The organism is Agrobacterium sp. CCNWLW32, from assembly GCF_037083425.1.
In the GTDB taxonomy this organism is placed as follows: Bacteria; Pseudomonadota; Alphaproteobacteria; order Rhizobiales; family Rhizobiaceae; genus Agrobacterium; species Agrobacterium radiobacter.
This window is the reverse complement of the sequence record NZ_JBAOJM010000002.1, coordinates 168283-621254: the sequence shown is the minus strand read 5'-3', so window position 1 is coordinate 621254 and position 452972 is coordinate 168283. Positions and strand designations below refer to the sequence as shown.

Genomic DNA, 452972 nt, shown 5'->3' with positions numbered 1-452972 from the left:
AAGCCAAGCACGACGCTGATGGCGCTGATGATTACGCCCGCACCGGTGTTCTTCGGCATATGGATCGGGATGAAGCCTTCCTTGGGACGGTCGTAACCGCGCTTCTTCATGTCCGCCCAGGCGTCGACATCATGCACAACCGGCGTGAAAGCGAAGTTGTAGGCAGGCGGAGGCGACGAGGTCGACCACTCCAGCGTACGCCCATGATAGGGATCGCCTGTCACGTCACGGAGCTGATCGCGCTTCAAGAAGCTGACGATGAGCTGGATGACGAAGGAAGCGATGCCAAGCGCGATCAGGAAGGCGCCGAAGGCTGCGATCAGGAACCAGATCTGGAGCGAATTGTCTTCGAACTGGCTGATACGGCGGGTCACACCCATCAGGCCGAGAATGTAGAGCGGCATGAAGGCGAAGTAGAAGCCGATGAACCAGAACCAGAAGGACAGTTTGCCCCAGAACGGATCCAGGCGGTAGCCGAACGCCTTCGGGAACCAGTAAACGATACCCGCAAGCACACCGAACACCACGCCACCGATGATGGTGTTGTGGAAGTGGGCGATGAGGAACAGCGAGTTGTGGAGCACGAAGTCCGCCGGCGGAACAGCGAGAAGAACGCCGGTCATGCCGCCGATGACGAAGGTGATCATGAAACCGATCGTCCACAGCATCGGAACGTCGAACTTGATGCGGCCCTTGTACATGGTGAAGAGCCAGTTGAAGATCTTCGCACCGGTCGGGATCGATATGATCATCGTGGTGATGCCGAAGAAAGCGTTGACGCTTGCGCCGGAACCCATGGTGAAGAAGTGGTGCAGCCAAACGATGTAGGCGAGGATGGTGATGACACCCGTCGCATAGACCATCGAGGCATAACCGAAAAGACGCTTGTTGGAGAAGGTCGAGACGATTTCCGAGAAGACGCCGAAGGCCGGCAGCACCAGGATGTAAACTTCGGGATGGCCCCAGATCCAGATGAGGTTGACATACATCATCGGGTTGCCGCCGAGATCGTTGGTGAAGAAATTCGTGCCAACGTAACGGTCAAGGGTCAGAAGGGCGAGCGTGCCGGTCAGGATCGGGAAGGATGCCACGATCAGGATGTTCGAACACAGCGACGTCCAGACGAAGATCGGCAGGCGCATCATGGTCATGCCAGGTGCGCGCATCTTGATGATCGTGACGATCAGGTTGATACCAGAGAGCGTCGTGCCCACACCGGCGATCTGCAGACCCCAGATGTAATAATCCACACCCACGCCCGGACTTCCATCAATGCCGGAAAGCGGCGGATAGGCAAGCCAGCCAGTCTGCGCATATTCACCGATGAACAGCGAGATCATGGTGATGACGGCGCCGGCCGTGGTCATCCAGAACGAGAAGTTGTTGAGGAAGGGGAACGAAACGTCGCGGGCGCCGATTTGCAGCGGCACGACGAAGTTCATGAGACCGGTGATCATCGGCATGGCCATGAAGAAGATCATGATGACGCCATGGGCCGTGAAAATCTGGTCGTAATGGTGCGGCGGAAGATAGCCTTCCGATCCGCCGGAGGCGATCGCCTGCTGGACGCGCATCATGATGGCATCTGCGAAACCGCGCAACAGCATGACCAGCGCCAGAATGATGTACATGATACCGATCTTCTTGTGATCGATGCTCGTGAACCATTCGTTCCAGAGATAACCCCATAGGCGGAAATAGGTAAGCGCGCCGACGACGGCGATGCCGCCCAGAGCCACGGCCGCGAAGGTCGCGACAAGAATGGGCTCGTGAAGCGGGATGGACTCCCATGTCAGCTTCCCGAACAGGAACGACGTTTGATCGGAATTGACGATCATTTTAGCCTCTTGCGATTCGAAAACGTAAATTCGGCGCGGACAGGCCGCGCCGCAGAATGCCGGGACGTATCGTCAGCCAGCGACTTGTTTCTTTTCCGGCAGCGCCGCAGGCTCGAAAGTCTGACCTTCGATCGCAGCCGGAGTGGATTGGGGGCCGCTGGCGACGCCGTAAGGCGCAAGCGGTGTACAGACGACGGAGTTCAGCGCCTTGGCGATGTCGATGCCTTCCTTGCCGCCGCCGCCATTGGCGTCGATATGCATCATGTCGCGCATGCAGAGCTTGTTCGGCTCAACGCAGCGGTTGAGGATGGCGCTGTAGAGCTCCGGATCGACCGAAGCGAAATATTGCACCGGCTCACGCTCGGAAGGCTTGGCGAATTCCAGATATTCCTGCCGGCCAAAGCCCTTGCCGCCTTCCTTCGCCTTCGCAACCCACTGGTCGAAGCCCTGCTGACTCAGACCATGGAACTTGAATCGCATATGGGAGAAGCCCGGGCCGGAGAAGTTGGCCGAGAAGCCGTCGTAGACGCCTTCCTTGTTGATGACCGCATGCAGCTTGGTCTGCATGCCGCCCATGGCATAGATCTGGCCCGCAAGCGCTGGAACGAAGAAGGAGTTCATCGCGGTCGTACCGGTGATCTTGAAATTGATCGGAACATCAACCGGAGCGGCGAATTCATTGACGCTGCCAATGCCGAGTTCGGGATAGAAGAACAGCCACTTCCAGTCCATGGCCACCACTTCGACGGTGATCGGCTTGGTCTCGGCGGTTACCTGGCGGGTCTCGTCGATACGCTCCAGCGGGCGATAGGGGTCGAGACGGTGGGTGGAAATCCAGGTCACGGTGCCGAGCATCAGGATGATGGCGACCGGAGCCGACCAGATAACCATTTCAAGGCGCGTGGAGTGGTGCCACTCGGGATCGTAGTCTTCGGCTTTCCCCGATTCGCGATACTTCCATGCGAAGAACAGTGTCAGGGCAATGACCGGGACGATGATGAGCAGCATCAGAACCGTGGACGTGATGATAAGGTCGCGCTGCTGGATGGCGACGTCGCCCGAAGGGTTCATCACCACGAGGTTACAGCCGCTGAGCAGCAGCAGAGCCGGGATTGCCAGAAGGGCGGATAGGATTTTTTTGATCGTGCGCACGTTCTTTGAACTCGTACAGTTTGGATTATGCCGCGAATAATTGCCGAACATCATTTTTCAAATGAGGTATATTGTCGCGGTGCAGCGAAACCTTCGCGATGCACCATGTCTCGGGCAGAGCTGCGTTTGAAGGCGGAGCGCGTGCATTATCGCATGGTCGACCGACTGGGCAACCCTTTATTGCCAAACTTCAATTGACGTTACGTAGGGTGCGTGTGACAATCCGTCGCATCGTAACGCAACGGAAGAGGAGCCGGCGCGTTACAGGAAATGGTTCGTCCATGACGCAGGAGGGATATTATGAGTTATACGAATGCTGCTCCATCCTTTGGGCAGGCGCCGGAAGCGAACGGACATGGGGCCGGTCCCGTCAAGGTCGATCCGGATCGCATTACGATTGCAGTCATTCTCGCGAGAATGACGGAGTTTTTCGACTTTTTCATCTATGCCATCGCCTCCGCGCTCGTTTTCCCGCATGTCTTCTTTTCTTTCGTCGATCCGCTGACGGCCACGCTCTATTCCTTCGCGGTTTTCTCATTGGCCTTTATCGCAAGGCCGATCGGCTCGCTGATCTTCCTCCAGATCGACCGAAAATTCGGGCGCGCCGTGAAGCTGATGGCCGCCCTCTTCACGCTCTGTGGTTCCACCATGGCGATCAGCTTTCTTCCGTCCTATGCGGAAGCAGGCGTGCTTGCTCCCTGTCTTCTGGCGGTATTCCGCATCGGCCAGGGTCTTGGCCTTGGCGGCGCTTGGGACGGTCTAGTCTCGCTGCTCGCCATGAATGCGCCGCCGAAGCAGCGCGGCTGGTACGCCATGATGCCGCAGATCGGTGCGGCCATGGGCTTTGGCCTCGCCAGCGCCTTCTTCATCGTCTTCGTCACGCAGCTTTCCAATGCGGAATTCCTCGCCTGGGGCTGGCGTTTCCCCTTCTTCGTGGCGCTGGCGCTCAATGTTCTCGCACTGTTTGCCCGTCTTCGCATGATCGTGACGCCGGAATTCCAGGCCATGCTGGAGCAGCATGAGCTGGAACCGCGCCCGATGTTCAAGATGCTGCGTTCGCAGTTTCCGGTGGTCGCCACCGGTGCCTTCGTGCCGCTGGCGAGCTTTGCGCTCTTCCATCTCGTCACGGTCTTTCCGCTGAGCTGGGTTTCGCTCAACACCAGCCAGCGTGTCTCGGACTTCCTGTTCGTGCAATTCGTCAGCGCCATCATCGCCGGCGGCATGATCGTGGTTTCAGGCATACTGGCCGACAGGATCGGCCGGCGGAAGCTTCTGGCTGTCGCGGCGGTGCTGATCGGCCTCTTCAGCCTCGTGGCCCCCGTTCTCCTGAGTTCGGGCGATATCGGTCGCTATCTGTTCGTGCTGATCGGCTTCTCGTTGCTTGGCCTGTCCTTCGGTCAGGCGGGCGGCGCACTCGCCTCCCGCTTCAGTCGCGAGTACCGTTATACCGGCGCATCGCTCACCTCGGATATTTCCTGGCTGATCGGGGCCGGTTTCGCACCGCTGGTCGCACTCGGATTTTCGTCCAAATTCGGCCTTTTCGCGGTTGGCATCTATCTGATGTCGGGCGCTCTTTGTACCCTGATTGCCCTCTGGTTCAGCCGTACGCTGGATATGCCGTCGGAGTGATTTCGGCAATTTAAAAATCCCTGCAGCCATCGCGCCGCGGAATCCTGTCGGATTTCGCGGCGTTTTTGTTTTTTTATTGCGCAAGGCCGATTTTAATCTTGACTCGGTCGATCATGAAATATTATGTAAGTACTACTGACATAATTGAGTGTGTCTCATCGCCGGAAAGCCGGCCATCAGGGAACGCGATGCGAACGACGACGATCATTATTTGCGAAAAAGCGGCCAGTGCCGCCACGCCGTTTGACGGCCGCAAAACGACCGTTCGCGCCATTAAACGCCGATAAGCAGAAAAGAAGAGGAGCAGCCAGGTCGCCTGCGGCTCCGCCCGCAGAGTGCCGGTTGCCGCGCCGGATTTCGGGAAAAGAGGGTGATGCCGCGCGAAATGCGCAATGAGAGGAGAGTGCCTTGAGTGTGACGGAGCAAAAATTCGGCCTTTACGATGCCGCTTTTGAAAAAAGCAGCTGTGGCGTCGGTTTCATCACCCGCAAGGACGGCGTGCAGACGCATGATGTGCTCAAGCGCGGTCACGAGGCGCTCTGTGCCGTGCCGCATCGCGGCGGCATGTCGGCGGAAGGTGTCGGTGACGGTGCCGGCGTTTCGCTTGATCTCTCACTCTCCTTTTTCCAGAAGCTGACGGGGAACGACGCCTTGCAGACTGGCCGGTTCGGCGTCGGCAATTTTTTCCTGCCGCAGAACCCCGCATTCCACGATCAGGCGGTTGGCATTATCGGCAGCGCGCTGCAGGAGCAGGGGTTTTCGATCCTCATCGTCCGTGACGTGCCGGTGAATGACGCGGCCATCCGCCCCGCTGCCATCCCTTACCAGTTGCCGATCCGGCAATGGGTCTTTTCGTCGCCAGTGGAATGCGCAACTCTCGTCGAATTCGACTGGCGCATCCACAAGGCGCTGCTTGCCATCGAAGCACTTGCTTATACCGTGCCGGAACTCGCCGGCTTTTATCCGCTGTCGCTCAGCGCGCGTACGCAGGTGCTCAAAGGGCGTCTGAACTCGCACGAGGTCATGCCCTATTTCTGCGACCTCACCGATCCGCGCCATGAAGTGCATACGATGTATTTCCACACGCGGTTTTCAACCAATACCGATCCACACCCCTCCATGGCGCAGCCTTTCCGCCTGATGGCGCATAATGGTGAGCTCAACACCGACAAGAAGAACCGGTTGTCGGAAGCGGCCGTGGCGCTGGCGAAGAATGCCAGCATCGTCAGGCCCAAGGGCCAGTCGGACAGCTGCCGGCTGGACCAGACCTTGCAGGCGCGGGTGATGGAGGATGGTCTCGACCTCGTCACCGCCGTGGTCTCGATGATGCCGCCGGCATGGGAAAACGACGACACCCTGTCGCCCGGCGTCAAGGCGATGCTGGAATATTTCTCGCTCTATGAGGAGAAGAATGACGGCCCGGCCGCGCTGATTTTCGGCGACGGCACCATCATCGGTGCCCGGCTCGACCGCCTCGGCCTGCGCCCGCTGCGCACCGTCGAGACGGAGGATTATCTCTGTGTCATGTCGGAGGCGGGGCAGATCGCCTTTCCGGCCGAAAGCGTCATCCGTCGCGGCCGCATCGAGGCGGGCGGCATGCTTTATTACGATCACGCCGAACGTCGCGCCTTTTCCACCGTCGAGGCGTTGGAGCTTCTGGCAGCGCGGAGGGACTATCCGGCGCTGCTGTCCGAATCCCGGGTAATGCTTGATGATTTACCAGAAGTGTCCGCCGAAAAGCAGGGCTCGCCGCTTCGTTACAATGGCGATCTGGAACGGCATCAGCGCTACGTCGCCTATTCGCACAATCAGGAAAGCTTCAAGTTCCTGATGGACCCGATGCTGGCGTCGGGCGCGGAAAAAATCTCGGCCATGGGTTATGGCAACGCCATCAACGCGCTCTCCGATCAGGAAGGCGGGGTTGCCAAATATTTCTCGCAACGTTTTGCGCAGGTCACCAACCCGCCGCTCGACAGCATTCGCGAGGCTGACGGCATGACGCTGCGCGTCGCTCTTGGTGCAAAGCCGAACAGCGGCGCGAAGAAGGCTCGCCAGATCGTCGTGCGCTCGCCGATCCTGACCCACCTCGATATGCTGCGCATTCGTGAACAGCCCGAGACGCCGGTTCGCCGTTTCGAGATGCTCTATACGCCAGTCCTCGATGTCGCGGATGCCAACGAAGCGGCCTTGCGGCAGGCGATCGACGGTCTCTGCGACGAGGTCGTGGCTTTCGCGGCGCAGGAAGGCGGGATTGCCGTCATCACCGATCGGCATGTCTCGGCAGGCCGCGCGGCTTTGCCTATGATCATGGTCGTCTCCGCCATCAATCAGCGACTGATCGAGGAAGGTCTGCGGCTGCGTGTTTCGCTGATCGTTGAAAGCGGGCAGTTTTCCTCTTCGCATCACATTGCGGCGAGCCTCGGCTTCGGCGCTTCGGCCGTCTATCCGCTCGGCGTGCAATTCCGCGCCGAGGAGAAATTCGGTGCTGATGCCGACAAGGCCTTCAAGCGCTTCGCCAAGGCGGCCGAAAAGTCGCTGATGAAGACCATGGGCAAGGTCGGGCTGTGTACGGCGGAAAGCTATATTGGCGGCGAGTTCTTCGAGCCGAACTTCCTCGATACCGACGACGTGGTGCTGAAGCGTTATTTCCCGAATGTGAAGACGCCGGTCGGCGGCGTCAATTTCGCCGTCATTGCGCAGGCGGTGGCTGACTGGCACCGGAAGGCGCTGTCCGTGAAGGGTGAAAATGACATTCCCCTGCTCGGTCTTTTCAAGGAGCGCGCCGAAGGGGCCGGCCATTCCTATGGCACGACGGCCGTGCGCGGCTTCGTGGACATGACGGAGGAAAAGATCGGTTTCGACAAGGGAACCGATAATGAAGAGGCGCTACGCCTCCTGCCGCTCAACCGGCTGGAGGATGCCTTCGGTCTCAACGATGCGGCCTATTATCACAATAGCTTCGACCGGCTGACCCCGGAGGCGATCGACGCCTTCGAGGTAACGCCCGGCTATCGCGCCTTCGCCCGCATGATGGCGGAAGAAAGGTCGCGCCGTCCTGCTGCCCTGCGCGATGTTCTGGAGTTGCCGGCCGATGTGACATTCGCCGGTTCGGCAGAAGAGTTCCGTCGGGAAATGGGTCGCTTTTCCCGGCATGGCAATAACAGCTTCATGGTGCGCGGATTGCTTTGCGAGAGCGCGGGAGACGGTGCGTTCCGGCTACAATTGACCGGCTCGCACGGTCATGAACTTGCCCGGCTTGCCGCACTCGGCCAGTCATTGCTCGACCGCTTCGGAACGGATATCCCCGGCCATTGGCTGGAAGGCGGCGCGCTGCTGGTTCAGGCAAAGGGCGAGGCATTCACCTACCTGTCTCTCATCCGTACCGCGCCGGCAGGCATTCCGCTTGATGCCGTGCAGAAGGCCAGCGAGATCACCAAGACCCTAGCATCGGGCGCCATGAGCCATGGCGCGCTGGTCGCTGCCGCCCATGAGGCGGTGGCGCATGGCACCAACATGGTCGGCGGCATGTCCAATTCGGGTGAGGGCGGCGAGCATATTTCCCGTTACGGCACCATCCGCGCCTCGCGCATCAAGCAGTTCGCCTCCGGCCGTTTCGGCGTCTGGGCCGGTTATCTTGCCGATCCGATGCTGGAGGAAATCGAGATCAAGATCGGCCAGGGTGCAAAGCCAGGCGAGGGCGGGCAATTACCGTCTCCCAAGGTGACGGTCGAAATTGCCGCCGCGCGCGGCGGCACGCCGGGCGTCGAGCTTGTCTCGCCGCCACCGCATCACGACACTTATTCGATCGAGGATTTGGCCCAGCTCATCCATGACGCAAAGGCGGCGCGTGTGCGCGTCATCGTCAAGCTCGTCTCTTCGGAAGGCATCGGCACGATTGCGGTCGGCGTCGCCAAGGCCGGAGCAGATGTCATCAACGTCGCCGGCAATACCGGCGGCACGGGTGCAGCCGCCGTGACCAGCCTCAAATATACCGGCCGTGCGGCGGAAATCGGCATTGCCGAGGTGCATCAGGCGCTTTGCGCCACCGGCCTGCGCGCCAAGGTGCTGCTGCGTTGCTCCGGTGCGCACCAGACGGCGAGCGACGTGGTGAAATCAGCACTTCTCGGCGGTGACAGTTTCGAGTTCGGCACCACGGCGCTGATGATGCTGAAATGCGTGATGGCGAAGAACTGCAACATCAAGTGCCCAGCGGGTCTCACTACCAATCAGGAAGCTTTCAACGGTGATCCGCGCGCGCTGGCGCAATATCTCATGAACATCGCCCATGAGACCCGCGAGATCCTGGCAGCACTCGGGCTGCGCTCGCTGCGCGAAGCACGGGGCCGTTCCGATCTTCTTCACCTTCTCGATCATCCGGCCAGCGTCGGCCAGCTTGACCTCCGGGCGATGCTTGCCGTGGTCGAGGAAGTGAAGATCGACAACCCCGTCTATATGGAAAAGGACTTCGCGCTGGACGATGCCTTCATCGAACTCGTCCGCTCGGCACTGATCGACAGCAGACGGGAAAACATCGAGCTTGGCGGCAATCGTTTCCTCAACAATTGCAACAAGAGCGTCGGCGGCCAGCTCGCCGTCGATATCGAGCGCATGCTGAACCACGAGCTTTCCGACGAAGAGGCGGATGCGCTGCCGGCAGTGAAGCAGGACAGCCGTGGCCGCCGGTTCCTCGAGGCTGGGTCGGTGCGCATCGATACTTCAGGGTCGGCCGGGCAGTCCTTCGGCGCTTTCTGCAATGACGGCATGGTCATGGTCCATACCGGCACCTGCAATGACGGCGTTGGCAAAAGCGCCTGCGGGGGCACCATCGTCGTACGCTCTCCGGGCGGCGGTTCGCAAGAGGCTGGCGGCAATGTGCTGGTCGGCAATTTCGCGCTGTTCGGCGCCACTGGCGGCCGCACTTTCGTCGAGGGTCAGGCGGGCGACCGTTTCGCGGTGCGTAACTCCGGCGCGACCGCCGTGGTCGAAGGCGTGGGCGATTTCGCCTGCGAATACATGACCAACGGTGCCGTTCTCAACCTTGGCAGTTTCGGCAAGGGTTTCGGCAACGGCATGAGCGGCGGTTTCGTCTATCAGTATGATCCCTATGGCGATCTGCCGAAGAAGGTCAGCCACGATTCCATCCTGCTCGGTTCGATCACCGGTGAGGACGAACAGGCCGCGATCCACAATCAGGCCGTCCACCAGCTTTTGACCTGGCATGTCGCGGAGACCGGCTCGGCCAAGGCCGCATGGCTTCTGGAAAACTGGGAGAGCGAACAGCACAATTTCGTCTATGGCATGCCGCGCGCCCTGCTGCTTTATCAGGACAGCGATGAAATTCTGAAGGCGAAGCCCCGCAAGGAGCTGCTGGAGGAACTGGCATCTGCGCTTGCCGCCCATCAGGTGCGGAAGTTCAAGCTCGCTTACCGCGATCGTAAGGCCGTTTTGAACGGAACCGTACCGGGTTATGGCGAGACGGACACGGAGGACATGTATGCGCTTCTCAACAACTACACGGTGTTGAGCATGGCGCAGGCAATCGCCCTGCAGCGGCTGCCGATGGCGGCGGGCCCTTCCGATCCCGCAATCGAAAAAGCCGTACGCAATCTCATCCTCACGGAAGACTACGCATTGATGCAGCGTTTGCTGAAATACGCCCGCGAGGCGCTCTCCGATCATAGCGATGAACAGCTTGCGGTGATGATCGCCGCCAAGCGTCTCGACGACTACAAGCAGGCGCTGGCGCGCCGCAACATCTGGTCGGTGGACAGCCCCGGCACCTATGGCTGGATCATTCAGCAGAACCGGAAAAACATCGAGAGGATCGGCCGTCTGCCGGGCTTCGAGGAGCTTTTCGCGGTGCGTGCCATTCCAGATCTCGCCACCGCATCCAGCCACAGGGCAGCATGATGAAGATACCTTATATTCCCGAAGACGCGCCCTTCAATGGTGATCAGCGCGCATGGCTTTCCGGTTTTCTGGCCGGGCTCCATTCCCGCGCCGCCATAGGTATGGAGACTTCTGTTGCCGCCGCCGCCCCAAAGGCGGCGGCCAGTGTGCTGAATATTCTCTTCGGCACACAGACCGGCAATGCCGAGGCCTTAGCCATGGATATCGCCGCCGCCGCCCGTGCGCAGGGCATGCGGCCGGTGGTGGCTGCGCTGGATGATGTCTCGATGGACGGTCTCGGTGCCATGAAGCGGGTCATCGTCGTCACCTCGACTTACGGCGAAGGTGAAATGCCTGACAATGCCCAGCTTTTCTGGGAAGCACTTTCCACCGACGCCGCGCCGCGTCTGGACGAGATGAATTTTGCCGTGCTTGCGCTTGGCGATACCGGTTATGACGGTTTCTGCCAGGCAGGCAAGCTCATCGATACGCGGTTCGAGCAACTTGGCGGCAAGCGGATGAAGACGCGTATCGACTGCGATATCGACTTCGAGGATGCGGCCGCCGCATGGATCGGCGAGACCCTGCCGCTTGCGCTTGCTGTCGACGGCGGCAATGCGGCAGCTGTCATGCCCGATGTCGCCGAACCTACTGTGCCGACAAAGCAGGGCTGGAACCGCAAGAATCCCTATTCGGCTGAGGTGAGCGTCAATCGCCGCCTGTCCGGTCCCGGATCGTCCAAGGAGATTCGTCACTACGAATTCGGTCTCGGCGAAAGCGGGCTCGACTATGAAGCGGGTGATGCTCTTGGCGTCGTGCCCCTGAACGATCCGAGACTGGCGGGCGCGCTGCTGGAACACTTCGGAGCGGCCGCGGACAGCCAAATCAGCGGGCTGGACCGGCCCGTTGGTGATGCGCTTCTCAACATGTTCGAGATATCGACTCCCTCGCGCGAACTCGTCGCCGAAATCGGCAAGCGTGCGGGGCATGAGGAACTCAGCCACATCATCGCAAACGGAGACAAGGAGCAGATGGCCGCCTTTCTCTGGGGCAAGGATATTCTCGACCTCATCAATCTCGGCGGAAAGCCGCTATTTGATGTCGCTGAATTCGTGACATTGCTGAAGCCGCTGCAGCACCGGGCTTATTCCATATCCTCCAGCCCTCTGGTTGCGAAAGACAGCGTACATCTGACGATTGCCAGCGTTCGTTATCGCGCCGAGGGCCGTGAGCGCGGCGGCGTGTGCTCCACCTATCTGGCCGACCGGGTGGAGGCTGGACGGAATGCCGGAATTTTCGTCTCGCCGAACAAGTCATTCCGTGTGCCGCAGGACAATGATGCGCCTGTTATCATGGTGGGACCGGGAACGGGCATCGCGCCCTTCCGGGCATTTTTGCAGGAACGGCAGGCGCGCGGCGCCAAGGGCAAGAACTGGCTGTTTTTCGGTGATCAGCACCGGCAGTCGGACTTCATTTATGAAAACGAACTTGCCGACATGAGCCGCGACGGCGTGCTGACCCGTCTCGACCTCGCCTTTTCACGGGATCAGGCGGAGAAGATCTATGTCCAGACCCGCATGCGGCAGAACGGCAAGGCGCTCTATCAATGGCTTGAAGAGGGCGGTTATTTCTACGTCTGCGGTGATGCGACCCGCATGGCGAAAGATGTCGATGATGCCCTGCATAGTATCGTCAGCGATGAGGTCGGCATTTCTGCCGAAGCGGCAAGCGATTATGTGAACCGGCTGAAGCGCGAAAAACGCTATCTGCGCGATGTCTATTAGAGATTTCCTCTGGATGAAAGATACCGTCTGCGCCCAACTGCGTCAGCAATTGGTGCAGGTGGTCTCCGTATCGCGCTGCTTGAAAAAATAATCACGGCCGATGGTGATCGACTTTACCCCGGATGAGGAAATATCTGTCATGAACATCAGCAATTCATGCGGGATGGAAAGCTCGACATGGATGAGGAAGCTGTTTTCCGCGAGCAGCCGTGTGGGAACCGCGACCGCTGATCCTACCGCGTAGGGTCTCTGGTTTTTCTCATTCCAGGACCAGACAATTTTGGCCTGCTTCTGCGCGTCGATCTTGATGCCGCTGATCTTCAGTTGCAGACCCTTTGTGCTGTAGGGCGCAAAGACGGCGGATGCGACATCTTGCATGCCCGCAAGATAGGTTTTGTCGACGGAACCCGTCTTCGATATCAGGTCGTTGATAGTGGCGGCGGCACTGCTTGCGCGTTTGTAGGTATTATAGCCGATCGTCAACTCGAAAGAGGTCACATAAAGCGCGAGCAATATAGGGAAGAGGATCGCAAACTCCACCGCGCCCACGCCGCGCTTGTCTTTTGCAAAGCTTGAGGCGAGCGCCATCAGGCGTCGTTTGCACTTCGTCGCGACGGACACCATCCCTGCCATCATGAGCCCCCGCTTGTGATGTATTTCTCGTTCATGAAAGCACCGGTCGCGACAATGAGGAAATGCGAGGGCATCGACCCGTCGGCCGGTCGGATCTTGGTCAGATACGGCCGGATGATATCGGCGATCACACGCCAGCGATAATAGACGCGCAACATGTTGATGGTTTCCGGTCCACCCGGCTTGAAGCCGAATTGGGCCGTATCAAGATCGTAATATTCGCCAAAGGCTTTGAGCGGTATCTTGGTCGGAATATCCTTGAAGGCGGTGAAGGAGCGAAGATCGATATAGAGTTTCTGTTCCTTTTTGATCTCATCCGCCGAGCAGGTAATCATCACTGAAACTTCATTACAGAAACTCTTGCGAAAATCCTCTTTCGAAATCGAACTGCTTATCTGCCCGGTCCTCAGACGCCGGGCCATGTTTTCAGTGGCATTGACGACCACCTGTTCTGCCATCATGGCGATGAAGGTTTCGATGATCGCAAAAACAACAAGGAAATAGGGAATGGCGAGGATCGCAAATTCGATGGCTGCGGTCCCGTCGCGCGAGACTCCGAATTTTTCCAGCAATGGCTTCAGTCTGGCCAGTCGCATGAGGTGGTGTCTATCTCTAAGAATATGCGGCAAGCGCAACCGTTGAATTTGTTGCGGACCATAACCACCCGATGTTTAAATTCAGTTACTCCGATGAATTATACTTTAGTGAATTCCGAAATTGATACGACCCGCAATATAAAAGCCCGGCGCACGGCCGGGCTTTTGTCGAAATTGAAATGGGCGATTATTCCGCATCCGCTCTGGAGAGAACCTCCAGCGTCGGCGTGGAGGTGATGTTATAACCGCAGTCCACATAGTGGCACTCGCCGGTAACACCACGCGACAGACTGGACAGCAGGTAAAGTGCCGATCCGCCGATATCATCGATATCCGCCGTCCGCCGAAGCGGCGCGTTTTTCTGGTTCCATGCGTAGATCGCCCGCGCATCCGAGATGCCGGCGCCCGCCAGCGTGCGGACCGGACCGGCCGAGATGGCGTTGACGCGAATATCGCGCGGGCCGTAATCGGCGGCGAGATAGCGAACCGATGCCTCAAGGGCCGCCTTGGCGACGCCCATGACATTGTAGTTCGGAATGACGCGCTGTGAACCATTATAGGTCAGCGTCAGCATGGAGCCGCCGTTTGTCATCAGTTCGGCGGCGCGCTTGGCGATTTCCGTGAAGGAGAAACAGGAAATGACCATGGTGCGGCTGAAATTCTCCCGCGTCGTATCCGCATAGAGACCCTTCAGCTCGTTCTTGTCGGAAAAGCCGATGGCGTGCACGACGAAATCCAGTACACCCCATTTTTCGCGGATCGCCGCAAAAAGCGCGTCGACCGAGGCAACATCCTCGACATCGCACGGCACGATGAAATCGGAACCGAGTTCGGCGGCGAGCGGCTTCACACGCTTGCCGAGCGCCTCTCCCTGATAGGTGAAGGCGAGTTCCGCGCCCTGTGCCGCAAGCGCCTTGGAGATACCCCAGGCGATGGAGTGATTGTTTGCGACGCCCATGATGAGGCCGCGTTTACCCTGCATGATGCCGTTCATTGGCAATTATCCGTTATGACGCTGGAAGACGAGCGTGGCGTTGGTGCCGCCGAAGCCGAAGGAATTGGAAAGGATGGTGTCGATCTTGGCGTTGTCGATGCGGCTGCGAACGATCGGGACGCCTGCAAATTCCGGATCGAGCTCGGAAATATGCGCGCTTTCGCCGATGAAGCGTTCCTGCATCATCAACAGGCCGTAGATCGATTCCTGAACGCCGGCGGCACCCAGAGAATGGCCGGTGAGCGACTTGGTCGACTGGATATGCGGGATCCTGTCGCCGAAGACTTCCCGGATCGCGCCGATTTCCTTGCTGTCGCCAACCGGCGTCGAGGTGCCGTGGGTATTGATGTAGTCGATATCGCCCTTGACGGTGGAAAGCGCCTGCCGCATGCAGCGGATCGCGCCTTCGCCTGAGGGAGCCACCATGTCGTAACCGTCGGAGGTCGCGCCGTAACCGACGATTTCGGCATAAATCTTGGCGCCGCGCGCCTTTGCATGTTCCAGCTCTTCGAGAACCAGAACGCCCGCACCGCCGGCAATCACGAAACCGTCGCGATTGACGTCATAGGCGCGCGAGGCAACGTCCGGCGTCTCGTTATATTTGGACGACATGGCGCCCATGGCGTCGAAAAGGTTGGACATGGACCAGTCGAGATCCTCATGGCCGCCTGCGAACATCACGTCCTGCTTGCCCCACTGGATCATTTCAGCCGCGTTGCCGATACAATGCGCCGAGGTGGAGCAGGCCGACGAGATGGAATAGTTGACGCCGTGGATCTTGAACCAGGTGGCGAGCGTGGCCGAAGCGGTGGAGGACATGGCCTTCGGCACGGCGAAGGGGCCGATGCGCTTCGGGCTGTTGTTCTTCAGCGTGATATCGGCGGCTTCGACGATGGTACGGGTGGAAGGACCGCCCGAACCCATGATGATGCCGGTACGCTCATTACCGCTGATATCGCTCTCTTCGAGACCGGAATCGGCGATCGCCTGCTTCATGGCCACATGGTTCCACGCGCCGCCCTGCGACAGGAAGCGCATGGCGCGGCGGTCGACCAGATCGGTCGGGTCGAGAGACGGCTTGCCCCAGACCTGGCATTTGAAACCGTGTTCGGCAAAATCCGGCGAAAATGAAATGCCGGATTTGGCATTGCGCAGGGATGCGGTGACTTCAGCGGCATCACCGCCGATGGAAGAAACAATACCGAGGCCGGTGACAACAACTCGTCTCATGAAAGGGACCTTTTCTTAAGATTTCGGCTGGACGACCGAAGCCGCCCGGCGTTTGTCAGGACTATTCCGTCTGCCTCAGGCAGCCTTTTCCTTCGACAGGCCTACGCGCAGGTCCGTCGCCTGATAAATGGTTTCGCCGTCCGCCTTCAGCCAGCCGTCGGCGGTGCCGAGCACCAGACGGCCGCGCATCACGCGCTTGAAATCAATACCATATTGAAGGAGCTTCGTGTGAGGGCGAACCATGCCCTTGAATTTCACTTCGCCGGTGGAAAGCGCCATGCCGCGGCCTTCTTCGCCCAGCCAGCCAAGGAAGAAACCCGTCAGCTGCCACATGCCGTCAAGGCCGAGGCACCCCGGCATGATCGGGTTGCCCTGGAAGTGGCAGGGGAAATACCAGTCGTCGGGGCTGACATCATATTCGGCACGGATGAAACCCTTGTCGAAGGCGCCGCCGGTTTCGGAAATTTCAGTAATGCGATGGACCATGAGCATGGGGGGCAATGGGAGCTGTGCATTTCCCGGGCCGAACAATTCGCCGCGACCGCAGGACAGGATCTCCTCATAATTGTAACTTGATTGCCTCGTTGCCATACCGCTTTCACTTCCCCAGTTACTGGTGTTGATCGACTTCACTAGAGCAAGTTAGGTTCAAAATGAAGCGCTGCAAGGGCAGAGGCCGCTCGGGCGTCATTCTTTGTCTTCGAACCTTCTTTGCAGAAGTCATTACCTCAATATGCCGTCCGCATACAGGAACCATCCGGCTGGAACCAGAGGAAATTTGCAAGAATGGCCGGTTTGCCGCCATTTGCCGCGCCTGACGGCGCTGAAACTATTGAAAGCGCTCGCTGCAAAAGATATATGCTAATGCAATTGATGAGTTTTACTCCTGTGCTCGGAATGGGATTGCATGGCATTTGACGCCACATTGGATATCGGAACAAGGCTGCGGCGCTCGGGGCTGCGCCCCACGCGACAGCGTGTGGCTTTGGGCGATCTTCTCTTCGCAAAGGGTGATCGCCACCTGACGGTCGAGGAACTGCATGATGAGGCGGTCACCGCCGGCGTGCCCGTTTCTCTCGCCACGGTCTACAATACGCTGCACCAGTTCACCGAAGCCGGTCTCATCCGCGTTCTCGCTGTGGAAGGCGCCCGTACCTATTTCGACACCAACGTTTCGGATCACCACCACTTCTTCGTGGAGGGCGAGAACGAGGTTCTCGATATTCCCGTCAATAACCTCCAGATCGACAATCTGCCGGAAGCACCCGAAGGCATGGAAATCGCCCATGTGGACGTGGTCATCCGCCTTCGCCGCAAGCGTGGCTGAAGCCCTTTGTCCGATAACGGATGTGAAAATGGCGCCCATGGGCGCCATTTCTGTTTTCACCGGTCGTTTTATGTCACTTCATGACATCTTCTGGCCGCCTGCCTGGCTTGGCCTTGTAGGGCGGGAAAGTCCAGCCGAAGATCAGCGCTCCGGACCGGATGCCAAATGCCGTCAGAAAACCCGCCGCTGATGCGGCATAAAGCGGTGCGCCGAAAAAATAGACGACAATGAAGGTGGAGGAGCCCAAAAGCGCGCAGGTGATATAGATCTCCGGCCGCAGGAGCACGGAAGGTTCCCCGGCGAGAATATCGCGCAGTACACCACCGAATGTCGCCGTCAGAATGCCGGTGACGATGGCGACGGTTGCGGAGCCGCTGGCGGCAAGACCCTTGGCTGCTCCCATGACGCAATAGGCGGACAGGCCGAGCGCATCGAGCCAGATCAGCACCCGGTAACGGGATTCGAAAAGATGGGCGGTGAAGAACAGCAGCACCGCGACCGAGACGCAGACGAGAATATAGGTGGGGTTTATCACCCAGAACACCGGCGTCCTGCCCAGTACGAGATCACGCACCGTGCCGCCGCCAATGCCGGTCGCGGCTGCGAAAAACAGGAAGCCGATCAGGTCGAGCTGCTTGCGCGAGGCGGCGAGCGCGCCGGTTGCGGCAAAGACGGCGACGCCGGCATAATCGAGAAAACCTAGAAGCGTCATGAAAAGGTTCCCCCCGGAAACACGGGCTGCGAACACGTCAGTGTCGCGCAAGCACTAAACTCTAGGCTGGCCGCCCGGATGATCGCAACATCCATAACCGAAACGGATGCAAAGGAAAATGCCGTGCGAATCGCTCTCGTTGCCGCGCTTCAGGTGCTGGTTCTCTTGATGTTTCCGGTGACACTCTCGGCGCAGCAGCAGCTGGTGAGTGATCCCGAGATTTATGAAAAGGACCATTTCCGCAACGAGTGCAAGGTGGCGGCGTTCGGCGACGATTTCGTCACGCGGCTGGATATCAACAATGACGGGCTGATGGATGCCGTCGTCAATCATGGCGTTCTCGATTGCGATGGCGAAAAAGGCCGTGCCTGCGACGAAGAGGGATGCCCCTATAATTTCTACGTCCAGGTGAAAGAGGGCGGTTATCTGATGATCGCTACCGCCCGGATTTACGGTTATGATTTCATCAAGCGTTTCGGCAACATGGTTTTCGTGCTGAAGATGCACCCGCGTTATTGCGAGCGGACCGACAAGGAGCCCTGCCTGATGACGGTGCGGGTGCGCGGCACGAAATTCGTCACCATCTCGCGAAAGTGACGGCGACGATTGTCATGGCGTAATCCGCCGTATTTTGACCCTTTGATTGTAGCGCTGCCGAAGCGAGCGCGGAATGATGAAGGTGGCGATGGCGACGGCGAAAACCGTGGCCGCAACCACCCACAGGGCATTGGACTGCAGCGTGGCGCCCAGAATGGCGCCGCAGATCGCGCCGCTGATCATCCCGAGCCAGGGCACGATCTGAATGCCCCAGTCTAGGCTCCGTTCGCCCAGAAGAAAACGGCCAATGCCGCGGCCGAAGCGGGAAAGAGCGCCTGTCACATAGGTAAGCCCGATCGGTAGTCCCTCTATATGTTCGACGGCGGCGTTGACCATTCCCATGGCGAAAACGACGAGATAAAATTGCGCGAGAGCGGAAGCCTCGCCGCCGAGCAGCGCGGCAATGACCACCAGCGATCCCACCGCCATCAGGACGGCAAAGATGCGCCGGTCGAACTTATGCGCCACCACGATGCCGCCGGCATTGCCCGCCACGAAGGCGATGATCGCGAAAAGCAGTTTTGCGGCATGGGAATAGAGGCCCGCCTCCATCGAGACTGCGGCGCGGGTGGTGTTGCCGGTCATGAAGGACACGAAGTCGCCTGAAATATGCAGGCCCACCGCATCCGTCATGCCGGCGATGAAGGAAATGGCGGCAACCAGCGCAATTCCGGTTCCGGTTCGCCTTGCCCTGATGATACTGCGACGTCTTTGTCTGGTCATGGTAAGAGCTCGATATGGAAAAACAGCATGCCCGTGCAGAGGGCCGTGTTATCCTATGTCTAGAATGCCGGGCGGTGCGTTTGCAATCGTTCTGGAGGCGCTCGGAAGCTTCTATTTTGTCTAGACAAATATAAAATCCCTGCCTACCATGCCTCAAATAAAGCGAAAAACAACATCGCACAAAAATAAATCAAAAGGGGTTCAGATCATGAAAAAAACGTGGGTTCTCGCCGCCATTGCAGCGCTCGTCTCATCCGCTTCAGCCTATGCCGAGACGTCGGTAACGATCGGCATGTCCGGCTGGACTGGTTTTGCGCCGCTGACGCTTGCCAAGCAGGCCGGCATTTTCGAAAAGAATGGCCTGAAGGTCGATATCAAGAAGATACCGCAGGCCAGCCGGCATCTGGCCCTTGCTTCTGGTGATATCCAGTGTGCCGCCACCACGGTGGAGACATGGATCGCGTGGAATGCCAATGGTGTGAAATCCACGCAGATTTTCCAGATGGACAAGTCTCACGGCGCCGATGGCATTGCGGTGCGCAGCGATGTCTCGAAGATCACGGATCTCAAGGGCAAGACGGTTGCAGCGTCTGCGCCGGGCACGTCCCCTTATTTCTTCCTTGCCTGGATTCTCAAGGAGAATGGTCTGACGCTCAAAGACGTTAAAGTCGTCAACCTTGAGCCGGGACCGGCCGCGCAGGCATTTGTCGCCGGTCAGAACGATGCAGCCATGACCTATGAGCCCTATCTCTCCACAGTGCGCGCCGCGCCCGACAAGGGCAAAATCCTTGCGACGACGCTGGATTACCCCGCCGTCATGGATACGTTCGGCTGCACGCCGGATTTCCTGAAGGCCAATCCGCAGGCGGCGAAAGCCCTGGCGGACAGCTATTTCCAGGCTCTCGACCTCATCAAGTCCGACCCCGAAAAGTCCTATGAGACGATGGGAGCGGATGTGAAGCAGGCGGGCGAGGCCTTTGCCGCATCGGCAAAATTCCTCGAATGGCAGGACAAGGCCGCCAACCAGAAATTTTTCGAGGGTGAATTTAAGACCTTCTCTGAAAAATCGGCCGATCTGCTGCTGGAAATCGGCGTGATAAAGTCGAAACCCGATCTTTCGACACTCGCGGATACCTCCTTCATCAAGTGACAGAAAAAGGCGGCCGCATTCCCTGCGGGGAATATTGCGGCCAAAGATAAGTGAGAGCGTCGATTGTGTGTCACGAAAGGCGCAGGGCGTTCTGATGGCGCGGCGAAAGTGCCGCGCCGGTTTTCCGGACAGGCGACAGATGCAACCTCTTCAACCCATCAGGAACAGCACGAGAATTTTTCTCGGCATCCTGTTTTTCGTGCTGTTTTTCTCCGCCTGGGGCTTTGCCACGCTGGGCGGCTTCGTGTCGCCAACCTTTCTGGCCGACCCCATTACCATGCTGAAGGACGGCATCTATCTTCTGACCGATCAGGGGTTTGCCAGCGATATCGGCATGACGATCTGGCGCGTGGTGGGTGGTTTCGTGCTGGCGTCGCTCATCGCCGTGCCGGTTGGCATCGCCATGGGAGCTTATAAGCCCATCGAGGCGCTGCTTGAACCCTTCGTCTCCTTCGCGCGCTATCTGCCGGCTTCCGCCTTCGTGCCGCTCCTCATTCTCTGGGCCGGTATCGGCGAGATGCAGAAGCTGCTGGTGATTTTCATCGGTGCAGTGTTCCAGATCATCCTGATGGTGGCCGTGGCTGTCGCCGGCACGCGACGGGATCTGGTGGAGGCAGCCTATACGCTGGGCGCGAAGGACCGGGGCGTGGTGCGTCGTGTCCTCATTCCCGCCAATGCGCCCGATATTGCCGAAATCCTCCGCCTCGTCCTTGGCTGGGCCTGGACCTATGTCATCGTGGCGGAACTGATCGGCGCCTCCTCGGGCATCGGTTATATGATCATCAACAGCCAAGCGCTGATGGCGACCGGCCAGATCATCTTCGGCATCATCGTCATCGGCATTATCGGCCTTATTTCGGATTTTGCATTCAAATCGCTGAACCGGAAGCTTTTCGCCTGGAGGCTTGCCTGATGAGCGAACTCGTTATCAAGGGCGTCAGCCGCACCTTTCCCGGCGTTCAGGGCGGGCAGCCGACGCTGGCCTTGCAGCCGACTGATCTGGATATTCCCCGCAATGATTTCGTGACCGTTCTCGGCCCGTCGGGATGCGGGAAATCAACCCTGCTGCGCATCATCGCCGGTCTCGACCGTCCGACGACGGGCGAGGTATTGTTGTCGGGCAAGGCGGTGACGGGCCCGGGGGCGGATCGCGGCATGGTGTTCCAGTCCTACACGCTGTTTCCCTGGCTGACGATCCGCGAAAACGTTGCTTTCGGCCTTCGCGAGCGCGGCGTGGCCGAGAAGGAGAAGTGGGAGGTCGTCGATAGCTATATCGACAAGGTCGGCCTGCGCGGCTTCGAAAACCATTGGCCGAAACAATTGTCCGGCGGCATGCAGCAGAGAACGGCGATTGCCCGCGCTCTGGCGAACGGCCCGAAAATCCTGCTGCTCGATGAGCCTTTCGGCGCTCTCGACAACCAGACGCGCGGGCTGATGCAGGAATTGTTGCTCGGTATCTGGGAGCGGGAGCAGAAGACGGTCATTTTCGTCACCCATGATATCGAGGAGGCGGTCTTCATGGCGTCGCGTGTGGTGACCATGTCCGCAAGGCCGGGCCGTATCAAGTCCATCACTCCGGTCGACCTGCCGCATCCGCGCCACTACACCGTGAAGGCCAGCCCGGAATTTTCTGAGCTGCGCGCCAAGCTTACGGAGGAAATACGCAGCGAGGCGATTGCCGCCGCTGCCCATGGATAGTTGATCCATCAAAAGGGGAGGATGGAAGCATCGGAATGAGGAGCACAGGCGCCGATCTTCAGGAGAAATCGCTACACGAGCGCATCCGCAATGATGTCGAGCGCCACATCATGTCGGGCGAATGGCCGCCGGGATACCGTATTCCCTTCGAACACGAGATGACCCGGCAATATGCCTGTTCGCGCATGACGGTGAACAAGGCTCTCAGCGAATTGGTGCAGCGTGGCCTGATTGAAAGACGCCGTCGTCTCGGCACTTTCGTTCGCCAGCCCCATGCGCAATCGGCTGTGCTGGAAATCCACGATATCGAGCGGGAGGTGCAGGCCCTCGGCCTCGTTTACGGCTACCGTCTCGACAGACGGCGGCTGCGCCCTGCGGGGCAAGAAGATGGCGCGGCCATGGCGCTTGCCACGGATGCCCCGGTTCTGGAACTCACCTGCACGCATTTTGCCGGCGGCGTTCCCTTTTGCCTCGAGGAACGCATCATCAATGTCACCGCCGTTGCGGAGGCGGAGGCAGCGGATTTTTCACAGATCGGGCCGGGTACTTGGCTGCTGAAAATGGTGCCCTGGAGCGCCGCCGAACATCGCATCAGCGCCGTTTCCGCCGACCGTAAAAATGCCGCGGCGCTGGGCATTGTGTCCGGTGCGGCCTGCCTCGTCATCCATCGCCGCACCTGGCATGGTGCGGATTACATCACCAGCGTCCGGGTGACCTATCCCGGAGACCGGCATGCCCTGGTGGCGCAGTTTTCACCTTCGCAAAACGCCTGAGGCCGCCCGGACGGTCAATTTTTTGTAAAGAAGAGTTTACGGGTCGTCTTTTGACAATATAATAGTTGTCAAAAGAACTCAGGTTTATTATCGGAACGTCAAGCTTTCACGACGGCATCCGTTCATGACCCCGGTTTTAAGGAACCGGTCAATCTGCGGATGAGTTCATCGACGGAAATCCGGGATAAAAATTATGTCAGCTGAGACCTCAACTTCCTCCGCATCTTTCAACAGGGCAAATACAACACGGCATCTCTCCCTTGCCATGGCTGTCACCTTGCTGGCCGGCTTAAGCGCCGGCGCGGTTTTCGCTCAGACGGCATCGGAAACCCAGATACAGCCGGCACCGCAAACGCAAGCGGTTCAGCCTGCAACACCGAGTGCTCCGGCCACCGCGCCCGTTCAGCCTTCCGCGACAGCGCCGGAACAGCCGGCCGCTAGCGCACCGTCGCAGCCCTCGTCAACTGAACCCGCACAGGCCCAGCCTGCACCCACACAGCCAGCGACAGATACCGCGCCGCAGCCGACGCAGCCCGTGCAGACGAACCAGACGGCCGCGCCGAATGAAGCCGCGACCCCGATAGAGCCTGTCAGCGCTGTGCCCGCAAGCGCCGAACATCGTGCGGATATCCCGCATAACCTGTCTCCCTGGGGCATGTTCATGGCGGCGGACTGGGTCGTGAAGGGCGTGATGATCGGTCTTGCCTTCGCATCACTGGTCACCTGGACGGTCTGGGTAGCAAAATCAGTTGAGCTTGCGGGTGCGCGGGTGCGCGCCGGCGCGACGCTCAAGGTCATTCGCAGGGCAAAAACCTTGAACGAGGCCACCGAGGCCGTCGAGAAGAAGGGCGGCCCGGCAGCGCTGATGTTGCGTATGGCGACCCATGAAATGCAGCTTTCCGACGCGGTGGTCGAACACACGGATGGCGGCGGCATCAAGGAACGTGTCTCTTCGGCGCTGTCGCGTATCGAAACCCATGCGGGTCGCCGTATGTCGCGCGGAACGGGTGTTCTGGCGACCATCGGTTCCACCGCCCCCTTTGTCGGCCTGTTCGGCACCGTCTGGGGCATCATGAACTCTTTCATCAGCATTTCGGAATCGCAGACCACCAATCTCGCCGTTGTCGCGCCGGGTATTGCCGAGGCGCTGCTCGCTACCGCCATCGGTCTCGTCGCCGCTATTCCGGCCGTTGTAATCTACAACGTCTTCGCCCGCTCCATCACCGGATACCGCCATCTGCTGGCGGATGCCGCAGCCGGCGTGGAACGCCTTGTCAGCCGCGACCTCGATTTCCGCCGCATTCCGCCGGGCAGCGCCAGCAAGCCCGCCGTGTCGCTGGTTGGACGGTGATCGGTCATGGCTGGCGGCATTCGCGAAAATAGCGGAGACGATCTCTCCGAAAACCACGAGATCAACGTCACGCCCTTCATCGACGTGATGCTTGTTCTGCTCATCATCTTCATGGTGGCCGCACCGCTCGCCACCGTTGATGTGAATGTCGATCTGCCGGCATCCACCGCCAAACCGGCGGAGCGCCCGGAAGAGCCGCTCTATCTGACTGTCAAGGACGATCTGTCGCTCAATCTCGGCAATGATGCGGTTGCCCGCGAAGCATTGGCGGCAGCTATCGACCGGCAGACGGGTGGCAAGAAGGATACGCGCATCTTCCTGCGCGCCGATAAAGCGGTTGATTATGGTCACTTCATGGAAATCATGAACCTGCTGAGAGATGCCGGCTATCTGAAGATCGCCCTTGTAGGGCTGGAAAACGCGGCTGCCGCATCGCAGCCCGCTGCCGCTGGCCAACCAGCAGCGCCGGCGGGGCAGGGAACCGCGCCATGAGTGAAAACGGCTATCCGCAGGCCCGGCATTCCCGTCTCGGGGAAGTGACGCTGTGGTCCGCCGCGGCGGTGCTCATGCTGAGCGTTCATGCCGGGTTTGCCTATTATCTGATGCAGGAGCCGGAGGAGCTGGATGCTGGCGGGCCGCCGCCTGCCGCGATCATGATCGAAATGGCGGCGATACCGGAAGCCGTCAACACCGAAGAAACGACGCAGGCGCAGGATGTCGAAGACGCCGAAGAGGTAAAGAGCGACAGCAGCGAACCGGTGGAGGAAGCAGCCCCCGAAGAGCCGCCGCCACCGGAGCCGGTGGCGGAAACGCCGCCGCCAGAGCCCGTGCAGCCACCGGAACCGCCGGTCGAGGAGATCGTCGAACCGCAGGAAATTCCCGAGCCGGTGGAGCCGATCGATCCCGTCCAGGAGCAGATGATGGCGGAACTCGAAAATGTCGAGGTTCCCTTGCCCGTCATACGGCCTCCGCCGCCACCTGTCGAAAAGAAGGTGGAAAAGAAAGAGCCGGAAGAGAAAAAGAAGGTCGAGCGCCAGCGTCCCAAACCGCAACAGGCATCGGAACTGCGTGAAACGGCGAAAGCAGAAGCCCAGCAGTCCGACCGGACGGCGGCATCGCGCAGCAATGCCGGCTTTTTCTCGTCCTCGTCCGCCTCGCCGGCGAAATGGGGATCGAAGGTCCGTTCGCATATTCAACGGCGCAAGCCCCGGTCGCTGCGCAGTGATGCTATGACTGCGACGGTTCGCTTCAGGGTCAATGATGCTGGCGCCATCAGCGGGGTCAGCGTTGTGCAGTCCACAGGCGATTCCTCGATCGACCAGCAGATTACGGCATGGATTCAGAGCGCCTCACCCGTGCCTGCTCCGCCTCCGGACGCAAACAAAACGATCACATTGCCGATCAGCATCCGCTAGGCCGCCCGCTTAAGTCACCCCTTGGGTATGTTCACTATTCCTCGCGCGCGGCCCGGTTTGGGCGTGAATAACATTTCGCGAATGTTTTTGATGGTGTAGGTCTTGTCGACTTCACAAGCAGAGGCATTCCGGAATGAAATTCTCAATCGCAGAGGCGGAGGATCTCGTATCCTCTATCTTTGAGCGCAACGGCGTTCTGCCGCAAAACGCCCGTTCGGTGGCGAAGGCACTTGTCGCCTCCGAGGCGGCTGGCCAGAGCGGACACGGTTTTCGTCGCATCCCCGTCTATGTCCGCCAGGCGCGGGTTGGAAAGGTTGATGGCAAGGCGCGTCCGGTGGCGACGCGCGTGAAGCCGGGTGTGCTCTCCATCGACGCCAATCACGGTTATGCCTATCCGGCGATCGATTGCGCCCTTGGGGAGTTGCCTGAAATGGCCCGGCAGCAGGGCATCGCGCTCGCCGCGATCCACCGCTCCCATCATGCCGGTGTTATGGCGCTGACCGTCGAGCGGCTCGCCGAAATGGGTCTTGTAGCGCTCATGTTCGCCAACGCGCCCGCATCCATGGCGCCCTGGGGCGGCAGTAAACCGCTTTATGGAACCAATCCAATCGCCTTCGCCACCCCCGTCGGCGGCGCCGATCCGCTGGTCATCGATCTCGCGCTCTCAAAGGTCGCGCGCGGGAAGATCATGGCCGCCCGCCAGAAGGGTGAAACGATCCCCGGCGACTGGGCGCTCGACAGAAACGGCCGGCCGACGACCGATCCCGAAGAGGCCATAGAGGGTACTATGGTGCCCGCAGGTGAGGCCAAGGGTGCTGCGCTGGCGTTGATGGTAGAGATCATGGCCGCCGCGATTACCGGCGGGAATTTCGCATTCCAGGCTTCTTCGCTTCTGGACGACAAGGGCGCTCCGCCCTCCCTCGGCCACACGATCATCGCCATTGACCCGGTATCGTCGGGCGGCGCGGCCTTTACCGAGCGGCTGGCGCTTATCGCCGGCGAGATCGAAAAACAGGAAAATGTGCGTCTGCCCGGTCGTCGCAGTCAGGGTATTCGCAAACAGGCGCTGGAAAGCGGCATCGTGATCGAAAGCGATATTCTGGCCGAAATTCAATCGCTCTAAAGTCCCCACAATAATAAAACCCGGCGGGTCGAATAGGACCCGCCGGGCAAACCGTAAATGGCTGCTTTGCATCTGCGTCGATAGGGCGGGACATCATGTCCAGCCCACCTTTGGTCCGCCATCCCGCCATTGATATGGAAGGATTTTGACGCAGAAAGCCGCTCATTCGGTTTTCAGCTTACGGGAGGGGACGTTCGCGTAAGCTTGGACTTGAGCAGGTGGTGACTACGCTTCCTGTTCGATCAGGCCGCGCAGCAGTGCGATGCTGACGGCATTCAGCAGATTGGCCGCGCCCAGCCTTTGGCGCACGCGTTCAAGAGTATCCTTCACGTCTGCTTCGTCCGCACCTGTAATCAAGGCGACGTGGGAGGGATGCTTGCCTCTCGCCACCAGCCCGAGATATTGCCGCTCACGCTCCGAAAGGATGATTTCGCGTGTCTGGCGATGTTCATGCGGCGTATTTGAAGACATTTCTTTCAGCCTCAAAAGAGATTGACCTTCCCGGGGCACGATCAGGCAATGATTCATTCCCCGAAACCAGCTCGCTAACCGCTCTGTCTAGACGCGAACAGAAACGTTAGTTTCGCCAATAGGTTTCATCTGGCATCGGGAATTATGCAGTAAAAGGCCGCGGCGCGGAGCTTCCAAGCTCTGAATGTTTTTGGCCACACCCTAGGGATATGCGGCGCTCTAATAGGCGATGTACTACGCCGATAGAATAACATCTCGCGCCAAGTTTTTCGTTTTATTGTTATGTTTCGGCACATATTGCGATGAGAGGCGACATATTTCTCAAATTAAATGCGTCATTCCGAAATATTGATACCGTAAACATGTATCATCCGATGGAATGATGCGCGTGTTTCTTGCGAATGTCCGTCGGTGTTGCCCCGAACCAGCGGGAAACGGAACGCGAAAACGCACCTGGCGTCGAATAGCCGAGCCTGTAACTGATGTCGGATACCGGAAGATCGCTTTCCACGAGGAGTTTAAAACCGGCGTTTTTGCGAATGGCATCCTTTATCTCGTTGAGATTGGTGCCGAGCTCAGCGAGCCGCCGTTGAAAACTCCGTTCCGACAGGTTGAAATAGGGAGCGATCTCGCTGAGCGAAAGCTCGGCATCCGAGAGCCGCATCTGCATATACCGCTTCACCTGGTCGATGAAATGGGTCGCATCCGCCGATGTCTCCGGTCGCAACATGCGGCATTGCAGATTCATCAGTTCGAACAGCCGCTCATCCGTATTCGGATTGACCACATCGAGAAGCGATACCGGAAGACGCATGGTATGGATCGGCTGGGAAAAACTGACGCGTCTGGTCATTTTTTCTTTAAATAGCTGAATATTATTCGGTTTCGGCCGCTCCAGACCGATCTCGATCTGGTTGATACGATCTCCGAGAATATCACGGAGGCGCTGTACCAGGACGGCGAGCGACAAATCCACATATTGATCGCGTTTGGCAATCACCGGTGCGAAGGACCATGACAGGGTTACTTGCGTGGCATCCGTTACCATGGTGAAATTGCTGTTGTTGGTGGCGTAATAGACATGGTCCTGAAGAAAGCGCAGGAAGGCCCGTACCGTCGGCGCGCTGATCAGGCCATATCCGAACGCGCCGGATGCACCCGCTGGAAAGGCGGAGGCGCATTGCAGGCCAAAGGCGTCGTCACCGGAAATCAGTGCGCAGGTTTCGAGCAGACGGGAAAATCTATCGAGGCTGATGCGTTCCGTCAGGCTGCTGAATGTGGCGGGATCAATATCAAGAGCCTTGCAGATGGGAGTGATATCGATGCCCCGTGACCGGGCATAATTGCTGACGCCGGCAGCCAGACCGGCCACCACACTTATCTCGTCACTGACCCTTTTTTCAGGCATCCCTCGCCTTGGCGTACCATGTTTGGAAATTGTCGCCTGATGGTAAGCCCTGAGACAGCGTTTGTCGAGCAGCCCGGCTGCGGGATTCTAAGTACGGCTGGAGCCGACACTCTGCTGCAATAGCCGCAGGATGGTTTTGCCGGCGTCTTCGATTGCGCCGCTATTATCGACGGTCGTCACGTCGAAGTCGCCGACGACCGTCAGGGAACTGCGTTCCAGCCGTCGGAGAATATCTTCCCGGCTTTCCCGTCCGCGCTGCTCCAGCCGCCTTGCCAGCACGTCCGGCTGTGCGACGATGTTCACGACCTTGAGACGGGAAAAGGCGGTGCCGAAATGGGGCAGGGCGGAACGTGACCCGTTGGCGATGACCACGTCTCCCGCGTCGAGATGATGATAGACGGCAGCTGGAATGCCGTATTTCAGCCCATGTGCCTCCCAGGAAACCGCGAAGGCGCCTGCATCTTTCAGGCGGTTGAATTCGTGCATCGAAACGGCATCGTGATTTTCACCGCCCGCGTCGCCGCTGCGGGTAATGACGCGACGCGTGAAGTGGAAACCCGGCCGGCCGGAAAGCTGGGTCGCCGCATAATCCATCAGCGTGTCCTTGCCGGCCCCGCTCGGGCCGACAACCACGATCATCGTACCGGGCGATTGTTCGCGCCGGCTATCATGCCCATCGTCGGTCATGCCACGCGCTTGCCCTGACGCCAGACGGAACGGGCGACCGGCACGCCATCCTCGCGGTGAACCCGGACCAGATCGGCCCGCAATCCCGTCGCAATACGACCGCGATCAAGTAGGCCAACAGTCCGGGCGGGCGTGGCGGTGACCATGCGCAGCGCTTCCGGCAGGGTGATGGCTTCCACCTGGTCGGCAAGCAGGAACGGTGCGAAGAGCAGGCTGAACGGCACGTAGTCGGAAGAAAGAACATCCAGCACGCCGATCTCGGCGAGATCGCGGGCGGCGATATTGCCGGAATGGGACTTGCCGCGAACGATGTTCGGCGCACCCATCAGTACGCTCATGCCGGCGCTGTGTGAGGCTTTTGCGGCTTCGACGCTGGTCGGGAATTCCGCCAGCTTCACGCCGTGGCCGATCGCTTCGCCTACATGTGCTTCGGTGGCGTCGTCATGGCTCGCAACGGTGATGCCGCGTTCGGCGCAGCGGGCGGCCAGATAATCGCGGTGCTTGGTGGAATATTCCGCTGACGCGGCCTGCCGGCGCCGCACGAATTCGGCGAAAGCCTCGTCGCTCAATCCGCGCTTCTTCTGATAATAGAAGATATACTGATCCATGGACTGGAACTGGCGCTGACCCGGGGAGTGGTCCATCAACGAAATCAGCCGTACGCGCGGATCCGTTTCGAAGTCTTCGAAATGGTCCAGTACGTCGGCGGACGCCACTTCGCAGCGCAGATGCAGCAGGTGGTCTGCGCGCAGGCGGTTCTGATCGGCTGCCGCCTCGATGGCGTCAGCCATCTCCCGCATTTCGCCCTTCTCGAAGCCGCCATCCTCATCCGAACCAAGCCGCAGGCAGTCGAACACGGTGGTGATGCCGGAGGCGGCCACCTGCGCGTCATGCGCCTGAATGGCGGCAATCTTGTCCCAGATCACGCCGGGACGCGGCGAATAATGCTGTTCCAGATGGTCGGTATGCAGTTCCACCAGACCGGGGATCAGAAAGTCACCTTCAAGGTCTTCGCCGGTTTTGGAAGCGCCCTCGCTGATATCGGCAATCTTGCCGTCACGGATCAGGACGGATCCCAGAATAATATCGTCTTCCAGAACGATACGGGCATTGGAAAGGGCGTGCTCGGTCATGGGTTCGCATCTTTCTTTGGTGGCTGGCCAAGGGGGTGCCAGCTATGAACGGTAAAGGGTGCGCCGCGCGTTTCTTCAATGAACAAAGCGAGGCCGGAAATAGTGAGAGGCTTGTCAACGAATTCGGAAAACCGCGCCGAAAGCACCTCTTGCATGGCGGGCTGTTCGGTTTCATCGATGCGGCCGGTCAGCGTCATGTGAAAACGAAAATCATCCATGACATGCGGATAACCCCAGAGCGACAGATTTTGCCGCTGGCTTTCCGTCAGCATCTGTGGCCGCCGACGGGCAATATCGGTCTCCGAGAGGGGTGCACGAAACCGGTCGAAATGGTCGACGATCTCGGCGGCAAAATCCTGCAGCGGCTGATAGATGCGGTCGGGGACCAGTGCGTAAAAAGGCCCTAGCGCACCGACAACGACGCGCGGAATCTCGAAGACGGACTGGCTGGCTGCGAAATCTTCAAACGCCGAGAGCAGCTCCGCTTCGCTGTATTTTTCGGCAAGTTCGAAAGGAGCCTTCAGCGTCGCGTGGAAACCGTAGCGGCGAGGCTCCTCCGTCATCTCGGCATAGTCGTCGTGGTCGTCATGCAATGTGCCGGAAAATGCATTGCGGCCCAGCCATCGTGACGCTGCCTCGGTCAACGGATGATCTTTAGCCGGAGAAAAATAGATGGCGTAGCGCACGGCAAGCACTCTTCAGTGTCATGGGAAACCAGGGATGAGAAGCTATTTGGCGTGACTCGCCCGCTTCCCGCAAGGTCAGGAGTGCGAGGTAATCGGTTTCCGTGACAGAATGATGATGCGGAAGGAAAAAAGCGCATTCGAAATGCGGCAAATCTTCAGAATATGCCGAAGACACAGAAGGACCTGACGAGGCGGTGCGGCTGGCAGAAATAAGGACTGCGCGAGTGTCCTGATGGGATGACGAACGTCGTTGCGACTTTCGTCATCCCACCCCATCAAAGCTCAGTGCTGTGTTTTGCCGATCAGGCGCGAACGCAGTGAGTTAGAGATATGGTCGAACAGGAAAACGACCAGGAGGATAAGCAGAACCATATAGGCGACCTTGTCCCAGTCGGCATTGGTGCCCATCGCTTCCAGTAGTTTAAGACCAATGCCGCCCGCACCCACCGCACCGATGATGGTGGCGGAGCGCGTGTTGCTTTCCCAGAAATAAAGCGATTGCGAAATGAAGACCGGCAGAACCTGCGGCAGCACACCGAAACGATTGACGGCAATCGGGGATGCGCCGACCGATTTGACGCCCTCGCGCTGCTTGTCATCGACATTCTCCAGCGCCTCAGCATAGACCTTGCCCAACGCTCCTGTATCGGTGAAGAAGATCGCGGCAATGCCGGGGATCGGTCCGGGGCCGAAACTGCGAGTGAAGAACAGCGCCCAGATCAGCATGTCGATCGAGCGCAGGAAGTCGAACAGGCGCTTCATGCCCCAGTTTGCGGCCTTGTTGGCGGTAATGTTGCGCGCGGCGATAAAGGCGAGCGGCAGGGCGACGACTGTACCGAACAGCGTGCCGACAAAGGCCATGACCAGCGTCTGCATCAGCTTGGAAAGAATATCGGCATGTTGCCAGACGCTGTTGTCGAGGAAATCATCGACCATGTGGCCGATATTGGAGCGCTCGGGATCGAGCCTCTCTCCCCACAGTGCGAGAGCGGCGAGTTCGCCATAACCCTTGCCCCAGAATTCCGATTTGGTGTCGAACAGGAAGTTCGCCCATCCGAGGAAGCGGCGCTGCACATAGACCTGGCTGGCGCGGATTTCCGCCTGACCAGCAAAACCGTAATGCACGAGGACCTTCTTGCCGTCCTGCTGGATTTCGTCGGGCAGGCCCTGTGGTGCGACCGCTGCATCGTCGTTGATGACAACAGGGTAGCTCTTGCCGTCGACATAAACATCCACCCGTGTCGGCGTCACGTCGAGGCGGTTGTCCGAGCCCGCATAAACGACGCTATAGCCGCCATCCGGCAAAGGCTGCAGCCAGTCGATCTTTGCATTTGTCGGATATTGACCGCGGCTCGACCATTGCGGCTGAACCTTGCCGTCTTCGAAACGAAGGCGTGGCTGGGCGCGCCAGGAGTACCAGTCCTGAATATAGCTCGAGGCGCGATCCCAGCGGCCCTGCATGAAAGCCGGACCGACATTGAAAAAGAAAAAGCAGCCGATGAGATAGGCAGTGACGGCGAGAAGGCCGACGAGCAGACCATATCGCTGCATGAAACTGCGGTTGAACACCTGCGGATGTGCAGCCGTCAATCTTTCGCGGTCGGCGGTGTTGAGAATGAAGCTGGACGACATCAGGCCGCTCCCCGTCCGAATTCGAAGGATTGCTGGCCGATCAGCCTGCGGCGCAGCCAGCTGGAAAACTGGTCTACGGCGATGATGGTGATCAGCAGAAGGATGATGATGGCATAGGTTTTCGACGCATGATCGTTGCCAATCGACAGCCGAAAGACCTCACCGATGCCGCCGCCGCCGACCGCACCGATGATGGTGGAGGCGCGTACGTTGATTTCGGCGCGCAGCAAGGCGTAGGAAACGAAATTGGGCAGAACCTGCGGCACGATGGCGAAACGCACCCGCTCCAGCCAGTTGGCGCCGGCGGCGCGCAGACCTTCATCCGGCTTCATGTCGGCATTTTCCACCACTTCGAAGAAGAGCTTGCCTAGCGCACCGATCGTGTGGACCGAAATCGCGATGATCGCCGCGATCGGACCGATCGACAGGATGGCGGTGAGCAGCCCGGCAACGACGATTTCCGGAAAGGCGCGCAGCACTTCCATCACCCGGCGCACCACCCAGCGCACGAGGCCGGCGCCGACGAGGTTGGTGGAGGCGAAGAAGCAGAGCACGAAGGCGAAGCCTGTACCGATGATGGTCGAGACGAGTGCGATGTTGAGGGTAATGATCAGCTGGTAGATGAAATGCGGTATGTAGAAACTGTCGGTGATGTAAACACGATCCGCAATATAATTATATTTCATCGAGCCGTTGTCATAGGGCGACGGCAGGTCGAACATCGCCCGGACGATTTCCATCGGACTATCGGGCACAAAGGTTTTCATGAAATCGAAAAAATACGGCAGGCGCTCGAAGAACTTGCCTGAATTGGCCGCATTGGCGAAATTCAGCGAGGCGGCGAGGATGACGAGAAAGATCACGAGCGAAATGGCAGTATAAATCCGCCGCGTCGCAAGCTGCTGTTGATAGTGGCGCATGACCGTCTGGGACGATGCGCTCAATCCCTCGGGCGTGAGGATACCATGGTGCAGTGTGGTCGCCATGCCGCTTTCCTTTATTGGCAAAAACGGCGATGCCGCAAGGCACCGCCGCTTTCGGAACGGTGGGTCAGGATCAGCCGCCGATAACGGACTTACGGGCGTCGACGATCGTCTGGTAGAAGGACGGATCAACCTTGATGTAAGCGGTGTTCTTGCCCTGCGTGTAACCCTGGAAGCAGGCGAGGTCCTTCTTGGGCAGTTCCATGAAGAAGTCTTCGACCTTCTTCTTCATGCTGTCGCCGAGCTTGTTGGCGACCATCAGCGGGCCGTTCGGGATCAGCGGCGACTTCCAGACTTCGACGATATCGTCCATGTCGAGGTTGCCCTTCTTCACCATCTGGTGAAGGTTGCCGCCCGAGTAGCCTTCTTCCCACTTGCCAACGCCCGAACCGAAGGTGGTGCCAACGTCGAACTTCTTGTCGAGAACGGCGAGAACGAGGTTCTCATGGCCGCCGCCGAAGCCGGTTTCAGCGAAAAATTCCTTGATCGGCGTGCCGGTTTCCTTCGGGATGGCGACGTTCGGAACGAGGAAGCCAGAAGTGGAATCTGGGTCGGCGAAACCGATCTTCTTGCCCTTGGCGTCTGCAAGCTTCTTGATGCCGCTGTCCTTGCGGGCAACCATGATGGTGTAATAACCGCTGGAACCGTCAGAACCCGTATAGGTCAGGATCGGATCGACGGCCTTGGGGTCTGCGAGCGCGATCTTGGCGTAGGAGGAAGCGCCCATGGAGGCGATGTCGATGGTGCCGCCGAGCAGGCCCTGAATGACGCCGTTATAGTCCGGCGACGGGAAAACCTGAACTTCGGAAACGCCGGTCGCGGCCTTCAGGCCATCGGCAACGCATTTCGTGCTGCGGATCATGTCGGCTTCGTTTTCGGAACCGTCGAGACCGATGCGCAGAACCTTGACGTCCTGAGCCATGGCGGAACCGGCCAGAACGCCAAGGGCGACTGCCGAAAGAAGGACTTTCTTCAACATGGACTTTCTCCTGTTTCCCGGCGAGCCGGAGTTTGTTTTGAAATACCGGCCCTTGACGCGGGCGCAAACGATGCTGAGCGGTTCCTCAGAGCCCGGCGAGAGCCAGCGGTTCGGGACCGGCAGATTGCTGTACCGGACGGGCGGGAAGCTGCGCGCCGGGAATATTGATGCTGGTTGAGGTCATGGTCTCGTCGATGCCGGCTCCGTGTGAATCGGTGCCGTAGATTTCCGCGACCGCCGCAGCCGTCAGGTCAGCCGGCGTGCCATCAAAGACGACGCGGCCCTGCGACATGCCGATGATACGTTCGCAATAATTGCGCGCCGTATCCAGCGTATGCAGGTTGGTGATGACGGTGATGCCTTCGCGCTCATTGATGTCGCGCAGCGCGTCCATGACGATCTTGGCGTTCAGCGGATCGAGCGAAGCAATCGGCTCATCGGCCAGCACCATCTTCGGAGACTGCATCAGCGCACGCGCAATGGCGACACGCTGCTGCTGGCCGCCGGAAAGCGTGCCCGCCGCCTGCATGGCCACATGTTCGATGCCCAGTCGCTCCAGCGCGGCGATCGCCATCAGCCGCTCTTCATGGGTGAAGATGTTGAAAAGGCTGAGCGCCGTCGAACGGTGATTGAGGCGGCCGAGCATGACATTGGTCAGCACGTCAAGGCGCGGCACCAGATTGAACTGCTGGAAGATCATGGCGCAGTCGCGCTGCCAGTTGCGGAGCGCCGCGCCCCTCAACGCCGAAACTTCCGTGTCGTTGAAATGAATGGAACCCGAGGAGGGGTCAACGAGGCGGTTGATCATGCGCAGCAGCGTCGATTTTCCCGCACCCGAGCGTCCGATCACGCCGACCATCTGACCTTGCGGTATCTCGACATCAACGGAATCGACCGCAGTGTGCTTGCCGAAACGGCGCGTGACTTGCTTCAGGTGAAAGCTCATTTCCCCGTCCAATCTTCTTTTGACGGGGTTCGACGTAACAGCGGCGCGTGAAGTGGGGATGTCAGTTTGATGAATAAAATATTACAGATTTCCCCGGGCTTGGCGTCCACCTGTTCGCCGACGAAGCTCTCGAGAGGCATGTCAGGGCGTTGAAATTCGCCGGCATTTTAGAGTGTATCGACAAAAATCCCGGGGTTTCGCCCCGGGATTTGCACTTGCCTTGCCAGAGGTGAGATTTCACCCACCATATTTTGCAACGAAATCCTTGGCATCCAGGTTGCGGAAATCGTCGAGAGCGACGCGCAATGTTCCGTGATCCCAATCCCACCACTTCAGATCATCCATTTGCCGGCCCAGCTCCGTCGGGAAGCGTTCCCGGATCAGCCGTGCGGGTACGCCGCCGACAATGGTATAGGGCGCAACGTCTTTCGAGACGACCGCACCCGCCCCGATCACCGCGCCGTTCCCAACTGTGACGCCGGGCAGGATCGTTGCGCCATGGCCGATCCAGACATCGTGGCCGATCACCACGCGTTTGGCGCGGCGGGCGGCAAAGAAGTCCGTTTCATCCTCGGCGTCGTCCCAATAGCTGTGAGCGCGATAGGTGAAATGATGCAGCGTCGCCCGCTGCATCGGGTGATTGGTAGCGTTGATCCGGACGGAAGCGGCGATATTGACGAATTTGCCGATGGTGGCGCACCATATCGCACCATCCTGCATGACATAGGAGTAATCGCCCATCTCGACTTCCTCGATGCGGCAGCGTTCCGAGATTTCGGTGTAGCGGCCGATCGAGGAATTGGTGACGCGTGCGCTTTCGTGGATGACGGGTTCGAGACCGACTTTCACGCTCATGCTGCGGCCTTCCGGGGGGAGAATTGCGAAACGTCGAGAATTCGGTCGGCCACGGCTTCGCGCACTTCCTCATCATGGAAGATGCCGAGCAGCGCCGTGCCTTTTTCTTTTTTCTCCCGGATCATGTCCACCACAACGCGCCGGTTGGTGGTGTCGAGCGAAGCCGTCGGCTCATCGAGAAGCAGGATTGCATGATCGGTGATGAAACCGCGCGCGATGTTGACGCGCTGCTGCTCACCGCCTGAAAAGGTTGCCGGCGGCAGCGACCATAGTTCCCGTGGCAGATTGAGCTTCGAAAGCAATGCCGCCGCCTGTTCGCGCGCATCCTCAGTGGCAACCTTGCGCGCCAGAAGCGGCTCGGCAACCACGTCGATGGCCGCGACACGCGGCACGGTGCGCAGGAACTGGCTGACATAACCGATGGTGCGGTGGCGGATATCGAGGATCTTGCGCGGGGAGGCATTGCCGATATCGACGACCTCACCCTCATGGCGGATGAGAATCTGCCCGCTGTCGATGGCGTAATTGCCGTAGAGCATTTTCAGGATCGAGCTTTTGCCGATGCCCGAAGGACCGCCGAGTACGACACATTCGCCGCTGCAGACTGAGAAATTGACGTCGCGGACGACAGGCAGCTCGATGCCGTCGCGAAGATGCATGGTGAAGCTTTTGAAGACTTCCGAAACGATGAGAGGCGTCGTCATGGTGGGTTCTTTCTTCCTGCGCGTGATTTTATCCGAAAACCGGGGACCACTTTTCGGAATCACGCGGCTAGACCTGCAAAATGGAGGAAACAAGCAGTTGCGTGTAGGGCTCGCGTGGATCGTCCAGCACGCGGTCGGTCAGGCCGTGCTCGATGACATCACCGCCCTTCATCACCATCATGCGGTGAGACAGCAGCCGCGCGACTGCGAGATCATGGGTGACGACGACAACGGCGAGACCGAGATCATTGACGAGGCCGCGGACCAGATCGAGCAGACGCGCCTGCACGGAGACATCGAGGCCACCGGTCGGCTCATCCATGAAGACGAGGCGCGGCGAGGTGACGAGGTTGCGGGCAATCTGCAGGCGCTGGCGCATCCCACCCGAGAAGGCGCGGGGCTGGTCGTCGATACGGTCGGTGCCGATTTCCACCCGCTCCAGCCATTCGCTGGCCGATTGCCTTATATTGCCATAATGCCTGTTGCCGACAGCCATCAGCCGCTCGCCGACATTGGCGCCGGCGGAAACCGCCATGCGCAGCCCATCTGCGGGGTTCTGGTGCACGAAACCCCAGTCCGTCCGCATTAGGAAGCGCCGTTCGGCCTCACCCATATGATAGAGGTCACGCACCGAACCGTCGCGCATGCGATATTCCACACTGCCCGCCGTTGGCATGAGACGGGTGGAAATGCAGTTGAGAAGCGTGGTTTTGCCGGAGCCGGATTCGCCGACGATTGCCAGAACCTCGCCGGGATAAAGCTCAAAGGAGACGTTGCGGCAACCGGCGCGGTCGCCATAATATTTGGAAACGTCCCTGACTTTCAAAAGCGGTGCGTCGCTCATTCTGCGGCCTCCTTCACATCCGCCAGCAGATGGCCCTTGTGGCCATGGGCGCGGCGGTCCTCGCAATGGTCGGTATCAGAGCAGACGAACATCCGCCCGCCCTTGTCGTCCAGCACCACCTCGTCCAGATAGACATTCTCGCCACCGCACAGCGCGCAGGGCTTGTCAAAGCGCTGGATCTCGAACGGATGGTCCTCGAAATCGAGGCTGACGACGTCCGTATAGGGCGGCACGGCATAGATGCGTTTTTCGCGCCCGGCGCCGAACAGCTGCAATGCGTCCGAGAGATGCATTTTCGGATTATCGAATTTAGGGGTCGGGGATGGATCCATAACATAACGCCCGGCAACCTTCACCGGATAGGCGTAGGTGGTGGAGATGCGACCGTTGCGGGCGATGTCCTCGTAAAGCTTGACATGCATCAGGCCATATTCTTCCAGCGCGTGCATGACGCGGGTTTCGGTCTCGCGTGGCTCCAGGAAGCGCAAGGGCTCGGGGATCGGAACCTGATAGACCAGGACCTGGCCCGAATGCAGCTCCTCTTCCGGAATACGGTGCCGCGTCTGGATGATGGTCGCATCCTTCGTGCGGGTGGTGACGGCAACATTCGCCACCTTCTGGAAGAAGGCGCGAATGGAGACGGCGTTGGTGGTATCGTCGGCGCCCTGGTCGATGACCTTGAGTACATCGTCGGGACCGAGGATGGAGGCGGTCAGCTGCACGCCGCCGGTGCCCCAGCCATAGGGCATGGGCATTTCGCGGGAAGCGAAGGGGACCTGATAACCGGGAATGGCGATGGCTTTCAGGATCGCCCGGCGGATCATCCGCTTGGTCTGTTCGTCCAGATAGGCGAAGTTGTAGGCGGCCAGCCCGTCGTCAAATGAAACTTCTTTAAGCATTGCGCGTTAGCCTTGTGAAAAAAGGAGTACAAGCTCATGGAGATTGGAATTCTTGCAGCCGTGTTCTTTGCTGTCTTTGCAGCATCGACCGTCTTTTGCGCCCTTTGGTTTGGTGAGCAGGGCAGCCGCTGAGCTATTCGGCCGCATCGCCCATCCACTCCGCGCCATCGGCGTTGATCGCCTCGAAATCGGCACGCATTTTCCTGACCAGACCGAGTTCGGCCTGAAAATCCACGTAGTGCGGCAATTTCAGATGTTCGACGAAGCCTGTCGCCTGCACGTTGTCGGCATGTGAGATGACAAATTCCTCGTCCTGCGCGGGGGCGACGACATCCTCGCCGAATTCGCCCGCCCGCAGCGCCCGGTCGACCAGCGACATGGCCATCGCCTTGCGCTCGCTCTGGCCGAACACCAGACCGTAACCGCGGGTGAATTGCGGCGGTGCCTTGGCCGAGCCCTTGAACTGGTTCACCATCTGGCATTCGGTGACCTGGATGTCGCCGAGCGAAACGGAGAAGCCGAGTTCCGGCACGTCGAGTTCGATCTCCACCTCGCCGATGCGGATTTCGCCGACGAAGGGATGCGTGCGGCCGTAACCGCGTTGCGTCGAATAGGCGAGTGCGAGAAGGAAGCCCTCATCACCGCGCGCCAGCGATTGCAGACGCTGGTCACGCGCCATCGGAAATTCCATCGGCTCCCGCGTCAGGTCGCCGGCAATATGATCATCAGGCATATCGCCGTCGCTTTCGATCAGCCCCTCCTCGGCCAGAATGTCGGAAACGCGCATGACATAATCAGGCTCGCCTTCCCGCTGGGTGGCGGTCTCGACGGCTTCGTCTTCCAAAAGAGTGGGGTCAAGCAGGCGATGGGTATAATCGAAGGTCGGCCCCAGCAATTGTCCGCCGGGCAAATCCTTGTAGGTTGCGGAAACGCGGCGCTGGACCGTCATGCCGGCGGTGTCCACCGGAACCGAATAACCGAAACGCGGTAGCGTGGTGCGGTAGGCGCGCAGCAGGAAGATGGCTTCGATCATGTCGCCGCGGGCCTGCTTGACGGCAAGCGCCGCAAGCGACTGATCATAAAGGGACGCTTCCGCCATTACACGGTCGACGGCGAGCGAAAGCTGCGAAACGATCTGCGCAACGGTCATCGCGGGCAGGTCGCGGTCTCCGCGCCGCTTGTCGGCCAGAAGCCGGTGGGCGTTGGCGATGGCGGTCTCTCCGCCTTTGACAGCAACATACATCTTATGCCTCCACGGGTTTGATGCGCGTCGTGCGCGGCAGGCAGACAAATCGGTCGGCGGATGTCAGGATGACGTCGACGCCGCGCGGGAAAGCGGCATTGTTTTCCGCCCACAGCCTCGGGAATATGTCCGGCAGGCCGGTGGGGCTGATGATGTTGACGTGGCGAATGCCGGGGCCAGAGAGCAGCAGTTCCCGTCCACCGTCCAGATCAGGCAACTCGACGATAAGCGTTGTGGAGCGGTCGGGATATTCCTGGCTGCCCTGGGCGAAGAGGCCGAAGGAGGCAATGGCGCTTCCCGCCTCGATGACGGCGAAATGTGCCGCGGTTTTTTCTTCCGTTGCCACTGCCCCGGTGTGAAATCCGATCCAGCCCGGCACCGCGGTTTTGCGCAGCGGGCCGCTCAGCCAGACCGGCGTATCATGGTCGCAAAGCGCCAGCAGAACCGCGCCGGTTGCAACGCCAAGCGGTAGCGGCGGGGCGGCCGCCGTCTCGATGGTCTGCGGTGTGCCCGGACGGGCCATGCCGTCCATCAGCTTTTTGAAAATCCGTTGGGAATCGAAGACGGCGTCAGAAAAACCGCCGGTCAGTGCTTCGGCCTTGACGCTCATCAATCCTCTCCTCGAACCATGGTGAAGAAATCGACCCGGGTGGCGGCAGTTTCCTTGGTCGTGCGCTGTTTTTCCGCGGTCAGCCTTTTTTCGACCGGGGAAAGAAGCTCGGTCTCGATAAAGTCCCGTGTCGGGCTTTCCTGCCAGAGGGCGTCGAAGACGGCGGCATACCAGGCCTTCTTGCGGCCGGTGCCGAGAACATGGGCATGGCCGACGGTGCCGGATGCGAGCTTGATCGTTGCCCGGGTAACGGTGGTTTCGCCGAGATTAAAAGGTGCCCCGCCGCCGCCGATACGGCCCTTGACCATGACGAGGCCGGTTTCCGGTCCGCGCACATTTTCCGTCTGGGGGCTGGCGTCCTGCCGGCTCCACACCGTTTCGAGTTCCTGAACGGTGGCGCGGGCAAGAAGGGCCGCCACTCGCTTTCTCTCCGCATGTATATTCGCAGCTTCGTTATTCATCGCTTGACCTCTAATGTCTATTGATATAGACAACTATACAATATAAGCTACAATTAACGTCGATGAATGACAAGCGTGTGACATGAGCCCTGCGGCAGCGATGAAAAGAAAGAACGGCGTGGCGCTCTGGCGGCAGATCGCCGACCGGATCAGAGGCGAGATCGCGGCAGGCGATCACGACGAAACCGGCATGTTGCCGCCGGAAATGGCGCTGGCTGAAAAATTCGGCGTCAACCGCCATACTGTGAGAAGCGCCATTGCCGCATTGGCCAGTGAAGGCATTCTCGAGCCGATGCAGGGGCGTGGCACGATGATCGCCCGCAAGGAGCGCCTGAGTTTTCCGATTTCACGGCGCACGCGATTTACGGAGGGCATTGGCGATCAGGTGAAGGAAATGGAGGCGCTGCTTCTGTCCCATACCACCGAGCCGGCCAATGCCGATCTGGCGGCGCGACTGCAAGTGCCATCAGGCGCGCCTCTCGTGCGCCTCGAAACGCTGCGCAAGGCGGATAACCGCCCTGTATCCCGCTCGACCACATGGTTCCCGGCCGACCGTTTTGCCGGAATAGGCGAGGCCTATCAGAAAAGCGGCTCGATCACGGCCGCTTTCCAGATGCTCGGCGTGGCGGATTACGTGCGCATTTCCACCGTCATCTCCGCCAGCCATGCGGATACGCAGGATCTGGCCGATCTCGAATTGTCGCCGGGCGCGATCCTGCTCGTCACCCAGGCGCTGAACGCCGATATGGATGGCGTGCCGGTGCAATACGCCATCAGCCGTTTTTCGGCCGATACGGTCGAATTCACGGTGGAAAATTGAGGTGAAAGCCGCGGCGGAAGCTTATTCCGTCTGCGATAGGCCCAGCACATCGAGCATCGAATAGAAGCCCGGCTTCTTGTCGAAGGCCCAGAGCGCTGCCACAATTGCCCCGCGTGCGAAGATGGAGCGGTCGCCGGCATAATGGGAAAGCTCCACGCGCTCTCCCTCTCCGGCGAAGATCACCGAATGTTCGCCAATTACGGAACCGCCGCGCAGCGTGGCGAAACCGATGGTGCCGGTCTCACGCGCGCCTGTATGCCCGTCGCGCACGCGAACGGAAGAGGCCGCGAGATCAACCTTGCGACCGGCCGCTGCTGCTTCGCCGAGCAGCAATGCAGTACCCGAAGGCGCATCCACCTTGTGCTTGTGGTGCATTTCAAGGATTTCGATATCCCAGTTCTGCGCATCCAGCGCCTGCGCCGCCTGCTGCGTCAAAACGCTGAGCAGGTTGACGCCGAGGCTCATATTGCCCGACTTGACGATGCGGGCATGGCGCGACGCCGCCTTGAATTTTTCCTCATCTTCCGATGAACAGCCCGTGGTTCCGATGACGTGCACGATGCGAGCCTGCGCGGCGAGGCCCGCAAAGGTGACGCTGGTTGCCGGAGAGGTGAAATCAATCACCCCTTCCGCATGCAGGAAGGCTTGCAAAGGATCGCTGGTGATCTCGACGCCGATCGGGCCAAGACCGGCGATCTCACCGGCGTCGCGGCCGACAAAAGCGGAGCCTTCGCGTGCGACGGCGGCATGCAGCTGAACGCCAGGGGTCTGGTGAATGAGGCGGATGAGCGCCTGTCCCATGCGGCCCGCCGCGCCGACCACCACAAGTTTCATGCCGCTGCTGCCCATGCTGTCACTCACTTTTCATGTCGGGCGGATCGGAACCCGCCGGTATCGGATGTTGGATGTTTACGCAGCGACGTTAAAGACCGTCCGCCCGCTTCGCAAGCATCACATAAGAACAGCCCGAGCGATCAGGCTCTCCAGCGTCGCCCGTCCAGCGACAGGCCGAAATCGGATGGCGTTCTTGAATAGGTGGCGAGACCGGAAAGGGCGGCCTGCGGATGGGTGACGACGAAGGTCGGGATGGTCCGCATCAGCGCGCTGTGCGGCGCCTTGTCCTCGAAGGCGGCCCGGAACTCCGGGCTTTTCAGCGCCGGAACGATCTTCTGCGAAATGCCGCCGGCCAGATAGACGCCGCCCTTGGCCATGAAGATCAGCGCGAGATCGCCTGCCACCCGGCCGAGATAGGTGCTGAACAGCGAAAGTGTTTCTTTAGCCTGCGGGTTCTTGCCCGAAAGCCCGTGCGAGGTGATGTCGGCCGGATCGGAAAAGACGGGTTCGATGCCATCGGCTTTGCAGACGGCACGGTAAAGATTGACCAGCCCACGCCCGCAGAGGATCTGTTCGCCGGCGACGCGGCCTTCGATGGTTTCGATATGCGGGAAAACCGCATAGTCGCGCGCGCTTCTCGGGCCGATATCGATATGCCCGCCTTCGCCAGGCACCGGAAACCACATATGGCGGGCATAAACCAGTCCGGCAACACCAAGCCCTGTGCCTGGCCCAAGAACGACGCGCGAAGCCAGCACATCTTTTTTGCCGGAGCCGATGGCGTCGCGGTTATCGTCGTCCAGTGCTGCAATCGCGAGAGCCTGCGCTTCAAAGTCATTGATGACGATGACGTCCTTCAGGCCGAGATTGGCCAGCATGTCCTTCGGTTTGACAACCCAATGGCAGTTGGTGAGCGGAATCTCGTCACCTTCGATCGGGCCGGCAATCGCAAGAATGGTCGAGACCGGCTGAAGCGAGGTCTTGTCCAGAACCGCCTGCTGGATGGCGTCGTCGATCGTCGGATATTCCGCCGTCTTCACGGTGGTGAGGTGCACCGGTTCCGCAAAGGAATCGATCAGAATGGAAAAGCGGGCGTTGGTACCGCCGATGTCGCCAAGAAGGATCGGAAAGGACAGATATTCGGTATCGGACGTCTTCGGCATTGCCTGTTCCATTGTCGGAGTGTCAATTGGCGACGTGGAAGTCGATGAGGTTTTCTGCGGTGGCGCGGTTGAGCGCCATGGGAATGTCATAGACCGTGGCAAGCCGGGTCAGCGCCTTCACGTCAACATCGTGCGGCATGGCTGTCAGCGGATCGGTGAAGAAGATCAGCATGTCGACTTCGCCTGTCGCGATCATCGCGCCGATCTGCTGGTCACCGCCGAGGGGGCCGCTTTTGAGGCGAGTGACTTCAAGTCCGGGACAGGCTTCCTGTACCCGCCCGCCGGTTGTGCCGGTGGCGACGATCCTGAAACCGGCAAGCGCCTTCTGGTGATGACGGGCGAAATCCGCCATATCGTCCTTTTTCTCGTCGTGAGCGATGAGCGCGATACAGCGTTGTCCTTCCATGGTCCCAGCCTGTCCTCAAAGAATTAAATCGATTTGAAGCCTTCTATAACAGCTTGCCGCCATTTGAAAAGGGAAGCTGTTGAATGCCTCATTTCTGTTTCAGTTCAATGTCGGACGCTGGGTCGGAAGCGGAATATCCGAAGGCGGCTGCAGGGCGGGGGCGGCCTGAATGACCTGTTCCACGCTTTGCTGGCGCGCGGCCGGGGCCTGAACCGGCGCTGGAGAATAGGCCTGGGCGGCAATGCCCTGGCGGTTGGCGGAAGGGGCCGCAGCCACGGCAGCGCAGGCGGAAGGCAGGTCGGAGACCATGACCGGACGCGGTTTCACCGGCTTGGCATTGGGGTCCTTTTTCGGCGGCGCCCATGGTTCCTTGCTGAACCACCAGGCAAGCGACTTGTCGCAGCCGTCACCTTTGCCCACGGCCGCCTGCGGTTTGCAATTGGGCGCGCCGGGCGGGCATTCGAGGCGGATGTGGAAATGCTCGTCATGACCATAGATCGGCCTGATCTTGCCCATGAAGGTGCGGTCGCCGGTCCAGGTCTGGCAGAGTTTCTGCTTGATGGCCGGGTTGACGAAGACGCGCTCCACCTGCGGATAGCTTGCCGCCATCATCACCAGCCGGGCATTGAGCGGCGACCATTTGCGGTCATCGACCGTCAGGAACTTGCTCTTGTCCAGCATGGAAACGAAAGGCACCGTTTCGCGCTGCTCCACGGTCAGCCGGGGGGTGGGCATGGGTCGCCACCACACATCGACATCGAGGCCGATCTGGTGCGACGCATGGCCTGTCAGCATCGGGCCGCCACGCGGCTGGGAAATGTCGCCGAGCAGCAATCCCGGCCAGCCGATCTTCTGTGCGTCCTGCGAAAATTGCTCGAGGAAAGAAATAAGCTGTGGTTGGCCCCAGCGCCGGTTGCGGGAAAGGCGCATGGCCTGCCAGCCGGGACCATCAGTCGGCATGGCGATGGCGCCGGACTGGCAGCCCTTGGCATAGGAGCCGATCGGCTGCGAGCCCGTGGCGGAAGGCAGCGCCATATGGCCGAACACTTCTTTTGCGGGCCTGTCCTCGGCCGATGCGGTTTCCATCTGCAACTGCAGTGCGGAGACGACCGAAATCGCCAGCATGGCCGCCTTGAAAACTCTCGATGATCCCGCCGTCATATAGTCGTGCCCGTCCGATCAGATGATTCTCTTCCCCTCAGGATAAACTGGAACGGGATTTTGTTGAAACCATGTTTCGCCCCGCATCTCGCAAACCGGGAAGATAAAGGCGCCGATAAAGAGCTTGTGAGCCGGTGCATCTGTTTTTTGCCAATCTTTGTTTTATGCTCTCTCCAACAAACACGAAAACAGGGACATTCCCCCAATGATATTGGCACCACTGAAATCCCGTCTCCTCATTGCCCTTGCGGCATCCGCCTTGCTGATACCGGCGACGGCCTCCGCACAATCGGCCGATGTATGGCGAAAGGGGATTTCGACGGTCGGGGAACTGAAACATCCCGATGGCTTCGATCATTTTGACTATGTGAACACCAAGGCACCCAAAGGCGGCACGCTTCGTCTGTCGACGACGGGCACCTTCGACACGCTCAATCCGCTGCTCGCCAAGGGTGAGGCGGCGACGGGCCTTTCGCTGGTTTTCGATACATTGATGAAGTCGACGGAAGAGGAGCTGTCTGCCTCCTACGGCCTGCTGGCCGAGGGGGTGAGCTATCCCGACGATATTTCGAAGGCCACCTTCCGGCTGCGTGCGGACGCCAAATGGGCTGATGGCAAGCCGGTGACGCCAGAGGATGTCGTCTTCAGCTTCGAAAAAGCGAAGGACCTCAGCCCGCAGCTCGCGACCTATTACATCCATGTCACCAAGGCAGAGGTGAGCGGCGAAAGGGACATCACCTTCACTTTCGATGAAAAGAACAATCGCGAATTGCCGCAGATCGTCGGCCAATTGCTGATCGTTCCCAAACACTGGTGGGAGGCCGCCGGTCCGGACGGCAAGCCGCGCGACATCTCGCGCGGCACGCTCGAGCCGGTCATGGGCTCGGGGCCCTACAAGATTGCGTCAGTCTCTCCCGGCTCCACAATCACCTATGAACGCCGCGACGACTACTGGGGCAAGGACGTCAATGTGAATGTGGGGATGAATAATTTCAAAACCATCGCCTACACCTTCTTTGCCGATCAGGATGTGGACTTTCAGGCCTTCAAGTCCGGCACCGTCGATTTCCGGCAGGAAGCCTCCTCCAGCCGCTGGGTCACCGGTTATGATTTTCCGGCCGTCAAGGAGGGCCGCGTCAAGAAGGAAGAGCTGCCGAACATCTATCGTTCCGTCGGCATCATGCAGGCCTTCGTGCCGAACATGCGCAGGGAGAAGTTCCAGAACCCGAAACTGCGCAAGGCGCTCAATTACGCCTTCGATTTCGAGGAGCTGAACCGGACGCTGGCCTATGGTCAATTCCAGCGCATCAACAGCTTCTTCATGGGCAGTGAACTGGCCTCTTCCGGACTGCCGACCGGTCGCGAGCTGGAAATTCTGCAGGAGCTGAAGGATCAGGTTCCGCCGGAAGTCTTCACGACAGAATATCGCAACCCGGTCGCCGGTGATCCGGCCAAGCAGCGCGACAATCTGCGCGAGGCGGTCAAGCTGATGAAGGAGGCCGGTTACGAACTGCGCGGCAACCGCATGGTCAATGCGGCGAGCGGACAGCCGCTTGATATGGAGTTTCTGATAGATTCCGCCGGCATGGAAAGAACCATCCTGCCCTATGTCCAGAACCTGAAGAAGATCGGCATCAACGCGACGATCCGCACGGTCGACGCCTCGCAATATACCAACCGCACCCGCAGTTTCGATTATGACGTGATCGTCAAGCTCTGGGCGACCTCGGCGAACCCGGGTAACGAACAGGCGGATTTCTGGGGCTCGGCCGCCGCCGATCGGCAGGGATCCAATAATATTGCCGGAATCAAGAACCCGGCCGTTGATGCGTTGGTCAGGAAGGTCATATTCGCGCCCAACCGGGATGAGCAGGTGGCTGCGGCACGGGCGCTCGACCGGGTGCTTCTGGCAAACAGCTACGTCATACCGCAATTCTACCGCGGCGAGATGTTCATCGCTTACTGGAATACGCTCATTCGCCCGGAAAACCTGCCCGAATATGGTGTCGGTTTTCCTGATGCATGGTGGTCCAGCCAGGCCGGAAACTGACGCCGGCCTTGCTTTCGCGGCAAAGGCTTGATTCACATAGGGCGAGACGAATCGCTTAAAGCGCGCAGGCAGCGCTTTCAGGAAAGGACCGGGTTTGACAGAAACGAAAACCGCTGACGTATCGGCCGGGAGCAAGGGCTGATGGGCGCCTATATCCTCAGACGTCTGGCGCTGATGATCCCGACCATTATCGGCATTATGGGCATTTCGTTTCTCGTCATCCAGTTCGCGCCCGGCGGGCCGGTGGAACAGGTCGTCGCGCAGCTGACGGGGCAGGGCGACAGCGCTTCCGACCGTCTCTCCGGCGGCGGCGATCTTCTCGGCCAATCCGGCGGTTTCGATGAAAGCGGCTCGAAATATCGCGGCGCGCAGGGGCTCGATCCGGAGCTGATCGCCAAGCTTGAGAAACAGTTCGGTTTCGACAAGCCGCCGCTCACCCGCTTTCTTGAGATGATGTGGAATTACATCCGCTTCGATTTCGGCGACAGCTTCTTCCGAAATTCCTCTGTCATCGATCTCATCATCGACAAGCTGCCGGTGTCGATGTCGCTCGGTTTCTGGATCCTGATCATTTCCTACATCATCTCCATTCCGCTCGGCATCAAGAAGGCCGTTTCCGATGGCTCGACTTTCGATGTCTGGACATCAGGCATCATCATCATCGGTTATGCGGTGCCGAGCTTCCTGTTCGGCATTCTTCTCATCGTTCTCTTCGCCGGCGGCTCGTTCTTCGACTGGTTCCCGCTGCGTGGTCTGGTGTCGGATAATTTCGCGCAGCTGAACTGGTGGCAGAAGATCATAGACTATTTCTGGCACCTGACCCTGCCGCTGATCGCGCTGTCGCTCTCGGCTTTTGCGACGACGACGCTTCTGACCAAGAATTCCTTCATTGACGAGATCAAGAAGCAATATGTCATCACCGCCCGCGCCAAGGGTCTTAGCGAACGCAGGGTTCTTTATGGCCACGTCTTCCGCAACGCGATGCTGATCGTGATCGCCGGTTTCCCGGGCGCCTTCATCTCGGCCTTCTTCACCGGTTCGCTGCTGATCGAAAACATCTTCTCGCTCGATGGCCTCGGCCGCCTCGGTTATCTCTCGGTGGTCAACCGTGATTACCCGATCGTGTTCGGCACACTCTTCATCTTCTCGCTGATGGGCCTCGTGGTCGGCCTGATTTCCGACCTGATCTATACATGGATCGATCCACGTATCGACTTCGAGCGGAGGGACGTGTGATGACACTTGCCCATACCGCAGAAACGGAAACGCTGGTGAAACCGAAGCGTCCGTGGTTTTCGCCAACCACCAAGCGCCGTTGGCAGAATTTCAAGGCAAACCGGCGCGGTTACTGGTCCTTCTGGCTGTTCCTGATCCTGTTTTTCCTGAGCCTGATCGCGGAATTCATCGCCAATGACAAACCCGTCCTCGCCTCCTACAAGGGTGAGATTCTGGTGCCGGTCATGGTTGATTATCCGGAGGAAAAATTCGGTGGGTTCCTGGCCCAGACCGACTACAAATCCTCCTTCATTCAGGATGAGATCAACGCCAATGGCTGGATGATCTGGCCGCCGATCCGTTATTCCTATCAGACGGTCAATTCCAATATTCCGCATTCCGCTCCCACCGCGCCCTTCTGGCTGATGGATGAAAAGGAACGGTGCTCGGCCTATCCGCAGGGCAATGCCGATCCCGGCTGCACGCTCGGCAATCTCAACTGGCTTGGAACGGACAATCAGGCGCGCGACGTCACGGCGCGGATGATCTATGGCTTCCGTATTTCCGTTCTTTTCGGCCTGACGCTCACCATCGCGTCCGCCCTCGTGGGGGTCACGGCCGGCGCCATTCAGGGTTACTTCGGCGGCTGGACGGATCTGCTTCTGCAGCGTTTCATCGAAATCTGGTCGTCAATGCCGGTGCTTTACATCCTGCTCATCATCGCGGCCATCCTGCCGCCGGGCTTCTTCGTGCTGCTCGGCATCATGCTGCTCTTTTCATGGGTTGGCTTCGTCGGCATCGTCCGGGCCGAATTCCTGCGTGCCAGAAACTTCGAATATGTCCGCGCCGCCCGCGCCCTTGGCGTCGGCAACTGGACGATCATGTTCCGGCATCTTCTGCCCAACGCCATGGTGGCAACGCTGACCTTCCTGCCCTTCATCCTGTCCGGTTCGATCACCACATTGACCTCACTCGATTTCCTCGGCTTCGGCATGCCGCCGGGATCGCCGTCGCTGGGCGAGATGATCGCGCAGGGCAAGAACAATCTTCAGGCGCCCTGGCTTGGTCTCACCGCCTTCTTCACCATGTCCATCATGCTCTCCCTCCTTATCTTCGTCGGCGAGGCGGTTAGAGACGCCTTCGACCCACGCAAGACGTTCCGGTGATCGCCATGACGGAAACAAATATTCAGCCGCTTCTCTCTGTCCGTGATCTCTCCGTCGCCTTCCATCAGGGCGGCGCGACCAGCATCGCCGTCGATCAGGTCTCCTTCGACCTGATGCCGGGCGAAGTCGTCGCCCTCGTTGGCGAATCCGGTTCCGGTAAGTCGGTCACGGCGAATTCCATCCTCAAATTGCTGCCCTATCCGGCAGCGAGCCATCCTTCGGGGAAAATCCTGTTCGACGGCAAGGATGTGCTGACCCTGCCGGAACGTGCGCTTCGCGCCGTGCGCGGCAACGACATCACCATGATCTTTCAGGAACCGATGACCTCGCTCAACCCGCTCCACACCATCGAGCGGCAGATCGGTGAGATTCTGGAGCTGCATCAGGCGATTACGGGCGCGGAGGCGCGGGCGCGTACGCTGGAACTGTTGCTTCAAGTGGGCATTCGCGAACCGGAAAAGCGCCTGAAGGCCTATCCGCATGAATTGTCCGGCGGCCAGCGGCAGCGTGTGATGATCGCCATGGCGCTTGCCAACCGGCCGAAACTGCTCATCGCCGATGAACCCACGACGGCGCTTGACGTGACGGTTCAGGCCCAGATTCTCGAGCTGCTCGGTGATCTGAAAACGCATCACGGCATGTCCATGCTGTTCATCACCCACGATCTCGGTATCGTCCGCAAATTTGCCGACCGCGTCTGCGTCATGACCAAGGGAAAGATCGTCGAGACCGGCACGGTGGAGCAGGTGTTTACCGATCCGCAACACGCCTATACCCGCCATCTTCTGGCTGCCGAACCGAAGGGTGAGCCGCCGCTTTCCGACGCCAGCAAACCCGTGGTCATGCAGGGCGACGATATCAAGGTCTGGTTCCCGATCAAGGCGGGGCTGATGCGTCGGGTGGTCGACCATGTGAAAGCGGTCGACGGTATCGATATCACCCTGCGTGCAGGCCAGACGGTGGGCGTGGTGGGCGAATCCGGCTCGGGCAAGACGACGCTCGGTTTGGCTCTCTCGCGGCTGATCGCGTCTGAGGGACGTATCAGCTTCATCGGCCAGTCGATCGACCACTATTCCTATGAAATGATGAAGCCGCTCAGAAACCGGCTGCAGGTGGTGTTTCAGGACCCTTACGGTTCGCTCAGCCCGCGCATGTCCGTAGGCGAGATCGTCGCCGAGGGCCTGAAAGTGCATGAGCGATCTCTTTCGGCCGACGAGCGCGATACCCGTGTGGCCACTGCGCTGGAAGAGGTCGGCCTCGATCCGGCCACCCGCTGGCGGTATCCGCATGAGTTTTCCGGAGGCCAGCGCCAGCGCATCGCCATTGCCCGCGCCATGGTGCTTAAACCCCGTTTCGTCATGCTGGATGAGCCGACATCCGCGCTCGACATGAGTGTGCAGGCGCAGGTGGTCGATCTCTTGCGCGATCTCCAGGCAAAGCACGAGCTGGCTTATCTCTTCATCAGCCACGATCTGAAGGTGGTGAAGGCGCTTGCCAACGACCTGATTGTCATGCGCCACGGCAAGGTGGTGGAGAGCGGTCCGGCGGCGGATATTTTCGCCAACCCGCAGCAGGACTATACCAAGGCGCTGCTGGCGGCGGCCTTCAATATCGAGGCGGTGAAAACGAAAGCGGTCAGCCAGTAAGGCGCGTCGAATTTTCCATTAAGGCAATGATTTTTCTGTTGCTTCGCGGAAAATGCCGACCCATGTTGCGATGAACGTGACATGGAAACGGATTGATTGCGATGGCAGCGGATGTGGTCGTTTTGGGAGCGGGGATCATCGGGGTCTCTGTCGCTTTGCAACTGGCCCGGAGGGGCAAATCGGTAGTGCTGGTGGACCGGCGCGGACCGGGCGAAGAGACCTCTTTCGGTAATGCGGGGCTGATCCAGAGAGAGGGCGTGGTACCTTATGGCTTCACGCACGACCTTGCGCTGCTGCTGCGCTATTCGCTGAACAACAGGATCGATGTCCGTTATAGGCCCTCTGCCCTGCCAAGAATGGCGCCTTTCCTCGGCCGTTACTGGTATAATTCCGCAGCCATGCGGCATGCCACGATCGCTCGCGCCTATACGCCGCTGATCGAACATTCAGTTTCCGAGCACAGCATCCTGATCGACGAGGCTAAGGCCGGCGATCTGATCGTGAAAAATGGCTGGATGCAGGCCTATAGGACCGCCGCAAGGCGGGACGCTGATTATGCCTTTGCCGAGCGTCTTTCGCGCGAGCACGGCATATCCCACACCAAACTCGATGCCGAAAAGCTGGCCGCGGCCGAACCGCATCTCAGCCGGGATTTCGTCGGCGGGCTGAAATGGGATGACCCGTGGTCGGTGCTTGATCCGCACGCGCTGACGCTTGCCTATGTCAAACTGTTTGAAAGCCTCGGCGGAACTTTTGTCCGGGGCGATGCCTTCACCCTCAGCCAAACGACAAGCGGCTGGACGGTGCGCACCGAGACCGGCGCAATCGAGGCCGAACATGCCGTCGTGGCGCTCGGTCCCTGGGCGGATACCGTCACGGAACGGCTGGGTTACCGTTTCCCGCTTGGCGTGAAGCGCGGCTATCACATGCATTATGCGCCCCAGGAGGGCACGAAGCTCAATAACTGGCTGATCGATGCCGAGCGTGGGTATTTCCTTGCGCCGATGCGCAAGGGTATCCGCCTGACGACGGGTGCGGAATTTGCCGAGCGCGATGCACCGAAATCTCCCGTGCAGATCGAGCGGGCGGAACGGGTGGCGCGCACCGTCTTTCCTCTTGGCGGCAGGCTGGATGCGGAACCGTGGATGGGCGCGCGGCCCTGCACGCCGGATATGATGCCGATCATCGGCAAGGCACCGCGTCATAAAACATTGTGGTTTGCTTTCGGACATGCCCATCACGGCCTCACGCTTGGGCCGATCACCGGCCGTGTGCTGGCGGAAACCATGCTGGGCGAAACGCCTGTTATCGCCATCGACGCCTATCGCCCGGAAAGGTTCAATCCCTGATAGCTAAATCCGCTGGCCTTCCGGGGACAGGCCACGTAACATGGTCAAGTGCAAAGGGGAAAAGGGGCAAACGTCATCATGGTGGCGAGGTTTCTCATCTATCAGCAGCAGGACGATTTTCGTTAGCGACCTTCGCTGCGCATGAAACGAGATGGAAACGGCTTGCTGGTGCATGATGGATGATATTGAAAACGCAAAGAAATTTTTCGCCGATAACCCCGATATCGAAATACTTGAAGCTTTCGTCATAGACGCGAATGGTGTGCCGCGCGGCAAGTGGATTCCGCGCGAACGGGCAATCGACGTTCTTGAAAAGGGAATGGCTATCCCCCGTTCCGTTTATGCGTTGGATATATGGGGGCGGGATGTGCATGCCGCAGGTCTTGCGGAGGGCACGGGCGATCCCGATGGTTTTTGCTTTCCCGTTCCCGGCACGCTGTCGCGGGTCACATGGCTTGGCAGGCCGACAGCACAGGTTCTGCTGGCGATGAAAAATCCGGATGGAACCGGTTTTTATGGCGATCCCCGGCACGTTCTGGCGCAGGTTCTGAGCGCTTATAAAAAGGCCGGCCTCACGCCGGTCGTGGCGACCGAACTCGAATTTTACCTGATCGATCCCGTCCGCTCTGCACTTGACCCGGTCCGTCCGCCGCATAGCCGCGAGGGCCGGTGGCATACGGGCCAGACACAGGTTCTGTCGATTTCCGAATTGCAGGATTTCGAGGATGTCTTCCATGACATTGCCACAGCCTGCCGGGCGCAGGGCGTTCTTGCCGATACGACGCTGCGCGAAAACGGCCCCGGACAATATGAAATCAATCTCAACCATGTGCCGGATGCCTTGCAGGCCGCCGATTTTGCCGTTTTCCTGAAGCGCATCGTCAAGGGCGTGGCGCGCCGGCACGATCTCGACGCGACCTTCATGGCCAAGCCTTACGGTTTGCAGGCCGGCAACGGCATGCATGTGCATTTTTCCGTTCTCGATAGGGACGGCAGGAACATCTACGCCGGGGAAAATGGCCCGTCGGATGCGCTGATGCATTCGGTTGGCGGCCTCTTGGAAAACATGGGGGAAAGCATGGCGATCTTCGCGCCCCATGCCAATTCCTATCGCCGGCTGACCCCCAGCGAACATGCGCCAACCTATGCCTCCTGGGGCATCGACAACCGCTCGGCGGCGGTGCGTGTCATCGTTGCCAGCAAGGCGGCGACGCGTATCGAACATCGCGTCGCCGGTGCCGATACCAATCCCTATCTCGTTGTCGCGATGATCCTGAGCGCCGCGCTTGCCGGCATGAAGGAGAAACGCCAACCCGGCGGCGCGATTGCCGGCGACAGCCACGCGATCAACCACGAGCCGCTGCCCACCAACTGGGACTATGCATTGCAGCGCTTCACGCGATCGAGCTTTGCCTATGCGACGCTCGGCCAGAAGTACCGGACGCTATTTTCCGCCTGCAAACAGCAGGAGCTTTCCGAATTTTCCCTGCGTGTAACCGACGTCGAATATGACGCCTATATCAGGACGGTGTGAGATGGCTGAGGTAACGAACATTCCCAATCCCGGCCACACATCCTCCTGGTACGCGGCCTCCGCCAATGTCAAATCCGTGCGGCCGACACTTGAAGGCGCGCTGGAAGCGGATGTCTGCGTCATCGGCGGCGGTTTCACCGGCATTTCCGCAGCGCTTGAACTCAGTGAGCGCGGCTATTCCGTCATCGTTCTTGAAGGTGTGCGGGTCGGCTTCGGCGCTTCGGGTCGCAATGGCGGCCAGATCGTCAACGGCTATAGCCGTGATCTCGAGACCATCGCCGGCCGTTACGGGCACGAAAAGGCGGTGAAGCTCGGAGAAATGTCGCTTGAAGGCGGCGCGATCATCCGCAGCCGCATCGCGAAATACGCCATCGACTGCGATCTCGTCGATGGCGGTTTCTTTGCCGCCTTTACGCCGAAACAGATCCGCGAAATGGAAGCTCACAAGGCCCATTGGGAAAAACACGGCCATGGCGGGCTCGAAATGGTCTCCAAGGCGGATGTCGGCCAGTATGTGAAGACGGACCGTTATGCCGGCGGTATGATCGACCGCCTCGGTGGCCACATCCACCCGCTCAATCTGGTGCAGGGGGAAGCGGCGGCGGCTGAAAGCCTCGGTGCTCGGATATTCGAAAATTCGCGGGTCATTGCGGTAGAGCAGGGGGAGAACCCCGTCGTGCGGACCGCGACGGGCAGTGTGAGGACGAAATATGTTCTCGTCTGCGGCAATGCCTATCTCGGCACATTGCTACCGGAAATCGGCGAGCGGATGATGCCCGTCTCAAGCCAGGTCATGGCGACGGAGCCGCTCGATGCCGACCTGATTGAGGAGCTTCTGCCCGCCGATTATTGCGTCGAGGATGCCAATTACATTCTCGATTATTACCGCCGCACCTCGGATAATCGCCTGCTCTATGGCGGCGGCATCGGTTATGGCGGCAGCGACCCTGCCGATCTGACGGGCGTGATCCGGCCGAACATGCTGAAGACCTTCCCGCAACTGGAAAAGACGAAGATCGACTTCGCCTGGAGCGGCAATTTCGCGCTGACCCTGACGCGCATCCCGCATATGGGCAGGCTCTCGGACAATATCTATTTTTCGCATGGCGACAGCGGCCATGGCGTCACGACCACGCATCTGCTTGGCAAGATATTGGGCGAGGCCGTTGCCGGTCACGCTGAACGTTTCGATATCTGGAGTTCGCTGCCGAACTATCCGTTCCCGGGCGGCAAGACGTTCCGCGTGCCGCTGACCGTGCTTGGTGCATGGTGGTACGGCATGCGCGACAGGCTCGGATTTTAGAACGTTACCGCCTTCAAACCGGAAAGTGCGTTCTTCGCAATATCCTCGGGTGTGGTGTCGATGCTGACGGTTACGACGCCCGGTTCGCCAGTCGGCACTTCCAGCGTGGCAAGCTGGGTCTGCAGCAGCGAAAGCGGCATGAAATGGCCCTTGCGTTCACCCATGCGCCGGCTGAGAAGTTCCAGGCTGCCATCCAGATAAACGAAGGCAAGCGGGCCGCCGGTAGCCTTGCGAAGCCGGTCGCGATAGATTTTCTTGAGCGCCGAGCAGGAAACGACGACACCGTTATTTTCGCTGCCCTTGCGCAGTTCCGCGCCGATCAGATCGAGCCAGGGCCAGCGATCTTCGTCAGTCAGGGGAATACCCTCGGACATTTTATCGACATTGGATTTAGGGTGAAGCTTGTCGCCCTCGATGAAGGCAATACCCAGTTTTTCCGCCAGTTCCTCTGCGACCGTGGACTTGCCAGAGCCGCTCACTCCCATCACGACAATTGCCTGTGTCACCCGAACCTCTGATATTTCTGTTTCGACGGTCAGCCCCTAACATGTGCGGCAGATATCGGGAATATAAAAATGCGGGGCTTGCCCATGTCAGTGCCCGGTTTTGCGGGCCGCGGCTTTTTCCAGCGCGGAAAAGCCGGTGTGAATCAGGATCGCCAGCGCCGCAACGATAAGCCCGCCCTGCAGAATGAAGGCGAGGTTGTTGGATTGCAGACCGGCAATGATCACTTCACCGAGCGTATGCGCCGCGACTGTCGAGCCGATGGTAGCGGTGGAAAGGCTGATGACCGCCGAAAGCCTGATGCCCGCCAGAATGGCCGGAAGGGCGAGCGGCAATTCCGCTTTGAGAAGCCGTTGCCAGCCGGTCATGCCGCTGCCTCTCGCGGCATCCATCACGGTGGCGGGCAGGGTGGTCAGCCCTGTCAGCGTATTTTCGAAAACCGGCAGCAGCGCGTAGAGAAACAGCGCTATAAGCGTTGGTTTTTCGCCAAAACCGATTATCGGTACGGCAAGCGCCAGCACCGCCACGGGCGGAAAAGTCTGGCCGATATTGACGATGCTGCGCGAGAGCGGCAGGAAATCCGTCCCGAATGGCCGGGTGACGAGAACCGCAAGCGCGCCCGCCGTCAATGTGGCGAGCCCGGTCGCAATCGCGACTGTGGTTAGATGTGACAGCGTCAGGGAAAACAGATTTGCCTGAGTGTAGATCGCCGGCGCATTGGCCTGCACGAGAGGGCGGAACAGTGGTGCGAAGACCTGCGGCACGGCAAGGAAGATTATCAGCGCCAGCGTCAGGAAACCGAGGGTAAACAAGGATAAGGCGTTTTTCATGGGGCTCCGGCGGCACGCTGGAGGAGAACGTCACGCCGCACCCGGCCAGCGGGTTGCCCGTTAGCCTTGATTACCGGCAAGGCATCGCAGCCCGCCCATAACATTGCCGACAGGGCGTCGCGCTGGCTCGTATGTTCGGTGAGCGGTTCGCCCTCGGCGCTGCCCGGCTCCACGATGTCTGCAACGGAGAGAACCGAAAGCAGTTTCAGCGCCCGTTCGTTTTCGCCGATCATGGTGCGGACAAAATCCGTCGCCGGTTTCAGCACGAGCTCGGCTGGCGGGCAGTCCTGCACGATGCGGCCCTTGTCCATCACGGCGATACGATCCGCCAGATAAAAAGCCTCGTCCATATCATGCGTGACGAGAACGACCGTCACACCGAGCTTCTTCTGGATATCGAGAAGATCGTTCTGGGCCTTGGCGCGGATCACCGGGTCCAAGGCGCCGAAGGGCTCGTCCATCAGAAGAATGTTGGGTTCTGCGGCCAGTGCACGCGCCACGCCGACGCGCTGCTGCTGGCCGCCTGAGAGTTCATGTGGGAAACGGTCGGCATAGAGCGCGGGGTCAAGCTGGAAGAGGTGCATCAGCGCATCGATCTTGGCCGCGATACGCTTGCGGTCCCAGCCGATTAGCTGCGGCACGGTCGCGATATTTTCGGCGACCGTCCGGTGCGGAAACAGGCCATGGCCCTGAATGGCATAGCCTATCTGGCGGCGCAGTTTGAAGCCGGGTATCGCGCTGACATCCTCTCCGTCGATCCGGATCATGCCGGAGGTTGGCTCCACCAGCCGGTTTATCATGCGCAGCAGGGTGGTTTTTCCCGACCCCGAGGTGCCGACGATGACGGTGACGGTGCGCGGCGCTACCGTTAGCGATACCTGATCCACGACGGTCGTATCGCCATATCGTTTCGTGATGGTGTCGATCTCGATCATGCCTTTTGCCTTCCGCCTGCGCTGAAGAGATTGCTGTCGATGAGGGCATCGAGGGTGATCGCGGCGGCAAAGCCGAGAAGAACGGTGGGCACGGTGCCAAGCAGCACGAGGTCCATGGCCGTCTGCCCGATGCCCTGAAACACGAAAACGCCAAAACCACCGCCGCCGATCAGGGCCGCGATCGTCGCCAGCCCGATATTCTGCACCAGCACGATGCGAATACCGGTGAGGATGACCGGCATGGCCAGCGGAAATTCCACCCGCAGCAGCCGTTGCACCGGTGTCATGCCAAGGCCGCGCGCCGCTTCCCGCACCGCCTGCGAAACCCCGGCAAGGCCGACCACCGTGTTGGAAACCACCGGCAGCAGCGAATAGAGAAACAGCGCCACGAAGGCGGGCGCCATGCCGATGCCGGCAATGCCGATCTTCGCTGCACCCGGGACCGTGGCCGCGATCCATCCGAGCGGCGCGATCAGCAAACCGAAAAGGGCGATGGAGGGGATGGTCTGGACGATATTGAGGGTGTTCAGCACCCCCGCCCGCAGCCGTTCGACCTTGTAACAGAGGATGCCGAGCGGAATACCCGCGATGGTCGCCGCGATCAGCGAGCCGATGGCAAGCTCCACGTGCCGCAGGGCCTCGGTCCAGAATATATCGGCCCGGCCGGTATATTCCTTGATGATGGAGAGATCGTTCCAGAGGCCGCTTGTCAGTACCGCCGCAAGCGCAGCCACCGCCACCAGCAACAGCAAAATCCGAACGGCGGGCTTCGGCTGGAGACGGGCAATACAATCAGTCGCGAGCAGAGCCAGTCCGGCAAATATCAGCCAGAAACCGCTGGCGGGTGAAACCCGGGCAAAACCATTACCCTGCGGCGTGAGGAAAGACGCCGCTTGGCCGACAAAAACCGCCAGTGCAGCAAGGCCGGCCAGCGCGACTGTGAGCTTCAGTCGCGCGGGAAAGTGGAAAAATGCGATGAAAGCCGCAAGGAGAATGATGGTGGTGAGAACGGCGGCAGCCGCAGCCGGAAGGGCTTCGAAGACCGTTCTTGTTTCGCCCTGAACGATCCGGTTTGCGCGGAATGTCATGAAGGGCGATATAAAAAGCGCATAAAGAAGCAGGCACGAAATCAGTACGCCCACCTTGTCAGGCCATTTCGTCAAATCCAGCTTCCCTCCCTTGGGTTAGGGCGGGACCAGGAGAACGCTTCCGTTCCCGAAGTCCGCTCCAGCGCCGCGAGTGTTACTTGACGAAACCGTTCTTGGTCAGAAAGTCGAGCGCCACGGTCTTGGCTTGTTCGCCACCCACCTGCACGCGGGCGTTCAAATCCTGCAGCGTTGCCAGATCGAGCTTTTCGAACACCGGTTTCAGCAGTTCCTCAATATTCGGGTGCTTTTTGAGAACCTCTTCGCGAATGATCGGTGCTGGTTGATAGACCGGCTGCACATGTTTGTCGTCCTCCAGCACCACAAGGCCGGAGGGGGCGATGCCGCCATCCGTGCCATAGACCATGGCTGCATTGGCGTTGTTCGTCTGGTTGGCGGCGGCGGCGATCGTGGCCGCGGTGTCGCCGCCGGAAAGCGTGATCAGCTGGTCAGGCTTCATGGTGAAGCCATAGGTGGTCTGAAATGCAGGCAGCGCTGCGGCGGAATTGACGAATTCGGAGGAAGCGGCAAGGACCACCTCGCCGCCATCGGCAACATATTTGCCGAAGTCGGAAAGCGTCTTCAGATTGTTCTTGTCCGCGACATCCTTGCGTAGCGCAATTGCCCAGGTGTTGTTGGCCGGCGATGGTGTCAACCAGACGATCTTGTTGGCATCGTAATCGAGTGTTTTGGCCTCTTCATAACCCTTGGCGGCATCTTTCCAGAGTGGATCGTCCGCCTTGGAGAAAAAGAAGGCGGCGTTGCCGGTATATTCAGGATAAATGTCGATTTCGCCCGCGGTGATCGCTTTTCGCACAACCGGTGTGGCGCCAAGCTGGATGCGATCTGTCGTTTCGATCTTGTTCTGGTTCAGGATAGCGAGAATGATGTTGCCAAGAACGCCGCCCTCCGTGTCGATCTTCGACGACACCACCACCTGCGCCTGAGCGATGGAAACAGAAAAGGCAAGCGCAAGTCCGGCGCCCGTCAACGTCATCAAGCGGTTCATGAATGTTCCTCCGGTGGGTCAGCCTGCCGAACAGGCGAAAGATCGCCGCCGCAATTGCGGCGGAGTATCAACGACCGGAAAGAAAAAAGGTTGCACGCCATCCGCATTTTCGCGTCGATGGCTCCCGTCGGTGCCGATGGCCGCTTTCGTCAGGCTTCGTCGTCCCGCTTGCGCGCATCCTTGCCCATGACGAGCGGCATGAGAACGGAGAGGAAGAGAAGCCTGATGACGTGGTGGGAGCCGACATAGGCGGTATCGGCATGCATCATCACTGCCATCGCCGCCATGGTTTCCAGGCCACCCGGTGAATAGGCGATCATGACGGCATTGAGCGGGACGCCGGTCACACCGGAAATCATCCAGGCAATGCTGCCGGCAATCAGCATCACGGCGATTGTGACGACGAAACCCGCCAGAAAGCCTTTCCGCACGTCCATCAGCGAGACATTCGAAAAGCGTGTGCCGATAAGGCAACCGATCAGCACGTAAACCGGCAGGCTGAGCCAGGTGGGAACACCACCCTCGGTAAGGCCGGTAATGTGGGTGCTGATGGAAATGGCGACGCCGCCCAGCAGCAGTGCGGCCGGAAACTTCCAGCGCAGGAAAAGCCAGCCGGTCAGAAGCGAGGCGCCGGTGGTCAGCGCCAGCGTGAACAGGCCCATTGGCGGGTTGGTGACAAGCGGTTCCGTGCTGACGAGATCGAAATATTCCACGATCAGCGGCACGGAAAGTGTTAGCGCCAGCACCCGCACACTTTGCACGATGCTGACGGTTGCAAGGTCGCTTTTCGTCTCGGCGCCAAGGCTGATGATATAGCTGAGATGACCGGGAGAGGCGCCCAGCATCGCCGTTGTCCGGTCGTAACCGAAGCCGTAATGCAGGATCCAGTAAGCGACATAGAGCATGATGACGACAGCGACGAGCACGACGATGAAGCTCACGGGCCAGGTTTTTGCGGCGTCAATCACGGACGGCGTCACGCTCGTTCCCATCGAAATGCCGACGACGACGAAACAGGCATTGCGGATGAAAGCGGGAACGCCAAGCCTTATGCCGGCGAGCCCCGTGATCGTCACCGCAAGCGCCGGGCCGGACAGAAAAGGTGCCGGAATATCGATGAGGCTTGCGAGCAGCGCACCTATGCTGCCGATGAGCGCAGTAAGCGCAAATGTATGGAATTCAGGCTTGATGATCATTGCGACGCTGATTGTTTGCTTGAAAAAGCTCGCGACCAAATGCGCCGCTTCCGTTCGCGACGTCAACACGCGGGATCAAAAATATTATATTTCACGCGTCTTCTTCAAAAGAAAAGCCCGTGACCTGAAGGACACGGGCTGTGACAATTGCCGAGGAGGAAATGCGATGATCAGGCAGCCGGAAGGGCAGCGACCTTCGGCATTTCCGTGTCCAGGCCAAGCAGGAAGTTGATCTGCGGCCGGGCCTTGACGAGATCGTCGATCGAGTATTCCGCCAGAACGTCAAAAAACGCATTGAGCGCCTTGCGAAGCGCCGAGTTGAGGCCGCAGCTGTCCACAAGCGGACATTCCACAGCGCCATCCTCGAAGCATTCGGCCATGGCGAAGCTGTCTTCAGTCACTCTCACCACGTCGAACAGGCTGATTTTTTCAGCGGGTTTGCCAAGGCGCACGCCGCCGTTACGGCCGCGCACGGTTTCCACCAGGCCCGCCTTGTTGAGCGGCTGCAGGATTTTGAACAGGAACAGCTCCGAAACGCCATAGGCTCTGGCGATCTCAGGAATGCGGCTCAGATGGCCTTCATTGGCGGCGCAATACATCAACATGCGAACGGCATAGTTGGTCTGTTTGGTCAAGCGCATGCTGGTCTCCTAACTCTCAATGTGGAGTTATATAGTCTCTTTTTCAGTTTAGAACAATTCCAGAAACTGAAAAAACTGGCACCCATCAGATATTTCTTAAACAGCCTTGTTGACCGTCCTGATGATTCATGAACAAACAAGTCAAGAATCGGAATGTAATGGAGGCATTCATAATGGCAAGCTTGAAATCATACTTTTCCGCTGCCGTTTTTTCAGGGCTGACGATCCTTTCCTTCGCGCCCGCCGCTCTGGCAGAGGGGGAGGTTAACGTCTATTCCTATCGCCAGCCTGAATTGATCCAGCCGCTGCTCGATGCCTTCACCAAAGAGACCGGCATAGAGGCGAATGTACTTTTCCTCGACAAGGGACTGGTCGAACGCATCCAGGCCGAGGGTGTCAATTCACCTGCGGATGTGCTGCTGACGGTGGATATTGCCCGCCTCGTCGAGGCGAAGGAAGGCAAGGTTACCCAGCCGGTTCTGGGCGATCCCGTCATCGAAAAGGATATCCCCGCCAATCTGCGTGATCCCGAGGGCGAATGGTTTGGTCTGACGACGCGCGGTCGGGTTGTCTATGCTTCGAAGGAGCGGGTGACACAGAAGGACATTACCTATGAGGAACTTGCCGATCCCAAGTGGAAGGGCAAGATCTGCATTCGCGACGGCCAGCATTCCTACAATATCGCGTTGATCGCCTCGATGATCGCCCATCACGGCGTCGATTATACCCGCACGTGGCTGACGGGTCTGAAGAACAATCTCGCCCGCAAGCCTGACGGAACAGACCGCAGCCAGGCGAAATCGATCTTTTCCGGCGAGTGCGATATCGCGCTTGGCAATACCTATTATGTCGGCCTGATGTTGACCAATGATCGCGAGCCGGAAGAAAAGGAATGGGCGGGATCGGTGCGGGTGATCTTCCCCAATGCGGGCGATCGCGGCACACATGTGAATATTTCCGGCATGGCGCTTACGAAATACGCACCGAACAAGGACAATGCGCTGAAGCTCATGGAGTTCCTGGCATCGCGCGAGGCGCAGGAAATCTACGCAAAACAAGTCTTCGAATATCCGGTGCTGCCCGGTGCCGAGCCTTCCGACGTGGTGAAGGGTTTCGGTCCCATCCATCCGGACAAGCTGCCGCTGACGGACATCGCCGCCCATCGCAAGCAGGCATCCGAACTGGTGGATGAAGTGGGTTTCAACGACGGCCCGACCAACTGAAGCCGTTTTCCGTATACCGGCGGGTCAGTTACCCGCCGGCTTGTTGTCCAGTGAAGCGTTGTAGTCGAGGATAGCCTTGCGCCTTTCCGGCGTTCCGGGATGGGTGGAGACAATGCTGGTGCCGCCCTTGTCGCCCAGTTTTTCTTCCAGCAGCGCGAAGAAGCGTTCGATGGCAGTGGGGTCAAGCCCGGCCTTGCGCATCAGTTCCACGGAGCGCTGATCCGCCTGCCGCTCGGCATCGCGCGAGTGCGATAGCGCCAGAAGTCCGCCGCCCTGGGTAAGAATATCTTCCATGGCCGAGCCGACATCGCCGGCAATCAGCATGACAAGACCGGCAACCCCGGCGGCGCGGTATAGCTGCCGCAGGCTGTGCTCATATTCGACATGGCCGATTTCATGGGCGAGAACGCCGGCGATCATCTGCCTGTCGTTGCCGGCCAGCTCCACCAGCTCGTCCGTCAATACCAGCGTGCCATCCGGCAGTGCAAAGGCATTGGGGCCGATGTAACCGCCCTTGCGGAAATTCAGCTTGTAGTCGTCAGGCGAACCTTCCGCATGGGCGGCGATCCGGGAAAATTCAGAGCGGATGGCGTCCTGCTCTTCCTGCGGAAGTTCGCTTGGAGAGAAGACTGCCTGGTCGAGGGCCTGCATGGTACTGGCCGACATGACCTGCGGAACGATCGGCGGGGTTACCGCGACCGCCAGTTCCACGAGCGCCGGAAGCGCCAGCTTGTAGGTGCCGTAAGCCAGAAGAACGGCTGCGGCGGTGATGCCGATCAGCCGCGGGCGAAACTGTTCCAGCCAGTGCACGAAACCGGATCGCTTGGCAATGTGCTGGCCAAGCAGCCGGTCCACGCCGTCATTGTCGCGGGTTTCGAACAGCGACCCGTCGGGAAAATGCAACTCCCGGGGGATGGTGCCGACCCGGTGGCTGATCTCGACCGTTTTTATCTCGGCCTGGGTTCTGACGTGGTTGTCCTTCGCATCGAGCACGAGAAGGACCGTGCCGCCAAGCTTCAGCCTGGCGGCACTGGAAAGGTTGGAGCGAGCGGCATGCCACTCGCCCGAAACGGTTTCTCCGGTGTCAGAAACCAAATTCGAAACCTTCCATATCCATATATTCGGCACTGACGGCGGCCCCCGTTGCTTCCATCGAGGAGAGGACCTCGCCCACATCGCCGTTGAAACGGATTGCCGTACGCTCCACGGTATAACGCGCTTCGCGGACCGCCGCCCACGGCCGCATCAGACCAAGGGTGAAAACGGTGACGATCAGGTTGGAGATGACGATCCAGAGATAGCGGCAGCGATGCAGGTCGCTGTGCAGGTCATGCTTTCCATCCAGCAGCATGGAGGAAATGACGACATTGCGAACGCCGGTGCGATAAACGACGCCGGCAAGGCCATAGACCAGAAATGCGCCGAAAACGCCCACATAGAGCGATGCGAGCGCCGTGGCCATGGCGGTAGTCTCGTCCTCGAGCATCGCACTGTTTGCCGCAAAGGCTGCAAGGCCGAAGAAGCCGACCACGATGCCGCCGATCACCACCATGATCGCGGGAATGATCCAGGCGCGATAGAGCTTGCCAATCTTGGGGTCGGCGCTGAAGGGGCGGTCGCCATAACGCAGGTTGCCGAAAATATAGCGGTTTGCCCAGCGGCTGGACAGTGGTGCCAGAATGCCGAAGGAGAAGAACGCAACGAGGCTGCCAAGCAGGATGGAGACAAAAGCGCCCCACGCCGTGCCGACAAAATCAAAACGCACATTGCGATAGCTCGTCACCCGCGCATTGAAACGAATGCTGCGCGTGATCAGCCATGGAAAGAAGATCATCAGCAGGATTGCCGGCACGAAGACCAGAAACGGATGGATAAGACCGATGAGCTGCGAGATGACGATGAAGGCAAAGGCGATCAGGCGGCCCTTGAAGATTTGCCCGCCAGTGGCGTGGTAGCCGAAAGCGCGGCCGGCCAGCACGGTGTTGCCGTTGAAATAACGCTTGCGGCGCACCTTCGCCCAGGCGGAATAAATGCCGATGGTGATGATCGTCAGGAGAATATTGACGATCCAGATTCCAAAATATTCCTTGGCATTTCCGCTGAACGAGCCGCGTTCGATTGCGCGCTGATCCACGCTGACAGAGATGTCACTCATAATGGTCCCTCATGGCATGCCCCTCTCCGGGCAGATTGAGTTGCAGGCTTCCCCGCTATCGTCGGTTTGGCGGCGTCCCCACGCCGCAACGGCTGTCTTACGCCATAACATCTTTAAGTGGAAATATTTTGAAGGAAAAACTTGATGATTTTTGTTTTCTTTTAATCAAAAAAGCCCCGCTGCGCAAACAGCGGGGCTTTTTCTGATTGCCGGCTTTTCGGCTTATTTCATCGTCGGCATGACGAATTCGGCACCCGACTTGATGCCCGACGGCCAGCGTGAGGTGATCGTCTTGGTCTTCGTCCAGAACTTGATCGAATCCGTGCCGTGCTGGTTGAGATCGCCGAAGCTCGAAGCCTTCCAGCCACCGAAGGAGTGATAGGCGAGCGGAACCGGGATCGGAACGTTGATGCCGATCATGCCGATGTTGACGCGGCTTGCGAAGTCGCGGGCAGCGTCGCCGTCACGGGTGTAGATCGCAACGCCGTTGCCGTACTCATGCTTCATCGGCAGTTCGAGCGCGTCTTCGTAATTCTTGGCGCGAACGACGGACAGAACCGGTCCGAAGATTTCGGTCTTGTAGATGTCCATGTCAGGGGTGACGTGGTCAAACAGGCAACCGCCGACGAAATAACCGTCTTCATAACCCTGCAGCTTGAAGTCGCGGCCATCGACCAGCAGCTTCGCGCCCTGTTCAACGCCGCTGTCAATCAGGCCTCTGACGCGCGTCTGCGCTTCCTTGGTAACGAGCGGGCCCATATCGGCCTTGTCGTCGGTATAGGGGCCGATCCTCAGGCTTTCGATCTGCGGGATGAGCTTTTCAACGAGGCGGTTTGCCGTCTCCTCGCCAACCGGAACCGCAACGGAAACAGCCATGCAGCGCTCGCCGGCCGAACCGTAACCGGCGCCCATCAATGCGTTCACGGCCTGATCGAGATCGGCATCCGGCATGATGATCATGTGGTTCTTCGCGCCGCCGAAGCACTGCGCGCGCTTGCCGTTCATGGCGGCGGTGCCGTAGACGTAACGGGCGATCGGCGTCGAGCCAACGAAGGAGACCGCGCCGATGTCAGGATCGGTCAGGATGGCGTCGACGGCACCCTTGTCACCGTTGACGACGTTGAGGATACCGGCCGGAAGACCGGCTTCGATCATCAGTTCGGCAAGGCGGATCGGCAGCGACGGATCGCGTTCAGATGGCTTCAGGATGAAGGCGTTGCCGCAGGCAATCGCCGGGGCGAACATCCACATCGGGATCATGCCGGGGAAGTTGAAGGGCGTGATGCCCGCGCCGATGCCGACCGGCTGGCGGATCGAATACATGTCGATGGCCGGGCCTGCGCCCTCGGTGAACTCACCCTTCTGCAGATGCGGAATGCCGCAAACAAATTCGCAGACTTCGAGGCCGCGGACGATATCGCCCTTGGAATCCTCGACGGTCTTGCCGTGCTCACTGGAGAGGAGCACCGCCAGCTCGTTCATGTCGCGGTTCAGAAGTTCGACGAACTTGAAGAAAACGCGGGCGCGGCGCTGCGGGTTGGTGGCGGCCCACTTGGGTTGCGCAGCCTTGGCGCTTTCCACGGCGGCGCGCAGCTCGGCTTCGCTCGCAAGTGCGACAGTCGCCTGCACTTCCCCCGTGGCCGGGTTGTAGACATTGGATGTGCGGCCGCTGGTGCCGGGCACATGCTTGCCGTTAATGAAATGACCGATTTCCTTCATGGGTTTTCCTCCAGAATGTGATGGCGCAGCATTACCTTTCGATTTGCACAAATCAATCGCCTGAAATAAGCATCCATTGTGCAAAAATGCACATAAGGAGAGTGCCGTGAACTGGGATGATGTGCGTTTGTTTCTAAGCGTGGCGCGAAGCGGGCAGTTTCTTTCCGCCGCCAGAAAGCTCGGCGTCAACCACGCCACCCTCAGCCGGCGGATTTCAGCACTTGAAGCGGCGATCGGCACGCAACTCTTCCTGCGAAGCACCAATGGCTGCGAGCTGACGGAGGAAGGCCAGCGTCTGCTTGCCGGGGCGGAGCGCATGGAAACTGAAATGCTGAACGCCCAGGCCAATCTCGGCCGCGTTGACACGGCAGTGGCGGGAACGGTGCGCATCGGCGCGCCAGATGGCCTCGGTGTTTCCTTCCTCGCGCCGCGACTTGGCCGGCTGACGGCGCGTTATCCCGATCTGAAAATCCAGCTCGTTCCGGTGCCGCGCTCTTTCTCCCTGTCACAGCGTGAGGCCGATATCGCCATCACCATCGAAAGGCCGGAGCAGGGCAGGCTGATGTTTTCAAAGCTCACCGATTATTCGCTGGGTCTCTACGCCTCGGCGGATTATCTGGCTGAATATGGAACGCCGGCGGATATTGAAGCGCTGAAGCGCCACCGGCGGATCGGTTATGTGGAAGACCTGATCTTCTCGCCCTCGCTGAATTTTACCGGCGAGATCATGCGTGACTGGGACGCCGCCTTTGAAATCTCGAGCGCTACCGGTCAGACCGAGGCAGTACGTTCAGGTGCGGGTATCGGCATCCTGCATAATTACATTGCCGGGCAATATCCCGAGCTTCTGCGGATCATGCCCCATCTCACCATCAGCCGATCCTACTGGACGGCCTATCACGAATCCGCCCGTCAATTGGTCCGGGTCCGAACGGTGGTCGATTTTCTCCAGGAACTCGTGGCCGAAGAGCGGCGCATCTTCACCTGATATCTGCATGCCGATATATTAGTACTATTAATTGTACCGACCCGGCCGTTCGGGGCTTGACAAAGGACGGCTGGTTGGACGACCAATGCAACCATTGGGAGATCGGAACTGACATGTCGACTATGATACGAAAGCTTTCGCCGACGGGCCTCGGCGTGGCCGTCATGCTGCTTGGAATGCTGCTTTTCGCGTTGAACGACGCCATGGGAAAATGGCTCGTCTCTACCTATAGTCAGGGTCAGGTGATCCTCATCCGCAGCGCCGCAGCGCTTGTCATCCTTGTTCCGATCGTCTGGAGAGCCGGCCTTTCCGGCCTCGTGAAAATCGAGCGGCCCGGCCTTCAGGTGGCGCGTGTCTTCTTCTCCACCGCAGAGCTTTTCTGTTTCTATTTCGCGGTCGCGTCTCTTCCGCTGGCCGACGTCATGACCTATTGGCTCGCGGCTCCGATTTACGTGGCGGCGCTCTCGCCGTTTCTGCTCGGAGAAAAGGTCGGCTGGCGTCGCTGGACGGCCATCGCCATCGGTTTTGTCGGTGTTCTCATCGCGCTCAAACCCAGCTCGGCAAGCCTCACCTCCGCCGCGCTCTTTTCCATCTTCGGCAGCGCCGCCTTCGCCTTCATGATGTTGTCCGGCCGCCAGCTGCGCAATACGCCCGATACGGTGCTCGCCTTCTGGCAGATCATTGGTGCGGCACTTGCGGGCATTGTCGCGGTGTTCCTCACGCCATCGGGCTGGCTGCCGGTTCAGTCCAGTTTCGATCTGGCCTTCCTCGGCCTGCTCGGTGTCGTCGCCATGGCGGCGCATGTGCTGGTCAACCGGGCGCTTAAACTCGCCGATGCCGCCACCGTCGCGCCGCTGCAATATACGCTGCTGCTCTGGGCGGTGATTTTCGGCTGGCTGTTCTTCGGTGATGTGCCGCAGACGAGTATCGTCGTCGGCGCGGGCCTGATTGTTCTTTCGGGTCTTTACATCTTCTTTCGCGAAAATACGCTCAAGCGTCGTCTTGACACCGCCGAAAGACTGGCTGCGGAGCAGGTTTGATCTTTGGTCACAATCACGGGACTTGACGAGGGCGTGATCTTCAGGGAGTAAGAAGGGGCCCTGCGATGATTTGTCTCGCAAGGGCAGAGGAAACAAAGGTGCCGGGCCCCTCTGGCGAGAGTTTTACGGCGCTCTCGCGATGTCGGTACCGCCTGCAAAAATTGGCCGGCGGATTAAAAACTATGAAAAACCTGAATGTGCTTCGCGCGCGTGCTTTCTGCGTGCGGCCTGACGCCCCGCGTCGGTCCGCAAACGCCCTCGTTTTGGGAGGTGACCGGACATGAGCGCCACCCAGAAAAAAACGCTTTCCTACTTCAAATGGGCTTTTATCGTCACCGTGGTCGGTCTGATCCTCGGCGGTTATCTCGGTTGGGAAATGACCGGAACGGTAGGCGGCACGGCGACGATCTTCTTCATCTGCGTCGTTCTGGCGGTGCTGGAAATTTCGCTCTCCTTCGACAACGCCATCGTCAACGCCAACAAGCTCAAGGATATGACGCCGGTCTGGCAGCACCGCTTCCTGACCTGGGGTATCCTGATTGCCGTTTTCGGCATGCGTATCGTCTTCCCGCTGCTCATCGTCGTCGTTGCCGCGAATGTCGGCCCGTGGACGGCAATCGTGATGGCGGCCACGCAGCCGGAACGTTACGCGGAAATCATGCAGGACGCCCATTTGCCGATTGCGGCATTCGGCGGCACCTTCCTGATGATGGTCGGCCTCAACTTCTTCTTCGACCATGAAAAGGACGTGCACTGGGTGCGCTGGATCGAAGAAAAGGCGGCGATCTATTCCTCTGTCAAGGGCATCGAGATCGCCTTCGTGCTTGTCGTCATGCTGGTCTTTTCCCGCATCATCGGCGCAAGCGATGATCCGGCGCTTGGTCCGGTCGCGGCCAACACCTTCTTCCATTCGGCGATCTGGGGTCTTTTGACCTTCCTGCTGGTGGAAGTCGTTGGCGGCATTCTCGACCGCAGCCAGGAAATGCTGGAAGGTGCAGCAAAGGGCGGCTTCGGCGCGTTTCTTTATCTCGAAGTGCTGGATGCCAGCTTCTCCTTCGATGGCGTGATCGGCGCTTTCGCGCTGACGCAAAACCTCTTCATCATCGCCATCGGTCTCGGCATCGGCGCCATGTACGTCCGTTCGATGACCATCATGCTGGTCGAGAAGGGAACACTGGCCGAATATCGCTACCTGGAACACGGCGCTTTCTACGCGATCCTTATCCTGTCCGTCATCATGTACGTGCAGACCATGGTGCATATACCCGAGGTCATCACGGGCCTTGGCGGTGCGGGCCTGATCGGTATCTCGCTCTGGTCGTCGATCCGCTATAACCGGCAGCAAAATGCCGATGCGGTCGATGCCGCACGCGGCGCGGAAATCTGATCCGCGATTGCCCTTGCCTTCCGCCGTCGTGGCGGAAGGCAGTTTTTAAGCATTAAATTCTTTTTTGCCTGTTTTTCTTGCGATTCATTCTTTGCGGAAAATTTCGCCATAATCAGAAGCTGCTCCTTAAGTCGCTGTTTTTACGAATATTTGTGCGCCGCAGCAAACTGGCACGCTTCCTGCATCTCATTCTGCAAGTCCAGAGGGGACATTATGGCTCGAAAACGGGTCAACAAACGCCGCCGCGCCGCGCGATCTTTCGGATCTGCGCCGTGCGGCGGTTTTGTTTGTGCGGGATGGTTCTTGAGTTTTTCGCTCTGTTGAATGAAAACGGTAGGACAACGACTGGAAGGGTCACGGCTTGCCTGCACAATTGTCGCCCACGGAGGCCTTGGGGCTCTGGCATCGTGTATCCACGGCGCAGGTCGTTGACGATCAGCCGGATTTGACCTTGCGTCAAACCGCCATCCTGCTGCAGATTTATCTCGTGCCGCCGCCGCACACTGTCCGGGGTCTTGCCGCCATGCTGGGGGTCACCAAGCCGGTCATTACCCGCGCGCTCGACAGTCTCGGCGCGCTCGGGCTGGTCGATCGGGTTCGGGATGAGCGGGACAGGCGCAATGTTGTGATAAAACGCACGGTGGCCGGTGCGCTTTATCTGGAAAAAATCGGCGATCTGATTATTGATCAGGCGCGCAAGATCTAACCTCTGGATGTGAAACCCATGATGCTCGACCGCCGCCTGAATGTCTTCCGCTCCGACCTCGCCGATGAAAAACTGCAGGGCGTGGTGCAGGCCGAACGTTTTGTCAGCGGCACGGCCGCCCAGATCGTGTTGCCGGTTACTGGCCTGCGGCCGACGCCCGATCTTGCCGCCGGCATCGATACCGAGTTGCTGTTTGGCGAAACCATCCGTGTTTTCGACAGGGCCAGCGGCTGGGCATGGGTGCAGGCGGATGCGGACGGGTATGCCGGTTACGTGCCGGAAACGGCGATCGGCGATGTCGTTGTCGCCACCCATAGGGTGATTGCACCGCGCACTTTTCTCTACCCAGCCGCTGAATTGCGCAAACCGCCGGTCGCAGCGCTGTCCATGGGTAGCCTGATCCGCATCGTCGGCGAAGCGGAGACGCGCGGCACCCGTTACCTGCTGACCGAAAAGGGCGAAGGCATCATCGCTGCCCATTGCCAGGTCGTCGACGCGGCGCTTGAGGAAGATTATGTGGCGGTGGCGCTGCGCTTTATCGAAACGCCCTATCTCTGGGGCGGCCGCTCCGGTTTTGGTATCGATTGTTCCGGCCTCGTGCAGCTTTCCATGGCCATGACGGGCCGGCGGGTCCTGCGCGATACCGACATGCAGGTGAAGTCGCTCGGCGTGGAAATAGAGCGGGATGAATTGCGGCGCGGCGATCTCGTCTTCTGGAAGGGTCATGTCGGCCTTATGGAAAACGAGGAAACGCTGCTCCATGCCAATGGCCATACGATGAATGTCGCACGCGAAAATCTCGATGCGGCCATCGAGCGCATTGGCTGGCTTTATGAAAAGCCAACTGCTTACCGCCGGTTGGAGGACTGAGACGGCGGCTTTCACGAAATTGTGCCTGCCACGCCCTTTGTGTGGAGGTCGCCGACAGCCTACATCGGTTGAATGATGGTACGGGACCGGCATCGATGAAGACAAGAACGGCGACACGATTGGCAGCGATCCTCACGGCGGCTTTGCTGAGCGCGTCGGCGCAGGCACAGACTGTTTTCCAGAACGGTTTTGCCCCCGCTCCGGATGCCTATGCAAACCTGCCCGGCGTCAAGGATCCGCGCACGCTGCAGCCAAAGGTCCGCTACAACTGCCATAGCGCACTCGGCGTGACCGGATATTCCCGAGGTCCCTACAGGGATGTTTTCGGCAGCCGTGGGCTTCCTGTTCAGGGGTATCGCTGCACCGACGAAAACGGCATTTCCAGTTTCGGCGGCAGAAATCCCGTCTCCAAGGACTGGTATCCCGGCATAAACCCCGTAGACCCGACCTTTTGAAGCAGCATGTTTGAACACCGGACCGAAAACCCCATTGTGGTCTTCGGAAAATCGATGCGCGGGCGGTCGCGGCGGGCATTTGCCGGGCCAGTGCTCTGGACTTGTTGTCGCTTTTTCAGATAAATCTTTCCGCATGACAGGTTGATACCTGCCGGGGTGCGGAGTGACATCGGCTGTTCTGACCTTTGGCCGATATTGGGGAATGCGAGTATGACGAAGACCGATATAGCCACCCGTGTCCATAATCATACCTGGAAACTCGACCCGATCGTCCGCAGCCTGATTGATACGGATTTCTACAAGCTCTTGATGTTGCAGATGATCTGGAAGCTCTATCCGGAAGTCGACGCGACGTTTTCGCTGATCAACCGCACGAAGACAGTGCGGCTGGCGGAAGAGATCGACGAGATGGAGTTGCGCGAACAGCTGGATCATGCGCGCACCCTGCGTCTTTCCAAGAAGGAAAATATCTGGCTTGCGGGTAACACGTTTTACGGCCGCTCGCAGATTTTCGAGCCGGAATTCCTCTCCTGGCTTTCGAGCTATCAATTGCCGGAATACGAACTTTTCAAGCGCGACGGGCAATATGAGCTGAATTTTCATGGCCGCTGGATGGATACGACGCTCTGGGAAATCCCGGCGCTCGCGATCATCAACGAACTGCGCTCGCGCAGCGCCATGCGCTCGCTCGGTTATTTCACGCTTGATGTGCTTTATGCCCGCGCAAAGGCCAAGATGTGGGAGAAGGTCGAGCGGCTGCGGGAGCTGCCTGGCTTGCGCATTTCCGATTTCGGCACCCGCCGCCGCCACAGCTTCCTTTGGCAGCGCTGGTGCGTCGAGGCGCTGAAGGAAGGCATCGGGCCTGCTTTTACCGGTACGAGCAATGTTCTGCTCGCCATGGATTCCGATCTCGAAGCCGTGGGCACGAACGCGCATGAACTGCCGATGGTGGTCGCGGCGCTGGCGCAAACGAATGAGGAGCTGGCCGCAGCACCCTATCAGGTCCTGAAGGACTGGAACCGGCTGTACGGCGGCAACCTGCTGATCGTGCTGCCGGACGCCTTCGGAACCGCCGCATTCTTGCGCAATGCGCCGGAATGGGTGGCAGACTGGACGGGTTTCCGCCCCGACAGCGCGCCGCCGATCGAAGGCGGGGAAAAGATTATCGAGTGGTGGCAGAAGATGGGCCGCGACCCGCGCAAGAAGATGCTGATCTTCTCCGACGGTCTCGATGTCGACGCCATTATCGACACCTACAGGCACTTCGAAGGCCGCGTGCGCATGAGCTTCGGCTGGGGCACCAATCTGACGAATGATTTTGCCGGCTGCGCGCCGAAGACCATCGCCAGCCTCAAGCCGATCTCCATCGTCTGCAAGGTCAGCGACGCCAATGGCCGTCCGGCCGTGAAGCTCTCGGACAATCCGCAAAAGGCAACCGGCGACCCGGCCGAAGTGGAGCGTTACCTGAAGTTCTTTGGTGAAGAGGACCACAAGGAACAGAAGGTTCTGGTTTAAAGCTTTTCCAGGAAAAGTGGAGCCCGGTTTTCCGTCCGGAAAAGCTCTGAATTGAGAACGGGCGCTTCTGTTGAGGAAGCGCCCGTGGAAGCCTGACCTATCAGCAGATTACTTCGCGAACTGGTGTGCGATGTAATGGAAGAGTGCGCGGATACCCTGCGCCTCCCCACCGATCGATGAATGATGCCTCTCGCTCAGAGACCAGCCGTAAATATCGAAATGCGCCCAGCGTCTGGTATTGGTGACAAAACGCTTCAGGAACAGGGCGGCGGTGATTGATCCGCCCATGCCGCCCGAAGGCGCGTTGGTGATATCGGCCGCGCGTGAGCGGATATCCTTGTCGTAGCCCATATAAAGCGGCATGCGCCACAGCGGATCGTCCGTATCGATGCTGGCTTCGGCGATGTCATGCGCCAGATCCTCGTCATCGGTGTAGAAGGGCGGCAGATCCGGGCCGAGCGCGACGCGGGCAGCACCGGTCAGCGTCGCCATATCGATCATCAGGTCCGGCGCATCTTCGTCCGCATAGGCTAGTGTATCCGCCAGAACAAGACGGCCTTCGGCGTCGGTATTGTCGATCTGCACGGTGAGCCCTTTACGGCTGCGGTAGATGTCGCCGGGACGGAAGGCATTGGCGGAGATGGAGTTTTCGACAGCGGGCACGAGAACGCGAAGATCGACCGGCAGCTTCGCATCCATTATCATCAGCGCAAGACCGAGGACATTGGCCGCACCTCCCATATCCTTCTTCATCAGCGCCATGGAAGCGGCGGGTTTGATGTCGAGGCCGCCTGTATCGAAGCAGACGCCCTTGCCGACGAGGGTGAGGCGAGGATTGCCCTTCTTGCCCCAGTTCATCTCCAGAAGCCGCGGCGCGCTTTCGCTGGCCCGGCCGACGGCATGGATCAGTGGGAAGTTTTCCTTGAGCAGATCGTCGCCGGTGGTGACCTTCACCTTCGCCTTGTAATGGGCGGCAAGCGCACGGAAGGCGATTTCAAGCTCGTCCGGCCCCATATCGTTGGCCGGGACATTGATGAGGTCGCGCGCGAGGAAAACGCCGGCCAGAACGCGCTTGATCTCGCCGTCTTCCGCATCCTGCGGAATGAGAAGCTTTGCCCCGCTGGTCTTCGTGGTCTTGTATTTGTCGAAGCGATAGCTGCCGAGACCGAAGCCGAGAGCGAGGCGATTTGCCGTCAGCGGTGCGGTCTCGATGTGCCACTCGCCTTCCGGCAGCTCACGGGCGAGTTTCCCGGTGATGAAGGGAATTTCGGACGGATTGCTGCCGAGACCGAGAAGCACGCCGCCCAGCGAACCATCGGCGGAAGGAACGAGCAGGATGGCGCCTGCCTCTGCCTTGAAACCCGCCTTCTTTGCCCAGTCCAGCGCGACTGGGTCGATAGCACCCTGTTCGATATGGGCCGGCGTGACGGCGAAAACCGGCAATGTGCTGCCGGCCTTGGAGCTGAAGGGGGTCGGGCGTTCGATGAACTGATAGGGCGCCATTGTATGCTTCCGTAAATGTCGAGAATCGATGCGATTAACGCTCTGTTAGGGTTAACAGATTATTGCTTAAGCGAAAGTTGCGTCGTGTGAGTCTGTCGTGTGTCGGGCGCAAGATTGATCATTCTTGGGCGGGGGCGCTGCCATGACTGCATTTTCTTTAGGCAAGACGGGCCGGACAGGGTTGCTGCGGGGAGCATGTCTTGCCGCATTGGTTCTTGCGGTTTCAGGATGCGCGAGCACCAACAAGCCGGATCGCATGTCCACCGGCTCCATTCCCGCCGCCACACGCTCCTATGATCACATGAACATGGAGCAGCTTCGCCAGGCGGAAGAGAGCGCCGGCAAAGCCTATGAACGCAGCCCCAAGGATAAATCGGTGGGCATGAATTATGCCAGCGTGCTAATGATGACCGGCAAGAACACACAGGCTCTCGCCGTCATGCAGCAGATCGCCATCGCCAATCCGGCGGACCGTGATGTCCTTGCCGCCTATGGCAAGTCGCAGGCCGCCGCCGGCCAGCTGGAGCAGGCGCTTTCGACCATCCAGCGGGCACAGACGCCGGACCGGCCGGATTGGCGGCTATATTCCGCCGAGGGTGCCGTGCTTGATCAGCTTGGACGCTCGAACGAGGCACGTTCCCGATACAGGCAGGCGCTTGACCTGAAGCCGAACGATCCGAGCGTATTGTCCAACCTCGGCATGTCCTATGTCCTGTCGAGCGATCCGCGCACTGCCGAAACATATCTGCAATCGGCCATCGCCCAGCCGGGCGCCGATAGCCGTGTCCGCCAGAACCTCGCGCTCGTGGTCGGTCTTCAGGGCCGCTTTGCCGAGGCCGAACGCATCGCGGTTCAGGAACTCTCTGCGCAGCAGGCACAGGCGAACCTCACCTATCTGCGTGCGATGCTTTCGCAGCAGAACTCCTGGCAGCAGCTGGCGAAAAAAGACGGCAAACCGGCTGGTTGATGCGTTCGAGCATCCGCGTGCAGCGGCTGGCTGACAAGCAGTCGCCTCCGGGGCGCAAATATCGCCCCAAATCGCCTTGCGGTATTTTTCTATCAGAATGTGTCCAGAACGCGGATAATAGCCGGTCCAAGAATGACTGCGATCAGTACCGGCAGGAAAAAGACGATCATCGGCACAGTCAGTTTCGGTGGTAGCGCGGCAGCTTTTTTTTCGGCTTCATTCATGCGCTCATCGCGGCCTTCCTGTGCGAGAACGCGGAGCGCCTGGGCGAGCGGCGTGCCGTATCGCTCCGCCTGAATAAGAGCCTGTACCACGCTTTTGACGGTTTCGAGTTGGGTACGCGTGCCGAAATTCTCAAGAGCGACGCGTCTGTCCTGAAGGAAAGATAATTCCGCCGTCGTCAACATCATTTCTTCCGCCAGTTCGGGTGACTGCTCGCCCATCTCTTCCGCCACGCGGCGCATGGCAGCTTCCATGGATACCCCGGATTCGATGCAGATCAGCATAAGGTCGAGCGCGTCCGGCCAGGCCCGCTTGATTGATGCCTGACGCTTGGTCATGCGATTTGATACGTAAATATTGGGAGCGTAAAAACCGATATAACCGAAAAGAAGCACAGCCATTAGCCGGATGATAAACGCTTTGTCGGCGAGGTTTCCGAGAATGAAGATCCAAGTGAAGGCGATGGCCAGAAAAATAAACGGCAAGACAAACCGTGCGGCAAGGAACGTGTTGAACGCGTTTTGTGAACGAAGTCCGGCTGCCCGGAGCCTGTTCATTGTGTTCTTATCGGCCAGCGCTTCTTGCAGGTTGAATTTCTCGACGATGCGGCGGGCGGATTTGTTATTGTTGCCTCGCAGGGAGGTTTTGCCGTCTCTGGTGACGGTCGCCATGCGGTCGCGCTCGCGGCTACGGATGAGGTCGCGTTCCGATGATACCGCTTTCATGCGCTTGGCGAAATCTTTCCGCTCAAAAACCGGCATGAGGAGGGTATAGAAGGTCGCAAAAACAGCGAGCGTCACAAGAATGGCGATGATCGTTTGTGGGTCAGTCAGGCGAGAAAGAAGACTTCCTGTCATACCACGCCCCTAGATATCGAAATTGATCATTTGGCGCATGATGAATATTCCGATCAGCATCCAGATCGCGGATGCTCCGAGAATAATGTGGCCGCGCAAGTCGGTGAAAAGTACCGACAGATAGTCGGGCGATGTGAAATGCACCAGCAGCATGACGACGAAGGGCAGCGAGCCGATGATAACTGCGGAAGCCTTCGCCTCCATCGAAAGGGCATTTACCTTCGCGCGCATCTTCTTGCGGTCACGCAAGACCTTTGAAAGATTGGACAGCGCTTCCGAGAGGTTGCCGCCGGCTTGTGCTTGAATATTGATGACCGTGCCGAAAAAGCTTACCTCAAAAAGCGGCATGGTCAGCATCATACGCTCGATCCCCTGCGGGATCCCGATGCCGACCTGTTGCGCATCGACGACGCGCTGAAACTCCGTTTTCACCGGTTCCTGGCCGTCCGATGCGATCAGTCGTACCGCGTCGTTCAGCGGTAAGCCGGATTTGATCGACCTGCACATGACATCAAGCGCATTTGGAAACTCTTCAAGAAATTTTTTCTGCCTGCGCTTGAGAATAAACGCCAACGCCCACCGTGGTACCCCCAGCGCCACGACAATTCCTATGAGCAGAGCGAGAAGCAACGACAGGCCGTAAAGAAGGGCCATGAGAGCGAAGAAAACAGCCGCGCCGGCGCTCAACAGATGGAATTGCCGAGCGGAAAGCACCAGCCCCGCCTGAACTAGTTTGTCGCGCAGGCCGATATTCTTCGCTTTTTTCGCCTTTTCATTCTGTTTCTTTTCCATTTCCCGCAGGTTGTCCTGCATGGATTTGCGGCGTTTGCTAAGTTCCTGGACCCGGTCTCGTGCAGCTTTGATGTTTGTATGATCCGTCTCGGCGGCCTGCACTCGCTTGAAGCGGTTGCTGGTCTTTTTTTCGACCTCTATCTGCTGGAAAAGAAAGGCATAGGCGAGCGCTCCTGCCGAGATGGCGACGAGTACGGCCAGTAATATTATTGTCGGGTCCATGGCAGTCACTTTCCCTTAGGATGTCTTTTCCATCTCATCGAGCGCGGTCGCCAGGCGTTTCTCTTCGCCGTAATAGCGTGCACGATCCCAGAAATGCGGCTTGCTGATACCCGTTGATACGTGTCTGCCGATCAGCTTACCCTGGGCATCCTCGCCTTCGATCTCGTACCGCATCAGATCCTGGGTAACGATGACGTCGCCTTCCATGCCGATCACTTCCGTGATCTGCGTTATCCGGCGCGAGCCGTCGCGAAGACGCGCGGCCTGAATGACGACATCGATTGAGCCTGAGATGATTTCGCGCACGGTCTTGGCCGGCAGGGTGAAGCCGCCCATGGCGATCATCGATTCGATACGGCTGAGGCATTCGCGCGGCGTATTGGCATGCAGCGTTCCCATCGAACCGTCATGGCCGGTGTTCATGGCCTGGAGCAGGTCAAAAACTTCCGGCCCGCGCACTTCACCGACGATGATGCGCTCAGGTCGCATGCGAAGGCAGTTCTTGACGAGATCGCGCATGGTGATCTCACCTTCCCCTTCGATATTCGGCGGACGCGTTTCGAGCCTCACCACATGCGGTTGCTGCAGCTGCAGTTCAGCGGTGTCTTCGCAGGTGATGACACGTTCATCCTTGTCGATGAAGCTCGTCAGGCAGTTAAGAAGTGTTGTCTTGCCTGAGCCGGTGCCGCCCGAGATGACGACGTTGCAGCGGACGCGACCGATGATCTTGAGCAATGTCGCGCCTTCGGGCGTGATCGCTCCGAAGCGCACGAGCTGGTCGAGCGTCAGCTTGTCCCTCTTGAATTTTCGGATCGTCAGCGCCGGGCCATCGATGGCAAGCGGTGGTGCGATGACGTTGACGCGCGATCCGTCCGGCAGGCGCGCGTCGCATATCGGGCTCGACTCATCCACGCGGCGGCCGACCTGGCTGACGATGCGCTGGCAGATGGAGAGCAACTGTGCATTGTCCCGAAAGCGGATATCGGACTCGATCGTCTTGCCGCCGACTTCAATGAAGGTCTGGCCAGAGCCGTTGACCATGATATCGGCGATGTCGTCGCGTGCGAGAAGCGGCTCCAGCGGCCCGTAGCCCAGAACGTCATTGCAGATGTCTTCGAGCAATTCTTCCTGCTCGGCAATCGACATGGCGAAGTTCTTGATCGTGATGATATCGTTGACGATATCACGAATTTCCTCGCGCGCGCTTTCCGCGTCGAGCTTGGCGAGCTGCGAGAGATCGATCGTATCGATAAGGGCGGAAAATACCTGGCTCTTGGTATTATAGTAGTCTTCCGTGCGGGTGCGTTTTCTCTGCGCTGGCGGTGGGCTCGCCGCAGCCTGACGAGTGATGGGTGATTGGCCGGGCTCAAGAGTGTCAATTGCAAGAGAGCGAGGCTCAGACACCGTCGCCACCTGCATGGGCACAGGTGCAACAGGTTCCGGCTTCGTGCTTCTGGCTGGGCCTTCAGGCCCGCGTTTTCCGAACATCGGCGTTTCCGTCTAAGGGCGCAGGCGGAAGACCTACTTGCGCTTGAGAATATTCTTCAGTTTTTCCAGGCCGCCGCGTCTGCTTTTGCGCAGCACGGAGCGGCCTGTGATGGTGTGGGCGATCTGCGAGAAGGTTTCCGCCGTCTGGGATTTTTCATCCATCTCGCTGATCATGCGTCCGCTATTGGCGGCATTTCCGAACAATTGCGCGTCGAATGGAATGATCGCGATCGGCTCGATTTCCAGCGGCTCGAGGAAATCCGCCGGTGCGATTTCCGGACGTTTGGGCATACCGACCTGATTGAGAACGAGATGCGGTAATTTGTCGTTGGGTCTCAGCTTGATCAGCGCGTCGAAGAGATTCTTCGTATTGCGCAGATTTGCGAGATCGGGAACCGCCGTAATGATCACCTCGTCGGCTTCCGCAAGGACTGCCCGGGTCCAGTCGCACCATTGGTGGGGAAGATCGAGAACCGCAACGGGCGCACTGCGCTGCAAAACCTCGAGGATCGGCAGAAATGCCTGACGATCGAGATCATAGGTCCTGTCGAGAAGCGACGGTGCCGCGAGCAGCGACAGATGATCGGAACATTTGGTCAGCAGACGGTCGAGAAACACCTCGTCCAGTCGCTCCGGCGAGAAGACCGCTTCAGCCATGCCCTGGGCGGGATCCTGATCGAAATCGATATTCGCCGTGCCATAGGCAAGATCCATATCCGCTAGAATGGTTTCCGTGGAGAAGAGGCTCGATATGCCGAAGGCGCAATTATGCGCGATGGTCGATGAACCCACGCCGCCCTTGGCGCCAATGAAAGCGATGTTACGGCCCAGCGGCTCCGCTTCGGGGTCGACGAAGATCGCGGCGATAGAAGCCAAGAGATCGGCCATATTGATCGGCGCGACGAGATATTCGGAAATGCCGTTGCGGATGAGATCGCGATAAAGCGTTATGTCGTTGTGTCGGCCGACGATGATGACACGCGTGGAAGGATCGCAGACCTCCGCCAGGGGCGCGAGATCGTTCAGCAACGAGGCGGTTGAGCTTGCCGTTTCAAGAATGATGAGATTGGGCGTGGGCGACGCGGAAAACATCGTGGCGGCCGCATTGATGTCGCCCTTCGTCACCCGCAGGGTAACCTTGCTCATGCGCCGGTCGCTGGACAGTGCATCCATGACGGCCTGCATATTGTCGCTGACGCAGAAAGCGTGAACGGAAATGCGGGGCAGGGGCCGGAGGTGGTCCATATCGGCAGCGCGCAATGGCGGCTCGGCTTCGCCGCCGCCACTTGGCTTGATATCGTATTCTACAGCGCTCATGGTCTTTCCTGCCGTAACAATTGTTGGATCCGCATCAATTCGGCGTCGCCGTTGTCTTGCCTTGTCGATAGTTGTCGATGACTACCGCGCGACGTTCCGCATCGATTGCGCTCATACCGCGCGGACCGACCAGATCCATTGGATTGGCGATCTGCGCCGCGAGATTACTTTGGGAAGCGCACCCGAAATTGTACCAGTTCTTGTTTGCGAAGGTATTGTCTGACAGGTCCTCTGGCCATTGACCGCACTGGCCGGTCATGGCCGTAACGGCGACATAGCTCAGGCGGATAGGGGCGGCGTCGCCATTCGGGGAAGCGGCATAGCGCGTTTCCATGATCTTGCCCGGTGCCACACCCGCACCGGAAAGCGTCGAGCGAATCTGTTTCGCCATACGTGATGCGGCCGCTGAATTGGCCGATCCCGACGGGGTCTGAATATTAACGATACCAGTCGACATCGACGCATAATTCTGAGCAAAGCCGCGGACGTTATCCGCCATCGCCGTGGTCAGCCGGCTGTCGCTGGCCGAGACCGGAATGTCCAGCGAATGCTCCGCCTCCGACAGGGTGATCGGGTGGCGTGTGCGATAATCGTCGGGAATGGCGTTGGTGGTCATCGGATCGCGTGCGCAGCCCTGTAACAGGCCGGCGGCAAGCGCGGCAATGATGACGAGGCCGGTCCTTCTTCCGGACTGGCAGGGGAAAAAGGAGGAATAGGTTTCCTTCATGACGTTTCCTGCCCTGACCGGGCTTACTGTGAAGAGGGGATTTTGTGTGCGTGTCGTCATTTGTAGATGAACCCCACTGACCCCTGATAGGGCGCCGCCTGAACCTGGTCCTTGCGGCCATAGACCTTGTTGACGCGGTTCATGAAATACATGGCGGCATCGTTTTCCGGGTTGAAGTTGTCATCCGGCCGGGCGATCTGGTTGCGGGCCACGGGCCGAACCAGATAAGGCGTTGCGATGATGACCAGCTCCGTTTCGTTGCGCAGGAAGTCCTTGCTGCGGAAAAGCGTGCCGAAAATCGGGATCTTTGACATGCCCGGAAGCCCGGACATGGCCTGACGGATATTGTCCTGAACGAGCCCTGCGATCACGATCGAGCCACCAGAAGGAAGCTCGACCGTTGTGGATGTTTCCCGCTTGCGGACAGACATGTAGGTTGAACCCGGAATGCCCCGACCGTAATTTCCGGTTACGACATTGCCTTCATAGGTCGGCTCGGACACATTCGTCTCGATCTTGAGACTTATCCTGCCGGGTGAAAGCACCACTGGCCTGAAGTTCAACGTGATACCGTAGTCGACTGTTTCCGTTTCGCGTTTGACGGTCGCGACGCCTGTTTCCTTGTCGAGCGAAACATCCTGTTCGGCAGCAATTCGAAAATCTCCGCCGACATAAAATTTAGCCTGCTCGCCGGAGATCGCCGTCAGGCTCGGTTCCGCCAATGTCCGCATCACCCCTGCCTGTTCCATGGCGTTGAGGTAAGAGGCAAATCTCAGTGAGCCGGAGCCTATAGCTCCGCTGGCTATGCGCGTCGCGCCGTCGATTGCGTTTCCGAGATTGGAAGGATTTGAGAACTCGAAACCGTTGTTGCTTGTCGAACTGCTGATGGAACCGTTGAAGCCCAGCTGCTTCAGCACCTGCCTGCTGACTTCGGCGACGGTCACCTTCAGTGTCACCTGATCCTCGCCCTCGATCGTCAGCATGTTGACGATCTGCGATACTTGGCGGTTTTCGGCAAAAATCGCGGCGTCACCCCCGTTGTCGCCGCCCGTCAGAGAGATATTGCGGGTGGTGGCTTCACCACCTTTCAAAAAGGCTTCGGCAAGCTGCACTGCGCGCGCGGAATCCTGCGGCGTGCGCACAGATCCGGTGAGAACGATGTTGTCGGAGACGATCTCGACTTTGATGTCGGATTCAGGAATGAAGCGACGAATATTGGCTTCAAGACCAACGATATCCCGCTCTACTTCCAGATCGAGGCTGACGATTTCACGCCCACCATCGCCGAAAATAAAGATATTTGTCTGTCCTACCGTTTTTCCGAAGAGATAGATCCGTCTGGACGTGCGCGTTACCGCATCGGCAAGGCTGGGATCGGCGACAAGAATGTCGTGCGCGTCCTCGGGCAGGTCGATGACCAGCGCCTTGTTGAGACCAAGCTTCAGGCGCTTGCGAATGCCTGATCCGCTCTCAGTAATGCGCACAATGCTCGCGCTTTGCGCCTCGGCTTCGCCGATACCCAAAAATTCGGATGAACGCTGGCCGGGAATGCCGGAAAAAGCCACGCAGAACGCAAGCCCGCCGAGCATCGACGAACGCAGGTGTTGTTTGAAACGCCTTGCCATGAACCCCTTGATCATTGTGATGCTCCTTGACCGCCCTTGACGATCGAGCCGGATTTGATCACCTGAATTTCGGGCTGCCCGGCGCCGCCATTGAGAAGATAATCAGCCGAAAGCGTGTCGTTTTCCTGCGCGTCGGCAACCGAGCGCAGAGCCAGCGTGAGACGATCCGCCATCTGTTGCGCCACGGTCATAATCTTGGCTTGGTCCGGCGTCAGTTCCAGTGTCGCGGTTGCGCCAACCACTGCCGACGTACCGTCTTCGCCTTCCTTGATCTGCTGGTCGATGGCCAGAACACGAACGTTATTCAAAACATTCTCGGTCAAAAAGTTACCGTTGTCGCCTTTGCGGACCATGATCACGTCAACACGGTCATTCGGCAGCACGAAACCACCTGCCCCGGTTGAAACCGAAATCTCTGTCGAAACAGCGCGTTTGCCGGCGGGTAAAAGCGAGGACATGATGCGAGCGCTGGAATCGACGACTTTTTCCGGTCGGATCGGCTCGCCCTCGAATAACGGGAGCCGTACGACGGCACCGGAAAGTTCGATGATTGCGTTCGGGCTTTTCGTTTCCGTTATGAAACTATCGACGACGTTGCCCTGTGGCCAGGGAGTCCAGCGCACTGAACTATCATTCAGGCGACTGCCGACCGGCAGGTTGACCGAGGAAACGAGAACGTTGACCGTCGGTTCTTTCTGGATGATCGTTTCTGCTTTTTCGATAACCTGCTTTGTGCCGGAAATTTTCATGGCGACAAGACCGGCAAGACCGGCGGCTACCAAAGCAACGGATAGAATGACGATACGCGACGGTTTCATGCTCGATCCTTGAAGGAATCAGATTCTTCTCCCCTCAGGATGACGCGCTATTGGTATAATTATGGTTAATATTATGCGTGGATTTGTGGTTAACAGGCCTTTAATTTCGGCAATTACAGTATTCGCTCAGGAAAGACTGGCGATGGCAGCTTCTACGATCGGTGCGTTGCCATAGGTCAAAAAACCGGCGATGGCGATGCCGATCCCGTAGGGAATTTTTTTTGCTGCGAGCAAGGAATCGGGGATGGGAATGCCGCTGGCCATGATTTCCTGCGAGCGCGACCGCAAGAGCAGAATGCCGAGAGTCAACAGGCCGCCAACGAAGGTCACCGAAAGTAAAAATTCTATGAGGGACAGGTTGAAGCCATACCATACTGCTGCGGCAGTCAATAGCTTGGCATCTCCTCCACCCATAACATTGGCTGCAAAGAGTGCGAAGCAGGCAAAAAACACGGCGGCGGCAGCTGCAAGGCTCATTGCAAAAGTCTGCCAGTCCATACCGGAAAAAGGCGCGATCAAAATGAATGACAGCAGCAAAATGAGCGATATCCGGTTGGGTATCGTCATGCTCAAAAGGTCTGTGAATGCCGCGAAGGCAAGGCAGAGCGGAAGCGTCAGAAAAATGGCGGCTATAACCACGAGGGAGACTCCCTTTTACTCGGCCAATTCCAGGCGGATTGAAGACGAATCCGGGTATTCAGTATAATACGAAAATGCCGCTCACGGTTGAGCGGCATTCCCAATTCAGCGGTCGAAAACTATTAGAACGTCGTGTTTCGGGCCGTCTGCATCGTCGTACCGATGCCGTCAAAGAGTGCGTCGAGCTGCGTACCGACCATGCTTGCACCGCCTACGATTGCCACTGAAAGCAGAGCAGCGATCAGGCCGTATTCGATTGCAGTAGCACCGGACTCATCCTTGAGGAAACGAGCGAAAATCTTGGTCATAGGGTCTCTCCTAACTTGTGTTGGTTCAGCACGCCGACAACTGTTCTCCGTTGTTCGGTTGCGTTCAAACTACAGCCGAGCGATTTCCAAGCGCTTAAAAAAAACGATTAACTCAAAGTAAACGGCAGGATGAGTTTCTTTTGGTAAATAAAACAAAAAAGTATTGCCTGCATTTTTACATTTGCCGATAAACAAATATATTCAACTGCTGGCAGTTTGTCTTTTCCGACCAAGTTTCCTTGGGAAGAGGTGCAGATGTTCAGTTTTGAGGCGGGGCGGGGAGACGCGGCAATATCAATACATTACGCATGGTTACCATCCGCCTCGCGGATTTCTGCCATTTAACGCTTCATTCACTAAAACCGCGCATTCTGCGGAGCAATAAGTGCGGGTAGTGAGCAAGGACCAAACGCGTGTCATCCGGAAAACTGGCGAAAATTGTGGTCGGCTTGTCCGTCTTTCTATCAGGTTCGCTGCAGCCGGCTTTTGCTGAGGATGACATATTGCGTGTTTCGATGAATCACGCCCGTGTCCTTCGTCTCGACCGCGCCGTCAGCAAGGTTATTGTCGGCAACTCCAAGGTCGCCGATGCCACGGTTGCCGATGCCACCACGATTGTTCTGACGGGTCGCAGTTTCGGCACGACCAATCTCGTGCTTCTGGATGCCGACGGCAATCCAATCGTGGATGAACGCATTCTCGTCTCTATCGACGAGGGTAATACGGTGCGAGTTTTCCGCCAGACGGAGCGGACCGTTCTGTCCTGTACGCCGAACTGCGAGCAGCATTCGCAAAATAGTGGCGACAAAGACGCTCAGCCGTAACGAAGCATGTCACATCAGAGTTCTGTGCTGTAGAGAGAGGTCTTCCGAAGAGGACGAAGGCCGCTTGTCCCTGAGTGCCTGCAGCTTTTCTGGGAGTAGCTAAAAGCGAAAAAAGCAACACGCTTCCCGGCGTTTGCCGGTCGGCTATATGTTGCTGTTTTTTCGGCTAAGTTCTTGATCTGGCTAAGATCAAAAATGGAATGGTGCCCAGAAGAGGACTCGAACCTCCACACCCTTGCGAGTACCAGCACCTGAAGCTGGCGCGTCTACCAATTCCGCCATCTGGGCGACGGAGAGCGATGTACGAGGGCAGCCGCCCGGTGTCAACAGACTTTTTGAACTTTTATGACGATCATTGATTTTAAAGGGAAAAAACTTGGTTATGGCTGTTGAAACATGTCGCCGGGTCAGGTGTCGAGCCCTTCATGCTTCGTTCTGTCCACATGACCGAGGTCACGCTCCGGGTCGATGATGTCACGGATTCTCTGTTTGAGTTCTTTTGGGCCGGGAAAACCACCATCGCGTTTGCGTTCCCATATGATCGTGCCGTCCACGGAGATCTCGAACAGACCGCCGGTCGAGGGGATGAGGCTGACTTCGCCGATATCGGAAGCGAAGGTCTGCAGGATTTCCTGCGCCATCCAGCCGGCCCGAAGCAGCCAGTTGCACTGCGTGCAATAGCGGATGGTTATGCGGGGTTTGGTCTTGGTCATCCTCAGGTCTCTTTCATCGCCCGGCGACAATAATGTTCACGATAATGTCAACTATAATACTCATGTTTTTACCGGGCGCATGCTTGTTCTTATCATGCGGCTTTGCGAACAGAGAAGCTGTCGAAGGCTGAAACGTGGAGATCCTATGGCCCAGTTCGAGAATAATCGTCAGCGTCTTTTCGTTCCGGCGGTCGCACCGCTTTATAATGCGACGCATGATCTGGTAGAGACCATTCTGCGCGTCACGGCCGGGCTTCTTCTCGTCACCCATGGGTTCGGAAAGATCGTCAATCCTTTTGGTGCTGTCGGCATGGTGGAAAGCCTCGGCTTTTACCCCGGCGTCTTCTGGTCACCGCTGCTTGCCGCCACGGAATTTTTCGGCGGAATTCTGGTCGCTATCGGCCTGTTCACGCGGCCGGCATCCTTCGCGGCCATGATCGTCCTTCTGGTAACGGTTTATTTTCACGGCATCGTAAAGGCGGAAGGTCTGGGCGGGGCGGAAAAGTCGATCCTTTGGGCGGCGATTTTCCTGTTCTTCGCCGTTCGCGGCGGCAACCGGCATTCGGCAGACGCCAAGCTTGCGCGTGAATTCTAGGGCGTATCGCGTCAGATTATCCGCTATTGTCACAATGATGATGTAGCGGCTCTTGAGAATCGATTTTTCTCGTGGTGAAGCTGGATTCGATCGGCATTTCTTGCCGATTGAATCCTTTGTCGTCGCCACGAGGTTTTATGCGCGTTGCAATCATAGAAAACATGGCGGGTACGCCGCATGGGCAGCTCGGCGTCGCGCTGAAAGAAGCGGCGGCGGAAGTCCATATCATCCGCGCCTATGCGGGTGAGCCTCTCCCCAAGGATGCGGCCGATCATGATGCGCTTGTCGTTCTGGGCGGCGAACAGACCGCGCTCGATGATGCGCTTTATCCCTATCTTCCCGATCTTGCCCTTCTCATGAAAGCCTTTGGCGATGCGGGCAAGGCAGTCATGGGCGTCTGCCTTGGCAGCCAGTTGCTGGCGCGCGCCTATGGCGGAGAGAACATTCTCTCCGGCCCGCCGGAGTTCGGCTGGGAAGAGGTGTCCCTGACGGAAGAGGGCGTGTCCGATCCGCTATTGGCTGGGCTCGAAAAGACATTCCCCATTTTTCAGTGGCATTGCGATACATTTACGCTTCCGCCGGACGCCACGCGACTTGCGACCAATGGCGCGACGCGAAACCAGGCCTTTCGCATCGGCCGGGCGGTTTATGGCACACAATTCCATTTCGAAGCCTCCGCTGCCGTGGTTGACGGCTGGTGTCAGACGTTCCCCACTTCCGTCGAAAGAATGTCGCCGGGATGGCTGGAGAATTATCACGACCATCGCAGCTTGCGCGCAGAAATGGCCGATGCAGCCGGGCTGGAAATTGCCCGAGCCTGGGTACGCCTCATCCAGAGCGGCGATTTTCCGTTGCGAAAGTGATCGAGGCCAAACAAAGTTGCGACAGACGGGCTATCGTGCGCAAGGAGGCGCAGAGATCATGTACAAATTCGAAATCTATCAGGACAAGGCCGGCGAATATCGTTTCCGCTTTAAGGCTTCCAACGGCGAAACGATGTTCTCCTCGGAAGGATACCAGGCGAAGGCATCGGCTATTCACGCGATCGAATCGATAAAGAGAAATTCTCCCGGTGCGGACACTGTCGATCTGACCGCCATGACGGCCTGAGCCGCGCCGCCGCGCGAGAACTCGAAGCGTTTCGCCTGCCAGAAATGACGGGCGCATCGGCAGGTGCCGACGTAAAGATAAGATTCAGTCTTTTTTGATAATCTTCCGTTAGCATTTGTATTTCGAGGTCTCCGGGCGGCATCAGAGTGCCCCCGATTTGTTTTGCGTACGGGTTCTCATGCGTTCATCGGCTATGCCAGCACTTCTCTTCGGTTGCCTCCTGCTTGGAGGCTGCACGTCCAGTTCCGGGCCGGAAAGCCTGATGGCCGGCTTGCCTTCGAAGGAAACGACGAGTTCCGTCACGCCATCCGCACCGGTGCCGCAGGCAGGCGTCGGCACCCAGGCCATCGCCGCCCAGCCGCGGCAGCAAGTTCTGGCATGGGGCGGGCCGGTGCCTGACGAGCCCAAGGCCTTTTCCGCCGTCACCCCCAAGGCGTCCTTAACGCAGGATGCGCCTGAAATCCGTTTGCCGGTTCCGCCACAGGCGGCCGGAATGGTGCGGCCGGCGGAGCGCCCCACGATGAACCAGATGGAGCGTCCGGTACAATTGGCCATGGCGGCGGCCCCGGCGGCAAGCGCCGGTGCTCAGATCCGTTCGCGCATTTTCCGCTCCAGCTTCAGTGATGCCAAGCCCATCAATTTCGGCAGGGTTCAGCCCCGTCATTTCCAGGTCCACGGGGTGGATGTATCCCGCTGGCAGGCCAATATAAACTGGCCGCAGCTGCGCACGCGCGGCGCGAATTTCGCCTTCATCAAGGCGACGGATGGTGGTGATCATCTTGATCCGATGTTCCGCACCAATTGGCAGCGCGCAAAGGAAGCGGGCATTCGCCGCGGCGCCTACCATTTCTTCTACTGGTGCCGCAACGCCAGCGAACAGGCGGACTGGTTCATTCGTAATGTACCGCGTGATCCGGACGCGCTGCCGCCCGTCATCGACGTGGAATATAACGGCGAATCGAGCTGCAAGATGCGCCATTCCCGCGAACGCGTGCTGGAAAAGATGCGCGTCTTCATGGACAAGCTTGAGCGCCATTACGGCCAGCGGCCGATCATTTATACGGCGCCCGATTTTTACAAGGATAACCTCCAGGGCGAATTCCAGGATTATCCCTTCTGGCTGCGCGCCGTCGCCCAGCATCCGTCGGTGGTTTATCCCGGTCGCAAGTGGCTGTTCTGGCAATATTCCGGTTCCGGCCTGTCGCATGGCGTCGATGGCCGTATCGATCTCAATGTCTTCAATGGCAGCGAAGACGCATGGCATCGCTGGGTGGATCGCCGCTCGAGCTGATGGTCAGCGCGCGAATTTTCGCGCGCCCGCAACACACAGCACCACAACCAGCGTCACGCCGATCATGGCCGGGCTCACCTCTTCGTGCAGCAGGGTGGCGGCAAGCGCGAGCCCGAAGAAGGGCTGAAGCAATTGCAGCTGCCCCACGGCGGCGATGCCGCCAAGCGCCAGTCCGCGATACCAGAAGATGAAGCCAATCAGCATGCTGAACAGGGAAACATAGGCAAGGCCAGCCCAGGCCTGCGGGTCTATGCCGGCAAGCGTTTCCGGTCCGCTGAAAAAGGCAAGCGGCAGCATCACCGGCAGGGAAAGAACCAGCGCCCAGGAAATGACCTGCCAGCCGCCCAGCTTGCGGGAAAGGGCAGCGCCCTCCGCATAGCCGAGCCCGCAGACGATGATTGCGCCGAGCATCAGAAGATCGCCGGCAAGCGATGCTTCGATCCCGGCGGCAAACGAATTCGAGAGCGAAAAACCCGCAACAAGCGCACTGCCGAGACAGGAAAAGAGCCAGAAGACCGGGCGTGGGCGTTCTCCGCCGCGCAGCACCGCAAAGATCGCGGTTGCGAGCGGCAGCAGTCCCACGAAAACGATAGAATGCGCCGAGGTGACGTGCCGCAGAGCAAGCGCGGTCAATAGCGGGAAACCCACCACGACACCTAGCGAGACGATGAAAAGCGATGTCAGGTCATAGCGCGCCGGGCGTCTTTGCCTGAACAGAAACAGCAGCGCCAGCGCCAGCAGGCCGGCAATGCTGGCGCGGGCGACGGTGAGGAACACGGGATCGAAACCCGTTACCGCGATGCGCGTGGCGGGCAGCGAACCGCTGAATATCACCACGCCTGTCAGGCCGCTCAGCCAGCCGCTCGTCGTCTTGTCCATCGTCAACTCCTGCGTTTTGCCTTTCTTGATCCCGAATGGCTGGCGGGAACAGCGACAATCATATACAATTTCAACAAACTGTTATGGTTTCATGAGCGGTACGGTTGGAGAGAATCATGGATGGACAGGTCGCTGTTGGCACGCGCATAGAAAAGGTGATGGCAAGTGTTCGGCAACGCATCGCCTCGCGCAGCCTCGTGCCGGGCGCGCGTCTTCCATCGGTGCGGGCTCTGGCGAAGACCATGCAGGTGTCCACCTCCACCATCGTCGAGGCCTACGACCGGCTTGTGGCGGAGGGTACGATAAGCTCGCGCCCCGGCTCCGGTTTTTTCGTTTCAGGTCCGCTTGCACCCCTCTCGCTCGCCGATATCGAACCACAGCTCGACAGGGCGGTGGATCCCTTATGGGTTTCGCGGCAGGCGCTGGATGAAAGTTCCGTTCTCGCCAAACCCGGTTGCGGCTGGCTTCCCGTATCGTGGATGCCGCAAGAGGCATTGAGGCGAGCCATGCGCGGGCTTGCCCGCGCCGACGCCGCCCTGCTGACGGATTATGGCAGCCCGATGGGGCTGTTGCCGCTGCGCCAGCTTCTGTCGCGCCGGCTGGCCGAACACGGGGTGCAGGCGGGCGCCAGCCAGATCATGCTCACCGACTCCGGCACGCAGGCGATCGATCTTCTGTGCCGTTTCCTGCTGCAGCCGGGGGATACGGTTGTTGTCGATGACCCCTGTTATTTCAATTTCCACGCCCTCCTGCGGGCGCATCGGGTGAAGATCATCGGCGTACCCTATACGCCAACCGGACCGGACCTGGCGCTTTTCGAACAGGCGCTGAAAGACCATCAGCCCCGGCTTTATATCACTAATTCCGCAATCCATAATCCGACAGGTGCAAGGCTTTCCGCCGTTTCCGCCCATCGGCTGCTGATGCTGGCTGAACAGGCGGGGCTAACCATCATAGAGGATGATATTTTTGCCGATTTCGAAACCCAGGCTGCGCCCCGGCTGGCGACCTTCGATGGTCTGAACCGTGTCGTCCAGATAGGCAGTTTTTCAAAAACACTGTCGGCCTCCATACGGTGCGGTTTCATTGCAGCACCTGTCGCGTGGGTGGAAGCCTTGACCGATCTCAAGATCGCCACCGCTTTTGGCGGAACTCATTTTTCGGCGGCGCTGATCCTCTCGCTTTTGACCGATGGCAGTTACCGCAAGCATGTCGAGGCACTCAGGCAGCGTCTTGCGGCAGCGATGCCGGAGGTGGCGGCGCGTTTGAAATCGATCGGATGTGTGCCGTGGATCGAGCCGCAGGCGGGCATGTTTTTGTGGTGTCACCTGCCAGAGGGGAGCGATGCCGCCGATGTTGCGCGCCGGGCGCTTTCGCGGCAGGTGGTGCTAGCCCCCGGCAATGTGTTCAGCTCGTCGCAAAGTGCCTCCGGTTTCATGCGTTTCAATGTGTCGCAAATGGCAGATCCGCAGGTCATGACGGTGCTGGCGGAGGCACTTCAGCAAGGGCCCGAACTTCGTCGGTTGTAAGCGTTCTGGAAGGAATCGGAACAAAATCCCGTGAACGTCGTTTTCTTCGCAGAATGAAGAGGAGGAAATACCATGACATTCGATCCCAACAACCCGCGTCCGGACCGCGATCTTCGTCCGGAAGTGAATATCAGCAATGAACCGCGTGCCCGCACGTCGTCGTCCTGGGTGCCGTGGTTGGCGATCATCGTTGTCGTTCTGGTAGGCGTTTTCGCCTGGTCGCAGATGAGCGGCCCGACCACCGATCCGGCAACAACATCCTCCACCACGCCGCCTGCAGCAACGGATCAGGCACCGGCGCCGATGGCTCCGACCACTCCGGCAACACCGCCTGCGAACAATACCGCACCGGCAAGCCCGACTACCGGCGGCACGCAGACCCAGCCGTAATAGGCTTATTGATAGGATAAAACCGCCTGCCTCCGCGCGGGCGGTTTTTCCTTGCAAGAGTGACCGTCACCCGCCGTTAGAGCCTTTCCATCGCGGAAGGGTCGTTGGAAAGACGGGACCAGCGGCTAAGGGACTCCTGTGCCAGTTGCGAGAGGGCAATGCTTCCGAAACGGGACAGCAGAATGTTTTCCGCCTCTTTCATGGCGTCAAAAAGCGCCGTGTTGACGGCCTGTTCGATGACGCAGTTCGGATTGTCGCCTGCCAGCCCGATTGAAAACAGTTCCGGTGCGCCAAGCGCCCGGTAAATATCGAGCAGCGTGATTTCGCTGAGCGGCCGCGCCAGCACCCACCCGCCGCCATGGCCTTTTTCCGACGATACATAACCATGCTCGCGCAAGCCGGCCATGGTTCTGCGCACCACCACCGGATTGGTCTGAAGCATCGCCGCAATGCTCTCGGAGGTCGCGGCGCCCTCATGTTTTTCCATATGGATCAGAATATGCAGCACCCGTGAAAGGCGCGTGTCGTGTCTCATTGCCCAAACCCGTCTGTTTGCATCGACGCTATCACCTTCAAGATGACGTAACAATATAAGTTGCGTGACCATTGACTCTCAAAATCATGTAACAATATAAGTATCGTGAAATTAACGGGCACTTCCGCCTCCTCCTGAAACGATGGGTGCATCATGAAATTCGACGTCATCATAATCGGCGGCAGCTATGCCGGTCTCTCAGCCGCCCTGCAGCTTGGACGCGCCAGAAAAAACATTCTGATGGTGGATGCCGGTGAACGGAGAAACCGTTTCGCCAACCATTCCCACGGTTTTCTCGGCCAGGACGGCAAGGCGCCAAGCGAGATTATCGCCGAGGCGCGCCGCCAGATCGAACGTTATCCGACCATAAAATGGGCCGAAGGCAGGGTGACCGATGCCGAAGGCTCCTTTGGTGATTTTGCAATCGAGATCGATGGCAACCGCCGTGAGACTGCGGATCGGCTGATCCTCGCCATTGGTGTCACCGATGAATTGCCTGGTATCGCCGGGCTGAAGGAGCGTTGGGGCTCTTCAGTCTTCCATTGCCCCTATTGCCATGGTTACGAGCTCAATCAGGAAAAGATTGGCGTTATCGCCGCTTCACCTTTGGCCATTCACCACGCATTGATGCTTCCGGACTGGGGTGAGACGACCTTTTTCACCAACGGCGTATTCGAGCCGGACGAGGACCAGTATTCGATGCTGACAGCGCGCGGTGTCCGGATGGAAACAACCGGCATCAGGGAAATTGCGGGGCATGCGGATGTCGTCCTGACAGATGGACGCAGCATTCCCTTGGCCGGTCTTTTCACCCAGCCGATATTGCGGATCACCGCCGACTGGATCGAAAAACTCGGCTGCGCGGTGGAGGAGGGGCCGATGGGATCAACCATCGTCACAGACCCGATGAAGCAGACCACCACCCGAGGTATCTTCGCCTGCGGCGATGTGGCAAGACCCGCCGGCTCGGTCGCCCTTGCGGTGGGCGACGGCGCGATGGCGGGCGCTGCGGCTCACCGGTCGATCCTGTTTCCGGAAATGCTCTAGGGTGAGACGAGGTTCAGCCAGCGGCCCGGAGGCATGCCGAAGGCATTTTTGAAATGCCGGGTGAAATGCGCCTGGTCCGCAAAACCGCAGGCGAAGGCCGTTTCGGCAAGACCCGTACCTGCGCGCATCATGTCCTTGCATTTCTGCAGCCGCCGCATGATGAGATAACGGTGCGGGCTCGTGCCGAACAGGCAACGAAAGTGCCGGAAAAGCGTGAAGCGGTCGAGCCCGCTTATCCGTTCCAGTTCTTCAGAACCAACGGTGTCGGCGCTATTCTCCAGCAGATAGTCCCGGCATCGCAAAACGGCGATGCGGTCAATCCGCTTGATGGTTCTGGTGCTTCCGTTTGAATGTTTCCAGAGCAGATCCGCCAGTCTCGATTGCCAGTCGGTGAGAAGTAGATTGTCCGGTTCGTCTTCGAGATTACCGAGTGCCTCGATGAGGCATTGCCGGAATTCTTCGTCCTCGATGATGGCATTTCGGGCAAAGGGCAGCGCGTTATATCCCGCCTCCGTCGTTTTTTCCGGTGGGAGGTAGAGCATTCGATAGTGCAGGCCCTCGTCAGTGCCCGCGCCGCCATCGTGAACCTCGTCGGGATGCAGGACGATGACATTTCCCGGCATGCTGAAATGCGATGTGCCACGATAGGAAAAGGTCTGGACGCCGGAAAGCGTGACGCCAATCGCATAAGTATCATGGCGATGCGGGGCATAGGCATTGCCGTGAAAACGCGCGTCTATGCGTTCGATGCCCTCGCTGGAGGGCGCCTGCACGATCCCTTCGAATTTGCACGAACGTTCAAGATCGCCGCCGCCCCGAGGCGCTAGGGTCGCTTCTCTTTCGTAACCACAGCCAGATTGAGTTCGCATGTTTGATACCAAGATCGCCGTCATCCTTCGCGATGACCTTGCCGTGTGGCAAAAACTGAACGTTACCGCATTCCTCATGTCCGGGATCGTCGCCCAGACCAAGGAGATCATTGGAGAACCATACCGCGACGGGGCAGGCAACGTCTATAATCCCCTGTCCATCCAGCCTGTCGTCGTCATGGCCACGGATCAGGAGGCGCTGCGCAAAATCCACCAGCGATCCCTCGAGCGCGACGTCACGACATCGCTTTATATCGAGGAAATGTTCGCTACCGGGCACGACGTCGCCAATCGCCAGGTATTTTCGGAGTTTTCTCCTGACAACGCCAAGGTGGTCGGCATGGCGCTGAGGGCCGACAAGAAGATCGTCGACAAGATCACCAAGGGCGCGAAGCTGCACGGGTGATCGGACCCTAAAACGCAAAAGGGAGGCTGTGGGCCTCCCTTCAAGAACGATGGCAAGTGATTGCCGCTTATTCGTCGTTCATCTTCAGAGCGGCGATGAAGGCTTCCTGCGGAATTTCCACCTTGCCGAACTGGCGCATGCGCTTCTTGCCTTCCTTCTGCTTGTCCAGAAGCTTGCGTTTGCGCGTTGCGTCGCCGCCGTAGCACTTCGCCGTCACGTCCTTGCGCAGCGCGCGCACGGTTTCGCGGGCGATGACCTTGCCGCCGATGGCCGCCTGGATCGGGATCTGGAACATGTGCGGCGGAATGAGTTCCTTCAGCTTTTCGCACATGCCGCGTCCGCGCCGGTCTGCCGCCGAGCGGTGAACCAGCATGGACAGCGCATCCACGGGATCGCCATTGACGAGGATCGACATCTTCACGAGGTCGCCTTCGCGGTAGTCGATGATGTTGTAATCGAACGAGGCGTAACCCTTGGAGATGGACTTCAGCCGGTCGTAGAAATCGAACACCACTTCGTTGAGCGGGAGTTCATAGGTGATCATCGCGCGGTTGCCGACATAGGTCAGCTCCGTCTGCAGGCCGCGCCGGTCCTGACAGAGTTTCAGGATGCCGCCGAGATATTCGTCGGGCGTCAGGATCGTCGCCTTGATCCACGGCTCGCGGATTTCCTTGATCTTCACAACGTCGGGCATGTCGGCCGGGTTATGCAGCTCTTTTTCCGTGCCATCGGTCAGCGTCATTTCATAGACGACCGACGGGGCAGTGGCGACGAGATCGAGATTGAACTCGCGCTCGAGGCGTTCCTGAATGATTTCGAGATGCAGCAGGCCGAGGAAGCCGCAGCGGAAACCGAAGCCGAGGGCGGCGGACGATTCCATTTCGAAGGAGAAGGAAGCATCGTTGAGGCGAAGTTTACCGACCGCTGCGCGCAGGTCTTCGAAGTCGGCCGCATCGACCGGGAAGAGACCGCAGAACACCACGGGCTGTGCTGGCTTGAAGCCGGGCAGGGCCTGCGCCGTCGGGCGCTTGTCGTCGGTGATGGTATCGCCAACGCGCGTATCGGCGACTTCCTTGATCGAGGCGGTGATGAAGCCGATCTCGCCGGGGCCGAGGCTGTCGACATTGACCATCTTCGGGGTGAGCACACCGACGCGCTCGATGCCGTATTTCGCGCCCGAACCCATCATGCGGATCTGCTGACCCTTGCTCAGCACGCCGTCGATGACGCGCACGAGAACCATGACGCCGAGATAGGTGTCGTACCAGCTATCAACCAGCAGCGCCTTCAGCGGCCCGTTTTCACCGACTTCACTTTTCGGCGGCGGCAGGCGATTGACGATGGCTTCCAGAACATCGGGAATGCCAAGCCCGGTCTTCGCCGAAATCATCACGGCGTCGGACGCATCGATGCCGATCACCTCCTCGATCTGCTCCTTGATGCGGTCGGGTTCGGCCGCCGGCAGGTCGATCTTGTTGAGCACGGTGACCAGCTCGTGATTATTGTCGATCGCCTGATAGACGTTCGCCAGCGTCTGGGCTTCGACGCCCTGCGATGCGTCGACCACCAGCAGCGAACCTTCACAGGCCGAAAGCGAGCGGGACACTTCGTAGGCGAAGTCGACGTGGCCGGGCGTGTCAATGAGGTTCAGCACATAGGTCTCACCGTTATTCGCCTTGTAGTGCAGGCGCACGGTCTGAGCCTTGATGGTGATGCCACGCTCGCGCTCGATATCCATCGAATCGAGAACCTGTTCCGACATGTCGCGTTCGGCAAGGCCGCCCGTCGACTGGATCAACCGGTCGGCCAGCGTCGATTTGCCGTGATCGATGTGGGCAACGATCGAGAAGTTGCGGATATGGTCCAGGGGCGTGCGGGTCGAATTTGTGCTCATGTCCCGCGCTATAGCAGGGGCTTCTCATGCCGCAAAGCGGGAATTTGGTTAAAAGCCTTTTAAAATGGGCTTTTTAGATCGCAAATTGCTCTGGCCAGTCGCGGCGGGTGGCAACCTGCCCTTCGGTGCGGAGCCTTGCAACGGCGGCAAGATCGATATCGGCGATGAGAAGGCTGCTTTGCGTCACCGCATCACTCTCGCTTTCCGCGATGATGCCGGATGCCGGCATGCCGTAATCCGAAGGCACATAAAGTGCGGCGCGGCCGCGATTTTCATCAACCGCAGGAGACCACGGGGCCTCGCCCGCGGTGGGGGAGGAGAGGATGGCATATTGGTTTTCCAGCGCCCGCGCCTGCGCGCCAATCCGCACCCGGTAAGCACCCGCCAGCGTGTCGGTGCAGCTGGGGGCGAGAACGAGTTCGACGCCAAGCTCCGCCAGCCTGCGGCCCAGCATCGGGAACTCGTTGTCGTAACAGATGAGAATGCCGAGCTTGCCGATCGGCGTCTCGAAGGCTTTCAGTCCCTCGACGCCCGCATGAATGTTCCACTGCTCCCGCTCGAAACGGGTCATGATCTGCTTGTCCTGATAACCGATCAGCCCATCCGGGCCGAACAGCCATGCGCGGTTGCGGAACTTGTCGTCCGGGTCCTTTACTGGCGCGCTGCCCGGCTGGAAGAGGATTTGATGTTGCCGCGCCAGTTCCTCGCAAAGCTCCACCCAGGAAGGGATCAACGGCTGTATCTCTTCGATGGAACGATGCAGATCGGAACGCGCGTCGGGTGGCAATTGCCCGGTCAGCGCCATAGCCGAATATTCCGGCAACAGCAGCAGTTCGGCGCCTTTTTCCTTAGCCTCGCGGACGATGGCGGAAAGATGCGCGGCATAAGCCTCCCATGTCTCGATCAGTTCGATGGCATATTGGCTGGCGGCGAGGCGTGTCATTTATCTCCGTCTCCGGCAAGAATGGTCTTCATCCAGAAGGACAGGGGTTTCGGGCTCTCGGTGTTTTCGTCGAGGTCCTGCCATGTGAAGTTGGTGCGCAGTTCAGGGTGATGGTGATAACCGCGCTTTTCCCAGAAGGCATTGAGCGGCACGTAATCCGCCGGCCGGCGGGGATGGTCGGCAGGCCGCTCGACCGCGCAGAAGGTGCAACGGTTAAAGCCGAGCCTCTTTGCATGCGCCTCCCGCTCCTCGAAGAAGCGCACGCCTATCCCGTGACCGCGATAGCCGGGCAGCAGCACGCTTTCACCGAAATAAAATATCCGGTCCGGATCGTAGCCCGCTTCGGCAAACGGTGCTTTCACCTCATCGGTCTCTGCCGCCATCGGCATGCCGGTGGACATGCCGACCACTCTGGCGTCATCGAGCGCCAGCACGAAGACCGCGCCGTCCGTATCGGCATAGGTCGCGAGATATTTGCGTTCATAATCCAGCGAACCGTCGTAGAGATAGGGAAAAGCGCGAAACACCTCGATCCGCAGGCGCGCGAGATCATCGAAATAGGGTGTGGCGTCAATGCCGGAAAGAGACTTGATTTCGACGGTCATGGGCATTTCACTTTCGGTTGCACTGGTTATACCGTCATGGAAAACCCGCGCAAGCATTGAACGGAGAAGACGATGACCGCTGCCGAGACCATCCGCGCCTATTACGAAGCCTTCAACCGTCAGGACATGGATGCCTTTCTGGCGCTCCTTCATGACGAGGTGGTGCATGACATCAATCAGGGCGAGCGCCAGACCGGCAAGGCCGCCTTCGCCTCCTTCATGGACCACATGAACCGCTGCTATAAGGAAAACCTCACCGATATGGTCATCATGGCGAGCGATGACGGCAAGCGTGTTTCCGCCGAATTCATCGTTAATGGTGAATATCTCAAGACCGATGAGGGATTGCCCGAGGCGAGTAGCCAGAAATATGTACTGCCGGCCGGCGCCTTCTTCGACCTGAAGGATGGAAAAGTTAGCCGAGTAACGAACTACTATAATCTGAACGACTGGATTGCCCAGGTCGGCGCTTAAGGCGTGATTTCTCGCCCGCAATCGGCGGGCAAGAGATAATCCTTGTTTCCATTATCATGGATATTGACTCCATCATATGAGAATGCAATTCTCGTATGATGGAAAACGAAGATCATATTCTTGAGCGCTCGATCGGTGAGCGGATCAAAACATTGCGGGCTGAAAACGGCCTGACGCTGGACAGGCTTGCGTCTGAATCCGGCGTCAGCCGCGCCATGATTTCCCGTATCGAGCGCGGGGAGGCGAGCCCAACCGCGTCGCTGCTTGCCCGCATCTGCGCAGCCCTTGGTCTGTCGCTCTCCGGCTTTTTCGCCGAAAACGAAGAGGCTGTTTCCCCGCTGGTGAGAAAGCGTGACCAGCAGGTCTGGAAAGACCCCGAGACAGGCTATGTCCGCCGCGCCATTTCCCCGCCGCGTGTGGGTTCCGATGTCGATATCGTCGAAGTCGAATTTCCGGCCGGTGCGCGCGTCGGTTTCCCGCCGCATGCGGCAAGCCGGGGGATGACGCAATATGTCTGGCTTTTCGAAGGTGTGCTGGAAATGACAAGCGGCGGAGACGTTCACCGGCTGGAGCCCGGCGATTGCCTTTTCATGCCGGTGGGAGAAGGGCACGTCTTCCACAATCCTTCCGAAAAACCTGCCCGTTACGCCGTCGTGCTGGATCAAAGACAGCGCTGATTTCCCTACAGGAGTTCTTATGGCCACTATCCGCGTGTTGAACCGGGAAGAGACGATCGATGCCCTGCCTGAACTCTGCGAAGTCCTCGCCGCCTGCGTGAATGGCGGTGCATCCGTCGGCTTCATGTTGCCCTTTTCCCCACAGGATGCTGAACCCTTCTGGCGATCCGTGGCGGAAACGACAGGCGAGGGTGCGACCATTCATGTGGCGGCGGAGGTGGATGGCAAGGTGGTGGGCACCGTGCAGGTCGGTCTTGCCTCGAAGCCCAATCAGCCGCATCGCGGTGATCTGATGAAGCTTCTCGTGCACCCATCCGCACGCGGCCTCGGACTTGCCCGTATGCTCATGCAAAAGGTGGAGGAGGAGGCGGTAAAACGTGGCCGTACCCTTCTGGTTCTGGATACGGCCACGGGTAGCGATGCCGAGGCGATTTATCCTCGTCTTGGCTGGGAGCGGGTCGGCGTCATTCCCGATTACGCCCTGTTCCCGGATGGACGCTTTTGCGGCACCACCCTGTTCTACAAGCGGATCGGCTAGTCTTTTCAGACTTCCGTTTCACTGGCCCGGCTTCAGCGTACGGTTGAAGGCGGTAACAATCATCGTCTCCAATTGTGCGTGAATATCGGCGCGGTCCCGTGGTCCGGCCGGCTCGCAGATCGGGTCGCGCTCGCCGATGGATTTGAGGAACGCATCGGCATCCGGCTTGCACAGCGGCAGGAAGCTGAAATGATTGGCGTCATCCACCTGCTGGTAGGTCGCGCCGGGTACTTCGTCCGCGAGTTTATCCGCAAGCACAGCCGCGGGAATTTTGCCCTTGCTGCCGAGATTGATGAAGGTCAGCGGAATATCGATCTCTTTCAGACTGTCCGGTTTGAAGGCCAGCGCCAGGCCCGGATCGATCAGTACGGCGGAACGGATGCGGGGATCACGGTTCTGCTGCTCGAAACGGGCCTTGTCGAGGGTTCTGAGATCAAGCTTCGGCACGTTGACCGGCTCATTATCGAGATAACCCCGGCCGCCAGCAAACCATTGGCAATCCATCATCGTGGCATGGTCTTCGCAATAGCGCGCATAGGCATCGAGATCGGCGCGCGCACTCGCAATCTCCATCGCCGCGCTGCCGCCCAGCGAAAAGCCGAGAACGCCGATCCTCTTCGTGTCGATCGCATTCGACCATTTGCCCTCTGCCGCCAGGGCCGTAACGATCGTGGAGAGATCGTCCGTTCGCTCCCAGATTTTCGGCGTATCGGCGGGCGTGGAATCGCCGCTGGTGGTGCCGGGATGGTTGGTTCCGGCGACAATGAAACCTTCGCTCGCAAGCTTTGCGGCGATCCATGCCATACCGGACACTCTTGAACCCGAGCCGTGGGACAGAAGTACAAGCGGCAGGCGACCCGGGTTCACCGCGCCATCCTTGAACACGGGCGTGCCTTGAAAAATCCGGTCCTCGCCGGAAAGCGTCTGTGTGCCCTTTCCGTCGGATGGATACCAGACAGTGACGGCAAGGTCCTTGCCGCGTGCCGGCGAATGGATGGTGGTTTCGCTGGCGCCAACCACCTCGCCTGCAAAAACAGGCTGGGTGACGAGAGCGGAAAACAGTATGGTCGTGATGGTGCTAATAGGGCGCATGAAAACCTCGTGCGGTTGGGAAGAACGGGGTTCAATCTGCGCCGCCACATATTTTTCGCGTCCTTGATCACGTTAAAGGTCGTCCCGAAACGCGATCTGGTCCATGAACTCGCAATATAAGTCGTTGTGTTCCGGGGATATCATTCGTGCTGTTCATTCCGCTGCCTTTCGTCGTGGCGCTTCTGCTGGTCGTCATGTTCATTGTTTTCCTTCGAGGTGGAGACGATGTGCGGACCAACCGGGCCTTTCTGGCGCTGATCGTGCTTTGTGCCGTGCAATCCGTCCTTGTCGGCCTGCGCTGGGGGTATGGCGTCATCGAAACGCGTTATGTTCTGCCGATCCTCGCAGCCTGCCTGCCGCCGCTTGTCTACATTGCCTTTCGCGGACTGATGGGAGTGGGGGCGGAAAGCAGGAGAGCGATGCTCGCCAATCTCGTCCTGTCGCCTTTGCTCATCGTCATCATGGAAGTCACCTTGCCGATGGCGATCGATCTTGCACTGATCGTCATCTTCGTCGGCCACGCCGTCGCCCTGCTTCTTCTTGGCAGAAAAGGGCCGGATGGGCTGGATGAGGCGCAATTCGCCAGCGTCGCCTCCGCGCACCGGGCGCTGATTATCGCCGCATTAGCCCTGTGCGTTTCCGCCCTGTTCGATCTTCTGGTGTTTTTCGATTTCGAATGGGCGCACGGGCAAAATGTTGCAGCGCTCGTCAGCAATGCCAATCTTTTCGGACTGTTGTTGATTGGCCTCATGGCTGCGTTGGCCGGTGAAAGCAAAGCACCACAAACGGCCATGGATCCGGTCGCGGAATTGCCGCCGCCGCCGGAGCCATCCGAGCAGGACCGGGACATCATTGCAAGGGTCGATCGGCTGATGGCGGCGCAGGCGCTTTACCGTGATGAGAACCTCAACCTGTCGCGGCTTGCAAGACGCCTCGGGCTGCCGAGCCGGCAGATATCAGGCGCGATCAATCGCTCGCTCGGCGTCAATGTCTCGCAATATGTCAACCAGTTGCGCATCCGCGAAGCCTGCCGGCTGCTTGAGGAAACGGAGCAATCGGTAACCGCGATCATGTTGTCCTCGGGCTTTCAGACCAAGTCCAACTTCAACCGCGAATTTCGCCGCGTCACCGGCATGAGCCCTGTCGACTGGCGGGAGCGTGAAGTGTGGAAACTGGTCTCACCAAACAAAACGGCCACCCGGCAGATGCCGGATGACCGTTTGAAGATCGTCGGGAAATGATGGGGATCAGAGCGTGCCGTTGCGCTGCTGGATCATCATGTAGGTGTCATAAGTATATTCCGCGATCTGCGCCCAGAGATAAGCGTCCTTCTTGAAGGCCTGCTGGCTTTCGTAGATCTTCTTGAAGCTCTCGTTCTTGGCCGAAATCTCCGCATAGGTGTCCTGCGCGGCCTTGTGGCAGACGTCGAGGATTTCCTGGCTGAAGGGGCGCAGGATAGCGCCCTGCGCCACGAGTTCCTTCAGCGCCTTCGGATTGCGCGCATCGTAGCGTTCCAGCATGCTGGCGCTGCCGGCGGCGCAGGCGTCTTTCAGGATGCGCTTGTAATTCTCGGGCAGCTCATTGAACTTCTGCAGATTCACGAAGGCATGAACGGCCGGGCCGCCTTCCCACCATGCGGGGTAGTAGTAATATTTTGCGACCTTGTAGAAACCAAGCTTCTGGTCGTCATAGGGGCCGACAAATTCGGTGGCGTCGATCGTGCCCTTTTCCAGCGCGGCATAGACATCGCCGCCGGCGATCTGCTGCGGTGTCACGCCAACCTTCTGCATGACCTGGCCGGTGAGGCCGGCGATACGCATCTTCAGGCCTTTGAGGTCGTCGATGGTGTTGATTTCCTTACGGAACCAGCCGCCCATCTGGGCGCCGGTATTGCCGAGCAGGATCGAGTAGATATTGTGCTGGGCAAGGAATTCATTGAGCAGCTCGTTGCCACCGGCCTGGTTGAACCAGGCATTCGTCTGGCGTGCGTTAAGGCCGAAGGGAACCGACGTTCCGAGTGCAAAGGTCGGGTCCTTGCCGACGTAATAATAGGAGCAGGTATGCGCCATTTCGACGGTTCCGGCCGTCACCGCATCCGCTGCCTGCAGCGCCGGCACGATTTCACCGCCGGCGAAATGCTGAATGACGAAGTTGCCGCCGGAGGCTTCCTTGACATGATCTGCGACGATCTGGCCCGCGCCGAAAAGAATGTCGAGGCCCTTGGTGAAGGACGACGTCATGCGCCAGGTGATCTTGGGGTTTTCCTGTGCAATGGCCGGAGCGGCCAGCGCCGTTGCGGTAACACCGGCGCCAACGGCGCCCGCCTTGCGGATAAATGATCTGCGATCCATGTCGATAAGCCCTGATATGTCTGCATATTACAGGCGAACCGCACGGTACGCCTCCCGTCGGCTACTAAACATTTATCCCTGCGGCCATCAAGAGGGAATGTTTGAAACTTGCGTGATCTTACGCACGGCTTGGCAATTGTTGCTTGTACCGGTCTTTCGCTGTTCGGCGCGGCTGCGGCTAAGGCATGCTGCGCTTTAAGGCCGGGTCATCCATTGCGGGATTGTAAAACAGCGAAAGCGTCAGGCTTCTGGCGATGCGTTGCGCCGTTTCCATGAACCAGTCATGTGCCTCTTTGCTCGGCGCAATATCATCAAGCGTGGCGGAAAACAGCGTGAGCCACTGCGGAAAAAGCTCCGCCGACATGCCTTTTACCCCGAGATGGGCCTGCACGGGCTTGCCGCCATAACCGCCATTCTTGAAGGCGACGGCCGTCCAGAACTGTTTCATCCTGGCCATATGCTCCGGCCAGCGCCCGGCGAGTCGCGCATCAAAAACCGGGCCAAGCGTGGAGTGTTCAAGAACGCGGCCGTAGAATGTTTCCACCAGCAGGTCGATGAAACCGGCATCCACGCCGATTTCCGCCATGGCCTTTTCCGCCCTGTCCTGAATTTCCGCGCTGTGGGCGGCTCTCGCCGCAACGTCTTCCTGCATGGTGCTTCCTTTTCCGCGAATTTACCCCGCTGCGAGGCGGCCTGCAATGCGACCCTTTGCCTTATTAGAATTATTCTAAGATGACTTGATCTCGGCGCAGGGCGGATGTATTTAGAATTATTCTAAAAAGGTTTCAGCCATGTTTCGCAGTCTTTTTTCCCTGTCCAAACGCCCCTTTTCCTCTCTCGGCGAACAGGAAATCCTCGCACTCGCCATTTCGTCCGAAGAAGACGATTCCCGCATCTATCGTTCCTATGCCGATCACCTGCGCGCGCAATATCCGCAATCGGCCAAAGTCTTCGACGATATGGCGGAGGTCGAGCAGCAGCATCGAAATGTCCTGATCGACATGCATCGTCGCCGTTTCGGAGAGACGATCCCGCTGATCCGCCGAGAACATGTACGCGGTTTTTACGAGCGCACCCCGGACTGGCTCGTGAAGAACCTGTCGCTCGAGAAAATCCGTGCGCAGGCCGAATTGATGGAAGCGCAGGCGATCCGTTTTTACGATGAGGCCGTCAAGCGCACCAGCGATGCCTCTACGCGCAAGTTGCTCGGCGATCTGGCCGAGGCGGAACGGGGCCACGAAGACATTGCGCAGATGCTGGAAGAAAAACATCTTGATGAAAATGGTCGGACGGAAGAGGAGGAAACCGCAAAGCGGCAGTTTCTTCTGACCTATGTGCAGCCCGGTCTCGCCGGTCTGATGGATGGCTCCGTCTCGACGCTCGCACCGATCTTTGCGGCCGCCTTCGCCACGCAGGATACCTGGCAGACTTTCCTGATCGGCCTTTCAGCCTCCGTCGGCGCTGGTATCTCCATGGGCTTCACCGAGGCGGCCCATGATGACGGCAAGCTTTCGGGTCGCGGTTCTCCGGTGAAGCGGGGTCTGGCATCGGGCATCATGACGGCCATCGGCGGTCTCGGACATGCCTTGCCCTATCTCATCCCGCATTTCTGGACAGCAACGGCGATTGCGGCCGTCGTCGTTTTCGTGGAACTCTGGGCCATCGCCTTCATTCAAAACCGCTTCATGGAAACGCCGTTCCTGCGCGCGGTGTTTCAGGTGGTCCTCGGCGGCTCATTGGTGCTGGCGGCCGGCATTATCATCGGCAACGGATGAAAAAGAAAGAGCCCGCGATGGCGGGCTCTCAATCTGTCAAACGTGGGCCAAGCGTCAGCGCAATGCGCCAACCAGAACGTCGCGACCATCTTCGATGGAGACCCAACGGCCCGTATTGAAGGACGCCTGCCGCTTCAGATAGGTATAGTTAGTATCGGTCCAGAGCTTCACATCGTCGGTGAGGTTGTCGAGAATATAGTCGCCATCAGTGGTGCGAAGCGTCAGCACCGCATGGCCTTCACCATCCGGTTTACGCACGACGGTGATCAGCAGATCGGCAACGGAAAAACCGCGCTCGACCAGTTTCTTGCGCTTCAGCAGCACAAAATCTTCGCAGTCACCGGCGGTCGTCGGATATTCCCAGACTTCGTCCTTGCCGTAGATTTCCTGGTCGGTCATCGCCACGATCGTGGTGTTGACGGACGTATTGACCTCGCGAATGACATCCCAGCCATAATCTGTGACGCGCGGGGGCGGTGTCGCCTTGCTGCGAATATTGCATTCGTCGGCGTATTTCTGACAGAACTCGTAATGTCCGATCGGCTGGGACGTGATCCCGCCCGTCACCATGGAAGGGCTTCCATTGATTTCCGCCATGGCGGAGGCAGCAGTCATTAGCCCGGCAGCAACTGCAAACAGCAGAGCACGCGCCAGCGGTGCGTTCATCATGAAACCCGTCCCTTAATTCTTAACGAAAAGTTAAGAGGGATAGGGGGTTTGAGTCAATCTCTAGCAATCGGCGATGCGCAAGACTCGTTGAATATGGTTAAGAGCGTTGCGCAAATGCCTATATTGCAAGGGCTTTGACCGCCGCGAGCATCCGCTCGATATCCTGTGGCCGGGAAAGCCGGTGGTCTCCGTCACGGATCAGCGTCAGCACCACATCGTCGGCGGGAAGATGTTCGATGAGCTTCAGCGCATGCTGATAGGGAACATCGGGGTCGCGCATGCCCTGCAGAACATGAACCGGACAGCCGGTCGTGATGATGCCGGTGAGCACCCGGTTCTGCTTTCCGTCTTCCATCAGCGCGCGGGTGAAGATGTTGGGCTCGGGGCTATACTCCGAATGTTCCTCGAAGTAACCCCGTTCTGCGAGAGAGGTCCTTTCCGCATCCGACAGGCTGGGCTCTATCAGTTCCTGCGTGAAATCCGGCGCAGGCGCAATGAGAACCAGACCGGCGACGGAGGGCGCTCCACCCGCCTTGCGCAGCTCCTCGACCATACGCAACGCAATCCACCCGCCCATCGACGAGCCGACGAGAACGACACGCGACGGCGCCTTTGCACGCACCACCGCAAGTGCCTCTTCGAGCCATCTCGAGATCGTGCCTTTGTTGAAATCACCGCCGGAAGCCCCGTGCCCGGAATAATCGAGCCGCAGGCAGGCAAGGCCGTTTTCCGCTGCAAAACGATCGAGCTCAACCGCCTTGGTTCCCGTCATGTCGGAGCGATAGCCGCCGAGCCAGACGAGCGTTGGTGCGTTCGGCTGGGATGTTGGGGAGCGATGGAGGAAAGCGATGTTGCGGGCGTCGTCACCCGCTCCTATATGCAGGAATTCAGCAGCTTGTTCGGTCATGTATATGCAATTCTCCTGATTTTCGTGCAATATCGGCGGCGTATTTGCAAAAACCGTGGCAACAGGTGATCTTTTCGGGCAGATATGCTATTGACTTCGCCACGGCAATAACGACATTTCCGCCGCTTGTACCAAACAAGCTGTTTTTTGCTGACGTGATCCAGAAACAGATCAGGAGAATACGACCATTCGCAGACCTTTCAAAGCCGATGCCCCCGTCAAGGAGGGCCCGCGCTCCAACCGGGAAATTCGGGTTCCCAGAGTTCAGCTTATTGATGAAGAGGGCCAGAACCTCGGTAGCATGCCGACGGATCAGGCTTTGAAAATGGCGGAAGAGGCCGGTCTCGATCTCGTCGAGATTTCGCCGAACGCTGAACCGCCGGTATGCAAGATCCTCGATCTCGGCAAGCTGAAGTATTCGACCCAGAAGAAGGCCGCCGAAGCGCGCAAGAAACAGAAGATCGTCGAAGTTAAAGAAATCAAGATGCGCCCCAACATCGACACGCATGATTATGACGTGAAGATGAAGGCGATGGGCCGCTTCTTTGACGATGGCGATAAGGTGAAGGTGACGCTGAAGTTCCGTGGCCGCGAAATGGCCCACCAGGAACTCGGCATGAAGCTTCTCCTTCAGGTGAAGGAAGACACTCAGGCGATTGCCAAGGTGGAAGCCGAGCCGAAGCTGGAAGGCCGTCAGATGATGATGGTTCTCGCCCCGAAATAATCTTTTTACGCGTTCACAGACCTGGCGCGTATCCCAACGCCAAGGGGAAATTATCATTCCCCGTTGCGCTTTTAGCCGACTGCGGTTATAAGCGCGCGTCCGAACGGTCCGGCAGGGCATGCCGAGGCCGTTCCTGAATAGCTTGAAATAGGCCTCGTCTGCCTGTTTCGATACAAAAAACGGAGTAGCAAAATGCCCAAGATGAAGACGAAGTCCGCTGCAAAGAAGCGGTTCAAGATCACTGCTACCGGCAAGGTTGTTGCAGCCGCCGCCGGTAAGCGCCACGGCATGATCAAGCGTACCAACAAGTTCATTCGCGACGCGCGTGGAACCATGGTTCTCGCCGAAGCTGACGGCAAGAAGGTCGTCAAGAACTACCTGCCGAACGGTCTCTGAGACTTTTCCGCACTTTTGGACACTTTAAGGAGATCATGACATGGCACGCGTAAAACGTGGCGTAACTTCCCGCGCCAAGCACACCAAGACACTCAAGGCAGCCAAGGGCTTCTACGGCCGCCGCAAGAACACCATCCGCGCAGCAAAGGCTGCCGTGGATCGTTCCAAGCAGTACGCTTACCGCGACCGTAAGGTCAACAAGCGCAACTTCCGCGCTCTGTGGATCCAGCGTATCAACGCTGCTGTTCGCGAATTCGGCCTGACCTACGGCCGCTTCATCGACGGCCTGAACAAGGCTGGCATCGAAGTCGACCGCAAGGTTCTGTCCGACATGGCTATCCATGAGCCGGCAGCATTCGGCGCGCTCGTCGAAGCAGCGAAGAAGGCGCTTGAGTACCTCAAGGACGCTGGTACGGCCAACGAGTTTGAAACCGCTGTAAAGTAATTACGGCGCGGACAATCTGTTGTTCATTTGAAACCCGCGCCGGTCCTCCGGCGCGGGTTTTCGTTTTTTGGAATTCACGGCAGTTTCGGCAGAAGTGCGTAACGCTTTTACGCCGAGGTTGCCAAAAGGGTGGGGCATCCGGCTTTTGGCCGGCAGGCTCCATTGGGGGCAGAAAATGCTGGTTGCCGCAAGCGACGCGGAAAAGGCGAAGGGTTTCCACGTCCATCTGGAAGATAGCGATATCGCAGCCTTGATGCGGGCTTTGCTTAAAAGCGAGCGCCGTGTGCAGAAACTCGAACTTTCTTCGACGACCGTCTGGATCAAGCGCCAGGGCACGGAAACGCCGTCTTGGTGGATAAAGCTGCAGACCTTTCTCGCAAAGCTGCTCCCCTACACTTTTATGCGCCCGTCGCCTCCGCTCGATGGCGCCGGCCTGATGCGCCGTGAACTCGAAACGCTGCAGGCTTTCAAGGCCCGTGGTTTTCCTGTTCCGCCCATCATCTATTCTTCGCTGACGGCCGTTGTCCTGGGGGATGTCGGTCCCACCATCATGGAACGCATGGACGCGATAAAGACCGCGATGCCGGTGGAGCATGACGCCCTGCTGGTAAAATCCGCCGAGGCGCTCGGCGAACTGCATGCAGCAGGTCTTTGCCATGGACGTCCGCATGTGCGTGACTTTTTTCTCGCAGACGGCCGTGTCGGTTTCATGGATTTCGAGGAACGCCCGCAGGACGTCATGCCGCTTGAGACGGCGCAGGCCCGCGATATCTGGCTGCTGTTTCTGCAGGTCGCGACCCGCGCCTGCGATGCGCCGAAAACCTGTGATGCCGCCTTTGCCCGCTGGCGCGAAAACGCCCCGCCCCGGGCGCTGGAAGAATTGTGCCGTCTGACCGGCATTCTGGGGCGTTTTTTACCGGTTGCCCGGTTGATCGGGCGCGTGCGGATGGGTAGTGATCTGCGACGCTTTATCATGGCGACCGACTATTTGATGAATGCTGTGAACCCCGAAGCCGCTGTTAAAAATACCGGCAAGGCAGGAAAAGATGACTGAACTTGATACCTTGAAATCGCAATTGATGTCGGAGATTGCCACGGCTGCCGATGAGCCGGCCATCGAGGCCGTGCGTGTTTCCGCACTTGGCAAGAAAGGCTCGGTTTCGGAGCTTCTGAAGACGCTTGGCAGCATGACGCCGGAAGAGCGCCAGACCCGGGGCGCGGCCATCAACCAGCTCAAGACCGAAATCACCCACCTCATCGGCGAGCGCAAGAACGCGCTGAAGGACGCCGCCATTACCGCCCGACTGAAAGCGGAAACGGTGGATGTCAGCCTGCCGGTTCGTCAGTCTCCGGCCGAGCGCGGGCGCATTCATCCCATCAGCCAGATCGTCGATGAAATTACTGCCATCTTCGCGGATATGGGGTTCTCGATCGCCGAAGGTCCGGACATCGAGACCGACTATTACAACTTCACGGCACTGAATTTCCCCGAAGGCCATCCGGCCCGCGAAATGCACGACACCTTCTTCTTCCAGCCGGATGAAAAGGGCGAGCGCAAGGTGCTGCGCACCCATACTTCGCCAGTGCAGATCCGCACCATGGAAAGTCAGAAGCCGCCGATCCGCATCGTCATTCCCGGGAAGACCTATCGTCAGGACTCCGACGCGACCCATTCGCCGATGTTCCATCAGGTCGAAGGCCTTGTCATCGACAAGAAGGCGCATGTCGGCAATCTGCGCTGGATTCTCGAAGAATTCTGCAAGACCTTCTTCGAGGTCGACAGTGTCGTCATGCGCTTTCGCCCGTCGTTCTTCCCCTTCACGGAGCCGAGCTTCGAGGTGGATATTCAGTGCGACCGTTCCGGCCCCATCGTCAAGTTCGGCGAAGGCAAGGACTGGATGGAAATCCTCGGCTGCGGCATGGTGCACCCGAACGTGCTGCGCGCCGGTGGGCTGGACCCGGATGAATATCAGGGCTTTGCCTGGGGCATGGGCCTCGACCGCATCGCCATGCTGAAATACGGCATGCCTGATCTGCGCGATTTCTTCAACGCCGATGTCCGCTGGATGAACCATTACGGCTTCCGCCCGCTCGACATGCCGACGCTGTTCGGCGGTTTGAGCGTTTAATCCGGTTAGCCAAGGAGCAAAGACATGAAATTCACTCTTTCCTGGCTGAAAGAGCATCTCGAAACGGATGCGACGCTGGACGAGATTTGCGAGCGGCTGACGGCGATTGGCCTCGAGGTCGAGGACGTCGATGACAAGGCGGCCTACAAGCCTTTCGTCATCGCCAAGGTCGTTTCCGCTGAAAAACATCCCGAGGCCGACCGCCTCAAGGTGCTGATGGTGGATGCTGGTGACGGCAAGCCGGTGCAGATCGTCTGCGGCGCGCCGAATGCACGCGCCGGCCTCGTTGGTGCGCTCGCTCGTCCCGGCATGTATGTTCCGGGCATCGATGTGACGTTGGCCGTCGGCAAGATTCGCGGCGTCGAAAGCCACGGCATGATGTGCTCCGAAAAGGAGCTCAACATTTCCGACGATCACGACGGCATCATCGATCTGCCTGAAGATGCGCCTGTCGGCACTTCCTTCGCATCCTATGCTGGCCTCGATGATCCGATCATCGAGATCAACCTCACGCCCAACCGTCCGGACTGCACTTCGATCTACGGCATCGCCCGCGATCTCGCCGCCTCCGGTCTGGGTAAGCTGAAGACGAAGCCTGCGCCGTCCTTCAAGGTTGAAGGCGCAACCCCCGTCGATGTGAAGCTGGAACTGGATGATGCGGCGCTTTGCCCCGGCTTTTCGCTGCGCATCGTGCGCGGCGTGAAGAATGGCCCCAGCCCGAAATGGATGCAGCAGCGCCTGATGGCGATCGGCCTGCGTCCTATCAATGCTCTCGTTGATATCACCAACTACATGACCTTCGATCAGGGCCGGCCGATGCACGTCTTCGACGCCGCCAAGGTCAAGGGCGATCTCACGGTTCGCCGTGCGAAAGAGGGTGAGACGATCCTCGCGCTCGACCAGCGCGAATACAAGCTCGGCACGAACAATGTCGTCATCGCCGACGAAAAGGGCCTCGAGTCGATCGGCGGCATTATGGGCGGTGAGCATTCCGGCTGCGACGAAAACACCGTCGATGTGCTGATCGAATCCGCTCTCTGGGATCCGATCAATATTGCCAAGACCGGCCGTTCGCTCGGCATCATCACCGATGCGCGTTATCGTTTCGAGCGAGGCGTCGATCCGGAATATATGGTCCCGGGTCTGGAACGCACCACCGAACTGGTTCTGGAACTGTGCGGCGGCGTTGCCGGCGAAGTCAAGGTTGTCGGTTACAAGGGCCATCAGGCCAAGGTCGTGGATTTTCCGCTGGCGGAAGTGAAGCGCCTGACGGGTCTTGAAGTCTCGGTGGAAGAGAGCCTCACCATTCTCAAAGGCCTCGGTTTTGGTGTCGAGGGAACGGGCGAACGCGTATCCGTCACCGTGCCGTCCTGGCGCCCGGATGTTGATGGCAAGGCCGATCTGGTCGAAGAAGTCATGCGCATCCATGGCGTCGACAATATCAAGCCGGAACCGCTGGAAAGCTTCGGCGCGGTCAACGGCCGCATCCTGACGACGCTGCAGACCCGCACCCGCACTGCGCGCCGTGCCTTGGCAAGCCGTGGCATGCTGGAAGCCGTCACCTGGTCCTTCATTCCGGAAGCGCAGGCGAAGCTTTTCGGCGGCGGTTCCCCCGCCCTGAAATTGGCCAACCCCATCGCGGCCGATATGTCGGACATGCGTCCTTCGCTGCTGCCGGGCCTTCTGACCGCAGCACAGCGCAATGCCGACAAGGGCTATGGTGACGTCGCGATCTTCGAGGTCTCCGGCACCTATGAGGGTGATACGCCGGAAACCCAGCGTCGCGTGGCTGGCGGTGTTCGCCGTGGCACGGCCTCGCTCGCAGGCAGCGGCCGCATGTGGTCCAATGCTGTGAAGGGCGGCGGCAAGCCCGTGGATGTCTACGACGCCAAGGCCGATGCGCTGGCGGTGCTCGAAGCCTGCGGCCTGCCCATGGCCAATGTCCAGATCGAGGCCGGCGGCCCCGGCTGGTATCATCCCGGCCGCTCCGGTACCATCAAGATGGGTCCGAAGGTCGTGCTCGGTTATTTCGGCGAATTCCACCCGAAGACACTGTCCGAGCTGGATGTTTCCGGCGCCTATTGCGGTTTTGAAGTCTATCTCGACGCCATGCAGGAGCCGAAGAAGAAGGCGACCCGCACCAAGCCTGCGCTCGAGCTTTCGCCGTTCCAGGCGGTCAAGCGCGACTTCGCCTTCGTGGTCGACAAGTCTGTCGAGGCGGGAGCGATCATCAAGGCCGCAACGAGCGCTGACCGCAAGCTGATCACCGGCGTTAATGTCTTCGATATTTTCGAAGGCGCATCGCTCGGCGAAGACCGCAAGTCGGTGGCCATCGAAGTCCAGATCCAGCCGGTCGACAAGACGCTGACCGATGAGGATTTTGAGGCGCTGACGGCCAAGATCGTCGGCAATGTCGAAAAATCGACGGGCGGCGTTCTGCGCGCCTGAAAGCAGCTGACGAAATGATAAAAGCCGCGGCGGTTGCCGCGGCTTTTTGTTTTTAGCGATTGGCCAATCGCGTCATTCGTTCCGGATAACGTTCCCCCGCAACCTTTGTCGGAGAGAGCAATGCGCCGAGGCTGGCAACTTCGTCGGCTGTCAGCGCGACATCCGCTGCCGCCACGTTTTTCTCCAGATTGGCAATTTTCGTGGTGCCGGGGATCGGCACGATGAAATCGCCCTGCGCCATGACCCAGGCGAGCGCCAGTTGCCCTGCGGTAACGCCTTTCGCGGCCGCCATATCTTCCAGCAGCTGGATGAGGGCCAGATTGGCATCGAAGTTTTCGCTTTGGAAGCGCGGCAGGCTGCGGCGGAAATCGTCGGAGGCAAGCCCGTCGAGCGACTTCAGCGCACCTGTCAAAGCGCCGCGTCCGAGCGGGCTGAAGGGTACGAAGCCGATGCCGAGTTCACGGCAGGTTTCCAGCACGCCATTTTCTTCGGGATCGCGGGTCCACAGCGAATATTCGCTCTGAATGGCTGCAATCGGGTGAACGGCATGCGCCTTGCGAAGGGTCGCCGCACTCGCCTCCGAAAGGCCGAGCGCCTTCACCTTGCCTTCCCGCACCAGATCGGCCATTGCGCCGACCGTCTCTTCAATTGCCACGTCCGGATCGACGCGGTGTTGGTAATAGAGGTCGATGACATCGACACCCAGCCTTTTCAGTGAGGCTTCGGCGACGGCACGAACATTTGCCGGCGAACCGTCAACACCCTGGATCATTTCCGCCGAAGGTTTGCTGCCGTCGATGCGGAAGCCGAATTTGGTGGCGATGACCACCTGATCGCGATAGGGCTTCAAAGCCTTGCCAAGGAGGATTTCGTTTTTGAACGGCCCATAAACTTCCGCCGTATCGAACAATGTGACGCCAAGCTCGACGGCGCGATGCAACGTCGCGATAGAACCGCTTTCATCCGAAGGTCCATAAGCATGGCTCATGCCCATGCAGCCAAGCCCGAGTGCGGAAACGGAGAGGTCTTTTCCGAGGATTCTGTGTTTCATCTGCCTGTCCTTTGTCAGAGCACGCCTTGAAAGCTATCCCGCGGTTTGCGGCGGAGCATGTGTGTCCAAGACGGTTTAATATACCTTTGGGAGTGGGTACGGGCAAAACATACTGCCCATCGGTGGTAAAAATAACCGCTGCAAATCCGCTTGGGTTGTTCTATCATTTAGAACAATGAACCGTGTGCAACTCTCCCAGCTGGCCGTTCTCGCCGCCGTTGCCGAAGGCCGCAGCTTCCGCAAGGCCGCGGCCGAATTGGCCATCGCGCCTTCCGCCGTCAGCCATGCGGTCTCTGCGCTGGAGGAAAGCCTTGGCCTGCGGCTGCTTCACCGCACCACCCGCAGCGTTTCTCCGACGGAGGAGGGTAAACTGCTGCTCGAAACGTTGGGACCGGCTCTTGCCGATATCGATACGGTCATCCAGACACTTGCCGAGCACGGCGGAAGGCCGGCGGGTCCTCTGCGTATCACCCTGCCTCGGCTTGCGGCCGAGGACCTTATCGTGCCCCGGCTGGGTGAGTTCTTGCGGCTCTATCCCGACATATCACTCGAAATCTCAACGGATGATCGCTTCGAAGATATCGTCGCGAAAGGCTTCGATGCCGGTCTGCGGCTCGGAGAGCACCTCGATGCGGATATGATTGCGGTGAAAGCGAGTGGTGCATGGCGCGGCGCGATTGTTGGCGCGCCCTCCTATTTCGCAGAAAACCCGCCGCCATCCGATCCGAGGGATCTCATCCGTCACCGCTGCATCCGCCGGCGTTTCGCGAGCGGCCTTATCTATCGCTGGGAACTGGAGAAGAATGGCAAGCCGCTGGTGGTGGATGTACAGGGACCGCTGATCCTGTCGGACCAGAGCCTCATTCGCCGGGCGGCAATAGATGGGGCAGGCCTTGCATTCGTTTTCGAACAGCGCGTAGAGGACGATATCAAAGAGGGCAGGTTAATCCGCGTGCTGGAGGATTGGTGCGCGCCCTTTGACGGTTTTTATATCTATTATCCCTCGCGCCGGCAGATGCGCCCGGCGCTGAGGGCTTTCGTAGATTTCTTCCGCTTCAGGGGTGATCAGAACTTGATGCGATAGCGGATATGGCCATCGCTTTTCACGTAGCTGTTATAGAGATTCTGGGCCCGGTGATTGTGCTCGTCCGTGTTCCAGTAAAGCCGTGCCCAGCCTTTTTCGGCGCAGATGGCGATGAGATCATCCATCAGCGCCCGACCTGTTCCCTTGCCGCGGATCGCGCCGTCGACGAACAGGTCTTCCAGATAGCAATCGGGTGTTTTGACCCAGGTGGAATCATGGAAGTGATGGATGGCGAAACCGGCCATCTTGTCGCCGAGCAAGGCCACACGCATGGAAACACGCGACGCTGGGTCGAGAATACGCGCCCAAGTATGCTCGGTCACGTCGTCGGCAAGGTGGACATCGTAGAAGGCGAGATAATCGTTCCACAGGCGCAGCCATTCCGCCCGGTCACTCGGCTGTGCGTCACGAATTGTAAGGTCCATGTCACGCACCCGCTTTATCGAGAAGAACCATCATCTCGTCTGTCAGCTTCAGATCGACGGCGCGTTTGAAGCTCTCGAGCTGCGACAGGCTGGTGGCGCTGGCAATTGGAGCCGTCACGGCACTCTTCCGCAGCAGCCAGGCCAGTGCGATATCGGCGAGCTTGGCACCGGTTTCCACGGCAACCGCATCCATGGCCCCCAGAATGGCAAGGCCGCGTGTGTTGACGTAGTCGCCTACCCGGTAGCTGCGGGCAACGCCTTCGGTGTCGGCTTTGGCGCGATATTTGCCGGTGAGGAAACCGGCCGCAAGGCTGTAATAGTTGATCACCCCGATCTCTTGCCTGACGCAGAGATCGGCAAGCGGACCTTCAAAATCCGTGCGGTTGTAGAGATTATATTCCGGCTGCAGCACGTCGTAGCGCGGCAGCTTGTTCTTTGCAGCCGTGTCCAGCGCGTCCTGAAGCTGGCTTGCGGAATAATTTGAGCAGCCGATGGCGCGGATTTTCCCCTGTTCCTTCAGCTTTGCGAAGGCGGCGAGTGTTTCCTCCAGCGGCACATCCGCATCCGGCTTGTGGGCGAGGTAAAGGTCGATATAGTCGGTCTGCAGCCGCTTCAGGGAAGCCTCGACGGCTTCGGCGATCCACCTGGCGCTGAGACCGGTCTTCTGGCCGCGATTGTCAAAACCGACCTTGGTGACGATCACCGCATCCTCACGCCTGACGCTGGACTGCTTCAGCCATTTGCCGATGATGGCCTCGGACTCTCCGCCCACATGGCCATCCACCCAGGCGGAATAGACATCCGCCGTGTCGATGGCATTGAACCCGGCATCGAAAAAGGCGTCGAGCAGGGCAAAGGAAGTCTTCTCATCCGCTGTCCAGCCAAACACGTTGCCGCCGAAGACGATCGGGGCGATGGAGAGGCCGGTGCGGCCGAGACTTCGTTTTTCCACGGAAAATGCTCCTGTTGCTGTCTTTATGGCAAGGTAGCAACTGCCTGCCGGCATAACCATTCAATTCCTTTGATGGCATTCATCAGGCAGCGGCAGGGTCTGCGAAAATCAGGCCTGAAAACCGCGATAATGGCTGGGCGGATGGCGATTGTGCTGTTGCCAGACACGCCGCAAATGCCGGGCGGAGGCAAAACCCGCCCTTTCCGCGATGGCTTCCATATCCAGGCGGCTGTTTGCGAGAATGTCGCGGGCGAGATTGACCCGCATCAGGTTGACATAGTCGATGACGCTGATGCCGGTATGCTCGCGAAACAGGCGCGACAGATGCCTTTCGCTGAGCGCGGCAATATCGGCCAGCCGCTCCAGCGACCAGTCCTGCGCCGGCTCGGCCATCACACGGTCCTGAACCCGGTGAATGGCGGGGTGGATGTGGTTGCGGCCGGTCATCCAGGGGGAGATTTGCGGATCGCTGCCGCTGCGCCTGAGATAGACCACCATGGTTTTGGCAATGCGGGCCGCAACGGCCGGGGATGTCAGCCGGGAAACCACATGCAGCATCAGGTCGATGCCGGTGGAAATACCGGCACTCGAGAAGCGGTTGCCATCCTCGACGAAAAGGCGGTTTTCGGCCACCTGCGACAGCGGCGCGATGCGGCGCAGCCCTTCAACGCAATCGGCATGAGTCGTGCAGTTTCGCCCGTCGAAAAGTCCCGCTTCGCCCGCCAGCAGCGCGCCGGAGCAGATGGAAATGACTGTCGTATCGGCACGCACCGCGCGGCGCAGCCATGCCGCCAGCGCCTGCCGCTCTCGCTGTGTCTGCGGATCATTGTCGAAGCGTGACGTGCTGCCCGAGATCAGCAGGAAAGCACTTTCCGGCAGGGTCGAGGGCAAACTCTCCAGTCCGGAAAGCCCAAGGCCGATGGAGGATTGTTGTTCGCCACTCGCAGCAATGTATCGGCAGTCGAAATGGATGTCCCGCTGTTCCGTGTTGGCATAACGGATCACTTCGAGCGGACCGGCAATGTCCAGCAACAGCGCGTGAGGCGGCACAAGCGTATAAAAGGGAATGATGCGCGTGCCGCCTCTATCCATCATGCGGCCTCTTTGACGGTGGCAAGCACGTCGTTGACGGTTAGGATGCGTGCGAAGCGGCCAGCCAGCACCAGTTCGGTCCGTTTGCGGATATCGTCCGGGCTGAAGACGGTGCCGGAAGCATGTGTCATCGGGAAAGTAAGGGTCGCTTCGGTGACGTAATCGACACTGTAACCAAGATCAGAAGCGTGCCGCGTGGTGGTTTCGCAGCATTGTTCGGTGCGGATGCCGGAGACGATCAGCCGGTTGATGCCCTTCTGTGTCAGCCAGATTTCGAGGCCGGTGCCGGCAAAAGCCGAATGGCGGTTCTTGTGAAAGGTGACATCAGGCGTGATCCGCACACCCTCCAGCGCCCGGATATAGCCACTGTCCTTTGAGAAGGCCTTGTCGCCATCGACATGGAAGATTTGAACGACTGGAATGCCCGCGGCTTTGGCGCCATCGATCAGCGCCTGCTGTTTCTCCAGATAGGCGGCCAAACCGCTTTCCTCGAAATAGGGGGCATGCCGAAAGGATTCCTGAACGTCGATGACCAGCAGTGCTGTATGAGAAGAGGACATTTCATGTATCTCCATTGGGTTCATGCATAGCATAATTCTTCTTATCCAGCTCGAAGAAAAGCGGGCATTCTGACAAAGAGAGGACAAATTCAGCCATATCGTATTCTGTCATGCACCTGCGGCTTGCCATGACGTGTGACGATGGTAAGTTTCCGTTGAATGGCAGAGCAGGAGAACGGTATGCTGCGCTTCGGAATAATCTCAACGGCGAAAATCGCTCAGGATCACGTCATTCCGGCGATACAGGATGCGCAGAACTGCGTGGTCAGCGCCATAGCCAGCCGGGATCTCACCAGGGCGCGCGCGGTGGCGGATCGTTTTTCCGTGCCCCACGCCTTCGGTTCCTATGAGGAAATGCTGGCTTCCGATGTCATCGACGCGGTTTACATTCCGCTTCCGACATCGCAGCACGTGGAGTGGACCATCAAGGCCGCCGATGCCGGCAAACACGTTCTGTGCGAAAAGCCGATTGCACTGAAGGCAGAGGAGATCGACACCCTCATCGCCGCGCGTGACCGCAACCGCGTCATCGTCTCGGAAGCCTTCATGGTTACTTATGCGCCGGTCTGGGCAAAGGTGAAGGAGTTGCTGGCCTCGGGCGCGATCGGAACACTGAAGCAAGTGCAGGGCGCTTTCAGCTATTTCAACCGCGATCCCGGCAATATGCGCAATATTCCCGAACTGGGTGGCGGGGCCTTGCCCGATATCGGCGTCTACCCCACCATCGTGACCCGCTTCGTCACCGGTGTGGAGCCGAGGCGCGTGCAGGCCACCGTCGAGCGCGACAAGGAATTTGGCACCGATATCTATTCCAGCGTCAGGGCCGATTTCGGCGGTTTCGAACTGAGTTTTTATCTGGCCACACAGCTTGCCGCCCGCCAGCTGATGGTTTTCCATGGCACTGACGGTTATATCGAGGTCAAATCTCCCTTCAACGCCAATCGCTGGGGTGCGGAAGAGATCGAGCTGACCAATCAGGCCCATAACCAGTCGCAAATCTTCCGGTTTCAGGATAGCCGCCAATATAAGCTGGAGGCGGAGGCCTTTGCCCGTGCTGCGAAGGGTGAGGGCGAAGTCGTTACGCTGGAAAACTCGAGGAAGAACCAGCTTTTCATCGACGCCATTTACCGGGCGGCGGAAAAGGACGGGTGGGAAACGGTTTAATCCGGCTCTTGCCGTTGCCTTTGAAGCCGCCAATAGCCGTAAAGCGCCAGCAACAGTGCTGCGAGTGCTGAAAAGGCAAGCGGGACGAGCGGCTGCACCAGCGGGTTGCGCCATTGCAGCAGGGCAAACAGCCCGACGCTGACGATACGCGAGGTAAGCGTGACGGCATTTGTCAGAAAGCTGTTCAGTGCGGCTGATGCCTCACCATTCGAACGGTTCATCCGCCAGCTTGTTGCAAGCCCCGCTGCCGCGCCCGGCAAACGGGCGGCAAGCGGATCGACGCCGAGATAGAAAATAAGCACACAGGTAACGGTGAGGTCAGTGGCCAGTCCGCAAATCTCGGTCAGCGCAAAGTGCGGAAGCCTCAAGGCCGTGGACTTTTAGAGGGTTGGCTGGGTGGAACGTGGGCGCTGCAGCACCAGAAGGCTGATAACGACACCCACGACACCGAAATTGTAACCGGCAAGCGCCAGAAGCAGCGACATCAGGGGCACGGCCGTGGAAGAAAGTGCCATCGCCACGCCATAGGCACCGATAATCATCATGCAGATGAAAACGATGCTGAAAACCGAACGCAACGCAACTGCGGTTACGCCGAGCACTGTGGCGGTAAGAAAAATCATGATGCCGCCTCCTCTTTGGTTGCCGGGCCTGGGACAGACGTAACGCCGTCTTCCCTAACGAACCCTTGTTTTCTCCTCCAATCCCCATTTTCCTAACTCGTTAGTTGAGGATATGGTTTCATCGCCGTTAAAATGGGCCGGGCCGGTGCCGGCATTTCCGAATCGACGGGTTTTGGTTACAAACGGGCATGAGCGATATCTTCTCCCACGCAGCATTGAGCAATCTTGCCGAGTTCTCGGTGTCCGAACTGTCGGGTTCCATCAAGCGCACGGTGGAGACGGCTTTCGAGCAGGTGCGGGTGCGCGGCGAGATTTCCGGCTATCGCGGTCCGCATTCTTCGGGTCATGCCTATTTCTCGCTGAAGGACGATCGTGCCCGCATCGATGCGGTGATCTGGAAGGGCACGTTTTCGCGACTGAAGTTCCGCCCGGAAGAGGGCATGGAAGTCATTGCCACCGGCAAGGTCACTACCTTTCCCGGCTCCTCGAAATACCAGATCGTCATAGAAAGCCTCGAACCGGCAGGTGCCGGCGCGCTGATGGCGTTGCTCGAAGATCGCCGTCGACGTCTGGCGGCGGAAGGGTTGTTTGATGCGGAACGCAAGCGTCGCCTGCCGTTCATGCCGCGCGTCATTGGGGTCGTGACCTCGCCGACGGGCGCAGTCATCCGCGATATTCTTCACCGCATCTCGGATCGCTTTCCCGTGCATGTCGTCGTCTGGCCGGTCAAGGTGCAGGGCGAAGGTTCGGGCGAGGAAGTGGCGAACGCCATTCGCGGCTTCAATGCGCTTCAACCCGGTAGTGAAATTGCACGGCCGGATGTACTGATCGTCGCCCGTGGCGGCGGCAGTCTGGAAGACCTCTGGAGTTTCAACGACGAAATCGTCGTGCGTGCCGCTGCCGAGAGCAAAATCCCGCTGATTTCCGCCGTGGGGCATGAGACCGATACGACCTTGATCGATTATGCCGCCGATGTTCGCGCGCCGACGCCGACGGGGGCCGCCGAAATGGCTGTGCCGGTGCGGGCCGAGCTGGAAGCGCAGCTTTCCGGCCTTGCCGCGCGCCTTTCCGGCTCGGTATCGCGGCAGATGGACAATCGCCGTCAGGGCGTGCGGGCGCTGGTGCGGGCGCTGCCCTCGCTCGATCAGCTTCTCGCTTTGCCGCGCCGCCGGTTTGATGAGGCCGCGAGCGGTCTCGGGCGGGGACTGGAATTGACCACGCTGAACAAACGCCGCGCCTTCGAACGTTCAGCCTCGGGTCTCAGGCCGGAAACCCTGCTGAACGGTCTCAAACAGCACAGGCAGCGGATTACCGAGCGCATGCATCGGGCCGAGACCCTGGTTGAGCGCCGCCTGCTGCAGGGAAAAGGCCGTGTCGATGCCTTTGATTCTTCGCTGCGTTCGCTTCCCGCCCGGCTACTCGGCCAGCTGGAGCGGCAGAAGGAACGCATTGTCACTGCTGCACGCCGCGCCGATACAGCCGTGCTGCACCGCATGACGCAGAACCGCGCGGGCCTTGCCTCCCATGACCGCATTCTGCAATCGCTGTCGTATAAGAACGTGCTGAAGCGCGGTTATGCCGTCATCCGCGATGAGGAGAACCGGCCGCTGACCCGTGCTGCCGCCATCGCGTCTGGTGCTGCGGTATCGATGGAATTTGCCGATGGCCGCGTTTCTGCCATCACAACCGGAGAGGGGACGCCGCCCTCGGATACGTCAGCCGCGCCAAAAAAGAAGCCGGCAAAACCGGCTTCTTCTGGCCCGACGGATCAAGGCAATCTGTTCTGATCAGATCGACGCCGCATCCGAAAAGCGGCGGCTGACGGTGAAGGTCTTTTCGATATCGGGATGCAGCTCCATGCCAAGGCCGGGACCTGGCGGCACGGTGATCATGCCGTTTTTCACTTCCGGCAATGCGGTGACGAGATCGCGATACCAGGTCTTGTAGAAGGCGCGCACGCTTTCCTGCACCAGCGCATTCGGCGCATTAAGCGACAGATGCGTTGAGGCGCAGAGCACCACCGGGCCGGTGCAATCATGCGGCGCGACCGGCAGATGCCAGGCTTCCGCCATCGAAGCGATCTTGCGCGCCTCGGAAAGCCCGCCGCACCAGCTGATGTCAAGCATCACCACACCGGCCGCACCGGTTTCCAGGAGATCGCGGAAGGCCCAGCGGGAACCGAGCGTCTCGGATGCGGAAATAGGTGCTGGCGAAACGGCGGCATAACGGGTCAGGCTGGAAAGGCTGTCCATCTTGATCGGGTCTTCATGCCAGAAGGTCTGGTAGGGGGTGAGCGCCTTGGCGATCTGCATCGCGGGCAGAAGCTGCCACATGGAGTGAAACTCCACCATGATATCCATCTTGTCGCCCACCGCCTTGCGGATTTTTTCGAAAGGCTCGAGCGCGCTTTTCAGGTCCGGCATCGAAATATATTGGCCACGCGTCTTTTCCGCCGCCGCATCGAAGGGCCAGATCTTCATGGCCGTGATGCCGTCTTCGAGCAACGAGTGGGCCAGCTCGTCAGCCCGGTGCAGGAAGCCGTTCAGATCGTCATAATCCTTGCCGCCGGACAGGCCATAATTGGCCGTCTGCTGGCCGGTGGCCTTCTTGATATATTCGGTGCCCGCACAAGTGTTGTAGGTGCGGATTTCCTTGCGGCTGAAACCACCGAGAAGCTGGGCGATCGGCTGGTTGGTGGCCTTGCCGAAAATATCCCACAGCGCGATATCGAAAGCGGAATTGCCCCGTACCTCCGCTCCCGAAGAGCGAAAACCGAGATAACCGACGAGGTCCTGCGCCAGAAGATCGATCTGCAGCGGATCGCGGCCGATCACGCGGGGTGCGATATATTCGTGCACATAGGTTTCCACCGTCTCGGCACCATAAAAGGTTTCGCCAAGCCCGGTAATGCCTTCATCCGTATGGACCAGAACCCAGAGCAGGTTTGCCCGTTCCGCCACGCGGACGGTCTCAAGTTTCGTAATTTTCATGAAGTGTCTCCTCCAGAGGCAAGTCGTGTTCCGTCTGGAACTGTGTTGAAAAAATCAGGCGATGCCGGCCGCCAGAAGCGCGTGCACGCTTTCATCGAAATGCCGCGCCATCAGCGTTGAGGCCGTTTGCGGGTCTCCTGCGGCAATGGCCTGTCCGATGGCGATGTGAAGTTCACCTGCGGCATGGCGCTGCGCATCGGATGTGCGGCTTTTCCAGCCGATCGGCCATGTCTGGCGCGTCACATTCTGGAAGGCACCGAGAATAAGTTCGAAAACCGGGTTTTTTGACGCTCTGGCAACGGCGAGGTGGAAGGCAAGATCGTGTTCCATGACCTTGTCGTTGTCGCCGAAATCCCGCTCCATATTGTTGGCATGGTCGAGAATGGTGAGCGCTTCCGCATCCGTTCGCCGCAGCGCTGCCAAAGTTACGGTTCTAACTTCGATCGTACGGCGCACATCGTAGATCTGCTGGATGTTGATCTGTTCGGTGTGAATGCCATGTTCAAACATCAATGACATTGCACCATGATCCAGTGTCGCCACCGTGGCGCGCTTGCCGGCGCTGACATCGATCAGCCGCATGGCGGACAGAGACCTGAAGGCCTCGCGAACGACGGTACGGGAGACGCCGAGCTGCTGTGAGAGCGAAAGCTCGCTGGGGAGTTTCGCGCCGGGGGCAAGTTCGTTTTCCCTGATGTGGCGGGTGATCGCGCCGATCGTGCTGCTGACGAGACCGGTTTCGTGGGAAATGGCGTTATACATTTTTCCTCCAACCTGTAGTACAGGTTTATGGAAAATTGCTTACAGGATTTTCTGGGGCGAAACAAGCGCCATCACGCGGCCATTGCGTGTTTGCCCGGCCCGGAAAGCCTATTCTTCGAAATCTCGCAAAAACCGTTTCAGCAGTTGGTTCAGCGTCGCACGCTCTTCTTCGCTGAGGCCGGCAACCAGACGGTGCTGGTTTTCGACGTGAGCGCCGGCCGCTTCCTCGACAATGGCAAACCCCCGCTCCGTCAACGATATCAGGACGCTGCGCCGGTCATTCGGGTTGTGTATGCGCTCCACCAGCCCCGCTTTTTCAAGCTGGTCGATGCGGTTGGTCATGGTGCCGGAGCTTACCATCGCCATGGCAAGCAGATCGCCGGGGGAGAGCTGGTAGGGCGAACCGGAGCGCCGCAATGTCGCCAGAACATCGAAAGCGGAGGAGGAAAGCCCATGCTTCAGCAGCACCGCCTCCACCTCTCGACCGAGATGGGTGGTGAGACGGTTCAAGCGCCCGAGGAGTCCCATGGGGCCGACGTCGAGATCGGGCCGCTCCCTGTGCCATTGCGCCAGAATGTGATCGACGCGGTCAAACGGTTCTTTGCTCATTCCCAAGGCATAACAACTGGTATCTTGACGTCAAGATAAAATCAGCTAGATTGCACTTATCTTGATATAGAGATTCTTGAAATGAAGAAAAATACGACCTATGCCGCCGATGTGCTGGTGACCGCCCTTGCCCCGGCCATCTGGGGAACCACCTATTTCGTCACGACGGAATTTTTACCGCAGGGATATCCCCTGCATGTCGCCATGCTGCGCGCATTGCCGGCCGGCCTGCTCCTGCTGCTTTTCGTGAGAAAGCTGCCACAGGGCATCTGGTGGGCGCGCAGCTTCATTCTCGGGGCGCTGAATTTCTCGTTCTTCTGGGCGATGCTTTTTGTTTCAGCCTATCGGCTGCCGGGCGGCGTGGCGGCAACGGTGGGCGCAGTCCAGCCCCTGATCGTGATTGGCCTCTCCCGGCTGTTTCTCGCAGCACCCCTTCGGCCGCTGGCCATCGCGGCCGGTTTTCTGGGTATTGTCGGTGTCGCTCTTCTGGTTCTGGCGCCGGGTGCTGCGCTGGATGGTATCGGGGTGGCAGCAGGTCTTGCCGGTGCCGTATCCATGGCTTTCGGAACGGTGCTGACCCGCAAATGGCGGCCACCGGTGTCGAACCTCACATTTACCGCCTGGCAACTGACGGCCGGGGGTATCCTGCTGCTGCCGGTCGCCTATTTCCTGGAACCGGCCCTGCCGACACCGACAGCGGCCAATATTCTCGGCATGACCTATCTGGGTATTATCGGCGCCGCCTTGACCTATTTTCTGTGGTTCCGCGGGCTGACCCGTATCGAACCTTCCGCCGCCGCATCGCTCGGTTTTCTAAGCCCGGTCGTTGCAACCCTGCTCGGCTGGCTGGCGCTTGGCCAAAGCCTCACGCCAGCACAGATCGCAGGTTTCGTCGCGGTGCTTTTCAGCATCTGGCTCAGTCAGCGCAGTCAGTTGCCGAGATAGGTCCCGTCAGGCCCATTCGCCCTTGCGCATCACCGGAACCGTGGAGCCATCCGGCTTCACGCCATCAATGTCCACCTTGTCGGAGCCGATCATCCAGTCGATGTGGATCAGGCTGGAATTGCCGCCCTGCGCCGTGATCTGCTCCTGCGACAGCGAGGCGCCGTCAAGGAAGCATTTTGAATAGCACTGGCCGAGCGCGATGTGGCACGAGGCATTTTCATCGAACAGCGTGTTGTAGAACAGGATGCCGCTTGCCGAAATCGGTGAGGAATGCGGCACCAGCGCCACTTCGCCCAGACGCCGCGCGCCCTCATCGGTGTCGAGCACCTTGTTCAATACAGCTTCGCCCTTGGAAGCCTTGGCTTCGACGATACGGCCCGCCTCGAACTTCACCTGGATATCGTCGATCAGCGTTCCCTGATGCGAGAGCGGCTTGGTGCTGGAGACGTAACCATCCACGCGCAGCGCATGTGGTGTGGTGAATACTTCTTCAGTCGGGATATTCGGGTTGCAGGCCACACCATTCTTGGCGGTGGAGGCGCCGCCATGCCATTCGTGGCCGTCCGCGAGGCCTATCTTCACATCCGTGCCGGGGCCGGTGAAATGCAGCGAAGCGAAACGTTCGCCGTTCAGCCATGCCGAGCGCTTGGCGAGATTGGCATTATGCTGCGCCCACGCCGCGACCGGATCGGCCAGATCCACCCGCGAGGCGGCGAAGATGGCGTCGGCAAGCCTGCGGACCGCTTCGTCTTCCGTCACATCAGGAAAGACCTGCTTTGCCCAAGACGGGTTGGGATAGGAGATGATGTTCCAGTTGATGTCGAAATTGGAAATCTTCTCCAGCGCCGGCTTGTATGCCGTGGAGTTGGCCTTGTTGGCGCGGGCAACCTTGGCCGGGTCCTGTTCGGCCAGCAGCATGGGGTTGTCGCCGGCAATCGCCAGCCGCGCTGCGCCATTGGCATAAGCCTTTGCCATGCCCTCATAAAGCCAGCCGGAAGCCCGGTCGAAATTGGTGTCACTGGCATGGCGATAGCGCGCAAGCGTGGTTTCTTCATCGGAATAAAAGGTGGTGACCAGTCCGCCATCCGCCAGATAGGCGTGTTTGGTCAAAAATCGCACCAGCGGCAGGGCTGCCAGCGGCGCTGTAATCACCAGATCCTGGTCCTTCTGCAATTGCAGGCCGACCTTGATGGCGACTTCGGCCAGTTTTTCGAGTTTGACGGGATCGATGGGAGAAACTGTCATGATCTGCCTTCGTCTATTTCAATCGGAGGCGCCGACCATAGCCCATTCCTCCCGAAAGCCAAATGCTTTCAGGCATGCCCTCCGGCGCTTCAATCGGCGACCAGCGGTGCGGCAATGGCCTCCAGCGCCATTTGGGCATCGCGGGGCGAAAGCCTCACTTGCAAGCCACGCTGCCCGCCATTCATGTAGACATAATCATGCGTCATCGCCCCGGCCTCGATGGCCGTCGGCACCTGTTTTTTCTGCCCGAAAGGGCTGATGCCGCCGACATGGTAACCGGTGGCGCGCTCCGCATCGGCAGGCTTCATCATGCTGGCGGATTTACCTCCGAAGGCGGCGGCCAGCTTTTTCATGCTGACCTCACGATCCGAAGGGACGACGACGCAGACCGGCTTGCCATCCAGTTCCGCCATCAGCGTTTTCAGCACCAGATGCGGTGGCTCACCGATCGCCTCGGCCGCCTGCAGACCGATGCGGTCTGCATTCGGATCGTAATCATAGGTGACAGTGGTGAAGGCAACGCCTGCCTTGGTCAGCATCTGGGTGGCGCGTGTTGTTTTGGACATGACAGGTTGCAGTCACGCAAAAAGGGTCTGGTAGGTTTCAGGCTTGAAACCGACAGTTATCTTGCCCTTCGCCTCCAGCACCGGACGCTTGATCATGGAGGGCTGCTCCAGCATCAGCGCGATAGCCTTCTCACGGTTCAGATCGGTCTTCTGGCCGTCGTCGAGTTTTTTGAAGGTCGTACCGGCGCGGTTGAGAACCGTTTCCCAGCCCGCGGCATCGCACCATGTTTCCAGATGGGCGCGGTCGATGCCCGACGCCTTGTAGTCATGGAAAGAATAGTCGACGCCATGGGTCTCCAGCCAGCTTCTGGCCTTCTTCATCGTGTCGCAGTTCTTGATGCCGTAAATGGTGATCGTCATGCTGCCAGCCTCTTTGTCTTCAAGCTCTCCGGCATAACAAAATATCCGCCTTATTCAACCCGCCCGCTGAATTGCCCCTGCGCATTTGCCCCGTCTTGATGCTAAGTCATGCAAAATCGCAATGGCTGATATCCGAACGAGCGCGAGCAAAGCTGCATGGCTTCCCTGCTACATCATGAGTTGTAGAACGGGGCCGAAATGCCCATTATCTGGGCATCAAAGATGGAGAGAAAAATGCGTCAGGTTGCAAAGACATCGCGTAACTTCTTCGGTGAAACTTTCGCCGTTCTCGGTGCAGCGCTCTCGGTTTCGGCCGCTGTTCGCGCACATCGCAAGCCCGCCCGTGCCGATCTCGAAGCTCTCGGTATCGACGGTAAGGCTTTCGACAAGGTACAGCTCTAAGCTGGCCATTATCCGTTGCGAGGCGATACCGCCTCGCTTGCGCTCAGGATCGACAACCGGATCGGTTTTCGACGGGCGCGGTGGATACGCGGATGGCGCGAAAAGCGCCCCGGCTTCGCAAAACAAGGTTCCGTATAGCTTTCAACAGCGGATGCGGAAACGACTATCGGCGTGGGAAGTGCTATGCCACTTCGGGTGCATCTTACCGCATCGCCACCCTTTGCATCGGCCGTTTCGAAGGTCCGATCACTTTCCCCGGCAAATGTAACTGGCTTTCAGGCCGCTCATAACGGTCTGCTTTCGGCGAAAGTGCGAAGCGCTCGAGCAATTCATGCCGCGTTTCGCCATTGTGACTGAACACAAGTTCGAAGTTCCCCGCCAGCCAGCTATAGGGTGTCTCAACCTGCATCAGCTCGATTTTCCCGCAGCCGTAGATCATGGTGAGATGCGGTGTAAAAGACGATGCGGCGACATAGGGCAGGTTTGCTCGCCTAAGGGAGCGCTGCACCATCTTCGCCAGAGCCTTAAGCTCCTGCATCTCGCTGCCACTGCGTAGCACCAGACTGTTGCGATTGCCGAAGAGCGACGATCCATAGAATGTGATCGGAACGGGCCGCGCCTTGATTTCCCCGAGCGTCGCCTTCAGCCGATGTACCAGCCCGTGAGGCACGGTCTCAAAACATCCGACACAGAGCAGGGTTATATGCAGAAGCTCCGGCGGATAGGCCTCACGCTTCGTCCGCCCCGCAGCATGGCACGACGCATCGGCAAAAATTCGTTCCGCCAAGGCTGCCGGCGGTTTCACCATGATCAGGAGCTTGCTGCTTAATCGCGGATTGAAACGCCGTATTTTCTCCGACTCCCACCCTTCGAAGCAAAGCTGCTTTGAGCTTCCTTCCTCTGCCAACTCGAAACTCATGACGATGCTCCATGGCCTTTGCCAGGGCCGCGATATTACCATCACCGGTTAAAATTGAAAGAACAAAAAGAGAACAAAAGCTTTGTGACGTTTACCAGATACCGGGAAACAGCCGATAGCGCCTTTGACGGGCATATTCAGAATAACCGGGCAATTCGGCCTGCAGCAGGCGGTCTTCCAAGCCGGTACGGATGATTAGCAGCACGATGGCCAAAGCCGCGGGGAGCAGGGCTATCCAGGAACTCAATGCGAGCGGTATGCCAGTGAACATGCCGATTGCGGCCGTGTAACCGGGGTGGCGCACGATACGGTATGGGCCCGACGTGACCACCCGCTGCCCGCGCTCGCTTTGGATGCGGACCCCGGGCTCGAAGAACGGATTGACGGCCTGGGCCCAGGCCGTAACCGCAATACCGCCGACAAGCAGGATGTAGCCGAGCAGCACGACCCACAACGGCACGGCAGACCACTCCATCCGGCCGGCATCGAATGCCGCAACCGGGATTTCAGCAAAAAAAGCCAAAAGGATCACGGAGACCAGAATCAGGTCCCATTTCTTGGTGCCCGGCTGGAACCGGCTGCGCGCGCGGAAAATGACCGGGTTCACACGCGCCAATACCAGCGCGGAAAGGCCAAAAGAAACGACGACGACCACGACGAAAATCCAGCCCGGGCACCAGTTGATCCTGCCCGCAGGCAGAAAAACCAAGGCCATCAGGCCCAGCGGCAAACTGATGGCGTACAGGATCGCGGCGGCGCGTGACATAGGCTTCGGATCGGCATCGGATGTCATCGATGGGCTTCCTTCTATTGTCCTCGATAGGACGAACGGCAGCCTGTCCTGGTGGACTGATTACACGCCTTAAAGCGGTGTGGGGCCGGCGGTACTCTGCGAAAGACGGTCGAATACTGGCAAAAAAGCGCAGAAAGTCAAACGCATAAGCGGTCTCGGGTCTAGCCGACCGCGCGACAGCTGCTTGCGGACCGGAATGGGCGATCACTGTTTGGTGGTTCATCTTTTAGTCGCTTTCGGCAGTCGGTACGTCCAGTAATATCGGCCCCGCGCACATCTGGTTTCCGGCGGGATTCCGTCAGCAGCCATAAGGCAAACGGCTTCGGGTTGACATTCTACCTACTAGTTGGTAGGTAATTACTATGAAAAATCCACAAACCAAAGCGGATGAAATTCTTCGTTGCGCACGCTCCCTGATCATAAAGGGCGGCTACAACAGTTTCAGCTATGCCGATATTTCCGCTGTGGTCGGTATTCGCAATGCGAGCATTCACCACCATTTTCCCAGCAAGACCGATCTGGTCCAAAAACTGGTTGCGCAATACAGGCAGGAGGCGGAAGCCGGGATCGCCGAACTGGAACGAAACGTTTCCGACCCGCTCGAACAGCTTCGCGCCTATATCGGCTATTGGGAGGGCTGTATCGCCGAGGCCACTCATCCCTTCTGCGTCTGCGCTTTGCTCGCCAGTGAAATTCCGGTTCTGCCTGAAGCAGTCGCTCTTGAAGTGCGCGCGCATTTTCGAAGTCTCTCGGACTGGCTCACCACAGTTCTGGAACGCGGCGTTGCCCAAGGGCGCATCGCGCTGAGCGGAACTGCCAGAGCCAATGCTGAAATCTTCATGGCCACCGTGCACGGCGCGATGCTTTCCGCCCGTGCTCACGGTGATGCGACGACTTTTGGTGCAATAACCCGCCCCCTGCTTGAGCGCATGACCGCTTAAAATCGGAGCCTCGCGGGGAACGTGAAGGCGTGGCCCGGGCGGCACGCCACCGAAACAACAGACAGCATTAAGCTGGCAGATTTGTCGATGACAGTCTGCTTCCTGGACCACCCCGTCCTTTTGGACAAGAAAGGCAATCTCTCATGTTCGGAATTTCTCCGCTTGGCTGGATCCATACACTTGGAAGCCTGCCGGCCATTCCCGCCGCCATTTACATGTTTGCCCGCTACGGTCGAATCGTTCCGCGATCAGCGCCGGGCACCCTCTATCTTGTTTCCATGCTGATTGGAGCTGCGACGGTCTTCCTCGTCGCGCATCAGCCGATCAGCTATGGCGTTGGCGTCCTGACCATCTTTTTCCTGCTTGCAGGTTACGGCATCGAACGCGTTCTTGGTTCAACGCGCCTGGCCAGATATATTGAAACCATCTGTCTCAGCATCACTGCGTTTCTTTTGATGGTCCCGACGGCCAGCGAAATCCTGCGTCGTGTTCCGGACGGTCACCCTCTGGTTACGGACCTGAAATCACCGCTGCCTCTCGGTGTTCAGGCAGGGTTGCTGGCGATCCTCGTGGTCGGCCTGGCCGCCCAGATGATCTATCTCACACGACAAAACAGAAACGCCGCGAACTAGTCGCGGCGTCATCGTTTAAACTGCCTTCGACATGGCGGCGTTGCGGTAGCAACGCCACTGTGTCGATTATAGTCCTATTCCCACTCGATCGTGCCGGGCGGTTTGCTCGTCACGTCATAGACAACGCGATTGATGCCCCGCACTTCGTTGATGATGCGGGTTGCCGCGCGGCCGAGGAAATTCATGTCGTAGGGATAGAAATCCGCCGTCATGCCGTCTACCGAGGTCACGGCGCGCAGCGCGCAGACGAAGTCATAGGTGCGGTAATCGCCCATGACGCCGACGGTCTGCACCGGCAGCAGCACGGCAAAAGCCTGCCAGATGGTGTCGTAAAGACCAGCCTTGCGGATTTCATCGAGATAGATCGCATCGGCCTTACGCAGAATATCGAGCTTCTCGCGGGTAATCGCGCCGGGGCAACGGATCGCCAGACCAGGACCTGGGAAGGGGTGGCGGCCGATGAAGCTGTCCGGCAGGCCGAGTTCACGGCCAAGCGCACGTACTTCGTCCTTGAAAAGTTCACGCAGCGGCTCCACGAGCTGCATGTTCATGCGCTCGGGAAGGCCGCCGACATTGTGGTGGCTCTTGATGGTGACAGAGGGGCCGCCGGAAAAGGAGACGCTCTCGATGACGTCAGGGTAAAGCGTGCCCTGTGCGAGGAAATTCGGAGCACCCTTGCCGTCGGCGGCGATCTTGGCCGCTTCGGCCTCGAAGACTTCGATAAACAGGCGGCCGATGGTCTTGCGCTTCGCTTCCGGATCGGAAACGCCCGAGAGTTCGCCGAGGAACAGATCGGCGGCGTCAACATGAACAAGCGGAATATTGTAATGGTCGCGGAACATGCCGACCACCTGCTCGCTTTCACCAAGCCGCATCAGGCCATGGTCGACGTAAACGCAGGTGAGCTGGTCGCCGATCGCCTCATGGATGAGGATAGCCGCAACCGAGGAATCGACGCCGCCAGAGAGTGCGCAGAGCACGCGACCGGTGCCGACCTGCTCGCGGATCTTGCGGATCATCTCGGCGCGATAAGCCGCCATCGTCCAGTCGGATTTAAGCCCGACGATCTTGTGCACGAAGTTGGAGAGCAGCTTGCCGCCGTCAGGGGTATGCACCACTTCCGGGTGGAACATGGTGGAGTAGTAGTGACGGGTCTCGTCCGCGGCGATGGCGAAAGGCGCGTTCTCGGAGGTCGCGATGACCTCGAAACCTTCCGGCAGCTTCGTTACACGGTCGCCATGGCTCATCCAGACGGGATAGCTCTTGCCCTGTTCCCAGAAGCCTTCAAAAAGTGGGCTTGCCTTCTTGATGTCGATATCGGCCCGGCCGAATTCCGCCGCATGGCCGCCCTCGACAACGCCGCCGAGCTGCGTGCAGAGCGTCTGCTGGCCGTAGCAGATGCCGAGGATCGGAACCTTGCTGTCAAACACCGCCTGCGGCGCGCGCGGGCTTCCTTCCGCCGTCACGGATGCGGGGCCGCCGGAGAAGATCACGCCCTTGGGCTGAAGCTTCTCAAACGCCTCTGCGGCATTCTGAAACGGATGGATTTCGCAATAGACCCCGGCTTCGCGGATGCGGCGCGCAATCAGCTGCGTCACCTGGCTGCCGAAATCGATGATGAGAATGCTGTCGGGATGGGCTATCTGGGTCATGGCGAGCCTTTAAAGAAAATGGCAGCTTTAGGCAACCCGGAAGCGGGTGTCAAACAGCGGAAATTTGCGAAAATCGCAAGGTTTCAAAGGGCGATCGTACCGTCTTCAATGGCGCGGCAAAGCCCGTCGACGGCCTCCGCCAGCTTTTCGTCGATGATGTGTAGATATTCCGTCCAGTCATCCACATGGTTCACATCCGCCTTGCCATCGGAAATACCACGCAGACCGGCGAGCGGTACGCCGAAGCGCTGGCAGGCACGGAGCACGGCGTAGGTTTCCATTTCCACCATGTCGGCGTTGATCGCCCCATAGGCCGCACCGGAAACCACGTTGGCGCCGGTGGAAAGACGTGCCTCGGCAATGCCGGGTATGAGGAAAGGCAATGGCACATCGGCCGGCAGGTCAAGAAAGGGCGTGCGACCCTTTTCGAAACCGAAGGCGGAGGCGTCCATATCGCGATACGAAACCGAAATCGCCTGATAGACGCCCGTTTGGTCCAGAGTGCGTGAACCGGCAGAGCCGAGAGAAACGACGAGGTCGGGCAAATGGTCTGCCGCATCGAGACCGGCAAGAACGGCCGTTACCGAAATCGCAGCCTCGACCGGGCCGACGCCGGTCATCAGCGGCGCAATGCGGGCCTGTAGATGGGGGCCGTATTCGGCGGAAGCCGCCATGACGAAGAGGACGGATTTATCCGCAACATGCAAAAGCCGGTAGTTCATCCGGTAATATCCTCGCGACCCTTTACCACCATCATGGTGCCGGTCATGGAGGCGATCAGCTTTGCCGGCCCGTCCGAAAGCGCATAAGCGCGGCCATCGGCGACGATCAGGTTGTTTCCGGGCTTGATGATTTCGCCACGAAACAGGAACCGTTCGCCGCGTCCGGGCGACATGAGGTTGACCTTGAACTCGATGGTCAGCAGCGAGGCGTCAGGCTCGATGATCGTATAGGCCGCATAGGTACAGGCCGTATCCAGACCGGCGGCGATGACGCCCGCATGTAATATGCCGTGCTGCTGCGTCAGCTTTTCATGAAAAGGCAGTTCGATTTCCACCAGCCGGTGTTCGATACGGGTGATCTCGGCGTCGATCGCCTGCACCACGCCCTGGCGCGCAAAGCTGCTTTCTATCCGCTGACGAAAATCGCCGGGATCCGTGATCTCCATGGCTTACCTGCCTGCCTTCTGCCCTGTCGCAGACTGACATGGCGCGTGGCGGCGGGCAAGGCAAGGGCTTGCAGCCGAATTAGTTCAGCATGCTGATGCTTGCGTTGAGCACCGTGGCAAAGGCGACCCACAGCGCATAGGGCGTAAAAAGCCACATCGATATGCGGTCACGGCGGTAGGTCAGCGCCATGAAGGCGATGATGCAGATCAGCATGGGGATGATGATGACGAGTGCGCCTGCCGGGCTCTGCATGCCGAAAAAGATCGGCGACCACAGGAAATTCAGTATCATCTGCGTGAACCAGAGGCGCATACGCGTCCCCATCGGCTTCCTGATCCATGTGCGGGCGCCGGCAATGCCGATCAGCACGTAAAGCGCCGTCCAGACCGGCCCGAAAATCCAGTTGGGTGGATTGAAGAATGGTTTCTGCAGCGATTGATACCATTCGCCCGGCACATTGTTGACGCCGATCAGCGCTCCAACGGCAACAACTGCAACTACGAAAACAATATACACGGTAAGGTTTTTCATGACGCATCCAATGCGCCGACCATGCTTTTGTTCCCGTGCCTTTTCAGTATTTTAGCTGGAGAGACGCACGATATGCTGGTCCCATGCCACGTCGCTGCGCACGGTCTCGAAAAATCCGTCATAGGAAGAAACAGCAATGCCGTTCGCGGCAGGGGCGACGCCCGCGGCTTCCCGCACCGTCGTCTCGGATAAAACGCGCCCGGTTTTTGCATCCAGCGTCACGGCGGCGTTGCCGTTGGGCGATGTCAGGCCCACCAGCCCATCGCGCCGGTTGACGGCGATGGCCCCGACGTAATTGGCAAGGCGCATCGTCGTTTCCTGGGGCAAATCCACGAGGGACACATCCTCACCCTTCGAGAAATGCCCGACAAGCGGCGGAAGGTCGTTGCGCGGTCCCTCATATTGGCAGGCAAACCAGATGCGCCCGTCATCGCCGAGATCCACATGGCGGGTGGAAAGCTGCCGCAGACGATCCGGCATTGCGTGTTTCTGAATCAACTGGCCGGTCGCCGTATCGAGAAGCACAAGAGAGGGCTGCATATTGTCGATATTGAGCTTGGTTCGGCCGAAATCCGGATGGGTCTCGATGCCGCCATTGGCGATCACCATCAGCCGCCCGTCATCGCTCACTGTCATGTCATGCGTGCCGATGCCATGCGCGTCATATTCGCCGATGCGGGCAAAGCCGTTGCGGGCGTCATAGAGCCCGATGACGCCACGATTGCCGTCGAAGTCGTTTTCGCTGGCATAAAGGATTGCGCCATCGGGTGAGAATTGCCCGTGGCCATAGAAGTGGCGGTTCTCCGGCGTGTGCATCACGATCGGCTCGTGACGCCGCGCGGGGTCGAAGGCCATGAAGAAGGTGCCGGGTCGGCGCGCAAAGGCCACTGTCATGCCGGTCGCGTGGCTCGTCGCCATTCCGTGGGCGCGGGCGGGAAGCGCGACGCGGTCGATGATCTCGCCGCGCTCGCTGATGGTCGCGATGCCGTAGGAGCCGTCACGGGCGCGAAAGGCTGAAGCGAAGACGGCATCGGCGCGTTCCAGCGCATGCAGCGAGCCGGGGGCAAGTGTGGCGAGGAAGGGAATGCCCGCCGCCTTGATGAAGCTTCGCCGGTCCATCAGCATCGGCTTTTTGCCTGAGATCATCGGCTCAGTCTCCGTCGGCGAAGGAAAAGCCGGAGCTGAGGCCGATCGCGCCGCCATATTGATCGTTCAGGCGATAGATCAGGTCTTTGCCGTTGAGCAGCAGATAATCCACCTTGGCGCGCTGATCGTCCTGATCCAGCGCCTTTTGCACATCCGTATCGATGGTTCCGGCAACGCGGATCATCGATTTGGCGATGAAATCGATGGAGTTGACGATGGAGCGTTGGTCAGGCGGCACGAGTTCGACCATATCGGCCGTGTGCAGCAGGGTCTGAACCGCCTTGATGTTGGCTGAAATACTCTTCCAGGTCAGGCCGGAGCGCCAGTAAATGGCGGTGCGGGGAAATCTTGCCTTGTCCGGCCCCTTGTAGAAGGTTTCGATCCGCTGGTCGCGGATAGCCTCGGAGCCGTGGACGAGAATGCCGAGCAGGGCAACAAGCGCCTCGCGCTCGTCACGAAAGACGGGGTTGTCCGTACCGGGCTCAGTCCAGTTCTTCTGCGCGCCATCAGGCGTATTCCAGCTGTCGGAAAGTTCCGCCGCCACATTGGCGATATTGCCGGCGATGGCGGCGCCATAACGGCAGCGGAAATCACCCTTCCTGTCGAGCAGCTCTTCCGCTCCGGTTCCGTAAAGTACGAATTCGAGAGCGCCGAGCCCCTGCGCCGCAACGCTCTTGCCGCTCAGGCCTTCGGCACTGGTGACGCTTTCATCTTTTTCGGCGAGATAACGCTGCACCTGTTTCAGGCCCAGACTCTTCTTGTCGGGGTAATAAAGCACACGTTCGAAACGGTTCTTCTCGATGACAGGGCCGACACGCACGATCTCGATGGTCGACCAGCTCGAGACAGTATCGGCAAAAGCCGCCCGCGCTGCCGTCTCCGTCGTTTGGGACGGAGCGGCGCAAAACGCTTTCATACGGCCTTCCAGCGTCTCCGCCGATTGCCGGAAGTGGTCATAGCCGGGACGGATGAAACCGTTCACAGCCTTTTCCATGACACCCCGCACCTGCATGGGGTCAAGCGGCGGTGGCGGCATCAGTTCCACGTCCTGTGCCTTTGCCGGCTGATTGGCCAGAAGCAGCAGCACGGAAAAGAGGCCGGAGATTTTTCGCATGGCATTGTTCATCAAAGGGACTCCAGAAAGGCCAGCAAAGCCTGCCGGTCGGATTTTTGCAAGGCGGCAAAGGCATCGCGCGCTTTCTGCGCTTCGCCGCCGTGCCACAATATCGCTTCCGACAGGCTGCGCGCCCGGCCGTCGTGCAGGTAAAAACCGTTGCCATTGACCTTTTGTGTCAGGCCGATGCCCCAGAGCGGTTGGGTACGCCACTGCCGCCCGCTTGCTTCACCCACCTGCTGGCCGTCGGCAAGCTCTTCGCCCATGTCATGCAGCAGAAAATCGGAATAGGGCCAGATCAGCTGGAAAGAATGCATGGGGTCGGCGGCATCGCGTCGGGTGACGAATTTCGGGGTATGGCAGGCGGTACAGCCTGAGGCATAGAAAAGCTGCTTCCCCTGCAGAACCACCCGATCATCGACATTGCGGCGGCGCGGTACGGCGAGGTTTTCGGTGTAGAAGGTCACGAGATCGAGAACCGGGTTGGGCGTTTCTACCGGCCCGAGCCTGGGCTGCACGCCGGTCGGCATGGCCAGACAGTCATTCTGGGCTTCAGTGCAATCACCATAGGCGTTCGGCGCATCCGGCGTGGAAATGCCGATATCATGGGAGAAGGCGCTGGCGCTCTGGTCGCGCACGCTCGCATTCTGCGCTTTCCAGCCAAACCGTCCGAGTTTTATCTCGCCAGTGCGATGATCCTTGACCCATGCCGGACGCCCGGCAATGCCGTCGCCATTGTTGTCGTCTGGGTCGGCGTTGGCCAGAATATCGGCCTCGGCAATGGCCTCGATCAGGCCAAGCCCGAGGGTGGGCATGGCAATGCGCGCTGAAAGCGTCGTGTCGGCGCCAAGCGGGCCATATTGCAGATTAGCCACGGCATAGTCGGGCTTGCGCAACATCACCACCTCGCCTCCCGGTAGCTGAACCGGCTTTTCCGTATAGGTGATGAGCGGTTTGCCTTCGGCGGCGAGGCCGGGAATGGCCAGGTTCTGAAGCTGCCGGCCATAGGTCTCGTCGGGAAAATTAAAGACCTGGTGGCTGGCAATGGCCTGTCGTTCGGCTTCATTGCGGGCCGGTCGCGCCAGCCGCAGGAAGAGGGAGACGGCGTCTTCTCCGGCAAGGGGCGGTCGACCCCTGCCGTCCTTCACATGGCAGGTCTGGCAGGAACGGGCATTAAAAAGCGGCCCCAGACCGTCTGAGGCCTGTGTGGAGGAGGGAGAAGAGACCCAGAGCTTCTGGAACAGCGCGTTGCCAAGCTTGAAATCCTGTTTCCGCGCCAGAGGCATTGTGGCGGAAGGATGCGAAAACGCGCCGCTGTCGGGTTTGCCGGTGCTGGTCGTTGCTCCGCCGGACATGGCCTCGAAAGGTTCCGGCCTGGTAAAATCCGTCGTTGGGGTGGTCACGGCCAGCACGCGGCCTCGATCTGTCTCCGTCAGATCGCTACGCAGCGGTTCGGCAAGCGCCATCGACGCCACAAGGCAGGCTGCCCCGGTTAAGAAGAACGGCTTAGGGGTCAGCGGCAGCAAAAATTGCATGACAACAGGGGCGATGGGGAGCAGCGGGCCGCAGCAATCTGCGGCCCGCTTTGCCGCTTATTTGAAGACGGCGTTCGGATTGTCGAGGCTCTCGGAGCCTTCAAGCTCGATCTTGCCGAGATCGAGCGCCGCTATGACGCGTTCGACAGTCTTCGTCTGGTCGAGAAGGCCATCGATGGCCGTCTGAACCACGGCGTTGCCTTCCTTGTTGCCTTCGCCGATCATCTGGTCATAGGCCTCAACGGTCTGGGCGCGCTTTTCCATCGCGTGCATGGCGTCGAGTGTCTTGTTCAGCTTCGCCAGCATCTCGTCGTTCAGTGCCTTGTCCTTGGCGCCGACCAGTTCAGACAGCGAGGCGCCCGTCATCTTCGTCCCGTTCACGCGGGTATAGTCGCCGGTATAGGCCGACGCGATGCCGATCGCGTCGTAAAGATGCGAATTATAGGTGTTGTCGGAGAAGCAATCATGCTCCTCTTCCGGATCATGCAGCAAAAGGCCGAGCTTCATGCGTTCGCCGGCCAGCTCACCATAGGAGAGTGAGCCCATGCCGGTGAGAATGGCGGTCAGGCCCGCTTTGGGATCGGCTTCCACTGTCTTCGTGGCTTCGCCTTCCGGCGCCCAGGCATCCACCATCTCCTGAAGATCCTTGATCAGCAGGGTCGAGGCGGATTTCAGGTAATCGGCCCGGCGGTCGCAATTACCGTTCGTGCATTTCGCCTTGTCATAATCGGTATAGGGGCGGTTGCCCGCGCCCGGTCCGGTGCCGTTCAGGTCCTGACCCCAGAGCAGGAACTCGATGGCGTGGTAACCGGTCGTCACATTGGCTTCGACGTCGCCCGCCTCGTGCAGGCTTTCGATCAGCTCGGGGGTGATCTTGGAGGCGTCGACCTCTTCACCGCTGATCTTGATCTTCGGATTGGCGATGATGTTGGCAACGTAGAGTTCGTTCTCGTCGCTTTCGGTGCCATAGGAACCGTCGACGTAATCGATCAGACCTTCATCCAGCGGCCAGGCATTCACCTTGCCTTCCCAATCATCGACGATCGGGTTGCCGAAACGATAGACTTCCGACTGCTGATAGGGAACACGGGCCTTGATCCATGCCTCCCGCGCGGCTTTCAGGGTTTCTTCGCTCGGCGTTGCGATCAGCGCATCGATGGCCTTGTCCAGCGCCTTCGCCGTGGTCAGCGAATCCTCGTATTTCGCATGCGCGACATCAGCATAATGCTTGACGACGGCGGCCGCGTCAGTGGCGGCCTGTGCGGGGAGCGCGGTAAAAGCCGCAGATGCGGCAAGAAGCGCAAAAGAAGCGCTGAGAATGGTTTTGCGGATCATGATCCCTCTCCTTCGGCAGGCGCGAAATGACTTCGCGCCGCGGCAAGCGAGTTCTGACCCAATCACAAACTTGTGTCAAACATTCTAGTTTAGAATGCTTTGAAACAAGATCGAGGGCTGTTTTTCAAGTAAAATCAGTGCTTGCAAAGAGGGTACTATGCTTTGCGTTTCATCAAGCAGAAGAAGAAGCCATCCGTATCTGTGGTTGCAGGCGTCAGCGTCACTGTCCTGCCGTCGGAAGAATGCGGTTTATTCGCATTGCCGCCGAAAGTTGTCTGCCAGCGTTCCAGTGCAGAGCCGATGGAAAATTCCGGGTTGTCCGCGCAGAAGCGCTTGACCTGCTGCTCGTTTTCTTCGGGCAGAACCGAACAGGTGACATAAAGCAGCTCTCCGCCCGGGCGAACGAAACCCTTGGCCTGCGAAAGCGCCTCGCCCTGCTGCTGCACGCGCTCTTCCAGATTGCGCGCCGTCAGCCGCCATTTGGTATCGGGGCGTCGGCGCCAGGTTCCGGTGCCAGTGCAGGGTGCGTCCACCAGAACGCGGTCAAATTTTCCCTGAAACGGCGTAAGGCCTGATGCGCGGTCATGGACCTGCACATTGCGCGTGCCGGCCCGCTTCAGCCGCTCGATGATGGGCGCAAGGCGCTTGCGGTCGGCGTCAAAGGCGTGGACCTGGCCCTTATTGTTCATGCTGGCAGCCATGGCCAGCGTCTTGCCGCCGCCGCCCGCGCAATAATCGAGGATCTGTTCGCCCTCATGGGCGCCGGCAAGATCGGCGACGATCTGCGATCCTTCGTCCTGCACTTCGAACCAGCCCTTCTGGAAGGACAGTTCGGCCGTCACATTCGGCAGGCGGGAAGGGCCTTCGCCAGCGGGGATGCGCACGCCCTGGCGGGCGATATGTGTGGCTTCCGCACCGCTTTCTTCCAGCGCCTTCAGCACCTTGTCGCGTGTCGCTTTCAAGGTGTTGGCGCGCAGATCAAGCGTGGGCCGCTCGTTCAGCGCCTGCGCCTCGGCGAGCCAGCGCTCTCCGAAGGCCGTTTCGAGGGAAGATTGCACCCATTCTGGAATATCGCCCTGAATATGGGCCGGTGCGTCACCGAGAGAACGGGAGAGAAAGGCCTGCTGCCTTTGTTCATCCGGTGCGGCGGGGGCGAATTTGTCGCCGTCGAATTCCGCCGAAAGGTCCGAAAAGCTCTTGCCCCATTGGCGCAGCAGAACCGCATAACCGAGAGAGGTGGCGCTATCGTCATCCATCAGCCAGGCGTGCGACAGTTTCATGCGCAGCGCGTCATAGACGATGTTGCCGATTGCCGCCCTGTCGCCGGAACCGGCGAAACGATGGGCAAGGCCCCAATCTTTCAGAGCATCGGCGACGGGACGCCTGCGTCCCTCAATATCCGCCAATACTTCGATTGCTCCGGCCAAACGCCCGCCTAAACGCATTGTCTACCTCGTTCTTCTGATAAGCCCGGTTGGTAGACGCGAATGGCGGCGAGGGCAAGGCTCAATCGGCCTTGACGATCTCGTAGCAAACCTTGGCGGTGCCGGAGTTGATCATGCCGATGTTCTTGGCGGCCGCCTTGGAAAGATCGAGAACGCGACCCTTGATGAACGGCCCGCGGTCGTTGATGCGCACCACAACGGCCTTGCCATTGCGGGCATTGGTCACCTTGACCTTGGTGCCGAACCGCAGCGAGCGGTGGGCGGCGGTCAGGTTGGCGGCGTTCATGCGCTCGCCAGAAGCAGTCTTGGAGGTCAACGCATACCACGATGCGCCTCCACAACCATTTGCCGCATTCGCCTGAAGAGGCGCAATGATGGAACAGGCGGCGATAGTTGCAGCGGTGAAAGTTATACGACGGATATTCAACAAACTGTGCTTCCCTGAAAATCGGCCCCGCGCCGATTGATTGTGCCCTTGCTAAACGGCCATGAACTGGCCTGAACGCCTTTTGATGCGAGATTGTAGGGCGAGGGAAAAATGGCGAAAAAAAGCTGATCTCAAATCACGAACTGTTACAGTCTGTAATATTCGTGATCGTTAGCCGGAAAGGCGTCGCCTGGCCATCCCTGTCACAATTCGGAAAAAATAATGCAGAATCAACGCTCAATGGAAATGTTGTTGCAAGTCACGGCTTCGTGAATCCACTTCACGAAATGTGAGTGAAATATTTTTCTAATGACTACGATTTTAGTGATTTTTGGATGGTTAATAAAGTCCTAATTAGCTGAAATAAGACGAAAACCATCCGCAAAAGCCGGATTGGAAGGATTTTTCATCGCTTTCGATGGGACCATTCTCAGCCTCGCCAGAGGCCGTTTTCCCACAATTGTTTCAGGGAGAGTCTGTACTCCGGAAAGCGGAAATCGAAGCCAAGATCGCGTATTCTGGCGTTCGAAACGCGCTTGTTCTCGCCATAGAAAGAGCGCGCCATCGGCGTCAGATCGGCGGTTTCAAAAGCCTGCTCGGGCGGCGGTTCCACGCCCATCAGCGTCGCTGCGAAGCTCACCACATCCTGCGGCGGGCAGGGTTCATCATCTGTCACGTTGAAGATACCGCGTTCGTTTTTTTGTGCCAGAAAGGCAAGTGCGGCACCGATATCCTCGACGCGGATGCGATTGAACACCTGGTCCTTCTTCACAAGCCGCCGCGCAGTTCCCTTCTCGAAATTCATGAAGGCATTACGTCCCGGGCCATAAATTCCGGACAGGCGCAGGATGGAAAGCGGCACATTCGCCTTTTGGGCTGCTTCAGTCCAGGCAGCCTCAGCGGCTACCCGTTCCACGGAGCGCGCGGAAACAGGGCGGCAGGGTGTCGTCTCGTCCACCCAGGCGCCGTGATGGTCGCCATAAACACCGACCGTGGAAAGATAAGCGACCCATGTCAGATTGGGCAGGAACTTTTTCAGATCGCCGCCCAGAAGCGCAAGCAACGGATCGCCATCCCTGCCCGGCGCGACGGATTGTACGAGATGCGTCACATTGCCCATGGCGGCGATGAGCTCGTCATTGAGATGGACCCCGTCAAAGAGGAACGGCGTCATGCCCGCTGTGGCGAGGCTTGCGAACTTGTCTTTGCTGCGTGTGGTGCCGGAAAGGCTTGCGGCCTCGGGTTTCAGCGCGTTTGCAATGGCCTTGCCCGAATATCCCGCGCCAAAAATCATCACATGCATGGTTCACGCCTCTGCCAGTTGCCATTCCATTTCCGCCTCCGGATCAGGCTCCGGGGCGCGACCGGCAGAGTATGTACGGAATTCGTCCCTGTCCATAAGCCGTGACAAAGCCCATGCGGCCATGCCGCGCACCTCGGGCGAAGGGTCAGTTTCCGCAAGCGCCTTGCATTGTTCCACGAATTGCCGGTCTGCGGAGTTTCCCGCCGCGATCAGCACATTGCGGATGAAGCGATTGCGGCCGATGCGCTTGACCGGTGAGCCGCTGAAGAAACTGCGAAACGCAGCGTCATCGAGCGTGAGCAGGAAGGCGATGGAAGGTTCCTTCAGATCCTCGCGCGCCTGCAGTTTCATCTCGGAGGCGCTGGCCGCGAATTTGTTCCACGGACAGGCGGCAAGGCAATCGTCGCAGCCATAGATGCGGTTGCCGATCATCGGGCGGAACTCGTGCGGGATCGGCCCCTTGTGCTCGATGGTGAGATAGGAGATGCAGCGGCGAGCGTCCAATTGATAGGGCGCGGGGAAGGCAGCCGTCGGACAGGCATCGAGACAGGCGCGGCAGGAACCGCAATGATCCTTTTCGGCCTCATCGAGACAGAGTTCGGCCGTGGTGAACATGCTGCCGAGAAACAGCCATGAGCCATGGGTGCGGCTTACTAGGTTTGTGTGCTTGCCCTGCCAGCCGAGACCGGCTGCGGCGGCGAGCGGCTTTTCCATCACAGGCGCGGTATCGACAAAGACCTTCACATCTTCGCCGGCGCGCGCGGCAAAACGGGTTGCGATCTCCTTCAACCGCCCCTTGATGATGTCGTGATAATCGCGGTTGCGGGCATAGACCGAAATGGCGGCCTTGTCCGGTTTGGAAAGCAGGTCGCGCGGATCTTCTTCCGGGCCGTAGTTCAGTCCGAACATGACGATGGAGCGCACGTCGCCCCACAGCGTTTTCGGTTCGGCACGCCGTGCTTCCGTTTCCTCCATCCACGCCATCGTGCCGTGATAGCCGTTGTCGAGAAACTGTCTCAGCCGTTCCGGCGCGAGCGGAATGCTGTCTGGGGCGGTGATGCGACAGAGATCGAAGCCGAGCGAAAGCGCTTCCTGACGAACGAAGTCCGTCAGTTTGTGCGCGCGTATCCGCTGCTTTTCGCTCGCGACGTCGATGGTCGTTTCTCCTGCGGGCTATTCTGCGGCATATATAGGCTGAGCCGCAGGCCACAGCAAACAACCAGCAGGACTGGAACTTAGAAATCCAGATCGGCGTAGTGGGAGGAGGGGGCAAGGCGCGGAATGCGCTCGCTCAGGAACGGCCGGAAGGACGGGCGCGATTTCAGCCGCTGATACCATTCTTTGGCAATCGGCGCTTCGAGCCAGTTGATCTCGCCGAGATAGTCCAGCACCGAAACGCCGGCGGCTGCGGCAAGGTCGGCATAGCTCAACCGATCGCCGGCGAGCCATGTGCGCGAACCGGCCAGCCATTCCAGATATTTGATATGCTGGCGGATATTGTTGCGGGCGGTGCGCAGCAGCTTGGAATCCGGCGGTCCGCCGCCCTGGGCCGCCGTCATCTGCAATTTATAGACCCGTTCCCGCACCAGCGGCCGGGTCACGTCATTTTCCATCTTCTGCAGAAACCACTCCGTCAGGCGGCGGATTTCCGCGCGCTGAAACGGGTCTTCCGCCAGAAGCCGGCGGTCGCGCTTCAGAACGCCATGCGTTTCGTCGAGAAATTCGGCAAGCACATAAGGCCCGCTCAGCGAGCGCATATTGTCATCGAGATAGACCGGCAGGGTGCCGGCCGGATTGAGCGCCAGAAACTCCCGCCGTCTTTCCCACGGCTGCTCCTCCACGAGATCGGTCTGGAACCCGTATTCCGCAAGGATCAGACGAACGAACCGGGATGCGGTCGACATCGGAGAGTGATAGAGAGTTGGCATCGGTACTCAATTTTTACGATTGGTTGTCATGATCGGCATTTGCCGGAAAACTTTTTCAGTTTCGCTTCATCAAGACGCTATAAGAGCTTGGCTACTTTAAAACAAGTTTAACGCAATTGCCTTCCATTGCCACTTCCCCCTGAAAAGAAGGATACCTCATGGGTGACCAATCGATCATCAGCGCGCTTCTGCTGGGCATTATCGAGGGTCTGACGGAGTTCATTCCCGTTTCCTCAACGGCACATGTGCTGCTGGCCGGGCATTTCCTCGGCTTCAAATCACCCGGCAACACCTTTGCCGTCCTCATTCAGCTCGGCGCGATCCTTGCGATTCTTCTCGTTTATTTTCAAAAGCTTATGTCTATAGCCTTGGCCCTGCCAGCCAGCGCCAAGGCGCGTCGTTTCGTGCTGGCCGTCGCTCTCGCCTTTTTGCCGGCGGCGATAATCGGCGCGTTGGCGCATGATTTCATCAAGACCGTGCTGTTTGAAACGCCGATGCTCATCTGCGTGGTGCTGATCATCGGCGGCGTCATTTTGCTTGCAGTCGACCGCATGCCGCTGAAACCGAAATATACCGACATCATGGATTATCCGCCGTCGCTTGCCTTCAAGATCGGCCTCTTCCAGTGCCTTGCGATGATTCCCGGCACGTCGCGCTCCGGCGCCACAATCGTCGGCTCGCTGCTGATGGGCACGGATAAGCGCTCCGCCGCCGAATTTTCGTTCTTTCTGGCGATGCCGACCATGCTCGGCGCTTTCACGCTCGACCTTTACAAGAACCGCGATGCGCTGAGTTTTGATGACGGCGCGCTGATTGCCGTCGGTTTCATCGCCGCTTTTGTCTCGGGCCTCTTTGTTGTTCGCTCTCTGCTGGATTTTGTGTCGCGTCGGGGCTTTGCGCCCTTTGCCTGGTGGCGCATCGCCATCGGTTCGCTGGGGCTGATCGCGCTTCTGGTTTTCGGCTGAGCCGAGGACGGGAATAACCCTCGTCCGTAATGAACGAACAAAAACAGAAAAAGCGCCCCGGAGAACCGGCGGCGCTTTTTCTTTGAAACTTTTAAAGGCCGATCAGTTGGTGCTGATCGAAGCCGTTGCGCAGGGGTCGACGCCGTAGGCGGGAGCGCAACCGCTCTTGCCCGCTGCAACCGTTCCCGGCGCCATGAAAGAACCCGCCAGAACCACCAAAGCCGCACACGCAAAAAAGAGTGCGATAGATCTGCCCATTTTATTATTGCCTTTCAGACGTTCGTTCGCGCGGATCGTGCCGCCGTGTGTGAAGTGAGGGTTCGGGATATGTTTGGAATGTGGCGAATATCAATAAAGCAGCTTGTTGAATACCGGGTTAATGCGAAGTCTTTTCCACAGTTGCGCTTGTGCCACGCTTGCCTGTGGCGGCCGGACGGCCGTTAACTTTTACCCGGCTTTAGAAATCTGCCTTAGTTCATTCTACACCTCCCCTGCAGTTGAGGAGAAAATGCACGAATAGCGGTTTGGTTGCAATTGAATTGGGCAAAAACAAAAAGCGGGAATGGCTCCCGCTTTCGTTGAAATCGCTGGCGCTGGCCTGAGCTTCAGGCCGCTTTACCTGCGTTTGAGAACTGGCCGTGGGTGCGATATTGCACCATGTAGGACGGCAGGATGGAGGCGACGCGAACGGGGGTGATGCCGATACCCTCCAGCGTCAGGCCGTTCTTTTCCGCCTCGGCGGAAACGACATTGTCCTTTTTCAGCATGGTCACCTGATCGACCGTCAGCGGCGGCTTAATCAGCGGCACCAGCGAAGTGAGCTTGGCGATCGTTGAGGCGACACCGAAAGGCAGGTCGACAAAAGGACGCTGGCGGTACGTTGCGGCAAGAACCGCCTCAAGACAGTCGCGGAACGTCATCACGTCCTGGCCGCCGAGTTCGTAAATGGCGCCGGGCTTCAGCTTGCCATCGACGCCACGGGCGACGGCTTCGGCGACGTCCTCGACATAGACCGGCTGGAATCTGGTTTTTCCGCCGCCGATCAGCGGCAGGAAGGGCATGCTGCGGGCCATCTTGGCGAATTTGTTGAAGAAATCATCTTCCGGTCCGAAAATGATCGACGGGCGCAGGATCACGGCGCCGGGCAGGATGGAATGGATGGCAGCTTCGGCGCGGCCCTTGGTGCGGCCGTAACCGGTCGGCGAACCCGCTTCCGCACCGATGGCGGAAATATGCGTCAGCGTGGCGCCAGCATCGCGGGCCGCCTCGGCAATGGCTTTCGCACCGAATTCCTGAACGGCGTCAAAGGTGTTGCGACCGCTTTCGGTCAGGATGCCGACGCAATTGACCACATGATCAGCATCCTCCACGGCTTTGACGATGGAGTCGCGATAACGCAGGTTCGCCTGGGCAAAGGAAATCTGACCAACATTGCCGAGCGGCTGCAGGAAGCCGGCAAGATCGGGGCGACGTACGGCGACACGGATACGATAACCGCGCTTCGCAAGTATCCGCACGACATGCCGCCCGACAAAACCCGAACCGCCAAAAACGGTGACGAGGGGTGGAAGGTTGGCCAAGGTCATGGGAGGCTCCTCAGAAGCTGTCGATAAAGCGTTTTTCAGTCTCTTAGCCCAAAGCCGCGCGCGCGTGAAGAGATGTTGTCGCAGGGCAGGGGCCGGTTTTGGAAATGCGATTGACGCCCGTCAAATTCCTTCGACGATCATCATCTCCGCATCCGCGATTTCCTGGCGGATTTTGGCGGCTGCCTGATATTCGGGGGAGTTGTAGCAATCGATGGCGTGCTGAACTGACGGGAACTCGATGACGACATTGCGGGCACGCGCCTTGCCTTCCAGTTCGGTCAAGGCACCGCCACGGGCCAGGAAATTGGCACCGAACCGCTCGAAGGCGGGCTTTGCCGTCGTGACATAGTCCTTGTAGCGCTCACTGTCGCGTACATCGACGCGGGCGATCCAATATCCCTTTGCCATTTCATCTGCTCCTGTCGTTACTGATTGGCCGGAAAGCTGGCGCGCAGCATGTCATCAAGAATGGCGCGGGCCGCCGCCTTCGGATCTTCCGCCCGAACGATCGGGCGGGCGACGACCAGATGGCTCGAGCCGGCCTTGATGGCGTCGTAGGGTGTCATCACCCGCTTCTGATCACCAAGATCTGCGCCGGCAGGGCGAATGCCGGGGGTAACGACGGCAAGATCCGGACCGAGAATTTCGCGCACGGCGGTCGATTCCTCTGCCGAACAGACGATGCCGCCCATGCCCGCTTCGCGCGCCTGTTCCGCCCGGCGCAGCACCAGCGAACGGGCGTCCGACGCGTAACCGGCTTCGGCCAGATCAACGTCATCCATCGAGGTCAGCACGGTGACGCCCAGCAGGCAGAGGCCGGAACCTTCAGCAGCCTTCACTGCAGCGCGCATGGCTTTGGGGTAGGCGTGCAGGGTCAGCATCGACATGCCCATGCGGGCGATGTTTTCGACACCGGAAGCAACCGTGTTGTCGATGTCGAGCAACTTCATGTCGAGAAAGACCTTCTTGCCGCTCTGCACAAGGTCACGCGCGAATTCGAGACCGCCGGCGAATACCAGCTGGTAACCGATCTTGTAGAACAGAACCTCATCGCCGATTTTCGAGACGATGTCTTCGGCCTGCTGCACAGTCGGAACATCCAGCCCGACGATGAGTTTTTCGCGCGCGGTCATTGTCTTATCCCTGCCATGTTTCCATTGCCGTCCAGTCGCATGTGGGGGACGCGGCTGCAAGTGAAAATTCGGCGATGGAAAAGTGGAAAAGATTGCCGCCGCCGGGCGGCTGGTCCTTGCTGCGGCTGATGTCACGGCCTTCGATATGGCATTTCAGGAGCGTACCTACGCCACCATGACCAACAAAGGCGATCGGTTGCCGCGGATCGTGTCGCTCGAAAACGGCTTTGACGGCCCGGACAATCCGCGCCTGCGCATCGATTGCGCGCTCCCAGCCGTGAAAACTTTCTTCGGGGTTGGCGAAGAACCAGTCCGCCGCCTTCTCGAATTCCGGCGGTGGCAGGAAGCCGGTGGCAGACCGGTCATTTTCATGCATCGCCTCGACGATCTCTATCTCCGCTCCGGAGGTTTCGGCGAGGATGCGGGCGGTTTCGATCGCCTTGGTTTCGGCGCTGGAAACAATGCGGCGCAATGACCGCGCCCAGGGCAGGCGGCTCGCTTCCCGTGCCCGCTCGGCCCCTCTCTCCGAAAGCCCCCATTCGGGAACGGGAACATCCGCATCGATCTTGACCTGGGGATGGGTGATGTAGAGCGCATGCATGGCAATCGGTCCTCAAAGGCGATGGAAAGGGCAAATCAACACCCTAACCATTCGTCGCGACCGGGAAATGACGGCCTTGCCTATCCTGTCGAGCAATCAGGCCCGCGTATAGGTCCACAATTGCGCCGGCGGAATATTGCGCACGATAAAATCGAAATGGCGGATATGATAGAGGTGCGGCTGCGCGACGATCGGGGAGATCGGACCGTAGGATATCTGCACGACGGGACGGCCGTGGGGCACGCGCTTCAGCAATTCGTCAAGAAGCTTGATACGGGCGGCCATGGGGAAATTCAGCATCGGCACGGCGGAGACGACGCTGTCGAACATCTGGCCCTTGTGCTCGCCAAGCGTCGCATCGAGATCGAAGGCGTCGCCATTGATGAAATTGACGCCCGGATAGCTCCTGAGCAGCTGATTGTAGAAATCGGTCGAATATTCGATGGCGGTCAGGTTCTCCGGCTTGATGCCGCGCGCCAGAATGGCCTTGGTGATGACACCCGTGCCCGGGCCGAGTTCTAGAACCGGCAGGCCGGAATGGGGATTGATGACACTCGCCATTTTTTTCGCCGTGATGGACGATGTCGGCACAATGGCCCCGACTTTTTTCGGCTGGCTGACCATGCCCTTGAAAAAGCGGATTTCTTCCTCAAATTTCTGCTCAAGCCGTTGCTTCAGGTTAAGTGCCATAGTTCCCTCAGATGCTTTTGGTCATTATCAAAAAACTGTTACGTACTGTTGATCCCATTTGGCGCAAAAACAAGGCAAAATGTCGTAACTGGAAAAATTCGCTTCCGACGTGAAACTTCTTCGGCCGAATCAAAAAAACGCCGGTGAAGCAGTTCCCCGGCGTTCTTGATGAAACTGATGAGAAATGCGCGTTTTCAAACGCGCATCGGCATCAGAACATAAAGCGCATCATCGCCAGCGGTGTCGCGAACCAGCGTCGGCGAGCCGGCGTCGGCCAGCAGGAAAATCGCGTCTTCACCGGAAAGCTGCGAGGTGATGTCGAGGAGATATTTGGCATTGAAGCCGATTTCCATCGAATCGTTGTCATAACCGACGGCCACTTCTTCCGTCGCACTGCCCGAATCCGGGTTGTTGACGGTCAGCGTCAGCTGGCCATTGGTGAGCGCGAGCTTGACGGCGCGGCCGCGCTCGGAAGAAATGGTCGAGACGCGGTCGACAGCCTGCGCGAAAGTCTGGCAATCGACGCGCATTTCCTTGTCATTGCCGGTCGGGATCACGCGCTGGTAATCGGGGAAGGTGCCGTCGATCAGCTTCGAGGTCAGAACGACCGAACCGATGGTCAGGCGGATTTTCGCATCCGAGACTTCGACGGTGACTTCCAGTTCCGGATTGTCCATCAGCTTCTGCAGCTCGCCGACGGTCTTGCGCGGAATGATGATGCCAGGCATGCCTTCGGAACCGGAGGGCGCATCCACATCGGCGCGCGCCAGACGGTGACCGTCGGTGGCGACGGCGCGCAGCTTCAGGTCGCCATTGCTTTCAATGGTGTGGAAGAAAATGCCGTTCAGGTAATAACGCGTCTCTTCGGTCGAAATCGCAAACTGCGTCCGGTCGATCAGCATCTTCAGGTCGGTCGCCTTCAGTTTGAAGGTGTGGCTGAAGGTGCCGGCGGTCAGGTCGGGGAAATCCGTCTCCGGAAGGCATTGCAGCGAGAACTTCGAGCGGCCGGAGGCAACGGTCATCGAGGAGCCGTCCGGGTTGGTCGCCAGAAGCACCTCGGAACCGTCAGGCAGCTTGCGCACGATTTCATAAAGCAGGTGCGCCGGCACGGTGGTGGCGCCCGCCTGCTCCACCATGGCCGGGGTCGCTTCGGTGATTTCGAGATCGAGGTCGGTCGCCTTCATGTCCAGATTGGCGCCGGATGCGCGCAGGAGGACGTTGGACAGGATCGGGATCGTGTTGCGACGCTCGACAACCCGGTGGACGTGGTTCAGCGATTTCAGAAGGTTCGACCGCTCAAGAGTAATACGCATGGACGCTACCGCTTTCAACCGTTGCGAACCGGCCACCGCCGGATCGGCAAGAAGAGTCTTCACCGGCCGCAAAGCCGGACAATGTGGACGGGCAAAATGGCAGAGTTATTGCAGAAAATGCAAGAGCCGAGTGCGTCTGCCGCCGCTCATTTTGCTGCTATACAGCATGATCCACAGGCTTGAACCATCCATGGAGCTTGTTCGCCGGTTTTCTATTGCCCATAAAGAGGGAAAACCGGAGCGACCGGCCGGGAATGATCGGCCAGAATGATTGGAAGCCGTGTGACGGAAGAAATATCGAACAGCGACAACAGAGACAAGAAGAGCTTCAGGATCGGCACGGCCACCATTGCGGCACGACCGCTGGAGCCCGCCCTTTATCTCGTGGCCACGCCCATCGGCAATCTCGGTGATATCACCATTCGTGCGCTGGAAACGCTGGCCTCGGCCGATGTTCTCGCCTGCGAGGATACCCGCGTCACCCGCATCCTGCTCGAACGTTACGGTATCCGCACCCGCCCGCTCTCCTATCACGAGCACAATGCCAACGAAGCGGGACCGAAGCTCATCGCAGCTCTCGAGGCCGGAAAATCCGTGGCGCTGGTATCGGATGCCGGAACGCCGCTGGTTTCCGATCCCGGTTATCGCCTCGGTCAACTGGCGCTTGAAGCCGGGCATCGCGTCGTGCCGGTGCCGGGCGCTTCTGCGCCGCTTGCCGCCCTCGTCGGCTCGGGCATGCCGAGTGACGCCTTCCTGTTTGCAGGCTTTCTGCCTGTGAAAGATCGCGGCAAGCGCGACCGTTTTGCCGCGCTGGCGAAAATCCCCGCAACCCTGATCTTCTTTGAATCGCCGCATCGTATCGGTGCTTCCGTCAAAGTCGCGTCGGAGGTGCTCGGCCGCGACCGCCGCGCCGTGGTCTGCCGTGAACTGACCAAGACTTTCGAGGAATTCCGGCGTGGCACGCTCGGCGAGCTTGCGGATTATTATGATGGCGACCGGGTGGTGAAGGGCGAGATCGTGCTTCTGGTGGAGCCGCCCTCCTATGATGAGATACCCGATATCGAGGATGTCGAGAAGCTTCTGAAGGATCTCGTCGCCACCATGTCGGCCGCCAAGGCCGCGGGTGAAGCGGCGAAGCTGACGGGCCTGCCGCGCAAGGAGCTTTATCAAAGGCTGCTGGATATGAAGGAAACGGATGGCCGCTGACGGGCGAAGCAATGAAAGGCGCAAAGCCGAACGACGCGGCCATGCTGCGGAATATTGGGCGGCACTTTATCTGCTGCTGAAGGGATATCGCATCCTCGCCATTCGTTATCGCACCCGGCTGGGGGAAATAGACCTCATCGCCCGCAAGAAGGACCTCGTTGCCATCATCGAGGTCAAGGCGCGGTCCTCAGGAGCCGGTGCGGTTGATGCTGTCGGCTTCCATTCGCAGCAGCGCATCCGGGCGGCCGCCGATCTCTGGCTCGCCCGCCGCAAGGATGCCGCGCGGTTTTCACTGCGTTTCGATATTGTCGCGGTCCTGCCGCATCGCCTGCCGCAGCATTTCATCGACGCCTTTTGAGGGGAGGGAAACAATGTCCACCGAACGGGAAAAAATGGCCGCGGGCGAATGGTACAGCTGCATGGATACGGAGCTGGATATATTGCGCTGGCGGGCACGAAAGGCCGTCCACCAGCACAATACGATGCCGCCGGATGAGCGCGGGGCGATTGCACCGCTGCTGCGCACCCTCTTTAATTCTGTCGGGGAAGGCGCATTTCTTGAAGCGCCGTTTCATTGCGCTTACGGTTTCAACATTACGCTGGGCAAAAATGTTTATCTCAATGCCGGCTGCACCATTCTCGATTCCGCGAAGGTCGCGATAGCCGATGGCGCGATGCTCGGGCCTGCTGTGCAGATTTATTGTGCGGAACACCATCTGGACCCGGTGCCGCGGGCGCAAGGCATTGAAATCGCGAAGCCTGTGACGATCGGGCGAGATGTCTGGATCGGCGGCGGAGCGATCCTTCTGGCGGGCATCACCATTTGTGACGGCGCGATTGTCGGCGCCGGTTCGGTGGTGACGCGCAATGTGCCGCCGGGCGTGACGGTGGTGGGAAATCCGGCTCGGCCCATAAAGCGTATAGCCGACTGAGAATTTCGCCAGCTGCTGTAATAAATCTGACATGGAACTGTCAAAGAGGCGTCATCGAACGCCTCTATTCGCATCCTCACCCCAATAAATGGTGGAGAGGATTTAGTAATGTTGAAGAAGATTTCCATGGCCGCAGTGGCCGTCAGCATTTCGGCGACGTCTTCCATGGCTGCTACCAACATCACCTGGTGGCATGGCATGGGCGGCCGTAACGGCGAAGTCATCAACGAAGTTTCGCAGAAGTTCAACGAAGCCCAGAAGGAATGCGCTCTGACGCCGGTTTCCAAGGGCTCCTATGAAGAAGCGCTGGCCAGCGGCATCGCTGCTTTCCGTTCGGGCGAACAGCCGAACATCCTCCAGGTTTTTGACGCTGGCGCTGCCACCATCATCAACGCCAAGGGCGCTGTCATTCCTGCCGAAGACCTCATCAATAAGGCCGGCTACAAGTTCGACCGCGACGCCTTCATCAATGGCGTGCGTTATTTCTACGCTGCCGCTGACGGCAAGTTTGTCGGCATGCCGTTCAACTCCTCCGCTCCCATCATGTATGTCAACGACGAAGCCCTGAAGAAGGCCGGCGTCGAAGCCCCGAAGACCTGGGAAGAGTTCGAGAAGGTTGCGCCGAAGCTGAAGGAAGCCGGTTACATTCCGCTCGTTCAGTCGCAGCTGACCTGGCAGTTCACGGAGAACTTCTTCTCCCGTAACAACATCCAGTTCGCCACCAACAACAATGGTTACGACAGCGTCACTGACACCAAGCTCAAGGTCACCGACCCGAACCTCGTCATGATGTTCGACAAGCTGAAGGACTGGAAGGACAAGGGCCTGTTCGCCTATTATGGTGCCGGCTGGAACGACAACCAGAAGCCGTTCGAAGAAGGCAAAGTCGCTTTCTGGATCGGTTCTTCGGGCTCCTTCGGCGGCCTGCAGAAGACGGCGACCATGCCGTTCTCGGCAACCTTCCTTCCCTACTGGGGCTCCATCAAGGGCGCAGGCACCAACTCCTTCATCGGCGGTGCAGCTCTCTTTGCAATGTCGGGCAAGTCTGAAGCCGAAAATAAGTGCGTGGCTGACTTCTTCCAGTTCCTGACCTCGCCGGAAATCCAGGTCTTCTACCACAAGGCAACCGGTTACGTCGCCATCACCAAGGCCGCTTACGAAAAGGCCAAGGCTGAAGGCTACTACAAGGAAAAGCCGGTTGCGGAAGTCGGTATCCAGCAGCTGTCGCTGCCGGGCGGCGAATGGTCGAAGGGCTACCGCTTCGGTTTCTATCCGCAGATCCGCGCCGTCATGGAACGCGAATATAACCGCATCTTCTCCGGCGAAGTCACGCCGAAGGCTGCTTTCGAGATCATCGAGAAGGAAGGCAACGACATTCTCGCCCGTTTCGCCAAGACGGCCGGCTAATCGGCCCGTTTTAAACCAACGATAGTTGTCGAGCCTCCTTTCCGCCGGAAGGGAGGCTCGCTCTTGGATAAGGAAGCGAAAACGTGGCCTATACATCCTCACAACCGAGCCGATTTTCCGGCCGGTCCGCAAAGCCCGGAAAACCGCCGAAGGCTGCTGAAGCCGGCATGAAGCGCGTGCAGTTCTCCTCGTCCTTCGTGCCATATCTGTTTCTGGCGCCGCAGCTTGCGGTGATCTTCATCTTCTTCTATTGGCCGTCCGTTCAGGCCGTGCAATCTTCCTTTTTTATCGAAGACCCTTTCGGATTCGGCGCGTCCTTCGTGGGCTTCGCCAATTATTCGGATGCGATATTCAGCCCGGAATATCTCGGCATCGCCAAATTCACGGTTGTTTTCACCGTGTTGGTAACCTTCTTTTCGTTGGCGCTCGGCCTTCTGCTTGCGGTCAAGGCTGATGCGGTCATTCGCGGCAGTTCGACATACAAGACGGTGCTGATTTCCGTCTACGCCATCGCGCCGCCTGTCGCGGGTCTCATCGGCATGATGTTCTTCGATCAGCATATCGGCCCCTTCGTGAAGATGGCGGCGTTTCTCGGCTGGGACATGAAGGTCGGCCTCAATTATTTCGATACGGCCTTCGCCATGATCGTCGTCGCGGTCTGGAAGCAGATTCCCTACAACTTCATCTTCTTCCTTTCGGGTCTCCAGGGCGTTCCGGTCTCCGTGCGGGAAGCCGCCTCCATCGATTGCCGCTCGGGCTTTCGCCGGTTCTGGACGGTGATCATGCCGCTTCTGGCGCCCACGGCCTTCTTCCTGCTGATCATCAACATCACCTACGCGCTCTTCGACACATTCGGCGTCATCGACGTGATGGTGAAGGACAAGGCCGCCAACAACCCGATTACGCTGGTCTACAAGGTGTTTCTGGACGGTTTCCGCGGCAATGATATCGGCGGCTCTTCGGCCCAGTCCGTCATCCTGATGCTGGTCGTCTTTGTTCTCACCATCATCCAGTTCCGCTTCATCGAAAAGCGCATCCACTACAATTGAGGGAAAACCAATGTACAAGACAAAACCCCTCGATCATCTGGTGCTGATCATTGGCGCGCTGTTTCTGATCCTGCCTGTTATCGTTGCCTTCATGACGTCCACACACACGGCGGCGGAAATCCACCGCAGCGGTCTGGCGATCGTTCCCGGCGACAATTTCATCGAGACCTACGAAAAGGTCCTGACCCAGAAGGGTGGTTTCACCGGACAGGTGACGGGCCTCAACATGGTGCTGAATTCGCTGATCCTCGGCATCGGTTTTGCTGTCGGCAAGATCGTCCTGTCGATGACGGCCGCCTATGCGATTGTCTATTTCCGCTTCCGTTTTGCAACGCTCGCCTTCTGGATCATTTTCACCACGCTGCTCCTTCCGCTGGAAGTGCGCATCATGCCCTCCTATGAGGTCATGAGCAAACTCGGTCTACTGAATTCCTACACCGGCCTCATCGTGCCGCTTCTGGCGTCTGCGACCGGAACCTTCTATTTCCGGCAGTTCTTCAAATCCATTCCGGAGGAATTGCTGGAAGCCGCCCGCATAGACGGTGCGGGTCCGGTCAAGTTCTTTATCGATGTGATCATCCCGCTTTCCCGTACCATGATGGCGGCGATCTTCATCATCATGTTCGTCTACGGTTGGAACCAGTATCTCTGGCCGATGCTGATGACGAATGACGAAAAATTCTTCACCCTGATGCGTGGCATCAAGTCGATCCTGCAGGTCTGGGTCGGTTCGCAAATTCCCGATTACAACGAAGCTTTCGCGCTTGCCGTTCTGGCCATGCTGCCGCCTGTGATGATCGTCGTGATCTTCCAGCGCTGGTTCATCAAGGGCCTCACCGAAAGCGACAAATAAGGAAACCGAAATGGCCGCGATAGAAATCAGTCAGGTCTGCAAAGACTATCATGGCGGCGTGCGCGCCGTGCATCACGTCGATATCGACATCAGGGACGGCGAGTTCATCGTGCTCGTCGGCCCCTCCGGCTGCGGCAAGTCCACGCTGCTGCGCATGGTCGCCGGGCTCGAGGACATCTCCGAAGGCACGGTGAAGATCGGCGACCGGGTGGTCAACCAGACCGATCCCGCCGATCGGGATATTGCCATGGTGTTCCAGAACTACGCGCTTTACCCGCATATGTCGGTGCGCGAGAACCTGGAATACGGGTTGAAGAACCGCAAGACGCCGAAGGCGGAAATCGATGCGCGCGTGGCCGAAGCCGCGCGTATGCTGCAGCTTGAACCCTATCTGGAGCGCAAGCCGCGCGCCCTTTCCGGTGGCCAGCGGCAGCGTGTCGCCATGGGTCGCGCCATCGTGCGCAAACCGGCGGCTTTCCTGTTCGACGAGCCCCTGTCCAACCTCGATGCCAAGCTGCGCGTTTCCATGCGCGGCGAGATCAAGCGCCTGCAAAAGCGTCTCGGCACCACCTCTATTTACGTCACCCACGATCAGCTGGAGGCCATGACGCTGGCCGATCGTCTTGTTGTGCTGAATGGCGGCCGTATCGAACAGATCGGCGCGCCGCTTGATGTCTACCACACGCCCGCCTCCACCTTTGTCGCCAGCTTCATCGGCTCTCCCGCCATGAACCTGCTGAACGCCGAGTTGCATGGCGATAGCCTTGCCGTCGGTCCGGCGCTCTTTGCGCTCGACGGTTTTGCACCCACCTCCGGCCCGATAACGGTGGGCATGCGGGCGGAAGATTTCCGCCTCGCTGCGGCAGGTGAACAGGGCTTCCCGCTTCGGGTCGATTATATCGAGGAACTGGGTTCGCAGCGTCTCATCCACGGCATGATCGGCGACCAGAGCCTGACAGTTGCGTTCCCGCCGGATGTCGAGGTTCCGTCCGCGCTCTCCGTGACGATCGCGCCGGAAAAACTGCATTTCTTCTCCAGCGAAACCGGCAAGCGCATTGCCGGCAAAGCGGAGCAGCTGGCGGCGCAGCCCGCGCAGATGGCGACGGCCTGAGCGCATCACAGAAATCGGCGCGATGAATAAAATTGCGCCTATTGTCAAAACCGCTTCGTTACGATCCCGATGATAGAAGACCTCCAATATTTCACGGGGGTTTTCTAATATGTCCTTCAAAATGATGTTCGCTGCCGCGGCAACCATGGCGGTCCGCACAATGCCGATATTGCCGGCCTATTTGCGTCGGTCAAAAGATGAGGCTGTCGTCAGCGCATCCTGCACCGATCTGCGGCTTCAGCCGGCCCCCATCAATCCGGACTGGATCATTTCCGGTAACCCCCAGGCGCGCGCGGCGGATCACTCCAGAAGCGGCGACCGTGCTTCCAGCACCGCCATGTGGGATTGCACGGCGGGGGAATTCCGCTGGTTCTTCGGCTGGGATGAAACCGTCTATATTCTGGAAGGCGAAGTGCATGTAACCGCGGAAGACGGTTCCATCAGCATCCTGCGGGTCGGCGATGTCGCCTATTTCCCTGCGGGAACATGGGCCACCTGGCGGGTGGATGATTATGTCCGCAAGGTCGCTTTCATGCGCCGCCCGTTCCCCAAGGCGCTGGCTCTCGCCTATCGCGTCAAGAACAAGCTGTTTGCCGGCCGTTCCTATAAGCTGGCGGCCTGAACCCATAAAACCTTCCGATGGGCGGGGCCGGTGCGGCGCCGCCAACGGAATTGTGAAGGTTCAATAAAACTCACACGAACCACCGCTTGCAGCAGTTGCCTTTGAATGATCGCTGCCCTACATCTTCAGGGTTTTCTGAAGCGTTTCCGGGTCCCTCCCGGTACTGCAGGGAAGCTTGAAAAGGCGAGGCAATGGGCACGGCGGGCCGGGAAAGCGTCCGCATGCTGCAAGAGGAACATGCGCATGGCGAAGATCAAGAACGTCGCGATCCAGATGGATCATGTCTCCGGCATCAATATCGCCGGTGACTCCACCTTCGCCATGAGCCTCGAGGCGCAGGCACGCGGCTACCGGCTGTTCCATTATACGCCCGAGCGCCTTTCCATGCGCGATGGCAAGATTTACGCCACGGTGGAGCAGATGGAACTGCGCGACATCAAGGGCGACCATTTCTCCCTGTCGGAGCCGGAGCGTGTCGATCTCTCGACCATGGATGTCATCCATCTGCGTCAGGATCCGCCCTTCGACATGGCTTACATCACCTCGACCCATCTGCTGGAACGCATTCATCCGAAAACGCTGGTGGTCAACGATCCCGCCTGGGTCCGTAACTCGCCGGAAAAGATTTTCGTCACCGAATTCGCCGATCTGATGCCGAAGACGTTGATCACCAAGGACGTGGAGGAAATCGCCCGCTTCCGCAATGAAATGGGCGATATCATTCTGAAGCCGCTTTATGGCAATGGCGGCGCAGGCGTCTTCCATTCCGCGCGCGACGACCGCAATTTCTCCTCGCTGCTGGAGATGTTTGGCCAGATGTTCCGCGAGCCTTACATCGCCCAGCAATATCTGCCTGACGTCCGAAAGGGCGACAAGCGCATCCTCCTGGTGGATGGCGAACCTGTGGGCGCAATCAACCGCGTACCGGCGGAAAACGATGCCCGTTCCAACATGCATGCCGGCGGACGGCCGGAACCGACGGAACTGACGGCGCGCGAGAAGGAAATCTGCCGCCGCATCGGTCCGGCCTTGCGCGAGCGCGGTTTCCTCTTCGTCGGCATCGACGTGATTGGCGACTATATGACAGAAATCAATGTCACCTCGCCGACCGGCATTCGTGAAGTGCGCAAATTCGGCGGTGCCGATGTCGCAAGCCTTTTGTGGGACGCGATCGAGAAAAAGCGCGAAGCTCAGGATTTCTGACGCGACCTGCTGCCGATCCAGCTTTGTTCCATGAGCGCAACTAGATGCAACTAAAATACATCGTCAGCGGGAAATTGTTCGCTGGATGTTCTTGTTTTATTCTTTGCCCTGTGGCACGTTGCTTGCGGGTGGCCGCAACAGGGCATGAAGCTCTGGTGATGCGGCCGGTTTGCGGGGCAGGCCATGGTGGCAAGGGTCAATACGGTTGCATTTCAGGGCATAGAGGGTGTGCCCGTCGAGGTGCAGGTCATGGTCGCACCCGGAAAGGTCGGCATCCAGATTGTCGGCCTGCCAGACAAGGCGGTGGCCGAAAGCCGCGAGAGGGTGCAGGCCGCCCTGCATGCCTCGGGTTTGGCGCTGCCGGCGAAAAAAGTCACCGTCAATCTCGCGCCTGCGGATTTGCCCAAGGAAGGATCGCATTTTGATCTTCCCATTGCGCTTGGCCTCATGGCTGCCTTGGGGGCGATACCGGCAGACATGCTGGGACGTTATGTGGTTCTCGGCGAACTCAATCTTGATGGCACCATCGGTACGGTTTCGGGCGCCCTGCCGGCGGCTATCGGCGCCAATGCACTCGGCAAGGGGCTGATCTGCCCGGCTGAAAGCGGGCCGGAAGCGGCCTGGGCCGGAGCCAGTATCGATATTCTCGCCCCGCGCAGTCTCATTGCACTCGCCAATCATTTTCGCGGCACACAGCTTCTCGCGCGCCCGACGCCCGCCATCCGCGCCAATCCGGTTAATCTGCCTGATTTAGCTGACATCAAGGGACAGGAGAGTGCCCGGCGCGCGCTGGAGGTGGCCGCCGCTGGCGGCCATAATCTGCTGATGTTGTGATCCAAAGACCTCTCGTATAAACGATCTACATGGAACATAACGTGGTTACGCCCAAAGCCTACAGCTATCTAAGATTTTCCACACCCGAGCAAATGCGAGGGGATAGCTTTCGCCGCCAATCCGATATGGCCCAGCAGTGGGCTTTACGCAACGGTGTTGAACTAGACGATAAACTTACATTCCAAGATTTGGGCGTCTCTGCGTACATGGGGGCGAACGCCGAGACCGGCATGCTTCGAGAATTTCTTGAGGCGGTTCGCGCTGGGATGATAGAGAAAGGTTCATTCCTTCTCATCGAGAGCCTAGATCGCCTCTCGCGTAATACCGCAAGAAAAGCCATGCGCCTCCTTGAGGATATTTGCGAGTTAGGTATCGCCGTGGTGACCCTTTCTGACGGCAAGGTTTACACCGATAGCAACCTCAGCACTGACCCCATATCCTTCATGATGGCTTTCATGGTGATGATTAGAGCCAACGAGGAAAGCGCCACCAAGGCCCGTAGGTTAGGACAAGCGTGGAAAGAAAAGCGGAGGAAGGCCACGGAGGAGGCAACCCCGATGACTTCCATTACACCTGCATGGTTGAGGCTGGATAAAGTTAACGGCGGTTTCGTAGTGGTGGAAGAGCGCGCCGAGATTGTCCGCCGCGTGTTTCGAATGGCGCTTGACGGGATGGGGCAGCACCAAATTGCGGACACCTTCAATACGGAAGGCATGCCAACTTTTGGTAGAGGCAATTACTGGCATAGGTCATACATCAAGAAGCTCCTCGAAAACCCCGCCGTTGTCGGAACCTTTACCCCTCATACCCTTGACCGTTCGGGTGTGAAGAAACGTAGAGTACCGCAATCGCCCGTAGAACGATATTTTCCTGCGATCATCACGGAGAGCGTCTATCAGGATGTCCAAGCGCAACGGGTCGGTGTAGATCGCGTGGCGCGGCAGGGCGGGAAATATCCGATAGCAAGCCTTTTCGCGGGTCTTGCACAATGCCCCTTGTGCGGAGGGACCATGACCCGTGTTTCCAAGGGCCCTAAGGGTGGCGTCCCAAAGCTTGTGTGTGCCCGAGCAAAGACCGGGGCAGGGTGCCGTTATCTAGGGGTGGCCATCGAGCAAGCGGAGAAAGCGCTAGTCCAAAATGCGGGATGGCTAATTGAATTAGCCCCAGCAGGTGATGACAGGACAGATGACGCAATCGACCAGACACGCGCTAATCTGGAAGCGCTGCAAGAACAAATAGCAAATGTCCTCGAAGCGATTGCCGAGGGAGCATCAGGCGCGGCTATCAATGAGCGCCTAGCGCAGCTCGAAGCAGCAAAAGACGGCATAGAGAAGCAGCTTGTTGGCTTGGAACGTGAGCAGAGCGCGCAGACTGGTAAACTTGTAGAGCGGCGTCTGGCTGATCTCTATGACGCTTTGACGATGCGTCCCTTGGACGAGTGGGAAGCAGAGGATAGGCAGTTGGCGAACTCCTCACTTCGGCAAGTGGTGAGCGGGGTAGTTATCAATTACCCGACCGGCCACCTTGAATTTTTATGGAAGCACGGCGGGACTTCAAAAATTGTTTTTGGTTTCCCGATGGAAGAAGCGGCAACGGTTTAGAAGCCTCAAGGAAGAACCACGGGGAAACCATAGGCGCGTTGGTATCGTCACGCCCATCTATTCCTTTCCTTTCGTGGTCCTTCTTGGCGGCTTCGCTTCCACGCCTTCCGAACATTGCGGAAGGTGCAGCGCTTATCAGGGAATATTTTTCATGCGCAACATCATCACCGGCATCATTGAAACGGCCCGTGTTCTAGTATGGGATTTTCGTGACTGGGCTAAATCCCATTTTGACGTGTTCTTCGAACCGGAGACCAATGCACTTAACTCGGTCTATTTCAAAATGCCGTGGACAAGAGTTGAACTGTTCGTTGAGCGGTCAAATGTTAATGTCGGCTTGGGTTATGAGCGGACGGGCGGGAGCCTTGAGTTCTTCTTAGGGAAATTCCGTGGGGCGATCTCTATTGAAACGAAGGCCAAAAGGCAGGCGGCGTGACAACCGAGCATGCACTCTGGCCGCATTTGGAGACTGCTCTACAAGATGAAAGGCGTGTTGCGCGCCTTCGAGTTTCTCCGAGCGAACTAAGTGAGGAAGACGTCCTCAGAATTGAAGGCATCTTTCCCCCCTCTCCGGCTCCATGATGCTTATCGTGCGTCTGCCGTGCAATCTGGCTGAGTAGTGGCAGTCGCAATCGCACTCTGGAAGTCCGACCGCAATGTCAGCTTCGCAATGGCTACGGAACTCCGTGAGCAGGGCTACGATGTGGACGCACTGGCCTAGGCGCCCATAGTTAAAACAGCAGTGGGTTCATGCTAGCGTACTACGTATGAGTCGTTTCCAAGGTCCACCAGAAATCCATACCGTACTCATTCACGACCCACATTCCGTGTGGGAGAAGTTGGCTTGGGACGTTTGGATTTTCGAAGAGCTTCAACGTAGCAGGACTGACAAGCAGCGGCTCTCTTATGCCGCAATCAATGTTTGCGTTGCTGCATCTGCGTTACAGGATTGGGCTTCAAATCATTTCAAGCGGACCAAAGGCCGAGACGACAAAGCTTTCGACACAGCTCTGGCTGAGCGTGTTCCTCATCAAGCTGCTTGCCGCGCAATAGCGAATACCTACAAGCACTCGGCATCTAATCCAAAGAAGTGGTCGGGAGGTTCTGTCCACCTCGAACTGTTCGAGCCAGACGAGGACGATCCAGGCGGGTGGATAATGTATCACATGGAAGACGATGGAATTAAATCAGTGCTGGCGCTTACGCGGTTCTCTGAATTGCGAAGACAGTGGTGGCATTTCCTCTCCTTCATTGGTGCGGTCAGCGGTACCGAACCTCTTCCCGAGTGGCAGCAACAAGAACTGCGACGCATTTTTGGTGATCGCTGAACCCAGTTTGATCGATTGCCGCCCACCATAGCAATTCTCATATCCGCCCAAGCTCGCGCCCTTGCACCACCTCGGCCAGAGGTTTTTATGTTTGGGCCACGCTAGCCTTGAACTGCATATACTCGTTCAAAATGGTGAGCCATGGTTCGCCGGGATGGATGTCCTCAGAGCGCTCGGTATCAAAGCGGCGGGTATCGCCTATGGCTCCTGGCCATGGGCTTCACCCGCACCAAGGCGCTCCAATTCAAGATCGCCTACATCAACCGCTTCAATGAAATGGAAGAGCGCCTCAAGCCTCAATTCATCAGTTCGGGTATTGGCCGCCATGCCATGCGGGAGTTCATCTCGCCCGAGGGTGTCTCCCTGCGAGTCCTAGCGACCGAACACGGCATCATGGTTGAGGATGCTGATTTCGTGAAGGTCATTTTATGTCCCCGCCCGTGAGAGGGTTGTAGCGACCAAGCGAGGTCTGATGCCTGCCCGATGGGCCGATTACCCCTCACCATAGACATTCTCGCAAATCGTCGTCCGCTCCGTCTGCAAATTGATTGAGCGCCCTCGGGCCACCCTCGGTTTTCTTCAAGAACGCTGGCGGTGGCCTTTTTAATTTCATCACCGGGCTTCCGGTCTCACCCACATACTTCGGCACAAGCTTGTTGCCGGAAAGAAGGACCCCTATGTCAGACAGTAACAACGCACCCTCGTGGCTGCGGTACGCCAACCGTGGCGCAAAGCGTAACCTTCCGATCAGCGGCGAACTCGTCAACGCCCTAGGGTTCCTAGAGGACATGGGTGTCGAGATGGAGGTGTTCAGCGGCGGGCAGGTAACCAAGGAAGAGGCCAGGGCTGGCAAGGGTCAACGCACGGGTTCCGTTCGGCATGACCACGGCGGCGCGGCGGATGTCTTCTTCTATAAGGACGGCAGGAAGCTCGACTGGTCGAAGCCAGATGACGTTCCGGTTTTCCAAGAGATCGTCAAACGTGCCCGTGGCGCGGGGGTGACCGGCTTCGGTGCGGGGCAGGGATACATGCAGCCAGGTTCCATGCATATCGGCTACGGTAACCCCGGCGTATGGGGAGCAGAGGGGAATGGCGACAACGCCGCCCCGTGGCTCCGTGAAGCGTACAACCATGCCCCAACTTCCACAAACCGGGAACCCACGAGGCTCACCTTCTCAAACCCCGGTGCCGACCAGCCGCAATCCAAGTACACCCTTGGGCAACCTGAGAACACCATGTCCGTCATGGACGTTACCCAGCCGATGCTTCCGACCACCATGCAGGAAGATAGGAAAGCGGCTCAGGCCCGTGAGGACGCGATGCCGGATGTTTCCCTCTGGCAGGGTGTGAAGGATGCCGTGAACACGGACTGGTCGCTTTCTGCCGTCTGGCAGGACCGACCGGAGACCAAGCCCGACCCAAACTTTCGGCTGGACCAGAAGCTTACTGAGGAACTGACCAAGGGTATCCCGGAGCAATACTGGGACCGCTTCGCGGATGCTCAATCTCTTCCTCATGCCGAGGGTATGCGGACCTCTCTCATGAAGCAGCTCGAAGCCGAGCAGCGCCTGTCCTCTATGGGATGGGGTGGTGTCGGCCTCCGGGTAGCAGCGGGCGTAACGGACCCTCTGGCTTGGGCCGCTGCAGCTGGTATCTCTGTTGCCTCCATGGGTGCCGGGGCACCGGCTGCGATGGCCGCAAGGTTCGGAAAGATTGGACAGGTTGCCTTGGCGGCAGCCGAGGGTGGCGCGGGTTCTGCTGTATCCGAAGGCATTCTTTACGCTAACAAACCCACCGCAGAGAGCGCTGACCTCTGGTGGGGCGTAGGGACAGGCATGCTCCTCGGTGGTGCTTTCGGCTCCCTAGCGAGAAACCCAGCCACCCGTGAGGAAGCCCAGCAACTCCAGCAGATCGGCAGGAATATGCAGAACGGGACAGCCTTGTCACCGCCCGGTGGATCAACCACAGGTGCGATGCAGGTCAACCCTCGGGAGCCGCTTAGGATGGACACGGCGGATATTGTGCGTGATGCCGAGAGGCCCGATGTTTTCCATGCGGGTGGTGCGCGATACGACAGCGCTTACTCACTCAAGAGTTCCGAGAACGATCTCACCTCCATGATCGGTAACGTGATCGTAGAGGACGGTGCCCGCAACAAGACCGGCCTAACGCCAATCGGGGCTTCGGAAGTCCAGGCGCTCCTCCATCAACGTGCCGAGGCCCGCTGGGCAGCTTCCAATCAGGCCAACTGGAAGCAGTTCAAGGAACGGAATCCGGAAGTCAGCCGTGATGAGTTTCATCGGCAGGTAACCGCGTTCGTCCGAGATCGCGACCTCATGGTGGAATACGACCCAGCCGTTAAAGCCCAAGGCTCCATCCTACGGGATATCCTCGGAACCTATGCCGAGACCGCAGCGAACCCCGGCTTGATCGATGGGCGCACCTTGCGTCCCGTTCGGGGTTTCGAGGGAATGACCCGGAATGACTTCTATGTTCCGCGCATTTTCGACCTCGGCTCCATCCAAGAACACCTCACCAAGTTCGGTCATAAGACCCTCTCGGGTTTGGTCGCCCGTGCCATGCGTGAGGTGAATGACGAGATCAGCGAAGAGTTGGCCAACAAGTTCGCCTCGAACTACATCAGGAAGCTCCACTCTCTTTCTGCTGGTGAGCTACAGGGAATGTCTCGGGTGTTCTCCGGGGAAGACCTCGACGCGCTCAAGGCTAACCTGACGAGGGACACCGATCTCTCCGAGGCCGACATCGACGCGGTTGTCAGCCACATGAAGCCAGGGAAGAAGGACGGTGCCAGCCGCCATGGCAAAAGCCGGATGTTCTATGATGAGAACTTCGGCCTGATGCTCCCGTATTCCAATGGCCAGCCTGGGGCACAGTTCGTCCGCATCTCAGACCTGTTCGTCAATGATGCAGACACGCTCATGCGGTCCTATTCCCGGCAAATGTCGGGGCGTATCGCCATGGCTCGCATGGAGATCAAGAACCCGAAGTGGCAGGCCGGTGACCTAGGTGATGAACACTTCGTCAAAGGCATCACCTCAGACGGCGAGTGGCAAACCTTGATGGATAAGGTGCGTGACGTGGGCGACCAGAAGGGCATCCAGGCCACCACCAAGGAGGACATTGAGCGTCTCAACTGGGTCTATAACACCATCGTCGGGAAGCCAACGCGGAACGAAGGCGATAGGTGGAGCCAGTTCCTTCGGATGGTGCGGGACTACAACTTCATCCGCGTAATGGGACAGGTGGGCTTTGCCCAGTTGTCGGAGACCATGAACACCGTTTCCCAACTCGGTCTTAAGGCGTCGTTCACGAATGTCCCTTCATTCCGGGCGATGTGGCGCAATGCCAAGACCGGGATGCTAGACGATGCCTTGGCGCGTGAATGGGAAGATATGACCGGCATAGGTGCGGACTGGGTGCGCCATGCGACCCACCGCAGGGAAGACCTCTTCGATAATCCTCTGGACGCCTTCAATAACCCTATGCTCCAGAGGCTGGACGATGGGCTTCAAGCCGGGAAACGTGCGGTTTCTGCAATGTCCGGCATGGCTCCGGTGAACACCGCGCTCCAGCGTTGGACAGGCAGGGCGATCATGAACAAGTTCGCCTTGATGGCCCGAGGGAAAACTACGATGAACCCAAGGCGACTGGCTGCGCTTAACCTCGATCAGCGCCGCGTGGATGCGATCTATGAAAACATCCGCAACCATGCGACGTTCAAGGATGGTCGGCTCAAGTCAATGAACTTCTCCAAGTGGGCCGATCAGGAGGCCGTGGCAAACTTCGAGTTCGCTGCGTTCCGCCTTAGCCGCTCCATTATTCAGGAGAATGACATCGGCCAAATGGCCATGTGGATGTCACATCCCTTGGCCCGGACGTTCCTCCAGTTCCGTTCCTTCGTGCTGGCGGCTTACACCAAGCAGACGCTACAGGGGTTCAACTTCCGAGACGCAACGACAGCCACGGCGTTCATCACGACCTCCTTTGCTGCCTCCATGAGTTACATGATGCGGACCTATGCCAACTCGGTTGGCCGTAGTGACCGGGAGGCGTACCTTGAGAAGCGTTTGTCTCTCGGTAGCATTGCCGCTGCTGGCGTTCAGAACGGTTCCTGGGCAACCCTTATGCCGGTAACTGTGGACACGGTTGCGGCACGGTTCCGCGAGAAGGAAAACCCGCTGTTCGACGCCCGCTCCACAGCGATGGGCGCTGATGCGATCTTCGGTAACCCCTCTGCCGATCTCGCGCAGTCCGGACTTGATGCTTTGGGTGTGGTTGGCAAGCAATTGCACGGCAAGCGGTTCTCACAGCAAGACGCCCGAGCTTTGGCGCGGGTGCTGCCGTTCCAGAACCTCAACGGTGTCGCCCAGCTTCTCTCGACGTTCATCAGTCCATTGCCGGAATGGTCTCGCGGCACAGGTCGATAACGTCACAAATCACATAACCTTTGTTGCCTCTGGCAATCTTCCCCTCGGTCCACACGGGTCGGGGGTTTTCTTTTTCCAGCGCTGATGCGCGATCAACAACCGATGGAAACAGCATGACCACAAACGCCGATATCGATCTCGCCACCATCAAGACCGGCAGGCACTACATTATCGCCACCGATGGCGCTGCCATTCCAAATCCCGGCCCCGGTGGCTGGGGTTACATCAAGCAGCTTTGGGACGGTGCGCAGCTGCTACAGCAAGCACCCAATGCAGCCCGTTCGGAAGAGCTGGAAAGCACCAACAACCGAATGGAAATGACGGCAGTTATCATGGCCGTGGAGAGCGTCCGGGAGGCGGAAACGCCGACCATCATTCAAACGGATAGCGAATATGTACTAAAAGGTTTCACGCTCTACCTGCCCCAGTGGAAGACCAAGGGCTGGAAGTCATCTAGCGGCTGGGTGAAGAACAGGGAGCTATGGGAAAGGCTAGATGCCGCCTGCGCTGGAAAGACCATCTATTGGGAGAAGGTGCTTGGTCATTCCGGTCATCGTCTCAATGAGATGGCTGACACTCTGGCGAATGCGGCGGCAGAGGGAGGCTTCCCCAAAGGGCGGTTGTCGATCAGGAAAAAGCATCTGAATTGGTTCCTATCCGGACCATGATTTCTTAGACCAAAATGGGCAGACCATCGATTACCCCTCCCCATAGGAGGAGATGTTATAGCCCACCATAGGAGAAGAGATGGTCTTCCCTAGGTTAAACCTAAAATATTTATTCATAGGATGATTATAAAAGCATAATCATAGGTAATACCTATGGGAACCTTCTGGCGTCTTTATGCTGACCTATGGCAGCCAATATCGCTCTGCATCCTGTACCCTTCTCCACCATCATCACCACCTCCCAACAGCACCGCCTCATCTTTGAGGAGCGGCTTTCTGTCTGCGACACCCGCAAGGATATTTCCGTGAAACGCAAACCGCCGCCATCACCGGCCCGCCTTGAGGTCCGGCCATCCGTTCCCGATGACGTTATCTATCTCGCCCCAAGGCTCCGCAAGGCCGACCTCGAAAGCCTCGTGGTATGTGCATCGCCTTCCGCCGAAGTTAGCCTTACCCGTGGTCTCCGACATTCCGACATTTGCCTGACCGCCTTGGATGACGAAGGGCGACCGGCAGTCATGTTTGGGACCGTGCCGTATCCCCAAGACAGCACCGTGGGAAACCTATGGTTTCTGGCGGTCGATGATTTGGACATCGACGTGGGGCGCTTGACCGTAACAGCCCGCCATTACGTGGAAACTTTCCATGGAAAATATCCCATCCTATCGAGCCTCATGGATAGCCGAGACCACACTCGGAAACGGATGCTGCGGCTGTGTGGTTTCGACTTCGGTAACATCACCTGTGGACCTCTCGGCCACAATCTCCAAGAAGCTTTCAAAATCAGGATTGATCAATGTGTAACCCACTAGCCCTCGTTGCCACGGCGCTGGGAGCTGCACAAACTGCTATCGGCTATGCGGGCGAGAAACAGGCCGCAGCAGCTCAGAACGCCATGGTCCGAGAAAACCAACGCGCCGCGAATGCAAACCTTGTCCGTGAATACGCTGACGTACAGACGCGGCAAATTCAGGAAGAGGATGCAGCGGCTGTCCAGAAGCAGGACATTTCCCGTGAAGCCCGTGCTGCCCGAGCGACCACCATGGCCGCAGCCGGGGAAGCTGGTGTATCCGGCCTATCGGTCGATGCTCTTCTTGCGGACGTTTACGGAAAAGAGGCGACCGCGAAAGACCGCATCAGCCAGAACTCCGGTTTCACCACCGCTAACCTCACGAGGGAGATGGACGGCCTCAAGGCGAAAGCCCAGGACCGCATCAACTCCATGCCGTGGGCAACCGGCCCAAGCCCCTTTGCTGCGGCTCTCAAGATCGGCGGTGTCGGGCTGGACAGCTATAATCGTTATGGGAAACCCAAGCAGGCATGATGCTGGATGAGGGCCGCGGTCTCGATCACCGCGACTCTCGTGTTTCAGCCACCATTAAAATAGTTGCGTTGAATAACCGCCTCTGCGTTGACTAAGCTTGCACATCTTTTGATCGAGATCATGTGAAATATAGGGTTGAGCCTATCAAACTTTTTCCATCGCGATCTGGCCGCTTTTAGACATTTCTCGCGCTGGGAAAATCACTGGATAAGCCATGATCGTGGTGAGCAAAAATATTGCTACAGTCAGCCACATCATAATTGTCGTTAATCTAGCCATGTTGCGTTGTGTCTGCACCGCTTCAAGCGCATTAATCAAATTTCCTTGTTGAAGGAGAGAGTCCCGAACAATTTTATCCGAACTGACGAGCTGACCTATCGTGCCTATCGCTCTATCTGTCAAAGCAGCCGACAAGGAAATAGCGTCCTCCTCAACACACGACGAAGAGAATTCGAGACTGTCCCATATTGGTTGCGATAGGGCATTAGGCAGTTCAGATGCGAGTAGTGAAACATCGACACTATTTGACGTAATATTCTGCAGGCGTTTAAGTATTTTAACAGTATCAAGTGCGGAATCAGTCGACCAGCTTGTATCTCTGGCAGAATTTATCTGGTCTCGGTAAATATCGATCAGTGCATTTACAGACCATTGACAAATAAATCCAGACATCCCCAAAGAAAGCTTGTTTAAATAGGCATCGTCATTTTGGTCTCCGTACAGAGAAATGTCTATCTCGTTTAATGAGCCCCGCTCGACTGAGATAGCCGCATGTCCTTTGCGATCAACACGGTGAGATACAGGGTGCGTAAATCCAAGTCCTGGGATATCTATGCTTGCCCAGCGACCCACCCCATAGTTTATGCCTAGGTATTCAAGCCATAGAGTTGTTGCTTGCCCACTATCATTTGCCCGCTTCAAAACGTTATCTAGGAAAAGCACCTCACATGTGGGAAATAGTTCAGCGTTTCCATTTGACGAAAAAGCGCCGGGTAAATTTGAGGCAAACCAATTGAGGATGTCTTTGCGAAAGCTTTCACGGAACGCGCCTATTAGATCGGTTTTTCGCGCCCGTGGCCGTATGATTGTAAAACCTCGCTTGGTTTTTCTCAGTTCTGTGGCCAGTTGTTCACGCGCAATGTGCCCATAAGCCACCTCTGTCTCATGCGTCGGATCGAACCGAATGACTATACAATTTACAGAGGAACTTATGGCGAAAAGTTCTGCGTGAGCAAACTTGAATCCTGCTGGCAGTTCTGCTGTCGCTACGTCACGATATATTTTTCTATCTTTTGGCGATACAATCCCTCCTAAGTTAATCCATATGCCGCTACCGTCTCGTCGGCTTCTGGAAACCCATTCTGCGTGATTTCTATGAAAAGCTGATTGCTCTTCAGAATCCCAACCCATCTTTTTAAAACCGAGCATGAGTCGCTGCGCGTGAGCTGGTGTGTAGAATTCTGCTGCATAGACTGCTTTTAGGTCGGCGATCTCGTCAGGATGGGGGATACTTTCGGGAATGAGATTGTGATCTTTTTCTCGGTAGTAGTTGCGCGATTGTTTTATGTTCGATGATTCAATAAGTGCTGGAAATTTCCGCGAAGCCCAATTCCTTATTCGGCGGATTAGCTTTTTGCGCCAACTCCGGATATCGTTTTTGTATGATCTAGGGGCATTATTCCGTTCAGTTTCTGTAGTCATGTACCCTCTAAGAACGATAAAATTTATTTCATCCAGAATGCTGCTTTAATCCAACGGATGACAGTCTGGCGTGATTTTCAATCACCGGGCGATTTTAACCGCATTCCAGTTTATTTGCAGACTTCGCAAGCTAAGTAATATTTTGCCGAAAAAATCCGAGACGGCAATCGATAGAAATGCTCGCGCGCATTCCCCCCTGCCCCCACGGACGCCCGGAATAGCTCGGGCGGAGGCGCATGCGCGGCTAGGCTTTCTCTCAATCAAGATCAAGTCTTGACCTTGGCATTCCTTCCGGCATCTTCATGACGTGCAAAGGGAGACCATATGGAACTAGCGATTGAGAGACGGAAGACGGCCAAGCGAGCGAGCGCGTTGCGGACCCTTAGCGACCGCATTGAGGTGCTGCGGGAGTTTCGTGCTGATATGCCGATACAGATGGTCTCAGTTTTTCTGACCGTCGCAATGCGACCGGGGGTTCTTCAATGTGACCTCCCCGAAATGACCAGCCTTAGCCAATCCTCAGTATCCCGGAACGTGTACGCCCTGGGCAAATATGACCGACACGGGAGACCGGGACTTGGTCTCGTGGAGCAGCGATGCGGGCCTACGGGTGCCAGGTCTCCAGAGCTTCACTTGACGAAAGCCGGGAAAGATTTAGCGAAAAGACTGATCGGCCAGTGATGTTCAGTTCTGGCGAGCGACTGGGCCTCATAGATTTGCACCGCACCAAATACAACTAGGCAATAGGACAATAAGACCATAAGCGCTGCCAGTGTGTGCCAAGCTGTAGCGATGCGATTGAACCACTTTTTGCTAGATAAATCCTTCTCATAAGGATGCTCCCACGTCAGTTTAACGGCGTGGTGTTCGAAGCCATAAAAATACTGTGCGAAATATGCGAAGCCAGAAGCAAGACCCGCCATAACCACTCCGACAGTGAAGACCCCCGTGCTAAACCAGACTGCATCCAGTAATGGCGATGCCGATGCCGACTTTTCTTGAAGTGTCCCAATAAACGCAAGACAGGCAATCACTGCCCCGCCGTTAATCAGAGCAGCGGTTCTAATGGCTTCCAATCCAAAGTCGATTGCTGCCCTAACGTACATGTTGCCGGTTTCATTATGCTGTTGGTGCCAACGAATTGCATGCGACCGGTCAATGTCCTTTAATCTTTGATCTTCTAATTGGCGCTGCTCATTTACCATGCCTAACCCCAAAAGAAATAAGCCGCCCCTCGGCAATTCCTCAAGTCTTATGGAAATTTCTCGACGCTGTCCATTTGGGTGTGCACTAACCCAACCGCAGGCGACCTGATGTTAGGTTAGTTCGACAATGCTATTCAACGAGCGAAAGCGAACCGATGAGTACGAGACCAGGTGTATCGAATGGAAGGTCGCCCAAAGTTCTTCACCTTTCCGCCTATAGCCCTGGCACAATTCCTACACGATAAGCAGTCGGCTGAAGCGTTACGCTGCCCTCCAATGGTCCCGAGAGAACAAATATGTTCGGCTCTTTGCCAAAGTTGAAGACCCGGTAGAGTTTGTATGCCGGGCCAAGTTGTGCGGCCACTCGTCGCTCATTCTCAGTCAGGAAGAATGGCGCATGCTCGTCGCTGCGTGTGGTCTTCACCTCGATGAACAAAATATCGCCACTCAAGTCGCGAGAGCGGATGTCGTATCCGAGGCCGTCTCCTTTGGTTTTGGAAACGAGTTCGACCTCGCTACACAGGTCGCTGCGGCCACCATCGACAAGCCGTTGACGTTCAATCTCAATCACAAACTCTTCGCCTGCTGTCCCAAGCGCTCTGTTCCTGGCGTCTCGCTCTGCTACATCAAACCTACGCGCGATGGGGTCGGAAGGGGCCGGTATCCTGACGCCATCGGCTGGGGGAGGTACGAAAAGGTCAGCACCGCTCGGTAGTTTAGTTATGGGTGTGGGTAGAGACCGGTCCAGATCATCTCCCAATGTTACGAGGTGAGGCAAGACAATCGCGGGCAATACAGCCCGTTGATAATTGGGATATGGCTTGTACCCGTCGATGTAGGGATAGCCATGTTCCTTCAGGATAGCGCTGACATTCATATGCTTTCGTTCAATTGAGCCATACGAACGTCTAACCAATCCCATCAGGCGGTTCCTATGCTCGGTCTTCGAGTACTCTAGATGCTGAATTTCAGCCGTGAGCATCTCGAAATAGTCTGCGACGAGCGCACGGACCTCGTCTTCCGACCAGTCTTCACCGGACTGCTGCGACTCAGTGAGCGCCCATAAGCCCCGAGGCCGTGAAGCGATGACCTTGGCTTTTACTAGTTCGTTACGTGCCCACTGCACACGGTTTTCCCAATGGTTGCGCGCGCTATTTTCCATAGTCCGCTGACGCAATTCCTCTGACAGGCCGAACTCCTCCGCCAATGCTTCGTAGACATCAGCCGGACGAAGGGGCTGATTGCGAGCCTGAAGAAGAGAAAGAAGTGCTTGCTCCACCTCACCCTGACTTGGAAGGTCCATTATTTCCTCTACCACATTATCCTCCACCCAACATCAGCATTACTACACGTGGTTGGTTCCTAGAACCAAGCGGGTTTTCCAAAATTCCGAAAAGGTATACCCACTGCGGACAAACTCAACGAAACTGAATGTGTCCGATATGAATTGACATTCGAATTAAGAGACACTATTCCGATTTTATCTTAGACCTTATCGGACAAAAGGTGTCTCATGAAAATCGGATATGCCCGCGTATCTTCTACCGGCCAGAACGAAAGCCCTCAGGTGGATATTCTCACCCGCCACGGTGTTGAGGAGGTATTTATCGACAAAGCAAGCGGGACTTCTCGTGAAGGCCGCATAAAGCTCGCTGAGGCCATCCGCTTTGCTCGGAAGGGAGATGCCTTAGTGGTGACCCGCCTTGATCGCCTAGCCCGCTCTGTGCCTGACCTACACGCAATCTCTCAGGAGTTACAGGCTAAGGGCGTGGACTTGATCGCAACGGAGCAGAATATTGATACCACGACACCCACCGGACGCCTTATGTTCAACATGCTAGGTGCCATTGCCGAGTTTGAAACGGACCTAAGGAAAGAGCGACAGCTTGAGGGTATCGCCAAAGCGAAAGAAGAAGGGCGATACAAAGGGCGTCCCGTGACGGTTGACGGGGATGCTATCAGGGCGGCTTTGGCTGCTGGGGATAAACCGATGGCTGTCGCGAAGCGATTTAACGTTGCACGTTCCACAGTTTATCGCATGATAACAGACGTAATATAATTAGTAGTTACTCAGTCTGTCCTTGTGTCGGGGCGTCTACTTGTTTTGCAGGGGTATCAATGCTGGACGCAGGCCAAAGTATAGATCGACTCGTAGCGACTTCAGCCAATCTCACATCAATTCAGAATAGCCTGATAGACGCAATACCCTGCGACCCCGCTGCCGCTCGACGTGAGCTACGCAGCATGTCTTTTTCAGATTTGCTCGCGGTATATATCGGGTGGGTTGATCGCCTTATCGAACCCCGTCCCCGAGAAGTGAGGGCGTGGGATGGCTTCTTTACATCGCGTACTGCGTCCCACGCCGATAAGATCGCCGCGATAGCAGAGCTGTTTACGCAGGGTGAAGACCTAAAGCCTTATCTCTCTCCTCGCGTGAATATTAGTGGCTACTCACCGTATTCTGCAACTCGCTCAGGGCTGATAGCTGCTGGAAAAGATAGGGCGTTGAACGCGTACGATACCCATCATTTGCATCTCGTTCCCAGCAACGAGAAGGGAAAGCGAAAGGGTCACAGTAAGGAACTCTTGTTCGTCAAGGTGAAACGCGACCACGTACTTTTCGTGATGTGCGGTGACCACGCCAGTTTCGATGATGGAACGCTTCGGCAAGCCGTCTCTGATCTAGAGGTTGCTTCGGGGATGCACATACGCGGGATATCCGGCGTTTCAAGAGAGACCGACGCTCGGGAGGGCGAGGCCCTCGCAAGACAGGGGATAAATACGTTTACACAATCCAATGGTTTTTATACAGCGCCGAGCTATTTGTCCTCTTCCTTAACGTCAATGAACCATCGCATTCACGCCGACAGGATGCTGGACTGCATTGAACAATGGGAGCCTCGACTGCGGGAAGAAAAAGGCAGAAAGGAAATTTGTGCGGAATTCTCTTTCCCTTTCTCCAAAGCTGCCACATTTGGGTGGGCAGTCCGCTACACGACGCTCTACTTGGTGGAGGAGCAATCAAAGCGCGCGGTGTTTCAATTACCGTACCACCGGCGGTAAGTGTTTTTTGTTCGAACCCATACGACGCCCTCCATTTCATATCTGGACTGAAACTACTGACCTCAGGTGCGCCATTTGGCGTGCTTACTTTTAGCTTGTGGACAAGTGATCATCAGGGAAAAGTGCACCTAGTACCATTTGAGAGTCTTCATTTGTCTCTGGCGCAGTGTTAGGCGCTCCAGCTATGCCAGCAATAGCGATCTTCTCTCGGGAGAGTTCATGAAAATCAATGAAGACTCCTAGCAAAGAGCGGGCTTCCAAGCTTAAATTGTCAAAATGTGCCATGTGCACATTATAAGCGTTCCATTCTAACTCCCGCGCCACAGAAAAGAGAGCATCCGCGCTCGACACGCGAGTCAGATAGTCTGCAATAGTTTCTGCTGGAACTTGGTTAGCGCGATCTTCAAAACCCTTTTCAATTAACTTGGCGATTCCGCTGCCGTTAGCAGTGTGCTGTCTGATCAATGCCACGGCGGCTCTAACGGTTGATAGCGCTTCACGCGTGTCCGTATGTCCGTATCTAATTCCGTTGATCAAAGCTTCTCGGCGTTCTTCTCTAGACCGAAAAGTAAGGTCCGCCACTACCTGATCCAAAGCTACCGCTGCCAACGCACAATTAGAATAAAATCCCCGCAAGGCTATCTGCGCTTGAGGGGACTTCGGTACAGATAGAATTGCCTGCTCACCGAAGTACCCGGCAGCGCGGAGCGCTGTGTTGGCGGAGTGAATACCGAAGCTCGACAAAAGAGCAGCGCGCGGCCCCAGTAGTGCCTCCCTCCATTCGACAGACCCACGGCTCCCATCGACAGCTTTAAACAGATTGTCAAAATCTTCCGACGCAAGCCTACCCTCAAGGGAGAGTTTTTTTGACGAACTCAGCTTTGAGAGAGCGTTCCCATCAAGCAGAGTAACGCCCATTGCCTTGGCCAACCGTTTCGAGCTTGGTCGTTTATCGGTACTCGCGACTATTGCGCCATCTACACCTAACGCAGCTTGCAGCCCTCGAACCCAAACCAAGCGCTCAGCGGCTTTAGGAACCTTCTTATTTTTGGCATCAAGTATCAGGCGTCTCCGCGTAAGCGCTGCGGGCCTCTCGTAGAGCCACAAGTCAACATCTGTAACATCTTCACCGTCAAGTCTGAATGGCACACCACGGACGGCAAAATACCCTGCTGCCCAAAAATATGCTTTTAGCATCTCCTCAGCCGCGCCGCCTTTTTGCCCGGTTTTTTCTCCAGCCATTAGAAAGCGCCCCCTGTTCTGAGTGCCGCGAGTATGTCCCCGGTTAGCTTTTTACTCTCTTGCGTCTGCCGCTTCCGCCTGAAATCGCTTCGCGATGCCTCTGGTCCTTGGTAACCTGACATATGTCCTTCAAATGGACGATCAATTGCATTAGCTGATGCGGCTTCTCCTGTCGTCAAGACCGCAAGTGCCATTTGGCCGATGTCCTTCTTTTTCAATTTCATCAAATAGCCAAAACGTGGACCCGGACGTGTTTGGATGACGCCCTTCATTTCCAAAACTCGATAGTCCTCTCCAATTGCCGTAGCAGGTCCGATTTCGTTACCACTTATCAACCTGTTTAGTAATGCAGAAAGCATGCCTATTCGGCCTGTCTGAGATGATCGCTGCGTCATTCCATATGTCAAAGCAGCAACTAGCGCCTTTGCTAAATCGAATGCATCGTCAGCCATTGGATCATTAAACTTATGGAATGCAGCAGGTCTAGTAACGAAACCATGTTCACCCGAGTGGTTCATCACGTGGTTTACATCGTACATACCTGCCGCTCTTACCTTGTCGAAGAGAGCAGTACCTAGAACTTCATCTGCTTTTTTTGTACTCACGCACCCCCGTTTCGTAAGTAGTTCATCAAGCTCGGTAATTCTTACTGTATCTGATGTAGATAGTGAGGAGAGAACCTTTGTTATCTTATTGAGGTTGTCTCGCCTAAAGAGATTACCGTTGAAATATGTTCTTTGATCTTCCACTAATTCGCCATCAACGAATCCGACGGCTTCCGATCGTTCCAAAAGCTCAATGGTTTTGGATTTAGGGATTCTAAACTCGTCGGAAATGAATTCCGTTGTGTCTCTATGAGAAACAGGACTGTCTGAGGTTACGTCCGCGAGGACAATCGTTGCTCGCTCTTCCTGAGATGGTTCTAGCTCCTCGAAAATATCGCTTGCGTGCTGTACTGTCACGCTAGTGGTTAAGCCCAGAACCGAAACGTCACCGCCTTGAGAAACATCTACAACTCTTCGGCGCTTGAGCATTTCCAATAATGAGTACAGTTCGGTCTTCGGGTTTAAGCCCGCTGCTTTTGCAAATGCATCAACAGTTTTCTTTGGAATTACAGCCTGCTCACTTGCAGATAATTGGGACAACAGGGAAGAGGCTTTGCCAGCTGCGTCTATTGCCGGAAATTCCGCGGAGGCATTTTGAGTCGTTGACGTCTTTTGAGCGTGATGAACGACCCATGCTCCCCGTTCCTTTTTTGTTATCGCGTTATATCGATCACTCAAGCCTATATCCCCCGTGGCAAATGAGACGCTCAGGATATAGAGAGTTGATCCAACCGCAAGATGTACTGATCTGCTCGCAAGCCTTTACCGGCAGAGAATTTACTGATGGCGCTTTCTCCAAACCCGCAGCATAGCCTCAACCCTTGGCTGAACCCGCTTCCGAGCTTCATTCCGGTCCATCCCGTTTCGGAGAAGCGTGTCATATTCCGTCATCTGATGACGCAATAAACCATCCATCGTGATACCAACAGCGCGCCCCAGTTTTACTCCGGCCCATTCCCTGCCTGATATTTCTTTCGCAAGGTATTCCACGGCGAATTCAGGGCACCCCGGGTGCTTCTTTCGGATATGCTGGGCAACCGCATCGAAATCAAATTTCGTCATAAAACTTCTCCCCGATAAAGCATGAGGTCTTTTGTTGACAATCTGCTGATGGTCGGCCCACCCGGCTCGGGTAAATCCATGCTCGCAGCCCGCTTGCCTTCCATCCTGCCCCCGCTGGAAGTGGCGGAGTTGCTGGAAGTGTCCATGGTCCATTCCATCGCCGGCCAATTGTCGGGTGGCAAGCTGTCGGACCGCAGGCCTTTCCGCACGCCGCACCATTCCGCCACTATGGCGGCGCTGATCGGCGGAGGGCTGCGCGCCAAACCGGGCGAAGCTTCGCTTGCCCATCACGGCGTTCTTTTTCTGGATGAGTTCCCGGAATTTTCGCCGCAGGTGCTGGATGCGCTTCGCCAGCCGCTGGAAACGGGCGAATGCATCATTGCGCGAGCCAATCACCGCGTCAGCTATCCGGCAGAAATCCAACTCGTTGCGGCCATGAACCCCTGCAGGTGCGGCATGGCGGGAGAGCCGGGTTTCAACTGCGCCCGAGGCCAGCGCTGTGTAACCGATTATCAGGCTCGCATTTCCGGACCGTTGCTAGACCGTATCGATATCCGCATCGACGTTCCCGCTGTCTCTGCCGCCGATCTCATTCGTCCTGTGGTGGCCGAGCCGAGTGCGGTGGTGGCCGCCCGGGTCGCCCGGGCACGCCTTGCGCAGCAGGAACGCTACGCGGCGGGATTTGCCGCCATTCGCACGAACGCTCGCTGCACGACGACCCTGATAGAAAAATATGCCGAGCCGGATGCGTCCGGGCTGCAATTGCTGCGCGATGCCGCCGAGCGGCTGAAGTTTTCCGCGCGCGGTTATCATCGCATTCTCAAGGTTGCCCGCACCCTGGCCGATCTGGATGGCAAGCAGACGGTTGGCCGCATCCATGTGGCGGAAGCTGTGTCCTATCGTATCGCAGGGGAAAGGCTTACGGCGGCGGCGTAGGAGGTCGCCCTTGGTGCTTTGCCTCAGAAACCATTGTGCCGCCAGCGGGGCCAGCGGCACATCGGGATATTCGCTAATCGGATGCGGGATCGCACTGCGCTTGAAAGCCTGGCTTAAAGCCCAAGGCCTTCGAAAAGCGCCGTCGAAAGGTAGCGTTCCGCAAAGGAAGGAATGATGACGACGATGTTCTTGCCGGCATTTTCCTCACGCGCACCAACCTTGATGGCTGCCGCCAGCGCCGCACCCGAGGAGATGCCGACAGGCACGCCTTCCAGCCTTGCCGCCAGACGTGCGATTTCGAAAGCCTCATCATTGGTGACGGTGACGATCTCGTCATAAATACCGGTGTCGAGGATGGCGGGCGCAAAACCGGCGCCGATGCCCTGAATCTTGTGGGGGCCGGGGTTGCCGCCGGAAAGAACCGGGCTGTCGGCGGGCTCGACGGCAATCACCTTCACTTCGGGCTTGCGCGATTTCAGCACTTGGCCCGTGCCGGTGATGGTGCCGCCGGTGCCAATGCCCGAGACGAGAATATCGACCGTGCCTTCGGTGTCGTTCCAGATTTCTTCCGCCGTCGTCTTGCGGTGAATATCCGGATTGGCAGGGTTTTCGAACTGCTGCGGAATGATCGCGTCAGGCAGCGTCTCGGCCAGTTCCTGCGCCTTGGCGATGGCGCCCTTCATGCCCTTCGGACCTTCGGTCAACACCAGTTCGGCGCCGAGCAGGGCCAGCATTTTCCGGCGTTCAACCGACATGGTTTCAGGCATGGTCAGGATCAGCTTGTAGCCCTTCGCGGCAGCGGCAAAGGCGAGGGCAATACCCGTGTTGCCCGAGGTCGGCTCCACCAGCGTGGTCTTGCCGGGGGTGATCTTGCCCTGCGCTTCCAGAGCTTCGATCATGGCGACGCCGATGCGGTCCTTCACGGAAGCGATGGGATTGAAAAATTCGAGCTTGGCGAGAAGGTTGGCCTTCACGCCCTTCTCCTTCGCCAGCTTGTCGAGCCGCACGATCGGCGTATCGCCGATTGTTTCCGTAATAGAGGAATAGACGCGTCCGCGTCCGGGCTTTCTGGCTTCGGGCATGATATTCTCCTGTGTAAAGACCGCAAGATTTGAGCGGCAGAATAGGAGCAATAGCTTTCTCAAGCTAGCGAACGTTCGTCCTAATATTCCTGAATTACAGGAATAATTTCACGATAAATCGCATAAATGCACGAATTTGTTTTACGTGCTGCGGATCGCGATCATGGTCGCCGTTCCCGCCAGAATGCCCGCCGCCGTGCGGTTGAGGATCGTCAAGGCGCTCGGCCTTTTCAGGAGGTTACGCGCCTTGGCCGCAAGCAGGATATAAGGCAGGAGAACCGCCATCAGCACGACGAAGGTGATGGCGAGAAGTGTCGCATATTCCGAAGGGCCGATCATGCGGATATCGATCAGCGTCGGCACCAGCGCCACATAAAACAGCATGGTTTTCGGATTGCCAAGCGTGATCAGCAGGCCGGAGAGAAAGGACATCGGCATGCTGGTGCTTTTCTTGGCCTTGAGTTCCTGTGGCAGCAGGCCGGCGGTCCAAAGCTTCCAGGCGATATAGAGGAGATAGGCAGCGCCCGCGAATTTCAGCACCATGAAGGCTTCCTGAAAGGTTTGCGCAACGAAGGCGAGGCCCAGTATCACGCCGGTCAGGTAAATCATGTCGCCCAGCACCAGCCCGAGGCCCATGAAGAAGGTTTCCCGAAAGCCTGAACCCAGTGCCCGCGCCACGATCGCCGTCATGCCGGGGCCGGGAATGGCGGCGGCGATGAAGAGGGCTGTTGCATAGGCGAAAAGGGTCGTCAGCGTCATGATCGTGTTTCCCGGAAAATCCGCCAGATCCATAGCGAAATCGCCGGGCAAAGACAATTGGTCACATCCCCCCGTCCTGTCGGAACGGCAGGACGGGGGTCTGATAAAGCGGGCCGCACAGCTTGCCGGCCAAGCGGTGTGGCTAAACGCCGGTGGAGCCGAAACCGCCGGCGCCTCGCGCCGTCTGGGAGGTTTCCGTCACCTCGCTCACGATAACCTGGGTTACCGGCGCAATCACCATCTGCGCGATGCGCATACCGCGTTCGATGACAAAAACGTCCTGCCCCAGATTGGCGAGAATGACCTTCACTTCGCCACGATAATCGCTGTCCACCGTGCCGGGAGAGTTGAGGCAGGTGATGCCGTTCTTGATGGCGAGGCCGGAGCGGGGGCGGATTTGCGCCTCGTAGCCCTGCGGGACCTCGAAGATGAAACCGGTCGGGACCAGCGCGCGTTCACCCGGTTGCAGGGTCAGCGTTTCACCGGCGGGCACGGCAGCGCGCAGGTCCATGCCGGCGGCGCCACGGGTTTCGTAGGACGGCAATTCGAGGTCTGCGCCATTGGCGAGACGGACGAGACGGAGAAGGGGGCTATTGTCATTTTGAACGGTCATGCGGCATTAGTTTGCCGAGATCGCGGCAAGGTCAATTGCAAATGCGGGCCTGAAACGCTAGATAGCCCGCAATTCCACAGGATTTGTCAGATGGCCGAAACACTTGCCGAGGCGGTCTCCCGCCGCCGCACCTTTGCTATTATCGCGCACCCGGACGCGGGTAAGACCACGCTTACCGAAAAACTGCTGCTGTTCGGCGGAGCGATCCAGCTTGCCGGTGAAGTGAAGGCAAAGAAGGACCGCATCCAGACCCGTTCGGACTGGATGAAGATCGAGCGCGAGCGCGGCATTTCGGTCGTCACCTCGGTCATGACCTTCGAATATAACGACCGGGTCTTCAATATTCTCGATACGCCCGGCCACGAGGACTTTGCCGATGATACCTACCGCACGCTGACGGCGGTGGATGCGGCAATCATGGTCATCGACGCCGCCAAGGGTATCGAGCCGCGCACGCTGAAGCTCTTCGAAGTCTGCCGTATGCGCGATATCCCGATCATCACCTTCATCAACAAGATGGACCGCGAAAGCCGCGACCCCTTCGAGATTCTGGATGAGGTCGAGGAGAAGCTCGCGCTCGATACCGCGCCCATCACCTGGCCGGTCGGTCGCGCCAAAACCTTCTGCGGCGCCTATAATCTCGCCGAAAATACCTTCCGCGGCAACGATACCCAGGTTGACGGACTGCCGGTTAACGGTCCGCAGGCGGTTGCCGATCGCCTGCCGGAAAATGAACGGCAGCTTTTTGTCGAGGAAACGGAGCTTGCGCTGGAAGCCTGCCGTCCTTTCGACCGTCAGGCGTTTCTCGAAGGCCACATGACGCCGGTGTTCTTCGGTTCGGCGCTGCGCAATTTCGGTGTGCGTGACCTCATCAATGCGCTTGGCGATTTCGCGCCGCCGCCGCGCGATCAGGTGGCGGATACCCGCACCGTACATGCGGCTGAAGAGAAAATGACGGCCTTTGTCTTCAAGATTCAGGCCAATATGGATCCGAACCACCGCGACCGTATCGCTTTCGCCCGCATCTGCTCCGGCAAGCTGGAGCGTGGCATGAAGGCGCGGCTTGCTCGCACCGGCAAGCAGATGGGGCTGACCGCGCCGCAATTCTTCTTCGCCTCGCAGCGCCAGCTGGCCGATACCGCCTTTGCGGGTGACGTGGTGGGCATCCCGAACCACGGCACGCTGCGCATCGGCGATACGCTGACCGAAGGTGAAAATCTTGTTTTCCAGGGCGTTCCGAACTTCTCGCCGGAAATCCTGCGGCGCGTACGTCTTGAGGACGCCATGAAGGCGAAGAAGCTGAAAGAAGCCCTGCAGCAGATGGCGGAAGAGGGCGTTGTGCAGCTCTTTTCGCCGGAAGACGGCTCTCCCGCCATCGTCGGCGTCGTCGGCGCGCTGCAGCTCGATGTGTTGAAGGAGCGCCTGATGGGCGAATACGGCCTGCCGGTCTCCTTCGAAATGTCGCGTTTTTCGGTCTGCCGCTGGATTTCTTCCGATCAGCCGGCGGAAATGGACAAGTTCCTCAACGTCAAACGCGGCGATATCGCCCGCGATCTGGACGGCGATCCGGTGTTTCTGGCGCAGGACGCCTTCTCGCTACGTTACGAATCCGAGCGTTTTCCGGCGATCAAGATGGTCGCGATCAAGGAATATCACGTCGCCAAGGCGGCGTGATATCAGCCGGATTGCACTTTGAATGCCAAGGGCTTAGTTTCCCCTGAAACGGGAAACTGGTCCGGCATCATGACGCTTTCAGGCAAACATATTCTCCTCATCATCTCCGGCGGCATCGCGGCCTATAAGAGCCTTGATCTCATCCGCCGCCTGAAAGAGCGCGGCGCGAAGGTGACGCCAGTGATGACGAAGGGCGCGCAGGAATTCGTCACCCCGCTTGCCGTCGGCGCACTGTCCGCCACCCATGTCTTCACAGAGCTCTTTTCCCGACAGGATGAACAGGATGTGGGCCATATCAGGCTGGCGCGCGACTGCGACCTCGTGCTGGTGGCTCCCGCCACAGCCGATCTGATGGCGAAGATGGCGCACGGTCTGGCAGATGATCTTGCCTCCACGATTCTTCTTGCGACGGATCGCAAGGTGCTGGTGGCTCCGGCGATGAACCCGAAAATGTGGTCTGCCAAACCGACGGTACGAAATGTCGAAACGCTGAAAAAAGACGGGGTGTTTTTCATCGGACCCATGGTCGGTGAAATGGCAGAGAAGGGCGAGGCTGGTTTTGGCCGTATGGCCGAACCATTGCAGATCGTCGAAGCCGTCGCCGCATTGCTGGATGAGGGGCCAAAGCCCCTGAATGGCAAAACGGCGATCGTCACCTCCGGCCCCACGCACGAGCCGATCGATCCCGTGCGCTATATCGCCAACCGTTCCTCTGGCAAGCAGGGTCACGCCATTGCGGCGGCTCTGGCGGAGCTGGGAGCAAAGGTCACGCTGGTTTCCGGCCCCGTCACGATTGCGGATCCGGCAGGTGTTGAAACGGTGCATGTCGAGCGCGCCGAGGAGATGCGCGATGCGGTCATCTCGAGGCTGCCGGCGGATATCGCCGTCATGGTCGCCGCCGTCGCCGACTGGCGGGTGACGGGCTCATCGGAACAGAAGATCAAGAAGCAGCCGGGCGATGCGCCGCTGGCGCTGCAGCTGACGGAAAATCCCGATATTCTCAAAACCGTCGGCCATCATGAAAAGCGTCCGACGCTGGTGGTGGGTTTTGCCGCCGAAACGCAGGATATCGAGAAGAACGGCCGGGCGAAGCTGGAACGCAAGGGAGCGGATTATATCGTCGCTAACGATGTCTCGGCGCAAACCGGCATCATGGGCGGGGATCGCAACAGCGTGAAGATCATTTCAGCTGACGGTGTCGAGGCCTGGCCGGATCTCGACAAGACCGAAGTCGCAAAACGTCTGGCGGCACTGATCGCGGAGAAACTCGCATGAGCCTGTTCGATCGCAAGACATTCGACAGGGTGCTTGGCGAATGGCCGGGCGTCCGGTTCGTCGATCAATGGGATTCACATGTCGCCAAGGTGGGCGACAAGGTCTTTGCCGTGCTTGGCGAACGGGAGGACTGGCGGCTGGTGGTGAAATGCTCGGAAGAGAGCTTCGAAATATTGACCTCACTCGAGGGCATCGCTCAGGCGCCCTATTTTGCGAAACGCAAATGGGTGTCGATTGCCGATCATTCACCGCTCGAACAGGAGGAATTGGAGCACTATTTGCGCCGTTCCTACGAGCTTGTCGCCGCCGGCCTGACAAAAAAGCTGCGGGGCGAACTCGGCATCGTGATCGATACCGCGCCCCGTTTATAATTTACCGTCAGTTGACCTTCTTGTCCTTACCAATGATCTGGCGGACGCCTTCTTTGGTGAAGGGCTGCAGGAGCTGCGGCACAAACCCCTTTGCGATCTCACCCTTGATGCCGATATCGGTGGAAGAGGGCCGGTCGGGGTTGTGGTAGGATCCGAAAATGAGATCGAAGATGACGAGGTTTTCGCCGTAATTGGTGTTGCCTTCCGGAAGCTGCTTCGAATGGTGCCAGCGGTGCAGGCGCGGCGTGCTGAAGATATAATCGAGCAGCCCCGTTTTCATGTCGACATTGCAATGGGTCAAAATACCGATGAAGGCGGTCACGGCGCCCAGCCACCAGAAAACCTGAAGCGGCGCACCCATGAAATAAAGCGGAATCTGGCTGAGCGCGATCTTGAACAGGGAGTCGGCCACATGAAACCGACCTGTATTGACGACCCAGAGCCGCACGACGCTGTGATGCAGGGCATGGAACCGCCAGAAGAATACCGTTTCATGCGCAATGCGGTGGGCCCAGTAGAGACCGAATTCGGCAATCGTCACCGCAAGCGCGACCTGGACGATCATTGGCAAATGGGAAGGCCACAGGTCGAACCGCATCGCCGCCAGCGGCTGCAGAACATTCGCGGCTACCATCGGGAAGATTGCCGCGGCGGCGGCAGCGAGTTGTACGAGCCCCTTCGTCAGAAGCGTGTGACCGATGCTGTTGATGGTCTCACCATCCCCCTCAAGCCATTCGACTTCATAGGGAATATAGCGCTCGAGGAGAAACAGGCTGAGAACCGCGCCCGCATAAACGGCGAGAAAGGCTGCGATCGGATGACTGCTCGCAAAAGCGAAATAGGACCCGACGAGGCCGCCGACGAACACCAGTGGCCAGGAGGTATAGGAAAGGGCTGCTTTTAGTACTTGCGCTTTTGCCATCAAAATCAAATCCTGTCCGGCGTATCCGTCTCTACCATCGGCGCACTTCCGCGCAGGCTTCCGAGCAACCCTTATCCGCACCAATCACCTGTCTTGGCTAGAGATCAGACCCTTATCGCTCCAATGCATTACACAAACATGGCACATAGCGGTGCCGAAATGCTCAGCTCACCCTGATCGCAATATAGAGAAGCGTCAGCGCAATGACCCAGAGAGCGATCCGTCCCCATTTGGTGTGGCGCGCTTCCGCCTTGCCAATGGCTTCCGCCGTCTGCGCATCAAAACGCAGGCCGTTCTCGCTCATATACATCAATTCGGAATGCAGCTTTTCCGTCTTGGCGGCAATCTCCGGTGCTGCCTCGGCAAGCTTGAGGGCGGCTTTCACGCCATCCTTCAGATCGGTAACGACACGTTTCGGTCCGAGATTGTCCCTGATCCAGCCGCCAACGACCGGGTCTGCCGCCTTCCACATGTTGAAGCGCGGATTGAGCATGCGCGACACGCCTTCCACCACCACCATGGTCTTTTGCAGCATGACGAGTTCCGGCCGCGTCTCCATGTCGAAAAGCTCGGTCACTTCGAACAGCAGGGTCAAAAGCTTGCCCATGGAGATCGTCTCGGCCGGCTGGCCGTGGATCGGTTCTCCAATGGCGCGGATCGCCTGCGCGAAACTGGCTTTGTCGTGGTGGCCCGGCACATAACCGGCCTCGAAATGCACCTCAGCCACCCGCATATAGTCGCGGGTAATGAAGCCGTAGAGGATTTCGGCAAGGAAGCGGCGTTCCTTTTTGCCAAGGCGTCCGGCAATGCCCATATCGACGGCAACGATCTCGCCCTCCGCATCCACGAAGAGATTGCCGGGATGCATGTCGGCGTGGAAGAAGCCATCGCGCAGCGTATGCCGCAGGAAGGACTGGATCAGCGTATCGGCGAGCTTGTTCAGGTCGTGGCCGGCGGCCTTCAGGCCCTCGATATCCGACATCTTGACACCGTCAATCCATTCCATGGTGACGACATCGCGACCGGTGCGCTCCCAATCCACCTCCGGAACACGGAAACCCGGATCGTCCTTGGTATTTTCGGCAAGTTCGGAAAGGGCGGCGGCCTCTAACCGCAGATCCATCTCGATCTTGGTGGTCTGCTCCAGCGTGCGCGTCACCTCGACGGGGCGCAGGCGGCGGGCGGAGCGGACGAAACGCTGCTGCAGGTCGGCAATCAGATACATCGCCTCCAGATCGTTCTGGAAACGCTGGCGCACGCCGGGACGGATGACCTTGACGGCCATCTTGCGCGGCCCTTTTGGTGTATCCACCATTGCCGGGTGCACCTGGGCAATGGAAGCCGCGGCGATCGGATCGCCGAATTCCCTGTAGAGTTCAGACACCGACCGTCCGAGCGAGCCTTCGATATTGGCCTTCGCCGCAGCCGCCGGGAAAAAGGCCATGCGGTCCTGAAGGCTTGCGAGATCGTCGGCGAAGTCGGCGCCCACCACATCCGGCCGGGTGGCGAGAAACTGACCCATCTTCACATAGGAGGGCCCGAGCCGCTCCACAGCCACCGCCAGCCGGTCGCTGCGCTGCGCCCGTTTCGCCTTGCTGCGGGCGAATGGCTTCAGCAGCGCTTTCAATAATTGGGCGGGAGCAGGCAGGTCGTCGGACGGCAGGGCCAGCACGACGCCTTCGCGCACGAGAACCCAACCAACCCTTGCGAGGCGGAAATATGCGCCCAAAGTACTCATGCTTATGCTTGTCTCCTGCTTTTACCGGCCATGGTCTTAAAGCTTCCAGCCGGAATGCAGGGCGGCGATGCCGCCGGTGTAATTGGTGTAGGTCACGCGGGAGAAGCCGGCGGTGCGGATCATCGTCGCGAAATCCTCCTGATTGGGGAATTTGCGGATCGATTCGACCAGATATTGATAGGGCTCGGCATCACCCGTGATCATCTTGCCGAATTGCGGAATGGCGTTGAACGACCAGGCGTCATAAACACGGTCGAGCAGCGGCATATCGACTTCGGAAAATTCCAGCACCAGCAGCCGCCCGCCACGCTTCAAGACACGGTGTGCCTCTTTCAGCGCGACATCGATGCGCGGCACATTGCGAATGCCAAACGCGATCGTATAGGCGTCGAAACTATTCGCCTCGAAGGGCAGCTCCTCGGCATTGGCCTCCACGAAGGTCAGATTGTCGGAAAGCTTCTTTTTTGCCGCGCGCTCCTCGCCGACGGCCAGCATCGAGCCGTTGATATCGAGAACGGTGGCATGCGCCAGACGGTTGGAGGCTTCGATGATACGGAAGGCGATATCGCCGGTGCCGCCCGCAACGTCCAGAATCTTGTAGGACGGGTCCTTGCGCGGCGAAAGCGAAGAGACCATCGCGTCCTTCCACAGCCGGTGCAGGCCAGCCGACATTACGTCATTCATGATGTCGTAGCGCTTGGCCACCTTATGGAAGACCTCGTTGACCAGCCCCTGCTTTTTGCCTTCGTCCACCTTGTGGAAGCCATAGGACGTTTCCATGCCGCCTTGGGCAGTGGTACGGGCGTCGGTCATCGTCTGTCTCCATATTTATTGCGTGGCGGACCATAGCGGAAACGCCATGGCAACGCTATCTGTTGCCGCATCGCCTGGGCGCGACATTTCGCGTGCACTGTATAGACCACATGGTCCTAACGATAAACTGTCGGATAAGCCAGATGCCAGAATTGCCAGAAGTCGAAACCGTCAGACGTGGCCTTGCACCTGCTATGGAAGGGGCAAGGGTCCGCAGGCTGCATCTCGGCCGCCCGGATCTGCGCTTTCCTTTCCCGGAGGATTTCGCGGGGCTGATCGAGGGCAAGACGATCATATCGCTCGGACGAAGGGCGAAATATCTTCTCATCGAGTTGGAAGACGGGCTGACGATCGTTTCCCATCTCGGCATGTCCGGTTCGTTTCGTATCGAGGCGGAAACGGATGAGGCTGACAAGACGCCCGGCGCGTTTCATCACGCCCGCTCGAAGGACGGCAAGCACGACCATGTCGTCTTTCATCTCGATAAAGGAGAAGAGTGCGTCTGCGTCATCTATAATGATCCGCGCCGCTTTGGCTTCATGCATCTGGTGGAGCGCAACAAGCTCGATCTTTACCCGGCCTTTGCCGAGCTTGGCCCGGAGCCGACAGGTAATGCGCTGAGCGCGGATTATCTGGCGAGCCGGTTTGAGGGCAAAAGCCAGCCCCTGAAAAGCACGCTGCTGGACCAGAAGGTCATCGCGGGCCTCGGCAATATCTATGTCTGTGAGGCGCTGTGGCGCGCGCATCTTTCGCCCCTGCGGGCCGCGGGAACGCTGGTAACGAAAGGTGGCAAGCCCAAAGCACAACTCGCCGATCTGACGGAGAAAATCCGCGATGTCATCGCCGACGCCATCGCCGCCGGCGGGTCCTCATTACGAGACCATATACAGACGGACGGAACGCTCGGTTATTTCCAGCATTCCTTTTCGGTCTATGATCAGGAAGGCCAGCCTTGCCGGACACCCGGCTGCGGGGGTACGGTTGAAAGGGTGGTGCAGGCCGGTCGTTCGACCTTTTATTGCGCCGCCTGCCAGAAGTAACGCTGTCGGAGTAACGGAGAAGGGGAGACTGCCGTGGACTATGAAACGATACTGGTCGAGAAACGCGATGAGGTGGGTGTCATCACCCTCAACCGCCCCAAGGCGCTCAACGCTCTCAATTCGGTGCTTCTGAAAGAGCTGCGGCACATTCTGTCTTCGTTTTCCGCCGATGATTCCATCGGTGCGATCATTATTACCGGTTCGGAAAAGGCATTTGCTGCTGGCGCCGACATCAAGGAAATGCAGGGGCTGGATTTCGTCGATGCCTATGTCGGCGATTTTCTCGGCGGCTGGGACGAGGTTGCTGCCACCCGCAAGCCTGTTATCGCCGCCGTTTCCGGTTTTGCGCTCGGCGGCGGCTGCGAACTGGCGATGATGTGCGATTTCATCATCGCTTCTGATACGGCGAAGTTCGGCCAGCCGGAAATCACCCTCGGCGTCATTCCGGGCATGGGCGGCTCGCAGCGGCTGACACGGGCAGTCGGCAAGGCAAAGGCCATGGACCTGGTTCTGACCGGCCGCATGATGGATGCAGCAGAAGCCGAGCGCGCCGGTCTCGTGTCGCGTGTTGTGCCGGCTGCAAATCTGATGGACGAGGCGGTGGAGGCGGCTACCCGCATAGCTTCCCTGTCGCGTGCCTCCGTGCTCATGGCCAAGGAAAGCGTCAATCGTTCCTTCGAGGTGCCGCTTTCAGAAGGTCTGAGATTTGAAAGACGCTCCTTCCAGTCGCTCTTTGCCACGGCGGACCAGAAGGAGGGCATGGCCGCCTTCGTGGAAAAGCGCAAACCCGCTTTCCGGAATCGCTAAGGATTCGGAATATCGGCGCTTTTAAGCGTTTTGCGCGTTGACGGGCGTAAGCTTTAGCGGTATATGCCCGCCCACGGTTAAGGAAAGCCATCCGGCTTGTCCGAAATTACTCCCGCATTCTTGGGTTACGTGAGGTCTTCTAACGACCCGATCCTATGGTTGCGGAATTTGGTTTGAATTCGAAGAGAGGCATACATGGCCAATACAACTTCGGCGAAAAAGGCGACCCGCAAGATCGCTCGCCGTACCGCAGTCAACAAGGCTCGCCGTTCGCGCGTTCGCGGCTTCATCCGCAAGGTCGAGGAAGCCATCGCTTCCGGTGATCTGGCAGTCGCCACCGAAGCTCTGAAGGCAGCTCAGCCCGAGATCCAGCGCGCCGCCACCCGGGGCGTTCTGCACGGCAACACCGCATCCCGCAAGGTGTCGCGTCTCGCACAGCGCGTTAAGGCTCTTTCCGCCTAATCCGGCTAATCACAAATAATTATTCAAAAAGCCTGGTCTTTTGACCGGGCTTTTTGTGATTCTAACTGCCCGTTAACCATTGCTGCCGTAACGTGACAAACGCATGTCAGATGGACGACAGGAAATTTGCAGTAAAAACAATAACTTGCTGGAGGTCTCTGGAAAACTCAGGGGCTTTCTCTACGGAAGTCGCGGCTAGTTTTGAGTCAAGAAGATTTTTATTTTTTTGCCAAAATCCGCTCTTAAAAATTGCCAAAATTGAATCTCATTGATTCATAAGCGATTCTGCTTCGCACCCTGTCGGTGATGCAAAACGGCCTTTGCGAGTCAATGGCCGATCTGAGTTTTTGCAGAAAAAACGCCATTGATCTCTCCCCACGATCCTGCCTAAATGCATTTCAACAAGGGGTGCGGATCTCAGTCCACAGATTATCTCGATGATCGTATCGACGATATTCACCTTCTTGCTGACGGGTCTTTCGAGGTCCGTTTTTTCAGGTCATGGAGCTTTTTGTGCCGTTTCGGTCTCCGGAACGGGCGGGGGTTTTTTGTCCTCAAGAATGCGCCTTAAGGTTGTAGCGAAAGGAGCGTTTTTAGCGTGTCGCAGGCCTCTCCATGAGGGGGAGGGAAATGGGATAACCGGCTCGCAAACAAGTAGTCGCCTTTGGCGTTCTTTCGAGGGGAACGCTTGGGGGCAGAAATAAACGAGGGGGATCCCTGACGGTCGATCTTTGATCGTCAGGCTATGATTGGCAATTTGAAAGGCGGCAATATGCAATTGAATTTGGCGATGGGTGCGGTGGCTGATGGGGACCGCGCACCAAAGACGCGTGATGCAGCTTGCTCAGATGCGGCAGGGGACAAATCGGCTATGACGCACGATGCGCTGTTTGAACGTTTTAGCGCGCGGCTCAAGGCACAGGTTGGTCCGGAGGTCTATGCAAGCTGGTTCGCACGGCTCAAACTCCATACCGTTTCGAAAAGCGTCGTCCGTTTTACCGTTCCGACGACCTTTCTGAAGTCCTGGATCAACAACCGTTACATGGACCTGATCACCAACCTCGTCCAGAGCGAGGATCCGGATGTGCTGAAGGTGGAGATTCTGGTCCGCTCGGCCAGCCGCCCGATCCGTCCGGCTCAGACCGAGGAGAGGGTGCAGCCCGTTGCGGAGGTTGGTGCGGCTCCGCGGAACAAGTCCTTTATACCGTCGCAGCCCGCCACGCCTGCCGCGCAGCCCGCGACTTCGCAGGCGACCCTGCGTCAGGGCGGTTCCGGGCCGTTGTTCGGCTCGCCGCTCGACACACGTTTCACTTTCGATACCTTTGTTGAAGGCTCATCTAACCGCGTCGCGCTTGCGGCGGCAAAGACGATCGCCGAAGCCGGTGCCGGCGCCGTGCGCTTCAACCCGCTGTTCATCCATGCGGGTGTTGGTCTCGGCAAGACGCATCTTCTGCAGGCAATCGCCAATGCCGCCATCGACAGCCCGCGCAATCCGCGCGTGGTCTATCTGACAGCTGAATATTTCATGTGGCGTTTTGCGACCGCAATCCGCGACAACGATGCCCTGACGCTGAAGGACACGCTACGCAATATCGACCTGCTCGTCATCGACGACATGCAGTTCCTGCAGGGCAAGATGATCCAGCATGAATTCTGCCACCTGCTGAACATGCTGCTCGACAGCGCCAAGCAGGTCGTGGTCGCTGCTGACCGTGCGCCATGGGAGCTGGAATCGCTCGATCCGCGTGTCCGTTCCCGTCTTCAGGGCGGCATGGCGATCGAGATCGAAGGTCCCGATTACGACATGCGCTACGAAATGCTCAACCGCCGCCTCGGCTCGGCGCGTCAGGACGATCCGTCTTTCGAGATTTCGGACGAAATCCTGACCCACGTTGCCAAAAGCGTGACGGCGAGCGGACGTGAACTGGAAGGCGCCTTTAACCAGCTGATGTTCCGTCGCTCTTTTGAGCCGAACCTCTCGGTTGACCGTGTCGATGAACTGCTGTCACATCTCGTCGGGACGGGTGAGGCCAAGCGCGTGCGCATCGAGGATATTCAGCGCATCGTCGCCAAGCACTATAATGTGTCGCGGCAGGAACTGGTGTCCAACCGTCGCACCCGCGTCATCGTCAAGCCGCGCCAGATCGCCATGTATCTGGCCAAGATGCTGACGCCGCGTTCTTTCCCCGAGATCGGTCGCCGTTTCGGCGGTCGCGATCACACCACGGTTCTGCATGCCGTGCGCAAGATCGAGGAACTGATTTCCGGTGACACCAAGCTTGGCCATGAGGTTGAGCTGCTGAAGCGCCTGATCAACGAAAACAACGCATAAAAAGAAGCGGCCTTCGGGCCGCTTCAGTCCGTTGGCAAGCCGCTCTCGTATTCGATGTCGTCCTCGGGACTGTCCCGAGGATCCAATCACGTATGGTAAAATCAATAGGTTGCAGATGCTCGGGATTGGCCAGAGCATGATGAAGGCAAGTTTTCAGACTTCGTCATCACCCTCAAGCGGCTTTCGGGCCGCTTTTTTATTGGTGTTTCGAGGCGTGTCGATGCTGTGGATCAGCAGGCGAGGTCGGCCACCACGGCATCCAGAATAAGCATGCCTGAAGGGGTGCAGCGCAGGCGGGAATTGCCGAGCCTTTCCACGAAACCATGCTGCAGAAGGAATTCCTCCTTCTCCGGGTCGAGATCGCGGCCGGAAAGGTCGCTCCAGCGGGCGAGATCGATGCCCTCGCGCAGGCGAAGGCCCATCAGCAGCAATTCGTCGGCCTGTTCGTCGACGCCGAGCAGTTCCTGATCGACCATGCCGTGGCCTTCCCGCTCAACGGTTTCGAGCCAGTTTTCCGGGTGGCGTTCGGTGGCGGTGGCGAGCTTGGAAGCGCCTCTCGTCAGGCGTCCATGCGCGCCGGGGCCAATGCCGGCGTAGTCACCATAACGCCAATAGGTGAGGTTGTGGCGGCTTTCGGCGCCGGGCCGGGCATGGTTGGAAACCTCATAGGCCGGCATGCCGTAACGCTCGGTGATTTCCTGGGTTGCCTCATAAAGCACGGCCGAATGTTCGCCATCGGGCACGATGAGCTTGCCGGCCTTGTGCAGGCCGTAAAAGGGCGTGCCTTCCTCGATTGTCAACTGGTAGAGCGACAGATGGTCGACCGCGTAGGAGACAGCCTCCTTCAGCTCCGCGTCCCATTCGGCCACCGTCTGGTTCGGGCGGGCATAGATGAGATCGAAGGACATACGCGGAAAAATCTCCCGCGCCAGCCGAATGGCTTTCAAGGCATCGGCAACATCATGCAGGCGGCCGAGGAACTTCAGGTCCCGGTCGTTGAGCGCCTGCACGCCGAGTGAGACACGATTGACGCCCGCCGCGCGATAACCGCGAAAACGTTCCGCCTCGACGCTGGAGGGATTGGCCTCCATGGTGATCTCGATACCATCGGGCACATGCCAGAAGCGCGCGACGCCATTGAGAAGTGCGCCGACCGTCTGCGGGTCCATCAGTGATGGCGTGCCACCACCCATGAAGATGCTGGTCACAACGCGCGGGCCGCTCAGCGTCCGCATATGTTCCATTTCACGGAGAAAGGCAGCCGTAAACCGTTCCTGATCCACCGGGCGGTGGCGGACATGGCTGTTGAAATCGCAATAGGGACATTTGGCCGCGCAGAAAGGCCAATGCAGATAGATCCCGAAACCGGGATCGCCCGTATCCGGCAGAAGCGATGCGCCGGGGGCAGAAAGTTGATGCTCCCCGACCATCGGGTTCATGCCTCCAGGCAGGTTTCTACGAATTTCTTGAAGGCGCGGGCACGGTGCGACAGCGCAAAGGCATCGCCGTGTTTCCAGCCGTGTTTTTCATCCGAGCTCATCTCGCCGAATGTAGTGTCATAACCTTCGGGCTTAAAGATGGGATCATAACCGAAGCCGCTCGTTCCGCGCGGTGGCCAAACGACAGCGCCTTCCACCTCGCCACGGAAATATTCGACATGCCCGTCCGGCCAGGCAAGGCACAGCACACTGACAAAGCGGCCGGTGCGATCTTCCAGCTTCGATGCGCCACGCTCGGCAAGGGCATCCTCGACCTTCTGCATCGCCATGGCGAAGTCGCGGGTGCCGTCGGCCGTCTCCGCCCAATTGGCGGTATAGACGCCAGGCGCACCGTCAAGCGCGTCGATGACCAGACCGGAATCGTCGGACAAAGCCGGAAGACCGGATGCCTTTGCGGAGGCAAGCGCCTTGATGGCGGCATTTTCCTCGAAGGTGGTGCCCGTCTCGTCCGGCTCCGAGAAATTCAGCTCCGCCGCCGATTTGGCGGAGAAACCGAAAGGCCCGATCAGATCGGCGATTTCGGCGATCTTGCCCTTATTGTGGCTGGCGACGACGATCGTTCTGGTATCGAGCTTGCGCATCACGTTTTCCTGTCGGCTCAGGCGATGGCCTGTTTCTGAAGGGCGACCAGTTCGCTGCATCCGGCCTTGGCAAGACCGAGCAACGTCAGGAATTCTTCCTCGGAGAAGGGCGCGCCTTCCGCCGTTCCCTGAACCTCGACGATGCCGCCGGAACCGGTGATGACGAAATTTGCATCGGTCTCGGCGGAGGAATCCTCGAGATAGTCGAGATCGATCACCGGCTGGTTGGCGAAGATACCGCAGGAGATCGCCGCGATATGGTCCTTCAGAACCTTCTCGACCTTGATCATGTTGCGGGTTTCCATCCACTTCAGGCAATCGTGGAGCGCAATCCATGCGCCGGTGATGGAGGCCGTGCGGGTGCCGCCATCGGCCTGGATGACATCGCAGTCAATGCTGATCTGTCGTTCGCCGAGTGCCTGCAGATCAACAACGGCGCGCAGCGAGCGGCCGATGAGACGCTGGATTTCCTGGGTGCGGCCGCCCTGCTTGCCGGAAGCGGCTTCGCGCTTCATGCGCTCATGGGTGGAGCGCGGCAGCATGCCGTATTCGGCGGTGACCCAGCCCTTGCCGCTGTTGCGCAGCCATGGCGGCGTCTTTTCTTCCAGGCTTGCGGTGACGAGCACATGCGTGTCGCCGAATTTCACCAGACAGGAACCTTCGGCATGTTTCGAGAAATTGCGCTCGAAGGAAACCTTGCGCATCTGGTCGGTTTTTCTGCCTGAAGGCCGCATATGATCCACTCTCCATGTTGGTCCCTGCCTTCTAAGGCGCGCTCCGGGCTTTTGCAAAGCCAATTTCCATTTTGCCGCGGCGTTGCAACGCATTATATTGATGCGAGCTGGTTTGAACGACAAAGAACGGACGAAATGGGTTTTTCCGCACCGCTATCAAAAGATCAGGCATCATTGCTGGATGAACGGTCTCGGGAAATTTTCCGGCGCATCGTTGAAGGCTATCTCGATACGGGTGAGCCGCTCGGATCCCGCAGCCTGTCGCGGCTGTTGCCGATGTCGCTTTCGCCCGCCTCCGTCCGCAACGTCATGAGCGATCTTGAGGAACTCGGCCTCATCTATTCGCCGCATATCAGCGCCGGGCGCCTGCCCACCCAGACGGGGCTGCGCTTTTTCGTCGACGCCTTCATGCAGGTGGGTGATCTGCCCGCGGAAGAAAGGGCGAATATCGACCGTCAGATCGGGCCGGTCGCCGGCCACGAGCAGTCGTTGGAAGGGTTGTTGACCGAGGCAAGCCGCATGCTGTCAGGCATGTCGCGCGGCGCCGGCCTGGTGCTGACCGCCAAGAATGATGTCATCCTCAAACATGTGGAATTCATAAGGCTGGAGCCCACCAAGGCGCTCGCCGTGCTGGTCGGCGATCACAATCAGGTCGAAAACCGCATCATTGAATTGCCTGCCGGCATTTCGTCATCGCAATTGATCGAGGCGGCGAATTTCATCAATGCCCATCTGTCCGGCCAGACGCTGCAGGAATTGCGGACACAGTTCCAGAAGCAGCAGGCGGAACTGCAATCGGAACTCGGCACGCTGGCGCAGGATCTCATCGAGCGCGGTCTGGCCGTCTGGGCGGGTGACAATGAGGAGGGCAAGCTTGGCCGCCTCATCGTTCGCGGACGCTCCAACCTGCTGGAGGGTCTCGCCGGTGAAGAAGATATCGATCGGGTGCGCCTGCTGTTCGATGATCTGGAGCGCAAGGAAAACCTCATCGAAATCCTCAACCTCGCGGAAAGCGGCTCCGGGGTCAGGATTTTCATCGGCTCTGAAAACAAGCTGTTTTCGCTCTCCGGTTCTTCTCTGATCGTCGCGCCCTATCGCGATGAGGACAATCGCGTCGTGGGCGCGGTCGGCGTTATCGGCCCCACCAGGCTGAATTATGCCCGTATCGTGCCAATGGTGGATTATACTGCGCAGATCATGGCGCGCCTTTCCCGCAAGCAAAGATAGGACAAGCCCGCAAAGGTCAGAGAATGCGGCAAGCTTTTCGCCGCAAGCCTTGATTTTTGCCCGTCAAAGCTCGATATCGGGCGCAACCAACAATATTCAAATCTGGAGAACGTCATGACCGACGATACAAAAAAGCCCGGACCTGACGCGGACGTCGCGGAAGATTTTGTCGATCTTGCCCAGGCAGGTGAAGAACAGGCCGAAACGGCAGAACCCGATCCGGTCGAGCTGCTCAAGGCTGAGAACGCCGATCTGCGCGATAAATTCCTGCGACTTGCGGCCGAGATGGACAATCTTCGCCGTCGCACCGAACGCGATGTCAAGGATGCCAAGGCCTATTCCCTGGCAGGTTTTGCACGCGATATGCTCGCCGTTTCCGATAATCTTCGCCGTGCGCTCGAAGCCATTCCCGATGAGCTCAAGACCAATGGTGAAGCCGGTCTCAACGGCCTCATCGAAGGCGTCGAGATGACGGAACGTTCGATGCTGTCGACGCTGGAACGCCACGGCGTGAAGAAGATCGATGCCGAGGGCCAGAAGTTCGACCCGAATTTCCATCAGGCCATGTTCGAAATTCCGAATACGGCGGTTCCGAACAATACGGTGCTGCAGGTGGTCCAGGCTGGTTTCACCATCGGCGATCGCGTGCTGCGCCCCGCCATGGTCGGTGTCGCCAAGGGTGGCCCGAAGGTGGAGACAGCCGCCTCTGCCGAGCCGGGCACCTCGTCTCTCAATGAAAAAGACGCGTAAGGCATCTGTCTTTACGTCATAAAAAACGCGCCTTCAGGGCGCGTTTTTTATTGCCGTTAAACTGAGGGGGCGGGTTGCGATCAAGCCGCCGTCGCCTGTTCCTGATTGAGGAAGGCGTAGATTGCTGTGTCGGAATCGGTCGCACGCAGCTTGGCCACCAGTTCAGGGTCGCGCAGGGCGCGTGCAATTCTGGACAAAGCCTTCAGATGATCCGCGCCGGCGCCCTCGGGCGCAAGCAGCAGGAAGACCAGATCGACCGGCTGGTCGTCCAGCGCTTCGAAATCGACCGGCGTTTCAAGGCGTGCGAAAACGCCGGTGATCTGGTGAATACTGTTGAGCTTGCCATGCGGAATGGCAATGCCGTGGCCCACACCGGTGGAGCCGAGCTTCTCGCGCTGGAGGATGACGTCGAAAACTTCCCGTTCCGAGACTCCGGTAATTCTGGCTGCCTTTGCAGCCAGCTCCTGAAGCAATTGCTTTTTGGAATTCACCTTGAGGGCGGGAATAATCGCATCTTGTTGCAGCAAATCTGCCAACGCCATTCTCTTTTTCCTTCATGCCATCGAGACGATGCAGGAGGCAGATGCATTTTCGCGCTCTGCCTCCCACGTCTTGTCAGACTGTTCAGCTCTTGATCGTTTCCGCGTCGATCCAGCCAATATTGCCGTCATGACGCCGATAAACGATGTTGAGATATTCTTTGCCGGGGCTGCGGAAGAGCAGAACCGGTTCGTCGGTCATGTCGAGCGCCATCACGGCGCTGGCGACTGACATGGTCTTAATCTGTTTCGAACTCTCCGCCACAATGGTGGGTGCGTAATCTTCAGGAACCTCGTGGTCCTCATCGGGAACAGCATCCATCACCGTATAGGCGATTTCCTGCGACACGCCATTCAAACCACTGTGGTGGTCCTTCAGCTTGCGCTTGTAGCGACGCAGGCGCTTCTCGATCCGCTCGGCGGCGGCGTCGAAGCTGGCTTGCGGATCATTTGCCTGACCCGCCGCATGCAATACAACGCCCGTATCGAGATGCAGCTTGCAGTCGGCGGCAAAACGCGATCCGGACTTCTCCACGGTCACTTGGCCTGAATACCCCCCATCGAAGTATTTGGTAACTGCCAGACCTATATTGTCCTCGATCCGCTGACGGAAAGATTCACCGATCTCCATATGTTTACCAGATACACGCACACTCATGGAAATTTTCCTTTTTGTAGTGATTTGCGAGTACCAGCTTACGTCAAGCCGCGCGCGCATCCAAGCGTTTCGAAGACCTTAAAAAGCCTCCATTTGAATTTTACGCCCATGGACGGTGGAGATGAATCCGTTACAAATGACCTTGCTTACGTGTGCGGCGGGCTTCTAGCCCCTGGCGTGGCAAGAGTCAATGGTGCGGCAAAAAACCGCCCCAAACGTGAATGGGCTCGTTGCTCAGAAGGCGGAAAGCTTGGCCTGCGCCTTCTTTTCCCGGCGCCTCTGCACGGAGGAGGGGATGTTCATCGCCTCGCGATATTTGGCGACCGTGCGGCGGGCGATATCGATGCCGCTCTTTTTCAGATTGTCGACGATGTCGTCGTCGGAAAGGACTGCCTCGGCGGCCTCGTGCGCGATCATGGCCTTGATGCGGTGACGCACCGCTTCCGCCGAATGGCTGTCTCCGCCTTCCACGGCGCTGATCGAGACGCTGAAGAAATATTTGAGCTCAAACAGACCGCGTGGCGTCAGCATGTATTTTTTGGACGTCACCCGGCTGACGGTGGATTCGTGCATCTTGATGGCGTCGGCCACCGTCTTGAGGTTCAGCGGGCGTAGCTGGTCGACACCATTGACGAGGAAGGCATCCTGCTGGCGCACGATTTCCGTCGCCACCTTCATGATTGTCCGGGCGCGCTGGTCTAGGCTGCGGGTCAGCCAATGGGCCGTCTGCATGCATTCGGCCAGAAAATCCTGATCCTCGCCCGCGCGCGCCTTATGTTTCGATACCTCGGCGAAGTAACTCTGGTTGATGAGCACGCGCGGCAGGGTCTCGGGGTTGATTTCCACCAGCCAGCCGCCGGTGGAGGAGGGGCGAACGATAATGTCGGGAACGATGGTCTCCGAAACCATCGAGTCGTAACCTGCGCCGGGGCGGGGGTTGAGCGTGCGGATTTCCGCCAGCATATCGAGCAGGTCTTCCTCATCGACGCCGCAGATTTTTTTCAAGGAGGCGAAGTCGCGTTTCGCCAGAAGTTCCAGATTATCGACGAAAGCCCGCATGGCCGGGTCTAGCCGATCCTTCTGGGCCAGCTGGATCGCCAGACATTCGCTCAGGGAACGGGAAAATACACCCGGTGGGTCGAAGCCCTGAAGCGTCTTCAGGACGTGCTCGACTGCCGACGGCGCCGCTCCCAGCCGTTCGGCGACATCATCGACGGCATCAGCCGCAATATAGCCGGTTTCATCGAGCTGGCCGATCAGCGCATCGGCGATCATCCGGTCCTCGGCGGCTGATATGGCGAGCGGCAATTGCTGATTGAGATGGTCGCCGAGGCTCTGTCTGGCCGCGACGAAATCATCGAGGTCATAACTTTCCCCGGACTCCTGACCGGGCATGGATTTCCATTGGCCGGCCAGTTCAGGCGCATCGGCTTTTCGGGGCTCAGCATCGTCGGGAAAGACGTTTTCGAAGCTGGTATCCAGTTGCTCGCCGAGATTTGCGGCGCGATCGCCATACCAATCGTCACTGTCTGATGTCACCGTGGCGGATCTCTCCGAGCCTTCGCTGTCCGCGTCGCCGAAACTCTCCGCCTCTACCGGGGCATCGCTGCTCAAATCGCCATCGTTTGCCGCAATTTCCAGCAATGGATTGCGCTCCACCTCCTGCGCGATGAACTGCGTCAGCTCGAAATGCGTCATCTGAAGCAGCTGGATGGACTGCATCAGTTGCGGTGTCATTACAAGAGACTGGTTTTGACGCAGCAAAAGGCTGGCAGATAATGCCATGGCGGACGCGAAACTCCCCTTACAGCTTCTCCATGGCCACAGTTTTCATAAATTTTGCGGAGGCGATGGAACTTGGCCCAAAAATTGCTTTTTTATCTTGTTTGGTCAAGCGTCAGGGCGGGGCGCGATGAAGAATCTTTCGCGCCCAGGCGTTCAAAGGCTAAAATTGTTGCCGAGATAGAGACGGCGTACATCCGGATTGTTGACGATATCGTCTGGACGCCCATGCGTCAGAACCTCGCCGGCATGGATGATGTAGGCGCGGTCGATGAGACCGAGCGTTTCACGGACGTTGTGGTCGGTCACGAGAACGCCGATGCCGCGCGCTGTCAGGTGTCTCACCAGATTCTGGATATCGCTGACAGAAATCGGATCAACGCCCGCGAAAGGTTCGTCGAGCAGCATGAAAGTCGGATCGGTCGCAAGAGCGCGCGCGATTTCCAGACGCCGCCGCTCGCCGCCCGAAAGCGCCACGGCAGGGGATTTGCGCAACTGCGCGATGTGAAATTCTTCCAGCAGCTCATCAAGCTTGTGGTTGCGCTTGGCTGCGTCCGGCTCATGCACTTCCAGCACGGCGCGGATGTTTTCCTCAACCGTGAGGCCGCGGAAAATCGATGCTTCCTGCGGCAGATAACCGACGCCGAGACGGGCGCGACGATACATCGGCATGGTGGTGACATCATTGCCGTTGATGGCGATCTTGCCGGTATCGACGGGTACCAGGCCCGTGATCATGTAAAAACAGGTGGTCTTTCCGGCGCCGTTCGGGCCGAGCAGTCCCACGGCCTCGCCACGGCGCACGACCAGCGAAACCCCGTTGACGACACGACGCGTATTATAGGTCTTCGTCAGGCCATGCGCGATCAGCGTGCCCTGATAGGGGGTCTTGTCCGCCGGTGGGACCGCGTCCGCGGATCGGCTGCGTCCGCCGCCGAATATCTTTGAGATCGAGGGTATCTTCACGAGGAAAGACTACTGTTTTTTCTGGGATTTCGGATCAAGCATGATCCGAACAGGGCCGCCGCAGCTTTCGAGCTTGGCCTGTCCCGTATTCATGAGGACGGTCAGCTTGCAGCCGGTGAAGACATTCGTGCCCTCGGACAGCACGACCTGCTTGCCCGTGAGGATGAAGGTCTGCGCCGCCATGTCGAATTCGCCGTGATCGGCCGTCGCCTTCTGGGTCTCGGACGTCAGATAGACATTATTGTCGACGAAGATTTTTTCGATATTGGCGTCGCCGCTGGTGAGCGATGAACCCTCGCCCTTGTAGTTCACCGTCATCTTGCCGGCCTGAAGGGTGGTCGTTCCCTGCACCACCTTCACATTGCCGGTGAAATAGGCCTTGCGCTCCTGATCGCGAATCTCGAGCTGATCGCTTTCAATTGCGATCGGCTGGTCGCCGGAGAGCTTGACGCCCTGCATGTTGCTGGTGGTGTTCTGGGCGAAAGCCACAGTTGCAAGACACGAAAAAACAAGACCTGCAGCTGCGAGGCCGGCGGATTTGCCAAGGGAAACGGGACGGGAAATTTGCATCATCTGGACCGGGCTCTCACTTGCCTTCATTCTTGATATTGGATGCAGCGATACGTGCCCGTACCTGCCCCGAAAATGTAATTGTCTTGCCATTATCGGCGATGTCAATCGATTGCGCAACAATCGAGCCGTCGTTTGTTTTGATCGAAACCGGCTCCTGGCTGCTCATTTTCCCGGCCTTCAGATCGACATCCGCAGACTGGAACTTCGCTTGTATGCCATTGCTGAGATTGATGTCAAAAGGGGCGGTCATCTTCAGCTTGTTGGTGGCCCGGTCAAAAATGCCTTCATGGGCGATCACCTGGGCGATACCGTCATTCACCGGCACTGCGGCCAGAACCTTCTCAAGCGTCATCAGGTTGGGGTTGGCGATGTCCTGCAACGCACGGTCGGCGTTCATGGAATAATCGATCCCCTTCTCGTTGCGGCCCGCAACGGCAGGTTTTTCCATCACGATCTTGCCGTCTTCAATTCGCGCGCTCTCAAGCGAGACCTCATCGGGCGCCCAGGTTCGGATAACCGAGACGGCGATGAAGGCGAGCGAAACGATGGCTGCGCCGAGCGGCAGAATGATTTTCAGCCGTTTCACGCGCGCAGAATGCCTCAGCGCGGTGTCATAGGCACCGTTCTGGTCATTGGGCAGCGAGAATGCTGGCGCGGGTTCGCGGAGTCTTTCGAGCATAAGAGTGGGTCCGGAATGCTTCCCCGGCGCCATTCTGGCGCACAATCGAAGCTTGTGTCTCTATCTAAATGTCTTTGGCATGAGTGCTTTGTCCTGCCAATATGGTTTTTGTCTGGAGAGGTGCAAGGGAAATGCGAATTTTATCGTAATTCTGGTTTCCTTATTGTTTCCTTGCGGCTTCGCGTTAGAAGAACCATATGGCCTAAAGCGTAAAAGCGGATGACAGAGGTTTCTATGGACAATATGGCGATAGCGGATCGCAGGCGGTTGCGCCGCAAGCTGACTTTCTGGCGGATTGCGGCCGTTCTTCTGCTCGTCGCCGGCGCTTTCGGTCTCTACCGGTTTTTATGGGATGGACCGCAGCAAAGTGCGAAGCCCCATATTGCCCGCGTGGAGGTCTCCGGCCTGATCACCGATAATACCGAACTTCTCGAGCGGCTCGACAAGATCGCCAAGAGCGACAATGTCAAAGGGTTGATCGTGTCGATTTCCTCGCCAGGCGGCACCACCTATGGCGGTGAGCGCATCTTCAAGGCCATTCGAGGCGTGGCGGAAAAGAAGCCGGTTGTCTCGGATGTGCGCACGCTCGCCGCTTCCGCAGGTTACATGATCGCGTCCGCGGGTGATGTCATCGTTGCTGGCGAAACCTCGATCACCGGTTCGATCGGCGTCATCTTCCAGTATCCGCAGCTTGGCCAGCTGATGGAAAAGCTCGGCGTTTCGTTGCAGGAAATCAAGTCGTCGCCGATGAAGGCGGAGCCTTCGCCGTTCCACGAGGCGCCGGAAGAGGCAAAGTCGATGATCCGCGCCATGGTGATGGACAGCTATGGCTGGTTTGTCGACCTTGTGGCCGATCGCCGCAAGCTGCCGCGCGAAGACGTGCTGAAACTGGCAGATGGATCGATTTTCACTGGCAGGCAGGCGCTCGCCAACAAGCTGGTTGATACGCTGGGCGGCGAAAAGGAAGTTCGCAGCTATTTCGAAACACGCGGTGTTGCCAAGGATTTGCCGATCGTCGAATGGCGCGCGCCGTCGTCCCGTTCGCCTTTTTCGCTTTTCAGTGTTGCGCAAATAGCGAAGTTTCTGGGATATGACGATTTAATTCCCTTCGCAGGCCCCGGCCAGCTCGGTGCGGACAAGTTGTTTCTTGACGGTCTTGTTTCCGTTTGGCAGGTTGAGCCGCGTTAAAAATCCAATTCTTTCAGGGGGCAACCGTGATCAAGTCTGAACTGGTGCAGATCGTTGCTGCGCGTAACCCGCACCTTTATCACCGTGACGTGGAAAACATCGTCAATGCGGTGCTGGATGAAATCACCGACGCCCTGGCGGCAGGAAATCGTGTCGAGCTTCGTGGTTTCGGCGCATTTTCGGTCAAAAACCGTCCTTCGCGTTCCGGCCGGAACCCGCGCACGGGTGAGTCGGTTTTCGTCGAGGAAAAATGGGTGCCTTTCTTCAAGACGGGCAAGGAACTGCGTGAGCGCCTGAACCCCGGTATGGGCGACGAAGAGGACGATTGATCGTCCCTGCCGCCTGGCGACTGAAAAGGAGCCGGTGGAACGCCCGCTGCGATGGAGTATTGTCGGATGTCGAAAAAAATCATCAATCTCATCATCCTGCTTCCGCTGGCGGTCATCCTCGTCATTCTGTGCGTGGCCAACCGCCAGTCCGTGACGCTGGCGCTTAATCCGTTCCGGCCGGAAGACGGCGTTCTTTCCTTCACCGCGCCGTTTTTCGTCTTCCTGTTCCTGGCGGTGATTTTCGGCGTGCTGCTGGGATCGGCGGCCACCTGGTTTGCGCAGGGCAAACATCGCAAGCGTGCCCGTATCGAAGCCAAGGAGGCTGTGCGCTGGCATGATGAGGCGAACCGCCAGAAGGCGGCCGCCGCCGGACAGCTTCCACATGCGGGACAACTCCCGGCAAAGTGATGGCGCCGACATTCGTTCCGGCTCTAGGCGAGCGGCGCGTGGAATGCTATTTGCTGGCGCAATAAGACGCGGGCAAAAGCGGAAAGATTTCCATTGAAGAAAAAAGACAGCCGGCCGGGCAATCGTGTGCGAGCCGGGAACGAGAAAAAACAGGTTCATGCCGCAAAGCCGGCGCGTCGCGCGGATGCCGCGCCGAAAAAGCGCGAGCCGGATGCCGTGCGCAGCGTGCAGAAGGCCGCGCCGAAGGAAAAACCCGTCGTAGCGACCGCCGTCGAACAGGTCCCTGCGCGCGCACTTATGCAGCGCACCGGGGCGCTTCCCGCGGAACAGGTTCCGGTCATTCTGGAATCGAGCGGCGCGGGTGATTTTCATCTGATCGATAGCGGCAACGGCCTGAAGCTTGAACAATATGGCGATTACCGCATCGTCCGTCCCGAAGCGCAGGCTCTCTGGAAGCCTTCGATCCCCGACCGCGTATGGCAGAATGCCGATGCCGTCTTTACCGGCGATACCGATGAGGACGGCATGGGCCGCTGGCGCTTTCCGAAGGAAGCGCTCGGGGAGACATGGCCGCTGTCCTTGCTCGGGGTCGAATTTCTCGGCCGCTTCACGGCCTTCCGGCATGTTGGCGTCTTTCCCGAACAGATCGTGCATTGGGAATGGCTGAAACATGCCATCGAAACGGCCGACCGTCCGCTGAAAGTGCTGAACCTCTTCGGTTATACCGGTGTCGCCTCGCTGGTCGCGGCGGCTGCGGGTGCTGAAGTCACCCATGTCGACGCCTCCAAGAAAGCGATTGGCTGGGCGAAGGAGAACCAGGCGCTTGCCGGGCTCGAACAGGCACCGATCCGCTGGATTTGCGAAGACGCCATGAAGTTCATCCAGCGTGAGGAGCGCCGCGGCAACAGCTACGATATCATCCTCACCGACCCGCCGAAATTCGGCCGCGGCACCCATGGTGAAGTCTGGCAATTGTTCGACCATCTGCCGCTGATGCTGGATATCTGCCGCGAAATCCTCTCGCCCAAGGCGCTCGGCCTTGTGCTGACGGCCTATTCGATCCGGGCGAGCTTCTATTCGATGCATGAACTGATGCGCGAAACCATGCGCGGCGCCGGTGGCGTCGTCGCGTCAGGCGAGCTTGTCATTCGTGAAGCCGGGCTCGACGGCAAGACGCCGGGCCGCGTGCTTTCCACATCGCTGTTCAGCCGCTGGGAGCCGAAATGATGAAGGATATGCGTGAAAACACCGCGCGCCGGGTTGGACAGGTCAAGGAAGTGACCAGCCTTGCCAATCCCATCATCAAGGATATCAAGGCGCTCACCCAGAAAAAGGGCAGGGAAGAGACCGGCACCTTCATGGCTGAAGGCCTGAAGCTGGTCATCGACGCGCTCGAACTCGGCTGGACGATCAAGACGCTGGTTTATGCCAAGGCCGCCAAGGGCAAGCCGCTGGTGGAGCAGGCGGCGGTGAAGACGGTCGCCACGGGCGGGCTGGTGCTCGAAGTCAGCGAAAAGGTCATCGCCTCTATCACCCGCCGCGATAATCCGCAGATGGTTGTCGGCATTTTCGAACAGAAATGGAAGCCGCTGAAGGATATCCGCCCGGAAAAGGGCGAAACCTATATCGCGCTCGACCGGGTGCGTGATCCCGGCAATCTCGGCACCATTATCCGCACGGCGGATGCGGCGGGCGCTTCAGGCGTCATTCTCGTGGGTGATTGCACGGATCCGTTTTCGCTGGAAACGGTGCGCGCCACCATGGGTTCGGTCTTCGCCACGCCCGTTGCCCGCGCTTCGGTCGAAGAATTCCTGTCCTGGAAAAAATCGGCGCAGGTCAGCGTCGTCGCCACCCATCTGGCGGGTTCGGTTGATTATCGAAAGATCGATTATGCCGGCAAGCCGGTCGTGATCTTAATGGGTAACGAACAATCCGGCCTGCCGCCGGAACTCGCCGGGAAGGCCGACCAGCTGGCGCGCATTCCCCAACAGGGCCGCGCCGACAGCCTCAATCTCGCCATCGCAACCGCCGTCATGCTGTTTGAAGCACGGCGGCATCTCCTCGAACTCGCACCGGTGACGTAATGGCCAAAGCGGCATTGTTCTCGAAATTCGGTCCGGCCTTTGCGCTGATCGTTGCCGCACTGGTGCTGGACCAGATCGTCAAGCAGCTGGTCGAAGCCTATCTGCCGCTGCAGGAGATGGTTCCGGTTGCTCCATTCCTGGCGCTTTACCGCACCTACAATCTCGGCGTGGCCTTTTCGATGCTGGAGGATATGCACGGCTGGTTCATCGTCAGCATGCGGCTCGTCATCGTGGTCTTCGTTCTGTGGCTGTGGCGCAAGACGGCGGCGGACCGCACCTTTGCCCATCTTGGTTTCGCCTTCATCATCGCAGGTGCTGCCGGCAATCTTCTCGACCGCTTTTTCTACGGTCACGTCATCGACTATATCCTGTTTTACACGCAGACATGGTCCTTCGCGGTTTTCAATCTGGCCGACAGTTTCATAACCATCGGCGCAGCCTGCGTCATTCTCGACGAGTTTTTGCACGCCCGGGCGGCTAAAAAGTAAAATTTTAAGGTTTCAGCCAAACATATCAAAACCGCTGCCGTGGTAGCGGTTGCCTATGAGCGAACTGGCAAGACTTCGACAGAAAGTTTCAGATGGCCTGGCCGCCACGGCGGCGCAGCCGGCGGATCGTGTCGATACGACAACGCACCATGGGGATGAAGAACATGCGACCGATGCCAGATCGATTGCGCTTTATGTCGCCGTTTCACTATCAGTTGGGGCTTTTTCCGCAGCCCTGATCGCGCTTGCGGTGCCCTATGCGGTTACCGTCGCGCTGGCAACCTTCTTTGGCGCAGTGCTTGTCGGTGTCCTCCTCTACGCGCTCTTCGGCGAATCCTCCCGGCATCCCGGCGCACTGGTTGCAGATTCCGATCTCCGGATGCGGCAAACGCAAAACCGCTCGCTGATTGCCGAAATGCAGGAATTCATGGGCGATATCGTCGTGATCCGCGACATGAACCGGCGCATCGTTGAGGCGAACCGGGTCTTTCGTGAAATGACCGGCTGTGCGGCCCCCGAAGGGCTGAGCTGCGAGGAAATCGGCATCGCTTTCCGCCCGGGTGACAAGGTCCACGCCTATGATGTCGAGATCGCGACCCCGTTCGGTCAGCGCATCTTTTCCTGGCATGATGTCGTGACCCGCGATCTGGCAAGCAGCCGGCTTCTCATCAGCAGTATCGCCAGAGATGTGACCGAAGAGCGGCTTGCGCTCGGTGAGCGGGAAGATGCCCGGTTGCGGGCCGAAAAGGCCGATGCCGAAAAAGCAAGGCTGCTTGCCACCGTAAGCCACGAAATCCGCCTGCCGCTTTCCGGCATGCTCGGCATGAACCATCTTCTGTCGCAGACGAAGCTCAATGAGGAGCAGCGCAATTATCTCGATGGCATGAAGCAGTCCGGCCAGTCGCTGGTGCAGCTTGTCGAGGATCTGCTGGATTATTCGACGATGGAAGCGGGTCGCTTCAGGCTCAATCCGCGCGCGGAAAACCTGCGGCGGATGATCGAGAGCATCGTTGAGATGCTGGCCCATCGGGCCCATGAAAAAGGCATAGAAATCACCTCCTTCGTTACGCCTGACGTGCCTGATCATCTCGATTTCGATCCGGCAAGGCTGCGTCAGGTCCTCTTCAATCTCCTCGGCAATGCCGTCAAATTCACGCGGGAAGGCGGCGTCGTCATCCGGGCGCGCATGGTCGACAGCGAATTGCACATCACTGTCAAAGATACCGGTCCGGGCATGAGCCAGGCCGAGCAGGCCCGTATTTTCGGTGAATTCGAACAGGCAGGCCCGCTGTCGCAGCGAAGCGCAGGCACAGGTCTCGGCCTTGCGATTTCCGCCCGTATCGTGCGGGAATTCGGCGGCAGCCTCACGGTTTCCAGCCGAAAGGGCAAGGGCAGCACTTTCAAACTGACGTTCCGGCCGGGCGGCGCACCCGCCGAAATGGCGGATCCCGGACGGCGTCATTGCCTGCGGCATACAAATGTCCTGCTCATCGCGCCAAAGGGCGTGGCGGCGGCGGTGACGATGGAGGCTATCGAAGCCTTCGGCGGTCAATGTACTCTCATCCACCAGTCTGAAGATCTTGAAAAGCTGCGGAAGGAGTCTGCCACCCGGGCGGATGATCTCACCGATATCATTGTCGACCGACGCATTTCGGCGCTGTTCAGGGACGCGCTCAAGGATTGGCCGCAACAGAATGTTCGCCGCACGCTGCTGGTCAGCCCGGAAGAACGGCCGTCGACCATGCATGTTTCCTTCGATGCCTGGTTGATCCGGCCGCTGCGCGAAAAATCGCTGATCGACGTCCTGTGCGGCCGTCTGCGCGGCATAGAGCGACGGGACGCGATCAACGACAACCATCCGGATGTGGGATTTTCGTCGCGGGTGGCGGAGGGTGCGAGCGGTATCGAGATACTCGTGGCCGAAGACGATGCCGTCAATCAGCGCATCGTCCGCGCCGTTCTGGAGAAAACCGGTTTTATCGTCCGTGTTGTCGAGAACTTTGAGGCGTTGCGGCAATCGTTGGAGCCAGGCGCATCCCGTTTGCCTGACCTCATCGTCTCCGATCTCAACATGCCGGGCGGCGAGGGGCTGGACGTGCTTCCCAACCTTCTCCATACGCTGAAGGGGGAAAGGAATATTCCCGTCATCGTGCTCAGCGGAGATACGAGTGACGCAACCGCCGAAATCCTGCTGAAGGCCGGTGCCGGCGCAGTTTTGACCAAGCCTGCCGACCCGCGACGGCTGGTAGAGGAAATCCGTCGGCTGCTCGAGGCGAAACGCCTGTTGCCATCATAACTTGACAGACTCGCGCTGGTGACATTTTGTCACTATTCTGTCGTCAATTAGTGATTTATGACAGGAAAATTCTTTGGTGGCGGAGCGATTCCCCATGGTTGCCGAAATCCTCAATCACGACATTTGTGAAAGCAATGTTGTCATTAGTCCTCGTCCCGAGACAGCTCAGGACAATGAGGGTCTTTTCGGTCGTATAGGCACGCTGGAAACACGGCTCGCCAGAAATGAACGCGAAATCGATGCCGCGCAATCCGTGCGTTACCGGGTTTTCGTCGAGGAAATGAAGGCGCGCCTTCCCGCAGATGCGATGCGCCGCAAGCGCGACATCGATGCCTGGGACAGCGTCTGCGATCATCTGCTGGTGCTCGACAAGGCGATCGAAGGCGACAGCGAAGACCAGATCGTCGGCACCTATCGTTTGCTGCGACAGGAAACGGCGCTCGCCAATAACGGCTTCTATTCCGCAAGCGAGTTCGACATTGCCGGGCTCGTTGCGCGCCATCCGGGCAAGCGCTTCATGGAGCTTGGCCGCTCCTGTGTGCTGCCGGAATATCGCACCAAGCGTACCGTCGAGCTTCTTTGGCAGGGCAACTGGGCCTATGCCGTGAAACACCGCATGGATGCCATGATCGGTTGCGCCTCCTTCCCCGGCGTGCAGCCGGAGGCCCATGCGCTTGCCTTGTCCTTCCTGCATCATAATTGCGTGGCCAAGGGCGAGTGGGCAGCTTCCGCCCTTCCCGAGCTTTATCATGAGATGGACCTCGTGCCGGCCGAGGCGCTCAACGCCCGCAAAGCGCTGAACGCCATGCCGCCGCTGATCAAGGGCTATATGCGTCTTGGCGCCATGTTCGGCTCCGGCGCGGTTGTTGACCATGCCTTCAACACGACGGACGTTCTCGTGGTCCTGCCCGTATCGTCCATCGCCGGCCGCTACATCAGCTATTATGGCGGTGAGACCGAGCGCATCAACGGCTGACCGGTTTTTGATCGGAACCTTTCGGGATGTTCCTGTGGGCAGCTGTTCGGTGCGTGTTGTGCAGGGGCGGGCATTGCCGCTAGTGTCGGCGCTCCTTTTCCGCAACACGATATGACATCGGCAGGCCATTGACGGACGTTCTGACAACCGCTTCCCTGATCTCGGAAGAGAGCCGCGCGACGGCCACTCCGATGATGGAGCAATATATCGAGATCAAGGCGAACAATCCCGGTTCGCTGCTGTTCTACCGCATGGGCGATTTTTACGAATTGTTCTTTGACGATGCGGTCGAAGCCTCCCGTTCGCTCGGCATCACGCTGACGAAACGCGGCCAGCACATGGGGCACGATATTCCCATGTGCGGCGTTCCCGTCCATGCGGCGGATGACTACCTGCAGAAGCTCATCCTGCGCGGCTATCGCGTCGCCGTCTGCGAACAGGTGGAAGACCCGGCCGAGGCGAAGAAGCGCGGATCGAAATCCGTGGTCAAACGTGATGTCGTGCGGCTTGTCACCCCCGGCACGCTGACCGAAGAAAAACTGCTGTCGCCGACGGAATCCAACTATCTGATGGCGCTCGCCCGTATTCGCGGCAGCGCCGAGGCGCAGTTTGCACTCGCCTGGATCGATATTTCCACCGGCGTCTTCCGTCTGGCGGAAACCACGCTGACCCGGCTTCTCGCCGATATCTGGCGCATTGATCCGCGGGAGTTGATTGTCGCCGACAGCCTGTTCCATGACGAGGAATTGCGACCGGTGTTTGATGTGCTCGGTCGTGTGGCCGTGCCGCAGCCGGCGATTCTTTTCGACAGCGCTACTGCGGAAGGGCGCATCGCCCGTTATTTCAACGTCTCGACGCTCGATGGTTTCGGCACGTTTTCGCGGGTGGAAATGGCCGCTGCCGCTGCGGCCGTCGCTTATGTCGAAAAAACCCAGATCGCCGAACGTCCGCCGCTTGGCGCGCCGGAGCGTGAAAGTGCGGCCTCCACCCTTTTCATCGACCCCGCCACCCGCGCCAATCTGGAACTGGTGAAGACGCTGTCAGGAGAAAGGGACGGATCGCTGCTGCATGCGCTTAACCGTACTGTCACGGGCGGCGGCGCACGGCTTCTGGCCGAGCGGCTGATGTCGCCTTTGACTGATCCGGAGAAGATCAATGCCCGCCTCGATGCGGTGGCCTATCTCATTGATGACGTGTCGCTCAGCGATGGCCTGCGCGATGCGCTGAAACAGGTTGCGGATATGCCGCGTGCGCTTTCGCGCCTTGCGCTGGAGCGCGGCGGCCCGCGCGATCTCGGCGCCATCAGGCAGGGGCTGGCTTCGGCCGAAAGGATAGCCGCGATTCTCGATCAGGGATTGTTGCCGGATGAGCTGGCGACGGCGCTCGCGGATTTGAAAGCGCTGCCGAGTGGGCTGGAAGCCATGCTTGGCTCGATGCTGGCCGACGACCTGCCGCTTTTGAAGCGGGACGGCGGTTTCCTGCGCGATGGTGCCAATCCCGAACTGGATGAGGTGCGGGCGCTGCGCGACCAGTCGCGCCGTGTGATTGCCGGGCTGCAGCTGAAATATGCCGATGAGACCGGCATCAAGTCGCTCAAGATCAAGCACAACAATGTGCTTGGCTACTTCATCGAGGTCACGGCCGGCAACGCAGATGTGATGATGGCGACGGATGAGGCCAAGGCGCGTTTTATCCACCGCCAGACCATGGCGGGTGCCATGCGCTTCACCACCACCGAGCTTGCCGATCTCGAAAGCCGCATCGCCAATGCCGCGGCGCAGGCTCTGACCATGGAGCTGGAAGCCTTCGGGCGTATGGTCGAGGCTGTGGTGCAGCAGGCGGAAGCGATCAAGGCCGGTGCTTTCGCGCTCGCGACTATCGACGTCGCCTCAAGCCTTGCTTATCTCGCAACCGAACAGGCCTATTGCCGTCCGATCGTTGATGCCTCCATGACCTTCGCGATCAAGGGCGGGCGTCATCCGGTGGTGGAGCAGGCATTACGGCGGCAGTCGGCTGGACCGTTCATCGCCAACAATTGCGATCTGTCGGCCGTGAACGGCGGCAAGAATGGTGCGATCTGGCTGCTCACCGGCCCGAACATGGGCGGTAAATCGACCTTCCTGCGCCAGAATGCGCTGATCGCCATCCTCGCGCAGATCGGCTCCTTCGTTCCGGCGGAGGCCGCCCATATCGGTGTTGTCGACCGGCTGTTTTCCCGCGTTGGCGCGTCAGATGATCTGGCACGCGGCCGCTCGACCTTCATGGTGGAAATGGTGGAAACGGCTGCCATTCTCAATCAGGCAACGGATCGCTCGCTGGTCATTCTGGACGAGATCGGCCGTGGCACGGCGACCTTCGACGGACTTTCGATCGCCTGGGCGGCGGTGGAACATCTGCACGAGGTCAATCGTTGCCGTGGCCTCTTCGCCACCCATTTCCACGAGCTGACGGTGCTGTCGGAAAAGCTCGGCCGCCTTTCCAATGCCACGATGCGGGTGAAGGAGTGGGAAGGTGACGTCATCTTCCTGCACGAAGTCGGGCCGGGTGCTGCGGATCGCTCCTACGGTATTCAGGTGGCGCGGCTTGCGGGCCTGCCTGCATCGGTGGTGGAGCGCGCCCGTGAGGTGCTGACGAAGCTCGAAGATGCCGACCGCAAGAACCCGGCCAGCCAGCTGATCGATGATCTGCCGCTGTTCCAGATCGCGGTTCGCCGCGAGGAGGGTCGCAAGGTCGGGCCATCGAAGGTGGAGGAGGCTCTGAAGGGCTTCAACCCCGACGAAATGACGCCGCGAGAGGCATTGGACGCGCTCTATGCGTTGAAGAAAGAACTTGGCAAGGCGTAAGGGATAGATTGCCTGTCCATCGCCTTTAAAACTCGCTATAGGACACTCCCATCGCAAGCGGTGGGATTATCCCACAGGACATGGATACCGGCATAGATGGCCATCAAGGACCTGGATTTTTCCGACATTCTCGATGTATCGGCGCTGAAGCGCGAATGCGACATCATCTTTAAGGAAGACGGCAAACGCACCGCCGATATCAGGTCCGACTTGCTGCCGATTTTCCGCAAGGCCAGCATGGAAGGCCGGGGAAAGGCTAGAGAACTGCTAAAAGCCGATGGCAGCGGCATTGATTGCGCCCGGCGCATCTCCTGGCTTCAGGACCGGCTGATCGAAATCCTCTATGATCTCGCCTGCCAATATGTCTATCCCAAGGATGCGCCACAGATCGCGGTCGCGGCAGTCGGCGGTTATGGCCGCGGCACGCTGGCGCCGGGATCGGATATCGATCTCCTGTTCCTGCTGCCGGCCAAGAACACGCCTGACATGCACAAGGCGGTGGAGTTCGTGCTCTATCTCCTCTGGGATCTCGGCTTCAAGGTTGGCCACGCCACCCGCACGGTGGATGAATGCATCCGCCTCTCCAAATCCGACATGACCATCCGCACCGCCATTCTGGAAGTGCGGGCGATTTGCGGCAAGAAATCCCTGACCGATGATCTCGAAAAGCGTTTCGAGTCGGAAGTCGTCACCGGCACCGGCCCGGAATTCATCGCCGCCAAGCTCGCCGAGCGTGACCAGCGCCACCGCAAGGCGGGCGATACGCGTTATCTGGTGGAACCGAACGTCAAGGAAGGCAAGGGTGGGTTGCGCGACCTGCACACGCTGTTCTGGATCGCCAAATATTATTACCACGTCCGCGATACGGCCGATCTGGTCAAGCTTGGCGTCCTGTCACGGCCGGAACTCCGGCTGTTCGAAAAGGCCGATGATTTTCTCTGGGCCGTCCGTTGCCAGATGCACTTCATCACCGGCAAGGCGGAAGAGCGCCTTTCTTTCGACATTCAGCGCGAAATCGCCGATGCGCTGGGTTACCAGCCGCGCCCGGGCCTTTCCGCCGTCGAGCGTTTCATGAAGCACTATTTCCTCGTGGCGAAAGATGTGGGCGACCTGACCCGCATTGTCTGCGCAGCACTTGAGGATCGCCAGGCGAAAGACGTGCCGGGCCTTTCCGGCGTTCTCAGCCGCTTCGCCCATCGTGTGCGCAAGATTCCCGGCTCGGTGGAATTTGTCGAGGACCGGGGGCGCATTGCGCTCGCCAAGCCTGATGTCTTCAAGAACGACCCGGTCAATCTGATCCGGCTCTTCCACATCGCCGATATCAATAATCTCGAACTGCACCCGGATGCGTTGCGCGTCGTCACCCGCTCGCTGTCGCTCATCAATGATGAGCTTCGCGAAAGCGAGGAGGCGAACCGGCTTTTCCTGTCGATCCTTACCTCGCGACGCGATCCGGCGCTGACGCTGCGGCGCATGAACGAGGCCGGCGTGCTCGGCAAGTTCATCCCCGAATTCGGCAAGATCGTCGCGATGATGCAGTTCAACATGTATCATCACTATACGGTGGACGAGCATCTGATCCGCTCCGTCGGCGTGTTGTCGGAAGTGGACAAGGGAACGGCTGTCGACGCCCACCCGCTCGCCAACCAGCTGATGCCGAGCGTGGAGGAACGCGAGGCGCTTTATGTGGCCGTGCTGCTGCACGATGTCGCCAAGGGCCGGCAGGAGGATCACTCGATTGCTGGCGCGCGCGTGGCCCGCAAGCTTTGCCAGCGCTTCCGGCTGACCGGCAAGCAGACCGAAATGGTCGTCTGGCTGATCGAGCAGCATCTTCTGATGTCCATGGTCGCCCAGACGCGCGACCTGCATGACCGCAAGACCATCACCGATTTCGCCGACAAGGTGCAATCCATGGAGCGGCTGAAGATGCTGCTCATCCTGACGGTCTGCGATATTCGCGCTGTTGGTCCAGGGGTCTGGAACGGCTGGAAGGGGCAGCTGCTGCGCTCGCTCTATTATGAGACCGAGCTGCTTCTGTCAGGCGGCTTCTCGGAAGTCTCCCGCAAGGAACGGGCGCAGATTGCCCGGCAGGCGCTTTACGATGCTCTCGATGACTGGGGCCAGAAGGCGCGGCGCAAATACACCAAGCTGCATTACGAGCCCTATCTGCTGACGGTGGCGCTGGAAGACCAGGTGCGACACACCCGCTTCATCCGCGAGGCCGACAAGCAGGAAAAGGCGCTGTCGACCATGGTGCGCACCCATTCCTTCCATGCCATCACGGAAATCACCGTACTGGCGCCGGACCATCCGCGCCTGCTTTCGATCATCACCGGTGCCTGTGCGGCGGCTGGCGCCAATATCGCGGATGCGCAGATTTTCACCACCTCCGACGGGCGGGCGCTGGATACGATCCTGATCAATCGCGAATTTCCGATCGACGAGGATGAGACCCGGCGCGGCAACAATGTCGGCAAGCTCATCGAGGAGGTTCTCTCCGGCAAGCAGCGTCTTCCGGAAATGATCGCCACGCGGACCAAGAGCCGCAGGAAGAAAAGCGCTTTCACCATTCCGCCCTCGGTCATCATTTCCAACGGGCTGTCGAACAAGTTCACCGTCATCGAGGTCGAGTGCCTCGACCGGCCGGGACTTCTGGCTGATATGACGGCTGTCATTGCCGATCTGTCGCTCGATATTCACTCCGCCCGCATCACCACCTTCGGCGAAAAGGTCATCGACACCTTTTATGTGACCGATCTCTTCGGCCAGAAGGTGACGAACGACAACCGCCAGGCCAGCATTGCGCAGCGCCTGAAGGCCGTGATGAGCGAACAGGAAGACGAATTGCGTGACCGCATGCCGAACGGCATCATCGCCCATCCAGACGTGGCGGCCCTGCCTGCCGCGCGCACGGCAAAGGCTTGAAGCGCCCATGAGTCTGATCGGCAAGTTCGCCACCGTCGGCACCGCCACGCTCGGCAGCCGCATCTTCGGTTTCCTCCGCGAAACCCTGATGGCCGCCGCCGTCGGCACAGGCCCCGTGGCCGATGCCTTCAACGCCGCCTTTCGTTTTCCGAACACCTTCCGGCGACTTTTTGCCGAAGGCGCGTTCAATTCGGCCTTCGTGCCGCTTTTCGCCAAGGAAATCGAGGCGAATGGCATGGAGGGCGCAAGGCGCTTTTCCGAGGAGGTCTTCGGTGTTCTCTTCACCGTGCTCCTGGCGCTGACGATCCTGATGGAACTGTCGATGCCGTTCATCGTGCGCACCGTGATTGCACCGGGCTTCCTGGAAGATCCGGTAAAATTCGACAACACCGTCCGGCTCGCGACCATCATGTTCCCCTATCTCGCCTGCATGTCTCTGGCGGCGATGATGGGCGGCATGCTGAACTCGCTGCACCGCTATTTTGCGGCCGCGATCGCGCCTGTGTTCCTCAACATCATCCTCATCGGCGTTCTCGCTCTGGCGTGGTGGAAGAATTACGATCCTCTGCAGGTGGGTTACGCCCTGTCCTGGGGTGTTATGGTGGCAGGGGTGGTGCAACTTGCCATCGTCTGGATCGCCGTGCGCAATGCCGGCATGCGCATAGGCTTCCGCAGGCCGCGGATGACCAAAAATGTGCAGCGGCTTCTGGTTCTTGCCCTGCCCGCCGCGATCACCGGCGGCATTACCCAGATCAATCTGCTGATCAACACCAATATCGCTTCTGCTGGTGAAGGGGTGATCTCCTCGCTTGCCTATGCGGACCGGATTTACCAGCTGCCGCTCGGCGTCGTCGGCATCGCGGTGGCCACCGTGCTCTTGCCTGAACTGGCACGGGCTTTGCGCGGCGGCCATATGGTCGAAGCGGGAAGCCTGCAGAACCGCTCGGTGGAATTCGTGCTGTTTCTGACATTGCCCGCCGCCGCGGCCCTTCTCGTCATGGCGGAGCCCATCGTGCGTTTTCTTTACGAGCGCGGCAATTTCTCGCCCTCGGCCACCATCACCGTTGCGCAAATCCTCGGCATTTACGGTCTGGGCCTGCCAGCTTTCGTTCTGATCAAGGCCTTTATTCCCGGTTTCTTCGCTCGTGAGGATACCCGCACGCCGATGATCTTCGCGGCGATTTCCGTTGTCGTGAATGTCTCGCTGGCGCTGACGCTCTTCCCGCGCCTTGGCGGTCCCGGCATCGCCATTGCCGAAATCACTGCCGGCTGGCTCAATGCCGCTCTGCTGTTCGGCATGTTGTTGTGGCGCGGTCACTGGCATGTGGATATTCCACTGCTGACCCGCATTCCGCGTTTGCTGCTGGCCGCGGCCCTGATGGCCGGTTTCGTGCACTATGCGCTGACCTGGCTGACATTCGAGCTGTCTTCCGCCTCGTCCATTTTCATCCGGGCTGGCACCATCATGGCTCTCGTCTTCGCGGCCATGCTGGTTTATTTCGTGCTGGCTTTCGTTTCGGGTGGGGCCGATATCGGCATGGTGAAGAGAGCCATTCGCAAGCGCGGCAAAAAGAACGTCGAGACGGAGGCGGGCTGATGTCCTTTGCTGAAAACCGCCGCATCGCGCTCGTCACGCTTGTCGTGGATGACTACGACCGGGCGAAGGTGTTTTATTGCGACGTTCTCGGGTTCGAATGCCTTTCCGATCAGCCGCTTGGCGACGGCAAACGGTGGCTGGTGGTGAAGCCGCAAGGGACCGAGGGCGGCGCCCTGCTGCTTGCCGAGGCGGATGGCGAGCAGCAAAGGCTTGCCATTGGCAACCAGACGGGCGGGCGTGTCGGGTTTTTCCTGCATACCGACAATTTCCAGCGCGATTACGAGACCATGCTTGCCCGCGGTGTGGGCTTTCTGGAGGAGCCGCGCCATGAGGTTTACGGCTCCGTTGCGGTCTTTGTTGACCCTTACGGAAATCGTTGGGATCTTCTGGAACCGCGCGGCTGACAAGCCCTGAAACCGCTTGATTGCGGGGGGCTGCGGGTGCATAAGCGCGCGTGCAATTCCAACCATGGGGCGGGGCCCTCCACAAGCCTTTTCGAGGACGACAATGAACGCATTCAAGCCGCTGGTTTTCTCGGGCGTCCAGCCGACCGGCAATCTGCATCTCGGCAACTATCTCGGCGCGATCCGCAAATTCGTGGCGCTGCAGGAAGATAACGACTGCATCTATTGCGTCGTCGACATGCATGCCATCACCGCCCAGCTCGTTCACGCCGACCTGAAGGCGCAGACCCGCTCGATTGCGGCCGCCTTCATCGCAGCCGGTATCGACCCCGTGAAGCACATCGTCTTCAACCAGTCGGCCGTGCCGCAACATGCGGAACTGGCATGGGTGTTCAACTGCGTGGCGCGCATCGGCTGGATGGAGCGTATGACGCAGTTCAAGGACAAGTCCGGCAAGAATGCCGAGCAGGTCTCGCTCGGTCTGCTCGCCTATCCGAGCCTGATGGCCGCCGACATTCTCGTCTATCGCGCCACCCATGTTCCGGTCGGCGACGACCAGAAGCAGCATCTGGAACTCGCACGCGACATCGCCCAGAAATTCAACATCGATTTCAGCGATCATATCCGCAAGGCGGGGCTTGGGCTCGATATCACGGTCGGCGATGAGCCGGTGCACGCCTATTTCCCGATGGTGGAACCGCTGATCGGCGGTCCGGCACCGCGTGTGATGTCGTTGAAGGACGGCACCAAGAAGATGTCGAAGTCCGATCCCTCCGATCTGTCGCGCATTAACCTCATGGATGATGTCGATGCGATTTCGAAGAAGATCAGGAAGGCAAAGACCGATCCGGACGCGCTGCCGAGCGAAGTGGAAGGCCTGAAAGGCCGTGCCGAAGCCGAAAACCTCGTCGGCATCTATGCCGCCCTGTCCGACAGGACCAAGGCCGATGTTCTTGCCGAATTCGGCGGACAGCAGTTCTCGGCCTTCAAGCCGGCCCTCGTCGAGCTTGCCGTCAATGTCCTGGCGCCGGTCAATAATGAGATGCGCCGTCTTCTCGATGACCCGACCCATATCGACGCCATCCTCAGCCAAGGCGGCGAGCGGGCGCGTGCCATCGCCGAAAAGACGATGAACGAGGTGCGCGATATCATCGGCTTCCTGCGCTGACAGGTCGCTGCCGCGCGGATGCGGTGGGCGGTTTGCGCCTGCCGTGATTTGATATAATCTCCGCCCGAACCGTCGGGCGGTTTCTCGGATCACGGCGGACCTAGGGAGTGCAGAATGGTTTCAAAACGGCTGTCGCGTCTGGAAGGGCATCGTCGCAAGTTTCTCGCTGTTATCGATGACACACCGGAATGCGAAAGGGCCGTGCACTATGCCGGTCGTCGCGCCAAGAATTCCAATGGCGGGCTTGTGCTGCTCTACATGATCCCCGAAGGCGACTTCCAGCAATGGCTTGGTGTCGAGCAGATCATGCGGGCGGAAGCGCGGGAGGAGGCGGAAGCCACACTCGCCAAGATCGCCCAGAAGGTTCGTGAGACCATCGGCATCGAGCCCGAAGCTGTCATTCGCGAAGGCAGCGCCACCGAGCAGATCCACGGGCTGATCGAGGAAGACCGCGATATCGCGATTCTCGTTCTGGCGGCGGGATCGACTAAAGAAGGGCCGGGACCGCTCGTTTCCTCCATTGCCGGGCGAGGGGCAGCCTTCCCGATCCCCGTCACCGTGCTGCCGGATACGTTATCGGACGAGGAAATCGACGCACTCTGCTGACCCCGGGGCTCAGGCAAGATTTAGGGGCTGACGATTTCTTGAATGTAATTATCATGTCAGGGCTTGAAGTGAAGCTTCGCCGGGCGTATTTTTTGGAAGAATTCTAAATTACGGGGCGTGAACGGCGACCTCGAAGGAGAAGACGATGTTCATTCAGACGGAAGCCACGCCGAACCCCACCACGCTGAAGTTCCTGCCGGGCAAGGTGGTGCTGGAAAGCGGGACGGTGGAGTTTCTCAATCCTTCGCAGGCGCAGGCTTCGCCGCTGGCGGAGCGTCTCTTCACCATTCCGGGGGTTACCGGCGTTTATTTCGGTTTCGATTTCATCACCGTCACCAAGGACGGCGCGGAATGGCAGCACCTGAAGCCGGCCATTCTGGGCGCGATCATGGAGCACTTCATGTCTGGCCGCCCGATCATGGGTACGGCTATTGCGGCCGAAGTATCGGATGAAGAAGGCGAGTTCTTCGAAGAGGGTGACGAAACCATCGTCGCGACCATCAAGGAACTGCTGGATACCCGCGTTCGCCCCGCCGTGGCGCAGGATGGCGGCGACATCACCTTCCGTGGTTTCCGCGACGGGACGGTGTTCCTGAACATGAAGGGCGCCTGCTCGGGCTGCCCGTCCTCCACCGCCACGCTGAAGCATGGCGTTCAGAACCTACTTCGCCATTTCGTGCCGGAAGTGCGCGAAGTCGAAGCGGTATAATGCTGTAAAGCCAGGTCATGATTGTTCTCGCACTCGACACCTCAGGTGTGGATTGTTCCGCCTGCATCTATGACAGCACCTCAGACAGGGTGCTCGGAGAGGTCTGCGAAACGATCGGCAAGGGCCATGCCGAAAGGCTGATGGCCGTGATCGATGGGGCTCTGGAGCAGGCGCAACTGTCGCTCCAGAATGTCGAACGCATTGCCGTGACGATCGGGCCGGGGTCTTTCACCGGTATCCGTGTCGGTGTTGCTGCTGCGCGTGGTTTTGCCCTGTCGCTCGGCATTGAAGCAATGGGCGTGACCACGCTTGAGACGCTTGCCCTGCATCACCTGCTGGAAAACCCCGACCGGCCCGTGGCTGTCGGGCTGGATGCCAAGCGCGGCGAAACCTATCTCCAGACATTTTCGGCTGACGGATCGCCGCTTCGCGATGCCGGCCTCCTGTCGCTTGAAGACGCCAGGATGGTCATCGACAGTTTCGATGGCGCCGTCATCGGTTCCGCTGCACCCCTTTTCGCGGGTGCGGAGATCGGTTCCGGGCCGGATCATTTCCCGATCGCCTCGGTGGCGCGTGCGGCCGCGCGCAAGCCGGCGGGCCAGCCGAAACCCGCGCCGCTTTATCTGCGCGGGCCGGACGCCCGGCCACAGACTGGTTTTGCGCTGGCACGTCAGGGCGTTGCCTGATAGGGCAAGCCTTGATGCATGCCGTTGATTCCCGTGATGCCCGATTTTTGTGATGCCTGATTTTTGTGATGTTTGACGATTATCTGACCTGGAAACCCTATTTCGAGATCGTGCCGATGCAGCATGAGGATTGCGCCGCGGTGTCGGATTTGCATGCCTTGCGCTTCCCGCGCCCGTGGAACGACGGGGAGTTCTCCGGACTATTGACGCAAGGGTCGGTTTTCGGCGCCGTCGCACGCCAGACCAACGCATTTTTCAGCAAGCCGCTTGGCGGTTTCGTGCTGGCGCGGGAAGTGGCGGGCGAGGCGGAAATCCTCACCGTTGCGGTGGCCGACAAGTTCGCACGCGCGGGTCTCGGCTGGCGCCTGATGCAGTCGGCGATCCGCGAGGCGATGATGCGTGGCGCTGAAACCATGTTTCTCGAGGTGGACAATAAGAATGTTTCCGCTCTCGGGCTCTACAGGAAGCTCGGCTTCAAAACCGTCGCGGAACGCAAGGCCTATTACACCGCCAAGGATGGAACGAAGTCGACGGCGCTTGTCATGCGTCGCGATCTTCGCTAGTTCCCTGCGACAGGCATTTTTTCGGCGAAAGCCGCAAACCGGAATTCTCAAAAGGCCAGAAGACGTGACAGACCTTTCGAAAACGCTGGAGGAGCTTTGTGCCGAGCGCGGCATGCGGATGACCGACCAACGCCGCGTCATCGCCCGTGTCCTTCAGGAATCTGCGGACCACCCCGATGTCGAGGAGCTTTACCGCCGTTCCTCCGCCGTGGATCCGCGCATCTCGATTTCCACCGTTTATAGAACGGTGAAGCTGTTCGAGGATGCCGGCATCATCGAGCGTCACGATTTTCGCGATGGCCGCTCGCGTTATGAGACCGTGCCCGAAGAGCATCACGATCATCTGATCGACCTGAAGAACGGCGTGGTCATCGAATTTCATTCGGCCGAGATCGAGGCCCTGCAGGAAAAGATCGCCCGCGAACACGGCTTCAAGCTCGTGGATCACCGGCTGGAACTTTACGGCGTGCCATTGAAGCCCGGCGAACACTGAGACGCCGGTGAGCAAGCGGGCGTTCCCATCATGATGTGGCTGCGGACAGCCTATATTGCGATCGTTCTCCTGATCGTCACGCTCGTCTTGCTGCCGCTGCAATTGCTGGGCCTTGCCTTCGACTGGCGGCTTCGCCGCCGCATTCCGCGCCTCTGGCACCGCATCGCCTGCCATGTTCTCGGCATTCGCGTGCATGTCCATGGGGATGTGGAGCGGGCAAAACCGCTGATGCTGGCGGTCAATCACGCCTCGTGGAAGGACATCCTCGTTTTGGGCAGCATTGCCGACGTGGTGTTCATCGCCAAGACGGAGGTGCGCGACTGGCCGGTCTTCGGCTGGCTAGCCCGTCTGCAGAAAAGCATCTTCGTGCAGCGCGAGCAGAAGCGCAGCACCGGCGCGCAGGTGAGCGAGATCGCCAGCCGCATGGCCGATGGCGAGATTGTCGTCCTGTTCCCCGAAGGCACCACCTCGGATGGCAACCGCATGCTCGCCGTCAAATCCTCGCTGTTCGGTGCGGCTTCCACTGCGGCTGAACAGGTTCCGGGCAAGCTCGTTTATGTGCAGCCGGTCGCCATCGCCTATACGCGGGTGCAGGGCATGGCCATGGGGCGTTACCACCGCGTCATTGCCGCCTGGCCGGGCAGCATCACGCTCGTGCCGCATCTGCTCGGTATCATCAGGGCCGGCGCCATCGATGTCGACGTGACGTTCGGTGACAGCGTACCGTTCCACAGCACTGACAACCGCAAGCGACTGGCGACCGATGTTGCCGCCGCTATCCGCTCCATGCTGGCCTTCAGCCTGCGCGGCGGCTGGCGGAATTCGTGAGATCGTAGCTTTTCCGGCATTTTTCTGTTTAATCTGGCCGGGAAAAACACTAGATAGCCGCCATGACCCAGGAAACGCTTGGCCTTGACGCCACACCCATGATCGCCCCCGAGGGCTCGAACAACCGTAAGGTTTTCATCAAGACCTATGGCTGTCAGATGAATGTCTACGATTCCGTCCGCATGAGCGATGCGCTTGCGAAGGATGGTTACGTTCAGACGGAGGATATGGGCGAGGCGGATCTGGTTCTACTGAACACCTGTCATATCCGCGAAAAGGCGGCTGAAAAGGTCTATTCGGCGCTCGGCCGCCTGCGTGACATGAAAAAATCCCGCGAAGAGCAGGGCCGCGAATTCATGATCGGCGTTGCCGGTTGCGTGGCACAGGCGGAAGGCGAGGAAATCCTGCGCCGTGCGCCTGCCGTCGATGTCGTCATCGGCCCGCAGACCTATCATCGCCTGCCGGATGCGCTGAAGCGCGTACGCGGCGGCGAGCGCGTCATCGAAACCGAATACGCCGTCGAAGACAAGTTCGAGCATCTTCCGGTCGCCGAAAAGGCGACGCTGCGCACGCGCGGTGTCACGGCGTTTCTGACGGTGCAGGAAGGCTGCGACAAGTTCTGCACCTTCTGTGTCGTGCCCTATACGCGCGGTTCGGAAGTCTCGCGCCCCGTGCGCCAGATCGTCGATGAAGCGATGAAGCTCGTCGATGCCGGCGTGCGCGAAATCACACTGCTCGGCCAGAACGTGAATGCCTGGCAGGGCGAAGGCCCGAAGGGCGAGAAATGGGGCCTTGCCGAATTGCTGTATCGGCTGGCGGAAATTCCCGGGCTTGCGCGGCTTCGCTATACCACCAGCCATCCGCGCGACATGGATGACCGCCTGATCGGCGCGCATCGCGATCTGCGTATCCTCATGCCCTATCTGCACCTGCCGGTGCAGTCCGGTTCAGACCGCATTCTGAAAGCGATGAACCGCCGCCATACGGGTGAGGAATATATCCAGCTTATCGAAAAAATCCGCGCCGCCCGCCCTGATATTGCCATGTCGGGGGACTTTATTGTCGGTTTCCCCGGTGAGACGGATCGCGATTTCGAAGATACGATGGCGATGGTCGAGACGGTAAAATACGCGCAGGCCTTTTCGTTCAAATATTCCACCCGTCCCGGCACGCCGGGTGCCGATCTCACGGATCAGGTTGCGGAAGACGTGAAGGCTGAGCGGCTGGAGAGATTGCAGGCGCTGTTGCTGCGGCAGCAGAAGGAATTTGCGGAATCGCTGGTCGGAAAAACCATGGATGTGCTGCTGGAAAAGCCCGGCCGCATGCATGAGCAGTTGATAGGTCGCTCTCCTTGGCTGCAATCCGTGAATCTTGATGCAAAGACGTTGAAAATCGGTGACATTGTTAATGTACGAATCACCGCAACGGGTCCAAACAGCTTGTTTGCCGAGGTGGCAGGGAGTTAGAGTGGGGAGCCGACACTGATTGGGACAGGAGCCTGACCGCTTGAACGCACACGAATTGGTATCAAATTCATCGCGCCAGCCACGCCAAGCCGCGACCGACGCCAATCACTTCGTCCTCACGTTCGAGAATAACAGGATAGCGGGAGAGCTATTCGGTCAGTTCGATCAGAACCTGAAGCTCCTGGAGCAGCGCCTCAATATCGACGCCCGCCCGCGCGGCAATTCCGTTGCCATCACCGGCGATATGGTTGCTACCAACCAGGCCCGCCGGGCGCTGGATTTCCTTTACGAGCGCCTGCTCAAGGGCGGCACCGCCGAGGTTTCCGACGTGGAAGGCGCGATCCGCATGGCCATGGCCGCGGACGACCAGCTGACCTTGCCGACCATGGAGCGCAAGGCGAAGATTTCCATGGCGCAGATTTCCACCCGCAAGAAGACAATTGCTGCCCGCACCCCGACGCAGGATGTCTATATGCGGGCGCTGGAACAGTCCGAGCTGGTTTTCGGCGTCGGTCCCGCCGGCACCGGCAAGACCTATCTGGCAGTGGCGCATGCGGCCCAGCTTCTGGAGCGTGGCGCGGTCGACCGCATCATCCTCTCACGCCCCGCCGTCGAGGCAGGCGAGCGTCTGGGCTTCCTGCCCGGCGACATGAAGGAAAAGGTCGATCCGTATCTGCGCCCGCTTTATGACGCGCTTTATGACATGATGCCGGGTGACAAGGTGGAGCGCGCCATTCAGGCGGGTGTCATTGAAATCGCGCCGCTGGCCTTCATGCGCGGACGCACGCTCGCCAACGCCGCCGTCATTCTGGACGAAGCCCAAAACACCACGACGATGCAGATGAAGATGTTCTTGACCCGTCTTGGCGAAAACGGCCGCATGATCGTGACTGGTGACCCGAGCCAGGTGGATTTGCCGCGCGGCGTAAAATCCGGTCTTGTCGAGGCCCTGCAAATCCTCACCGATGTCGAAGGCGTGTCCGTCGTCCGCTTCAAGGATGTCGACGTCGTGCGTCATCCGATGGTGGCGCGCATCGTCCGGGCTTACGAATCCCACACGGCCGTGCCGGACGAAAGCCTCGTGAAGGGCGACTGACGCAAAGACAATGACAGCTCTGGATATTCAAATCAGCGTCGAGGCCGAAGGCTGGTCCTCGGAAGAGGACCTGCTTGCCTTTGCAACCAAAGTGCTGGATGCGGCGGTTGAGTTTTTGAAGAGGGAAGAGGAGCAACCCTTCCCGAAAACGCCCGTGGAACTTTCGCTGGTCTTCACCGACGATGAAAATATCCGGGAAATCAACGCCGAGTGGCGCGACAAGGATAAGGCGACCAATGTCTTGTCTTTCCCCGCTTTTCCGCTGGAACCGGGCGGAATGCCGGGCCCGATGCTGGGCGATATCGTTATCGCGCGCGAGACGGTTGAACGCGAGGCTCTTGAACTTGAGAAGAGTTTCGAGGATCATCTGACCCATCTTCTCGTCCACGGGTTCCTCCATTTGTTCGGTTATGACCACATGGACGAGGAAGAAGCGGAAGAAATGGAGTCGCTTGAGACTCGCATTTTGGCGGTGCTTGGCCTATCTGATCCCTACGCGGGTCAGGAACCGCTTTAAATATTGTCTGGAGCCATGAACGAACATTCTGCACGACCTGCCAATGAGGGCAGAGAAAACGGCGAGCAGTCCTCTTCGGAGGAGGGCAGTAGTCACTTACGTCACGACTACAATGCCAAGCCGAAATCGACCATCTGGTCACGCATCGCACGGTTGCTGAAACCATCCCAGGGTGAACGCCTGCGCGAGGATCTGACCGATGCACTGATGGACGACACCGAAATCGGTGCGGCCTTTTCGCCTGAAGAACGGGCGATGCTGAACAATATCCTCCGTTTCCGTGAGATCAGGGTCGAAGATATTATGATCCCGCGGGTCGATATCGATGGTCTCGACCAGAACATGACGATCGGCGACGCGCTGATCCTCTTCGAGGAAACCGGGCGCTCCCGCATGCCGGTCTACGATGAGACGTTGGATAACCCGAAGGGTATGATCCACATTCGCGATCTGCTGGCCTATGTCGCCAAGCAGGCCCGCAACAAGCGCCGCGCCGGATCGCGAAGCGTCGCTTATGGCGAGGTGAAGGCGCCGCGCTCACCGCGGCCGAATTTCGATCTGGCTCGGGTGGATCTTGAGCAGACGGTCGCCGATGCCGGGCTGGTGCGCAAAATTCTATTCGCACCGCCCTCGATGCTCGCTTCCGATCTCTTGAAGACGATGCAGGCGCAGAGAACACAGCTTGCACTTGTTATCGACGAATATGGCGGCACGGACGGCCTCGTCAGCCACGAGGATATCGTTGAGATGGTCGTAGGCGATATCGATGACGAGCACGACAAGGACGAGGCGATGTTCTCGCGCCTTTCCGCCGATGTGCTTGTTGCCGATGCTCGTGCGGAACTCACCGAACTTGCCGAGGTGATCGGGCCGGAATTCGACGTGCGCGAACATCTCGAAGAAATCGACACGCTTGGCGGCCTCATCTTCTTTGCACTCGGCCGCATTCCGGCCAAGGGCGAGGTGGTTCGGGCAGTGCCCGGTTTCGAGTTCCAGATTCTCGATGCGGATAGCCGGCGCATCAAGGGCGTTCGTATCGCCCGGGATCATGGCTCCGAAGGTGAGGATGACCGCGCTCCGGGCGAAGCCAACGGGGTCATTGCGCTGCCCGCGCCGGATGTTCGCCTCATCACGCACCAGCAGAACGCCGATTAGGAAAGGTGACGGGATGCCCCGTCACCTCCGCCACGCAGCAATTTGACAGGTCGGAGCGGCCAAAAGGCCGCACGGCGCTCTGGCTGCCATCCCTCCTGTGGACTGCGAATCTTTTTTCCTTTACGTCGAGTCTGAGGGGAAATTCCGTGGCTGCGGGCTTTTCCACACGCGCATAAACGGAGATGGCATGGAGCGTCTTGCAGGCAGGGTAATGCTGGCCGGCGGCATGAGCCGCGCAGTGATGGCGATTGCTGCAGGTGCGGTCGGGGCGCTTGCCTTGCCTCCATTCGGCTTTTTCGCGGCGCTATTTCTGTCTTTTACCCTGCTCGTCTGGCTCGTGGACGGCTGCACGGGAAAGCCCGGCGGCGGCCTCTTCAGCCGTATTCTGCCGGCTTTCGGCATAGGCTGGTGTTTCGGGCTTGGTTATTTCGTGGCCGGCCTGTGGTGGCTGGGCAATGCGCTTCTGCTGGAGGCTGATGAATTCGCCTGGGCACTGCCACTTGCCATCCTCGGTCTGCCGGCGTTTCTGGCGCTGTTTTACGGTTTTGCGGTTGCCGCCGCCAATCTCCTCTGGTCGGATGGCCTTGGCCGCATCGCGGCGCTTGCCGCGGCCTTCGGCCTTTCGGAATGGCTGCGCAGTTTTCTGGCGACCGGCTTTCCCTGGAACGCCATCGGTTACGGCATCATGCCCATCCCGATCATGATGCAGTCAGCGCATCTGCTCGGTCTTTTCAGTATCACGACGCTGGCGGTTTTCATCTTCGCTGCACCGGCGCTGATCGGTACGAAAAAAGGCATGGGACCGGGGCTGGCGCTGGCGGGCCTGCTGCTGGCCGCCCACTTCGGTTATGGCTTTTATCGCTTGCAGACGCCGGCGGAGATCCCGGCGGACGCCCTGACGGTGAGGATCGTTCAGCCTTCCATCGATCAGTCCCGCAAGATGTTGAACGACGACCGTGCCGAGATTTTCAGCGATCATCTGCGGCTGACGGCCCTGTCGCCGGGCGCAGGGAAAAAACGCCCTGATATCATCGTCTGGCCGGAAACCTCCGTCCCGTTCATCCTGACGCAAAACCCGGATGCTCTGGCGGAAATCGCCAGAACGCTGGAGGATGGACAGGTGCTGTTCACCGGCGCTGTCAGAATGGAAGATCAGGGGGCCGGCCGACCGCCGCGTTATTATAATTCGGTCTATGCGATCGACAGCCAGGGCGAGATCATCGGTGCGACCGACAAGGTGCATCTGACCCCCTTCGGCGAATATGTCCCCTTTGAAGGCATCCTGCGGGAATTCGGTATCGACAATGTCATTGCCCTGCCGGGAGGTTTTTCCGCGGCCTCTTCGCGTACGCCGCTCACGCTGCCTTCGGGCAAGACCTTCTATCCATTGATCTGTTACGAGATCATTTTCCCGGGCGAGATGACGCCCGGGCTGGCCGGCTCGGCCGCCATCCTGAACGTGACGAATGATGGCTGGTTCGGTGATACGCCCGGCCCCTATCAGCATTTTCTGCAGGCGAGAGTACGGGCCGTTGAGACGGGCGTGCCGGTGATTCGCGGCGCCAATACCGGAATTTCTGCCGTCATCGATCCCTATGGCCGCATTATTGCAGGGCTGGACTACGGTCGGGTCGGAATTGTTGACGCCACTTTGAGTGGTGGGTCAAACGACGCATTTACCTACGACACACATCGGACGTATTTCTGGTTGATTTTTTCCATCTTGATAATCGTCGCGGTATTGCCTGCGTGGAGTTTTGCGCGGCGCCAGAATTGACCGCGAACCCCCACAATTGCATAGTGAATACGTCAGTCGTAAAACAAGTTTAGCCGTTGTCGAAATACCGGCTCATTTCTTCGAATAGTACTGAAGCGAGATATCAACCCTTTCCGAGTGTCAGGACCGCATGATGACCGAGAATAAGAAAAAGCCTAACCCCATCGACATTCATGTCGGAAGCCGAATTCGCCTTCGCAGAACCATGCTCGGAATGAGTCAGGAGAAGCTGGGTGAAAGTCTTGGAATTACCTTTCAGCAAATCCAGAAATATGAAAAAGGCACCAACCGCGTCGGCGCCAGCCGCCTGCAGAATATTTCCGGGATCCTCAATGTACCGGTTTCCTTTTTTTTCGAAGATGCGCCCGGCGATCAGGTCGGCGGTACGACCGGCATGGCGGAAGCGTCGAGCTCCAATTACGTGGTCGACTTTCTGTCCTCGGCTGAAGGTTTGCAGCTGAACCGCGCATTCGTGAAGATCGCCGACCCCAAGGTTCGCCGTCGCCTCGTTGATCTCGTCAAGGCGCTCGCCGCCGAGGGCGATGCCGAGTAGAGCCTGGTCCGCACAGCGCAGAAAATTTCCGGCACGGGATGCCGGGCACTCAACGGTCCGCAAGGACCGTTTTTTTGTGCCGGATTGGAAAGGAATTCTCACATAAAGATATATTTATGTGGTTGTGTCCTTGTTTTTCGCGGCTGAAATGACTAACAAACTCCAAGACCGTTCTTTGAGGGGAATCCCGCATGCGTGCCAATTACCTGTTCACCAGCGAGTCCGTGGCCGAGGGTCATCCGGACAAGGTTTGTGATCGTATTTCTGATGAAATCGTGGATCTTATTTATCGTGAAGCGTCCAAGACGGGTGTTGACCCGTGGACCGTGCGCATCGCATGTGAAACGCTTGCGACGACCAACCGCGTTGTTATCGCCGGTGAAGTTCGCGTTCCCGATACACTTCTGAAGAAGGACAAGGACGGCAAGGTCGTCAAAGACGCCGCCGGCCATCCGGTCATCAACCCTTCGAAGTTCAAGTCCGCCGCCCGCAAGGCGATCCGTGACATCGGCTACGAGCAGGATGGTTTCCACTGGAAGACCGCCAAGATCGACGTTCTCCTGCACCCGCAGTCGGCAGATATCGCGCAGGGCGTGGACAATGCTTCCGACAAGCAGGGCGACGAGGGCGCCGGCGACCAGGGCATCATGTTCGGTTACGCCTGCAAGGAAACGCCGGATCTGATGCCGGCGCCGATCTATTATTCTCACCGTATCCTCCAGCTGCTCGCCACCGCCCGCAAGAGCGGCGAAGGTGAAGCGGCGAAACTTGGCCCCGACGCCAAGAGCCAGGTGACGGTTCGTTACGTCGACGGCAAGGCTTCGGAAGCCGTATCCATCGTTCTGTCCACACAGCATCTCGATGCAAGCTGGGATTCGAAGAAGGTTCGCGCCGTTGTCGAGCCCTATATCCGCGAAGCTCTGGGCGACCTGAAGATCGCCGACGATTGCCAGTGGTATATCAACCCGACCGGTAAGTTCGTCATCGGCGGTCCCGATGGTGATGCGGGCCTCACCGGCCGCAAGATCATCGTCGACACCTATGGCGGCGCTGCCCCCCATGGTGGTGGTGCATTCTCCGGCAAGGACACGACCAAGGTTGACCGTTCCGCCGCCTATGCCGCCCGCTATCTTGCCAAGAACGTCGTGGCTGCCGGCCTTGCCGAGCGCTGCACGATCCAGATTTCCTACGCGATCGGCATCGCCCAGCCCCTGTCGATCTATGTCGATCTGCATGGCACCGGCAAGGTCAGCGAAGATCAGGTCGAGAACGCGATCCGTAAGGTCATGGACCTTTCGCCGTCGGGTATCCGCCGTCATCTCGATCTCAACAAGCCGATCTACGCCAAGACGTCCTCATACGGCCATTTCGGCCGCAAGGCCGGCCGTGACGGCTCCTTCTCCTGGGAGAAGCTCGATCTGGTGAAGCCGCTTAAGGAAGCTTTGAGCGCCTAACACTTGTTATTTGACGGCGATTGAGAGATACCGTCACCAACTTTTGTAACCCGCACAATGCCTCATGTGGCGCTGTGCGGGTTAAATCTATTTGTTCTTGAGAGTATGAGATGACGGAAGAACGGCGTTCGCGCGCAAAGGAAGCGTTTTTTGGCAGACGCAAGGGCAAGCCCCTGCGCAATCAGCAAGTCGATACGATCGAGAACCTGCTGCCTTTGCTGAAAATCGATCTGGAAAGCGCTCCGCCGCAAAATCTCGCCGCTCTTTTTCCGGCGGATGTGCGATCGATCCGTCTGGAGATCGGTTTCGGCGGCGGCGAGCATCTCGCGCACCGCGCGGTTGAAAACCCTGAGACGGGTTTCATCGGGGTCGAGCCCTTCGTTAACTCCATGGCCAAACTGCTCGCCACCGTGCGCGAACGCGAGCTGATGAATATCCGGCTCTATGACGATGACGCGACGCAGCTGCTCGACTGGCTGCCAGAGGGGTCGATCGATCACATCGATCTGCTTTATCCCGATCCGTGGCCAAAGAAGAAGCACTGGAAGCGCCGCTTTGTCTCGGACGTCAATCTCGCCCGTTTCCATCGCGTGTTGAAACCCGGCGGCAAATTCTGCTTTGCGTCGGATATCGATACATACGTCAACTGGACGCTGCAGCATTGCGCCCGGCATGGCGGTTTTGAATGGACGGCGACGAGCGCTGACGACTGGCGTACGCCCTATGCCAACTGGCCGGGCACGCGCTACGAAAACAAGGCGAAAAGAGAAGGCCGCAGCTCGGCCTATCTCACCTTCATCTGTCGTTGAGCGATTGAGCCCTCAGAGGGCCGCATCCACTTCCGCTGCCAGCGGAATGGAAGGCTGGGCACCGGCACGCGTGCAGGCGAGCGAGCCTGCAACGGCGGCACGCTTCAGCGCCCTTTCGAAATCCATCCCCTGATCGAGGCTGGCGGCGAGATAACCGCAGAAGGTATCGCCCGCACCAACCGTATCGACCGGCTCGATCTTGAGGCCGGAAGCCCTGTAGACCTTGCCGTTGCGCATGGCGATCACGCCGTCCGCCCCAAGCGTCACGATCAATGTCTGGCCGGTCCTGTCGTGAAGGGTCTTGAGTTCGTTTTCCCGCTCGACGCTGGAGAGGCCATTCTTGCCGATCAGCAGCTCGAACTCGGTTTCATTGGCGATGACGATATCGGCAAGGCCAGCAAGACGCGGACCGTCTGCGGTCAGCGGCGCTGTGTTGATGACGGTGGTGATGCGCTTTGCCTTGGCGGCCGTCAGCGCCGCTTCGATGGCTGCGGCCGGTATCTCGAACTGCAGCATCAGAATATCGCCAGCGGCCATGTCGGATACGGTCTTTGCGGCATCGGAGGCGGAGACCTCGCCATTGGCGGCGGGAATGACCGAAATCATGTTCTCTCCGCCTTCACCGATCAGGATCACCGCCGTTCCCGTCGGGCCGGGCGCAGTCTTGACCAGAGACAGGTCGGTGCCAGCATCACGCAGTAATGTCAGCGCCGGTGCGGCAAAAGTATCATCGCCCGCAGCCCCTGCCATCTTGACTGCGGCGCCTGCACGCCGTGCGGCCAGCGCCTGATTGGCTCCCTTGCCGCCGGCGGCCGTGGAGAATGTCTCTCCCGTTACGGTTTCACCGGGCTTGGGCAGGCGTTTGGCGGTCGCGACGAGGTCCATGTTGATGGAGCCGAAAACAGTAATCATGGGGCGCTGGGTCCATATGAAATTTGAGCAAGGCGGCGACTTTGCCCGAGACGATCACTCGTCGTCAACTACCCGCAATTTGGCCGCACCGGCCCTGTTTTCGGCAAAGCGGCGCGCCTGCTCGATTTCACCATGCGGGGCGTCTTTTTCCGTTGGCGAGAAATCAAGTCCTTCGATCTTCTGGCCGCGTGCCAGCACCTTGTCCGAGGAGATGAGCATCATGTCGACGTCCTTCTGCGCCAGCCCGAAATGGGCCTGCAGCTTGCGCGTCCGGTCGTCCAGCCGCCGCACATCGTCCATCAGAAGGGCAACTTCACCCTGGATGAGATGCGCCTGCTCCCGCATGCGCTGATCCTTCAGCACGGACTGGATGACCTGCACCGACAGCATCAGAAGCGATGGCGAAACGATGACGACACGGGCGCGGTGAGCGCGCTGCACCAGATATTCGAAATGCTGGTGGATATCGGCGAAGATCGATTCGGACGGCACGAAGATGAAGGCGGTATCCTGTGTTTCGCCACGGATGAGGTATTTCTCGGCCACATCGCGAATATGCACTTCCATATCACGTCGGAACTGCTGAACGGCGGCACGTTTGGTTTCCGGTGTCTCATCCGCCTTGATGGCGTTCCATGCCTCCAGCGGAAACTTCGCGTCGATGACGAGCGGCGGCGCATTGTTCGGCATCTTGATGGTGCAGTCCGGCCGGTAACCGTTCGAAAGCGTCGGCTGAAGCTGGAAAGCGCCGGCGGGAAGGGCATCGGCGATCAGAATTTCCATGCGTGCCTGTCCAAAGGCGCCGCGCGTCTGCTTGTTGGAAAGGATGGCCTGCAGTCCGACCACGTCCTTGGCCAGATCCTGAATATTGCCCTGCGCGGCGTCGATCACCGCGAGGCGCTCCTGCAGTCGGCTCAGATTTTCATGGGTTGAACGGGTCTGTTCCGTCAGTGTTTCGCCAATGCGCTGTGACATGCCGTCGAGGCGCTGGTTGAGCGTCTGGCTCATCTCGGTCTGGCGGGTGCCGAGCGTTTCCGCCATGGCGGCGATCCGGCCGTGCAGTTCGGACTGCGTTTTCAGAAGGTCCGAGATTTCACCGTCGGCTCCCGCTTTTTTCACGCGGTTTGTCGTGACCAGCCAGGTTATGACCAGACCGAAAACCAGAGCCGCGAGCAGCGCGCCGAAGCTGATATCAACGGAGCCGGCCCGCAGCGCGGGATCAAGGAGAACGGAGAAATCTATACTCATGATTAAATCTAGCAGATTTCCAGTGATTCGGAAGATCAAAACAAGAACATTCCTGTGGCGGAAATGAGTCGGGCGGGGTGGATGCCCGAGGCGATTTGAACCTCGTGTTTTTTATTTCCTCCGCGCAAGAGATACGTTATGGGAAGCCATGACCATCAAACCGCTTATCATTTTGCCCGATCCCGTGCTGCGCCAGCAATCGAAGCCCATCGAAAAGGTGGATGCAGAGGTTCTGCGTCTTGCCGACGACATGCTCGAAACCATGTACGATGCGCCGGGTATCGGTCTTGCCGCTATCCAGATCGGCGTGGCGCGCCGCATGCTGGTGATCGACGTTGCGCGTGAAGGCGAGGAAAAGACCCCGATCGTCTTCATCAACCCGGAAATCCTCAAGGTGTCGGACGATGTCTCGACCTATGAGGAAGGCTGCCTCTCCATTCCCGACTACTACGCCGAGGTCGAGCGTCCCGCCTCGCTCACGGTGCAATATGTCGGCCGTGACGGCAAGCAGCAGACGGTCGAGGCGGATGGTCTGCTCGCTACCTGCCTGCAGCACGAGATCGATCACCTCAATGGTGTTCTGTTCATCGACCATATTTCGCGGCTGAAGCGCGACATGGTCATCAAGAAATTCACGAAAGCGGCCCGCGCAAAGATCTGATCCGTCCTCTCTGGACCGGAATGGACGACAGGGCAGGGGGCGATAATGGCTCTTCGCATCATATTTATGGGCACACCGGATTTTTCCGTTCCCACATTGCGTGCATTGGTGGAGGCGGGCCACGAGGTTGTCGCTGTCTACACCCAGCCGCCGCGTCCCGGTGGCCGCCGAGGTCTCGATCTGCAGAGGTCACCGGTGCATCAGGCTGCCGGACTGCTGGGGCTCCCGGTGTTTACGCCCGTGAATTTCAAGGCTGAGGAAGATCGTCAGCAGTTCCGGGAATTCAATGCTGATGTGGCGGTTGTCGTGGCTTACGGGCTGCTGCTGCCCGAAGCGATCCTCTCCGGTACGCGTCTCGGCTGTTACAATGGTCATGCCTCGCTACTGCCGCGCTGGCGCGGTGCTGCTCCCATCCAGCGGGCGATCATGGCCGGCGACCCCGAAACCGGCATGATGGTCATGAAAATGGAAAAGGGGCTCGATACCGGTCCCGTCGCGCTGACCGCGAAAGTCGCGATCGGCGATAACATGACGGCCGGGGAGCTGCATGACAGTCTGATGCTAACAGGCGCGCGGTTGATGCGGCAGGCGATGGAAAAGCTGGAAGCAGATGACCTGCCGCTCGTCACACAGGCGGAAGAGGGTGTTCTCTATGCCGCGAAGATCGACAAGGGCGAGACTCGCGTCGATTTTTCTCGGCCCTCGCAGGATGTGCATAATCACATTCGCGGCCTTTCGCCGTTTCCCGGCGCATGGCTGGAAATGGACATCGGCGGCAAGACGGAGCGCGTGAAGGTTCTCGCCTCCGAACTGGCAAGCGGCATGGGAGAAGCGGGCGCAGCGCTCGACGATGCTCTGACCATTGCCTGCGGCAGCGGGGCCGTGCGGCTCACCCGCCTGCAGAAGGCCGGCGGCAAACCGATGTCGGCGGCTGATTTCGTGCGCGGCACCCCCGTTCCGGCCACAACGAGGCTCGGCTGATGCCGCGTTTCCGCATGACCGTCGAATATGACGGCACGCCCTATTATGGCTGGCAGAGACAGGATAACGGCCCCTCGGTTCAGGGTGCGCTGGAGGCTGCGGTTCGCTCGCTGACGGGAGAGAGCGTCTCCATTCGCGGCGCCGGCCGCACCGATTCCGGTGTGCATGCCGTTGGGCAGGTTGTCCATGTCGATCTTTTGCGCGACTGGGAGCCCTACAAGCTTCGCAACGCGCTCAATGCGCATCTCGCCATGGCGGGCGAAGCCGTGGCCGTTCTCGACGCCGCTTCCGTGACCGAGGATTTCGACGCCCGTTTTTCCGCCCTTCGTCGGCACTATCTCTACCGCATCATTTGCCGCAAGGCCCGGCTGGCGCTGGAGCACAAGCGGGCATGGTGGGTGTCGAAGGACCTCGACCATGAGCGCATGCATGAAGCCGCCCAGATGCTTGTCGGCCGGCATGATTTCACCACCTTCCGCTCGGTCCATTGCCAGGCGAACAGCCCCGTGCGCACGCTCGACCGGCTGGATGTAACGCGCAATGGCGATCTCATCGAGATACGCGCGACGGCGCAGAGCTTCCTTCATAACCAGATCCGCTCTTTCGCCGGCACGCTGAAACTGGCGGGCGAGGGCACGATGACGCCGGAGGACGTGCGTGCCGCACTGGAGGCACGGGACCGCAAGGCATGCGGCCCTGTCGCACCGCCGGACGGTCTTTATTTCATGCAGGTCGATTATCCCGACGTCATTCCGCCGCGCCGGCCCCCCGAAGTCGACGTGACCGAGGATGCGGACTGACGTTTAAGCTGTGCCAGTTCTCAGGCGGGATAGACACCGAGAAAACGCTGCAGCGCTTCCGATAGAAGCATGCCCGGCACCAGCAGCGTCATGACGATGGCCGAGACGAGCAGCGACTGATCGCGGATGAAAAACCGCACGATCCGCGAGAAGGCGAAGACCAGCGATAGAAGCAGTGCCAGCCAGAGAACGGCGATCAGTCCTTGCAGCGGCGGCAGGAAGAACGCGATCAGGATCAGAACCGCATAGGCATAGGAAAATGGCAGCGACAGCCAGTTCATGGTGGTGACGAGCGGCGCGAATTTTTCCCGAGCGCCGAAGGCGTATAGTAGCATGCCGATCAAAAGCAGCGGCACGATCCAGCAGATGGCCTCAACCATCGCCAGACGGAAGAAGAAGATGAACCCCGTTCCGGTGCCGGGCGGATAGCTGGCGAGGAAGGCAGCGCGCAGCCACAGCCAGGAAACCAGCATGGCGGGCAGGCACCAGAGGGCGGAATAGAAGGATCGCCACATGCCGCGCTCGGAGAGATCAAGATAACGCGCACCATTGTGGTCACCCAGCAGCAGAAGCCACAGGCCGGTCAGATAGAGCCTTACTTCACTTGCCGTCGGCATGGGCGAACCAGCGTTCGATAAAGGTCTCGTAAATGCGCGTCAGCGTCTCGAGATCGGCAACGGCCACGCGTTCATCGACCATATGCATGGTCTGCCCGACGAGGCCGAATTCCACGACAGGGCAATAATCCTTGATGAAGCGTGCATCGGATGTGCCGCCGGTGGTCGAAAGCTTCGGTTCCCTGCCGGTAACGGCTTCAACCGCGCCTGAGAGCGACGAGATAAGCGCATTGTTCCGCGTCAGGAAGACATGCGACGGGCGGTCGGCCCAGACGATCTCATATTTCACCGGTGCGCGGTCGGGGCGAAGCTCACCTTCGGCCGCAGCGGCGTCGAGGCGGCGGATGATCTCCGTGCGCAGGCTTTCTGCTGTCCAGGTGTCGTTGAAACGGATGTTGAAGGCCGCTGTCGCCCGCGCCGGGATCACATTGGTGGCGGCGTTGCCGGTGTCGACGGTCGTCACTTCCAGATTGGAAGGCTGGAAATCATCCGTGCCGTGATCGAAGGGCGGATGCATCAGCGCATGGGTCAGCTGCAGCAGACCGCGAATGGGGTTGTCGGCGAGATGCGGATAAGCAGCATGGCCCTGAACGCCATGGACGGTGATGCGGCCGGAAAGCGAACCCCGGCGACCGATCTTGATCATGTCGCCAAGCTGGTCGGGATTGGTCGGCTCGCCCACCACGCAGGCGTCCCACGTCTCGCCCTTGGCGGCGGCCCATTCCAGCAGTTTGGAGGTGCCGTTGATCGACGGACCTTCCTCGTCGCCGGTGATCAGGAAGGAAACGGAACCCTGCGGCTTGCCATGTTTTTCGATATGGCGGGCGATGGCGGCGACGAAACAGGCGATGCCGCCTTTCATGTCCACTGCACCGCGACCGAACATTTCGCCACCGGCAATCTCTGCGGCAAAAGGCGGATGGCTCCACGCTGCCTCGTCGCCCACGGGAACGACATCCGTATGGCCCGCAAACATCAGATGCGGACCCTCGGTGCCGAGCCGGGCATAGAGGTTTTCCACGTCAGGCGTTCCCGCCTCGCTCGCCACTATCTTGTCTACCTTGAAGCCGAGCGGCGAAAGCAGGGTGTCGAGCAAAGAAAGCGCGCCGCCTTCGGCAGGCGTCACCGAAGGGCAACGGATGAGGGCGGCGAGATTGGCAACGGGATCGGTCGTGGTCATGGCAGTCGCTTTATATCAGTCGCGCAGAAGCTCGTTGATGCCGGTCTTGGAGCGGGTCTTTTCATCGACGCGCTTGACGATCACGGCGCAATAGAGGCTCGGGCCCGGCTCGCCGTTCGGGAAAGGTTTGCCCGGCATGGTGCCGGCAACGACGACGGAATAGGGCGGCACTTCGCCATAGGTGATCTCGCCGGTGGCGCGATCGACGATCTTGGTGGACTTACCGATGAAGACGCCCATGCCGAGAACCGCGCCTTCGCGCACGATGCAGCCTTCCACGACTTCCGAACGGGCGCCGATAAAGCAATTGTCCTCGATGATCGTCGGGCCCGCCTGCAGCGGTTCCAGAACGCCGCCAATGCCAACGCCGCCGGAGAGGTGCACATTCTTGCCGATCTGTGCGCAGGAGCCGACAGTCGCCCAGGTGTCGACCATCGTGCCTTCATCGACATAGGCGCCGAGATTGACGAAGGAGGGCATCAGCACCACGTTCTTGGCCACATAGGCGGAGCGGCGGACGACGGCGTTCGGCACGGCGCGGAAACCGGCGGCGCGGAACTGGTTTTCACCCCAGTTTTCGAACTTCGACGGCACCTTGTCCCACCAGGTGGATTCGCCCGGTCCGCCGGTCACGATCTCCATGTCGTTCAGACGGAAGGAGAGGAGCACGGCCTTTTTCAGCCACTGGTTCACCTTCCAGTTTCCATCCGCCTGCTTCTCAGCAACGCGTGCCTTGCCGCTATCGAGAAGTTGAAGAGATGTGTCCACGGCGTCGCGAACCTCGCCCTTCGTCGATACGTTCACGCTATCGCGGTTGTCGAACGCCGTTTCGATGATGGTTTCGAGGGAGGTGAGATCCGTAAGGCTCATGGAAAATTCCTTAAAGTCGCGTGGTGTTCATGGTCACGGATGGTACCGCGCCGCTGGAAGGCTTTGGTCATTTGATCTAAGGGAGTGTTGGAAAGGCGTCAATGTGATTTGGGTGATTTGGCGCGTCAGACGAAAGGCATGGAAATGACACGACTGAAAAACGGCAAGTTGCGGCGCAAGGACGGGGTATGGGACCCGTTGAAGCGCAGTGCTGTGGACAAGCAGCAGGCCGAGGTCGTTCAAAAAACACCGCAGTCGGACTCCCCGTCCTATCGCCTCGCCTATGTGGACATGGATTTTCTCTGCCGCGAGGAATTGCGCCCCGTCAGGTTGCAGCTTGAGCTTCTGAAGACGGAAATGGCGCTCACCGAGCGCGGCATAAAATCCACCGTCGTCATGTTCGGCGGCGCGCGCATTCCCGAACCCGGCGGCGAAGCCTGGGCGGCGCGCAACGAGACGCAAAAGCGCAATCTGGAACAATCCTCCGTCTATTACGATGAGGCGCGCAAGTTTGCCCGTCTTTGCACCGCCTATGCCGCAAAATCGGATCACCTCGAATATGTCGTGGTCACCGGCGGCGGTCCGGGCGTCATGGAAGCGGGCAATCGTGGTGCGGCCGATGCGGGTGGCCCGTCCATCGGCCTCAATATCGTCCTGCCGCACGAGCAGGCGCCGAACCCCTATGTGACACCGGAGCTGAGCTTCAACTTCCACTATTTCGCCATTCGCAAGATGCATTTTCTGATGCGGGCGAAGGCCGTGGTGATCTTCCCCGGCGGCTTCGGCACGCTGGACGAATTGTTTGAAGCGTTGACCCTGATCCAGACGAAGCGCATGGAGCCAATTCCTCTCATCCTGTTCGGTGAGAAATTCTGGCGATCGGTGATCAATTTCGAGTTCCTGGCGGACTTCGGCACTATTGCACCTGAAGATATGAATCTTCTGCATTTTGCTGAAACGGCTGACGATGCATGGAGAATCATCTCGGCCCACTACGAACACTGATTATGCTTGGCGCGACGAAGTAATTTTAGGGCTTAATTAGCAATCTTCTTCTAATTTTGCCCCGTCGCGCTGCAGCGCACTGTCCCAAGGGGACGGGCCTCCATGACGGAGATTTATCATCCGTTGAAGTCAGCCTTTTCAGGCGGGCGATTTGATCGAGGCCAAAATGTTCAATTTCCAAGTGAAGTCGCTTGCGACCAAGCTGATCCTCGTAACCGGCTGCGCTATCACCACGGTTCTCGTTGCATCGAATTCCTTCCTCATTTCCCAGACGAGTGAGCGCGTGCACGCGCTGACCATGGATCAGGCCAATACCGAAGCGCGCGCCATCGCCAACGTCATCGCCGCTGATGTGGGTGAACTCGGCAGCGCCGCACGCTCCATGGCCGGTGTCATCGGCCGTGCGCATCAGGCGAAATCAATGGATCGCCCCGGCATCGTCAACATCCTGAAGGCCAATGTCGAGCAGAACGCCTTTGCCTTTGGCAGCTGGTTCTGTGAGCAGCTCGGCCTTTTTGACGGCCAGACGACGGAGATCGCCAACAGGCTCGATCTCGGCACCAATGCCACCGGCGCCTTCGCTCCTTACTGGTCGAAAACCCAGAAGGGCGAAATCCAGTTCTCGACGTTCAAGAATGATTATGCGGCGGAATGGTATGCGCTTGCCGCCAAATCCGGTAAAGGCGCGATCACGCAGCCCTATCTCGCCGAAGGCACGGAAGTGCCGACGACGATGACGTCGCTTGCCTATCCCGTCATGTCTGACGGCAAGATGATCGGTGTGGCTGGTGTCGATATCTCGCTGGCCTCGCTGTCGCAGAAGCTGCAGGCCCTGCATCCTTTCGAGACCGGCCGCGTGACGCTCGTTTCGCAGGGCGGCCAGTGGCTGGTGCCGCCGACGCCCGAACAGAACATGAAGGCCTATGACGGAGACGGAGCAAGCACCGTTCAGGCGGCAATCACGTCAGGCAAGCAGGGCCTCATCGAAAATCTCGGTCTTGATACGGACGCGCCCTATAACCGTCTCGTCTATCCCTTCGCCGTTCCCGGCCTCAACGCGACCTGGGTGGTGCTGGTGGATATTCCGCATCAGGCCCTGAACGCGCCGGTTCAGGAGCAGACCTACATGATGATCATCGGCGCGATCGTCATTCTCGCCGCCGTCATCACCGCGCTTTATTTCGCCGTGCGTTATTTCGTCCGTAATCCGCTTGCTTCGCTGGTTTCCGATGTCAGGACGCTGAGCGACGGGCGCTACGATGTGCCGGTTTCCGGACAGGAGCGCCGGGACGAGACGGGCGCCGTCGCTACCGCGCTTGAAGGTTTCCGCGCGAAGCTTGCTGGCATTCGCGAGATGGAGGCTGAAGCCGACGCCCAGCGCGGTCACGCGGAGACGGAGCGCCAGCGATCCGAATTCGAGCGCAATGAGAACAGCCGCATGCAACAGCACATTGTCGGCGTGCTGGGTGCTGGCCTCAATGCGCTCTCGCAGGGCAATCTCACCTACCGCATCGAGGACGAATTCCCGGGCGAATATGCGAAGCTGCGCGAGGATTTCAACTCGGCGCTTGCGAGCCTCGAGGAAACGGTTTCCACCGTCAATGCAACCGTCGTCAGCATCGGCAACGGTACGGGTGAGATCACCCGCGCCGCCAGCGATCTTTCGCACCGCACGGAACAGCAGGCCGCAAGCCTCGAAGAAACCGCTGCCGCCCTCAATCAGCTGACCGCACAGGTCAATTCCAGCGCGGAAAATGCTGCACAGGCGGCCGGCGCCGTCAGCCATGCCTGCGATGACGCCGGCAAGTCAGGCGAGGTTGTGCAGCAGGCCGTGAATTCCATGGAAGGCATCGCGCAATCCTCGGCCGAAATTTCCCGTATCATCGGTGTTATCGACGAGATTGCCTTCCAGACCAACCTTCTGGCGCTGAACGCGGGCGTCGAAGCCGCCCGCGCGGGTGATGCCGGCAAGGGCTTTGCCGTCGTCGCACAGGAAGTGCGCGAACTGGCACAACGGTCCGCCACCGCCGCCAAGGAGATCAAGGGTCTCATCAACACTTCGGCCACCCAGGTTGGCGAGGGCGTCCAGCTGGTCGGCAAGGCCGGTGAGACGATGAAAAAGATCGCCGATCAGGTTCTGCAGATCAACCAGCTGATACGGCAGATCTCCGCCTCCGCCAGCGAACAGGCAGTGGGTCTGAAGGAGATCAATTCCGCCGTTACCCAGATGGATCAGGTTACCCAGCAGAATGCGGCGATGGTGGAAGAAACTACCGCGGCGAGTGTAACGCTGAACAGCGAGGCCGAAACGCTGAAATCGCTCGTTGCCGGTTTCTCCGTTTCCGGCGGCCATTCCAGCCAGCAATTGCGCGCCACTGCCGCGGCGATGCGTGCACCCGCCGCTCCGGCGCAGGCATCGGGCCGTCCGGCCGCGCAACGCGCCCGTCCGAGAACCAGCGGCGCAAACGCACTGGCGCAGGATGACTGGACGGAGTTCTGACGCGCCATTTCCGCCTCAAATGAAAAGGGCCGCTGGTATCGCCAGCGGCCTTTTTTTGTCCGCTTCCGTCAGAGACGGGCGAAACGTTCCGTCAGCAACTCGAAGAAGCCGTCGGCATCCACATTGCGCATCACGCGGGCATTGGCGGGCCGTTCGGTAACATTCCACCAGTCCACCACGGTCATGCCCATGGTCAGTTCTGAATGGACCTCGATTTCGACGTTGCACTCGCGACCCTGAAACAGTTCGGGTTTGACGAGATAGGCAATGACGGTCGGATCGTGCAGCGGGCCGCCATCCGAACCGTATTTCTCGATGTCGAAGCGTTCGAAGAATTCCAGCATTTCCGCCATGGCGATGGCCGGCCGTGTGCCGATCTCGCGAATGCGGCTGACCCGGGCCTTGGTCGTCAGCAACTGATGGGTGACGTCGAGCGGCATCATGACAACAGGCATGCCGGATCGGAAGACGATGTCGGCGGCCTGCGGGTCGACATAGATGTTGAATTCCGCCGCCGGTGTGATGTTGCCGCCCTCGAAGAAGCCGCCGCCCATCATCACCAGTTCCTTGACGCGGTCGGCGATCTCAGGCGCCTTCAGGAGCGCCAGCGCCACATTGGTCAGCGCGCCGAGCGTGCAGAGCGTTACGGTGCCGGCGGGTTCCCGCATCAGTGTTTCGATGATGAAATCGACCGCGTGCTGCTTTTGCGCCTCCATGGACGGTTCGTCGAGAACCGGGCCATCGAGGCCGGTGCTGCCGTGAACATGTTCGGCGGTGATGGGCTTGCGCACCAGCGGCTTCTCGGCGCCCTCATAGACTGGAATATCGGTGCGCCCGCACAATTCGCAGATGATGCGGATGTTGCGGCTCGTCAGCTTCAGCGGAACGTTGCCGGCGACGGCGCACAATCCGAGAATGTCGATTTCCTCCGGGCTTGCGAAAGCGAGCATGATTGCCGCTGCGTCGTCCTGGCCGGGATCGGTGTCGATGATGATTTTTCTGCGTTCTGCCATGTCTTGCCCGCCGTTGAGATGAGCGCTTTTTTCGAGCGGCGGGTGCTCACTTGTCAAGTCTCATTCCTGCGGCTTGCCTTTGCCCCGCGTTTCGTCTTGCGCATCGTGGTTCGGCTTCCCATATTGCTGGGGCCGGTGCGATTGACCGGCAAGGTTGCCGGAAGCGGGACCGCGAAACGTCGCTTGGTTGCAAGGACAGAAGAGACATGAGCCGCATGACGCCATTCACCCACCCGCTTCTGCTGGGTTTTGATGCCATGGAAAAAACGCTGGAGCGCATGGCGAAGGCCAATGACGGCTATCCTCCCTACAACATAGAGCGCCTGCCCGGCAGCGAAGATATGCCCGAACGCCTGCGCATCACCATCGCAGTCGCAGGTTTTTCGCAGGACGATCTGGATGTGACGACGGCCGATAACCAGCTCGTCATTCGGGGACGACAGCAGGAACAGGAGAAGCGCGATTTTCTCTATCGCGGCATCGCAGCGCGCCAGTTCCAGCGGGTATTCGTGCTTGCCGATGGCATGCAGGTCAGGGAAGCGCGCCTGCGCAACGGCCTTCTTTCCATCGATCTGGTCCGGCCGGAAATTTCAAACGTGGTGAAGAAAATTAATATTTCCGTCTCAGAGTAGAACGTGAACGCCAGAATCCGACACGAATCGCTCGGCGTGAAGAAGGAGGCTGAAATATGCTTTTGAAAGAAGCGCATGCGCGTCTCACCCAATCCCAGCTCGCCCATATCGGCGAAGGAGAAGTGGGATATATCCGCAAGATCCGGGCGGAAGACGTCAGCCGCTGTTTCCCGGAAGCGCCTGATCTCGATCCGCAATTGGATCTTTGGGCACTGTTCGGTGCGGATGGTACGCCGATCCTCCTCACGGACAACCGTTCAAGCACGTTTTTCAAGGCTGCCGAAGACGATCTCAAGACCGTCAGCCTGCATTGAATAAAAAAGCCCGCTTTTGAGCGGGCTTTATGCTTAGTGGATCAAAGGAACGGGCGGTCCGGCATGTCGTCGATGGAGATGACGCCGTCCTTGTTCCTGTCCAGCCGTTCGAACATCTTTTCGCCGGCGGCGGTGAATTCGGCCTTGCTGACCTGACCGTTCTCGTCGGTATCGGCCATGCGGAACAGTGCGTAGGCTCCACCCTTGCCGCCATGTTTGCCCCAGCCCTGACGGCCGCCATGTTCGCGCTCGGCGCGCTTGCCCTCGGGACCCTTGCCTTCATCCGCCTTGGCTTCCTCCCGCTCCGGACGCGGATGGGCGGCGCGGAAGGCTTCCATCTTCGCCTGGCGGTATTCGCGGATTTCCTTCGGCGTAATCGAGCCGTCCTTGTCCTTGTCGATCTCTGTGAAGAGCGCGTCCTGACGGGCGGCGAATTCCTCCTTCGAAATCTTGCCGTCCTTGTTGGCGTCGGCCACCTTCAGCAGGTGAACGAAAGCCGCTTCCGGACGGATCGGCATGCGATCCTTGTGGCCCTTGCCGGGCGCGGCGAAACTGGCCGTTGCGGCCGTGCTGAGCACAAGGGCTGCGCCAAGAGCAGAGAGGGCGATTTTGCGTGTGGTCATCGTCATTACCTTTCTTTGGTGTCCCTGAAGAAAAGATAGTGACGTCCAGCAAGCCTCACCACTTAAACATCCGTAAGGTGGATGAAGCTTCGGTAATGTTCGCTGCTCAGCGGGTGATGGTTTTCGTCAGGAACCCGGTCAGGTCGTCGGTGATGTAGTCGATATGCTCATCCGTCACGGCCGGAATTTCCCAGCGTTCCATGATGACGCCCTCAAGATTTGAAGGCACGAGCAACACGGTCTTCATGCCCAGCGCCTTGGGGGCGGCAAGATTGCGCGGCAGATCCTCGAACATGGCGGCTTTTTTCGTGTCGAGTTTCGCAAGTGCGGCGAATTTCTCATAGGTCGCGCTAGCTGGTTTAGGCAGATAGCCTGCGGCGACGATATCGAAAATATCCTCGAAGTGATCGAGAACACCGAGCGCGCCGGCGGCGGCCTGCGCGTGTTTCACGCTGCCATTGGTGAGGATGAACTTGCGACCGGGCAAAGCCTTGATTGCCTCGCCAAGTTCCGGATGCGGTTTCAGTGCCGAATAGTCGATGGCATGGGCGCGTTCCAGAAACTCGTCCGGGCTGATGCCGTAATGGATCATCAGGCCCTGCAGCGTGGTGCCGTGGTCGTGATAATACCGTTTCTGCAGCGCGCGGGCTTCCTCGGGGTCAAGCTTCAGAAGCTCCGCCACATAGGCCGTCATGTTTCGATCGATCTGCGAAAACAGATTGATGTGATGCGGATAGAGCGTGTTGTCGAGATCGAAGACCCATTCGCTCACATGGTCGAAATCGGCGGCTTCGGGCAGGTTTTTCGGCTTTGTGTCCATGGGCTGCTTTATGCCCGTTTCGAATGCCGAAGAAAATCGAAAAGACGACGATTGGTTAGAAAATCGGGCTTGGCTGCGGCCTCCGGCGCATGATACCGCCAAAGCCATGGAACTCTGGATAGGCATTACTTTCGCAAGCGCGTTCTTGCAGAACCTGCGCTCGACCCTGCAAAAGCACCTCAAGGGCATGATGGGCACCACGGGCGCGACCTTTGTGCGCTTCGTGTTCGGCATGCCCTTCGCTCTCGCCTATCTCGCTTTTCTGCATTTCGGGCTCGGTCGCCCGCTGCCGGTGCCCAACATGTCCTTCGCTTTGTGGGCGACGGTCGGGGCCATGGCGCAGATTGCCGCCACGTTCCTGCTGGTGCACCTGTTCTCCTTCCGCAACTTTGCAGTGGGAACGGCCTATTCCCGCACAGAACCGGCGCAGGCGGCACTGTTCGCGCTTATCTTCATCGGTGAAAGCGTCAATGGCGGCACATTGGCGGCCATTGCCATATCGGTCGCCGGTGTCATGCTGATTTCGGTGGCACGCACGGAAGTGACGCCCGCTTCCTTCCTGACGTCGATCTTCAGCCGGACGGCGGGCATCGGCCTCGCCTCAGGCGCTTTCTTCGGCCTGTCGTCGGTTGCCTACCGATCGGCGTCGCTCGCGCTTGCGCCGAGCCTTCCCGTTCCGGACGCGATGATGCAGGCGGGCTTCACACTCGTCGTCGTGATCGTCATGCAGACGGTGTCGATGTTCCTGTGGATCATCTGGCGCGAGCGGGAAGAATTGCGGCGTATCGCCAAGGTTTGGAAACCGTCGCTTGCTGTCGGTTTCGTGGGCGCCACGGCCTCATTCGGCTGGTTCACGGCGATGACCCTGCAGCAGGCCGCCGTGGTGAAGGCGCTGGCGCAGGTGGAGATGCTCTTCGCCTTCGCCTCGACCGTGCTCTTCTTCAAGGAGAAGATCAACCGGCTCGAACTCTCCGGTTGCCTGCTGATTGTGGTGGGTGTGCTGTCGCTTCTGGTATTCGGCTGAAAGCCAGACGTGGCGGACAAGCTTGCCGTCCGCCACCCGAAGCACATCAGGGCACGATGAGCGTGCCGGCGCCTTCCGTGAAGATTTCCAGAAGGACGGAATGGGGCGTCTTGCCGTTGAGGATCACCACGCCCTGAACACCGGCCTTGATGGCGTCGATGCAGGTCTCGACCTTCGGGATCATGCCACCGGAAATCGTGCCGTCCTTGATGAGCGCACGCGCCTGCGAGACGGTGAGTTCCTTGATGAGTTCCTTGTTCTTGTCGAGAACGCCGGGAACGTCGGTGAGAAACAGCAGACGCGAGGCGTGAAGCGCGCCCGCAATCGCGCCGGCGAAGGTATCGGCGTTGATATTGTAGGTGGCGCCATCGCGGCCAGGCGCGACCGGGGCGATGACCGGGATCATTTCCGATTTGGCAAGCAGGTCGAGCAGGGTGCGGTCGACTTCGGTGACTTCGCCGACGAAGCCGAGATCGAGCACGCGTTCGATATTGCTGTCAGGATCGATGACGGTCTTTTTCGCCTTTTCGGCGAAGACCATGTTGCCGTCCTTGCCACACAGGCCGATGGCCCATTCGCCTGTCTGGTTGATGAGGGCGACGATTTCCTTGTTGATCGAGCCGGCCAGAACCATTTCGACGATCTCGACGGTCTTGGCGTCGGTGACGCGCAGGCCGCCCTCGAATTTCGATTCGATGCCCATCTTGGTCAGCATCGCGCCGATCTGCGGGCCGCCGCCATGCACGACGATCGGGTTTATGCCTGATTGCTTCAACAGCGCGATGTCTTCCGCGAAAGCCTTGCCGAGTGTGGAATCCCCCATGGCGTGACCGCCATATTTCACCACGATGGTCTTGTTCTCGTATTTCTGCATAAAAGGCAGAGCCTGTGCGAGCAGCCGCGCCTGAGTTTCGCTTTCGGAAGACGTCATCTAAAAACCTCGGTCTGTGGTTGCGGCTGTTGAGAGCCTGTCACCGCTCTAAAGCAAGTCTTTGACGGATGAAATAACCTCCCGGCCTTATTGTGTCGGCAGCAGTCAAATTTCTTTTTTTTGGCGCTCCCGGCCCTGTAATGCGATTGACATAAAGGCCCAATGGGACCAGCCTTGCAGGGGAAAGGGGAGGGGTGAATTCAGGGCGACAGGAGATGTCGCGCGCCGCGCAAGCGATGCTGACCTGAACGACTGAGGAGCGAGAGACCACATGACGGCACCCGATCGAGACAAGCAAAGCGGTTTGCGGGACGAAGTCCTTGCGGGCGAATATGTGCTGGGTGCCTTGCCGCCGGAAAGCATGGCGGAGCTTGCCAAACGCATCAAACGCGACCGCCAGTTCGCGGCCATGGTCAGGCGCTGGCGGGACAATCTGGCGGAAACCGAATACCGCGAAAATGCGACCGTCGCCGCGCTGCTGGAACGGGATCCAAGCCGCTCCGGCCTGCCATTCAGGAGCCAGCCGCTGCGCGGTGGCAGCATGTTTGCAGCCATGCTTTCGGAGGTCTGGCATTCGGTGCGCTTCTGGCGTCTTCTGGCATTGACGGCGATGCTGTGGACCGCCGTTCTGCTTTTCACTATCGCCTGAGGGGCGCGCCTCTCAAAGGGAGATCGTTCTGACGATCTCGGCCCGCAGGCTATCCAGCCCGAACGATTTTTCCGAGGACGTGGCGAGAACTTCCGGATAGGCGGCAGGGCGCTTGCGGATTTTTTCCAGCGTTTCGCCGATCAGCCGCGGAACGCCGACATCCTTGATCTTGTCCGTCTTCGTCAGCACGATCTGGTAGGACACGGCTGCCTTGTCGAGCAGGGTCAGAACCTCCTCGTCATTCTTTTTCACGCCATGGCGGGAATCGATCAGCACGTAAACGCGCTTCAGTGTCGCACGGCCGCGCAGATAATCGAAGACGAGCTTCGTCCAGGCGTCGACGTGATCCTTGGGGGCCTGCGCGTAGCCGTAACCGGGCATATCGACCAGCGCCATCGGCGGCAGGTCGCCCGCTTCGCCGGAATAACCATCCGGAACGAAATAGTTGAGTTCCTGCGTGCGTCCGGGTGTGTTGGACGTGCGGGCAAGCCCCTTGTGGCCCACCAGCGCATTGATGAGCGAGGACTTGCCGACATTCGAACGACCGGCGAAGGCAATCTCCGGCGGGCCTTCGGGCGGCAGGAATTTCATTGCGGGAACGCCGCGAATGAAAATCCAGGGTCGCCCGAACAGGGGCTTTTCGGTTGCCGTGCCTGTTTCACTCATTTCGATTGCACCGGCTTTCGCTTGAACAGCCCCTTGATATTATCGAACAGCTCGATCTTGGCGCCCTGACGCTTCATGATGACGGCCTGCTGGGTGATGGAGAGCGTATTGTTCCATGCCCAGTAGATGACCAGACCGGCCGGGAAGGAGGCCAGCATGAAGGTGAAGATCAGCGGCATCCAGTTGAAGATCATTGCCTGCGTCGGATCGGGCGGCGTCGGGTTCATGCGCATCTGCAGGAACATGGTGATGCCCATGACCAGCGGCCAGACGCCGATCATCAGGAAATGCGGCACGTCGTAAGGCAGAAGGCCGAACAGGTTGAAGAGCGATGTCGGATCGGGCGCGGAAAGGTCGTGAATCCAGCCGAAGAACGGTGCATGCCGCATTTCGATGGTGACGTAGATGACCTTGTAGAGCGCGAAGAAGACCGGAATCTGCAGAAGCATCGGCCAGCAGCCGGCAACCGGATTGATCTTCTCTTCCTTGTAGAGCTGCATCATCGCCTGCTGCATGGCCATGCGGTCATCGCCATGCTTGGCCTTCAGCTCCTCCATCTTCGGCTGCACGCGCTTCATGTTCGCCATGGAAGCATATTGCTTGCTGGCGAGCGGGAAGAAGAGCGCCTTGACGACGATGGTGGTGAGCAGGATGGCCACGCCGAAATTGCCAAAATAACGGAAGAAGAAATCCATCATTTTGAACATCGGCTTGGTGATGAAGTAGAACCAGCCCCAGTCGATCAGAAGGTCGAACTTCGGGATGGAATATTCTTTTTCATAGCGGTCGACCAGCGGCACTTCCTTGGCGCCGGCGAAGACAAGGCTCTTCAGCTCGATGGACTGGCCGGGTTCGACCGTCATCGTGTCGCTCTTGAAATCCGCCTGATAGCTCGGCTGATTGCCGGTGATATGCGAAAAGCGGGTTTCGAACGGTGTTGTCTGCGGCGGAACGATGGCAGCAGCCCAATATTTGTCGGTAATGCCGAGCCAGCCGCCGGTTGCCTTGGCAATAGTTACCGGTGCTTCTTCAACATCCTTGTATTTTTCTTCCGTCAGGCTGCCGTCTTTGCCCGAAACGCCGAGAAAGCCTTCATGGATGACGAAGACGGGCGGGATCGCCGGCTTGTTGTTGCGCGTCACGCGGCCATAGGTGGCGAAGGAGACCGCAGCCTGTCCCGGGTTCTCGACCTTGTCGGCGACCGAGATCATGTAATGCTCGTCGATCGAAATCGTGCGGGAGAAAATCACGCCCTTGGAATTGGTGTAGGTGAGGGTGACCGGGGTGGTTTCCGTCAGCTTCTCGCCGCTTGCCAGCGTCCAGACGGTGGTCGGACCGGGAACGCCGCCGACTTCCTGTGCAGCAACAAAACCGAGTTCGGTGAAGTAGCCGTCCTTGGTGTCGGAGGGCGAGAACAGCGTGATGATCGGGCTCGAGTCATCGACGGTCTCATGGTAATCCTTGAGCCGGATGTCATCGAAACGGGCGCCGGCGAGATTGATCGAACCGGCGATGGCGTTGGTGTCGATGGCCACACGCTGGGTTCTTGCAATCGACTCTTCACGGGTCGCCGTTGCGGCGGTTTGCGGCGAAGAGGCGGGCGGTGTGCCTTCGACGGCTGCACCAGGCGCGGCACCCGGTGCCGGCTGCTGTTGCTGCGTCGTCTGCTGCTGCTGCGCCTGGCGGGCCTCTTCGGCGCGGCGCTGCTGCTCGATACGCGGATTCATGTAAAGGAATTGCCAGGCGAGGACGATGACAACCGAAAGGGCTATCGCGATGAAGTAATTGCGGTTCTTTTCCATCATTCTTTCCTGGAGCGGGTCTCCTGGGACCGTTTCGGTTTCGCCGTTCCTTCAATGCGCTCGGCAAGGAGAGACTGAAGTTTCGGGAAGGCTGTATCGAGCACATCCCTGCGGGCGACAATCACATAGTCATGACCGGGCTTCATTGCGACCCCGGCAGAAAGCCTGACGGCTTCCCTGAGACGGCGGCGCATGCGATTTCGCTCGACCGCGTTGCCTTGTCTTTTTGTTACGGTAAAACCGACGCGAGGCTCGGTTTCCGGGGCTTTCCGGTCAAGCACTTCCAGAAGAAAGGTGCTTCCCCGCCGTTTTTCCCCCGCCTGAACGGCAAGAAACTCCGACCGGTTTTTAAGCCGGCCGGGGTGTTTTTCAGTCTTGCTCATGTGCCCACGACTTTCATCGGGCCACAGGCTCGGCAATTAAGCCGACAGACGTGCGCGGCCGCGCGCACGGCGGGCTGCGAGAACCTTGCGACCGCCGGCGGTAGCCATGCGGGCACGGAAACCATGACGACGCTTGCGAACAAGCTTGGACGGTTGGTAAGTACGCTTCGACATTTATTTAATACCGCGGTGTGCGGCCCTTCTTGAATTTGCAATTATTTGCAAGAGCGTTTCGTTTTTTGCACGGCTAACCCCGCCTGGGCGAGCTTTCAATGGCCGAGCGTGCGCGGCTTATAAGGGCATAGGCCGAGCAAAGTCAATTGCCGAAGGGGTTTTCGCGGTTCACCTTTTGCGGAAAACGCACCGCAATCTCCTTCGCCGACTGCCGATAGAGGCTGATTCCGACGCGCAATCGATAAAATCCGAAATTCTTTCTTAACGCCGCATTGATAAATCTTGTGACGCGAAAAGTTATGCCAGCTTCCCATTTTCATTGCGCGGCTGGTTTTTGTTGGGGGAACGAAATTGAGAATTCGCGGTCGTATCAATCTACTTGTCGGGCTTATGAGCCTTGTTGCCTGCACCATCGGCGGGCTGTCCATCTATGCGATCAACGAATTCCGGGTCCGGTCGCATCATTTCGAGGAAGCTGCCGAAAGGGCCTACAAGGGCGAGGCGCTTAACCGTCTGGTGACGGCGGTCGTCATGGAGGCGCGTGGTGTCTATGCGGCAGCCGATGTGGCCGCAGCCACCCCCTTTGCCGACGGCATGGTCAAAAACCTCGATGCCATGGAAAAGCTGATTGCCAGCTGGGCTCCGCTCGTGCCGGCGGAACAGCGGGCGAGTTTCGACAAGCTTGTCGGCCGGTCCAAGGAGTTCCGGACCTTCCGTCTGGAGACTGTCCGGCTGGCGAAGGAGAGCGGGCCGCAGGCAGCCGCCCAGCAGGGCAACAATGAGGCGAACCGCGCCAACCGCAAGGCCTATCAGGCGGAGATCGATGGTGTCGTGAAAAACGACATTGCCGAACTGGAAGTCGTAAAGGCAGGAATGGATTCTTTCAGCACCGCCATATTCTGGGCGATCGTCGCGGTGACGGTTGCAGGTGTCGGCGCGGGAGCCGCCTTCGGTCTCTACATCGGAACGCGGCAGCTCAGCGCGCCCATCCGCCGGGTTTCGCAGGTGATGAATGCGGTGGCCGATGGAAATCTGGACGCGGAAGTCCCCTATCTCGGCCGCAACGACGAGATCGGCGAAATGGCTGCCGCCGTCGAGGTCTTCAAGAACAACGGCCGCGAGGTGCGCCGCATGAATGCGCAGGAGACCGCCATGCGCGCCAAGAGCGACGACCTGCAGGCCGGCATGGCCGTCGTCGTCGACGCTGCGGCCCAGGGCGATTTCAGCCGCCGCATCAACAAGGATTATGGCGACGAAAACCTCAATCGTTTCGCCGCGACGATCAATTCTCTCCTCACGGGGGTCCATAACGGCGTATCCGAGACCAGCCGCGTCATTGAAGGTCTGGCGCGGGGTGATCTGACGGAGAGGATGGACGGCGAGTTCCGCGGCGTGTTCGGCGAACTCCAGGAGAACGTCAACCAGACGCTGACCAAGCTGCGCGAGACAATGAGGGAGGTGCGCGGCAGCACGGAAGGCATCAGCGGCAACGCAAGCGAACTGCGCTCGGCGGCCGACGACCTGTCGAAGCGGACGGAACAGCAGGCTGCGGCGCTGGAGGAAACCTCCGCCGCACTGGACGAAATCACCGCCGTCGTCCGCAATTCCACCGACCGTGCGCAGGAAGCCAGCGCCATGGTTGCCGAAACCAAGCAGAAGACGGAAGAATCCGCCAGTGTCGTGCGCGATGCCGTCTCCGCCATGGATCGCATCGAGCATGCCTCGCGTGAAATCAGCCAGATCATCAACGTCATTGACGAGATCGCCTTCCAGACCAACCTTCTCGCGCTGAACGCAGGCGTGGAAGCGGCACGTGCCGGCGAGGCCGGCAAGGGTTTCGCCGTCGTCGCGCAGGAAGTGCGGGAACTGGCGCAGCGTTCCGCAACGGCTGCGAAGGACATCAAGGCGCTGATCACCAAATCCGGCCAGGAGGTCGGACGCGGCGTGTCGCTGGTGCAGAAAACCGGCAGCGCACTGAGCGAGATCGAGACCCGCGTTCTGGCGATCAATGAGCACATCCATTCGATCGCCACGGCGGCCAGGGAGCAGTCCACCGGTCTGCACGAGGTGAATACCGCCATCAACCAGATGGATCAGGTGACGCAGCGCAATGCTGCCATGGTGGAGGAGACCTCGGCCGCAACCCACAAGCTGAGCAGCGAGGCGGATCATCTCGTGACGCTGGTGACCCGTTTCAATGTCGGTGCCGAAAATGCGCAGCGCAGCCACCGTTTCGAGCAGCCCGCAAGACCGGTAACGGCATCCGCCGGACCGGTTGCGGTCTCCGGCAGGACGGCTGCGGTGGCGTCCCCGGCCCGCAAATTGATGAACAGCGTCAGTCGTGCGCTCAATGCCCAGCCCGCTGCAGCACCGGCGCATGGCGACTGGCAGGAATTCTAGGCGACCTGCAGTTCCGCTTCAAACAGGCTTACGTTGCGAACGCCGCCCTTTTCGGGCGGCGTTTGTTTTCCGGCAATGAAAACGTTTGTTTTGCAGCGCATTGGAAAAATATCCATTAGGTCCTATTATCGTCGCTGCATATAAACCGAGCCGTTCCACGCAAGCAGCGGCGCGCATACAGGATCATGGCCCGGTGTTTTCTAAAGGCGTAGACAGCTTGGACCGCACGCAAGACGATCCGGTGCACTGCATGCCGGGATTGACCGCCGGTCTTTCCGGACGGCTGCTGCTGCTCACGGTCATTTTCGTGATGATCGCCGAAGTGCTGATCTTCGTGCCTTCCGTCGCCAATATGCGTCTTTCCTGGCTGCAGGACCGTCTGAATACGGCCGCCGCCGCCGGCGCGGTGATTGATGGCCTGCAGGCCGAACTGCCGCGAAGCGTGCAGAACGACACGCTGATGGCAACCGGGGCAAAGCTTATCGCGCTGCGAAAGGACGGCACCTCGCGCCTGCTCGCAGTGGCGGAAACACCGCCCGGTGTCGACGAGCAATATGATCTTTCCGATGTTTCGCAGGTGGCGGCGGTGCGGGATGCCTTCTCCACCCTGCTGTTCGGCGGCAACCGCGTCATCCGCGTCTTCGATGTGGTGGGCGACAGCGATACCATCATCGAACTGGTGCTGGGCGAAAACAAGCTGCGGGCGGCGATGCTTGCCTATGCCCGCAACGTTTTCCTGATTTCCATCGTCCTGTCGCTGATCACGGCCGGCCTGATATTCATCTCCATCAACCGCATCATGATCCGGCCGATACGCCGGCTGACGCTCGGCATGCAGAATTTCTCCGAGGATCCAGGCAATCCCGAGCGGATTTTCGTGCCCGAGGAGGGGACGGACGAACTGTCGGTTGCGGGCCGCCATCTTGCGGATATGCAGACCGAACTGCAGAAAACCCTGCGCCAGCAGAAGAACCTTGTGGATCTCGGCCTTGCGGTGTCGAAGATCAACCATGACATGCGCAACATCCTCTCCTCCGCGCAGCTGATGTCCGACCGGCTTGTGGATGCCAAGGACCCGATGGTCAGGAGCTTCGCGCCGAAACTGCTACGCACCATCGACCGCGCCGTGGCCTATACGGGCGAGGTTCTAGCCTATGGCCAGGCGACCGAAGGCGCGCCGAAACGCAAGATGGTGCAGTTGAGCCTTCTGGTGCGGGACGTACGCGACATTCTGGCGCTCGATCCCGACAGCGGTATCGAGTTTCACGACAGCGTCCCCCCGGATCTCACGATCGATGCGGATTCCGAACAGCTTTTCCGGGTCATCCATAATCTCTGTCGCAATGCCGTCCAGGCTCTGCAGTCCGATGCCACAAATGCCGCGCCGAGGCACCTTTCCATCCTGGCCCAGAGAGCCGGCAGCGTCGTCAGCATCGTCATCGACGACAATGGGCCGGGAATGCCGCGCAAGGCCAAGGAGAACCTGTTTTCCGCTTTCCGGGGTTCGGCCCGCTCCGGCGGCACGGGCCTCGGGCTGGTCATTGCCCGCGAACTCGTGCTCGCCCATGGCGGCACCATCGCGCTCGTCGAAAAGCCCGGTCCCGGCACGCAGTTCCGCATTGAAATCGCCGACCGCGCCGCCTCCGTGCAGGCCGCCAGAACCGCCTGAAAAACCCGCACCGCAGCAGGCCCGTGAAATCATTATCTCCGCCGGAATGGACATGGTCTCAGGCCCGTGGAAAATGAGGCGCATGGAATTTTCAATATAATCAACAGGATACAGGAATTGCTGCGGAAAAATGACAATTTCCAAACGAAATCGCTTGCATTCGGAATGAGGACGTTTTAGAGGATCGCCACGCCACCGGAAACGACCGGAACGGCACGCACCCGTAGCTCAGCTGGATAGAGCACCAGACTACGAATCTGGGGGTCAGGAGTTCGAATCTCTTCGGGTGCGCCATTTCTCTTAATGAAAATAATATGTTTTGGTGCAGCCTTATATTGGGCATAGCGCATGGATTTCGGCAGGTCGGGGTTGTCGACTTATAGCTTTCTGCAATCGAACGATTTACTGTCTGCAGTCGCCTTTAGCCGAATTGGTTATTTTTGCTTTCAGGGATTTCAGAAATGTCCAACGAATCGCCGTTGGGGCTGTTACAGGATGCCAGCTTACAGGCCCACGCTGTTATCAGAGACGAAATTGCAGGGCTCTTCGAAAGATACGGAGAGACCACACCCGACGTTACCCCGACATTAAAACAGCTGTTTTGGTACCTATCTGCCAGAAACCAAGGGGTTAGCTTTCTCGTAAGCTGGGGGTATTCCTGGGATGCCGAGATCATATTGCGATCATTCTACGAGACCGCTGCAAAGATATTATTTATATGTTTTGCCGAGGACGAAGATAAGGCGGAATTGATAGACGAATTCTGGAACAAGCTAGGCTCGATAAACGATAGACGAAGAGCGAGAAAAGCTGAGTTTTCGGTTCACCTGAAAGAGGAAGACGATGTCCCGAATTCCATATTTGAAGCCTTAAGGGACGAGCGTCTTTTCGATCTCAACGCCAAAGGAAACAAGGCCGAGCGAAAGCGGTTGGAACAGAAATGGTCCTTCTCCGAGATCATTGAAGCGCTCGACGGCCGGACATTGGACGGCAAGCCGCTCGTTGGCATGAAGAGCGTTCTTCATATCTATGGTATCTGCAGCCATCTCGCTCACGCAGATAGCGCGGCTATGGAGCTGATGGCTGATCGGGCATTGCGTCCTAAAGATGAACTGCGACTGCTTGAAGCTGGCCATATCTCGAGGATTTTGAGCGATCAGGTCAGCCTGACATGGTTCTGCGCAGAAGCGTTGCGCCGACACTTCAAAGGCGAGTTTTCCGATACGGAAAAATTCTACAACTCTTTCCAGAGGGCGGCGGAGCTGGGTGAGCCATTGCAAGCCGCTTTCAACGACAGTCAGCGCTCCTTTTATGAGGGACTCTACCCACAGCGATGATCACGACACCGCGTGGTAAAAAGATGTATAGTAGCGATGCAGAGATTTGTAGCTCAGTATTGTTCTATCGACTTGTCCTTGCTTTTAGCGGGCAAAAAGCCCAGCGGTTCAAAGTTTCCCTCGGCATCTTTCGACCAATCGTGAATCTTCAGCTTTTTCCACTGGAGAGATTCACGGGGGCGAGGTTGCCGCCAAAATTCAGGCGCATGTGATTCTCGCCGCCGTATAAATCGACGCTTCCAAGACGGTTTCTCAGTCTACAGATAAGCGCTGGGAATATTTTGAATATCCCCCTAAATATTAGTGGTTTTGGGTGGAGGCCTATACCAAAGGGTTTTCCGATCACCCGACATATCCGGGCTTTCGAGTGTCATCGAACTTTCCCCGAACCTTCGTCATATTGTCATACAATAAAAGCATATGCGCTCCAGAAAAGGAGCGCAGAATGACGCCACAATCACTTGAACTTTCGGGCATCGGCAAAGGCTTCGGGGCTGATGATGTTCTGAAAGAGATCGATCTCTCAATCCGTCCAGGCGAGTTTTTGTCCCTCGTTGGTATGTCGGGCTGCGGCAAGTCCACGCTGCTGCGTATCATTGCGGGCCTGGAAACGCCGGATCGCGGTTCGGTTTCGATCGGCGAGCAGGATGTGACAGAGGTTGATCCGAGCGATCGCAATCTGGCCATGGTTTTCCAGTCTTACGCCCTTTATCCGCATATGAGCGTGCGCCAGAACATCGCGACGCCGCTCAGGATGCGGCGCCTGCCTTTCGCTGCTCGCCTGCCACTGATCGGACGTTTTGCAGCGCCTGCTGAAACATTGAAGCAGATCGATGCCGCCGTTGAACAGGCGGCCGAGACGCTGCAGATCGCGCATCTGCTGGATCGCAAGCCGGCGCAGCTTTCCGGCGGCCAGCGTCAGCGTGTGGCGCTCGCCCGGGCGCTGGTGCGTTCGCCTGCAGCCTTCCTGATGGACGAACCGCTTTCCAACCTCGATGCGAAACTTCGCGCCCATATGCGTGAGGAACTGGCGGGCCTGCACCGCCGGCTTGGGGCAACCTTCATCTACGTCACCCATGACCAGATCGAAGCCATGACCATGTCCGACCGTATCGCCCTGATGTCGGAAGGCCGCATCGAGCAGCTGGGCACGCCGGACGAGCTTTACCGCAAGCCCGCGACGCTGACGGTCGCGCGTTTTATCGGCACGCCATCGATCAACCTGCTGCCGGTCGAAATCGATGCGCAGGGCAAGATCACGGCTTTTGGACGCGATCTTGCTATTGAAGGTGCCGGCCGTGATGCCGGCCCGGCGACGCTCGGCCTTCGTGCCGAAGACCTGCGCCCGGGCGAAGAAGGTTTTGCCGTGCGCGTGGTGCGCAGTGAAACCCACGGCGCCGATCGTTTCGTGAGCTGCCGCCTGCTGAGCGACGAGACCGTCGCCATCACCCTGCGTCAAGTCGCGGGCGAGGCGCTGGGTGCCGATGCGAATGGCGTCATGAATCTCGGCTTTGCACCGGAACGCGCGCATCTCTTCGCGGCCGATGGCCTGCGTCGCAAGGTGACGGTGCGCGAACGGGTGCCGGCATGACGGCGGTTGATTTCTCCTCGGCTGCACGGGCGAAGGCTCGCCCGCGGCTGTCGAAGGCGGACCGGCGGATGATCTGGCGCGGCCTGATGTTCGCAGCCCCCGCAAGCCTGCTGCTTCTGGCGATCTATATTGTTCCGATGCTCGTTCTGGCCGGTTTTTCCGTCACCGATTACCAGCTGGGTTCGCTCTCCACCCGCTTTGTCGGTCTTGGAAACTTCGTCAAGGCGTTTCAGGATCCGGTTTTTCTGCGCGCCCTAGCCAACACCGCCATCTATGCGCTCATCGTCATTCCTTTCGGCGTCTTTCTGGCGCTCGGCGTGGCTTTGCTCGTATATAACCGCAAGCGCAGCCGCGCTTTCTGGGAAGTGGCTTATTTTCTCCCCGTCACCGCAACACTCGTCGCCATGGCGACCGTGTGGCAGTTCCTGCTGCATCCCTCGCTTGGTCCGGTGAATGCGGCGATCAAATGGCTTGGTCTCGAACCGGTCGCCTTCCTCTCCAATCCCGTACTCCTCATTCCCACCATGGCGCTGATGGGCGTCTGGCAGATCCTCGGGTTCAACATGGTGCTGTTCCTTGCCGGCCTCACGGCCATTTCGAAGGATCTGCACGAGGCGGCGCGGCTGGATGGCGCCAAGAACCCGGTCGACCGGTTCCTGACCGTGACTTGGCCGATGCTTGGGCCGACGACCATGTTCGTGGTGGTCACCACCTCCATTTCGGCCTTCAAGGTGTTCGAGACGGTGGCTGTGTTGACCAAGGGCCGCTTCGGATCGGAAACCCTGCTGTTCGATCTTTATCTCGAAGGTTTCGAATATTCCAACACCGGTTATGCCGCCGCGCTGACGATTATCTTCCTCGCGATCGTGCTGGTCCTGTCTATCGGCCAGACGCTGCACATGGACCGGAAGGTGCACTACTGATGGCCGCATTGCGCAAATATTTCCCGCATCTCGTGCTTGCGCTGGGCGCTTTCGTGATGCTCCTGCCGTTCTACTGGATGGTGTTGACCTCGATCCGCTCGCCGGCGGAAATCTTCGATGTCTCGCTCTGGCCGATCCCGCAAAAATTCGACGCTGTCGATAACTACGCCCGGGCGGCGGGTCAGGTGCCGATGGCGCGTTTCATGCTGAACGGCGTCATTGTCTGCGTCGGCATTCTCGTCGTGCAGGTGCTGACATCGGTTCCGGCTGCCTATGCGCTGGCAAAGCTCCGGTTCCCGGGCCGCAAGCTGCTGCTGGGCCTCGTTATTGCGGCGCTCTGCGTTCCCATTCAGGCGCTTGCATTGCCGCTTTTCGTCGGTCTGGCCAAGACGGAACTTCTGAATACCTATTTCGCGATGATGATGCCGTTCTTCCTTTCGGTCTTCGCCATCTTCCTGTTCAACCAGTCCTTCCGCAGCTATCCGAATGAAATCATAGAGGCTGCCCGCATGGACGGGTTCTCGGAAATGGAGATTTGCTGGGGACTGGTCCTTCGCGGGTCGCTGCCTTCGCTCGCCGCCTTCTCGATCTTCTCGCTCGTTGCCCACTGGAACGACCTGTATTGGCCGATGATCGTGGTCTCCGACACCAATCTCGCCCCGCCGCCGCTTGGCATGATGCTTTTCGCCGATGTCGAATCCGGCGCGAATTATGGTGCGCTGATGGCGGGCGCCACACTGATTACCGCGCCGATGGTGCTGTGCTTCCTCCTCGCACGACGGCACTTCATCGCCGGTATTACCATGACCGGCGTCAAGTGACGCCGTTCAGACTTCCTCCTCCCAACCTCTCTGGAGACTGACATGAAACTCAACCGACGCGCTGTGATGGGCGGTCTGGCTCTCGGCATGGCTTTTGCGGGCCTCGCTCAGCCGGTTCTGGCCAATGAAATCACGCTCAACGTTCTCTACAACCTGCCGGGCTTCACCAAGTTTCATCAGCCGCTGGCCGACGAATTCATGAAGAAGAACCCTGATGTGAAGATCAACTTCCTCGCTCCGGCTGCCGGTTACAACGAAGGCCAGCAGCAGGTTCTGCGCTCTGCCGTCACTGGCAATCTGCCTGACGTTTATTTCTCGGGTTACAACCTGACGGCGGAACTCGTTCACACGCTTGCACCGCGCAACCAGATCACCGATCTCGGCCCGTTCATTCAGGCTGAAGGCGGTCAGGCTTTCCTCGACAAGAACTACAGCCCGAAGATGGCGGCACTCGGCCAGATCGACGGCAAGCAGTACGGTCTGCCGGTCAACGCCTCCTCGCCGATCATCTACATCAACTCCGACCTCGTCACCAAGGCTGGCGGTGATCCGGACAAGATGCCGACGACCTTTGCCGAGCTCATTGCTCTTGCAAAGAAGATCAAGGCTCTCGACCCCAAGTTCGCCGGCATGAGCTACGACATCAACGGCTGGCCGGATGACTGGTTGTGGCAGGCGCTCATCGTCGAACAGGGCGGCAAGCTCGTTGACGAGAAGGCCAAGACCGTTGGCTTCGACAACGAGATCGGCCTCAACGCCCTGAAGATGACCCGCCAGTTCGTCACCGAAGGCGGCCAGAACCTGCTCGACTGGGATCAGTCCCGCCAGCAGTTCGGTGCAGGCCTTACCGGCTTCATCTTCTCGACGCCCGCCCACGTTCAGACGATCCAGGGTCTGGTCGGCGACCGCTTCAAACTGAAGACGGCGACCTTCCCGCTCGACAACAAGGAAAAGGGCGGCGTTCCGACCGGCGGCAACTCGGCTGTTATCCTGACCCAGGAAAAGGCCAAGCAGGACGCTGCCTGGAAGTACCTGAAGTGGATCACCGGTCCGGAAGCGCAGAACACCATCGTTCGCATCACCGGTTACCTGCCGACCAACAAGCTGGCCACCGGCCCGGACTTCCTCGCTCCTTATTATGTCGAGAACCCGAATGTGAAGACTGCTTCGCTTCAGGCTGACCGTTCTCTGCCCTGGGCCGGTTATCCGGGTGGCGATTCCGTCCGCATCTGGCGCACGCAGCGCGACATCATCGGCACGGTCATGCGCGGTGAGGTGACGCCGGAAGCCGGTCTCAAGCAGATCGTCGAGCAGACCAACGCCCTGCTGAAATAAGCAGAACGACTGAAAAGGCTGCGGGGAAATCCGTTCCCGCAGCCATTTTGTGCAGAAAGACCCGTTATGAAGATCATCCAGATTACCGACACCCATCTCGTACCGCCCGGCATTGCTGTAAACGGCGTCGACCCGGAAAAGCAGCTGCGTGCGGCGGTGGCCGATATTGTCGAAAAACACGCCGACGCCGATCTTCTTGTCATGACGGGTGATCTTTGCAATTACGGCGAGCCTGAAGCCTATGAGCTGCTGCGCGACATCCTCAGGCCGGTCTCCATGCCGGTGAGGCTGATGCTCGGAAATCATGACCGCCGACCGGAATTCGTGGCCGCCTTTCCCGAGCAGCCGCGCGACGATAACGGTTATATCCAGTCCTTCATCGATACGGATTTTGGCCGTTTGCTGTTTCTCGACAGCCACGAAGCCGATGTCATAGGCGGCATGTATGGCGCGGATCGTCTGGTATGGCTGGAGAGTGCGCTGGAAGGCGCAGGCGATCTGCCGGTGACGGTTTTCATTCACCATCCGCCGATGGATTGCGGCATCCGCCATTTCGAACATATCGGCATGCATGATGACGGTGCTGTCATGCGCCGCCTCTCCGCCCATCCAGCCGGTATACGTCACATCATTTTTGGCCACATCCATGTGCCGATGGCGGGTACGACGGCCGAAGGCATAGCTTACAGCTCCGGTCAGGCCTGCGCGCACCGTTTCATCACCGATATCGATGTCGTCGATCCGCTGTGGACGGGCGGCAATCCTTGTTACCGGGTCATAAGCCTCGGCGCATTTGGCCTGCGTGCCTATGATGCGGAAGTGGGGCAGGTCGTGCTCGGTCAGGCGCCTGTCTGCGAAGGTCCCTGACACCGGACGATTTCCGTGTTGCAGAGAGATGACCTCCGCCTCGTCGCCTGTTGCCGGTAGTGGGGGGAGAGGTATTTTGCCGATTACAAGGCTGCGGTGGTGAGAAGACCCCGCGGCCTGTCGCGCCGATGCGTCACTTGAGGTTTGTTGAACGGATTTGATACGCGAGAGCCATGGTTCCGTTCGCACCCTTGATCTATGTCAGTTTCATCGATGAAACTGCGCGCCATAGTCGCCGTGAGGTGGCCAGCCAGATGCCGTGCCATCGTGATGACAGATCATGGAGAAGTGCATGCTTGAAAAGCGTATCCGCAACGCGTCCCTCTTGAACAGGATCGTCAGCGCCGAAGATGCCGCCAGTCTCATTCAGGATGGCATGACGGTAGGCATGAGCGGCTTTACGCGGGCCGGGGAAGCGAAGGCCGTGCCGCTGGCGCTGGCCGAGCGCGCCAAGACACATCCCATGAAAATCACCCTGATGACCGGTGCGTCGCTGGGCAACGATCTTGACAAGACCATGGTCGAGGCGGGAATGCTGGCGCGCCGCATGCCGTTCCAGTCCGATCCGGCTTTGCGCAGGGCGATCAATGACGGCAAGGTGATGTTCATTGATCAGCATCTTTCCGAAACGGTCGAGCAATTGCGCGGCGGCCAGATTCACGGGGTCGATATCGCCATTGTCGAGGCCGTGGCGATCACGGCGGAAGGCGGCATCATTCCTACCACCTCCGTCGGCAATTCCGCGAGCTTCGCCATTCTGGCCGACAAGGTCATCGTCGAGATCAACCTGTCGCAGCCCGAGGTGCTGGAGGGGCTGCATGACATCTTCATTCCCGCCAGGCGCCCGACCCGCATGCCCATTCCGGTGGTGGCAACGGATAGCCGTGTTGGCCTGCCGTTCATTCCGGTGCCGCCGGAAAAGATCGCCGCCATCGTTCTGAGCGACAAGAGCGACAGTTTTTCAACCGTGCTGCCGCCTGACGATGGGACCAAGGCCATTGCCGGCCATCTCACCGAGTTCCTGTTGAACGAGGTGCGTCACGGCCGTATGACCCATGAACTCCAGCCGCTTCAGGCCGGCATCGGCACCATTGCCAATGCTGTCATGCATGGTTTCATCGATACGCCGTTTCACGACCTCAAAATGTATTCGGAGGTCTTGCAGGATTCGACTTTCGAACTGTTTGATGCGGGCAAGCTGACCTTTGCCTCGGGTTCATCGATCACCCTGTCTTCCGCCATGAACGAGCAGGTCATGCCGCGATTGGCCGATTACAAGAGCAGATTGATCCTGCGCCCGCAGGAGGTCAGCAATCACCCGGAAGTCATCCGCCGCCTTGGCATTATCGGCATCAACACGGCGCTGGAATTCGATATTTACGGAAACGTCAATTCCACCCATGTCGGCGGAACGCACATGATGAACGGCATCGGCGGCTCGGGGGATTTCGCCCGCAACGCCTATATGTCCATCTTCGTCACCAAATCGATCGCCAAGGGCGGAGCCATTTCCAGCGTAGTGCCCATGGTCAGCCATGTCGATCATACCGAACATGATGTCGATATTCTCGTGACCGAGACCGGGCTTGCCGATCTGCGCGGTCTCGCACCTCGCGAGCGCGCGGCGGTTATCATCGCGAACTGTGTGCACCCCCAATATCGTGATGCGCTGACGGATTATTATCAGCGCGCGGTGGCGCGGGGAGGGCACACGCCGCATCTCATTGAAGAGGCGCTATCCTGGCATGAGGCGCTGCGCGAAAGGGGCACGATGCTGCCGCAGAAATAGGCCTGCGTTTTTTAAAGGTGCCCTCGCTGCCGGCTCAACCGCCATACAATTGGGTCCGTTTGGACACACCGGGGCGGAAATTGTCCGCTCTAGTGGTCAGGTTGCTGGCGCGGCGGTTCCGCCTCCGGTAGAAAATCCTCTCCCCCGGCTGCTTTCCGGCTGCCTCTGGGTTGTAGGAGAGTGATGTGATGCCCATTCGCTTCGTGGCCGTAATCGCCATTGTCGCCCTGCTCGCCGGTTGCGGGGGGCGTCCGATCGGGGTCATGACGCCGACGGGGCAGACCGTGGCGGGAACCACGCCGGTCAATCTTCTCGTCGCCACCACCCGCGCGCCATCGGAAAACGCCGCCGTGCTTTTTGGCGGCGAGCGTGGAACGGGTCTGAAGGTGGATGCGGTGACGGTTTCCATTCCGCCCAACGCCAACCGCAAGGTCGGGCAGGTGCAATGGCCGAAGAAGCTGCCGCCCAATCCGCTGAAGGATTTCACCACGGTGGCGGTGGAGCCCATTCGCTCCGAAGCCGAGACCAGAAGCTGGATCGGCAGACACATCCAGAAGGACCGGCGCGTGCTGGTCTTCGTTCACGGTTTCAACAACCGGTACGAGGAATCCGTTTATCGCTTCGCGCAGATCGTCCATGATTCCGGCACTGACGTCGTGCCCGTCGTCTTCACCTGGCCGTCGCGAGCGAGCATCTTTGACTATAACTACGACAAGGAAAGCACCAACTATTCGCGCGATGCGCTGGAGGAGATGCTGACCCGCCTCGCCAAGGACAGGTCCATCGGCGAGGTCACGGTCATGGCCCATTCCATGGGCACCTGGCTTGCGGTGGAGGCGCTGCGCCAGATGGCCATCCGCAATGGCCGTGTCGATCCGAAGATCGGCAATGTCATCCTCGCAGCGCCGGATCTGGATGTGGACGTGTTCAGCCGGCAATTCGCAAGCCTCGGCAAAACCCCGCCCAAATTCACGCTTTTCGTTTCGCAGGATGACCGCGCGCTCAGCCTGTCGCGCCGCATTTCCGGCAATGTCGACCGTCTCGGCCAGATCGACCCATCCGTCGAGCCCTATCGCAGCGAGCTTGAAAAAGCCGGTATCACCGTTCTGGATTTGACCAAGCTGCAATCCGGCGACCGACTGAACCATGGTAAATTTGCCGAGAGCCCCGAGGTCGTGCGTCTGATTGGCGACCGCCTTATCGCCGGGCAGACGGTAACGGATTCCGACGTCGGTCTCGGTGAAGCTCTTGGCGCTGTCAGCATTGGTGCTGCGCAAACCGTTGGGACGGCGGCCAGCGTGGTGGTCAGCGCACCGATTGCAGTCTTCGATCCGCGCACACGGGAAAATTATGGCAGGCAGGTGGAACGACTGGGTCGCTCCATGGAAAACACGGTCGGATCGGTGGGTGATACGGCCGGCTCCGTGGTGGACGATCAGGCGCTTCAATCGTCAAGGGTGAACTGCGATGCTGCTGCCAACCGAAACCGGGCGGAATGCCGTAACCGCTAAACTACGATGCGAGAGAGGGGGCGGAAACGCTAAGCGTTTTTGTCATCACGCTCCCGTAGTTTTGTATACAGCTTGTATTTTTATCTGTATGGTCCGGTTAACAGCTCAACTTCCGGAGTAAGACCCCATGCGTTGGAAACGCACTCTCCAGCTTCTCGATGTCCATTGCGAAGGCGAAATCGGCCGTGTCGTCACCGGCGGTGCGCCGAAAATTCCCGGCAATACTGTGGCTGAACAGCTTCACTGGATGAATACCGATCCGCAGGGTGAGGCTCTGCGCCGCTTTCTGACGCTGGAACCGCGCGGCACGCCCATGGGCTCGGTCAATCTTCTCCTGCCGCCGAAACATCCGGATGCGCATGCGGCTTTCGTCATTCTCCAGCCGGATCAGGCGCATGCCAGCTCGGGCTCGAATTCCATCTGCGCAACGACGGCGCTTCTGGAAAGCGGCATGGTGGAAATGCAGGAACCGGAAACCGTCATCATTCTGGAAACGGCGGCCGGTCTGGTAAAGGCCACGGCCACCTGCCGCGACGGACGCTGCGAAAAGGTCAAGCTGACCATGGTGCCGTCCTTCGTGCACGAGCTGGATGTCAGCATCGACACGCCCGAATGGGGCAAGGTGACGATGGATATCTCCTATGGCGGCATTTTTTATGCGCTGGTCGATGTCCGCCAGATCGGTCTCACGATCGAAAAGGCCAATGCCGCGAAGCTGGTCTCGGCGGGCATGATCCTGAAAGATTTGGTCAACCGCGAAATGACCGTCGTCCATCCTGAAATCCCGGCCATCTCAGGCGTCGCCTATGTGATGTTCCGGGATGTGGATGGAGATGGTTCCATCCGCACCTGCACCACCATGTGGCCGGGCCGGGCGGATCGTTCGCCCTGCGGAACCGGCAACTCCGCCAATCTTGCCACGCTTTATGCGCGCGGCAAGGTGAAGGTGGGAGATGAATATAAATCCCGCTCGATCATCGGTTCGGAATTCGATGTCGGCCTTTCCGCCGTCACCGAGGTGGCGGGCCGTCCTGCCGTCATTCCAACCATCGCCGGGCGCGGCTTCACCTTCGGTCTGCATCAGGTTGGTCTCGATCCCTTTGACCCCCTGGCTGATGGTTTCGCGATGACCGATGTCTGGGGTCCGGAGGCGGGTAACATCTGAGCCACGCCTCAAAAAAATGACATTTACAGCCGCCCGATGGACTTTGGCGGCTGTTTTCCCGCGGCAAAAGATGCTAAGCGGGCGCCAATTCCGTCATGCTCCGAGGTATCCCGATGAAGTCGCTCACCCTGCGCCGCCCTGATGACTGGCACCTGCACCTGCGTGACGGGGCAATGCTGGAAGGGGTGATCGGGGATACGAGCCGCCATTTCGCCCGTGCCATCATCATGCCGAACCTGGTGCCGCCGGTCGTCACCACCGCCGATGCCCGCGCCTATCGCGAACGCATTGTCAGGGCCATTCCGGCGGGCGATCGTTTCGAGCCGCTGATGACCCTCTATCTCACCGAGGACACTCAGGCCGACGACGTGGAAGAGGGCAAAAAAAGCGGCCTCATCACCGCCGTAAAGCTCTATCCGGCTGGCGCGACCACCAACTCCCACGGGGGTGTGCGCGATTTCAACAAGGCCATGCCGGTTCTGGAGCGCATGGCGAAGATCGGCCTGCCGCTCTGCGTGCATGGCGAGGTAACGACACCGGAAGTCGATATTTTCGACCGCGAGAAAGCCTTCATCGATACGGTTCTGGAACCCCTGCGCCAGCGTCTGCCAGAGTTGAAGGTGACCATGGAGCACATCACCACCCGCGACGGCGTGGATTATATCAAGTCGTCCAAGGCCAATCTGGCCGGCTCGATCACCACGCACCACCTCATTATCAACCGCAATGCCATTCTGGTCGGCGGTATCAAGCCGCATTATTATTGCCTGCCCGTTGCCAAGCGCGAGGAGCACCGGCTGGCGCTGCGGGCTGCTGCGACTTCGGGCGACGCCCGCTTCTTCCTCGGCACGGATTCCGCCCCGCATGTGGACCCGCTGAAAGAATGCGCCTGCGGCTGCGCCGGCATTTACACCTCCATCAACACCATGAGCTGCCTTGCCCATGTCTTCGAGGATGAAAACGCCCTCGATAAACTGGAAGCCTTCGCTTCGCTCAACGGCCCGGCCTGGTATGGTCTTGCACCGAACGAGGAGACGATCACGCTGGTCAAACGCGAGAAGCCGGTGTCGTTTCCCGCCAAGATCGAGACGGGCGCCGGGCCGGTGACCGTATTCGACCCGATGTTCCCGCTTCATTGGGATGTAAGCTGATTTTTTTGATGACCGCCGGCACTGCCGGCGGTTTTGTTATGGTCCCCAGGCATTCGCCCTTCGGTGCCGCCTGCGGATGCCTGCAATGCTGAATCGAGACGCTGTGCTTTCCGAAAACCGATCCGGGTTTTCGGAGCGATAAACCAAGGCCGAAAAAGGAGAACGCCTATGAACCATTTCACATTCACTGACCGCACCGTTGTTGCGGAACTGGTTGCGAAGATGTTGTGGGAAATCAAGGCGGTCCATTTCAATTCCGAAAGCCCCTACACCTTCGCTTCAGGCATGAAGAGCCCGGTTTACATCGATATGCGCAAGCTCATCTCCTTCCCGCGCATCCGCTCGGCGGCAATGGATTTTGCGGCGGCGGCTGTCATGCGCGAGGCCGGTTTCGAGAAGTTCGACTGTGTGGCGGGCGGTGAAACGGCCGGCATTCCCTTTGCCGCCTTCCTTGCCGAGCGCCTTGGCCTGCCGATGATCTATTGCCGCAAGAAGCCGAAAGGCCACGGCCGCAACGCCCAGATCGAAGGCCATATGCCTGAAGGCGCACGCGTTCTCGTCATCGAGGATCTGACGACGGCCGGCGGCTCGATGTTCACCTTCATCGACGCCATCCGTGCGGCGGGCGGTATCGTCGATCACGGCATTGCGCTCTTCTATTACGGCATCTTCGAAGAGGCCGAAGCGCGCTTCGCCAACGGCAATGTCAAGCTGCATTACCTGACGACCTGGCGCGACGTTCTGGCGGTCGCCCGCGCTGAAAAACTGTTTGACGAAGAGACCCTGTCCGAGGTCGAGGCCTTCCTCGATAACCCCCTGCCGTGGTCGGCAAAGCGCGGCGGTGTCAGCGAATTGCCGCAATCGTGATTTCGGATGCGGCCAGCCCGGTTTTGCGGCTGGCCTTCCGATCGATCTTCGTCTAAATCGATTTAAGTCCATTTGATTTGCTGTTTGAGGAGGACCGTAATGATCCTGTGTTGTGGTGAAGCCCTGATCGACATGCTGCCCCGGCAGACGACGCTGGGTGAGGCTGGTTTTGCCCCCTATGCAGGCGGAGCGGTCTTCAACACGGCGATTGCGCTGGGGCGTCTCGGCGTCCCGTCCGCGTTCTTCACGGGTCTTTCCGACGACATGATGGGCGATATCCTGCGGACAACCCTGCGGGCGAGCAATGTGGATTTCAGCTATTGCGCAATGCTTTCGCGGCCGACCACGATCGCTTTCGTCAAGCTCGTCGATGGCCATGCCACCTACGCTTTTTATGACGAGAACACTGCCGGCAGGATGATTACCGAGGCCGATCTTCCGGCACTTGGTGCGGATTGCGAGGCGCTGCATTTCGGCGCCATCAGCCTCATTCCGGAACCCTGCGGCAGCACCTATGAGGCGCTGCTGGTGCGCGAGCACCAAAGCCGCGTCATTTCGCTCGATCCGAATATCCGCCCTGGTTTCATCAAGGACAAGCAGGCGCATATGGCTCGCATCCTCCGTATGGCGGCGAAGTCTGACATCGTAAAATTCTCCGACGAAGACCTTGAATGGTTCGGAGTGGAAGGCGACGAGGAGACGCTTGCACGCCACTGGCTGCATCATGGCGCAAAACTCGTCGTGGTCACCCGGGGCGCCAAGGGTGCCGTTGGTTATTCGGCCAATTTCAAGGTGGAAGTGGCGTCCGAACGGGTAGAGGTAGTCGATACGGTCGGTGCGGGCGATACATTCGATGCCGGCATTCTCGCTTCGCTGAAAATGCAGGGCCTTCTGACCAAGGCGCAGGTTGCCTCGCTGACGGAAGAGCAGATCAGGAAGGCTTTGGCGCTGGGTGCGAAGGCTGCGGCGGTCACGGTCTCGCGGGCCGGCGCGAATCCACCCTTTGCGCATGAGATCGGTTTGTGATGGGCGCGGTTGAACCATTTTGAACAGGTGGTTCAACACTCTTCCCGCCGCTAAAGCCGTAAAAAACCGTTATTTCGATATTATGAAGCTTGTGTCCGCTGTTTTTTCACGAAACAAGCATCGCATGAGCGTTCCCAAGTCCCATCCTTTTGATTTCGACCCGACCTATGGCATGCAGCGTGAACAGTTGCTGGCCATCACCCCGCCCGAGGCGCCGCCGGGCTTCGATGATTTCTGGAAAAAGCGCCATCGCCGCGCGCTCGCCACGGATCCTCGACCGGTACTGCGCAAGAGCAGGCTCAGCGACCCCCGCTGGCATGTCCTCGATATGACCTACACCTCCACCGGCGGTTTTCGTATCGGCGGGTGGATGCTGCTGCCGCGCGAGGGGCAGGTGCGTCGCGGCCTCGTTGTGGGCCATGGTTATGGCGGTCGCGAGGCTCCTGATTTCGACGTGCCGGTGGAAGAAACAGCCGTGCTGTTTCCCTGTTTTCGCGGGCTTTCGCTGAGCGCCTGCCCGCCGATCTCGTCCGACCCGGCCCTCCATGTTCTCTATAATATCGACAGGAAAGACGATTACATCATTGGCGGCTGCGTCGATGATCTGTGGGTTGCCGTTTCCACGCTCATAAGCCTTTATCCCTGGCTGGACGGGCAGGTGGGTTATAGCGGCATCAGTTTCGGCGGCGGCATTGGCGCCCTGGCCATCCCTTTCGACGAGCGTATTGATCGCGGCCATCTGGTGGTCCCGACATTCGGACACCGGCCGTTCTGGCTGACGCTGCCCACCGTCGGCAGCGCGGATGCGGTTCAGACGTACCAGAAGACCCATGCCAATGTGCTTGAAACGCTGCGCCTGTTCGATGCCGCCTGCGCCGCCGCCCGCATAAAAGTGCCGATGCTGGTCGCGCCTGCGCTTTTCGATCCGGCAGTGGCGCCGCCTTGCCAGTTCGCGGTGGCCAATGCGCTGCCACAATCAAAATTTAATGAAATCTTCATCCTCGACGCCGGACATTTCGATTACCCTGACAGCGCATCGCAAGATGCGGTCCATAAGGACAAGGTCAGACGGTTTTTCAAGGTGCTATGAAACGCGAATATCTCCGCTGGTATAGTCAAAGGCTCCATCGCGACATGGAGCTGTTAATATTCGGACATTCTGGCGCCAAAGTGCTGATGTTTCCCACCCGCGACGGGCGTTTCTTCGAATATGAGGAACTGGGCCTTGTCGGTAGTCTGGCCGACAAGCTAGAGGCGGGCCACCTTCAGCTTTATTGCATAGAGGGGCTGGCCAGAGAGACCTTCTATGCGGCCGGGCATCATCCCGCCGATCGCATTCGCCGGCATGCCGCTTTCGAAGAGTATATTCTGAACGAAGTGCTGCCGCTGATGGCCGAGAAAAACCCGAATAGTGACACGATCGTGCAGGGCTGCAGTCTCGGTGCATTTCAGGCCGCCAGCCTCGTCTTTCGCCACCCGCATCTGTTTCGCAAGCTCGTCGCCTTTTCCGGTCGTTATGATCTGACGATGAAGGTGGAATCCTTCGGTGATCTGTTCGACGGTTATTACGATGACGACGTCTATTTCCACATGCCGAGCCATTTCCTGCCGGGCCTCGCCTGCCCATGGCGGCTTGATCACCTGCGGCGTATCGACATGGTCTTCACCATCGGCGATGCCGACCCGTTTCTGGACAACAATCATCATCTGAGCCGGGTTCTGTTGGACAAGCAGGTGGGGCATCAGATGCATGTCTGGGAGGGTCGCGCCCACCGGGCAGGGGCATGGCGCAAGATGGCGGCGCTTTATATTTGAGGTCTGGCCCGCGTCTCAGGCGAGCAGGAATTCCATCAGGGCATTCTGGGCATGTAGGAGAAATGCCTTCGCTGCCCGGCTCTGGCAGCCCGGGTGCACCATGGCGTCCGCCGTCACCTCCTGACCACGCGCGACCGGCGGGCAGGGCAAAAAGATCGCATCGGGCCGCATCCTGTCGAGAAGGGATGCGGAGATGCGGTAATCGGCCAGATGATGATCAGGGCCGGCTGGCCAGGAATCGGTAATGACCACATCCGCATCCAGCAACTCTGCCATATCAGTGCTCACCCGGAAGTTCGGATTGATGAGCGCGGCATCGGTGACGTGCCATTGATCGTGGTAAACCTGTGTGACCTGAATGGGCAAGGAAATCGAGGCTTCGACCCATGAGCGCAAAATATTGGCGTCCGATGTCACACCGACGATTTTGAGGTCGTCTATCCGGCCTCTTACGCTTTTGACATAGGCCAAATCGCCAAGCGTTTCGCATGGATGATTGGACTTCGTCCGCGCGTTGATGACAGGCGCGCGCATTTCGGCTGCAAGCGCCCGGAGGGTCGAGAGTTCCTTCGTGCGGACGATCAGCAGGTCGAACCAGTTGTCGAGATAGCCCGCCAAATCGGCAATGTCTTCGCGGCCGTTAAAGCTGATCGGAACGGTAACGCAAATGCCGCCCATCGCCTGAATGCCGAGATCGAATGCCGCGGTATTGCGCCAGCCGGTGTCATCAACGATCAGCCCGATGCGCTTTCCCTTCAGGGTCTGTGGCGTCGCGGCCTTTGACCAGTCCTCGGCCAGAGCGCCCGCGCGGTCGATGATCGAGAAGACCGCATCCGCGGGCAGGTCGTGAAACTCCAGAAAGTCCTTGCCCGGCGGCAACGGCATATGCGCCTCCAAAACGATATTCGACCAACGCTGTATTGAAAAAAGCCGGAAGTCTGCTTCCGGCTTTCGTAAATTGCGGCGTGTGGGGTTTATCCCGCCAGTCCCGCCAGCGCCTTCACCAGTCCCTGTGTCGAGCTGTCATGGCCGGCAGCGCTTTCCTTGCCTTCAACGACGGGAAGCAGGCCGGTCGCCAGTTCCTTGCCAAGCTCCACGCCCCACTGGTCGAAGGAGTTGATGCGGAACAGCACGCCTTCCACGAAGACGCGGTGTTCGTAAAGCGCGATCAGGCGGCCAAGCGCAAACGGCGTCAGCTTGTCGTAGACGAAGGTGATGGACGGACGGTTGCCGGTGAAGACGCGGTGCGGCGCGATGAAATCGGCGAGCTTGTCTTCCATGCCCTTGGAGGTGAGCTGGGCTTTCGCTTCGGCCAGCGTGCGGCCCTTCATCAGCGCTTCCGATTGCGCCAGGCAATTGGCGATGAGAAGCTGGTGCTGATGGCGCAGTTCTGGCTCAAAACCGTTGGCGGCGATCATGAATTCCGCCGGAATGACGCTCGTGCCCTGATGGATGAGCTGATAGAAGGCGTGCTGGCCGTTGGTGCCGGGTTCGCCCCAGACAACCGGGCCGGACTGGCCTTCGACCGGCGTGCCGTCGATGGTTACGCCCTTGCCGTTCGATTCCATGTCGAGCTGCTGCAGGTAGGCGGGGAAACGCGAGAGCCGCTGGTCATAGGGCAGGATCGCCCGGGTCGGATAATTCAGCACGTTGCGGTTATAAAAACCGATGAGGCCGAGCAGCATCGGCAGGTTTTCGCGGATCGGCGCCTCGCGGAAATGCCTGTCCATGGCGTGCGCGCCATCCAGAAACTTGCCGAAATTGTCCGGTCCGATGGCGATCATCAGTGGCAGGCCGATGGCCGACCAGATCGAATAACGTCCGCCAACCCAGTCCCAGAAACCGAAAACGCGGTCGCTTTCGATGCCGAAGGCGGCGACCTTGTCCAGCGCGGTCGAAACGGCAGCGAAATGGTGCTTTACGGCCTCTTCACCCAGCTTCTCGGCGATGAACCGGCGCGCCGTGGCGGCATTCGTCATCGTTTCGATGGTGGTGAAGGTCTTGGAGGCGACGATGAAGAGCGAAGTCTCGGGATCAACGAGCTTCAGCGTGTCGGCAATATGCGCGCCATCGATGTTGGAAACGAAATGCGCGCGTGGGCCATCATGGAAAGGTGCGAGCGCCAGCGTCACCATCACGGGGCCGAGATCGGAGCCGCCGATGCCGATATTGATGACGTCGGTAATTTTCTTGCCAGTCGCGCCCTTCAGCGAACCGGAACGGATCGCATCGGCAAACTTGCCCATGGCCGCCAGAACGGCGTTCACATCAGGCATCACGTCCTTGCCGTCAACGAGAACCGGCGTGTCGGAGCGATTGCGCAGCGCGGTATGCAGCACGGCGCGGTCTTCGGTGAAGTTGATGGCTTTGCCGGAGAACATCTCCTCGCGCTTTGCCTCGACGCCGCCTTCGCGTGCGAGCTGTTCGAGAAGCGTGACGATCTCCTCATTCACGGCGCATTTGGAATAATCCATCAGCAGGTCATCGAATTTGGCGCTGAAACGGCTGAATCTCTTGTCGTCGGCCGCAAAGGCGGCGCGAAGATCGGTTGCGGCTGTGCTGCTCGCCGTTGCTTTCAGTTTTTCGATGGTGGCCTGCATCTTGTGCTCCTCGGCTTCCGTGGAAGGATGAGGAAACTATTCTTTTTCAGGCGGCCAAATCAAGGCGACTTTGATAAAAGAAAAGGGCCGGGATGAAAGAAAGAGCCGGTCGCCCGGCTCTCCCCATTGGCTGAAACAATCAGTTCAGATTGCGCAATTCGCGCCGCAAGATTTTGCCGACATTCGATTTCGGCAGCTCGGTGCGGAACTCGATGATTTTCGGCCGTTTGTAGTTCGTCAGGTTCTTGGCGCAGAAGGCCTTGAGCTCCGCTTCCGTCAGGGACTGATCCTTCTTGACCACGAAAAGTTTGACGGTTTCGCCGGAATGTTCATCCGGAACACCGATTGCCGCGCATTCCAGCACGCCCGGATGGCTGGCCGCCACTTCTTCCACCTCGTTCGGATAGACGTTGAAGCCGGAAACGAGGATCATGTCCTTCTTGCGATCGACGATCTTGGTGTAACCGCGCTCGTCCATGAAACCCATGTCGCCGGATCGGAAGAAGCCGTCCGCGGTCATGGCCTTTGCCGTTTCATCCGGCCGCTGCCAGTAACCGGCCATGACCTGCGGACCACGGATGCAGATTTCGCCGACTTCCCCTGTTGGCAGGCTGTTGCCGTCCTCGTCGCGAATATCGATTTCGGTCGAGGAAATCGGCAGGCCGATGGTGCCGCTGAATTCCGTGGAATCGAGACGATTGACCGTTGCAACGGGTGATGTCTCGGAGAGGCCGTAACCTTCGGCAATCGGGCAGCCGACGATCGAAAGCCAGCGCTCCGCAACGGGCCTTTGCACCGCCATGCCGCCGCCGAGAACCAGAATGAGGGAGGACAGATCGAGCTTGCGGAAATCCTCGTTGTTCATCAGCGCGTTGAAAAGCGTGTTAATGCCGGGGAAAACATGCGGCTGATAATGCGCCAGCTCCTTCACGAAGCCGGGAATATCGCGCGGATTGGCGATCAGCAGGTTATGGCCGCCGAGCGCAATGCCCATCAGCGAATTCACCGTCAATGCGAAGATGTGGCACAGCGGCAGCGCGCAGATGAAGTTGAGAACCTCCGGGCGATCTTTTTTGCCATTGAAGGCCGCGTCCAGCCATAGGCTGATCTGGACCTTGTTGGCCAGAAGATTGGCATGGGTGAGAACCGCACCCTTGGATACGCCGGTTGTGCCACCGGTATATTGCAGGAAGGCGATGTCCTGCGCCGTGAGGCTGACCGGCTTCAACGAAAATCCCTGACCTTCCTTCAGCATCGCCTTGAAGCCGATGGAGCCGGGGATGGTGTAGGCGGGCACCAGTTTCTTGACCTTGCGAACCACCAGATTGACGATATGCCCCTTGAGACCAAGCAGATCGCCCATCGCCGCGACGACCACATGCCGGACAGCGGTTTTTGGCACCGCCTGCTGCGCCACATGGGCGAAGTTTTCCAGCACAAAGATCGCCTTTGCGCCGGAATCCTTAAGCTGATGTTCCAGTTCGCGCGGTGTGTAGAGCGGATTGACATTGACCACGACCATGCCAGCTCGCAGGATCCCGTATACGGCGACGGGATTTTGCAGGATATTCGGCATCATCACGGCAACCCGGTCGCCTTTTTCCAGTCCTCTGGATTGCAGCCAGGCGGCGACCGCGCGGGTTTCAGCGTCCAGTTCCCGATAGGTCAGGGACTTTCCCATGCTGGAAAAGGCCTTGCGGTCGGCAAATTGCGCACAGCTCTTTTCGAGAAGTTCGACAAGGGAGGCATGGGCGGATGCGGGGATTTCGGAAGGTACGCCCGGCGGATAGGATGCCAGCCAGCGCTTCTGTGCGCCGACATTTTCCGGGTGTCCCAGGGACAGTTCACTCATGCTTCTCCTCCCAGAGTCTTTGTTGCGCCGCGTATTCATTGAAATACGTTAACGGCGCTTTCGGCTGCCTGATGTTCACGAGGCTCCCGCATTCAACCGGCCCAATCGGCCGGGTTGAGGAAACCTCATGTGGCGTCACCGGATCGACCGCTCCTCTCGCTCCCCGGTAACGAATGATAGACGCGTAATCCCTTGGCGTCCATCTCGTCGGCAAAACCTATTTAACTCTAACGTAAACGTCAATATTGCTGCCGCACATCTCGCCAACTCGTGAAGGGAAATGCATTTTTCCCGGCTTTTTTGACTTTAATCCTGATTTGAGCGATCAACATAATTCGCAAAGCAGGGCAGGATTGGAAATGGCAGGCAGGGCAGCGCTTGAACTGAAATCGGTCGGGAAAAGATTCGGCGATACGGACGTGCTGTCCGATATCGATCTTTCCGTCGAACGTGGCGAAATCATTTGTCTGGTGGGGCGCTCCGGCTGTGGAAAATCGACCCTGCTGCGCATTGTGGCGGGCGTGGAGACGCCGGATCATGGCAGCGTTTCCCTGAACGGCGCTGTCGTTGCCGGCCCCGCTGTTTTCGTGGAGCCGGAAAAGCGCAATATCGGTTTTGTCTTTCAGGATTACGCGCTGTTTCCGCATCTCACCGTCGAGCAGAATGTCATGTTCGGTCTTCGCACTTTGCCGAAGGTGGAGGCTCGCCGCCGCGCTGCCGAGATGATCGAACATGTTCACCTGCAGGAGCTGGCAAAACGTTATCCGCATACGCTTTCGGGCGGTGAGCAACAGCGCGTGGCGCTTGCCCGTGCGCTTGCACCGCAGCCCGGCCTGCTCCTGATGGACGAGCCCTTTTCCAATCTGGACAGGGGGTTGCGCGACAGCGTGCGTGAGGAAACGCTCGGCCTCCTGCGGCAACTGGGCACGACGGCGATCATGGTCACCCATGATCCGGAGGAGGCGCTTTCCGCAGGTGACCGTGTGGTTCTGATGCAGCGCGGACGTATCGTGCAGAGCGGCACGGGTTACGAAATCCATGACAATCCCAAAACCCGCTATGCCGCCGATTTTTTCTGTGCCTTCAACAAGATCGAGGGCCGGGTGAGAGAGGGGCGTGTTGAAACGCCGCTCGGCCTGTTGGGTGACGCCTCCGATCTGCCCGATGGTCTCGCCGCCGTCGCTTATGTTCGCCCCAATGCGATTTCGATCATCGAGGACGGCGCCGCGAAAGAGGGGATTGCCGGCGAAATATCGAGCCGCGTTTTTCTCGGCGAGATCGAGCAGCTTGGCATAGCCGTGCCCGGACTGCCTTCCGACCTGCGGGTCAGGACGATGCAGCGCACACCCGCCCGGACCACGGCGGTGCGCTTCGGTATAGACCCCAAAGGGGTTCTCATCTTTACCTGAAGTTGAATGAATGGACTGGCGCTTTTATTCCCTGTCTATTTTCAACTCTTGGTGATCGCAGCGGCTCAAAAAACCAAGAAATAAAACTTGATTTGGGCCGTCATGTATGATGTCTGCTCCCCCTATATTGCCGCTATCGGAGAGGGAGACAAAACATGACGAAATTTACGAGATTTGCCCTGCTTGCCAGCACGGTTGCCTTTGCGGCCGGAACGGCCAGCGCTGCTGAACTCAACATCTACACCACCCGCGAACCGGGCCTGATCCAGCCCCTGCTGGAATCCTTCACCGCTTCGAGCGGCGTCAAGGTCAACACCGTATTTCTGAAGGACGGTCTTGCAGAGCGCGTTCTGAGCGAAGGCGCAAGCTCGCCGGCCGACGTTCTGATGACGGTGGATGCGGGCAACCTCGTTGATCTCGCTGAAAAGGGCGTCACCCAGGCAGTTGAATCCGAGACTCTCACGAAGGTCATCCCGGCTGAACTTCGCGACGCCAAGGGCCATTGGTTCGCGCTTTCCATGCGCGCTCGCGTTCTCTACGCGGCGAAGGATGTCGATCTCGCCTCCTTCAACTATGAAGATCTGGCGGATGCAAAGTGGAAGGGCAAGGTTTGCATTCGCGCCGGTCAGCATCCCTATAACACGGCGCTGTTTGCCGATTACATCGCCCATTACGGCGCTGCGGACACCGAGAAGTGGCTTGCCGGCGTCAAGGAAAACCTGGCCCGCAAGGCAGGCGGCGGCGACCGCGACGTTGCCAAGGACATCCTCGGTGGCATTTGCGACATCGGCATCGCCAACTCCTATTATGTCGGCCTGATGCGCTCGGGCAAGGGCGGCGAGGAGCAGGTGAAGTGGGGCGACGCCATCAAGGTGGTTCTGCCGACCTTCAAGAACGGCGGCACGCAGGTCAATATCAGCGGCGCGGCTGTGGCCAAGAATGCTCCGAACAAGGCGGAAGCCGTCAAGCTGCTGGAATATCTCGTTTCGGACGAAGCCCAGAAGATCTATGCTGAAGCCAACTACGAATATCCGGTCAAGCAGGGTGCTGCTCTCAACGAGATCATCGCTTCCTTCGGCACGCTGAAGATCGATAACAAGCCGCTGACGGAAATCGTCTCGCATCGCAAGCAGGCAAGCGAGCTAGTCGACAAGGTCGGTTTCGACAAGTAAAGGCCAATCAGCGATAACATGGTGGAAGGCGTTCGCATCTGCGGGCGCCTTTCCGCGTATTTTCCAAAAGCACATGAATCCAGACGCCATCCAGCCATTGACACCTCGTGCCCGAGCCAGGTTTTCATCCTCCTTCTGGTGGCTGTGCCTCTCCGTGCTGGCGGTCTGTGGCGCCATGGTGCCGGTTCTGGCGCTTGTCTCACAGGCTTTGCAGGGGTCTGAAGGCCTTTGGGCGCATCTCGGCTCGACCGTGCTCTGGACGGCGCTTCCGGATACGGCGATCCTTCTCGCTGGTGTCGGGCTACTGGCCGGTGTCATTGGAACCTATGCCGCCTGGCTGGTCACCGCCTATGATTTTCCCGGCCGCAGATTATTGGAATGGGCACTGCTGCTGCCGCTGGCCATGCCCACCTATATCGTTGCCTATGCCTATCTCGATATCCTGCATCCCATCGGGCCGGTGCAGGGTGCGATCCGCTGGCTGCTCGGTTATTCAAGCCCACGAGAATTCCGCCTGCCGGACATAAGGTCGATGACGGGCTGCATCGTTCTCCTCGGCTTCGTGCTGTTTCCCTATGTCTATATTCCCGTGCGCGCCATGTTCCTGACGCAAGCGGGCAACCTGCTGGAAGCGGCTCGCACGCTCGGCGTTTCAAGACGCGCGGCTTTTTTCAAGGTCGCGGTGCCGCTGGCGCGCCCGGCGATCGCGGTCGGCATCAGCCTTGCCTTGATGGAAGCGCTGAATGATATCGGCGCATCGGAATTCCTCGGCGTCCGCACCCTCACCGTTTCCGTCTACACCACATGGGTCACGAAATCCGACCTTCCGGGTGCGGCGCAGATTGCGCTCTCCATGCTGTTCATCGTTGTCGCCCTTGTGGCGCTCGAGCGCTGGGCGCGGCGCAAGCAACGTTACGCGGTTTCTGCACAGAAAAGCAGGGAACTGGAACCGCTGCGGCTCACCGGCCTGAAAGGCTGGGGCGCCTTCGTGCTCGGCAGTCTGCCGGTCCTGATCGGCTTCGTAGCACCCGCGAGCTATCTCGTCATTGAGGCTTGGAAGCGCTTCCGCTTCAGCGGCCTGTCGGCCCGTTTCGCCGATGAGGCTCTGAACACCATCCTCTTTGCCGGGCTGGCGACGGTGATCACGCTTATCCTGGGCCTTGCCGTTGCTTACGCCATGCGCCTTGCACCGGGACGTCTCGCGCTCTGGTCCTATCGTCTTTCGACAGTGGGTTATGCTGCCCCCGGCACGGTCATCGCCATCGGGGTACTGATTGCACTCGGCGGTTTCGACCGGGTTGTCGACCAGACTATGCGTGGCTGGTTCGGCATCTCCACCGGCCTGATCTTCATCGGCAGCGGCGCGGCCCTCATCTATGCCTATTCGGCGCGTTTCCTCACCATTGCCGCGGGCGGCGTCGATGCCGGCCTCAGCCGCATCCCGCAATCCTTCGATCATGCCGCGCGTACGCTCGGGCGATCCGCGACGCAGACATTCCGCCAGATTCATCTGCCACTTTCCAAGGCGTCGCTTGCGGCGGCGGCGCTGCTGATCTTTGTCGATTGCGTCAAGGAACTTCCCGCCACGCTTCTCCTGCGGCCGCTCAATTTTGAGACCTTCGCCACCCATCTTTATGGTGAAGCGGCGCGCGGCACTTATGAGGAGGCGTCTATCGCAGCCCTGGCGATTGTCGTCATCGGCATGCTGCCCGTGGTGCTGCTTGCGAGGATCGGCCGGCGCAAGGGCTGACATCCACGCCTTGCCTCACAAATGACGGGTCCGAAAAACTGTGCGAGAAGCCAATAAGATTCAAATCCGCCCCGAAAACGACAAGCATCCCCACTTAATCATGATGTAAACACTCATCTTAATTGAGGTGCTGCGGCCTGTCGGATAAGGACATCGGCTGCGATCTGTTTCGGGGCATATCTTGAAAAATTTGCATGGGATGTTTTTGAGCCGTCTGGCTTTGGGCACGGCCGCCATTGTTTTGCTGGCGCCAGCTATGGGCCACGCGCAGGACACAACCGTTCTGCAGCAGATTACCGTTGAAGGGCAGGGGGCGGAAAACGCGACAGGTCCGGCCCGGGGTTATGTCGCAAAGAAAAGCGCGACCGGTTCGAAAACCGAGACGGAAACCAAGGATATTCCGCAATCCGTATCGGTCGTCGGCCGCCAGGAAATGAACGCCCGCGGCGCGGTGACAAAAATCGATGAAGTGCTGCGTTACACCCCCGGTGTGACAGCGGAACCCTTCGGCACGGACCCGGACACGGACTGGATTTATATTCGCGGTTTTCAGGCCACCCAGACCGGCGTGTTTCTGGATGGTCTGAACCTGTTCAGCTACGGTTTCGGCGGTTTCCAGATGGATGCCTACGGTCTGGAGCGCGTGGAAGTCCTGAAAGGCCCCGCCTCGGTGCTTTACGGCGGCGCCAATCCCGGCGGCATCGTGCAGATGGTCCGCAAGCGCACGCAGGATGAGCCGGTGCGCGAAACGGAAATCGGCATCAATAATTTCGGCAATGCCTTCTTCGGCTTCGATCTCGGCGACAAGGTCGATGGTGAGGGCGTGTGGAAATACCGCGTCACCGGCAAGGTCTCCGGCGGCGACAATTACACTGACTATTCCGAGGATTTGCGCGGCTTCATCATGCCGCAGATCACCTTCGAGCCGGATGCGCAGACAAGCGCTACGCTCTACGGCTATTTCTCGGCGCTCGATCAGGTCCATATCGGCAACGGCTTCCTGCCCTATGTCGGCACGGTCGTGGACGCGCCCTTCGGCAAGCTCGATCGCAAGGCCTTTTATGGTGAGCCGGATATCGATAATGGCCGTGTCTACCAGTCGATGGTGGGTTACGAAGTCAGCCATGAATTCGACAATGGCTGGAAAATCAGCCAGAACGCCCGTTACGGCCACCTCTACAAGCACGAGACCGGACCCTATGCGGGCGGCTGGGCCAATACGGACGCCAATGGCCAGCCGATCCTCGATGCCACCACCGACGATTATATGCTGACCCGCTTCGGTTATGACGGCGTGTCGAAGGTCGACAGCTTCGGCGTGGATAACCGTGTTGAAGGCGAGTTCGATACCGGCGCGGTCAACCATTCGCTGCTCTTTGGCCTCGACTATAAATATTACCGGCTGGATCAGGTGCAGGCCTGCTGCGGATCGAATTCGATCGGCGCGCTCAACCCGGTCTATGGCTCGACGCAGGGAACGAATTTCGTTTATGCCGACAATATCGTGACCCAGCAGCAGATCGGCATCTACGCCCAGGATCAGCTGCGTTTCGGCGATGGCTGGCTGGTCACGCTGAACGGCCGTTACGATTATGTCGATACGGAACTGAACAACAGGCTGCCTGCCGGCCTGTCCCGCCGCTCCAATGACGATGCGTTAAGCGGCCGCGCCGGTCTCGCCTATGAATTCGACAATGGCCTGACGCCCTATGTCTCGGCTGCCACCTTCTTCAATCCCCTCATCGATACGCTTGCCGACGGCACCCCCGCCGTACCGGAGGAGGGACACCAGTTCGAGGCGGGTATCAAATATGAGCCGACCTTCTTTGACGGCAGCATCACCGCCTCCGTCTTCAAGCTGGTCAAGGACAATGCCATCGTGTCCTATACGGCGGGCGGCGTGACCACGAGCGGCCAGTTCGGGCAGGTGGAATCCACCGGCTTCGAGCTGGAGGCCAAGGCCAATCTCAGTGAGAACTGGAAGACCATCGCGTCCTATTCCTATACCGATCTGGATATCACCAAGGATGCCAATCCCAACCTGATCGGCAAATCACCATGGATCGTGCCCGCCCACACCGCCTCGCTGTGGCTGGATTACGCCTTTACCAATGATGCGCTGGAAGGCCTAAGCCTTGGCGGCGGCGTGCGGTATCAGGGCAAATCCTGGGCGGATGCGGCCAATACGCTGCGCGTGCCGGATGCCGCCGTCTTCGACGCCGCGATCCGTTATGAGAAGAACGACTGGACCGCATCGATCAACGTCGCCAACGTCTTCGACAAGGAATATGTGAAGAGCTGCGCCGGGGTCTCCGTCTGCGGCTGGGGCGATAGCCGCACCATCACTTTCAAGCTTTCCAAGAAGTGGTGATGGGCGGCCAAAGGCCGTAGTTGCGGGAAAATTGGTTTGCCACTATAAACATGAATAGATTTATCATGTTATAGTGGCGCCATGGCGCCCTGCGGGATCGAGAGGCCATGGCTTTCCGCGTGCGGATGGAAAATGAGATCGAGGGTTTTGCCGTCATTGGCGGCCCGCGCTCGAGGATGTGGAACGGCATCGTCGCCGATCTCTGGGACGTGCGCTGCGCCCCGAAGGCGGGTGGCCGTTATGTCGGCAAGGACCCGCGTTTCGTTTTCCTGCTCGATATGGATGGGACGGATGACGGCCGCTTCATGATGAACCGCTGCCGCCGCGATAATTACGGGTCGTCAAAGGCGAACCGGATTTCCTTCGTTCCCGCCGATCTGGATGTTCATGCGGAACTGAGCAATGTCTCCTTCGTGCGCCACCTCGATCTGCATTTCGATGCGGGATTGCTGGGTGCCCGGCTGGTGCAGGGCTTCGATCCGCACGGGCTGCTCGATCCGCATCTGATGTTCGAGGATGAGCGCCTACTGGCGCTGGCGCGACTGATTGCTGCCGAATGCGATAATCCCGATCCGCTGCACGACCTCTATGGCGAAAGCCTCGTGCTGGCGCTGCTCATGGATTTCCTGAAAGTGAAGCGGGAACCGGTCAAGAAACGCAGCAAGCTCGCCGCCTGGCAATTAAGGGCGGCGACGGACTATATCCGCGAACATTGCCTGCGGTCGATCCGGCTGGAGGAGCTGGCGGAACTCACCAACCTCTCGCAATCCCATTTCAGCCATGCCTTCAAGGCCTCTACCGGCGTGCCCCCGCACCAGTGGCAGATGCAGGCGCGCATTGATCGCGTCAAGGAATTGATGATGCGGACCGACATGGCGTTGACCGATGTCGCCATCGCCGCCGGTTTTTCGGACCAGGCGCATTTCTCCCGCGTCTTTCGCAAGATGGTCGGTGTTTCCCCCTCCGTCTGGCAGAAGATCCGTCAGTAGGCACGGATTTCGTTCCATTTTCCTCCAAAAAAATTCCCGCCGAGGCGACTGGAGCGCAGGGGAACGAATTGCCTGTCGCGGGGTTTACCAGACGTGACCTCAAAGAGGAAAAACAAGGAGGAAAGGCACATGATGCATCAGGAACCCCGCGCCGGACAGGACCCCTATGTCAAGGATACGCCGAGCCTGATCGCCAGCGACAAGGTGGAAGGCGCCCGCGTTTATGGTGCTGATGGCAAGCATATCGGCTCGATCCAGCGCATCATTCTGGAAAAACGCGGCGGCCGCGTCGCCTATGCGGTATTGAGCTTCGGTGGCTTTCTCGGAATCGGCGACGACTATTACCCACTGCCCTGGGAAAAGCTGCATTATGACGAAGAACTCGACGGCTACCGTATCGATCTTACCAAGGAAGAGATCGAAAACGCGCCGCACTTCGCCAATCTGGATGATAACGACCTGCTGAACGCCAAGGACCGCAAGGTCTATGACTATTACGGCGTCGCTCCGTATTGGATGTAAAATCTGCTAAAAGGCGCTTCCGGCTGTTCTATCTCCGGAAGTGTCGCACATAAAGGAACGGCTCCTTTTCAGGAGCCGTTTTTCGTTTGGCGCGTCAATGCGTGTTGTTCTGCATCTCGGAAACCGCATCGGTAAAGCACTTGCGTGCCTCTTCGGGCGATTTGCGCCCGTCAAGAGCGGCGCGGCAGGCGCTTCTCGCTCTTACGAAGCTCAACCCCCCGATTTTGGGCCAGCCTTCGGTCAACAATGTCAGTGCTTCGAAGGGGCCGGCGATGACACTCTTGCCATTCGCCTCAAGATTGACCTCTACAGGTTCTGTCCATCTCTCGTTCTTCATCGTGCACCTCCCAGAGCAACGCGATCCCGAAATACACCCGACAGCGAAGCAACCCATGAACGCAGTCGTGTGTCACTGCTGCTTAGGATATGCGCAAGCGATCGAATTGACAACGGGGATCAGCGGAAGCCGAAAAACGACAGGATCGCCAGAACGATGACGACGAGGCCGACGATGTAGATGATCTGGTTCATGATTTTCTCCTTGGCTGGTGTCATCACCATAACGTGAGGAAGAAGACGAGGTTCCAGCAGCCAATGAGAATTTAATCACGTACTAAAGTGTTGCGAACACCCCATCGTCGATAAAAGGCTATGTCACCTGCGCAGGATTACCCAGATGGCGTGAATGATGCCGGGAACATAGCCGCAGAGTGTCAGGAGAATGTTGATCCAGAAATGCAGGCCGAGCCCGACCTGAAGAAAGACGCCGACGGGCGGGAGGATGATGGCGATCAGGATACGGATGACGTCCACAGTGGGTGCTTTCAAGTTAACCAAGACTAGGCAATCAACGTAAGTGGAGCCCGGTTGGTTTCAACGTCCTATTGATGACGAATACTTTCCTTCATCTGGCAACCGGAAGCCGCCAATTCTGAGGGATCCACTCCCGCGTGATGCATTAGGCGAGCGGGCTCAGCACCATTCAGCCCTCGTTCATGCGTGCCGCATCACTCTTGACTCACGGAACCGAGGACACAGACAGACGTTGAAGTCCGTCATTGGGAGATGAGATCATGAAAATTCTAACCGCAGCAATCTGCTTCCTATCGGTTGGCATCCTGAGCGGATGCGTTGACGATGGCGGTTACCGCACAGGCGGGTATTACTCGTCCGGCGTCTATTATCGATCTTATGATCGAGACAGATATTACCGGGATTACGACCGCCGGAACTGGCGACAACACAGAGAGTGGCGGGATCGCAGGGATTGGCGCGGTGACTATCGTCACCGCCCGCGCCCACCGTCTTACGGTCAATATGGTGTGATTGTTCGTTAACGGCGGCGTTCTTATCGCGCCGGTCTGCGCGGCCCGCCATGGGGCGATTTCCGACAGCGCGTCTATTTATATAATCGGCTGGGCAATCTTGAATGCGAAAAATGGTGCCGCTTACGTGACTCGAACACGTGACCCCGTCATTACGAATGACGTGCTCTACCAACTGAGCTAAAGCGGCCCGATTGTGACCCGTTTGTTGCGGATCAGCTTCATGGCGGGCTGATACAGGCAATGCTGACGGATTTCAAGCCTTGAATGTACCGGTTTTGAAATTTCCGCAAAAAGCTTTGCCTGTCCGTTGTTTGGCGGTGGCGTCAGCCTTTCCCGCAGATGCGGTTTTTGGCCGTTTCATATTCATTTGCCAGACGATCGACGAGTGCTGCCACGGGTTCCACCGTTTTCACGGCGCCGATGCCTTGCCCAGCGCCCCAGATGTCCTTCCAGGCCTTTGCGCCACCGGTGGCAGTTTCAAAGTCCATCTTCGAGGGGTCGGCTTCGGGCAGATTGTCGGGGTCCATGCCGGAGGCGACGATCGAGCTTTTCAGGTAGTTTCCGTGCACGCCCGTGAAATAGTTCGAATAAACGATATCCTTGGCCTGGGCTTCCACAATCGCCTGCTTGTAACCTTCGGAAGCGCGCGCTTCCTGAGTGGCGATGAAGGGGGTGCCGATATAGGCCATGTCAGCACCCATGGCCTGCGCGGCGAGAATGGAGCCGCCATTGGCGATGGCGCCGGCCAACAGCAGCGGGCCGTCGAACCACTCGCGGATTTCCTGAACGAGGGCGAAGGGCGAAAGTGTGCCCGCATGTCCGCCGGCACCCGCCGCGACCGCAATCAGCCCATCCGCACCCTTGCGGATGGCGGAGCGGGCATGACGGTCGTTGATGACGTCATGCAGCACGATGCCGCCATAGGAATGCACGGCTGCATTGACCTCGGGCACCGCGCCAAGCGAGGAAATCACCACCGGCACCTTGTATTTCACGCAAAGGCCGAGATCATGCTCCAGCCGGCGATTGGACATGTGCACGATCTGGTTGACCGCGAAGGGTGCGGCCGGGCGCTCGGGATTGGCACGGTTGTGCGCGTCGAGTTCCTCGGTGATCATCGCCAGCCACTCGTCGAGCTGGCTTTCGGGTCGCGCGTTGAGCGCCGGGAAAGCGCCGATGACGCCGGCCTTGCATTGCGCCAGCGTCAGTTGCGGATGTGAAATAATGAATAGCGGTGATGCTATGACCGGAAGACGCAGATTGTCTTTCAGCACGGACGGTAGCATGTCTCCTCCCACGAATTACGTTTACGCGCACGTAACTCAATATCGCGTTCAGGAGCGGATTGAAAGCGAAAACAGCGTGGCATTTGCATCTCGAATCTGCGTTCGTAGCGCCACAATGGATCGATTTTCCTGAAAGCAATCCGGTCTTTATCATAAACGAAGCTTGCGGAGGGGCGGTATAGCCGTTACCGAATCGTGAACCAATGGCGCAGCGCCGCATATTTTTTGCAAAGCGTAATAGAACAAGGATCGGTCGTGAGCGGACTGGAAACGGCAATCAGAAATGCTCTGGAAAAATCGGACAGATCGAACGCCGAAGTTCGTGCACGGATTTACCAATCGTCCCGTCAGGCACTGGAAGCAGGGCTGCGCAAGCAGGGCATAGACGATCCACAGGTCGTCGCCCAGCAGCGGCAGCGGCTTGAAGGCCTGATCCACCAGATCGAGAATGAAGAGCGCAACAGTCTTCTGGACAGGGTGGAGCAGCAATTGCGCCCACCAGCACCGGAAAGTCCGGCGCAGGATGATCACGCGGTCGATCCCGTTTCGCAGACGCCTCACCACGGCGATTTGGGTGTTGAGCCGGAACTGCGCGGTGAAACGCGCGATGTGCAGCCGGGTGCTGCCGTTGCTCCGGCGCCGCTGAATGCGGGGCAGCGCAATGGAAAGCCGCCGAAGAGAGGCTCCCGCGCCAGCGACTCCTCGCTTGCTTTCCGTCCGGAGGGCGCGGTTGGCCGCCGCAAGCGCCGGGGGCTTTTTGCCCGGCTTTTTATCTATGTGACGCTTCTGGCTTTTATCGGTTTCGGCGCCTGGTGGGTTTATTCCTCCGGTCTCCTGCTCTCGCCGGAGCAACGTGATACCAGCGTACCCAATCCGCCGGCGCAGGTGCAGGCGGAGGATTTCAACGGGACGGAGCCTGCGCCGAGCCTTTCCGCCGGCCGGGGTTTTTCCGATGACTGGGTTGAGGTCTTCAATGCGGAGCGTGGCAGTTCGGGCGTTTCGGCCGGCCAGCGCGCCAATGTCGAAAACATCGCCACACCCGCCGGCAAGGCTATAAAGATAACCTCGAGAAGTGTGGCGCAGGATGGCGCCGTCAGCGTCGAGGTTCCGGTGGAGGTGATGCGGGATATGGCGGGCAAGTCCTCGACCATTTCGATCACGCTGCAATCCTCCAGCGACCGGCAGACCCAGGTTTCCGTTGCCTGCGATTTCGCCACATTGGGCGATTGCTCCCGCCACCGCTTCACCGCCACGGCCGAGCGCGCGGACATGCTGCTGAACACGACATTCGAACGATCTCTCGCCCCCAATGCGCCGGGGAAGATCTTCATCAACAGCGATATCGACGGCAGCGGCCGCCCGGTTAATCTTTATTCCGTGCGCATTCTGCCGGGCCAGTAACGGAAAAACGACAGGCGCCTCGAGTGGCGGCGCCTGTCATCGTCTTCCGGTCTCATTTGAGAAAATCCGGTCCTGATCCCAATATCTTGTCGTCGATTTCGCCGATCGCCTTCTCGTCTTTACCCTCATAGTCGAGCGTAAGAAGAATGTGACGGATGAGGTTCACCCGCGTGCGGCGCTTGTCGTTGGCGCGCACCACGGTCCAGGGGGCGGCATCGGTGTGGGTCTTTTCCAGCATCTCGTCGCGCTTTTGCGTATAGTCGTCCCATTTCGTCAGCGCGGCTATGTCCATATCCGAAAGCTTCCAGCACTTCAGCGGGCTGTGGCGGCGATCATGGAAGCGCTCGATCTGCGTTTCGCGACCGATGTCGAGCCAGAATTTGAAAAGATTGATGTCTTCATGGGCCAACATCTTTTCCAGACGCGGCGTTTCCTTGAGGAAGAGCTTGTGTTCTTCCGGCGTGCAGAAACCCATGACCGGCTCGACCCCGGCGCGGTTATACCATGAGCGGTCGAAGAGAACGAATTCGCCGGCGGTCGGAAAATGCGAGATGTAGCGCTGGAAATACCATTGGCCGCGCTCGGTTTCCGTGGGTTTGGTCAACGCAACCACGCGGGCATAGCGGGGGTTGAGATAGGCCCGGGCCGCGAAGATCGCACCGCCCTTACCCGCGGCGTCGCGGCCTTCGAAAACCGCCATGACCCTTTTGCCGGTCGCCTGCAGCCAGAACTGAACCTTGACCAGTTCCACCTGCAGCGCCTCGAGAGCGGTGTCGTAGTCCTCCCGCTTCATCTTCTTGTCGTAGGGAAAATTGCCGGCGGAAAGTTTCTTTTCCTCAACCCATTCAGGAAGAACCGGATTGTCGATGTCGAAGCTGCGCAGTTTGCCGCCAATGGTGATCTCGACCGTCCGCTTCTTCGTTTCTTCGCCCATGGGTTCCTCCAGATGTTGTTGTGTAAAGGCAACTCGCCGCCAATGAGTTCACATCCATTGCCAGAATTCAAGTGAAACAGGACCGGTTGACCGGGATGCGGCGGCGGGAGCGATTGCCGCGTCGATTTTGCGCATATACGTTGTGGAAAATGCGCGATGATGAATCTCTGTCATGAAGCTGGCCTATGAGATTTCGATGCGCTGTCAGATGAGAATGGAAAGAGCAGGCTGAAATGGCAGTCATGAAAGGCGATGGTGGATTAAGGCTTTTGGGAAGGAAGCTCGGCCGGAACTGGTTGCCTGTCCTCATCGTCAGCATGCTCGCAATCGTGGCCGTTGCGGAACTCCATACACCCTATATGCCCGCCGCCCTTTGGCTTTGCGCCGTCATTGCCATTCTGGCCGTTGCGGAGGGCCCGGCGGCCGCCTCCGCAAAGGACGGAGTTGCGGCGGCGGAGACGGATGAGCCGGAAGTGCCCGGCGAAAACGTCATTTCGGGCGTAAGGGCGGGCCTCGCGGTTCTGGATACCCCCGTTTTCATTCTCGACAAGAATGCCAGCGTGCTCTTTCAGAACGGTGCGGCCGAACGCGCCTTCGGCCAGCTGCTTGCCGGTGCACATATTTCCGCCCGGCTGCGCTCTCCCGGCCTGCTGGATGTCATTCGCGAAACCATCACCACCGGCCAACCCAACCAGGTCGAACATTCGGAGCGCTTTCCTTCCGAACGGGTCTTTATCGTCCGCATCGCCCGTGCGGATGTGGGAGAGGGGGCCAGTCCGCCGTTCTACATCCTGTCGTTCCGCGACGTTTCGGAGCTTCGTCGCATCGACCGCATGCGTAGCGACTTCGTCGCCAATGCGAGCCATGAATTGCGCACCCCGCTCGCCTCGCTCCGCGGTTTCATCGAAACCATGCAGGGGCCGGCGCGCAACGACCCGAAGGCACAAGAGCGTTTCCTTGCCATCATGCTGGATCAGGCAACCCGCATGAGCAGGCTGGTGGACGATCTCATGTCCCTTTCGCGGCTGGAACTGCGCGCAAACATCGCGCCCGACCAGAAAGTCAATCTCGTTCCCGTCATCGGCCATGTGCGCGATACGCTGCTGCCCCTTGCCGACGAGCTTGATGTAACCATCACGCTGCACCTGCCGGACCGGCCGGCGGAAGTGCAGGGGGATCGCGACGAGCTGGTGCAGGTGTTCCAGAACCTAGTTGAAAATGCTTGCAAATACGGCCAGGAAGGCAAGGTCGTGGATGTCTGGCTGCGCGCCGAACCCGGCAAGCCGGTGGAGGTGAGTGTCATCGACAAGGGGCCGGGCATTCCCGCCGAACATGTGCCGCGCCTGACGGAGCGTTTTTATCGTGTCAGCGTCGCCGACAGCCGCTCGAAAAAGGGCACGGGCCTCGGGCTTGCCATCGTCAAGCACATCCTCACCCGCCACCGCGCCCGCCTCATCATTAAATCGGAATTGGGCAGCGGCACGGACTTCACCGTGAGATTCTGACATAAAATATGCATCTGCTTTTAACGTCGTGAATATTTATAAATTAAATCAGTAATTTAGACTGTCACAAATCTTTCGTCAAAGTGACATAAAAGGATGTGGCTACGGTGGTTAAGAAAAGGTCGCCGAGCGCAAGCTAAGAGCGAGTGTCGCTATCGGCTGCGTCCACAACAAAGCCCACGACGGGAGAGACAAATGAACATCGTTAAATTTTCCGCAGCAGCTCTGGTGGCTTCTGTCGCCTTCGCTGGCGCCGCCGCTGCTCGCGACCAGATCCAGGTTGCCGGTTCCTCCACGGTTCTGCCCTACGCCAAGATCGTTGCCGAGACTTTTGCCGAAACCTTCCCGAACTTCAAGGCTCCGGTTGTTGAGTCCGGCGGCACGGGCGGTGGTCTGAAGGCATTCTGCTCGGGCGTGGGCGAAGGCACCATCGACATTGCAAACGCTTCGCGCAAGATCAAGAGCGACGAACTGGCTGCCTGTAAGGCTGCTGGCGTCACCGACGTTCAGGAAGTGAAGATCGGTTACGACGGTATCGTCTTTGCGATGGACTCTTCCAACAAGGACATCAAGCTCGAGCCGAAGGATCTTTACCTCGCGCTCGCTGCTGAAGTCGTCAAGGACGGCAAGCTCGTTGCCAACCCCTACAAGAAGTGGTCGGAAATCAACAAGGAACTGCCTGACGTAGCGATCGCCGCTTACATCCCGGGTTCCAAGCACGGCACGCGCGAAGTCTTCGAAGAGAAGATCATGGCTGACGGCTGCAAGGAAGCCAAGGCGACCGACGTCATCAAGACGCTCATCACCGACGCCAAGCAGGCTGCTGCAAAGTGCGTTGCAGTCCGTAAGGACGGCGCAGCTGTCGACATCGACGGCGACTACACCGAAACGCTCGCTCGTATCGATGCCAACAAGACCGGCCTTGGCGTTTTCGGCCTGGCTTTCTATGAAAACAACGCTGACCGTCTGAAGGTCGCGACCGTTTCGGGCGTCGTTCCGTCCACCGAAACCGTTGCCAGCGGCAAGTACCCGGTTTCCCGCCCGCTGTTCTTCTACGTGAAGAAGGCTCACCTGGGCGTTATCCCGGGCCTTAAGGAATATGTCGAGTTCTTCGTTTCCGACGAGATGATCGGCCCGGATTCCCCGCTCGCCAACTACGGCCTGGTTGCCGCCCCGGACGCAGAGCGCGAAGAAATCCGCTCGAAGTTCTCGGCCGGTTCCACGATGTAATAGAAAGAGGGGTGCGGCTCTGCCGTGCCCCTCATTCCACTTCGCTGAGGCCGTTATCCGCGGTTGACAGTTCCTACTCATCGCCATCCACATGATTGTCGATGGATTACAGATGGATAGGATGTATCAACCTTGACGCTTGCCAGACGATGATACAGTCAGGCGGCAGGCATCATGGGATGGTCCAGCGGTCTCGTTTTGATGACTTTTTGATTTGCCCGATATCGCACCGTGCTCTTGAGGCACGCCGAGGGAACTCTAATGAACACATCGATCCTTTTGCTGATACTGGCGCTCATCGGCATCGGCAGCTATCTGCTCGGCAGCCGCCGCGCCGTTGCCCTGTCTGGTGGTCGCCCCTCCAGCATGCATTCCCGTGCCGGTTATCACGGCTCTTACGCGGTCGTCTGGGCTGTTTTGCCCGCGGCGTTCATTCTCTGTGCCTGGCTCGTTATCAGCCCCCTGTTCGTCACATCGGCGGTGCGCGGTAATTTCCCCGAGGACGTGCGGGCGCTATCCGAAGCGCAGCAGAGCCTGACCTATGGTATGGTGACCTCCATCGCCCGCGGTCTTCAGCGGCTGACGCCGGAAGAAACCGCTCAGGTTGAGGCCGATACGGCTGCGGTCCGGCCTCTTCTGGCATCGAAGGGTGTGGCGATCGCCGGTGATCCCGAGCGCTTCATGGTTGATGCCGCCCAGACGCTCAACGGCATGACCTCCACCAGCCGCATCGCGATGATTGCCGTCGTGCTGCTAGCCGCGCTCGGCGGGGGCGCCTATGCGCTGCGTGCGATCGCGCCGCGCTTCCGGGCGCGCAACCAGGTCGAGAAGGTCATTCTTGCGGCCCTGCTCGTCGCCTCGTCCATCGCTATCCTCACGACCATCGGTATCGTCCTGTCGATGCTGACGGAGGCGATCCAGTTCTTCACCATGGTCCCGGCGCACCAGTTCTTCTTCGGAACGGTATGGGATCCGCGTTTTGCGGCAGCCGGTGCGACCGACTCCTCCGGCCAGTTCGGCCTGATCCCGCTGCTCGCAGGTACGCTTTACATCGGCTTCGTCGCCATGCTGGTCGCGGTTCCCGTGGGTCTGTTTTCGGCGATATACATGTCCGAATATGCCTCGCCGCGTCTGCGCTCCGTGGCAAAGCCGCTGCTCGAAGTGCTCGCCGGCATCCCCACCATCGTCTACGGCTTCTTCGCGCTGACGACGGTTGGTCCTTTCCTCAGAGACATTTCCACGCAGATCAATGGTCTCGCGACGGGTAATTACGCCAACTTCATCCAGGCGCAGAGCGTCATCACCGCCGGCTTCGTCATGGGCATCATGCTGATCCCCTATGTCTCGTCGCTGTCGGACGATATCATCACCGCCGTGCCACGCTCGCTGCGTGACGGTTCCCTCGGTCTCGGCGCCACGCGGTCCGAAACCATCAAGAGGGTCATCGTTCCCGCCGCTCTTCCCGGCATCGTCGGCGCTGTGCTGATGACGGCATCGCGCGCCATCGGCGAAACCATGATCGTGGTTCTCGCGGCCGGCGTTGCGGCCCGCCTGCAGCTCAATCCATTCGAGCCCATGACCACCGTGACGGTCAAGATCGTCAGCCAGCTGACCGGCGACCTTGAATTCACCTCGCCGCAGACGCTGGTCGCCTTTGCGCTCGGCATCACGCTTTTCGCCATCACGCTTTGCCTGAATATCTACGCGCTTTACATCGTGCGCAAATACCGGGAGCAATATGAATGACCGACATCGTCTCTCCCGCAGCCGGCGCGAACGCCGCGAACAGGGCCACGCGCCGTGATATCGGCATCAAGCGCCGTTATGCCGCCGAACGCCGCTTCCGTGCTTACGGCATGGCAGCGATTTCCTTCGGCCTCATCTTTCTCTTCCTGCTGCTTTTCTCGGTGGTTTCCAAGGGTTACACCGCCTTCCAGCAGACGATGATCACCGTTCCGGTCGAGTTTTCCGAACAGATCATCGATCCGAAAAATGAGCGCGCCACCAATCCGGCGAAGCTGATGACGGCCAATTATCCCGTTGTTGCCCGTGACGCGGTCGCCAAGGTCCTTGGTGTTGCGCCGACGGACCGCGCCGGTCTTCGTGCCGTCAACCTCTTGATCTCCGACAGCGTGCGCACGCAGCTTCGCGACATCGTCGTCGCCGATCCCGCCGTCATCGGCACCACGCGCACGGTCACGCTCCTGGCCTCGGGCGACGTCGACAGCGCCTTCAAGGGCCAGGTCGATATGACCGCCGATGAAGCCAATCGCCGTATCTCGAACCAGCAGCTCGGCTGGATGAACCAGCTCGCCGAAAGCGGCCAGCTCGGCAAACATTTCAACACCGGCATTTTCGTCAACGGCGCTTCGAGCCGTCCGGAAGCGGCGGGTGTCGGCGTGGCGCTGATCGGTTCCTTCTACATGATGCTGATCGTGCTGGTGCTGTCATTGCCGATCGGCGTCGCGGCGTCGATCTATCTCGAGGAATTCGCCCCGAAGAACCGTCTGACGGATCTTATCGAGGTGAATATCAACAATCTCGCGGCTGTTCCTTCGATCGTTTACGGTCTGCTCGGCCTCTCCGTCTTCATCAACTTCATGGGCTTTCCGCGCTCGGCTTCGCTGGTCGGCGGTCTTGTCCTGACGCTGATGACCCTGCCGACGATCATCATCGCGACCCGCGCTGCCCTGAAAGCCGTGCCGCCGTCTATCCGCGCCGCAGCCCTCGGCCTCGGCGCTTCCAAGATGCAGACGATCTTCCACCATGTGCTGCCGCTCGCCATGCCCGGCATTCTGACCGGCACCATCATCGGTCTCGCCCACGCGCTGGGCGAAACGGCGCCGCTGCTCCTGATCGGCATGGTGGCATTCGTTGCGAATTACCCGACAACGCCTATGGATCCGTCCACGGCCCTGCCGGTGCAGATTTACATGTGGGCGAACGAAGCCGAGCGCGCCTTTGTCGAAAGGACATCCGGCGCTATCATCATCCTGCTTTTGTTCCTCATCGTCATGAATGTTGGCGCAATCCTGTTGCGTCGCCGCTTCGAGCGGCGCTGGTAGAGGGAGATTGAGCAATGAACATGTTGTCGGAAGCAGCAGTTGAAAAGGCGCTGGACAAGAAAATGAATGAAGTCTCATACAAGATGATCGGCAAGGACGTTTCGGTTTATTACGGCGAAAAGCGCGCGCTTTACGACGTGAACCTCAACGTTCGGGAAAATACGGTGACCGCGCTTATCGGCCCGTCCGGCTGCGGTAAATCCACCTTCCTGCGCACCCTGAACCGTATGAACGACACGATCGACGGTTGCCGGGTCACCGGCAAGATCACGCTCGATACCGACGATATCTACGATCAGGCGATCGACGTCGTGGAATTGCGCGCCCGCGTCGGCATGGTGTTCCAGAAGCCGAACCCCTTCCCGAAGTCGATCTACGAGAACATCGCCTATGGCCCGCGTATCCACGGCCTTGCCCGCAACAAGGCGGATATGGACCAGATCGTCGAGCACAGCCTGCAGAAGGCGGGTCTCTGGAACGAAGTGAAGGATCGCCTGCTGGAGTCCGGCACCGGCCTTTCCGGCGGTCAGCAGCAGCGCCTGTGCATCGCGCGCGCGGTTGCCGTCAGCCCGGAAGTGATCCTGATGGACGAGCCCTGCTCGGCGCTGGACCCGATCGCGACCGCAAAGGTCGAGGAATTGATCCACGAGCTGCGTACCAATTACACGATCGTCATCGTCACGCACTCCATGCAGCAGGCGGCGCGTGTTTCCCAGCGCACTGCCATGTTCCACCTTGGTCATCTTGTCGAAGAAAACGAAACCGACAAGATGTTCACCAATCCGGACGACCAGCGCACGCAGGACTACATCATGGGCCGCTTCGGCTGATCCCGGCCGGCGCTTTATCGAAACCGAACAAGACTGGTGCCTCTGCCGTGCCCGCTTCCGGGTACGCGCATGCAGGCCAAGCCGGAGGACTAGACCATGACACAGACAACGACCCATTCGCATATCCTGTCGGCCTATGACGACGAACTGAAATTCCTGACGCGCCGCATCGCCGAAATGGGCGGTCTCGCGGAACAGATGTGCGCCGATGCCGTGCGTGCGCTCGTCAATTCCGACGCCGCGCTCGCTCAGAAGGTCATTTCCGATGACGCGATCCTCGATCATTCCGAGCGCGAGATCGGCGACAAGGCCATCGTCACCATCGCCAGACGCCAGCCGATGGCGGCCGACCTTCGCGAGATCATCGGCACGCTGCGTATTGCCGGCGACCTTGAACGCGTTGGCGACCTTGGCAAGAACACTGCCAAGCGTGTGATCGCGGTTGCCGGAACCGGTGTACCGCGCAAGCTCGCCCGCGGCATAGAGCACCTGTCGGAGCTTGCGCTGGTGCAGCTCAAGGAAGTCCTCGACGTCTATTCCACGCGTTCCGCCGAGAAGGCCAATGCCATCCGCGAGCGCGATGAGGAAATCGACGCCATGTATACGTCGCTCTTCCGTGAGCTTCTGACCTACATGATGGAAGATCCGCGCAACATCACCACCTGCACGCATCTTCTGTTCTGCGCCAAGAACATCGAGCGTATCGGCGACCACGCCACCAATATCGCCGAGACGATCTATTACATGACCACCGGCAGCCAGCCGGAAGGTGAGCGTCCGAAGGACGACAGTTCCAACACGCTCGGTTCGGTGACCGAGTAACAGACGAGCAGCGGCTTGCGGAGTTAGCATATGGTGCCCAAGATTGCAGTTGTGGAAGACGAGGAAGCGCTGAGCGTCCTCCTTCGTTACAATCTCGAGGCTGAGGGATATGACGTCGACACGATACCCCGTGGAGACGAAGCAGAAATCAGGCTGCAGGAACGTATTCCGGACCTTCTTATCCTGGATTGGATGCTTCCCGGCGTTTCCGGTATAGAACTGTGCCGTCGGCTCAGAATGCGGCCGGAAACAGAACGCCTGCCCATCATCATGCTGACGGCGCGCGGCGAAGAAAGCGAACGGGTTCGCGGCCTTGCCACCGGCGCCGACGACTATGTCGTCAAGCCGTTTTCGACGCCAGAACTCATGGCCCGGGTCAAGGCCATGCTGCGCCGGGCCCGTCCCGAGGTTCTCTCCTCGGTGCTGAAATGCGGTGATATCGAGCTGGATCGCGAGACCCATCGCGTTCACCGCAAGAGCCGCGAAGTGCGCCTCGGCCCGACGGAGTTCCGCCTGCTGGAATTCCTGATGACCTCTCCAGGCCGGGTTTTCTCCCGCTCGCAATTGCTGGATGGCGTGTGGGGTCACGATATCTATGTGGATGAGCGCACCGTCGACGTGCATGTCGGACGCCTGCGCAAAGCGCTCAATTTTTCGCATATGCAGGATGTCATCCGTACCGTGCGCGGCGCCGGATATTCGATGGAAGCCTGAGCAAGACTCGACCGACGAGTTACACTCGGGGCAACATCCCGCCAAAAACCGAAAGGCCCGAAACCGGAATGGTGTCGGGCCTTTCGGTTTTTGGACGTCCCCAAACACGACGGCTTCATCCTTCTTGATGGGATGACGGACAATTGGCTGAAATCCCGCCCGCTCAATCGGGATTGTGGGTCGGGTTCGACAGCGATGGGGGATAGGGTTCGGCGCTTCGCTGGTGAGTTGACCCCGGAACCGCCTGAACTTTGTCATAAAAAAACGGGCCCGAAGGCCCGTAGTTTTTGAGTGTCGAATGCGTGCCGCAACACTCAAGCCTTGCGGCGCTCGCTTACCGGCTGATAGGCGAGTTTCGCATGGAACTTGCAATAGGGCGAAGATTCCAGCGCTTCACAACCGCAGAAATGGAAATCATCCTTCAGCGGATCGCCGACCGGCCACTTGCAGGTGCGCTCCGTCAGTTCCGTCAGCGTCAGGCGACGGGAAATCGGCGAGACCACGTTTTTGGAAGGAACGTAATCAAGAACCTGTGCGGTCTCGATGTCGATCTCCTCATTCAGCGCGGTTGCCGCGTTGGAACGGGTGAGGATCCGCGCCGGCGCCGCATTGACGCGGCCTGCAAAGGTCGTCGCGCGTGGGGCAGGTGCAGCGGTGCGCTTGGGCGCAGAGCGCGCCGAAGTGACCGGGCCGCCAGCCTTGACGCGTCCCGGCAGATTGAGGCGATGGACCTTGCCGATCACGGCATTACGGCTGACGCCGCCGAGCTGCGCTGCAATCTGGCTGGCGCTAAGGCCCTCGGACCATAATTTCTTGAGTTTCTCGACTCGTTCGTCTGTCCAGTTCATGCCGCTTCTCCGCTCGTCGCGTATAATGTCGGCAGAATCCTTCTCCGTCTCGCGGGCGTGCCGCGAGCGTGGTTTCTGCCGGATTTTTGGTGACTAGTTCCGCCGCAATGCAGTCTAGTAATTAGCGATTAACCTAGTGCCACGCAGACTCCGTGGCAAGAGTCACGGGAATCATCTCGAATCGATTTTCCGGTTTTCCCCAACTTGCTGGCGAGTTGAGTCTGAAAGGCAACACCTTGGGCCTCGCAGGCCGCCACCTACTAGGGCTTGAGAAGCCCGGGAAATACGGACTTTTGTTGACATCGGCAGGCGAAGTGACAATAGTGCCCCTGCCGCCGCGAGGCGGCATTTTTGATTTTCAGGCGAGGGATAACCCTCAGAGCCTATTGACAACCGTCTGACAGCGCATCCGCGCAAGGAGTGATACAGCCATGGCCGAAGCCGCCGCGCCATTGTTCGATACGTTTGCAAGAGCCCCCCTGCGCTTCGAGCGAGGCGAGGGCGTCTGGCTGTTCACGGAGAGCGGCGAACGATATCTGGATTTTGCGGCCGGCGTAGCGGTCAATTCGCTGGGCCACGCCCATCCGCACCTCGTGGAAGCGATCAAGACCCAGGCCGAGAAGGTCTGGCACGTCTCGAACCTTTATGAAGTGCCGGGCCAGGAAAAGCTCGCCAAGCGCCTGACGGAAGCGACCTTCGCAGACAAGGTCTTCTTCACCAATTCCGGTGCGGAAGCGCTGGAATGCGCGATCAAGACCGCGCGCCGTTATCATTATTCCAAGGGGCATCCGGAAAAGTTCCGGATCATCACCTTCGAAGGCGCCTTTCATGGGCGTACGCTGGCGACGATCGCCGCCGGCGGCCAGCAGAAATATCTCGAAGGTTTCGGTCCCAAGGTCGAAGGTTTCGACCAGGTGCCCTTCGGTGACGTTGATGCGCTGAAAGCCGCCATCACGGCCGAGACGGCTGCACTTCTGATCGAGCCCATTCAGGGCGAGGGCGGCATCCGTGCGCCCAGCAAGGAATTCCTGCAGCTGCTGCGGTCGCTCTGCGATGAGCATGGCATGCTGCTGATTTTCGATGAGGTCCAGACCGGCGTCGGCCGCACGGGCAAGCTGTTTGCCTATGAGCAGACGGGTGTCGCGCCCGATATCATGGCGGTGGCCAAGGGTATCGGCGGCGGTTTCCCGCTCGGCGCATGCCTTGCGACGGCGGATGCCGCTTCCGGCATGACGGCGGGCGTGCACGGCACCACCTATGGCGGCAACCCGCTGGCCATGGCTGTGGGCAATGCCGTGCTCGATGTCGTCCTCTCCGAGGGCTTTCTGGAGAAGGTCCGTGATGTCGCGCTGGTCTTCCGCCAGGGCCTTGCTTCGCTGAAGGATCGTTATCCTGATGTCATCGAGGAAATTCGCGGCGAAGGCCTGCTTCTCGGCATCAAGGCGAAGGTCCCGTCGGGCGAACTGCTGCAGGCCATGCGCGGCGAGCATCTGCTCGGCGTGCCCGCGGGCGACAACGTCATCCGTCTCCTGCCGCCGCTCGTTACCACGGCGGAAGAAGCCCGTGAGGGGCTGGCACGCGTGGAAGCGGCCGCCGCTTCCCTGACAGCGAAACAGGCAAAAATCGCCTGAGGAAACAATAAAGGGCGGGCCTCTTCCCGGAGGCTCGCGAGCATGGGACGTTTGAAATGGCTTCACCTAAACATTTTCTTGACCTGTCGGCCGTCAGCTCGCAGGACCTGCGGGCAATTCTCGACGATGCCCGCGCGCGCAAGGCCGCAACCAAGGCCGGAACGGCGGAAAAGCCGCTTGCCGGCAAGATGCTGGCAATGATCTTCGAAAAGCCCTCCACCCGCACCCGCGTCTCCTTTGATGTCGGCATGCGCCAGCTTGGTGGCGAGACGCTTTTCCTCTCCGGTACTGAAATGCAGCTCGGTCGTGCCGAAACGATCGGCGATACGGCCAAGGTGCTGTCGCGTTATGTCGACGCCATCATGATCCGCACGACGGATCATTCGCGCCTGCTGGAGCTTGCCGAGCACGCAACCGTGCCAGTTATAAACGCCCTGACTGACGACACGCATCCCTGCCAGATCATGGCTGACATCATGACCTTCGAGGAACATCGCGGCCCGGTCAAAGGCAAGACCATTGCCTGGACGGGTGACGGCAACAACGTCCTGCATTCCTTCGTGGAAGGCTCGGCCCGCTTCGGTTACCGCATGACAATGGCGGTGCCGATGGGTTCCGAACCCCATGACAAGTTCCTGAACTGGGCCCGCAACAATGGCGGCGAGATCATGTTGTGCCACGATGCCGACAAGGCCGTGGCCGGGGCCGATTGCGTCGTCACCGATACCTGGGTTTCCATGAACCAGGAACACAAGGCGCGCGGCCACAACATCTTCCAGCCCTATCAAGTCAACGAAGCCCTGATGGCCAAGGCGGAAAAAGACGCGCTGTTCATGCATTGCCTGCCGGCCCATCGCGGTGAAGAAGTGACGGATGCCGTGATCGACGGTCCGCAATCGGTGGTCTTCGACGAGGCGGAAAACCGCCTCCACGCGCAGAAGTCCATCATTGCCTGGTGCATGGGCGCCATCTGAGCAATTCCCCCGGCCTGACACGCGTCACGCCGGGTGCTTGAACTTGCCCGCATAGATTACCATCTGTGGGACTTCGAAGAGGCTCGTCGGTTCTGCTGGCGGGCCATCATCACGATTTGCACGTTTTTCCCCGGAAGCGGTTTCTCTTCCCGGGTCTCTGTGCGACAAGCGGAAAAAGCACATTTTAAAAGCCGGACTTTTGGACGGTAGCGGCGCCACGGCTGCGCCAAGGAGTATGACATGGCAGATGTAACGGTTGAACTGGACGATCTCGATTTTGCTGGCGACGACAAGGTTGTGCCCTTTCAGGTCGAAGGTCTGGATGTGCGCGGCCGCGCCGTACAGGTTGGGCCGCTGCTGAATGCCATTCTCGAGCGGCACGATTATCCTGCCGCGGTCGCCCGCCTGCTGGCGGAAGCGACTGTTCTGACGGCGCTGATCGGCACGTCGCTCAAGTTTTCCGGCAAGCTGACCCTCCAGACCAAGGGCGACGGCCCGGTTGACCTGCTGGTCGCGGATTTTACCGCGCCTGAAAGCATGCGCGCTTACGCCCGTTTCGACGAGGAGCGGCTGGCGGCGGCGATCGCGGAAGGCGCAACCTCGCCGGAGCAATTGCTCGGCACCGGCATTCTGGCCTTCACGATCGATCAGGGCGTGGGCATGCAGCCTTATCAGGGCATCGTGCCGCTCGATGGCTCATCGCTGGAAGACATTGCCGGGGTTTATTTCCGTCAGTCGGAACAGCTGCCCACCCGCGTGCGGCTGGGCGTTGCCGAGTTCTTCGACCGTGATGGCGAAGGCAAGCCGCGTCATGGCTGGCGTGCGGGCGGCGTTATCGCGCAGTTCCTGCCGCAGGCGCCCGAGCGGCTGCGCATGCGCGACCTGCATGGCGGCGACGGCGATGAAAGCGGTCACGAGGTGCAGGAGGATGATGCCTGGATGGAAGCCGTCACGCTGTTGAACACGGTGGATACCGACGAGCTGACCGATCCGCAGGTGCCGGTGGAACGCCTGCTCTTCAGGCTTTTCCATGAGAGCGGCGTGCGCATCTATGATGCGCAGGCGGTTTTCGACCGTTGCAGCTGCTCGCGGGACAAGATCAAGGGTGTGCTGTCAGGCTTCACCGCCGAAGAGATCAAGGCGAGCGAGGAAGACGGCGCCATTGCCGTGACCTGCGAGTTCTGCTCCACCACCTATCGCTACGATGTCAGCGAATTTGAAAATGCCTGAATAGAGAGCCGTGCCCCACAAAGGGTGCGGCTTTTTCATTGCCGGGCGAGTGGTTAGTTCAGAACCCGCATCAGGCCCGGTGAATCCAGCGAAAAGGCGGGTATGGTGACGTTGAACACCTCGCCATTTTCCGTTTCCATTTCATAGTGGCCGAACATCAGGCCCGAAGGTGTGTCCAGCGGGCAACCGGAGGAATATTCGTAGCTGTCGCCGGGTTTAAGATGTGGCTTCTCACCCACGACGCCAGGCCCATAGACCTCATCGACCTGTCCGTTCTGATCGGTGATGTGCCAATAGCGATTGACGAGGGTAACCGGAATATCGGAGTTGTTCGCGATCACGACTTTGTAGCCCCAGACGTAACGATCGTCATCCGGGTCGGATTGTTCCTCGAGATAATACGGGTCGACCGTTACCTCGATATCCCTTGTCAGAGCACGATACATACGCGCCACACCTCGATATTATGCCTGCCGCCACATCCTACACTATAGGTTCTGGCTATCGTCAAGAAAATGAATGACTTGACGGGCAGGGGGCATCTCCTGTTGCGCTGCTTTCCACCGTTAGGGATAACGGGAAAGGTAAATATTGGTTGCCTGATAGGGTCTTTTCGGACCGCACCGGCGAACCATGGCCCGACACGCGGTCAGGCCATGGCGATTTGCTGATTGAATTTTCAGGCCGAAACGGCCGCCAGACCCTTCGCCAGATCTTCCAGCAGATCGTCGGTATCCTCGATGCCGCAGGAAAGGCGCAGGGTGCCGCCGGAAATACCGAGTTCAGCACGCGCCTCGTCGGAGAGGTTCTTGTGCGTCGTCGTGCCGGGATGGGTGATAAGGCTCTTGGCGTCGCCGAGATTGTTGGAAATCTTCACGATTTCCAACGCGTTCTGCAGCTTGAAGGCCGCTTCCTTGCCACCCTTCAGTTCGAAGGCCACCAGCGTCGAACCGCCGGACATCTGCCGTGCGATGATGTCGGCCTGCGGATGGTCGGCGCGGCCGGGATAGATGACCTTGGCGACCTTGCCGTTATCGGCGAGAAAATCGGCGATTTTGCCGGCATTGGCCGTCTGCTGTTTCACACGCAGCGGCAGGGTCTCGATGCCTTTCAGTAGCGTCCAGGCATTGAACGGCGACATGGCCGGGCCGGTATGGCGGAAATAATCCTGCAGCTCTTCTTCGATCCACTTCTTGTCGGAAAGGATCACGCCACCGAGGCAGCGGCCCTGACCGTCAATATGTTTGGTGGCCGAATAAACAACGATATGGGCGCCGAGTTCGAGCGGCTTCTGGAAAAGCGGCGTCGCAAAGACGTTGTCGACCACCACCTTGGCGCCGATCTGGTTGGCGAGCTTTGCCACGCCGGCAATATCCACCACTTCGAGCGTCGGATTGGTCGGGCTTTCGAGGAAGAACAGTTTGGTGTTGGGCTGGATCGCCTTTTCCCAATTGCCGAGATCGCGACCGTCGATCAGCGTGCATTCGATGCCGTATTTCGGCGCGAGCGTTTCGACCACCCAGCGGCAGGAGCCGAAAAGGGCGCGGGCAGCAACGATATGGTCGCCGGCGCGCAGCTGGCACATGATGGCGGCGGTGACGGCGGCCATGCCCGACGCAAGTGCGCGGGCGTCTTCAGCGCCTTCCAGCAGGCACATGCGCTTTTCGAACATGTCGTTGGTAGGGCTCGCATAACGGGCGTAGATGAACCCGTCCGTTTCACCCTTGAAGCGCGCTTCGGCTGCTTCGGAGTTTTCGTATACGAAACCCTGGGTCAGATAGATCGCTTCCGACGTTTCACCGTAAGGGGAGCGTAGCGTACCGCCGTGAACGAGCTGGGTTGCCGGGCGCCATTTATTGCTCATGTGATCACCTTCAAAACAAAAAAACCGGCCGCAAAAGCAGACCGGTTCCTAGCACCCGGTCTTTTTAGCCACTTGTTTAACGTGGCTGCAAGCCGACCGGCCAAATCACCACGGGATAAGCTTGCCATACTGCCGTTACCGGCTTGCGTCAATGCTTTCCTTTTGGTTTTGTCGCCGTAAAAAGGAATGATGACCATGACGAGAACCACGGGCATTTTGGCGGATGGCGCGATCAAGGCGCTGTTTGCAGGCGGCAAGCTGAAGAGCGAGGCCGATCTCGATGCTGATCAGGTGCAGCCCGCCAGCCTTGATCTCAGGCTCGGCTCGAAGGCCTATCGCGTGCGCGCCAGTTTCATGCCCGGCCCCGGAACCCACGTCCTCGACAAGCTCAATCGTCTCAGTCTGCACGAGATCGACCTCACCCAGGGCGCGGTGCTGGAAACCGGTTGCGTTTATATCGTTCCCTTGATGGAAAGCCTTGCGTTGCCGGCGGACATGTCTGCCTCGGCCAATCCGAAAAGCTCGACCGGCCGTCTCGATATCTTCACCCGCGTGATGACCGATAATGCGCAGGAATTCGACAAGATACCGGCCGGTTATGCCGGCCCGCTTTATCTGGAAATCAGCCCGCGCACATTCCCCATCGTGGTGCGCCGGGGCTCACGCCTGTCGCAGATCCGCTTCCGCATTGGCCATTCGCTGCTCAACGAAAGTGAACTGCTGAAGCTGCACGAGACGGAAATGCTGGTCGCAAGCGACACGCCCAACGTGACCGGCGGCGGCATCGCGCTTTCGATCGACCTCAAGGGTTTCGGTGAAAACGGGCTGATCGGTTATCGCGGCAAACATCACACGGCGGTGGTGGATGTCGACAAGAAGGCCCAGCACGACGTTCTCGATTTCTGGGAACCGCTCTACGCACGCGGCCGCGCCGAATTGATCCTCGACCCGGATGAATTCTATATTCTCGTCTCACGCGAAGCTGTCCACGTTCCGCCGCTTTACGCGGCTGAAATGACGCCCTTCGACCCGTTGGTGGGCGAGTTCCGTGTGCATTACGCCGGCTTCTTCGATCCGGGCTTCGGCCATGCCGAGGCCGGCGGCACGGGCAGCCGCGCCGTGCTCGAAGTGCGCAGCCACGAAGTGCCCTTCATTCTGGAACACGGGCAGATCGTTGGCCGGCTTGTTTACGAGCATATGCTGGAAAAACCGGAAGGCCTCTATGGCAGCGGCCTCGGCTCCAACTATCAGGCGCAGGGACTGAAGCTCTCCAAGCATTTTCGCGCGGAATAACGAACCCGGCGGGTGCTTGACACCCGCTGCGAACTATCCGATGTCTTATGCGCGCGCGGGTGTAGCTCAATGGTAGAGCAGCAGCTTCCCAAGCTGAATACGAGGGTTCGATTCCCTTCACCCGCTCCAGCGATGCCGCGATCCATGTGCCGGAATATTAAAGGTCATAAGAGAAAGCAGCATCCCGATGGCGCAGTCCCTCAGCGAGATCAGTAAATTTCTAAGCTATGTCCTTCGTCACAAACCGGATGCGATCAGTATCGAACTCGACGCGGAAGGGTGGGCCAATATCGACGAGTTGATAGCAAGAGCCGATATTCCCCTTACGCATGAGTTGCTGCTTGAGATTGTCGATACCAGCGACAAGAAGCGGTTCGCCATTTCTGCCGATGGGCAATTCATCCGGGCCAATCAGGGCCATTCGGTGGTGGTGGATCTCGGTCTCGAGCCTGTAAAGCCACCCGTTTTGCTCTATCACGGCACAGCCACCCGTTTTCTCGGCAGCATCAGGGAAAAGGGATTGCTCCCGCAGAACCGGCAATATGTCCATCTCTCCGCTGATAAAGAAACAGCGAGAAGAGTTGGAGAAAGGCACGGAAAACCTGTTATTCTGACGATCTCCGCCCTGGCGCTGCATCAGGGAGGCCATCGTTTCTTTCAGGCCAAAAATGGTGTCTGGCTCACGAATGAGATAGAGCCGGGCTCTCTTCCGGGGCTGCCGGAAGAGGTGGGCTGAAGCCACTATTTTCCGCGGAACAGCCTGAAATGGTGGGATACGGTCTTGGCCGGATCGTCGTGGAGCCGGCTTTTGGGAGTAGTACACAATTTAGCTTGACTACGATTAAATTGCACGTAATAGTTGATGCAGTCGTAACATAGGGAAAGTGTTATGAGTCGCAAACTTCTTTCGGAATTTCTGGGAACCTTTTGGCTCGTATTCGGAGGATGCGGCAGCGCGGTTTTTGCCGCCGCCTTTCCCGAACTCGGCATCGGCTTCCTTGGTGTCGCTTTCGCTTTTGGTCTGACGGTTCTGACCATGGCCTACGCGGTTGGCGGCATTTCAGGCGGTCACTTCAATCCGGCTGTTTCAGTTGGCCTCACGGTTGCCGGTAAATTCCCGGCGGCAAGCCTCGTGCCTTATATCGTGGCGCAGGTTCTGGGGGCGATCGTCGCGGCTGCGGCGCTTTATGTCATCCTCACCGGCAAGGCAGGGGCTGACATTGGCGGTTTTGCCGCCAATGGTTATGGCGAACATTCGCCGGGCGGATATTCTCTCGTATCGGCGCTGCTGATCGAAGTCATTCTGACGGCATTTTTTCTTATCGTCATTCTGGGCTCGACGCATGGCAGGGTTCCGGCCGGCTTCGCGCCGATCGCCATCGGTCTTGCCCTTACCCTTATTCATCTGATTTCCATTCCGGTCACCAACACATCCGTCAATCCGGCCCGCTCGACAGGACAGGCGCTGTTCGTCGGCGGATGGGCGCTGCAGCAGCTCTGGCTGTTCTGGCTCGCTCCGATCCTTGGCGGCGCCATCGGGGCCGTGATCTGGAAAATTTTCGGCGAGGAAGAGAAGGCCGGCCACACCGGTTCGGTTCAACCTGCGCAGACATGAATAAGAGGCTTTGTTTCCTCGAATGGTCGAGGAAACGACTGAGGAGGATGACATGGATCTTGCTTCGATATTGGCCCAAATCGTTGGCGGTGCGGTAGGCGGCACGGCCGGTGGAAAGATAGTGAAGGACTCCGATCTTGGTTCGCTCGGCAACCTGATTGCCGGCGCCATTGGCGGCCTCGGCGGCGGAACCGTGCTCGGATCGCTGCTTGGCGCGGCCGGAGGTGCAGCAGCTGGCGGCGTGGATATCGGCGCTCTTGCCGGTCAGCTCGTTGGCGGCGGTGTCGGTGGTCTGATCGTGCAGATCATCGTCGGCCTGATCAAGAACAAGCTCGTTGCCAAGTAGAGCGGTTCGGTCGCCTTCAGGATGAAATGACGGACCTTGCCGAAGGAGGAGCTTCGTTCGGCAAGGCATTGGCTTCTATTATTGATGACACCGGTAATGCAAGGCCTGAAGCGGATTTGCGGATAACAGCATGTCGCTGAAACCATGAAGCGTCGCCGCGGTTGACCGAAAGAAGCACCAAATCTATTTTGACTGTTTTCGAAAATGCCGGGTCAGTCGGTTTTTTTGACGACCGGCGCGTGTGGTGTCTTGTTCCATGTGAAGGGTTTGGTTTTGAGCTCCACCACGGCCCGCCAGGCCGCGACTGATAACATCAGCCAATATGCGGGCATCGCCAGCCATCGCCTTCCGACATGTCGTCTTTCATAGGCGATCATTCTGCTTCGGCCCATCAGCACGAAGATCGTGTAGCTCCCGGCGATATTCAGCACATCGATAAAAAACAGCAGACCTTGCCAGGTGAGTAGCAGATCAGCACCGTTTTCCCGGATGGCGATAGTCATGAATGCCAGGGAAACGAAGAGCAGGGGATGGGCAAGCGACGACAGAAGCATGCCGCCGATCAGCAGCTGAAAAACCATATAGGCAAACCATCCCATGTCGCGCGCGGTCGCAAAAGGCGCACGGGTCATCACCAGCCAGCTTTGCAGCCAACCCTTGTACCAGCGTGTTCGCTGGTTCAGCCACACGGGCAGCGAGGTCGGCGCGTCCTCCAGCGTCTGTCGTCGGATGACGCCGCAACGATAACCGAGCCGATGCAGCCTGAGTCCGAGGTCGGCGTCCTCGGTTACATTATAGGGATCCCAGGCACCGGCCCGCCGCAGCACGGCGGTCCGGAAGTGATTGGAGGTGCCGCCAAGCGGCAGCGGCAAGCCGTGTGCGGATAGCACAGGTAACATGCAGCGGAAGAGACCGGAATATTCCAAGGCGAAACAGGCGCTGAGCCAGGAGGAAGAGGCATTGCTGATGATAAGCGGCGCCTGCAGGCAGGCCACCTCGTCTGGCTCATTGCGGAAGGTGGTATAGGCTTCACGCAATTGCTGCGGATGGGGCCGGTCCTCGGCATCATAGACCACAACGAATGCGCCGCGCGCGCCGGAAAGCGCATAGGTGAGGGCTTTGGGTTTGGTGCGCGGCAGGGAAGGCGGCACCCTGACAACCTCTATATGCGGGCCGGGGTTTATCCGCCGGATCGCCTCGATCGTTGCGTCGTCGTCAGCCTCGCAGACAAGCTTGATGTCCAGTCGGGATCTGGGCCAGTCCAGACGTTCCAATGCGCCGATGAGCTGCCCGACGACGGCCTCTTCCCGGTAAAGCGCCACCAGAACGGTATAGACAGGCAGTTCGTTTTCCTGCCGAGAAAGCGAGACGGCACCGTTTTCCGTGGGTGCATGGACGAGGGCGAACAGCCTGAAAAGCAGGGTAAAGAGGTAAAGAAGCGTCAGGGTGATATGCAGATAGGCAAATGCCGCTTCCGTATAAAACAGCAGCGACAGAATGAGCAGGGTAACGAGAACGCCACTGCAGAAACCCTGCTGGCCGTGCAGCGTGATCCTGGCGGAATGGTGTGGCGCCGTATTGAAAAGCCGCTGCTGGGTTTCCGCCAGGCGGCGGGCCTCGCCCGCTTTCCAGATTGCGTTGCGCATGGCTTGCGGTGTGGTTACGGCAAATTCGTCGAGAAGACGCGGGCGCTGATCCAGCATGTTTTTCAGAGACGCCATCCGCGCCAGTTCCGGCACGATCAGCAGCGTCGGCGTGCCGTGCAGCGGTGTCAGCCGCAGCAACCTTGGTTCGGCAAGTTGAGTGTCCAGTCGGTTCAGGTCCACCACCCGGCCCGGGCTTATTTCCGGAAGAAATGGCAACCGCAGCAATCTGGCGAAAGCGCTGAAATAGGCATCCGCCGTTACGAGACTGCTTGCCAGCAATTCGTCTTCTACAGTCGAGCCATTTTCCAGCGCCCGCTGTTCGAATGCCTCGATATAGGTCTTGCCAAATCCCAGCGAAGAGAGAAAGCGGGCTTGTTCGGCCTGGTCCTGTTCGGAAGCGGCCCAAAGCGGATCATCGCTGGTACGGGAAAATGCAATTTTTCGTGTCGCCGGCGTCGTACAAAACGAATCTCGTGTATATTGCCTAAAATAATCCATGCATCGCCGCCGCCGTCATGGTGCCGCCCCACTTTCTGTCACGGATAGTATAGATGAGAATGACGAATGTAACGCGGAATATAGGTATCGGTTTTACTTTAGCTCTCGCTTTAAAATTGACTGGTTTTATTGGTGAAGTTCGTGCGGAGGGATTGTCGGACGGAAACCGGATGCCGGTGTTGTTCGATGCGCAGGAGCGATTTCCGGGCGGCGACCTTTCTTCAGTTCCCCGCATCAGATTTCTGATGTCGGTCGATTTTCCGCCGTTCAATTTTACCGATCAGGAAGGCCGGCTTGCAGGTTTCCATGTCGATCTGGTGCGTGAAATCTGCGCCCAGTTGAAGGTCGAAAGCAAATGCCAGGTGCAGGCGCTGCCGTTTGACGAGCTGGAGGCGGCGCTTGAAATGGGGGAGGGCGAAGCGGTCATTTCCGGCCTCGCCACCACTGCCGATCTGCGCAAGAGTTTCACTTTCTCGCGGCCCTATCTGTTGATGCCTGCCCGTCTTGCGGTGAACAAGGCGGCGAAATTCACCGGCTCCGGCGCTGATGCGCTTTCTGGAAAGAAGGTGGGTGTGGTTGCCGGTTCTCGGCACGAACAGATGCTGAAAGCTTTCTTTCCAAAGGCCGCGGCCGAGGGTTTCGAGGGCTATGAACCCATGTATGACGCGTTGAAGAAAGGCAAGGTGGACGCCATCCTCGCCGACGGTCTGCGCCTGCCTTTCTGGGTTTCGGGAAGCGCGTCCGAAGGCTGCTGCGCGCTCTTCGGTGGTCCCTATATGTCCGACAGGTTTCTCGGCGAAGGCCTGTCCATCATGACCGTCGATCCCGACAACGTGCTTGTTCCGGCTTTCGATCAGGCGCTGGCGGCCCTTTCCCGCAACGGCCGGCTGGAAGAAATATACCGGCGTTATTTCCCTTACGGGCTCTATTAGAGAGAGCCGGCCACCAGATCGGTTCTGACGCCCGCTCTTATTTGGCCGGCGCGAAAACCTCTTCGTTTCGGCGCAGGCGCAGCAGCGCGATCCACACGGCGGCGGCGATGGCGGTTTCCACCATGAAATAGCTGCCGATCGTTCCCGAAATGCTGAAGGACCAGGTGAAGAAGGCGACGACGACGGAGCCGATGAGATTGCCGCTGTTCCAGATCTTCGCGCGAATATCCTGCCGTCCGGATGCGCCCAGCGCCTCAAGCGCGGTGGCGGCAACGGCCATGGGCAGAACCGCCCAGCAAAGCACGCGGGTGATGACGGGCAGCGAGACATATTCATCGCCGAACAAAAGCGGCAGGAAGGGTGCGATGATGAAAATGACGAGCGCACTGCCGGTCGCGATGAAAAGTGCAGCCTTCAGCACATTATAAGCGCGTTCTATGGTCTTGGTGATGCCCTGCAGGGCGGCGGAGGCCGAACCCGGATAGATCAGCCGGTTGAGGGCCTCGACGGAGAGATAGGAACTGTCGAGAATGCGCCGGGCGATGGAATAACTGCCCAGCACCTCGGCGCTGGCAATGGCGCCGAGAACGAGAATATCGGCATTGCCGCGCACGGCCTTGAACAGGAACTGGGTGGAGAACAGGATGCCGATGCGGATTTCCTCGCGCACGATGCGGAACACCGGGCGGCCGAGTCTCGCGATCGCCTTCACCGAAATCATGGCCGCAATCGTGTGGGCTGCGAGGTTCCACAGCGCCCAGGCCTCCACGGTTTCCACCTTGAAGATGAGGCAGGCTACTACCGCGGCAATGGTGCGGGCGACGGCAAACATCACTTCCAGCTTGTTGGCGGAGGCGAAGTTGGAATGGGCGATGAAGCTCTGCGTGGAAAGCGAGATGACTTTCAGGAGGACGAGGTTGGTGAACAGGATCAGGAAGGTGGTGATCAGCGTGTGCAGCAGGGTTTCCGAGGTCGGGAAAAATACCGGGATCGTCACCATGCCGATGATTGTCAGCACCACGCCTGTCGCGGCGCTCAGGAGATAGCTGTGGCCGAGCATGACGGGAAACATGCTGCGATCCTGCGCGACGCGGCGGATCAGTGATTCCTGCGAACCGATACCGCAAATCTGGACACCGAGATTGGTGACGGCCGTGATGGAGGCGTAAAGCGCGAATTGTTCGACACCGAGATGGCGGGCAAGCAACGCGAAGGTCAAAAGCTGGGCGGCGCTGGACATGAGGAGCGCTCCGCCTGACGCCATGTAGGTCAATCCCAGTCTGACTAGATGGCCGAGCCGCGGCGTATTGAACGACACCTCATTCTCCATGTTTTCCGGCATTGCCGGGCGAATTCAAAAATGACTGCGCTGTTTTTAAAATCTGGCGAACTGAAAAAGCCGCAACCGGCCAATAATGTGAAGGTCCGCGACCCGAATGAATGGCAGTTTATCCTGTCATATCCCTCTTGAGGTAAGAGAGGGTTAAAGCAATTGCATAATAATGATGATAATGACTGTTTATGGTTATTTGGACATGGCCCTGTTTCAGAAGGGTTTCGTTGTTCGTCACAAGGCAGGCCAATGATCCGATCATCCATATCAGGTGCAGGCGACCATGCCGCGTTTGGCTGACACGCAGCCCCTCTCTGCACAGGGCAGCGCCATATCACTCGCCGGCGGCCGGCGCGACGCGATTTTTTTCGTCGCCACCATGCTCTATATCTGGATTTCCGTCGCCCCTTTCGAAAATCTGGCAGCGCCGCCGGTGCCGCACGCCGCCGCAAACCAACTAACCGGCCTCGTGATCGCATTGATCCTCGGCGTTTTTGCGCTGCGCCACCGGCTGACGGGTCTACTGCTGCGACCGCGACTGCCCATTCTGCTGCTATTCTTCTGGCTGGCGATATGTTCGGTGGTCGGAACCCAGCCAAGCACGTCGCTGCAACGTCTGGTCTTCACGGCGCTCCTGTGCTTCATCACCAGCGTTCTCGTCGTCATGCCGCGCGACCGGCGGCAGTTCGACCGGATGATGGCCATCTTCGCCATCATTCTCCTGGCGCTGTGTTATCTGGGGGTGATCTTCCTCAGCTCGCGCTCGATCCATCAGCCCTATGATCTCGATGAAAAAGCGCTCGCGGGAGACTGGCGCGGCATTTTCAACCACAAGAACGCCGCCGCTCCGGCCATGATCATTCTTTTCATGATCGGGCTTTACCTGCGCAATGCCTGGTCGACGCTGGGCGGCATCGCCATCACGCTGCTGGCCGGTTTCTTCCTGTGGAAGACCAATGGAAAAACCGCGGCCATGCTTTTGCCCGTCACCGTGGCGCTGATCTGGGTCATGGAAAGGCATGCCCACCGCACTCTGCTGATGATCGGCGGTCTTCTCGCCTTCATCAACATATCCGCGGTTGGCTCCACTTATTTCCCGAGCATACAGAATTTTGTCGAAAGCCTGGGCATCGATTCCACCTTCACCGGCCGCACGGACATATGGCGGCTGTCCTTCGACACTTTCGCGCAATCGCCGATCTTCGGGCAGGGGTTCCAGGCATTCTGGGCGAGCGACCGGCTCCTGTCGCAGGCCGATATAGCCGGCACCTGGGCCGTTACAGCCTTCCATGCCCATAATGGCTATATCGAAAGCCTGCTGAATGGCGGCTTGCCGGCCTTCATTCTCACCGTCATCTGGCTGGTCATCATCCCCGCGAACGATTTCCGCACCGCAGTGGACAAGGGTACTGATCCGGGCCTGACCCGACTTTTTGCACGAATTTGGGTGTATGCGCTGCTTTCTTCGTGTCTTGAGAGTAATTTCTTTACCGGAACCGGGCCTATCTGGTCTTCTCTGCTGATCGCAATCTATTGTTTGAGGCATCAGGCTTACGACATACTTGAACAGGGGCAGTAATTTGCAGACAGGCCGGGGGGCTTTGTATGACGCAAAAAATCGGGACTTTTGCAGACCGGATCAATAACCGGCTGGTGCGCTATTTTCCGGGGCCGGCGGCACGGATCGAAACATCCGAACCGATCGTGTCCTTCACATTCGACGATGTGCCGGCAAGCGCCTGGACGGCGGGTGCGCGCATTCTGGAAAACGAGGGCGTCTGCGGGACGTTTTATATCGCCGGCGTGTTCATCGACAAATACGATGAACAGCAGCAGATGATTTCCACAAAAGGCTGTTCGGAACTGGCAGCGGCCGGCCATGAACTTGCCTGCCACACTTTTTCCCATCGCAAACTTTCGAGCTTTTCACGACGGGGGTTCGAGGCGGATCTCGATCGTAATGACACCGTGCTCGGATCATTCGATGGAGGCCGCCACGGGCGTAATTTCTCCGTTCCCTTCGGCATGGCCTCACCGGTCATGCAGCCGCTACTGCGGCGCCGGTTCAGGACTGCGCGCGGCATCATGCCTGGCATCAACAGGGGCAGCGTCGACCCGTATAATCTTGCCGCAGTCGAGTTGCGTGCGGATCAGAACTACCTCGACGCCGCCGACCACTGGCTGGAAGATGTTTTGCAAAAAGGCGGCTGGCTCATCATCTTCACCCATGATGTTTCGCGCACACCAAGCTTTTACGGTTGTCCTGAAGACAGATTTCAGAGCCTCGTCCGCAGGGCGGTATCCGGTGGTGCGAAGATCATGACGGTCGATGCCGCGGCAACGGCGCTCGGCCTGTAGAGGAAATTCTCGGCGCGTTTCCCGAGCTGCAACGGCTGAAACGGCAGGCCCGTGTCCGCAATTGCGGGCTACTGGCTGGCCCAGATGATGCGGGCAATCCACTCCACATCGGCCATGTCGAAGCTGCGGTTGGGATGTTCCGGGTTGAGCGAAAGAAGCTCGATGTTCTTGGGGCTTTGCCGCGCCAGCACCTTGGCCATCACTTCGCCGTCGCGGCTTTTCAGCACCACGCGGTCACCGCGCCGCACCTGTGCGCCCGGCTCCACGATGAGGATGTCGCCGTCACGGTAAAGCGGCATCATGCTCTCGCCCTGTACTTCCAGCGCATAGACGCCCTGTTTGCGCTCGGGAGAGGAGGGGAATTCTACCACATCCCAGCCCTGACCGGCCGGAAAACCGCCATCATCGAAAAAGCCGCCGGAGCCTGCCTGGGCGAAACCGAGCAGGGGAATGGCGTTGTCCGCGCCCGAAGGCTGCATCGTCTGCGCCCTGCCGAAAGCATAACCGAAAAACTGGTCGACGCTTGCCCCCGTCGCTTCCAGCACCTTGGAGACGGATTCCGTCGAAGGCCAGCGTTTGCGGCCATCCGGCCCGAAACGTTTCGATTTGTTGAACGAGGTGGGATCGAGACCGGCGCGCTTCGCCAATGCCGAAGGCGTCAGCTGATGGCGTTTAGCAAGCGTATCGATGGCGCTCCAGATCGTCTCGTGTGAAAGCATGATAGAAAGCCCGCAAGTGGAGCCGATAGCGGAAAGCTCCTGTCGTATATTGACCGGAATCTAGACCATATCCGGTCAGGAGTAAAGCAAGGAAAGGAATAAAATCCTTGCTCTACGCCACCATGGCCGACGTATTTATCTTGGCCAGCTGGATCACCGCCTGCGTGCGGCTGTCGACCTTGAGCTTCAGCAGGATCGCGGAGACATGCGCCTTGATGGTAGCTTCGGAAACATTGAGCTCATAGGCGATCTGCTTGTTCAGCAACCCTTCGGCCAGCATGCCCAGAACCCGGCTTTGCTGCGGCGTCAGTGTTCTGAGCCGGCCGATGAGATCGGCCACGTCAGGATCCTGTTCCTTATCGCCCTGATGACCTGACGGTATCCAGACATCACCTTCCAGAACCGCGCGGATGCCGTCTCTGATATCATCGATACCAGAGGACTTGGAAATGAAACCGGAAGCGCCGAGTTCGATGGATCGGCGAACGGTGGTCGCATCGTCCGTTGCCGAAACGATGACGATCGGCAGGCTGGAAAATTCCGCTCTCAGCGCCATCAGGCCTGAAAATCCGCTGACCCCCGGCATGGCGAGGTCGAGCAGCATGAGATCGGCGTCGTTGCGCGCTGCGGCCGCACTTCGGGCAGCCTCGAAATCTCCGGCTTCAACGATGGTCTGCTGCCCGTCGAGGCCGGATACGGCCTGTTTCAGGGCGCCGCGAAAAAGCGGGTGGTCATCTGCTATGATAATGACAAGTTCCGACATTCTGGCCCCCTCCCAAGGGCGTTATGCGGTTCTTTTTTGGGTACTGGCGCACTCCCATTTGCCGGCGGTCGAACGCTTCCGGCTCCTTTGCCAAAGGTTGCGCCAATCGCTCCCGCATTACAAGGAAAAGCTTGTGGACAGGCGGTCTTTCAGGGCTTCCGTAATAAAAATGCCGTGGAAACTGTGGACAATTGCCATGCTTTGCGGCAAACCGCCCGGACAGGAAAGTGCTGGAAAGCCTTGGAGAGCCCCATGCAGGAAACGCCCGCGATCATCTATAAAATCGTGCCGGAGACGTTGTGGAGTGCGGCCAGGGCGAAGGGCGTCTTCGAAGGCGCAGCCATCGATCTGACCGATGGTTTCATTCATTTTTCAACGGCAAAACAGGTGGCCGAGACCGCCGCACGGCATTTTTCCGGCCAGGTCGATCTGTTTCTGATTGCAGTCGATGGCGCGGCCCTTGGCGACAAGCTGGTCTATGAACCCTCCAGAGGCGGCGATCTTTTCCCGCATCTCTACGCGTCTCTTCCCTTGACCGCCGTGCTTTGGGAAACGCCGCTTTCACTCGGCCACGACGGCCAGCACCAGTTTCCGGAGATTTTGTGATGAGCGGATTATTTTCCTCTGTGGGCCGCAAGGGCTTGTTTCTCGTCGATCCGGAAAAGGCGCATGGCCTGTCCATCGCGGCGTTGAAAAGCGGCTTTCTGCCCACCTGCATGGTGCCGCACGATCCGCGTCTGCAGCAGACCGTGGCGGGTCTCGTGTTCCCCAATCCGCTCGGCATGGCGGCGGGTTACGACAAGAATGCGGAAGTGCCGGGGCCGCTTCTCCGGCTCGGTTTCGGCTTCACCGAAATCGGCACCGTCACGCCGAAGGCGCAATCCGGCAATCCCAAACCGCGCATCTTCCGCCTGGTCGAAGATGAAGGTGTCATCAACCGCCTCGGCTTCAACAATGAAGGTCATGCCGCTGCGCTGGAGCGTCTGAAGCAGGCGCGTCTGCGCGGCATTGTCGGCGTCAATATCGGCGCCAACAAGGATAGCGAAGCTCGCATCGCCGATTATGTGCAGGGCATCGAGGCCTTTTATTCGGTTGCGTCCTATTTCACCGTCAATATTTCCTCGCCCAATACGCCCGGTCTGCGCGACCTGCAGGCGCGCGAAAGCCTTGCCGCCCTTCTCACGGCGGTGCTGGAACGCCGCAAGGCGGAAGCCGAACGTTTCGGCAAACGCATCCCGGTCTTCCTCAAGATCGCGCCCGATCTGACTGAAGAGGGGCTGGATGATGTTGCCGAAGAGGCGCTGGCCCATGATCTCGACGGACTGATTGTCTCCAACACCACGCTTTCCCGCGAAGGCCTGCGCCCCGGTCCGCATAAGGGCGAGGCCGGCGGCCTGTCCGGCAAGCCGCTATTCGAGCTTTCCACCACGGTTCTCGCCAAGATGCGCCGTCGCGTCGGCGCCAATCTGCCGATTATCGGCGTTGGCGGTATTTCCTCCGCGGAAACGGCGCTGGAAAAGGTGAGGGCAGGGGCCGATCTCGTGCAGCTTTATTCCTGCATGGTCTATGAAGGTCCCGGCCTGCCATCGGCCATCGTCAAGGGACTGTCGAAGCTGGTCGCCCGCGAGGGCGTGGAGTCGATCCGTGAACTGCGCGACAGCGCGGTGGATCGCTGGGCCGACCGTAAGCTCGGTTGAGTACGACCTGGGTGGGGTTTCTCTACCCTCATCCCTGTGCTTGTCACAGGAATCCAGCCAGCCCAAGTCCTTGGGCTGAAAGAAGTCTCTCCGCCGCGCAGACGCGCTTCGACTGGATTCCTGTGACGAGCGCAGGCATGAGGGCGCGGGGGTACCCTAGTCTCCGCCCATTCTCAGGCGCAGAGCACCATGGCCCAATAGGGTCGGTTGCGGCTGGCGGCGTCATAGGCCACCGCGACGCCGAGACCATTATAGGGCCCGAGCATATTTTCGAGATGGTGTTTGGAGCCGATCCAGGCCTTCACCACCCGCTCGACACTGTCTTGCCCTGCAGCCACGTTTTCCGCCGCCGGAAGCGGGACATTGCCGTCCTTCATGCGGATAAGGAAACTGTCGGTCAGGCCGATCAGATGCGCCATCTTCTGCGCCTTGACCATGCGGCCGGCCTGATAGGCGGCAGCACCGCTTGCTGGACCATTGATGGAAAGCGGGGAAAGCCCCTTCGTGCGGCGCAGGTCATTGACCATGGGAAGTGCCGCCGCCGTTTCGTCGCGGGTGCCCGATGGCATGCCCTTGTTGGTGGGCATGGAAACGCAGGCGGAAAGAACGGAACCAGCGGAAAGCAGCACGAAGCCGCGCCGTGAAAGCGTTTGAAACGTGGAATCGGTCATGTCAGCGGCGATAGCTCAGGAGGCGCAGGATGATAAAAACGGGAATGACGATCGTCGCGCCAAGGATCAGATAGTCGCCGATTGCGCCGAGCGCATGGAAACCGCTGCGCCACAGGTCGACCACGAAATCGCGCGCGCCATAGATGATGTTCCACGGAGTCAATCCGAAGATCGCCATCAGAAAGCCGACGAGCAATGAAACGACGAGTAGTTTCACCACGGTGCGGGCCACCGTATCACCCAGCATTTTGTTGACCTCACCGGCCATCAGCAAGTCTCCTGTTTTATCCTGACATATGGGGCGCACCGCTTCGATGCAAGTTTTCGCGCATTATATCGCGCCATATCCGTCAATTCCACGCAGGGGCCATGAAATAGGACTTGAGTTTTTTTATGGCTTGATAAATGACAGCCAGCATCTTCTCAGGAAATAATTGATGGCCCCAAACCAGTTTTCTTCCGGTGACGTCATTGCCGACCGCCGGGCGGACTATGCCCGCATGTTGGCGGAGGGCGGTGACTATCCCGCCGCCGCCGAACTCATGGAACAGGCGCTTGAACTTGCGCCACGGTGGACGGCGGGTTGGTTTCGCTTCGGGGAATATCATGAAAAGGCGGGGGAGACGGCAAAAGCCGTGGCGGCTTACGAGAAAGTCGCTGAACTGGATACGGAAGGGCTGTTTGCAGCCGAACTGAAGCTCGCGGTTCTCGGCGCCGCGGAAACACCCGAGCAGCCGCCGAGCCGTTATGTGGAAGGGCTGTTCGACGATTATGCCGACCGTTTCGAAACCTCGCTTGTGGAGAAGCTTGACTACAGCGTGCCGCAAAAGCTGGCGGAACTGATAGGCAAGGCGGCGGATGGCGGCGTCTTCGATACCATTGTCGATATCGGCTGCGGCACGGGTCTCCTCGGTGTCGAAATCCGCACCCTCGCAAAACGGCTTGAGGGTTTCGATATTTCCCAGAACATGCTGGCCAAGGCGGAGGAAAAGGGGCTTTACGATTATCTGGGTCAGGCTGATCTTTCGCTGGAAGCGGAGGCCTCGGGACTTTTCATATCCACCCTGGCGCAATACCGCGCCGATCTCGTCGCCGCCGCCGATGTGATGATGTATCTCGGCAGCCTCGAAACCGTCATGCCGCTCGTTTCCGCCCTGCTCAGGCCTTCAGGCTTTTTTGCCTTCTCGGTGGAGGATGCGGGGGATGAGGACGGTTTTATCCTGCGGGAATCCCTTCGTTACGCCCATTCCAAAAGCTATGTGACCGACCTTCTTGAGCGGACGGGCTTTTCCCTCCTCGACATCCGTAAAACCACCATTCGCAAGGATGCCGGAAAACCCCTTTCCGGCATTCTTTTTCTTGCCCGCGCGAAAGCCTGAACATTCCGTTTCTTGCCTTTTTCACGATAGGTCAGTCTTGCTTACTTATCCATCTTGATCGGCTGTTTTTTGCAGTGCAAAATATACCTGAACAAGAGGAAAAAAGCGTGAGCATAACGAGAAGCGTTTACGGCATGTGGAGTTCCGATCCGGCCAGACATGCGCCGGTGGAAGACGTGCAGGGCATCGTCACCGGCGCCATCGTCTCGGCGCTCGGCTTTTATCTCCTCAACAAGGTCGGCCTTCTGACCGGCGGCACCGCTGGCGTCGCCTTCCTCCTTCATTATGCCTTCGGCATCAGCTTCGGCCTTTTGTTCTTCGTCGTTAATCTGCCGTTCTATTATCTGTCCTTCCGCCGTCTCGGTCTTGCCTTTTCCTTCAAGACCTTCATCGCTATCGGCCTTGTTTCGGTGCTAACGGAAGTGGAGGCGCGCTGGATGGTGATTGACAGTATCAATCCGCTCTGGGCGGCGCTGCTCGGCGGTCTGCTTCTGGGCTACGGATTGCTGGCGCTCTATCGTCACCGTGCCAGCCTAGGCGGTATCGGCATTCTCGCCATCTATATTCAGGACCGTTTCGGCATCCGCGCCGGTCTGATCCAGCTGGCCTTCGACGCCTTCGTGATGCTCTGCGCCTTCCTCGTCATCGATCCGGCCACGGTCGCCTATTCGATTGTCGGCGCTTTTGTCCTCAACATGTTTCTGGCCATCAATCACCGCTCGGACAGATATATCGTCGTGCGCTGAATAAGCATGCTTGAAATCCGTCCTGCTTGAGTGCAATAGCTCGGCAAGGGCCTGAAAATCAGGGGAAAAGGCATGGACGATACGACTGCGCGCAGGCGCCTGAACCTTTGGGCCTCCGCGCCGGATCGTCATTCGCTGCTGGAAGACGCGCAGGGCGTTCTGGCGGGCAGCATGCTGGTTTCGCTGGGCGTCACGCTGTTTTCGTCCGCGGGCCTTTTGACGGGCGGCGTGGTGGGGCTTGCCTTCCTGGCGCATTATTCCACCGGCTTCAGCTTCGGCGTGGTGTTTTTCCTTGCCAATCTACCGTTCTATTATCTCGCCTTCCGTCGCCTCGGCCTCGCCTTCACGGTCAAGACCTTCTGCGCTATCGCGATGACGGCGCTGCTTTCCGAATATATGCCCGGCTTTTTCGCCTTTCAGAGTATCAATCCGGTTGCCGCAGCGCTTTTTGGCGGGCTGACGGTTGCGGCCGGCATGCTGGCGCTGTTTCGCCATCGCACCAGCCTCGGCGGTTTCGGCATCTTGGCGCTTTATCTGCAGGATCGTTTCGGCTGGCGCGCGGGCCTCGTGCAGCTCGCCTTTGACGGCATGGTGCTGGCCTGCTCGTTCTTCGTGGCCACACCTTTCGTCATCCTCTGCTCCATCCTTGGCGCGTTGGTCATGAACCTCACGCTTGCCATCAATCACAGGAACGACCGCTACATCGCCATGTAGCGGCCGCCCGTTCCGGGTTTAAGAGGTCAGGCCGCCTTCGCAGCCGCATCGACCGGATGCTGCGAGCGGAAACCGACGGCGATGCGGTTCCAGGTGTTGATCGCGCCGATGGCGACGGTGATCTTCACGATGTCCTCATCGGGGAAATGCGCCTTCAGCGTCTCGAAGGCGTCATCCGGAGCGCCGGTTTCAGCAATCTTCGTCACCGCGTCCACCCAGCCGAGCAACGCCCGTTCCTGTTCGGTATAGACGGGGGATTCCCGCCATACGCTCATCAGGTTGATCCATTGTTCGGAAAGGCCGTCATGACGGCTTTCCTTCACATGCATGTCCACACAGAAAGCGCAGCCGTTGATGATCGAGGCACGCAGCTTGATGAGGTGAACGAAGCGGCGCTCAAGCCCGCTGCTCTGAACGTAATTTTCCAGAGCCATAACGGCCTTGAAGGCTTCGGGGGATGCTTTGGCATAGTTCAAACGGGTTTTCATGGGTCTCTCTCCATTGGTTGGGTCTGTTTAAGGGTATGCGTCATCGTTCCGGAAAGCGGTGACGCTTCCGGTATTTCGGGTGATTGGTTCTTTTGGGTCTTAGCGCGCCGCCGTCTTGCGCTCGTTCAGCGCCAGAAAGGCACAGCCGCGTGCGGCAATGCCACCGTCGTCATTGGCGGCAAGGTCGCCCAGAATATCGGCCATGCTGGTTTTGGCGAGTTCCGCCCGATAGGCCTTCTCCGCTTTCAGCATCGCGGCATTGATGCCGCAGGGCTTGGTGAAATAACGTCCCGGCAAGGGGTTGGGGCCCCGCTGGCGAATTTCCGCACAGCGAAAGGCAGGCTGCGGCCCCTCCACGGCAAGAACGATATCGAGCAGCGTAATCCTGTCGGTCGTCCGGGCAAGACGATAGCCGCCCTTCGGCCCCGGCACGGTGGCGACTATTCCGGCGCTCGACAGCGATTGCAGGTGTTTCAAGAGATAGCTCGTGGAAACGCCGTGAAATTCCGCAAGCGCCGCCGCTGAAAGCACGCCGCCTTCGGAAAGTCCCGCCAGCATGCCTACACTGTGAATGGCCTGTTCAACGCCGTCGCCGAGTTTCATCCGTTTTGCTCTTTTGTGGTTCGCTTAAGTATCGTGGATATAATTTATCCATGATTATGCATTCCTGTCAAGCGGTCCTGTTCCGCTCTTCTTTTTTCAAGGTTTCTCACTACCTTGAAAGCGTGAAACACGCTGAGTCTCCCATCTCCGGCACGCATGTCGGTTCCTTGCCCCTTCCATTCCAGAAATGGTTTGCGCAAAAGGGGTGGTCTCCGCGCGCGCATCAATTGGAGCTGATGGCGCGGGCGCTGGGCGGCGAGAACATGCTGCTGATTGCGCCCACGGGCGCCGGCAAGACGCTGGGCGGCTTCATGGCCTCGCTCACCGATCTCGCGGAACGCGGCAAGGTGCCGCCGGGCTCGGGCTTTGTCGGCGTGCACACGCTCTATATCTCGCCGCTCAAGGCGCTTGCGGTCGATATCGAGCGCAACCTCACCAGGCCCGTTTCCGAAATGGGCCTGCCGATTTCCATCGAAACCCGTACAGGCGATACGCCGCAGGGCAAACGCCAGCGCCAGAAGGTCAAACCGCCGGATATTCTGCTGACGACGCCGGAACAGGTCTCGCTGTTGCTCGCCAACAAGGAGGCCGAGCGCTTTTTCCGTGACCTGAAATATGTGGTGCTCGATGAATTACATTCACTCGTCACCTCCAAACGTGGCCACCTGCTGTCGCTGGCGCTTGCCCGTGTGCGCCGGCACGCACCCGATGTGCGCTTTATCGGCCTTTCCGCCACGGTGGCGGAGCCGATGGATTTGCGTGGTTATCTTGCACCGCAGGGGCAGGGCGAGCCACCCGCTGGCCTCATCACCGTCGAGGGCGGCGCAAAACCGGATATTTCCATCCTGAACACGGAAGAGCGCATCCCATGGTCCGGCCATTCGGCGCGTTACGCCATGAAGGATTTGTACTCTGCGCTGAAGGACCACCAGACGACGCTGATCTTCGTCAATACCCGCTCGCAGGCGGAGCTGATCTTCCAGGAACTCTGGACCATCAATGACGACAATCTGCCGATTGCCCTGCATCACGGTTCGCTGGATGCTGCTCAGCGTCGCAGGGTGGAGGCCGCCATGGCCGAAAACCGGCTGCGCGCCGTCGTCGCCACCTCCACGCTCGATCTCGGCATAGACTGGGGCGACGTCGACCTTGTCGTGCATGTCGGTGCGCCGAAGGGCGCAAGCCGCCTGGCCCAGCGCATCGGCCGCGCCAATCACCGCATGGACGAGCCATCAAAGGCAATTCTCGTTCCGGCCAACCGTTTCGAGGTGATGGAGTGTCGCGCTGCACTGGATGCCAATTATATCGGCGCGCAGGATACGCCGCCGATTGCCGAAGGCGCGCTCGATGTTCTCGCCCAGCATGTTCTCGGCATGGCCTGCGCCGAACCCTTCGATGCGGACGATCTTTACCGCGAAGTGACCAGCGCCTCGCCCTATGCCGATCTGCCGCGCGCCACCTTCGACCGGGTGGTGGATTTCACCGCCACCGGCGGCTACGCGCTGCGCACCTATGAGCGTTACGCCCGCATCCGCCAGATGAAGGACGGTCGCTGGCGGGTCTCCAATCCCGCCGTCGCACAGCAATATAGGCTGAACCTCGGCACCATCGTCGAGGCGGCGGAACTGAATGTCCGCATGGTCAAGCGCAATCCCAAGGGCACGGTCGGGCGCGGCGGCATGTCGCTCGGCAAGGTCGAGGAATATTTCCTCGAGCAGCTGGTGCAGGGCGATACGTTCCTTTTTGCCGGCAAGGTGCTGCGTTTTGAAGGTATCCGCGAGAATGAATGTCTGGTCTCGCAGGCCTTTTCCATGGACCCGAAGATACCCTCCTATGCCGGCGGCAAGTTTCCGCTTTCCACCTACCTCGCGGATCAGGTGCGCTCCATGCTCTCCGATCCCGCCCGCTGGCAGGCGCTGCCGGATCAGGTGCGTGACTGGCTGGCGATCCAGAAGGAGAAGTCGATTATTCCCAGGCGCGACGAGCTGCTGGTGGAGACCTTCCCCTTCCGCAAGCGCTTCTTCATGGTCATGTATCCCTTCGAGGGACGCTTGGCGCACCAGACGCTCGGCATGCTTTTGACGCGCCGGCTGGAGCGTGCGGGCGCAAAACCCATGGGCTTCGTCGCCACCGATTATTCGCTGGCCATCTGGGCGATGGAGGATATCGGCATGCGGCTGAAATCCCGCCGCCTGTCACTGGCCGACCTGCTGGACGAGGACATGCTCGGCGACGATCTGGAAGCATGGCTGGACGAATCCTTCATGCTGAAGCGCACCTTCCGCAACTGCGCCGTCATTTCCGGGCTGATCGAACGCCGTCATCCCGGCAAGGAAAAGACCGGCCGTCAGGTCACGGTGTCTGCCGATCTTATTTATGACGTTCTTCGCAGCCATGAGCCGGATCATATCCTGCTGGAAGCGACGCGGCGCGATGCCGCGGCTGGACTTTTGGACATTGGCCGTCTTGGCGATATGCTGAAGCGAATCAAGGGTCACACCACCCACCGCGCGCTGGAACATGTCTCGCCGCTCGCCGTTCCGGTCATGTTGGAAATCGGCCGTGAGACGGTGGCGGGCGAGGCGATGGACGATGTGCTGGCCGAGGCCGCCGACGAGCTTATCGCCGAGGCCATGTCCTGACATACGCAATGAAGGAACAACGATAAAAGTGCTGAGCCGGCTGACATTGAGCGACAGGTTTTCCAATGGCTTCGAATGCCTTGGCAGCGAAACCGCCATCAACGGCGTCGCCGCCTGGTGCGACCCGTTGGGCGGCCTCTACCTGCCGGACCTGTCATTGCTCGTCGTCTCTGATCTGCATCTGGAAAAGGGCGCGGCCTTCGCCCGGCGTGGCCGCATGCTGCCACCCTATGACACCATCGCCACGCTTAAAATCCTGTCCTCCCTCGTCAGCCGCTATGATCCGAAGATCGTCGTCAGTCTCGGCGATAATTTCCACGATCGCGTCGGTTCCGAGCATCTGCCGCTGCCGCTGCGCGAACTCATCCGCGAGATGGCCCGCGGCCGCGAGTGGATATGGATCAACGGCAACCACGACCCCGACGGTACGGTCGATCTGCCGGGCTCTTCGGTGGACGAGATGTTTTATGGCAATCTCGTCTTCCGCCACGAGCCGAAGCTGGGAGATGCCGCGGGCGAAATTGCGGGGCACCTGCATCCTTCTGCAACCGTGCGCCGTCGCGAGAAAACGGTGCGACGCCCCTGTTTCGCCACCGATGGTTCACGGCTTTTGATGCCGGCATTCGGGGTGATGAGCGGCGGGCTGGATTTGCGGCACAAGGCGATGCGCGGCCTGTTCGATCATGCCGCTCTTGTCGCGCATCTGATGGGGAGGGATCGCATCTATTCGGTGCGATTTTCAAATCTCATCGGCTGAGCGCATCGTCGCCGTTATCTCTTTGTTTTTACGCATTTCCAGTAAAACCGCTACGCACTTTTACTGGAAATGCTCTATTGCCGGTAGACCAGTACCGGTATCTTCGAATTCTTCAGCACCTTGGCCGTGACGCTGCCGAGCAGCATTTCCAAGAAGCTCCTGCGCCGGTGCGAGGCCATGGCGATGAGATCGCAGCCGCTCCTGTTGGCGGCTTCGATGATCGCCTCGTCGGGCCTTCCCGCCCGCGCCAGCAGCGCTTCACAATCCAATCCCATGGACGTGGCCTGTGCCTGCGTATCGCGCAGCAGATGCTCCGCCTCCTCACAACGGTGAAATTCCTCTTCGGCAATGGCGGCAATGTCCTCGACATCGCTGGCAATCACATGAAAGGGTTCCGATACCGTCACCACGGTCACCTTTGCGCCTGCCTCCTTGGCGAGAGCGAACCCTTGGTCGATTGCGATCTGCGCCAGCGGCGAGCCATCGGTGGGAATGAGAATGTGCTTGAACATGACATTTCTCCTTTTCATCCCGGTCACAGCCACACTGGCCGCCAAGAGCTGTGTGCGTGGTTGTAACGCCTTGAATTTTACCGCAAACCGATGACGGAAGCGAATGCTATCTTTGACGCAGAGGGTCGCCTGCGCCCGATTTGCAGGAGGAAGAGCGGGTCAGTCCTTGCGGAAGATGATGCTGGCGCCCCAGCCGGTCACGACGGCGAGCAGAACGCAGAGCGCGCCATAGGCAAGCGGCGTCTGATGCGCCGCATCGGTGATCGCCTGCTCCATGCCGGTCTTGACGACGCGCAGTTTCAATTCGCGCTGGGCGATGAATTTGCCGCTCTTGAAGAGATAGGCGCGGGCGGTGTGCACGCCGTTCGGCACGTTGGCGGGCAGGCGAAGTGTCGCCCAGAACAGGCCGGTGCGTTCCAGCCTCACACCGGTCGTGTCGTTACGATAGATGCCGCTTGAAAGCTTGAGCCGACGGTAGGCCTCCTGAAAATCGAAGACATTGTCGGGCACGCCGGAAAACACCGCGCTTTTCAGCGACAGATGGTCGACACCCAGCCCCATGGCCCTGAGCGTGCCGGGCGAAGCGATGTCGCTGATATTGCGCGTGCTGGCCATGGAATAGGATTCCGGCAGCGGCGTGAAGGTGATGGCGCTGGTATTGATCCAGATGCCCGCCACACGCTCCTTCTTGCGCACGGTCATATAGTCGCTCGGCCCTTCCAGCGTCACGACGATATCATATTGCCCGATGGCGAGCAGCAGCTGATCGGTATTGTTGAGCGCGCCGAAAAGCGTGAAATCCGCCCCGCGAAAATCCGACGCGATGGGAATTTCCGTCGTCGATGCGCCGATTTCGATATTTTCCAGCAGAGACCGCTGCTGCGGACCGGGCGGCAGGGCAAGTGGCGGCGTCTGCGCCGAAGCAGTTTGCCCGAGGGCAAGACATGAGAGCAGGGCAAGGGCGGCAAGCAGCAAATGGCGGGTCAATAACCTAACCCCCCGACGGCCACCGAAAACAGGTCTTCCGGCCGCACCACCAGCGCTACGGCAAGGCGAAGGGCGACCGCAAGCACCAGCAGCGCCAGAAGCGCGCGCAACTGTTCGCCACGCAGTTTCTGCCCGACGCGCACACCATATTGCGCACCGATGACCCCCGCCACCATCAGGATGAAGGCCAGCACCACGTCGACGGAATAGTTGGTCGCGGCCTGAACCACGGTCGTATAGGCGGTGACGAAAATGATCTGGAACAGTGAGGTGCCGACGACCACGCTGGTCGGAATGCGCAACAGATAGATCATCGCCGGCACCATGATGAAGCCGCCGCCGACACCCATGATCGAGGTGAGGATGCCAATGCCGAAACCCAGCGTGACGATGGGAATGACGCTGAGATAGATCTTCGATTTCTTGAACCGCATTTTCAGCGGCAGGCGGTGAACCCAGTTGTGGTGGCCCGGCCGGCGCAGCGTCACGGCTTCATTGCGGGCGGCGCGGCGAAGCGCCGAAATGCTTTCCTTCAGCATCAGCACGCCAACGGTACCGAGCAGGATGACGTAGAGCAGCGAAACGATGAGATCGAGCTGGCCGATACTGCGCAGGAAGGAGAATATCCACACGCCGACCGTCGCACCCACAAGACCGCCCACAAGCAGCACGCCGCCGAGCTTCACGTCCAGCGTTCCGCGCCGGAAATGCGTGATCGAGCCTGACACGGAGGAAGCGACCACCTGGTTTGCGCCGGTCGCCACAGCCACCACGGGGGGAATATTGTAGAAAATCAGAAGCGGCGTGATCAGAAATCCGCCGCCCACGCCGAACATGCCGGAAAGAAAACCGACGGCCGCGCCCATGCCGAGAATGATGAAAATATTCACCGACAGTTCTGCGATCGGCAGATAGACAGTCACGGCTCGGACCTCGGGCAAATGGTTCCGGGCGGCAGGGCTTGTCCGGGTGAGGGGGCCGCGCCGCGATTTACACTTTCTGTCTGAAAAGACCGGGCATGCCCGACCTTCATCCGTCATGCCCGCGAGGGCCTGACCTGTCAACATTCAACGGTAAATACGTTGATAATTTGGAAAGATAGCGGTTGTACGTGGGCAGGCCGCCACATTCCTGCGCGGGGTCGCCCGGAAGCGGCCAAGGGGGGCCGCTTCGCCAGTTCCAGAACGCTTACTTGTTGCGGGCGAGAAGCGCGGTCACCAGTTCGTTGGTGATGCGCCCGTCGGGTGTCTGACCCACGGACTTCTGGAAGTCCCTGATGGCGGTTACGGTGTTCTTGCCAAGCTTGCCGTCGGGCTGGCCGGCGTCAAAACCGTTCTTGTTCAGGATCGCCTGAATGTTGCGGATCGCCTTTTCCATGTCCACGGAGGCGGTCTTCACACCCTCCTTGCCGGCCCATTCCTCGGGCGGGTTGACGCTGTTGGCGTCTTCCGAAAGCGGCTTGACCTTCCAGGCGTCCACCTTGGCCTTCGCACTCTGAAGCTGCTGCGGGTTCAGGGCCCCTGCCACTTCGTCGCGCTTCTGGGCGGCGTCCGCGTCACCGTCTCTGGCGGCGATGGCGAACCACTTGTAGGATTCTTCGATATCCTGCTTCACGCCGCTGCCGCGGGCGTAGAGAATGGCGAGGTTGAACTGGCTGTCGCGCACACCGAGGTCAGAGGCCTTGATGAACCATTGTGCGGCGGCGGCGAAATCCGGCTGACCGGCCGCGTCGGAGGCCTGCAGGACCGCGAGATTGTGCATCGCGCCGGCATTGCCCTGTTCGGCCGCCAGCGTGTAGTAGCGCTTGGCTTCGGCAAGGTTACGTTCGACGCCGTTCGCCTTCTCGTAAAGATTGGCAAGACGATATTGCGCGGGCGCAAGACCGCGATCAGCAGCCAGCTTGTACCACTTTGCCGCTTCCGCACGGTCGGCGGCAACGCCGCGGCCGTCGGTGTAGCGCGCTGCGATCTCGAACAGCGCCTGCGTATCGCCCTTGGCGGCGGCTTCGGCAAGCGATGCGGGCTCGATGCCAGCGGGAACCGCGATGGCGTCCTGGGCAGGAGCAACCGGGGCAGCGGTTTCGGCCGGTTTCGGAGCTTCGTTCTGCGCGACGGCGCCGGAATTTGCGGGATCCACAACGGGAACATCGGCAACCGGCGGCTCGTCCGGCAGCGGCGCACCGCCTATGGTGCGGTTATCGATGGTGTTTTGCGCCGGGGCGGTATTTTCGATGCTGTCGGCCGATGCCGACTGTTCCGGATCGATGGCGAGATCGGACGGAATGGTGACGGCCTTTTCGCCGGTGTCGGGAAGTGCTGAAACCGGGCCATTGTCCATCTTCTGCTCGATGACCGGCGCCGGGGCTTCCGCGCCGCCGATCAGCGTTTTGACGAGCGGCATGGCCATCATGGCAAGAAGAATGGCGCCGATGCCAAGCAGCAGCGGGCGGCGATAGCGGGAAAGTGCCGAGGTGTCGGCCTTGCGGCTCTTCTTGCCGGTTTCAAGCTTTTCCGGCGATGTTTCCATGGCGGCGGCCTGCGCTGCGCGGCGGGCGGCGGCGATGAAATCCGTCCGTCCTTCCGCATCCGCAGCCTTGCCGCTGGCGGCCACCTGGCTGGCGCGCACGCGTTCCAGGATTTTCTTGATATCGGGCGCACCCGAACCCGGCTCCAGAAGTTCGTTCTCCTGACCTGCGGGCAGCACATCGATCGGATCGAGCGAGGGAGCGGGCTCGACCTGGGTGCGGGTGGAGGAGGCGGATATGGGCTCTTCAGCTGTTTTGGCGGTCTTCGCCGTGCCAGTCTTGAAACGCTTCGTCAGGCCTGCAAGCAGGCTTTTCTTTTCCGCTTTTGCGGGCTTTGCGGCAGCAGGTGGTACGATCGTTGCCGCGTCGTTTTCGCGGGCGTCGTCGAGAATGGCCTGTTCTTCGGCAATATAGCCTTCCTCCGGGAAGATGGCGGCCGGCATGGGCGCTTCTTCGCGGGCGGGGGCGACCATCTGCTGCGCGACGTTGCGGGGAGCTTCGTTACGATAAGCGGGGGCGTTGTCGAGGCTGTCGAGCCGGCCGGCAATCTGCACCAGCGTTTCGTGCAGCGCTTCGAAGGTACGGTGCGTGCGCTCTTCGGTATTGCGGCTCAGCGCTTCGAGACTGCGCAGGTCGGTCGCAAGATCGGTCAGCATCGTCATGTCGGCGATGTTTGCGCCGGCCGAGAGATTGTTGCGGGTATAGGCATCCAGAACGGCTTCGGCAGCCTGCCGCGCCGCTTCGATGATATATTCATCGTTCGACGCCATGTAGTCTTCGATCGCCGCCATACGGGCGTCGAGTTCCGGCGACATGCCTGTCGCCTGCATCTGCACCGGCTGGCTGATCAGCGTGGAGAGATGGGCGATCTGGTTTTCGAGGCTGGCCAGCGCATGGCTGTCGGCGGGCGCGGCGTGGGCGGTCTCGTCCAGGCGGGCGGCAATATTGCCGAGCCGCTCTTCCAGACGCGAAAAGGCGCTTTCGCTGAGCCCGGATGCGGCCTGCGGCTGGCTGTAACGATAATCGAGGTCCTCGATCCGGCGCGACAGCGTGTCGAGCCGTTCGGCCAGACCGTCATTGACGACGCCGTGATCCAGCGCATCGATCTTACGGGAAATGTCGCTGAGGAAAGATGTCAGCTCCGCCTGCTGCGAGGGACGTTGCGAACGCTCCAGCAGCAGGGAGAGCTGGTCCAGCCGCTCGTGCAGCTGGGCGGCGTCGCGGGCGGTGCTGAGCTCATCGATCTTGCCGGCCAGCGCTTCAAGACGCGCGGTGAGATCGAGCGTCGGTTCCGGCTTTGCGGCGGCAAGGCGGTTGATGTCGCCGAGCTGTTCGGAAAGACCGTTCAGCCGGGTTTCCAGCCGCTGCGCCAGCGCATTGTCCGTTGCCTGCGCATTGGCGCGCGCGCCGGTGGCGGCAATGGCGCGGCTGATTTCATCCAGCCGCTGGTCGAGACCGGAAAACTGCTCGCTAAAGGCGGCCTCGTTCGGCTTCATATGCTTGCCGAGCTGCTCCACGGCGCTGGCAATCGCGATCAGCTTGTCTTCGAGCACGCGCACGGCCGGATTGTTGCTCATGCCGCCAAGCTGAGTCTTGATGTCATCAAGACGATAGGCGAGCGAAACGATCTCATCCTGCAGCGCGCCGGCGTCGAAACCGCGCAGCGTGTCTTCCACATTGTTCCAGCGGCTTTCGATCCGGTGCACGCTGTCTTCGCGCGCAAGCTGGTCGATCGTCAGGCGCAGGTCTTCGAATTCGTTGCGCAGCCCGTAGGCGTCAGGCGATGCCAGATTGCCGAGCTGGTCTATGCTGCCGGCCAGCCGTGCGATGTCGTCGCGCAGGTCGCCAATGAACTGCTGGTCTTCCGCGACTGCGCGAATATTGCGGATTTCGGCGCGCAGGCCCTGCGCTTCGCGCGCAACGCCTTCGGCAATATCGTGCTTCAGCTCATGCCGCAGATTGACGAGCGCCTGCGCAATCTCCTGCAGTGCCGCGTCGTTGCGCTGCGGTTCCTGATAGGACGGGATGGAACGTGCACGCGGGGCGGGAGCGGCGGCGGTCTGCTGCGTGTCCCTCGGACGGTATTCCGGCGCAAGCGGTCTGGTAATCGTCCGTTCCGGGCGGGCGGCGGGTTCCTGCGGGCGCTGGAAGCTTGCTTCGAGGAGGCGCTGGCGCTGGCGGATTTCGTTCACGGGGTCGAGCTGCGGCGGGGTAACGCTGGCGCGTGGCTCGCGGGGCGCGGCATAAGCTTCGGTTTTGGGCTCGACCTGAGCGTTCGCACCCCGAGGGTCGCGCGGGAACTTCTGGCTCATCAACCCTTCGATACGGGCTTCAAGGCCTTCAATGGTGCGATTGAGAGCATCAAGAGACGATCTGTCGCTTGGCTGTTGGTTTTTCGATCGCAATCCGTTCATCTTTTCGCTCGCTTCGCTTCCGCCCGCCGTGCCCGGTTATCTGTCGCGACGTTGCCTGCCTGAACACGCCGTCGCCGCAACATGCAGCAATTCCAGAGCCGGTATTTGCCCCCGTTGAGGAAAATGCGCCGGAGTACGAAGCAGTTACCTCTTTCGGGAGAATTCACGAAACGTGGTAAAGAAGTGGTTAACTATGGTTGGAATTTTTTAACTTTTGTGGCGCGTGAGAGCCATGAGCAGCGCCGGCCATCCATTCCGCGGAAAAGGGGAGGCGATATTCCGCCGAAATTTGTTTGACGTTTACGCGCACGTCAAATATTGTCATCCCATATCGGCCGGATTATCGCCGGCGCCCACGATGCGGAGGAACATCGGTAATGCCTGTTTACAAGGCCCCAGTTAAAGACACGCTTTTTATCCTGAACGACGTTCTCGGCCTGGAGCGGTATAACAACCTGCCCGGCTTTGAGGATGCAACCCCCGACATGATCGAGGCGATCACCGGCGAGGCCGCAAAGCTTGCCGAGGAGCGGCTTTTCCCGCTCAACCTTTCCGGCGACAGCCAAGGCTGCAAGCGCGCCGATGACGGTTCGGTCTCCGTGCCCGATGGTTTCAAGGACGCTTATGACGCCTATTGTGAAGGCGGCTGGATCGGCCTTGCCGTTCCGCCGGAGTTCGGCGGGCAGGGCCTGCCCTATACGCTGCATGCAGCTATCGGCGAATATATGTCGTCGGCCAACCTGTCGCTGATGATGTATCCGGGCCTCACGCAGGGTGCGATTGCCGCCGTTCTCGTGCATGGCACGCAGGAGCAGAAGGAAACCTATCTGCCGAAGATGGTCGAAGGCTCCTGGTCCGGCACCATGAACCTCACAGAACCCCATTGCGGCACCGATCTCGGCCTGCTGCGCACCAAGGCGGTTCCGCAGGGCGACGGCAGCTATAAGATTTCCGGCCAGAAGATCTTCATCTCCGCCGGCGAACATTCCATGACTGACAATATCGTCCATCTGGTGATTGCCCGCATCGAAGGTGCGCCGGAAGGCACCAAGGGCATTTCGCTCTTCATCGTGCCGAAATTCCTCGTGAAGGAAGACGGCACGCTTGGCGAGCGTAACGGCGTCACTTGCGGCGCAATCGAACACAAGATGGGCATCCACGGCAACGCCACCTGCGTCATGAACTATGATGACGCGACGGGTTATCTGCTGGGCGCGGAGAACAAGGGCCTTTCGGCCATGTTCGTGATGATGAACGAGGCCCGCCTCGGCGTCGGCTTGCAGGGTCTCTCCGTTGGTGAAATCGCCTATCAGAACGCGGTCGAATATGCCCGTGAACGTATTCAGGGCCGCTCGCTTTCCGGCGCCAAGTTCCCGGACAAGAAGGCCGATCCGATCATCGTGCATCCCGATATCCGCCGCACGCTGATGACCATCAAGGCTTACAACGAGGCCGGCCGCGCTTTCCTTCTGTGGACCGCGCTGCAATCCGATATCGCCCACCGCGCCGCTGACGAAAAGCAGCGGCAGGCGGCAGACGATCTGCTTGGCCTCGTTACGCCGATCCTCAAGGGTGTGCTGACCGACAAGGGCTTTGACCATGCTGTCATGGCGCAGCAGGTCTTCGGTGGTCACGGCTACATCGAGGAACATGGCATGAGTCAATATGTCCGCGATGCCCGTATCACCATGATCTATGAGGGCGCCAACGGCATTCAGGCGCTCGATCTGGTGGGCCGCAAGCTCGGCATGAATGGCGGCCGTGCCGTGATGGCGCTCTTCAAGGAAATCGGCGATTTCTGCGAGGAAAACCGCGCCGACGAAAAGCTTGCCCTTTACACCAAGGGTCTGAAGAAGGGTTTGAACGACCTGCAGGCCGCAACCATGTGGTTCATGCAGAACGCCATGGCCAAGCCCGACAATGCCGGTGCCGGTTCGACCGACTACATGCACCTCTTCGGCATCGTGGTGCTGGGTTACATGCAGGCGCGCATGGCGAAAGCCGCGAGCGAAGCGCTTGCGGCCGGCAGCGCTTCGGACGAGGATTACCTCAAGACCAAGCTTGTCACGGCGAAGTTTTATATGGAGCGCATCATGCCGGAAACGGCGCTGCGCAAGGCCCGCATCGAAACCGGCGCGGACACCATGATGGAACTGGCTGCGGAAGCATTCTGAGAAGGTTGGCGGTAAACACGCCGCAGGGAGAGAGTTTATGACCGACGTTTATATCTACGACCATGTCCGCACCCCGCGCGGACGCGGCAAGAAGGATGGCAGCCTGCATGAGGTGCCCTCCGTTCGCCTTGCTGCCAAGACACTGGAAGCCATCCGCGACCGCAATGGGCTCGACACCTCTGCTGTCGACGACATCATCATGGGCTGCGTCGATCCTGTCATGGATGCCGGCGCGGTGATCCCGAAAGCCGCCGCCTTCGAGGCCGGTTATTCCAACAGGGCGCCGGGCATGCAAATCTCGCGCTTCTGCGCCTCGGGTCTTGATGCCATCAACTTCGCGGCCGGCAAGGTCAAGGCGGGATCGGACGATATCGTCATCGCCGGCGGCGTGGAAAGCATGTCGCGCGTCGGCATGGGCATGTCGGGCGGTGCCTGGTACATGGACCCTTCGGTCAATTTCCCGGCCTTCTTCATGCCGCAGGGCGTTTCGGCCGATCTCATCGCCACAAAGTATGGTTTCTCTCGTGACGATGTCGATGCCTATGCCGTCGAGAGCCAGAGGCGTGCGGCGCATGCCTGGGAAAAGGGCTATTTCAACAAATCAGTCATTCCGGTGAAGGACTCAAACGGTCTGACGATCCTCGACCGCGACGAGCATATGCGCCCCGGCACGGACATGCAGGCGCTGGCTTCCCTCAACCCCTCCTTCCAGATGCCGGGTGAAATGGGCGGCTTCGAAGCCGTCGGTATCATGGCGCATCCGGAAGTGGAGCGGATCAACTACGTCCATCACGCCGGCAATTCATCTGGTATCGTCGATGGCGCGGCGGCTGTGCTGGTTGGCTCCAGGGCTGGCGGCGAGGCGATGGGCGTAAAGCCGCGCGCCCGCATCAAGGCTTTCGCCAATATCGGCTCCGATCCGGCGCTGATGCTGACCGGCCCGGTGGATGTAACCGAAAAGCTCCTGAAAAAGACCGGCATGAAGCTTGCCGATATCGATCTTTTCGAGCTCAACGAAGCCTTCGCTGCCGTCGTGCTGCGTTACATGCAGGCTTTCGATATCGACCACGAGCGGATGAACGTCAATGGCGGCGCAATCGCCATGGGCCATCCGCTGGGTGCAACAGGTGCGATGATCCTCGGCACTGTGCTGGATGAGCTGGAGCGGCGCGATCTGAACACCGCGCTCGTCACGCTCTGCATCGGCGCGGGCATGGGCACGGCGACGGTTATCGAGCGCGTTTGAGAGGCTGGTTATGAGGCGCGAGGTTTACGAGCGACCCAAGAACGAGATCGAACAGCAGCTGGCTCGGCAGAATCTGGAAAAGGACATGGCACAGGATCATAGGGCGTCCATCCGTCCTGTTTCTCCCGTCCACGTCCGGCGGCTCCGGGCAGAGCGTTGGGGTTTGATCGTGTTTCTCGTTCTTGTGGCCGGTTGTGTCGGCCTCGCAATCGGACTGTCGTAACCGCAGGGAAATTTGAGGGAAGAGGAATCCCAAATGAGCACTTATACCAATTTCACCATCGAGACGGACGCAGACGGCATTGCCCTCGTTACCTGGGACATGCCGGAAAAATCCATGAACGTCTTCACCTCTGAAGTGATGGACGAGCTGAACGCCATTGTTGACGCCACCGTCGCCGACAGCGCCGTCAAGGGCGTGGTTTTCACGTCAGGCAAGAGCACCTTTTCCGGCGGCGCCGATCTTTCGATGATCAAGTCGATGTTCTCCTTCTATAATGACGAGAAGGCGAAGAACCCGGATCAGGCGGCGGCAAAGCTGTTCGAACTCGTCGGCCGCATGACGGGCCTGTTCCGCAAGATCGAGACCAATGGCAAGCCCTGGGTTTCAGCCATCAACGGCACCTGCATGGGCGGCGCTTTCGAACTCTCGCTCGCCTGCCACGGCCGCGTGGCCTCCAGCGCCAAGAGCCTCAAGATCGCCCTGCCGGAAGTCAAGGTCGGCATCTTCCCCGGTGCCGGCGGCACCCAGCGCGTGCCGCGCCTGACGGATGCGCAATCGGCACTGCAGATGATGACGACGGGCCAGTCGCTGACCGGCGCGCGCGCCAAGGCCATGGGGCTGGTGCATCAGGTGGTCGAGCCGGATCAGCTGGTCGCCACCGCAAAGCAGATGATCAAGGACGGCCTGAAGCCGGTCGCACCCTGGGATGAAAAGGGCTTCAAGGCCCCTGGCGGCGGCATCTGGACGCCTGCCGCAGCCCAGCTGTGGCCTGCCGCTCCCGCCATCCTGCGTCGTGAAAGCGCCGGCAACTATCCGGCCGCGCTTGCCATCCTCAAATGTGTCTATGAAGGCCTGCAATTGCCCTTCGATACGGCGCTTAAGGTGGAGCAGCGTTATTTCACCGAAATCCTTCGCTCGAAGGAAGCCTTCGGCATGATCCGCTCGCTGTTCATTTCCATGCAGGAACTGGGCAAGGGCGCGCGCCGCCCGGCCGGCCAGCCGAAGACGGAGTTCAAGAAGGTGGGCGTCGTCGGCGCGGGCTTCATGGGCGCAGCTGTCGCTTATGTTACCGCCGCAGCCGGCATCCCCGTCACGCTGGTCGATCGCGATCAGGAAGCGGCGGACAAGGGCAAGGGCCATTGCGAGGAAAGCGTCAAGGCGGCCATCGGCAAGGGCAGGCTGACGCAGGATGAGGGCAAGGCCCTGCTCGACCTCGTTACTCCGACGGCGGATTACAAGGCGCTCGCCGATGCCGATCTCGTCATCGAGGCTGTCTTCGAAGACCGCGACGTGAAGAAGGCCGTCATCGAGGCCGTGGAAGCCGTGTTGCCCCAAGGCGCGATCTTCGCCTCCAACACCTCCACTTTGCCGATCACCGGGCTTGCGAAGAACTCGAAGCGCCCGACCGATTTCATCGGCATTCACTTCTTCTCGCCGGTCGAGAAGATGATGCTGACGGAAGTGATCCTCGGCAAGGAAACCGGTGACAAGGCGCTGGCCGTCGCGCTCGATTACGTGGCGAAGATCAGGAAGACGCCGATCGTCGTCAACGATACGCGCGGCTTCTTCGTCAATCGCTGCGTGCTGCGCTACATGGCCGAAAGCTACGACATGCTGATCGAAGGCGTACCCGCCGCCATGATTGAAAATGCCGCGAAATTCGCCGGTATGCCGGTCGGCCCGCTGGCGCTGAATGACGAGGTGGCGATCGATCTTTCCTACAAGATCCTCAAAGCCACCGTCGCCGATCTCGGCGAAAAGGCCGTCGATCCGCGCCATATGGAGCTGGTGAAGAAACTGGTGGAAGGCGAGGGCCGTTTTGGCCGCAAGAACGCCAAGGGCTTTTACGACTACCCGCCAAAGCCCGCCAAGAAGTCCCTCTGGCCCGGCCTGAAAAATCTTTATCCGCAACAGAAGCCGGAGGATGTGGATATGGAAGTGCTGAAACAGCGCTTCCTCGTCACGGTGGCTCTGGAAGCCGCCCGCACGGTGGAAGAAGGCATCGTCACCGATCCGCGTGAGGCCGATGTCGGCTCCATCCTCGGTTTCGGCTTTGCGCCTTACACCGGCGGTGCGCTGTCTTACATCGACGGTATGGGCGTGAAGACCTTCGTGGCGCTGGCCGAAAAGCTCAGCGAGGCCTATGGCCCACGCTTCAAGCCGACGCCGCTCCTGAAGGAGATGGCCGCCAAGGGCGAAACCTTCTACGGTCGTTTCGATCCTTACGCCAGCGCCGCCAAGGCGGCGTAAGGTTTCCGGAGAGATTACTGAACAGGCCCTTCGGGGCCTGTTTTATTATGCCGCTTTCCGTGCATCCTTTGCCCGGCTGAGGCGTTGAAAGGGCGTGACCGGGCGAAAGACGCCCGCCGCCGCAATTCAGCACGCCTCAGGAGACAGCGATGAAAGCACCACTGCGATCCCACGGTTTCGACAAGCCATCCGACCTTGACGACGAACTGGCCGAACTGGACGAAGAGGCCGAGGCTGTGGCCGCCGAAGCAAAGGTGGCAAAACCCGCAGCGAGGAGAACGCGTGCCGCCAATATCATCGACCCGGCGCTACGCGCCGAACTGGACGAGCTTCGCAAACAGGTCGACAAGATCCGCCGCGATGTCAAACGGCTGGAGGCGGCCCAACATTCCCGTCACAGACCCGCACAGCCCCACCATGAGCGCGACCGCGAGAATTCCCGACTGATGACGGTGGTGCGCTCCGTCGCCGTCACCTCGCTTGCCAGCCGCATCTTCGCGTCTTCGCCCGTCATGGCGGCGCTGGTGGCCGTGGTGCCTTTCGCGCTTGGCCTTGCCGCGCGGCGCAGTGAAGGGGCATAGCCGCCCCACGCTGTGCCCTCTCGTAACCTTGCGACCCTTTCCGAACGCGTCCGCCCGTCGAACGCCGATCAGGCCCGGCTGATGGCGGAGAGTGGATTTCCAGCCAGGATCCGGCCTCTGCCGGACACGCATTCCAGCCATCCACAGCCGCCGTGAAAAAACTGTCAAAAAACTTCGCTATGGCGCTTGCCATGTCCGAACAAGATGTTATAACCCCGCTCACTTTCGGGGCACCAAACGGCCCCGCCCGCCAAAAGCGGAGGTTCTTCAAGGACCTGAAGTGCCCGGATAGCTCAGTTGGTAGAGCAGCGGATTGAAAATCCGCGTGTCGGTGGTTCAAATCCGCCTCCGGGCACCATTTCTCTCAAATCAATTATCTAGTGAATTGGTTATGTGGTGGCTTCCCATTCATAAAGCGGGGTCTTCCGGTCATTCGCTCTCCCTATCATATGCTTTTGATAGCTCCGATGTAGCCATCTGCCGAGCTTGTTTATTTCAAGTCGATGGAGGGCGCACGCAAATGAATCATGTCGGTGCATCCCCTTTGCCGCCAGGCGTCATGTATTTCGACGCCTTCGTCTCCCCCGAGAGGAAGCCACCCTCGCAGCCATATTGGATAACGGTGCTTGGAGCACTGAGTTGAAGCGCCGTGTGCAGCATTTCGGTTATCGCTACGACTATAAAGCGCGCACTGTTACCCCAGATGCCTATCTCGGGCCATTGCCACAGTGGCTCGGTATCTTCGCTGAGCGATTGGTTACGGAAGGATATTGCCGAAATTTGCCGGACCAGGTGATTGCGAACGAGTATCTTCCGGGCCAGGGCATCAGCGCACACATCGACTGTGTTCCCTGTTTTGACGATACAATCGTGTCGATAAGCCTTCTATCCGCATGTGAGATGGTTTTCCGCGATGTGCGCGGACCAGCCGCGTGCGGTGTTTTGCTTCAACCTCGCTCCGGCGTCTTGCTGAGAGATTCCGGTCGCTACGGCTGGACCTATGAAATTCCGGCTCGCAAATCGGATATCGTGAATGGAGTTAGGACAGACCGAAGCAGAAGATTTTCCCTCACTTTTCGCAAGGTCATCGCTCCGAAACGGTCTTGATCTGGGCGAATTACAAATGCTCCCGATTGTCCGTACTCTGCTCCGCCCGGTCCCGATAAAGTGCCGCCCGGCCGAGCAGCATCAGGGAAACCGGGGTCGTCACCGTCATGAAAATGCCGATGAAGATTTCGTGGAAGGCGAAGCGGTCGCCGGACACGGAGAAATAGATGATCGATGCCATGACGATGCCGCCGGTGCCCCAGCTGGTGCCGAGGGTTGGCGCGTGCAGGCGCTCATAGAAGCTGTTGAGCCTGGCAAAGCCGATGGTGCCGATCAGCGTCAGCGAGGCGCCGAGCAGCACGAAGAAGGCCACGGCAATGGCGGCCCAGAGCGGAAATTCGTGTACCTCGTTCATTCGATCACCTCGCCGCGCATCAGGAATTTGGAAAGGGCGACGGTGGAGACGAAGCCCAGAATGGCGATCAGCAGCGATGCCTCGAAATAGATGTCGTTGCCGGTGCGCAGGCCGAAGGTCAGGAGAAGCAGCATGGCGTTGACATAAAGCGTATCCACGCCCAGCACGCGGTCCTGCGCACGCGGGCCGATGGCGATGCGATAGACTGATATCGTCATTGCTATGGCGAGCATGAACTGTGCCAGCGAAAAGGACCAGAAAAGGATAATCGAACTCATTCGAATATCTCCATCAGCAGTTTTTCATAACGGTTCTTGATGAGGCTTATCCAGGCAGCCTCATCCACATCATCGAGAACGTGAATCAGAAGCGTGCCCTGACTGGAATTATATTCGAGCCATGCGCTTCCCGGCGTCGAGGTCAGGATCGTCGCGAGAACGGCCAGCGCCATGGGGTCGCGAATATCGAGCGGCACCGCGAGGAAGCCGGATTTGCGGTTCTTTTCGCGCTCGAACAGGATGATCCTCACGACCGAGAGATTGGACCTGACGATATCATAAAGCACGATGAAGATCAGCTGCACCAGCCTGTGCCAGTTGCGGATGCGCGGCTTGGCTGGCCTCAGCGACGCCATCGCCCAGGAGGCGATAAGCGCGACACAGGTGCCAAGCAGCAGGTGCCCCGGCGAAAAGCTGTTGATCGTCATCCAGAAGAAGATCAGCGAGATCGTCAGCAGCGGATAAGGCAGGATACGGCTCATCATGGTTCCGCCTCCGGGTTCGTTCCCGCTCTCGGGGCGGAAATGACGCCCTGAATATAGCTTGCCGGCAGATCGAGAATACGCGCGGTCTCCTGCATGTAACGCATCACCGGTCCTGCCTGCACGGTCATGGCAAGCGTCAGGCCGAGCAGCAGCATGATCGGCGCGATTTCGATGACGAGCACGCGCGGCACGGTTCCTTCGATGGAGGCCCAGAAGGTGCGGATGCCGGCGCGCGTCATCGAGATCAGCGAGGCGAAACCGGCAAAGACGATCAGGAAGACAAGCCACCAGGAAAGCGTGGAAACGCTGTCATTGGCGCCAAGCCCGGAAGGGTTGAGAATGGCGGTCAGCATCGAGAATTTGGCGATGAAGCCAGAAAGCGGCGGCAGGCCGGCGAGAAGAATGCCGCAGGCGGCAAAACAGGCGCCGAGCACTGCCATGGTGGCGGGCATGGTCACGCCGACTTCTTCCTCCTCATCCTCGTCTTCGCCCTCGCCATAGGCCTCCATGGTCACGGCAAGAACGTTCGCGCCCGCATCCTGCCCGCGTTCCACCAGCTCGATCAGCATGAAGAAGGCGCTGATGGTGAGCGTGGAACTGACCATGTAATAGAGCGCCCCGGCCGCAACTGTCGGATTACCGGTGCCCATGGCGGCAAGAAGCGTTCCGGACGATACCAGAACCGAAAAGCCGGCGAGCCGCCCGAGCGCCTGTGACGCCAGAACGCCGATGGCCCCGAAGATGATGGTGGCGATGCCGCCGACAAGCAGGGCATCATGGCCGAAACCGGCGGATTCGCCTGCCGTCTGCCCGAAAAGCAGGAAGGACAGGCGGGCGATGACATAAATGCCCACCTTGCTCATGATCGCAAACAGCCCGCCAACCGGGGCCGACGCCGCGCCATAGGCGGAAGGCAGCCAGAAATTCAGCGGCCACATGCCGGCCTTGACCAGGAACGCGACGCCCAGAACCGCCGCTCCGGTTTCCAGCAGCATACGCTGGTCGGGGTTGAGGCCTTCGATACGATGGGCGAGGTCACCCATGTTCAGCGTGCCGGTAACGCCATAGATGAGGCTGACGCCGATCAGGAAGAACAGCGCTGCAACGAGGTTGATGGCGATGTAATGCAGCCCCGCCTTGACGCGCTGCTGGCCGGAACCGTGCAGCAACAACCCATAAGAGGCCGCCAGCATCACTTCGAAGAAGACGAAGAGATTGAAGAGGTCGCCTGTCAGGAACGCGCCATTGACGCCCATCAGCATCATCTGGAACAGCGAATGGAAATGCGCGCCGGACTTGTGCCACTTGGCCATGGAATAGATCAAAGACGGAATGGCAAGCAGCGCCGTCAACAGCACCATCAGGCCTGAAAGACGGTCGGCGACGAGCACGATGCCGAAGGGGGCCGGCCAGTTGCCGAGCAGGTAGACGCCGCTCGAAACCACCGCGGCGATCTCGGTATTGACGGTCGAGTTCACCTCGCGGAACAGCAGGATGGCGACCACCAGCAACAGCACGGTGGAGGTGAGGCTGATGGCGGCTTTCGCCACGCGCTGGCGCTCGTCGAAGAACAGCAGCAGGGCTGCGGTGATCAGCGGCACCAGAATGGGGGCGATGACGATGTGGAAGGGGAACGACATCATTTCGACTCCCTCCCGTCCACATGGTCGGTGCCGGTGAGGCCGCGGGCGGCAAGCAGCACGACGAGGAACAATGCGGTGGTGGCAAAGCCGATGACGATTGCCGTCAGCACCAGCGCCTGCGGCACGGGGTCGGCCAGCGTTGAGCTGTCAACGCCGTTCACCAGCACCGGCGGCGCATTGGTCTTGATGCCGCCGACGCCGAAGATGAAGAGATTGACGGCATAGGACAGCAGCGAGAGCCCGACGATGACCTGGTAGGTTCGTGGGCGCAGCACTAGCCAGACGCCGGAGCCGGTCATGATGCCGATGCCGATTGCAAGAATGAGTTCCATTACACGTCCTCCGCTTTTGCGGCTTCAGGCGTGCGAACGCGGTAGTTACGCAACGATTGGTGTGCCAGTGCTATCAGGATAAGAACGGTGGAGCCGACGACCAGCGAGAAGACGCCGAGGTCGAACAGCAAGGCCGAAGCTGTCGGCATTTTGCCGATATAGGGGATCTCCGTATATTGGAAATAGGAGGTCAGGAACGGGTAGCCGAAATACCACGAGCCGATACCCGTCGCCGCCGCCATCAGAAGGCCGAAGCCCATCCAGCGCAACGGCAGGATGCGGATGCGGTCTTCCGCCCAGCGCGCGCCGCCAGCGAGATATTGCAGCAGGAAGCCAATCGCCATGGTGATGCCGGCCGCAAAGCCGCCGCCCGGCATATCGTGGCCGCGCATGAACAGGAAGATCGAGAAGGTGATGATGACAGGGAACATCCACTGCATCACGATTGATGGCACGTAGAGATAGTCGCGAACCGTGTCCCCATTGCTGCGGTCGGGTCTTTCCGCATCGAAGGCGTTCTGCATCTGCTGCTGTTCCGGCACCCCGATGCTTTCATGCGCCGGGCGGAAACGGCGAAGCAGCGCAAAGACGGTAAGCGCCACGATCGCCAGAACAGCGATTTCGCCGAATGTATCGAAGCCGCGGAAGTCGACAAGGATGACGTTGACGACATTGGTGCCGCCGCCTTCGGTATAGGCGCGCTCCAGGAAATAGGTCGCAATCGCGTTCGGTACTGGCAGGGTCATCACGGCATAGGCGATGACGGACATGCCGATACCGCTTGCGGCCGCCAGCAGGAAGTCACGGGCGCGGCGGAGCTGCGCCGGGAATTCATTGCTGCTGTCGACCTTCTCGAAGCGTTTCGGCAGCCATCTGAGGCCAAGCAGGATGAGAACCGTGGTGACGATTTCCACCAGTAGCTGGGTGATGGCGAGATCCGGCGCGGAAAGCCAGACGAAGGTAAGGCAGGTGACGAGTCCCGAGACGCCAAGCATCACGAGGGCGGCGAGGCGGTGATATTTCGCCTGCCAGGCAGCCCCCATCGCGGCGATCATGCCGATCAGCCAGAGGATGGCGAAGATCGGATCGAAGGTCGTCACGCGCGGTAGCGATAGGGAGAATTCCGAGAGGAAGAGCGGCGAGAAACCTGCAAGAAGCGCGACAAGGATCAGAAGCCTCAGCTGCGGCTGCAGACGCCGCGTGCCGAGCGTGCTTTCCAGCCACCGCGCCCATTTCCAGGACACGGTGACGAGAATGCGCTCGAAGATGCGCTGTCCCCGCAAATGCCGGAAGACTGGCGGGCCGTCGTCGCAGCGCGAGAAATAACCGCCAAGCAGGACATAGATGGTAACGCCACCGATCAGCGCTGCGATACTCATGATGAGCGGCAGGTTGAAACCGTGCCAGATCGACAGGCTGTAGACTGGCGTCTGCGGACCGAGAACGGAAAGCACGGCCGAATGCAGGAACGGGCCGATGGACAGGCTCGGAACGATGCCGACGATCAGGCACGCAAAAACCAGGAACTCGATCGGGAAACGCATCCAGCGCGGCGGCTCGTGCGGATTGGGGTTGGGCAGGTCAACGGGTTTGGGGCCGAAGAAGACCGTATGGATAAAACGCAGCGAATAGGCGACGGCGAATGCGCCCGACAGCGTCGCGACATAGGGCAGGGCCCGGTCCAGCAGCGAGTCGGCATGGGTTTCGACGGCCTCGGCAAAGAACATTTCCTTGGAAAGGAAGCCGTTGAACAGGGGTACGCCGGCCATGGCCGCACTCGCCGCCATGGCGAGCGTCGCAGTCGCGGGCATATAGGTATAGAGCCCGCTTAAGCGCCGCATGTCGCGGGTGCCGGTCTCATGGTCGATGATGCCCGCCGCCATGAAAAGCGAGGCCTTGAAGGTGGCGTGGTTGACCATGTGGAAGATGGCCGCAACCGCCGCAAGCGGGCTGCCGAGGCTGAGCAGCGTGGTGATAAGGCCGAGGTGGCTGATGGTGGAATAGGCCAGCAGCCCCTTCAGATCCTGCTGGAACATGGCGAAATAAGCGCCGAGCAGCAGCGTGATGATACCTGCCGCACCCACCAGCCAGAACCATTCCGGCGTGCCTGCCAGTACCGGCCAGAACCGTGCGAGCAGAAATACCCCTGCTTTCACCATCGTGGCGGAGTGCAGGTAGGCGGAAACGGGTGTGGGCGCCGCCATGGCGTTGGGCAGCCAGAAATGGAACGGAAACTGCGCGCTCTTGGTCAGCGCGCCGCCGAGAATGAGAATAAGCGCCGGTAAATAGAGGGAATGGGCGCGAATGGCGGCGCCGGCCTCGATGATCTTGTCGAGGTCATAGCTTCCCGCCATGTGGCCGAGGATCAGCAGCCCGGCCAGAAGGCTGAAGCCGCCGATACCGGTCACTGTCAGCGCCATGCGCGCACCGTCGCGCGCGCCGGCGTTCTGATGCCAGTAGCCGATCAGCAGGAACGAGAAGATGCTCGTCATTTCCCAGAAGATCGACAGCAGGATGACGTTGCCAGAGAGGACCACGCCGAGCATTGAGCCCATGAAGGCGAGGAAGAAGGCGAAAAAACGCGGGATCGGATCTTCAGCCGACATGTAGTAACGGGCGTACAGCACCACCAGCAGGCCGATGCCGGTAATCAGCATTGAGAAAATCCAGGCGAACCCGTCCAGCCGCAGGGTAAAGTTCAGGCCGAGCTGGGGCAGCCATTCCACATCATATTTAAGAACCGCGCCGCCACTGACGCTCGTATAAAGAAAGATACTGCTGACCAGCCCGAAAAGGGCGACTGCGCCCGCGACGGAGGCGGGGGCTGCGGCTACACCCTCGCGCGGCATGAAAGCCGTCAGGAGCGCGCCAACGAAGGGCAATGCGACAATAAATGGGAGAATGGTTGCAAGTGTCATATGCGGCGGCGGTTTTCTCTCTGGAATGGGAGCCTACGGCGGGTTTCCGACGCCTCCGATCCCTCAAGGTTCGCAATGAACCCGATGATGATGACAGCCGGAATGACTAATACATAATATGCGGAGGCGCGCGTGGAACCACGCTGGCAAAGTCTCGGGAAGTTTGTGGCACGATGGCAACAGCAGCGAGCGAGGCTTCGGCGTGATCCCTGAGGTTCGGGGCGAATGAAGCGAACTCGCTGTAGCGAAGGCCCGAACCGGCATCGCCGGTCCTGCAGCCGACATCGTTGCCGCTATCGCAAGCTTTTTCGCGAAGAGAGATGGAACGGCCCGGATCGACGCTCTGCAATCGCTCGAGGCGGCTGGTTTTGGAAAGGGGCTTGACGCCGGAGGGCGCCTGAAAGCCGATCATGACGAGCAGGCTCGCGACCACGAGACCGATCAGCACTTGCGGATGGCGCCTTGAACTGCGGCCTTTCTCCATCCATGGCAAGTTGGCATCTCCTTGATCGTAAAGGTCTCTTTAAAGCATCACCGTTGAGCGAATATCCTGTTGATTTGTTTTAGGGGAAGCCGGACATGCTTGTCCAGCGCGCAGGCGGGAAAAACCGCCCGCAGCGTCCGATTCCTTTTCGTTTTTGCCCGTTTGCGGCAAAGTGAGGGCGGCATTGGCTAAAAGCTTTTACAAATTTTACCGTTTGACGCCGACGCCTGTGTTTCTTAACTTTCAAGCAAGGAATTAACCATAAAGATTGATGGTATTTCCACGGCGGAATGGGGTTCTCTCCCCTTCCAGGCATGACGCCGCACTGCCGTACCGGTGCCGATCCGGTATTTTCGTTTCTTGGTTCAAGAAGGTCTGGCAAGCGTCGATGCCGCATCGTCCGCGATGGGTATGTTCGTTCAAAAATCCCCTTTAGGGTGCTGGCGTTCTGAACCTTGGCCAATTTGGCCGGGTTTTACCGGCCGTCATGTTATTGGGGACGTCGGTTGGGGCAGGACTTGCCATCAGATCAAGCGCGCAGGTCGGCAGGCGGAAGCCTGGCGGGACGGTTGCGTTTTGCCGGCCTCGATGAGACGCAATCCGATTTCCTGCGCAGCTATCGCAGCATGCTGGAGCCTTACGTCAAGGCCGGCCTGCGGGACGTGATGACCCGTTTCCAGTCCATGCCGGACTGTTCCCCGTCCTTCGAAAGCGAAAATCAGCTCGACCGACTGCACGATCTGCAATCCTCGCACTGGAGCGTTTTGACGGATGCGCGTTTCGATGCGCTTTATGCCGAGCGGGTGAAGGTTCTCTCTGATAATTCCAGCCGCATGGGGCTTGATCCGCGCTGGCAGATCGCCAGCCACGCGGTGGTTCTAGAACATCTTGTCGGCGGACTGGTGGCCGAACATGCGCCGCGCTCCATCCTGCCCGGCAACCGCAAGAAAACCCGTGAACTGGCGGAAGCCGTGAAGAACGTCGTCCGTCTGGTGATGGTCGACACCGAAATCGCCGTCTCGCTGCGTTTTAACGAATTGCGCCTGCGCCATGGCCGGGAGCTGGCCGAGCAGCGTGACAGTGACCGCTCGGAAGCGGCGACGTTGCTGGGCACCGCATTGACGGCCTTTGCTGCAGGTGATTTGCAGGCCCGCATCGGCGGCGATGTACCTGAAGCCTATCGCGACGTTGCGGCTTCTTTCAATACGGCTCTGGAAACGATCGGCGCATCGCTGATCGCGGCGCAAAACAACATCGGCGAGGCTGAGGCGCTCGGCGCGCGGTTTGCGGATATGGGCCGCTCCATCGCGGAGCGTTCCCGCCAGCAGGCCGAAGCCCTTGCCGAGACCTCCCGTGCGATCCAGGCGATGATCGGTAACGTTGCCGAAAACGGCGCCCGCATAGCGGCGACGGAAAAGGCGGTTTCCAGCGCCCGCGATGCGGCTGTCGAAAGCGGCCGGGCGATCGGCGAGGCGATCAACGCCATGTCGGACATCGAACAATCTGCCGAGCAGATCGGCAGGATCATCGGCACGATTGACGAGATTGCTTTTCAGACAAATCTTCTGGCCCTCAATGCCGGCATCGAGGCGGCGCGCGCGGGTGATAGCGGCCGTGGTTTCGCCGTCGTTGCGCAGGAAGTCCGGGCGCTCGCCCAGCGGTCTGCAGATGCGGCAAGAGAGATCAAGAGCCTGGTCGGCACCACGAAGACGCAGGTTGAGGGCGGCGTGCGCATGGTCAACCGCACGCAAGACGCAATCGGCGGCGTCGTCCGGCAGGTTTCAGGCATCAACGACATGATCGCGGAAGTCTCCCGGCATACGGCCGAGCAGGCCGGCGAACTGCAATCGGTTGCCGCCGATATTGGCGGGCAGCAACGGCAGGCGGACCGGAATGCCGTCGATATCAGTGCGAGCGCCTCCGAGGCCGACGCGCTTCAAACCGTCATTCTGGAACTCGGCCGCACCATCCGCGAATTCCGCATTGCCCGTCAGGGGCAGGCGAAGGCGGCGTCCGGTGCGGACCGGCAGGACACTTCATTTATGGCCCGTGCGGATAACCGCACGGATTACGGCCAGGATTACCAACAATTCAGACGCCAAGGAGTCATGTAATGGCAGCCAGAAAAGCAGCTGAGGCGACGCTGAAACTGTCACCGGTGCTGGATCTCAACGAAGCATCGGCCCTGCACGGCAAGCTGATGACGCTGAGAGGAGCGCCGTTGTCGGTCGACGCGTCCGAGGTGGAGCGTATCGGTGCACTTTGCGCCCAGGTCCTCATGGCCGGCGCGAAGTCCTGGGAGGAGGATGGCAAGCCCTTCGGTTTTGCCAGGGTGTCCGATGCATTCGACAAGACCATGAAACTGATAGGCGTCGATATTGACCATTTGCTCCCCAAGGAGATGCAAAAGTGAAGAAAAAAGTTCTTACCGTGGATGATTCCCGGACGATCAGGAACATGCTCCTGGTCACGCTTAACAATGCCGGTTTCGAAACCATTCAGGCCGAAGACGGCATCGAGGGCCTCGAAGTGCTCGAGCAGAGCAACCCCGATGTCATCGTGACTGATATCAACATGCCCCGTCTCGATGGTTTCGGCTTCATCGAGGGTGTGCGTCGCAACGAAAAGTACCGGGCGATCCCGATCCTCGTTCTGACGACCGAAAGCGATGCAGAAAAGAAGAACCGCGCCCGTCAGGCCGGTGCGACCGGCTGGATCGTCAAGCCGTTCGACCCTGCAAAACTCATCGATGCCATTGAACGCGTAACCGCCTGATACGGGACATTTCACGATGGATATGAACGAAATCAAGGAAATCTTTTTCCAGGAATGCGAGGAGCAGCTCGCCGAACTGGAATCGGGGCTTCTTAAATTGAATGACGGCGACCGTGATCCGGAAACCGTCAACGCCGTTTTCCGTGCCGTTCATTCCATCAAGGGCGGGGCTGGTGCCTTCGGTCTCGATGATCTCGTGGCTTTCGCCCACGTTTTTGAAACGACCCTCGACTGCGTCCGCTCCAACAAGCTGGAGCCGACCCAGGATGTTCTGAAAGTCATGCTGCGCTCCGCCGACGTGCTGGCGGACCTGACCAATGCGGCAAGAGACGGCGGCAGCGTCGATGAAAGCCGCACCCGTGGCCTCGTGAAGGAACTGGAAGCGCTGGCAAACGGCGAAGCCGTTCCGGCATCCGCGCCGGCTCCCGTCGCCGTAAAGGCACCGGAACCCGTGAAGGCCAAGCCGACGGATGAGAGCGGCTTTGAGCCGATCCCGTTCTCCTTTACGGACTTTGCCGACGAAACCACGCCGCTGATGGAAGTGCCGTCCTTCCAGATCACCTTCAAGCCGCATGCGTCGCTTTATTCGAAGGGCAACGAGGCGGCACTTCTGCTGCGCGATCTCTCGCGCATCGGCGAGATGAGCATCAATTGCGACATGTCGGAGCTGCCTTCGCTCGACAAGCTCGATCCTGAAGCATCCTATCTCTCCTGGACGGTTTCGATCGCGACCGACAAGGGCGAAGAGGGTATCCGCAGCGTCTTCGAATTTGCCGAATGGGATTGCGATCTGGAAATCGTGCCTGATGTTTCGGCCGTCGCAGGCGGCGAGGAAGAGCTTCCGATGATCCCGGTGCCGTTCGACCTTTCGGCTCTCGATAGCGGATCGGAAGAGCAGCCCATCGTTGAAATCGCCACGGCGGAAGCGTCTTATGCTGCAGCAGCCGTCGAAACGGCCGTCGCGACGACGCAGATCGCCCACAGCGTCAATGCCGCCATCGAAAAGCGCGAGGCTGCGGCCGCGCCTGCCGCAGCGCAGGCGAACGCCAACGCAGCGGCCAATGCCAGCGCCGGCCAGACCATCCGTGTCGATCTCGATCGCGTCGACCGCCTGATCAACCTTGTCGGCGAGCTCGTCATCAATCAGGCGATGCTGTCGCAGAGTGTCATCGAAAACGACGCAAGTGGCACGTCGGCCGTCAATATGGGCCTCGACGAGCTGCAGCAGCTGACGCGCGAAATCCAGGACAGCGTCATGGCGATCCGCGCGCAGCCGGTAAAGCCGGTGTTCCAGCGCATGTCGCGTATCGTCCGCGAAGTCGCCGACATGATCGGCAAGCAGATCCGCCTCATCACCGAAGGTGAAAACACAGAAGTCGACAAGACGGTCATCGACAAGCTGGCGGAACCTCTGACGCACATGATCCGCAATGCCGTCGACCACGGCATCGAAACGCCGGAAAAGCGCGAGGCTGCGGGCAAGAACCCGGAAGGCACCATCAAGCTTTCGGCCAAGCACCGTTCGGGTCGCATCCTGATCGAACTGCAGGACGACGGCGCCGGCATCAACCGCGAGCGTGTTCGCCAGAAGGCGATCGACAACGATCTGATCGCCGCCGATGCGAACCTGACCGACGAGGAGATCGACAATCTGATCTTTGCGCCGGGCTTCTCCACGGCCGACAAGATTTCCGACATTTCCGGCCGTGGCGTCGGCATGGATGTGGTCAAGCGCTCCATTCAGGCGCTTGGCGGTCGCATCAGCATCTCCTCGCGCCCGGGCCACGGTTCGACTTTCACCATGAGCCTGCCGCTGACGCTTGCCGTTCTCGACGGCATGGTGGTGACTGTTGCCGGCCAGACGCTGGTGGTGCCGCTGACCGCGATCGTGGAAACCCTGCAGCCGGAAGCAAAGAACATTCACTCCTTCGGCGCCAACCAGCGGCTGATCTCCATCCGCAACTCCTTCTGCCCGCTGGTGGATGTCGGTCGCGTGCTGAACTTCCGTCCGACCCAGGCCGATCCGGTCGAAGGTGTCGCCCTTCTGGTGGAATCGGAAGGCGGTGGCCAGCGTGCCCTGATGGTCGATGCGATCCAGGGCCAGCGCCAGGTCGTCATCAAATCGTTGGAGGCGAACTATACCCATGTTCAGGGCATTGCCGCCGCCACTATCCTCGGTGACGGGCGCGTCGCTCTCATTCTGGATGTCGATGCCATCGTCAGCGCCTCGCGCGGACAGCCACTGAAGCAGGAAATGTCGCTTGCGGCGACAGGTTGAAAGCGGATCATCCATGGCAGCACTTAATTTCAGCGACCAGCGCCAGTCTCCCGACGACGTCCTTGCCAGCGGTGAATATCCGCTGACGAGACGCGACCTGTCGGAAATCGCGGCGATGATCTATGCCGATGCGGGCATCTATCTCAACGACACCAAGGCGTCGCTGGTCTATTCCCGCCTCTCGAAGCATATCCGCAATCTCGGCCTGTCAGGCTTCCGCGAATATTGCGCCCTGGTATCCTCACCGGAGGGCGCGCCGGCGCGGCGCGAAATGCTGTCGCACCTGACGACGAATTTCACCCGCTTCTTCCGCGAAAACCATCATTTCGAACATCTGCGTGATGACGTCCTGCCGGGCCTCATCGCCCGGGCGAAATCCGGCGGGCGCGTCCGCATCTGGTCGGCGGCCTGTTCCGACGGGCAGGAGCCCTATTCGATTGCGCTCACCGTGCTCGCCATGTTTCCGAATGCGGCGGATTACGATTTCAAAATCCTCGCGACGGATATCGACCCGAAAATTTTGGCGCAGGCCCGCGCCGGGGTCTATGACGACAACGCGCTCGAAACCGTGTCTCCCGCCATGCGCAAGCAATGGTTCGCGGAAGTCGATGCCGGCGGTCGCCGCAAGTTCCGCATTGACGACAAGGTCAAGCGCCTCATTACGTTCAACGAGTTGAACCTGATGACGCAGTGGCCCTTCAAGGGCAATTTCGACGTGATCTTCTGCCGCAACGTCGTCATCTACTTCGACGAGCCGACGCAGATGCGCATCTGGTCGCGTTTCGCCGGGCTGCTGCCGGAGGGTGGTCATCTTTATATCGGCCATTCCGAACGTGTGTCCGGTGACGCAAAGAACCTGTTCGACAATACGGGCATCACCACCTACCGCTACATTGGTCACGCATCCGGGAGGAAGGCATGAGCGCACTCGCACGGGTACTCGTCGTCGATGATTCTCCGACGATGCGCGGCCTGATTTCGGCCGTTCTCAAGGCCGATCCCGAAGTCGAGGTGGTCGGTCAGGCCGGCAACGCCATGGAGGCGCGCGCCGCCATCAAGCAGCTCAATCCCGATGTCGTGACGCTCGACATCGAGATGCCGGAAATGAACGGGCTGGAATTTCTCGAAAAGATCATGCGCCTGCGCCCCATGCCGGTCATCATGGTCTCGTCGCTCACCCACCGCGGCGCGGACGCTTCGCTGGCCGCGCTTGAAATCGGCGCTTTCGACTGTGTCGGCAAACCGGCGCCGGGCGATGCACGCCCGTTCGGCGATCTCGCCGACAAGGTGAAGGCTGCTGCCCGCTCGCAGCATGCCGCTTACCGCGCTGCGCGCCCGGAAGCCGCTGCCGCGCCGCAGCCGGTCCCGGTCAGCGAATATCGGGCGGGTCGCAAGGTCGTCGCCATCGGCTCCTCCACGGGTGGTGTCGAAGCGCTGATCGCCGTGCTGCAGAAATTCCCGGTCAACTGCCCGCCGACCGTCATCACCCAGCACATGCCGCCGACCTTCACCAAGAGCTTCGCCGAACGGCTGAACCGCATCTGCGCCCCCGTCGTGGAAGAGGCGACTGATGGCGCGCGCCTGCAGACCGGCAAGATCTATCTTGCACCGGGCGGCGAACGCCATCTGCAGATCGCCAACCGGTCTGCACCCTGCTGCCGGCTTGTCGAGCGCGATCCCGTCAACGGCCATCGCCCCTCGGTCGATGTGCTCTTCGATTCTGTCGCCGAGCTTGCCGGCCGCAACGCCGTCGGCGTCATCTTGACGGGCATGGGCCGCGATGGTGCGGCCGGGCTCTTGAAAATGCGTCATGCCGGTGCGCGCACCGTCGGCCAGAACGAAAAAACATGTGTCGTCTATGGCATGCCCCGCGTGGCTTATGAGCTTGGCGCGGTGGAACAGCAATTGCCGTTGGCCTCCATCGGTGAAGAAATCCTGAAACTAACCACTGCCCGCAAAGAAGGTGCTGACTAATGTCTCTCGCAGAAAAGATCAAAGTTCTGATCGTCGACGATCAGGTGACCAGCCGGCTGCTCCTCAGCGATGCGCTGACACAGCTCGGCTTCAAGCAGATCACCGCCGCCGGCGACGGCGAGCAGGGAATGAAGATCATGGAGCAGCAGCCCCATCATCTCGTCATCTCCGATTTCAACATGCCGAAGATGGATGGTCTCGGTTTCCTGCACGCCGTGCGGGCCAACCCGACCACCAAGAAGGCCGCCTTCATCATCCTCACCGCGCAGGGCGACCGCGCGCTGGTGCAGAAGGCAGCCCAGCTCGGCGCCAACAACGTGCTGGCCAAGCCCTTCACGATTGACAAGATGCGCGCTGCCATCGAGGCGGTTTTCGGATCGCTGAAATGATTGAAGCTGCGGCCAAGCGCGTACATATCATTCAGGGCGAGTACAAGGTCATCAGCGATCCCGACGTGGTCATGACGACGATACTCGGTTCGTGCGTGGCCGCCTGTCTGAGAGATCCCGTTGCCGGCCTCGGAGGCATGAACCACTTCCTGCTGCCGGGAACGGGCAATGTGACCGGCGGAGATGCGACGCGTTACGGCGTGCATCTCATGGAGCTCCTGATCAACGGCCTCCTGAAGCAGGGCGCGCGGCGTGACCGGCTGGAAGCCAAGGTTTTCGGCGGCGCGAAGACGATCGCCAGCTTTTCCAATGTCGGCGAGCAGAATGCCATCTTCGCCATGCAGTTTCTGAAGGATGAGGGTATTCCGGTCATAAGCTCCTCCACGGGCGGGGAACACGGCCGCAAGATCGAATTCTGGCCGGTCTCCGGTCGTGCACGTCAGCATCCGCTCAGCGGCGCGGAAACCCAGAAGACGGTTGCCTTGGAAACGCGTCCGGTGCCGGCCCCAAAGCCCGTCGCCAACGACATCGAATTTTTCTAGTCACGGAGTTTCCAATGCAGCTTGCAGAGCACACCGCCACCACTCCGTTCGAAGAAGCCCTGCCGGATGTTCTGATGCGCGTGGTATCGGAATTGCACGATGTCGCCTACCTTATAGAGCGCATCGAACCGCAATTGCTTGAAGTGACCAACGGTCAATTGTCGAGCGACGGCGTCAAGCTCCTGCAGGGCATCGACCTTGCCGTCCAGAAGACCCGTGGCCTTGCCGAATTCATCGATACCGTCACCGGCTCCATTCCCGGAGACTGGATCGTGGATGTCTCTACCGCGCTCAGCCTCGTCAAGCTTGCGGAAATGCAGAAGGCGCTCGGCGCCGCCTTCCGCCATGGCCATTCCCAGCCGCTCGACAAGGCCTCCGGCGACTTCGACCTCTTCTAGCGGCATTTCCGCCGTTGCCTGCCTCTTCGCGGAATGCGGAGAAAGGCAACGCTCGCGCAAGCTTCGCACCCTATTGTCATTACGGGGCCAAAAGGTCTCGGACTCTATGAATGACGGTGCGGAACAGAATGAATCTGTTAAATCAAATCCCTCAGGTCTTGAAGAATGTTGCTGCGCTGGGGCAGACACGGCTTTTGATGCTGGGCGGCGTGGGCGTTTTGTCCATGGCCATTATCCTTGCAGCAGCGCTTTACGTGAACCGTCCCGCTTACGAGACCCTTTATGTGGGGCTTGAAAAAAGCGACCTCAACAAGATCAGCATTGCGCTCGCCGAATCGGGTCTGGACTTTCAGGTAGGGACCGATGGTTCCAGCCTTCAGGTTCCCGTTGGGCTCACCAGCAAGGCACGGCTGCTTCTGGCCGAGCGCGGCCTGCCTGATAGCGCCAATGCCGGTTATGAGCTTTTCGACAATGTCGGTTCTCTCGGCCTGACCTCCTTCATGCAGGAAGTGACGCGCGTTCGCGCCCTTGAGGGCGAGATCAGCCGCTCCATCCAGCAGATTGACGGCATTGCCGCTGCACGCGTCCATATCGTTATGCCTGACGTCGGCAATTTCCGCCGTGGCGAACAGAAGCCCACCGCATCGGTCATGATCCGCGCCAGCGCCACCGCAGGGCGCAAGGCATCGGCTTCCATCCGTCACCTCGTCGCCTCGGCCGTTCCCGGCCTTGAGGTCGATGATGTGACTCTCCTCGATTCGACCGGCCAGCTTCTGGCCTCCGGCGACGACGTCACCAACGCCGCCATGAACCGCTCGCTGACACTGGCGCAGAATGTTCAGCAGGAAATCACGACCAACATCGACAAGGCGCTGGCGCCTTTCCTCGGCATGGACAATTTCCGCTCCAGCGTGACGGCGCAGCTCAATACCGACAGCCGCCAGATTCAGGAAACCGTCTACGACCCGGAATCACGCGTCGAGCGCTCCATCCGCACGGTGAAGGAAGACCAGAAATCCCAGGAAACGCAGCCGGATACGGCCGCGACCGTGGAGCAGAACGTACCGCAGGCAGCGCCCCAGGGCGGCGGCAGTGGCCCGCAGTCTTCCGACCAATCGGCCAAGAAGGAAGAGCAGACCAACTACGAGATCAATTCCAAGACGGTCGCCACGGTCAAGAACGGCTATACCGTCGAGAAGATTTCGGTTGCCGTGGTCGTCAACAAGGGTCGCATCGCCAAGATGGTCGGCGAACCCGCCGATCAGGCCAAGATCGACGCCTATCTCGCCGAGATGCAGAAGATCGTAACCTCGGCGGCCGGTATTTCTTCCGATCGCGGCGATATGGTGACGCTCACCGCTATGGACTTCCTCGAAACGCAGCTGCTTGATGAAGCCGTAAGCGGGCCGGGCATTATGGAAGTGCTGAGCCGCAATTCGGCCGGCATCATCAACTCGCTCGCCTTCGTCGCCGTCGCCTTCCTCGTCATCTGGCTCGGTGTGCGTCCTCTGGTCCGCACGGTTACCGCCAACGGTGCAGCAGCGGGTCAGCTCAGCCAGGAGACTGCCGGTCTGGAACTGCCGGACTTCTCTCCCGGCATGGATGCCGGCGCAGGTGGTCTCATGGAAGGTTTCGGGGCGGATTTCGGCTTCGACAGCACCGACGATCTTCTGGCAGGCGGCGATGGCGAGGGCACATTCAACCGCCGGGTTCGCGAAGGGCCCGAACGCAGGCTCTCCCGCATGGTGGAAATCAGCGAGGAACGAGCCGCCAAGATCCTGCGCAAATGGGCGGTGGAAAAAGCAGCATAATATCAAAAAGGCCGGTTTTACCCGGCCTTTTTTCTGTTTTCGGGCTTTTTGCTATCCTTGGCGGGCGCATCGTGGCAATCTCGTTTTAGGACAGTGTTTACAAAAAATTCAGCAACGATACAGTTTGCTGGGAATTGGCTGAGAATGCCGTTTATGGATTGAACAGCTTTTCAGTATGTTTTTTTAGCAATAGACGAACAGTGAAATACGTGGAAAGGCTGGTGTCAGGTAATGGCAAATCCCAGTCCGTTCCATAAAATGAAGTGATTCGGTCTCCGGGGGGCTTGCCGTCCCATTTTGGTAAGCTTCTCGAATGGAATGATTCCATCCCGAGGTATAATCTCCCACTGGGAGCAAGAGGGCGTAGGCGATTGAAAGTCGATGTTGATATCCGCAGGCTGTCTGCCAAGCCTATGGAGGGCATGGGTAAGCCCTTGCCACGCGATCAGCTTGCTAAAAACGTCGCAGCCACGGCTGCTGCCGGTAACGTTGCAGGCGCACTGGATCTGCTCGTAACCTATGCTGGCGCCTCGCATTATCTGCTGGCGCGGGATGATCTTCTCGAAGAAACCGGACTGAAATTCATCGTCACCTCCGACTGGCCTTTTGATCTGGTCCGCAGGCTTGGCCTTGAACTGGCCAACAGCCAGAACAGATCGAGCGAAATGGAGAAATGCCTTTCGCTTCTGCAGCCGCGGCTGCTTTTCCTTCCCGATGATGTTTCGGTTCCCTACGGCATAGACCGGCAATATTCGGCACTGTCTTTCTGTGTGGGCCGCATCCGGCTTTCGCTGCTGCTGCTGTTTCCCGAAGAAGCGGTGCCTTCGCCGGAAAGACTGCGCGAAATCGCCCTGCTGACGGGTTATTGCGTCAGTTTCGGCATTGCCAGCGAAGCAAAGACCGTGCGCGATATCGATCTCACGGAGCGTGAGCTTGAGTGCCTGTTCTGGATCGCGGAAGGCAAGACAAGCGATGAAATTGCGATGATCCTTGGCATTTCGCGCAATACGATCAATAATTACATCACAAGCGTGATGCGGAAAACCGCGACAAAAACCCGCTCGGAGGCAATTGCCTACGCCGTGCGCAACAACCTCGTATAATGGTCGGACGGATGGTACAGACGAAAGACAATGAGGGTACAGGTCAAATGGGCATGTTTTACCGCAGCCCTGTCGTGACGAGCCGGTCGGATCTGTTTCCGAAGCTTGTCGCCATGCAGAAGCTGGTCGGCGCGCGCAATTTCGTGGTGACGAAAGCTGCCGCTTCCGGTTTCCCGAACAAGAAGAAGTTGACCTGCGAGCTGGAAAACTGGGGCATGAATGCCGCAGAACAGAGCACGCAGTTCATCCGCGCCGTCGGCGATATTCTTCTCGATCATATCGAGACATCGCTTCTGCCGGTGATATGGCGCAACAAGAATGCCGGCGGCTTTGCCGATCTTCCCGATGTGCCCGCACTTCTGCGCCGCATCGAGAACGACACATTGCCCTATGCGGGGCTCGCCCTGCCGGTGCGGCTTGGCACTATCGGCAACGGTTATATCGTCTTCTGCGGCACCAACCTCGTTCTCGACAATGAGGTCGTGATCGAGCAGCACATCAAATGCTGCGAGATCATGGTGGACATGCTGGCGCTGGACGAGCGCAAGGCGGCACCCTCCGAAGCCTTGAGCGAGAGGGAAATCGCCTGCCTGCAACTGGCGGGGGATGGCCGTATCAGCGAAGAAATCGCGGTCAAGCTCGGGCTTTCCGTGCACACCGTCAACGCCTATCTCGGTTCGGCGACGATCAAGCTCGATTCCGTCAACCGTATCCAGGCGATCGCCAAGGCTATCAGGCTCGGTTATATCCATTGATGGCGGACGGGGTTTCCCGTCCCCCGAAACCCTGCAGGCGCCGGACCGGCTTTTGCGCGCCCCCTAAAAGGCGCTATCGGTACTTCGCGTTTTTTTAACAGTTGCCTACTAGAACTTTTATAAGTTTGGCTTTGGGGAACTGTTTCATGCACAACCGGCTCTTTAAGTCCGTTGCTGGCAAGGTCGTCGCGTTGACGATCGGCCTGATCACGCTCAGCGTGGCGGCAGTTGGTTTTTCGACCTATATTCGCTTGAAGGACAACATCATCACCACCGCGCTGCGCGATACGCACAGCGCAATGCGCAGCATGGCGATCCTTTACGAACTGAAGGTCGGCGGCGTCGCCCTCGAAATGGTGGATGGGGACCTCAAAAGTGTGGGTCGCGCCAGCATCGGAACGATGCGCGACAATGATCTCGTCGACCGCACCGCAGCCGGTAACGGCGGTATTTCTACCGTGTTTGAAGCCAAGGGCGGCGAATTCATTCGCATGACCACCAATCTGAAGAACGAAAAGGGCGAGAGAGCAGCCGGCACCAAGCTTGCTACCGATCATCCCGCTTTTGCGAAAGTCTCCAAGGGTGAGGCCTATTTTGGCACCGCCACGCTGTTCGGCACCAGCTACATGACCGGTTACATGCCTGTCACGAACAAGACCGGCGCAACCGTCGGCATCCTGTTCGTGGGTGTTCCCATGGACGTCTACGATGCGCAGATATACAGCCTGCGCGACATGATGCTCATCTGCGGCGCGCTCGCCATGCTTGGCGTCGGACTGCTCGCCTACTTTGTCATCAAGCGCACGCTTCAACCCCTTGGCAAGTTGACCGATGCGGTGAAGTCCCTTTCGGACGGCAATCTCGATACGCCGATCCCCTACGCCACCAACACCAATGAATTCGGCAACATCGCCCGCGCGCTGGTGATTTTCCGCGAAAATGCGGTCGAGAAACTGGCGATCGAGGGCAAAAGCGCCGAAGAACGCTCTGCGGCGGAGTCCGAGCGTTACCGCAACGACGCCGAGAAACAGGAACTCGACAGCCAGATCGAATTTGCGGTCGGCGAGATCGCCTCCGGTCTTGGCAGGCTTTCGCGCGGCGATCTGAGCCGCACGATCGAGACGCCTTTCACTGGCCGTCTCGACCGTCTGCGCACGGATTTCAACGAATCCCTTCTCAACCTGCGCGATGCGCTGGGGCAGATCCGCGAGCGCACGCTCATCATCCAGCATAGCGGCTTCGAAATCGAGCAGTCGTCGGTCGATCTGTCGAAGCGCACCGAAAATCAGGCCGCCTCGCTGGAAGAGACCGCCGCCGCCGTAGACGAAATCACCGTCACCGTCAGATCCTCGGCCGAGCGTGCGCGGGAAGCCAATGAGGCCGTGCGCATCACCAAGCAGAGCGCCGACAGCTCCGGTTCGGTCGTCAGCAACGCCGTCGACGCCATGGGCCGCATCGAAGATGCCTCGCGCAAGATCGAGCAGATCATCGAGGTCATCGACGACATTGCCTTCCAGACCAATCTTCTTGCCCTGAATGCCGGCATTGAGGCGGCGCGTGCGGGCGAAGCGGGCAAGGGTTTTGCCGTCGTGGCGCAGGAAGTGCGCGAGCTTGCACAACGCTCTGCCGACGCGGCGCGTGAAATCAAGCAGCTCATCAACCAGTCGACGCAGGAAGTCAGTTCAGGATCGAAGCTGGTGCAGGAGGCGGGCACCGTGCTTTCCGCCATCAGCCGGCAGATCGTCACCGTCAGCCAGCATGTCGAAACCATCGCCACGGCAACGCAGGACCAGTCCTCGGCACTTCATAACGTCAACAGTTCCGTCAACCAGATGGATCAGATGACCCAGCAGAACGCGGCCCTTGCCGAACAGTCGAGTGCGGCCAGCAGCATATTGTCCGGCGAGGTGGAAGCGCTGCTCGATCTCGTTCAGCGTTTCCAGATGGAACATGGCTCGGCGACCGGCAGGGATCGATTGAACTGTGCGGCCTGACACGCTTATTCAGACGTAAACACCTCCCGGATCGCAACATCCGGGAGTTTTTTATTCTGCCGCTGCGCGGGCCGTGCTGGATATCTGGTTGATATAGGCCCGCAGCGCTGCCGGTTTGACCGGCTTGTGCTGAACGGAAATCCCGTATTTTTCCGCATCGCTGCGCACTTCCGGGCTGCGGTCCGCCGTTACAAGCAGGGCAGGGATCGTCTTGCCGTAAAATGTCCTGATGAGGCGGATGGCGCTGATGCCGTCGCCATCGTCCAGATGATAATCGGCGACGATGACGTCGGGCGCTGCGGCCAAGTTGAGGAAGGGTTCCTCCAGCGTCGCCACGGAACCTGCGGGCAAAACCTCGCAACCCCATCCCGTCAGCAGCAGTGTCATGCCCTCGAGGATTTTCGGCTCGTTGTCGATGCACAGGACCCGGACGCCCTGAAGGCGGTCGCTGGCTGCGGGACTGGTTATCCCGCCAACGGCTTTGGCCGGCACGAGGCGATCCGCCTCGCGCGGCAGATGGATGCGGAAGGTCGTGCCTTTTCCGGGGGTGGAGATCAGCTGCACCGGATGGTGCAGCATGCGCGACAGCCGGTCGACGATGGAAAGGCCGAGCCCGAGGCCGGATGCCGTTCTTGCACCCTCGTCCAGCCGGGCGAATTCCTTGAAAACGGTGCGAAATTTAGATGAGGGGATGCCGATACCGGAATCAGTCACCTGAATGACGACTTCACCGCCCCGGCGGCGCGCACCGACGACCACCTTGCCCTTCAGCGTATATTTAATGGCGTTGGAAACGAGATTCTGTATCAGACGCCGCAGGAGGTTGGGGTCGGAGCGGACGGTCAGCGAGGTTGGCATGACCACGAGGTCCAGGTTCTTCTCCTGCGCCATCGGTGCGAAATCGGTCTCGATGCGTTTCAGCAACTCATTCAGCGGCACGGATGTCATGCGCGCCTTCATAGAGCCGGTGTCGAGACGGGAAATATCGAGAACCGCACCGAGAATGGTCTCCACCGATTCCAGCGCCGAATCGATATTGTGGACGAGATCGCTTTCGCCTGAAGCACCAAGCCGTTCGACCAGGGAGGATGAGTAGAGCCGGGCGGCGTTCAGGGGTTGGAGAATGTCATGGCCGGCGGCGGCGAAAAAGCGTGTCTTGCCGATATTCGCCTCGTCGGCGGAGGCTCTTGCCTCCGCCAGTTCGCGGTTGACGCGTGTAAGCTCAACGGTTCGCTCCGCCACGCGCTGCTCCAGCGTTTCGTTTGCCTGTTTCAGCGCCTGATCGCTCGCCACCCGCTGGGTGATATCGGTGAAGGTGGCGACGATGCCTTTGTCCGGCATGGTGTTGGAGCGCACTTCGATGATGCGCTCGCCGCCCGCCAGCACCAGCGAGAAGGGCAGATCCATGGTCAGGAAGCTGGTGATCAGTTCATTCGTGTCACCGGCGGGCATATCGCCGCGTTCCTGCAGCATCGAAACGATATCCGTGAGCGGTACGCCCACCTGCCCGAACTGCTCGGGTAGATCGAGAAGGGTGCGGAAACGCCGGTTCCAGATGGTCAGCTGCTGCGAACTGTCGAAAACGGCAATGCCCTGATCCATCTGGGCGAGCGCGGTCTGCAGCATGTCCTGGTTATATTGCAGGGCCTCGCTCGCCTGATCGAGCAGCCATGCCGTGTCCGCGCTGGTGTCTTCCGCCTTCTGAAGAATGATCGAAAGCACCAGGCGGGCGGAGGAGGAGCCGATGGCGCTGCCCAGCAGCTGCTCGGAGAAATGGATCAGCGCCATGTCCGCCGGCTGGTCGTCATTGAGCTTCCTGCCCGCCGTCTTTTCATAGGTCGCAAGTGATCGCAGCATGCGCTCCTCGCCGAGATAACGGGCGACCGCGCTTTTGAGATCACCGACGCTGACGCGGGTTTTCCAGCCGCGCGTGGCGAATTGCGATTTCGAGTGACGCTTGACGAAGATGCCGGACTGGATGCGCTCCACCGGCCTAGGATTGCGCGAAAGCGAGCCGAGCACGAAGGCGAGGCTGTTGACGAGCAGGCTGAGAATGACCGCGTTCACGAATGGGTCGGCTTCCGGCCCATTGAATACCGTGCTGCCGGAAAACAGGAAACCGAGAATATTGGCTGCCACCTCGGAATTGTCAGGCCCGCCGAAGCTTGGCAGAAACAGCAGGTAGGCCCAAACGAAGAAGCCCGAACTCAGCCCCGCGATCGCACCGCGGGCATTGGCGCGCCGCCAGAACAGCCCGCCGAAAAGGGCAGGGGCCATCTGCGCAATGGCGGCGAATGCCAGAAGGCCGATGGAGGCGAGGCCCGTAGCACTGTCGGCGGCGCGATAATAGCCATAACCCAGCAGCAGCACGGCAAAGATCGCCGTTCGGCGGATGTTGAGCAGCGTCTTGGCGAAATCGTCCCGGTGCGGTGAGCGGTTCAACAACTTCTGCCGCAGGAAGATCGGCATGACGATATCGTTGGAAATCATGATCGACAGCGCCACCGAAGCGACGATCACCATCGCGGTCGCCGCCGAAAAACCGCCGATGAAGGTGATCAGCGACACGACCGGCATCTGATGATTGAGCGGCAATTGCAGCACGTAGAGATCGGCATCGCCATTGGCGCCGAGCGTCAGAATGCCGGCAAGCGCGATCGGCAGCACGAAGATGTTGATCGCGATGAGGTAGAGCGGCAGCAGGAACCCGGCCATACGCAGCTCTTCCGGCGTGCGGTTTTCAACCACCGTGACGTGGAACTGGCGCGGCAGCAGGATGATGGCGAAACCGGAAAGCAGCGTCATCACGATCCAGCGGCTGACGGGCGTGTGATAGGATATGGCCCGCATGGCCTGCTCATTATCCGTGGCAAGCTGCCACAGATGCGCGGGACCGTCGAAGAGGACGAAGAGCACGTAAAAACCGACGGTGCACATGGCGACGAGCTTGACCAGCGATTCCATCGAAATCGCCAGAATAAGCCCGTCCTGATGTTCGGTGGCATCGGTGTGGCGGGTGCCGAACATGACGGCAAACCCCGCCATGACGATGGTGACGACCAGTGGCAGATCGAGGAAATAAAGATTGCCGCTGCCAATGCCGTAATCGCCGGGATCGACCATTGTCGCCACCGAGCTGGAAACGGCTTTCAGCTGCAGCGCGATATAGGGAATGGCGCCGACGAGCGCGATGATCGCGACGATCATCGCCACGGTGGAATTCTTGCCGTATCGGGCGGCGATGAAATCTGCGACGGAAGTCAGTTTTTCCGTTTTCGCCAGTTCAACGATGCGGCGAATGATCGGCATGCCGATGGTGAAGGCGAGGATCGGCCCGGTATAGATGCCGAGAAATTCCAGCCCCCTGTCTGCCGCGAGCCCCACACCGCCGAAATAGGTCCAGGACGTGCAATAGATTGCCAGGCTGAGCGCATAGACGAACGGACGCCCCTTTTTCGGAGCGTTTCTGTTGCGGCTGTTCCTGTCCCCATAGCTTGCAACCGCAAACAGCAGCAGGACATAAGCGAAGGCCGAACCGAATATGATCCACCCAGGAAGCACGCATCCTCCCCGTGCAAGAGTTCCCTGATATCAGCATAGGCGAATTCCGGGCCGTTGAGAATGAGCGCGGTCTGATCATAAAGTTCAAGGCGCGCGTGCAAAAAAGCTAATAAATGCAATCCGCGGATTCCAAATGATGCCCGGACCCTATATGGTTGAGCGCGTAGGGACAGTCACATAGCTTCAGCTCGCGAAGCAGGAGAGAGGGACAATCTGAATGCTTAACGAATTTAAAACCTTCATTGCCCGCGGCAATGTCATGGATCTGGCCGTGGGTGTTATTATCGGTGCGGCTTTCAGCAAGATCGTCGACTCCGTCGTCAACGATCTCATCATGCCGATCGTGGGGGCGATCTTCGGCGGGTTCGATTTTTCGAACTACTTCCTGCCGCTGAGCTCCAGCGTCAATGCCACCTCGCTCGCCGCCGCCCGCGATCAGGGCGCCGTCTTCGCTTATGGCAGCTTTCTGACGGTTCTCATCAACTTCCTTATCCTCGCCTGGATCATTTTCCTGATGGTCAAGGGCGTCAACAAGCTGCGCGATTCGGTTGAGCGCAAGAAGGTTGAGGAAAAGGCGGAAGCAGCTCCGCCGCCGGAAGACGTCAAGCTCCTCACCGAAATCCGCGATCTGCTGAAGACGCGTTGATTGCCGGCATTATCCCCGGCCTGATTTGCCGGCCCGCGCGGCCGGCGGTCTCCTGCCGGGGATGACCCATAAAGAAAATCCATGATCGCCTCACGGAATATCATGCACATGGCTGGTTCGATGCGATAAGAAGGCACCAAACGGAGTGTCTTTAATGTCCATTTTGAACAGTCTGAGTGCGCGCTCTCTGGCGGCTCCCGAGAGCGGCATTGTCGAAGTCGTGAATTATGCCCGGGGGCGGGACAATCTCCTGCCGCTCTGGGTCGGCGAAGGCGATCTGCCGAGCCCGGACTTCATCAATCAGGCCGCCATCGATGGGCTGAACAACGGCGAGACCTTCTATACCTGGCAGCGTGGCATTCCCGAATTGCGCCAGGCGCTGAGCCGTTATTACGAACGCCATTTCGCGGCGTCGCTGCCGCCGGAGCATTTTTACGCTACCGGTTCCGGCATGCAGGCGATCGTGCTCGCCGTGCAGGCGCTGACCTCGCCCGGTGACGAAATGGTCTATCTGTCGCCGACATGGCCGAATATCGTCGCCGCCATTGGTGTGGCAGGCGCGAAGGCGGTTCCGGTCGGTATCGATTTCCGCGACGGCCGCTGGGATCTCGATATCAACAGGCTGGAAAGCGCGATCACCGGCAAGACGAAGGCGCTTTTCATCAATACGCCCTCCAACCCGACCGGATGGACGGCGACGCTCAATAATCTTCGTGATGTTCTGGCGCTCGCCCGCAAACACGATCTGTGGATCGTTGCCGACGAGATTTATGCGCTTTATCATTATTCCGGCAGCCGTGCGCCGTCCTTCCTCGACGTCATGGAGCCGGATGACAAGATCGTCTTCGCCAATTCCTTTTCGAAGAACTGGTCCATGACCGGCTGGCGTGTCGGCTGGCTTGTTGCCCCGCCGGCCATCGGTCAGGTCATCGAAAACCTCATTCAATATTCCACTTCAGGCGTGGCGCAGTTCATGCAGCGCGGCGCAGTCGCCGCCCTCGATCACGGTGATGGTTTCGTGCGCGAGAATTACGAACGTGCTCTGACCTCCCGCGACATTCTCTGCGATGCGCTCATCGCGACGAACCGTGTGGAAACCCTGAAGCCCGATGGCGCTCTCTATGCCTTTCTCAAGATAGACGGCGTGACGGACAGCCGGGCCACGGCGCTCGATATCGTCGACAAGACCGGGGTCGGGCTTGCGCCCGGCACGGCCTTCGGTCCGGGAGGGGAGCTGTTTCTCCGTGCCTGCTTCCTGCGCAACCCAAAGCAGATAGAAGATGCGGCCGACCGGCTGGCATCCTATATCCTCGGCAGGTAAGCGTCGCCTCTGCGTACAATGGTTTCCCCTGCCGCGCCGGGATCGCGCTACGGTAGGGAAATCGGCAACAAAATCACAGCGAATACCTAAAACTGCAACCCCACGGCGCAACCATCGACGTGGGGGATTTTCTGTGCTATGCGCTCCTTGTTCCATTTATGAGAACATTTTCATCTAATAAATAAAAAGCACCTCATTGCGCTAACCAATCGTAAGCCACCTTTTTAATGGAGCTGGGGATCGGTCGCGTATTCGCTGTGCAAGTAATCAATGATGAAGAATTATTGGCTTTGATGGGGTCAAGAAAAGCAAACAGGGAAGTATTGTCATGGCTGTTCTGGTCACGGGTGGGGCCGGCTATATAGGAAGCCACATGGTGTGGGCTTTGCTCGATGCCGGGGAAGAGGTCGTTGTTGTCGATCGGCTTTCGACGGGGTCGCGCTGGGCGGTCGCGCCGGCGGCGCGTTTTTATCTGGGCGACGCGGCGGATCGCGCCTTGCTCGACCAGATTTTCGAAGAAAACCAGATCGAGACCATCTTCCATTTCGCGGGCTCCGTCAGCGTTCCTGAATCGATCAGCCAGCCGCTCGAATATTACGAAAACAACACGGGCACGACCCGCGCCCTCGTGGCGGCGGCAGTCGGCCACGGTATTCGCAATTTCATCTTCTCGTCGACAGCCGCCGTCTATGGAAACCAGCCCTTTGATGGCCCGGTTCCCGAAACCGCGATCCTCAGCCCAGAAAACCCCTACGGCCTGTCGAAGCTCGCCTCCGAAATCATGCTGCGCGATGTCGTGCAGGCGCATGATTTCAATTACGTGGCGTTGCGGTATTTCAACGTCGCCGGAGCCGACCCGCAGGGGCGCGCCGGGCCATCTCCCACGGGTGTGGCAAACCTCATCAAGGTCGCCTGCGAAGCTGCTACCGGTCGCCGCGACCGGGTGGAAGTTTACGGAACGGATTACCCGACCGCGGATGGCACCGGCGTTCGCGATTATATTCATGTCGGCGACCTGATCGATGCGCATATGCTGGCCATGGCGCATCTGCGCGCCGGCGGCGGCACACGCACGCTCAATTGCGGTTATGGCGTTGGTTATTCGGTTCTTGATGTCCTGCAGGCTGTGCAGAAGGAATCGGGGTGCGATTTCCCGATCATCCATTGTCCGCGTCGCCCGGGCGATATTGCGGCCATGGTGGCGGATTCGGCGCGCATCCAGTCGGAGCTGGGCTGGCGGCCCCGCTTCAACGATCTGGTGGCCATCGTTCGCACTGCGCTCCAGTGGGAGGCCAAACGCCAGGCCCAGCAAAGCGACAGGATTCCGCCGGTGCGGCGCAAGCTCGCGGCAATAGGCTGAGCGGACTTTGCTTTACCGAAAGCGGTCTTTCCTGACGGAAGGATAAAGGATCGGCCGATCCAGTGGAGCGGCTGGTCGAAGCCAGCGATCCCTGTCAAAGAAGCTGCGTGTCAGCTTCAACCCCGGCGATTGTTCGCTTGTGAGCAAAATCACGTTCAGGCGATGGGGTGTCGTCGGTTCCGGTTTTATGGAAACCGAAATACCGAAATGTTGTGCCTGATAGGGCTGCATCCGGCCTGCCGGTTCAAGCATGTCCGCCAGATCAGCCCACCGGGTTTGTTCCACGATCATGGCGAGTGCTTCATCAAGCTTTGTCAGAACGGCAGTCCCATCCGGCGTCTTCGGCGCAACGGCCTTCATCCTGATGGAGCGAACCTCGCCGGACGCTTCGCCCCTGATCTCGAGGAAGAGCGAGGCCCGCTCGGCCGGGCCTGCCGCGTTCGCCACCGCAAGATCGGCCATGCACTCGAAATTGCGGATGTTGACTGGGCTTGTGTGCCAGCCATGCGGGTTGGAAAAACCTGCGGCAGTAAAGCGGTCGCAAAGCTCCTTGCCGGAAAGAACGAAATCGCGTGCGAAAGATGCCCTGTCACCCCCTTGCTCGAATTTCAGAAGATCGGGCGGCAGAGAGACTTTTTGGGCGACTAGTTTCTGCCGCTTGACGGGCTTCATCTTCGGCGGGGGGGCCGCGGAGCGTGTCGCGGATGCCAGATTGAGATAAATCAGCAGGCTTTTGAGATGCTTCCTGTCATTGGCCAGCAGCACCGTCGCCCCGATGGCAAGACAAACGGCCAGCACCGCAAACAGCAGCGCGCCGGAGCTCACTCTTTTCTGCAAGCCTGCGTCCATCGCAAGACCTTAAGGGGCTGGCGGAAGGCGTCAGCCGGTTTTGATATGGCTTTTCGGACTATCGGCAGCCCGGTGAATATATGGTGTGAGCGAAGGCTCTGAAAATCTTATGCAACTCACCGCCGAAGTTTCCGGCGGTGCAGGTCTTATTCGCCGTTGTTCTTGGCCGTGTCCTGTCCAACGGCGCTGCTTTCATCGTCTGCGACCGGAATGGCGTAGGAGCCGTTCAGCCAGCGGGCGAGATCAAGCGAGCGGCAGCGATCCGAACAGAAAGGATAGTCTTCCCGTGTCGAGGGCCGCCCGCATTCAGGGCATGGCTGGGATTTGCGCAGCGGCGTGACGTTTCCGGCGCCTTCGGGAGATTTTGCCATGGCCTATCCTTCGAGCCAGCCCGAAGTCACCTCAAATCCTTCTCCGGAAAGAAGCGACATCGTCTCATAAAGCGGCAGGCCGACGACATTGGTATAAGAACCGGTCAGCTTTTGCACGAATGCGCCGGCAATGCCCTGGATGCCATAGGCTCCCGCCTTGCCGCGCCACTGGCCGGAGGCGATATAAGCCTCGATTTCGCGCGTGGAGAGGCGCTTGAAACGCACCTTTGTCTCCGCCACCTTCTGTCGGATCTTGCCGCCGGGGGTGACGAGGCAGATGCCGGTATAGACCCAGTGGCTGCGTCCCGAAAGAAGATGCAGCGCAGCCGAGGCCTCTTCCGTATATTCGGCCTTGCCGACGATGCGGCGACCAACGGCGACCACCGTATCTGACCCCAGAACATAGGAGTCTTTCCACACCTGTTCGTTCTTCAGCGCCGCCTGCGCGGCTTCCGCCTTCTGCAATGACAGACGACGGCAGAGCGTGCGCGGATGCTCAAGCTTGGCCGGGGTCTCGTCGATATCCATCGGCATCAGACGTGCCGGTTCGATACCGATCTGATGCAGCAGTTCCAGACGCCGCGGCGAGCCGGATGCCAGAACGAGCTTTTGTTTTGAATTGGTCATTGCGCTGCCCGGGCGTCCGTTGCGGAACGTGGATTACTTGAAGCGATAGGTGATGCGGCCCTTGGTGAGGTCGTAAGGCGTCATTTCAACCAGCACCTTGTCGCCGGCGAGAACGCGGATACGGTTCTTGCGCATGCGGCCCGCGGTGTGGGCGATGATTTCGTGGTCGTTCTCAAGCTTCACGCGGAATGTTGCGTTCGGCAGCAATTCGGTTACGATGCCCGGGAATTCAAGGACTTCTTCTTTTGTCATGTAAGGGTTTTCTTCCTGTTGATAGTGCCGGACGTGTCCTGTCCGGGAAAATTGCGCGGAAACTACACAATCCCGGCACATTTGTGAACCTCTAAAGCATCGGCTTGAAAATCGCGATCGATTTTAACAGGCTGAGGCGGTTTTCAGTCTTTTGAAAGCGTATCCGCCACCGGCTGCTGCCGCCTCGGCAGGCGTTCCGAGATCAGCTTTGCCAGATGGTCCCGCACTTCGCGATAGGCGTCGAGGATCTGCTCGCGCGTGCCTGTTATTACCGTCGGGTCCATGGTCGGCCAATAGACCACATCGAGCGAATTCGAGCGCGTCAGTTCCAGTGCGGCGTGATGGGCTTCGGGTGTCAATGTAATGATCAGATCGAAAAAATCATCCTCGATCTCGTCCAAAGTGCGCGGTTTGTGCTTGCCGAGCGAAAATCCCTGTTCTTCCAGTACGGCATCCACGAAAGGATCGCGCTCGCCGGCGCGCACGCCCGCCGACTGTATATAGATGCCGGGCGCCACCAGCCGTTTGGCGATGACCTCCGCCATGGGGGAGCGGATGGAGTTCATGCCGCACATGAAGAGGACCGATTTGGGCGCTCGTCCCTCGTTTGGCGCTGCGGCAGGATCGATCATCTCTAACCCCGCCAATAAAGCACGCAGACAAGGGTAAAGAGGCGGCGCGCGGTATCAAAATCCACCTTGATCTTGCCGGAAAGCCGATCCATCAGCGTTTGCGAGCCGTCATTGTGAATACCGCGCCTGCCCATGTCGATTGCCTCGATCTGGCTCGGCGTGGAGGAGCGGATAGCCTCGTAATAGCTTTCGCAGATCAGGAAATAATCCTTGATGATGCGGCGGAACGGCGTCAGCGACAGGATATGGATCGCGACATCCTTCTCGTCTTCCGTTCTGATCGAGAAAACCAGCTTGGCGTCGACGAGCGAGATGTGCAGCCGGTATGGCCCGCCGGCATGGCCAAGCGGCTCAAAGGTGTTTTCCTCGATCAGATCGAAAATGGCGACGGCGCGTTCATGCTCCACGTCGGGCGTGGACCGGCCGATGCTATCGTCCAGTACCACGTCGCAGAGCCGGAAATCGCCTGAAGCCATCGCTTAACTTTCCGGATTGAGGCGAATGGAGACCGAACGCGCATGTGCGTCCAGCCCTTCGGAACGGGCAAGGGTAATCGCTGCCGGCGCAAGCTGGCGCAGCTGCTCGGGCCCAAGCCGCAGGATCGAGGTGCGCTTGACGAAATCCAGCACTGAAAGGCCGGAGGAGAAGCGCGCCGAGCGCGCCGTCGGAAGAACATGGTTAGAGCCGCCGACATAATCGCCGATCACCTCCGGCGTGTGGCGTCCGACGAAGATCGCACCCGCATTGCGGATGTGGGCCATCAGGGCATCCGGATCATCGACGGCAAGTTCCAGATGCTCGGCGGCGATGCGGTTGGCGAGCGGAATGGCGTCGGCGAGCTTTTCGACCAGAATGATCGCGCCGAAATCGGCCCAGCTTGCCGCCGCCGTTTCGGAACGCGACAGGCGCTTCAGCTGCCGCTCGACGGCCGCTTCAACGGCCTTGCCGAGTTCGGCATTGTCGGTGATCAGGATCGATTGCGCGCCGCGGTCATGTTCCGCCTGCGCCAGAAGATCGGCGGCCAGCCAGTCCGGATCATTGTCCTTGTCGGCAATGACAAGCACTTCTGAAGGCCCGGCGATCATGTCGATGCCGACAGTGCCGAAAACCTGGCGCTTTGCGGCGGCCACATAGGCATTGCCGGGGCCGACGATCTTGGCGACCGGCGCGATGGTTTCCGTGCCATAGGCAAGCGCTGCCACAGCCTGCGCGCCGCCGATACGATAGATTTCCTCGACGCCTGCGATACGCGCTGCAGCCAGCACCGCCGGATTGACCGCGCCGCCATTGGCCGGCACGACCATGACGATACGTTCCACACCGGCAACCTTGGCCGGCACGGCGTTCATCAGCACCGAGCTTGGGTAGCTGGCCGTGCCGCCGGGCACGTAAAGGCCGACAGCTTCGATGGCGGTCCAGCGCGAGCCGAGGCCCACGCCGATATCGTCCTCGTAGATATCGTCCTTCGGCATCTGGCGGGCATGATGTTTTTCGATACGCCGGGCAGCAAGTTCAAGCGCCTCGATCACGCTTCTGTCGACGGCGGCAAAGGCCGCATCGATCTCATCCGCCATCACCCGCATCGGGACTTTCGAGAAATCGATACCGTCGAATTTCTGGGAATAATGGGCAAGGGCCGCATCGCCGCGATGGCGGACATCGTTGATGATGTCGCGAACGGTCGCGTTGACGTCTTCGGAAACTTCTCTCTTGGTTGTCAGGAAGGCAGCGAATTTCTGTTCGAAATCAGCCGATGCCCGCTCCAGCCAGATTGCCACGCCATTACCCTTTCATTGTCCCCGCGGGAAATCCCGCGAGGTGTACGAACTTGCCACAGAAAAATTGCGGCTCTGGTATGTGGCATAAATCGAAACGGCAAGGAAAGGCAACCGTTGCGAAGGCTTGCAACGTTTATTCGCTGTCGGGATGATGCGGTTTGGTAGTGGTTTCCCAGGCGCCGCTCACATCGGTCAGCTGCGCCTCGATGCATTCGACATCGAGTGCGATGGCGCCGCCGCCGGACAGCGTCAGTTCCACCGCGCCATCAGGCCCTTCGCCATTCTGGACGAAGCGGATGGCGAGAAGTGACAGCACCTGTTCCTTGTCGTCGCGGTTGATGCCGTGCGAGCGGACAGCGGAGACCCGCTTCAGGAAAACCACGCTGCGGCAGCGCTCCGGCGGCAGGCTCTTTTTCTCAGTGCTTTCCCAGACGAAACGGTTGGCGGAAAGCGTGAATTGCCCGTGTTTCGGCTCGAAGGCAACGTCCTTCAGCTTGAAGACGCTGTCCTGCATATGCGTCGAAATGACGGAGAGATCTTCAGTATCCAGCGCCAGCAATTTCAGGCCGCTCATCGTTTTCTTCCTTCTTCTGCGGTGCGGACCGCTATTTCCATGACTTACAATGGAAATAGGCAGTCCGGGCCCACTCTGCAACGGGTAGAAAACGGATGAGCGGCGATGAAAGGATCAATCGCTGACGCGTTCGACCAGCGCACCGCAGCGGGTGAGCTTTTCTTCGAGGCGTTCGAAGCCGCGATCGAGGTGATAGACGCGCGAAACCATGGTCTCACCTTCCGCCACCAGGCCGGCAATGACCAGCGAGACGGAAGCGCGCAGATCGGTCGCCATGACAGGTGCACCCTTCAGGCGGGAGACGCCTTCGATGCGGGCCATCTGGCCGGAGAGCGAAATCTTAGCGCCGAGACGGGCCAGTTCCTGCACATGCATGAAGCGGTTTTCGAAGATCGTCTCGGTGATGTGGGAAACGCCCTGCGACCGGGTCATCAGCGCCATGAACTGCGCCTGCAGGTCGGTGGGGAAGCCGGGGAAGGGCTCGGTGACGATATCGACCGGCTGGATGCCATTGCCGTTGCGCACGACGCGCAGGCCTGTCTCCGTATCGCTGATGGTAGCGCCTGCGAGCCGTAGCGTATCGAGCGCGTTGTCGAGCAGCGATGCGCGTGTGCCTTCCAGCACCACGTCACCACCGGCCATGGCGACCGCCATGGCGTAGGTGCCGGTTTCGATACGATCCGGCAGAACCCGGTGGCGCGCGCCGGAAAGCGAGGTGACGCCTTCAATGGTGATGGTGGAGGTGCCTGCGCCTTCGATCTTCGCGCCCATGGCAGTCAGGCACTGGGCCAGATCGACCACTTCCGGCTCGCGGGCGGCGTTGTGGATAACGGTGGTGCCGCGGGCAAGGCTTGCCGCCATCAGCATCACATGCGTCGCGCCGACGGAAACTTTCGGGAAGGTGTAAACGGCGCCGATCAGGCCGCCCTTGGGGGCGGTGGCGTTGATGTAACCGCCATCGATCTCCATCGTCGCACCGAGTGCTTCAAGGCCCTCGATGAACAGGTCGACCGGGCGCGTGCCGATGGCGCAGCCGCCGGGCAGCGAAACGCGGGCGCGGCCCTCGCGCGCCAGAAGCGGGCCGATGACCCAGAAGCTCGCGCGCATCTTGGACACCAGTTCGTAAGGCGCTGTTGTGTCTACAATGGTGCGGCAGGTGAAATGCACGGTGCGGGAATAGGCTTCGCCCTGGCTTTCGCGGCGGCCGTTCACGGAAATATCGACGCCGTGATTGCCGAGAATGCGGATGAGCTGCTCCACGTCGGCCAGATGCGGCACGTTTTCGAGCGTCAGCGTGTCGCTGGTCAGAAGCGATGCGATCATCAACGGCAAGGCGGCGTTTTTAGCGCCGGAGATGGGAATGATGCCGTTTAGCTTGTTGCCACCCGTAATTCTGATGCGATCCATGCGTCCCTACGGGCCTGTGCCCGCCTTTCTTATAGTGCCTTGCGGAAAGGCGCGTCCTTAGACGAATTTCCGCGGCGTTTCAATTTTATGCTGATGAATTCTCTAAGAGGATGATTCGTCCGTTTTTGCGGCAGGCAGGCCAATAGTATCGTCCTCTTCGCCGGCACGGCGCGCACGAACCTGCTGTTTGCGCTTCAAAAGATTTTCACGAAGCTTCTTGGCCGCCCGGGCCTTGCGCTCCGCCTCGCGCTGCCGCGCCTTTTCGCCAGGCCCCGCCTGCGGCTTGCCGTCGGCCACCGGGGCGGATGCTTCCGCGGAAGCGCCGGCGGAAACCGCTGCCTTTGCCTGTTTGTCATGATGTTCGTTCATAGATTCAGCAATATCTGAAAAATGCATTTTTCAACAGGGGGCACGCTTTTTTGCCCCGCTTGATGAAGAATATCGTTTTGCGACTTGCGCTCGTCAAAAACCTATGGCAATAGGCCGCCACGCTTGATGCTGAAGCAAACGCTTCGGCGCCGGATGCTGCTATAGCTCAGGGGTAGAGCACTCCCTTGGTAAGGGAGAGGCCGAGAGTTCAAATCTCTCTAGCAGCACCATTTTCCCCACAATTTCAAATACTTACGTAACAGCCTGCACCGCTCGCATGCGGCATGTGATGTATGCGCGCGCCGCGCAATTGCCGGCAAATGGAAAACCGCGCCCCTTGCGAAGCGCGGTTTCCATATCCGAATATTCTGTTGCTGCCAGAGCGGGACGAAACCGCCCGTAGCCATCGGGCGCCGCTTACTGACGGAATAGCGACAGGATATTTTCGGAACTGGTATTGGCGATGGAGAGCGACTGGATGCCCAGCTGCTGCTGTGTCTGCAGCGCCTTGAGGCGGGTCGATTCTTCGTTCATGTCCGCATCCACAAGGCGGCCGATGCCGCTGTCGATGGAGTCGGTGAGCTTCGACACGAAGTCTTCCTGAAGGCCGATGCGCATCTTGATCGAGCCGAGAGCGGCGGAAGCGCTGCTCAAGGATTGAAATGCGGTTTCGACATCGGTGAGAAGATTACCGATGGTGTAGGCCGGCGGCGTTGCAGAAGCGAACAGCTTGAGATCGATGTCCCATACGGAAATGCCGGAGGCTGTTCCGGGTTGTCCGATGATGCCCCTCGTGGTGTCGAGCGTCGCGGGCGAGCCGGTCAGGCCGAAAAGCACATTGGCGGTCGTCGTGCCGGCAGTGGTATCGACAAGCGTATAGTCTGTTTTCGTCACGCTGACAGTGCCGCCGCCGTCGCGAACAAAGCCGGAAACGACAGTCTTGGCGCCGGTGCCCAGCAGCCAGTTCTCGCCGCTGAAGGATGCGCCCTGCGCGATCGATTCAAGCTGCTTTTTCAGCTGGTCGATCTCTTCCTGGATCTTGGTCTTGTCCACACCTTCTTCGGTGGCGGCAACGATTTTCGATTTGATTTCCTTGATGACTTCGACCGAGCTTTCCATTGCGGAATAGGCGACATCGATCTTCGCCGCGCCGAGGCCCAGCGCATCCTGAACCGCGGAAAGGGCCATGTTGTCGGAGCGCATCGTCGTCGCGATCGACCAATAAGCGGCGTTGTCGGATGCAGTCTTGACCCGCAGGCCCGAAGACACTCTGGATTGGGTATCTTCGAGCTGGCCGCTGATTGCGCGCAAGGTCTGAAGCGCCGACATGGCGGCGGTGTTCGTCAGAATACTTGTCATAATTGCCCCTCTGAGCTGGCTAAATGGGAAGGGACATTCCGGGATCGCCGGAAACGACTGAGCGGCGTGATGCCTGTTAACCTCTTTTTCGTCTTGGTTAACGAGTCGTTTCGATGCGCTGATTTAGCCGTGATTTGGTTAACGAACTCTTAATCAAAAAATCTCTTAGTTTCGCAGGCGACTAAACAAAAAAACCGCGCCTTTCGGCGCGGTTGATTTTTTCGGCTGAAGCTTCCGATTAACGGAAGAGCGACAGGATGCTTTCGGAGTTGCTGTTGGCGATCGAGAGAGCCTGAACGCCGAGCTGCTGCTGGGTCTGCAGGGCCTTGAGGCGGGTGGACTCTTCGTTCATGTCGGCGTCCACGAGGCGGCCGATACCCTTTTCGACGGAGTCGGACAGCTTGGAAGCGAAATCTTCCTGCAGGCCGATACGCATGGAGAGCGAGCCGAGCTTTGCGGCAGCGCTGGTCATGGCCTTCAGGGAGTTTTCAACCAGCGTCAGGGCTTCGGCCATGTTCGTGGCGCGGTCAGCGGCTGCATACTGGGTGATATCAAGCGTGTAGACGGACTGGGCAGCGACGGTCGTGAACGTGCCGGTCGTGCCGAGAATGCCTGTCGTGTCGGGAACGCCCGTAGCGGAGTCGACCGAGCCGAACAGGGTGTTGCCGGTTGCGGTGTTGTCGAGAGCGTATTTCGTGGTCGTGACGTTAACGGCGCCACCGGTGGAGCGAACGAAGCCGGCAACGACCGACTTGTCCGGGTCTGTGCCGGGGGTCGTCGCACCGAGCGTCGAAACGCCGACGAGCCAGTTTTCACCGTAGAAGGAAGCGCCCTGTGCGATCGACGCGAGCTGCTTCTGGAGCTGGCCGATTTCTTCCTGAACCTTGGTGCGGTCGACGCCTTCTTCAGTTGCCGTGACCAGCTTTGCCTTGATTTCCTTGACGACTTCGATTGCCGATTCCATGCCGGCAGAAGCGGTGTCTACCTTGGCGGCGCCGAGGCCGAGAGCGTCGGAAACGGAGGAGAGAGCCATGTTGTCGGAGCGCATCGTGGTTGCGATCGACCAGTAAGCAGCGTTGTCAGCAGCTTCGCCAACGCGAAGGCCGGAGGAAACGCGTGCCTGAGTGGATTCCATGTTCTGGCCGATAGAGCGCAGGGTCTGGAGCGCAGACATTGCTGCGACATTCGTGATAATGCTCGTCATAGTAGTGTGCCCCTTGAATGGCTGATTAAAGAAGGGACATTCCGGTTTCACCGGGAACGGCGCACAGCATCATGCCTGCTAACTGGCTGATTTTTAACGTTAGCTCGCCGTTTCGATGAGCATTAGGTAACGCGGGTTTGGTTAATGAATTGATAAGCGGAGAAAGAAATTCGGCGTCGTCAAAATTAAAAAATACAACCCTCGCGCGCACGCGCGCGTATCGCCAAAAGTTTAAAAAAAAGATAAGGCCGCACCCGTTTCCGGATGCGGCCTCATTGATGCATTCAGTCCGATTCAGCCTTTCGGACCTTTATGCCTTCTATCCCAGTCTGCGCTCGGTCAGCCCCCGATTGCCTGTGGGAAGAAATCTGTCCCCCAGCCCCGAAGGGCTATGAGAAGCTCAGCTCTTAACGGAAGAGCGACAGGATGTTCTGCGAGTCGCTGTTGGCGATCGACAGAGCCTGGATTGCCAGCTGCTGCTGCGTCTGGAGAGCCTTCAGCTTGGTGGACTCTTCGTTCATGTCGGCGTCAACGAGACGGCCAACGCCCTTTTCGATGGTGTCGGACAGCTTGTCGGCGAAGTCGGTCTGCAGGTCGATACGGGCAGACAGCGAACCGAGCTTGGCGCCGGCGCTGGTCATCTTCGTCAGAGCGGTTTCAACGGAGTAGAGGGCGTTGTCGAGATCGTCGGTGGTGACGTTCATGTCGAGAACGGAGATCTGGGTGTAGGTCTTGGCGCCGACAGTCGTCGTCGCACCGGTAGCGTTCAGGATACCGGAGTTTGCGTCGATCGTGCCGGGCGTAGCTTCCGTGTAAAGCATGGAGGCGGCGTCGAGAGCGTAGTCCGTCGTCTTGACGCTGACGTTGCCGCTGGCGTCACGAACGAAGCCGGAAACAACCGTCTTGGTGGCGTTGGCGCTGGAAACGAGCCAGTTTTCACCGTTGAAAGACGCGCTCGTGCCGATCGACTTCAGCTGGTCGAGCAGCTGCGTGACTTCTTCCTGAACCTTGGCCTTGTCAACGCCCTGTTCCTTGGCGGCAACGACCTTTGCCTTGATGTCGGTGACGACCTTGATGGCGGCGTCCATACCGGCAGACGCGGTGTCAACCTTGGCGGCGCCCATGCCCAGCGCGTCGGAGACGGCGCCGAGAGCCTTGTTGTCGGAACGCATGGTGGTCGCGATCGACCAGTAGGCAGCGTTGTCCGAAGCCGAGCCAACCTTCAGGCCGGAAGAAATGCGGTCCTGCGTGCTCGAAAGGTCGGAAGCGATGGAACGCAGGGTCGAGAGAGCGGCCATTGCGTTGGTGTTGGTGAGAATGCTTGCCATAATAAATGTGTCCCTTGTTTTTACGAGATACTGGAGTGGGGACATACCGGGTTTGGTATTACCGGTCGCAACGTTTCGGCTTCATGCCACTCGGTTCAGAAATACTTAGTTTCAGAAACCAAACCCGCTGCGTGTGAAAAGAAATTCGCAGCGAAAAATTGCACAATTATTAATTTGAGCGCTAAGAAATATTGGAAGATACTTATGGTTAGTTTTCGATTTATTTAAATGGTAATTTTTCTATTTAGAAAGATAGTTACCAAGTCGCCAGAAAAACTGGTAATCAAAGCGTTAAAACGCGCAAACCCCGCGGCCTTGGGCGCGCGGGGTTAAAAAACAGGGTTAACGGGTGTCAATCCGGCACGAATGCCCGTCAGTTGAACGATCTGACGAGACTGCCGACGAGCAGGTTCCAGCCGTCGATCAGCACGAAGAACAGGATCTTGAACGGCAGGGAAATGGAGGTGGGCGGCAGCATCATCATGCCCATGGCCATGGTGATGGTGGCGACGATGAGATCGATGACCAGAAACGGCAGGATGATGAGGAAACCGATCTCGAAACCGCGCCGGATTTCCGACAGCATGAAGGCCGGAACGAGCACTCGATAGTCGACGACGTTGTTGGTCATGACTTCCTGTCCGCGCTCGCGGGCAATGTCGACGAACAGTTTCAGATCCTTGTCACGCGTATTGGCGTTCATGAAGGTGCGGAAGGGTTCGGCGATGCGCTCTACCGCCTGCTGCTCGTTGATCTGGTTCTGCAGCAGCGGCTGCACGCCGTCGGTCCAGGCTTTGTCGAAGGTGGGCGACATGACATAGAAGGTCATGAACATCGCCATCGACAGCAGGATCATGTTGGAAGGTGTCGAGGCAAGCCCCATGCCGGACCGCAGGATCGAGAAGGCGATCACGAAGCGCGGAAAGCTCGTGACCATGATCAGGATGCCCGGTGCGACGGAGAGAACCGTCAGAAGACCGAAGGTGCGGATGATCCATGCCGCAACAGAGCCGTCTATCTGCGTGTTGAACAGATCGGACGGAAATTGCTGGGCATTGGCAAGGCCCGGCAAAGCAAGGAGGACGGCGATGGTTACAAGAAATCGAATCATTCGATGACAAAGGTCCGGAACATGACCTTGGATACGCGCCCTTGAGAGCGCAGGTCAACTCGTTCCTGAATGTCATCCTTAAGATATTGAAAGCCGCGCGGCCCTTCCAGCTGCTGAAGGGAAACGGTGCGGATATAGGCCATGATGTCCTGGTGGATATCTTCCGCCAGACCCACCTCGACCGGCCCCTTGAACATCAGCGCCACTTCCAGTCGCACCCAGTTCGTCGAGGGATAAGCGAGGTTGGTGGTGATGGGATCGAGCTGGACGATGCCGTTCGCCTCGGCCGAGATTTTCTCGACACCCTCTTCCTTTTTCTCACCGTGTCCGCCGGCAGCAGCCGGCGCATGCGCCTCCGCACCGGCGATCTTCGGCGCGATCATGCCACCCACGAGCCAGCCGCCCCCCGCACCGAGCAGGGTGAGGATCGCAACGCCTGCGATGGTCATGACCAGAGGGGAGGATTTTTTCTTGCCCTCTACCTGTTCGTTTTCCATGGGTCAGTCCGTTCCCGTGTACCGGCGTCAGAGCGGCGAGAACAGGTCGACGACCTGCTGCCCGACCGGGGGCTGCTGCACTTCCGTCAGACGTCCGCGACCGCCATAGGAGATGCGTGCTTCGGCGATGCGCTCGTAGGAGATGATGTTCTGTGCATCGACATCCTGCGGACGGACGATACCGCCGACGTTGAGGATGCGGATTTCGTGGTTCACGCGCACTTCCTGCGAGCCGCTGATGATGAGATTGCCGTTTTCCAGAATGCCGGTCACCACGGCGGCCACCAGCAGCGTCAGCTTTTCCGAACGCTTGGTCTTGCCCTTCGCCTGGGTGTCGGTGTCGGAGCCGTATTTGATGCTCGAGTCCGCTTCCGGGGTCCAGCCGAAGATTTCGGCCTTGGCCTTCCAGTTCAGGCCGCTGGCATTTGTACGGTTGCGCTCGGTCTCGTTGTCGAAATCGGCCTTGTCGTTGATCTGGATGTTGACGGTCAGGATGTCGCCGATGTTGAGCGCGCGCAGATCCTTGAACAGCGCCCCCTGGCTGTCGCTCCACAGCGAATAGCCGCTGGCCATGTGCTTCGGCTGCTTGGGATACATGCCCATCTGCGGCGTCTGGCTGAATTGCAGGCCGCTGCCGATCGGGCTCATCGCAGGGGCGTTGCCGATTTCCTTCAGGGTCTGGTTGTTCTGGCAGCCGGCAAGCAGAGCGAGCGGCAGGAGGAGGGCCGGAAGACGACGCGTGCTCATGAAGGATCCTTCGAAGTGTTTTTATCGGTTGCCTGCGACATGATGCCGGCGACAGTGGCGGCTTTCTGCGCATCCATCTCACTGAGAATGAGACCCGATTGGCGCGGCGGCAGCTGCATGATGATGGCGGCCGCAATCTCCACATGCATCTTCTCAAGCTGCGGTGCGGCGGCATCGGCCTTCATCGTCTTGTAGATGTCGACGAGATTGCTTTTCGCCTGATTGAGGAAATGCTCGCGGCGCGCCAGCCAGTCCTCATATTCCGCCTTGCGGTCTTCCAGCACGGCAATGCGCTCATTGACGTCGGACTGCAGCTTTTCCAGCTCCTGCTTCTGCATGAGATAACGCTGGTCGCGGGCGGCATCGGCGATGTTGGTGCAGAATTTCTGGATTTCATCCTGCGTGCTGAGTTCCGACACCACGTTCTGCTGGCTCTCGGCGCCAGCAGCGGGAAGCAGGAAAAGCAGCGAGGCGACAGCCGCGAAGCGGACAAGGCCATTCGGGAAAGCGTTTTTCTTCTGATTGTCCATCATTGCAGCACAAGCTCCGCCTGAAGGGCGCCGGCGGATTTGATGCCTTGCAGAATGGCGATGATGCCATCCGCCTTGAGCCCGATGCTGTTGAGACCGGCAACCAGCGTGCGAAGGTCAGGACCTTCGACGATGGCGACCTTGCTGCCTTCCTGCATTGCCATGATATCCGTCTGCGGCTGCACGGCCGTCTGACCGCGCGAGAAGGGTGCGGGCTGGATGACCTGCGGCGATTCCGTCACCTGCACGGTCAGCGTTCCGTAGCTGACGGCGACACGGGAAATGCGCACATCAGCACCGATGACGATCGTGCCGGTGCGTTCGTTGATCACGACCTTGGCCGGCGTATCCGTCTCCACCGTCAGGTTTTCGATTTCCGCCATCAGCCGGGTGAGATCAGCCACGCGGGGCTTCTGCACCGCGATTTCCTGCGAATCGCGCGGCTCGGCGATCGGATCGCCGTAACGGGCGCGGGCAAAGGCGTTGACGACATCGGCGACACGCACGGCGGTCGAAAAATCGGGATTGCGCAGCTGAAGGACCAGATTGACCGAATCCTTGAATTTGGACGGCAGCTCGCGCTCGATGATCGCGCCGTTCGGCACGCGTGCCGAAGTCGTGACGCCCTGCGTCAGCGTTGCAGCGTCACCCTGGGCGGAAAAGCCGTTGACGATCAGCGCTCCCTGGGCGACCGCGTAAATCTGTCCGTCCGCGCCGGAAAGCGAGGTCATGATCAGTGTACCGCCACGAAGTGAGGTGGCATCGCCCAGCGAGCTGACCGTCACGTCGACACGGCTGCCGGGGCTGGCGAAGGGCGGGAGGTTGGCCGTCACCATGACAGCGGCGATGTTCTTGGCGTTGGACTGACCGCCCTGTGTGGTGATGCCGAGGTTCTGCAGCATTGCGCGCATGGATTGCTCGGTAAACGGCGAGGAGCGCAGGCTGTCGCCCGTGCCCTGCAGGCCGACCACGAGACCATAACCGATCAGCTGGTTGTCGCGCCCCGCCTGCAGCGATGCGATATCCTTGATGCGGGATGTATCCGCATGGGCTGCGGGGAGGGAGAGGAAAGGCTGGGCCGAAAACAGGATGGCCGCGGCCAGGATACGAATCACTCTCATTTCGCCATCACCTGAATGGTTCCGTCCTTCATGACCGTGCCGCTGACCATCACGCCGGAATCGATGTTGCGTACCCGCACGACTTCGCCGAGCGAGCCGTCGGTCATTGGCGTTCCCGAAGCCATCAGCGTCATGTTGCCGATTGTGAAGACGAGTTTGACGCTGGTGCCGCGCGTGACGAGCGACGGTTCGCGCAAGGCGGCAACGGGGATCGTGCGGCCGGGAAGCAGGGTCTGCTTGGAGATCATGCCTTCCACTTCGCTGATGTCGCTCGCATAACCCGAGGAAATATTGGGATTGGTCACTTCCACCGGCTTCACCTGTTCAGGCGTGATCGTCTCGCCCGGATAGATGGTGCGCGTCGGAACCAGCGCCATTGGCGCCTGAGCAAGCGCGGGAGCCAGAGCCCCCAGTGAAAAGGCAGACGCCAGGCACATACGGACGAGCGCCGTTCTGCAGCTGCTATTGTTCCGGACAAACCTCATGTTCGCCTGCCTTTCCGTTCTTACTTCAGGTTCTTGCTGACAATCGAAGCCATTTCGTCAGCGGTGGTGATGACCTTGGAATTCATCTCATAAGCGCGCTGCGCCGTGATCAGGTCGGTGATTTCCTTGACGGCATCGACGTTCGAGCCTTCGAGGTAGGATTGCTTGATGTAGCCGTAGCTCGGATCGTCAGGCACGCCGATGACAGCGTCGCCGGATGCCGGCGTCTGGGCAAAGAGGTTGTCGCCGAGCGGCTTCAGGCCAGCTTCGTTGGCGAAGTTGGCAATGGTCAGCTGGCCAAGCTCGGTGAAGTCGGCGGCGTTGCCGATACGGGCCGTCACCTGACCCGTGCGGGTAACGGTGATGTCCTGCGCGTCGGTCGGGATATTGATGTTGGGAATGACGTTGTAGCCATCGACCGTCACCAGATTGCCATCGGCATTCTTGTTGAAGGCGCCGGCGCGGCTGTAGAGCGTCGAACCGTCAGCTGCTTCGATCTGGAACCAGCCCTGACCGATGATCGCAACGTCCAGCTTGTTGCCGGTCTCGATCAGGTTACCCTGGGTGTGGATGTTACGCACCGCCGAGGTCTGTACGCCGAGGCCGATATTGGCGCCTTCGGGCACGATCGCCTGATTGGCGCGGTTCGGCACGCCCTGCATGCGCTCGGTCTGGTAGAGAAGATCGGTGAACTCCGCACGCGCGCGCTTGTAGCCGGTGGTGTTGATGTTGGCGATGTTGTTGGCAATGACTTCCAGATTGGTCTGCTGGGCGTCCATACCGGTGGCAGCGATGGCAAGAGCTCTCATGTCAATATTCCTGCTGGGCTAGATCTGCATCTTGGTAATGTCGAGATAGGCCGACACGATCTTGTCTCGGAGCGCGATGGCGGTTTGCAGTGACTGTTCGGCCGAAAGCATGGCATCGACCACTTCACGCGTATTCGCCTTGCCCTGAATGCCTTCGAAGGAAGCGACTTCCGCCTTCTTCAGATTGTTCATCGCATCAATCGAGACGTTGCCGAGAACGCTGGCGAAGCTTGCGCCCGTCTGCTGCGCGGGCGTCGTCTGCTGCTGATCGCCGAAAAGGCTTTCCGTCAGCGAGGAGACGCCGCTTGCGCCGCGGGTAAGCGAGAGGGAACTGACTTGCTTGATACCGTCGATCATTGCGATGCCTTCAGAAGGTCGATTGTGGAGGCGACGAGGTCGCGTGTCTGGCGGATGACCTGAAGATTGGCGTCGTAGCTGCGGTTGGCTTCGCGCATGTCAGCCATTTCGATCAGGATATTGACGTTCGGCATCTTCACCATGCCGTTGCTATCGGCGGCCGGATTGCCGGGATCGTATTCGTTGACGAAATCACCACGGTCCACGCCGAGCTTCTTCACCGTCACGCGCTCCACACCGCTGACACGGTCGAGCTCGGAGCCGAAGGTGACGGTCTTGCGGCGATAGGGGTCGGCGCCGGGGGTGTCGCCGGTGGATCTGGCGTTGGCAATGTTTTCCGAAACAATGCGCAGGCGTGTGGACTGCACTTCGAGACCGCTGCCGGCGATTTTGCTCGCCGCACTCAAGGGATCCATGGATTACCTCTTTACCGTCATCAGCATCATGCGATGGAAGGATTTGACGAGATTGGCGTTCAGGTCGTACTGCCGCTTGATCTCGCCGGTCTTGGTCATTTCTTCAGCAAGCGCGACCGAATTGCCGGACTCCTGCATGCCGATCTCGTTATTGATCGGGTTGTCGCGCACCGCGATATTTTCGCTGAGCTCGCTCGCCCCGAAATGGGCGGGATGAGTCTTCGCCATACCGACCTGCTGGCTGGTGGCCTGCATGACCGCTTCGAAGGGGTTGACATCCTTGGCGTGGAACTTGGGTGTGTTGGCGTTGGCGATGTTGGTCGCCACGACTTCCTGCCGCACGCTCAGCCATTCCGCTTGGCGGGATGCCAGTTCGAACAGTTGAATCGGTTGCATAGACTTCTCCATCTCGTATGGCCCGAACCTACGGGGCTAATCTTGCGTCAGACTTGCGGGGAGGGATGGCGCTGCATAACGACGGAGAAAGGGGCGTGCGCAGGCGGCATGCACAAAACAAAAAAGGCGCGCCGGCAGATGCGGCGCGCCCTTCCGTTGAGAGAAAAACCGTTATTTTTCGGGGTGGTAGGTCTTGCCGGAGGAGGTCTCTATCAGCCACTCGCCGTTGCGCTGCTCGATCTTTGTCAGCAATGCATTGTCCGGCAGGGTCGAACCGACTCGCACCATGTACATGCCCGAACCGTCCTCGATCAGGGCGCGGCCATTGGAAACATGCAGCAGACGGAAGGATGTCTGGCCGGGGAAGGGCTGGTCCTCGATCCCGGCTGCCAGATTGTTCTGTTTTTCCTTGCCGCCCGCGTTGACGGTTGCCGTCGTCAGCATGTCGGGCAGCTCCGCCGGCGGCGGGGTGTCTTCCTTGTTGCGGTTGGTCATGGCCATCGGCGAAACGCTGAAGACTTCCCGCGGGCCGGTATGGGGCAGATCGCGGGTGCGGTCGCCGCCCGCCACTTTCATGCCGAATTTGTCTTCGTTGAAGAACACGTACCATGGGAAAAAGGCTGCTGCAGCGGCAAGTCCGATGCCCGTCCATGCGAGAATACGGTCAGGCGTAAAGAAAACAGGCTTGGGCAGCACGTCTTCATCATGGCTATTGTCATTCCGCTTGTTCACGGGTCAGCCTCTCACTCTCGGGTTTACCTGGGGCTGGCCATTCTGTGCTCCCCCGCGCAGCGCGGTCGCCAGGTCGGCATAGGCGTCTTGCGCTGCCGGTTCGCTCGGCAGCTGTTTCAGCGTTTCATAGATGATCGGGACCTGCTTCACCGCCATGTCGAGATCGGGGTCGGTGCCGGGCCGATAACCGCCGATAAGGCGAAGATCCCGCGTTTCCTCGAAGCGGTGCACCAGCGCCTTGAGGCGTGACACCAGCTTTTCCTGATCCGGCGTCCAAGCCTTCTTGGCGAGACGGGAGATCGAGGCGAGGGGATTGATCGGCGGATAACGGCCTTCTTCCGCAAGGCTGCGGTCCAGCACGATATGGCCGTCGAGAATACCGCGGGTCGAATCGGCAATCGGATCGTTATGATTGTCGCCATCCACCAGAATGGAGACGATGGCGGTGATGGTGCCGGTGCCTTCCGCGCCCGGTCCCGCCCGTTCCAGCAGTCGCGGCAGTTCGGTAAAGACCGAGGCGGGATAGCCGCGCGCCACCGGCGGCTCGCCCGAAGCGACCGCCACTTCGCGGATCGCATGGGCAAATCGCGTCACGCTGTCGATGATGAGAAGGACATTGTCGCCCTGATCGCGGAAATGCTCGGCGATGGTAACGGCGGAAAGCGGCGCCATCTTGCGCAGCATCGGGCTTTCATCGCTCGTCGCGACGACGGCGATGGACTTGCTCATATTCTCGCCCATCGTGTCTTCGATGAATTCGCGCACTTCGCGGCCACGTTCGCCGACAAGCGCAATCACCACCTTGTCGAAGGCGTCTGCCTTGGCGAGCATGGACAGCAGCGTGGATTTACCGACGCCGGAACCCGCGAAAATGCCGAGGCGCTGGCCGAGGCAAAGCGGCGAAAAGATATCGATTGCCCGGACACCCGTCTTGAAGGGCGTCTCCACCCTTTTGCGCGTCATCGAGGGTGGCGCATTGTTGGAAATCGAACGTTGCTCAATGCCGGCGGCAAGCGGCCCCTGGCCGTCGATCGGCTCGCCGAGCGCATTGATGGTGCGTCCGCACCAGCTGTCGTCGGGCGAGACGCGGAAGGCGCCCTTGCGGATGACGGTGTCGTGAATGCCGATCGGCTCGCCGGGTTCGATGGGGCAGACATAGCAGATGTCCGGTTCCACGCGCACGACTTCGCCGAGATGAATGCCGGTCGCACTGCGATGGGCGACAAATTCCCCAAGCCGCACATGCCGCGACAGGCCGGAAACCGTATAGTGCCCGGCGGCGATGGTGCGGACATGACCGCCATGCGCCACCGAGAACTCCGGATCGGCATAATGCCCGGCAAGGCTCGCCAGCTGCGCGAGCTTCGGTGAAATGGCCCCAGCCGAGAGCATGGATTCCGGCATTGTCATCACTCAGTTCCTCAACGCGCGCCGCCAAGCGTCTTGATGCCCTCGCCGAAGGTCGATTCGGTGTCCCGCATCAGCGAGGAGATGCTTTCAAAGGCGCGGTTGACCTGGATGAGCTGCGTCATCTGGGAAATGCCGTTGACATTCGACTGCTCGAGGTAACCCTGAACGACGCCGACTTCATGATTGTTGACGACCGGAACCGGCTGCGCCACCGGCTTCACGCCGCTATTGGGATGACGCAGGAAGCCTTGCGAAAAATCCGCCTGGTAGATGCCGAGCGTGGCGACGATGTTCTCGTTCTGGCGGATAGCTCCGTCGAGACCGACGGTGATAGGACCGCCATTCGGATTGAGCTGGATCGGGCCGCCGCCGGCATCGAGAACGGGATAACCGCTCGAGGAGATGAGCGCGCCGTCCGGACGCATGGTGAAACGGCCGTCGCGGGTCAGGATCTGACCATCAGGCGTATCCAGCGAGAACCAGGCATCGCCCTTGATGGCGAAATCGAAGGAATTGCCGGTCTGCTCGAATGCACCCTGACGAGTGGAGAGATAGTCGTTGCCCTGGGAAACGAAAGCCACCCTGGCGTTCATGTCATTGTGGTTCTTGGCGACCATCTCATCGAATTTCACTTCGGAGCCGCGGAAGCCGACCGTGTTCACATTCGCCATATTGTCGGAAATGGTGGTAAGACGGCGCTCCAGCGCGATCTGCGAGGACAGGGCGACGTATAGTCCGGATTGCATATCATTTGCCTCCGAGTTTCAGGGAGTTGATGGAGATCAGCAGGTCGGGGGAAATGCCGTAGCCGCTGGAGGAGCCGAAAACGGCCAAGGGGTCATAGGTCGTAGAGGGATTTTGCATTTCCCACATGATGGTGAAACGCTCGAGCAGCTTGCCGACCTTTTCAGGATCCTGCAGATCCTTGATATCGATGCTTTTTTCGATGAGCGCGGCCTGCTTGTCGACATCGGCCGCCGCAAATGCGTCGGGCAGGTTGAACGTTGTGCGGAATACCTGCGCAAGCGCGTCGTTGGCGAGGAAATCGAGGCCGGATTTTATTGTCGGCGCCTTGCGCTCGAAATAAAGGGCAAGCCGGACGCCGTTATTGTCGTCGCCCGCTTCCTGTTCCAGCGTCTGGCGCGTGTATTTACTGACGACACCTGATTTGGCTGCCTCGGTGGAGGTCGCTGCCGCACCCAGGCCTGCGAAATCCAGGGACTTTGCAAGCTCTGCATACCGGTTGTCGGAAAGCTTGTTGGCGAAGGCGTTCTTGTCCGAGGCGCCTTCCGTCAGCACCTTGCGGATGAAGGCCTTCGCATAGGCCATATCCTCGAGCCCGTGGGCTTTCAGGGCGTAATTATAAAGGCGCGTATCGGCCATGAAGTCGTCGATGGATTTCACATCGCCGATCTTTGCACGGTAATATTCGGTCTCGCGCGCCACGTCGGGCTGCTTCGACACCCGCTCAAGCGATTTGCCGATATCCTGACTGATCAGTCTGTAGCTGGTATAGGTGGAAGTCACTGAACCGCCGCTCTCGTTTGATCCCGATCTCAAGGCGCACGTCCGCCTTTGCCGGCATATTGCCGTGGCTTGCTTGTGCGAAACTGGCTGGAGGCGGGAGCATGGGGAGGCTTTGCGGACAGGTTCACGCAAGCCACATTTTCTAGACATGGCGGCATGGAACACTGTTCGGGCGTGGTCGATCAATGAATATTGTAATTGGACTTATAATCACCTTCGGCTGCATCATCGGCGGCTATATGGCGATGGGCGGTCATCTGGACGTGCTGGTTCAGCCGTTCGAATTGATGATCATTGGCGGCGCCGGCCTCGGCGGCTTCATCATGGCAAACCCCATGAAGGTCGTGAAGGATTCGGGCAAGGCGCTCGGCGAGGCCTTCAAGCATTCGGTCCCGAAGGAGCGAAACTATCTCGACGTGCTCGGCGTGCTTTATTCGCTGATGCGCGATCTGCGCACGAAATCGCGCAACGAGATCGAGGCCCATATCGACAATCCCGAGGAATCCTCGATCTTCCAGAGCGCGCCGTCGGTCCTGAAGAACAAGGAACTGACCTCGTTCATCTGTGACTATGTCCGTCTCATCATCATCGGCAATGCCCGCAGCCACGAAATCGAGGCGCTGATGGATGAAGAAATCGAAACCATCTTGCATGACAAGCTGAAGCCCTATCACGCGATCACCACCATGGGCGATTCCTTCCCCGCCATCGGTATCGTCGCGGCGGTTCTCGGCGTCATCAAGGCCATGGGCAAGATCAACGAATCGCCTGAAGTGCTCGGCGGCCTGATCGGCGCCGCACTCGTCGGCACCATGCTCGGCATCATCCTGTCCTATTCGATCTGCAACCCGCTCGCTTCGCAGGTCAAGATCGTCCGCACCAAGCAGCACCGCCTCTACATCATCGTCAAGCAGACGCTGATCGCTTACATGAACGGCTCGGTGCCGCAGGTCGCGCTCGAATACGGCCGCAAGACCATCTCCAACTACGAGCGGCCGTCCATTGACGCCGTCGAACAGGAGATGATGAACCCCGGCGGCGAAAACAAGGCGGCATGACGATGGCAAAAGCTGCAGCGCAACAAGCACCCGCCATCGACACCGCCCTTCTCGCAAAATTGACGGGAGGGCTGTCTGACCGCAAGACGATCGCCAAGATCGGTTCCGATATCGGCCATCTCTACAGCGAATTCCTGCCGGACATCTTCCACAGCGAGACCGGCATCGCGATCGATGTGGAATATGTCAGCTCCGAATCGGGCCTGATGACCGATCTCATCGCCAATGTTGGGAGCAATGTCGCGGTTGCCGATTGTTCCCTGCGCAACTGGTGCCCCAATTTCATGATGACTGTCGGCAACGGCTTCGTCATCGCGCTCATGGAGCGCATGCTGGGCGCGTCGCCGGACATGATCGGCGAACCGGACGAGCGCAGCCTGTCCCATATCGAGCTCGACCTTGCGGCCATGGTTCTTGGCCGCATCGCCGGTGTCCTGCGCTCCGGTGTCAACGCGCCCGGCGGTTTTGAGGCGGCCATCGAGCCGCCCTTCAATTCCAACGGCAAGAGCGCCTTCGAGGAAATGATCGCCGGTCTTTACGGCGTGACCCTCCGCATGAAGATCGATATCGGCAAGGTCTCGTCGGAATTTACCCTCATCGTGCCGCAGCGTCCCCTGCTCAGAACCTCCATCGTCGCTCCCAAGGCTTCGGCCCAGGCGCTGAAGAAGCAGGAGGAATGGATGGAGATGATTTCCGAGCAGGTGAAGCGATCGCAGGTCACGCTCGAGGCGCGCATCAAGCTCGAAACGCTGACGCTCAGGACAATTTCCAAGCTGGTGGCCGGTGATGTCATTCCGTTCCAGGCTCTGAAGCAGGACGATATCGGCGTCGAGGTCAGCGCCAACGGTTCCAAGCTCTATAATTGCGAATTCGGCAAGTCCGGCGACCGCTACATGGTTCGGGTGAAGAACAATGTCAGCACGGACGACGAGATCTTACGACATTTGATGGGTTAAATCCTGCCCGGCCTTTCGGGTTCTGGGCAGGCTGACGCAAGTTTCAAAGGGAATAATCAGCGCATGGCTACGAAGAAAACACCTGTGACCGATGATGCGGCGTTGCCGTCGTTTGAAGACGGCGGCGACCTCGACCAGGCTATCGGCGATCTGCGTGGCGTCCTCAAGACGGATGCGGAAGGCTCGCTCTCCGATTTTGGCGACTTCGGCGATTTCGGAAGCACGGACGAGGTTTCGACCGAAACCGACCTTTCCGCCTTTGGTGGCGGAGCGGCCGACTTTGCGATGGACGATTTTGCCGCCGCCCCGCAGGTTGCGGGCGTGAAGGCGCCGCTCGGCAGCGGCTTGTCCGAAAACATGGAAATGATCATGGACATCCCGATCGATGTCCAGATCGTTCTCGGCACCAGCAGAATGCTCGTTTCGGGGCTGATGAGCCTCGAAGAGGGCGCAACCATCGCGCTTGATCGCAAGATCGGCGAGCCGGTCGAGATCATGGTGAATGGCCGCCGTATTGCGCGCGGTGAAATAACTGTTCTGGAAGACGACGATACGCGCTTCGGCGTAAAATTGATTGAAGTACTGAGTACGCGAAAAGCCTGATCCCTGTGGGGACGGAGAGGAAAGACCATGATGGACTTCGAGGATTTCGGTAACCCCCTTGCGGGCAAGCCGTTGTCTCAGGCCGACAAGGCGGCCGCGGTGCTTCTTGCCATGGGCAAGGGCGTCGCCGGCAAGCTGCTGAAGTTTTTCACCCAGCACGAACTGCAGATGATCATTTCCTCGGCCCAGACCCTGCGCGTCATTCCTCCCGATGAGCTTGCACAGATCGTAGCCGAGTTCGAGGACCTGTTCACCGAAGGAACGGGTCTGATGGACAATGCCAAGGCGATCGAGAGCATTCTCGAAGAGGGCCTGACCCCTGAAGAGGTGGACAGCCTTCTCGGCCGCCGCGCGGCTTTCCAGGCCTATGAAGCATCGATCTGGGACCGCCTGCAGGAAGCCGAGCCGGAATTCGTCGGCAAGTTCCTGCTGCGCGAACATCCGCAGACCATCGCTTATATTCTCTCCATGCTGCCTTCCTCCTTCGGCGCCAAGGTTCTCCTCACCATTCCGGAAGAGCAGCGCGCCGATATCATGAACCGTACCGTCAACATGAAGGAAGTCAGCCCGACGGCTGCCCAGATCATCGAGAAGCGTGTGGTCAATCTCATCAATGAAATCGAGGCCGAGCGCAATGCGGGCGGTTCCACGAAGGTTGCGGATCTGATGAACGAACTGGACAAGCCGCAGGTCGATACGCTGCTCAGCTCTCTCGAGACGCTCAGCAAGGAAGCCGCAAACAAGGTCAAGCCGAAGATCTTCCTCTTCGACGATCTCATGTTCATGCCGCAGCGCAGCCGCGTCCTGCTGCTCAACGATGTTTCGGCCGATGTCATGACGATGGCGCTGCGCGGCGCCACGATGGAAATCAAGGAATGTGTGCTCTCCAGCATCAGCCCGCGCCAGCGCCGCATGATCGAATCGGACCTCGCGGTGCCGCAGGCCTCGATCAACACCCGCGAAGTGGCGATTGCCCGCCGCGCGGTGGCGCAGGAGGCGATCCGGCTGGCCAATTCCGGCCAGATCCAGCTGAAGGAAGCCTCTGCGGAGGAGCAACCAGCCGCCGCTTAAGCGGAAGCCGGTTGATAACCCGCCCTTACGGCGGAACCGGCCATTGCGATGGCCGGTCACGGACGCTAGTTTCGGGATGACGGCCTGCCGGGATCGGCGGGCCCTTTTTTTTGATCCCGGGAACGTGCCTTGGCAGACGATCAGGACAAGGACAGTAAAACAGAAGCCCCGACGGAGAAAAAACTCCGCGATGCGGCGGAAAAGGGCAATCTTCCCTTTTCCCGTGAAGTCCCGATCTTTGCCTCCTCACTTGCTTTTTATTGTTACCTGGTCTTCTTCCTGCCCGATGGCGCCGGTCGCCTTGGCGTCACATTGAAGGACCTGTTCGGCCAGCCCGAACAGTGGGACCTCAGCACCCGGCCGGATGCCCTGTCGCTGTTGTATTTTCTCGGCACGTCGATCGCCTATCTGCTCATGCCGGCGATGATCATGTTCATGGTTTTCGGGCTTGCTTCGTCGTTTTTCCAGAACCTGCCGTCGCCGGTGCTTGAGCGGGTGCGTCCGCAATGGTCACGCGTCTCACCGGCGAAGGGCTTCACGCGCATCTACAGCAAGCAGGGTTTTGTGGAATTCGGCAAATCCGTATTCAAGATCATGATCGTCTCGGTCATCATGTTCTTTGCTTTGCGTGGCGATTTTTACAGCCTCATCGATCTGATGTTCTCCGATCCGCAGGTCATTTTCGTCCGGGTGGTCGAGATCGTCAAAAAAATGATGGTCGTTATTCTGCTTTCCACCGCGCTGCTTGCTGCCGTCGACGTTCTGTGGACGCGCCATCACTGGTTCAGCCAGTTGAAAATGACGAAGCATGAGGTGAAGGAAGAATACAAGCAGTCGCAGGGCGACCCCGTGGTCAAATCCCGCCAGCGTTCCATCGCCCGCGACCGTGCCCGCCGCCGGATGATCAACAATGTGCCGCGCGCAACGCTTGTCATCGCCAACCCCACACACTTTGCGGTGGCGCTGCGTTATGTTCGCGAAGAAGGCGACGCACCTGTTGTCGTGGCCAAGGGCCAGGACCTTATCGCATTGAAAATCCGCGAGATTGCGGAAGAAAACAATATCCCCGTTTTTGAGGACCCTCCGCTTGCACGCTCCATGTTTGCGCAAGTCTCGGTAGATAGTGTGATTCCACCAGTCTTTTACAAGGCTGTGGCTGAGCTCGTTCATCGGGTTTACGCCATGAAGTCATCGAAAATACGGGTTCAATAAAACCAATGAAAAAATCCGCCTATTCCGAACAGCGGGAAATGATCGTCGCAGAGGCGATCAACCCGATCGCCACCGAACTTCGATTGTTAGACCCGGCCGACCTGATTTCGCTGCTCAGATTTGAGTGCTACAGCAGTATCGCCGACCTCGTTTCGTCGGCGGCTGAGCTTTATTATCATCCCGGTACGATCAATTTCGGCGCCGGCGGCGAATACAAGCTCGAATGGGAAGGCGCGCCGGAGATCGTCCTCGATCTCGAGCTCAAGCCAAAGGGCGCCACGGTCTATGCGCGATTGACGCTCGCCAACGAACATGCGGCGGTTGAGATCAATCACGTCTCGTTTCAGAACCCTTCCGAAAACCCGGACGAAAACACCGAGTTTCTTCGGAAAAGCCTGACGGCTGCCCGATTCGTGCCAACCCGTCAGGGCGAAGCGGCTTAACCGGATCATCCCTGAATATTGCCGTCATGTCCGTTGCGCCCGCCGAAATCGCGGGCGCAACGGCCTCGTTCCGGTGCGTTTTAACCAGAGCTTGCCTGAAGCCTGCCGGTTTATGCGAAACCCGGCTGTGAAAGGCAGGAACGCCTTGCAAATCAGTCCTGTTGTTTGTTACCTATCACATTAACGATTTGTTAACGAACAGCAGGTCGCGGTGGTCGCTTCAGGCCATTGCCGATTCGCATGATGCTTCTGCTCGTTGTCGGCACAGCGCCGGATTTTTTCTTAAATTTTGAGTTGGGTGGACCCCATGACCAGCATTTTGACCAATGCGGCGGCGATGGCCGCGCTGCAAACCCTGCGCATGATCGACAAGAGCCTCGAGACAACACAGGCGCGCGTGTCTTCCGGCTACCGTGTCGAGACTGCGGCGGATAACGCGGCCTACTGGTCCATTGCAACGACGATGCGCTCCGACAATAACGCGCTTTCGGCCGTGCAGGACGCTTTGGGTCTGGGAGCCGCCAAGGTCGACACCGCCTACGACGCGCTTGAAAGCACGATCGAGGTCGTCAAGCAGATCAAGGCCAAGCTCGTCGCCGCCTACGGCGTTGGCGCCGACCGCGGCAAGATCCAGGATGAAATCAAGCAGCTTCAGGAACAGCTGAAGAGCATCTCCGAATCGGCCTCCTTCTCGGGCGAAAACTGGCTGCAGGCCAGCATCAGCAACGGTGGCACGCCGCCGGTTGAAGAATCGATCACGAAAAAGGTCGTTGCATCCTTCACCCGCACGGGCGCAGGCAATGTCGGCGTTACCACCGTTGATTATGTGCTCGATGGCAGTACGGTGCTTTTCGACCTCAGTGGTGGAAAGCTCGGGATTCTCGACAAGAACGCCGTTTTCGTCAGCAAGACGGAATATGAAGTCACTCAGACCTCGACGACTGCGGGTAAGGCGACGAACGCCGGTCATGTCGTCGAGAAGCTCAGTGACGCGCAGATCGGCGCGCTGAATGCCGCGACTGCGGATACGAATACGGATCCGAATATCTATAGTGACGGGACCGCCAATTATCTCCGCCTTGCCGAAAACGTATGGGTGAAGGTGACGGCGACAGATCCGTCGAGCGGTGGCACCACTGTTTCTCCCGCCTATCGCGACACCAGCAGCAACGACTGGTTTTACGACCTCAGCGGCGGGACGGCTTCCGCCGATCGTTCCCTCGGGTTTTCCGTATCCACCCTCAATCTCGGCAATCTCGATGTTGTCGCCGCAGCCATGGGCGGTTTTGCCGGTGGCGGCACGACCTATACCGATGCCGACGCCATCGACATGATGATGTCCTTCGTCGACGGGCAGCTTGAGGCGATGACCAGCACGGCTTCCAGCCTGGGTTCGCTGCAGAGCCGCATCAGCATGCAGGATAACTTCGTTTCCAGCCTTATGGATGTTATCGACAAGGGCATCGGCCGTCTTGTCGATGCCGACATGAACGAGGAATCGACCAGGCTCAAAGCGCTGCAGACGCAGCAGCAGCTCGGTATCCAGGCTCTCTCCATCGCCAATGCCAACGCGGAAAATATCCTCCAGCTCTTCAAGTAACGGGTTCGACCGGCGTGGGCGCGCGGGGATGGATGGGCGCAGGCTTGCCGATCATGCCCGCCTTCATCCTCGCACAAGTTTGAACACCTAACGTCGGGTCAGTATGGGGCGGATCGCATGGCGTGATCCGGCCGGGAAACGTGGAAGAGACGGGCAGGGTAGCAAGGATGACGGTGGTGCCGCCAAACGGCTTAGAGCATTTCCAGGAAAAGTGGACCCCGGTTTTCCGTCTGGAAATGCGGCGAGGCTTTTGCGATTCGCGCGGGCAACAAAACATGTCTGGCCCCTTTCTCCTGTTTTGCCGGAGGCAGGCATGAGCGCGTCCATTGCACGGTTTCTCAAGGACTTCGGTGAAGCGCAACCGCAATCGGCGGCGCCGGCCTTCGGCGACCCGTTGGCCGACAACGATTTCCTGTCCGGTTTTGCCGATGGCGCTTCCGCTTTCGACGAATTTGCCCCCGTTGACGTGGAGAGCGAGAAACAGGCGGCCTATGACCGCGGCCGCGAAGACGCCGCCCGCGAGATCACCGAGAAGATGCAGGCGGAGCGGGAAGAACTGATCGCCGCCCATGCGGCCGAGCTGGAGACCCTGCGTTCGGGCCATCTTGAAGAAATTGCGGCGTCCCTGTCCCGTGGTCTGCGCGAGGGTATCGACGCGATCGCGGCCAATCTCAGCGAACAGACAGCCAATATCCTTGCCCCCCTCCTGACGGAAAAGCTGTCGCTCAAGGCGGTTACGGCGCTGGCGGATGTGGTGCGCGCCGCCATGCCGGATGGCGAAGGGGTCACGCTTGTCGTGAAAGGCCCGAAAGATTTGTTCGAGCGACTGAAGACGCAGCCGGGCTTTGAAGAAGAAACGATGAAATTTACCGAGACCACCGATATCGATCTTTCCGTCGAGTTGGGTGAAAGCGTGTTCGTGACGCGCATGTCCGCCTGGGCGTCCAGTCTTCGCAAGGTGATGAAATGAGTGAAGGCGAGAACCACCACCACGGCAAAAACGAGATCATCATCGTCAAGCGCCACAAGGGCGGGCACGATGGCGCCCATGGCGGTGCGTGGAAAATCGCCTATGCCGACTTCATGACGGCGATGATGGCGTTCTTCCTCGTCATGTGGCTGGTCAATGCCGCCAACGAGGAAACCAAGGCCTCGGTCGCCAGCTATTTCAATCCCATCAAGCTGTCCGATGAGAAACCCTCGTCCAAGGGGCTGGAAAAGCCTGTCGATAAGGAAGAGGGCGTCCAGAAGAAAGACCAGTCCAACATCCAGGCTGAAAAGGTCACCAAGGGTTCCGCCGCGGCGACGGGCGAAGACCTGACCTCCCAGACCGGTGAGCAGTCGAATTTCTCCGAAGCGGACTTTTTCGAAAATCCCTATTCCGTGCTGGCTGAAATTGCCCAGCAGGTGGGGCAGCAGGCCAATGTCAGCGCCAAGGGCGAGGGCGGCGCTGCCGATTCCGGCCCGGCGACGGGCGCTAGCGGCGGCGAAGCCTATCGCGATCCCTTCGATCCCGATTTCTGGACCCAGCAGGTGAAAATCACCCGCGCCGATCAGCCGCAGAAACCGGTTGAACAGCAGCAGCTCGCCGAGAACAAACAGGAGGATGCGGCCGAAAACGCTCAGGCGGTCGCGCTTAAGTCGTCCGAGACACCGGCCGAAAAGGCGGAAGACGGCAAGCCGATGGAAGTCGCCGCCGTGGTGCCGCAGCAGCGTCCGGATGCCGCAGAGCAGGCAGCGCTTTCTCAGCCCAAGCCGGAGCAGCAAAAGGCCAGCGATGCCGAGTGGGAAAAGGCCGATACCCTGCGCGAGGAAATCGAGAAGCAGATCTCAGGCATTACCGGCAAGCTTTCCGAAGGTCTGGTGGTGACGCCGGCCGAAGGCGGGTTGCTGCTCACCATTTCCGACCAGACGGAAACGCCGATGTTCAATATCGGATCGGCTGTTCCCCGGCGTGAAATGGTTCTGGCCATGGAAAAAATCGGCAAACTGCTTCAGGAGCGGGGCGGCAGCGTGGTGATCCGCGGCCATACCGACGGACGGCAGTTCAAGGGCGAGGCCAATGACAACTGGCGGCTCTCCATGGACCGTGCGCACAGCGCCTATTACATGCTGGTGCGCGGCGGCCTGTCGGAAGAGCGGGTAAAGCAGGTCTCGGGTTTCGCGGACCGCAGATTGCAGGTGCCGGCGGACCCTCTGGCAGACGCCAACCGCCGCATCGAAATTCTGCTTGAGGCCGATCGGGGGTGAGTGTGACGAAAACCTCGAAACGCTGGCTTCTTCTTGCGGCGACGCTTTGCGGTCTCGGCTCCGAGCCGAGCAAGGCGTTTTCGCAGTCGCAGGACAATCTGATGCCCTATGCCATGCTGCGCTCCCTGCAGTTCGTGCAGGATTCGGTGGCCATGGGCGACCATTCCGCCGCTGAAATGCAGCGGTTTCTGCTGCAGACGATCGATGAGCGGCTGAAGAGCGCGCCCTCGGCGATCTTCAAGGATCCGCGCAATGTCGATGCGGCGCTCATCTATGCGATGAGCGGCGGCAACCCGGCGACGCTGGAATTGCTGGTCGCGCGTGATGTGGATGGCAATTTCGATAGCCGCGTTGCCGATATCCTGCGCAAATACCTGTCCGGCAAGGGAACGCTGGTCGCACAGAGCATCGCGGCCATGGTGCCTGAATATCGCGGCAAGCGGATTGGCGCCTATCTGGCGCTGATCGGCGGCAATGTGACGATACCGCGCGATCCGCTGGCTGCACTCGGCTTTTACGACATAGCCCGGCTCGAAGCGCCCGGCACAATCGTTGAGGAGGCGGCATTGCGCCGCTCGCTCGCTATCGCGGTTGAAGACGGCGATGCTGCGCGCGGCGTCGACTATGCGCAGCGTTATGCGCGGCGCTTCCTGCATTCGCCCTATGCCAGCCAGTTTGCCGACCTTCTGGTCTCGCTGGTGGTCAAACGCGCCGATTCCATCGGTGAGGAGGCGATACAGGAAACCTTCGCCATGATGGATACCGAGAGGCAGAAGGAAGCCTATCTGCGCCTTTCTCGCCTCGCGGCGATCAGCGGCAAGGATTCGCTGGCGCGTATGGCGGCGTTGAAGGCGAAGGCGCTGTCTCCGTCGCTGCCGGGTGAGCCTGAAGTCCAGGCAAATCTCTATGAAAGCCTTTCCAACATCGGCACACCAGATGTGGTGAGCGCGATCGAGACAATCGGGCAAATCCCCGAAGCGCAGCTTTCGGATCGGGACAGGGCCCTGCGGGAGGCGGCAAGGGCGATTGCAGAGCAGGTGGTTCGTCCTCCTTCCCTGCAGTCCGGTGTCGGTGCAGACACTGCGGCCACGAAGGATACCGGGCGGAATGCGCCCGAAAACGAGGCGACCGCTGCTGATGCAAAGAGCATATGGCGGGTCGAAACCCAGAAGGCTGACGATGAGGGCGATAACGTCCGGCAACTCGTGACGAGCGGCCGTAGCAAGCTCGATGAAATCGACAGCCTGTTGAAGAAAGGCGAGGGGGCACCATGATCGACGCAACCATCAACGCGATAATGAATGCGCCACCATCCGATCCGCGCGCCGGCAGCGCCAGCGTCAGGGACGACGCCAAGGGCGGCAGTTTCGGCGATGCCCTTTCCACGGTCCGGGACGAGCGGCCGCCGCAGGCGCTGCATTCGCGGCATCAGCAGGACAAGAACCCGGCTGAAGAACAGCAGGCACAGGCTGATAGCGAGGCGGAAAAGATGGATGTCCCGGTCAAGCGGCCCGCAACCTTTCTGAATGCGATCGTCAACGAGCATGCCGGCGAAGGTCGTGCCCATGAGACCTTGGCCGAGTTTCAGAACGCCGTGAAAACGGCCCGCACACCCGATAACGGCAAAACCGGCAAGAAGCTCAAGGACGACACCGACAAGGACGCCGAGACGGTAGCCGATGTGATCGATCCAAAGCTGGCGGAACTGCAGCTGGTTGTGGCCAACGCCGCCGATGTGGCGACAGCCAAGACGCCGCTTGAGGAAATTGCACAGGCGATTGCCGGCAAGACCGACACGGTGAAATCAGACCGGGTTGAACCTGTCCGGGGCAAGGCCGAGCATCTGGTCAAGGACACGCCGACAGGCATTGCACCTGCCGGTAACGAGGCGGGTTCGGCTTCCGAAAACGAAGGCGATGCCTCGGCATTCCGTTTCTCGTCTCCGCGTTCGGGCGCGGCCCGGGCTCTCGATATGAGCACGGTGCAGCGTGAGGGCCGTGTCGAGTTCGATGCACGGGAAAGCACCGGCAAAGCGGCAGATACCATCACGGTCCTCGATTCGCGGCGTTTCATCGGTCTGGCGCCTTCGACCAACGCTTCGGCCCTGACCGGCCTGATCGTCAATGATCCGGAATGGGTGAGCGCCATGCAGCCCGGCTCGTCGCTTTCCAATGCGGCGGCCCAGAGCAGCACCGGCAAGGTCGTGCATACGCTGAAGCTGCACATGACGCCGATCGAGCTCGGATCGGTGACGATGTCGCTGCGTCTTGCCGGTGACGAGCTTGCCGTTCACATGACGGTGGAGAGCGTTGCAGCCTATAAAAAGCTTCAGGACGACAGCAAGAACATCCTTGAGGGTCTCAAGGCGCAGGGTCTGACGGTCGATAACATCACCATCAGCATCGCTTCTTCCGACAAGAGTGACCAAACGGGCACACAGGGCAACAATCAGCAAAATCAGCAGGCGCAGCAGCAGGGCCAGCAGGCCGCCGCCGGGCGCAACCGTGACGAGTCCGGAGCACGGGGCAGTCGGCAAGGCAATGGCGATAATTTGGGGGTGCATAATGAAGGCATGGATGGCGCTCCTGGCTCTGCCCGTTCTTCTGCTGACAATGGCGTCTACCTCTGAAAACGCGTCGGCCTCGGCGACATCAGGCGTCTGTGAAAGAGAGATCCAGTCGGCGGCACGCAAATATGGCGTGCCGGAGGGAATTCTCTATTCGGTGGGCCTGACCGAGACGGGCCGCAAGGGGAGGCTCGACCCCAATGCCATGAATATCGAGGGAAAACCGGTATTTGCGACCTCCACCGAGGAAGCCCTGATGACTTTCGAGGCGGCGAAGCGCAACGGCGCCAAGCTGATCGACCTCGGCTGCATGCAGATAAATCATTATTTCCACGGCGAAAACTTCTCATCCCCGCGGGAAATGTTCGATCCGCGTCGCAATGTGGAATATGCCGCCATGTTCCTTCGCAACCTTCACAACAGGCATGAAACCTGGACCATGGCGGTCGCCCGTTATCACGCCGGCCCCAACAATGACCCGGCGCAGAAGAAATATGTCTGCCGCGTCATCGCCAATCTGGTGGCGACGGGCTACGGGAAATGGACTCCCAACGCGAAAAATTTCTGCGACGGATGACAACCTGAAATTGCTTTTAGGCACCGCAGGACTCGTATTTCGAAATGTGGCGATAGATTGATCGAAAAAAGGCATTTCAAGCGGTTTTTTCGGAATTTTGAAATTTCTACACAAAAATTTTGTGCCATATATGGTTAATACCCACTATATATAGATCAAATCGGCACAAAATGGTTAATCAATTATTAATAACTATCGATGATTTCCTACAGTTGTCGCTGAATCCCCCGATTCGTACCAATGCCTCATTGGAAAACACCACACTGATTCGGAGGCGGACGAATGATCGTAGTGGTTGATGAGCGCGAGCTCGTTAAAGACGGCTATACATCTCTATTTGGGCGTGAGGGCATTCCCTCGACCGGGTTCGATCCGGTCGAATTCGGGGAGTGGGTCTCGACGGCGGCGGAAAGCGATCTGGCGGCTGTGGAAGCCTTCCTGATTGGCCAGGGCGACCGGAGCTTTGCTTTGCCGAAGGCGATCAGGGATCGCACGACGGCGCCTGTCATCGCGGTCAGCGACCAACCCTCGCTGGAATCCACGCTGGCGCTGTTCGACAGCGGCGTCGACGACGTCGTGCGCAAGCCGGTTCATCCCCGTGAAATCCTTGCACGTGCGGCGGCTATCCGCCGCCGGCTGCAGGTCATCTCGAACTTCACAGATGCGGGGCCGATTCGGGTTTTCTCCGACGGCCGCGACCCCGAAGTGGGTGGCGAGGTATTTCCCTTGCCGCGCCGCGAGCGTCGTATCCTCGAATATTTGATCGCCAATCGCGGACGCCGCGTTTCCAAGGCGCAGATTTTCAATGCCATCTACGGCATCTTTGATGACGACGTCGAAGAAAACGTTGTCGAAAGCCATATCAGCAAGCTGCGCAAGAAGCTGCGCAAGAAGCTTGGCTACGATCCGGTCGATTCCAAGCGGTTCCTCGGCTACAGCATTGATTGGCAATGATTTTCATTGACCCGCGTGGTCTTTTTCAAACGCGGTATTTCCGACAGCTTCACGCAAGCCAAACGCTTTACCTTCTCCCTGAAAGATGACCACGAGGGTTTTTGAATGAGTATTTTCGGCACTATGCGAACCGGTGTGTCCGGCATGAATGCGCAGGCGAACAAGCTGGGGACCGTGGGCGACAACATCGCCAACGCAAGCACCACCGGTTACAAGCGTGCATCCACGTCGTTCTCCTCGCTCGTTCTGCCCTCCTCATCGGGCAGCTACGCCTCGGGCGGCGTACAGTCCAATGTTCGCTACAGCATTTCGGAGCAGGGAAACCTCTCCTACACCACCTCGAGCACCGACCTTGCCATTCAGGGCAACGGCTTCTTCGTGGTTCAGGATGGATCGGGCACGCCTTACCTGACGCGCGCCGGTTCGTTCCAGAAGAATTCGGAAGGGTACCTGGAAAACGCGGCCGGCTTCCAACTGATGGGTTACCCCTATGGTTCCAACCCGCCGGCGGCCGTCGTCAATGGCTTCACGGGTCTTGAAGCCATCAATGTCAATAATTTCGGCCTGACGGCATCGCCCTCCACGCAGGGCAGCTTCCCGGCCAATCTTAACCGTGGCGATACGGCTGTGGCCGCGGCATCGCTTCCGGGCACCAACTCCGCAACTGCGACGTTCGGCAACAAGACCTCGTTGACGGCATTCGATAGCGGCGGTGCGAAGGTACTTTACGATTTCTACTACACCAAGACTGACGACAATACGTGGGAAGTGGCGGTTTACCGCCAGGACCAGTCGACGAATGGCGGATTCCCCTACACGGCAACGCCAATAACTGACCTTGTTCAGGAGAAAGTCGAGCTGACATTCGATCCTGCTACCAACAAGCTCACCCCCACCTCGGATAAATCGATTACGATCAATGACCAGGTCAGCGGCGTGGCGCAGGCGATCAACATCGACCTGTCTGAAATGACGCAGTTCTCGACCAAGTTTACGCCCGGTACTGCAGTTCTCGATGGCAACGGTCCGAGCCAGATCAAGGACGTCGAAATTGGCAAGGACGGCCTGGTAACGGCGGTCTATCAGGATGGCGGTCGCCGCAATATCTACCAGCTGGCATTGGCCACGGTGCCGAGCGTCGACAACCTCAGCCCGCAGAACGGTAACGTCTATCTGCCGAGCAACGAGTCGGGTGTTGTCACCATCGGCTTCGCGCAGACGGGTAGCTTCGGTTACATCCAGAAGGGTGCGCTGGAAGGGTCGAACGTCGATATCGCCAGCGAACTCACCGACATGATTGAATCCCAGCGTATCTATACAGCGAATTCGAAAGTCTTCCAGACTGGATCGGATTTGATGGACGTCCTGATCAATCTGAAGAGATAATACTTCTCACGAGGACAGATGAATGTCGCTCACGTCAGCAATGAATACTGCGCAGTCGATTTTCAATAATACAGGTAAGCAGACGGACGTTACCTCGAAAAACATTGCCAATGTCGGCAATGCGAACTACGTCAAGCGAACCGCCATTCTCGGCACGACCATGGCTGGAGCGAGTATCGTCTCCAACGGTCGTGCCCAGAATGAAAGTCTTCTCAGGCAGACAATCTCCAGCTCTTCTCTTGCTTCCGGCCAGAGCACCGTGCTCAATGGCCTTCAGGAAATGAAGAGCGTTTTCGGCGGCAACGATTACGAGAGTTCGCCGGCCACCTATATGAAGGAACTGCTGAAAAGCCTGGACGCTTACGCGGCCAAGCCGAGCGATGCCGCTCTGGCGGCGACGGCCGTCACCTCGGCCACGGATGTCGCCAGTTCCCTGAACAAGGCTTCGAGCGAATTGCAGGCGATGCGTCTGCGCGCCGACAAGGAAATCTCCCTCCAGGTCGACAAGCTGAACGGGCTGCTCGCGAAGTTCGAGGAAGCCAATAACGAGGTCAAGGCGCAGACGGCGATCGGCGGCGATCCGAGCGACGCTCTCGATCAGCGCGAAGCGCTTCTGAAGGACATTTCCTCCATCATCGGCATCAATGTCGTCAATCGCCCCAACAACGATGTGGCGCTTTATACGACTGACGGTGCGACGCTGTTCGAGATCGTGCCGCGCAGCGTGACCTTCAAGACGCAGCCGGGCTACGATGCGACGACCACGGGCAACGCCATTTATGTCGATGGCGTAGCGCTGAAGGCGGGCAGCGGCAGCAACACAACGGCGGAAGGATCGCTTCAGGGCCTGATGCAGGTGCGTGATGATCTGGCGCCGACGATGCAGAGCCAGCTCGACGAAATCGCGCGCGGCCTCATCACCATGTTTGCGGAAAAGCCCGCGGACCCGACCAGCGGTCTGCCAGACATGCCTGGCCTCTTCACCTACGGTTCGCCGTTGGCGACGACAATTCCGCCGGACGGAACTGTCTCTCCGGGGCTCGCGGCCAGCATTACCGTCAACCCGGCGTTAATTATTTCCAAAGGTGGCAATCCGGAATTGTTGCGTGACGGCGGTATCAACGGTACCGATTACGTGATCAATACCGCAACATCGGGTGGAACCGGTTTCTCCGCCCTGATCCGCAGCTATGTCACTGCTTTTGACGCGCCCATGAATTTTGCCGCGTCGACACGTATCGATACGAATACCAGCATCCTGAAATACGGCACCAACTCGATGGGGTGGCTCGAACAGGAACGTTCCGGCGCGACTTCGGCAAACGAAGCGAAAAGCGCGCTTTATGAGCGCTCGGCCACTTCCTATTCGAACAGCACGGCGGTCAGCCTGGACGAGGAACTGTCACTGCTCATGGATATCGAGCAATCTTACAAGGCCGCGACCAAACTGGTGACGACCGTTGATGAAATGCTCAAGTCCTTGATGGACATGGTGAGGTAAACGATGAAAACGTCATTCATTTCATCGCTGGCGATGCAGAACAGCATGCGCAGCACCATCCTCAAGGCTCAGCTTGAGATGACCAATCTCAATACCGAGCTGACGACGGGCAAGCATGCCGATCTCGGCGTGACGCTGGGCGCCAATACCGCCCGCAGCCTCGATCTCAATCGCGATATCGACCGCATTACCTCGCTGGTCAGCGTCAATTCGATTGCAACGCAACGCCTCAAATCCTCGCAGACGGCGCTGGACGGCATGGCGAAGGCCGCGCAGGAGATTCAGAAGGTTCTGGTCCCCAATACCAGCAGTGAAGCACCGACGCTGTCGACGGTCGCCCAGACCATCTCGAATGCGTTCAACAACTTCACCAGCTTCGCCAATACAGCGGTCAATGGCGAGTATCTGTTCTCCGGCATCAATACGGATGTGAAGCCTGTCGATGACTATTTCGCGGATGGATCTCCGCTGAAGGAAGCCTATGAGACGGAGCTGAACGCATTCATGGCGGCGCAGACGCCGCCGGTGGGTGATTTCGCCAGCCTGTCGAAACCGCAGGTCGAAGCGTTCATGACCCATATCGAAGGCGTGTTCAACGGCACGACCACGGTCACGAACCCGCCGCATAGCAGCCTGACGGCCGGCCAGAACTATGATTTCTGGACGACCTTCGGTTCGAAGGCGAGCGACACCAACATGACGAGCCGCATCAGCCAGAACGAGGTTGTCGAAACGTCGAGCAACAGCAATTCGCAGGGCATGCGTTATTTCGCATTGACCGCGATGACGTCCATGACCTTCCTCGACGCGAAGGTGGACAGCGGCATCCGCGAAATGGTGGCGATGAAGTCGGTGACCAATATCGGCACCGCCATCAACGGTCTGAACCAGCAGCAAAGCCAGCTCGGTCTTTCCGAAAGCCGTGTCTCGAAAGCCAATGATTCGCTGGAGGCCCAGAAGAAGATCATCGAAACGCATCTGCTGGATATTGAGGGGATCGATACCTACGAGGCGAAGACCCGTCTCGATCTGCTGCAGCAGCAGATTGAAATCGCATACAGCCTCACGTCGCGTCTGCAAAAAATGAGTCTGGTAAACTACCTCTGATGAACAGAGGTGGCGGCAGATAAAGGATACATGAATGTACCAGTTTTCCTACGCCGAAATCATGGAGGATGGTGTCGCCAACGCGAAAGATCGCGAGCGGCAGGCGTTGACCAAATCGATCGACCTTCTGGTGGAGGCAAGGGACTCCTCCTCGCAGCGGCCCACGATCGAAGCACTTTTTTACACTCGACGGGTCTGGATCCGCTTCATTGAGGATCTCAAGCAACCCGACAACCAGCTGGCCATGGAACTCAGAGCCAATCTGATCTCCATCGCGATCTGGATTTTGAAAGAGTGCGAACTGATCCGGAAACGTCAGTCGACGAATTTCCAGGGCATAATTGACGTGACAACCATCATCAGGGATGGACTGAAATGAAAAGTACACTTCGAATTTCGCTGAAATCGGGCGAAAAGATTTTCATCAACGGCGCGGTTCTGCGTGTGGATCGCAAGGTGGCGCTTGAATTCCTGAACGATGTCACGTTCCTGCTTGAAAACCACGTTCTGCAGCCCGACCAGGCGACGACGCCGCTCAGACAGCTTTATTTCATCGCGCAGATGATCCTCATCAACCCGGAAGGGCGCGATCAGTCGACCAACATGTTCCGCAAGTCGGTCAGCATGCTGCTGAATTGCTTCCAGCATGACGAGGTTCTGGCGGAACTCAAGCGGATCGACGGGCTGGTTGCGTCAGGCAAGGCTTTCGAAGCGCTCAAGGCTATTCGCGGTCTTTATCCGATCGAGGAAAAAATCCTCAACAATCAGGAAATGACCCCGGCAACGATCGAACAGATTCGCAAGGAGATCGCACCATGGCGGTAGATGCAGTCAATGCGGCAGCGGCAAACCCCTGGGCGAATGCCGGGGCGAGCAGCAGTGACAAGAACGCGGCCTCGCTGAACTATGACAGCTTCCTGAAACTCCTCATCGCCCAGATGAAGAACCAGGATCCGACCAGCCCGATGGATGCGGGTCAGCAGATGTCGCAGCTGGCAAGCTTCTCGCAGGTCGAGCAGACCATCAAGACCAACACCCACCTGAAGAGCATGCTGCAGGCGGAAGCCCTGACGCGCGCGTCCGATCTCGTCGGCAAGACCGTCATGAGCTCCGACGACAAGGTCACCGGCGTGGTCAAGGAAGTGCAGGTCTATTCGGACGGCGTTGTCGCCATCACCGAAGCTGGTGACAAGGTACTGCTGCAGGCCGGCGTGACCTTCTCGAATGGTCCAATCAAGAGTACAGCTGATGGTGGGACCGATTCGAATAAGCCGGCTGGTTCCTGATATTGAAGAGGCGGCATGACGCCGCCTTTCCGGAATAAGGATGCGACGATGAACGAGGCCGATGCGCTTGATATCATGCAGGCGGCAGTCTGGACGGTTCTCGTCGCGGCCGGTCCGGCGGTTCTCGCCGCCATGATCGTCGGTGTCGTCATTGCCTTCATTCAGGCCCTGACCCAGGTTCAGGAAATGACGCTGACCTTCGTTCCCAAGATCGTCACGATCATGCTTGTCCTCGGTGTCGCCGCCCCCTTCGTGGGCGCGCAGATATCGCTCTTTTCCAATCTCGTCTTTTCCCGCATTCAATCTGGCTTCTGACGCCCGTCCGCTATGGATGCCACCTTCGCGCAAGCTTCGGCGGCTAGGGATAGGCTGAAGCATCGGGCCGAATTGCGTTCGCTTTTCGAGAACCGGTGCCGCGGAACCGTGCGGCGGCTTTTCCGTCGCCCTTCTCATGAAGAGACAGGACGATTTTATGGCGCAACCACCAGTCATCTCCTTGCCCAAGGTAAGTCCGAGCATGCGAGACATCGGTTTCGCATTGGGCATTGTGGCGATCCTCTGCGTTCTCTTCCTGCCCATTCCGGTCATTCTGGTGGATATTGGCCTGGCGTTTTCGATTGCGCTTTCGGTGCTCATCCTCATGGTGGCGCTCTGGATTCAGCGGCCGCTGGATTTCTCGTCTTTCCCTACCGTGCTGCTGATCGCGACCATGATCCGCCTGTCGCTGAACATTGCGACGACGCGTGTCATCCTGTCCCACGGCAATGAGGGGCCGACGGCGGCCGGAGGCGTGATCGCGGGCTTCTCCAGCCTCGTCATGTCCGGCGACTTCGTCATCGGTCTCATCGTCTTTCTGATCCTGATCACCGTCAACTTCATCGTCATCACCAAGGGCGCAACGCGTATCGCCGAAGTCGGCGCCCGCTTCACGCTCGACGCCATCCCCGGCAAGCAGATGTCGATCGATGCGGATCTGTCCGCTGGCATCATCGACGAAAAGGAAGCGCAGCGCCGCCGCCGCGAACTGGAAGAGGAAAGCTCCTTCTTCGGTTCGATGGACGGTGCCTCGAAATTCGTGCGCGGCGACGCGATCGCCGGTCTCATCATCACCGCGATCAATATTTTCGGCGGCATCATCATCGGTTATTTCCGCCACGGCATGCCGATCGGCGAAGCGGCCGACGTCTTCGTCAAGCTTTCGGTCGGTGATGGTATCGTCTCGCAGATCCCGGCCCTGATCGTATCGCTCGCCGCCGGCCTTCTGGTATCACGCGGCGGCACCGCCGGCTCGACGGATCAGGCGGTCGTCAATCAGCTGAGTGGTTATCCGCGCGCGCTGATGGTCTCGGCCATGTTGATGGGACTGCTCGCCGTCATTCCGGGCCTTCCCTTCCTGCCCTTCATCTTCCTCGGCGGCATCATGGCCTTCGGCAGCTGGTATATTCCACGCCAGGCGGAAGCCGAAAGCGCGCTGCGGCGTCAGGAAGAGGAGAACAAGGTTCTCCAGACCACCGAGGCGGAAAAGGATTCGGTCAAGCAGGTGCTGAAGACGGCCGAGATCGAATTGGCGCTCGGCAAGCAGGTTTCCACCCGTCTTCTCGGCGCGCATCAGGAGCTGGCTTTCCGCGTCGGCAAGATGCGCAAGAAATTCGCGAGCCAATACGGTTTCGTGGTGCCCGAGATCAAGGTCGCCGACGACATCATGATCCCGGAAAAGGCCTATCAGATCCGCGTCCACGGCACGACCATCGCCTCCAGCAGCCTGCGCGTCGGCGATGTTCTTGTCGTGACGGGTGCAGGGCGCAAGCCGAGCATTCCGGGCGACGAAATCCGCGAACCCGCTTTCGGCATGCCCGCCGTCTCCATCCTCGAAACCTTCACCGAGGATCTGAAGCGCGAAGGTTTCCACCCGATCGACAACGTCTCGGTGGTGCTGACGCATCTGAGCGAAGTCATCCGCAACAACCTGCCGCAGCTCCTGTCCTATAAGGACGTCAAAATCCTCATCGACAGGCTTGATCCCGAATACAAGAAGCTGGCCGACGAGATTTGCTCGTCGCACATGTCCTATTCCGGCCTGCAGGCGGTGCTGAAACTGCTGCTCGCCGAGCGCGTGTCGATCCGCAACCTGCATCTCATTCTCGAAGCCGTCGCCGAACTCGCGCCGCATGTGCGCAAGACCGAGCAGATCGTCGAACACGTGCGGGTGCGCATGTCGCAGCAGCTCTGCGGCGATCTTGCCGACAATGGCGTGTTGCGTGTCCTGCGTCTCGGCAACAAGTGGGACATGGTTTTCCATCAGGCGCTCAAGCGTGACCAGAAGGGCGAAATCGTCGAATTCGACATCGATCCCCGCCATCTCGAGGAGTTTTCGGAGCAGGCCTCGAAAGTTATCCGTGAATTCATGGATCGCGGCCTGCCCTTTGTCCTTGTAACCTCACCGGAAACGCGGTCCTATGTGCGCATGATTATCGAGCGACTCTTTGCGACCCTGCCGGTTCTTTCGCATGTGGAACTTGCCAAGGGTCTCGAGATCAAGATTCTGGGCGCCATTTCATGATAACCGACCCGCAAGGGACAATTATCGCATTGTTCCTTGCTATTTGCCGTATCGGCGCCTGTTTCATGACCATGCCGGGCTTTTCCAGTTCGCGCATCTCGCCGCAGATTCGCATGCTTCTGTGCGTCGCGGTATCCATGGCGCTTCTGCCGGTGCTATGGGACACGATCTATCCGAAAGTCTCCGGCGCAAGCCAGGGCACGGTCGTCGGTCTCATCTTCACCGAGGTCGTCATCGGTTCGATGTATGGCCTGATCGCGCGGTTCTACACGCTGGGTTTTCAGTTTACCGGCGCGCTCATCGGCGCTTCCATTGGCCTCAGTGCGCCTGGCGGTGCTGATGTCATCGAAGACGTGCAGGAAAACCAGATATCCAACTTCATCACCTTGGGCGGCCTGCTGGTGCTGTTCATATTCGATTTCCACCACATCGTCCTCAAGGCGCTGGTGGATTCCTACACCGCCACACCGGTCGGCGCGCTCATCAGCGGCCAGAAGATGCTGATTACGCTGACTGATACGCTCAGGGCCTCCTTCTCCATCATGCTGCGGCTCGCCAGCCCCTTCGTGATTTACGGCCTGATGTTCAACGTCGCGGTTGGCCTCATCAACAAGCTTGCGCCGCAGATCCCGGTCTTCTTCATATCGACGCCCTTCATTCTCGCGGGCGGCATTTTCATGCTTTACCTGTCGGTCGCGGCCCTCATCCGGCAATTCGTGGATGGTTTCGGCCCGGTCTTCATCGGCTTTTGATCGGGAGAAACGCCATGGCTTCGGACAAGCGCTCGGCTAAACTCAAACGTCTGGTAACGGTTCAGCGGCACATGGAGAAAATGGCCGAGGTGGAGCTGGCCGACACCACCCGCACCCGCACCGAAGTGGCGCAATCCATGGAGAACGTGCTGGAGGCGATGAGTTCCATGGAGCCGGTGCATCAGACATTCTCCAAGCATTATTCGGACCGCTACGGCCGTCTCGTTGTCCAGGACCGCCAGCTTGAAGGCGTCCAGCAATTTCAGGAAAACAAGGTCCTGAAGGAAAAGACCAAGGCCGACAGGCTTGAGGACAGGATGCATATCGCCCGCGATCTAGAAGATCGCGAGGCCGATGATAATGCAATCTATGATTTGTTAGAAATTACGAATGTTTCCCACACACCAGCCTCCAGCAAGGTTGGCGATCCATAATCTGTCCCATTGTTGCATCGCGGGCGTTTTTGAGGACGCCTCCGGCGATGTTTCTTGATTGAGCGGATGTGCCGGCTTTCTGTGCCGCCCATTCGTCAGCTCGGGAGATCTGGACGTGGCGATATCGGTGATAAGTGATCTGGTGATGGATGTGGTTCGCGCTGCGGACCCCCAGGAAGTTCAGGTTGCCCAGGAAAAACTCAAGGCGAACAAGGCGGCTTTTGCCGCAACCAGCCTTGCCGATGCCGGCAAGGGTTTTGGCGCCGCGGTCGACATGCTGGATGGCGCTTCCTCGAAGGCTGGCCTCGGCGACACCAATATCCGCGCGGCCCGCACCGAAATCCCGGAAACCTATCGCAAATATGAAGCCTCGGTACTCCAGACCTTCGTGGCCAACATGCTGCCGAAAGACAGCGAGGAAGTTTACGGCAAGGGTAATGCCGGCGAGATCTGGAAAAGCATGATGGCCGAACAGTTTGCCGACACGATCTCCAGAAATGGCGGCGTCGGCATTGCGGAACAAGCTTACAAGGATGCGCTGCGGAAGGCCGAAAGCAAAGGCATTACCGACGTATCGATGAATGAAAAAGACCATAATGCTGCAATTCGGATGGTGGCGGAGTTCGAGCGGCAGGTCCTCGGTGTTTCCAATGAGAAAACAGACGAGGCTTGAGAATGAAAAACCTTAACGAGGAGACAAGCATGGACCTTATGTCGAACGACCACCGTATCCAATCCGTTCTCGGCCGCCTTGAGATGATCATCGACAATGAGAACGACAATATCGGTAAGGACCCACAGTTCGACTTCAAGGTCTCCAATGCCCATAAGAGCCGTTGCCTTTATGAGCTGACGATGCTGTTCCGCGATACGCCGCGCGAGGAAATCGCCGCTGGCTATATGGAACAGGTCAAGGGCATCAAGTCCAAGCTTGCGACCAATGCCAGCCGCGTCGAGGCGCATCTGAACGCGGTTCGCGCCGTTGCGGACCTCTTGAAGAGCGCGATCCAGGAGGCCGATACGGACGGCACCTATTCGCAGGAACAGTTCATGTACGGCGCTGCCTCCTGATGTTGAAGCTTCTTCTCACCGGCGTCTGGGTTTGCGCCGTCACGCTCGGCGCGGTGTATTTCTCCGTCCAGTTGGCGACGGCGCCCGCGCCGGATGAGGCGGGGGCGAAAAAAGCCAGTCTGCAACTGGTCAAGGGCGAAAGCATCACGATCCCCGTCATCAATGACGGCGGGGTGAACGGCTATTTCCTCAGCCGGATTTCGCTCCGCGTCGACAAGACCAAGATGGCGAAGATCGAGCTGCCGGCAACGCAGCTGATGACCGATGAATTGTTCACGCTGCTCGCGGGTTCTTCCATGGTCAACATTGCCAACATCTCCACCTTCGATCCCGAAGCCTTCAAGCAGCGCATCCGCGAGGGGCTGAACAAGAGGCTTGATGACGAGGTGGTCGAGGATGTGCTGATCGAACAGCTCGATTATCTGTCGAAGGCCGATATTCGCGAGCAGAACGGTAACGGCACGCCCCGCTCGGTCAAGCTCGTCGAGGGCGAGAAGGCCGAAGTCGGAAAAGAAGCGGCTGCGGCGCCAAGTCATTGATGGCCAAGGGGCGAGGGGCTTCGGCCTGCTGCAGGATGCGGAGCATCTTTCTGGTTAATTGTCTCTTGCCGTATCCCCAAGCATTCGAGAGATTGCTTTCAAGCTAAATTCAACCTGCACCTGTATAAACAGACCCATGAACCACCATCCCGCAGGCCATGCTTCGGATCGGTGGCGATGGGTTTGGTATTGGGGGTTGGCAATGAGTTTCGCGTCAGGTTTCGCGCGGCCGGGATCGCAACGGAATATCCACGGACTGCGCGTCTGTGATCTCGATTGGAATGGGGCGCTGGAATTGGTCAGCGGCAGGGCTTCAGCCTGTGAAGGGCACACGATGCTGTCCTTTCTTACTCTCGAAAAAGCCAAGCTTTCGCTCAAGGACAATGCCTACCGACAGATTCTGGAAAGCTGCCTGCTTCTGCCGCAGGGCAAGGCAATGAGGGCCGCCGCGCGCAACGAGAATGGCGAGCCTCTGCCTGCCGCCATCGACGGCGTCGCCTTCACCATGGCGCTTCTGACCTATATGGCGGTGCCGAAGCGGATCGGTGTGGCGGGAGATGATGCGGCGCAGATCGGCGAGGTTCTCGCCAAGTTGCGGGCGCACGCGCCCTGGCACGATTTCGTCATGCTGAACCGCGATGCATCGGGCGTTAAGGTGGATGTTCTGCTGGCGGGAATGTTGAAGGAAAACCAGGAGACATGGCTGCACCGCACCGTCAGTCGCGAGAATGCGCGGGTCACCATCGCGGTTGGGCCCCTGTTCAAGGTCCTGTCATCGGAAGTGGCCGGCATGCCGGAAATTTTCCGCAAGCTTCACATGAGCTGGCTCTACAGCCTCTGCGCTGAACCCTGGCACATCGCGCTCGGCAAGAGCTGAGACAACGTCCGCAAGCGCCGCGTTAACCATTTGTTTGCCACGATCCTTTAACCTCTCGTAAGGTTTTGACAGTCGCCCGTGGCGGGCGGCACCGAGGGCGGCAGACGACTTCAGATGGTTGATGACAATCCGGACATGATGGCGATCCGCCCTGACGAGGATGATGTCGCCGCGCCCGTATCGCAATGGCGCAAACATTGGCTGCGGCTCCTGACGTCCGGCTGCATCGCCGCCGCCACCGTTGCCGGGGCAGCCCTTCCGCTTCTGCTCATCGATTCCGGCTTTCGCGGTTATGTTTCGCAGGCCCGGATCGAGGTCTCCCAGACCGCTTACGATGCCCCCGACGCGGCCCGTTTTCTGGCGATGGCACGCCGCACCCTGCTTTCACCCTCTGGGCTTGACCGTATAACCGCCGATCTCAAACTGAAGTCCGCCGATATGGTCGGCGTTCGCAATCAGGGTGAGCTTGGCCTGCTTTTCGACCTTCTGACCGGCGCGGATGCGCGTCCGCTGTCCGCGCGTGAGGCGTTGAACGGTGCGGTGGGCCAGGCGATCCGGCTGGAACTGACACCGGATGAAAATACGCTGATCGTGACCGGCAAGGCCGCGACGCCGGAAACCGCCATGCGGCTGACCGACTATCTTTCGATGCGCGTGATCGCGGATGGCAAGGCCGGCACGATGACACCAGCCATGCGCGAGACGGAGAGGGCGCGGACAAGGCTTGATGAGGCGGAAGCCGCACTGAACGGTTTCCAGATGCGTCACGGTGATGCCGTGATGTCCGAGGTGCAGCAACTTGAGCAGCAGCTGCGCGATGTAAACGACAGGCTTGCCGGAATTACCCCGCAGCAACAGTCCATCCAGGCTGATTTGACGGCGGCTTCGGCCCTGAAGCCTAATGATGTCTTTGTGAAGCCTCTGCCGGCCGGCGGGGCTTTTTCGGCGCTTGAGGATGTCAGGCAGAAGCATGCGAGCGCCAGCATGGCGCTTGCTGCCGTTTCGGTCGATTATGGCCCGAAACATCCCCGCAGCATCGCCGCCCAGAATGCCGTGGACGCGGCACAGGCACTTGCCGCCCCAGCATTGCGACAGTTGCTCGAAGGCCTGCGGGCGGATGAAAAGCGCATCGTTCAGGAGGTCGCGACCGCCAATGGCGAGCAAAGGAAATACCTAGACCGCCTGAGCGAGCTCGGTGTCGCCCCCGGCGAATTCTCGAGATTACAGGGTGAACTGGAAACAGCGCGAAATGCCTATCTGGAGGCAAGCGAACGCCGTGACCTGTCCGCATCCGCCACGCCTGCGGTCGAAACACGTTTGACCAAGAAGGCAACACCGGGAGAATTGACCCGCGACCTGACTCAGGCCGCCATGCTGACGGGCGGCGGCGCATTAATTGGCCTGTTGGGCAGTCTCTATCTCCTGAGCTACCGTCGCCATGACGAAGAAGAAGAGGGCGCATTGATCGTCGAAGACGGCGCGCAACTTCCATCCTCCGTCGAGCCGCCGGTCCAGTCTCTGCAGGTTTCGGAATTCGAACCGATCGAGCCGGCTGTGTTTGAAGATCTGCCGGATCTTGCCGCAGAGGGTAACATCGAGCCGGAGGAAGACAGCTTTGCCGATTATTATGGCGAGGCCTTCAATGACGACGACGATATGCCGCTGGACGAGCGTGTGCGGCAGGTCCTGATGGGCAGCCGCACGGTCAGGGCTGCTGATCCGGTATCCTCCGGGCTTCCTCCGCTCCTGGCGGAAGCCCTTGCCGGGCGCTTCGATCATGCTCAGGCCGAAGCCGAGGAACTGATGGAATTGCGACGTCAATTGGCGTTCCTGAGAGAGCGTCTTACCGATTACGCCGATCACCGCGAAGACTACCGCAAAACAGCCTGAAAACGCCGCATTTTAGCTTGCATTCCTGCGAAGGGGGCACCATACGGAGCCTACGTAACCCAGCAGGAGCAGGACGCATGGCAGTTGTGATTGACGGGAAGGCGAAGGCGGCTTCGGTAACGGAGGCGGTCCGCAAATCGGCAGAAGCGCTTGAGGCGGAAAAGGGCACAAAGCCCGGTCTCGCGGTTGTCATCGTCGGAAATGATCCGGCCAGCCACGCTTACGTGAACTCCAAAAGCAAGATGGCCAAGCAATGCGGTTTCAACTCCATCCAGCACACGCTGCCGGAGGAAACCACGCAAGCTGACCTTCTGAAGCTGGTCGGCGAACTGAACGCCGATGCCTCCATTCACGGCATTCTGGTGCAGCTGCCGCTGCCGAAACACTTCAATTCCGATGAAATCATCCAGTCGATCCTGCCCGAAAAGGATGTGGATGGTCTGAGCGTATTGAATGCCGGCAAGCTCGCGACCGGCGATCTCGCTACCGGTCTCATCTCCTGCACGCCCGCCGGCGCCATGCTTCTGGTGCGCGGCATTCACGGCGATGATCTCTCTGGCCTGAACGCTGTTGTCATCGGTCGCTCGAACCTGTTCGGCAAGCCCATGGGCCAGCTGCTGCTGAATGCCAACGCTACGGTGACGATGGCGCATTCGCGCACCAAGGATCTCGCCACCGTCTGCAAGACGGCCGATATTCTCGTCGCGGCGGTCGGCCGGGCGGCGATGGTGAAGGGCGACTGGGTGAAATCAGGCGCGACCGTCATCGATGTCGGCATCAACCGCATCCCCGCACCGGAAAAAGGTGAAGGCAAGTCGAAGCTGGTGGGCGATGTCGCCTATGATGAAGCAAGCGCCGTTGCCGCGGCCATCACGCCCGTTCCCGGCGGTGTCGGCCCGATGACGATCGCCATGCTGATGGCCAATACCGTCATCGCCGCCCATCGCGCAGAGGGTTTGACCGCGCCGAAGTTCTAAGCGGTTTAAAATGGCCAGCTACGCTTTCGGAGCCGGCCCCGTCGACGCGCGGACCACCAGTTCCGCCTTCCAGAGTTCCTGATGAGGTTCCGTCTGGTTGAGCTTGATCCGGTTGATCAGGCGCTGGCCCACACGCACCCCCGCAGCCCTCAGCGACGAGCGGGTGGTGGTGAGCGGCACGGAAAAATTATCGGGTTTCAGCAGCGGCAGCACGTCGTCATGGGCGATCAGCGAAATATCCTTGCCGGGTTTTAAGCCCCGCTGATTGAGCGAGCGGATCGCGCCGAGCGCAAGCGCGGTACTGGCGCAGAGGATGGCGGTCGGTTTTTCCGGGCGTGACAGCAGCGCCTCCATGCCGAGATAACCTTCCTCGTCGGTCATGCTGCCGTGCCTTACATTTTCCGCATGCAATGCCAGACCGTTTGCCGCCATCGCCTTTTCCACCCCGAGACAGCGGCGGAAGGTGAAATCATAACCCGCCGGGCCGTTCAGCAACCCGACGCGCGTATGGCCAAGCTGGAGGAGAAGCTGGGTCGCATCGCGGAAGGCGCCCTCATTGTCCACGTCGAGATAGGGATAGTCCTCCTCCACGCCGATGGAGCGGCCATGCACGAGGAAGGGCAGGGAGAGCGACTGCATCATGGCGATGCGTGGATCATTGTTCTTCATATAGGCGAGATAGATGCCGTCGACGCTGCCGCTGGCCGCCAGACCCCGCAGGGCTTCGCGCTCCTTTTCCGGCTCCGTCGGCATGATGACAAGATGAAAGCCGCTGCGCGACGCTTCCTCACCGAGGCCGCTCAGGAATTCGCCGAAATGCACATCCGAACGATGATGCTCGCCAATCGGCATCACAAGTCCGATGGAGCCAACCTTGCCTGTCGCCAGCCGTTGCGCTGCCGCATTCGGGCGATATCCGGTTTTTTCGGCAGCCTCCATGACACGGCGGCGCGTTTCGGCGCTGACTTCCGGATAGCCGTTGAGCGCCCTGCTGATGGTCGTCTGCGAAATGCCCAGCAGTTGCGACAACTGTTTCAGGTTCATGTCTGTCATTTCCTCCATGCGCGCGCCCGAGAATACGGCAAGGCCGCTCCTCACTTCCCAAAGCGCTTTAGATTTTTACCAGCCTCCACCGCATTTCTCAATCGAAAAGGATAGCCGCCCTCCTAATTAAATATGACTATTCATAAGGTGCTGCAACGTTTCCGAATAAAGAGCCTCTTGACTCTGTCTTAATGACAATGAGATGAATAGGCAGCCAAAGCGCTTTGATTGGAGAGGACGCTTTGAGCCTTTTATGTGATGGGAGGTAAATCACATGCGGAAGACTCTTTTGGCGACGGCTGCTGTCATGGCATTGCTGTCCGGTGCGGCCTTTGCCGCCGACCTGAAATTTGCACCCGGCGGGGACGCCAAGTTCAACTGGAAAAGCTACGAAGACTTCAAGGCGGCCCATGCCGACCTGAAAGGCCAGACGCTGACGATTTTCGGCCCGTGGCGTGGTGAGGACGAGGCCCTGTTCCAGTCGGTGCTCGCCTATTTCGCTGACGCGACCGGCGTGAATGTCCGTTATTCCTCGTCGGAAAACTACGAGCAGCAGATCGTCATCGATACGCAGGCAGGTTCGCCGCCCAATATCGCCATTTTGCCGCAGCCCGGCCTTCTGGCCGATCTCGCCGCCAAGGGCTTCCTCGTGCCGCTCGGCGATGTGACCGCCAGCTGGGTCAAGGAAAATTACGGTGCGGGCCAGTCCTGGGTCGACCTCGGCAGCTACAAGGGCAAGGACGGCAACAAGGCCTATTTCGCTTTCCCCTTCAAGGCGGATGTTAAGTCGCTCGTCTGGTATGTGCCTGAGAACTTCGAGGAAGCGGGCTATAAGGTGCCCGAGAGCATGGAAGACCTGCTCAAGCTCACGGACCAGATCGTTGCCGATGGCGGCACGCCCTGGTGTATCGGTCTCGGTTCTGGCGGCGCGACCGGCTGGCCGGCAACCGACTGGGTGGAAGACCTGATGCTGCGCACGCAGCCGCTCGATGTCTACCAGAAATGGACGACGAACGAGGTCAAATTCACCGATCCGGCCGTGGTCGAGGCGATCAACGAGTTCGGCAAATTCGCCAAGAACGAAAAATATGTGAGCGGCGGTGTTGCGGCCGTGGCCTCCACCGACTTCCGCGACAGCCCCAAGGGCCTCTTCGACATTCCGCCGAAGTGCTACCTGCACCATCAGGCGTCGTTCATTCCGTCCTTCTTCCCTGAGGGCACCAAGGTGGGGACGGATGCGGATTTCTTCTACATGCCGACCTACGCGTCCAAGCCTGAACTCGGCAAGCCGGTTCTCGGCGCCGGCACGCTCGTCACCATCACCAAGGAAGCACCGGCCGCCAAGGCGTTCGTCGAATTCCTGCAGACCCCGATCGCCCACGAAGTGTGGATGGCGCAGTCCAGCTTCCTGACGCCGTATAAGGGCGTGAATGTCGAGACTTATGCCAACGAGCAGATGAAGCGCCAGGGCGAAATCCTGACGACCGCGACAAGCTTCGGTTTCGACGGTTCCGACCTGATGCCCGGCAAGATCGGCGCCGGTGCATTCTGGACCGGCATGATCGATTTCGTCGGCGGCAAGTCCGCCGATCAGGTCGCTTCCGATATCCAGAAGGCCTGGGACGGCCTGAAGTAACAATCGGCCGAGCAGATTCCGGAAAAGTGTTCTGCGGTTTTCCGATCAGAATCTGCGGTAAAAAGGCCCGGCGGCTCGCTGCCGGGCCTTACCAACGGAACGGCCCGACGACCGTATAAATCAGCGCGGCGCGGAGAGGATCAAGGGAGGGAACATGGCTCAACAACTCGTGTCTGCCATCGGCGTCATGGTAGCAGGTGTTTTCGCCTGCGCTGCCTATTACTGGCTATCCGACAAGGCGCTGCAGGCAATCTTTCCCGTCCGCTCGGGAGACGTCATTCATGCATCCCGCAACCTCAACCGCCGCGCCGCCATCCGGCCGTGGCTGTTCATCGGCCCGGCGCTGATCCTTCTGCTCGTTTATCTGGTCTATCCCGTTATCGCGACGCTGATCCTGTCCTTTTATGACCGCACAGGCAGCGAATTCGTCGGTCTCGCCAATTATCGCTGGGCGTTTTTTGACGCCGGTTTCCGCCAGTCGATCTTCAACAATATTCTCTGGCTGGCCGTCGTGCCGGCCGCCTGCACCTTCTTCGGCCTCGTCATCGCCGTCATGACCGACCGCATCTGGTGGGGCAATATCGCCAAATCCATCGTCTTCATGCCTATGGCGATCTCTTTCGTCGGTGCCTCCGTCATCTGGAAGTTCATCTATGAATATCGCGCAGAAGGTCAGGTGCAGATCGGCCTTTTGAACGCGGTCGTCGAGTTCTTTGGCGGTAGCCCGGAGGTGTGGATTTCCATGCCGTTCTGGAACAACTTCTTCCTGATGGTCATCCTCATCTGGATTCAGACTGGTTTCGCCATGGTCATCCTGTCGGCGGCGCTGCGGGGCATTCCCGAGGAGACCATTGAGGCGGCGGTCATCGATGGCGCCAATGGCTGGCAGATTTTCTGGAAGATCATGGTTCCGCAAATCTGGGGCACCATCGCCGTTGTCTGGACCACGATCACCATTCTCGTGCTCAAGGTTTTCGACATCGTGCTGACCATGACCAACGGCCAGTGGAACACCATGGTTCTCGCCAATCTCATGTTCGACTGGATGTTCCGTGGTGGCGGCGACAGTGGCCGAAGTGCGGTCATAGCACTCATCATCATGGCGGCCGTCACCCCGATCATGGTCTGGAACATCCGCCAGGCCAACCGCGAGATGGAGGGCCGCTGAGATGAATATCGTAAAACGCCTTCGCCGCGTCGGCCTGCCGCGCCTCATCGTCCACGCCAGCGTCCTCGTCGTCGTGCTTCTCTGGCTTTTGCCCACGCTCGGCATTCTCGTCAGCTCGCTGCGCGACAAGGACCAGATCACCGTATCCGGCTGGTGGACGGCCTTCTCCAGTTCCGAACAGACGGCGGCCGTGCGTCTCGCTGATGCTTCCGTACAGAAGCAGGACGGCAGCCGCTATGTCATATCAGGCAATGTCTTCGAAAACGGCGCCGGCGGAAAGGTCTCCGCCTTCGGCGTGCGCGTGCAGGAGCCGAGAGCCTTCAAAGCTGGCGAGGCGGCCGATATCGGCGATGGCGAGACGCTTCTCGTCAATGCTGATGGCACCTATGAATACAGCAAGGCTTCGAGCTTCGAGGGTTCCCGTGGCAAGCGTGTCTATATTTCCGTTGGAACGCCGCCGGTCTTCACGCTCGATAATTATCGAACGGTCCTGACCTCGGAAGGCATCGGCCAGTCCTTCGTCAACTCGTTGACGGTGGCCGTGCCTGCGACCGTTATCCCCATTCTCATCGCTGCCTTTGCCGCCTATGCGCTGTCATGGATGAGCTTTTCCGGCCGCAATTTTCTGATTGCGATGGTGGTGGGCCTGATCGTCGTGCCGTTGCAGATGTCGCTGATACCGCTCCTGAAACTCTACAACGAAATCGGCAACATCTTCGGCGTGCCGTCCAAGACCTATGCCGGTATCTGGCTGGCGCACACCGCCTTCGGTCTGCCGCTCGCCATCTACCTGCTGCGCAACTATATTTCCGGCCTGCCGAAGGAGATCATCGAAAGTGCGCGTGTCGATGGCGCGAGCGACTTCGAAATCTTCGTCAAGATCATCCTGCCGTTGTCATTCCCCGCACTCGCCTCCTTCGCCATCTTCCAATTCCTGTGGACCTGGAACGACCTTCTCGTCGCCATGGTTTTCCTCGGTACGCAGAAGGACGAGCTGGTGCTGACCGGTGCCTTGAACGCGCTGCTCGGTTCGCGCGGCGGCAACTGGGAAATCCTTACTGCCTCGGCCTTCGTCACCATCGTTGTGCCGCTTGGCGTCTTCTTCGCCCTTCAACGTTATCTCGTGCGTGGCCTGCTCGCCGGCTCCGTTAAGGGAGGCTGATAATTCCATGAACGCCCATACCAAACAGGATGAGACTATGACCGCTCCGGTGACTTCCGCTTTGACGCCCAACAAGGATTGGTGGCGCGGCGCTGTGATCTACCAGATTTATCCGCGCTCCTATCAGGATTCCAATGGCGATGGCATCGGCGATCTCAAGGGCATCACCGACCGGCTGGCGCATATTGCCGGTCTCGGTGCCGATGCCATCTGGATTTCGCCCTTCTTTACCTCGCCGATGAAGGACTTCGGTTACGACGTCTCGAACTATGTCGATGTCGATCCGATGTTCGGCACACTGGCCGATTTCGACGGGCTGATCGCGGAAGCCCACCGTCTCGGCGTCCGCGTGATGATCGATCTCGTCATGTCGCATACCTCGGACCAGCATCCATGGTTCGTGGAAAGCCGCGCCAGCCGCAACAATCCGAAATCGGACTGGTATGTCTGGTCGGACAGCAAGCCGGATGGCACGCCGCCCAACAACTGGCTGTCGATCTTCGGCGGCTCCGGCTGGCAGTGGGATCCGACCCGCATGCAATATTACATGCACAACTTCCTGACCTCGCAGCCCGACCTCAACCTGCATAATCCGGAAGTGCAGGAAGAACTGCTGAATGCCACCCGCTTCTGGCTGAAGCGCGGCGTCGATGGTTTCCGCCTCGACACGATCAACTTCTATTTCCATGATCTGGAATTGCGCGACAACCCGGCGCTGGCACCGGAGCGCCGCAACGCCTCCACGGCACCTGCGGTCAATCCCTACAACTTCCAGGAACACCTCTACGACAAGAACCGCCCCGAAAATATCGCCTTCCTGAAACGCTTCCGTGCCGTGCTGGACGAGTTTCCGGATATCGCCGCTGTCGGCGAAGTGGGCGACAGCCAGCGCGGGCTCGAAATCGTCGGTGAATACACCTCCGGCGACGACAAGATGCAGATGTGCTACGCCTTCGAATTCCTGGCGCCGGATGCGCTCACGCCACAGCGTGTCGCCGATGTGCAGGCGGATTTTGCCAGGGCTGCACCGGAAGGCTGGGCCTGCTGGGCTTTCTCCAATCACGATGTCGTTCGCCATGTCAGCCGCTGGGGCGAGCATGTCGAGGATAAGGATGCTTTCGCCAAGGTGCTCTCGGCGTTGTTGATGACGCAGCGCGGCTCCGTCTGCATCTATGAGGGTGAAGAGCTGGGCCTTACTGAAGCCGATATTGCTTTTGAGGATTTGCAGGACCCCTACGGCATCCAGTTCTGGCCGGAATTTAAGGGCCGCGACGGTTGTCGCACGCCGATGGTATGGGATGCGGGCCATGCGCAGGCCGGCTTCTCGACCTCGGACAAGACCTGGCTGCCCATTCCGGCCGAACACAAGCAGCGCGCCGTCAGCGCCCAGCAGGGCAATGAGGCATCCGTGCTGGAGCACTACCGCCGCTTCCTTTCTTTCCGCAAAAAGCATCCCGCTTTTGCCAAGGGCGGCATCGAATTCCAGCCAGTGGAGGGCGATGTGCTGAGCTACACCCGCACGCTCGGCAACGAAACCGTTCTGTGCCTCTTCAATCTGTCCGCGACGTCAGCAAAGGCGACGTTGCCGGAAGGGAACTGGGAGGTTCTCGAAGGCCACGGCTTTGCAAGCGGTGTGGACGGCAGAAGCGTAGAACTTCCGGCATGGGGCGCTTTCTTCGCCCGTTACGCCTGATAGAGCAGGGAGGAACAACCCATGACAAGTCTCGTTCTCAAGGATATCCGCAAATCATACGGGCAGGTAAAAGTCCTGCACGGCATCGATCTGGAGATCGAACAGGGCGAATTCATCGTTTTCGTCGGGCCGTCCGGCTGCGGGAAATCGACGTTGCTGCGCATGATTGCGGGTCTGGAGGAAATCACCGGCGGCGAAATGTTCATCGACGGCCAGCTGGTCAATGAAATCCCGCCCTCGCGTCGCGGCATTGCCATGGTGTTCCAGTCCTATGCGCTTTATCCGCATATGACTGTTTACGACAACATGGCCTTCGGCATGAAGATCGCCAAGGAAAACAAGCAGGAGATCGACCGCCGCGTCCGCGCCGCTGCCGAAATCCTGCAGCTGACGCAATATCTGGAGCGTTTGCCCAAGGCTCTTTCTGGCGGCCAGCGCCAGCGCGTCGCCATCGGCCGTGCCATTTGCCGCAATCCCAAGGTGTTCCTGTTCGACGAACCCCTGTCGAACCTCGATGCCGCACTTCGCGTTGCAACCCGCATCGAGATCGCCAAGCTCAATGAGCAGATGGCAGACACGACGATGATCTACGTCACCCACGATCAGGTGGAGGCGATGACGCTGGCCGACCGTATCGTCGTTTTGAATGCGGGTCGTGTGGAACAGGTCGGCCCGCCGCTCGAACTTTACGAAAACCCCGCCAACCTCTTCGTGGCGCGCTTCATCGGCTCGCCCGCCATGAACATCATCGCTGGGAAGATTGTCGGGACCGGGGAGCGGACGTCGATCGAACTGGCGGGTGGCAAGACGCTCGCCCTCAATGTTCCGACCCCCGCCACCGAGCGGGGCAAGTCCGCCAGCTTTGGCGTGCGGCCGGAAGATCTGAGCATCGTCACCGGCGATGATTATCTTTTCGAAGGGAAAGTATCGATCGTCGAGGCTCTCGGTGAAGTGACCCTGCTTTATCTCGAAGCACCCAAGGGGCAGGAGCCCATCATCGTCAAGGCGCCGGGCATTGTTTCGGTCGCCAAGGGGCAAACCCTGCGTTTCGCCGCTCCGCAGGAAAAGCTTCACCTCTTTAATGCCGAGGGCAAGACCTACCGCGTCTGATTGCCGTCGACCCCAAAAACACCCCGGAACGTCCTCGTTCCGGGGTTTTTCCTGAGCTTTTTACGGCTGTGGAAAAATGACGGAAATGTCCCGCTTCCGGTCTGTTTAAGCCTGCGCTGATATGAATTGTTAAAGACTATGGCCTAGTCTCGATCCATTGACTGAGCATGGGAGTCTGGGCGTGCAGAGCGGTACGGGTGTCATCAGGAACCATTACCTGAGCAAGGAAGAATCCTTCATGTATGACCGCGAAAACCGGTTCCGCATGGAAGATACCATGAACGCAGCACGCATCGAATATACCGAAAAGGCCGTGATGCACATGGCGGCGCGCCGCTGCGACGTCATCCGCATCTCCCAGACGGAAGCGGTGCTGGCGCTGCTGACGAAATATAACCTGCCGAACCAGTTCTATCTCGATATTCCCGACGCCCGCATCACCAAGATCGGCTGCGTGATGTTGCGCGTCAACGCCAACAACACGATCCATGTCCGTTTCCTGCGCATGCTGACGCAGAAGGAACTGGACCGCATTTTCGTGTTCAGCACACATCCGGCACACAGGGACCGGAAGCTCGATATCAGGTCGTTCTGAGACCTGATGATCTGCGGCCTTAAGAAAGCCCGCCCAGAGCCGTCTGCTTCAGCTTCACATCAGGCACCTCGGTGAAGGTCAGGTCCCCGCGGCCGAAATAGGATTTCTGGTTGGTCGCGGACCAGTCGTTGCAGACCAGCTTGTAGCGCTCTTTCTTCCCGGGCTTTTCCGGCATGGCGTAGAGATAGTCGCCGGTACGTGCGGCGAGCGGAATGTCGCCATCCTGGTTGCATCGTTTGAGGATTTGCTCAAGCGCCTCGCCATCCACTTCCGTCACCATCAGCTTGCCGTCGAAACGCAGCGAGGCGTTGAAATCATAACGGCGAATATCGCCCTCAGGTAGGCCCGCGCCGAAGGAGGTGTGGCCGACGAAACCGACATCTGCGCCGGTTTTTGCGGCGATAAGCTGCGCCACATGGCGGCCCGCCTCGTCGACGGTCATCGCCTTCGCCGATTTGCCGACAACTTCCCGTTCTTCCGCAGTCAGGTGTTTTTCAAGCGTCTGCTCGATCAGGGCCTTGAGGGCAGGGGATGCGGGAGCGCCGCGATCGATGGCGATCGTCTCGATGGCCGCAGCCTTGCCGGGAGCCGCAAAGGTCGCCACCGTCATGGAGGTGCACCATGAGCCGGTGTGGACATAGCGGGTAGCACCCTGTTCATGCACGAAGTTCAGATGGTCATGGCCGCCGACAAGCAGGGTGCCATCCGGCAGCAGCGGCAGGATATCGCGGTCTGCGACGACGCCGGCATGGCTGAGAACGATGTTGATCGCGTCCGGTTTGACGATACCGGGAAGATTGGCCTTGGCCCACTCGACAGGCTGCGGAATGTCGAGCATTTCGCGCGTGGCCTTCGGGTAGGTGTTGATCGCATTGGTGGCGAGACCCGTGAGGATGACCTTCCGCTGGCCAACGCTCACCTCGGCACTTTCGGGCGCATAGGGTTTGCCGCTGCGCTTGTCGATGATGTTGGAAAGCACGGTGATGCCGAGCGCACGGGCGCGGCTGACGAAATTGGCAAGGTCATTGTCGATATCGGGCTCATGATTGCCGATATTGATGACCGTGGGAGCGAGCTTGGCCAGCGCCGTGAGGAAGGTCCATTCGATCTCGCCGGCCGAACGTGTAGCCACCGCGTTGCCCAGTTCGAAAAGATCGCCATTCAGCAGGATGATGTGGGGCGCCTTGTCAGCGGCGATGCGCGTTTCGATGGCCGCGAGAAGCTGGCCGATGCGCTCATAGGCCGAATGCAGGTCGGAGATGACGATTGCACGCAGGGCCACGTCCTGCGCCATGACAGACGTTGCCGCCACCATCAGCGGCAGCATGGCGGTGCCGGCCATAAGCTTCAGCACATCGCGGCGTTTGCTTGAGAAAATCGTCATGTCAGGCCCCATCATCCGAAACTGCGCCGTCGTCCCACGGCTGGCTGGAGAAGGCCCTATAGGGCGATCATCACAGTCGCATGACAAGTTTGACGTTTAAGATATGGGAAATAAAGCGGTTTCTGGCGGCATCCGGGTGACACCGCAAAGTAGGGTTGAAAGGCGAAGGCCGCATCAGGCCATCGCCTCCACAAAATCAATGGAAGAGGACGCTGGCGCCCTGATCGGCCGGGCCGGCATTGCGGCGGAAGGGGGCGAAAAGTTCGCGGCCCATGCCCCATTCATTGCCGGAGAGGTCGGCGCGCGCCGGTTCGCGTTTTGCCAGCTCGGCGGCGGAAACCAGCACCTCGAGCGAGCCGGAAATGGCGTCGAGACGGATGATGTCGCCGTCGCGGATGAGCGAGATCGGCCCGCAATCGGAAGCCTCAGGCGTAACGTGGATGGCCGCCGGCACCTTGCCGGAGGCGCCGGACATGCGCCCATCGGTCACCAGCGCCACCTTGAAGCCGCGATCCTGCAGCACGCCAAGCGGCGGCGTCAGGCGGTGCAGTTCCGGCATGCCGTTGGCCTTCGGGCCCTGGAAGCGGACGACCGCAATGAAGTCGCGGTTGAGCTTGCCATCCTTGAACGCGTCCTGAAGCTCCTGCTGATCGTTAAAGACGATCGCCGGTGCCTCGATGATGTGGCGCTCCGGTTTGACGGCGGAAATCTTGATGACCGATTTGCCGAGATTGCCGGTCAGCATCTTCAGGCCGCCCGTCGGCTGGAACGGTGTTTCGACGCTGGAGAGAACCTTCGGATCATGGCTCTGCTCGGGGGAGGGCTGGCGGACAACTGCGCCCTTCTCATCAAGCATGGCATCCACGGTGTAAGCCTCTAGCCCCTGTCCGAAGACGGTGCGCACATCGTCATGCACGAAGCCCTGTTTCAGAAGCTGCTTGATGAGGAAACCCATGCCGCCGGCGGCGTGGAAATGGTTCACATCGGCAAGACCGTTGGGGTAAACGCGGGCGAGCAGCGGCACGATGTCCGAGAGATCGGAAATATCCTGCCAGGTAAGGATGATGCCGGCGGCGCGCGCCATGGCGATCAGATGCATGGTGTGGTTGGTGGAACCGCCCGTCGCATGCAGGCCGACGACGCCGTTGACAACAGACCTTTCATCGATCATCTCGCCGGCCGGGGTAAATTCATTGCCCTGCGCCGTAATCGCCAGTGCGCGCTTTGCAGCTTCACGCGTCAGCGCATCGCGCAGCGGCGTGCCGGGATTGATGAAGGAGGAACCGGGCATATGGAAGCCCATGATCTCCATCAGCATCTGGTTGGAATTGGCGGTGCCGTAGAAGGTGCAGGTGCCGGGACCGTGATAGGATTTCGATTCCGCTTCCAGCAGCTCGGCGCGGCCGACCTTGCCTTCCGCATAAAGCTGGCGGATGCGCGACTTCTCGTCATTCGGCAGGCCCGATGTCATCGGGCCGGCAGGAACGAAGACGGCGGGCAGGTGACCGAAGGCGAGTGCGGCAATGACGAGGCCGGGCACGATCTTGTCGCAGACGCCGAGATAGACGGCGGCGTCGAACATGTTATGCGACAGGCCGATGCCGGCCGCCATGGCGATGGCGTCGCGGGAAAACAGCGAAAGCTCCATGCCGGGCTGGCCCTGGGTTACACCGTCGCACATGGCGGGAACCGCGCCCGCCACCTGTGCTATGCCGCCCGCTTCTTTTGCCGCATCGCGGATGATCGCCGGGAAGGTCTCATAGGGCTGATGCGCCGAAAGCATGTCGTTATAGGCGGTGATGATGCCGAGATTGGGAACCCGGTCGCCGGCAAGGATGTCCTTGTCGGCGGGGGAACAGACGGCAAATCCATGCGCGAGATTGCCGCAGGACAGAACGGAACGGTGAACGCCTTTTGAAACCTGCAGCCGCAGCCGCTCGAGATAGGTCTCGCGGTAGGGCTTGGAACGTTCGACGATGCGGGCGGTGATGGCCTGAATGCGGGAATCGGCGGACATGGGCGTTCATCCTGTTCGTTGGTCGGCAACCGGCGTTCCGGGAGGTGAGCGGCCGGTTGTCGTGTTTCAGTCTTCATGTCTTCGGGCGCTTGTCGCGGGGCCGCAGAGGCGGCAACCGCGTTGGCTCATGGCGCCCAGTATATATCCACAGGCGTCTCGGCCCGGTTCAGCACGGCGCGGATCGGCATTTCATCCTCATCCTCGCCAGACTGCGCCTTCTCCAGCGTCGCCTTCTTGGCCGCACCTTCGATATGCAGCACGAGGAAATCGGCATCGTGCAGGCTGGAGAAGTTGAAGGTCAACCGCTCCTCTCCCGCATTCTCCGCCGCCATGGTCAGGACGCCGCGCGGTTCATCAAGGTCGAGCGCTTCGTAGAGATTGTCTCCACCGGGGAAGAACGATGCCGTATGGCCATCCGTTCCCATGCCGAGAATGACGACATCGAAGGGATCGCAGATCGCCTCGGTCTTGACGGTCGCAAGCGTCGCCGCATCCTCGGGCGAGGCCGCCGGCTGGAACAGCGGCACGAAATAGGCCGACTTCGCCTTGTCCTGCAGCAGGTTCTCCGCAACGAGACGGTGGTTCGAACGGTCGCTTTCCGGTGGCACGAAACGTTCGTCCACCAGCGTCACGCTGATATTCGGCCAGTCGAGATCGTGTTTGGAAAGCGCCTGAAAGAACAGCTTGGGCGTCGAACCGCCGGATACGGCGATGCTCGCCGTACCGCGATCCTTCGTTGCCGCATCAAGGCGTTTGGCAACCTCCGCCGCAAGCGCGGTTGCCAGTTCGGCGGCGGTGTCGAAGACGTGGATCGTTTCGCTCATCGGTGCGCCCTCAATCGGCATCGTGCCAGGTGCGACCGTCACGCTCGATCAGTGCGATCGAGCCGCTCGGGCCCCAGGTGCCAGCGGTATAACCCTGCACGCCCTGTCCCAGCTCTTCCCAGCTCTTGAGAATGGGATCGATCCAGTCCCACGCGGCCTCGACCTCGTCGCGGCGCATGAACAGCGTCTGGTTGGAGCGGATGGTGTCCATCAACAGCCGCTCATAGGCATCGGGGCTGCGTACGTTGAAGGCTTCGGCAAAGCTCATGTCCAGCGAAACCTGACGCAGGCGCATGCCGCCCGGGCCGGGGTCCTTGATGAGGAGCGACTGTTTGACGCCTTCATCCGGCTGCAGGCGAATGACCAGCTTGTTGGCCTCGATCTTGCCGGCCGCATCGTCGAAGATCGAATGCGGGATCTGCTTGAAGGTGACGACGATTTCCGAAACGCGGGTCGCAAGTCGCTTGCCGGTGCGGATGTAGAAGGGAACGCCGGCCCAGCGCCAGTTGGCGATTTCAGCTTTGATGGCGACAAAGGTTTCGGTGTTGGAAACGCCGCCTTCGAGCTCTTCCAGATAGCCCTTGACCGGGCCACCTGCGGAAGCGCCAGCGCGGTACTGGCCGCGCACAGTCAGCTTTTCGACGTTGCTGGTGTCGATCGGCTTCAGCGAGCGCAGGACCTTCAGCTTCTCGTCGCGCACCGCCTCCGATTTCATGGAAGCGGGCGGTTCCATGGCGACGAGGCAAAGCAATTGCAGAATGTGGTTCTGCACCATGTCGCGCAGCGCGCCGGCCTTGTCGTAATAACCGGCGCGGCCTTCGAGGCCCACCGCTTCGGCAACGGTGATCTGGACGTGGTCGATATGGGCGGAATTCCACAGCGGCTCATAAAGCGCGTTGGCGAAACGCAGCGCCATCAGGTTCTGCACCGTCTCCTTGCCGAGATAGTGGTCGATACGGAAGATCTGCTCTTCCTTGAAGACGTGACCGATCGTGTCGTTGAGTTCCTGGGCAGAGGCCAGATCGCGGCCGATCGGCTTTTCAACGACGATGCGGGTCGAGCGGGTGATCAGCTTGTGTTCGCGGATCTTGTCGGCGATATCGCCGAAAATGCCCGGCGCGACAGCCAGATAGAAGGCGCGCACGCGCTCCTTGCCTTCGTCCAGCAGCTTCTTCAGCACGTCCCAGCCATTGTTGCCCTTGGCATCAACAGGCACGTAGAAAAGCCTGTTCAGGAACACGGCAACCTGTGCGTCGTCATATTCGCCGGCCTTCAGGTGCTCTTTCAGAGCGTCCTGCGCGAATTTGCGATATTCCTCATGGGTCATGACCGAACGCGACGCACCGATGATGCGGGTCGGCTCCGTGAACTGGCCTTCGACCTGCCGGTGATAAAGGGCCGGCAGAAGCTTGCGCTCGGCAAGATCGCCCGTGCCGCCGAAAACGACACAATCAAAAGGTTCAACAGGAATGATCTGACTGCTCATATCGATTCTCTCGATCTTCAAGGGTTGGGGGCATCAATAATCTAATCGATTTAAAAATGCCAGACTCAGTTATGTGAAATTATGAATTTTGCTTCCGCCAACTCGCCCGCCGCCGGTAACAGTCTATAAACATTGCCCTAAAACCTGTCTCGCAGCGCGTACCACGAGAGCGCCAGGAAAAGCAGCGGCGCACGCAGCGATGCCCCGCCGGGGAAAGACGGCACCTTCAGCCGTGCGAAGGGCGCCAGCATGTCCTTTTTGCCGAGAACCAGATCGGCATAGAGCTTGCCGCAATAATTCGACAGCATCACCCCATGGCCAGAATAACCGCCGATGGAAGTGACGCCGGGCATGACGTCGCGCACGAAGACCTTGCGCGGCAGGGTAATGCCGACGGAGCCGCCCCAGGAATGGGTGATTTCGACAGCCTTCAGCTCGGGATAAATCTCGGCGATCTGCCGGCGGATATGGCTGGAAATATCGCGTGGCGCATCGGCCGTATAGGCCTCGCGCCCGCCGAACAGCAGCCGGTTGTCAGCCGTCTTGCGGAAATAACGCACCACGAAGCGGGAATCGGCGACCGCTTCCTTGCCGGGGATGATATCAGGATAGGCGTCGAGCGGTGCGGTGGCGCCGATGAAGGAGCGGATCGGCATGATGTGGGCGGCCGTTACCGGTTCCAGATTGCCAATATAGGCATTGGTGGCGATCAGTACCCGCGGCGCGGTGATCGTGCCGAAGGGCGTCTCGATGATGGTCTTGCCGCCCGCCTGCCGGATGGACTTGGCGGGGGTCATCTCATAAATGGCGGCACCTGCCGCTTGCGCCGCCTTCGCCAGCCCGACCAGCAGCTTCAGCGGGTGAATGTGGCCGGTGCCGGTGTCGCGCGTGCCGCCGAAATAATGGGTGGAGCCGACGCGTTTGCGCGCTTCACCACGCTCCATATAGGAAATATGCGGATAGCCGTAGCGATTGTTCATCGCGTCCGCGCTTCTGCGATAATCGTCCTCGTAAGCCGCCTTGTGCGCCACATAGAGCTGCCCCGGCAGATATTCCATGTCGATGCCGCGGCTGCTTGCGAAATCGCGCACGTAATTCTTGGCGTCCTCGGCAATGTCGAACAGCAGCTTCGATTGCTCGAAGCCGATCTCGGCCTCCATTTCGTCCGGAAAGGAGCGCTGGCCGGTGCCGAACTGGCCGCCGTTGCGGCCGGAAGCGCCATCACCAAAACGATGCGCCTCGATGAGGGCGACGGAGACGCCGTTTTCGGCGAGGTTACAGGCGGCCTGAAGGCCGGTATAACCGCCGCCGATGATCGCGACATCAACTTGCTTCGATCCATCGAGGGCAGGATAGTCCGGCCGCTCGCCGACGGTTGCCTGATACCAGGAAATTCCCGGCGCAATCGGGCTTTGCCATGTCATGCTCGTGGTTCCTCACACGTTGAGAAGCAGGAACTCGCGCTCCCAGGGGCTGATGACCTGCATGAAGGTCTCGAACTCCCCGCGTTTCAGGCCCGCATAAAGGCCCACGAATTCATGGCCAAACACCCGCTCGAACTGTTCTTCGCCTTCCAGCAGCGCCACGGCCTCCAGAAGCCCGCGCGGCAGGTCGATGGAGCCTTCATTGGCCGTCTCGGCGGTCGGTTCGGTCGGTTCGATATTGTTGACGATGCCGAGCCAGCCGCAGCCGAGCGAGGCGGCAAGCGCGAGGTAGGGATTGGCGTCCGAACTCGGCAGGCGGTTTTCGACGCGCCGCGCCTGCGGGCCGGAAATCGGCACGCGGAAGGCGGTCGTGCGGTTGTCGTAACCCCAGGCATTGTTGACCGGGCAGGCCATATCAGGCGTCAGGCGGCGATAGGAATTCACATATGGCGCGAGCATGACAAGCGCGTTCGGAACGTAACGCTGCATGCCGCCGACGAAGGAAAAGAACTCCTTGGAAGGGCCGCCATCCTTGTTCGAGAAAATATTGCGGCCGCTGTCGATTTCCACCACCGACTGGTGAATATGCATGGCCGAACCCGGCTGGCCCTGCATCGGCTTGGCCATGAAGGTAGCGTAGATGCCGTGCTTCAGCGCCGCCTCGCGGATGGTGCGCTTGAACAGGAAAACCTGATCGGCAAGCTCGATGGGGTCGCCGTGGCGCAGGTTGATCTCCAGCTGCGCCGGGCCTTCCTCGTGGATGAGCGTATCGATCTCGAGGCCCTGCTTTTCCGAGAAGTGATAGATATCGTCGATCAGCTCGTCGAACTCGTTGATGCCGGCGATGGAATAGCTCTGCCCGCCGACAATGGAGCGGCCGGACCGGCCCTTCGGCGGATGCAGCGGATAATCCGGGTCGTCATTCATGGCGACGAGGTAGAATTCGATTTCGGGTGCGACGACCGGCTTCCAGCCCTTTTCCGTATAAAGCGACAGCACGTTCTTCAGCACGTTGCGCGGCGTATAGGGAACGAAATTGCCTTCCGCATCCACGACGTCGCAGATCACCTGCGCGGTCGGGTCGCTCTCCCACGGCACGACGGAGAGTGTGGAAAGATCAGGCACCAGCTTCAGGTCGCTGTCGCGCGGCTCGTAACGGAAATTCGCGGTCTCATCAGGATATTCGCCTGAAATCGTATGGCGGTAGAGCGCGGAGGGCAGGGCAAGCGAGGTGTCGCCCGTGAACTTTGCCGTCGGCATCATCTTGCCGCGCGCAACGCCGGCAAGATCGGGGGTGATGCATTCTATGTCTTCGATACCGCGCGCCCTCAGCCATTGCGCGGCTTCGCGCCAGGAGGAAACGCCACGGGTGGAGGAGAGGTCGAGGGGAGGTGTCTTTGCCATGGTTGCCTGTTTCTTCGGGCGGAGCATGGTTTTCTTCGGGGGCATGTATCACCGGGTCTGTGTTTCGACTGGCGCCATCATAACCGTAGTTTGGCAATTGGCGAGGGGGAAAGCGCCATTGACAAGCGGCGGCACTTCGAAAAGAGGAAAGGAAACGGATCGGATGGAATGATGACAGAGAAATGTGACGTGCTGATTTTGGGGGCGGGCGCCGCCGGCATGATGTGCGCCATCCGCGCCGGCCAGCGCGGCCGCTCCGTCGTCATTCTCGACCATGCGAAGGCGCCGGGCGAAAAGATCCGCATCTCCGGCGGCGGCCGCTGCAACTTCACCAATATCCATGCCGGGCCGAAGAATTATCTCTCCGCCAATCCGCATTTCGCCAAATCCGCTCTCGCCCGTTATACGCCGCGCGATTTCATTGCCCTTGTCGAAAAACACCGCATCGCCTGGCATGAAAAGACGCTCGGCCAGCTTTTCTGTGACGACAGCGCCAAGGATATCATCCGCATGCTGCTTGGCGAAATGCAGGCGGTCAATGCGAAGCTGCGGCTCGAAACGTCAGTCTCGGCCGTCACCCATGACGGTGGGCGGTTTCGCGTCACGACATCAGGCGGCGTCATCGAGGCGGAAAGCGTCGTTGTGGCGACGGGCGGTAAGTCGATCCCGAAAATGGGCGCGACCGGTTTCGCCTACCAGATCGCCGAGCAATTCGGCCTCAAGCTCATCGAGACGCGCCCCGGTCTCGTGCCGCTGACGCTCGATCCCGCTTTGCTGGAAAAGCTGAGCCCGCTTGCCGGCGTCGCGGTTCCGGCTGAGGTTTCCCATGGCAAGACCTCGTTTGAGGAAGCGCTGCTCTTCACCCATCGCGGTTTGAGCGGGCCCTCGATCCTGCAAATCTCATCCTACTGGCGCGAGGGTGATGTGGTCAGCCTGAAGCTTGAGCCGCATCGCGATATAGCCGCGCTTCTGAAGCAGGCGAAACAGAAGAACGGTCGGCAGTCACCCCAGACCGCTTTGTCGGAAATCCTGCCGAAGCGTCTTGCCCAGCATGTCGTCGAACAATCCGGCCTCACCGGCCATCTGGCCGATATGTCCGACAAGGTGCTGGCGAAGCTTGCGGGCGAGGTGCAGGACTGGCAGATCAAGCCCGCCGGTTCCGAAGGTTATCGCACGGCGGAAGTCACACTCGGCGGGGTGGATACGACCGGCCTCGATTCCCGCAGCATGGCGGCGAAATCCGTGGCCGGGCTTTATTTCATTGGCGAATGTGTTGATGTGACCGGATGGCTCGGCGGTTATAATTTCCAGTGGGCCTGGGCCTCTGGTCAGGCGGCAGGCGAATTCGCCTGAGACCTTACCCGTTAAGACCTTGTTAACGGGCGTGGGGTCATCCTGACCAGATGCCAGCAAAGCCGGATCGCCCTATGATCCCGCTGCACATGAAGTCATGCTGGACGCCTTAACAGGGCATGGGTCGGTTGAGTTTTTCGTCAGGAACCCGCGCATGAACAGAACAGCACATCGCCGCCCTCGCGCCATTGCCATCGCCCGCGCCCAAAGCGAGAGCCGGCAGCTGGCCTTTCGCCTGAGCCTTATCGCAGCCGGTGCTATGGCAGCCCTGATCGCCCTCTTTTATTGATCGGCGGCTCGTCGTCTTCATCAAGCCGATGACTGTGCGGAAAAACCGCCACGGCCGAGATGCCTCGGCCATATCGGCATAAAATTTCTCTTCCTGCAGAATGGCTTCGCGCCGCGTGCGCGGTTGCTGGTTTTCGATGATGGCCCGTGCTGCAAAAATCGCATGCATGTCGCTCTCCTTCTAATGCGGAGGGGCCATGATGCGCGCCGTTTTTTGATTTATCTGCGCAAGAAAATGCGCTACATTTTTCATCCATGAAAAACGTCACCTGGGATTCCTACCAGCTTTTCCTCGATGTGTCACGCAGCGGCGGCCTGACCGGGGCCGCGGTGATAACGGGTTTGAGCCCCGCGACCATCGGACGGCGCATGATCGAACTGGAGGAGCGTATCGGCAAGGCTCTGTTTCTGCGCAGCCAGACGGGATACGCCCTGACGGCGGATGGCCGTGCGCTGTTCGACCGGCTTATGGCAATGGAGAATGCAGCCAGGGATATCGAGGGATGGCAGAAGGCGTCGTCCGCCTCATCCGTGGTGCGCATCGCCGTCGGCACCTGGAACGCCTGGCTGCTGACCGGCAACTTCTCCGCCATCTGCACCGACCGCGACGATTTCCGCATCGATCTTTTCATTGCCGAACAGAGGGCGTCTCTGGCGCATCGCGAGAATGACATCGGCATTCGCGCTTTCGAGCCGCAGGAAAAGAACCTCGCCGCCATCAAGACGGGAGAGGTGGCTTATGCGCCCTACAGGCTGCGCAACGCCGCCACTGCCGTCGCCGACCGCTGGCTGGCGGTGGCGGAGGAAAACGCCATTTCAACCTATCTGCGCTGGCCGCATGAGAACCGCCGCAATGATATCGCGGTAACGGTGAACCGGCCGACGGCGCTTCTCGATCTTGTGCTGGCCGGGGCAGGCGTCGCCGTGCTTCCATGCTTCGTGGGCGATGCGGATGCGCGGCTTGCCCGGGAAGGTGACGAGATGGAAACCCTTCGCCACAATCAATGGATCGTCATGAACAATGACGATCGCCACCGCCGCGATATCAGGACGGTGGCGGATCGGATGACCCGTCTGATCAAGGGGCATTCCGATCTTTATGCCGGGCGCAAGAGCCGCCCGGCATAAAAGAAAGGCTGTCGCTTCAGGCGGCGTCACGCCCTTGCGCGACGATGACGGGAATCAGAAGATCTCCCCAGTTGCCGCCGCCGCCATGGTGGCGGGCCGAGCGGACCAGCTCGACGGAAACACCGGCCTCGACGGCTTTCATGACGGCCTGGTTGAGGCGGTGCAGATCATTGGCCAGCATGCGGATGGCGGCCTGCTGATCCTGCGTCATGGCGGAGGACTGCTCCTCGGCGCGTTCCTTGACGTGGGTCTTGATGGGGTTGTGGGCATTCATGGCATTTCTCCTCTCTTTATTGGTTGGGGTTCTTGATCCGGTTTGCAAGCCCTTCCCGTCACCGGGAAGGGCGTTTTTTGAGGTTTATTCGGCCGCAGGGCGGAACTGGTCGTGCTCGGTGGATTCCTTCATGGCTGTCGTCGAAGACGTGCCGCCGGAGATTGCGAGCGACACGGCGTCGAAATAGCCGGTGCCGACTTCGCGCTGGTGTTTGGTGGCGGTGTAACCATTGGCCTCTGCTGCGAATTCCGCTTCCTGAAGCTCGGAATAAGCCGCCATCTGCCGGTCCTTGTAACCGCGCGCCAGTTCGAACATGCCGAAATTCAGCTGGTGGAAACCGGCGAGCGTAATGAACTGGAACTTGTAGCCCATTGCGCCCAGTTCCCGCTGGAACTTGGCAATCGTCGCGTCGTCGAGGTTCTTTTTCCAGTTGAACGACGGCGAGCAATTGTAGGCGAGCTTCTTGCCGGGATGCACCTTGTGCACGCCTTCCGCAAACCTGCGCGCCTGCTCGAGATCCGGCTTTGATGTCTCGCACCAGATCAGGTCGCAATAGGGTGCATAGGCCACCGCGCGGGCAATACAGGGCTCAAGACCGTTCTTGACCTGATAAAAGCCCTCGACGGTGCGGCCGGCATCGTAATCCACGAAGGGACGGTCGCGCTCATCGATATCGGAGGTCAGAAGCTTGGCGGCCTCCGCATCCGTGCGGGCGATGACCAGCGTTGGCACACCCATGACGTCAGCCGCAAGCCGCGCCGCCGTGAGGTTGCGGATATGCGCCGCCGTCGGGATCAGGACCTTGCCGCCGAGATGGCCGCACTTCTTTTCCGATGCCAGCTGGTCTTCATAGTGAACACCCGCCGCACCCGCCTCGATGAAGGCCTTCATGATTTCGAAAGCGTTGAGCGGCCCGCCGAAACCGGCCTCCGCATCGGCAACGATCGGCGCGAACCAGGTATCGACCGAAAGGCCCTTGCCCTCCGCCGTCTCGATCTGGTCGGCGCGCTGCAGGGTGCGGTTGATGCGCTTTGCAAGCTCCGGCGCCGCATTGGCGGGATAAAGCGACTGGTCCGGATACATGGCCGACGCCGTATTGGCATCCGCCGCAACCTGCCAGCCCGAGAGATAGATCGCCTTCAGCCCGGCGCGAACCATCTGCATGGCCTGGTTGCCGGAAAGCGCGCCGAGCGCATTGACGAAATTTTCCTCGTTGATCAGCTTCCACAGCCGGTTCGCGCCCATTTCGGCCAGCGAATGGCGGATTTCGACGGAGCCGCGCAGCCGCTCCACATCCGCGGCGGTGTAAGTGCGCTCGATGCCGTCGAAGCGTCCCTGCGGTGCACCCGGAACAAGTTTGTAAAAATCCGTCATACTTCTCTCTCCCTTGACAAATGCCGTTTCGGAAACGCGCTGCCTTCAACTTTGTGAAGCGCCGTTCGATGTGACTACATTTACATTTTTGGAGATTTGAGCGCCAGAACAAACATAAAAACAGTGACTTGAAAGAGGTTATCCTGTAGGATGCATGACAGGGTGGAGCTGTAAAATTGTAAATTTTGTAAAAGCTATTCACCCCGAGAGTTTGTAACAGGCTTGTATGAGTCGTCGGGATGGAGAGGCAAGACGGTGTCGGAAAACAAGATTTTTGCAGGCCCGCGCGTGCGCCGCATTCGCAATGGGCTGGGGCTGACGCAGACGGCCATGGCCGAGGCGCTGGCGATTTCGCCGTCCTATCTCAATCTCATCGAGCGCAACCAGCGACCGCTGACCGTGCAGCTGCTTTTGAAGCTCGCCTCTGTCTATAAGGTCGATCTTGATGATCTGCAGGGCGAGAGCGCCGGTTCCGCCGGACAATTGCGTGAAGTCTTCGCCGATCCGCTGCTGGTGGGTGAGGTGCCGTCGCCGCAGGAGCTGATCGAGGTCGCAGATGCGGCGCCCAATGCGGCAAGCGGTGTCCTCAAGCTTTACCGGGCCTACCGGGAACAGGCGCAGCGCCTTTCCGACCTTTCCGATCTTCTGGCGCGGGAAGGGCACGAAACGGCGCTCTCCTCCACCCGCCTGCCGATCGACGAGGTGCGGCATGTCTTTGAAAACCGGTCGGCCTATTTCCACGCCATCGATGCGGCGGCGGAAGAGCTCCATAAACAATTGGCGGCGGGCGATGATCTCGCCTCCGGGCTGAGGGCATGGCTGCAGAAAAACCACGGTATCGTGGTCAGAACCTTGCCTGTACACGCCATGCCGAACCTCAGGAGGCGTTATGACCGCCATTCGATGCGGCTGTTTTTATCCGAGCGCCTGTCGCAGCCGGATCAGCTGAGGGAAATGGCCATGGAGACCTGTCTTCTGGCCCTTCGCGAAGAGATAGGCGCGGAGCTTGACGGGCTTGGTTTGAAAGGGGAGGAGGCAAAGCGCATCGCCCGCTTCGAGCTGGCGCGTTATGCCGCCCATGCCCTGATGATGCCTTATGGCGCATTCCTTGCTGCCGCCCAGCGCGCGAAATACGATCTTGATGTTTTGCGGTCGCGCTTCAACGTGTCGTTCGAGCAGGCCGCCAATCGCCTCGTCAGCCTGCAACGGCCAACGGCTGCGGCAATACCGTTTTTCCTGATGGAGATCGACAATGCCGGCAACCGGTTCCGCCTCGCAGGGGCCGGTGGTTTTCCGAGGGCGCGGTTCGGCGGCCTCTGTCCGCGGCTTAATATCCATGCCGCCTTCGCCCAGCCGGGGCAGGTGCTGGTGGAGGCGGTGGAGATGCCTGACGGTGATGCCTTCCTCACGGTTTCGCGCACACTGGAAGGCCCGCAGGCGGGTTTCGGCGAGAGGGTGCGGCGAACGGCCGTGCTTGTCGGTTGCGATCTCGCTCAGGCGGGAGAGACGGTCTATGGCCCAGCCGCCTCGGGTGCGTCGCCCGTTGCCGTCGGCCCCTCGTGCCGGCTGTGCGAAAGGCAGGGCTGTCTGTCGCGCGCCGAAGCGCCGCTGACACGGCCGCTGGGGCTGGATGAAATGGTGACCGGCCTTAGTGTTTTCGACTTCCAGTAGGTGTTTCCATCCGCTTTTTTGCGGCCGGAACACATTTGGTTGAAAATGCTGTGCTGCACATTTCCCGCTTGCTCCCTTTTGTTTTCCTTTCTAGTCTCTCCAAAAAAAGGGGATCACGCTTCCACCGTGAGGATGCGTTAACAGGAGACATCATGAAAAACCGTTCTCTCCGTCTGACCTTGGCTCTCACCACCGCGCTCGTTGCAGCAGGCTCGGCAATGGCCCAGGAGAAGGTCGTCCACGTCTATAACTGGTCGGATTATATCGACGAATCGATCCTTACCGATTTCACCAAGGAAACCGGTATCAAGGTCGTCTATGACGTGTTCGACAGCAACGAACTTGTGGAAACCAAGCTTCTGGCCGGCAGCTCCGGTTATGATGTCGTGGTGCCGACCGGCCCCTTCCTTGCCCGCCAGATCAATGCCGGCGTGTTCCAGAAACTCGACAAGTCCAAGTTGCCGAATCTGAAGAACCTGTGGCCCGAGGTCTCCGAGCGTCTGGCGAAATACGACCCCGGCAACGAATATGCCGTGAACTACATGTGGGGCACCACCGGCATCGGTTATAACGTCGCCAAGGTGAAGGCTGCGCTTGGCGATGTTCCCGTCGATAGCTGGGATATTCTCTTCAAGCCGGAAAATGCCGAAAAGCTGAAATCCTGCGGTATCAATATTCTCGATGCGTCGGACGAAACCTTCGCCATCGCCATGAATTATCTCGGCAAGAATCCCGACAGCAAGGAAACGGCCGACCTGGAAGCCGGTGGCGAGGTCTATTCGAAGATCCGTCCTTTTGTGAAGACCTTCAACTCCTCCGCCTATATCGACGAACTCGCGAATGGCGACAGCTGCATCACCATCGGCTGGTCGGGCGATATCCTGCAGGCGAAGAGCCGTGCCGAGGAAGCCAAGAACGGCGTCGAGGTGAACTACATCATCCCGAAGGAAGGCACCTATATGTGGTTCGACAACCTTGCCATCCCCGCGGATGCCAAGAATGTCGAGGAAGCCCACACCTTCATCAACTATCTGATGCGGCCGGAAGTCATCGCCAAGGCGTCCAACTACGTTCAGTATGCCAATGGCAACCTCGCTTCGCAGGCGCTGATGGATGAGTCCGTTGCCAAGAACCCGGCTGTCTATCCCAATGCGGAGACTATGAAGAAGCTCTTCACCATCTCGCCCTACGGACCGAAGGAACAGCGCGTGCTGAACCGCGTCTGGACGCAGATCAAGACCGGCAGCTAAGACCTCCGCCCGCTGGTTGAGGAACGGCCGGCGGGCCTGTTTCTCAAATCCTTTGCCGGCAGGTCCCGCGACCTGCCGGTGTCGCCCGCCCCGAAGCATCGTTCGAAAGACCAACGGGATTTGAGGGTAGGGTGAATGGCGAAAACTCTAGGGCCGGTCAAACGCAAATTTAGCCCTTGGGACAATCCCGATGCGGTGCCCTTCATCCGCTTTGAAAACGTCACCAAACGTTTTGGCGATTTCGTCGCCGTCAATAATCTGACGCTCGATATTTACGAGCGCGAGTTCTTCTCGCTGCTTGGTCCCTCCGGCTGCGGCAAGACCACGCTGATGCGCATGCTCGCCGGTTTCGAGGAACCGACTGAGGGCCGCATCCTGCTGCAGGGAAAGGATATTTCCGGCGTTCCGCCCTATAAGCGCCCCACCAACATGATGTTCCAGTCCTATGCGCTTTTCCCGCATATGTCGGTGGAAAAGAACGTCGCTTTCGGTCTGGAGCAGGATGGTCTGCCCAAGGCGGACGTCGCCGCCCGCGTCGAGGAAATGCTGCGCCTCGTCAAGCTCACGGAATTCGCCAAGCGCAAGCCCAGCCAGCTTTCCGGCGGCCAGCGGCAGCGTGTGGCGCTCGCGCGTTCGCTTGCCAAGCGGCCGAAGGTGCTTCTTCTCGATGAGCCTCTCGGCGCGCTCGACAAGAAGCTGCGCGAAGAAACGCAGTTCGAGCTGATGGATATCCAGACCAATCTCGGCCTCACCTTCCTCATCGTCACCCATGACCAGGAAGAGGCGATGACGGTTTCGGACCGGATCGCTGTCATGGACAAAGGCAACGTCGTGCAGGTGGCGACACCGGCCGAGATTTACGAGGCACCGAACAGCCGTTACGTGGCCGACTTCATCGGCGACATCAATATTTTCGACGCGAAGGTCGTCGACAATGCCTCGGATATCGGCAAGCCCGGCCTGGTGACGCTGGATTGCGAAGGGCTGAAAGTGGCGGTGGAGCAGGAATGTGCTGCCGCGACCGGCAGTGAGGTCGCTTACGCCATCCGCCCGGAAAAGGTTCGCATCTCGCTAGACCAGCCCGCCGACAGCAGCGTCAACTCCGCCTATGGCGAGGTCTGGGATATCGGTTATCTCGGCGACTTCTCGGTCTTCATCGTCAAGCTTGCCGATGGCCGCGTCATCCGTGCAGCGCAGGCGAACGTCTCGCGTCTCGTGGATCGCCCGATCACCTTCGGCGACATGGTGTGGCTGAACTGGAGGCCGGATTCCGGCCTTGTCCTGACGCGCTGAGGGAGGCTTTCATGGCGATCACCACTCCCGAAAACCGGCAAAGCCCCTGGCGCTGGCTGGTTGTCGCGGTTCCCTATTTCTGGCTGCTGCTGTTTTTCGCAGCACCCTTCTTAATCATCTTCAAGATCTCGCTGTCGGATACGGCGATCTCCATGCCGCCCTATACGCCGGTCTTCGAAGGGTTTTCGAAGCTCGGCGAATTCTTTTCGCAGCTGGATTTCGAAAATTACCTGTTCCTGACGGAAGACCCGCTCTACATCGACGCCTATCTGTCGTCGCTGCGCATCGCCTTCATCTCCACCTTCCTGCTGCTGCTGATCGGTTATCCCATGGCGCTGGCGATGGCGCGCGCACCGTCATCCATTCGCCCGACGCTGGTGATGCTGGTGATCCTGCCGTTCTGGACTTCGTTCCTGATCCGCGTTTACGCCTGGATCGGCATTCTGAAGCCCGAAGGCCTGTTGACGGTGCTGTTCCAGTCGATCGGCCTTCTGGGGCCCGACCAGCAGGTCAACATCTTCCGCACCGAGACGGCGATCTTCATCGGCATTGTTTATTCCTATCTGCCCTTCATGGTGCTGCCGCTTTATTCGGCGCTGGAAAAGCTCGACAATACGCTCCTGGAAGCTGCTGCCGATCTTGGTTGCCCGCCATGGAAGGCCTTCTGGAAGATCACGTTTCCGCTCTCCCTGCCGGGCGTCGTAGCCGGGTCGATGATCTGCTTCATCCCGATAACGGGCGAGTTCGTCATCCCCGATCTCCTGGGCGGCGCGCAGACGCTGATGATCGGCAAGACGCTGTGGACGGAATTCTTCGGCAACCGCGACTGGCCTTTGGCATCCGCCGTCGCCGTGCTGCTTTTGCTGTTGCTGGTGGTGCCCATCGCCATCTTCCAGAACCAGCAGAAGAAGGTGGGGTGAGGCCATGAAGCGCGGAAAATTCGACATCACCGTCCTCACCCTCGGTTTTGCCTTTCTCTATATCCCGATCATCATCCTGATCGTTTATTCCTTCAACGCCTCCAAGCTGGTCACCGTCTGGGGCGGGTTTTCGCTGCAATGGTATCGCTCCATGTGGTCGAACCAGGGGCTGATGGACGCTGCCTGGGTGACGCTGCGCGTCGGTATCCTCAGCGCCACCATCGGCACCATCCTCGGCACTCTGGCGGCGCTGTCGCTCACCCGCTTTGCCCGCTTCCCCGGTCGGGTACTGTTTTCCGGCATGATCTATGCGCCGCTCGTCATGCCGGAGGTGATTACCGGCCTGTCGCTGCTGCTGCTCTTCGTGGCGGTCGGGGTGGATCGCGGTTTCTGGACCGTGGTCATTGCGCACACCACCTTCACCATGTGTTACGTGGCGATCGTCGTGCAGTCGCGCCTTTTGACCTTCGATCGCAGTCTGGAGGAGGCGGCGCTCGATCTCGGCTGCCCGCCGGTCAAGACCTTCTTCCGCATCACCCTGCCTTTGATATTCCCCGCCGTTATCGCCGGCTGGATGCTGGCCTTCACCCTGTCGCTCGATGATCTTGTCATCGCCAGCTTCGCCACCGGCCCCGGTGCGACGACGCTGCCGATCAAGATCTACTCGCAGGTCCGCCTTGGCGTGACACCGGAAATCAACGCCATCTGCACGATCCTCATCGGGCTTGTGACCATCGGCGTTATCGTTGCCTCCATCGCATCCAAACGCACGGAGTTGCAGCGGATGCGGGATGAACACGCCGCCGCTCGACACTGATCAAACGGACCTCTTCGATTTTCTCGCGTTACTGTTGAAATCGCGATTAATTCAGGAACTTTTAATTTAGTTTCGGCGCTTTACGGTCTCAGAATAGGAATTTTCGTCGGTAATTGCTCGATTTTGGTTTTAACCGCTTGTTAATAGGAGTTGGCGGAAAGTAAACCCAACGCAGGGCTGTCAAATTTCTGATGGCCGGGATTGATAATTTCCATATCGCGAGGTTGTCCCCCTTTCTCTCGTTGAAAAAAAGCACAACTAATACAGGCGGTCGCAAGGCCGCCTTTCTTTTTGCCGCGACGGCCGATGCCATTCAGCGATTTTCCGGATGATCCATCGATTTCGAGACCAGCAGCACAGGAACAAGCCCGGCGATAATGATGATGATCGCCGGTACGGCAGCATCCTGCACCTTTGAGCGGGATGCATCCTCATAGACCAGCGTTGCCAGCGTGTTGAAACCGAAAGGCCGGAGCAGGATGGTGGCCGGCAATTCCTTCATGGATTCGATCAGCACCAGAAGAAAAGCAGTCAGCGCGGCCGGCCGCATGTTCGGCAACAGCACCTTGAACAGCGTCTGTGCCCGGTTGCGCCCAAGCGTTCGCGAGGCCATGTCGATATGCGGCGAGAGCTTCTGGAAACCGGCATCGAGCGTGCCTTCCGCCATGGTCATGAAGCGCACGGCATGGGCATAGATGATGGCGAAGGCGGTGCCTGATAGTAGCAGGCCGCTGGAAAAGCCGAAATGGGAACGGATGAACCCGTCGACGCCGTTATCGAGGCTGGCCAGCGGAATGAGCACGCCAATGGCGAGCACGGTTCCCGGCACGCCATATCCCATTGAGCCGAAGCGGGCGGCGACCTTGGAGGTACGCGAGCGCTCGGTGCGGATGGCATAGGAAAACACAAAAGCGGCAATCAGCGTCACGAAGGCGGCGGAAAGCGAGACTTCGAGACTGTGTCCGAGCGCTTTCAGAAGCTTCGGGGAGAACAGCGCGTCGAGCCTCTTTGCTGCGTAACCGCCGAGCACGATCACCGGAATGAAGAATCCGCTCGCCACGGGTACGAAGCAGAACAGGCCGGCGCACCAGCGCCGCCAGCCGGTCAGCGCCTTCAGCCGGTGGCGCTGCGCCATGCTTGTCGCCTTCGGCGCGCCGAAGCGCTGTTTTTCGCGGGCGTTGCGTTCGATGACGATCAGTGCACCGACGATGATGAGGATGACGGCGGCGATCTGGGTCGCATTGGCAAGATTGCCGCGGTTAAGCCAGGTCTCGTAAATGGTGAAGGTCAGCGTCTGGACGCCGAGATATTCGACCGCGCCGATATCGTTCAGCGTCTCCATCAATACCAGCGACAGGCCGATGGCAATCGCCGGCCGCGCCATCGGCAATTGCACGGAGAAGAACACGTTCAGAGGCCTTGCGCCAAGCGTGCGGGCCGCATCAGCCGCAAAACGTCCCTGCATGGAAAAGGCGGCGCGCGCCGAGAGATAGACATAGGGATAGAGTACCGAGCTCAGAACGATGACAGCACCGCCGAGCGAGCGTATATCCGGAAACCAGTAATCGCGGATGCTGTGATAACCGAAGACGTCGCGAAGGGTGCTCTGCACCGGGCCGGTAAAGTCGAGAAACTCACCGAACGCATAGGCTGCCAGATAGGACGGAATGGCGAGCGGCAGGACAAGTGCTGCCGACAATAGTCGTCGCAGCGGAAACTCGAATGTGGTGATGAGCCAGGCGCAGACAATACCGAAAAATGCCGTCGTCGCGGCCGTCATCCCCAGCAGCATGAAGGTGCGAAAGCCGGCGCGCGGCAGAACATTGGCGAGAAGATGCTGCCACCCCTCCGTGCTGCCGGTCAGCGCCAGCCAGAAGATCGCCAGAATGGGCATGGCGGCAATGGCTGCGACGATGATGGCCGCAATCGGCAATAGCGAAACGCGTTTTGTCGCGGGAAGGGGAGCCGTCATGGGCATGCGAGCCTGCTGTCTTGCAAAAGCCTTAGCCGACTGATCCTTCAGCCGGCGGCTTTCGCATTGCTACGCCCGCATGACGTCAGTTGGCAAGAACCCGCTGCGACGGAAAGGTGATTTCCACCAGCGTTCCTTCATTTGGCGTCGAGGTGATGGAGAAATTCGCACGGTTGGCGTCCACCATGGCCTTGGTCAGCGGCAGGCCGAGCCCGGTGCCGTCGCCCCGCACACGTTTGCCGGAAGAGGCCACTTGCCGGAACGGCTTCATGGCCTGCTCCAGTTCCGCGCGCGTCATGCCGATGCCGGTATCGCGGATGCGCAGCGACACGCTGCCATTGGCTTCATAGGCTGTGGAAACGACGATCTGGCCGCCTGATGGCGTGAAACGGATGGCGTTCGACAGGATGTTCAGCACGATCTGCTTGATCGAGCGCAGGTCGGCGACGATCTGCGGCACAGATTGCGCAAGGGCCGTGCGGATAATGACACGCTGGTTATTGGCTTGCGGCTGCACCAGCGACACCGCCTCGGCCACCGTCTCGTTCAGCGGCACGGCGATGAAATCCACATCCATCTGCCCGGCCTCGATCTTCGAAATATCGAGGAGATCATTGACGATATCGAGCACATGCCGGCCGGAGCGGCCGATATCATTGGAATATTCCACATAGCGCGAATGGCCGATAGGCCCGAAGCGTTCAGTCGCCATCATGTCGGCAAAGCCGATGATGGCGTTGAGCGGCGTGCGGATTTCATGGCTGACGCGCGCGAGGAAATCGGTCTTGTGGGCATTGGCGGTTTCCGCCGCCCGCTTGGCGTTGCGCAGTTCCTCTTCCGTGCGCTTCCACTGGGTGATATCACGGATGACAACGCAATAGCCATGCGAGGATTTAAGCCGGCCGATGGTCATGAACAGCGGCAGGAAGCCGCCGGATGCCTCGCGGCCGATCACTTCGCGGCCATCATTCAGCACGCTCGCGACACCGTTATTGGCAAGGCCGGAAAGATAGTCCAGCACGGCGCGCTGGCTCTCATGGGCAAAGAGGGTGACGAAAGGTTTGCCGGCGATTTCGCCATTATCATAATTGAACAGCGCGCTGGCGGAACGGTTGAGCGAGCGGATTTCGCCTTCGTCTCCCAGAAGCACCACGCCATCGGTGGCGGTTTCCAGAATGGAGTGCAGTTCCTCCACTTCGCCCTGCAGGAGGGAGAGGCTGCCTGCTTCCGCATTTTCGATGTCGCCGGCCGCTATGTTTTCGTTGGCGGCCGCAACCGGCGCCTGCTTTTCCTCAAGCGGCACCAGCGACAGCATCAGCGCCTTGGTTTCTTCCCAGCGGATGGATTGTAGCCGCGCCTTGACCGGAATGATGTCGTTTTCGGCGCTGACGACGACCATGCCGCCCTCATTGTCCGGCATGTCCTCCAGATCCTGCCGCTGCAGCAGCGCTTCCAGCCCGCCGACATCTTGCAGTTCGGCGAGAGAACCATATCCCGTCAACCGCAGAAAATCCGGATTGGCGTGGATCAGCCTGTCGCCGGCATGCACCAGAAGCGCAACGGGCATCTGGTCCAGCGTCTCGGCCGTCAACGCATTTGCGGGGCGAACGGACGGGCTGACCATGGAGGCGGCAATATCGGCAGTCGGCTGCTCGTCAATTGCAGTCTCCTGCTTTTCGTCAGAGCCGCTTTCATCCGCCGCTGCGCGAATGGTCGCGGGCTGCTCGCCACGAACATAGTCCGCAAAAAGATCGTCTTCTTCCGCCGGTTCGTTCGTCTTTTCGTCATTTTTCGTATCGAAGGGTGCGCTTTCCGGCGCATCCGCAACGATATCCTGCTGGATATCCTGCCCTGCCGGCTCGGCGGAAATGGTCTCCGCATCTGTGCCCGGGTTTTCCTCCGAAGCAGTATCCGCCGGCGCCAGAGCCCGGCCGATTTCGCGGAAGGCAGCCTGCTCGCCTGCGGTCAGGCCCTCGCGGGAGCGGGAACGGCGCTCCTCCAGATGGACGACCTTGTCGGAATAGGTTGGCTCCAGCGCCGGCGCTATGACAGGCGCTTCGAATTCCGGCGGGGTATAATCAAGGTGCGGTTCTTCGACAGGGACCGCATCCGATGCGCCGTCTGCCGCATCGAGGTCCGTTGCCGGGGCCTCATCCTCACCGGAATCGCCGCCTTCGTCGTCATCCTCATCGATAAAGGCCAGCAATTCGTGGCTTTCATCCTCGATAGACGGCTGCGGTAGTGCTTCTACCGGATCGGCCTCTTCGCCATCGAGGAAGGTAAGGCCCGTGGCATGCGGGTCTTCGGTGGCATCGGCAAGCCGCACGATACCGAAACCGCGGAAACCGTCGAATTCGCGTGAGCGCGTATAGGTGGGCAGGGCGGCGAGATCGATCGGCACCATCAGCGATGTGCCTTCCACCGGCCAATAGATCGTCTTGCCCGACCAGGTGTCGCGACGGCCGAGAAGCTCGCGGATCTTGCCGTCGGGATCGAGATTGAACAGGGCCGCGACATCGGCAAAGCCCATGCCTTCGACGGCAGCAGCCTTGGCGCCCACGGCTTCCGCAAACTCATGCGAGATCGAGCTGAAACGTCCTTCGGCGTCGATTTTCCAGACGAAACGGGAAGCGCGTGCACCAGCATTGAAGACAAAAGGCTGTGCTTCTGCGCCAGCGCCGTTGTCTGTCTCCTCGGTCTCCGTCGTTATCTCCTCATCCGCCGCAGGAGCAGCTTCTGCCGCTGCGGTTTCGAGGATTTCATCGTTCGCAACTGCGCTTTCTTCGGCCCGGGCCTCTTCGGCAGGGGCGTCGACGATCGCCCGCTCGGTTAAGGGAGCCTCTGATTCATCTTCATCAAGTTCGAAAAGATCGGCGATGTCGTCAGTCATCGCCATATCAGCGGCGGCGTCGGCCTCCTGCGCGGAAAGCTCCGCCGGGGTCTCCGCTCCGATTTCCGGCAACGTCAGAAGGCTGTTCTCATCCTGCTGTGCTGCCACTTCCTCTTCGGGATCGGCCAGCAGTTCCTGCACCTCTTCCACATCTTCGATGCCAGCGACGGCATCGAGCACGGAATCGAAGGAGGCGGCTGTTGCGACAGCAGGCGCGGCCTCCGCAACCGGCAAGGCGGGTTCGGCGGCGGTGGGCGTTTCCTGCGGCCTGTCTTCCGCAAAACCATTAACGGGGTCGAGTGTGCCCAGCGCGGTTTCGACCACGAACATGAGGTTCAGTTCGGGCGATGCCGCGATCTGGCCGGTAGCGGCGGGCAGATAGCCCTTGCCGGTTGGCACCGGCCGCTTGACGAGACGGCCGGACTGGCCGGCTGCCATTTTCACCAGTGTCCGCGCCGTGTGCGGCGTGATACCGAGCGACGAAAAGCCGGGCGAGGCGGCGATAATCTCGTTCGCGCCGTTCAGAACCGCCATATGGATATCGGGATCGTCAAAACCTTCGATCATGCGCCGGGCGCATTCTGCCGTGTCGGGTGCGGCCTGATCGGTAAGGGCCGAAAACAGGATGGCCGGCTGACCGGGCTCGGCCTCGATGATTTCCGCGCGCGCGGTGACGGCAAGGCTGCGGAAACCCGATGTGACGCGAATGGTAAACGGCAGGCTGTCGCCCGCTTTGGAAAGCCGCGCCGCCGTGGCCGCCAATTGCCGGAAGGTCACGTCCTGTGGCTTCGGGCCCTGTTCCAGAAAATCATAGACCATCGGCGTGCCGAACAGCGCCGCACCCCGGCCATTGGCCCAAAGGGCATTTTTAAGGTCCAGCGAGAACAGCGCCATGGCCGCGCCACGCCCGAAACCTTCACGCACCCGTTCATGTACTGCGATATCGATAAAGGGATACTGGACGGCGGGCATGTCGAAACCTATTCTGGCACTACCGGACCTTGCGGGCTTTCGGCTTCCTCATGAAGCGCAAAACGTAAACCCGCCGAGGCATCACGTTAACAGAATTTTAAATAACTTCACAGCGCTGCCGGGTCCACCATCTGCGGGATGAATCGCCAAATAGAGTTAACATCAACAGGCCGCTGCGGCTTCTCCATGTCAGCCCGGCCCATTGAAAAGAACTTGCCTTTCGACGCCTTTTTTCGCAAAATTCGAAGAGGCACTTGCAAATGGGGGAAACACCTTTTATGTCACCCCCCGTGACGCCGCTTCGGCGTTTCATGTGCGGTTGTAGCTCAGTTGGTTAGAGCGCAGGTTTGTGGCACCTGAGGTCGGTGGTTCGACCCCACTCAACCGTACCATTCCCCTCTCCCGATAAGTCTATATGTCACAATGACTTACCGGGAGAGGGGAGTATTTTCTTCCGTCGATGCTGTTCATGCCTGCGGATCCCTGCTGAAGCCCTGACGCCGCGCAGGCTGCTTCCGATTTCCGAAAATCCCCAAAACCATTGCGTGACTGTGTCGTTCCCATGCAGCATGGGTAACGCATGAACCCTGGGCCACATGCAGCCCGGCAAAAACCATTTGGCTAAAATCTCTTGCGCTGGTATTGTCCGCCCAACGAAACCTTATGAAAGCCAGCAGCATAGCGTCTACGCTTGTGCGCGGCGAAATGGACAAGACAGTGATCGACCCCGGAAACGGCCCAAAGCCGTCGGAACAAGGGGCGTCGGTGGCGAACAAAGGGAAAGCGAAGCGATCCCGTCGTGGCAAGAAACACAAGCGTGACGGTCAGCCCCGTGACGCTGTTGTGCTGTCGCATGATGTTGCCGCGGATGTTCCGGCCGGTTCCTCCTACGTATCGGCTCTCGAGCCGGATGCCGAGCCGCGCAAGAGAAAGCGCCGCAGGCGCTCCCGCGGCAAGGGTACGTCTCAACAGGCTGCCCCAGCTTCCAGCGCGCAGACGCAGGCTCCAGCCGCAACAGATGCGGCCAATCCATCCTCCGTGCCGCCGGGCGGCGGGCGAAAGTCGCGCCACCGCAAGCGTGGGCATCGCGATCCGCGCGGCCGTGATCCACAGGGTCGTCCGCTGGTTCCTACCCATGCGCCGAAACATGTCGGCAAGCAGAATGGCCGGGCCAACGGGGCTGGACAGGAACCGCACCGGCAATCCGAAATATCCGCCCGCCACGCAGGCCGCCAGCACGAGCATGGCCAGGAGCCGCCGGCGGATATGTATGCCGCGCTCGATCTCGGCACCAATAATTGCCGCCTTCTGATCGCGCAGCCGACGCGGCCCGGTCAGTTCCGGGTCGTCGATGCCTTTTCGCGTATCGTCCGGCTGGGTGAGGGGCTGGTGTCGAGTGGGCGGCTGTCCGATGATGCCATGGATCGTGCTGTCGAGGCGCTGAAAGTCTGCTCCGCGAAACTCTCGGGCCGCCCGATCAGGCGCATGCGTCTCATCGCCACCGAGGCCTGCCGCGCTGCGTCGAATGGCGAAGAGTTTCTGGCGCGTGTCACGCGGGAAACGGGACTGAAGCTTGAAATCATCAGCCGCGAGACGGAAGCCCGCCTTGCGGTGTCTGGCTGCGCCTCGCTCGTCGGGCGTGAAGCACGCTCCGTCGTGCTGTTCGATATCGGTGGCGGATCCTCGGAAATCGCCGTTATCAAGGTCGGGGAAAATCGCTCGAACCGGCTCGCCAATCACATCACCCACTGGACCTCGCTGCCGGTTGGCGTCGTCACGCTTTCGGAACGTCACGGCGGCCGTGATGTGACGCCGGATGTCTTTGCCGCCATGGTGCGGGAAGTCGAAGGGCTGCTCGATGCCTTCCATTGCCCGCCTCTGGCGCCGCAGATGCATCACGAGGATTTTCACCTGATCGGAACGTCGGGCACGGTGACGACGCTTGCCGGCGTCCATCTCGATCTGCCACGATACGATCGCCGCAAGGTGGATGGCCTCTGGCTTTCCGACGCCGAGGTGACGGCGATGCAGGACAAGCTTCTGGCCTGGGATTTCGCCGGCCGCGCCGCCAATGCCTGCATCGGGCCTGACAGGGCCGATCTGGTTCTGGCCGGCTGCGCCATTCTCGAGGCCATTCGCCGCCGCTGGCCGGCGCGGCGTATGCGGGTGGCCGATCGCGGTCTGCGCGAAGGCCTCTTGACGGATATGATGGCGGATGACGGCGCATGGCGGCGTAACCGCATAAGGCGCATGCAGATGACACGGCAGGACAGGACGGAAGGTTTGACATGAGCAAGGCGCCGACAAGCACCAATCGCACCGGCCGAAAGATCGGCCAGAAGGTCAAGAAGACCAAGCTCAAGGCCTCATCGCGCCGTTGGCTTGAACGTCATATCAATGACCCCTATGTGCAGCGCGCCAAGCTTGAAGGCTATCGCGCCCGCGCCGCCTTCAAGCTGCTGGAAATCAACGACAAGCATCAGATATTGAAGGGCGCGACCCGCATCATCGACCTTGGTGCGGCACCAGGAAGCTGGTCGCAGATCGCTTCGAAGGTGACGGATTCCACCGAGGACGATATCCGCGTCGCGGCGATCGATTTTCTCGAAATCGATCCCATTCCCGGCGTAAAAATCCTGCAGCTCGACTTCCTTGATCCGACAGCACCCGAAAAGCTGATGGAGGCCGTTGGCGGCACGCCTGA

Annotated in this window: 433 protein-coding genes, 7 tRNA genes, 3 pseudogenes and 1 riboswitch (2 of these 444 only partly in view); of the genes and pseudogenes, 242 read left to right on the top strand and 201 right to left on the bottom strand. The window is 59.2% G+C overall.

Features of this window, described 5'->3' with window-relative positions; translation table 11 throughout:
* Both cyoB and cyoA read right to left on the bottom strand, forming a co-directional pair.
* Positions 1 to 1838: the 5' portion of a cytochrome o ubiquinol oxidase subunit I gene (gene cyoB / locus V6R85_RS06930; RefSeq protein ID WP_112958529.1), read on the bottom strand. 166 nt of this gene lie to the left of the window's left edge; 1838 of the gene's 2004 nt are visible here — the first part of the coding sequence; it begins with the start codon at positions 1836 to 1838; the stop codon falls past the left edge of the window.
* Positions 1839 to 1910: 72 nt separating this feature from the next.
* Positions 1911 to 3041 (bottom strand): ubiquinol oxidase subunit II, encoded by a 1131-nt coding sequence (gene cyoA / locus V6R85_RS06925; RefSeq protein ID WP_111833788.1) that lies wholly within the window; start codon positions 3039 to 3041, stop codon positions 1911 to 1913.
* 249 nt (positions 3042 to 3290) lie between these two features.
* Here cyoA and V6R85_RS06920 point away from each other — a divergent pair, with 249 nt between their 5' ends.
* From V6R85_RS06920 to V6R85_RS06910, 3 genes are all read left to right on the top strand, one after another.
* Entirely contained in the window at positions 3291 to 4619 is a 1329-nt protein-coding gene (locus tag V6R85_RS06920) for an MFS transporter (protein WP_003507259.1), read from the top strand.
* Between the two features lie 408 nt (positions 4620 to 5027).
* Positions 5028 to 10529, top strand: coding sequence for a glutamate synthase-related protein (locus tag V6R85_RS06915; RefSeq protein ID WP_111833787.1), 5502 nt, complete (start codon positions 5028 to 5030; stop codon positions 10527 to 10529).
* The gene (locus V6R85_RS06910; RefSeq protein ID WP_080570328.1) at positions 10526 to 12292 is read left to right on the top strand and encodes a sulfite reductase subunit alpha; all 1767 of its coding nucleotides are present in this window, start codon (positions 10526 to 10528) and stop codon (positions 12290 to 12292) included. Before V6R85_RS06915 ends, V6R85_RS06910 begins: the two co-directional genes overlap by 4 nt.
* A 42-nt stretch (positions 12293 to 12334) precedes the next feature.
* Here V6R85_RS06910 and V6R85_RS06905 read toward each other — a convergent pair whose 3' ends face one another.
* The 5 genes from V6R85_RS06905 to fabA all read right to left on the bottom strand — a co-directional run bounded on the left by V6R85_RS06905 (position 12335) and on the right by fabA (position 16336).
* A complete protein-coding gene (locus tag V6R85_RS06905; protein WP_003507268.1) occupies positions 12335 to 12928 on the bottom strand; it encodes a TadE/TadG family type IV pilus assembly protein in 594 nt (197 codons plus the stop codon).
* Positions 12925 to 13521 (bottom strand): TadE/TadG family type IV pilus assembly protein, encoded by a 597-nt coding sequence (locus V6R85_RS06900; RefSeq protein WP_003507270.1) that lies wholly within the window; start codon positions 13519 to 13521, stop codon positions 12925 to 12927. The genes V6R85_RS06905 and V6R85_RS06900 overlap by 4 nt, the downstream gene beginning before the upstream one ends.
* A 187-nt stretch (positions 13522 to 13708) precedes the next feature.
* Positions 13709 to 14515 carry an enoyl-ACP reductase FabI gene (gene fabI / locus V6R85_RS06895; RefSeq protein ID WP_003507271.1) on the bottom strand — a complete coding sequence of 269 codons (807 nt, stop codon included), beginning with the start codon at positions 14513 to 14515 and terminating at the stop codon, positions 13709 to 13711.
* Between the two features lie 6 nt (positions 14516 to 14521).
* Positions 14522 to 15745: a beta-ketoacyl-ACP synthase I gene (fabB, locus tag V6R85_RS06890; protein ID WP_003507273.1), complete on the bottom strand. Its 1224-nt coding sequence runs from the start codon at positions 15743 to 15745 to the stop codon at positions 14522 to 14524.
* Positions 15746 to 15820: 75 nt separating this feature from the next.
* Positions 15821 to 16336: a 3-hydroxyacyl-[acyl-carrier-protein] dehydratase FabA gene (gene fabA, locus V6R85_RS06885; protein ID WP_003507274.1), complete on the bottom strand. Its 516-nt coding sequence runs from the start codon at positions 16334 to 16336 to the stop codon at positions 15821 to 15823.
* Between the two features lie 316 nt (positions 16337 to 16652).
* On the opposite strand from fabA, the gene irrA reads away from it, so the two are divergent.
* Positions 16653 to 17072, top strand: a complete 420-nt coding sequence (gene irrA, locus V6R85_RS06880) for an iron response transcriptional regulator IrrA (protein ID WP_003507276.1) — start codon at positions 16653 to 16655, stop codon at positions 17070 to 17072.
* Between the two features lie 73 nt (positions 17073 to 17145).
* On the opposite strand, the gene V6R85_RS06875 is transcribed toward irrA, so the two are convergent.
* Entirely contained in the window at positions 17146 to 17784 is a 639-nt protein-coding gene (locus tag V6R85_RS06875) for a trimeric intracellular cation channel family protein (protein WP_099085756.1), read from the bottom strand.
* A 78-nt stretch (positions 17785 to 17862) separates the two neighbouring features.
* Between V6R85_RS06875 and V6R85_RS06870 the strand changes: the two genes are divergently transcribed.
* On the top strand, positions 17863 to 18381 hold the full coding sequence (locus V6R85_RS06870) for a hypothetical protein (protein ID WP_107674770.1): 519 nt from the start codon (positions 17863 to 17865) through the stop codon (positions 18379 to 18381).
* Between the two features lie 12 nt (positions 18382 to 18393).
* Here the strand turns inward: V6R85_RS06870 and V6R85_RS06865 are convergent, their stop codons facing one another.
* Entirely contained in the window at positions 18394 to 19104 is a 711-nt protein-coding gene (locus V6R85_RS06865) for a YoaK family protein (RefSeq protein ID WP_111833786.1), read from the bottom strand.
* A gap of 208 nt (positions 19105 to 19312) precedes the next feature.
* Here V6R85_RS06865 and V6R85_RS06860 point away from each other — a divergent pair, with 208 nt between their 5' ends.
* The 8 genes from V6R85_RS06860 to V6R85_RS06825 all read left to right on the top strand — a co-directional run bounded on the left by V6R85_RS06860 (position 19313) and on the right by V6R85_RS06825 (position 26614).
* Positions 19313 to 20254: an ABC transporter substrate-binding protein gene (locus V6R85_RS06860; RefSeq protein ID WP_111833785.1), complete on the top strand. Its 942-nt coding sequence runs from the start codon at positions 19313 to 19315 to the stop codon at positions 20252 to 20254.
* A 139-nt stretch (positions 20255 to 20393) separates the two neighbouring features.
* Positions 20394 to 21167, top strand: coding sequence for an ABC transporter permease (locus V6R85_RS06855; RefSeq protein WP_111833784.1), 774 nt, complete (start codon positions 20394 to 20396; stop codon positions 21165 to 21167).
* Positions 21167 to 21952, top strand: a complete 786-nt coding sequence (locus tag V6R85_RS06850; protein WP_087743178.1) for an ABC transporter ATP-binding protein — start codon at positions 21167 to 21169, stop codon at positions 21950 to 21952. Before V6R85_RS06855 ends, V6R85_RS06850 begins: the two co-directional genes overlap by 1 nt.
* A gap of 35 nt (positions 21953 to 21987) precedes the next feature.
* On the top strand, positions 21988 to 22725 hold the full coding sequence (gene hutC, locus V6R85_RS06845; protein ID WP_111833783.1) for a histidine utilization repressor: 738 nt from the start codon (positions 21988 to 21990) through the stop codon (positions 22723 to 22725).
* A gap of 193 nt (positions 22726 to 22918) precedes the next feature.
* Entirely contained in the window at positions 22919 to 24076 is a 1158-nt protein-coding gene (exbB, locus tag V6R85_RS06840) for a tonB-system energizer ExbB (protein ID WP_162695470.1), read from the top strand.
* Between the two features lie 6 nt (positions 24077 to 24082).
* A complete protein-coding gene (exbD, locus tag V6R85_RS06835) occupies positions 24083 to 24568 on the top strand; it encodes a TonB system transport protein ExbD (RefSeq protein WP_003507299.1) in 486 nt (161 codons plus the stop codon).
* Entirely contained in the window at positions 24565 to 25491 is a 927-nt protein-coding gene (locus tag V6R85_RS06830) for a TonB family protein (RefSeq protein WP_003507301.1), read from the top strand. Before exbD ends, V6R85_RS06830 begins: the two co-directional genes overlap by 4 nt.
* Before the next feature lie 133 nt (positions 25492 to 25624).
* Entirely contained in the window at positions 25625 to 26614 is a 990-nt protein-coding gene (locus V6R85_RS06825) for an Ldh family oxidoreductase (protein WP_087743183.1), read from the top strand.
* Positions 26615 to 26839: 225 nt separating this feature from the next.
* Here the strand turns inward: V6R85_RS06825 and V6R85_RS06820 are convergent, their stop codons facing one another.
* The 16 genes from V6R85_RS06820 to phnG form a co-directional block, all read right to left on the bottom strand.
* Positions 26840 to 27085: a LuxR C-terminal-related transcriptional regulator gene (locus V6R85_RS06820; RefSeq protein WP_003507304.1), complete on the bottom strand. Its 246-nt coding sequence runs from the start codon at positions 27083 to 27085 to the stop codon at positions 26840 to 26842.
* 367 nt (positions 27086 to 27452) lie between these two features.
* On the bottom strand, positions 27453 to 28493 hold the full coding sequence (locus V6R85_RS06815; RefSeq protein ID WP_111833782.1) for an AraC family transcriptional regulator: 1041 nt from the start codon (positions 28491 to 28493) through the stop codon (positions 27453 to 27455).
* An 87-nt stretch (positions 28494 to 28580) separates the two neighbouring features.
* Complete coding sequence (gene phnN / locus V6R85_RS06810; protein WP_003507307.1) at positions 28581 to 29180, bottom strand: phosphonate metabolism protein/1,5-bisphosphokinase (PRPP-forming) PhnN; 600 nt, start codon at positions 29178 to 29180, stop codon at positions 28581 to 28583.
* Positions 29177 to 30313, bottom strand: coding sequence for an alpha-D-ribose 1-methylphosphonate 5-triphosphate diphosphatase (locus V6R85_RS06805; protein WP_003507308.1), 1137 nt, complete (start codon positions 30311 to 30313; stop codon positions 29177 to 29179). Before V6R85_RS06805 ends, phnN begins: the two co-directional genes overlap by 4 nt.
* Positions 30310 to 31008: a DUF1045 domain-containing protein gene (locus V6R85_RS06800; protein ID WP_162266765.1), complete on the bottom strand. Its 699-nt coding sequence runs from the start codon at positions 31006 to 31008 to the stop codon at positions 30310 to 30312. Before V6R85_RS06800 ends, V6R85_RS06805 begins: the two co-directional genes overlap by 4 nt.
* A gap of 273 nt (positions 31009 to 31281) precedes the next feature.
* Positions 31282 to 32631 (bottom strand): phosphonate ABC transporter, permease protein PhnE, encoded by a 1350-nt coding sequence (phnE, locus tag V6R85_RS06795; RefSeq protein ID WP_003507311.1) that lies wholly within the window; start codon positions 32629 to 32631, stop codon positions 31282 to 31284.
* Positions 32631 to 33617 (bottom strand): phosphonate ABC transporter, permease protein PhnE, encoded by a 987-nt coding sequence (gene phnE, locus V6R85_RS06790; protein ID WP_003507313.1) that lies wholly within the window; start codon positions 33615 to 33617, stop codon positions 32631 to 32633. The genes phnE (V6R85_RS06795) and phnE (V6R85_RS06790) overlap by 1 nt, the downstream gene beginning before the upstream one ends.
* 70 nt (positions 33618 to 33687) lie before the next feature.
* Complete coding sequence (gene phnD, locus V6R85_RS06785) at positions 33688 to 34593, bottom strand: phosphonate ABC transporter substrate-binding protein (protein ID WP_003507314.1); 906 nt, start codon at positions 34591 to 34593, stop codon at positions 33688 to 33690.
* Between the two features lie 85 nt (positions 34594 to 34678).
* Entirely contained in the window at positions 34679 to 35539 is an 861-nt protein-coding gene (gene phnC / locus V6R85_RS06780) for a phosphonate ABC transporter ATP-binding protein (RefSeq protein WP_080865714.1), read from the bottom strand.
* Positions 35540 to 35776: 237 nt separating this feature from the next.
* Complete coding sequence (locus V6R85_RS06775; protein ID WP_003507319.1) at positions 35777 to 36394, bottom strand: transferase hexapeptide repeat family protein; 618 nt, start codon at positions 36392 to 36394, stop codon at positions 35777 to 35779.
* Entirely contained in the window at positions 36391 to 37098 is a 708-nt protein-coding gene (phnL, locus tag V6R85_RS06770) for a phosphonate C-P lyase system protein PhnL (RefSeq protein ID WP_080865716.1), read from the bottom strand. The genes V6R85_RS06775 and phnL overlap by 4 nt, the downstream gene beginning before the upstream one ends.
* Positions 37099 to 37165: 67 nt before the next feature.
* On the bottom strand, positions 37166 to 37942 hold the full coding sequence (gene phnK, locus V6R85_RS06765; RefSeq protein ID WP_003524419.1) for a phosphonate C-P lyase system protein PhnK: 777 nt from the start codon (positions 37940 to 37942) through the stop codon (positions 37166 to 37168).
* A complete protein-coding gene (locus V6R85_RS06760; RefSeq protein ID WP_003507325.1) occupies positions 37939 to 38841 on the bottom strand; it encodes an alpha-D-ribose 1-methylphosphonate 5-phosphate C-P-lyase PhnJ in 903 nt (300 codons plus the stop codon). Before V6R85_RS06760 ends, phnK begins: the two co-directional genes overlap by 4 nt.
* A 133-nt stretch (positions 38842 to 38974) precedes the next feature.
* Entirely contained in the window at positions 38975 to 40084 is a 1110-nt protein-coding gene (locus V6R85_RS06755; protein ID WP_080865717.1) for a carbon-phosphorus lyase complex subunit PhnI, read from the bottom strand.
* Between the two features lies 1 nt (position 40085).
* The gene (phnH, locus tag V6R85_RS06750; protein ID WP_161973975.1) at positions 40086 to 40694 is read right to left on the bottom strand and encodes a phosphonate C-P lyase system protein PhnH; all 609 of its coding nucleotides are present in this window, start codon (positions 40692 to 40694) and stop codon (positions 40086 to 40088) included.
* Entirely contained in the window at positions 40694 to 41155 is a 462-nt protein-coding gene (gene phnG / locus V6R85_RS06745) for a phosphonate C-P lyase system protein PhnG (RefSeq protein ID WP_035213085.1), read from the bottom strand. The genes phnH and phnG overlap by 1 nt, the downstream gene beginning before the upstream one ends.
* 82 nt (positions 41156 to 41237) lie before the next feature.
* Here phnG and phnF point away from each other — a divergent pair, with 82 nt between their 5' ends.
* Positions 41238 to 41975, top strand: a complete 738-nt coding sequence (gene phnF / locus V6R85_RS06740; protein WP_003507334.1) for a phosphonate metabolism transcriptional regulator PhnF — start codon at positions 41238 to 41240, stop codon at positions 41973 to 41975.
* Between the two features lie 21 nt (positions 41976 to 41996).
* On the opposite strand, the gene dapB is transcribed toward phnF, so the two are convergent.
* The 4 genes from dapB to mepA form a co-directional block, all read right to left on the bottom strand.
* Complete coding sequence (gene dapB, locus V6R85_RS06735) at positions 41997 to 42824, bottom strand: 4-hydroxy-tetrahydrodipicolinate reductase (protein ID WP_060722760.1); 828 nt, start codon at positions 42822 to 42824, stop codon at positions 41997 to 41999.
* A 125-nt stretch (positions 42825 to 42949) separates the two neighbouring features.
* On the bottom strand, positions 42950 to 43972 hold the full coding sequence (locus V6R85_RS06730) for a glucokinase (RefSeq protein ID WP_003507337.1): 1023 nt from the start codon (positions 43970 to 43972) through the stop codon (positions 42950 to 42952).
* A gap of 22 nt (positions 43973 to 43994) precedes the next feature.
* Positions 43995 to 44378, bottom strand: a complete 384-nt coding sequence (locus V6R85_RS06725; protein WP_003507338.1) for a methylglyoxal synthase — start codon at positions 44376 to 44378, stop codon at positions 43995 to 43997.
* 99 nt (positions 44379 to 44477) lie between these two features.
* Positions 44478 to 45539 carry a penicillin-insensitive murein endopeptidase gene (mepA, locus tag V6R85_RS06720; RefSeq protein ID WP_060722761.1) on the bottom strand — a complete coding sequence of 354 codons (1062 nt, stop codon included), beginning with the start codon at positions 45537 to 45539 and terminating at the stop codon, positions 44478 to 44480.
* 205 nt (positions 45540 to 45744) lie between these two features.
* On the opposite strand from mepA, the gene V6R85_RS06715 reads away from it, so the two are divergent.
* From V6R85_RS06715 to V6R85_RS06685, 7 genes are all read left to right on the top strand, one after another.
* Positions 45745 to 47589 (top strand): extracellular solute-binding protein, encoded by a 1845-nt coding sequence (locus tag V6R85_RS06715; protein ID WP_060722762.1) that lies wholly within the window; start codon positions 45745 to 45747, stop codon positions 47587 to 47589.
* A 141-nt stretch (positions 47590 to 47730) separates the two neighbouring features.
* Positions 47731 to 48825, top strand: a complete 1095-nt coding sequence (locus V6R85_RS06710) for a microcin C ABC transporter permease YejB (RefSeq protein WP_003507347.1) — start codon at positions 47731 to 47733, stop codon at positions 48823 to 48825.
* Positions 48825 to 49970 carry an ABC transporter permease gene (locus tag V6R85_RS06705; RefSeq protein ID WP_003507348.1) on the top strand — a complete coding sequence of 382 codons (1146 nt, stop codon included), beginning with the start codon at positions 48825 to 48827 and terminating at the stop codon, positions 49968 to 49970. The genes V6R85_RS06710 and V6R85_RS06705 overlap by 1 nt, the downstream gene beginning before the upstream one ends.
* Before the next feature lie 5 nt (positions 49971 to 49975).
* Positions 49976 to 51616, top strand: coding sequence for an ABC transporter ATP-binding protein (locus V6R85_RS06700; protein ID WP_099086170.1), 1641 nt, complete (start codon positions 49976 to 49978; stop codon positions 51614 to 51616).
* Between the two features lie 101 nt (positions 51617 to 51717).
* Entirely contained in the window at positions 51718 to 52965 is a 1248-nt protein-coding gene (locus V6R85_RS06695; RefSeq protein WP_035213090.1) for an NAD(P)/FAD-dependent oxidoreductase, read from the top strand.
* Between the two features lie 172 nt (positions 52966 to 53137).
* Entirely contained in the window at positions 53138 to 54499 is a 1362-nt protein-coding gene (locus V6R85_RS06690) for a glutamine synthetase family protein (protein WP_060727103.1), read from the top strand.
* Between the two features lies 1 nt (position 54500).
* Entirely contained in the window at positions 54501 to 55802 is a 1302-nt protein-coding gene (locus V6R85_RS06685; protein ID WP_003507355.1) for an NAD(P)/FAD-dependent oxidoreductase, read from the top strand.
* Here the strand turns inward: V6R85_RS06685 and V6R85_RS06680 are convergent.
* From V6R85_RS06680 to rirA, 7 genes are all read right to left on the bottom strand, one after another.
* The gene (locus V6R85_RS06680) at positions 55799 to 56287 is read right to left on the bottom strand and encodes a gluconokinase (RefSeq protein ID WP_003507357.1); all 489 of its coding nucleotides are present in this window, start codon (positions 56285 to 56287) and stop codon (positions 55799 to 55801) included. The genes V6R85_RS06685 and V6R85_RS06680 overlap by 4 nt on opposite strands.
* 108 nt (positions 56288 to 56395) lie before the next feature.
* Complete coding sequence (locus tag V6R85_RS06675) at positions 56396 to 57136, bottom strand: ABC transporter permease (protein ID WP_111833781.1); 741 nt, start codon at positions 57134 to 57136, stop codon at positions 56396 to 56398.
* Positions 57133 to 58071 carry an ABC transporter ATP-binding protein gene (locus V6R85_RS06670; RefSeq protein WP_111791729.1) on the bottom strand — a complete coding sequence of 313 codons (939 nt, stop codon included), beginning with the start codon at positions 58069 to 58071 and terminating at the stop codon, positions 57133 to 57135. Before V6R85_RS06670 ends, V6R85_RS06675 begins: the two co-directional genes overlap by 4 nt.
* Positions 58068 to 59234: an ABC transporter permease gene (locus V6R85_RS06665; RefSeq protein WP_162690234.1), complete on the bottom strand. Its 1167-nt coding sequence runs from the start codon at positions 59232 to 59234 to the stop codon at positions 58068 to 58070. Before V6R85_RS06665 ends, V6R85_RS06670 begins: the two co-directional genes overlap by 4 nt.
* A gap of 79 nt (positions 59235 to 59313) precedes the next feature.
* A complete protein-coding gene (gene osmF, locus V6R85_RS06660) occupies positions 59314 to 60225 on the bottom strand; it encodes a glycine betaine ABC transporter substrate-binding protein OsmF (protein WP_003507364.1) in 912 nt (303 codons plus the stop codon).
* 149 nt (positions 60226 to 60374) lie between these two features.
* A complete protein-coding gene (locus tag V6R85_RS06655) occupies positions 60375 to 61421 on the bottom strand; it encodes an AbrB family transcriptional regulator (protein WP_111833828.1) in 1047 nt (348 codons plus the stop codon).
* Between the two features lie 170 nt (positions 61422 to 61591).
* Positions 61592 to 62062, bottom strand: coding sequence for an iron-responsive transcriptional regulator RirA (rirA, locus tag V6R85_RS06650; RefSeq protein WP_003507367.1), 471 nt, complete (start codon positions 62060 to 62062; stop codon positions 61592 to 61594).
* Between the two features lie 173 nt (positions 62063 to 62235).
* Between rirA and V6R85_RS06645 the strand changes: the two genes are divergently transcribed.
* Positions 62236 to 63285 carry a Fe(3+) ABC transporter substrate-binding protein gene (locus V6R85_RS06645; protein ID WP_031233699.1) on the top strand — a complete coding sequence of 350 codons (1050 nt, stop codon included), beginning with the start codon at positions 62236 to 62238 and terminating at the stop codon, positions 63283 to 63285.
* Between the two features lie 24 nt (positions 63286 to 63309).
* Here the strand turns inward: V6R85_RS06645 and V6R85_RS06640 are convergent, their stop codons facing one another.
* From V6R85_RS06640 to V6R85_RS06630, 3 genes are all read right to left on the bottom strand, one after another.
* Positions 63310 to 64380: a M48 family metallopeptidase gene (locus tag V6R85_RS06640; RefSeq protein WP_111833780.1), complete on the bottom strand. Its 1071-nt coding sequence runs from the start codon at positions 64378 to 64380 to the stop codon at positions 63310 to 63312.
* The gene (locus V6R85_RS06635) at positions 64370 to 65440 is read right to left on the bottom strand and encodes a DUF898 family protein (protein ID WP_111833779.1); all 1071 of its coding nucleotides are present in this window, start codon (positions 65438 to 65440) and stop codon (positions 64370 to 64372) included. Before V6R85_RS06635 ends, V6R85_RS06640 begins: the two co-directional genes overlap by 11 nt.
* A 222-nt stretch (positions 65441 to 65662) precedes the next feature.
* Entirely contained in the window at positions 65663 to 67159 is a 1497-nt protein-coding gene (locus V6R85_RS06630; RefSeq protein WP_020809675.1) for a CoA-acylating methylmalonate-semialdehyde dehydrogenase, read from the bottom strand.
* A 106-nt stretch (positions 67160 to 67265) separates the two neighbouring features.
* Between V6R85_RS06630 and V6R85_RS06625 the strand changes: the two genes are divergently transcribed.
* From V6R85_RS06625 to pncB, 7 genes are all read left to right on the top strand, one after another.
* Positions 67266 to 68147, top strand: a complete 882-nt coding sequence (locus V6R85_RS06625) for a LysR family transcriptional regulator (protein WP_026363820.1) — start codon at positions 67266 to 67268, stop codon at positions 68145 to 68147.
* 113 nt (positions 68148 to 68260) lie between these two features.
* On the top strand, positions 68261 to 69187 hold the full coding sequence (locus tag V6R85_RS06620; protein WP_174054429.1) for a DMT family transporter: 927 nt from the start codon (positions 68261 to 68263) through the stop codon (positions 69185 to 69187).
* A gap of 280 nt (positions 69188 to 69467) precedes the next feature.
* Complete coding sequence (locus V6R85_RS06615; protein ID WP_003507382.1) at positions 69468 to 70574, top strand: DUF475 domain-containing protein; 1107 nt, start codon at positions 69468 to 69470, stop codon at positions 70572 to 70574.
* 361 nt (positions 70575 to 70935) lie between these two features.
* The gene (locus V6R85_RS06610; RefSeq protein WP_003507384.1) at positions 70936 to 71280 is read left to right on the top strand and encodes a MarR family transcriptional regulator; all 345 of its coding nucleotides are present in this window, start codon (positions 70936 to 70938) and stop codon (positions 71278 to 71280) included.
* Positions 71281 to 71298: 18 nt separating this feature from the next.
* Positions 71299 to 72150 carry a C40 family peptidase gene (locus V6R85_RS06605; protein WP_111833777.1) on the top strand — a complete coding sequence of 284 codons (852 nt, stop codon included), beginning with the start codon at positions 71299 to 71301 and terminating at the stop codon, positions 72148 to 72150.
* Positions 72151 to 72245: 95 nt separating this feature from the next.
* A complete protein-coding gene (locus V6R85_RS06600; RefSeq protein ID WP_031233701.1) occupies positions 72246 to 72605 on the top strand; it encodes a hypothetical protein in 360 nt (119 codons plus the stop codon).
* 210 nt (positions 72606 to 72815) lie between these two features.
* Positions 72816 to 74120 carry a nicotinate phosphoribosyltransferase gene (gene pncB, locus V6R85_RS06595; protein WP_003507389.1) on the top strand — a complete coding sequence of 435 codons (1305 nt, stop codon included), beginning with the start codon at positions 72816 to 72818 and terminating at the stop codon, positions 74118 to 74120.
* A gap of 108 nt (positions 74121 to 74228) precedes the next feature.
* On the opposite strand, the gene V6R85_RS06590 is transcribed toward pncB, so the two are convergent.
* The gene (locus tag V6R85_RS06590; RefSeq protein WP_003507391.1) at positions 74229 to 75623 is read right to left on the bottom strand and encodes a leucyl aminopeptidase; all 1395 of its coding nucleotides are present in this window, start codon (positions 75621 to 75623) and stop codon (positions 74229 to 74231) included.
* A 142-nt stretch (positions 75624 to 75765) separates the two neighbouring features.
* On the opposite strand from V6R85_RS06590, the gene V6R85_RS06585 reads away from it, so the two are divergent.
* Positions 75766 to 76590, top strand: a complete 825-nt coding sequence (locus tag V6R85_RS06585) for a tetratricopeptide repeat protein (RefSeq protein ID WP_087743203.1) — start codon at positions 75766 to 75768, stop codon at positions 76588 to 76590.
* A gap of 92 nt (positions 76591 to 76682) precedes the next feature.
* On the opposite strand, the gene V6R85_RS06580 is transcribed toward V6R85_RS06585, so the two are convergent.
* The 9 genes from V6R85_RS06580 to V6R85_RS06540 form a co-directional block, all read right to left on the bottom strand.
* Positions 76683 to 77669: a type II secretion system F family protein gene (locus V6R85_RS06580; RefSeq protein WP_111833776.1), complete on the bottom strand. Its 987-nt coding sequence runs from the start codon at positions 77667 to 77669 to the stop codon at positions 76683 to 76685.
* 9 nt (positions 77670 to 77678) lie between these two features.
* Entirely contained in the window at positions 77679 to 78683 is a 1005-nt protein-coding gene (locus tag V6R85_RS06575; protein ID WP_111833775.1) for a type II secretion system F family protein, read from the bottom strand.
* A gap of 15 nt (positions 78684 to 78698) precedes the next feature.
* Positions 78699 to 80171 (bottom strand): CpaF family protein, encoded by a 1473-nt coding sequence (locus V6R85_RS06570; RefSeq protein WP_003507399.1) that lies wholly within the window; start codon positions 80169 to 80171, stop codon positions 78699 to 78701.
* Positions 80172 to 80204: 33 nt separating this feature from the next.
* Entirely contained in the window at positions 80205 to 81488 is a 1284-nt protein-coding gene (locus V6R85_RS06565; protein ID WP_003507401.1) for an AAA family ATPase, read from the bottom strand.
* A gap of 34 nt (positions 81489 to 81522) precedes the next feature.
* Positions 81523 to 82215 (bottom strand): CpaD family pilus assembly protein, encoded by a 693-nt coding sequence (locus V6R85_RS06560; RefSeq protein WP_003507402.1) that lies wholly within the window; start codon positions 82213 to 82215, stop codon positions 81523 to 81525.
* A 56-nt stretch (positions 82216 to 82271) separates the two neighbouring features.
* Positions 82272 to 83855: a type II and III secretion system protein family protein gene (locus V6R85_RS06555; RefSeq protein WP_080865734.1), complete on the bottom strand. Its 1584-nt coding sequence runs from the start codon at positions 83853 to 83855 to the stop codon at positions 82272 to 82274.
* A complete protein-coding gene (cpaB, locus tag V6R85_RS06550) occupies positions 83852 to 84658 on the bottom strand; it encodes a Flp pilus assembly protein CpaB (RefSeq protein ID WP_003507404.1) in 807 nt (268 codons plus the stop codon). The genes V6R85_RS06555 and cpaB overlap by 4 nt, the downstream gene beginning before the upstream one ends.
* Positions 84659 to 84784: 126 nt before the next feature.
* Complete coding sequence (locus V6R85_RS06545; protein WP_107674845.1) at positions 84785 to 85297, bottom strand: A24 family peptidase; 513 nt, start codon at positions 85295 to 85297, stop codon at positions 84785 to 84787.
* A gap of 122 nt (positions 85298 to 85419) precedes the next feature.
* Positions 85420 to 85605, bottom strand: a complete 186-nt coding sequence (locus tag V6R85_RS06540; RefSeq protein ID WP_003507406.1) for a Flp family type IVb pilin — start codon at positions 85603 to 85605, stop codon at positions 85420 to 85422.
* Positions 85606 to 86018: 413 nt separating this feature from the next.
* On the opposite strand from V6R85_RS06540, the gene V6R85_RS06535 reads away from it, so the two are divergent.
* Complete coding sequence (locus tag V6R85_RS06535; protein WP_020812471.1) at positions 86019 to 86429, top strand: pilus assembly protein N-terminal domain-containing protein; 411 nt, start codon at positions 86019 to 86021, stop codon at positions 86427 to 86429.
* 201 nt (positions 86430 to 86630) lie between these two features.
* Here V6R85_RS06535 and V6R85_RS06530 read toward each other — a convergent pair.
* Together V6R85_RS06530 and V6R85_RS06525 are read right to left on the bottom strand one after the other, a co-directional pair.
* A tRNA-Leu gene (locus V6R85_RS06530) sits at positions 86631 to 86717 on the bottom strand.
* Positions 86718 to 86836: 119 nt separating this feature from the next.
* On the bottom strand, positions 86837 to 87142 hold the full coding sequence (locus V6R85_RS06525; RefSeq protein WP_003507408.1) for a SelT/SelW/SelH family protein: 306 nt from the start codon (positions 87140 to 87142) through the stop codon (positions 86837 to 86839).
* 145 nt (positions 87143 to 87287) lie between these two features.
* Between V6R85_RS06525 and V6R85_RS06520 the strand changes: the two genes are divergently transcribed.
* The 4 genes from V6R85_RS06520 to V6R85_RS06505 all read left to right on the top strand — a co-directional run bounded on the left by V6R85_RS06520 (position 87288) and on the right by V6R85_RS06505 (position 90138).
* Positions 87288 to 87737 (top strand): DoxX family protein, encoded by a 450-nt coding sequence (locus tag V6R85_RS06520; RefSeq protein ID WP_003524478.1) that lies wholly within the window; start codon positions 87288 to 87290, stop codon positions 87735 to 87737.
* 137 nt (positions 87738 to 87874) lie between these two features.
* Positions 87875 to 88600: a type 1 glutamine amidotransferase gene (locus tag V6R85_RS06515; RefSeq protein ID WP_162695468.1), complete on the top strand. Its 726-nt coding sequence runs from the start codon at positions 87875 to 87877 to the stop codon at positions 88598 to 88600.
* Between the two features lie 58 nt (positions 88601 to 88658).
* Positions 88659 to 88847 (top strand): YegP family protein, encoded by a 189-nt coding sequence (locus V6R85_RS06510; protein ID WP_003507411.1) that lies wholly within the window; start codon positions 88659 to 88661, stop codon positions 88845 to 88847.
* 178 nt (positions 88848 to 89025) lie between these two features.
* Positions 89026 to 90138: a glycoside hydrolase family 25 protein gene (locus V6R85_RS06505; protein WP_111833774.1), complete on the top strand. Its 1113-nt coding sequence runs from the start codon at positions 89026 to 89028 to the stop codon at positions 90136 to 90138.
* Positions 90139 to 90141: 3 nt separating this feature from the next.
* On the opposite strand, the gene V6R85_RS06500 is transcribed toward V6R85_RS06505, so the two are convergent.
* Positions 90142 to 91017: a DMT family transporter gene (locus V6R85_RS06500; RefSeq protein WP_111833773.1), complete on the bottom strand. Its 876-nt coding sequence runs from the start codon at positions 91015 to 91017 to the stop codon at positions 90142 to 90144.
* 116 nt (positions 91018 to 91133) lie between these two features.
* Between V6R85_RS06500 and V6R85_RS06495 the strand changes: the two genes are divergently transcribed.
* Positions 91134 to 92546: an aminotransferase-like domain-containing protein gene (locus tag V6R85_RS06495; RefSeq protein WP_111833772.1), complete on the top strand. Its 1413-nt coding sequence runs from the start codon at positions 91134 to 91136 to the stop codon at positions 92544 to 92546.
* A gap of 72 nt (positions 92547 to 92618) precedes the next feature.
* Entirely contained in the window at positions 92619 to 92936 is a 318-nt protein-coding gene (locus V6R85_RS06490) for a hypothetical protein (RefSeq protein ID WP_003507415.1), read from the top strand.
* Between the two features lie 76 nt (positions 92937 to 93012).
* Here V6R85_RS06490 and V6R85_RS06485 read toward each other — a convergent pair whose 3' ends face one another.
* Positions 93013 to 93471: an Rrf2 family transcriptional regulator gene (locus V6R85_RS06485; protein WP_111833771.1), complete on the bottom strand. Its 459-nt coding sequence runs from the start codon at positions 93469 to 93471 to the stop codon at positions 93013 to 93015.
* A 153-nt stretch (positions 93472 to 93624) separates the two neighbouring features.
* On the opposite strand from V6R85_RS06485, the gene V6R85_RS06480 reads away from it, so the two are divergent.
* Positions 93625 to 94518, top strand: a complete 894-nt coding sequence (locus V6R85_RS06480; RefSeq protein WP_111833770.1) for an NAD(P)/FAD-dependent oxidoreductase — start codon at positions 93625 to 93627, stop codon at positions 94516 to 94518.
* Here V6R85_RS06480 and V6R85_RS06475 read toward each other — a convergent pair.
* Positions 94515 to 95291, bottom strand: a complete 777-nt coding sequence (locus V6R85_RS06475; protein ID WP_162695467.1) for an AraC family ligand binding domain-containing protein — start codon at positions 95289 to 95291, stop codon at positions 94515 to 94517. The two genes, V6R85_RS06480 and V6R85_RS06475, sit on opposite strands and share 4 nt — an antisense overlap.
* A 94-nt stretch (positions 95292 to 95385) precedes the next feature.
* Between V6R85_RS06475 and V6R85_RS06470 the strand changes: the two genes are divergently transcribed.
* Positions 95386 to 95793, top strand: coding sequence for a DUF2000 family protein (locus V6R85_RS06470; RefSeq protein WP_003507428.1), 408 nt, complete (start codon positions 95386 to 95388; stop codon positions 95791 to 95793).
* Between the two features lie 67 nt (positions 95794 to 95860).
* Here V6R85_RS06470 and lepA read toward each other — a convergent pair whose 3' ends face one another.
* The 3 genes from lepA to V6R85_RS06455 all read right to left on the bottom strand — a co-directional run bounded on the left by lepA (position 95861) and on the right by V6R85_RS06455 (position 99235).
* Positions 95861 to 97699, bottom strand: a complete 1839-nt coding sequence (gene lepA / locus V6R85_RS06465) for a translation elongation factor 4 (RefSeq protein WP_035213098.1) — start codon at positions 97697 to 97699, stop codon at positions 95861 to 95863.
* 61 nt (positions 97700 to 97760) lie between these two features.
* On the bottom strand, positions 97761 to 98630 hold the full coding sequence (locus V6R85_RS06460) for a carbon-nitrogen hydrolase family protein (RefSeq protein ID WP_020812478.1): 870 nt from the start codon (positions 98628 to 98630) through the stop codon (positions 97761 to 97763).
* Entirely contained in the window at positions 98627 to 99235 is a 609-nt protein-coding gene (locus tag V6R85_RS06455) for a GNAT family N-acetyltransferase (RefSeq protein ID WP_020812479.1), read from the bottom strand. Before V6R85_RS06455 ends, V6R85_RS06460 begins: the two co-directional genes overlap by 4 nt.
* Before the next feature lie 72 nt (positions 99236 to 99307).
* On the opposite strand from V6R85_RS06455, the gene V6R85_RS06450 reads away from it, so the two are divergent.
* The 3 genes from V6R85_RS06450 (at position 99308) to V6R85_RS06440 (ending at position 100924) form a co-directional block, all read left to right on the top strand.
* The gene (locus tag V6R85_RS06450; protein WP_060722784.1) at positions 99308 to 99709 is read left to right on the top strand and encodes a ketosteroid isomerase-related protein; all 402 of its coding nucleotides are present in this window, start codon (positions 99308 to 99310) and stop codon (positions 99707 to 99709) included.
* A 95-nt stretch (positions 99710 to 99804) separates the two neighbouring features.
* The gene (locus tag V6R85_RS06445; RefSeq protein ID WP_003507440.1) at positions 99805 to 100386 is read left to right on the top strand and encodes a helix-turn-helix domain-containing protein; all 582 of its coding nucleotides are present in this window, start codon (positions 99805 to 99807) and stop codon (positions 100384 to 100386) included.
* A gap of 19 nt (positions 100387 to 100405) precedes the next feature.
* Positions 100406 to 100924 carry a GNAT family N-acetyltransferase gene (locus V6R85_RS06440; RefSeq protein ID WP_080865742.1) on the top strand — a complete coding sequence of 173 codons (519 nt, stop codon included), beginning with the start codon at positions 100406 to 100408 and terminating at the stop codon, positions 100922 to 100924.
* Between the two features lie 18 nt (positions 100925 to 100942).
* Here the strand turns inward: V6R85_RS06440 and V6R85_RS06435 are convergent, their stop codons facing one another.
* Entirely contained in the window at positions 100943 to 102016 is a 1074-nt protein-coding gene (locus tag V6R85_RS06435) for an alpha/beta fold hydrolase (RefSeq protein WP_111833825.1), read from the bottom strand.
* 146 nt (positions 102017 to 102162) lie between these two features.
* Here V6R85_RS06435 and V6R85_RS06430 point away from each other — a divergent pair, with 146 nt between their 5' ends.
* Entirely contained in the window at positions 102163 to 103257 is a 1095-nt protein-coding gene (locus V6R85_RS06430; RefSeq protein ID WP_162686220.1) for a helix-turn-helix domain-containing protein, read from the top strand.
* A gap of 6 nt (positions 103258 to 103263) precedes the next feature.
* Here the strand turns inward: V6R85_RS06430 and V6R85_RS06425 are convergent, their stop codons facing one another.
* On the bottom strand, positions 103264 to 104367 hold the full coding sequence (locus V6R85_RS06425; protein WP_003507447.1) for a TRAP transporter substrate-binding protein: 1104 nt from the start codon (positions 104365 to 104367) through the stop codon (positions 103264 to 103266).
* 178 nt (positions 104368 to 104545) lie between these two features.
* Positions 104546 to 105019 (bottom strand): group III truncated hemoglobin, encoded by a 474-nt coding sequence (locus tag V6R85_RS06420; protein WP_003507455.1) that lies wholly within the window; start codon positions 105017 to 105019, stop codon positions 104546 to 104548.
* Between the two features lie 139 nt (positions 105020 to 105158).
* On the opposite strand from V6R85_RS06420, the gene mbfA reads away from it, so the two are divergent.
* On the top strand, positions 105159 to 106142 hold the full coding sequence (mbfA, locus tag V6R85_RS06415) for an iron exporter MbfA (RefSeq protein WP_111833769.1): 984 nt from the start codon (positions 105159 to 105161) through the stop codon (positions 106140 to 106142).
* Between the two features lie 54 nt (positions 106143 to 106196).
* Here the strand turns inward: mbfA and V6R85_RS06410 are convergent, their stop codons facing one another.
* Both V6R85_RS06410 and V6R85_RS06405 read right to left on the bottom strand, forming a co-directional pair.
* Positions 106197 to 106811, bottom strand: coding sequence for a transglutaminase-like cysteine peptidase (locus V6R85_RS06410; protein WP_111833768.1), 615 nt, complete (start codon positions 106809 to 106811; stop codon positions 106197 to 106199).
* A gap of 118 nt (positions 106812 to 106929) precedes the next feature.
* On the bottom strand, positions 106930 to 107718 hold the full coding sequence (locus tag V6R85_RS06405) for an alpha/beta hydrolase (RefSeq protein WP_003507461.1): 789 nt from the start codon (positions 107716 to 107718) through the stop codon (positions 106930 to 106932).
* Positions 107719 to 107905: 187 nt separating this feature from the next.
* Here V6R85_RS06405 and infC point away from each other — a divergent pair, with 187 nt between their 5' ends.
* The 6 genes from infC to pheT all read left to right on the top strand — a co-directional run bounded on the left by infC (position 107906) and on the right by pheT (position 113860).
* Complete coding sequence (gene infC / locus V6R85_RS06400; RefSeq protein ID WP_077767695.1) at positions 107906 to 108442, top strand: translation initiation factor IF-3; 537 nt, start codon at positions 107906 to 107908, stop codon at positions 108440 to 108442.
* A gap of 192 nt (positions 108443 to 108634) precedes the next feature.
* Entirely contained in the window at positions 108635 to 108838 is a 204-nt protein-coding gene (rpmI, locus tag V6R85_RS06395) for a 50S ribosomal protein L35 (protein WP_003493355.1), read from the top strand.
* 40 nt (positions 108839 to 108878) lie between these two features.
* Positions 108879 to 109283, top strand: coding sequence for a 50S ribosomal protein L20 (rplT, locus tag V6R85_RS06390; protein WP_003493358.1), 405 nt, complete (start codon positions 108879 to 108881; stop codon positions 109281 to 109283).
* 175 nt (positions 109284 to 109458) lie between these two features.
* Positions 109459 to 110337 carry a lipopolysaccharide kinase InaA family protein gene (locus V6R85_RS06385; RefSeq protein ID WP_107674892.1) on the top strand — a complete coding sequence of 293 codons (879 nt, stop codon included), beginning with the start codon at positions 109459 to 109461 and terminating at the stop codon, positions 110335 to 110337.
* Positions 110330 to 111412, top strand: a complete 1083-nt coding sequence (gene pheS, locus V6R85_RS06380; RefSeq protein WP_336377043.1) for a phenylalanine--tRNA ligase subunit alpha — start codon at positions 110330 to 110332, stop codon at positions 111410 to 111412. The genes V6R85_RS06385 and pheS overlap by 8 nt, the downstream gene beginning before the upstream one ends.
* A gap of 24 nt (positions 111413 to 111436) precedes the next feature.
* Positions 111437 to 113860 (top strand): phenylalanine--tRNA ligase subunit beta, encoded by a 2424-nt coding sequence (gene pheT / locus V6R85_RS06375; RefSeq protein ID WP_087743220.1) that lies wholly within the window; start codon positions 111437 to 111439, stop codon positions 113858 to 113860.
* Between the two features lie 52 nt (positions 113861 to 113912).
* Here pheT and V6R85_RS06370 read toward each other — a convergent pair whose 3' ends face one another.
* Entirely contained in the window at positions 113913 to 114911 is a 999-nt protein-coding gene (locus V6R85_RS06370; RefSeq protein WP_111833767.1) for an aldo/keto reductase, read from the bottom strand.
* 175 nt (positions 114912 to 115086) lie between these two features.
* On the opposite strand from V6R85_RS06370, the gene V6R85_RS06365 reads away from it, so the two are divergent.
* On the top strand, positions 115087 to 115995 hold the full coding sequence (locus tag V6R85_RS06365) for a LysR family transcriptional regulator (RefSeq protein WP_111833766.1): 909 nt from the start codon (positions 115087 to 115089) through the stop codon (positions 115993 to 115995).
* Here the strand turns inward: V6R85_RS06365 and V6R85_RS06360 are convergent.
* From V6R85_RS06360 to V6R85_RS06345, 4 genes are all read right to left on the bottom strand, one after another.
* Positions 115977 to 116420: a GNAT family N-acetyltransferase gene (locus V6R85_RS06360; RefSeq protein WP_111794254.1), complete on the bottom strand. Its 444-nt coding sequence runs from the start codon at positions 116418 to 116420 to the stop codon at positions 115977 to 115979. The two genes, V6R85_RS06365 and V6R85_RS06360, sit on opposite strands and share 19 nt — an antisense overlap.
* 1 nt (position 116421) lies before the next feature.
* Positions 116422 to 117372, bottom strand: coding sequence for an aldo/keto reductase (locus tag V6R85_RS06355; protein WP_111794253.1), 951 nt, complete (start codon positions 117370 to 117372; stop codon positions 116422 to 116424).
* Positions 117373 to 117480: 108 nt separating this feature from the next.
* Positions 117481 to 118464: a GlxA family transcriptional regulator gene (locus V6R85_RS06350; RefSeq protein ID WP_111833824.1), complete on the bottom strand. Its 984-nt coding sequence runs from the start codon at positions 118462 to 118464 to the stop codon at positions 117481 to 117483.
* Positions 118464 to 119024 (bottom strand): cysteine hydrolase family protein, encoded by a 561-nt coding sequence (locus V6R85_RS06345; protein WP_060727090.1) that lies wholly within the window; start codon positions 119022 to 119024, stop codon positions 118464 to 118466. The genes V6R85_RS06350 and V6R85_RS06345 overlap by 1 nt, the downstream gene beginning before the upstream one ends.
* Before the next feature lie 180 nt (positions 119025 to 119204).
* On the opposite strand from V6R85_RS06345, the gene V6R85_RS06340 reads away from it, so the two are divergent.
* The gene (locus V6R85_RS06340; protein ID WP_003507478.1) at positions 119205 to 120188 is read left to right on the top strand and encodes a Gfo/Idh/MocA family protein; all 984 of its coding nucleotides are present in this window, start codon (positions 119205 to 119207) and stop codon (positions 120186 to 120188) included.
* Here V6R85_RS06340 and V6R85_RS06335 read toward each other — a convergent pair.
* Positions 120185 to 120556 carry a hypothetical protein gene (locus V6R85_RS06335; RefSeq protein WP_003507479.1) on the bottom strand — a complete coding sequence of 124 codons (372 nt, stop codon included), beginning with the start codon at positions 120554 to 120556 and terminating at the stop codon, positions 120185 to 120187. The two genes, V6R85_RS06340 and V6R85_RS06335, sit on opposite strands and share 4 nt — an antisense overlap.
* A 12-nt stretch (positions 120557 to 120568) precedes the next feature.
* On the bottom strand, positions 120569 to 120811 hold the full coding sequence (locus tag V6R85_RS06330) for a hypothetical protein (RefSeq protein ID WP_060727088.1): 243 nt from the start codon (positions 120809 to 120811) through the stop codon (positions 120569 to 120571).
* Positions 120812 to 120999: 188 nt separating this feature from the next.
* Here V6R85_RS06330 and xseA point away from each other — a divergent pair, with 188 nt between their 5' ends.
* Positions 121000 to 122598 carry an exodeoxyribonuclease VII large subunit gene (gene xseA, locus V6R85_RS06325; protein WP_003507481.1) on the top strand — a complete coding sequence of 533 codons (1599 nt, stop codon included), beginning with the start codon at positions 121000 to 121002 and terminating at the stop codon, positions 122596 to 122598.
* Here xseA and V6R85_RS06320 read toward each other — a convergent pair whose 3' ends face one another.
* The 3 genes from V6R85_RS06320 to V6R85_RS06310 form a co-directional block, all read right to left on the bottom strand.
* Positions 122599 to 123801: a mandelate racemase/muconate lactonizing enzyme family protein gene (locus tag V6R85_RS06320; RefSeq protein ID WP_060722801.1), complete on the bottom strand. Its 1203-nt coding sequence runs from the start codon at positions 123799 to 123801 to the stop codon at positions 122599 to 122601.
* A 54-nt stretch (positions 123802 to 123855) separates the two neighbouring features.
* Positions 123856 to 124563, bottom strand: coding sequence for a FadR/GntR family transcriptional regulator (locus V6R85_RS06315; RefSeq protein WP_003503906.1), 708 nt, complete (start codon positions 124561 to 124563; stop codon positions 123856 to 123858).
* 108 nt (positions 124564 to 124671) lie between these two features.
* On the bottom strand, positions 124672 to 125172 hold the full coding sequence (locus V6R85_RS06310; protein ID WP_003503904.1) for a MarR family winged helix-turn-helix transcriptional regulator: 501 nt from the start codon (positions 125170 to 125172) through the stop codon (positions 124672 to 124674).
* A gap of 81 nt (positions 125173 to 125253) precedes the next feature.
* Here V6R85_RS06310 and pecM point away from each other — a divergent pair, with 81 nt between their 5' ends.
* A complete protein-coding gene (gene pecM / locus V6R85_RS06305; RefSeq protein ID WP_111833764.1) occupies positions 125254 to 126117 on the top strand; it encodes a 4-hydroxybenzaldehyde efflux transporter PecM in 864 nt (287 codons plus the stop codon).
* 6 nt (positions 126118 to 126123) lie between these two features.
* Here the strand turns inward: pecM and V6R85_RS06300 are convergent, their stop codons facing one another.
* The 3 genes from V6R85_RS06300 to V6R85_RS06290 all read right to left on the bottom strand — a co-directional run bounded on the left by V6R85_RS06300 (position 126124) and on the right by V6R85_RS06290 (position 128288).
* The gene (locus V6R85_RS06300) at positions 126124 to 127362 is read right to left on the bottom strand and encodes an aminopeptidase (RefSeq protein ID WP_111833763.1); all 1239 of its coding nucleotides are present in this window, start codon (positions 127360 to 127362) and stop codon (positions 126124 to 126126) included.
* A gap of 89 nt (positions 127363 to 127451) precedes the next feature.
* On the bottom strand, positions 127452 to 127928 hold the full coding sequence (ybaK, locus tag V6R85_RS06295; protein WP_003503892.1) for a Cys-tRNA(Pro) deacylase: 477 nt from the start codon (positions 127926 to 127928) through the stop codon (positions 127452 to 127454).
* Between the two features lie 12 nt (positions 127929 to 127940).
* Positions 127941 to 128288 carry an ArsC family reductase gene (locus V6R85_RS06290; protein ID WP_003503890.1) on the bottom strand — a complete coding sequence of 116 codons (348 nt, stop codon included), beginning with the start codon at positions 128286 to 128288 and terminating at the stop codon, positions 127941 to 127943.
* A 234-nt stretch (positions 128289 to 128522) separates the two neighbouring features.
* Between V6R85_RS06290 and V6R85_RS06285 the strand changes: the two genes are divergently transcribed.
* The gene (locus V6R85_RS06285; protein ID WP_003503889.1) at positions 128523 to 128690 is read left to right on the top strand and encodes a hypothetical protein; all 168 of its coding nucleotides are present in this window, start codon (positions 128523 to 128525) and stop codon (positions 128688 to 128690) included.
* Between the two features lie 202 nt (positions 128691 to 128892).
* On the opposite strand, the gene V6R85_RS06280 is transcribed toward V6R85_RS06285, so the two are convergent.
* Together V6R85_RS06280 and V6R85_RS06275 are read right to left on the bottom strand one after the other, a co-directional pair.
* Positions 128893 to 129609 carry a 2'-5' RNA ligase family protein gene (locus V6R85_RS06280; RefSeq protein WP_099086164.1) on the bottom strand — a complete coding sequence of 239 codons (717 nt, stop codon included), beginning with the start codon at positions 129607 to 129609 and terminating at the stop codon, positions 128893 to 128895.
* 91 nt (positions 129610 to 129700) lie between these two features.
* Positions 129701 to 130402 (bottom strand): methyltransferase family protein, encoded by a 702-nt coding sequence (locus V6R85_RS06275; protein ID WP_174014687.1) that lies wholly within the window; start codon positions 130400 to 130402, stop codon positions 129701 to 129703.
* Positions 130403 to 130764: 362 nt separating this feature from the next.
* Between V6R85_RS06275 and V6R85_RS06270 the strand changes: the two genes are divergently transcribed.
* On the top strand, positions 130765 to 131343 hold the full coding sequence (locus V6R85_RS06270) for a TetR/AcrR family transcriptional regulator (RefSeq protein WP_111791914.1): 579 nt from the start codon (positions 130765 to 130767) through the stop codon (positions 131341 to 131343).
* Between the two features lie 143 nt (positions 131344 to 131486).
* Positions 131487 to 131975: a hypothetical protein gene (locus V6R85_RS06265; protein WP_111833762.1), complete on the top strand. Its 489-nt coding sequence runs from the start codon at positions 131487 to 131489 to the stop codon at positions 131973 to 131975.
* A gap of 74 nt (positions 131976 to 132049) precedes the next feature.
* Here the strand turns inward: V6R85_RS06265 and guaA are convergent, their stop codons facing one another.
* From guaA to V6R85_RS06200, 13 genes are all read right to left on the bottom strand, one after another.
* Positions 132050 to 133627 carry a glutamine-hydrolyzing GMP synthase gene (guaA, locus tag V6R85_RS06260; RefSeq protein WP_003503879.1) on the bottom strand — a complete coding sequence of 526 codons (1578 nt, stop codon included), beginning with the start codon at positions 133625 to 133627 and terminating at the stop codon, positions 132050 to 132052.
* 83 nt (positions 133628 to 133710) lie between these two features.
* Positions 133711 to 134349 (bottom strand): 5'-methylthioadenosine/S-adenosylhomocysteine nucleosidase, encoded by a 639-nt coding sequence (locus tag V6R85_RS06255; RefSeq protein ID WP_080864327.1) that lies wholly within the window; start codon positions 134347 to 134349, stop codon positions 133711 to 133713.
* Positions 134346 to 134795 carry a PaaI family thioesterase gene (locus V6R85_RS06250; RefSeq protein ID WP_111833761.1) on the bottom strand — a complete coding sequence of 150 codons (450 nt, stop codon included), beginning with the start codon at positions 134793 to 134795 and terminating at the stop codon, positions 134346 to 134348. The genes V6R85_RS06255 and V6R85_RS06250 overlap by 4 nt, the downstream gene beginning before the upstream one ends.
* Before the next feature lie 79 nt (positions 134796 to 134874).
* Positions 134875 to 135327 (bottom strand): TspO/MBR family protein, encoded by a 453-nt coding sequence (locus tag V6R85_RS06245; RefSeq protein WP_003503873.1) that lies wholly within the window; start codon positions 135325 to 135327, stop codon positions 134875 to 134877.
* 51 nt (positions 135328 to 135378) lie between these two features.
* Positions 135379 to 136473 carry a DUF1513 domain-containing protein gene (locus V6R85_RS06240; protein WP_060727077.1) on the bottom strand — a complete coding sequence of 365 codons (1095 nt, stop codon included), beginning with the start codon at positions 136471 to 136473 and terminating at the stop codon, positions 135379 to 135381.
* Positions 136474 to 136477: 4 nt separating this feature from the next.
* Positions 136478 to 137599, bottom strand: coding sequence for an imelysin family protein (locus V6R85_RS06235; protein ID WP_111833760.1), 1122 nt, complete (start codon positions 137597 to 137599; stop codon positions 136478 to 136480).
* A complete protein-coding gene (locus tag V6R85_RS06230) occupies positions 137599 to 139053 on the bottom strand; it encodes a di-heme oxidoreductase family protein (RefSeq protein WP_236775429.1) in 1455 nt (484 codons plus the stop codon). The genes V6R85_RS06235 and V6R85_RS06230 overlap by 1 nt, the downstream gene beginning before the upstream one ends.
* A gap of 126 nt (positions 139054 to 139179) precedes the next feature.
* Positions 139180 to 140457, bottom strand: coding sequence for an imelysin family protein (locus tag V6R85_RS06225; RefSeq protein ID WP_060727075.1), 1278 nt, complete (start codon positions 140455 to 140457; stop codon positions 139180 to 139182).
* A 155-nt stretch (positions 140458 to 140612) separates the two neighbouring features.
* Complete coding sequence (locus tag V6R85_RS06220; protein WP_111833758.1) at positions 140613 to 141902, bottom strand: RsmB/NOP family class I SAM-dependent RNA methyltransferase; 1290 nt, start codon at positions 141900 to 141902, stop codon at positions 140613 to 140615.
* A 61-nt stretch (positions 141903 to 141963) separates the two neighbouring features.
* Complete coding sequence (locus V6R85_RS06215; protein ID WP_003503862.1) at positions 141964 to 142332, bottom strand: septal ring lytic transglycosylase RlpA family protein; 369 nt, start codon at positions 142330 to 142332, stop codon at positions 141964 to 141966.
* Positions 142333 to 142759: 427 nt separating this feature from the next.
* The gene (locus V6R85_RS06210) at positions 142760 to 143632 is read right to left on the bottom strand and encodes an SDR family oxidoreductase (protein ID WP_111833757.1); all 873 of its coding nucleotides are present in this window, start codon (positions 143630 to 143632) and stop codon (positions 142760 to 142762) included.
* Positions 143633 to 143635: 3 nt separating this feature from the next.
* The gene (gene queG / locus V6R85_RS06205) at positions 143636 to 144787 is read right to left on the bottom strand and encodes a tRNA epoxyqueuosine(34) reductase QueG (protein WP_026363808.1); all 1152 of its coding nucleotides are present in this window, start codon (positions 144785 to 144787) and stop codon (positions 143636 to 143638) included.
* A gap of 80 nt (positions 144788 to 144867) precedes the next feature.
* Complete coding sequence (locus V6R85_RS06200; protein WP_003503856.1) at positions 144868 to 145560, bottom strand: glutathione S-transferase family protein; 693 nt, start codon at positions 145558 to 145560, stop codon at positions 144868 to 144870.
* 158 nt (positions 145561 to 145718) lie between these two features.
* On the opposite strand from V6R85_RS06200, the gene V6R85_RS06195 reads away from it, so the two are divergent.
* The gene (locus V6R85_RS06195) at positions 145719 to 146525 is read left to right on the top strand and encodes an undecaprenyl-diphosphate phosphatase (protein ID WP_111781362.1); all 807 of its coding nucleotides are present in this window, start codon (positions 145719 to 145721) and stop codon (positions 146523 to 146525) included.
* A 102-nt stretch (positions 146526 to 146627) separates the two neighbouring features.
* Here the strand turns inward: V6R85_RS06195 and V6R85_RS06190 are convergent, their stop codons facing one another.
* The 7 genes from V6R85_RS06190 to dnaN form a co-directional block, all read right to left on the bottom strand.
* Complete coding sequence (locus V6R85_RS06190) at positions 146628 to 146783, bottom strand: hypothetical protein (RefSeq protein WP_004439462.1); 156 nt, start codon at positions 146781 to 146783, stop codon at positions 146628 to 146630.
* Positions 146784 to 147130: 347 nt separating this feature from the next.
* Positions 147131 to 148111, bottom strand: a complete 981-nt coding sequence (locus V6R85_RS06185; RefSeq protein WP_087743260.1) for a complex I NDUFA9 subunit family protein — start codon at positions 148109 to 148111, stop codon at positions 147131 to 147133.
* A 120-nt stretch (positions 148112 to 148231) separates the two neighbouring features.
* Positions 148232 to 148519, bottom strand: coding sequence for a DUF1330 domain-containing protein (locus tag V6R85_RS06180; protein ID WP_003503851.1), 288 nt, complete (start codon positions 148517 to 148519; stop codon positions 148232 to 148234).
* A gap of 17 nt (positions 148520 to 148536) precedes the next feature.
* A complete protein-coding gene (pyrF, locus tag V6R85_RS06175) occupies positions 148537 to 149244 on the bottom strand; it encodes an orotidine-5'-phosphate decarboxylase (protein ID WP_003503850.1) in 708 nt (235 codons plus the stop codon).
* A 4-nt stretch (positions 149245 to 149248) separates the two neighbouring features.
* Positions 149249 to 149845, bottom strand: coding sequence for a histidine phosphatase family protein (locus V6R85_RS06170; protein WP_003503847.1), 597 nt, complete (start codon positions 149843 to 149845; stop codon positions 149249 to 149251).
* Positions 149846 to 149941: 96 nt separating this feature from the next.
* Positions 149942 to 150535, bottom strand: coding sequence for a phospholipid N-methyltransferase PmtA (gene pmtA / locus V6R85_RS06165; protein ID WP_003503844.1), 594 nt, complete (start codon positions 150533 to 150535; stop codon positions 149942 to 149944).
* Between the two features lie 194 nt (positions 150536 to 150729).
* Positions 150730 to 151848: a DNA polymerase III subunit beta gene (dnaN, locus tag V6R85_RS06160; RefSeq protein ID WP_003503841.1), complete on the bottom strand. Its 1119-nt coding sequence runs from the start codon at positions 151846 to 151848 to the stop codon at positions 150730 to 150732.
* 267 nt (positions 151849 to 152115) lie between these two features.
* On the opposite strand from dnaN, the gene rsmI reads away from it, so the two are divergent.
* From rsmI to V6R85_RS06070, 18 genes and pseudogenes are all read left to right on the top strand, one after another.
* Positions 152116 to 153054, top strand: coding sequence for a 16S rRNA (cytidine(1402)-2'-O)-methyltransferase (gene rsmI / locus V6R85_RS06155; RefSeq protein WP_003503840.1), 939 nt, complete (start codon positions 152116 to 152118; stop codon positions 153052 to 153054).
* Complete coding sequence (locus V6R85_RS06150) at positions 153044 to 153412, top strand: YraN family protein (RefSeq protein WP_003503837.1); 369 nt, start codon at positions 153044 to 153046, stop codon at positions 153410 to 153412. Before rsmI ends, V6R85_RS06150 begins: the two co-directional genes overlap by 11 nt.
* Before the next feature lie 13 nt (positions 153413 to 153425).
* On the top strand, positions 153426 to 153986 hold the full coding sequence (locus V6R85_RS06145; RefSeq protein WP_003503835.1) for a sugar O-acetyltransferase: 561 nt from the start codon (positions 153426 to 153428) through the stop codon (positions 153984 to 153986).
* Positions 153987 to 154094: 108 nt separating this feature from the next.
* On the top strand, positions 154095 to 155393 hold the full coding sequence (locus V6R85_RS06140; protein ID WP_003503832.1) for an extracellular solute-binding protein: 1299 nt from the start codon (positions 154095 to 154097) through the stop codon (positions 155391 to 155393).
* 83 nt (positions 155394 to 155476) lie between these two features.
* Entirely contained in the window at positions 155477 to 156442 is a 966-nt protein-coding gene (locus tag V6R85_RS06135) for a sugar ABC transporter permease (protein WP_003503830.1), read from the top strand.
* A 10-nt stretch (positions 156443 to 156452) separates the two neighbouring features.
* Positions 156453 to 157295 (top strand): sn-glycerol-3-phosphate ABC transporter permease UgpE, encoded by an 843-nt coding sequence (ugpE, locus tag V6R85_RS06130; protein WP_003503828.1) that lies wholly within the window; start codon positions 156453 to 156455, stop codon positions 157293 to 157295.
* Positions 157296 to 157305: 10 nt separating this feature from the next.
* On the top strand, positions 157306 to 158406 hold the full coding sequence (locus V6R85_RS06125; RefSeq protein ID WP_003503827.1) for a sn-glycerol-3-phosphate import ATP-binding protein UgpC: 1101 nt from the start codon (positions 157306 to 157308) through the stop codon (positions 158404 to 158406).
* A 109-nt stretch (positions 158407 to 158515) separates the two neighbouring features.
* Positions 158516 to 159028: a cupin domain-containing protein gene (locus V6R85_RS06120; protein ID WP_003503825.1), complete on the top strand. Its 513-nt coding sequence runs from the start codon at positions 158516 to 158518 to the stop codon at positions 159026 to 159028.
* A 243-nt stretch (positions 159029 to 159271) separates the two neighbouring features.
* Positions 159272 to 160231, top strand: coding sequence for a glutathione synthase (gene gshB / locus V6R85_RS06115; protein WP_003503823.1), 960 nt, complete (start codon positions 159272 to 159274; stop codon positions 160229 to 160231).
* A gap of 183 nt (positions 160232 to 160414) precedes the next feature.
* Positions 160415 to 161062, top strand: a pseudogene (locus V6R85_RS06110) (magnesium chelatase domain-containing protein); the annotation flags it as partial.
* Positions 161063 to 161106: 44 nt separating this feature from the next.
* On the top strand, positions 161107 to 162666 hold the full coding sequence (locus V6R85_RS06105; protein ID WP_336377042.1) for a recombinase family protein: 1560 nt from the start codon (positions 161107 to 161109) through the stop codon (positions 162664 to 162666).
* 151 nt (positions 162667 to 162817) lie between these two features.
* Positions 162818 to 163102, top strand: a complete 285-nt coding sequence (locus V6R85_RS06100; RefSeq protein ID WP_336377041.1) for a hypothetical protein — start codon at positions 162818 to 162820, stop codon at positions 163100 to 163102.
* 331 nt (positions 163103 to 163433) lie between these two features.
* The gene (locus V6R85_RS06095; RefSeq protein ID WP_336377040.1) at positions 163434 to 163994 is read left to right on the top strand and encodes a hypothetical protein; all 561 of its coding nucleotides are present in this window, start codon (positions 163434 to 163436) and stop codon (positions 163992 to 163994) included.
* A gap of 213 nt (positions 163995 to 164207) precedes the next feature.
* Entirely contained in the window at positions 164208 to 164438 is a 231-nt protein-coding gene (locus V6R85_RS06090) for a hypothetical protein (protein WP_336377039.1), read from the top strand.
* A gap of 233 nt (positions 164439 to 164671) precedes the next feature.
* Positions 164672 to 168442: a hypothetical protein gene (locus tag V6R85_RS06085; protein ID WP_336377038.1), complete on the top strand. Its 3771-nt coding sequence runs from the start codon at positions 164672 to 164674 to the stop codon at positions 168440 to 168442.
* 113 nt (positions 168443 to 168555) lie between these two features.
* Positions 168556 to 169110, top strand: coding sequence for a ribonuclease H family protein (locus V6R85_RS06080; protein WP_336377037.1), 555 nt, complete (start codon positions 168556 to 168558; stop codon positions 169108 to 169110).
* 185 nt (positions 169111 to 169295) lie between these two features.
* Positions 169296 to 169922 (top strand): hypothetical protein, encoded by a 627-nt coding sequence (locus V6R85_RS06075; protein ID WP_336377036.1) that lies wholly within the window; start codon positions 169296 to 169298, stop codon positions 169920 to 169922.
* Positions 169907 to 170434, top strand: a complete 528-nt coding sequence (locus V6R85_RS06070; RefSeq protein WP_336377035.1) for a virion core protein, T7 gp14 family — start codon at positions 169907 to 169909, stop codon at positions 170432 to 170434. Before V6R85_RS06075 ends, V6R85_RS06070 begins: the two co-directional genes overlap by 16 nt.
* A 144-nt stretch (positions 170435 to 170578) precedes the next feature.
* Here V6R85_RS06070 and V6R85_RS06065 read toward each other — a convergent pair whose 3' ends face one another.
* The 3 genes from V6R85_RS06065 to V6R85_RS06055 all read right to left on the bottom strand — a co-directional run bounded on the left by V6R85_RS06065 (position 170579) and on the right by V6R85_RS06055 (position 174658).
* The gene (locus V6R85_RS06065; RefSeq protein ID WP_336377034.1) at positions 170579 to 172135 is read right to left on the bottom strand and encodes a hypothetical protein; all 1557 of its coding nucleotides are present in this window, start codon (positions 172133 to 172135) and stop codon (positions 170579 to 170581) included.
* 629 nt (positions 172136 to 172764) lie between these two features.
* Positions 172765 to 173340, bottom strand: a complete 576-nt coding sequence (locus tag V6R85_RS06060; protein WP_336377033.1) for a hypothetical protein — start codon at positions 173338 to 173340, stop codon at positions 172765 to 172767.
* 214 nt (positions 173341 to 173554) lie between these two features.
* On the bottom strand, positions 173555 to 174658 hold the full coding sequence (locus V6R85_RS06055) for a protein NO VEIN domain-containing protein (RefSeq protein ID WP_336377032.1): 1104 nt from the start codon (positions 174656 to 174658) through the stop codon (positions 173555 to 173557).
* A 195-nt stretch (positions 174659 to 174853) separates the two neighbouring features.
* On the opposite strand from V6R85_RS06055, the gene V6R85_RS06050 reads away from it, so the two are divergent.
* On the top strand, positions 174854 to 175399 hold the full coding sequence (locus tag V6R85_RS06050) for a recombinase family protein (protein WP_336377031.1): 546 nt from the start codon (positions 174854 to 174856) through the stop codon (positions 175397 to 175399).
* A gap of 185 nt (positions 175400 to 175584) precedes the next feature.
* Positions 175585 to 176403 (top strand): hypothetical protein, encoded by an 819-nt coding sequence (locus tag V6R85_RS06045; RefSeq protein ID WP_336377030.1) that lies wholly within the window; start codon positions 175585 to 175587, stop codon positions 176401 to 176403.
* A 90-nt stretch (positions 176404 to 176493) separates the two neighbouring features.
* Here the strand turns inward: V6R85_RS06045 and V6R85_RS06040 are convergent, their stop codons facing one another.
* The 3 genes from V6R85_RS06040 to V6R85_RS06030 form a co-directional block, all read right to left on the bottom strand.
* On the bottom strand, positions 176494 to 177645 hold the full coding sequence (locus V6R85_RS06040) for a hypothetical protein (protein WP_336377029.1): 1152 nt from the start codon (positions 177643 to 177645) through the stop codon (positions 176494 to 176496).
* Positions 177645 to 178928: a hypothetical protein gene (locus tag V6R85_RS06035; RefSeq protein ID WP_336377028.1), complete on the bottom strand. Its 1284-nt coding sequence runs from the start codon at positions 178926 to 178928 to the stop codon at positions 177645 to 177647. Before V6R85_RS06035 ends, V6R85_RS06040 begins: the two co-directional genes overlap by 1 nt.
* 99 nt (positions 178929 to 179027) lie before the next feature.
* A complete protein-coding gene (locus V6R85_RS06030; RefSeq protein WP_336377027.1) occupies positions 179028 to 179312 on the bottom strand; it encodes a DUF2293 domain-containing protein in 285 nt (94 codons plus the stop codon).
* 39 nt (positions 179313 to 179351) lie between these two features.
* Between V6R85_RS06030 and V6R85_RS06025 the strand changes: the two are divergent.
* Positions 179352 to 180248 (top strand): annotated as a pseudogene (locus V6R85_RS06025) (YifB family Mg chelatase-like AAA ATPase); the annotation flags it as partial.
* A gap of 113 nt (positions 180249 to 180361) precedes the next feature.
* On the opposite strand, the gene cysK reads toward V6R85_RS06025, so the two are convergent.
* From cysK to dut, 3 genes are all read right to left on the bottom strand, one after another.
* On the bottom strand, positions 180362 to 181330 hold the full coding sequence (cysK, locus tag V6R85_RS06020) for a cysteine synthase A (protein WP_003503821.1): 969 nt from the start codon (positions 181328 to 181330) through the stop codon (positions 180362 to 180364).
* A 141-nt stretch (positions 181331 to 181471) separates the two neighbouring features.
* Positions 181472 to 182089 (bottom strand): LysE family translocator, encoded by a 618-nt coding sequence (locus V6R85_RS06015; RefSeq protein ID WP_035212607.1) that lies wholly within the window; start codon positions 182087 to 182089, stop codon positions 181472 to 181474.
* Between the two features lie 142 nt (positions 182090 to 182231).
* A complete protein-coding gene (gene dut, locus V6R85_RS06010; protein ID WP_111833755.1) occupies positions 182232 to 182702 on the bottom strand; it encodes a dUTP diphosphatase in 471 nt (156 codons plus the stop codon).
* Between the two features lie 90 nt (positions 182703 to 182792).
* Here dut and V6R85_RS06005 point away from each other — a divergent pair, with 90 nt between their 5' ends.
* The 3 genes from V6R85_RS06005 to V6R85_RS05995 all read left to right on the top strand — a co-directional run bounded on the left by V6R85_RS06005 (position 182793) and on the right by V6R85_RS05995 (position 186022).
* The gene (locus V6R85_RS06005; RefSeq protein ID WP_003503817.1) at positions 182793 to 184376 is read left to right on the top strand and encodes a peptide chain release factor 3; all 1584 of its coding nucleotides are present in this window, start codon (positions 182793 to 182795) and stop codon (positions 184374 to 184376) included.
* Between the two features lie 69 nt (positions 184377 to 184445).
* Positions 184446 to 185651, top strand: a complete 1206-nt coding sequence (gene coaBC / locus V6R85_RS06000; protein WP_003503815.1) for a bifunctional phosphopantothenoylcysteine decarboxylase/phosphopantothenate--cysteine ligase CoaBC — start codon at positions 184446 to 184448, stop codon at positions 185649 to 185651.
* Positions 185648 to 186022 carry an MmcQ/YjbR family DNA-binding protein gene (locus V6R85_RS05995; RefSeq protein ID WP_111833754.1) on the top strand — a complete coding sequence of 125 codons (375 nt, stop codon included), beginning with the start codon at positions 185648 to 185650 and terminating at the stop codon, positions 186020 to 186022. The genes coaBC and V6R85_RS05995 overlap by 4 nt, the downstream gene beginning before the upstream one ends.
* A gap of 7 nt (positions 186023 to 186029) precedes the next feature.
* On the opposite strand, the gene V6R85_RS05990 is transcribed toward V6R85_RS05995, so the two are convergent.
* From V6R85_RS05990 to ubiE, 3 genes are all read right to left on the bottom strand, one after another.
* Positions 186030 to 186944 (bottom strand): sterol desaturase family protein, encoded by a 915-nt coding sequence (locus V6R85_RS05990; protein ID WP_003503811.1) that lies wholly within the window; start codon positions 186942 to 186944, stop codon positions 186030 to 186032.
* Between the two features lie 163 nt (positions 186945 to 187107).
* Entirely contained in the window at positions 187108 to 188682 is a 1575-nt protein-coding gene (ubiB, locus tag V6R85_RS05985; protein WP_020811191.1) for a 2-polyprenylphenol 6-hydroxylase, read from the bottom strand.
* 36 nt (positions 188683 to 188718) lie between these two features.
* Positions 188719 to 189495, bottom strand: a complete 777-nt coding sequence (gene ubiE, locus V6R85_RS05980; RefSeq protein WP_003503808.1) for a bifunctional demethylmenaquinone methyltransferase/2-methoxy-6-polyprenyl-1,4-benzoquinol methylase UbiE — start codon at positions 189493 to 189495, stop codon at positions 188719 to 188721.
* 143 nt (positions 189496 to 189638) lie between these two features.
* Between ubiE and mutM the strand changes: the two genes are divergently transcribed.
* The 4 genes from mutM to dnaA all read left to right on the top strand — a co-directional run bounded on the left by mutM (position 189639) and on the right by dnaA (position 194136).
* Positions 189639 to 190535: a bifunctional DNA-formamidopyrimidine glycosylase/DNA-(apurinic or apyrimidinic site) lyase gene (gene mutM, locus V6R85_RS05975; protein WP_111833753.1), complete on the top strand. Its 897-nt coding sequence runs from the start codon at positions 189639 to 189641 to the stop codon at positions 190533 to 190535.
* 33 nt (positions 190536 to 190568) lie between these two features.
* Positions 190569 to 191342, top strand: a complete 774-nt coding sequence (locus V6R85_RS05970; protein WP_003503804.1) for an enoyl-CoA hydratase — start codon at positions 190569 to 190571, stop codon at positions 191340 to 191342.
* A 195-nt stretch (positions 191343 to 191537) separates the two neighbouring features.
* Positions 191538 to 191804 (top strand): 30S ribosomal protein S20, encoded by a 267-nt coding sequence (gene rpsT, locus V6R85_RS05965; RefSeq protein WP_003493474.1) that lies wholly within the window; start codon positions 191538 to 191540, stop codon positions 191802 to 191804.
* A gap of 871 nt (positions 191805 to 192675) precedes the next feature.
* On the top strand, positions 192676 to 194136 hold the full coding sequence (gene dnaA, locus V6R85_RS05960) for a chromosomal replication initiator protein DnaA (RefSeq protein WP_236775428.1): 1461 nt from the start codon (positions 192676 to 192678) through the stop codon (positions 194134 to 194136).
* Positions 194137 to 194366: 230 nt separating this feature from the next.
* On the opposite strand, the gene hemW is transcribed toward dnaA, so the two are convergent.
* Genes hemW through rph form a run of 3 tightly spaced genes read right to left on the bottom strand, consistent with a single transcriptional unit; the run spans position 194367 to position 196950 of the window.
* Positions 194367 to 195566, bottom strand: coding sequence for a radical SAM family heme chaperone HemW (gene hemW / locus V6R85_RS05955; protein WP_111833822.1), 1200 nt, complete (start codon positions 195564 to 195566; stop codon positions 194367 to 194369).
* 5 nt (positions 195567 to 195571) lie between these two features.
* Positions 195572 to 196216 (bottom strand): RdgB/HAM1 family non-canonical purine NTP pyrophosphatase, encoded by a 645-nt coding sequence (gene rdgB / locus V6R85_RS05950; RefSeq protein WP_003503799.1) that lies wholly within the window; start codon positions 196214 to 196216, stop codon positions 195572 to 195574.
* Between the two features lie 17 nt (positions 196217 to 196233).
* Entirely contained in the window at positions 196234 to 196950 is a 717-nt protein-coding gene (gene rph / locus V6R85_RS05945) for a ribonuclease PH (protein WP_003503798.1), read from the bottom strand.
* Positions 196951 to 197085: 135 nt separating this feature from the next.
* On the opposite strand from rph, the gene hrcA reads away from it, so the two are divergent.
* Positions 197086 to 198177, top strand: coding sequence for a heat-inducible transcriptional repressor HrcA (gene hrcA, locus V6R85_RS05940; RefSeq protein WP_003503796.1), 1092 nt, complete (start codon positions 197086 to 197088; stop codon positions 198175 to 198177).
* A 114-nt stretch (positions 198178 to 198291) separates the two neighbouring features.
* A complete protein-coding gene (grpE, locus tag V6R85_RS05935) occupies positions 198292 to 198927 on the top strand; it encodes a nucleotide exchange factor GrpE (protein ID WP_003503794.1) in 636 nt (211 codons plus the stop codon).
* Between the two features lie 80 nt (positions 198928 to 199007).
* Here grpE and ptsN read toward each other — a convergent pair whose 3' ends face one another.
* The 6 genes from ptsN to lptC form a co-directional block, all read right to left on the bottom strand.
* Positions 199008 to 199469, bottom strand: a complete 462-nt coding sequence (ptsN, locus tag V6R85_RS05930; RefSeq protein WP_003503792.1) for a PTS IIA-like nitrogen regulatory protein PtsN — start codon at positions 199467 to 199469, stop codon at positions 199008 to 199010.
* Positions 199470 to 199551: 82 nt separating this feature from the next.
* Positions 199552 to 200124 carry a ribosome hibernation-promoting factor, HPF/YfiA family gene (hpf, locus tag V6R85_RS05925; RefSeq protein WP_003503790.1) on the bottom strand — a complete coding sequence of 191 codons (573 nt, stop codon included), beginning with the start codon at positions 200122 to 200124 and terminating at the stop codon, positions 199552 to 199554.
* A 234-nt stretch (positions 200125 to 200358) separates the two neighbouring features.
* Positions 200359 to 201909, bottom strand: a complete 1551-nt coding sequence (gene rpoN, locus V6R85_RS05920) for an RNA polymerase factor sigma-54 (protein WP_099085715.1) — start codon at positions 201907 to 201909, stop codon at positions 200359 to 200361.
* 153 nt (positions 201910 to 202062) lie between these two features.
* Positions 202063 to 202872: an LPS export ABC transporter ATP-binding protein gene (gene lptB, locus V6R85_RS05915; RefSeq protein ID WP_003503786.1), complete on the bottom strand. Its 810-nt coding sequence runs from the start codon at positions 202870 to 202872 to the stop codon at positions 202063 to 202065.
* Between the two features lie 9 nt (positions 202873 to 202881).
* Positions 202882 to 203445, bottom strand: a complete 564-nt coding sequence (locus tag V6R85_RS05910) for an LptA/OstA family protein (protein WP_003503784.1) — start codon at positions 203443 to 203445, stop codon at positions 202882 to 202884.
* A gap of 13 nt (positions 203446 to 203458) precedes the next feature.
* Positions 203459 to 204124 carry an LPS export ABC transporter periplasmic protein LptC gene (gene lptC, locus V6R85_RS05905; protein ID WP_003503782.1) on the bottom strand — a complete coding sequence of 222 codons (666 nt, stop codon included), beginning with the start codon at positions 204122 to 204124 and terminating at the stop codon, positions 203459 to 203461.
* A gap of 234 nt (positions 204125 to 204358) precedes the next feature.
* Here lptC and sppA point away from each other — a divergent pair, with 234 nt between their 5' ends.
* The 27 genes from sppA (at position 204359) to trmB (ending at position 233542) form a co-directional block, all read left to right on the top strand.
* Entirely contained in the window at positions 204359 to 205312 is a 954-nt protein-coding gene (gene sppA / locus V6R85_RS05900) for a signal peptide peptidase SppA (protein WP_087743280.1), read from the top strand.
* Positions 205313 to 205314: 2 nt separating this feature from the next.
* The gene (locus tag V6R85_RS05895; RefSeq protein ID WP_219256707.1) at positions 205315 to 205641 is read left to right on the top strand and encodes an integration host factor subunit beta; all 327 of its coding nucleotides are present in this window, start codon (positions 205315 to 205317) and stop codon (positions 205639 to 205641) included.
* Positions 205642 to 205707: 66 nt separating this feature from the next.
* The gene (locus tag V6R85_RS05890; protein ID WP_162686221.1) at positions 205708 to 206049 is read left to right on the top strand and encodes a LapA family protein; all 342 of its coding nucleotides are present in this window, start codon (positions 205708 to 205710) and stop codon (positions 206047 to 206049) included.
* A gap of 93 nt (positions 206050 to 206142) precedes the next feature.
* On the top strand, positions 206143 to 207276 hold the full coding sequence (locus V6R85_RS05885) for a class I SAM-dependent methyltransferase (protein ID WP_060727051.1): 1134 nt from the start codon (positions 206143 to 206145) through the stop codon (positions 207274 to 207276).
* Entirely contained in the window at positions 207273 to 208133 is an 861-nt protein-coding gene (locus V6R85_RS05880) for a TrmH family RNA methyltransferase (protein ID WP_020011063.1), read from the top strand. Before V6R85_RS05885 ends, V6R85_RS05880 begins: the two co-directional genes overlap by 4 nt.
* Entirely contained in the window at positions 208133 to 208621 is a 489-nt protein-coding gene (gene lspA / locus V6R85_RS05875; protein WP_003503773.1) for a signal peptidase II, read from the top strand. Before V6R85_RS05880 ends, lspA begins: the two co-directional genes overlap by 1 nt.
* A 55-nt stretch (positions 208622 to 208676) precedes the next feature.
* Positions 208677 to 210917 carry a hybrid sensor histidine kinase/response regulator gene (locus V6R85_RS05870; RefSeq protein ID WP_111833752.1) on the top strand — a complete coding sequence of 747 codons (2241 nt, stop codon included), beginning with the start codon at positions 208677 to 208679 and terminating at the stop codon, positions 210915 to 210917.
* Positions 210918 to 211011: 94 nt separating this feature from the next.
* Positions 211012 to 211893: a GNAT family N-acetyltransferase gene (locus tag V6R85_RS05865; protein WP_003503769.1), complete on the top strand. Its 882-nt coding sequence runs from the start codon at positions 211012 to 211014 to the stop codon at positions 211891 to 211893.
* 191 nt (positions 211894 to 212084) lie between these two features.
* On the top strand, positions 212085 to 214736 hold the full coding sequence (gene mutS / locus V6R85_RS05860) for a DNA mismatch repair protein MutS (protein ID WP_111833751.1): 2652 nt from the start codon (positions 212085 to 212087) through the stop codon (positions 214734 to 214736).
* 96 nt (positions 214737 to 214832) lie between these two features.
* A complete protein-coding gene (locus V6R85_RS05855; protein ID WP_111833750.1) occupies positions 214833 to 217661 on the top strand; it encodes a [protein-PII] uridylyltransferase in 2829 nt (942 codons plus the stop codon).
* A gap of 7 nt (positions 217662 to 217668) precedes the next feature.
* The gene (murJ, locus tag V6R85_RS05850; RefSeq protein ID WP_111833749.1) at positions 217669 to 219258 is read left to right on the top strand and encodes a murein biosynthesis integral membrane protein MurJ; all 1590 of its coding nucleotides are present in this window, start codon (positions 217669 to 217671) and stop codon (positions 219256 to 219258) included.
* A complete protein-coding gene (locus tag V6R85_RS05845) occupies positions 219258 to 219662 on the top strand; it encodes a VOC family protein (RefSeq protein WP_111833748.1) in 405 nt (134 codons plus the stop codon). Before murJ ends, V6R85_RS05845 begins: the two co-directional genes overlap by 1 nt.
* 103 nt (positions 219663 to 219765) lie before the next feature.
* Complete coding sequence (trpS, locus tag V6R85_RS05840) at positions 219766 to 220830, top strand: tryptophan--tRNA ligase (protein WP_099085711.1); 1065 nt, start codon at positions 219766 to 219768, stop codon at positions 220828 to 220830.
* 114 nt (positions 220831 to 220944) lie between these two features.
* Positions 220945 to 221436, top strand: a complete 492-nt coding sequence (locus tag V6R85_RS05835; RefSeq protein WP_003503758.1) for a universal stress protein — start codon at positions 220945 to 220947, stop codon at positions 221434 to 221436.
* Positions 221437 to 221581: 145 nt separating this feature from the next.
* Positions 221582 to 222145, top strand: coding sequence for a NifU family protein (locus V6R85_RS05830; RefSeq protein ID WP_003503755.1), 564 nt, complete (start codon positions 221582 to 221584; stop codon positions 222143 to 222145).
* A gap of 17 nt (positions 222146 to 222162) precedes the next feature.
* Positions 222163 to 222831 (top strand): tRNA (adenosine(37)-N6)-threonylcarbamoyltransferase complex dimerization subunit type 1 TsaB, encoded by a 669-nt coding sequence (gene tsaB, locus V6R85_RS05825; protein ID WP_111781353.1) that lies wholly within the window; start codon positions 222163 to 222165, stop codon positions 222829 to 222831.
* 68 nt (positions 222832 to 222899) lie between these two features.
* Positions 222900 to 223394 (top strand): GNAT family N-acetyltransferase, encoded by a 495-nt coding sequence (locus tag V6R85_RS05820; protein ID WP_003503751.1) that lies wholly within the window; start codon positions 222900 to 222902, stop codon positions 223392 to 223394.
* 64 nt (positions 223395 to 223458) lie between these two features.
* A complete protein-coding gene (locus V6R85_RS05815; protein WP_003503749.1) occupies positions 223459 to 223887 on the top strand; it encodes a Fur family transcriptional regulator in 429 nt (142 codons plus the stop codon).
* Positions 223888 to 223917: 30 nt separating this feature from the next.
* Positions 223918 to 224715 (top strand): lysophospholipid acyltransferase family protein, encoded by a 798-nt coding sequence (locus V6R85_RS05810; protein ID WP_111833747.1) that lies wholly within the window; start codon positions 223918 to 223920, stop codon positions 224713 to 224715.
* Positions 224716 to 224777: 62 nt separating this feature from the next.
* The gene (gene miaB / locus V6R85_RS05805; RefSeq protein WP_003503745.1) at positions 224778 to 226181 is read left to right on the top strand and encodes a tRNA (N6-isopentenyl adenosine(37)-C2)-methylthiotransferase MiaB; all 1404 of its coding nucleotides are present in this window, start codon (positions 224778 to 224780) and stop codon (positions 226179 to 226181) included.
* A gap of 40 nt (positions 226182 to 226221) precedes the next feature.
* Complete coding sequence (locus V6R85_RS05800) at positions 226222 to 227277, top strand: PhoH family protein (protein ID WP_003503744.1); 1056 nt, start codon at positions 226222 to 226224, stop codon at positions 227275 to 227277.
* A gap of 10 nt (positions 227278 to 227287) precedes the next feature.
* The gene (ybeY, locus tag V6R85_RS05795; protein ID WP_060722835.1) at positions 227288 to 227794 is read left to right on the top strand and encodes an rRNA maturation RNase YbeY; all 507 of its coding nucleotides are present in this window, start codon (positions 227288 to 227290) and stop codon (positions 227792 to 227794) included.
* 15 nt (positions 227795 to 227809) lie between these two features.
* Positions 227810 to 228949 carry a hemolysin family protein gene (locus V6R85_RS05790; RefSeq protein ID WP_020011047.1) on the top strand — a complete coding sequence of 380 codons (1140 nt, stop codon included), beginning with the start codon at positions 227810 to 227812 and terminating at the stop codon, positions 228947 to 228949.
* A gap of 187 nt (positions 228950 to 229136) precedes the next feature.
* Entirely contained in the window at positions 229137 to 230726 is a 1590-nt protein-coding gene (lnt, locus tag V6R85_RS05785) for an apolipoprotein N-acyltransferase (protein ID WP_111833746.1), read from the top strand.
* Between the two features lie 133 nt (positions 230727 to 230859).
* A complete protein-coding gene (locus V6R85_RS05780; protein ID WP_003503735.1) occupies positions 230860 to 231279 on the top strand; it encodes a helix-turn-helix domain-containing protein in 420 nt (139 codons plus the stop codon).
* 191 nt (positions 231280 to 231470) lie between these two features.
* Positions 231471 to 232733, top strand: coding sequence for a methionine adenosyltransferase (gene metK, locus V6R85_RS05775; RefSeq protein WP_020011044.1), 1263 nt, complete (start codon positions 231471 to 231473; stop codon positions 232731 to 232733).
* Between the two features lie 110 nt (positions 232734 to 232843).
* A complete protein-coding gene (gene trmB / locus V6R85_RS05770) occupies positions 232844 to 233542 on the top strand; it encodes a tRNA (guanosine(46)-N7)-methyltransferase TrmB (RefSeq protein ID WP_111833745.1) in 699 nt (232 codons plus the stop codon).
* A gap of 12 nt (positions 233543 to 233554) precedes the next feature.
* Here trmB and V6R85_RS05765 read toward each other — a convergent pair whose 3' ends face one another.
* Positions 233555 to 234454 (bottom strand): ribokinase, encoded by a 900-nt coding sequence (locus V6R85_RS05765; RefSeq protein ID WP_003503729.1) that lies wholly within the window; start codon positions 234452 to 234454, stop codon positions 233555 to 233557.
* 54 nt (positions 234455 to 234508) lie between these two features.
* Positions 234509 to 235702: a DNA recombination protein RmuC gene (locus tag V6R85_RS05760; RefSeq protein ID WP_162692783.1), complete on the bottom strand. Its 1194-nt coding sequence runs from the start codon at positions 235700 to 235702 to the stop codon at positions 234509 to 234511.
* 148 nt (positions 235703 to 235850) lie between these two features.
* Between V6R85_RS05760 and def the strand changes: the two genes are divergently transcribed.
* From def to truA, 3 genes are read left to right on the top strand one after another with little or no spacing between them, the layout of a single operon-like run.
* Complete coding sequence (gene def / locus V6R85_RS05755; RefSeq protein ID WP_003503724.1) at positions 235851 to 236363, top strand: peptide deformylase; 513 nt, start codon at positions 235851 to 235853, stop codon at positions 236361 to 236363.
* Between the two features lie 45 nt (positions 236364 to 236408).
* Positions 236409 to 237344, top strand: a complete 936-nt coding sequence (gene fmt / locus V6R85_RS05750; RefSeq protein WP_111833743.1) for a methionyl-tRNA formyltransferase — start codon at positions 236409 to 236411, stop codon at positions 237342 to 237344.
* Complete coding sequence (gene truA, locus V6R85_RS05745) at positions 237344 to 238144, top strand: tRNA pseudouridine(38-40) synthase TruA (RefSeq protein ID WP_111833742.1); 801 nt, start codon at positions 237344 to 237346, stop codon at positions 238142 to 238144. The genes fmt and truA overlap by 1 nt, the downstream gene beginning before the upstream one ends.
* A gap of 20 nt (positions 238145 to 238164) precedes the next feature.
* On the opposite strand, the gene V6R85_RS05740 is transcribed toward truA, so the two are convergent.
* From V6R85_RS05740 to dapD, 3 genes are read right to left on the bottom strand one after another with little or no spacing between them, the layout of a single operon-like run.
* Positions 238165 to 238761 carry a hypothetical protein gene (locus tag V6R85_RS05740; protein WP_020811936.1) on the bottom strand — a complete coding sequence of 199 codons (597 nt, stop codon included), beginning with the start codon at positions 238759 to 238761 and terminating at the stop codon, positions 238165 to 238167.
* Positions 238745 to 239941 (bottom strand): succinyl-diaminopimelate desuccinylase, encoded by a 1197-nt coding sequence (dapE, locus tag V6R85_RS05735; RefSeq protein ID WP_060722838.1) that lies wholly within the window; start codon positions 239939 to 239941, stop codon positions 238745 to 238747. The genes V6R85_RS05740 and dapE overlap by 17 nt, the downstream gene beginning before the upstream one ends.
* A gap of 15 nt (positions 239942 to 239956) precedes the next feature.
* On the bottom strand, positions 239957 to 240811 hold the full coding sequence (gene dapD / locus V6R85_RS05730) for a 2,3,4,5-tetrahydropyridine-2,6-dicarboxylate N-succinyltransferase (protein ID WP_003503714.1): 855 nt from the start codon (positions 240809 to 240811) through the stop codon (positions 239957 to 239959).
* A gap of 138 nt (positions 240812 to 240949) precedes the next feature.
* Here dapD and V6R85_RS05725 point away from each other — a divergent pair, with 138 nt between their 5' ends.
* Both V6R85_RS05725 and V6R85_RS05720 read left to right on the top strand, forming a co-directional pair.
* Complete coding sequence (locus tag V6R85_RS05725; RefSeq protein ID WP_373426345.1) at positions 240950 to 241816, top strand: LOG family protein; 867 nt, start codon at positions 240950 to 240952, stop codon at positions 241814 to 241816.
* A 166-nt stretch (positions 241817 to 241982) separates the two neighbouring features.
* Positions 241983 to 244316 carry a methyl-accepting chemotaxis protein gene (locus V6R85_RS05720; RefSeq protein WP_035212604.1) on the top strand — a complete coding sequence of 778 codons (2334 nt, stop codon included), beginning with the start codon at positions 241983 to 241985 and terminating at the stop codon, positions 244314 to 244316.
* Positions 244317 to 244384: 68 nt separating this feature from the next.
* Here the strand turns inward: V6R85_RS05720 and V6R85_RS05715 are convergent, their stop codons facing one another.
* On the bottom strand, positions 244385 to 245329 hold the full coding sequence (locus V6R85_RS05715) for a nucleoside hydrolase (RefSeq protein WP_020011035.1): 945 nt from the start codon (positions 245327 to 245329) through the stop codon (positions 244385 to 244387).
* Positions 245330 to 245535: 206 nt separating this feature from the next.
* Between V6R85_RS05715 and V6R85_RS05710 the strand changes: the two genes are divergently transcribed.
* Both V6R85_RS05710 and V6R85_RS05705 read left to right on the top strand, forming a co-directional pair.
* Positions 245536 to 245961, top strand: coding sequence for an Hsp20 family protein (locus V6R85_RS05710; RefSeq protein WP_003503708.1), 426 nt, complete (start codon positions 245536 to 245538; stop codon positions 245959 to 245961).
* Between the two features lie 56 nt (positions 245962 to 246017).
* A complete protein-coding gene (locus V6R85_RS05705) occupies positions 246018 to 246275 on the top strand; it encodes a DUF1150 family protein (RefSeq protein WP_003503706.1) in 258 nt (85 codons plus the stop codon).
* A 41-nt stretch (positions 246276 to 246316) separates the two neighbouring features.
* Here the strand turns inward: V6R85_RS05705 and V6R85_RS05700 are convergent, their stop codons facing one another.
* Together V6R85_RS05700 and V6R85_RS05695 are read right to left on the bottom strand one after the other, a co-directional pair.
* Positions 246317 to 246904, bottom strand: coding sequence for an EF-hand domain-containing protein (locus V6R85_RS05700; RefSeq protein WP_003503704.1), 588 nt, complete (start codon positions 246902 to 246904; stop codon positions 246317 to 246319).
* A 100-nt stretch (positions 246905 to 247004) separates the two neighbouring features.
* Positions 247005 to 247718 carry a pyrimidine 5'-nucleotidase gene (locus V6R85_RS05695; protein ID WP_060722841.1) on the bottom strand — a complete coding sequence of 238 codons (714 nt, stop codon included), beginning with the start codon at positions 247716 to 247718 and terminating at the stop codon, positions 247005 to 247007.
* Positions 247719 to 247824: 106 nt separating this feature from the next.
* Between V6R85_RS05695 and V6R85_RS05690 the strand changes: the two genes are divergently transcribed.
* Positions 247825 to 248742, top strand: a complete 918-nt coding sequence (locus tag V6R85_RS05690) for a DMT family transporter (RefSeq protein WP_111833820.1) — start codon at positions 247825 to 247827, stop codon at positions 248740 to 248742.
* A gap of 46 nt (positions 248743 to 248788) precedes the next feature.
* Here V6R85_RS05690 and argB read toward each other — a convergent pair whose 3' ends face one another.
* A complete protein-coding gene (argB, locus tag V6R85_RS05685; protein ID WP_003503698.1) occupies positions 248789 to 249673 on the bottom strand; it encodes an acetylglutamate kinase in 885 nt (294 codons plus the stop codon).
* Positions 249674 to 249944: 271 nt separating this feature from the next.
* On the opposite strand from argB, the gene V6R85_RS05680 reads away from it, so the two are divergent.
* Positions 249945 to 250322 carry a hypothetical protein gene (locus tag V6R85_RS05680; RefSeq protein WP_003503696.1) on the top strand — a complete coding sequence of 126 codons (378 nt, stop codon included), beginning with the start codon at positions 249945 to 249947 and terminating at the stop codon, positions 250320 to 250322.
* 12 nt (positions 250323 to 250334) lie between these two features.
* Here the strand turns inward: V6R85_RS05680 and yihA are convergent, their stop codons facing one another.
* Genes yihA through rpmH form a run of 4 tightly spaced genes read right to left on the bottom strand, consistent with a single transcriptional unit; the run spans position 250335 to position 253347 of the window.
* Complete coding sequence (gene yihA / locus V6R85_RS05675; protein ID WP_003503694.1) at positions 250335 to 250988, bottom strand: ribosome biogenesis GTP-binding protein YihA/YsxC; 654 nt, start codon at positions 250986 to 250988, stop codon at positions 250335 to 250337.
* Positions 250985 to 252790 carry a membrane protein insertase YidC gene (gene yidC / locus V6R85_RS05670; protein WP_035212582.1) on the bottom strand — a complete coding sequence of 602 codons (1806 nt, stop codon included), beginning with the start codon at positions 252788 to 252790 and terminating at the stop codon, positions 250985 to 250987. The genes yihA and yidC overlap by 4 nt, the downstream gene beginning before the upstream one ends.
* Positions 252790 to 253173 (bottom strand): ribonuclease P protein component, encoded by a 384-nt coding sequence (gene rnpA, locus V6R85_RS05665; protein WP_003503690.1) that lies wholly within the window; start codon positions 253171 to 253173, stop codon positions 252790 to 252792. Before rnpA ends, yidC begins: the two co-directional genes overlap by 1 nt.
* Before the next feature lie 36 nt (positions 253174 to 253209).
* Complete coding sequence (rpmH, locus tag V6R85_RS05660) at positions 253210 to 253347, bottom strand: 50S ribosomal protein L34 (protein ID WP_003493611.1); 138 nt, start codon at positions 253345 to 253347, stop codon at positions 253210 to 253212.
* 351 nt (positions 253348 to 253698) lie between these two features.
* On the opposite strand from rpmH, the gene V6R85_RS05655 reads away from it, so the two are divergent.
* The 17 genes from V6R85_RS05655 to V6R85_RS05575 all read left to right on the top strand — a co-directional run bounded on the left by V6R85_RS05655 (position 253699) and on the right by V6R85_RS05575 (position 273614).
* Positions 253699 to 255747, top strand: coding sequence for a methyl-accepting chemotaxis protein (locus tag V6R85_RS05655; RefSeq protein WP_003503687.1), 2049 nt, complete (start codon positions 253699 to 253701; stop codon positions 255745 to 255747).
* Positions 255748 to 255997: 250 nt separating this feature from the next.
* Positions 255998 to 257416: an ATP-binding protein gene (locus tag V6R85_RS05650; protein WP_035212580.1), complete on the top strand. Its 1419-nt coding sequence runs from the start codon at positions 255998 to 256000 to the stop codon at positions 257414 to 257416.
* Between the two features lie 217 nt (positions 257417 to 257633).
* A tRNA-Arg gene (locus tag V6R85_RS05645) sits at positions 257634 to 257710 on the top strand.
* Positions 257711 to 257877: 167 nt separating this feature from the next.
* Positions 257878 to 258753, top strand: a complete 876-nt coding sequence (locus V6R85_RS05640) for a DUF5677 domain-containing protein (RefSeq protein ID WP_111833734.1) — start codon at positions 257878 to 257880, stop codon at positions 258751 to 258753.
* A gap of 445 nt (positions 258754 to 259198) precedes the next feature.
* Positions 259199 to 260344: an ABC transporter ATP-binding protein gene (locus tag V6R85_RS05635; RefSeq protein ID WP_020811735.1), complete on the top strand. Its 1146-nt coding sequence runs from the start codon at positions 259199 to 259201 to the stop codon at positions 260342 to 260344.
* Positions 260341 to 261267: a carbohydrate ABC transporter permease gene (locus V6R85_RS05630; protein WP_003503653.1), complete on the top strand. Its 927-nt coding sequence runs from the start codon at positions 260341 to 260343 to the stop codon at positions 261265 to 261267. The genes V6R85_RS05635 and V6R85_RS05630 overlap by 4 nt, the downstream gene beginning before the upstream one ends.
* A complete protein-coding gene (locus tag V6R85_RS05625) occupies positions 261267 to 262088 on the top strand; it encodes a carbohydrate ABC transporter permease (RefSeq protein ID WP_003503652.1) in 822 nt (273 codons plus the stop codon). Before V6R85_RS05630 ends, V6R85_RS05625 begins: the two co-directional genes overlap by 1 nt.
* A 42-nt stretch (positions 262089 to 262130) precedes the next feature.
* Complete coding sequence (locus V6R85_RS05620; RefSeq protein WP_003503651.1) at positions 262131 to 263423, top strand: ABC transporter substrate-binding protein; 1293 nt, start codon at positions 262131 to 262133, stop codon at positions 263421 to 263423.
* Between the two features lie 66 nt (positions 263424 to 263489).
* Complete coding sequence (locus tag V6R85_RS05615) at positions 263490 to 264290, top strand: phosphodiesterase (protein ID WP_080865786.1); 801 nt, start codon at positions 263490 to 263492, stop codon at positions 264288 to 264290.
* A gap of 292 nt (positions 264291 to 264582) precedes the next feature.
* Positions 264583 to 266079 carry an acetyl-CoA hydrolase/transferase family protein gene (locus V6R85_RS05610; protein WP_060727045.1) on the top strand — a complete coding sequence of 499 codons (1497 nt, stop codon included), beginning with the start codon at positions 264583 to 264585 and terminating at the stop codon, positions 266077 to 266079.
* A 188-nt stretch (positions 266080 to 266267) separates the two neighbouring features.
* Positions 266268 to 267590, top strand: coding sequence for an alpha/beta hydrolase (locus V6R85_RS05605; RefSeq protein ID WP_003503627.1), 1323 nt, complete (start codon positions 266268 to 266270; stop codon positions 267588 to 267590).
* Positions 267591 to 267717: 127 nt separating this feature from the next.
* Entirely contained in the window at positions 267718 to 268755 is a 1038-nt protein-coding gene (locus V6R85_RS05600; RefSeq protein ID WP_060727044.1) for a 4-hydroxyproline epimerase, read from the top strand.
* A gap of 113 nt (positions 268756 to 268868) precedes the next feature.
* The gene (gene pyrC / locus V6R85_RS05595) at positions 268869 to 269906 is read left to right on the top strand and encodes a dihydroorotase (RefSeq protein WP_111784804.1); all 1038 of its coding nucleotides are present in this window, start codon (positions 268869 to 268871) and stop codon (positions 269904 to 269906) included.
* Positions 269907 to 270074: 168 nt separating this feature from the next.
* Positions 270075 to 270773 carry an orotate phosphoribosyltransferase gene (locus tag V6R85_RS05590; RefSeq protein ID WP_003503621.1) on the top strand — a complete coding sequence of 233 codons (699 nt, stop codon included), beginning with the start codon at positions 270075 to 270077 and terminating at the stop codon, positions 270771 to 270773.
* Positions 270774 to 270872: 99 nt separating this feature from the next.
* Positions 270873 to 271799, top strand: a complete 927-nt coding sequence (locus tag V6R85_RS05585) for a carbohydrate kinase family protein (protein WP_020011013.1) — start codon at positions 270873 to 270875, stop codon at positions 271797 to 271799.
* A gap of 124 nt (positions 271800 to 271923) precedes the next feature.
* Positions 271924 to 272889: an acetylxylan esterase gene (locus V6R85_RS05580; protein WP_111791939.1), complete on the top strand. Its 966-nt coding sequence runs from the start codon at positions 271924 to 271926 to the stop codon at positions 272887 to 272889.
* Complete coding sequence (locus V6R85_RS05575) at positions 272886 to 273614, top strand: esterase family protein (protein ID WP_111833733.1); 729 nt, start codon at positions 272886 to 272888, stop codon at positions 273612 to 273614. Before V6R85_RS05580 ends, V6R85_RS05575 begins: the two co-directional genes overlap by 4 nt.
* 15 nt (positions 273615 to 273629) lie before the next feature.
* On the opposite strand, the gene V6R85_RS05570 is transcribed toward V6R85_RS05575, so the two are convergent.
* The 3 genes from V6R85_RS05570 to V6R85_RS05560 all read right to left on the bottom strand — a co-directional run bounded on the left by V6R85_RS05570 (position 273630) and on the right by V6R85_RS05560 (position 278066).
* Positions 273630 to 274499, bottom strand: a complete 870-nt coding sequence (locus V6R85_RS05570) for an ornithine carbamoyltransferase (RefSeq protein WP_111833732.1) — start codon at positions 274497 to 274499, stop codon at positions 273630 to 273632.
* Positions 274500 to 274588: 89 nt separating this feature from the next.
* Complete coding sequence (gene pgi, locus V6R85_RS05565; RefSeq protein ID WP_111833731.1) at positions 274589 to 276214, bottom strand: glucose-6-phosphate isomerase; 1626 nt, start codon at positions 276212 to 276214, stop codon at positions 274589 to 274591.
* A 139-nt stretch (positions 276215 to 276353) separates the two neighbouring features.
* Positions 276354 to 278066, bottom strand: a complete 1713-nt coding sequence (locus V6R85_RS05560; protein WP_060722850.1) for a long-chain fatty acid--CoA ligase — start codon at positions 278064 to 278066, stop codon at positions 276354 to 276356.
* Positions 278067 to 278425: 359 nt separating this feature from the next.
* Here V6R85_RS05560 and V6R85_RS05555 point away from each other — a divergent pair, with 359 nt between their 5' ends.
* The 6 genes from V6R85_RS05555 to V6R85_RS05530 all read left to right on the top strand — a co-directional run bounded on the left by V6R85_RS05555 (position 278426) and on the right by V6R85_RS05530 (position 286279).
* A complete protein-coding gene (locus V6R85_RS05555; RefSeq protein WP_003503604.1) occupies positions 278426 to 279475 on the top strand; it encodes an ABC transporter ATP-binding protein in 1050 nt (349 codons plus the stop codon).
* A 155-nt stretch (positions 279476 to 279630) separates the two neighbouring features.
* On the top strand, positions 279631 to 280647 hold the full coding sequence (locus V6R85_RS05550; protein WP_111833730.1) for an extracellular solute-binding protein: 1017 nt from the start codon (positions 279631 to 279633) through the stop codon (positions 280645 to 280647).
* Between the two features lie 73 nt (positions 280648 to 280720).
* The gene (locus V6R85_RS05545; RefSeq protein WP_020810559.1) at positions 280721 to 282397 is read left to right on the top strand and encodes an ABC transporter permease; all 1677 of its coding nucleotides are present in this window, start codon (positions 280721 to 280723) and stop codon (positions 282395 to 282397) included.
* A gap of 181 nt (positions 282398 to 282578) precedes the next feature.
* Positions 282579 to 284768: a TonB-dependent siderophore receptor gene (locus V6R85_RS05540; RefSeq protein WP_111833729.1), complete on the top strand. Its 2190-nt coding sequence runs from the start codon at positions 282579 to 282581 to the stop codon at positions 284766 to 284768.
* Between the two features lie 107 nt (positions 284769 to 284875).
* On the top strand, positions 284876 to 285757 hold the full coding sequence (locus V6R85_RS05535; protein WP_162695464.1) for a helix-turn-helix domain-containing protein: 882 nt from the start codon (positions 284876 to 284878) through the stop codon (positions 285755 to 285757).
* Between the two features lie 129 nt (positions 285758 to 285886).
* Positions 285887 to 286279, top strand: a complete 393-nt coding sequence (locus V6R85_RS05530; RefSeq protein ID WP_111833728.1) for a PRC-barrel domain-containing protein — start codon at positions 285887 to 285889, stop codon at positions 286277 to 286279.
* A gap of 94 nt (positions 286280 to 286373) precedes the next feature.
* Here V6R85_RS05530 and V6R85_RS05525 read toward each other — a convergent pair whose 3' ends face one another.
* The gene (locus V6R85_RS05525; protein ID WP_003503584.1) at positions 286374 to 286616 is read right to left on the bottom strand and encodes a DUF982 domain-containing protein; all 243 of its coding nucleotides are present in this window, start codon (positions 286614 to 286616) and stop codon (positions 286374 to 286376) included.
* Positions 286617 to 286933: 317 nt separating this feature from the next.
* On the bottom strand, positions 286934 to 287092 hold the full coding sequence (locus V6R85_RS05520) for a YqaE/Pmp3 family membrane protein (protein ID WP_003503579.1): 159 nt from the start codon (positions 287090 to 287092) through the stop codon (positions 286934 to 286936).
* A gap of 324 nt (positions 287093 to 287416) precedes the next feature.
* Between V6R85_RS05520 and V6R85_RS05515 the strand changes: the two genes are divergently transcribed.
* Positions 287417 to 287605: a hypothetical protein gene (locus V6R85_RS05515; RefSeq protein WP_162692525.1), complete on the top strand. Its 189-nt coding sequence runs from the start codon at positions 287417 to 287419 to the stop codon at positions 287603 to 287605.
* 113 nt (positions 287606 to 287718) lie between these two features.
* Here the strand turns inward: V6R85_RS05515 and V6R85_RS05510 are convergent.
* Together V6R85_RS05510 and V6R85_RS05505 are read right to left on the bottom strand one after the other, a co-directional pair.
* Positions 287719 to 287794, bottom strand: a tRNA-Thr gene (locus tag V6R85_RS05510).
* 136 nt (positions 287795 to 287930) lie between these two features.
* The gene (locus V6R85_RS05505) at positions 287931 to 288893 is read right to left on the bottom strand and encodes an NAD(P)H-dependent flavin oxidoreductase (RefSeq protein ID WP_003503575.1); all 963 of its coding nucleotides are present in this window, start codon (positions 288891 to 288893) and stop codon (positions 287931 to 287933) included.
* A gap of 255 nt (positions 288894 to 289148) precedes the next feature.
* Here V6R85_RS05505 and V6R85_RS05500 point away from each other — a divergent pair, with 255 nt between their 5' ends.
* Positions 289149 to 290294 (top strand): hypothetical protein, encoded by a 1146-nt coding sequence (locus V6R85_RS05500; protein WP_111833726.1) that lies wholly within the window; start codon positions 289149 to 289151, stop codon positions 290292 to 290294.
* A gap of 52 nt (positions 290295 to 290346) precedes the next feature.
* On the opposite strand, the gene ppk2 is transcribed toward V6R85_RS05500, so the two are convergent.
* The gene (gene ppk2, locus V6R85_RS05495; RefSeq protein ID WP_003503570.1) at positions 290347 to 291228 is read right to left on the bottom strand and encodes a polyphosphate kinase 2; all 882 of its coding nucleotides are present in this window, start codon (positions 291226 to 291228) and stop codon (positions 290347 to 290349) included.
* 242 nt (positions 291229 to 291470) lie between these two features.
* Here ppk2 and phoR point away from each other — a divergent pair, with 242 nt between their 5' ends.
* The 7 genes from phoR to phoB all read left to right on the top strand — a co-directional run bounded on the left by phoR (position 291471) and on the right by phoB (position 299394).
* The gene (gene phoR / locus V6R85_RS05490; protein WP_050816415.1) at positions 291471 to 292733 is read left to right on the top strand and encodes a phosphate regulon sensor histidine kinase PhoR; all 1263 of its coding nucleotides are present in this window, start codon (positions 291471 to 291473) and stop codon (positions 292731 to 292733) included.
* Positions 292734 to 292928: 195 nt separating this feature from the next.
* Complete coding sequence (locus V6R85_RS05485; protein ID WP_060722859.1) at positions 292929 to 293963, top strand: substrate-binding domain-containing protein; 1035 nt, start codon at positions 292929 to 292931, stop codon at positions 293961 to 293963.
* 261 nt (positions 293964 to 294224) lie between these two features.
* Positions 294225 to 295709 (top strand): phosphate ABC transporter permease subunit PstC, encoded by a 1485-nt coding sequence (gene pstC / locus V6R85_RS05480; protein WP_111833725.1) that lies wholly within the window; start codon positions 294225 to 294227, stop codon positions 295707 to 295709.
* Positions 295706 to 297028, top strand: a complete 1323-nt coding sequence (gene pstA / locus V6R85_RS05475) for a phosphate ABC transporter permease PstA (RefSeq protein WP_003503558.1) — start codon at positions 295706 to 295708, stop codon at positions 297026 to 297028. The genes pstC and pstA overlap by 4 nt, the downstream gene beginning before the upstream one ends.
* A gap of 14 nt (positions 297029 to 297042) precedes the next feature.
* Positions 297043 to 297858, top strand: coding sequence for a phosphate ABC transporter ATP-binding protein PstB (gene pstB / locus V6R85_RS05470; protein WP_003503557.1), 816 nt, complete (start codon positions 297043 to 297045; stop codon positions 297856 to 297858).
* A gap of 96 nt (positions 297859 to 297954) precedes the next feature.
* On the top strand, positions 297955 to 298680 hold the full coding sequence (gene phoU / locus V6R85_RS05465; protein ID WP_003503555.1) for a phosphate signaling complex protein PhoU: 726 nt from the start codon (positions 297955 to 297957) through the stop codon (positions 298678 to 298680).
* Positions 298681 to 298710: 30 nt separating this feature from the next.
* Entirely contained in the window at positions 298711 to 299394 is a 684-nt protein-coding gene (gene phoB / locus V6R85_RS05460) for a phosphate regulon transcriptional regulator PhoB (protein ID WP_003493692.1), read from the top strand.
* Positions 299395 to 299708: 314 nt separating this feature from the next.
* Here phoB and V6R85_RS05455 read toward each other — a convergent pair whose 3' ends face one another.
* Positions 299709 to 300242, bottom strand: a complete 534-nt coding sequence (locus V6R85_RS05455) for a GcrA family cell cycle regulator (protein ID WP_003503553.1) — start codon at positions 300240 to 300242, stop codon at positions 299709 to 299711.
* Positions 300243 to 300673: 431 nt separating this feature from the next.
* Between V6R85_RS05455 and V6R85_RS05450 the strand changes: the two genes are divergently transcribed.
* The 3 genes from V6R85_RS05450 to V6R85_RS05440 all read left to right on the top strand — a co-directional run bounded on the left by V6R85_RS05450 (position 300674) and on the right by V6R85_RS05440 (position 304077).
* A complete protein-coding gene (locus V6R85_RS05450; RefSeq protein ID WP_003503552.1) occupies positions 300674 to 301873 on the top strand; it encodes an aspartate aminotransferase family protein in 1200 nt (399 codons plus the stop codon).
* A 56-nt stretch (positions 301874 to 301929) separates the two neighbouring features.
* On the top strand, positions 301930 to 302847 hold the full coding sequence (gene argF / locus V6R85_RS05445) for an ornithine carbamoyltransferase (RefSeq protein ID WP_003503550.1): 918 nt from the start codon (positions 301930 to 301932) through the stop codon (positions 302845 to 302847).
* A gap of 240 nt (positions 302848 to 303087) precedes the next feature.
* Entirely contained in the window at positions 303088 to 304077 is a 990-nt protein-coding gene (locus tag V6R85_RS05440; protein WP_003503547.1) for an Hsp33 family molecular chaperone, read from the top strand.
* Between the two features lie 53 nt (positions 304078 to 304130).
* On the opposite strand, the gene apaG is transcribed toward V6R85_RS05440, so the two are convergent.
* Both apaG and V6R85_RS05430 read right to left on the bottom strand, forming a co-directional pair.
* Complete coding sequence (gene apaG / locus V6R85_RS05435) at positions 304131 to 304523, bottom strand: Co2+/Mg2+ efflux protein ApaG (protein WP_003503545.1); 393 nt, start codon at positions 304521 to 304523, stop codon at positions 304131 to 304133.
* Positions 304524 to 304756: 233 nt separating this feature from the next.
* Positions 304757 to 305941, bottom strand: coding sequence for an O-succinylhomoserine sulfhydrylase (locus V6R85_RS05430; protein WP_003503544.1), 1185 nt, complete (start codon positions 305939 to 305941; stop codon positions 304757 to 304759).
* Positions 305942 to 305984: 43 nt separating this feature from the next.
* Positions 305985 to 306063, bottom strand: a riboswitch (SAM riboswitch).
* A 73-nt stretch (positions 306064 to 306136) separates the two neighbouring features.
* Here V6R85_RS05430 and V6R85_RS05425 point away from each other — a divergent pair.
* From V6R85_RS05425 to V6R85_RS05405, 5 genes are all read left to right on the top strand, one after another.
* On the top strand, positions 306137 to 307234 hold the full coding sequence (locus V6R85_RS05425; protein ID WP_111833817.1) for a 2'-deoxycytidine 5'-triphosphate deaminase: 1098 nt from the start codon (positions 306137 to 306139) through the stop codon (positions 307232 to 307234).
* 55 nt (positions 307235 to 307289) lie between these two features.
* Positions 307290 to 307363 (top strand) — tRNA-Gly (locus V6R85_RS05420).
* A 58-nt stretch (positions 307364 to 307421) separates the two neighbouring features.
* Entirely contained in the window at positions 307422 to 307970 is a 549-nt protein-coding gene (locus V6R85_RS05415) for an RNA 2'-phosphotransferase (RefSeq protein ID WP_111833724.1), read from the top strand.
* Between the two features lie 153 nt (positions 307971 to 308123).
* Positions 308124 to 308849: an aquaporin Z gene (gene aqpZ / locus V6R85_RS05410; protein ID WP_003503541.1), complete on the top strand. Its 726-nt coding sequence runs from the start codon at positions 308124 to 308126 to the stop codon at positions 308847 to 308849.
* 52 nt (positions 308850 to 308901) lie between these two features.
* Positions 308902 to 309195 (top strand): hypothetical protein, encoded by a 294-nt coding sequence (locus V6R85_RS05405; protein ID WP_035212595.1) that lies wholly within the window; start codon positions 308902 to 308904, stop codon positions 309193 to 309195.
* A gap of 212 nt (positions 309196 to 309407) precedes the next feature.
* Here the strand turns inward: V6R85_RS05405 and V6R85_RS05400 are convergent, their stop codons facing one another.
* Positions 309408 to 311339 carry a glycosyltransferase family 2 protein gene (locus V6R85_RS05400; protein WP_162695462.1) on the bottom strand — a complete coding sequence of 644 codons (1932 nt, stop codon included), beginning with the start codon at positions 311337 to 311339 and terminating at the stop codon, positions 309408 to 309410.
* Positions 311340 to 311509: 170 nt separating this feature from the next.
* Here V6R85_RS05400 and V6R85_RS05395 point away from each other — a divergent pair, with 170 nt between their 5' ends.
* Positions 311510 to 312271 carry a transporter substrate-binding domain-containing protein gene (locus V6R85_RS05395; protein WP_060722864.1) on the top strand — a complete coding sequence of 254 codons (762 nt, stop codon included), beginning with the start codon at positions 311510 to 311512 and terminating at the stop codon, positions 312269 to 312271.
* 37 nt (positions 312272 to 312308) lie between these two features.
* On the opposite strand, the gene uppX is transcribed toward V6R85_RS05395, so the two are convergent.
* A complete protein-coding gene (gene uppX / locus V6R85_RS05390) occupies positions 312309 to 313601 on the bottom strand; it encodes a Wzx-type polysaccharide biosynthesis protein UppX (RefSeq protein WP_162695475.1) in 1293 nt (430 codons plus the stop codon).
* Between the two features lie 286 nt (positions 313602 to 313887).
* Here uppX and uppY point away from each other — a divergent pair, with 286 nt between their 5' ends.
* Together uppY and V6R85_RS05380 are read left to right on the top strand one after the other, a co-directional pair.
* Positions 313888 to 315183, top strand: coding sequence for a Wzy-type polysaccharide biosynthesis protein UppY (uppY, locus tag V6R85_RS05385; RefSeq protein WP_111833723.1), 1296 nt, complete (start codon positions 313888 to 313890; stop codon positions 315181 to 315183).
* Between the two features lie 26 nt (positions 315184 to 315209).
* Entirely contained in the window at positions 315210 to 315962 is a 753-nt protein-coding gene (locus V6R85_RS05380; protein ID WP_099085676.1) for a polysaccharide deacetylase family protein, read from the top strand.
* Between the two features lie 68 nt (positions 315963 to 316030).
* Here the strand turns inward: V6R85_RS05380 and V6R85_RS05375 are convergent, their stop codons facing one another.
* Positions 316031 to 316681, bottom strand: a complete 651-nt coding sequence (locus V6R85_RS05375) for a S24 family peptidase (protein ID WP_003503527.1) — start codon at positions 316679 to 316681, stop codon at positions 316031 to 316033.
* Positions 316682 to 316793: 112 nt separating this feature from the next.
* Positions 316794 to 317444 carry a response regulator gene (locus V6R85_RS05370; RefSeq protein WP_099085675.1) on the bottom strand — a complete coding sequence of 217 codons (651 nt, stop codon included), beginning with the start codon at positions 317442 to 317444 and terminating at the stop codon, positions 316794 to 316796.
* Between the two features lie 252 nt (positions 317445 to 317696).
* Here V6R85_RS05370 and V6R85_RS05365 point away from each other — a divergent pair, with 252 nt between their 5' ends.
* Entirely contained in the window at positions 317697 to 318050 is a 354-nt protein-coding gene (locus V6R85_RS05365) for a DUF952 domain-containing protein (protein WP_003503523.1), read from the top strand.
* Positions 318050 to 319141, top strand: a complete 1092-nt coding sequence (locus tag V6R85_RS05360) for a quinone-dependent dihydroorotate dehydrogenase (protein WP_111833722.1) — start codon at positions 318050 to 318052, stop codon at positions 319139 to 319141. The genes V6R85_RS05365 and V6R85_RS05360 overlap by 1 nt, the downstream gene beginning before the upstream one ends.
* Positions 319142 to 319314: 173 nt before the next feature.
* Here V6R85_RS05360 and V6R85_RS05355 read toward each other — a convergent pair whose 3' ends face one another.
* Both V6R85_RS05355 and V6R85_RS05350 read right to left on the bottom strand, forming a co-directional pair.
* Positions 319315 to 319812 carry a CAP domain-containing protein gene (locus V6R85_RS05355; protein WP_003503518.1) on the bottom strand — a complete coding sequence of 166 codons (498 nt, stop codon included), beginning with the start codon at positions 319810 to 319812 and terminating at the stop codon, positions 319315 to 319317.
* Position 319813: 1 nt separating this feature from the next.
* Positions 319814 to 320080 carry a DUF6460 domain-containing protein gene (locus V6R85_RS05350; protein ID WP_003493739.1) on the bottom strand — a complete coding sequence of 89 codons (267 nt, stop codon included), beginning with the start codon at positions 320078 to 320080 and terminating at the stop codon, positions 319814 to 319816.
* A gap of 169 nt (positions 320081 to 320249) precedes the next feature.
* On the opposite strand from V6R85_RS05350, the gene V6R85_RS05345 reads away from it, so the two are divergent.
* The 3 genes from V6R85_RS05345 (at position 320250) to V6R85_RS05335 (ending at position 322651) form a co-directional block, all read left to right on the top strand.
* Positions 320250 to 321191, top strand: coding sequence for a class I SAM-dependent DNA methyltransferase (locus V6R85_RS05345; protein ID WP_162690242.1), 942 nt, complete (start codon positions 320250 to 320252; stop codon positions 321189 to 321191).
* A gap of 134 nt (positions 321192 to 321325) precedes the next feature.
* A complete protein-coding gene (locus V6R85_RS05340) occupies positions 321326 to 321937 on the top strand; it encodes a YitT family protein (RefSeq protein WP_003503514.1) in 612 nt (203 codons plus the stop codon).
* A 72-nt stretch (positions 321938 to 322009) separates the two neighbouring features.
* The gene (locus V6R85_RS05335) at positions 322010 to 322651 is read left to right on the top strand and encodes a YitT family protein (RefSeq protein ID WP_020010974.1); all 642 of its coding nucleotides are present in this window, start codon (positions 322010 to 322012) and stop codon (positions 322649 to 322651) included.
* Positions 322652 to 322677: 26 nt separating this feature from the next.
* On the opposite strand, the gene V6R85_RS05330 is transcribed toward V6R85_RS05335, so the two are convergent.
* Together V6R85_RS05330 and V6R85_RS05325 are read right to left on the bottom strand one after the other, a co-directional pair.
* On the bottom strand, positions 322678 to 323139 hold the full coding sequence (locus V6R85_RS05330) for a carboxymuconolactone decarboxylase family protein (RefSeq protein WP_111791877.1): 462 nt from the start codon (positions 323137 to 323139) through the stop codon (positions 322678 to 322680).
* A gap of 99 nt (positions 323140 to 323238) precedes the next feature.
* On the bottom strand, positions 323239 to 323742 hold the full coding sequence (locus tag V6R85_RS05325; RefSeq protein ID WP_003503511.1) for an RrF2 family transcriptional regulator: 504 nt from the start codon (positions 323740 to 323742) through the stop codon (positions 323239 to 323241).
* Positions 323743 to 323792: 50 nt separating this feature from the next.
* Between V6R85_RS05325 and V6R85_RS05320 the strand changes: the two genes are divergently transcribed.
* Both V6R85_RS05320 and pdeM read left to right on the top strand, forming a co-directional pair.
* Positions 323793 to 326384, top strand: coding sequence for a ligase-associated DNA damage response DEXH box helicase (locus V6R85_RS05320; protein ID WP_336377026.1), 2592 nt, complete (start codon positions 323793 to 323795; stop codon positions 326382 to 326384).
* A gap of 28 nt (positions 326385 to 326412) precedes the next feature.
* A complete protein-coding gene (pdeM, locus tag V6R85_RS05315) occupies positions 326413 to 327141 on the top strand; it encodes a ligase-associated DNA damage response endonuclease PdeM (protein WP_003503509.1) in 729 nt (242 codons plus the stop codon).
* Between the two features lie 74 nt (positions 327142 to 327215).
* Here the strand turns inward: pdeM and V6R85_RS05310 are convergent, their stop codons facing one another.
* From V6R85_RS05310 to podJ, 4 genes are all read right to left on the bottom strand, one after another.
* On the bottom strand, positions 327216 to 327653 hold the full coding sequence (locus tag V6R85_RS05310; protein WP_003503507.1) for a universal stress protein: 438 nt from the start codon (positions 327651 to 327653) through the stop codon (positions 327216 to 327218).
* Positions 327654 to 327812: 159 nt separating this feature from the next.
* On the bottom strand, positions 327813 to 328640 hold the full coding sequence (locus V6R85_RS05305) for a TIGR02186 family protein (RefSeq protein ID WP_060727028.1): 828 nt from the start codon (positions 328638 to 328640) through the stop codon (positions 327813 to 327815).
* Positions 328637 to 329563, bottom strand: a complete 927-nt coding sequence (locus V6R85_RS05300; RefSeq protein ID WP_111833721.1) for a TSUP family transporter — start codon at positions 329561 to 329563, stop codon at positions 328637 to 328639. Before V6R85_RS05300 ends, V6R85_RS05305 begins: the two co-directional genes overlap by 4 nt.
* 265 nt (positions 329564 to 329828) lie before the next feature.
* On the bottom strand, positions 329829 to 333578 hold the full coding sequence (podJ, locus tag V6R85_RS05295) for a cell division protein PodJ (RefSeq protein ID WP_111833720.1): 3750 nt from the start codon (positions 333576 to 333578) through the stop codon (positions 329829 to 329831).
* Between the two features lie 377 nt (positions 333579 to 333955).
* Between podJ and V6R85_RS05290 the strand changes: the two genes are divergently transcribed.
* The 6 genes from V6R85_RS05290 to V6R85_RS05265 all read left to right on the top strand — a co-directional run bounded on the left by V6R85_RS05290 (position 333956) and on the right by V6R85_RS05265 (position 341159).
* Positions 333956 to 335752, top strand: a complete 1797-nt coding sequence (locus tag V6R85_RS05290) for an acyl-CoA dehydrogenase C-terminal domain-containing protein (RefSeq protein WP_003503500.1) — start codon at positions 333956 to 333958, stop codon at positions 335750 to 335752.
* Positions 335753 to 335789: 37 nt separating this feature from the next.
* Entirely contained in the window at positions 335790 to 336998 is a 1209-nt protein-coding gene (locus tag V6R85_RS05285) for an acetyl-CoA C-acetyltransferase (protein WP_060722877.1), read from the top strand.
* A 256-nt stretch (positions 336999 to 337254) separates the two neighbouring features.
* Positions 337255 to 339471: a 3-hydroxyacyl-CoA dehydrogenase NAD-binding domain-containing protein gene (locus tag V6R85_RS05280; protein ID WP_060722879.1), complete on the top strand. Its 2217-nt coding sequence runs from the start codon at positions 337255 to 337257 to the stop codon at positions 339469 to 339471.
* A 149-nt stretch (positions 339472 to 339620) separates the two neighbouring features.
* Entirely contained in the window at positions 339621 to 340052 is a 432-nt protein-coding gene (locus V6R85_RS05275; RefSeq protein ID WP_003503494.1) for a hypothetical protein, read from the top strand.
* A gap of 282 nt (positions 340053 to 340334) precedes the next feature.
* Positions 340335 to 340410: transfer RNA gene (locus V6R85_RS05270), tRNA-Phe, on the top strand.
* A gap of 281 nt (positions 340411 to 340691) precedes the next feature.
* A complete protein-coding gene (locus V6R85_RS05265; protein WP_236775436.1) occupies positions 340692 to 341159 on the top strand; it encodes an alpha-ketoglutarate-dependent dioxygenase AlkB in 468 nt (155 codons plus the stop codon).
* A gap of 10 nt (positions 341160 to 341169) precedes the next feature.
* Here the strand turns inward: V6R85_RS05265 and mnhG are convergent, their stop codons facing one another.
* From mnhG to V6R85_RS05230, 7 genes are all read right to left on the bottom strand, one after another.
* Positions 341170 to 341514 (bottom strand): monovalent cation/H(+) antiporter subunit G, encoded by a 345-nt coding sequence (mnhG, locus tag V6R85_RS05260; protein WP_111833719.1) that lies wholly within the window; start codon positions 341512 to 341514, stop codon positions 341170 to 341172.
* The gene (locus V6R85_RS05255; protein ID WP_003503490.1) at positions 341511 to 341792 is read right to left on the bottom strand and encodes a K+/H+ antiporter subunit F; all 282 of its coding nucleotides are present in this window, start codon (positions 341790 to 341792) and stop codon (positions 341511 to 341513) included. Before V6R85_RS05255 ends, mnhG begins: the two co-directional genes overlap by 4 nt.
* Complete coding sequence (locus tag V6R85_RS05250) at positions 341789 to 342277, bottom strand: Na+/H+ antiporter subunit E (RefSeq protein WP_003503489.1); 489 nt, start codon at positions 342275 to 342277, stop codon at positions 341789 to 341791. Before V6R85_RS05250 ends, V6R85_RS05255 begins: the two co-directional genes overlap by 4 nt.
* Positions 342274 to 343920, bottom strand: a complete 1647-nt coding sequence (locus tag V6R85_RS05245) for a monovalent cation/H+ antiporter subunit D (protein ID WP_003503488.1) — start codon at positions 343918 to 343920, stop codon at positions 342274 to 342276. The genes V6R85_RS05250 and V6R85_RS05245 overlap by 4 nt, the downstream gene beginning before the upstream one ends.
* A complete protein-coding gene (locus tag V6R85_RS05240; RefSeq protein WP_003503487.1) occupies positions 343917 to 344252 on the bottom strand; it encodes a Na+/H+ antiporter subunit C in 336 nt (111 codons plus the stop codon). Before V6R85_RS05240 ends, V6R85_RS05245 begins: the two co-directional genes overlap by 4 nt.
* Entirely contained in the window at positions 344252 to 347170 is a 2919-nt protein-coding gene (locus V6R85_RS05235; protein ID WP_111833718.1) for a monovalent cation/H+ antiporter subunit A, read from the bottom strand. Before V6R85_RS05235 ends, V6R85_RS05240 begins: the two co-directional genes overlap by 1 nt.
* Positions 347171 to 347276: 106 nt before the next feature.
* Positions 347277 to 347654, bottom strand: coding sequence for a hypothetical protein (locus tag V6R85_RS05230; RefSeq protein ID WP_111833717.1), 378 nt, complete (start codon positions 347652 to 347654; stop codon positions 347277 to 347279).
* A gap of 518 nt (positions 347655 to 348172) precedes the next feature.
* On the opposite strand from V6R85_RS05230, the gene V6R85_RS05225 reads away from it, so the two are divergent.
* From V6R85_RS05225 to V6R85_RS05165, 13 genes are all read left to right on the top strand, one after another.
* A complete protein-coding gene (locus V6R85_RS05225) occupies positions 348173 to 349768 on the top strand; it encodes a globin-coupled sensor protein (protein ID WP_336377025.1) in 1596 nt (531 codons plus the stop codon).
* Complete coding sequence (locus V6R85_RS05220; protein WP_003503483.1) at positions 349768 to 350067, top strand: STAS domain-containing protein; 300 nt, start codon at positions 349768 to 349770, stop codon at positions 350065 to 350067. The genes V6R85_RS05225 and V6R85_RS05220 overlap by 1 nt, the downstream gene beginning before the upstream one ends.
* On the top strand, positions 350064 to 350429 hold the full coding sequence (gene cheY1, locus V6R85_RS05215) for a chemotaxis response regulator CheY1 (protein ID WP_003493773.1): 366 nt from the start codon (positions 350064 to 350066) through the stop codon (positions 350427 to 350429). The genes V6R85_RS05220 and cheY1 overlap by 4 nt, the downstream gene beginning before the upstream one ends.
* Positions 350430 to 350445: 16 nt before the next feature.
* Positions 350446 to 352707, top strand: coding sequence for a chemotaxis protein CheA (locus V6R85_RS05210; protein WP_112958470.1), 2262 nt, complete (start codon positions 350446 to 350448; stop codon positions 352705 to 352707).
* 13 nt (positions 352708 to 352720) lie between these two features.
* Positions 352721 to 353629 carry a protein-glutamate O-methyltransferase CheR gene (gene cheR / locus V6R85_RS05205; RefSeq protein ID WP_003503478.1) on the top strand — a complete coding sequence of 303 codons (909 nt, stop codon included), beginning with the start codon at positions 352721 to 352723 and terminating at the stop codon, positions 353627 to 353629.
* Positions 353626 to 354681 carry a protein-glutamate O-methylesterase CheB gene (gene cheB, locus V6R85_RS05200; protein ID WP_003503472.1) on the top strand — a complete coding sequence of 352 codons (1056 nt, stop codon included), beginning with the start codon at positions 353626 to 353628 and terminating at the stop codon, positions 354679 to 354681. Before cheR ends, cheB begins: the two co-directional genes overlap by 4 nt.
* Positions 354681 to 355070 (top strand): chemotaxis response regulator CheY2, encoded by a 390-nt coding sequence (cheY2, locus tag V6R85_RS05195; protein ID WP_003503467.1) that lies wholly within the window; start codon positions 354681 to 354683, stop codon positions 355068 to 355070. Before cheB ends, cheY2 begins: the two co-directional genes overlap by 1 nt.
* Positions 355067 to 355612: a chemoreceptor glutamine deamidase CheD gene (cheD, locus tag V6R85_RS05190; protein ID WP_003503466.1), complete on the top strand. Its 546-nt coding sequence runs from the start codon at positions 355067 to 355069 to the stop codon at positions 355610 to 355612. The genes cheY2 and cheD overlap by 4 nt, the downstream gene beginning before the upstream one ends.
* Positions 355613 to 355626: 14 nt before the next feature.
* Positions 355627 to 356010, top strand: a complete 384-nt coding sequence (gene cheT, locus V6R85_RS05185; RefSeq protein WP_003503465.1) for a chemotaxis protein CheT — start codon at positions 355627 to 355629, stop codon at positions 356008 to 356010.
* A 128-nt stretch (positions 356011 to 356138) separates the two neighbouring features.
* Positions 356139 to 357821 (top strand): flagellar basal-body MS-ring/collar protein FliF, encoded by a 1683-nt coding sequence (gene fliF, locus V6R85_RS05180; protein ID WP_003503464.1) that lies wholly within the window; start codon positions 356139 to 356141, stop codon positions 357819 to 357821.
* Between the two features lie 371 nt (positions 357822 to 358192).
* Positions 358193 to 358924, top strand: coding sequence for a transcriptional regulator VisN (gene visN, locus V6R85_RS05175; RefSeq protein WP_003522759.1), 732 nt, complete (start codon positions 358193 to 358195; stop codon positions 358922 to 358924).
* 53 nt (positions 358925 to 358977) lie between these two features.
* Entirely contained in the window at positions 358978 to 359679 is a 702-nt protein-coding gene (gene visR, locus V6R85_RS05170) for a transcriptional regulator VisR (protein WP_034496317.1), read from the top strand.
* A gap of 146 nt (positions 359680 to 359825) precedes the next feature.
* Positions 359826 to 361673 (top strand): methyl-accepting chemotaxis protein, encoded by a 1848-nt coding sequence (locus V6R85_RS05165; protein ID WP_111833715.1) that lies wholly within the window; start codon positions 359826 to 359828, stop codon positions 361671 to 361673.
* A gap of 51 nt (positions 361674 to 361724) precedes the next feature.
* Here V6R85_RS05165 and V6R85_RS05160 read toward each other — a convergent pair whose 3' ends face one another.
* Entirely contained in the window at positions 361725 to 365234 is a 3510-nt protein-coding gene (locus tag V6R85_RS05160; protein ID WP_020810848.1) for a PAS domain-containing hybrid sensor histidine kinase/response regulator, read from the bottom strand.
* A gap of 217 nt (positions 365235 to 365451) precedes the next feature.
* On the opposite strand from V6R85_RS05160, the gene mscL reads away from it, so the two are divergent.
* The 3 genes from mscL to galE all read left to right on the top strand — a co-directional run bounded on the left by mscL (position 365452) and on the right by galE (position 368561).
* A complete protein-coding gene (gene mscL, locus V6R85_RS05155) occupies positions 365452 to 365880 on the top strand; it encodes a large conductance mechanosensitive channel protein MscL (RefSeq protein WP_003503459.1) in 429 nt (142 codons plus the stop codon).
* 154 nt (positions 365881 to 366034) lie between these two features.
* Positions 366035 to 367201: a pyridoxal phosphate-dependent aminotransferase gene (locus V6R85_RS05150; RefSeq protein WP_099085662.1), complete on the top strand. Its 1167-nt coding sequence runs from the start codon at positions 366035 to 366037 to the stop codon at positions 367199 to 367201.
* A gap of 328 nt (positions 367202 to 367529) precedes the next feature.
* The gene (gene galE, locus V6R85_RS05145) at positions 367530 to 368561 is read left to right on the top strand and encodes a UDP-glucose 4-epimerase GalE (RefSeq protein WP_111833714.1); all 1032 of its coding nucleotides are present in this window, start codon (positions 367530 to 367532) and stop codon (positions 368559 to 368561) included.
* Between the two features lie 12 nt (positions 368562 to 368573).
* Here galE and V6R85_RS05140 read toward each other — a convergent pair whose 3' ends face one another.
* From V6R85_RS05140 to V6R85_RS05095, 10 genes are all read right to left on the bottom strand, one after another.
* A complete protein-coding gene (locus V6R85_RS05140; RefSeq protein ID WP_162695461.1) occupies positions 368574 to 369410 on the bottom strand; it encodes a DUF6030 family protein in 837 nt (278 codons plus the stop codon).
* A 146-nt stretch (positions 369411 to 369556) separates the two neighbouring features.
* Entirely contained in the window at positions 369557 to 369781 is a 225-nt protein-coding gene (gene yacG, locus V6R85_RS05135) for a DNA gyrase inhibitor YacG (protein WP_003503455.1), read from the bottom strand.
* 3 nt (positions 369782 to 369784) lie between these two features.
* Complete coding sequence (locus V6R85_RS05130) at positions 369785 to 370408, bottom strand: Maf-like protein (RefSeq protein ID WP_060727005.1); 624 nt, start codon at positions 370406 to 370408, stop codon at positions 369785 to 369787.
* Positions 370409 to 370441: 33 nt separating this feature from the next.
* The gene (gene infA, locus V6R85_RS05125) at positions 370442 to 370660 is read right to left on the bottom strand and encodes a translation initiation factor IF-1 (protein WP_003503453.1); all 219 of its coding nucleotides are present in this window, start codon (positions 370658 to 370660) and stop codon (positions 370442 to 370444) included.
* Positions 370661 to 370803: 143 nt separating this feature from the next.
* Positions 370804 to 371292: an arsenate-mycothiol transferase ArsC gene (locus V6R85_RS05120; RefSeq protein ID WP_004432476.1), complete on the bottom strand. Its 489-nt coding sequence runs from the start codon at positions 371290 to 371292 to the stop codon at positions 370804 to 370806.
* A gap of 2 nt (positions 371293 to 371294) precedes the next feature.
* Positions 371295 to 371768: a UPF0262 family protein gene (locus tag V6R85_RS05115; RefSeq protein ID WP_003503448.1), complete on the bottom strand. Its 474-nt coding sequence runs from the start codon at positions 371766 to 371768 to the stop codon at positions 371295 to 371297.
* A 3-nt stretch (positions 371769 to 371771) separates the two neighbouring features.
* Entirely contained in the window at positions 371772 to 373070 is a 1299-nt protein-coding gene (gene hisD / locus V6R85_RS05110; RefSeq protein WP_020811690.1) for a histidinol dehydrogenase, read from the bottom strand.
* A 133-nt stretch (positions 373071 to 373203) separates the two neighbouring features.
* Positions 373204 to 373644, bottom strand: coding sequence for a DUF2948 family protein (locus V6R85_RS05105; protein WP_003503446.1), 441 nt, complete (start codon positions 373642 to 373644; stop codon positions 373204 to 373206).
* 114 nt (positions 373645 to 373758) lie between these two features.
* Positions 373759 to 375051, bottom strand: coding sequence for a UDP-N-acetylglucosamine 1-carboxyvinyltransferase (murA, locus tag V6R85_RS05100; protein ID WP_003503445.1), 1293 nt, complete (start codon positions 375049 to 375051; stop codon positions 373759 to 373761).
* A 102-nt stretch (positions 375052 to 375153) separates the two neighbouring features.
* Complete coding sequence (locus tag V6R85_RS05095; RefSeq protein WP_035212593.1) at positions 375154 to 375420, bottom strand: hypothetical protein; 267 nt, start codon at positions 375418 to 375420, stop codon at positions 375154 to 375156.
* Between the two features lie 155 nt (positions 375421 to 375575).
* Here V6R85_RS05095 and V6R85_RS05090 point away from each other — a divergent pair.
* A tRNA-Thr gene (locus tag V6R85_RS05090) sits at positions 375576 to 375650 on the top strand.
* Between the two features lie 187 nt (positions 375651 to 375837).
* On the opposite strand, the gene V6R85_RS05085 is transcribed toward V6R85_RS05090, so the two are convergent.
* From V6R85_RS05085 to V6R85_RS05005, 17 genes and pseudogenes are all read right to left on the bottom strand, one after another.
* On the bottom strand, positions 375838 to 376779 hold the full coding sequence (locus V6R85_RS05085) for a flagellin N-terminal helical domain-containing protein (RefSeq protein ID WP_003503441.1): 942 nt from the start codon (positions 376777 to 376779) through the stop codon (positions 375838 to 375840).
* Between the two features lie 238 nt (positions 376780 to 377017).
* The gene (locus V6R85_RS05080) at positions 377018 to 377983 is read right to left on the bottom strand and encodes a flagellin N-terminal helical domain-containing protein (RefSeq protein ID WP_003503440.1); all 966 of its coding nucleotides are present in this window, start codon (positions 377981 to 377983) and stop codon (positions 377018 to 377020) included.
* A 407-nt stretch (positions 377984 to 378390) separates the two neighbouring features.
* Entirely contained in the window at positions 378391 to 379311 is a 921-nt protein-coding gene (locus V6R85_RS05075) for a flagellin N-terminal helical domain-containing protein (protein ID WP_003503439.1), read from the bottom strand.
* Positions 379312 to 379684: 373 nt separating this feature from the next.
* Positions 379685 to 380422 (bottom strand): flagellar type III secretion system pore protein FliP, encoded by a 738-nt coding sequence (fliP, locus tag V6R85_RS05070; RefSeq protein ID WP_003493833.1) that lies wholly within the window; start codon positions 380420 to 380422, stop codon positions 379685 to 379687.
* The gene (locus tag V6R85_RS05065; protein WP_003503435.1) at positions 380419 to 380919 is read right to left on the bottom strand and encodes a flagellar basal body-associated FliL family protein; all 501 of its coding nucleotides are present in this window, start codon (positions 380917 to 380919) and stop codon (positions 380419 to 380421) included. Before V6R85_RS05065 ends, fliP begins: the two co-directional genes overlap by 4 nt.
* A gap of 27 nt (positions 380920 to 380946) precedes the next feature.
* Entirely contained in the window at positions 380947 to 381666 is a 720-nt protein-coding gene (flgH, locus tag V6R85_RS05060) for a flagellar basal body L-ring protein FlgH (RefSeq protein WP_003503434.1), read from the bottom strand.
* Positions 381663 to 382199 carry a MotE family protein gene (locus V6R85_RS05055; RefSeq protein WP_003503433.1) on the bottom strand — a complete coding sequence of 179 codons (537 nt, stop codon included), beginning with the start codon at positions 382197 to 382199 and terminating at the stop codon, positions 381663 to 381665. Before V6R85_RS05055 ends, flgH begins: the two co-directional genes overlap by 4 nt.
* A pseudogene (locus tag V6R85_RS05050) lies at positions 382196 to 383248 on the bottom strand (flagellar basal body P-ring protein FlgI); the annotation flags it as partial. The gene V6R85_RS05055 and the pseudogene V6R85_RS05050, both read right to left, overlap by 4 nt.
* Positions 383249 to 383313: 65 nt before the next feature.
* Complete coding sequence (gene flgA / locus V6R85_RS05045; protein WP_020811270.1) at positions 383314 to 383802, bottom strand: flagellar basal body P-ring formation chaperone FlgA; 489 nt, start codon at positions 383800 to 383802, stop codon at positions 383314 to 383316.
* A gap of 20 nt (positions 383803 to 383822) precedes the next feature.
* On the bottom strand, positions 383823 to 384611 hold the full coding sequence (flgG, locus tag V6R85_RS05040) for a flagellar basal-body rod protein FlgG (RefSeq protein ID WP_003503427.1): 789 nt from the start codon (positions 384609 to 384611) through the stop codon (positions 383823 to 383825).
* A gap of 18 nt (positions 384612 to 384629) precedes the next feature.
* Positions 384630 to 384968, bottom strand: a complete 339-nt coding sequence (locus V6R85_RS05035) for a flagellar hook-basal body complex protein FliE (RefSeq protein ID WP_003503424.1) — start codon at positions 384966 to 384968, stop codon at positions 384630 to 384632.
* Positions 384965 to 385384 (bottom strand): flagellar basal body rod protein FlgC, encoded by a 420-nt coding sequence (flgC, locus tag V6R85_RS05030; RefSeq protein ID WP_003503422.1) that lies wholly within the window; start codon positions 385382 to 385384, stop codon positions 384965 to 384967. Before flgC ends, V6R85_RS05035 begins: the two co-directional genes overlap by 4 nt.
* 3 nt (positions 385385 to 385387) lie before the next feature.
* A complete protein-coding gene (gene flgB / locus V6R85_RS05025) occupies positions 385388 to 385780 on the bottom strand; it encodes a flagellar basal body rod protein FlgB (RefSeq protein ID WP_003503414.1) in 393 nt (130 codons plus the stop codon).
* Positions 385781 to 385951: 171 nt separating this feature from the next.
* On the bottom strand, positions 385952 to 386512 hold the full coding sequence (locus V6R85_RS05020) for a hypothetical protein (protein WP_003503413.1): 561 nt from the start codon (positions 386510 to 386512) through the stop codon (positions 385952 to 385954).
* 3 nt (positions 386513 to 386515) lie between these two features.
* The gene (gene fliI, locus V6R85_RS05015; protein WP_111833713.1) at positions 386516 to 387922 is read right to left on the bottom strand and encodes a flagellar protein export ATPase FliI; all 1407 of its coding nucleotides are present in this window, start codon (positions 387920 to 387922) and stop codon (positions 386516 to 386518) included.
* Between the two features lie 11 nt (positions 387923 to 387933).
* Complete coding sequence (gene flgF / locus V6R85_RS05010; protein WP_003503411.1) at positions 387934 to 388668, bottom strand: flagellar basal-body rod protein FlgF; 735 nt, start codon at positions 388666 to 388668, stop codon at positions 387934 to 387936.
* Position 388669: 1 nt separating this feature from the next.
* Positions 388670 to 389449 (bottom strand): DUF1217 domain-containing protein, encoded by a 780-nt coding sequence (locus V6R85_RS05005; protein ID WP_111833712.1) that lies wholly within the window; start codon positions 389447 to 389449, stop codon positions 388670 to 388672.
* Between the two features lie 185 nt (positions 389450 to 389634).
* Between V6R85_RS05005 and motA the strand changes: the two genes are divergently transcribed.
* The 29 genes from motA (at position 389635) to folD (ending at position 417119) form a co-directional block, all read left to right on the top strand.
* Positions 389635 to 390507, top strand: coding sequence for a flagellar motor stator protein MotA (gene motA / locus V6R85_RS05000; RefSeq protein ID WP_003503407.1), 873 nt, complete (start codon positions 389635 to 389637; stop codon positions 390505 to 390507).
* Complete coding sequence (locus tag V6R85_RS04995) at positions 390504 to 391463, top strand: FliM/FliN family flagellar motor switch protein (RefSeq protein ID WP_003503405.1); 960 nt, start codon at positions 390504 to 390506, stop codon at positions 391461 to 391463. The genes motA and V6R85_RS04995 overlap by 4 nt, the downstream gene beginning before the upstream one ends.
* A gap of 63 nt (positions 391464 to 391526) precedes the next feature.
* A complete protein-coding gene (gene fliN / locus V6R85_RS04990; protein ID WP_003503403.1) occupies positions 391527 to 392066 on the top strand; it encodes a flagellar motor switch protein FliN in 540 nt (179 codons plus the stop codon).
* Positions 392067 to 392093: 27 nt separating this feature from the next.
* Positions 392094 to 393137, top strand: coding sequence for a flagellar motor switch protein FliG (gene fliG / locus V6R85_RS04985; protein ID WP_003503398.1), 1044 nt, complete (start codon positions 392094 to 392096; stop codon positions 393135 to 393137).
* Positions 393138 to 393266: 129 nt separating this feature from the next.
* A complete protein-coding gene (gene flhB, locus V6R85_RS04980; protein WP_003503396.1) occupies positions 393267 to 394349 on the top strand; it encodes a flagellar biosynthesis protein FlhB in 1083 nt (360 codons plus the stop codon).
* 5 nt (positions 394350 to 394354) lie between these two features.
* The gene (locus V6R85_RS04975) at positions 394355 to 394792 is read left to right on the top strand and encodes a hypothetical protein (RefSeq protein ID WP_003503394.1); all 438 of its coding nucleotides are present in this window, start codon (positions 394355 to 394357) and stop codon (positions 394790 to 394792) included.
* A 307-nt stretch (positions 394793 to 395099) separates the two neighbouring features.
* Positions 395100 to 396392 carry a flagellin N-terminal helical domain-containing protein gene (locus tag V6R85_RS04970; RefSeq protein WP_020812076.1) on the top strand — a complete coding sequence of 431 codons (1293 nt, stop codon included), beginning with the start codon at positions 395100 to 395102 and terminating at the stop codon, positions 396390 to 396392.
* A gap of 313 nt (positions 396393 to 396705) precedes the next feature.
* Positions 396706 to 397362: a hypothetical protein gene (locus V6R85_RS04965; protein WP_111794229.1), complete on the top strand. Its 657-nt coding sequence runs from the start codon at positions 396706 to 396708 to the stop codon at positions 397360 to 397362.
* The gene (locus V6R85_RS04960) at positions 397359 to 398642 is read left to right on the top strand and encodes a MotB family protein (protein ID WP_003503388.1); all 1284 of its coding nucleotides are present in this window, start codon (positions 397359 to 397361) and stop codon (positions 398640 to 398642) included. Before V6R85_RS04965 ends, V6R85_RS04960 begins: the two co-directional genes overlap by 4 nt.
* Complete coding sequence (motC, locus tag V6R85_RS04955; RefSeq protein ID WP_003503386.1) at positions 398639 to 399916, top strand: chemotaxis protein MotC; 1278 nt, start codon at positions 398639 to 398641, stop codon at positions 399914 to 399916. Before V6R85_RS04960 ends, motC begins: the two co-directional genes overlap by 4 nt.
* Positions 399913 to 401271 carry a flagellar hook-length control protein FliK gene (fliK, locus tag V6R85_RS04950; RefSeq protein ID WP_336377024.1) on the top strand — a complete coding sequence of 453 codons (1359 nt, stop codon included), beginning with the start codon at positions 399913 to 399915 and terminating at the stop codon, positions 401269 to 401271. The genes motC and fliK overlap by 4 nt, the downstream gene beginning before the upstream one ends.
* Positions 401219 to 401785 carry a lytic transglycosylase domain-containing protein gene (locus V6R85_RS04945; protein WP_003503383.1) on the top strand — a complete coding sequence of 189 codons (567 nt, stop codon included), beginning with the start codon at positions 401219 to 401221 and terminating at the stop codon, positions 401783 to 401785. The genes fliK and V6R85_RS04945 overlap by 53 nt, the downstream gene beginning before the upstream one ends.
* A gap of 282 nt (positions 401786 to 402067) precedes the next feature.
* Positions 402068 to 402739: a response regulator transcription factor gene (locus tag V6R85_RS04940; RefSeq protein WP_003503381.1), complete on the top strand. Its 672-nt coding sequence runs from the start codon at positions 402068 to 402070 to the stop codon at positions 402737 to 402739.
* Between the two features lie 105 nt (positions 402740 to 402844).
* Positions 402845 to 404125: a flagellar hook protein FlgE gene (locus tag V6R85_RS04935; RefSeq protein ID WP_003503378.1), complete on the top strand. Its 1281-nt coding sequence runs from the start codon at positions 402845 to 402847 to the stop codon at positions 404123 to 404125.
* Positions 404126 to 404147: 22 nt separating this feature from the next.
* Positions 404148 to 405626, top strand: a complete 1479-nt coding sequence (gene flgK / locus V6R85_RS04930; protein WP_003503368.1) for a flagellar hook-associated protein FlgK — start codon at positions 404148 to 404150, stop codon at positions 405624 to 405626.
* 3 nt (positions 405627 to 405629) lie between these two features.
* Entirely contained in the window at positions 405630 to 406733 is a 1104-nt protein-coding gene (locus tag V6R85_RS04925) for a flagellar hook-associated family protein (RefSeq protein WP_020010439.1), read from the top strand.
* Between the two features lie 34 nt (positions 406734 to 406767).
* Entirely contained in the window at positions 406768 to 407112 is a 345-nt protein-coding gene (gene flaF / locus V6R85_RS04920) for a flagellar biosynthesis regulator FlaF (protein WP_003503365.1), read from the top strand.
* Complete coding sequence (gene flbT / locus V6R85_RS04915; RefSeq protein ID WP_003503362.1) at positions 407109 to 407558, top strand: flagellar biosynthesis repressor FlbT; 450 nt, start codon at positions 407109 to 407111, stop codon at positions 407556 to 407558. The genes flaF and flbT overlap by 4 nt, the downstream gene beginning before the upstream one ends.
* Complete coding sequence (gene flgD, locus V6R85_RS04910) at positions 407549 to 408019, top strand: flagellar hook assembly protein FlgD (protein ID WP_003503359.1); 471 nt, start codon at positions 407549 to 407551, stop codon at positions 408017 to 408019. Before flbT ends, flgD begins: the two co-directional genes overlap by 10 nt.
* Positions 408020 to 408067: 48 nt before the next feature.
* Positions 408068 to 408334, top strand: coding sequence for a flagellar biosynthesis protein FliQ (gene fliQ, locus V6R85_RS04905; protein WP_003503352.1), 267 nt, complete (start codon positions 408068 to 408070; stop codon positions 408332 to 408334).
* Between the two features lie 157 nt (positions 408335 to 408491).
* Complete coding sequence (gene flhA / locus V6R85_RS04900) at positions 408492 to 410579, top strand: flagellar biosynthesis protein FlhA (protein WP_003503351.1); 2088 nt, start codon at positions 408492 to 408494, stop codon at positions 410577 to 410579.
* The gene (gene fliR / locus V6R85_RS04895) at positions 410576 to 411331 is read left to right on the top strand and encodes a flagellar biosynthetic protein FliR (protein WP_003503350.1); all 756 of its coding nucleotides are present in this window, start codon (positions 410576 to 410578) and stop codon (positions 411329 to 411331) included. The genes flhA and fliR overlap by 4 nt, the downstream gene beginning before the upstream one ends.
* Positions 411332 to 411345: 14 nt before the next feature.
* Positions 411346 to 411765: a hypothetical protein gene (locus tag V6R85_RS04890; protein ID WP_003503349.1), complete on the top strand. Its 420-nt coding sequence runs from the start codon at positions 411346 to 411348 to the stop codon at positions 411763 to 411765.
* Between the two features lie 115 nt (positions 411766 to 411880).
* On the top strand, positions 411881 to 412438 hold the full coding sequence (locus V6R85_RS04885) for a rod-binding protein (protein WP_003503348.1): 558 nt from the start codon (positions 411881 to 411883) through the stop codon (positions 412436 to 412438).
* 29 nt (positions 412439 to 412467) lie between these two features.
* Positions 412468 to 412836 (top strand): hypothetical protein, encoded by a 369-nt coding sequence (locus V6R85_RS04880; protein ID WP_003503347.1) that lies wholly within the window; start codon positions 412468 to 412470, stop codon positions 412834 to 412836.
* Entirely contained in the window at positions 412836 to 413375 is a 540-nt protein-coding gene (locus V6R85_RS04875; RefSeq protein ID WP_003503346.1) for a flagellar basal body-associated FliL family protein, read from the top strand. Before V6R85_RS04880 ends, V6R85_RS04875 begins: the two co-directional genes overlap by 1 nt.
* 202 nt (positions 413376 to 413577) lie before the next feature.
* Positions 413578 to 414252 carry a WecB/TagA/CpsF family glycosyltransferase gene (locus V6R85_RS04870; RefSeq protein WP_035212561.1) on the top strand — a complete coding sequence of 225 codons (675 nt, stop codon included), beginning with the start codon at positions 413578 to 413580 and terminating at the stop codon, positions 414250 to 414252.
* A gap of 114 nt (positions 414253 to 414366) precedes the next feature.
* Positions 414367 to 416142, top strand: coding sequence for a hypothetical protein (locus tag V6R85_RS04865; protein WP_111833710.1), 1776 nt, complete (start codon positions 414367 to 414369; stop codon positions 416140 to 416142).
* Positions 416143 to 416219: 77 nt separating this feature from the next.
* A complete protein-coding gene (gene folD / locus V6R85_RS04860) occupies positions 416220 to 417119 on the top strand; it encodes a bifunctional methylenetetrahydrofolate dehydrogenase/methenyltetrahydrofolate cyclohydrolase FolD (protein ID WP_060722905.1) in 900 nt (299 codons plus the stop codon).
* Between the two features lie 18 nt (positions 417120 to 417137).
* Here folD and V6R85_RS04855 read toward each other — a convergent pair whose 3' ends face one another.
* Entirely contained in the window at positions 417138 to 418163 is a 1026-nt protein-coding gene (locus tag V6R85_RS04855; protein WP_111833814.1) for a LacI family DNA-binding transcriptional regulator, read from the bottom strand.
* A gap of 274 nt (positions 418164 to 418437) precedes the next feature.
* Between V6R85_RS04855 and V6R85_RS04850 the strand changes: the two genes are divergently transcribed.
* From V6R85_RS04850 to V6R85_RS04825, 6 genes are all read left to right on the top strand, one after another.
* Positions 418438 to 419799 carry an ABC transporter substrate-binding protein gene (locus tag V6R85_RS04850; RefSeq protein WP_099085654.1) on the top strand — a complete coding sequence of 454 codons (1362 nt, stop codon included), beginning with the start codon at positions 418438 to 418440 and terminating at the stop codon, positions 419797 to 419799.
* 154 nt (positions 419800 to 419953) lie between these two features.
* Positions 419954 to 420967, top strand: a complete 1014-nt coding sequence (locus V6R85_RS04845; protein WP_111833709.1) for a carbohydrate ABC transporter permease — start codon at positions 419954 to 419956, stop codon at positions 420965 to 420967.
* A gap of 1 nt (position 420968) precedes the next feature.
* Positions 420969 to 422129, top strand: coding sequence for a carbohydrate ABC transporter permease (locus V6R85_RS04840; RefSeq protein WP_003503335.1), 1161 nt, complete (start codon positions 420969 to 420971; stop codon positions 422127 to 422129).
* Between the two features lie 37 nt (positions 422130 to 422166).
* Positions 422167 to 423822 carry a beta-galactosidase BglA gene (bglA, locus tag V6R85_RS04835; protein ID WP_111833813.1) on the top strand — a complete coding sequence of 552 codons (1656 nt, stop codon included), beginning with the start codon at positions 422167 to 422169 and terminating at the stop codon, positions 423820 to 423822.
* Between the two features lie 21 nt (positions 423823 to 423843).
* Positions 423844 to 424932 (top strand): ABC transporter ATP-binding protein, encoded by a 1089-nt coding sequence (locus V6R85_RS04830; protein ID WP_111833708.1) that lies wholly within the window; start codon positions 423844 to 423846, stop codon positions 424930 to 424932.
* 238 nt (positions 424933 to 425170) lie between these two features.
* Entirely contained in the window at positions 425171 to 425527 is a 357-nt protein-coding gene (locus tag V6R85_RS04825; RefSeq protein ID WP_034501163.1) for a hypothetical protein, read from the top strand.
* Positions 425528 to 425546: 19 nt separating this feature from the next.
* Here the strand turns inward: V6R85_RS04825 and V6R85_RS04820 are convergent, their stop codons facing one another.
* The 6 genes from V6R85_RS04820 to V6R85_RS04795 form a co-directional block, all read right to left on the bottom strand.
* On the bottom strand, positions 425547 to 426911 hold the full coding sequence (locus tag V6R85_RS04820) for a metallophosphoesterase (protein WP_111833707.1): 1365 nt from the start codon (positions 426909 to 426911) through the stop codon (positions 425547 to 425549).
* A 196-nt stretch (positions 426912 to 427107) separates the two neighbouring features.
* Positions 427108 to 428928 (bottom strand): phosphogluconate dehydratase, encoded by a 1821-nt coding sequence (edd, locus tag V6R85_RS04815; protein WP_003503326.1) that lies wholly within the window; start codon positions 428926 to 428928, stop codon positions 427108 to 427110.
* A 125-nt stretch (positions 428929 to 429053) separates the two neighbouring features.
* Positions 429054 to 429752, bottom strand: coding sequence for a 6-phosphogluconolactonase (gene pgl, locus V6R85_RS04810; RefSeq protein ID WP_099086156.1), 699 nt, complete (start codon positions 429750 to 429752; stop codon positions 429054 to 429056).
* A gap of 10 nt (positions 429753 to 429762) precedes the next feature.
* Positions 429763 to 431238 carry a glucose-6-phosphate dehydrogenase gene (gene zwf / locus V6R85_RS04805; RefSeq protein ID WP_026363666.1) on the bottom strand — a complete coding sequence of 492 codons (1476 nt, stop codon included), beginning with the start codon at positions 431236 to 431238 and terminating at the stop codon, positions 429763 to 429765.
* A 137-nt stretch (positions 431239 to 431375) separates the two neighbouring features.
* Positions 431376 to 432662, bottom strand: a complete 1287-nt coding sequence (locus V6R85_RS04800; RefSeq protein WP_060722910.1) for an NAD(P)/FAD-dependent oxidoreductase — start codon at positions 432660 to 432662, stop codon at positions 431376 to 431378.
* Between the two features lie 12 nt (positions 432663 to 432674).
* The gene (locus V6R85_RS04795) at positions 432675 to 434111 is read right to left on the bottom strand and encodes a glutamine synthetase family protein (RefSeq protein ID WP_020010462.1); all 1437 of its coding nucleotides are present in this window, start codon (positions 434109 to 434111) and stop codon (positions 432675 to 432677) included.
* A gap of 123 nt (positions 434112 to 434234) precedes the next feature.
* Between V6R85_RS04795 and V6R85_RS04790 the strand changes: the two genes are divergently transcribed.
* Positions 434235 to 435419 carry an NAD(P)/FAD-dependent oxidoreductase gene (locus V6R85_RS04790; protein WP_111833705.1) on the top strand — a complete coding sequence of 395 codons (1185 nt, stop codon included), beginning with the start codon at positions 434235 to 434237 and terminating at the stop codon, positions 435417 to 435419.
* Between the two features lie 109 nt (positions 435420 to 435528).
* On the opposite strand, the gene V6R85_RS04785 is transcribed toward V6R85_RS04790, so the two are convergent.
* Entirely contained in the window at positions 435529 to 435876 is a 348-nt protein-coding gene (locus V6R85_RS04785; protein WP_111833704.1) for a hypothetical protein, read from the bottom strand.
* 86 nt (positions 435877 to 435962) lie between these two features.
* On the opposite strand from V6R85_RS04785, the gene V6R85_RS04780 reads away from it, so the two are divergent.
* Complete coding sequence (locus V6R85_RS04780) at positions 435963 to 436835, top strand: LysR family transcriptional regulator (RefSeq protein WP_060722914.1); 873 nt, start codon at positions 435963 to 435965, stop codon at positions 436833 to 436835.
* A gap of 16 nt (positions 436836 to 436851) precedes the next feature.
* Here V6R85_RS04780 and V6R85_RS04775 read toward each other — a convergent pair whose 3' ends face one another.
* Complete coding sequence (locus V6R85_RS04775; protein WP_004432604.1) at positions 436852 to 437109, bottom strand: SMc00767 family acetate metabolism repressor; 258 nt, start codon at positions 437107 to 437109, stop codon at positions 436852 to 436854.
* 84 nt (positions 437110 to 437193) lie between these two features.
* Entirely contained in the window at positions 437194 to 438483 is a 1290-nt protein-coding gene (gene aceA / locus V6R85_RS04770; protein ID WP_003503303.1) for an isocitrate lyase, read from the bottom strand.
* A gap of 255 nt (positions 438484 to 438738) precedes the next feature.
* Here aceA and V6R85_RS04765 point away from each other — a divergent pair, with 255 nt between their 5' ends.
* The 5 genes from V6R85_RS04765 to V6R85_RS04745 all read left to right on the top strand — a co-directional run bounded on the left by V6R85_RS04765 (position 438739) and on the right by V6R85_RS04745 (position 444434).
* Positions 438739 to 440154 (top strand): helix-turn-helix domain-containing protein, encoded by a 1416-nt coding sequence (locus V6R85_RS04765; RefSeq protein WP_003503301.1) that lies wholly within the window; start codon positions 438739 to 438741, stop codon positions 440152 to 440154.
* 152 nt (positions 440155 to 440306) lie between these two features.
* Positions 440307 to 441404: a polyamine ABC transporter substrate-binding protein gene (locus tag V6R85_RS04760; RefSeq protein WP_003503300.1), complete on the top strand. Its 1098-nt coding sequence runs from the start codon at positions 440307 to 440309 to the stop codon at positions 441402 to 441404.
* A gap of 135 nt (positions 441405 to 441539) precedes the next feature.
* The gene (locus V6R85_RS04755; protein WP_111833703.1) at positions 441540 to 442697 is read left to right on the top strand and encodes an ABC transporter ATP-binding protein; all 1158 of its coding nucleotides are present in this window, start codon (positions 441540 to 441542) and stop codon (positions 442695 to 442697) included.
* Positions 442698 to 442708: 11 nt separating this feature from the next.
* Positions 442709 to 443617 carry an ABC transporter permease subunit gene (locus tag V6R85_RS04750; RefSeq protein WP_003503296.1) on the top strand — a complete coding sequence of 303 codons (909 nt, stop codon included), beginning with the start codon at positions 442709 to 442711 and terminating at the stop codon, positions 443615 to 443617.
* Between the two features lie 4 nt (positions 443618 to 443621).
* Positions 443622 to 444434 carry an ABC transporter permease gene (locus V6R85_RS04745; protein WP_020010469.1) on the top strand — a complete coding sequence of 271 codons (813 nt, stop codon included), beginning with the start codon at positions 443622 to 443624 and terminating at the stop codon, positions 444432 to 444434.
* Positions 444435 to 444747: 313 nt separating this feature from the next.
* Here V6R85_RS04745 and V6R85_RS04740 read toward each other — a convergent pair whose 3' ends face one another.
* Complete coding sequence (locus V6R85_RS04740; RefSeq protein ID WP_162695460.1) at positions 444748 to 446412, bottom strand: ABC transporter permease; 1665 nt, start codon at positions 446410 to 446412, stop codon at positions 444748 to 444750.
* 79 nt (positions 446413 to 446491) lie between these two features.
* Positions 446492 to 450268, bottom strand: coding sequence for an ATP-binding protein (locus V6R85_RS04735; RefSeq protein WP_111833702.1), 3777 nt, complete (start codon positions 450266 to 450268; stop codon positions 446492 to 446494).
* A gap of 315 nt (positions 450269 to 450583) precedes the next feature.
* On the opposite strand from V6R85_RS04735, the gene V6R85_RS04730 reads away from it, so the two are divergent.
* From V6R85_RS04730 to V6R85_RS04720, 3 genes are all read left to right on the top strand, one after another.
* Positions 450584 to 450660: transfer RNA gene (locus V6R85_RS04730), tRNA-His, on the top strand.
* Between the two features lie 271 nt (positions 450661 to 450931).
* Positions 450932 to 452560 carry a Ppx/GppA phosphatase family protein gene (locus V6R85_RS04725; protein ID WP_031234391.1) on the top strand — a complete coding sequence of 543 codons (1629 nt, stop codon included), beginning with the start codon at positions 450932 to 450934 and terminating at the stop codon, positions 452558 to 452560.
* Positions 452557 to 452972, top strand: the 5' portion of a protein-coding gene (locus tag V6R85_RS04720) for an RlmE family RNA methyltransferase (RefSeq protein ID WP_003503282.1). It continues 325 nt past the right edge of the window; only the first 416 of its 741 coding nucleotides appear in the window; the start codon lies at positions 452557 to 452559; its stop codon lies off the right edge, out of view. The genes V6R85_RS04725 and V6R85_RS04720 overlap by 4 nt, the downstream gene beginning before the upstream one ends.

Excerpts from the sequence above, each read along its gene's own strand:
- V6R85_RS05325 (WP_003503511.1), bottom strand. The coding sequence starts at position 323,742 with ATGAAACTCGGCGACGGCGTTGAACAGGCCATTCACAGTGTAGGCATG.
- V6R85_RS06675 (WP_111833781.1), bottom strand. The coding sequence starts at position 57,136 with ATGAAAAACGCCTTATCCTTGTTTACCCTCGGTTTCCTGACGCTGGCG.
- pstC (WP_111833725.1), top strand. The coding sequence starts at position 294,225 with ATGAACACATCGATCCTTTTGCTGATACTGGCGCTCATCGGCATCGGC.
- fliQ (WP_003503352.1), top strand. The coding sequence starts at position 408,068 with ATGAACGAGGCCGATGCGCTTGATATCATGCAGGCGGCAGTCTGGACG.
- V6R85_RS06265 (WP_111833762.1), top strand. The coding sequence starts at position 131,487 with ATGTTCGGAATTTCTCCGCTTGGCTGGATCCATACACTTGGAAGCCTG.
- V6R85_RS06490 (WP_003507415.1), top strand. The coding sequence starts at position 92,619 with ATGACATTCGATCCCAACAACCCGCGTCCGGACCGCGATCTTCGTCCG.
- V6R85_RS06420 (WP_003507455.1), bottom strand. The coding sequence starts at position 105,019 with ATGCAGGAAGACGTTGCGGCGAGAGCCGCCCACAGCGCGGAAATTCAG.
- V6R85_RS05380 (WP_099085676.1), top strand. The coding sequence starts at position 315,210 with ATGACGCAAAAAATCGGGACTTTTGCAGACCGGATCAATAACCGGCTG.
- V6R85_RS06700 (WP_099086170.1), top strand. The coding sequence starts at position 49,976 with ATGACGGAAACAAATATTCAGCCGCTTCTCTCTGTCCGTGATCTCTCC.
- V6R85_RS04735 (WP_111833702.1), bottom strand. The coding sequence starts at position 450,268 with ATGCCCGCCGTCCAGTATCCCTTTATCGATATCGCAGTACATGAACGG.
- V6R85_RS04965 (WP_111794229.1), top strand. The coding sequence starts at position 396,706 with ATGAGCGCGTCCATTGCACGGTTTCTCAAGGACTTCGGTGAAGCGCAA.
- V6R85_RS04865 (WP_111833710.1), top strand. The coding sequence starts at position 414,367 with ATGGTTGATGACAATCCGGACATGATGGCGATCCGCCCTGACGAGGAT.
- V6R85_RS05230 (WP_111833717.1), bottom strand. The coding sequence starts at position 347,654 with ATGGAGAAAGGCCGCAGTTCAAGGCGCCATCCGCAAGTGCTGATCGGT.
- V6R85_RS06275 (WP_174014687.1), bottom strand. The coding sequence starts at position 130,402 with ATGACATCCGATGCCGATCCGAAGCCTATGTCACGCGCCGCCGCGATC.
- flhA (WP_003503351.1), top strand. The coding sequence starts at position 408,492 with ATGGCGCAACCACCAGTCATCTCCTTGCCCAAGGTAAGTCCGAGCATG.
- def (WP_003503724.1), top strand. The coding sequence starts at position 235,851 with ATGACCATCAAACCGCTTATCATTTTGCCCGATCCCGTGCTGCGCCAG.
- V6R85_RS04725 (WP_031234391.1), top strand. The coding sequence starts at position 450,932 with ATGAAAGCCAGCAGCATAGCGTCTACGCTTGTGCGCGGCGAAATGGAC.
- V6R85_RS06230 (WP_236775429.1), bottom strand. The coding sequence starts at position 139,053 with ATGGCGCTTGCCGAACCGCTGCGTAGCGATCTGACGGAGACAGATCGA.
- pyrF (WP_003503850.1), bottom strand. The coding sequence starts at position 149,244 with ATGACCGCGCGCGAAAAACTCATCGTCGGGCTGGATGTTCCGACTGTG.
- V6R85_RS06280 (WP_099086164.1), bottom strand. The coding sequence starts at position 129,609 with ATGAGTTTCGAGTTGGCAGAGGAAGGAAGCTCAAAGCAGCTTTGCTTC.
- V6R85_RS05330 (WP_111791877.1), bottom strand. The coding sequence starts at position 323,139 with ATGAAAACCCGTTTGAACTATGCCAAAGCATCCCCCGAAGCCTTCAAG.
- fliN (WP_003503403.1), top strand. The coding sequence starts at position 391,527 with ATGGCTACGAAGAAAACACCTGTGACCGATGATGCGGCGTTGCCGTCG.
- V6R85_RS05545 (WP_020810559.1), top strand. The coding sequence starts at position 280,721 with ATGAATCCAGACGCCATCCAGCCATTGACACCTCGTGCCCGAGCCAGG.
- V6R85_RS05600 (WP_060727044.1), top strand. The coding sequence starts at position 267,718 with ATGCGTTGGAAACGCACTCTCCAGCTTCTCGATGTCCATTGCGAAGGC.
- V6R85_RS05350 (WP_003493739.1), bottom strand. The coding sequence starts at position 320,080 with ATGGCCGGTGAGGTCAACAAAATGCTGGGTGATACGGTGGCCCGCACC.
- V6R85_RS06360 (WP_111794254.1), bottom strand. The coding sequence starts at position 116,420 with ATGGACCTTACAATTCGTGACGCACAGCCGAGTGACCGGGCGGAATGG.
- phoR (WP_050816415.1), top strand. The coding sequence starts at position 291,471 with ATGAAAGGCGATGGTGGATTAAGGCTTTTGGGAAGGAAGCTCGGCCGG.
- flgG (WP_003503427.1), bottom strand. The coding sequence starts at position 384,611 with ATGAGAGCTCTTGCCATCGCTGCCACCGGTATGGACGCCCAGCAGACC.
- mutM (WP_111833753.1), top strand. The coding sequence starts at position 189,639 with ATGCCAGAATTGCCAGAAGTCGAAACCGTCAGACGTGGCCTTGCACCT.
- V6R85_RS06240 (WP_060727077.1), bottom strand. The coding sequence starts at position 136,473 with ATGATCTCAGGCAAAAAGCCGATGCTGATGGACCGGCGAAGCTTCATC.
- V6R85_RS06030 (WP_336377027.1), bottom strand. The coding sequence starts at position 179,312 with ATGACGAAATTTGATTTCGATGCGGTTGCCCAGCATATCCGAAAGAAG.
- fliG (WP_003503398.1), top strand. The coding sequence starts at position 392,094 with ATGATGGACTTCGAGGATTTCGGTAACCCCCTTGCGGGCAAGCCGTTG.
- V6R85_RS06865 (WP_111833786.1), bottom strand. The coding sequence starts at position 19,104 with ATGACCAGACAAAGACGTCGCAGTATCATCAGGGCAAGGCGAACCGGA.
- V6R85_RS04850 (WP_099085654.1), top strand. The coding sequence starts at position 418,438 with ATGCGGAAGACTCTTTTGGCGACGGCTGCTGTCATGGCATTGCTGTCC.
- V6R85_RS06150 (WP_003503837.1), top strand. The coding sequence starts at position 153,044 with ATGGCCGCTGACGGGCGAAGCAATGAAAGGCGCAAAGCCGAACGACGC.
- V6R85_RS06195 (WP_111781362.1), top strand. The coding sequence starts at position 145,719 with ATGGGTGACCAATCGATCATCAGCGCGCTTCTGCTGGGCATTATCGAG.
- V6R85_RS06410 (WP_111833768.1), bottom strand. The coding sequence starts at position 106,811 with ATGATGAACGCACCGCTGGCGCGTGCTCTGCTGTTTGCAGTTGCTGCC.
- V6R85_RS04940 (WP_003503381.1), top strand. The coding sequence starts at position 402,068 with ATGATCGTAGTGGTTGATGAGCGCGAGCTCGTTAAAGACGGCTATACA.
- irrA (WP_003507276.1), top strand. The coding sequence starts at position 16,653 with ATGGCATTTGACGCCACATTGGATATCGGAACAAGGCTGCGGCGCTCG.
- miaB (WP_003503745.1), top strand. The coding sequence starts at position 224,778 with ATGACCCAGGAAACGCTTGGCCTTGACGCCACACCCATGATCGCCCCC.
- V6R85_RS05285 (WP_060722877.1), top strand. The coding sequence starts at position 335,790 with ATGACCGACGTTTATATCTACGACCATGTCCGCACCCCGCGCGGACGC.
- rplT (WP_003493358.1), top strand. The coding sequence starts at position 108,879 with ATGGCACGCGTAAAACGTGGCGTAACTTCCCGCGCCAAGCACACCAAG.
- V6R85_RS05115 (WP_003503448.1), bottom strand. The coding sequence starts at position 371,768 with ATGGCTTCAGGCGATTTCCGGCTCTGCGACGTGGTACTGGACGATAGC.
- V6R85_RS06525 (WP_003507408.1), bottom strand. The coding sequence starts at position 87,142 with ATGACCAAGACCAAACCCCGCATAACCATCCGCTATTGCACGCAGTGC.
- flgH (WP_003503434.1), bottom strand. The coding sequence starts at position 381,666 with ATGAGCACGCGTCGTCTTCCGGCCCTCCTCCTGCCGCTCGCTCTGCTT.
- V6R85_RS05710 (WP_003503708.1), top strand. The coding sequence starts at position 245,536 with ATGAGCCGCATGACGCCATTCACCCACCCGCTTCTGCTGGGTTTTGAT.
- V6R85_RS05695 (WP_060722841.1), bottom strand. The coding sequence starts at position 247,718 with ATGGACACAAAGCCGAAAAACCTGCCCGAAGCCGCCGATTTCGACCAT.
- V6R85_RS06725 (WP_003507338.1), bottom strand. The coding sequence starts at position 44,378 with ATGGAAGGACAACGCTGTATCGCGCTCATCGCTCACGACGAGAAAAAG.
- V6R85_RS04870 (WP_035212561.1), top strand. The coding sequence starts at position 413,578 with ATGAGTTTCGCGTCAGGTTTCGCGCGGCCGGGATCGCAACGGAATATC.
- flgD (WP_003503359.1), top strand. The coding sequence starts at position 407,549 with ATGGCGGTAGATGCAGTCAATGCGGCAGCGGCAAACCCCTGGGCGAAT.
- V6R85_RS05280 (WP_060722879.1), top strand. The coding sequence starts at position 337,255 with ATGAGCACTTATACCAATTTCACCATCGAGACGGACGCAGACGGCATT.
- V6R85_RS05910 (WP_003503784.1), bottom strand. The coding sequence starts at position 203,445 with ATGATGCAAATTTCCCGTCCCGTTTCCCTTGGCAAATCCGCCGGCCTC.
- V6R85_RS06755 (WP_080865717.1), bottom strand. The coding sequence starts at position 40,084 with ATGTATGTTGCTGTCAAAGGCGGAGAGACCGCCATCGCCAACGCCCAC.
- V6R85_RS06555 (WP_080865734.1), bottom strand. The coding sequence starts at position 83,855 with ATGATCAAGGGGTTCATGGCAAGGCGTTTCAAACAACACCTGCGTTCG.
- V6R85_RS04995 (WP_003503405.1), top strand. The coding sequence starts at position 390,504 with ATGACGATGGCAAAAGCTGCAGCGCAACAAGCACCCGCCATCGACACC.
- mbfA (WP_111833769.1), top strand. The coding sequence starts at position 105,159 with ATGTTTCGCAGTCTTTTTTCCCTGTCCAAACGCCCCTTTTCCTCTCTC.
- V6R85_RS05890 (WP_162686221.1), top strand. The coding sequence starts at position 205,708 with ATGTCGAAAAAAATCATCAATCTCATCATCCTGCTTCCGCTGGCGGTC.
- V6R85_RS06600 (WP_031233701.1), top strand. The coding sequence starts at position 72,246 with ATGAAGACAAGAACGGCGACACGATTGGCAGCGATCCTCACGGCGGCT.
- V6R85_RS06210 (WP_111833757.1), bottom strand. The coding sequence starts at position 143,632 with ATGCATGTGATGATTTTTGGCGCGGGATATTCGGGCAAGGCCATTGCA.
- V6R85_RS05830 (WP_003503755.1), top strand. The coding sequence starts at position 221,582 with ATGTTCATTCAGACGGAAGCCACGCCGAACCCCACCACGCTGAAGTTC.
- mscL (WP_003503459.1), top strand. The coding sequence starts at position 365,452 with ATGCTTAACGAATTTAAAACCTTCATTGCCCGCGGCAATGTCATGGAT.
- V6R85_RS06690 (WP_060727103.1), top strand. The coding sequence starts at position 53,138 with ATGATGGATGATATTGAAAACGCAAAGAAATTTTTCGCCGATAACCCC.
- V6R85_RS05615 (WP_080865786.1), top strand. The coding sequence starts at position 263,490 with ATGAAGATCATCCAGATTACCGACACCCATCTCGTACCGCCCGGCATT.
- V6R85_RS04975 (WP_003503394.1), top strand. The coding sequence starts at position 394,355 with ATGAAAAAATCCGCCTATTCCGAACAGCGGGAAATGATCGTCGCAGAG.
- pmtA (WP_003503844.1), bottom strand. The coding sequence starts at position 150,535 with ATGGCACTTAACCTGAAGCAACGGCTTGAGCAGAAATTTGAGGAAGAA.
- rpsT (WP_003493474.1), top strand. The coding sequence starts at position 191,538 with ATGGCCAATACAACTTCGGCGAAAAAGGCGACCCGCAAGATCGCTCGC.
- argF (WP_003503550.1), top strand. The coding sequence starts at position 301,930 with ATGGCTTCACCTAAACATTTTCTTGACCTGTCGGCCGTCAGCTCGCAG.
- dnaA (WP_236775428.1), top strand. The coding sequence starts at position 192,676 with ATGACGCACGATGCGCTGTTTGAACGTTTTAGCGCGCGGCTCAAGGCA.
- hrcA (WP_003503796.1), top strand. The coding sequence starts at position 197,086 with ATGGGTTTTTCCGCACCGCTATCAAAAGATCAGGCATCATTGCTGGAT.
- cysK (WP_003503821.1), bottom strand. The coding sequence starts at position 181,330 with ATGCCCGAAGCCAGAAAGCCCGGACGCGGACGCGTCTATTCCTCTATT.
- bglA (WP_111833813.1), top strand. The coding sequence starts at position 422,167 with ATGACCGCTCCGGTGACTTCCGCTTTGACGCCCAACAAGGATTGGTGG.
- V6R85_RS06655 (WP_111833828.1), bottom strand. The coding sequence starts at position 61,421 with ATGATCATCAAGCCTGAATTCCATACATTTGCGCTTACTGCGCTCATC.
- phnC (WP_080865714.1), bottom strand. The coding sequence starts at position 35,539 with ATGAGCTTTCACCTGAAGCAAGTCACGCGCCGTTTCGGCAAGCACACT.
- V6R85_RS04880 (WP_003503347.1), top strand. The coding sequence starts at position 412,468 with ATGGACCTTATGTCGAACGACCACCGTATCCAATCCGTTCTCGGCCGC.
- V6R85_RS05580 (WP_111791939.1), top strand. The coding sequence starts at position 271,924 with ATGAGCGTTCCCAAGTCCCATCCTTTTGATTTCGACCCGACCTATGGC.
- apaG (WP_003503545.1), bottom strand. The coding sequence starts at position 304,523 with ATGTATCGTGCTCTGACAAGGGATATCGAGGTAACGGTCGACCCGTAT.
- V6R85_RS05370 (WP_099085675.1), bottom strand. The coding sequence starts at position 317,444 with ATGTCGGAACTTGTCATTATCATAGCAGATGACCACCCGCTTTTTCGC.
- phnE (WP_003507311.1), bottom strand. The coding sequence starts at position 32,631 with ATGTCGTCCAGCTTCATTCTCAACACCGCCGACCGCGAAAGATTGACG.
- pgl (WP_099086156.1), bottom strand. The coding sequence starts at position 429,752 with ATGAGCGAAACGATCCACGTCTTCGACACCGCCGCCGAACTGGCAACC.
- pstA (WP_003503558.1), top strand. The coding sequence starts at position 295,706 with ATGACCGACATCGTCTCTCCCGCAGCCGGCGCGAACGCCGCGAACAGG.
- exbD (WP_003507299.1), top strand. The coding sequence starts at position 24,083 with ATGGCTGGCGGCATTCGCGAAAATAGCGGAGACGATCTCTCCGAAAAC.
- V6R85_RS05095 (WP_035212593.1), bottom strand. The coding sequence starts at position 375,420 with ATGAACGAACATCATGACAAACAGGCAAAGGCAGCGGTTTCCGCCGGC.
- V6R85_RS05430 (WP_003503544.1), bottom strand. The coding sequence starts at position 305,941 with ATGAGCAATAAATGGCGCCCGGCAACCCAGCTCGTTCACGGCGGTACG.
- trmB (WP_111833745.1), top strand. The coding sequence starts at position 232,844 with ATGACGGAAGAACGGCGTTCGCGCGCAAAGGAAGCGTTTTTTGGCAGA.
- V6R85_RS06470 (WP_003507428.1), top strand. The coding sequence starts at position 95,386 with ATGTTTGATACCAAGATCGCCGTCATCCTTCGCGATGACCTTGCCGTG.
- exbB (WP_162695470.1), top strand. The coding sequence starts at position 22,919 with ATGTCAGCTGAGACCTCAACTTCCTCCGCATCTTTCAACAGGGCAAAT.
- hpf (WP_003503790.1), bottom strand. The coding sequence starts at position 200,124 with ATGAGTGTGCGTGTATCTGGTAAACATATGGAGATCGGTGAATCTTTC.
- V6R85_RS05995 (WP_111833754.1), top strand. The coding sequence starts at position 185,648 with ATGAGCCTGTTCGATCGCAAGACATTCGACAGGGTGCTTGGCGAATGG.
- V6R85_RS05365 (WP_003503523.1), top strand. The coding sequence starts at position 317,697 with ATGCAGGAAACGCCCGCGATCATCTATAAAATCGTGCCGGAGACGTTG.
- V6R85_RS06440 (WP_080865742.1), top strand. The coding sequence starts at position 100,406 with ATGGCCACTATCCGCGTGTTGAACCGGGAAGAGACGATCGATGCCCTG.
- pncB (WP_003507389.1), top strand. The coding sequence starts at position 72,816 with ATGACGAAGACCGATATAGCCACCCGTGTCCATAATCATACCTGGAAA.
- V6R85_RS04775 (WP_004432604.1), bottom strand. The coding sequence starts at position 437,109 with ATGAATGCCCACAACCCCATCAAGACCCACGTCAAGGAACGCGCCGAG.
- V6R85_RS06270 (WP_111791914.1), top strand. The coding sequence starts at position 130,765 with ATGAAAAATCCACAAACCAAAGCGGATGAAATTCTTCGTTGCGCACGC.
- rpoN (WP_099085715.1), bottom strand. The coding sequence starts at position 201,909 with ATGGCATTATCTGCCAGCCTTTTGCTGCGTCAAAACCAGTCTCTTGTA.
- ubiB (WP_020811191.1), bottom strand. The coding sequence starts at position 188,682 with ATGAGTACTTTGGGCGCATATTTCCGCCTCGCAAGGGTTGGTTGGGTT.
- V6R85_RS05405 (WP_035212595.1), top strand. The coding sequence starts at position 308,902 with ATGGATCTTGCTTCGATATTGGCCCAAATCGTTGGCGGTGCGGTAGGC.
- V6R85_RS04760 (WP_003503300.1), top strand. The coding sequence starts at position 440,307 with ATGAAAAACCGTTCTCTCCGTCTGACCTTGGCTCTCACCACCGCGCTC.
- V6R85_RS04740 (WP_162695460.1), bottom strand. The coding sequence starts at position 446,412 with ATGCCCATGACGGCTCCCCTTCCCGCGACAAAACGCGTTTCGCTATTG.
- phoB (WP_003493692.1), top strand. The coding sequence starts at position 298,711 with ATGGTGCCCAAGATTGCAGTTGTGGAAGACGAGGAAGCGCTGAGCGTC.
- ubiE (WP_003503808.1), bottom strand. The coding sequence starts at position 189,495 with ATGACCGACGCCCGTACCACTGCCCAAGGCGGCATGGAAACGTCCTAT.
- V6R85_RS06850 (WP_087743178.1), top strand. The coding sequence starts at position 21,167 with ATGAGCGAACTCGTTATCAAGGGCGTCAGCCGCACCTTTCCCGGCGTT.
- V6R85_RS05340 (WP_003503514.1), top strand. The coding sequence starts at position 321,326 with ATGTGGAGTTCCGATCCGGCCAGACATGCGCCGGTGGAAGACGTGCAG.
- cheT (WP_003503465.1), top strand. The coding sequence starts at position 355,627 with ATGCAGCTTGCAGAGCACACCGCCACCACTCCGTTCGAAGAAGCCCTG.
- V6R85_RS05165 (WP_111833715.1), top strand. The coding sequence starts at position 359,826 with ATGCACAACCGGCTCTTTAAGTCCGTTGCTGGCAAGGTCGTCGCGTTG.
- V6R85_RS05610 (WP_060727045.1), top strand. The coding sequence starts at position 264,583 with ATGCTTGAAAAGCGTATCCGCAACGCGTCCCTCTTGAACAGGATCGTC.
- V6R85_RS06510 (WP_003507411.1), top strand. The coding sequence starts at position 88,659 with ATGTACAAATTCGAAATCTATCAGGACAAGGCCGGCGAATATCGTTTC.
- V6R85_RS06450 (WP_060722784.1), top strand. The coding sequence starts at position 99,308 with ATGACCGCTGCCGAGACCATCCGCGCCTATTACGAAGCCTTCAACCGT.
- murA (WP_003503445.1), bottom strand. The coding sequence starts at position 375,051 with ATGGATCGCATCAGAATTACGGGTGGCAACAAGCTAAACGGCATCATT.
- V6R85_RS04960 (WP_003503388.1), top strand. The coding sequence starts at position 397,359 with ATGAGTGAAGGCGAGAACCACCACCACGGCAAAAACGAGATCATCATC.
- V6R85_RS05310 (WP_003503507.1), bottom strand. The coding sequence starts at position 327,653 with ATGTTCAAGCACATTCTCATTCCCACCGATGGCTCGCCGCTGGCGCAG.
- V6R85_RS06520 (WP_003524478.1), top strand. The coding sequence starts at position 87,288 with ATGGCCCAGTTCGAGAATAATCGTCAGCGTCTTTTCGTTCCGGCGGTC.
- fabA (WP_003507274.1), bottom strand. The coding sequence starts at position 16,336 with ATGGCAACGAGGCAATCAAGTTACAATTATGAGGAGATCCTGTCCTGC.
- uppX (WP_162695475.1), bottom strand. The coding sequence starts at position 313,601 with ATGGAGAATGAGGTGTCGTTCAATACGCCGCGGCTCGGCCATCTAGTC.
- V6R85_RS05375 (WP_003503527.1), bottom strand. The coding sequence starts at position 316,681 with ATGCTTTCACACGAGACGATCTGGAGCGCCATCGATACGCTTGCTAAA.
- ppk2 (WP_003503570.1), bottom strand. The coding sequence starts at position 291,228 with ATGGGCGAAGAAACGAAGAAGCGGACGGTCGAGATCACCATTGGCGGC.
- murJ (WP_111833749.1), top strand. The coding sequence starts at position 217,669 with ATGAGTCTGATCGGCAAGTTCGCCACCGTCGGCACCGCCACGCTCGGC.
- V6R85_RS06005 (WP_003503817.1), top strand. The coding sequence starts at position 182,793 with ATGGCCGAAACACTTGCCGAGGCGGTCTCCCGCCGCCGCACCTTTGCT.
- visR (WP_034496317.1), top strand. The coding sequence starts at position 358,978 with ATGTTTTACCGCAGCCCTGTCGTGACGAGCCGGTCGGATCTGTTTCCG.
- dut (WP_111833755.1), bottom strand. The coding sequence starts at position 182,702 with ATGACCGTTCAAAATGACAATAGCCCCCTTCTCCGTCTCGTCCGTCTC.
- phoU (WP_003503555.1), top strand. The coding sequence starts at position 297,955 with ATGACACAGACAACGACCCATTCGCATATCCTGTCGGCCTATGACGAC.
- truA (WP_111833742.1), top strand. The coding sequence starts at position 237,344 with ATGCCGCGTTTCCGCATGACCGTCGAATATGACGGCACGCCCTATTAT.
- flgC (WP_003503422.1), bottom strand. The coding sequence starts at position 385,384 with ATGGATCCCTTGAGTGCGGCGAGCAAAATCGCCGGCAGCGGTCTCGAA.
- V6R85_RS05590 (WP_003503621.1), top strand. The coding sequence starts at position 270,075 with ATGAACCATTTCACATTCACTGACCGCACCGTTGTTGCGGAACTGGTT.
- V6R85_RS04820 (WP_111833707.1), bottom strand. The coding sequence starts at position 426,911 with ATGACGATTTTCTCAAGCAAACGCCGCGATGTGCTGAAGCTTATGGCC.
- V6R85_RS05245 (WP_003503488.1), bottom strand. The coding sequence starts at position 343,920 with ATGATGTCGTTCCCCTTCCACATCGTCATCGCCCCCATTCTGGTGCCG.
- V6R85_RS06590 (WP_003507391.1), bottom strand. The coding sequence starts at position 75,623 with ATGGCGCCCTATCAGTTCATCGAACGCCCGACCCCCTTCAGCTCCAAG.
- rpmI (WP_003493355.1), top strand. The coding sequence starts at position 108,635 with ATGCCCAAGATGAAGACGAAGTCCGCTGCAAAGAAGCGGTTCAAGATC.
- cheD (WP_003503466.1), top strand. The coding sequence starts at position 355,067 with ATGATTGAAGCTGCGGCCAAGCGCGTACATATCATTCAGGGCGAGTAC.
- V6R85_RS05715 (WP_020011035.1), bottom strand. The coding sequence starts at position 245,329 with ATGGCAGAACGCAGAAAAATCATCATCGACACCGATCCCGGCCAGGAC.
- V6R85_RS06085 (WP_336377038.1), top strand. The coding sequence starts at position 164,672 with ATGTCAGACAGTAACAACGCACCCTCGTGGCTGCGGTACGCCAACCGT.
- V6R85_RS05345 (WP_162690242.1), top strand. The coding sequence starts at position 320,250 with ATGGCCCCAAACCAGTTTTCTTCCGGTGACGTCATTGCCGACCGCCGG.
- V6R85_RS06860 (WP_111833785.1), top strand. The coding sequence starts at position 19,313 with ATGAAAAAAACGTGGGTTCTCGCCGCCATTGCAGCGCTCGTCTCATCC.
- V6R85_RS06630 (WP_020809675.1), bottom strand. The coding sequence starts at position 67,159 with ATGAAGGAAATCGGTCATTTCATTAACGGCAAGCATGTGCCCGGCACC.
- V6R85_RS05450 (WP_003503552.1), top strand. The coding sequence starts at position 300,674 with ATGGCCGAAGCCGCCGCGCCATTGTTCGATACGTTTGCAAGAGCCCCC.
- pheS (WP_336377043.1), top strand. The coding sequence starts at position 110,330 with ATGACTGAACTTGATACCTTGAAATCGCAATTGATGTCGGAGATTGCC.
- V6R85_RS05220 (WP_003503483.1), top strand. The coding sequence starts at position 349,768 with ATGGCAGCCAGAAAAGCAGCTGAGGCGACGCTGAAACTGTCACCGGTG.
- V6R85_RS05765 (WP_003503729.1), bottom strand. The coding sequence starts at position 234,454 with ATGATTACTGTTTTCGGCTCCATCAACATGGACCTCGTCGCGACCGCC.
- metK (WP_020011044.1), top strand. The coding sequence starts at position 231,471 with ATGCGTGCCAATTACCTGTTCACCAGCGAGTCCGTGGCCGAGGGTCAT.
- aqpZ (WP_003503541.1), top strand. The coding sequence starts at position 308,124 with ATGAGTCGCAAACTTCTTTCGGAATTTCTGGGAACCTTTTGGCTCGTA.
- V6R85_RS06900 (WP_003507270.1), bottom strand. The coding sequence starts at position 13,521 with ATGCGACTGGCCAGACTGAAGCCATTGCTGGAAAAATTCGGAGTCTCG.
- osmF (WP_003507364.1), bottom strand. The coding sequence starts at position 60,225 with ATGAACCGCTTGATGACGTTGACGGGCGCCGGACTTGCGCTTGCCTTT.
- V6R85_RS06805 (WP_003507308.1), bottom strand. The coding sequence starts at position 30,313 with ATGACCGAGCACGCCCTTTCCAATGCCCGTATCGTTCTGGAAGACGAT.
- yihA (WP_003503694.1), bottom strand. The coding sequence starts at position 250,988 with ATGAGTGAAACAGGCACGGCAACCGAAAAGCCCCTGTTCGGGCGACCC.
- V6R85_RS06820 (WP_003507304.1), bottom strand. The coding sequence starts at position 27,085 with ATGTCTTCAAATACGCCGCATGAACATCGCCAGACACGCGAAATCATC.
- V6R85_RS06185 (WP_087743260.1), bottom strand. The coding sequence starts at position 148,111 with ATGACCTTGGCCAACCTTCCACCCCTCGTCACCGTTTTTGGCGGTTCG.
- rph (WP_003503798.1), bottom strand. The coding sequence starts at position 196,950 with ATGCGGCCTTCAGGCAGAAAAACCGACCAGATGCGCAAGGTTTCCTTC.
- V6R85_RS05555 (WP_003503604.1), top strand. The coding sequence starts at position 278,426 with ATGGCAGGCAGGGCAGCGCTTGAACTGAAATCGGTCGGGAAAAGATTC.
- V6R85_RS06225 (WP_060727075.1), bottom strand. The coding sequence starts at position 140,457 with ATGATCCGCAAAACCATTCTCAGCGCTTCTTTTGCGCTTCTTGCCGCA.
- V6R85_RS04795 (WP_020010462.1), bottom strand. The coding sequence starts at position 434,111 with ATGCCCCCGAAGAAAACCATGCTCCGCCCGAAGAAACAGGCAACCATG.
- fabI (WP_003507271.1), bottom strand. The coding sequence starts at position 14,515 with ATGAACGGCATCATGCAGGGTAAACGCGGCCTCATCATGGGCGTCGCA.
- V6R85_RS05055 (WP_003503433.1), bottom strand. The coding sequence starts at position 382,199 with ATGATGGACAATCAGAAGAAAAACGCTTTCCCGAATGGCCTTGTCCGC.
- lspA (WP_003503773.1), top strand. The coding sequence starts at position 208,133 with ATGGCCAAAGCGGCATTGTTCTCGAAATTCGGTCCGGCCTTTGCGCTG.
- V6R85_RS06605 (WP_111833777.1), top strand. The coding sequence starts at position 71,299 with ATGATGCTCGACCGCCGCCTGAATGTCTTCCGCTCCGACCTCGCCGAT.
- galE (WP_111833714.1), top strand. The coding sequence starts at position 367,530 with ATGGCTGTTCTGGTCACGGGTGGGGCCGGCTATATAGGAAGCCACATG.
- motA (WP_003503407.1), top strand. The coding sequence starts at position 389,635 with ATGAATATTGTAATTGGACTTATAATCACCTTCGGCTGCATCATCGGC.
- pstB (WP_003503557.1), top strand. The coding sequence starts at position 297,043 with ATGAACATGTTGTCGGAAGCAGCAGTTGAAAAGGCGCTGGACAAGAAA.
- V6R85_RS05275 (WP_003503494.1), top strand. The coding sequence starts at position 339,621 with ATGAAAGCACCACTGCGATCCCACGGTTTCGACAAGCCATCCGACCTT.
- V6R85_RS05210 (WP_112958470.1), top strand. The coding sequence starts at position 350,446 with ATGGATATGAACGAAATCAAGGAAATCTTTTTCCAGGAATGCGAGGAG.
- V6R85_RS06045 (WP_336377030.1), top strand. The coding sequence starts at position 175,585 with ATGTCTTTTTCAGATTTGCTCGCGGTATATATCGGGTGGGTTGATCGC.
- V6R85_RS04970 (WP_020812076.1), top strand. The coding sequence starts at position 395,100 with ATGACCAGCATTTTGACCAATGCGGCGGCGATGGCCGCGCTGCAAACC.
- folD (WP_060722905.1), top strand. The coding sequence starts at position 416,220 with ATGGCAGTTGTGATTGACGGGAAGGCGAAGGCGGCTTCGGTAACGGAG.
- V6R85_RS06685 (WP_003507355.1), top strand. The coding sequence starts at position 54,501 with ATGGCTGAGGTAACGAACATTCCCAATCCCGGCCACACATCCTCCTGG.
- V6R85_RS05835 (WP_003503758.1), top strand. The coding sequence starts at position 220,945 with ATGGTTTCAAAACGGCTGTCGCGTCTGGAAGGGCATCGTCGCAAGTTT.
- V6R85_RS06100 (WP_336377041.1), top strand. The coding sequence starts at position 162,818 with ATGCGCAACATCATCACCGGCATCATTGAAACGGCCCGTGTTCTAGTA.
- V6R85_RS04785 (WP_111833704.1), bottom strand. The coding sequence starts at position 435,876 with ATGCATGCGATTTTTGCAGCACGGGCCATCATCGAAAACCAGCAACCG.
- V6R85_RS04790 (WP_111833705.1), top strand. The coding sequence starts at position 434,235 with ATGATGACAGAGAAATGTGACGTGCTGATTTTGGGGGCGGGCGCCGCC.
- flgF (WP_003503411.1), bottom strand. The coding sequence starts at position 388,668 with ATGCAATCCGGACTATACGTCGCCCTGTCCTCGCAGATCGCGCTGGAG.
- V6R85_RS06255 (WP_080864327.1), bottom strand. The coding sequence starts at position 134,349 with ATGAACTACCGGCTTTTGCATGTTGCGGATAAATCCGTCCTCTTCGTC.
- fmt (WP_111833743.1), top strand. The coding sequence starts at position 236,409 with ATGGCTCTTCGCATCATATTTATGGGCACACCGGATTTTTCCGTTCCC.
- V6R85_RS05635 (WP_020811735.1), top strand. The coding sequence starts at position 259,199 with ATGACGCCACAATCACTTGAACTTTCGGGCATCGGCAAAGGCTTCGGG.
- V6R85_RS06285 (WP_003503889.1), top strand. The coding sequence starts at position 128,523 with ATGCGTCAGGTTGCAAAGACATCGCGTAACTTCTTCGGTGAAACTTTC.
- V6R85_RS06580 (WP_111833776.1), bottom strand. The coding sequence starts at position 77,669 with ATGACAGGAAGTCTTCTTTCTCGCCTGACTGACCCACAAACGATCATC.
- V6R85_RS06910 (WP_080570328.1), top strand. The coding sequence starts at position 10,526 with ATGATGAAGATACCTTATATTCCCGAAGACGCGCCCTTCAATGGTGAT.
- infA (WP_003503453.1), bottom strand. The coding sequence starts at position 370,660 with ATGACAAAAGAAGAAGTCCTTGAATTCCCGGGCATCGTAACCGAATTG.
- V6R85_RS06365 (WP_111833766.1), top strand. The coding sequence starts at position 115,087 with ATGAACCGTGTGCAACTCTCCCAGCTGGCCGTTCTCGCCGCCGTTGCC.
- V6R85_RS06435 (WP_111833825.1), bottom strand. The coding sequence starts at position 102,016 with ATGCGCCCTATTAGCACCATCACGACCATACTGTTTTCCGCTCTCGTC.
- phnK (WP_003524419.1), bottom strand. The coding sequence starts at position 37,942 with ATGAGCGACGCACCGCTTTTGAAAGTCAGGGACGTTTCCAAATATTAT.
- V6R85_RS05620 (WP_003503651.1), top strand. The coding sequence starts at position 262,131 with ATGAAACTCAACCGACGCGCTGTGATGGGCGGTCTGGCTCTCGGCATG.
- V6R85_RS04780 (WP_060722914.1), top strand. The coding sequence starts at position 435,963 with ATGAAAAACGTCACCTGGGATTCCTACCAGCTTTTCCTCGATGTGTCA.
- V6R85_RS05080 (WP_003503440.1), bottom strand. The coding sequence starts at position 377,983 with ATGACGAGCATTATCACGAATGTCGCAGCAATGTCTGCGCTCCAGACC.
- V6R85_RS05630 (WP_003503653.1), top strand. The coding sequence starts at position 260,341 with ATGACGGCGGTTGATTTCTCCTCGGCTGCACGGGCGAAGGCTCGCCCG.
- phnL (WP_080865716.1), bottom strand. The coding sequence starts at position 37,098 with ATGACGACGCCTCTCATCGTTTCGGAAGTCTTCAAAAGCTTCACCATG.
- V6R85_RS05760 (WP_162692783.1), bottom strand. The coding sequence starts at position 235,702 with ATGAGTATAGATTTCTCCGTTCTCCTTGATCCCGCGCTGCGGGCCGGC.
- rpmH (WP_003493611.1), bottom strand. The coding sequence starts at position 253,347 with ATGTCGAAGCGTACTTACCAACCGTCCAAGCTTGTTCGCAAGCGTCGT.
- V6R85_RS06070 (WP_336377035.1), top strand. The coding sequence starts at position 169,907 with ATGTGTAACCCACTAGCCCTCGTTGCCACGGCGCTGGGAGCTGCACAA.
- V6R85_RS05290 (WP_003503500.1), top strand. The coding sequence starts at position 333,956 with ATGCCTGTTTACAAGGCCCCAGTTAAAGACACGCTTTTTATCCTGAAC.
- cheY2 (WP_003503467.1), top strand. The coding sequence starts at position 354,681 with ATGTCTCTCGCAGAAAAGATCAAAGTTCTGATCGTCGACGATCAGGTG.
- V6R85_RS05320 (WP_336377026.1), top strand. The coding sequence starts at position 323,793 with ATGATTATGCATTCCTGTCAAGCGGTCCTGTTCCGCTCTTCTTTTTTC.
- V6R85_RS06180 (WP_003503851.1), bottom strand. The coding sequence starts at position 148,519 with ATGGCAAAGGGATATTGGATCGCCCGCGTCGATGTACGCGACAGTGAG.
- V6R85_RS06080 (WP_336377037.1), top strand. The coding sequence starts at position 168,556 with ATGACCACAAACGCCGATATCGATCTCGCCACCATCAAGACCGGCAGG.
- lptC (WP_003503782.1), bottom strand. The coding sequence starts at position 204,124 with ATGCTCGAAAGACTCCGCGAACCCGCGCCAGCATTCTCGCTGCCCAAT.
- hutC (WP_111833783.1), top strand. The coding sequence starts at position 21,988 with ATGAGGAGCACAGGCGCCGATCTTCAGGAGAAATCGCTACACGAGCGC.
- flaF (WP_003503365.1), top strand. The coding sequence starts at position 406,768 with ATGTACCAGTTTTCCTACGCCGAAATCATGGAGGATGGTGTCGCCAAC.
- V6R85_RS05690 (WP_111833820.1), top strand. The coding sequence starts at position 247,825 with ATGGAACTCTGGATAGGCATTACTTTCGCAAGCGCGTTCTTGCAGAAC.
- rsmI (WP_003503840.1), top strand. The coding sequence starts at position 152,116 with ATGATTGGAAGCCGTGTGACGGAAGAAATATCGAACAGCGACAACAGA.
- V6R85_RS05085 (WP_003503441.1), bottom strand. The coding sequence starts at position 376,779 with ATGACAAGTATTCTGACGAACACCGCCGCCATGTCGGCGCTTCAGACC.
- fabB (WP_003507273.1), bottom strand. The coding sequence starts at position 15,745 with ATGAGACGAGTTGTTGTCACCGGCCTCGGTATTGTTTCTTCCATCGGC.
- V6R85_RS06345 (WP_060727090.1), bottom strand. The coding sequence starts at position 119,024 with ATGTCCTCTTCTCATACAGCACTGCTGGTCATCGACGTTCAGGAATCC.
- V6R85_RS05150 (WP_099085662.1), top strand. The coding sequence starts at position 366,035 with ATGTCCATTTTGAACAGTCTGAGTGCGCGCTCTCTGGCGGCTCCCGAG.
- V6R85_RS05140 (WP_162695461.1), bottom strand. The coding sequence starts at position 369,410 with ATGGACGCAGGCTTGCAGAAAAGAGTGAGCTCCGGCGCGCTGCTGTTT.
- flgK (WP_003503368.1), top strand. The coding sequence starts at position 404,148 with ATGTCGCTCACGTCAGCAATGAATACTGCGCAGTCGATTTTCAATAAT.
- V6R85_RS06515 (WP_162695468.1), top strand. The coding sequence starts at position 87,875 with ATGCGCGTTGCAATCATAGAAAACATGGCGGGTACGCCGCATGGGCAG.
- V6R85_RS05650 (WP_035212580.1), top strand. The coding sequence starts at position 255,998 with ATGCCGGGATTGACCGCCGGTCTTTCCGGACGGCTGCTGCTGCTCACG.
- V6R85_RS06575 (WP_111833775.1), bottom strand. The coding sequence starts at position 78,683 with ATGGACCCGACAATAATATTACTGGCCGTACTCGTCGCCATCTCGGCA.
- V6R85_RS05505 (WP_003503575.1), bottom strand. The coding sequence starts at position 288,893 with ATGCTACCGTCCGTGCTGAAAGACAATCTGCGTCTTCCGGTCATAGCA.
- V6R85_RS06095 (WP_336377040.1), top strand. The coding sequence starts at position 163,434 with ATGAGTCGTTTCCAAGGTCCACCAGAAATCCATACCGTACTCATTCAC.
- V6R85_RS04935 (WP_003503378.1), top strand. The coding sequence starts at position 402,845 with ATGAGTATTTTCGGCACTATGCGAACCGGTGTGTCCGGCATGAATGCG.
- V6R85_RS05990 (WP_003503811.1), bottom strand. The coding sequence starts at position 186,944 with ATGGCAAAAGCGCAAGTACTAAAAGCAGCCCTTTCCTATACCTCCTGG.
- V6R85_RS04755 (WP_111833703.1), top strand. The coding sequence starts at position 441,540 with ATGGCGAAAACTCTAGGGCCGGTCAAACGCAAATTTAGCCCTTGGGAC.
- V6R85_RS05105 (WP_003503446.1), bottom strand. The coding sequence starts at position 373,644 with ATGAGCGGCCTGAAATTGCTGGCGCTGGATACTGAAGATCTCTCCGTC.
- fliP (WP_003493833.1), bottom strand. The coding sequence starts at position 380,422 with ATGATTCGATTTCTTGTAACCATCGCCGTCCTCCTTGCTTTGCCGGGC.
- V6R85_RS06760 (WP_003507325.1), bottom strand. The coding sequence starts at position 38,841 with ATGCTTAAAGAAGTTTCATTTGACGACGGGCTGGCCGCCTACAACTTC.
- V6R85_RS05585 (WP_020011013.1), top strand. The coding sequence starts at position 270,873 with ATGATCCTGTGTTGTGGTGAAGCCCTGATCGACATGCTGCCCCGGCAG.
- yidC (WP_035212582.1), bottom strand. The coding sequence starts at position 252,790 with ATGGAAAAGAACCGCAATTACTTCATCGCGATAGCCCTTTCGGTTGTC.
- V6R85_RS06170 (WP_003503847.1), bottom strand. The coding sequence starts at position 149,845 with ATGCATGCGCTCTACATCACCCATCCCCAGGTCAAGATCGATGCGGAT.
- V6R85_RS05870 (WP_111833752.1), top strand. The coding sequence starts at position 208,677 with ATGAGCGAACTGGCAAGACTTCGACAGAAAGTTTCAGATGGCCTGGCC.
- fliI (WP_111833713.1), bottom strand. The coding sequence starts at position 387,922 with ATGACAATGCCGGAATCCATGCTCTCGGCTGGGGCCATTTCACCGAAG.
- cheB (WP_003503472.1), top strand. The coding sequence starts at position 353,626 with ATGAGCGCACTCGCACGGGTACTCGTCGTCGATGATTCTCCGACGATG.
- V6R85_RS04845 (WP_111833709.1), top strand. The coding sequence starts at position 419,954 with ATGGCTCAACAACTCGTGTCTGCCATCGGCGTCATGGTAGCAGGTGTT.
- cyoA (WP_111833788.1), bottom strand. The coding sequence starts at position 3,041 with ATGTTCGGCAATTATTCGCGGCATAATCCAAACTGTACGAGTTCAAAG.
- dapB (WP_060722760.1), bottom strand. The coding sequence starts at position 42,824 with ATGGGCAGCAGCGGCATGAAACTTGTGGTGGTCGGCGCGGCGGGCCGC.
- V6R85_RS04800 (WP_060722910.1), bottom strand. The coding sequence starts at position 432,662 with ATGACATGGCAAAGCCCGATTGCGCCGGGAATTTCCTGGTATCAGGCA.
- V6R85_RS06920 (WP_003507259.1), top strand. The coding sequence starts at position 3,291 with ATGAGTTATACGAATGCTGCTCCATCCTTTGGGCAGGCGCCGGAAGCG.
- V6R85_RS06670 (WP_111791729.1), bottom strand. The coding sequence starts at position 58,071 with ATGATCGAGATCGACACCATCACGAAACGATATGGCGATACGACCGTC.
- V6R85_RS05415 (WP_111833724.1), top strand. The coding sequence starts at position 307,422 with ATGGCGCAGTCCCTCAGCGAGATCAGTAAATTTCTAAGCTATGTCCTT.
- V6R85_RS06825 (WP_087743183.1), top strand. The coding sequence starts at position 25,625 with ATGAAATTCTCAATCGCAGAGGCGGAGGATCTCGTATCCTCTATCTTT.
- V6R85_RS05400 (WP_162695462.1), bottom strand. The coding sequence starts at position 311,339 with ATGGATTATTTTAGGCAATATACACGAGATTCGTTTTGTACGACGCCG.
- V6R85_RS06245 (WP_003503873.1), bottom strand. The coding sequence starts at position 135,327 with ATGAAAAACCTTACCGTGTATATTGTTTTCGTAGTTGCAGTTGTTGCC.
- aceA (WP_003503303.1), bottom strand. The coding sequence starts at position 438,483 with ATGACGGATTTTTACAAACTTGTTCCGGGTGCACCGCAGGGACGCTTC.
- V6R85_RS06870 (WP_107674770.1), top strand. The coding sequence starts at position 17,863 with ATGATCGCAACATCCATAACCGAAACGGATGCAAAGGAAAATGCCGTG.
- V6R85_RS05845 (WP_111833748.1), top strand. The coding sequence starts at position 219,258 with ATGTCCTTTGCTGAAAACCGCCGCATCGCGCTCGTCACGCTTGTCGTG.
- tsaB (WP_111781353.1), top strand. The coding sequence starts at position 222,163 with ATGATTGTTCTCGCACTCGACACCTCAGGTGTGGATTGTTCCGCCTGC.
- sppA (WP_087743280.1), top strand. The coding sequence starts at position 204,359 with ATGGACAATATGGCGATAGCGGATCGCAGGCGGTTGCGCCGCAAGCTG.
- V6R85_RS06200 (WP_003503856.1), bottom strand. The coding sequence starts at position 145,560 with ATGCCAACTCTCTATCACTCTCCGATGTCGACCGCATCCCGGTTCGTT.
- mepA (WP_060722761.1), bottom strand. The coding sequence starts at position 45,539 with ATGACGGCGGGATCATCGAGAGTTTTCAAGGCGGCCATGCTGGCGATT.
- flgA (WP_020811270.1), bottom strand. The coding sequence starts at position 383,802 with ATGAGGTTTGTCCGGAACAATAGCAGCTGCAGAACGGCGCTCGTCCGT.
- mutS (WP_111833751.1), top strand. The coding sequence starts at position 212,085 with ATGATGGAGCAATATATCGAGATCAAGGCGAACAATCCCGGTTCGCTG.
- V6R85_RS05455 (WP_003503553.1), bottom strand. The coding sequence starts at position 300,242 with ATGAACTGGACAGACGAACGAGTCGAGAAACTCAAGAAATTATGGTCC.
- V6R85_RS06190 (WP_004439462.1), bottom strand. The coding sequence starts at position 146,783 with ATGGGCAGATCTATCGCACTCTTTTTTGCGTGTGCGGCTTTGGTGGTT.
- V6R85_RS06615 (WP_003507382.1), top strand. The coding sequence starts at position 69,468 with ATGAGCGCCACCCAGAAAAAAACGCTTTCCTACTTCAAATGGGCTTTT.
- V6R85_RS05700 (WP_003503704.1), bottom strand. The coding sequence starts at position 246,904 with ATGACGATGACCACACGCAAAATCGCCCTCTCTGCTCTTGGCGCAGCC.
- V6R85_RS05625 (WP_003503652.1), top strand. The coding sequence starts at position 261,267 with ATGGCCGCATTGCGCAAATATTTCCCGCATCTCGTGCTTGCGCTGGGC.
- V6R85_RS05395 (WP_060722864.1), top strand. The coding sequence starts at position 311,510 with ATGCCGGTGTTGTTCGATGCGCAGGAGCGATTTCCGGGCGGCGACCTT.
- pyrC (WP_111784804.1), top strand. The coding sequence starts at position 268,869 with ATGAAGTCGCTCACCCTGCGCCGCCCTGATGACTGGCACCTGCACCTG.
- V6R85_RS05740 (WP_020811936.1), bottom strand. The coding sequence starts at position 238,761 with ATGCCGACGGCAAGTGAAGTAAGGCTCTATCTGACCGGCCTGTGGCTT.
- V6R85_RS06330 (WP_060727088.1), bottom strand. The coding sequence starts at position 120,811 with ATGATTTTTCTTACCGCCACAGTGCTCGGCGTAACCGCAGTTGCGTTG.
- V6R85_RS05525 (WP_003503584.1), bottom strand. The coding sequence starts at position 286,616 with ATGAAGAACGAGAGATGGACAGAACCTGTAGAGGTCAATCTTGAGGCG.
- phnF (WP_003507334.1), top strand. The coding sequence starts at position 41,238 with ATGAGCCCTGCGGCAGCGATGAAAAGAAAGAACGGCGTGGCGCTCTGG.
- V6R85_RS06905 (WP_003507268.1), bottom strand. The coding sequence starts at position 12,928 with ATGATGGCAGGGATGGTGTCCGTCGCGACGAAGTGCAAACGACGCCTG.
- dapE (WP_060722838.1), bottom strand. The coding sequence starts at position 239,941 with ATGACCACGACCGATCCCGTTGCCAATCTCGCCGCCCTCATCCGTTGC.
- V6R85_RS06120 (WP_003503825.1), top strand. The coding sequence starts at position 158,516 with ATGTCCTTCAAAATGATGTTCGCTGCCGCGGCAACCATGGCGGTCCGC.
- rirA (WP_003507367.1), bottom strand. The coding sequence starts at position 62,062 with ATGCGCTTGACCAAACAGACCAACTATGCCGTTCGCATGTTGATGTAT.
- V6R85_RS06090 (WP_336377039.1), top strand. The coding sequence starts at position 164,208 with ATGGGCTTCACCCGCACCAAGGCGCTCCAATTCAAGATCGCCTACATC.
- V6R85_RS04875 (WP_003503346.1), top strand. The coding sequence starts at position 412,836 with ATGTTGAAGCTTCTTCTCACCGGCGTCTGGGTTTGCGCCGTCACGCTC.
- V6R85_RS06140 (WP_003503832.1), top strand. The coding sequence starts at position 154,095 with ATGTTGAAGAAGATTTCCATGGCCGCAGTGGCCGTCAGCATTTCGGCG.
- pheT (WP_087743220.1), top strand. The coding sequence starts at position 111,437 with ATGAAATTCACTCTTTCCTGGCTGAAAGAGCATCTCGAAACGGATGCG.
- V6R85_RS05550 (WP_111833730.1), top strand. The coding sequence starts at position 279,631 with ATGACGAAATTTACGAGATTTGCCCTGCTTGCCAGCACGGTTGCCTTT.
- V6R85_RS05780 (WP_003503735.1), top strand. The coding sequence starts at position 230,860 with ATGACCGAGAATAAGAAAAAGCCTAACCCCATCGACATTCATGTCGGA.
- ugpE (WP_003503828.1), top strand. The coding sequence starts at position 156,453 with ATGTACAAGACAAAACCCCTCGATCATCTGGTGCTGATCATTGGCGCG.
- grpE (WP_003503794.1), top strand. The coding sequence starts at position 198,292 with ATGACCGACGATACAAAAAAGCCCGGACCTGACGCGGACGTCGCGGAA.
- dnaN (WP_003503841.1), bottom strand. The coding sequence starts at position 151,848 with ATGCGTATTACTCTTGAGCGGTCGAACCTTCTGAAATCGCTGAACCAC.
- V6R85_RS06315 (WP_003503906.1), bottom strand. The coding sequence starts at position 124,563 with ATGTATAACGCCATTTCCCACGAAACCGGTCTCGTCAGCAGCACGATC.
- V6R85_RS05035 (WP_003503424.1), bottom strand. The coding sequence starts at position 384,968 with ATGATCGACGGTATCAAGCAAGTCAGTTCCCTCTCGCTTACCCGCGGC.
- V6R85_RS06635 (WP_111833779.1), bottom strand. The coding sequence starts at position 65,440 with ATGAGTGACATCTCTGTCAGCGTGGATCAGCGCGCAATCGAACGCGGC.
- V6R85_RS05335 (WP_020010974.1), top strand. The coding sequence starts at position 322,010 with ATGGACGATACGACTGCGCGCAGGCGCCTGAACCTTTGGGCCTCCGCG.
- V6R85_RS06370 (WP_111833767.1), bottom strand. The coding sequence starts at position 114,911 with ATGAAACACAGAATCCTCGGAAAAGACCTCTCCGTTTCCGCACTCGGG.
- rdgB (WP_003503799.1), bottom strand. The coding sequence starts at position 196,216 with ATGCGCAAGCTCGATACCAGAACGATCGTCGTCGCCAGCCACAATAAG.
- V6R85_RS06060 (WP_336377033.1), bottom strand. The coding sequence starts at position 173,340 with ATGGTAAATGAGCAGCGCCAATTAGAAGATCAAAGATTAAAGGACATT.
- phnE (WP_003507313.1), bottom strand. The coding sequence starts at position 33,617 with ATGGCGACCACACTGCACCATGGTATCCTCACGCCCGAGGGATTGAGC.
- lnt (WP_111833746.1), top strand. The coding sequence starts at position 229,137 with ATGGAGCGTCTTGCAGGCAGGGTAATGCTGGCCGGCGGCATGAGCCGC.
- V6R85_RS06405 (WP_003507461.1), bottom strand. The coding sequence starts at position 107,718 with ATGACCGAACAAGCTGCTGAATTCCTGCATATAGGAGCGGGTGACGAC.
- zwf (WP_026363666.1), bottom strand. The coding sequence starts at position 431,238 with ATGAGCAGTCAGATCATTCCTGTTGAACCTTTTGATTGTGTCGTTTTC.
- V6R85_RS05530 (WP_111833728.1), top strand. The coding sequence starts at position 285,887 with ATGATGCATCAGGAACCCCGCGCCGGACAGGACCCCTATGTCAAGGAT.
- V6R85_RS06620 (WP_174054429.1), top strand. The coding sequence starts at position 68,261 with ATGTCGACTATGATACGAAAGCTTTCGCCGACGGGCCTCGGCGTGGCC.
- V6R85_RS06875 (WP_099085756.1), bottom strand. The coding sequence starts at position 17,784 with ATGACGCTTCTAGGTTTTCTCGATTATGCCGGCGTCGCCGTCTTTGCC.
- V6R85_RS06385 (WP_107674892.1), top strand. The coding sequence starts at position 109,459 with ATGCTGGTTGCCGCAAGCGACGCGGAAAAGGCGAAGGGTTTCCACGTC.
- V6R85_RS06125 (WP_003503827.1), top strand. The coding sequence starts at position 157,306 with ATGGCCGCGATAGAAATCAGTCAGGTCTGCAAAGACTATCATGGCGGC.
- hemW (WP_111833822.1), bottom strand. The coding sequence starts at position 195,566 with ATGGTCGGGGAGCATCAACTTTCTGCCCCCGGCGCATCGCTTCTGCCG.
- gshB (WP_003503823.1), top strand. The coding sequence starts at position 159,272 with ATGGCGAAGATCAAGAACGTCGCGATCCAGATGGATCATGTCTCCGGC.
- V6R85_RS05855 (WP_111833750.1), top strand. The coding sequence starts at position 214,833 with ATGGCCATCAAGGACCTGGATTTTTCCGACATTCTCGATGTATCGGCG.
- V6R85_RS06715 (WP_060722762.1), top strand. The coding sequence starts at position 45,745 with ATGATATTGGCACCACTGAAATCCCGTCTCCTCATTGCCCTTGCGGCA.
- phnN (WP_003507307.1), bottom strand. The coding sequence starts at position 29,180 with ATGACCGACGATGGGCATGATAGCCGGCGCGAACAATCGCCCGGTACG.
- V6R85_RS05570 (WP_111833732.1), bottom strand. The coding sequence starts at position 274,499 with ATGCCGTTGCCGCCGGGCAAGGACTTTCTGGAGTTTCACGACCTGCCC.
- V6R85_RS06505 (WP_111833774.1), top strand. The coding sequence starts at position 89,026 with ATGCGTTCATCGGCTATGCCAGCACTTCTCTTCGGTTGCCTCCTGCTT.
- V6R85_RS05605 (WP_003503627.1), top strand. The coding sequence starts at position 266,268 with ATGCCCATTCGCTTCGTGGCCGTAATCGCCATTGTCGCCCTGCTCGCC.
- V6R85_RS06040 (WP_336377029.1), bottom strand. The coding sequence starts at position 177,645 with ATGGCTGGAGAAAAAACCGGGCAAAAAGGCGGCGCGGCTGAGGAGATG.
- V6R85_RS06350 (WP_111833824.1), bottom strand. The coding sequence starts at position 118,464 with ATGGATAGAGGCGGCACGCGCATCATTCCCTTTTATACGCTTGTGCCG.
- V6R85_RS06775 (WP_003507319.1), bottom strand. The coding sequence starts at position 36,394 with ATGAGCGTGAAAGTCGGTCTCGAACCCGTCATCCACGAAAGCGCACGC.
- V6R85_RS06300 (WP_111833763.1), bottom strand. The coding sequence starts at position 127,362 with ATGACAGTTTCTCCCATCGATCCCGTCAAACTCGAAAAACTGGCCGAA.
- pgi (WP_111833731.1), bottom strand. The coding sequence starts at position 276,214 with ATGCAGGCCACCATCGAAAAACTGAAAGCAACGGCGAGCAGCACAGCC.
- V6R85_RS05720 (WP_035212604.1), top strand. The coding sequence starts at position 241,983 with ATGTTCAATTTCCAAGTGAAGTCGCTTGCGACCAAGCTGATCCTCGTA.
- podJ (WP_111833720.1), bottom strand. The coding sequence starts at position 333,578 with ATGAACGGATTGCGATCGAAAAACCAACAGCCAAGCGACAGATCGTCT.
- V6R85_RS06695 (WP_035213090.1), top strand. The coding sequence starts at position 51,718 with ATGGCAGCGGATGTGGTCGTTTTGGGAGCGGGGATCATCGGGGTCTCT.
- fliR (WP_003503350.1), top strand. The coding sequence starts at position 410,576 with ATGATAACCGACCCGCAAGGGACAATTATCGCATTGTTCCTTGCTATT.
- xseA (WP_003507481.1), top strand. The coding sequence starts at position 121,000 with ATGAGCGATATCTTCTCCCACGCAGCATTGAGCAATCTTGCCGAGTTC.
- fliF (WP_003503464.1), top strand. The coding sequence starts at position 356,139 with ATGAATCTGTTAAATCAAATCCCTCAGGTCTTGAAGAATGTTGCTGCG.
- V6R85_RS06830 (WP_003507301.1), top strand. The coding sequence starts at position 24,565 with ATGAGTGAAAACGGCTATCCGCAGGCCCGGCATTCCCGTCTCGGGGAA.
- V6R85_RS06570 (WP_003507399.1), bottom strand. The coding sequence starts at position 80,171 with ATGTTCGGAAAACGCGGGCCTGAAGGCCCAGCCAGAAGCACGAAGCCG.
- rnpA (WP_003503690.1), bottom strand. The coding sequence starts at position 253,173 with ATGAGCAAGACTGAAAAACACCCCGGCCGGCTTAAAAACCGGTCGGAG.
- V6R85_RS06585 (WP_087743203.1), top strand. The coding sequence starts at position 75,766 with ATGACTGCATTTTCTTTAGGCAAGACGGGCCGGACAGGGTTGCTGCGG.
- cpaB (WP_003507404.1), bottom strand. The coding sequence starts at position 84,658 with ATGAAACCGTCGCGTATCGTCATTCTATCCGTTGCTTTGGTAGCCGCC.
- V6R85_RS06145 (WP_003503835.1), top strand. The coding sequence starts at position 153,426 with ATGTCCACCGAACGGGAAAAAATGGCCGCGGGCGAATGGTACAGCTGC.
- flgB (WP_003503414.1), bottom strand. The coding sequence starts at position 385,780 with ATGCAACCGATTCAACTGTTCGAACTGGCATCCCGCCAAGCGGAATGG.
- trpS (WP_099085711.1), top strand. The coding sequence starts at position 219,766 with ATGAACGCATTCAAGCCGCTGGTTTTCTCGGGCGTCCAGCCGACCGGC.
- V6R85_RS05485 (WP_060722859.1), top strand. The coding sequence starts at position 292,929 with ATGAACATCGTTAAATTTTCCGCAGCAGCTCTGGTGGCTTCTGTCGCC.
- V6R85_RS06705 (WP_003507348.1), top strand. The coding sequence starts at position 48,825 with ATGACACTTGCCCATACCGCAGAAACGGAAACGCTGGTGAAACCGAAG.
- V6R85_RS04890 (WP_003503349.1), top strand. The coding sequence starts at position 411,346 with ATGGCTTCGGACAAGCGCTCGGCTAAACTCAAACGTCTGGTAACGGTT.
- V6R85_RS05360 (WP_111833722.1), top strand. The coding sequence starts at position 318,050 with ATGAGCGGATTATTTTCCTCTGTGGGCCGCAAGGGCTTGTTTCTCGTC.
- V6R85_RS05065 (WP_003503435.1), bottom strand. The coding sequence starts at position 380,919 with ATGGAAAACGAACAGGTAGAGGGCAAGAAAAAATCCTCCCCTCTGGTC.
- V6R85_RS06235 (WP_111833760.1), bottom strand. The coding sequence starts at position 137,599 with ATGAACAATGCCATGCGAAAAATCTCCGGCCTCTTTTCCGTGCTGCTG.
- edd (WP_003503326.1), bottom strand. The coding sequence starts at position 428,928 with ATGTCCGCCGATTCCCGCATTCAGGCCATCACCGCCCGCATCGTCGAA.
- V6R85_RS04855 (WP_111833814.1), bottom strand. The coding sequence starts at position 418,163 with ATGAACCTGAAACAGTTGTCGCAACTGCTGGGCATTTCGCAGACGACC.
- V6R85_RS05880 (WP_020011063.1), top strand. The coding sequence starts at position 207,273 with ATGATGAAGGATATGCGTGAAAACACCGCGCGCCGGGTTGGACAGGTC.
- coaBC (WP_003503815.1), top strand. The coding sequence starts at position 184,446 with ATGACGCTTTCAGGCAAACATATTCTCCTCATCATCTCCGGCGGCATC.
- phnH (WP_161973975.1), bottom strand. The coding sequence starts at position 40,694 with ATGAGCGTCAAGGCCGAAGCACTGACCGGCGGTTTTTCTGACGCCGTC.
- V6R85_RS06320 (WP_060722801.1), bottom strand. The coding sequence starts at position 123,801 with ATGAAAATTACGAAACTTGAGACCGTCCGCGTGGCGGAACGGGCAAAC.
- V6R85_RS05075 (WP_003503439.1), bottom strand. The coding sequence starts at position 379,311 with ATGGCAAGCATTCTCACCAACACCAACGCAATGGCCGCTCTCTCGACC.
- pecM (WP_111833764.1), top strand. The coding sequence starts at position 125,254 with ATGAAGAAAAATACGACCTATGCCGCCGATGTGCTGGTGACCGCCCTT.
- V6R85_RS06290 (WP_003503890.1), bottom strand. The coding sequence starts at position 128,288 with ATGACGATCACCATTTACGGCATCAAGAACTGCGACACGATGAAGAAG.
- V6R85_RS05865 (WP_003503769.1), top strand. The coding sequence starts at position 211,012 with ATGGTTGCCGAAATCCTCAATCACGACATTTGTGAAAGCAATGTTGTC.
- V6R85_RS05705 (WP_003503706.1), top strand. The coding sequence starts at position 246,018 with ATGCTTTTGAAAGAAGCGCATGCGCGTCTCACCCAATCCCAGCTCGCC.
- V6R85_RS05790 (WP_020011047.1), top strand. The coding sequence starts at position 227,810 with ATGAACGAACATTCTGCACGACCTGCCAATGAGGGCAGAGAAAACGGC.
- ybaK (WP_003503892.1), bottom strand. The coding sequence starts at position 127,928 with ATGTCCAAAACAACACGCGCCACCCAGATGCTGACCAAGGCAGGCGTT.
- V6R85_RS06495 (WP_111833772.1), top strand. The coding sequence starts at position 91,134 with ATGGATGGACAGGTCGCTGTTGGCACGCGCATAGAAAAGGTGATGGCA.
- V6R85_RS05235 (WP_111833718.1), bottom strand. The coding sequence starts at position 347,170 with ATGACACTTGCAACCATTCTCCCATTTATTGTCGCATTGCCCTTCGTT.
- guaA (WP_003503879.1), bottom strand. The coding sequence starts at position 133,627 with ATGACCCAGATAGCCCATCCCGACAGCATTCTCATCATCGATTTCGGC.
- V6R85_RS04945 (WP_003503383.1), top strand. The coding sequence starts at position 401,219 with ATGGCGCTCCTGGCTCTGCCCGTTCTTCTGCTGACAATGGCGTCTACC.
- V6R85_RS05725 (WP_373426345.1), top strand. The coding sequence starts at position 240,950 with ATGGAAATGACACGACTGAAAAACGGCAAGTTGCGGCGCAAGGACGGG.
- fliK (WP_336377024.1), top strand. The coding sequence starts at position 399,913 with ATGATCGACGCAACCATCAACGCGATAATGAATGCGCCACCATCCGAT.
- V6R85_RS05810 (WP_111833747.1), top strand. The coding sequence starts at position 223,918 with ATGATGTGGCTGCGGACAGCCTATATTGCGATCGTTCTCCTGATCGTC.
- V6R85_RS05440 (WP_003503547.1), top strand. The coding sequence starts at position 303,088 with ATGGCAGATGTAACGGTTGAACTGGACGATCTCGATTTTGCTGGCGAC.
- V6R85_RS06480 (WP_111833770.1), top strand. The coding sequence starts at position 93,625 with ATGAAATTCGACGTCATCATAATCGGCGGCAGCTATGCCGGTCTCTCA.
- V6R85_RS06445 (WP_003507440.1), top strand. The coding sequence starts at position 99,805 with ATGATGGAAAACGAAGATCATATTCTTGAGCGCTCGATCGGTGAGCGG.
- V6R85_RS04745 (WP_020010469.1), top strand. The coding sequence starts at position 443,622 with ATGAAGCGCGGAAAATTCGACATCACCGTCCTCACCCTCGGTTTTGCC.
- V6R85_RS05515 (WP_162692525.1), top strand. The coding sequence starts at position 287,417 with ATGGCGGTTACCGCACAGGCGGGTATTACTCGTCCGGCGTCTATTATC.
- V6R85_RS06015 (WP_035212607.1), bottom strand. The coding sequence starts at position 182,089 with ATGACGCTGACGACCCTTTTCGCCTATGCAACAGCCCTCTTCATCGCC.
- V6R85_RS06050 (WP_336377031.1), top strand. The coding sequence starts at position 174,854 with ATGAAAATCGGATATGCCCGCGTATCTTCTACCGGCCAGAACGAAAGC.
- V6R85_RS05535 (WP_162695464.1), top strand. The coding sequence starts at position 284,876 with ATGGCTTTCCGCGTGCGGATGGAAAATGAGATCGAGGGTTTTGCCGTC.
- argB (WP_003503698.1), bottom strand. The coding sequence starts at position 249,673 with ATGACGTCTTCCGAAAGCGAAACTCAGGCGCGGCTGCTCGCACAGGCT.
- cheR (WP_003503478.1), top strand. The coding sequence starts at position 352,721 with ATGGCAGCACTTAATTTCAGCGACCAGCGCCAGTCTCCCGACGACGTC.
- V6R85_RS05680 (WP_003503696.1), top strand. The coding sequence starts at position 249,945 with ATGACGGCACCCGATCGAGACAAGCAAAGCGGTTTGCGGGACGAAGTC.
- V6R85_RS04750 (WP_003503296.1), top strand. The coding sequence starts at position 442,709 with ATGGCGATCACCACTCCCGAAAACCGGCAAAGCCCCTGGCGCTGGCTG.
- V6R85_RS04830 (WP_111833708.1), top strand. The coding sequence starts at position 423,844 with ATGACAAGTCTCGTTCTCAAGGATATCCGCAAATCATACGGGCAGGTA.
- V6R85_RS06565 (WP_003507401.1), bottom strand. The coding sequence starts at position 81,488 with ATGAGCGCTGTAGAATACGATATCAAGCCAAGTGGCGGCGGCGAAGCC.
- V6R85_RS06250 (WP_111833761.1), bottom strand. The coding sequence starts at position 134,795 with ATGGAGATCACGGATCCCGGCGATTTTCGTCAGCGGATAGAAAGCAGC.
- V6R85_RS06455 (WP_020812479.1), bottom strand. The coding sequence starts at position 99,235 with ATGACCGTCGAAATCAAGTCTCTTTCCGGCATTGACGCCACACCCTAT.
- V6R85_RS06340 (WP_003507478.1), top strand. The coding sequence starts at position 119,205 with ATGCTGCGCTTCGGAATAATCTCAACGGCGAAAATCGCTCAGGATCAC.
- V6R85_RS06425 (WP_003507447.1), bottom strand. The coding sequence starts at position 104,367 with ATGGATCGCAGATCATTTATCCGCAAGGCGGGCGCCGTTGGCGCCGGT.
- V6R85_RS06855 (WP_111833784.1), top strand. The coding sequence starts at position 20,394 with ATGCAACCTCTTCAACCCATCAGGAACAGCACGAGAATTTTTCTCGGC.
- V6R85_RS06645 (WP_031233699.1), top strand. The coding sequence starts at position 62,236 with ATGGCAAGCTTGAAATCATACTTTTCCGCTGCCGTTTTTTCAGGGCTG.
- V6R85_RS06710 (WP_003507347.1), top strand. The coding sequence starts at position 47,731 with ATGGGCGCCTATATCCTCAGACGTCTGGCGCTGATGATCCCGACCATT.
- V6R85_RS06220 (WP_111833758.1), bottom strand. The coding sequence starts at position 141,902 with ATGCGTTTAGGCGGGCGTTTGGCCGGAGCAATCGAAGTATTGGCGGAT.
- flbT (WP_003503362.1), top strand. The coding sequence starts at position 407,109 with ATGAAAAGTACACTTCGAATTTCGCTGAAATCGGGCGAAAAGATTTTC.
- V6R85_RS06540 (WP_003507406.1), bottom strand. The coding sequence starts at position 85,605 with ATGACCAAGATTTTCGCTCGTTTCCTCAAGGATGAGTCCGGTGCTACT.
- V6R85_RS06065 (WP_336377034.1), bottom strand. The coding sequence starts at position 172,135 with ATGACTACAGAAACTGAACGGAATAATGCCCCTAGATCATACAAAAAC.
- uppY (WP_111833723.1), top strand. The coding sequence starts at position 313,888 with ATGCCGCGTTTGGCTGACACGCAGCCCCTCTCTGCACAGGGCAGCGCC.
- V6R85_RS04825 (WP_034501163.1), top strand. The coding sequence starts at position 425,171 with ATGTATGACCGCGAAAACCGGTTCCGCATGGAAGATACCATGAACGCA.
- V6R85_RS05575 (WP_111833733.1), top strand. The coding sequence starts at position 272,886 with ATGAAACGCGAATATCTCCGCTGGTATAGTCAAAGGCTCCATCGCGAC.
- V6R85_RS04840 (WP_003503335.1), top strand. The coding sequence starts at position 420,969 with ATGAATATCGTAAAACGCCTTCGCCGCGTCGGCCTGCCGCGCCTCATC.
- V6R85_RS06310 (WP_003503904.1), bottom strand. The coding sequence starts at position 125,172 with ATGAGCAAAGAACCGTTTGACCGCGTCGATCACATTCTGGCGCAATGG.
- yacG (WP_003503455.1), bottom strand. The coding sequence starts at position 369,781 with ATGGCAAAATCTCCCGAAGGCGCCGGAAACGTCACGCCGCTGCGCAAA.
- mnhG (WP_111833719.1), bottom strand. The coding sequence starts at position 341,514 with ATGAACGAGGTACACGAATTTCCGCTCTGGGCCGCCATTGCCGTGGCC.
- V6R85_RS06485 (WP_111833771.1), bottom strand. The coding sequence starts at position 93,471 with ATGAGACACGACACGCGCCTTTCACGGGTGCTGCATATTCTGATCCAT.
- V6R85_RS05425 (WP_111833817.1), top strand. The coding sequence starts at position 306,137 with ATGACGAGAACCACGGGCATTTTGGCGGATGGCGCGATCAAGGCGCTG.
- V6R85_RS05640 (WP_111833734.1), top strand. The coding sequence starts at position 257,878 with ATGTCCAACGAATCGCCGTTGGGGCTGTTACAGGATGCCAGCTTACAG.
- V6R85_RS05120 (WP_004432476.1), bottom strand. The coding sequence starts at position 371,292 with ATGATCGATCCTGCCGCAGCGCCAAACGAGGGACGAGCGCCCAAATCG.
- ptsN (WP_003503792.1), bottom strand. The coding sequence starts at position 199,469 with ATGGCGTTGGCAGATTTGCTGCAACAAGATGCGATTATTCCCGCCCTC.
- V6R85_RS05255 (WP_003503490.1), bottom strand. The coding sequence starts at position 341,792 with ATGAGTTCGATTATCCTTTTCTGGTCCTTTTCGCTGGCACAGTTCATG.
- V6R85_RS05250 (WP_003503489.1), bottom strand. The coding sequence starts at position 342,277 with ATGATGAGCCGTATCCTGCCTTATCCGCTGCTGACGATCTCGCTGATC.
- V6R85_RS04925 (WP_020010439.1), top strand. The coding sequence starts at position 405,630 with ATGAAAACGTCATTCATTTCATCGCTGGCGATGCAGAACAGCATGCGC.
- dapD (WP_003503714.1), bottom strand. The coding sequence starts at position 240,811 with ATGAGCCTTACGGATCTCACCTCCCTCGAAACCATCATCGAAACGGCG.
- V6R85_RS05240 (WP_003503487.1), bottom strand. The coding sequence starts at position 344,252 with ATGGAACTCATTCTTGCAATCGGCATCGGCATCATGACCGGCTCCGGC.
- ybeY (WP_060722835.1), top strand. The coding sequence starts at position 227,288 with ATGACAGCTCTGGATATTCAAATCAGCGTCGAGGCCGAAGGCTGGTCC.
- V6R85_RS06075 (WP_336377036.1), top strand. The coding sequence starts at position 169,296 with ATGGCAGCCAATATCGCTCTGCATCCTGTACCCTTCTCCACCATCATC.
- V6R85_RS05355 (WP_003503518.1), bottom strand. The coding sequence starts at position 319,812 with ATGACCGATTCCACGTTTCAAACGCTTTCACGGCGCGGCTTCGTGCTG.
- V6R85_RS05820 (WP_003503751.1), top strand. The coding sequence starts at position 222,900 with ATGTTTGACGATTATCTGACCTGGAAACCCTATTTCGAGATCGTGCCG.
- V6R85_RS06500 (WP_111833773.1), bottom strand. The coding sequence starts at position 91,017 with ATGGACAAGACGACGAGCGGCTGGCTGAGCGGCCTGACAGGCGTGGTG.
- V6R85_RS05560 (WP_060722850.1), bottom strand. The coding sequence starts at position 278,066 with ATGAGTGAACTGTCCCTGGGACACCCGGAAAATGTCGGCGCACAGAAG.
- V6R85_RS05130 (WP_060727005.1), bottom strand. The coding sequence starts at position 370,408 with ATGACCAATTCAAAACAAAAGCTCGTTCTGGCATCCGGCTCGCCGCGG.
- V6R85_RS06680 (WP_003507357.1), bottom strand. The coding sequence starts at position 56,287 with ATGGGAGTGAGCGGCTCTGGCAAGTCCACGGTCGCAGAGGAACTGGCG.
- V6R85_RS06815 (WP_111833782.1), bottom strand. The coding sequence starts at position 28,493 with ATGCCTGAAAAAAGGGTCAGTGACGAGATAAGTGTGGTGGCCGGTCTG.
- V6R85_RS06560 (WP_003507402.1), bottom strand. The coding sequence starts at position 82,215 with ATGAAGGAAACCTATTCCTCCTTTTTCCCCTGCCAGTCCGGAAGAAGG.
- phnG (WP_035213085.1), bottom strand. The coding sequence starts at position 41,155 with ATGAATAACGAAGCTGCGAATATACATGCGGAGAGAAAGCGAGTGGCG.
- V6R85_RS06460 (WP_020812478.1), bottom strand. The coding sequence starts at position 98,630 with ATGACACGCCTCGCCGCCAGCCAATATGCCATCGAACTGATCGAGACA.
- phnD (WP_003507314.1), bottom strand. The coding sequence starts at position 34,593 with ATGTTGAAGAAAGTCCTTCTTTCGGCAGTCGCCCTTGGCGTTCTGGCC.
- V6R85_RS06730 (WP_003507337.1), bottom strand. The coding sequence starts at position 43,972 with ATGCCGAAGACGTCCGATACCGAATATCTGTCCTTTCCGATCCTTCTT.